Raw genomic sequence first — 392,443 nt, 5'->3', positions numbered from 1 at the left:
CGTTTGCTGCAGCAGTTCATTGATGCGGCCGTTAAAGCGCTCGACCATGCCGTTCGTTTGCGGATGGCGCGGTGGCGCCAGGCGATGCTCGGCGGCGATAGCGGCGCAGGCCTCATCGAAGGCGTGCTTGCCGCTGGGCTTCTTGTCCTTGGTTGTGAAACGGTCGGTAAATTGTGAGCCGTTGTCGGTCAGGATCTTGCTGATCCTGATGGGCGAAGCCTGTTTGAGCCGACGCAGGAAATCGACGCTGCTTTTCTCCGTCATGTCGCCGTAGATGTGCATGAAAACCCAGCGCGTGGCGCGGTCGATGGCGACGAACAGGTAGCGGCGCGAGGTCTCATCCGGCATCTGCGGCAGGTACTTGATGTCGATGTGGATGAAGCCGGGCTCGTAGTCCTTGAAGGTCTTCTTCGGTGCGATGGTTTCGCCCTCGGCCGTCGGGATCACGTCTTCCAGGCGCGACATGCCTTCGCGCTTGAGCAGGCGCGCGATGCCTGAGCGCGACACCTCGGGATTGATGTACTGCCGCGTGATGAAAAGCAGATCATCGAGCGGCAGGTAGAGCGACTGGCGCAGCGCCAGGACGATGGCTTCCTGGGCTGTGCTCAGCGTTGTATGCAGCGTGTGCGCGCGATGGGAACGGTCCTGTACGTCGTCACGCTTGAGCCACTTCGCGGCCGTCGACCGCGTAATGCCGAAGACCTTTGCCGCCTGACGATCGGACAGACCGGAATCCCTGATCTCCTGCCGGACTTTCGGGGTGGTGCGCGCTTGCGGATGGATGCGTGAACTCATGCTGCGGACTGCTCCTGTTGCGGTTGAATGCCGGGACTGCTGAACCCAGCAATCAAGTCACCCAGCATAGCCCTTGCACGAAACAAAGGCCAGCTACGACGAGGAAGATGATCGCACGAAACTAAACANGCCGGGACTGCTGAACCCAGCAATCAAGTCACCCAGCATAGCCCTTGCACGAAACAAAGGCCAGCTACGACGAGGAAGATGATCGCACGAAACTAAACACCTAACAAGAAAAGACAAGCTTTCTCGATCGCTCCCAACGCCAATGCAGTTGTAGAAACCGATCGACACCTCGAAAGTTCGTTTGCATTTAATCAGATCAAGCAGGTAGCAAAAAACTTTACACACGCCGAATTCGTTATGTTTTTGGCGCCTATATTTGGCTACGACATCCCTGCAGAAACCTATATCAAGCTATACGAAGGACTGAAAAATGGTTCACTCAAACAACCGGCCATTAAGGTAATGATGAGTTGCCATTATCCAGCTTCATTCGACAACGAAACACGTGAAATTCTGGTACATCGGGCGGCTGCTGATCGCGCTGCAGCGGGCAACGACGACTCATGGGAACTGCTGACCGCGCTACTACATGAATTTGGCCACTATATTGATTTAGTACTACGTAGCGATTTGGCTGAGAAAAATCCGGACGGCACTTCCACAATTGCGCCAGACGCCGAAGGCGATGAGGGTGCGAAATTCGCCTATAATATTGCCTTTTTTGATTTTTGCAATAGCAGCTCTACACCATATGCAAGTTATCGCTCCCCCACTTTTAACGGCGGACTTAAAGTCGATTACCACGCGGTACAGCAAGCCATACAAAAATCCCAAAACGAGGATGCACAGCGTAACGAAGGCAAGAATGGCAATATTGAATTTTTTGGCGCAGGCATGGGTGAACACAATCAAGAACGACCAACTTCGTCGTTCGGCCATCAGTCGATCGAGCATGCCTTATTTGAAGCCTCTATACATTTTCAAGACAAAAATATAATCAAGCAGATTTACTTCGGAAACTGGTTGCGCGATTACTCACAATTACTCGATCCTTCTATCGTCCGAAAGCCCGAAGCACCACGAAATTTTCCCGCAGCGTTTTCTCGCCAAGAGCTAACAGAGCTAGTAGACATTTTTGCCGAAGTCGAATTTGTCAAAAGTCCAGAGCAAAAAAACGTTTTCAAAGTAACTCCTTCCATGTTAGGAGTGTACCGTCCTGTAGAACATATCGACAATCCAACCAATAACTCCACTAACGCGTCTGATCCGCATACGATTGACAAAGATTTCCAGCCGAGAGCTTCCATAGAATATACTTCGATAGATCCGCAAAAATCAATGAAGAGGTATATCGATTCTTCCGCCGCATACATGTCTAGCGAGATAAACAAGGCGCTAACCGCTGGCCCAGGGCCGGAGGGATACAGACACTTTGGCGCAGCACTTCATGTACTTGAAGATTACTTCGCGCACAGTAATTTTGTCGAACTTAGCTTAAGGAAAGTGGGACACGTTCATGTTCTCCCATGGACATCATCCGCACCTGGGAAGCATAGTCTTCCCGTCGTTACTGGGATGTTTGATTCTGATGACGTTATTGCCAGCACAGCAGGAACTATCGCAGATATATTATTCAAGGTTGAATGGAAGTTCAAACCAACCGAACCTGGTGAGCGCACGAAAGCAGATCGAATCATACTTATCTTACTGCGTGCGCATAGTGATCCACGCGTACTGAAGGCTTATGAATATTTTCTAGGAGGAAGAGATTGGCTTGCAGAAAAACCGGCATTTAAATACATCGAAGCAATCCCTTTTTACACTGTTGGATTGATCTCCAATATTTATAACTTCATCTACAGCACCTTGCTTCACCTTGTTGGAAATAGCGTTGACGATCAACAAATCGTCCGCGCAGGCGACCCTAATACAAACGGATCGACAAATCCAACACATTCTCAACTAGCAAAAGACCATGACAATCATCCATTCCACACCCTAGCAGCCGAATTGGCGAAAGAAGCGGTGAAAAAAGTTGGATCAGCCGTTGCTGCCCATTGGTGGAAAGGAGACGCAACAGCCGATCCAGCACTGATCGCTCGAGGTTTTCTGGTTCATCCATTCGATACGAATTGGCAAGACAAATTAGTAGCAGATTGGGCAAAAAGACATCCGCAGGAGGTGAAACGGGGAGAGTCTGCTACAGAGTGGGAGGCGCTCGAAAAAGCATATAAAAAGGAAATTCTCGACTCTATAAACAGCGCCAAAAAAACAAATCAAGAATCTTGGGATTACATAAATAAAAATTTTACCGTGCTTTTCAACGAAAAGAATCAAATTAAAAAATGAATAAAATAATCCTTAGTGGATCAATACTTGTGCTATCTTTGTTCATCGCCATTTCCAAAGGCGCGGAACCTCCTGGCCAATCACCTCCCACGAAAGAAGGAGGACCTACGATGTTAGATCGGTGGAACGAAGTCCAACGTCAAGCTGCGCTAGCGACAGGTGCTATAAAAGTCCCTCCACCTGCCCGGCGTGTGAAAAGATACGCAAAACCGGAAATCATTATAAAGGAATCACGTATTTTTTTTGACGGGAAACTTCTAGAATTCGGTCGTCCGTTAACAACATGGAAAAATATACTTAAGAGAAAGCCACATTGTGACGAGACCGGGACCGAATGGTGTGTATGGGAAGATTTAGGACTCACGGCATCTACAAGCTGGGAAAATAAACTTAGCGTCAGCACTATTACTATTAATTTAAGCATTCCTGAGCGTTTACTTACGGAAACAAGAACGCCATATCCTGATGGAACGCCTGATAACACACCAAAGGCTGACTGGCTAGCACGCCACCCTTTCACCGGCTATCTAGAAATAGATGGATTCGGAATTGATAAAGAAACGAAATTCTGGGAGGTTCAATCGAACATCGACACTCGTCGGAATCTGAGCTGTGGATTACGAAGCTGCGAGTTCCCTAGCGGGATATTTGGCCCCGGCAGCATGATCGACTTACACCTAAATGGAAAAAGCGAATCGGCAACAATTGAACAGATAAAGATTTATACCACATCTTATTAGTCTCACGCCTGAATTCAAGATCAATGCACTGGTATTGGTCAAAATCTTTTGATTTATATAATCAAGTAAAGATAGGGATTGCATCCGCAAGCCACTCGCGGTTAAATTTCGAGCTGCAGCGATAAACGAATAGAACTCACAAATGAAACATCAAGGACGTGGCGTCATTCGCCTCAACGACAAAACCGATCACGGTGGCCAGGTCATCAGCGCATCCTCGGGCACAATTGTGATGGGTGTGATCGCAGCACTTCAGTCTGACATGACACAGTGCCCAAAGTGTAAAGGTAACTTTGCAATCAAACCTGATGGCGCAGGTGCGCGACATGAAGGCAAGTCCTATGCCTATGACGGAGACGTGACCGAATGCGGCGCAAAATTGATAGCGTCATTGTGATTTGACCGCTGAGCGGATGTCCGTGCTTGCAACGTCTGCGGCTGTCGCCCAAGAGTATGGGCCGCACAGGCGGTATTCACATGAGTTCGCCGCCCGAGCTCGATAGGCGGAGCCTGGCCGATTAGAGGAATGAACCGCCCCGGCTTTCGTGGAGGCCGGTTTATGTGAGTCAGGCGGGGATAGCCTGACCGCTCAACTGCTCGTAATAGTTTGCCTCAGCCTCAGCCGGCGGTATATAGCCGAGCGGTTCCAGCAGGCGATGGTGGTTGAACCAGGACACCCATTCCAGCGTGGCCAGTTCGACGGCCTCACGTGTTTTCCAGGGAGCGCGACGGTGGATCAGCTCTGCCTTGTAAAGCCCGTTAATCGTCTCGGCCAAGGCATTATCGTAGCTGTCGCCTTTGCTGCCCACAGACGGCTCAATGCCCGCCTCCGCCAAGCGTTCACTGTATTTTATCGATACGTATTGCGAGCCCCTATCGCTGTGATGGACCAACGCGTTTCGTTCCGGTTGGCGCGCGTACAGCGCCTGCTCCAGAGCATCGAGGACGAAGTCGGTTCGCATCGAGCTGCTGACACGCCAGCCAACGATTCGCCGGGCGAAAACGTCGATAACGAAGGCCACGTAGACGAAGCCCTGCCATGTCGAAACGTACGCGAAATCGCTGACCCACAACAGGTTCGGCCGCTGTGCCTTGAAGTGACGATTGACCCGGTCGAGCGGGCATGGCGCCTTCGCATCGGCGACTGTCGTGCGTACGACCTTGCCGCGCATGACACCACGCAGGCCAGCCTTCCGCATCAAACGCTCCACGGTACAGCGGGCCACATCGGTTCCCTCACGGCGCAGCTGTCGCCAAACTTTGTCGGCTCCGTAGACCTGCAGATTCGCCTGCCAGACCCGCTCAATATCGACGCTCAGCACATCGTCACGCTGGACACGGGCGCAGCGCAATGCCGGATTACGCTGCTGCGCCGCGTAACGCCAGTAGCCCGACGGCGCGACCTGCATCACCCTGCAGATCGGCTCGACACCGTAGGCATGGCGGTACTGGTCGATGAACGCCCTCACGACTTGAAGCGGCGGTCGAGCTCCGCCTGGGCGAAAAACGCACTCGCCAGGCGAAGAATCTCGTTTGCCTTGCGCAACTCGCGCACTTCTCGCTCTAGCGCCTTGATGCGTTCATCTTCGGCGGTAGTCGGACCTGGTCGCTGGCCGGTATCGCGCTCCTGCTGGCGTACCCAGCGACGTAGCGTCTCAGGCGTACAGCCGATCTTGGCTGCGATCGATTCGATGGCTGCCCACTGCGAGCTGTACTCGCTGGCAGCCTCGCTGACCATGCGCACGGCGCGCTCGATGACTTCGGGGGAATACTTGGGTTGCTTCTTCATGGCTCCAGTTTCTCAAACAATGGAGCCTCTACAAAACCCGGGGCGGTTCACACTGCCCACCCCACTCTGTTGGTGGGGCATTGCGGTAGCCGTGGAAGGCTGTGTCACGGAATGCGGATGCAAGTTGATCGGCAAGCACCGGGCCAGTGTGAGCTGAACGGGCTCGATAACTGTTCCTCCAGCTCACCATGTGACGCACTTGTAACGTACCTCCTGATAAGTAACCAACCTTCCTTTTCGTATGGCTGGTTATCGCATCTGGCAAACGTTGCAAGTCATTGATTCACCAAGTTGTTCATACCAACGCGAAGATGTTAACCCGTTGGTCGCTGGTTCGAGCCCAGCACGGCCTACCAAGATTCAACGAAAACGCCAGCTTTCATGAGCTGGCGTTTTTGTTTTTTGCCCTTCAGAATATCTTGTTGCCATTCAGCAACCAATTAGCATCCCCGGCTACTTATACTTGGTAGCGTCAATACGACGACCGAACATCGTATCCGCCATTCGCCGGGAGCCATCATGCGTACCTTGTCGACCCTGCTTGCCGCCACGTTTGCCGCCGCCTTCGTCCTGGGCAGCTTCGCGATCACCGCCGCGACGCCGCCGGTACGCGCGGACCGACGCGGACGCTAGCCGGACGGCGGCCGAGCCGCTATAATGCTGCCTCTTCGGGTCGTTAGCTCAGTTGGTAGAGCAGCGGACTTTTAATCCGTTGGTCGCTGGTTCGAGCCCAGCACGGCCTACCAAGATACTCGAAAAGCCCACGGCCTGGTCCGTGGGCTTTTTGTTTTCCAGGGCCTTCAGCCGACGCCATGCCCAGCGCATTGGCAACATGACATTGTTGCCATACCATAGATAACCGTTGTCGCATTTTATTCATCCGTGAATAAATTGAGAGGGTTATCGTGCCAACTGACACCATATTCGATCGCCCGCGGCGCGCGCTGCCCCGGATTGCCTTCGTCGCCGCCCTCCACGCGCTGGTCCTGTTCGCTTTCGTGACCGCCGATCGCATCGTGCTTCCGCAGACGCCGTACACCGTCATGCTGCTGTCCAACGTCGCGCCGCAGGTCGTCGAGCCACCTCCATCTCCCCCGCTGCCGCCGCGGCGCAAGAACAAGCCCCGGCCGCCGGGACGGGAAACCGCCGCTCCGCCGCCGCGCGACATCGAGGTCGTGCCGCGCACGGAAGTGGCGGCCACCATCGTCGCTATTCCCACGCCGGTGGAACTGGCCGGCGGCAAGCCTGACGGCACCGGCACCGCCGGGGCGGGCGACCAAGGCAAGGGAGTGGGCGGCGGCGCTGGCGGCCGCGTTCCCGTCAAGGTGCGGGCCGTCGTCAATCCCGATAACTGCGAACGCCCGCGGCTGCCGCGGTTCGCCGAAGAGCGCCGGGTCGCCGGCAACGTCATCCTGGCGGTGCTGATCAACGTCGATGGCTGGGTGACGGATGCGCGCGTCGCCCGCTCGAGCGGCGAACCCATCCTCGACCGGACCGCGCTGGCCGCTGCGCGCAAATGCCATTTCGTGGCGGCCACGATCGACAAGGTCCCGGTCCCGTCGTGGGAACCTTTCCGTTTTTCGTGGGTAAACCGGTGACGTCCTATCCCTTGCATTGCGGTAAAGACATGTATACAGTGTATACATGACCACGAAAGAACGCATTCTCGCAATCGCCATCAGCGAACTCGAAGCAAAGGGACTGGACGGCTTGAGCCTGCGCGCCGTCGGCCAGAAAGCCGGCATCACGCCGATGGCCGTGTACCGCCACTTCGCGGACAAGGCCGCCCTGTTGCAGGCCGTGGGCGCCCATGCGCTCGAGATGTGGCAACGCCGTGTCCAGATGTTCGCCGGCCTGCCGCTGCTGGCCGGATTCGACGCCCTCGCGACGGCCTTCGTCGATTTCGCGCTGGACGAACCGGCGCTGTTCGACGCCGCCTTCGTGCTCAAGACACGCGCCGAACGCATCTACCCGGAAGACTTCGAAGCGGGACGTTCTCCGGTCATCGGCGGCTTCGCGCAGCGCCTCGCGGAGGGCCAGGCGGCGGGACTCGTGCGCGCCGGGCCGCCGCTGGAACTGGCGATGGGCGTGTGGGGCGTGCTGCAGGGACTCGTGGACCTGCACCGCTCCGGACGGTTCAACCTGTCGCGGACCGAATTCACGGCGCTGTGCCTGCGCTCGGCGGCGCGCATCTACCTGAAGGGAGAGCAAGAATGACGCGATGGCACATCCTTACCGCGCTGCTGTGCGGCGCCGTGCTGGCAATCAGCCGCGACACGGGACAGTTCGGCTGGCTGGCGCTCGCGGCGTGCGTGCCGCTGCTGGTGATGGCCCTGCGCGCGCCGCGCCCACGGGACGTCGCCCTCCTGCTGTTCGTGCCCGCATGGATGGGCGAGGCGGGCCCCATGTGGTTCTATGGCCGGCTCCTGCCGATGGTCTATGGCCTCGCGGTCGCCCAGGCGCTCGTGTTCATGCTCGCGGCCCTGTTCATGCGCGCCCTGTATCGGCGCTTTCCGGCCGGCGTGGCCCCGCTCGGATTCGCCGCGATGCTCGCCGCCATCGATTACCTGCACAGCCTCGTGTCGCCAAACGGCAGCTTCTTCGCCCTCGGCTACACGCTGGTCGACGTCGTGCCGCTGCTGCAGACGGCAGCGCTGGCCGGCGTGGCCGGCCTCTCCTTCCTTGCGGCCGTCATTCCCGCCGGGCTCGCCATCCTGTACGTGAGGCCGCGCGACTTGTCCGGAACCCTCGCATGGTCGGTGCCCGTGCTTGCGGTGCTGGCCTACGGCGTGTGGCAGCTGGCGCAGCCGGCCGGGCCAACCGTGCGCATCGCGCTGCTGAGCGACGACCGTTACGCCGGGCGCGTGTTCAATCACCCCGAGGCGGCACCGGAAGTCGCGGCCGCGTTCGCGCGCCAGGTCGCCGCGGCGGCCGCGCACGCGCCGGCGGCCATCGTCGTGCCGGAAAAAATCCTGGCGGCCGGCACGGTCCTCGCGCCGCCGGCGGGAAGCAGCGTCGTCGTCGCCGGTCTCGACGGGCCCGCGCCCCAGGGCGGCCGGCTGAACATCGCCGCGCTGTACCGGCCCGGCGCGCCTGTCGACACCTACCTGAAGAAGCGCATGGTGCCGGGCTACGAAGCGGACTACGTGCGGGGCACCGGCGAACTGGTGACGCGGCTCGGCGACGTGCATGCCGGCATCGCGATCTGCAAGGACATGGATTTCGCCCAGGACCTGCGCCTGTACGGCCGGCGCGACGTCGGCCTGATGCTGGTGCCCGCGTGGGACTTCGACCGCGACGCCTACCTGCACGGCCGCATGGCCGTCGTGCGCGGCGTCGAAAACGGATTCGCCGTCGCGCGCTCGGCCTCGCAGGGCCTGATGACGCTGAGCGATGCGCACGGCCGCATCGTCGCCGAACGCCGCACGGCGCACGCCCCCCGCATGCTCGTCGGCGACCTGCCGACGGGGCGCGGCGGCACGGTCTACAGCCGCATCGGCGACGTGTTCGCCCAGGTTGCCGTGGCGGCCTGGCTGGTGTTGCTGGCCCTGCTGGCCTGGCGCTGGCGGCGTGTTCAGGACAGGCCGGCACGCCGCATGTAGATATCGAGCGCGTCGACGTGGGCGGAGCCGGCGATGGCGCCGACGTAGCCGTCCGGACGCACCAGCACGAGTTCCCCGGGCTGCAATCCATAGGCCGCCTCGGCCTGGCCATGCACGTCCACCACGTCGCCGCGCGCGCCGAACAGGTGCACGCGCAGGCCCGCGCGCCGCAACGCCTCCGCGACGCCGGGCGGCACGTCCCGCCCCAGCAGGGTCCAATGCGGCCCCGCGAACAGCGTGAAGAGCCGGGTGGATTGCCCGCCCGCACCCAGCACGACGGCATCCGGCGCCCGCTCGCCGGCCTGCACACCGTGTGCACGCGCCGGCTGCGCGAACGCCAGGGGCGAATCGGGGTACGCCAGGTCGAGCTGCCGCGTCTCGCGCCCGCGGCGCATTTCTCCGCCGCGGCGCGCGGCGTCCAGCAGCGCCGTGGACAGCTGCAGCATCGCGGCGGCGACGGGGCGGCGCTCCGCCTCGTACGTGTCCAGCAGATCGTCCGGCGCGCCCGCGAGCACGGCCGCCAGCTTCCAGCCGAGGTTGTACGCGTCCTGCACGCTGGTGTTCAATCCCTGCCCGCCCGTGGGCGGATGCGTGTGGGCGGCGTCGCCGGCAAGGAAGACGCGCCCCACGCGATAGCGGTCGGCCAGGCGTGCGTTCATCGTGTACGCCGAGGCCCAGGACACGCTGTCCACGTGCACGTCGTCGCGCCCGGTCCGGTCCGTGACCAACGCGTCGAGAGCCTGCGGCGACAGGTCGACGTCGCCCTCGGGCGGAACCGGCGCCTGGATCTGGAACAGGTCCGTGCCCGCGAGCGGACACACCTCGAGCCGGCGCGCCATGTCGTCCCCGTTGAAGCGATGCCAGGCGTCGCGATCGAGGCCCGTCAGGGCGACGTCCGCCACCAGTGCCCGCACGCCCAGCGTCTTGCCGGGGAAGCCGACGCCGAGCAGATGGCGTACCGTGCTGCGCCCCCCGTCCGTGCCGATGACGTAGCGCGCGCGCAGGCGCGACTCGCCGCCGCGGCCCGCGAGCGTGACCGTGACGCCATCCGCGTCCTGCTCCAGGCCCGTGAGCGCAAGGCCGAATTCGACCCGCTGTCCCAGCGCCAGCAGGCGTTCGCGCATCACTTGCTCGGTCAGGGATTGCGGCAGCATCAGCGGCGTGGCGTAGGGCTCCGCCGGCGTCGCCGCCTGCGCCGCGGCGGTCGGGGCATCGGCATGGCTGCCGTCCGCGGCGTGGATGCGCTGGGGCGGATACGGCCCACCCAGCGCCACCGCCCGGTCGACGATGCCGAGGTCCTCGAAGACTTCGAGCGTGCGGGGCTGGATGCCCTTGCCGCGCGAGCCGTGGAATGGCGTGTCCTGCCGCTCGACCAGGCGGAACTGGACGTTCCGCCGCGCCAGGTCAAGGGCCAGGGTCAGGCCGGCGGCACCCGCGCCGCAAATCAGTACATCGGTATCGAAGTCCATGTCGCTCTCCCAGTGTCTTATGTGTAAAATGCACATAACTGGAGAGGAGTATATGGCAACGAAAAATAATGTGCAAGATACACATATATCGGCGCGGCTGCGTGAATTGCACACGTCGCTGATCGGCATCGTCAGCGCGATGAACCGGCCGCAACGCGACGAGGAACTCATCCGCCAGGCCGGCGTCCGGCTGGACCGGGCACTGTTTCCGCTGCTGGTCGGGATCGAGCGGCTGGGGCCGATCGGCGTCGTCGAGCTGGCCGAACGGTCGGGACGCGACTACACCACCGTCAGCCGCCAGGTGGCCAAGCTGAACAGCCTGGGCCTCGTGGAACGGCGCGCTTCCGACGCGGATGCGCGGGTCCGCCTGGCCTCGATCACCCCCAAGGGCAAGGCCATGACGGACGCGCTCGACGCCGCGCGCGACAAGATGGCCCGCGCCGTCTTCGCGTCGTGGGACAAGGAGGATTTCGACAACCTGGTGCGGCTGATGCGCCGGCTGGCCGACGCGATCGACCAGCCGCCGGCCCCGCCCGGCGATGCGGGCTGACCGGCCGGCGCCTCAGCGCTGCGCCATCTTCGCCGTCACCACGATGATCTGCGCGAGGCGCGGATCGGTAACGTCGCTCGGCACATAGCTCATCATCATGTCGTCGCGGGTGTCGCCCTTGTTGAATTCCATGATCACGTTGCCGTCGCGCGAAACGAAGCGGTCGGGCGATTGCGCGATGAGGCGCATCGGACGCTGCTTGTCGATCTGGGCGACGATGCCGTCGCGCGCCGGCTTCACCTTCAGGCGCCAGCCGTTCGACAACGCGTACGCGCCGCTGACGTCCTCGGCCTGGTAGTCCCAGATGCGGAACTCCGGACGCGGCTGCGCGGTCACCTCGACGCGCGAGATCGGCGTGTCGTCATTGATCGGATAATTCCCGGACTGCGCGCCGGCACCGGGCGCGAACAACAGCAGGGATGCGGAAAGTGCCAAGGGAAGCGGACGCATGATGTCTCCTTCGGATCGTGGTGGACAATGCCGCGGTCCGGGTCTTTGCCGGCGGCGGCAATTCAGTCTAGGGCGCCGGTTGGCAGCCACAAGGACGGCGAGGGCCGCATCACGAAACAGTCTGTATTTACGCTAAATCAGATCGATGAGAAATGACACGCATGCGCCGGCGACGGGCGGGATCCCGTATCGCTATGCGCGGCTGCGTGATCGGATATGCACGTCATCGCGGCGTGCTGAACGACCCGTCAAGCGGATGCGTCGCCGTCTACCACCACACGGTTGCGGCCACCACGCTTTGCCGCATACAAGGCCTTGTCCGCGGCCTCGATCAATGCGGGAACCTCATGCAGGCGTTCACGATCAAAGCTTGCGACACCGATGCTCAGCGTGACCATCGGCCAGTGGGCCGCGGGCGCGTGCGGCAGCGCCAGTCCGGCCACGTGGTCGCGGATCGCGTTGGCGTGCAGCCTGGCCTGCTCGAGCGACGTGTCCGGCAGGATCGCCGCGAATTCCTCGCCACCATAGCGTGCCGCCACGTCGGCCGGGCGCTTGAGTTTGGCAGCGAGGGCTTGCGCCACGGTGGACAGGCAGGCGTCGCCCTGCTGGTGGCCGAAGTGGTCGTTGTAGGCCTTGAAGGAATCGATGTCGATCAGCAGCAGCGACAGCTCGCCCTTCGCGCGTTGCGCGCGACGCAGTTCGCGGTCCAGCGCGACGTCGAAGTAGCGGCGGTTGGCGATGCCGGTCAGGCCGTCGACGTAGGACCGGGCGCGCAGCGATTCCGCGTGGTCGAGGAGACGCTTTTCGCGTTCCACGGCACCGCTGACGTCGCGGATCTCGATCATGCAATAGCGCTGCTCGCCATCGCGGAACGGCGTCACCGTCACGGCCTGGTCGATGCGCGGCCCGTCGAAGCTGCCCGCCTCGCGCAGGGGAAATGGGGCCCGGCTTTCCGATTGCGGGATGGTCGTGCTCGCGCCATCGGCCGATGGCGACAATGCGGCCAGCACGGCCGCTTCGACGCGCGACCCGCGCAGTTCGGGGAACACCTCGAACAGCGAGCGCTCGCGCACGCGCGCGGCGGCGCGGGCGGAACGCGGCACCATCCAGCCGTTCCAGAGCACGATCTTGTGGTGGGCGTCCAGCACGATGATCCCGCTGTTGACGAGATTCAGGGCGCGCAGGGAGAAGTCGGTGGCGGTATCGGAGTCGGTCGGGATCACGGCACAAATTAATATCTGAAAATCAACTGATCATACCGGAAATCAATGTCTATGCGGCACTTTGGAAGGCCGACATTTGCCAGGCCACCTCAGCAATTGTTGCCAATTTTCACGAAAGCACTTGGCCGTGTCCCGATGAGCCGCTATAATGCTGCCCGTCGGGTCGTTAGCTCAGTTGGTAGAGCAGCGGACTTTTAATCCGTTGGTCGCTGGTTCGAGCCCAGCACGGCCTACCACGAACACCAGAAAGCCCATGAACTTCGGTTCGTGGGCTTTTTGCTTTTCCGCTCTCTGTCAGATTCTTCCTATCCCTCCTCTCGGAATTAGTTGCACCGGCCAATTAATTGGTTCTAGTCAACAAATTCAGTATTGCACGTCCTTACACTGGGCCGCTCGGGCGCTCTGCCAAGCATTCCCTCAAGGACCTGCCATGTTGCCGAACAAGGAAACGTCTCCATCCCGTCACCTGTCGCGTGCGATCGGCCTCCTGGCGGCTGGCGTCCAGGCCGGCGCACTGGCGCAGCAAGGTCCCGATTTGAACGCCCTGCCCCTCGAACAATTGCTCAACCTCGAGGTCGTCACGGCGTCGAAGATTCCGCAGAAGATCAGCGAGGCACCGTCGTCCGTCACCGTGATCACGGCCGAGGACATCCGCCAGCGCGGCTATCGCACGCTCACGGAGGTGCTGCAGAGCGTGCCCGGCATGACGGTGTCCTACGACCGCAACTACAACTACGCGAACATCCGCGGCCTGGGCAATCCGGGCGACCTGAACACGCGGCTGCTGGTCCTGATCGACGGCCGGCGCCTGAACGACGTCGTCTACGACCAGGGCGCCATCGGCACCGAGTTCCCGATCGACCTGGCCCTCATCGACCGCGTCGAGTTCGTGCCGGGTCCCGGTTCCGCCATCTACGGCAGCAGCGCGTTCTTCGGCGTGGTGAACGTGCTCACGAAAAGCGGTGGGGCCCTCAACGGGCAGACCGTCAGCGTGGGCCGGTTCACGGGCCGCGGCCGCGAAGTGCGCAACACGTACGGCAGCGGGACGCCGGGCGGCACCGAGCTGCTGCTGGGCGCGTCGGTGTACGACAGTCCGGGGCGCGACGTGTACTTTCCCGAATACGACGACGCGGCCAGCAACCACGGCGTCGCCACCGGGATCGACTACGACCGCTATCGCCGGCTGTTCGCGAAACTGAGCGCGGGCGGCGTCGTGGCCGAGGCCTATTTCGGCAGCCGCACGAAAGGCATTCCGACGGCGTCGTACGGCCAGCAGTTCAACGATCCGCGCAGCTGGTCGCTGGACGAATACGCGGGCGCCGCCCTGTCCTGGCACCGCGCCGTCTCGGAGACGCTCGACCTGTTCGCCGGCGTGAGCGTCGCGCGCTACCGCTACAAGACCCTCAACGTGACCGGGTCCGCGAGCGAGGGGCCGACGCCCAGCATCGATACGGCGGAGAGCCTCAGCAGCGGCGCGGAGGTGCGCGTGACCAGCAGCGCGCTGCGCGGCCACAAGCTCATCGCCGGCGCGGAATACACGCGCGACAGCAAGCGGCAGATGGCGAACTACGACGTCGACCCGTACCTGCTCAATCTCGACGTCGCCCATCCCAAGCGGCAGGCCGCCGTCTACCTGCAGGACGAGATGCGGCTCGGCGAGAAGCTCATCCTGAACACGGGCGTGCGCCACGACTACGATTCCGAAGGCGGCGCCACGACGAATCCGCGCGTGGCCCTGCTCTACAAGACGGCGAGCCAGGTGACGCTCAAGGCCTTGTACGGCACGGCCTTCCGCTCCGCCAACGCCTACGAGCGCTATTACACGTTCGACTTCCGGGCGAATCCGGCGCTGCGCTCGGAGCACATCAAGACCTATGAACTGATCGCGGAATATTTTCCGACCGACCGCTTCCGCGCCACCGCCTCCGTCTTCCAGTACCGCATGCGCGACATGCTGGCGCTGGCCACCGATCCGGTCAACGGCATGCTGGTCTTCTCGAACATCGAGGCCGCCCGCGCCACGGGCATCGAAGTGGAAGCGGAATGGCTGCGCGAGGACGGCAGCGCCGTCAAGGGCAGCGCGAACGTGCAGTCGGCGCGCAACGACGCCGGTGGCGCATGGCTGCCCAATTCGCCGCGCCGGCTGTTCAAGCTGAATGTCGCGCTGCCGCCGCTCGGCGACCACCTGCGCGCGCATGCCGAGTACCGCTACACGAGCCGGCGCCGCACGGTGCGCGGCGGCGAGGTGGGCGGCTTCGGCCTCGTCGACCTGAATCTCGTCGGCACCCTGGGCTCGCACGTGGAGCTGTCCGCGGGCGTGCTCAACGTCTTCGCCAAACGCCATGCCGATTCCGCCAGCGAGGAGCACTACGACAACAGCACGCCGCCGCGCCACCTCGACGCGATCGGACAGGACGGGCGCACGCTGCGTTTCATGGCGACTGTCAGGTTCTGACGATGATGCGGCCCAGCCTCGCACGCCTCCTGCTCCTGTGCTGCCTGCTGCCGGCGGTTGCCCATGCCCAGGCGGCCGACGAATACGTGGCCAAGGCGGCGTTCATCTACAACATCGCGCAGTTCAGCACCCTGCCGAACATGAACGGCGTCGTACGCCTGTGCGTGCTGGGGCGCGATCCGTTCGGCAGCGCGCTCGCCACGCTCGAAGGCAAGCCGCTCGGGAATGCGCGCCTGTCCATCGTGTATCCGCACTCGGGTCCGGAGGCGCTGATGCAATGCCACATCCTGTACATCAGCGCGTCGGAGTCCGACGACATGACGGCGCTCGCCGACAGCGCCCGCGCGGCCGGCGTGCTGACGATCGCCGATACGCGGGGCGCCGCGCGCAAGGGCGTGATGCTCGAACTGGTGCTGGACGACCGGCGCATCGCCTTCGAATTCAACGGCGCCGCGGCGCGCGGTGCCGGCGTCGTGCTCAGCTCCAAGGTGCTGCGGCTGGCGCGCGCCATCTATTAGACCCGGAAGGCCCGCATGGAACAACTCATCGAATGGATCAACCGGCAGGCACTGAGCACCAAGCTCAAATGGACCTACCTCGTCACGAGCGGCGGCGTGATGCTGCTGTCGACGCTGTTCCTGATCGGCATCCAGCTGTACTTCTTCACGGCCGCGCTGGTGCGCCAGACGCAGTCGCAGGCGACGATGGCGGGCGAGAACCTGACGGCCGCCATGGCCTTCGCCGATGCCGAGGCGGCCGGCGACATCCTGTCCGCGCTGCGCGTGGCGCCGGACGTGCAATCGGCCGTCGCCTATGACGCGAAAGGCAAGGCGTTCGTCAGCTTCGTGCGCGATCCGCAGTCGCCCCCGGCCGCGCACGACCCGCATGTGCGCGAGACGGAGGTGGATGTCCGCGGCGTCAGCGTCACGCGCCGCATCCAGGTCGGCAGCCGCCTGCTCGGCACCGTGGTCGTGCGCAGCAGCGTGACGAGCGTGTACCGCCAGCTCGCGCTGTACCTCGCGCTGGCGCTGCCGATGACGCTGGCCCTGCTCAGCCTCTCTTACTACGCGCTGTCGCGCCTGCAGCGCTATTTCACGGCCCCGATCCGCGCGCTGTCGGCGGTGAGCGAGCAGATCTCGCGCCAGGGCGATTATTCGCTGCGCGCCGAGGTATCGCAGGCGGCGGACATCGGCCTGCTGGCGCGCACGTTCAACGGCATGCTGGACCGCATCCAGAAGCGCGAACTGGAACTGGAAGCGGAGATCAACGAACGCAAGCGCATCGAGGTCAAGCTGGACCGGCTGGCGCACTACGATCCCGTCACGCAGCTCAACAACCGGCACTTCTTCAACGAGCGGCTGGAATCCGTCCTCGCGCGCGCCCGCAAGTTCGACGAGCGCACGATCCTGATGTTCATCGACCTGGACAACTTCAAGACCGTCAACGACACGCTCGGCCACGACATCGGCGACGAGCTGCTGCGCCTCGTGTCGCGCAGGCTGTCGGAGACGCTGCGCTTCGGCGATGTGCTGTCGCGCATCGGCGGCGACGAGTTCGGCATCATCCTCGAGAACGTGAGCCAGGTCGGCGTCGCATCGCTGATCGCGGAAAAATGCCTGCTCAAGCTGGCCGACCCGATCCACATCCACGGCCACGACATCCACATCGGCGCGTCGATCGGCATCAGCGTGTACCCGGACGACGCGACCGACATGCACGCGCTGCTGAAATACGCGGACACCGCGATGTACTACGCGAAGAACGGCGGCAAGAACGCGTGGCGCATGTTCACGCCCAGCATGCGCGACGACGCCCATAAACGCTTCAAGCTGGACAACAACCTGCGGCGCGCGCTGGAACGCGACGAGTTCGTGCTGCACTACCAGCCGCAGGTCGACCTCAAGACGGGCGACATCGTCGGCGTCGAAGCGCTGATCCGCTGGATCCATCCGCAACTGGGCATGGTCAGCCCCAACGACTTCATCCCCGTCGCGGAGGACACGGGCCTCATCGTGCCGATCGGCGAATGGGTACTGCGCGAAGCGTGCCGCGACCTGAAGCGCTGGCACGCGGAAGGCCACCTGCTCCGCGTGGCCGTCAACCTGTCCGGCCGCCAGCTCAAGGAAAACAACCTCGTCGCGGCCGTGCTGGCGACCTTGCGCGAGGCCGACGTCGACCCGTGCTGGCTCGAACTGGAACTGACGGAGAGCATGCTGATGGACGCGTCCACCGACATCGTCGACCGCCTGCACGCGCTGACGGACGCCGGCATCCAGCTCGCGATCGACGACTTCGGCACGGGCTATTCGTCGATGAGCTACCTGAAGACCTTCCCCGTGCGCGCGCTGAAGGTAGACCGCAGCTTCGTGCGCGGCCTGCCGCAGGATCCGGAAGACGCGGCCATCACGCGCGCCATCATCGCGATGGCCAGGAGTCTCAGGATGGAGATCGTGGCCGAGGGCATCGAGACGCAGGAACAGCACGACTTCCTGCGCGCGCACGGCTGCGACAAATCGCAGGGCTACCTGTACGGCCGGCCGTGCCCGGCCGCGCAGATCGGGCAGTTGCTCGCGCGCTCGGGCGCGGGCGCCTGCGCCGTCGATTCAGTCGTCTAGAATGAGGACTTGTCATGTAGAAAACAGCACAGAATGCGTGGATCCGAATTTGTCGAGCTAAAAGCATTTGTCGCGGTCGTCGAGCGTCAGAGTTTCGCTCGGGCAGCAGAACACCTTGGCCTGTCGCCGTCCGCTCTCAGCCAGACCATCCGCCAGCTGGAAAGCCGTCTGGGCAGCCGCCTCCTCAATCGCACCACCCGCAGCGTTGCGCCGTCGGCCAGCGGCGAGCAGCTGTATCGGCGCCTGGCCCCCTTGTTCCGGGAAATGGACATGGCTGTTGCCGAAGCCAGCGAAGCGGCAGGGCAGATGCGCGGTACGCTGCGCATCAACACGCTCGGGATCGGTGCCCGGACGATCATTGCGCCACGCCTCGCACGCTTTCATCAAGCCCACCCCGATGTCGTGCTCGACATCGTGGTCGACGATGCGCTGGCCGATATCGTCACCGGCCGCTTCGATGCGGGCATCCGCGTGGGTGGGCAGCTCGAGAAGGACATGGTCGCCATCCGCCTGACGCCGGACATGAGCATGGTCGCGGTGGCGTCTCCGGACTACCTCGCGCGTCACGGCACACCCAGGTCTCCCGCCGATCTGCACGAGCATGCCTGTATCAACTGGCGGCTGCACATGGAGGGCAGGCATTACCGGTGGGAGTTCAAGAAGCGTGAGCAGAGCATCGAAGTCGCGGTCGCCGGGCCGGTGGTCACCAATCACGCCGACATCGGCATTGCCGCCGCGCTGAACGGGCTTGGGATTGCCTATCACTTCGAGCAGGATGGCGTCGGCGAGCTATTGGCGCAGGGGCGGCTGGTCCAGGTACTTGCCGACTGGTCGATCACCCGGCCCGGGCTGTTCCTGTATTACCCGAACAGGCAACATCGACCCGCCCTCCTCGGTGCCTTCATCGACTGTCTACTGGATCGCGGCCCTTTCGACCGGCCCTGACCGGCCGCCGCATTATGCACGCGATTCTACATAACCCGTGCGAATTCTAGAATATTCCCTAATCAAACGGGGGCGCGCATCATAGGGCTTCAGTCACCACCTGGAGCCACGAACATGCATACCCTGACGCTGCCCGAACCCATCGCCACATACTTCGCGTCCGAACACCATCCCGAAGCGCTGGCTCGGTGCTTCAAGGCGGACGCCATTCTGAAGGACGACGGCCACACCTACGAAGGCGTCGACGCCATCACGGCCTTCCTGGCCGCGGCGTCGGTCAAGTACAACGCGACGACCGTGCCGTTCGACATGGAAGACAATGACGGCTTTCACGTCGTCCGCGCCAAAGTCACCGGCAACTTCCCCGGCAGCCCGGCCAACCTGTCCTACCGCTTCGGCCTCGAACGTGGCCTGATCGACTCGCTGGAGATCAGCGTATGAGCTTCGACCTCGAATTGAAAGGCAAGCGCGCCCTCGTCACCGGCGGCACCAAGGGGCTGGGCGCGGCCCTCGTCAAGAGCCTGCAGGATGCCGGCGTGGAGGTGATGACGTCGGCACGCTCCGCCCCGGAGAAGCCGGTGCAGGGCGTGATCTATGTGACGACCGACTTGTCGACTGCGGAAGGCGTGGCGAAGCTGGTCAGTGCGGTCGAGGAGCGCTGGGGCGGCGTCGACATCCTGATCAACAGCCTCGGCGGCTCGACCGCTCCGGTCGGTGGTTTCGCGGTCCTCGACGACGCCGTCTGGTTCGATGAACTGAACCTCAACTTCATGGCTGCGGTGCGCCTGGATCGTGCACTGGTGCCGGGCATGCTGACAAAGGGTGCAGGCGTCGTACTGCACGTGAGCTCGATCCAGCGCATCCTGCCGCTCTGGACATCGACGACCGCTTACGCTGCGGCCAAGGGCGCCCTCTCGACCTACAGCAAGTCGCTGTCGAAGGAAGTGACGCCGAAGGGTGTGCGCGTCCTGAGCGTCTCGCCAGGCTGGATCGAGACCGAGGCGTCGGTCGAGTTCGCCGAGCGCATGGCGCGCGAACACGACACGGACTACGAGGGCGGCAAGAAACTGATCATGGACTGGCTCGGCGGCATTGCCGTCGGCCGTCCCGCCAGGCCGCAGGAAGTGGCGGATTTCATTACCTTCCTCGTCTCGCCGCGCGCCGCATCGGTAGCAGGCTCGGAACATGTGATCGATGGCGGAACGGTGCCGACCGTATAGTCGTCAACGTATCACCACTCGACGACGACGGACGTCATGGCCGGCAGCGCCAGCGGCGCGCGCAGGTCCACGGCGGCGCCGGTCAGCACGTTGCGGCCCTGGCGCGCCTGCTTGACCATGCCGGCGAAGCGCGCCAGGTCCAGCTGCGTGGCCTGCGGATTCTTGTTCAACACGACCATCACCGTCTGCCTGCCGTCGTGGCGGAAATAGACGTAGTGGCCGTCGCTGGGCATGTAGTGCGTCAGCTTGCCGTACTTGACGGCGGAACTGGTCTTGCGCCAGTTGAACAGCGTGCGCACGAGGTGCTGCATGTCGCGCTGGGCGTCCGTCAGGCCCGTGCCCGTGAACGCATTCACGGTGTCGCCCGCCCAGCCGCCCGGCATGTCCGCGCGCAGCACGCCGTCGGTGCGCTGCTTCGGTCCCTGGATCAGCATCTCGGTCCCGTAGAACACCTGCGGGATGCCGCGCGTCGTCGCCATCAGGACCAGGTCCGTTTTCAACAGGTCGACGTTGCCGTCCACCTGCGCCAGCGCCCGCGGGCGGTCGTGGTTGTCCGGGAAGACCATCAGCTTCAGCGGATCCGCGTACAGGTAGTCGGCCGCGATGGTTTCGTAGATCCTGATGAGGCCCTGGCCGCTGTCTTCCGGCGCCGTCAGCGCTTTCGGGGCCGCGTCGACGAGCGGGAAGTCCATCACGGACGGCAGCTCGGAACGGAAGCCGTCGCGGTTGACCACGCCCTTCTGCCAGTACGCGACCATGTACGGGCGGTCGTCCATCTCCTCGCCGACGACGTTCAGGTGCGGATACTCCGCGCGCACGGCGCGGTTCCAGTCGTTCAGGAAGGCCGGGTCGGCGTACGAATACGTGTCTTCGCGGATGCCGGACAGGTTCGCGTACTCGATCCACCACAGCGTATTCTGGATCAGGTAGCGGGCCACCAGCTTGTTCTTCTGGTTCACGTCCGGCATCGTCGTATCGAACCAGCCGTCGACGAAGCCGGCCTTGTCTTCCGGCGCCGCGTGGATGTCCTGGGCCACCGTGTGCTGGTTGTTGGTCTTGACGAACCGCGTGCCGTGGTTGATCCAGTCGGACGACGGCATGTCGTGCATCCACCAGTGGCCCGTGCCGATATGGTTCACCACGACGTCGTGGATCACGCCGATGCCGCGCGCATTGGCCGCCGCCACGTAGTTGCGGTAGTCCTCGTTGCTGCCGAAGCGCGGATCGATCTTGTAGTAATCGGTCAGCGCATAGCCGTGGTACGAGTACGCCTGCTGGTTGTTTTCCAACAGCGGCGTGGGCCAGACCATCGTGAACCCGAGGTTGCGGATGTAATCGAGCTGCGCCTGCATGCCCGCCAGGTCGCCGCCGTGGCGCCCGTCCGGATTGCCGCGGTCGCTCTTTTCGCGCATGCCCGCATCGTCGTTGGCCGGGTTCCCGTTCGCAAAGCGGTCGGGCACGATCAGGTAGACGGCGTCGCCGGAATCGAAGCCGCGCCGTGCCGCCGAATCCTTGCGGCGCGCGTCGAGGCGATACGGGACGGTCGTCACAACGTCCTTGCCGCGCTTGAACTGCAGTTTCAGTTCACCGGGCTTCGTCGTCGCGCCGATCTTCAGGTTCACGAACAGGAAATTCGGATTGTCCGTACGCTCCACGCTGGCGATGCGCACGCCGGGGTAAGCCAGCGCCGGCGCCAGTTCGGCGATCTTTTCGCCATGCACCATCACCTGCAGGTCGGACGACTTCATGCCGACCCACCAGTTCATCGGTTCCACGTGCTGGATGGCGTACGGCGCGGCGCCGGCCCACAGCGCGGGCAGCATGGCCGAGATGGCCAGGACGAGCTTCTTCATGTTATCTCCATAGTAATTTGTAGTAAAGTAACATGATCATAGATAGTAATTCAAACCATATCGGGTATTTTTTGTAGTTTTACTTCGTTAAGCGATCCAGGCGGAAATACAGTAAGCTGTATCCCCCATGCCGCAGACCATCCTCACCCCCGTCCACCACGAACTGATCATCAAGAAAAGCCGCTTCATCGCCTGCGTCCAGCCGATGCCCGACCGGGCCGGCGCGCAGAAGATCGTCGCCGGGCTCAAGGCAGCGCATCCGGGCGCCGCGCACGTGTGCTGGGCGCTGCTGGCGGGCGGGCAATCGGCCGCCGTCGACGACGGGGAGCCCAGCGGCACGGCCGGCCGGCCCATGCTGGACGTGCTGCGCCACCAGGACCTGGAAGGCGTACTGGCGACCGTCGTGCGCTATTTCGGCGGCGTCAAGCTGGGTGCCGGGGGCCTCGTGCGCGCCTACACGGACAGCGTCGCCCAGGCGCTGCTGGGTGCGCAGAAAATCGCCATCATCCGCCAGCGCCACCTGCGCTGCGACGCGCCCTACCCGCTCGAAGGTCTCATTCGCCGCGAACTGGACACCGCCGGCGCCACGCTCGATGCCGTCCAGCATGCGGACGCCGTCTCGTTCGCCTTCCACCTGCCGGACGACAAGGCCGCGGCGCTGATCTCCCGGCTGAGCGAGGCCGGCAATGGCCGCATCCATTGGCTCGCGGAAAACGACGACCCGCAAGCAGACTCGGCCTGATACCGCTATCATGTGAGGCTATACCGGACATCACGACTCAAAAGCGGACTCGCCTGACGCGAGCCGCCATAATGTCCGGCTTCCTCCAGCAAAGACTACACACATGATCAAGAAAAGCCTGGCGCCCCTGGCCCTGGGCGGTTTCGGTATCGGCATGACGGAATTCGTCATGATGGGCATCCTGCCCGATATCGCGACCGGCCTCGACATTTCCATTCCCCAAGCGGGCTATCTGATTTCGGCGTATGCGGTCGGCGTGGTCGTCGGCGCGCCGACGCTCGTCAGCATGCTGTCGCACCGCCCGCCGCGCAGCGTGCTGATCTGGTTCATGCTGATGTTCACGGCATTCAACGCGCTCTCGGCCTTCGCACCGAACTTCCACACGATGCTGCTGTTCCGCTTCCTGGCCGGCCTGCCGCACGGCGCCTTCTTCGGCGTGGGCGCCGTCGTCGCCACGCGTCTCGCGGACAAGGGCAAGGAGGCGGCCGCGCTCGCCAGCATGTTCTCCGGCCTGACCATCGCGAACGTGCTGGGCGTACCGGCCGGCACCTGGCTCGGCCACAACATGAGCTGGCGCTTCGTGTTCCTGATCGTGGCCGTGATCGGCCTCGCGACGATGATCATGCTGCACAAGCTGATCCCGTATTTCGAGGCGACGCCGGGTGCGGGCCTGCGCCAGGACCTGAAGATCTTCCGCAAGCCGAACCTGTGGCTCGCGCTGGGCATCACGTCGATCGGCACGGGCGGCTTCTTCGCCTGGCTCAGCTACATCGCCCCGCTGCTGACGGACGTGACGCACTTCCACGCGAATACGATCCCGCTGATCATGACGGCGGTCGGCGTCGGCATGACGGTCGGCGTGAACGTGGGCGGCAAGCTGGCGGACCGCGTGCCGCCGCTGACCGCGATCATCATCCTCCTGATCACGATGGTCGCGCTGCTGTGCATGAACGCGCTGCTGGCGTCGTCGCAGCCGGCGATGATGGTGCTGGCGTTCGCCGTCGGCGCGAACGCGCTGGCGCTGGGCCCCCCGATCCAGATGCTGCTGATCGAGCACTCGCGCGAAGCGGAGATGCTGGGCTCGTCGCTGGGCCAGTCCGGCTTCAATATCGGCAATGCGCTGGGTGCGTTCCTCGGCGGGATTCCGCTGACGCTGGGCTATTCGTATGCGTCGCCGCAATGGGTGGCGGCGAGCCTCGCGCTGTCCGGCGTGGTGCTGGCGCTCGCGATGCGGGCGCATGGCCGCCGCGTCGCGGTGGCGCTGCCTGCTTGAAACACCGTCGGATCAGGCGCTGCGGCGCTTCCGTCTCGCCACACCCGCCGCCGCGAGCCCGGCCAGCACCAGCGCGATGCTGCCCGGTTCCGGCACTTGCGCCGACGCCGCGTCGGCGCCCTTCTCGAGCTTCAATCCGGCGATATCGACCGGATTGAAGTAGTGGTTCGAATTGACCTGCACCGTGGACGACCAGGTATCGACGACCACGTTCCCGTTGATGACGCCCCAGTTCGCCGACTGCGTCGCATACGGCGCCAGCACGCTGCCGATCACGCCGCGCACGTCGATGGTCTTCGCTTCGTAAAAATTAAACAGCACGTTGTAGCCGGCGAGCGGCTCGAAGCTGATGCCGCCATTGTTGAAGGTGCCCGCGTTGCCGCTCACATTGAAGACGAGCGTCTCGCCCGGCACCAGCTTGTCCAGCGTCCAGCTGCTGGAAGTGGCGAACAGGTCGGACGACACGTTGAAGATGTCGACGCCGCCGCGGCCGCTGCCCGTCACCTGCACGCCGCTCCACAAACGCGTGACGGCGCCCGTCGGATCGAGGTCGGACAGTGCGTCGGCGACGCCCTTGTAGTAGCTCGTCGCCCCGTTGAAGTCGACCGGATTGGTGGCGGCCATCTGCGGCGTCGCGGCCCACGTCAGCCCGGTGGTGCCGCCGACATACGCTTTGCCGTTCTCGATCGAACCGCCCGTCAACGACAGGTTGCCGCCCGCGACCAGCGCATAGCCGTCCTTGCCGAATGCGTTCTTGCCGTTATGGTTGATCGAATAGCTGGACACCGTCACATTGCCGCCCGCCACGACCGCGCCTTCAACGTCGCTGGACGGCGCCGTGAAGTCGTGGATCGCGTACAGGTTCGCGCCGCCGACCGGCGCCATCAAATCCAGTACGGTCGCGTGGGCGGAACCGGAACCGAGGACGGCGATGGCGAGGGCAAGCGGGGCAATACGCATGATATTTCTCAATAGAAATGTATAGTTCTCTACAGTATCATCGTTTCCGGCAATTTCGCTAGAATTTTTCCTCTTATTCCCCCAGCATGGCCGCCGTGCTCGTCACCGTGGCAAATTCGCCATGCAGGCTCGCGACCGCCGTCGCATGCATCTGCTCCGCGCTGAACCACGTGCCATCCGGCCCCGTGCGCTCATGCGTGGCGCAGGCATCCTCGACGAGGAACGTTTGAAAGCCTAGATTGCCGGCCATGCGCGCCGTCGTCGACACGCAGTGGTCCGTCGTCAGGCCGCACAGCACGACCGTCTCGATGCCGCCCGCGCGCAACCGCGCCTCCAGGTCGGTGCCGATGAAGGCACTGTTCACATCCTTCGGAATGACGATCTCGCCCGGCAGCGGCTGCGCTTCCGGCTTGAACGCGTGGCCCGGCGTGCCCGGATGGAACGCGCCCTTGTCGCTGCGCGAGCCATGCTGGACGTGGAACAGCGGCCGTCCCGCTTTTCTCCAGGCGGCCAGCAGCGAGGCGATGTTTTGCTCGGCCTGGGGATGATTGCGTCGGCCCCAGCGCGGGTCGAGGAAGCCCTGCTGGACGTCGATGATGACCAGGGCGGCATTGGCGAAGGTGTGCATGGGTGTCCTTTCATGAAAAACCACATGGTCGCCGCCGCACCGCCATGACGCTACCGAAATGCCGGATAATTGCCGGTTCATCCATGACAGATTTCGATGGCTCATGAAGCTCAGCCAACTTCACATGCTCGTCGCGGTGGCGGACCACGGCAGCTTCAGCGCCGCCGCGGCGGAACTCGGGTGCACGCAGTCGCGCATCAGCCATGCGATCGCGGAACTCGAACGCGAACTGGACACGCGCCTGCTTGCGCGCGCACGTGACGGCTCGCTGCCCACCGAGGCCGGCCTGCGCGTGCTGGACAAGGCGCGCGCGATGCTGCGGCTCGAAGACGCCTTCCGCGCCAGCGTGCGTGACGACGACGCCATCGAAGGCCGGGTGCGCATCGCGTGCTTCCGCAGCATCGGCACGCACCTGCTGCCGTATGTCGCCGAAGCGCTGGCGGCCCGCCATCCGCAGCTCGTGCTCGACATCGACGACGGCTGCAACGACCGCCTGGAAGTCGTCGCCGCGCTGCGCGCCGGCCGCGCGGACGTCGGCATCGCCCAGTTGCCCGTGGAAGACGGCTTCGTCGTCCATCCGTACGTGGCCGACGACTATGTGCTGGTCGTCCCGGCCGCGCGCACGTTCGCGCTGCCCGTGACGTGGGACCAGCTGGACGGCCTGCCGTTCATCCGCCTCGGCTGCTCCGGCGCGGACGCGATCCTCGCCCGCTGCCGCGCGGCCGGCCTCGCCGCCACGGCCGAGCGCACGCTGGGCAACGACACGAGCATCGCGGCGATGGTGGCGCGGGGCATGGGCTGGTCGATCCTGCCGCGCCTCGCGACGTATCCCGAGCCGGACGAGGTGCGCGTGCTGCCCCTGCCGATCCCCGCCCGGCGCCAGTTCGCGCTGGCAGGAGCGCGCGACACGATGCGTAGCAGGCATGTAAAAGCCGTGCTGGACGTGCTGCGCGACCGCCGGGTGCTGGCGGCCACGCGCGCCGGCCAGGCAGGCATCCTACGCTGGACATGACACGCTGCGCAGCGTGCCCGATTACATGTGCGGCAGCCACATGCCGGCCGTCGCCACGACGACGCCCGCGCCCGTCGCCAGCGCCAGCCCGGACATGACGAACGCCATGCCCCATTGCCGGAACGCGCCGCCGCGCGCACGGCAATACAGGTACAGTTCAAGGACGGCCAGCGGCAGCAGGAACTGCGCGAACGCGAGGAAGCTGAGGAATGGACCACGAAACGTGTCGGCGTCGAACCCGGCGGGTCCGCGGTTCAGCGCCAGCCAGAACATCAGTCCGACCCGGAAGAACCAGACACCGCCGACCGCAAGAAACAGGCGCAACGCCCAGCGGCGGTGCGCCGCGACGTCGCCCGCGACGATCCGCTGCAGCGCCAGCGCCGCGCAGGCCACGACGACGACACCGTTGAGGCTCGTACCCAGGTGCTGGACGACGTCGCCCACGGCGCCACGCCACCAGACCATGTAGATGCCCGTGACGCCCGCGACGACGGCGGCGCCGAGATAGAACCTGCCGTTCCAGCGGTGGAATGCGGGCACGCGGGCACGCAGTCGGGGAACCAGTTGCAGCGCTCCGCTGCACATGACGAGGGCGGCCACCAGCACGTGGGCAATGGTGGCGGCGTTGCCGGCGGGGTCGCCGTCCACGTGCCCGTGCGTCATCACCGTGTTCCATTGCCCGCTGTGCCCGCGCAGCAGCGCGCCGCCATACAGCGCCACGATATACGCCGCGAACACGAGCTGTCCGGCCACCGTGACCAGGAACCACAGCGTCGTCGCCCACCGCAACGCGCGGGCAGCCGATGCGTGCGCGGTGCCTGCGCCCCGTACCGCGAGGAATGCACTACTGGGTACCATCATGCTTCTCCATGGAGTGATCGATGCCGCAAGGTAGCCGCGCCCACGCTCCCGGCCAAGGCGGCCGGCGCAACCATGCGACCAATGACGGTTTCGGGGGCTTGAATGGCGGTCGCGTTGCAGGTATCGTGGTTCGATGTCTGCGACGACACCTCTTCCACGCCCGGCCGCGAACCTCCTGCCGACGGCACGCCAGTGCGCCGTCGTCGCCATCTTCACGCTATCGCTGTCCTGGCTGCTGCACGTGCTGAGCGGCACTCCGTATCTCGGCGTCTTCGGCCGGATCGGCTTCATCGGCGCGGCCCTGCTGATGGCATACTCGATTGCCGGAGGCGTCCATCCGCGCTGGATGGGGCCGGGCCCCGCGCGCCTCGCGGCGGTCGTCCTGACGGCGCCCGTGGCGGCCCTGATCACGGCGCTGGCAACGCAACGGGGCCGTTTTCTCGCCTACCTCGGGGATACCCAGACGCTGGTCGGACACGTTCTCATGGTGGTCCTGTCGATCTTTTTCGGCGTGCTGTTTTCCCTGGTCGCGATGCGCAACGAGCGCAAGGCCCGCGAGCGCGCCGACCAGCTCGGGATCGAGCTGGAAAAGAACCGGCTCGAGCGCGAACTGCTGGATGCCCGTTTGCGCATGCTGCATGCGCAAATCGAACCGCATTTCCTGTTCAATACACTTTCCAATGTCGAGGCCCTGGTCGCGGCCGGCTCCCCCAACGCGGGCCCGGTCCTGCGGCACCTCATCGCCTACCTGCGGGCGGCCATGCCGCGCCTGAACGATGCGGATGCCACCCTGGAGACGGAACTGCAACTGGTCCGTTCCTACCTGGAGCTGATGCAGCTCCGCATGCCGGACCGTCTTCGATTCACGGTGTCGGCTCCCGCCGGCGCGGGAACGCTGCGCTTTCCCGCCATGGCGCTACTCACGCTGGTCGAGAACGCGATCCGTCACGGTATCGACCCGAACATCGATGGCGGACGCATCGACGTGGGCGGCCGCCTCGACGACACGGCCGGAAAGCTGGTTTTGTGGGTCCACGATACCGGCAAGGGAATGTCCGAAACCGCGCAGCCCGGCACCGGGCTGTCGAACCTGCGCACCCGCCTGCACGCGTTCTACGGCGACGGCGCACGCGTCGACCTGCATGAGGTGGAGCCGCATGGCCTGCGCGTCGAACTGCACTTTTACGCTGGAGGGAAAGCATGAAGCGGTACACCGGGCTCATCGCCGACGACGAGCCGCTGCTGCGGGAACGCCTGCGCACCCATCTCGCCGTGTTGTGGCCCGCGCTGGAGCTGCTCGACGACGCGCGCAACGGCCCCGAGGCGCTCGACCTGTTCGACCTGCACCGGCCCGACGTCGTCTTCCTCGACATCCACATGCCCGGCCAGAACGGCATCGACGTCGCGCGCCAGCTTGCACGCCGCGCCCATCTCGTATTCGTTACGGCGTACGAGCAGTACGCCGTGCAGGCGTTCCAGCAGGGCGCCATCGACTACGTCGTCAAGCCGATCGACCGGGCGCGCCTGGCCGATACCGTCGAACGCCTGCAACGTCAACTGGCCCTGCCGCTCCAGCCGGATGCCGCACTGGAGGCCATGCTCGACCAGCTCGCCGGCAGGCTGGGACAGCGCATGACACCGTCCTTGCCCTGGCTACAATGGATCAAGGCGTCGGTCGGCAACAGCTTGCGGCTGATCCCGGTGGACCAGGTACGCTTCCTGCGAGCCGACGACAAGTACACGCGCGTCGTATGGGAAGAAGGCGAGGCGCTGATCCGCAAGAGCATCCGCGAACTGGCGGAGCAGCTGGACCCCGAACGTTTCGTGCAGACGCACCGGTCCGTGATCGTCAACCTCGGATGCGTGAGCGAGGTCGTCAGGGGCGTGAACGAGACGGCCGACCTGCACATCCGCGGCAGCAGCGAGGTCTTGCCCGTCAGCCGTCATTACCTGTACCACTTCCGGCAAATGTAGGCGCGAACGGCGGCCATGACCTCCGAGGTCATGCCGGCATGACCTCGCACGTGATTGAGCGCGATGCGCCCACCCGCCACACTGTGGTCTCCGATTACCAGGGAGACCACCATGTCCGACCAGATCCTCAAAGCCCGCGCGCTGCGCGCACTGCACACGCCGGGCGCGCCGCTCGTCCTCTTCAACTGCTGGGATGCCGGCAGCGCGCAAGCCGTCGCCGCCGCCGGCGCGCGGGCGATCGCCACGGCCAGCTGGGCCGTCGCCGCCGCCAACGGGTATGACGACGGCGAACAGCTGCCCCTTGACCTGGCCATCGCCAACATCGCACGCATCGCCCGCGCCGTCGCCTTGCCCGTGACCGTCGACCTGGAACGCGGCTACGGCGCCACGCCGATCGAGGTCGCCGACACCGTCGCGCAAGCGATCCGCGCCGGCGCCGTCGGCTGCAACCTCGAAGACGGCAGCGCGGCCGGCGGCCTGCGCGATCCCGGCGAACAGGCCGCGCGCCTGCAAGCGGCACGCGACGCCGCCGACGGGTTCGACGTCCCGCTCTTCATCAACGCCCGCACGGACGGCTTCCTGCTCGCGGCACCGGGCGATCACGACGACGTCCTGCTCGACGCCACCCTGGCGCGCGCCCGCGTGTACGCCGCGCACGGGGCCGATGGCCTGTTCGTGCCGGGCCTCGTCGATGCGGCGCTGATCGAACGGCTCGTGCAGGCATCGCCCCTGCCCGTCAACCTGATGGCCGCCGCCGGCACGCCACCCCTGGCCACGTTGCGCGCCCTCGGCGTCGCGCGCCTGAGCCACGGCCCCGGCCCGTACCTGCAGGCGATGCGCGCACTGGAAGACGCCGCGCGCGGCGGCGCCGCATGATGCCGGCCCGGCTCGCGCTCGCGGCGGCGGCGCTCATGCTGCTCTCCGCATTCACGTCGGCATCCGACCACCTGGATTCGCCGAAGGTCATCGCGGACCCGCGCGTGGACATCGGCGACATCTACGCGTGGACGTCGGCCGACGGCCGCCGGCTGAATCTCGTGATGACCGTCGTCGGCCACGCGCTCGACAGGAATGCGGAATACGCGTTCCACATCGACAGCGGCCCGCGCTTTCCCGACACGACGGCCCGCACCGACATCGTGTGCCGCTTCGCGTCGAAGACGCAGGCGGACTGCCTGATCGGCCGCGACGAAACCATCCAGGGCGACCCGGGCCGGCTTGCGGGACTCGCGAGCGCGAGCGGCCGCAGCCGGCTGTTCGCGGGCCTGCGCGACGACCCGTTCTTCAACAACGTGAAGGGCTCGCGCGCCGCGTTCGACCTGGCCGCGGCGACGCTCCGGCGGGGCGTGCCGCGCGACGCCGCGGGCTGTCCCGCGTACACGCCGAAGCAGACGGCCGCGATCCTCGACCAGTGGCGCCACACGGACGGCGGCCCGGCCCGCGACTTCCTCGCGGGCTGGACGCCGATGGCGATCGTGCTCGACGTCGACCTCGGCCTCGTCAACCGCGGCGGCCCCGTGCTGGCCGTGTGGGCCGATACGCGCGTCGACGACGTCCGCATCGACCGCATGGGCCGGCCGCTGACGGGCAACGGCCTGCTCGCGCACCTGGGCAGCGACGAGGAGGCCGATGCGTTCAAGACCCGCTACAACGCGGCGACACCGGGGACGGCGGCCGAATTCGTGCCCGTCATCGCCAGGTCGCTCGCGCTGTACGACGGCTACGACGGCCGCTGCGGCAACCAGCTCATGATCGACGCCGCCGCGCCGCCCGGGCAGCGCTACCTGCCACTGGCGCGGTTGCTGGCCGACGACCGGCTGTGGGTCGACAGCGCGGCCGCCGCGTGCACGCAACTGTTCGGCGTGGAGCTCGGGCTGCACGACTGCGGCGGCCGGACACTCCATTACGACGCGGTGAACGTGTACCGCTCGCTGCTCGCCGGCGGGACGAACGATGCGGTCACGGACGGCGTGCGCGCGGACGACCAGCCGCATTCGGACACGGTGTTCCCGTTCCTATGAAGGTGTGCCTGTTCCTCATCCTGTGCCTGTGCACGAACGCCCGCGCGCACGACTTCTGGGTCAACCCGGACAGCTTCGTCGTGTCGGTGGGCGCCAGCACCGCCCTCAGCATGCAGGTGGGCCACGGCGACGCGCGCCGCACGTCGATGATCCCGTCGCGCCGCATCAAGCGCTTCGCCGCATGGACGCCGGGCGGCGACGTCATCGACCTGCGCAACGACGGCAGGCTCGCGCCCGCGGAACCGGGCCTGCATCTGCTGGTACTGGAAACGGACGCGGACGCGCTGAGCCATCTGCCGGCCGACCGGTTCGACGCCTACGTGCGGGAAGAGGGTTTGTGGCCCGCGGCGGCCGCGCGCGGACGCGATGTCTTCGAACGTTACCGGCGCGTGGCGAAGGCGCTCGTGCAGGCCGGCGCGCCCGGCGAAGGCAGCCAGGACCTGGCCACGAAGCGCCTCGGCCTGCCGCTGGAAATCGTGTTGATGACATCGCCGTCGGACGGCGGCATGCTGACGGCGCAAGTCATCTTCAAAGGCTGTCCGTTGCGGAGCGCACTGGTGAAACTGACGGACCTCGACCACGACGCGCAGCCCGTCGCCGCGCAGGTCACGGATGGCGAAGGCCTCGTGCGGCTGCATCGTCCGCCGCCGGGCCACTGGCTGCTGAACGTCGTGTGGACCACGCCGCTGGACGGTGACGAAGGCATCGACTACGACACGATCTTTTCGAGCCTGTCCTTCGGGATCGACCCATGACCTCGGACGTCATGGCCCGGCGCCGCGCGGCCGGGTTATCATCGGCGGATGACGCCTCTCGACCTCGCCCCCGTCCCCGTCGGCCTGCTCCTGCGCGAATGGCGCGCGGCGCGGCGCCTGAGCCAGCTCGACCTGTCGCTGGACGCGAACATCTCCGCCCGCCACCTCAGCTGCATCGAAACGGGCAAGGCGCAGCCCAGCAGGACGCTGCTGATGCGCCTGGCCGACGTGCTGGACATGCCGCTGCGCGAACGTAACGCGCTGCTGCGCGCGGGCGGTTATGCGCCGAGTTATCCGGAGACGGGGCTCGACACGCCGGCCATGGGCCGCATCAACCAGGCGATCGATTTCATCCTGCGCCAGCAGGAACCGTATCCCGCGTTCCTCATGAACCGGCACTGGGACATCCTCGCGACGAACCAGGCGGCGCAGCGCGTGAACGGTTTCGTGCTCGACGGGCGGGCGAGCAGGCACGCGAACATGCTGCGCGCCGTGTTCGATCCGGACGACCTGCGGGGCGCGCTTGCGAACTGGGACGACGTGGGCGGCACGCTGATCGGCCATCTGCACGCGCTGGTCGCGGGGTCGCCGACCGATACGAAGGCGCGGGCGCTGCTGGACGAGATCCTCGCGTATCCGAACGTGCCGTCGCGCTGGCGGTTGCGCGACCTCGATACGCCGCCTGCGCCGCTGCTGACGACGGAATTCCGTCACCGCGGGGTGACGCTGAGCTTCTTTTCGACGATCACGACATTCGGCACGCCGCGCGACATCACCATCGACGGGCTGCACATCGAATCGTGCTTTCCGATGGACGAGGCGACGGCGCAGTTCTGCCGCCAGCTCGGCGGCTGAAATCCGTCAGACGAGCAGCGCGCCGCCCATCGACGCGGCGATCTCCGACGCTTCCTCGATCATGCGATGGAGGGTCTCCTCGTCCAGCAGGTAGTCGAGCGCGCTCTCGCTGTGTTCGGGCAAGGGGGCGCGCGCCGTGCCGAGCGGCGACGGCACGCTGGCGTACATGTTCGCCAGCAGCAGCGTGTCGAGCAGCGAAGCGGGCGGCATGTGCAGCCAGGCGCCGCGCAGCTCGAAGATCGCCTCGGCGACCGGCTCGGGCAGCGCCAGCTTGCGCGCCACTTCGCGCGTGACGACGTCCTCGCACAGCTCGGCCCATTTTTCCGGATCGTCATCCAGCAAGCCCGGGAAGCCGTCGGCGCGCGACAGCAGGTAAAAGCCGCCGACCTCGTGGACGATGCCGGCGAACATCGCCGTGTCCGGATTGACGAAGGTGACGTGACGCGCGAACACATGGGCCAGCGCGGCCACCTGCACCGTGTGTTCCCACAGCTGCTCGGCCTTGGCGCGCAGGTCCGGATCCTCGATGCGGGCGCCGAACTGGCGCACGACGAGGCTCGCGACGAGCGTCTGCAGGTTGCGGTAGCCGACCCGCGTCACGGCCGAGCGCACGTTGGTGACGGGGCGCCCGCTCGTGTTGAACGTCGACGAATTGGCCAGCGCCACCGTGCGCGCCGCCAGCTGCGGCTCGCCCAGCACGAGGCGGATCGCGTCCTCGAGGTGGCAATCGGGGTCGTTGAGCGCGTGCTGCAGGCGCAGCACCGCGTTCACGCTGGTCGGGAAGGAAATCTCACCGCGCGCCGCCTGGGCGGCGATGGTTCCAAAAGCTTCGAGTCTGTTCACGGCCGCGATTATACCGTGCCCTATCCAACGTAAATGCGTTTCCGGCGGCTTCGTGACAACTTGTGGTAGATCAGCAAAAAAAACAGCCCGCCAACTTCGGCGGGCCGCAGGGGGCAGACAGCGGATGGCTTATTTGACCTTGATGGCGCTCTTGACGCTGGATACGCCGTCGACGCCCTTCGCGACTTTCACGGCTTTGTCGGCCTCGTCCTTCGAATTCACGAAGCCGCTGAGCATCACGACGCCCTTTTCCGTCTCGACATGGATGCCGAGCGAATCGAGGTTCGGTTCCTTGACGAGGCCGGCCTTCACCTTGGTGGTGATGGCGGTGTCGGACGCAGCGATGCGGGTCTTGCCGGCGGTGTCGCGGGTCTTGTCGGCGGTGGTGTCGCCCGCACGGTCCATCGCGTTGTCGGTCTTCCGGGCGACGGCCGAACCGGCCTCCTTCGTCTTCTCGACGGCCGAGTGCGCCACTTCCTTCGTCTTTTCAGCAACTGTCACGGCCGCGGCCTTCACTTTGTCGCCCGCGGTCGCGGCAGTGTCGCGCGTCTTTGATGCCGCATCGGCGGCATTCTCGCGCACGGCCGACGGTTTCGTTTCAACGAGGCAACCCGTCTTCGCATCGGCGCCCATCTGCGCGCACTTGTCGACGGCGGCCGCCTTGGCCGGGTCGCGCGTGTCGGTGCTGGTCACGAGGCCACCGCCGGAAGCCTGGTTGCCGCCGCCGCTGGCGCCGCTGCTCATCGTGCCTGCGCGGTCGGCCTTGGCGTCGGCCAGCGCGGCCGTGTGCACGGATTTCGCGTTATCCATGCAGCTGTCCTTGTCGGCGCCGCTCTTCGCGTCGCACTTGGCCTTGGCCAGGTCGTACTCGGCGTCGGCGACGTTGGTGCGCGTGCGGGCGCGGCCGGCTGCCGTGTTGTTGTACTTGGACAGTGCATCGGCCTCGGTGCGGGTGCGCGCCAGCCGGGCTTCGGCCATGCAGACGTCCTTGTCGCTGCCGCTCCGGGCGTCGCATTTCGCTGCCGCCGTCCGGTATTCCGATTCCGCCTTCTGCGTGAGATTACGGTAGGTCTGCGGGTCGTGGTTGAGTGCCGCAGTCGGTGCCGCGGCGAAGCTCGCGCCTGCAGCCGACGCGAGCAAGGTCGCAATCAGCGTTTTCATGGTCTTGTCCCTGTGTTGTTTGTTGTGACAGCCAGATTTAACGCCCGCACGCCAGGGACCTCTGTGCGGCAACGAACGCTAGTCTCAATCGTCGCTCAGCAGCCCCTCGCGCCACAACGGCGCCGCGTCCTCGAACGGCTTGCCGGCACTGCCGAAGCGGGCGCCGTCGCGCGCGAGGCGTACCCACGCGCGGGTGTCGTGGCCGTTGCGCGCGACCGGCTGGTCGTGCCGGAGCTTTTCCAGCCACGCGTAGATGCGGCCGTAGTCGCCGGGGTGGCGATCGTGCGTCCAGGCCAGCGCCACCAGGTCGGCATAGCCTTCCTCGCGGCGGGTTTCGCGCATCGCCTTCGACGCCGCCAGCAGCGACGGATCGTCCGCCGTCTCCTCGTTCACCTCGACGAAGCCGGCCGGCAGCGCATGCCACGCGCCCTGCGCATAGCGCCAGCAATGGCCGATCTCGTGGGCCGCCATCGCCTCGATCAATTCGCCCTGCTCGGCCGCCGGCACGCCTTCCAGCTGGCGCTCGGCATCCGGATTGCCGCGCAGCGACAGCACGAGCTTGCAGCGGCCGCCCGCGAATCCCATCGCCATCGGCACGTCGTTCGGACCGGCCTGCGGCTGGACGACGACATCGATGGGCAGGCTCAGGCTGCGCGAGTACGCGAGGACGGGGAGCGCGGCGCCGAGCCAGCGCTGCTCCAGCGGCGTGAGGTCGGCGGCGGCGGCGGGAAGGGTTGCGCACAGCAGGGCTGCGGCGAGGACGGCTTTGGACATGGAGGACTTCCCGTTGGATATTTAAAATGCCTAACGGCAATTTTAAATCCGGTTGAAGCCCCTTTTTCAGCAATATTTTTGCGCCTGTTTAAAAGCGTAATCTTGCCTATCCGGCCACGCGCGCCTCGCTGGGCGGATGCCCGATGACGCGTTTGAAAGCACGGCTGAACGACGCCTCGGAGTCGTAGCCGAGCCGGTTCGCGACGGTCGCCACGCGCATGCCGTCGCGGGCGATCCAGTGCCGCGCCTGGAACATCTTGACCTTGGCAACGTACTTGGCCGGAGTTTCGCCGACGGCGCTGGAAAACTTGTCGATGAAGCTGGACCGCGACGCGCCCATCACGCCGGCCAGTTCGCTCACCGACCAGTCGCGCTCCGGCTGGCGGTGGATCGCCGCCAGCACGCGCCCGACCTGCGGACAGCGCACGGCCGCGATCCATCCGCTCGCATCGCTGCACGCGCATTCGACCCACGCGCGGATGATGCTGGCGGCCAGCACGTCCGCCAGCCGCGCCAGGATGCCGCAGGCGCCGATGCGATCGAGGGCGACTTCGCGCTCCATCGCTTCCAGCATCGCATGCACGGCCGGGTCGCGCTGGCCCAGGTCGGCGGCGCGCATCGCCTCCGGCATCATCGCCAGCAGCGGGTGCAGCGGGTCGAGATTGAAGCGCATCGCCCCGCAGAACAGGACCTGCTCCGCCGCCGCGTCCTGCGGACCGGCGCCGCTCACCAGGTACAGGTTCTCCGACACGGCCTTGCGCGCCAGCGAGTCGATCTCCACCGCCGGCAGGTCCGGACTGCTGGCCATCACGTGCGCCGTGCCATGCGGCAGCAGCACGGCGTCGCCGGGATTCAGCTGCAGCCATCCCTTCGTGGCCGTGTGCATCCAGCAGCTGCCCTGCGCGACGAAGTGGAAGCTTGCCTCCCGCTTGGCGGGGAACGAGACGGCCCACGGTTCGCGCATCACGCAGCGGCCGTATTCGACGCCGTCGAGGCGTAGCCCGAGGAGGATTTCGGTCAGGGCGTCCTGGCCGGTCTTCGGATCCTTGTTTGGACGAATGGTCATGAGATTCGGATTGAATGGCATGGAAAGTCCAGAATCTTAACCCTACACTGCCATCTCCACAACATCCCGAGGTATCCATGAACGAATCCACCTGCATCGACGCAGACGCACATGTCACACCGCCGCGCATCACGGCCCAGGCGCAAGACGCGAACTGGGGCGGTATCGCCAGCCTGGCGCTGGGCGTGTTCGGCCTCGTGACGGCCGAGTTCCTGCCGGCCAGCCTGCTGACGGCGATGGCCGCCGACCTCGGCGTCTCGGACGGCGCCGCCGGCCAGGCCGTCACCGCCACCGCGGCGGTGGGCGCCGCGGCCGCGCTGACCATCCCCGTCCTCACGCGGAATCTCGACCGCAAGCGGGTGATCCTCGCGCTGACGTCGCTGCTGGTGCTGTCCAACGTGCTCGCCGCGACGGCGCACAGCCTGCCGGTACTGATCGCGGCGCGGGCGCTGCTGGGCATTGGCCTCGGCGGCTTCTGGTCGATGGCCGCCGCGCTCGCGATGCGCCTCGTCCCGGAGCATTTGTTTGCGCGGGCGATGTCGCTCATCCTCACCGGCGTGTCCGTCGCCACCGTGTGCGCGGCGCCGATCGGCGCGTACATGGGCGACTTGTGGGGCTGGCGCAGCGCCTTCGTGGCCGCCGGCGTCGTCAGCGTCGTCACCCTGGGCGCGCAATGCCTCACCGTTCCCGCGCTGCCGCCGAAGGACAACCCGAACGTCAAAGTCCTGTTCGAACTGCTGGGCCGGACCAACGTGCGCGTCGCCCTGCTCGCCGTGCTGCTCGTGATTTCCGGGCACTTCGCCGGCTTCACCTACATCCGCCCGTTCATGGAACAGGTCACGCACCTGTCGGTCAGCACGATCTCCGCCGCCCTGCTGGCCTACGGCATCGCAGGCTTCTTCGGCAATATCGCCGGCGGCTTCCTGGCCGAGCGCAGCGAGCGCCTCGCCATCGTCGCGGGCGCCGCCCTGATCGCGCTGCTGGCCGCCACGCTGTGGGTCGCCGGCACGTCGGCCCCCGTGACCATCGCGGCGATCGCGGCATGGGGCTTCGCGTTCGGCGCCTTCCCGATCGGCTTCCAGACCTGGATCGTGCGCGCCGCGCCCGACCAGGCCGAGGGCGCGGGCGGGCTGCTCGTCGCCGCATTCCAGATCGCCATCGCCAGCGGCGCCGTCGGCGGCGGCATCCTCGTCGACAGGATCGGCGCGCCGGGCGGCCCCATCTTCGCCACCGTCGCGCTCACGCTCGGCGCATTGCTCGTCGTGCGCTACGGTCCGCGCCCCGCGTCCAATTAAGGAGACCACCATGACGAATCGCCGTATCGTCCTTGCCGCCCATCCGCAAGGCGTTCCGACCCCGACGGATTTCCGTCTCGAGGACACGCCGGTCCCGGTGCCGCAGGACGGCCAGGTGCTGCTGCGCACCGAATGGCTGTCGCTCGACCCGTACATGCGCAACCTGATGGAACAGGTCGGCCCCGGCTACGCCGATCCCGTGCCGCTGGGCGCGACGATGGTTGGGGGCACGATCAGCCGCGTGGTCGAGTCGCGCCATCCAGGTTTCCGGGCGGGCGACCTCGTCGTCGGCGCCGCCGGCTGGCAGGAGTACGCGCTGTCGGACGGCAGCGGCCTGATGCCCGTGGGCGACCTGGCGCGCCCGTCGCTGGCGCTGGGCACGCTCGGCATGCCCGGCTTCACGGCGTACGTCGGGCTGCTCGACATCGGCATGCCGCAGCCCGGCGAGACCGTGGTCGTCGCGGCGGCCACCGGTGCCGTCGGATCGGTGGTGGGCCAGATCGCGCAGATCAAGGGCGCGCGCGTCGTCGGCATCGCCGGTGGTCCGGACAAATGCCGGTACGCGGTGGAAGAACTGGGATTCGATGCGTGCGTGGACCATCGCGATCCGCGCTTCGCCGGGCTGCTCGCGGCCGCGTGCCCGGACGGCATCGACGTGTATTTCGAGAACGTGGGCGGCGCCGTGTTCGATGCCGTGCAGCCGCTGTTGAACGTGAACGCGCGCGTGCCCGTGTGCGGCTTCATCTCGCACTACAACGGCGGCGTTGCCGAAGGCCCGGACCGTCTTGCGATGTGGATGGCGACCCTGCTGTCGAAACGCATCCGCATGCAGGGTTTCATCATCCTGGACCACTACGGGACGCGCTTCGACGCCTTCCGCGACGACATGGCCGGCTGGCTGGCGGCCGGCAGGATCAAGGTGAAGGAAGACGTCGTCGACGGGCTGGATAACGCCCCCGCCGCGTTCATCGGCCTGCTGCAGAGGCGGAACTTCGGGAAGCTCGTGGTACGGCTTTGATCACACGGCCGCGATACGCCGCTGGCGCGCGGCCGGCACGACGGCCACGCTTGCAGACGGCCGCGCCGCCTGCGCATCCAGCTTGAAAATGCTGACGAGGCGCGCGAGGTTCGCGGCTTCGTCCTGCAGCGCGGACGCCGCCGCGCCGGCCTGTTCGACGAGCGCCGCGTTCTGCTGTGTCGCTTCGTCCATCTGGCCGATGGCGCGGTTGACCTGTTCGATGCCGGCGCTCTGCTCCTGGCTCGCATGGCTGATCTCGGCCATGATGTCCGTCACGCGCTTGACGCTCGTGACGATCTCTTCCATCGTGCTGCCCGCCTCGTCGACGAGCTTGGCGCCGTCGTCGACCTTGGCGACCGAATCGCTGATCAGCGTCTTGATTTCCTTCGCGGCCGCGGCCGAACGTTGCGCCAGGCTGCGCACCTCGCCCGCGACGACGGCGAAGCCCCGTCCCTGCTCGCCCGCACGGGCCGCCTCGACGGCAGCGTTCAGCGCGAGGATATTGGTCTGGAACGCGATGCCGTCGATGACGCTGATGATCTCGGCGATCTGCTTCGACGAGTCGTTGATCGACGCCATCGTCTGCACGACCTGCGCCACGACGGCGCCGCCGCGCTGGGCCACGCTCGATGCCGACTCGGCGAGGGTGTTCGCCTGGCGCGCGTTGTCCGCGTTCTGGCGCACGGTGCCCGTCAACTCTTCCATCGACGACGCCGTCTCTTCCAGGGTGCCCGCCTGGCGCTCGCTGCGCTCGGACAGGTCCTGGTTGCCGGCCGCGATTTCCGTCGACGCATTGGCGATCGTGAGCGTGCCCGCGCGCACCTGGCTGACGATATTCACGAGGCTGTCGCGCATGCCCTTCATCGCGTACAGCAGGCTGGAACGATCCTCGGCCCGCGTCTCGATCGGTACGGACAGGTCGCCGGCCGCGATGGCGCCCGCGATCCCGACGGCGTAGTCCGGCTGGCCGCCCAGCTGGCGCAGCAGGCCGTGGCTGATGAACCAGGCCGCGGCCGCGCCGGCGGCGGCGGCGACGGCGAGGATCGCGAGCATCCAGGCAAAGAAACTGTGCGACAGCGCGCGCGCCTGCGCGGCCGCGTCGTTGTTCAGCTTTTCCTCCAGGTCGATGAGGCGGTTGACGCTGGCGAGCCAGTCGACGAAAGCGGGGCCGGCCTGCTTGTCCAGCAATGCCGTCGCTTCGGCCGTATTGTCGGCCTGGCGCAGGGCGATGAGTTGCGCGATCAGCGGCTGCGTGCGGCGCTCGACGTCCTTGATGGCGGCCAGCGCCTGCTTTTCCTCCGGCAGGATGTCGCTGCGCGCCGCGAACAGCCCGTCGAGCGGCGCGGCCGAGCGCTGGTAGTCGTCGTCCAGTTTCTTGATCAGGTCGGCGTGGCGCTGGGCCGTCGGGGCCGTGGAAGCCAGCACGACGTCGCGGATGGCGATCGAGCGGTCGTGCACGCTGCCGCGGAAATTGATCGCATAGCGTTGCTTGACGCTGTTGACGTCGTTGATGCGGATGAGGATATCGTCGATCTGGCCGACACGGTGGATGGCGAGGCCGGCCAGCACCGCCATGAGGGCGAGGACGCTGCCGAAACCATAAGCCAGTCGTTTGCCGATCGTGAGTCCAGTAATTGTCATTGTGTGCTCGCGTGATGGGATCGGAATAAATATTTCCAATAGGAAACGATTCCAAATATAGCACACAAATGCCAAATTTGATGTTGGGGCAGGTCTAATACCTGCCCTTTGGCAGGGTTTTATTGCCGAAAATAGCGACGTCGTTCCCGCGAAGGCGGGAACCCATACTGAGTATCCTGTTCGGCTCAGTATGGATTCCCGCTTGCGCGGGGATGACGGTATGACGGTGTAATCAGCGGTACGCGGGCACCAGCTTCGCCGCCGTCGCGAACGCCGGCCGGATATCGTTCGGCACGGCCTTCATCTTGTCCAGCGCCTTCTGCACGTCCGGACGAATGACGACGTAGCGCTTCATCAGATCCTGCGCGCGGGCATAATCGCCGGTGGCTTCGATCGTCAGGAACTCGCGGTCGAGATCCGCCACCGCACCCTTGATCTTCGCGAAGTCGACGGAGAACGTGCCGTCGCCGTGCGACACGAAGCCGCCCTTGTCGAGCAGGTAGTTCATCTGGATGGCCATGCCGCGCGCGTGCGAATCCGTCAGGCCGAAGTGCAGGGTGCGGAATGCCGATGCGAGGTAGGTGTTGTACAGCTTGCGCTCGGCCGCCGTGCCCTGCCCCAGCGACGCCTTCAGCTGACCCTTGTCCATCATATAGGTGAGCGCCCACAGGCCGGTGACGTCGGCCTTCGCTTCCTCGATGGTCGAGTAGGCATCCTTCAGGTCCTGGCGCGGCGTGGACGGCTGGCCGTTCTGCGTCGTCGCGTGCGGGCCCAGGCCGTGCATGATCTCGTGCGCGAGGATGTGCGTGAAGAACGAGTCGAAATCGAGATCCTTCTGGTCGGCCGGACGCAGCACGAGCTTCGAGATCGGCGTCAGGGTCGCCTCGAACTTGGCTTCCTGGACGTTTTTCAGCATCACGCGCTTGGAGCCGCGCTGGCGGATGATGCGCTCGTCGTTCGGCAGGTTGTAGGCGGCCGTCTGCACGCCCATGTTGCCATCGCCGGCGCCGTAGACCTGGTTCACGACGACCATCGGCGCGATCGCCCCGACCTTCGGATTGCGGTATCTGGCATCGAGCGGCAGGTTGTTTTCCAGCTCCTGCATGTGCTTGCCGAAGAAGTTCAGCTTCTCCGTCTCCTTCTGGTCGCGCACGTTCACATACGCTTCGAACGCGGCCTTGTAGCCGAACAGTTCGTCGTTGTACGTCTCGTACGGGCCGATGGTGACGTCGACCGGGGAATCCAGGTCCATCCACGCGAAGTCGGAGGCGAGGTAGTCGTTCGACAGGAAGGCGTCGGCGCGCAGGTCCAGGAATTTTTTCAGCGACGCGTTATCGGTGGCGCTCGCGGCCTCCTTCAGCAGCCTGGACAGCTTCTGCAGCTCGGTGCGGTACTCGTCCGAGTATTTTACGATCGTGAATTTGCCGGCCTTGTCCTTGCGGATCACGGTGAAGAACCACTGCGCCTGTTCCTTGTCGGCGGCCGGCAGGCCGTTCATCCACGTCTCGAGTTCCTGCTTGCTCGCGCCTTCCGGATAAAAGTTCGCGCCGGCCGGCTTCTCGGCGGGGATCTTGATGCCGGCGTATTCCGCGGGCATGAAGGATGCGTTACCGTCGATGATCGACCACGGGCCCTTGTTCAGCCAGAAGTAGTCGCGGCGGGCCTTGCCCAGCGGCGTGGCGTCCTTGTGCAGCGCGGCCCACAGCGCCTCGTTGCCGGACCAGCGCTGGCGCAGCTGCAGCGTGTCGACGATTTTCGCCGCTTCGATCAGCTTGGCGATGGCGACGCGGTCGCCGGCGGACAGCCTGGCCGTATCGGCCGTCAGGTCGACGGGGGCGAAGCGCCTGGCCATCGTCTGCAGTTGCGGGGCGGTGGCGGGGGCGGCATGGGCAGTGGCGCACAGGGTCGCTGCGGCCAGGGCCAGGGGGGCGAGGAGGTGCTTCATCGGGGTCCCTTGTGAGGTTGGCAATCGGGGGATTGTAATCCTGTTCAAGGGAAATTGGGGGCTAATGCCGGGGGCCCTAGCCCGCCTTCGCAGGGACGACGAATTTATACGTTGCGTATGAATCGTCGCCCCCGCGCAGGCGGGGGCCCAAGTTGTCAGCGAGCCGCTACCGTAGCTTCAGCCTTACCCTGCTCCCACCCGCCACCCAGCGCCCGCGCCACCGACACCGCAGCCAGCAAGCGCTGCGTACGGATCTGCGCGGCCGCACGGTCCGCAGCCAGCGCGGAACGCTGGGCATCGGTAACGTCCAGGTACGTCGACACGCCGCGGTCGAAGCGCGCCTGCGCCACCAGCACGGCGCGCGCGGCGGCCTGCTGCGCCTGCACCTGCACGTCGCCCTGCTTCTGGCGCTGCTGCACGTCCGACAGCGCATCCTCCACGTCGCGCAGCGCCGTCAGCAGGCGGCCTTCGTGGTTCGCAACGGCTTCGTCGTAGCGCGCCCTGGCCAGCTTCACGTTGGCCTCGATGCGGCCGCCCTCGAACACCGGCAGCGACAGCGCGAGCGGTCCGAACGAGAACTGGCGCGCGCTGCCCTTGGCCAGGTTGCTCAGCGTCTCGGACGCATAGCCGAAATTCCCGGTCAGCGACAGGCTCGGGTAGTACGCGCCTTCGGCCACGCCCACCTGCGCATTGAACGCCTTCAGGGTGGCGACGCTCGCGGCGAGGTCCGGCCGCTGGCCCAGCAGGCTCGCCGGCAGGCCGACGGGGATCGCGGGCGGCTGCGGCAGCGCGGTGCCCGCGGCCGGAGCCACGATAGCCTCGCTCGGCGATGCGCCCACCAGCACGGCCAGCGCGTGTTCCAGCGTGTTGCGCTGGCGCTGGGCTTCCTGGATGTCCGCCTCGGCGTTCGCGCGCTCGATGCGGGTGCGCGAGACATCGAGCTCGTTCGACAGGCCCGCGTTGAAGCGCGCCTCGATCAGCTGCTGCGATTCGCGCCGCGTGGCCAGCGCATCGTTCAGGATGGCGATATCGGCATCGAGGCCGCGCAGCTGCCAGTACGTCGTCGCGACCTGGCCGGACAGCATCAGCATGACGCCGTCGCGGTCGTCCTGCGCGGCCAGCGCCTGGGCGTCGGCCGCTTCCACGGCGCGGCGCACGCGGCCCCACAGATCCAGCTCGTACGAGAAATTGGCGCCGACGCTGAATTCGTTGCCCTTGATCGAACGGCCGCCGAACGTCACGCCCATCGGCGTTTCGGCCGACGTGCGCGAGTTCGATACGCCGGCGGAGACGCCGACGGTGGGCAACTGGCTGGCGCGCGTCACGCCCAGCTGCGCCTGCGCCTGCACGAGGCGCTGCGCGGCCGCGCGCACGTTCGGGTTGTCGCGCAGGGCGCGTTGCTCCAGCTGGTCCAGCTCCTTGTCGCCGAACACGGTCCACCATGCGGCCGGCAGGCGTGCCGCCTGGTCCGAAGGTTCGGCCGCGGCGTGGCGGAAGGCCGGCGTATCGATGCCTTTCGGCGCGACGAAATCCTTGCCCACGGTGCCGCAGGCGGACAACAGCGCAGCCACGGCCAGCGCGACGGCAGATTTGATATAAACAGTTTTCATACTTTATCCATTTATCTGGTTCAGTGGCCACCGCCACCGCCGCCGCTGGGCGACTTGAGCTTGTCCGAGAACCACAGCGGAATGATCGCCACGAGCAGGATCATGCCGACGATGAAGAAGCCGTCGTTGTAGGCCATCACGAACGACTCGCGCCGCACGATGCGGTCGATGGCGCCGATGGCCTGCTGGGCCGCCGTCGCCGGGTCGAAGCCCTTGGCGAGGAACGATTGCGTCAGCGCGTCGAGGCGCGCCTGCGTGGCGGCGGAGACCAGCGACACCGACTCGCCCAGGCGCTCCGAATGGAAGTGCTCGCGGTTCGTGAGGGCCGTCGCCAGCAGGGCGATGCCGACCGAGCCGCCCAGGTTGCGGGTCATGTTGAACAGGCTCGATGCCGACGTCATGTCCTTCGGCGGGATGCCGGCCATGGCGAAGTTCGACAGCGTCAGCATCACGAACGGCTGGCCCAGCGCGCGGATGATCTGCGACAGCATCAGCTGGTCGTAGCCCGTGCTCGCATCCATGTACGCGTTCATCAGGCACGACACGCCGAACAGCCCGAGGCCGAACGAGCACAGGATGCGGTTGTCGATCTTCTGCGACAGGCGCGCGACGAACGGCATCACGAACAGCTGCGGCAGGCCGACCCACGCGATCACTTCACCGATCTGCATCGGCGAGTAGCCCGCGATCTGTCCCAGGAACAGCGGCAGCAGGAACGACGAGCCATACAGGCCCATGCCGATGACGGCCGACAGCACCGTCGCGACGAGGAAGTTGCGCTGGCCGTACAGGCGCAGGTTGACGAACGGCTCCGGCCGCGAAAAGCCGATCACGATCCAGCCGAGGATGCCGACCAGCGCCAGCGACGCGAACGTGATGATGAAGCCGGACTCGAACCAGTCCTTCGAATTGCCCTCTTCCAGGAAGATCGTCAGGCTCGCGAGGCCCACCGCCATGAACGCGATGCCGAGCCAGTCGGCCTTGACCAGCGCCTTCAGGTCCATGGGCTCGCGATCGATGCCCCAGTACATGCCGGCGATCAGGAGCACGCCCGGCACCCAGTTGATGTAGAAGATCGACGGCCAGCCGTACAACTCGGTCAGGTAGCCGCCCAGGGTCGGGCCCATCGCGGGCGCCAGCGTGGCGGTCAGGCCGAACATGGCCATGCCGACGGCGCGCTTGGCCGGGGGCAGGCGCGTCATCACGAGGGTCATCGCCATCGGGATCAGCGCGCCGCCCGTAAAGCCCTGCATCATGCGGAACACGATCATGCTGGACAGGCTCCAGGCCGCGCCGCACAGCGTGGAGAACCCGAGGAACAGCGCCGTCGTGAGCATCAGGTAGCGGCGCTGGCCGAGGGCGCGCACGAACAGCGCCGTCATCGGGATCACCACGATCTCGGCGCACAGGTACGCGGTCGAGATCCACGAACCCTCTTCCTGCGTGGCCGACAGGGAGCCGAGGATGTCGCGCAGCGAAGAGTTGGTGATCTGGATGTCGAGCACCGCCATGAAGGCGCCGAGCATGCCGGCCAGCACCGCGATCCAGGTGCGCGCGTCGATGTGCGCACCGTTCGCCGGGGCCCCCGCGGGCGCGTTGTGCGCCATCGGTTTGGTGATCGTCGTGGACATCACGGTTCCTCGGTTATTTGGCGGCGGACTTCTGGCGCAGGTCGATCTCGACCACGGTCGACATGCCCGGCACGAGGCGGCCCGCGTACTTCTTGAGGTCTTCCGGCGCGAACGTGATCTTCACGGGCACGCGCTGGACGATCTTGGTGAAGTTGCCGGTCGCGTTATCGGCCGGCAGCAGCGCGAACTGGTTGCCCGACGCCGGTGCGAAGCTGTCCACGCGGCCGACCAGTTCGTGCTTCGGCAGCGCGTCCACTTCGATGCTGACCTGCTGGCCCGGCACGATGCCCGGCAGCTGCGTTTCCTTGAAGTTGGCGACGACCCACACGTCGTCCTGCACGATGGCGGCCAGCTGCTGGCCCGGCTGCACGCGCGCGCCGACTTCCACGCTGCGCTTGCCGATGCGGCCGGATACCGGCGACACGATGCGGTTGTAGCCGAGCTGCTGCTGGGCGTCCTTCAACTGCGCCTCCAGCACTTTCACCTGCGCCTTGAGCACCTCGCGCGCCGACGTTGCGGCGGCGATCTGGGCCTGGGCGGCGCTGGCGTTGTCGCGGCGGGCCGTGACGTCGGCCGTGGCGCCCGCACGGGCGGCCGTGGCGGCATCGACTTCGGCTTTCGAGACGGCCTTCATCTGCGTGTTGTACAGCTGGCCGTAGCGCTCGGCGTCCTGCCTGGCGCGCACGAGGTTGGCTTGGGCCTGCACCACCTGCGCCTGCGCGGCCGAGGCCTGCGCCCTGGCCTGCTGGATCGCGGCGTCGGCCTGCACGACCTGTTGCTGCACGCTGGCGATCTGGGCCTGGATCTGCTCGACCTTCACGCCCTGGTCGGCCGGGTCCAGCTCGGCCAGCACGTCGCCGGCCTTGATGACCTGGTTATCCTCGAACAGCACCTTGGTCACGACGCCCGGGATGCGCGACGACACGGGGTGCACGTGGCCCGTGACGTAGGCATTTTCGGTCTCGACGAAGTTATGGCTGCGGTACCACATGCGGCCACCGGCGGCCAGCGCGGCGGCGGCGATCAGGCCCACCACGATCAGCACGCGCTTCGGAGGCCCCTTGGCGGCAGTGGCTGGTGCGGCCGGCGGGACGGCTGCGGCCGGCTTGTGGTCGACCGTGGTTTGCGTATCAGGCATGTGTAACTCCGAAAGAAATGAAATTAGTCCATCGCATTATTCGACAAGTTTTTGCCAAAGTCAAGAAATGAAACGGTTGCATTTCATTAGAGATTCCACTAGCATGGAGTCCATGGACAAACATATGCATGACGCATCCGAATGCCCCGGCAAGGGCGCGGGCCGGCCCAAGGCCGCCGACGTCGAGGCACGCACGCAGGAGTTGCTGCATATCGCCGGCACCCTGTTTCTCAAGAACGGCTATACGAAGACGAGCCTCGAATCGATCGCCCGCGCGGCGCACGTCGCGGTGCGTACGATCTATGTGAAATTCGGCGGCAAGGAAGGCCTGCTGGCCGCGGTGCTGGCCGCCAAGCGCCACCGCTTCTTCCGCAGCCAGCCGATGGAGACGGACACCCGTCCGCTGCGCGACATCATCGACGACTTCGCGCACCAGATGTACGCACTGATCACGTCGCAGGAAGCGATCGACCTGCAGCGCATCGTGCTGGCCGAGGCGCCGACGAATCCGGAACTGGCCGAGGCATTCTGGAACAGCGGCCCGCGCATGACGCGCGAGATGCTGGCCCGCTTTTTCGCCCGCCCGGACATCCGCGCCCAACTGCGTCCCGGCCTGCCGCTCGACCTGCTGCCCTGCCACCTGATGAGCACAATCACGGGCGAAATGTTCATGAACCTCATGCGCCCGCAGCACGTCATCGACCAGGAAAAGTCGAAGCGCGACCTCGAAGGCCGGCTCGAATTGTTCTATTACAGCATCCTGCCGCCAAGCACTTAATTCCTTTGGCAAACACAATGTGCGTCATCGCACCGACCTGATCGGTGGGAACGCCTTAGCCTGAGGTCTTTGAAGGAGGATGTCATGAACAACAATACAAATACCAGGACGGCAGTTCGCCGCAAGGAGGGTGCATGAGCAAGTCGTCCCGTTATGAATGGCGCGACCAGCAGGCCGCGCTGCACGAACGCATGAAGGGCTTCCTCGCCAACCCGAGCAATGAACAGCTCGAGGCCGTCGTCGCCGAGATGCGCGCGTATGCGGATGCCGCACAGAGCGGCAGTATCGAGATTCCGCAGGCCTGGACTGCTTACAGTTGAGTTGAACGCATGGTGGGCTCGCATTTCAAGCCCCTGGCTTGAAATGCCCCACCCTCTATTTCGCGACACCCCACCGCATTTCACACCGCTCTACTGCATCCCGTCGCATTGCGCCCATCGCGCTAACGCACCCGGATACATTGCCTCCATCACAACGACACAGATGGAGCTTCCGATGATCCGCACCGCCCTCCTCGCCCTGGCTTTCACGACCCCGCTCGCAACCGCCGCCGATCTCGTCGTCCACGTCGACAACGTCCAATCGACGTCGGGCCAGGTCATGGTCGCCCTGTACGACAACGCCGACGCCTTCCTCAAGCACCCGGTCCGCGCGGAAAAGGCGAAGGCCGACAAGGCCGGCACGACGCTCGTGTTCCACGACGTCGCACCAGGCGACTATGGTTTCGCGGTGTTCCAGGATATCAATGACAACGGCCGCATGGACCGCAACCTGATGGGCATCCCGACCGAGCCGATCGCGTTCAGCAACAACGCCCAGGGCCGCATGGGCCCGCCGGACTTCGCCGCCGTCAAGCTGGCCGTGCCGGCCGCCGGCCTGGACACTTCCGTGACCCTGCGCTGAGAGGCCGCCATGCAACGCCGCCACTTCCTCAAAGCCGGCCTCGGTGTCGCCGCCCTCGGCATCACCGGCTTCGCCCGCGCCGACGCGCGCACGACGTACCAGCGCTTCCACGCCGCCCTCGCCCGCGATGCCGAGTTGACGGTGTACGCGAACCTGGAAGGCAGCCAGCAGGGCCACGCCCACGTCGAAGGCCGGATCCCGGACGAGCTGCAAGGCACGTTCTTCCGCAACGGCCCCGGCCGCTTCGAACTGGGCGGCGAGCGTTACCACCACTGGTTCGACGGCGACGGCTACGCCCAGGCCTGGCGCATCGACGGCGGCACGGTGACGCACCAGGGCCGCTTCGTCGAGACCCGTAAATTCCTCGACGAATCCGCCGCCGGCCAGTTCCTGTATCCCGCCTTCGGCACGGACATCGCGCGGCGCGGCTTTCGCGACAACGACAGCCTGAACACGGCCAATACGAACCTGCTGCCGTTCAACGACCGCCTGTACGCGCTGTGGGAAGGCGGGTCCGCGACGGAGCTCGATCCCGCGACGCTCGCCACCATCGGCATCCACACGTGGCGCGACGACCTCGCCGCGATGCCGTTCTCCGCGCATCCGAAGATCGAGCCGGACGGCACCCTGTGGAACTTCGGCGCCCTGCCCGGCGGCGACAGGCTCGCCCTGTACCGCATCGGCGCGAACGGCCAGGTGCGGCAGGCGGGCGTGGTCGAGGTGCCGAAGCTCGCGCTGCAGCACGACTTCGCCGTCAGCGCGCGCCACCTCGTGTTCGTCGTGCCGCCGTACGACATCTCGGATGATGCCACCCTGAGCCTGGCCGACCGCCACGTGTGGGCGGGGGAAAAACGCGGCGCCCGCATCGTCGTGGTCGCCAAGGACACGCTCACGATCCGCCGCGTCTACGACCTGCCGCCGCGCATGGCGTTCCACTTCGGGAATGCGTGGGACGAGGCCGGCGGCAACGTCACGCAGGTCGACCTCGTCCTGCACGATGGCGATTTTCTGAAAGCGACAAGCCGCGTGATGGAAGGCGAACGCGAACCGAACCGGCCCGCCCTGCACGCCGCCATGCGCATCCGCCTCGATCACGCCAGCGGCAAGGTGGCGGCGACCCGCCTGCTCGACGGCGCCGAATTCCCGCGCGTGATGCCGCAGGTCGTCGCGCGGCGCCACGGCCGTCTCGCCATGCTGTCCAGCGATGCGCGGAACACGTCGCTGATGCTGGACACGGTGAACGTCGTCGACGTGGAGCGTGGCCGCACGGACAGCTGGCGCTTCGCTGCCGGCTGGCGCGCCGAGGAGCACGTGCTCGTGCCGCGCCAGGGCGCCCGGTCCGAAACGGATGGCTGGCTCGTGGGCGTCGCGCAGGACACGAACACGGCCACGAGCATTTTGACGGTGTTCGACGCGGCGCGCGTGGCCGAGGGGCCGGTGGCGCTGGCCCGGCTGCCCTATCGCACACCGCGTTGCTTCCATGGTAACTTTCTGGCTGTTTGAGACAGGAACACCATGACCACACCCGCCACGCCCTCGATGCACCCGCTGGAATCGTTCGCGCCCTTCCGGCGCTGGCGCCCTTCGCCGCTGCGCAACCTCGTCTACACGTTCGTATGGAACGGCATCATCGGCGTCGCGCTGGCGTGCGTGGCCCTGCTGTTCGGCAGCCGCGCGCCGGTCGCCACGCTGCTGACGGAAATGCTGTTCGCGTCGAACGTGATCGGCTTCCTCATCCACGGCGTGGTGCACCTGCTGCGCCGCATCGCGCCCGGACGCGACAGCGCGGCGATGCGGGCCGCCAGGGTGCTGCTGACCGCGTGTTGCGCCCTGCTCGGCCTGGCCGTCACGGACGCCGTGCTCGGTGGACGCAGCACCTTCGACGCGCTGCTGCACACGGGCCTGATGGCGCGCTACCTGCCGGGCGCCGTCGTGGTCGCGCTGCTGATGGCCGGCGTGCTCACGGCCGGCGAGCGCCGCGTCGCGCGCGAGATCGAGGCGGCGCGCCAGCAGGAGCAAATCGCCGAGGCCGCGCGCCTGCTCGCGGAAGCGCAGCTGCGCACCCTGCAGGCCCAGATCGAGCCGCACTTCCTGTACAACACGCTGGCCAACGTCGTGAGCCTGATCGGTTCCGACCCGGTCCGGGCCCGTCACATGCTCGAGCGCCTGATCGATTTCCTGCGCGCGAGCCTGTCGGCCAGCCGCGCGGAACACGCCACGCTCGGCGCCGAGATCGACCTCGCGCGCGCCTATCTCGACCTGCTGACGGTCCGCATGGGCGCCCGGCTGCGCTACCGCATCGACGTGGACGACGCCTGCCGCGCCGCCGCCATCGCGCCCATGCTGATCCAGCCGCTGGTCGAAAACGCCGTCATGCACGGCATCGAGCCGAAAGTGGATGGCGGTACGATCGTCGTGCGGGCGCGCCGGACGGAGGCGGGTTTGTGCGTGGAAGTGGCCGACGACGGGGCGGGCTTGACGACCACTGCGCCGCGCCCGGGCGGCGGCGTCGGCCTGTCGAACCTGCGCGAGCGCCTGCGCACCTTGCATGGAAATCTTGCTAAGATACAATTGCTCGAAAATCAAGACGGAGGCGTCACCTCGCGTCTGATCCTGCCCGCATAACGTTTTACCGAGGTGCCATCATCGACCCCATCCGCGCCCTGCTTGCCGACGACGAACCGCACCTGCTGGCCTACCTCGAAGAACAACTGGCCACCGCCTGGCCGGAACTGCGCATCGTCGGCCGCGCCGGCAACGGCATCGAAGCGCTGCGCCTCGTCGACGAGCTGACGCCCGACATCCTGTTCCTCGACATCCAGATGCCCGGCCTGAACGGCCTCGATCTCGCTGCCCGCCTCGTCGATGAGAAGAATGCGCCGCGCGTCGTGTTCACGACCGCGCACGAGGCGTACGCGCTGCAGGCGTTCGAGCACGCCGCGTTCGACTACCTGCTGAAACCCATTCGCCTGGAGCGGCTGCAGCGGACGGTCGTACGGTTGAAGGAAACGCTGTCCGCCCCCGCGCCCGCGGCGCCGTCCGCCGACATGCTGGCCGGCCTGCTGCGCCAGCTCGGCATGGCGCCCGCCGCGCCCGCAGCCGCGCCGGCGCAGGCCGCGCCGCTGCAGTGGATCCGCGCCGCGCAAGGCCAGGAGACGCGGCTGATCGCCATCGACGAAGTCATCTACTTCCAGAGCAACGACAAGTACACGAGCGTGTTCGTGGCCGACGGCGAGCACCTGATCCGCACGCCGATGCGCCAGCTGCGCGACCAGCTCGACCCGCAGCAGTTCTGGCAGATCCACCGCGGCGTGATCGTCGCCGCGCGCCACGTGGCCGGCACGCGCACGGACTTCCGCGGCCGGCTACTGGTCAAACTGAAGGGCCGCGACGAACAACTGGTCGTCAGCCGCAACTACGCCGACCTGTTCCGCCAGATGTAAATCCCACATTGCGAAAAGGCCTTTCACGATCTGCTTCGCCTTTGCGAAAAGGTCGTGCATAATAGCGGCTGTCCTATGTCTTATATAAGACTTAGTCGTAAGGCAACATACGACGTTTGTGGCCGCCGGATCGATGTTTGACGGAGTATGATCCTCGATCTGTTCACCACCATAGGCGCGTGGCCCGGACAGCCGATGTTTTTTTAGTAGTAGAACTCCAAACCCTCCCGCACATCGAGGAACCAGCGTATGAGCAGTGATCAGACCATCATCTATACCCTAACCGACGAGGCGCCCCTGCTGGCCACCCACGCCTTCCTGCCCATCGTCGAGACGTTTGCCAAACCCGCCGGCATCCGCATCGAAGAGAGCGACATCTCCGTCGCGGCGCGTATCCTGGCGGTCTTCGCCGACCGCCTGTCGCCGGACCAGCGCGTGCCGGACACGCTGTCGGAACTCGGCAAGAAGACGCTGCAGCCGGACGCCAACATCATCAAGCTGCCGAACATCTCGGCATCGGTGGGCCAGCTGCAGGCAGCCATCAAGGAACTCCAGGGCAAGGGCTACAACCTCCCGGACTACCCGGCCGATCCGAAGACGGACGAAGAAAAAGAGATCAAGGCCCGCTACGGCAAGTGCATCGGCTCGTCCGTGAACCCGGTCCTGCGCGAAGGTAACTCGGACCGCCGCGCGCCGAAGGCCGTCAAGGAATACGCCCGCAAGAACCCCCACTCGATGGGCGAATGGTCGCAGGCATCGCGCACGCACGTGTCGCACATGACCCACGGTGACTTCTACCACGGCGAAAAGTCGATGACGCTCGACCGCGCGCGCGACGTCAAGATGGAACTGATCACCAAGAGCGGCGAGACCATCGTGCTGAAGCCGAAGGTCTCCCTGCTGGACGGCGAGATCATCGACTCGATGTTCATGAGCCGCAAGGCCCTGCTCGAGTTCTACGAACAGCAGATCGAAGACGCGCACAAGACCGGCGTGATGTTCTCGCTGCACGTGAAGGCGACCATGATGAAGGTGTCGCACCCGATCGTGTTCGGCCACGCGGTCCGCACCTTCTACAAGGAAGCCTTCGAGAAGCACGGCGAACTGCTGAACAGCCTGGGCGTGAACGTCAACAACGGCATGGCCGACCTGTACAACAAGATCGCCAAGCTGCCGGATTCGCAGCGCGAAGAAATCATCCGCGACATCCACGCCTGCCAGGAACACCGCCCGGCGCTGGCGATGGTCGACTCGGCCAAGGGCATCACCAACTTCCACTCGCCGAACGACGTGATCGTCGATGCATCGATGCCGGCGATGATCCGCGCCGGCGGCAAGATGTACGGCGCCGACGGCCGCCTGAAGGAAGTCAAGGCCGTGATCCCGGAATCGACGTTCGCCCGCATCTACCAGGAGATCATCAACTTCTGCAAATGGCATGGCGCCTTCGACCCGCGCACGATGGGCACCGTCCCGAACGTCGGCCTGATGGCCCAGCAGGCCGAGGAATACGGTTCGCACGACAAGACCTTCGAAGTGCAGGAAGACGGCGTCGCCAACATCACCGACCTGGCAACGGGCGAAGTGCTGCTGTCGCAGAACGTCGAGAAGGGCGACATCTGGCGCATGTGCCAGGTGAAGGACGCGCCGATCCGCGACTGGGTCAAGCTGGCCGTCACCCGCGCCCGCAACTCCGGCATGCCGGCCGTGTTCTGGCTGGACCCGTACCGTCCGCACGAGAATGAACTGATCAAGAAGGTCAAGACGTACCTGAAGGATCACGACACGGAAGGCCTGGACATCCAGATCATGTCGCAGGTGCGCGCGATGCGCTTCACGCTGGAGCGTGCCTTCCGCGGCCTGGACACCATCTCGGTGACCGGCAACATCCTGCGCGACTACCTGACCGACCTGTTCCCGATCCTGGAACTGGGCACCAGCGCCAAGATGCTGTCGATCGTCCCGCTGATGGCCGGCGGCGGCATGTACGAGACGGGCGCCGGCGGTTCGGCACCGAAGCACGTGCAGCAGCTGACCGAGGAAAACCACCTGCGCTGGGACTCGCTGGGCGAATTCCTCGCGCTGGCCGTGAGCCTCGAAGACCTGGGCCTGAAGACCGGCAACGCGAAAGCCAAGCTGCTGGCCAAGACGCTGGACGCCGCCACCGGCAAGCTGCTGGACAACCGCAAGTCGCCGTCGCCGAAGACCGGTGAACTCGACAACCGCGGCAGCCAGTTCTACCTGTCGATGTTCTGGGCGCAGGAACTGGCACAGCAGACGGAAGACGCCGAGCTGGCCGCGTACTTCGCGCCGCTGGCCAAGCAACTGGCCGAGAACGAGCAGAAGATCGTGTCCGAACTGATCGAGATCCAGGGCAAGCCGGTCGACATCGGCGGCTACTACAAGCCGGACAATGCCAAGGTCAAGGCCGTGATGCGTCCGAGCGCGACCTTCAACAAGGCACTGGAAAGCGTCGGCGCCTGATAGCGTCCTGCACCCGGTAGTCCTCTGAAAAACCCCGGTTCCGCATCCTGCGGGCCGGGGTTTTGTTTTTTCCGGCTTTTTAATTGGTCAAGCCACTTTCAATTCTGGTCTAAAAATATTTCAACTGGTCCGACCAATTTAGATAACCTCGTGCTAACATTTCCCGACCTGGCGGCCCGGCATCCGGCCAGGCACCGCCATGGCTCATCGGGAATAACAATGAAAACGACTACAATCTTGGAGACCCTGGTCCTGGCAGCCCTTGCCAGCGGCCAGGCACAGGCAGCACCGCTTTCCCTGCAAGACGCCCACATTACCGCCACCTACAACGGCAGCGCGGCCGACGTCCTCGGACTCGACCACCTGTTCGCCCAGGAACCCGGCTGCAACACCAGCACGCTCGACCCGACCGACAGCGGCGTCGAATTCCTCACGGCCGACTTCCTGTTCGGCTTCGATTTCGCCAAGGACGGCACGCTCACGATCTACGAGAACATGCCCGTCCCCACCGGCGACTACAAGCTGACCTTCGACTTCGGCGCGACGCTGCCCGCCGCCATCACGCGCTTCACGCTGCTGGACGGCAGCGCGGTCGACGGTGTGCCCGGCCTGAGTGTCGTCGACGGCCACACCATCGCCGTCGACCTGGGCGGGCTCGCGTGGCATGGCGACTACGGTTCGATCACGGCGCAGATCGGCGCCGCGGACGTCCCCGAACCCGCGGTCCCTGCCCTGCTGCTGGCCGGCGCCGCCGGTCTCGCATTCAGCCGCCGCCGCGCCTGAGCCGCCCTCTGCCAAGGAGACATCCATGAGATACGCACGTATCGGGGCGGCGCTCGCGCTCGCCGCGCTCTGCCTTACCGTCAATGGCGCCACCGCCGCCACGGATCCGGCCCGCGCCACCGCGCCGCTCGACGGCTGGGCGAGCCAGGGGGGCGGCACCGTCGCCGGCGCCAATGCCGCCACCGACCAGATCTACACCGTGACGAACCGCGCGCAGCTGCTCGCGGCCATCGCCAACGGCGGCACGACGCCCAAGATCATCAAGCTGTCCGGCCTCGTCGACATGACGGAAGGCCGGCCGTACACGAGTACCGCCGACCAGTCCGCGCGCGGCGCGATCCGCCTCAAGAACAACACGACCCTGATCGGCGACGGCGCCAATTCCGGCCTGGTCAACGGCCACATCATCCTGTCGAACGTCAGCCAGATCATCATCCGCAACCTCAAGATCCAGAACCCGTGCGACGTCGCCCCCGTGTGGGACCCGACCGACGGCTCGACCGGCAACTGGAACGCGGCCTATGACGCCATCGGCATCTCGGGCTCGGACCACGTGTGGATCGACCACAACTCGTTCACCGACGCGCCGGTCACGGACAACTTCCTGCCCATCGAGAACGGCCACGTGAAGCAGTGCCACGACGGCGCCGTCGACATCACCAACGCGTCCGACTACGTGACGGTGTCGTACAACGTGTTCGGTGAACACGACAAGAACAACCTGATCGGCTCGAGCGCTTCGGCCACGGCGGACGAGGGCAAGCTGCGCGTCACCTTCAGCAACAACGTGTTCCGCGCGATCCAGTCGCGCGCGCCGCGCGTGCGCTTCGGCCAGGTCCACCTCTTCAACAACTACTACACGGGCAGCAAGACGGCCGACGTGTACAAGAACAGCTACAGCGTGGGCCCCGGCGCGAATGCGAAGATCCTATCGAACGCGAACGTGTTCGAGATCGCGGGCGCGAGCGGCTGCGACAGCGTGGTCAGGAATCCGGGCGACGCCACGGCCGGCACCTTCAAGGACACCGGCTCGCTGCTGAACGGCGCGGCGCTGGGGGCATGCGCCGTGTCCAGCGCGACGACGTGGACCCCGCCTTACGCCTACACGCCGCGCCCGGCCGCCCTCGTGAAAGCGAACGCACTGGCGCAGGCGGGCGGCGGCAAGCTAACGACGGCGATCACCGGCACAGGTAACACCACCATCGACACGGGGCCCACGCTGAACTGCCCCGCCAGCGGCCTGTACTTCTGCGACGATTTCCAGTCCGGCAGCGCGGCAAAATGGAACCTGCTCCCCGTGGCCGGTCCGAACGGCACCTTCGGCGTGACGGAAGAAGCGGCCGGCAGCGCCAGCAAGGTGCTGCAGTACACGGCCGCGACGACGGGCGGCGTGCTTGCGCTCGTGAAGCCGGACGCCTTTACCGGCGTCCCTTCAGCCGACTATTACGTGGAAGCGCGCATCCGCCCGATGGCCAACGGCACGACGGGCAACAAGCAGCTTTACCTCGTCGCGCGCTACGTCGATGCGGCCAACTGGTATGGCGCGGGCCTGAACGTCCAGAACAGCACGACGAGCACGCAGGTCGAGATCGCGCGCATGCTGAACGGGACGCTCAGCCGCCCGAAACAGGTCAAGATGCCGATCGCGATGGATGCCCAGTTCTACACGGTCCGCTTCGAAATGATCGGCACCACGCTCACCGTCTACCTGGACGGGAAGAACCTCGGCAGCGTGACCGATGCGTCGTTCGCGCAGCGCGGCCTGATCGGCCTGTACACGGCCAATAAATCGTTCCAGGTCGACGACGTGCGCGTGGGCGACCCGCGCCAGAAACCCGTGCAGCTGACGCTCGATCCGGCCGCGACGGCCTACACGGCCGAAGCGGGCGATGCGCCGCTCACGATCGCCGTCACCGCCGTCACGGCGGACGGCACCGCCGACAGTTTTACCGTCGCGTCCAGCAATCCGGCCGTCGTCGGCGCGAGCGCGAACGGCAACACCGTCACCCTGACGCCGCTGTCCGCCGGCACCGCCAGCATCATGTTCACGAGCGGCTCCGACCCAAGCCTCACGCGCACGATCGCGGCGACCATCGGCGCGCAATTCGTCCAGCCCACGCAGACGTACGCGCTTGCGGGCGCCAGCAGCCCGGCCGCGCAGGCGGGCGCGGTGAACGTCGACACGGTGTTGAAACTGACGTTCGACAGTCCGCCCACGCTGGGCGCAAACGGCAGCATCCGCATCTTCCGCAAGGCCGACGATGCCCTGGTCGACGTGATCCGCACGAACGGCGAGACGGATGCCCTCGGCTACCCGGGCCAGGCGCTCGTGCGGCGCGTGAACACGGCGCCGATCCGCATCGACGGCAACACGGTGCGCATCGCGCCGCACTCGGGCAAGCTCGCCTACGGCACCGAATACTATGTCGCGATCGCCGACGGCGTGTTCACCGACACGACGCTGGGCGGCCTGCCGTTCGTCGGCATCGGCAAGCTTGGCGGCTGGTCGTTCACGACGAAGGCGGCTCCGCCGGCCGCGGGCACGATCACCGTCGACGACGACGGCACGGCCGACTTCCGCACCGTGCAGGGCGCGCTGAACTACGCGATGCAGAATTTCGCGAAGACGGCGCCCGTGACGATCGCCGTGAAGAACGGCACCTACGACGAGCTGCTGTACCTGAACGGCAAGGACAACGTCACGATCAAGGGCGAGAGCCGCGACGGCGCCGTGATCCGCTACACAAACAACGAGACGCTGAACCCGGGCACCGGGTCGAGCCAGTCGCCGACGGTGGCCGGTTCGCCCGCGGGCGGACGGGCCGTGATGCTGGTCGAGAACGCGGACATGCTGGTGCTCGACACGCTCACGATCGACAACACGACGATCCGTTCGGCCGCGATCTCGGGCCAGGCGGAGACGCTGTACTTCAACAGCGACACGCGCCTCGTCGCGAAGCACGCGAACTTCACGAGCGAACAGGACACGCTGAACCTGAAGGGCTGGGCGTGGTTCTACGACACGCTCGTCGCGGGCAACGTCGACTTCATCTGGGGCAGCAGCCACGCGGCCCTGTTCGAGAACAGCGAGATCCGCAGCGTGGGCGACAGCGCCAACGCATCGAGCGGCGGCTACGTGCTGCAGGCGCGCGTGCCCGTGGCGACGGACATCGGCTACGTCTTCCTGAACAGCGTGCTGACACACGGCCCCGGTCCCGGCCCGAACCACGGCGACGTGCCGGCCGGCGCGACGTATCTGGCGCGCAGTCCGGGCACGACGAGCACGTGGGACAACGTCGCCTTCGTGAACTGCAGGATGGACGTGCACGTGGCGCCGGCCGGCTGGGCGGGCCAGGGTGTCAATAACCAGCCGGCGCCGAATCCGGCCGTGGCGAGCGCGGACGCGGGCTGGCGCGAGTACGGCAGCACGACGCTGGCCGGCACGCCGCTCGACCTGCGCACGCGCGTGGGCGGCTACGTGCTGTCCGATGCCGACGTGGCGAACCGTTTCGCGACGCGTGCCAGGGTCTTTGCGGCTTACGGCGGCGGCGCGGGGTGGGCTCCGCAGCCGTGATCAGGGCAAGCCCTGCACGTAGCCCTCTTTCGGATAATCGATGACGTAGTCGACGTCGAAACGGGCCGTCTCGTTCGGCTTCAGGGTCCGCGTCCAGCCGACCAGTCCGCGCCGCTGCTCCCAGTCGCGGACGTCCGGCTCCGGACGCAGGGCCGTCTTGACGGTCACCTTGTCCGATTCGCTGACGGGCGTGGGTTCGAGCACGAGCACGTCGATCGGCTGGCGATGGGTGCTCGTCACGACATACGTCTGCGCGATGCGGCGCTGGTTGGCGCCGTTGAAGAAGCCCGCCTGGCCCGACTTGCGGTCGCGCTCCTCGACCTTCACGCGCACGAGCGGGTCGCGTCCGAACGCCAGGCGGAAGCGCTCGCCCGCCTGCGGATCCCAGCGCAGCGCGCCGACATAGGTGCCGTCGCGCTGCAGCTGCACCTGGCCGGGCAGCCAGACGCCGTCGGGCCGCGCCGCCTGCGCCGTCAGGACCGCCGCGTCATGGCCGCTCCTCGGCGCGACGAGGACGCGCTGCTCCGCCTTCAAGGTCTGGCGCGACAGGCTGACGGCGATCTCGCGGCCGTCCGACGCCAGCGTGACGCGGGCCGGCACCTCGAATTCGGTCGTGAAATTCCCCTGCGATTCCAGGATGGGGGCGATGTAATCGTCCGCGTCGGCGGCGGGCGGTGGCGGTGGCGCCGCGGGCGCCGGTGCGGGCATGGCGCGGAACATGGCAGTGGTGGGGGCGACGATTTTCTCGGTGGGCGGCTGGTAGTCCAGCAGCCACGGCAACGGATCGGGCGCGGCCACGACGAGGCTCGGCTGGCCGGTCGACAGGCGCAGCTTCACATTGGTCCAGTCCTCGCCCGTCTTTTGCGAAATGGTCGCCATCCGTTCCAGGTCGAGGGTGGACGCGCTGGAATCCAGCGCGGCGCGGTACGCCGGCTTCCAGCCCGCGCGCTCGACCTGGTAAGTCAGCACGATCTTCCCGCCCTGGCGGGCCGCCACCTGCACCGTGATCGTCCGGCCGGCACGCGCGCCGGCGCGCGCCTGCGCGAGCTCGCGCTGCGCGGCGTCGAGCTGCTTCGTCAACGCGCGCTTCTTCGTCTCGTCGTTGCGCACGCGCTCGAGCGCATCGAAGGCGCCCTTGCGGATCGCGTCCAGCGTGCCGGCCAGGTTCTTCGCATCGACCGGCGCGGGCTTGTCGCCGCCCGTGCCCAGCTTCTCGAGATAGCCTTGCACGATCTGGGCCGACTTGATGTCCGCATCGATCGCGGCAACCTGGTCCTGCAGCGCCTGCACCTTCGCCTCGAGATCCGCCTCGCGCGCGCTCGGGCTGTCGGCCCGCGCCTGGTCGCGCGTGACGACCTGCCCGACCTGGATGCCGGCATCGGCCTGCAGCCGGACGGTGTCCTTGTCGAAGTTGGCGGGCAGGCCCGTGATCTCGACCTGCGTCGCGCCGGCCGCCACCTGCGCGACGCGCTCCACCGTGGCGCTGCCGGGGTACAAGGTGACGCTCTGGATCGGGGCTTCTACCGCTGCCACGGACGAGAGGGCGAATGCCAGCCCCAGTGGCCATGCCTGCTTGAATTCCATGCTTCTGCTATCGATTACGTGTGCAAATGTGCACAGCATACTCTTCCTGCCCCGAGCCGTCTCGCTGACCGTGCTCGTGCCTGACAGGCGTCACTTCCCCGCCTCCCGCCGGCATCAGGCCGGCGGGAGTGCCACGCGTTACCGCCTGGCTCGCCTCGGGTAGCGCCGTGCGCGCCGCGAGGGCGCCGGTGGCGAGCCGTTGCAGGTTGATGGCCGCGTTCACGTCGCGGTCGTGCCGCGCGCCGCAACCGGCGCAGGTCCACGCCCGCTCGCCCAACGCCAGCTCCGCGTTGCGGGTACCGCAGCCCGAACACAGTTTGCTGGACGGATACCAGCGGTCGGCCAGCACGATGTGCGTACCGTAGCGCCCGGACTTGTACGTCAGCTGGCGCCGGAATTCGTAAAAGCCGACGTCGGAGATCGCACGCGCCAGTCGCGCGTTGGCCAGCATGCCGCGCACGTTCAGGTCTTCGATCGCCAGCGCCTGATTCTCGCGGCACAGCCGGGTCGTGAGCTTATGCGTGAAATCCCGGCGCACGCGCGCGATGCGCGCCTGCAGCCGCGCCAGCGCCAGCGCGCCCTTAGTCCGGTTCTTCGACGCCGGCAGGCGCGTGCCCTTGACTATGCGTCCGACGATCCCGGCCGCGGCCTTGGCCGCCTCCAGCTTGCGCGACTGCCGGCGCGAGCGGATGCGCAGGCGCCGCAGCGCCGCCTTCAACGGCCGTGGCGCCGCGATCTTCTCGCCACTGGACAGCGTGGCCGCGCTGGTCACGCCCAGGTCGACACCGGTGACGGCGTCACCCGTGCGACGCCGCCGGGCCAGGTGGTCCGGCACGTCGACCTGAACCGCCAGATACCAGTGGCCGGCTTCGCGCGAGACACTCGCGCCCATGATCTTGCCGGCCCAGCGCAGCGCTTCGCGTAGCACGACGCGGCCCACCTTCGGCAGCACGGCGCTGCGCCCCTCGAGTCGGAACTTGTCGTTCGCGAGGTAGAAACTCTCGGCCGAGCGGCCCTTCTTCTTGAAGCGGGGTGCGTGCGCCGACTGGCCGGCGCGGCGCTGCTCGAAGTAACGGCTCCACGCCTTCGCGAGATTGGCGAATGGCTGGGCGTGCGCGTCGCGGTGGATGGCACGCAGCCACGGCTTGCCGTCGGCGTCGAGCCAGTCGGGATCCGAATATTTGATGTGATTGAACGCCTTCTTGAGCGCCATCGCGTTTGGCCGCAAGCCGCAGGCTGCCTGACGGTTCCACTCGGCGAGCGCCCAGTTCCAGACCCGGCGGGCGGTGCCGGCCGCGCGCGCAAAATAGTCGCGCTGCTCCGCTGTCGCGTCAATCCTGATCCGGTGCGCCAGCAGCATGGCTGCTCTCCGGAGCCGCGCGCAACTGGCGGCAGTAGATGCGCAGGCCATGCAGTCTGCTTGAGAAGCAATCCACGTAGCGGCGCCGGTTTTTGGTGGTGCGGGCAGCCGGGACAAACCGATCTTCGCGCTCGCACCGCTGCAGCGAATTGACCGTGATTCCCAGCAGCTTGACAGCCTCGCCCGTGCGCATTCTGTTTCCATGATCACGATTGGACACATTCACTCATGTTTAGTTCGACTAGAGTCGTACTCCTTCGGGATTGAACCCGTCGAGCTTGGCAAATGGCGCTGTCGAAAAAGCCGCGAAATGTAACGATGTCAATCATCATCTTACGACAACGTTGTTGTTGTACAATTTCTTTTGCGACAAGTCGCACACCTCACTCTCCGGGAGATCACACCATGTTTCGTAAATGCTTTGCCGAGTTCCTCGGCACGTTCTGGCTCGTGCTGGGCGGCTGCGGCAGCGCCGTGCTGGCCGCCAAATTCGCCGACGTCGGCATCGGCCTGGCGGGCGTCTCGCTCGCCTTCGGCCTGACCGTGCTGACGGGCGCCTATGCGTTCGGCCCCGTCTCGGGCGGCCATTTCAATCCGGCCGTCACGGTCGGCCTGTGGGCGGGCGGCCGCTTCCCCGCGCGCAATATCGTGCCGTACGTCGTCGTGCAGGTATGCGGGGCGATCGCCGCGGCAGCCGTCCTGTATGCGATCGCGAGCGGCAAGCCGGGCTTCGACCTCGCGGGCGGCTTCGCCTCGAACGGCTACGGCGAGCACTCGCCGGGCGGCTACTCGCTCGGCGCGGCCCTCGTCACCGAACTCGTGATGACGTTCATGTTCGTGCTGATCATCCTCGGCGCGACGCATACGCGTGCGCCCGTGGGCTTCGCCGGTCTCGCGATCGGGCTGGCGCTGACGCTCATCCACCTCGTCAGCATCCCCGTCACCAACACGTCCGTCAACCCGGCCCGCAGCACGGGGCAGGCGCTGTTCGTCGGCGGCTGGGCGCTCGCGCAACTGTGGCTGTTCTGGCTCGCGCCGCTCGTGGGCGGCGTATTGGCCGGCGCGGTGTACCGTGCCGTGCTGGAACGCGACGAGGGCGAGCCGGCGGTGACGGGCCGTCCGACCCGTCAATAAACACCACCGTTCAGCGGACGGCGCCCCGTCGCACGACGACGCCGTCCTTCATCACGAACACCGGCCGCTCGGTCACCGTGATGTCGGCGATGGGATTGCCGGGAACGGCCACCACGTCCGCCAGCTTGCCCGCTTCCAGCGTGCCGACACGGTCGATGGTGCCCAGCAGGCGGGCCGCGTTGGACGTACCGGCCAGCAGCGACTGCGCCGGGCTCAAGCCATTCTCGACCATGTAGCGGAATTCGCGCGCATTCGTGCCGTGCGCGCCGACGCCGGCGTCCGTGCCGAGCGCGATCGGCACGCCGATCTGCACGGCGTGGCGGAACGTCTGGCGCAGGTGCGCCGCGGCGGCGCGGCCCTTCTCCGCGATCACGGGCGGGAACGTCGCGATCTTTTCCTCGACGTGCGCGATGGCGGAGATCGTCGGCACGAGGTACACGCCCTTCGCCTTCATCGCGCGCAGCGTGTCGTCCTCGATGAAGCTGCCGTGCTCGATCGAGTCGACGCCGGCCGCCACCGCCATCTTCGCCGCCTTGTCGCCATGCGCATGCGCCGCGACCTTGCGGCCCCACGCGTGCGACTCGCCGATCACGGCATTCATCTCGTCCTGCGACAGCTCGGGCGCATCGACGGGATCCGACAGCGACAGCACGCCGCCCGACGGCATGAACTTGATGACGTTGGCGCCGTACTTGATCTGGTAGCGCACCGCGGCGCGGCACTCTTCCGGCCCGTTGCACACGCCCTGCAGCGGCCCGGCCAGCGGCAGTTTATGCGGCGGGATCGGGTCCTGGTCCGCATGGCCGCCGGTGGAGCCGACCGCATAGTTCGACACGAGCATGCGCGGCCCCGGCACCTTGCCCGCGTCGATGGCGTTGCGCAGGCCAAGCGCGACCCAGTCCGTCGACCCGACGTCGCGCACGGACGTGAAGCCCGCTTCCAGCGTGATGCGCGCGTAATAGGCGCCGTACAGCGCCTGCTCCGCCGGGAAGCGCATCATGTTGTCGAAGAAGTCGCCGTACCAGTTGTCGCTGCCCTGGCCGGACAGGTGCACGTGCGCGTCGATGAAGCCCGGCAGCAGGGTCGCGTCGCCCAGGTCGATGACCTCGGCGCCGGCCGGCACATCCGCCTTGTCGGCTTGTGCGATGCGGACGATCTTGTTGCCGACGATGGTCAACTGGGGACGCTCGACGAGCTTGCCGCTGGCGCCGTCGAACATGCGCGCGGCGCGCAGGACGACCGTGTGCGGCGTCGAGGGTGTGGCGTCGGCCGCGCAGGCATTGGAGGCCAGGAGGGCGAGGACAGCGGTGAGGATGCGGGTTGGTGTTGTCATTGTGGGCAGCTCATCGGTAGGAAAGCGCCGATGTTACGCCCAGGGACTCCCATTAACAACGTGATCGCATGCCGCACCGCGGCATGTCACGCCTGCTTGCGACGGCGGCGGATGAAGGCGATGGCGCCGGCACCCAGGCCGAACGTCGCGATGCTGACCGGTTCCGGCACGGCGTTCAGCTGGTCGGTGCCGCCTTTGTCATTGCAAAAAGGAATCTTTGTTGTATATTTCCCACCTAGCATCAATACGACGCGACGCGAGCCATCATCCATGACGCCACGCTGCCAATCGGTTGCCGCGAACTTCCTGATGGGTGCAGGCATCCTGCCCCTGGCCCTGTACATCGCGTGGGTCGCCGCCTTCCTGATCACGACGGTGCCCGGCCAGCCGCCCCGCGTCCCGATCATCGATCCGATCGGCATGGTGGGCCTCGGCATGGTCGTGTACTTCGGCTCGTTCATCGCCGCCGGGTTGGGCATCGTGTGGTCGTGGCTGTTGGCGCGCGCCTATCCGGAGCGGCGCACGCTCCGGGCACTGGTCCTGCCCGTCATCGTCATCCTGGTGCTGGTGCTGCCGTTTGTCTTTCCGTGATCAATCCAGTCCACCCCGCCGCGCCGCGTGCTTGCCCAGCGCCGCCAGATCGAGATCGGCGTCACCCTGCGCGACGGCATCCTGCAAGGTCGACTTCAAGGTCGCGCCGAATGCCAGCGGCAAGCCCTTGCCCTGCCCCGCCTCCACCGCGAGGCGCACGTCCTTCAGACCCAGCGCCAGCCTGAATCCCGCCGGAGAATAGCGCTCCTCGGCGATCATCCCGCCATAGCCCTTGTACACGGGCGAGCCGGCGAACAGCGTGCTTGTGACGAGGTCGATGAAATCCGCGGCCGGTACGCCGTGGGCACGCGCCAGCGCGGCGCCCTCGCCCGTCGCTTCGATCGCGCAGGCGAGCATCAGGTTGCACGCGAGCTTGATCGCATTCGCCTGTTCCGGCTCGCTGCCGAAGCGCCACGTCTTTTGTCCCATCAGGTCGAACAGGGGCTGCACGCGCGCGATCAATTCGTCGCTGCCGCCGGCGAGGATGTTCAGCTTGCCCGCTTGCGCGACGTCCACGCGGCCCAGCACCGGCGCGGCGACGTAGCCCACGCCGCGCTCGACGTGCTGCGCCGCCATCTCGCGCGCGAACGCGACGGAGACAGTGGCCATGTTGACGTGGATGCTGCCGGGCGCCATCGCGGCCAGCACGCCGCCGTCCAGCAGCACGGCGCGCGTCGCGTCATCGTCCGCGAGCATGGTGAAGACGACGTCGGCGATGCCGCACTCGGCGGGCGTCGCGGCCGGCTTCGCGCCGAGCGCCGCCAGCGCCTGCACGGGTGCGGGGCTGCGGTTCCAGACGTGGACGGGCTGGCCGGACTTCAGCAGGTTGGCGGCCATGTGGTGGCCCATGCCGCCCAGGCCGATGAATGCGATGCTCATGCGTGTTCCTTTGTTCGAGTGTCTGCCCACCTGTGGGCCAAACGGGTATTAGACCAGCAATCCGCTGCGAACTGTGTTCCGAACGTTGTTATCGTTAACTTGATATAACTTAAATATCCATACGAAACGTAACGTGCGCGCCGATATGGCCTCCATAATCCGAAAGTTTTTTGCTCGAACAAATATCTCGCGTCCTTGCGAGACACGGTACCGGCGCGCGCTGTCGTGAGGCTGAGGTTGTCGCCGGTTAATGATGTTCACTCATGAAGGGGTACCGATGAAAATCAGTTCTAGAGAAGAGTTTACGGGCATCCGACACATCCTCGCGACACTGTTCCTGGCGAGCACCGCCGCGCTGCCGGGTCATGGCGCGGCGCAGGTCACCGGTTTCACGCATCCGGGCACGCCGCTCACCGTGTCCGATCTCGCGACGCTCAAGTCCTACGTCGACCAGGGCAGGCAGCCATGGAAGTCCGGCTATGACCAATTGAAGGCCGATGGCAAATCGCAGTCCACCTACGTCATGGCGGGTCCATTCGCGACCGTGAGCCGCAGCCCCGACGTGAATCTCTGGCCATGGCGTAACGACATGATCGCCGTCTGGAATCTGTCGCGGATGTGGTATTTCACCGGCAACGACGCCTACGCAAAGAAAGCGCACGATATCCTGATCGCGTGGGCGACCAACCAGACGGCGTTCTCGGGCAGCGAGTCGATGCTCGACCTGGGCGACTACGCTTACCGGTTCGTGGGCGGCGCGGACATCCTGCGCGGCACCTGGTCGGGTTGGACGGCCAGCGACACGGCCACGGTCAAGGCATACTTCGCCAATATCCTGATTCCGGCATCGAACCCTTACGGCGAAAACATGTTCGGCGCCGCCAACAAGGGCGCGCTGGCCCTGAACGCGCTCGGATTGATGGCCATCTTCAACGACGACACCGCGTTGCTGGACCGGGTCGTCGCCCAGACGCGCACCCTGGCCCACATCGGCCTGCGCAGTTCCAACGACATCGGCATGCTCGGCGATTCCCTGCGCGACCAGGGCCACGCCCATGGCCAGCTGTTGTCGCTGTCCATGCTCGCCGAAGCGCTGTGGAAACAGGGCATCGACGTCTATGCCGATCTCGACGAGCGCCTGCTGGCGGCAGGCGAATATTTTGCACGCGTGAACGAACTCGCGCCGACGCCGTTCCTCCCGTTCGGCACCACCGACGCCTACTACATCGCCGACGACACCAACCGCGGATGGGGCGGCGGGAATATCGCGCTCAATGTGATCCATGGCGCCTACGCTGTCCGCAAGGGCAGGCCGGCCCCCTACATCGCGCAGCGGCGCCTCTGGATGCCGGTGGACAGCACCAGCTTCATGTTCATGAAGGAGGTCGACACCTCGACGGCCGCGCCCGCGCCGGCGCTCGCCATTCCCGCGACCGTCTCGATCACTTCGGGCTTGAATGATATCGATATCGGAAACAGCACCCCGGCCGGCACGTCGTCGTACGCCAACGGCACCTGGACCGTGAAGGGCGCAGGCGCCGACAGCTGGGGCACGGCCGATGGCGGCCACTTCGCCTACAAGGCCCTGACCGGCGACGGCGCGATCATCGCGAAAGTCGAGACGATCCAGAACACCAGCCCGTACGCCAAGGCGGGCGTGATGATGCGCACCGGCCTGGCCCAGGGAGCGGCGCGCGCCACGATGCTCGTGACGAACCAGGTCAAGGTCGAACAGAACATGCCGAACCTTGCTGTCTACGGCGGCACGAACTATGGCAACAAGGCCCTGCCCATCGCGAACACCGTGCCCTCTTACTGGGTGAAGCTCGAGCGCATCGGTAACATGATCACTGGCTACGTGTCTCCCGACGGGACCAACTGGGCCGCGACCGACGTCGGCCGTATCGACGGCACGCTGCCCGCCACGATCTATGCCGGCCTGGCGGTCGTCTCGCATGCCAACGGCACGCTGAACACCTCCACCTTCAGCAACGTCCAGGTCACGGGCGGCAACGGTGGCGCGCCGGGCGTCATTCCGGCCGCGCCCGCCACGCTGCTGGCCGAGCCGGGCGACGGGGCCGTTCCGCTGCGCTGGCAGCAGTCCTTCGGTGCCACCAGCTACACGGTCAAGCGCGCCACGTTCAGCGGTGGTCCCTACACGACCATCGCATCGGGCGTCACGGACGGCAGCTACACGGATAATTCGGTGAGCAACGGCATGACCTACTACTACACCGTCACCGCGGCCAACACCGCCGGCACGAGCGCGAATTCTCCCGAGGACAGCGTCACGCCGGTGCATCCGCTGACGAACGTGGCCACCGGCGGCAGCGCCACCGACGGCGCCAGCAACGCGGCCAACGCCGGCCTGGCCTTCGACAGGAACTCGGCGACGAAATGGCTCTACGGGGCCCCGACCGGGTGGCTGAAATACGACCTTGGCCACACGGAGACAGTCCTGCGCTATACGGTCATCAGCGCCAGCGACGTGGCCCCGCGCGATCCGAAGGACTGGCAATTCCAGGGCTCCAACGACGGCACCACGTGGACGACGCTCGACGCGCAAAGCAACCAGGTGTTCGCCAACCGTCTCCAGCCGAAAAGCTACCCGGTCGCGGGCGGAGGCGCGTATCGCTGGTACCGCATCAACATCACGGCCAATAATGGCGATACCGCCTCGACGGCGCTCTCGGAGCTCGGGCTGTTTGCCGCGAAGCCGTAATGGACCCGACACCCGATTGATGTGACAGAAACCGGGACACGCAGTCCTGGTTTCGCCATCGCCTTGATATCTTTCCAAAAAACCTCCAATACTTATGCAATGACGATGACGTTTTACCAACATTGCTGCACAGCGTGATATAAATACCGTCCCTTCAAGCAACAGGTGCGATATGGAAGCAATCGCGTTGGTGGTACTGGCCGTGCTGGCGTATCCCTTCTTCGCCGCCTGGCTCATAGGCGCCGGACGAACCCGTCGCATCGAAGAGCTGGAGCGGCAGGTCGCCGAACTGCGCGACAAGATCTACGCCCTGCAGCCCGCACCGGTGTCCGCTCCACCGGTTCCGCCCAGGCCGGCAACGTCGATGCCGTTGCCGGACGAGGCAGCGCCGCTCGCTGAAGCGGCGTACTACCCGCAGCGCGCACCGGCACCACGTCCCGCTTCGTCCCCGGCGCCCGAGACGGCACGAGAAGAGTCCTCCGCCCCCGTCACGCCCGGCCCCATCGCCATCGCGATACGACGGGGACTGCTCGCGGCGAAGAGCTGGCTCCTGACCGGCAACCTCGTCGCCAAGCTGGGGCTCGTCATCCTGTTCATCGGCGTCGCGTTCCTGCTCAAGTACGTGGCCACGACCTTCGACATCCCGATCGAGCTGCGGCTCGCCGGCGTCGCGCTGGCCATCCTGCCCCTGCTGGCCTGGGGCTGGCGCCTGCGGTCGACGCGGCGCGAGATCGGCCTCCCCGTCCAGGGCACGGCGATCGCCCTCATGATGCTGGTCGTCTTCGGCGCCTATCAACGCTATGGCCTGATACCCGGCGGCCTCGCGTTCGCGATGCTGGTGCTCCTGACCGGCTTCGCGTGCGTGCTGGCGCTGCTGCAGGATGCGATCTGGCTGGCGGTCTTCGGCATCACCGGCGGATTCGCCTGCCCGCTGCTGGTGGCGAGCGGACAAGGCAACCACATCGGCCTGTTCTCGTACTATGCGCTGCTGAACGCCGGCGTCTTCGCACTCGCGATGCGGCGCTCCTGGCGCATGCTGAACCTGCTCGGCTTCGGATTCACGTTCGTCGTCGGGGCGGCCTGGGGCGGGCTCAAATACACGCCCGCCAACTACCTGTCCGCGCAAGCCTTCCTGATCCTGTTCTTCCTGTATTACGTCGGCATCGCCCTGGCCTTCGCGCGCCAGCAACAGACGCGCCTGAAAGACTACGTGGATGCCACGCTGGTCCTGGGGACGCCGCTGCTCGCGTTCGGGTTGCAGGTCGGTCTGGTCATGGATAAACCGTTCGGCCTGGCGCTTTCGGCGCTGACGCTCGGCGGCTTCTATCTCGGCCTCGCGCTGTTGCTGTGGCGGCGCGGACGCGAGCGCTGGCGCGTGCTGGTCGAGACCTTCGGCGCCATCGGCGCCATCTTCGGCACGCTGGCCATTCCGCTTGCCGTCGACGGACGCTGGACGTCGGCGGCGTGGTCGCTGGAAGGCGTCGGCTTCGTCTGGTTCGGGCTCAGGCGAGGGCAAGCCCGCGCGTGGATGTTCGGTCTGCTTCTCCAGATTGGCGCATGGATCGGCTTCCTCGCCGCGGCCTCGGGCCTCGACCGCTCGGCCGCGGCCGCCTCCAACCTGTGGCTCGGCTTCCTGCTGCTGGCCGGCGGCGCGTTCGTGATGGCTTCCGATTTCCGGCGGCACGCCAGGGAAGAGCGTCCGCTGTTCGCGCTGCTCGCGACATGCATGCTCGCGACGGCCGCCATCTGGCTGCTCGCCGGCTCATGGACCGAGGCGTTCCTGCGCACCAGCGGCAGCCTCCTTGCGAACTTGCTGGCCGCGGCAGCCGTCTTCACGGCCATCCTGTTGTACGTGATCGGGTCGCGGCTCGCGTGGCCGGTCGCGCACCGGTTCGGCCTCGTGGCCCAGATCGCGGGCGCGGTCGGACTGGCGGTGGTCGCAGGCGTCGATTGGAACTGGTTCGACAGGATCGAAACCCAGTATGAAACCAAGCCGGCGCTGGGCGCCGTCCTGATCGCGCTGTCGGCGCTGGCCAGCAGCTACCTGACCGAGCGCGCGGGTGCCTTCGACAAGGTCAAATCGACGCAGACGCTGCTGCTTGCCTGGGCCGGCTTCTGGTGGTTCGGTCCTGTGCTGAACATTCTCTCCGGAAGGCTCGCGGTACTGCTGCCGGAAGCGCTGGGCACCCCGTATTCGCGCTGGGTCGGCGTGTATGCGTTCGCTGTCGCCGCATCGTCCATCCTGTTCACGCAGCTGGCGCCGCGCCTGCGGTGGGAACGCCTGCGCTGGCTGGGCACGGCGTGCTGGGACATGCTGGCGCTGGTCACGCTCGGCTGTCTCGTCACGCTGTACGCTACATACGACCTGCCCGACCCGGCGCTCTGGCTGGGCTGGGTCTGCCTGTGGGCCGGTTCGGAATACTTGCTCGCGCGCCGGCCTGCGGCGACCTGGGAACGCAGGCCACGCGTGCTGCGTGCGCTGCACCTGTTGCGCACTGTCGGTCCGTGGCTTGCGCTGTGGCCGACTGGGTCCATCCATGTCGGCAGGTGGTTCGGCGAATTCCACGCCAGCGGATGGGCCATCGACAGCGCCTGGTCCAACTACCTGCCGACCTGGTCGATGATGGCCGTGCTGGCGTGGCTGATGCGGCGCAGCCAGGCGGAGGCCTGGCCGACACGCCCCCTGGCAAGCTGGTACCGGACCATCCTGGTTCCATGCGGAGCCGCATTGCTGCTGGCGCTGTGCGCAAGCTGGAATCTGTTCCAGGACGGCGGCATGGCGCCGCTGCCGTATCTGCCGCTGCTCAATCCCCTCGACCTGAGCACGGGCTTCGCCCTGATGCTTGCCGTCGGCGCCGCGCGGCTGCGCGCGCGCGACGTCGCGGCCAGCCCGAACCTCAACCGCACACTGCTGGTGGCCTGGGCGGGCGGCGCGTGGATCTGGTTCAACCTGATCCTGTTGCGCAGCGCCGCCCATTACCTGGGGATCGCCTATCGCGTCGACGCGCTGGTCGGCTCCCAGGTCGTGCAGGCGATGCTCTCGCTGGTCTGGAGCGCCAGCGCGCTCGTCCTGATGCGCTTCGCCGCCCGGCGCACGTGGCGCCGTGCCTGGAGCGCGGGCGCCGGCCTGCTGGGCATCGTGGTCGCCAAACTGTTCTTCGTCGACCTGTCCAGCCATGGCAGCATGGCGCGGGTCGTGTCCTTTGTCGGTGTCGGCCTGCTGATGCTCCTGGTCGGCTATCTCGCGCCCTTCCCCAAACGCGCGGAGCAGGCAGCGCCCGCGCCGACGCCATCGGAGCCGATTCCATGATCATGTATTTTTCTTACCGCGCGCGCTCCGCGTTCCTCGCGTGGGCGTTGTGTACGTCCGCCGCCCGCGCCGCCGATACCACCGCGAGCTACTCGCATGCCTTGCCGCTGCAGGTCAGCGGCAAACAGGCTGTGGTGCAGTTGCGCTTGCCGCCGGACGTCTACCTGCACGCGCGTTCCGCACACCTGGCCGACCTGCGTGTGTTCGACAGCGCGGGCGCACCGCAACCGTTCGCGCTGACCGTGACGACGTCACCCCACCAACAACGCAGCGTCGAGTCGCCGTGCAAGGTGTTCCCGATCTTCATACCCGGCCGGACATCAGGACGGATCGACGACCTCCAGGTGCGCCTGTCCAGGGACGGCACCGTGGTGTCCGTGAGCCCGCATCCCGGTGCGGCGCAGGGCGAGGCCGACGTCCTCGCCGGCCTCGTGCTCGACCTGGGCGAGCTGCCGTCAGGCGCGACCGTGTCGAGCCTGACGCTCGCCCCGCCGCCCGACGCGTCCAACTACAGCGCCGCGCTCATCGTCGAGGCCAGCAACGACTTGCAGGACTGGCAGCCGCTTGCGGAGACGACGGTGAGCTGGCTGGTCAACGGCCGCGGCGAAAGCGTGACCAGCAACCGCATCGGCTTCCCTGCCCAGAGCTTCCGTTATGCGCGTGTGCGCTGGGCCGAGGGCAATCCTGTCGAGTTCGGGGCAATCACGGCGCAGGTAAGCCAGGTGCAGGACACGCCGCAGCAATGGGATGCCGTGACCTTGCCCGCACGCCGCGCCGACACCGGACAAGACTTGGTCTACACGGCCCCGGTCGCGGTGCCGGCCGAGCGGGTCGGCGTCGTCCTGCGCGGGCAGAACGTCGTACTGCCCGCGACGATCGGGCGTTACGCGCAACGCACGGCCAACGTCACGGATTTCCTGCCATTGGCCAGCGCCACGTTCTACCACCTGAACCAGAACGGGAATGCGCGGATCGCCGGCGACGTCGCGATACCGGAAACCCATCTGGTGCAATGGATCCTGCGTCCGAAAGGCGCAGTATCCGACCCGCCCGACCTGCGCCTGCGCTGGCGCCCCGCGACGCTGGTGTTCGTGGCCGGCGGCACCCCGCCGTACGTACTCGCCTTCGGCAAGACCGGCGCGACGTCCACGCAGCTCGCCCTGGGCCAGGTCGCGCCGGGCTTCGACGTCCAGGACCTGGCGCGCCTGGAAACCGCGCGCACCGGCCAGTTGGTCGAACAACACGCGGACGCCGCCGATGGGGCGCCTGCGGCAACGGCACAACGCAGGCTATCATGGCTGTGGGCCTTGCTGCTGTGTGGCGTCGGTGCGCTCGCCTGGATGGCGTGGCGCCTGGTGAGCCAACTGAAACAGGGGGAGGCCGATTCGTCGACCAAATAAAGGAAAGAAGAGCATGGGCATCGCCATCGCCGCCTGCGCGTTCCTGCTGATCGCCACGACCGTGATCCACTACGAGGTGCTGCGCCTGATGACGGCCGCGCTGCCCGCATTGCGCATCCCGCCGCGCATGCGGCTCGTGTTCGTGATCGTCGGCGCGTTCGGCGCGCACTTCATCGAGATCCTGCTATACGGCCTCGCCTACTACCTGCTCGCGACGCGCTTCGGCATCGGCCACATGGGCGACCCCGGCCCGCTGCCGTTCACGCGCTGCCTGTATTTTTCGGCCGAGACCTACACGACGCTGGGCTACGGCGACGTGCTGCCGCACGGCGACCTGCGCCTGCTGGCGGGCATGCAGGCGCTGAACGGGATGCTGCTGATCGGGTGGACGGCGTCGTTCACGTATTTGTCGATGGAGCGCTTGTGGGATGACACGGGGCGGCGCCGGCCAAAGCATTGATTCTGCAAATCGACGGCATCATGGGCGAGTCGCAAGACGACAAGCATAAAGACTGTCGTGCCGCCGGGGTGGTGCGCTGTTACAAACTTAGCGGCGATCGTGCATCCACGACAGGGCGCCGGGCACCGCCGTCCGCTCGCCGCGCATCGCCACCAGTAGTTCATCCCGCGGCACGCCCTTCTCCAGTCTGGCGAGCCAGCGCGTGGCCCACGCGGCGTTTTCCGGATCCCACTTGTTGCGCGCCAGCGTATTGAACACCTGGTACGCGCCGGCGGCATCGCCCAGCCATGCATGGGCCAGCGCGGCCGCGCGCGCGAACGCGGCGACGTCGTGCCCGTGGCGCCATGCGTCGATCGCCCTGCCGATGTCCTTGTCGGCCGGCGCCGTGTCCATGAGCGCGATGCGGAACAGCGCATACGACACGTCGGGCGCTTCCGGCGCCAGCAGGGCGGCTTCGGTCAGACTCGCGCGCGCCGCCGCCAGCTGGTCCTGCCGGTCGGGGCCAGCGCGCTCCGCCAGCTTCGCATGCGCGAGGCCCAGCAGATACTGCGGCTCGGGGTCGTACGGATCGTTCCCGACGGCGCGCGTCAGGTAGGCGATGGCATCGAGCGGATCGCCCCATTCGACCTGGGCACGGGCGAGCGTGATCTGGGCGAAATCGACGGCCGGCGCCTGCGCCGCCTTCTGCTGCACGCGCGCCAGCAAGGTCTTGCCGGCGGCGGGCGCGGGACACGTCTTCAGCGCGGCGTTGTCGAGCACGAACCCGGCCTCGATGCGGCTCAGGCGGGTGAATGCGATATGGGCCCGGGGCAGGTCGGGCACCTCGACCTGCAGGATTTTCATGGACGCCTGGCGGTAACGCCACATCGCGGCGTCGAGCTCTTGTCCCGACAGGCCGAAGACGTCGGCAAACGCGTCGGCGGAATCGCTGCCTTCGTTGACCCGCTCGAGATACTTCCCCATCTTGTTGCGGTTCTCCTCGGACGAGAGCATGTAGTGCACGAGGTTGAACGAGCGCGCGAGAAATTCCCATTGCCGGTAATACCCGTTCGTGCCGACCTTGAACATCCCGGGCACCGTTCGGTCGTGCAGGACGTCGTCGAACCGCAGCCGCCTGGTCCGGCCCTCGTCGATCTCCTGTAGCAGGTTGTAGGAGGTGCCCGCATCGCGGCCGACCAGCATCTGGTCGTCGGTGAAGCGCATGCCGCCGAAATACGCGTCGAAGCCGGTAAGGAACCATGCGGGCGCGCGGATGCGGGTATGGCGGTACAGGAACGTGTCCGCGTACACGACGAAGTTCGTCATCAGCGTGTAATCGTCTTCCGGACGAAGCAGCGACGCATTGTCCAGCTTCCAGCTCTTCGCCTGGCCGAACGTGAACGCGAGCGTCCCGGATGCGCAGCGGCTGGTCAAGCTGGTGGTGGCGCCGTCGACCGCGCCGATCTCCGGCGGCAGGTCCGGCCGGGCCTGGAAGTACAGCGTGAGCTTGGGCAGCGCCTCCCGCCCGTCCAGGAACGGCTTCAGGTACAGGCGCAGCACGGCGTCGAGCCGTTCCAGCTTGTTGACCAGCTCGATGACGTCGTCGGGATCGTCGTTCGAATAGACGATCAGGTGCTGGCTCTCGATGCGGAACCACGCCGACGGATCGCGCACGCCCTTGACGACGACGGTGGACGGGTCGTGCCTGCCCTTGACGACCACCTTGGGCGGCTCGTTCCCGAAGGCGTGCGCCGGCACAAGTGCCATCGCCGCGAGCAGGGGAACGGCGTACTTGTGGATAGCCATGCGCGCCTTTCTATTTTTTTGGGACGGACAGCGGTTGCCAACATAACAGATGTACGTTTTGCGGAAATGCGCACATTCCCACGCCCCGTCCACACACTGCAAGATGAACGACAATCAAGTCTACGTTAATGTTAAATTAATGAGACACCCACCCGCATACATACGCAAACTATTGCCGTGCTGCAATATTACTGCAATAATTTAATAGTTTGATGCTCGAACGAATACCCCGCCTCCCCTCACGGCGAGGCTGCGGGCAAGGCGACGGGGACGCCCGGGATACCCTTGAACGTGACATTGTCGGGGCGCGCTGCCGGCGCGCCCTTTGGATATTCATTAATGAAGGCTACCGATGAAAAAAAACTCCAGGATGTTTGCTCGAACCAGTCTGACCGCTGCGCTGCTCATGTTGAGCACCGCCATGCTCCCGGGTGACGGCGTGGCGCAGGTCACCGGTTTCACGCACCCGGGCACGCCCCTCACCGCCGCCGATCTCATGACGCTCAAGTCCTACGTCGCCCAAGGCAGGCAGCCGTGGAAGTCCGCCTACGACCAGCTGGCGAACGACGGCAAGGCCAGGCTCACCTACGTCATGGCGGGTCCGTACGCGACCGTGAGCCGCGCCCCCGACGTGAATCTCTGGCCATGGCGCAACGACATGGTCGCGATCTGGAACCTGTCGCGGATGTGGTATTTCACCGGCAACAAGGACTACGCGAAGAAGGCGCACGACATCCTGATGCAGTGGGCGACCGTCCAGACCGAGTTCGCGGGCCGCGAATCGATGCTCGACCTGGGCGACTACGCCTACATGTTCGTGGGCGGCGCGGATATCCTGCGCGGCACCTGGCCGGACTGGACGGACGCCGACACGGCCACGGTGAAAACCTATTTCGCCAATGTCCTGATTCCGGCATCGAACCCGTATGGCGAGAACATGTTCGGCGCCGCCAACAAGGGCGCGCTGGCCCTCAACGCGCTCGGGCTGATGGCCATCTTCAACGACGACACCGCGTTGCTGAACCGGGTCGTCGCCCAGACCCGCACGCTCGCCCACATCGGCCTGCGCAGCTCCAACGACATCGGCATGCTCGGCGACTCCCTGCGCGACCAGGGGCACGCCCACGGACAGCTCAAATCGCTGGTCATGCTCGCCGAAGCGCTGTGGAAGCAAGGCATCGACGTCTATGCCGATTTCGACAACCGCCTGCTGGCGGCGGGCGAATATTTCGCGCGGGTGAACGAGCTCGAGCCCACGCCCTTCCTCCCGTTCGGCACCACCGACGCCTACTACACCGCCGACAACACGAACCGTGGGTGGAACGGCTGGGGAGGCGGGAACATCGTGCTCAACCAGATTTACAACGCCTACGTCAACCGCAAGGGCATGCAGGCACCGTTCATCGCCCAACGGCGCCAGTGGATGCCGGTGGACAGCGGCAGCTTCGTGTTCCTGAAGGACGTCGACATGTCGACGGCGACGCCCCCGCCGGCACTCGCCATTCCCGCCACCAGCTCGATCATCTCGGGCTTTGCCGATGCGGACATCGGCGGTGCCGCCCCGGCCGGCTCGGCCACGTACGCCGACGGCACATGGACCGTGAAAGGCGGCGGTGCCGAGATCTGGGGCACGAGCGACAGCTGTCACTTCGCCTACCGGGCTCTCACCGGCGACGGCGCCATCATCGCGAAAGTGGAGTCGCTCCAGAACACCAGTCCGTCCGCGAAAGCAGGCGTCATGATGCGCACGAGCCTTGCGCAGGGCGCCCCGCGCGCCTGGATGGCCGTCACCAACCGGATCCAGGCCGAACAGAACATGCAGAATCTCGCTGTCTACGGCGGCAATAACTACGGAAACAAGGTGCTCCCCATTGCGAGCTCCACCGCCTCATACTGGGTGAAACTCGAGCGCATCGGCAACATGATCACCGGCTACGTGTCGCCCGACGGTACCAACTGGGCCGCCACCGACGTCGGCCGCATCGACGGCCCGCTGCCCGACACGATCTATGCCGGCCTGGTAGTCGCCTCGGTCGCCAACGGCACACTGAATACCTCCACCTTCAGCAACGTGCAAATCACGGGCGGCGGCGGTGGCGCGCCGGCCGCCATCCCCGCCGCGCCCGCGACGCTGCTGGCCGAGCCGGGCGACGGCGCCGTCCCGCTGCGCTGGCAGCAGTCGTTCGGCGCCACCGGCTACGCGGTGCTGCGCGCCACGTCCAGCGGCGGCCCCTACACGACCATCGCGGCCAACGTCGCGGGCAGCAGCTACATCGACACGTCGGTGGCCAACGGCACGACCTATTACTACGCCATCACGGCGACGAACGCGGCCGGCACGAGCGCGAATTCTCCCGAGGACAGCGCCACGCCGGTCCGTCCGCTGGTGCACGTGGCCACCGGCGGCACGCCCAACGACAGCAGGAACAACGCGGCCAATGCCGGCAACGCCTTCGACCGGAACTCGGGGACGGAATGGTTCTACTCGGGCGTGATGGGCTGGCTGCAGTACGACCTCGGCCACGCGGAGACCGTCCAGCGCTACACGGTCGTCAGCTCCTTCGACAAGATCGGGCGCGATCCGAAGGACTGGCAGTTCCAGGGCTCGAACGACGGCGTCACCTGGACGACGCTCGACACGCAAGCCGGCCAGGCGTTCGCCAACCGTTTCCAGCAGAACAGCTATACGGTCGCGAGTCCGGGCGCGTATCGCTGGTACCGGCTCAATATCACGTCCAATAACGGCGACACCGGCTTTACGGATCTTGGCGAATTCGGGCTGTACGCGGCAAGGCCGTAAGACGCAGGCCACCGTGCCCGGTCGACGTCGGGAGTACGCGACGTCGCCGGGCCAGGACGCAATACCGATACATCAACTATTCCAGGTGACGACGCTGTCCGTGCGCCGCGCTGCCCGCATCATTTCCAGCAGCGGAAACAAATGCGCCGAGAAATCGACCGCTTCCTGCACTTGCGGAAAATGATTCACGCCCTCAGCGGCGTGATGCAATTCAATGTCCTGCGCCAAGGCGAGTGTCGCCGCATGGTGCTTGCCTTCCGCCGTCGTCGCTTCCAGTACGCCGATCACGTTGTCCAGCTCGCCGACAGAAAAATAGCCGATGGCCGTGCACTTGCCGAACGGCGCGAGCGCCTTTTGCGCGTGACGGTCGAGCATCAAGACATCGGCAGCGGCTTTCGATTTGAATGTTACAAGCATTGCATATCCTCTTCAAAACCTGGTAACAGGGCCAGTCTAATGGATCGCTTGCAAAAAATTCGTAAAAATTGGGCCGTCACCTTTATGGACTTTCTCCTTCCGTCGTTTGACAAAATCCGAAGGCGAACATACTAAAAATTCATGCTCAATTGTGAAATTGTATGACGTTTTTAAAAAAATTACGAAATACAATTTGTTTTCGACTATGCAAATGCCGAACAGGTTTTTTTCATAGCCGGGTCGCGGCCCGATGCATATTGCATGTCCTGCGGCGATTTACTCACCGATGGCAAACCCGCCATCGCCATTTCGAAAATTCTTGGAGGCTTTTCTAAATGAATTTTTTGTCGACTCACTCTAAAAAATATATCGCCGCTGCAGTCGCGGCATTCGCGGCAATTGCAATCCCGGCCCAGGCCACGGACTGCAACACCGTTTGCCAGAATGCTGCGGGCCAGGCAGGGTATAACGCGGCAAAGCTGGCGGAAAAGGATGCGTTGGCATACTGCACTGCCCATTATTACGGCCAGGACGTTAACAACTGCATGAACGGCAAGGTTCCACAGATTCAGGCTGCATACGATCAGGCGTATCAGCAGACGATGACGTCGTGCATGGGTTCCTGCCACTGATCCGTCGCACTGTCCGTCAACCCTTCTTTCCTGCTTCTGCCGGCTACCTGAGAAATCGAAGGTACCGCAATCATCGATAAAAAGCCGGGACACATGGTCCCGGTTTCCTCTACAGCCTCGTCACGCCTCAATCAGCGCTTGCGTGCCGACGAGCGGCCCACGGGCACTCCACATGCATATCAATCAATTAGCAAAATACATTGCTATGAACTAGCAATTTTTGTGCTACTCTGATTTCGCTTCGCTGCTCATACCAGGAAGACATCGACTCGAACTCACTGCCAAAGGAAAAACATGAAAAAGAAGTGGATCGTCGTACCGTGCTTGCTGCTGCTCGCCACGTTCGGCGCCTGCGCCGCCACGCCCGAGCCGCCGCCCAAGGTTGCCGTCGACAGCGCGATGCGCGTGCAAGCGATCGATGCGCTCGTGGCAAAGCTGAACGATCACTACGTCTTTCCCGACAAGGCCAGGCAAGTCGGGACGGTCCTGCGCCAGCGCCAGCGCGACGGCAAGTACGATGGGATCACGGATGGCGAACAACTGGCAAAACAGCTCTCGGCCGACCTTGCCGACGTCCTTCATGACAAGCACTTGTTCGTGGGATTCGACCCCGGTCTGGTGCCGCCCGACCGTGAAGTCGGACCGCGCCCCACGTCGCTGGCCGAGTGGGAACGCATCGCGCCCCCTGAGGTGCGCCAGCGTATCCTCGCGTCCAGCCTTGGCGTGGAAAAAGTCGATCACCTGAACCCCAGGATCGGCTATCTGGAAATTTCCGGCTTCCCGCCGCCGTTCCTGGTGGCCGCAAAATATGCGGCAGCGATGGACAAGCTCGCCGACACCGATGGCCTCATCGTCGACCTGCGCAACAACCACGGCGGCACGCCAGACGGGGTGGCTTTGCTGGTCAGCTATTTCGTCGATGGGCGTACGCGGCTCAACGACATCTGGGAGCGCGATACCGGCGTCGCCACGCAGCATTGGTCGGTCGATCAGCTGGGCGGCAAGCGCTATGGCGGCAAGAAGCCGGTCCTGATCCTGGCTGGTCCCGGCACGATGTCGGCCGGCGAAGACTTCGCGTACACGATGCAGGCACTGAAACGCGCTACCGTGATCGGCGAGCGGACCTGGGGCGGTGCCCACCCCACACGTCCCTTCCGCCTTGCGGACCATTTTTTTGCCGCGATACCCAATGCACGCACCATCAGTCCCATTACCCATACCAACTGGGAAGGCGTGGGCGTCGCACCGGATGTCGCGGCGACGCCGGACAACGCGCTTGCGGTGGCGAAGGACATGCTGCAACGCCGGCTCCAGGAATAAAAAAACCGGGACACATGGTCCCGGCTTGTTACGACGTGCGGCGCCTGGATCAGCGCTTGCGCGGCGGCGGCAGGTCGGTGCAAACGCCTTCGTAGGCTTCTGCCGCCATGCCGATCGACTCGCCGAGGGTCGGGTGCGGGTGGATCGTCTTGCCGATGTCCACGCCGTCCGCGCCCATCTCGATGGCCAGCGCGACTTCGCCGATCATGTCGCCGGCGCTCGTGCCGACGATCGTGCCGCCGATGATGCGGTGGGTCTCGGCGTCGAACAGCAGCTTCGTGAAGCCTTCCGAGCGGCCGTTGGCGACGGCGCGGCCCGATGCGGCCCACGGGAAGTGGCCCTTCTCGACCTTGATGCCCTTGGCTTTCGCTTCGTCTTCGGTCAGGCCGACCCATGCCACTTCCGGATCGGTGTACGCGACCGACGGGATCACCTTCGCATCGAAATAGGCCTTCTCGCCATGCGCGGCTTCCGCGGCGACGTGGGCTTCATGCACGGCCTTGTGCGCCAGCATCGGCTGGCCCACCAGGTCGCCGATGGCGAAGATGTGCGGCACGTTGGTGCGCATCTGGCCGTCGACCGGGATGAAGCCGCGGTCGGTGACCGACACGCCCGCTGCTTCCGCGCCGATCTTCTTGCCGTTCGGGCTGCGGCCCACGGCCACCAGCACGAGGTCGTAGACCTGCGCTTCCGGTGCCGGCTGGCCTGCCTCGGCGGCTTCGAACGTGACCTTGATCCCTTCCGGCAGCGCTTCCACGCCGACGGTCTTGGTCTTCAACATGATGTTGTCGAAGCGCGACGCGTTGAACTTCTGCCAGACCTTGACGGCCTCGCGGTCCGCGCCCTGCATCAGGCCATCCATCATCTCGACGACGTCGATGCGCGCACCCAGCGTCGAGTACACGGTCGCCATTTCGAGGCCGATGATGCCGCCGCCGATGACGAGCATGCGCTTCGGCACCTGGCGCAGTTCCAGCGCGCCGGTGGAGTCGACGATGCGCGGATCTTCCGGCACGAACGGCAGCTTCACGACGGCCGAACCGGCCGCGATGATCGCCTTCTGGAACGCGACGACCTTCTTGGCGCCATCGGGTCCGGTCACTTCGATGTGGTTCGGGCTCAGGAATTGTCCGACGCCCTGCACGACGTTGACCTTGCGCGCCTTGGCCATGCCGGCCAGGCCGCCCGTCATCGTCTTGATGACCTTGTCCTTGTACGCGCGCAGCTTGTCGATGTCGACGTCCGGCTTGGCGAACGACACGCCGAGATCGGCCATGTGCGCCGTCTCGTCCATGATGTGCGCCACGTGCAGCAGCGCCTTGGACGGGATGCAGCCCACGTTCAGGCACACGCCGCCCAGCGTCGCGTACTTCTCGACGAGGACGGTGTTCATGCCCAGGTCGGCCGAGCGGAACGCGGCCGAGTAGCCGCCGGGGCCGGCGCCCAGCACCATCATCTCGCATTCGACGTCGACCGGGCCGCTGTAGCTGGCCGCGTTCGGGATGGGTGCGGCCGGTGCCGACGGGGTCGGGTGGGCCGGTGCGTACGAATCGGCCGGCTTGTTGGCCGGTGCCTGTTCGGCTGCAGCCGGTGCAGCGGCGGCCGCAGGCGCAGCGGCAGCGCCCGCGCCGGCGTCGTCGACGGTCAGCAGCAGCGAGCCTTCGCTCACCTTGTCGCCGACCTTGACCTTCAGTTCCTGCACGACGCCGGCGTGGGTCGACGGGATCTCCATGCTGGCCTTGTCCGATTCGACAGTGACCAGCGACTGGTCGACCTTGATGGTGTCGCCGGGCTTGACCATCAGTTCGATGATTTCGACTTCCTTGAAATCGCCGATATTCGGGACTTTGACTTCAACGGTGCTCATGGGCTCTCCTTACAGCAGCGTCTTGCGCAGGTCGGCCAGGACATCGGCCAGGTAGGTCGTGAAGCGGGCGCCGGCGGCACCGTCGATCACGCGGTGATCGAACGACAGCGACAGCGGCAGCATCAGGCGCGGCTGGAAAGCTTTACCGTCCCACACCGGCTTCATCGAGGACTTGGACAGGCCCAGGATCGCGACTTCCGGCGCGTTGATGATCGGGGTGAACGCGGTACCGCCCAGGCCACCCAGCGACGAGATCGTGAAGGTCGCGCCCTGCATGTTGGCCGGCGACAGCTTGCCTTCGCGCGCCTGTGCGGACAGCTCGCCCATTTCGGTGGCGATCTGCGACACGGACTTCTTGTCGGCGTCCTTGATGACCGGGACGACCAGGCCGTTCGGCGTGTCGGCCGCGAAGCCGATGTTGTAGTACTTCTTGAGGATCAGCTGGCCGTTTGCTTCGTCCAGCGACGCGTTAAAGTTCGGGAACTTCTTCAGCGCGGCAACGGAGGCCTTGATCACGAACGCCAGCATGGTCAGCTTGACCGGCGACTTGGCTTTCGCATACGCGGCATTCGATTCGACGCGCAGGTCTTCCAGGTCGGTGACGTCGGCTTCTTCGAACTGCGTCACGTGCGGGATCATGACCCAGTTGCGGTGCAGGTTCGGGCCGGAGATCTTCTTGATGCGCGACAGCGGCTGCGCTTCGGTCTCGCCGAACTTGGAGAAGTCCAGCGACGGCCACGGCAGCAGGTTCAGGCCTGCGCCACCGCCCGCACCTGCCGGTGCCGCGGTCGGGCCGGCGGCCAGCGCCGACTTGACGAAGCCCTGCACGTCCTGCTGGGTGATGCGGCCCTTCGGACCGGAACCCTTCACCTTGTTCAGGTCGACGCCCAGTTCGCGCGCGAACTTGCGCACGGACGGCGAGGCGTGGGCCGAGGCGAAGCTCGCGGCCGGCGCGGCGGCGGCGGTCGATGCAGGTGCCGGCGCTGCGGCGGGAGCCGGTGCAGGTGCAGCAGCAGGTGCCGGCGCAGGCGCTGCGGCTGCGGCCGGAGCCGGTGCCGGTGCGGCGGCAGGTGCCGGGGCCGGAGCAGCTTCGGCGCCGCCGGCAGCTTCCTCGAGCAGCAGCACGAGCGAGCCTTCGCCGACCTTGTCGCCGACCTTGACCTTCATCTCCTTGACGACGCCCGCATGGCTCGACGGGATCTCCATGCTGGCCTTGTCCGATTCCACCGTGATCAGCGACTGGTCGACCTTGATCGTGTCGCCCGGCTTGACCATCAGCTCGATGATTTCGACTTCCTTGAAGTCACCGATGTCGGGGACTTTGACTTCCACAATGCTCATGTTTGTTAACTCCGTATTTTTGTCGTTAGCTTCTGAGCCGTCATCCCCGCGAACGCGGGGATCCACGCTGAGTTGAGCGGAGTAGCATACATCAGCAACTCCGGATACTCGGCATGGGTTCCCGCGTTCGCGGGAACGACGTAACTCTTGAGCATTACTGGGTCACAGGATTCGGCTTGTTCGGATCGATGCCGTACTTGGCGATCGCGTCCGCCACCACCTTCGCGTCGATCTTGCCTTCTTCCGCCAGTGACTTCAGCGCGGCGACCGTGATGTAGTAACGGTTCACCTCGAAGAACTCACGCAGCTTGGCGCGGGTGTCCGAGCGGCCGAAGCCGTCGGTGCCCAGGACCTTGTACGTGCGGCCGCTCGGGACGTAGGCGCGGATCTGCTCGGCGAACAGGCGCATGTAGTCGGTCGTCGCGACGATCGGGCCTTCGGAACCCTGCAGCAGCTGGGTCACGTACGGCACGCGCGGCGCCTCGGTCGGGTGCACCAGGTTCCAGCGGTCGGCGTCCTGGCCGTCGCGGGCCAGCAGCGTCAGCGACGGGCACGACCACACGTCGGCGGCGACGCCCCAGTCGTTCTTCAGCAGCTCGGCGGCGAACACGGACTCGCGCAGGATCGTGCCGGAGCCCATCAGCTGCACGCGCTGCTTGGCGTTTTTATCGCCTTCCTGCAGCAGGTACATGCCCTTGATGATGCCCTCTTCCGTACCCGGCTTCAGGCCCGGCTGCTCGTAGTTCTCGTTCATGATGGTGATGTAATAGAACACATCCTCCTGCTTCTCCACCATGCGGTGCAGGCCGTTCTGGATGATCACCGCCACTTCGTGCGCATAGGTCGGGTCGTACGGGACGCAGGTCGGGATGGTCGCCGCGAAGATATGGCTGTGGCCATCTTCGTGCTGCAGGCCTTCGCCGTTCAGCGTCGTGCGGCCGGCGGTACCTGCCATCAGGAAGCCGCGGGCGCGGATGTCGCCGGCCAGCCAGGCCAGGTCACCGACGCGCTGCAGGCCGAACATCGAGTAGTACGTGTAGAACGGGATCATCACGCGGTTGTTCGTCGAGTACGACGTCGCCGCGGCGATCCACGAGCACATGCCGCCCGCTTCGTTGATACCCTCTTGCAGGATCTGGCCCGCCTTGTCTTCGCGGTAGTACATCACCTGGTCCTTGTCGACCGGTTCGTACAGCTGGCCTTCCTGGTTGAAGATACCGATCTGGCGGAACAGGCCTTCCATGCCGAACGTACGCGATTCGTCGACGAGGATCGGGACGATGCGCTGGCCCAGGTTCTGGTCCTTCAGCAGCGTGGTCAGCGTACGCACATAGGCTTGCGTCGTCGAGATCTCGCGGCCGGCGGCGGTCGGGTCGGTGACGGCCTTGAAGGTCGACAGCGGCGGGACCGGCAGCTTCTCGTCGGCCTGCTGGCGGCGCTGCGGCAGGTAGCCGCCGAGGGCCTTGCGGCGCTCGTGCAGGTATTTCATTTCAGGCGCGTCGTCGGACGGCTTGAAGAACGGGATCTCGGCCAGCTTGTCGTCCGGGATCGGGATGGCGAAGCGGTCGCGCATTTCGCGGATGGCTTCGTCGTCCAGTTTCTTGGTCTGGTGCGCGGTGTTGCGCGCCTCGCCCGACTTGCCCATGCCGAAGCCCTTGACGGTCTTCACGAGCAGCACGGTCGGGGTGCCCTTGTTTTCCTGGGCGTTCTTGAAGGCCGCGTAGATCTTGTGCGGGTCGTGGCCGCCGCGGGTCAGGCGCCAGATGTCGTCGTCGGTCATGTTCGCGACCATCTTCAGCAGCTCGGGGTGCTTGCCGAAGAAGTGCTTGCGCACGTACGCGCCATCCTTTGACTTGTAGTTCTGGTATTCGCCGTCGACGGTTTCCATCATCACGCGCTGCAGGATGCCGTCCTTGTCCTTGGCCAGCAGGGCGTCCCAGCCCGGGCCCCAGATGACCTTGACGACGTTCCAGCCGGCGCCGCGGAAATCGGCTTCCATTTCCTGGATGATCTTGCCGTTGCCGCGCACCGGGCCGTCCAGGCGCTGCAGGTTGCAGTTGATGACCATGACCAGGTTGTCGAGCTTTTCGCGCGCGGCCATGCCGATCGCGCCCATCGATTCCGGCTCGTCCATCTCGCCGTCGCCGCAGAAGACCCAGACCTTGCGGTTGTCGGTCTTGGCGATGCCGCGGGCTTCCAGGTACTTCAGGAAGCGCGCCTGGTAGATCGCCATGATCGGGCCCAGGCCCATCGACACGGTCGGGAACTGCCAGAAGTCCGGCATCAGTTTCGGGTGCGGGTAGGACGACAGGCCCTTGCCGTCGACTTCCTGGCGGAAGTTCAGCAGCTGCTCTTCGGAGAGGCGGCCTTCGAGGAAGGCGCGGGCGTAGATGCCGGGCGACGAGTGGCCCTGGATGTACAGCAGGTCGCCGCCGTGGTCTTCGGTCGGGGCGTGCCAGAAATGGTTGAAGCCGATGCCCAGCATGTTCGCCAGCGAGGCGAACGACGAGATGTGGCCACCGAGGTCGCCGTCGAAGCGGTTGGCCTTGACGACCATCGCCATCGCGTTCCAGCGCATCCACGAGCGCAGGCGCTCTTCGTATTCCAGGTTGCCGGGGCAGTGCGCTTCCAGGTGGGTCGGAATCGTGTTCACGTAGGCGGTGTTGCTCGAGAACGGAACGTGGGCGCCGCGGCGGCGCGCCAGGTCGACCAGGCGCTCCAGCAGATAGTGCGCGCGATCGGTACCTTCGAATTCGATGACCGCTTCAAGCGCGTCGAGCCATTCCTTGGTCTCGAGCGTATCCGGGTCGTTGGCGGCTTGTGCCGTCAACTGGTCGAGTTGAGCTGACATTGCTACGTCTCCTTGAGTGTGGTGCCCCACCCGATCCTGATTTCGTCACGGACGTTTGGTGGCGAAAAGACTATCCCTTGAATAAAGCCTGTCGATTCTACCAGTGGAACACGCAATTTTCAAAATATGATATTCGATTTCATAATGTGAGATGGCCGCCATGTGATTGGCATAAACATACCGTCGTCCCCGCGGAAGCGGGGACCCATGCCGAGGCATCGAAGTCGACAACGGTGCATTCCTGCGATGTATTCGAGTTCCGATCATCAGCATGGATTCCCGCTTTCGCGGGAATGACGTGCCCATGCCGGCACAAGCACGTCGATAAATATGACAACGAACGCCTCCGGGCGGCGCGCGATACCCTTCTGGGCGCTTATAATTTCGTTTTTGTCCAGCACACGAGCCCCCGCCATGACCGCCCAATTGATCGATGGAGTCAAACTTTCCCAACAACTGCGCGCCGACATCGCCGCCCGCACCGCCGCCCTCACCGCTGCCGGCCACCAGCCCGGCCTGGCCGTGATCATCGTCGGCGACGATCCGGCCAGCCACGTCTACGTGCGCAACAAGGTCAAGGCCTGCGGCGACGTGGGCTTCCACTCCGTGCTGGAAAAGTACGAGGCCGATTTCTCCGAGCAGGCCCTGCTCGACCGTATCGCCGCGCTGAACGCGGATCCGGCCATCCACGGCATCCTCGTGCAGATGCCGCTGCCGAAGCACATCGATGCATCGAAAGTCATCGAAGCCATCGCCACCAGCAAGGACGTGGACGGCTACTCGGTGCTGTCCGCCGGCGAACTGATGGCCGGCCTGGAAGGCTTCCGCCCGTGCACCCCGTACGGCTGCATGAAGCTGATCGAGACGACAGGCGTGAACCTGCGCGGCAAGCATGCCGTCGTGATCGGCCGCAGCAACACGGTCGGCAAGCCGATGGCGCTGCTGCTCTTGCAACAGAATGCCACCGTCACCATCTGCCATAGCGGTACGCCGGACCTGGGCTACCACACCCGCCAGGCGGACGTCGTCGTGGCCGCCGTCGGCCGCCGCAACACGCTGACGGGCGACATGGTCAAGCCGGGCGCCATCGTCATCGACGTGGGCATCAACCGCAACGACGAAGGCAAGCTGTGCGGCGACGTCGACTTCGACAGCGTCAAGGAAGTCGCCGGCCACATCACGCCGGTGCCGGGTGGCGTGGGTCCGATGACCATCACCATGCTGCTCATGAATACGCTGGAGTCGGCCGAGCGCGTGGCCAAGCGCGCATAACGCCTGTCAATGGCCGGCCCGGGTAAGATGGCGGTGAGATTGAATAAAGGACTCTAACTATGACGACCGAAACGACCAATCCCCTCCTCGACTTTTCCGGGCTGCCCCGGTTCGACCTGATCCGTCCCGAGCACGTGACGCCGGCGATCGAACAGCTGATCGCCGAGGCGCGCACCGCCGTGAGCCAGGCCGAAGCGCCGGCCGACAGCGTCACCTGGGACAACTTCGTCGTCCCTCTCGAGGAAGCGACGGAACGCCTGGGCCGTGCCTGGGGCGTGGTCAACCACCTGAACCACGTGATGGACACGCCCGAGCTGCGTGCCACCTACAACGAGAACCAGCCGAAGATCACCGAGTTCTGGACGGAGCTGGGCCAGAACGAAGCGCTGTTCGACAAATACAAGCAGCTGCGCGCGAGCGCCGACTTCGCGAACCTCGCGCCGGCCCGCAAGCGCATCGTCGAGAACGCCCTGCGCGACTTCCGCCTGGGCGGCGCCGAGCTGCCCGAAAAGCAGAAGGAACGCTTCGCCGAGATCCAGGAAGAGCAGGCGAAGCTGTCCACGCGCTTCTCGGAAAACGTGCTGGACGCGACCAACGACTACAAACTGCTCGTCGCCGACGAAGCGGACCTGTCCGGCCTGCCGGACGACGTCAAGGCGGCCGCACGCGCCGCGGCGGAGCGCGACGGCAAGACGGGCTGGCAATTCAGCCTGCACTTCCCGTCCTACTTCCCGATCCTGCAATTCGCCGACAAGCGCGAGCTGCGCGAACAGATCTACCGCGCCAACGCCACCAAGGCCTCCGAGATGGGCGCCGTGTTCTCCGAGCTGGAAAAATGGGACAACACGGGCAATATCGCCCAGCTGCTGAAACTGCGCGACGAGGAGGCGAAGCTGCTCGACTTCCAGAGCTTCGCGCATGTCTCGCTCGAACCGAAGATGGCCGAGACGCCGGAACACGTGATCGAGTTCCTGGAAGACCTCGCCCGCCGCGCCCGTCCGTACGCCGAGAAGGACCTGGCCGAGCTGCGCGCGTTCGCCAAGGACGAACTGGGCATTGCCGACATGCAGGCGTGGGACGTGGCGTATGCGTCGGAAAAGCTGCGCGAGAAGCGCTACGCGTTCTCCGCGCAGGAAGTGAAGGAATACTTCCCTGAGGCTAAGGTCGTCGCCGGCCTGTTCGGCCTGATCTCGACACTGTTCGACGTGACGATTTCTCCGGACGACGCGCCGGTCTGGCATCCGGACGTGCGTTTCTTCCGCATCGAGAAGAACGGTCAACTCATCGGCCAGTTCTACCTCGACCTGTACGCGCGTCCGGGCAAAGGCCAGGGCGCGTGGATGGACGACGCGCGCGGCCGCCGCCTGACGACGGGCGGCATCGTGCAGACGCCGATCGCCTACCTGACCTGCAATTTCACGCCGCCGGCGGAAGTCGACGGCAAGCTCCAGCCGTCGCTGTTCACGCACGACGAAGTCACCACGCTGTTCCACGAATTCGGCCACGGCCTTCACCACATGCTGACGGAAGTCGACGAGCTGTCGGTGTCCGGCATCTCGGGCGTGGAATGGGATGCCGTCGAGCTGCCGTCGCAGTTCATGGAAAACTTCTGCTGGGAGTGGGACGTCCTGCAAGGCATGACGGCGCACGTGAAGACGGGCGAACCGCTGCCGCGCGCGCTGTACGACAAGATGCTCGCGGCGAAAAACTTCCAGTCCGGCATGCAGACGCTGCGCCAGGTCGAGTTCTCGCTGATCGACATGCACCTGCACTACGACTTCGACCCGACCAGCCAGAAGACGGTGCAGGAACTGGTCGACGAGGTGCGCACGAAGTTCGCCGTGCTGATCCCGCCGTCGTTCAACCGCTTCCAGCATTCGTTCGGCCACATCTTCGCGGGCGGTTACGCGGCCGGCTATTACAGCTACAAGTGGGCCGAGGTGCTGTCGGCGGACGCGTATGCCGCGTTCGAGGAGGCCGTCGAAGCGGGCGGCGGTTCGCTGCTCGACGAGACGGGCAAGCGCTTCCACCGCGAGATCCTGGCCGTGGGCGGCTCGCGCCCGGCGCTCGAATCGTTCAAGGCCTTCCGGGGCCGCGAACCGAAGATCGACGCGCTGCTGCGCCATAGCGGGATGCAGGCCTGAGCAATATGCGCGCCGTCGCCGCATTCGCACTCGTCGTCGCCGCTGCCGCCGCGCACGGCCAGACGTACAAGTGGAAGGATGCGGCCGGCGTCGTGCATTACAGCGACACGCCGCCGGCCAAGGGGACGGCGCAGGTGCTGCGCCCCGACAACCGGCCGGAAGCGACGCCGTCGCTGCCGTACGAACTGGCGCGCGCCGCGAAGCTCCACCCCGTGACCTTGTACACGACGGCCCGCTGCGACGCCTGCGACCAGGGCCGCGCCCTGCTGCGCGCGCGCGGCATCCCGTTCGCGGAAAAGACCGTGAACACGGCGGAAGACCGCGAGCAGCTGCACCGCGCCGGCGGCAAGGACGAGCTGCCGCTGCTCGTCGTCGGCAACCGCCCGGTGACGGGCTTCGCGGCCGGCACGTGGAACGAAGCGCTCGATGCCGCGTCTTATCCACGCAAGACAATGCTGCCGCCGGGCTACCGGACCGGCGCCAGCGAGGCCGCCGCCCCGGTGCCGCCGCCGCGCTTGCCGGCGCCACCGGCGCCGGACGAAGCAGCCGCGCAGGCGGAGCGGCAGCAGCCGCGCCAGCAGCCGCAGCCGAAGAAAGCGCCACCGGATTTCCAGTTCTGAGCACAATGCCGACATTGTTCATTTCATCGTTAGCACGAGCACGTCGTTCCCGCGCAGGCGGGAACCCAAGTCTGCACGTGCCGCCGGCTGCGCAAAATTGGCCCCCCGCGTGCGCGGGGGCGACGGTGGTTTATACTCCGAGCTAACATGACCCGGATCGACTTCCACACCAACATCCCCGACAAGCTCAGCTACGTCTGCCGCCTCGCGCGCAAGGCGTACGCGGCGCGCGCGAAGCTCGTCCTGCTGGCCGACAGCCCGGCGCAGGCGGAAGCCCTGAACGAGGCGCTGTGGACGCTGTCCGGCACCGACTTCATCCCGCACGTGATGGCGGGCGATCCCCTCGCGCCGGAGACGCCGGTCATCGTCACGGCCGACGAACGGGTCGAGCTGCCGCATCGCGACATGCTCGTAAACCTGACGCGCCGCACGCCGGCCGGCTTCGAGCAGTTCGCGCGCGTGTTCGAGATCATCTCGACGGACGAGGAAGACGCCGCCGCCGGCCGTGCGCGCTACGTCGCCTACAAGAAGCAGTCCTATCCGTTGACCCACGTCGTGGCGGGACAATCATGAGCGATATTCCCTTCAACGACGAAAGCATCCCCGTCCTCACCGAGGTCGTGGCCGAGACCGCGCCGCCACCCACGGCCGAAGCCCAGCCCGAACCCGGGCAGCCCGCGCCGCGCGAGCTCGACGACGACGCCTGGCGCGCCCTCGAGGAACGCCTCGTCGCGCGCGTGCTCGACCGGTTGCAGGACCGCGTCGAACTGGTACTGGAAGACCAGGTCCGCAGCAGCATGGCGCCCGTGCTGGACCACGTGGTGACGCGGCTCGCGACGGAATTGCGCGACGGGCTGCAGGTGACGGTCGAACAGGTCGTCGCGCGCGCCGTCGCGCAGGAACTCACGCACCTGCGCTCGCGCGATTGAGCGTCATCGCTCTCCCGATTGGAACGCTTTGCGCAAACCATAAATTAGGGTAACTTCGACCTGCGGACATAACATCCTTCCTGGAGAGAACATGCAGGTCACAACGAAACTCATCCCCTTAGCCATCGCCCTCGCCTTCGCGGGCACGGCGAGCGCGCAGCAAGTCGTCAAGATCGGCCATGTGGCGCCGATCTCCGGCCCCAGCGCCCACCTCGGCAAGGACAACGAGAACGCCGCGCGCATGGCGATCGACGAGCTCAACGCGAAGGGCGTCACGCTGAACGGCCAGAAGGTCACGCTGCAACTGATCTCCGAAGACGACGGCGCCGATCCCAAGCAGGGCACGGCGGTGGCGCAGAAGCTCGTCGATGCGAAAGTCAACGGCGTGATCGGCCACCTGAATTCCGGCACCACCGTGCCCGCGTCGAAGATCTACAACGACGCCGGCATCGTGCAGATCTCGCCCGCCACGACGGCCCCCGTCTACACGCGCCAGCATTTCCCCGGCGCATTCCGCGTCGTCGCCAGCGACGCCAAGCTGGGCAGCACGCTGAGCAAGTACGCGATCGACACGCTGCACGCGAAGAACATCGCGATCATCGACGACCGCACGACGTACGGCCAGGGCGTCGCGGACGAATTCGCGAAGGGCCTGAAAAAGCCGGGCATCAAGGTCGTCGGCCGCGAATTCACGAGCGCCACGGCGACCGACTACACGGCGATCCTCACGTCGATCAAGGCGAAGAAGCCGGACCTGATCTTCTTCGGCGGCATGGACTCCGTCGCGGGCCCGATGCTCAAGCAGATGAAGGCGCTCGGCATCACGGCCGTCTTCATGGGCGGCGACGGCATGTGCACGGACGCGCTGGGCCGCCTGGCCGGCGACGGTCTCGGCGAAGGCAGGGTCTATTGCGCGGAAGCGGGCGGCGTGAAAGGTCCGCAGGAAAAAGTCATGGAAGACTTCCGCGCCCGTTACAAGAAGAAGTTCAACATGGACGTGCAGCTGTACGCGCCATACGTCTACGATTCCGTGATGGTGATGGCGACGGCGATGCAGAACGCGAAATCGGCCGATCCCGCCAAGTACCTGCCCGTCCTCAAGAACATCAAGTACGAAGGCGTGACCGGGACGATCCAGTTCGATGCGAACGGCGACATCAAGGATGGCGCGCTGACCCTGTTCACCTACAAGGGCGGCAAGCGCACGAAACTCGACGTGATCCGCTGAGCACGATAAAAAAAGCGCGCCTGCACATGCATGGCGCGCTTTTTATTGAGCGTCGGGATTATTTCTGCGCCAGGACCCACTTGACCAGCGTGTGGGCTTCCGCTTCGCTGACTTGCGGGTTGGCCGGCATCGGGACCGGACCCCAGACACCCGAACCACCCTTCATGACCTTCGCAACCAGTTTGCCTTCGGCATCTTTCTGGCCCGCGTATTTGGCGGCGACGTCCTTGTAGGCCGGGCCGACCAGCTTGGTTTGCACGGAGTGGCAAGCCATGCAATTCTTGGCCTTCGCCAGGGCGGCCGCGTCTTGCGCGAAGGCGCCGGTCGAAGCCAGGGCAGAGACTGCAGCAAACAACATCATGGTACGTTTCATCGACTCTCTCCAGTTGGGGGCATTTCTATAATTCGAATTCTATCGTGTTTCCCAGCGCATAGCGGCGGGGACATGTTTAGTAACGGATGATACAGATTGTCGTTGACCAGATGGCAGTATTCTGTTGCTGATCAGCAGCACTGTTGTAACATGGCCGCTCGAAAGGAATTCCGTCATGCCCCTGATCCTGCTGATCCTCGTCCTCGTCGTCCTGCGCTATTTCGAGGTCTGGCGCTTCGCCGAACTGTCCTGGTGGTGGATCGTCGGCCTGATGGTCGCCGGCTTCATCTGGTTCGAATTCATCGAAAAGATGCTGGGCCTCGACAAGCGCAAGGCCCACGACCTCGACGAAAAGCGGCGCAAGGAACGCGTGAAGCAGAGTTTCGACAAACGCAAATAGGCGCCCGGCAGCTTAACACGCGTGCTTTGTTGGCGCACAGGCCATGTGCGTATATGGCATGTTCTCGGGACGTATGAACATCTGCCGTCGCCCCCGCGCAGGCGGGGGACCATGCTGAGGCGCCGAGGTCAGAAACGCCGCGTCATCGTACAGAATCCGAGTTCCGATGCTCAGTATGGGTTCCCGCCTGCGCGGGAACGACGGACTTAACAGGTCACCGCCCCCTTGCTCGCCGGCTGCGCAAGCGCCGCGAACTTGGCCAGCACCCCACGCGTATAACGCGGCGCCGGCCGCACCCACGCCGCGCGCCGGCGGGCGATCTCGTCGTCCGGCACGTTCAGCTGGATCAGCTGCCGGTGCGCGTCGATCGTGATCGAATCCCCTTCCTGCACGAGCGCGATCGTGCCGCCCTCGAACGCTTCCGGCGTCACGTGGCCCACGACCATGCCCCACGTCCCGCCGGAAAAGCGACCGTCCGTGATCAGCCCGACGGATTCGCCGAGCCCCTTGCCGATCAGCGCCGCGGTCGGCGCCAGCATCTCCGGCATGCCGGGGCCGCCGCGCGGGCCCAGGTAGCGCAGCACGAGCACGTCACCCGGGTTGATCCGGTTCGCGAGGATCGTGTCCATCGCGCTGTACTCGTCGTCGAACACGCGCGCCGGCCCCGTGATCACGGGGTTCTTCAGGCCCGTGATCTTGGCCACGCAGCCCTCCGGCGACAAATTCCCCTTCAGGATCGCCAGGTGGCCTTCGCTGTACAGCGCCCGGTCCAGCGGACGGATGACGTCCTGGCCTTGCGCCGGCACGGACGGCACGTTCGCCAGTTCCTCCGCCAGCGTGCGGCCCGTGATGGTGATGCAGTCGCCGTGCAGCAGGCCCGCGTCCAGCAGCAGCTTCATCACCTGCGGGATGCCGCCCGCCCGGTGCAGGTCCGTCGCGACGTATTCGCCCGACGGCTTCAGGTTGCAGATCACGGGCACCTTGCGGCGCACTCTCTCGAAATCGTCGATCGTCCATTCCACCTCGGCCGCGTGCGCGATGGCGAGGTAGTGCAGCACGGCGTTCGTCGAGCCGCCGGTCGCCATGATCACCGCCACCGCGTTCTCGATCGATCGTCTCGTGATGATGTCGCGCGGCTTCAGGTCGCGCTTGACGGCTTCCACGAGCACGCGCGCCGACTCCGCCGCCGATCCCACCTTCTCGTCGTCCGGATTGGCCATCGTCGACGAGTACAGCAGCGACATCCCGAGCGCCTCGAACGACGACGACATCGTGTTCGCCGTGTACATGCCGCCGCACGACCCGGACGACGGGCAGGCGTTGCGCTCGATGCCGTCGAAATCCTCCTGGCTCATGCGCCCCGCCGTGAATTCGCCGACGGCTTCGAAAGCCGACACGATCGTCAGGTCCTTGCCCTTCCAGTGCCCCGGCCTGATGGTGCCGCCGTAGACGTAGATGCCGGGGACGTTCGTGCGCGCCAGCGCGATCATCCCGCCCGGCATGTTCTTGTCGCAGCCGCCGATCACGACGACGCCATCCATCCACTGGCCGTTGACGCACGTCTCGATGCAGTCGGCGATCACCTCGCGCGAGATCAGCGAGAACTTCATGCCTTCCGTCCCCATCGACATGCCGTCGGAGATGGTGGGCGTGCCGAACACCTGCGGATTGGCGCCCGCGTCGCGGATGGTGGCGATGGCCACGTCGGCCAGTTTCTGCAGGCCGGAATTGCAGGGCGTGATCGTGGAGTGGCCGTTGGCGACGCCGATCATCGGCTTGTCGAAATCCTCCTTGCGGTAGCCCATCGCGTAATACATCGAGCGGTTCGGGCTGCGGGCGACGCCTTCGGTGACGTGGCGGGAACGGCGGTTGTAAGGCATGGTCGGCTCCTGATGGGACGATTTTCCCAGCATGCCGCGCGGACCCGTTCGCGTCAAATGGGCGGTCTCGCGTGCTTCTGATATGCTGCGCGAATCACAGACACGCCACCCATACGATGAACATCGAAACGCGCCAGCTGCGCTACTTCGTCACCGTGGCCGAGGAACTGCACTTCGGCCGCGCCGCCGCGCGCCTGCACATGACGCAGCCGCCGCTGTCGCAGGCGATCGCCGCGCTGGAAGACGGCCTCGGCACGGCGCTGTTCCTGCGCAACCGCCGCACGGTCGCGCTGACGCCGGCCGGCAGCGCCCTGCTGCCCGAGGCCCGCCGCATCCTGCTCGAGGCGGCCCTGCTGCCCGAACTGGCGCGGCGCGCGGCCAGCGGCGAAGCGGGACGGCTGGCGCTCGCGTTCATCACGTCGGCCGACTACAGCGTGCTGCCGCCTTTCCTGCGCCGCTACAGCGAACGCTATCCGGGCGTGCAGCTGTCGCTGCAGGAAGCGACGTCGGACGTGCAGGTGGACGAACTGCTGCGCGGCCGCATCGACGCCGGCCTCCTGATTCCCCCGCTGCCCGACCGCGCGCGCGCCGGGCTCGACTACATGAAGGTGCTGGACGAGCCGCTGATCCTGTGCGCGCCCGCGGGCCTGCTGCGCAAGAAGGGGCCGGTCGCGCTGCGCAACCTGCCCGCGCTGCCATTGATTATTTTCCCGCGCGAGATCTCGCCCGCGCTGCACGACGCGATCCTGTCCTGCTTCCGTGAAGCCGGCATCACGCCGGCCATCGGCCAGCAGGCGATCCAGATGCAGACCATCGTCAGTCTCGTCTCGGCCGGCATGGGGTTGGCACTTGTGCCACAATCCGTGTCGAACCTGATGCGGCCGGGCGTAGAATACCGTGCCCTCGCCGACGCGACCCCGCTGGTCGAGACCGGCATCGCATGGCGCCGCGATAATCCTTCGCCGGTGCTCAAGGGCTTCCTGGAACTACTGAGGACAATTTAATTATGCTCGTTCACCCGCAACCGAACCCGGTCGCCTTCAGCATCGGCCCCGTCGACATCCACTGGTACGGGATCATGTATGTGGTCGCCTTCGCCCTGTTCATCCTGCTCGGCCGCGTCCGCATCAAGACGCAGGCCCACGTGCAGGCGCAGGGCTGGACCAACACCGACCTCGACGACATGCTGTTCTACGGGATGCTGGGCGTGGTGATCGGCGGGCGCCTCGGCGAAGTGCTGTTCTACCGCCCGGACTATTATTTCTCGCACCCGGCCGAGATCTTCATGACGTGGCACGGCGGCATGTCGTACCACGGCGGCTTCCTCGGCGTGCTGATCGCGATGGCGCTGTGGGCCAGGAAGCGCGGCCGCAACCTGCTCGACGTGTACGATTTCATCGCGCCGATGGTCCCCATCGGCTATGCGTGCGGCCGTCTCGGTAATTTCATCAACGCGGAGCTGCCGGGCCGCCTGGCCGATCCGAACCTGCCGTGGGCGATGCTGTGGCCGGGCGTGGAAGGGCTGCGCCATCCGTCGCCGCTGTACCAGATGCTCGTCGACGGCATCCTCGTCTTCGTGATCATGTGGCTGTTCGCACGCAAGCCGCGGCCGCGCCTCGCCGTCGGCGCGCTGTACACGCTGCTGTATGGCTGCGCGCGTTTCTTCACCGAGTATTTCCGCGTGCCCGATTGGGAGACGCATGTGATGGGGTTGCCGATCACGTCGGGGCAGGTATTGTCGCTGCCGATGATCGTGGCGGGGCTGATCATGCTGGGGTGGGCGTATTCGGGTTCAAACAAACGGGCCGTGCACGCCTGAACGTCGTCCCCGCGCAGGCGGGGACCAAGTTTTACGCATGTCGATAACGCGTACAAACTGGGCCCCTGCCTTCGCAGGGCGACGGTTTGAATTACGTGGCCGGGATCGACACGCCCATCAACGCCAGCACCTTGTCCCACTGCGCTTTCGTCACCGGCGAAATGGACAACCTGCTGCCCTTCTGCAGCAGCACCATGTCTTCCAGCGCCGGCACGCCACGCATCTCGGTCAGCGGCAGATAACGTCCTTCCGCCACCGCGGTCACGTCGACGGAAATCCAGCGTGGCTGCTCCCGCGTCGCCTTCGGATCGAAATAGTGGCTGGAAGGGTCGAACTGCGACGCATCCGGATACGCACCGCCGGCCACCTTCGCGATACCCGCCACGCCCGGCACCGCGCAGCTGGAGTGATAGAACAGGACGCCGTCGCCGACCTCCATCTGGTCGCGCATGAAATTGCGGGCCTGGTAGTTGCGCACGCCGAACCAGGCGACCGTCTTGCCGGGCGCTGCGAGGACGTCGGCGAAACTCACTTCATCGGGTTCGGATTTCATCAACCAGTAGCGCATGCGCGGGTCCCCATTCGTCAGCACAAATGAAAAAGCGGCTGCGAACTTATCGTACGCAACCGCTTCGGAATATATCCCCGCCTGTGCCGTTTTTGCCGGCATCCCGAACCTGATGGCTCAAGGTGGTCGTAGTCAGTTCAATTTCGGGTTCGTCGAACTAGCGACGATCGCGCCCACCAAACATGTTCCACAACCTATGCGAAAGAATGGTTCAAGGAATATATGGCAAATCTCGAACACCGCAGGGTAGACGGCAGTTTACTACGATGGCCGGGCATGTCAAACGTTTTTAGGCTCAGGCCAGGTTTTGGTCGGCCGAGAGTGCGGCATCCAACACCGTGTGCATCGCCTCGAGTTTCTGCTTGACTTCCAGGATCGTCAGGTCCGCCAAGGGTCCCTGCGGCGCTTTCACGGACAGGAATTCGGCGGCCACCGACAGCGCCGCCATCACGGCGATGCGGTCCGTGCCCTTGACCTTGCCCGAGTCGCGCAATGCGCACATTTTGCCGTCGAGATAGGCCACGGCTTCGCGCAGCGTCTTCTCCTCGCCGTCGCGGCACGCCAGGCGATACGGCAAGCCCATGATGGTCACGTCCAGTTGGATCATTGCGGGGCCTCGGCGTCGTCGGTCGTCGTTTCGGGAGCGGGTTCGAGGTGCGCCAGCAGCGCTTCGACGCGCTGCTGGGCCGCGATCAGCCGGTTCTTGAAGTCGACGTTTTCTGCGCTGAGCAAGGCGTTCGCCTGGCGCAGCAGGTAGTTCTCGCTGCGCAGCGCCTGGGTCAACTGGGCGAGCCGGTCGATCTTATCGGAGAGGTCTTGGAATTCGGAAATCATCCGTAACTATAGGATCGTCTTGAATTTTTCGTCAACAGGCGCGCGCTCCCGTGCGATCGTGCGCCCTGTCGCGGGCGTTCGATGTTACCCTCATATGCTTATGCGTTCATCAACCGCCGCCAGGTCGCGCATCCGGCGGCGCGCCTCCCGCATTGTCCCAATGCGTCCGAATCGGTTGCGAAACCGCAAAAAAGTCGATTAAAACTCGAACACAGTGGCTTGAAATGCCAAATTATCGTCCCTATAATTAGCACTCGTTAGTAGAGAGTGCTAACAAACCTTTCTACGCCGCAGTGAGTCGATCCCGAGGATGGCTGGCTGCGGTCCCTGGATAGCTCGTCAAACCAACTAAAAGGAGTTTTGCATGAACCTTCGCCCATTGCACGATCGCGTGATCGTGAAGCGTCTCGACCAGGAAACCAAGACTGCATCCGGCCTGATCATCCCCGATGCGGCGGCCGAGAAGCCGGACCAAGGTGAAGTGCTGGCCGTCGGTAACGGCAAAGTGCAGGAGAACGGCAACGTCCGTCCGCTGGAAGTGAAAGTCGGCGACCGCGTCCTGTTCGGCAAGTACTCGGGCCAGGCCGTCAAGGTCAACGGCGAAGAGCTGCTGGTCATGCGCGAAGAAGACATCATGGCCGTCGTGGCCCAGTAATTCGTCCAATAACTTCCTGAATCTGGAGAAATAAAACATGGCAGCTAAAGATGTAGTGTTCGGCGACGTAGCACGCGCCAAGATGGTCGAGGGTGTCAACATCCTGGCCAACGCAGTCAAAGTCACCCTGGGCCCGAAAGGCCGCAACGTCGTGCTGGAACGTTCGTTCGGCGCCCCGACCGTCACCAAGGACGGTGTCTCGGTCGCCAAAGAGATCGAACTGAAAGACAAGCTCATGAACATGGGCGCGCAGATGGTCAAGGAAGTCGCTTCGAAGACCAGCGACAACGCCGGTGACGGCACCACCACCGCGACCGTGCTGGCACAAGCCATCGTCCGCGAAGGCATGAAGTTCGTTGCCGCCGGCATGAACCCGATGGACCTGAAGCGCGGCATCGACAAGGCCGTCACCGCTACCGTCGAAGAACTGAAGAAGATCGCCAAGCCGACCACGACCTCGAAAGAGATCGCACAAGTCGGTACCATCTCGGCCAACTCGGATTCGTCCGTCGGCGAGCGCATCGCCGAGGCGATGGAAAAAGTCGGCAAGGAAGGCGTCATCACCGTCGAAGACGGCAAGTCGCTGAACGACGAGCTGGACATCGTCGAAGGCATGCAGTTCGACCGCGGCTACCTGTCGCCGTACTTCATCAACAACCCGGACAAGCAGGTTGCCGTTCACGAGAACCCGTTCGTCCTGCTGTGCGACAAGAAGATCTCGAACATCCGTGATCTGCTGCCGGTGCTGGAGCAAGTCGCCAAGGCTGGCCGTCCGCTGGTCATCGTCGCCGAAGACATCGAAGGCGAAGCGCTGGCGACCCTGGTCGTCAACAACATCCGCGGCATCCTGAAGACCGTCGCAGTGAAAGCCCCGGGCTTCGGCGACCGTCGCAAGGCCATGCTGGAAGACATCGCCATCCTGACCGGTGGCCAGGTGATCGCCGAAGAAGTCGGCCTGACCCTGGAAAAGGTCTCGCTGAACGAACTGGGCCAGGCCAAGCGTATCGAAGTCGGCAAGGAAAACACCATCATCATCGATGGCGCCGGTGCTGCCGAAGCGATCGAAGCGCGCGTCAAGCAGATCCGCATCCAGATCGAAGAAGCGACCTCGGACTACGACCGTGAGAAGCTGCAGGAGCGCGTGGCCAAGCTGGCCGGCGGTGTTGCCGTGATCCGCGTCGGTGCCGCGACCGAAGTCGAAATGAAAGAGAAGAAAGCACGCGTGGAAGACGCGCTGCACGCCACCCGCGCTGCCGTCGAAGAAGGCATCGTCCCGGGCGGCGGCGTGGCCCTGCTGCGTGCCCGTGCCGCGCTGAACGTCAAGGGTGACAACCCGGACCAGGAAGCCGGTATCAAGATCGTCCTGCGCGCGATGGAAGAGCCGCTGCGCATGATCGTCCAGAACGCCGGTGAAGAGCCGTCGGTCGTCGTCGCCGCCGTCATCAACGGCCAGGGCAACTACGGCTACAACGCGTCGAACGGCACCTATGGCGACATGGTCGAAATGGGCGTGCTGGATCCGGCCAAGGTCACCCGCTCGGCCCTGCAGAACGCAGCGTCGATCGCCGGCCTGATGCTGACCACCGACTGCATGGTCTCGGAAGTCGCCGAAGACAAGCCGGCCGCTGGCGGCATGGGTGGCATGGGCGGCATGGGCGGCATGGGCATGGACGGCATGATGTAATTCGCCGTACCCGCGCCGTACTCCGTCGCACCGGAAGCCCGCAGGGTTCGCGCCCTGCGGGCTTTTCTTTTGTCCGGACTAACCGTGCGAGCCTTGAACCGCAGCCGCTGCATACTGGCGGCATCGACTTCAAGCGGAGGCACCATGGCGGCAGTCAACCTGGACGAACTCGAACACGCGGCCCTCGTCGTCGACGATGGCGAAGGCCGCGCCACGGCCCTCGTCGCGCGCGCGACGGGCATGATCCATTTGCTCAACGACGACTACATGGACGAGGAAGCGCCGCTGCCGGCCGACCCGGACGCAGGCGACGGCGACTACGTGGCCGTGCCGCCCGCGAGCACGCTCGGCATCGGCGACCAGCTCGTGTTCCGCTTCGCCGCCACGCACCTCGCGGGCGACCAGGCGACGATCCGCGACCTCGTCCGCGCCGAAGACACCGACGGTTTCGAGCGCCTGCTCGACGAGCGCGGCGCCACCGAGTCGTGGCAGCGCTTCCGCACCGAGGAAACGCAGACCGCGCTGCGCCGCTGGTGCGACGAACACGGGCTGCGGGTCGGCGGCTGACGGCTCGGAACGGGGTCTCGAACGCCGCCCGTACACTCGGGCGGCGTACGTTGATGATACGGTTGCGCAGCACGCCGGCTATGGTCGCGTAGCGGCTGTCGTCGACGAAGTCCGAACCCGGCACGTTCACGGCCGTCACGCGCCGTGCCGATCCCGCGCGCGGCTTCCAGGCCGCATCGACGTCGAGGTCGCGCTGCGCATGCAGATAGACCGTCTGGTTCGTCGACACGCGGACAAGGCCGCCCTGGCGGAGCCCGAAGTTGGCGCCGGCCGAGAACCGGTCGCGCCGCCAGTCGGCGACTAGGTTCGCGGACAGCGGCACCTGCTGGTCGAGCCGGTTGTCCGGGCCCGGCACCGCATCCACGTGCGACCAGTTGTGCGCGACGTCGCCGCGCAGTTCCAGCGTCCGCACCGGGAAATGCGTTTCGAGCTGCAGCGTGGGCGTCGTCGCGCCGCCGACGTTTTCCGGCTGCGACGCCCAACGGCCTGCAGCCGCATCGAAGCGGACCAGGTTGCGCGTGGTGTCGTCGATGCGGCGCTGCGATGCGCTCACCGAGAACCGCGCGCCCGCCGCCCATTCGCGTTCATACGCCGCATCGATGACCGCGCGCTGCCGAAGCCGGCGCCGTCGACGCAATGTCGCGACGGAGCAAACCGACGGCCGGATTGCCGCCCGCATCGCGGTCGCTGCCGTTGTCCGTGTAGCCGCCGGAGGCATTGAATTTCGTCTCCAGTATGCCGCCGCCCTCGAACGCACCCACTCGAGCGCCGCGCGTATCGAACAGGTTGGTGTCGCCGTATTTCACGAGGGCGTCGTGGCGGACGACGATGCGGGCCGCGGTGTCGTCGCGGCGCGGATCAATTCCAATGATACGCAATTTTTACTACCAAGTAGTAGCAATTATGAATTCCAACAATAGGAAAAAATAATTGCCATTCTCGTCTATTTTTGTTCAGCATCTGCCATACTTCCTCACCACATTGGCAAGGAGGAACGACACGTGAAACGATTTGCACTGCTTGCGGCCTTCCTGGCCGCCCTGCCCCTGGCCGGCATCGCCGCCCCCGCACCGTCGCCGGAACGTCAGATCGACGCGCTGTTCGCCCCATGGAACCGGCCGGGCATGCCGGGCGCCCTCGTCGGGGTGATCCGCGACGGCAAGGTGGTGCTGACGAAGCGCTACGGAATGGCCGACATCGAGCGCGGCGTGCCGATGTCGCCGTCCGCCGAGTTCTTCATCGGGTCGATGTCCAAGCAGTTCACCGCGTTCGCCATCCACCTGCTGGCAAATGACGGCAAGCTGTCGCTCGACGACGACGTCCATCTGTACCTGCCCGACGTGCCGGACTTCGGCAGGAAGATCACGATCCGCCACCTGCTGCACCACACCAGTGGATTGCGCGACTACTTCGACCTGATGGCCATGGCGGGCCTGCGCCCGGGCGACGTCATCGACGAGGACAAGGCGCTGGCATTGATCAGGCGCCAGCGCACACTCAACTTCGAACCCGGCCAGGAATGGGACTACTCCAACACCGGCTACGTGCTGCTCGCGCGGATCGTGGAGCACGTGGCCGGCAAACCGTTTCCCGAATTTGCACGCGAACGCATCTTCGTCCCGCTCGGTATGACGCACACGCTGTTCCAGCAGGACTACCGCACCCTCGTGCCCGGCCGTGTCCTGTCGTACGTGCCCGCCGACACCGGCGGCTACCAGTTCGCGCCGGTCAACATCTCGATGGCCGGCGACGGCGGCGTGTTGACGACGCTGGGCGACCTGGCCCTGTGGGATCGCAATTTCTACGACGGCCACGTCGGCGGCATGGACGTGGTCAGGCAGATGCAGGCAACCGGCGTGCTCAATGACGGCAAGCCGATCGAGTACGCATCGGGTCTGTTTGTCCATACCTACCGTGGCCTGAGGATGGTCGAGCATGGCGGCACTATCGGCGGCTACAGCACCCAGCTGTGGCGTTTTCCCGATCAGCGTGTGTCGGTGATGGTGCTCGCCAACACGGCCGACATCGATACGTACCAGACCGTGCGCAGGATCGCCGACATGGCCCTGGACCGTATCCCTGGCGTGGAGCCGGCCGCTCCTGTTGCACCCGCGAAGACGTTCAAGGAAATCCGGCTCGACCCTGCGCGGCTGGATGCGCTGGTCGGCTTTTACGCGACGTCGCCGCAATCGGGGATCGCCTTCACCAAGGAGAACGGCCGGCTGATGGCGCTCGGCATGGGATTCCCGAAAATGCCCGCGTTTCCCTATGGCGAGCGCGATTTCTTCGCCAGGGTGACGGCCTCCCGCTTCAGCTTCGATCCACCCGGCCCGGACGGCATCGTCGCGGGCGGCATCCTGCACTGGGGCGAGCAGGATATTCCCGCCACCCGCACCACACGTCCGATGCCTTCCGCAGCCGAATTGAAGCGAGTCGAAGGCGATTTCTACAGCGACGAGCTGCACGTCCTGTATTCGATCGCCGGCAAGGACGGCGACCTCGTGCTGACCTATCCGGGCGGCACGGTCACGCTCGGTTTCAACGGCGAACGCGACTATGAAACCGGCTTCGGCACGCTCAAATACCAGTGCGGCACCGATGGCTGCACCGGGTTCACGATCGGTACGGAGCGAGCGCGCAACGTCCGGTTCACGCGGGTCGCACTGGCTCCCTCCAGCCGTTAAGTTGCTGGGCAACACCAGTTGGTTTAGACTGGTTCTTTCCCTTCCAACTTGCCAACATGTCCGCACGCCCCGTCCGCCTGCTGAGCGCCACCCTCTTCGCCCTGGCCGCGCTGGCCGCCTGCAAGGGCGAAAAACCGGCGCCGCCGCCGAAGCCGGCCGCCGTCCAGGCGCCGGCCGTGCCCACGCGCACGCGCGACCAGGCGATTGCCGCGCTGATGGCGCTGCCGGAACTCAAGACGTGGTCGGAGCAGATCGAAAAGCGTTCGCATGGCGCGGCCCACGGTGCCGTCATCGAGGACGATCCGACCCCGCGCGTCATCGAAGGCAAAAAGTATTACCAGCTGAGCTTCGTGGAAGACCGCAAGCAGAACGTGCACCGCCGCGCCAGCTTCCTCGTGTCGTACGAGGGTGACGACATCCTCGTCGAAGACCTGGACAATGATTCCGTGCAATCGCTGGCCGAATGGCGGCGCAATATCCGCAACGTCGAACTGAAGTCGCGTTGATCGGCCACAAACCAGCCCCCATTCGACGCGTCTATCGTGGACGCTGCCGCTGACCGTGCAGCGCCACCGCCCGTTCGCGCGGACGGTGGCGCCACTCCTCCCCCGGTCGGCGGCGCCTCCCCTTCATCGATTCACACCCGCGCCCGCCACTCCGCCAGGTAATGCTGCGGCGTCTTGCCGAGCAGCTTGCGGAACATGCTCGTGAACGCGCTCGGGCTCGCATAGCCCAGTGCCTCCGCGATCCTGCCCACGCTCTCGCCGCGCGCCAGCATCTCGAATGCGTGCGCCAGGTGCACCTGCTGCACCCACTGGCGGTAGTGCAGACCCGTCTCGCGGGGAAACAGCCGGATCAGCGTGCGCGCGCTGGCGCCCGCGTCGAGCGCATAGTCGTCGAGCCGGCGCTGGCTGGCGGGATGCGCCATGATGTCCGTGCACAGGGCCTGCAACCGGCGGTCGCGCGGCCACGGGACGGCGATCGGCACCGTCTCCATGGCCTCCAGTTCCGACAGGATCAGCCGCGCCAGCGCCTCGCCGCGCCCGCCGGGCGGATAGTCGACGGGCTCCGCCGACAGCGCCAGGATCAGCTCGCGCAGCAGCGGACTCACTTCCAGCACCTTGCACCCGTCGACGAGACGGCCCGCCGCCGCCTTCTCGATGTACAGCGTCCGCATATTGACGCGGCTGAGCATCGTCAGCTCGTGCACGATGCCGGGCGCGATGAGGAGTGCGCGGCGCGGCGGGATGATCCACACGCCCAGCGCCGTGCGCACCCGCATCACGCCTTCGCTGGCATACAGCAGCTGCACCCACGGGTGGCTGTGGGCTTCGACGAGTTCGCCGTGCTGCACTTCGGACGGCACGGCCGTCACGCTGCGCGGCAGCTTGCGGAATTTCTGGCGGTAGCGGGGAGACGGGGCGATCGTCATATGTCACTTACGCGACGAAAAATGGAATATGCGCTTGAATTACCGATATTACACTGGACCGCCATTCATCGGAAAAACCACCATGACCATGCCCACCTCGCCTTCCGTCACGGCGACCGGGCCGGCCAGCGCCGCGCCCGGGACCGTGCTCCAGATCCTGTTTTCCGTCGCCTTCGTGCACCTGCTGAACGATTGCGTGCAGGCCGTGCTGCCGTCGATCTACCCGCTATTGAAAGAACAGTTCGCGCTCAGCTTCACGCAGGTCGGCCTGATCACGCTGACGTTCCAGTGCACCGCGTCGCTGCTGCAGCCGTGGATCGGCCTGTACACCGACAAGCGCCCGATCCCGTTCCTGCTGCCGGCCGGGATGTGCGTGACGCTGGCCGGCGTCGCACTGCTGGCCGTCGCCGGCACGTTTCCGATGTTGCTGCTGGCCGCGGGCATGATCGGCATCGGCTCGTCCACCTTCCACCCGGAAGCGTCGCGCGTGGCGCGGCTCGCGTCCGGCGGACGCTTCGGCTTCGCGCAGTCGCTGTTCCAGGTCGGCGGCAACCTCGGGTCGGCATTCGGCCCGCTGCTGGCGGCCGCCATCATCGTGGGCCGCGGCCAGGGCCGCATCGCGTGGTTCATGCTGTTCATCCTCGTCGCGGTGATCGTTCTCGTGGGCGTCTCGCGCTGGTATGGCAGCCACCTGAAGACGATCACGCGCAAGGCCGCCGCGCACGCAGGGCCGGCGCTGCCGCGTGCGACCGTCATCCGCGCGCTGGCCGTGCTGGCCATGCTCGTGTTCTCGAAATACGTCTACATGGCGAGCCTGTCGAGCTATTACACGTTCTACCTGATCGAGAAATTTCACGTCCCCGTCGGCACCGCGCAGCTGTACCTGTTCGTGTTCCTCGCGGCCGTGGCGGCCGGCACGTTCGCGGGCGGCCCGATCGGCGACCGCATCGGCCGCAAGCGCGTGATCTGGGTGTCGATCCTCGGTGCCGCGCCGTTCACGCTGGCGCTGCCGTATGCGGACCTGTTCTGGACCGGCGTGCTGTCCGTGGTGATCGGGCTGGTGATGTCGTCCGCGTTCTCCGCGATCGTCGTGTTCGCGCAGGAGCTCGTGCCGGGCAAGGTCGGCATGATCGCGGGGATCTTCTTCGGATTGATGTTCGGCGTCAGCGGCATCGGTGCCGCGGCCATGGGGCATCTCGCGGACGTGTCCGGGATCGAGACGGTGTATCGGCTGGCGTCGTTCCTGCCGTTGCTGGGGATTCTGGCGGCGTTTTTGCCGAAGATCGAAGCGCGCAGATAGCCTTAAGACCGTCGCCCCCGCGCAGGCGGGGGCCCAAGTTCTGCATGCGTTATCGCGATGCGTGCAAATTGGGTTCCCGCCTGCGCGGGAACGACGGTTTCACAGCTAGCTGTCGAGGTGCGAGATGAGCGCCCTGCGGCCCTCGCCCTCCCCCTCCACCGCCGCCGGCGGCAGCGCCCGCGCATGATGCACGTCGACGGAGATGCCAACGGCCATGATGTCGATGAGGAGCAGCTGCAGGATCCGCGAAATCATCGCGAGGAAGTGCGTGCTGTCCTCCGCGTGATCCACGGCCAGCAGCACGTCCGCGCGGCGCGCGAGCGGCGACTGGCTGTTGCAGATCGCGATGACGTCGGCACCGGCCGCGCGCGCCGCATCCACGGCCGACAGCAGGTCCGGCAGGCGGCCCGAGTTCGAGATCGCGACGACGACGTCGCCCGGTCCCAGCAGCTCGGCCGCCAGCTTGAACAAATGCGAGTCGCCGTACAGCGCCGTCGGGATGCGGAAGCGGAAGAACTTGTGCTGGCCGTCCAGCGCCACCACGCGCGAATTCCCCATCGCGTAGAACTCCACCCGTTTCGCGCGGCTCACCAGTTCGATCGCGCGGTCGATGGCGCGCACGTCCAGCTGGTCGCGGAACTGCAGGATCGCCGAGATCGTGTTGTCGATGACCTTCGCCGACAGGTCGTGCGTGCTGTCGCTGCCGCGCACCTGACTGTGGCGCACGGGGATCGATCCCGTCAGGCTGCTCGCGAACTTCAGCTTGAAATCGGCGAGGCCGAGGAAACCGAGCGAGCGGCAGAAGCGGATCACCGTCGGCTGGCTCACGTCCGCCAGCTTCGCGATGCCGGCGATCGGTTCGTTCAGCACGAGGCGCGGCTGTTCCAGCACGAGGGCCGCCACGCGCTGCTCGGCCGGCGTCAGTTCCGGGCGCAGCTTGTGGATGCGGTCCATCAGCGTGTTGCCGCCGCTGCGGCCGCGCAGGTGTTCCGACAGGATGTTCGCGACACCGTCGAACGCCACGTGCGGCGTCGAGATCACGTACGTCGGGATGTCGGACAGGTAGCTGGAAAAACGGCCCTTCGCTTCGAAGCGCGTGCGGAACGGCGACGTCCTGAACCACTCGCCCAGGCGCGGCACGATGCCGCCGCCGATGAAGATGCCGCCGAACGCACCCAGCGTCACCGCCAGGTTCGCCGCGGCGCCGCCCAGCATGCCGCAGAAGCATTCGAGCACTTCCAGGCACAACGCATCGTGGTCGTCGAGCGCACCGGTGATGATCTCGGCGGACGTGCGCGCGGGCGCATCCACCTTGTTACGCTCGGCGAGCGCGCGATGGATGATCTCCATGCCGGGGCCGGAGATCAGGCGCTCGTTCGACACGTGGCTCCATTCGCGCCACGCGGTCTGCAGGATCGCGAACTCGCGCTCGTCGCTCGGTGCGAAGTTGACGTGGCCGCCTTCGCTGCCGAGGGTGACGAAGCCGTCGACGGTCGGAATGCCGCCGGAGACACCCAGGCCCGTGCCCGGTCCGAGCACGCCCAGCACGGCGCCCGGCACGGGTTTGCCGGGACCGACCTGCATCAGGTCCGATTCCTTCAGGCCCGGGATCGCCATCGCCAGCGCCGTGAAGTCGTTCACGATCAATAGGGTGTCCAGCCCAAGCTCGCGCCGCACGGCGTCCGTGGAGAATTCCCACGGCCGGTTCGTCATGCGCACATAGTCGCCGTCGACAGGGTTCGCGAGCGCGAGCGCGCCGTGGTGCAGGCGCGTGTCCGCGTGTTCGGCGAGGTAGAAACGCAGCATCGGGACAATGCCCGAGTAGTCGTCGCACTTCAGCACGCGCACCGAGCGATAGGTGCCGGGTGCGGTCTGCAGCGCGAAGCGCGCGTGCGTCGCGCCGATGTCGGCCAACAGGCGCGGGCCGTCGGCGAACGCGGTGCGCGTATTGTCTGGTTGCTCTTCCATTATGCGATTGTACCGAACCAGCCGCCGTACGGGGGCAGCGTGACGGTCGTGCCGTTCACGTCGCCGGACAGGCCGTGGCCTTCGAGCTTCTTCGCACCCGCCGCTTCGGGCCAGTCGAACGTCAGCGGCGCATTGGTCACGTTGAATACGGCCAGCACCGACGGGAAGCCTGCCTCGTCGCGGCGCAGCGCCAGCGCCTGTTCCGGCACGTCGAAGAACGCGATGTCGCCGCGCGTCAGCTGCGGCAGGCCGCGGCGCCATTGGATGATGTTGCGCGCGAAGTTCAGCGTCGATTGCGGGTCCTTGTCCTGGCCTTCCTCGGCCAGGCACACGTGCTCCGGCGGCACCGGCAGCCACGGTTTGCCGGTGGTGAAGCCGGCGTTCGGCGTTGCGCGCGTCCAGGGCATCGGCGTGCGGCAGCCGTCGCGGCCCTTGAACTCCGGCCAGAACGTGATGCCGTACGGGTCCTGCAGCAGCTCATAGGGAACGTCCGCTTCCGGCAGCGCCAGCTCGTCGCCCTGGTACAGGCACGGCGTGCCTTTCAGCGACAGCTGCAATGCCAGCACGAGCTTGGACAAGGCCGGCGTCCATTCGCCGGCGGACCAGCGCGTGGCGACGCGAATACTGTCGTGGTTACCGACCGACCACGAGGCCCAGCCGTCCTTCACGCGCGCATTGAATTCCTCGACCTGGCGGCGGATATGGCGGCTGGAGAACTGGGGCGTGAGCAGGTTGAAGCTGTAGGCCATGTGCAGCTTGTCGCCGCCCGACGTGTAGTCGGCCATGACGGCCAGCGAATCGTCCGCGCCCACTTCGCCGATCGCGACGGCGCCGTATTCGTCCAGCAGCTTGCGCAGCCTTTGCAGGAACGCGATGTTCTCGGGCTGGGTCTTGTCGTGGATGTGGGCCTGCATGCCGTACGGGTTCACGTCCGTGACGGTCGACGTGTCGCGCACGAGGGCCGGCGGATTGCTCTGGAGCGAGCGGTCGTGGAAGTGGAAGTTGCAGGCGTCCATGCGCACGCCGTCGACGCCGCGCTCGAGCCAGAAGCGCAGCGAATCCAGGTGCGCCTGCTGCACGGCCGGATGATGAAAATTCACCTGCGGCTGGTTCACGAGGAAGTTGTGCATGTAGTACTGCTTGCGGCGGCTGTCCCACTGCCACGCCGGGCCGCCGAACACGGACAGCCAGTTGTTGGGCGGGTTGCCGTCCGGGAGAGGATCGGACCACACGTACCAGTCGGCCTTCGGATTGTCGCGGCTCGAGCGGCTCTCCACGAACCACGGATGGTTCTCGGCCGTGTGCGCCATCACCTGGTCGATCATGATCTTCAGGCCCAGGCTGTGCGCCTTCGCGACGAGCGCGTCGAAATCGGCCAGGGTGCCGAACAGCGGGTCGACGTCGCAGTAGTCCGCGATGTCGTAGCCGAAATCCTTCATCGGCGACTTGAAGAATGGCGACAGCCAGACGATGTCCACGCCCAGGCTGGCGATGTAATCCAGCTTGGCGGTAATGCCCGGCAGGTCGCCCACCCCGTCGCCATTCGTGTCGAGATAGCTGCGCGGGTAGACCTGGTAGATGATGGCTTCGCGCCACCACGGATTCTTGTCGTGCGAGGAAGTGGTCATGCGGTGTCTCTCCAATGATTTTTACGCAATATACAGGATGAAATCCGCAATGACAATCGGCGCCAAAATTGCATAAAACCGTAAATATCCATTTAAATCATTGACTTACGATTTTTTATACAAAACAGAACCGTTCCGATCGGTAGTCAAACTACATCAATAAGTGTTAACCTGTCGCGTCAACAGAACACCACCGACCATGACCCGAACGACTCTCCGCGCCGCCGGCGCCCTGCTCTCCTGCCTGGCCGTCACCGGCGCCCACGCCGCCATCGGCCCGGACGCCTGCGACAGCAAAACCTTCGCGACCGTCCTGCATCCGGCCGCCGCGCATTACGACGCGCGCGCCGTCTGGCTCGACGGCAGGACGATCCAGTGGCCGGGCAGCGCGCCCGCCGGCAGCGTCAAGCTGTATCACGCGGCGCGCGGCACGATCGCGGCGCCGAAGGGCGAACAGGTGACCGGTGCGGACGGCGCGCTCCGTCTCGACCTGTTCTCCGGCCCCGTGCCGCCAGGTTTTACCTACCTGGCCCCGGGCCCGGTGCTGCGCGTGGGCGACGCCGATGCGGCCAGGCTGCCCGACCTGCACCGCGGCCAACTCGTGCTCGTGCGCGAGGATGCCGCGGGCCGCGTGCTGGACGCCACGCGCGTCCAGGTCGCAGGCGCGCTGGACGATGTGTACGCGGCCGCCGCCGACCTGCCGCCGCTGGGCGTGGACGTGGGCAGCGGCCGCACGCGCTTCACGGTGTGGGCACCGACCGCGCAGCAGGCGGCCGTCTGCGTCTACGGCGGCGGCACGGGCGGCGTGCGCGCGGTCTACCAGATGGACTTCGACCGCCGCACGGGCGCGTGGCGCGCCGCACTGCCGGGCGATTTGACCGGCAAGTACTACAAGTACGCGGTCGACGTGCCGGTCGATGCGGGCATCGTGCGCAACCTCGTCACCGATCCGTATTCGATCGGCCTGACGACGGATTCGAAGCGCAGCTACATCGCACGCCTCGACGCGCCGCGCCTGAAGCCGGCGGGCTGGGATACGACACCCGCGCCGCAGACGGTCAAGCACCAGACCGACATGGTCGTCTACGAACTGCACGTGCGCGACTTTTCGCGCGACGACGCCAGCGTGCCGGTCGCGCATCGCGGCAAATATCTCGCGTTCACCGATACCGGTTCGGACGGCATGAAGCATCTCGCGGCACTGGCGCGCAGCGGCCTGACGGACATCCACCTGCTGCCCGTGTACGACATCGGCAGCGTGCCCGAGACGGCATGCGCCGTGCCGCAACCCACCGGCACGCCGGACGGCGACACGCAGCAGGCTTTGGTAAAACGCACGGCGGAGACGGACTGCTTCAACTGGGGCTACGACCCGTTCCACTACAACGCGCCGGAAGGCAGCTACGCCACCGATCCGGCCGACGGCGCGCGCCGCATCGTCGAGTTCCGCCAGATGGTGCAAAGCCTGCACAGGACGGGCCTGCGCGTCGGCATGGACGTCGTCTACAACCACACGTTCATCGCGGGACAGAACGAGAGGTCCGTCCTCGACCGCGTCGTGCCCGGCTACTACCACCGCCTGGACGCGAGCGGCGCGATCGAGCGTTCGACCTGCTGCGACAATACGGCGACGGAACACCGCATGATGGGCAAGCTGATGATCGATTCCGTCGCGCTGTGGGCGAAGGAATACAGGATCGATTCGTTCCGCTTCGACCTGATGGGCCACCAGCCGCGCGCCGTGATGGAAGACCTGCAGAGAAAAGTGAATGCGGTGGCTGGCCGCGACGTCCAGCTGATCGGCGAAGGCTGGAACTTCGGCGAAGTGGCGGACGGCGCCCGCTTCGTGCAGGCGTCGCAGCTGTCGCTGAACGGCAGCGGCATCGGCACCTTCAACGACCGCCTGCGCGACGCCGTGCGCGGCGGTTCCGCGGGCGATTCGGGCGAGGCGATGTTCAGCCGCCAGGGCTGGATCAATGGACTCGTCTACGATCCGAACGCGCATGCGGGCGCGCGCCCCGCCGCCGACCTGTTGAAAGCCGCGGACCTGGTGCGCGCGGGGCTCGCGGGCTCGATCCGCTCGTATCCGTTGCACACGTCCGACGACAAGACCGTGCCGCTCGAATCCATCGACTACAACGGCCAGCCGGCCGGCTATGCGAGCGAGCCGGGCGAGGTCGTGAACTACGTCGAGAACCACGACAACCAGACGCTGTTCGACATCGACGTGTTCAAGCTGCCGCTGTCCACCACGGCCCAGGATCGGGCACGCGTGCAGGTGCTGGGCATGGCCGTGGACGCGTTCGCGCAGGGCGTCGCGTACTACCACGCGGGCATCGACGTGCTGCGTTCGAAGTCGCTGGACCGCAACAGCTTCAATTCGGGAGACTGGTTCAACCGCATCGACTGGACGTACCGCGACAATCACTTCGGTACGGGCCTGCCGCCCGCGGACGACAACGGCCGCGACTGGCCGCTGCTGCAGCCCCTGCTGGCAGATGCCGCCATCAAGCCCGCCCCCGCCGACATCGCGTTCGCGCGCGACGCATTCCGCGACCTGCTCGCCATCCGCGCCAGCTCCACGCTGTTCCGCCTGCCGACGGCGGCCGCCATCCGCCAGCGCCTGCGCTTCTTCAACACGGGAAGCAGCCAGGTGCCGACGGTGGTCGCCGCGCACCTGGACGGCCGCGGCCTGGCCGGCGCGGGGTTCGCCGGCATCGCCTACTTCATCAACGTGGACAAGGTCGGGCACACGGTCACGGACCCGGAGGCCGCCGGCAAGCGCCTGCACCTGCATCCCGTGTTCCTGTCCGAACACGTGGCGGACAAGCGCGCCACGCAGGCGACGTTCGACGGCGCGACGGGCGCGTTCTCGATCCCGCCGCGCACGGCCGTCGTGTTCGTCGAAGATTGAACGGCGCGCGCCCGGCGCGCGCCCGGTGCTAGTATTTTCCGTCCACAAGACGGGAGAACTGGCATGAGCAATATTCGCGCATGGGCCGCCCAGTCCGCCGGCGGCCCTTTGGCACCGTTCGCGTATGACCCGGGCCCGCTGGGACCGGAAGACGTGGAAGTCGAGATCGACCATTGCGGCGTCTGCCATTCCGACCTCTCCATGCTGGACAACGAATGGGGCATCACGGCGTACCCGTTCGTGCCCGGCCACGAAGCCATCGGCCGCGTGGCCGCGCTCGGCGCCATCGCCGCGACCAAGGGCCTCACCATCGGCCAGCGCGTGGGCGTGGGCTGGAACGTGCGCAGCTGCCAGCACTGCGCGGCCTGCATCCGCGGCGATTTTCATTTGTGCGCCAGCGTGCAGGCGACCATCGTCGGCCACCACGGCGCCTTTGCCGACCGCGTGCGCGCCCACTGGATCTGGAGCATTCCGATTCCCGGCGCACTGGCGGCGCAGAACGCCGGCCCGCTGCTGTGCGGCGGCATCACCGTGTTCGCGCCGCTGCTGCAACTGCACGTGCCGCCGACAGCGCGCGTGGCGGTATTCGGCATCGGGGGCCTGGGTCACATGGCGCTGATGTTCACCAGGGCCTGGGGCTGCGACGTGACGGCATTCACGTCCTCGCCCGGCAAGGTGCAGGAAGCGCTGAGCTTCGGCGCCCACCACACGGCATCGAGCCGCTCCGACGCCGACATGCGGCGGCTGGCCGGCAGTTTCGATTTCATCTTCATCACGGCCAATGCGCCGCTCGACTGGGATGCCGTCATCGCCCTGCTCGCGCCCGGCGGCCGCCTGCACTTCCTCGGCGCCGTGCTGCAGCCCGTGCCGGTGCAGGTCATGAGCCTGATCATGGGCCAGCGCGCGATCTCCGCATCGCCGACGGGCAGCCGCGCCCAGATCGACACGATGCTGCGCTTCGCGACCCACCACCACGTGGCGCCGAAGGTCGAGCACTTCCCGATGAGCCGCGTGAACGACGCGATGGATCATCTGCGCGCGGGCAAGGCGAGCTACCGGATCGTGCTGGATGCGGATTTCGCCTGACGGGGACAGTGCGGCTGGACCGATTGCAACATTGGTCCAGCCGCACTACAATGGACCGACGACAGGCTGCCCACCACGGAGACCATGAAGCTCGCGTTCCTCGCCGTCCTCGCCCTCTGCACCCCGGCCGGTGCCGCCACCCCGTTTCCACCGAACGGCGCCACCGGCGTCAATCCGGACACCCACCTGGTGCTTCGCTTCGCCAGCCCGCCGACGATCGGCCACGCCGGCAGGATCCGCATCTACGACGCGGCCGACGACAAGCTCGTGGACGAACTGGACCTGGGCATCCCCGCCGGTCCCACCGAACGCGCGCCCGGTCCGTATCCGCCCTACCTCGCCACGCCGTACGACTACGGCGGACCGCGCCGCACCAATGCGGATACGACGCCGGGCACGCCGTCCGCACCGGGCGTCCAGCCTGCCGCCGGCCACTACCAGCTGACGATCATCGGCGGCTTCACGGACGGTTTTCATTTCCACCCCGTGATCGTGCACGGCAACGCGGCCACGATTTACCCGCACCACGACCTGCTCCGCTACGGGAAATCGTATTACGTGCGGATCGACCCGGGCGTGCTGACGGTCGCCGACGGCAGCTTCAAGGGCGTCAACGACTGGCGCTTCACGACGAAGGCCCGTGCGCCGGCCGCGGATGCGCGCCGCGTGACCGTGGCGGCGGACGGCAGCGGCGATTTCGACACCGTGCAGGGCGCGCTCGACTGGGTACCGGACCGGCACGCCGGCCGCGTCACGATCTTCGTGAAGAACGGGGACTACGAGGAAATCGTCTACGCCCGCAACAAGCACGACGTCACCATACAAGGCGAGAGCCGCGACGGCGTGCGCATCCATTACGCGAACAACGAGGTGTTCAATCCGCATCCGCCGAACGTCGGCACGAACGAGTTGCCGGGCAGCTTCCCGTCGCGGCGCGCGGCGTTCGCGCTCGACCACGTGCACGGCATGGTGCTGGAAAATCTGACCATCGCGACGACGGCGAACGGCCAGGCGGAAGGCCTGCTGCTCAACGGCGAGCGCACGATCGTGAAGAACGTCACGATCGAAGGTGCGGGCGACGCGCTGCAGACGAACGGCAGCGCGTACTTCGAGAACCTCCGCCTGACGGGCACCGGCGACACGATCCTCGGCCGCGGTCCGGCGTACTTCCGCCACTGCGAGATCGCATCGCGCGGCGCGTTCATGTGGATCCGGAATACGCAGGCGAATCACGGCAACGTGTTCGACCGCTGCACGTTCCGTGCGACCGGCGGCGAGACTGTCCTGGCGCGCCTGCCCGACAACAAGGGCCGCAACTATCCGTATGCGGAAGCGGTGCTGCTGGATGCGACCCTGATCGGCATCGCGCCGGAAGGCTGGGGCCCCGTCGACGGCGATGCGGCGCACGTACGGTTCCGGGAATTCAACAGCCGCGCTGCGGACGGCAGGCCGGTGGATGTCAGCAAGCGGCATCCGGCATCGCGCCAGCTCGACAAGGATCGCGACGCGGACACGATCGCGCACTACCGCGATCCGGCCTGGGTGCTGGGCGGCTGGACGCCTCACTCGCCCTGACGGCTTCCCTTGCGATAATCGGTCGGACTGCTGCCCGTCCACTGCTTGAAGGCGCGGCAAAAACCGGTGGCGTCGGCGAAACCCAGGTCGAACGCCAGCGCCGCCACGCCCGTGTTCGAATTCGCCAGCCGGTGGACGGCGATGTCGCGCCGCAGGCCGTCCTTCACCAGCTGGAAGCGCGTGCCCTCTTCCGCGAAGCGCCGGTTGAGCGTGCGCACGGAGACGTGCAGCGCCTGCGCCAGATCCTGGATCGTCACCGGCTGCGCGATGTGCTCCTCGAGATACGCGCGCGTCCTGGCCATCGGGGTGCCGCGCTGGCCCGCGCTGAACGTCCAGTCTTCCGGCGCGCGTTTCAGGAACGCCCACAGCTCGTGCTTTTCGCGCCTGAACTGTTCGGCGCAATCGGCGTATGAAAAATAAATGCCCGTCACGTCCGCGTCGAAGCGGACCTCGCCGGGGAACAGGAACGCATGGTCTTCCGCGTGCCGCGGGTGAGAGAAGCGGAATTCGACGCGGTGCAGGCCGAGCTCCCGGCCGAGCAGCCACGATGCGATCCCGTGGATCAGCTTCATCATCAACTCGTGGGCCAGCGGCGTGACGGGCGTCCCCGGCGCCCGCTCCACCAGCGCCAGGCGCACCAGGTCGTTCTTCGTCGAGATCTGCAGCCGGTAATCGTCCAGCAGCAGGTTCCAGAAGCGCACGAGGCGATTCAGCGCGACCAGCACCGTCGGCGCATCCAGGAGGCTGAGCATCAGGTATTTCAGCGTGCCGCCCCGGATCGGCCGCGACCACAGGCCCAGCATCTCGTCGTCGAGCGTCGCCGCGATCGTCCGGTACAGCGCGACGTATTGCTGGCGCGTGAGCCGCGCGTCGGGCTGGTCGAGCAGCGACGGCGGAATGGCGGCGCTGGCGAGCGCTTGCGCCGCGACGCCGTCGCCATGCCGGGTGCGGATGGCGTGCAGCATCCCGTGCAGGAAGTGGGCAGAGAGGGTGATCATGCCGTGATTATGGCGCGTTTTGCATACTGATTGGCGCGATGCACCAACTTTTCGTGCACAACGTCCCTATACTGGCACTTGAATCCCGCGCCGCATGGCGCATTTTGCAAACCGTTGGGGAGCATGGAATGACTGCGAAACGTATCGTCGTGACCGGCATGGGCCTGGTGTCGCCGTTGGGCTGTGGGGTCGAGGCCGCGTGGGCGCGCCTGTTGAGCGGCGAGTCCGGCCTGGTCGGCCTGTCCGAGGAGATCACGGAAGGGATCGCGGCGAAGGTCGCAGGCGTCGTGCCCGCGTTGGCGGAAGACCGCCCGTGGGGTTTCGATCCCGACCGCGTCGTGGAACCGAAGGACCAGAAAAAGATGGACCGCTTCAGCATGTTCGCCCTCGCCGCCGCGCAGGAAGCCTTGCGGCAGGCCGGCTGGCAGCCGCAGACCGACGACGAACGCGAACGGACGGCCACCATCGTGGCGTCCGGCATCGGCGGCTTCGGCGCCGTCGTGGAAGCCGTCCGCACGACGGATGGCCGCGGGCCGCGGCGGCTGTCGCCATTCACCGTGCCGAGCTTCCTGGCCAATATGGCGGCCGGGCACATCTCCATCCGCCACGGTTTGCGCGGCCCGCTGGGCGCGCCCGTGACGGCATGCGCCGCGAGCGCCCAGGCCATCGGCGATGCCGCGCGCATGATCCGCGCCGGCGAGGCCGACGTCGCCGTGTGCGGCGGCGCCGAGGCGTGCATCGACCGGGTCAGCTTCGGCGCCTTCGCCGCCGCGCGGACGATGTCCACGAGCTTCAACGACGACCCCGCGCAGGCATCCCGTCCGTTCGACGCGGCACGCGATGGCTTCGTGATGGGCGAAGGCGCCGGCATCCTCGTCATCGAAGACCTGGAGCACGCGCTGCGCCGCGGCGCCGTGCCGATCGCGGAACTGGTCGGCTACGGCACGAGCGCGGATGCTTACCACATGACGTCGCCGCCCGAAGACGGCGACGGCGGACGGCGCGCGATGGCGCTCGCGATCCGGCAGGCGGGCGTGGCGCCGGAACGGATCGGGCACCTGAACGCCCACGCGACGTCGACGCCGGTGGGCGACGCCAGCGAACTCGCCGCCATCAAGGCCATCTTCGGCGCGGGCCAGGGCCCCGCCGTCTCGGCCACCAAGTCCGCGACGGGCCATTTGCTCGGCGCGGCCGGCGGCGTGGAAGCCATCTTCACCGTACTCGCGCTGCGCGACCAGGTGGCGCCGCCGACCCGCAACGTCGTGCAGCCGGATGCGGCGGCGGAAGGCGTCGACATCGTCGCCGGCGCGGCGCGCCCGATCGCGACGGAGTATGCGATCTCGAACGGGTTCGGATTTGGCGGCGTCAATGCGAGCCTGCTGTTCCGGCGCATGACACCGGCTTGACTGTTACGCGTACCGGAGTGGAGGCGCCTCCGCCGGCGCCAGGCAATCCGCGCGGGTCATCGTCACTCTTCCAATGGCCAGACTTCCACCGTCCCATGCGCCACCGCACAAGGAGATGTCGATATCAGCTGGATTGCCTCCGCCATGTCCGCCGCTTCGATGATCGCGAATCCGGCGATCGGCAACGGTGCCGACATGAAAGGCGCGTGCTCGGTTTCGATGCCACGGGCATCCGGATTGCGGACCTGGACGGGAGCGCCCGCGATGCCGATCAAGGCGCCGCGGCGCTTCAGCTCCGCGTCATGGGCGTGGGCCGCGTTGCGTATGTCGGGACTGGTCCGGTCGTAGCCGGCACGGTCGCCATAACCGATCGTTACGAATCTTGGCATGATTCCTCCTGTGTTTGCACCGCCGTCAAGACATGGCCATTCTGCGGCCAGGCAAAAACATCGGCAACAGTGCGATCGAAAACGCGCGTATGCGTTCCCGACGACATAGTCATCGCTGTTCGCCTTGCCCCCGCTTGCGCGCCCGATCCGTCAGCACGAGCGCGATCCCGCCCAGGATCGCAACGACGGCCACCATCAGCCGCGTCGTGAACGCTTCATCGAGCCACAACGTCCCGCCGACGGCCGCGATCACGGGCACGGACAGTTGCACGCTCGCGGCCTGCAGCGCCGACAGCCCGCGCAGCGCCGCATACCAGATCACGTAGCCGAGCCCCGACGTGAGCGCACCGGACGCGATGGCAAGCAGCACCCCGGCCGTATCCGCATGCGCGCGGGCCGCGCACATCAGGCCAAGCGCCAACGCCAGCGGCGTGGCGCGCAGGAAGTTCGATGCCGTGGCCGCGAGCGGGTCGGGCACGCCGCGTCCGCGCAGCGAATACGCGCCCCACGCGATGCCCGCGACGGCCATCAGCGCGGCGCCCATCAGCGGCGGCGCGGCCACGCCGGGCAGCACGAGCACGATGAAGCCGGCCAGCGCGAGCGCGAGGCCCGCCCAGCCGCGCGGCGCGAACCGTTCGCCGCCCGCGAGGCCCACGGCGAACATGGTCAGCTGGACGGCGCCGAACAGGATCAGCGCGCCGGTCCCCGCCGGCAAGGTGAGATAGGCGAACGAGAACGCGGCCACGTAGGCGAACAGCATGGCGGCGGCGCGCCAGTCCGGCTTCGCAGCGGCATGCGCACGCACGCGCATCGCGAGCGCCAGCACGAGCGCGCCGGACGTCACGCGGATCGCGCCGAAGGTCGCGGGATCGATGTGCGTGTCGCGCAGGGCGACGCGGCACAGCAGCGAATTCGCCGCGAACGCGGCCATGGCCAGCGCCGTCAGGGCGATCGTGGCCGCCGGTTCCTTCGGTCTGCGCGCGCCAGGACGGTCCAAGTCAGATGTCGAGGTGGGAAATGAGCAGGCGGCGGCGTTCGCTGTCGCCCTCCGCCGCCTCACCGGCCGGGCCGAGCGAGATGCCGACGGCCATGATGTCGATGAGGAGCAGTTGCAGGATGCGCGAGATCATCGACAGGAACGTCGTGCTGTCCTCGCTGTGGTCGACGGCGAGGCACACGCTCGCCTTGCGCGCCAGCTGGGACTTGCTGCTCGTGATGGCGATGACGTCGGCACCGGCGGCACGCGCGACGTCGACGGCGTCCAGCAGTTCCGGCAGCTGGCCCGTCGTCGAGATCGCGACGACCACGTCTCCCGGTCCCAGCAGCTCGGCCGCCAGCGCGAACAAATGCGAATCGCCGTACGACGACGTCGGGATGCGGAAGCGGAAGAATTTGTGCTGGCCGTCCAGCGCCACCACGCGCGAATTGCCCATCGCGTAGAACTCCACGCGCTTGGCGCGGCGCAAAATGTCGATGGCGCGGTCGATCGAGTTCACGTCCAGCTGGTCGCGGAATTTCAGGATCGCGGACACCGTGTTGTCGATGACTTTCGCCGACAGGTCGTGCGTGCTGTCGGTCATGCGCACCTGGCTGTGGCGCACGGGGATCGTGCCCGTCAGGCTGCCCGCGAACTTCAGCTTGAAGTCGGCGAGGCCCGCGAAGCCCAGCGACCGGCAAAAGCGGATCACGGTCGGCTGGCTGACGTCGGCCAGCTTCGCGATCTCGGCGATCGGCTCGGACAGGACCTTGCGCGGATGCTCGATCACGAGCTGCGCCACGCGCTGCTCGGCCGGCGACAATTCCGCCTGCAGGTGCTGCACGCGTTCCATCAGCGTGTTCGCGCCGCTGCGGTTGCGCAGGTGCTCCGACAGGATGCTCGACACGCCGTACAGCGCGGGCGTCGGCATCATGATCACGTACGTCGGGATCTGCGCGAGGTAGCTGGAGAAGCGCCCCTTCGCTTCGAAGCGCGTGCGGAACGGCGACGTCTTGAACCACTCGGCCATGCGCGGCACGATGCCGCCGCCGATGAAGATGCCGCCGAACGCGCCGAGCGTGACGGCCAGGTTCGCGGCCGCGCCGCCCAGCATGCCGGCGAAGCATTCCAGCACTTCCAGGCACAGCGGATCCCTCTGGTCCAGCGCCGCGGCCATGATCGCGGCCGCATCACGTTGTGGCGCTTCCACGCCGTTGCGCAGCGCGAGCGCGCGATAAATGATTTCCATGCCGGGGCCGGAGATCAGGCGCTCGTTCGACACGTGCTGCCATTCGCGCCAGGCGTATTGCAGGATCGCGAATTCGCGCTCGTCGGCCGGGGCGAAGTTGACGTGGCCGCCCTCGCTGCCGAGGGTGACGAAGCCGTCCACGGTCGGGATCACGCCCGACACGCCCAGGCCGGTGCCCGGGCCGAGCACGCCGGCCACCGCATTCGCGATCGGCTTGCCGCCGCCGATCTGCAGCAGGTCTTCCGGCTTGAAGCCCGGCAGCGCCATCGCCAGCGCCGTGAAGTCGTTCACGATCAGCAGCGTCGTCAGGCCGAGCGTGCGGCGCACCTCTTCCGTCGAGAACTGCCAGTCGCGGTTGGTCATGCGGATGAAGTCGCCGCTGATCGGGTTCGCGAGCGCGAACGCCGCGTGGGTGATGCGGATATGGCCGCTCTGGGCCTGGGTCTGGGCCAGGTAGGCGTTCAGCAGCGGGACGATGCCCGGATAGTCGTCGCACAGCAGCACGGCCACGTTGCGCAGCACGCCCGGCGCGATCTCCAGGGCAAAGCGCCCATGGGTCGCGCCGATGTCGGCCAACAGGCGCGGACCGTCGGAATACGCGGCGCGGGTGTGCTTCTGTTCGGTGTCGGGCTCAAGCGTCATGGTGTTGCTCTTCTCGCGAAGGTCTCCTCTATTGCGCGTAGGATACCATTGATTGAAATGCACCAAAAAGCGATTATGACCCGATTCGGATGGTTACAACGAAATAAGCGGCCCCGCAGGACCGCTCTTTCCACATCGACAACGCCGGCGCTTATTGGCCGCGCGCTTCCGCGTCGATCTTCGACAGCGCGCCGGTATCGCGCATGAACCAGCAGACGACCAGGGTGCAGGCGATGACGGCCGTCGTGTACCAGTAAAAGCCGCTTTCCAGGCTGATGGATTTGAACCACAGCGCCAGGTACTCGGCCGTGCCGCCGAACACGGAGACGGCGAACGCATACGGCACGCCGACGCCGGTAGCGCGGATCGAGGCCGGGAACAGCTCGGCTTTTACCAGCGCGTTGATCGACGTGTAGCCGGACACGATCATCCAGGCGCAGGCGATCAGGCCGAACGCCTGCCACGGACCGCTGGCGTGGCGGATGCCGGTCAACAGCGGCACGGTGAACAGGGTGCCGAGCAGCGCGAAGCCGATGAGCAGCGGCTTGCGGCCGATGCGGTCCGACAGCGCGCCGTACAGGGGCTGCAGGCACATCGCGAACAGCAGCGACGCGGCCGAGACGGCGGTCGTCTGCGAGTCGGTCAGGCCGACGGACAGGCGCAGGAATTTCTGCATATAGGTCGTGTAGACGTAGAACGCGAGCGTGCCGCCCATCGTCAGCCCGACCACCAGCATCACTTCGCGCGGGTGCTGGGCCAGCTGCTTCATGCCGCCCATCGGCTTGGCGCTTTTTTTCGCTTCCTTACGCGCGGCTTCGAACGATCCGGTCTCCGGAAGGTTGTGACGCATGCGAAGCGCCAGCAGCGCGAGGCAGGCGCCGGTGAAGAACGGGATGCGCCAGCCCCAGGCACGCAGCTGCTCGGCGTCGAGCAGGAAGTTCTGCAGCACGAGCAGCAGGATCAGCGCCAGCAGCTGGCCGCCGATCAGCGTCACGTACTGGAAGCTGCTGTAGAAGCCGCGGTGCTTCGAGTCCGCCATCTCCGACAGGTACGTCGCGCTGGCGCCGTATTCGCCGCCGAGGCTCAGGCCCTGCAGCAGGCGCGCCAGCAGCAGGATGCACGGCGACAGGATGCCGGCCGCGGCATACGTCGGCGCGCAGGCGATCAGGAGGGAGCCGAAGCACATCAGCAGCACGGACGTCATCAGCGCCGTCTTGCGGCCCAGGCGGTCGCCGATGTGGCCGAACAGGATGCCGCCGATCGGGCGCACGAAGAAGCCGAGCGCGAAGATGCCCGCCGTGGACATCATCTGCGCCGTCGGGTCCTGCTTGGGGAAGAACGAGCTCGCGAAGTACAGCGCGAAGGCCGAGTAGCAGTAGAAATCGAACCACTCGACGAGGTTGCCGGCCGAGCCGATGAAGATGGCCTTCAGGCGCGCGCCGGAAATGCGTTCGCCGGCGCCGGCGGCCGCCTGGGCGCCGGCCTTGGATGTGATGGTGTTCATGGATGTCTCCTCTTTTGGTATGCCCACTATCCCAGCCGCGGGCCGCGCGCACATCCGCAACTTCCGGCGCGCCCTTCTCCGTAAAACTACGGAGGCGGTTTTCTTCGGGCCGCGCAACTGCTATCGTTGGCGTCATGCCCAAACTGCTCAATCTCCTCATCGGCGCCGGTGCGCTCGCCGTCATCGCGGCGTCGGGGAACTGGGCCGAGCGCCACGAGCTGCAGACCAAGACGGAAGGCCTGCGCCAGGCCGCGGCCGCGCACGTGCTGGGGCTGCGCGGCCTCGTCGAGAAACACGACTTCCTGCCGCACGCGGCGGCCCGCCACCCGGACGTGCAAGACCTGCTGCGCACCCCGCGCGACGGGGCGCTGCAGGCGCGCGTCAACGATTATTTCGCCGACCTGCAGGCGACGACGGGCGCCGCCGCGCTGTTCCTCGTCGACCGCGCCGGCCTCACGCTCGCCGCCAGCAACTGGAACCTGCCGTCCAGCTTCGTCGGCCAGTCCTACCGCCAGCGTCCTTACTTCGAGGATGCCGTGCAGGGCCGCCGCGGCATCTTCTATGGCCTCGGCCTCACGACCGGCCAGTCCGGGCTGTTCATCGCGGAGCCCGTGCGGGCGGGCGACACCATCCTCGGCGTCGTCGTCGTGAAGATCAGCCTGGAGCCATTGCAGGCCGCGTGGATGCGCGGCGCCGATCCGGTCGTGCTGCGCGACAGCCGCGGCATCGTTTTTCTCTCCGCCGTGCCGGACTGGCTGTTCCACGCGATCCGGCCCGTATCCGCGGCCGACCTCCACTGGATCGCCGAGCACCGCCAGTACGGCAACCGCGAACGCTTCTACGTGCTGCCGTGGCAGACGGAGTCGCGCGGGGCGTCTCCCGGCTTCGTCCTGCACACGAGCGTGGGCGGACGCCGCCACGACCTGCTCGCGCTGGACACGCCGCTGCCGGAGCTGGGCTGGACGCTGACCGTCACGACGGACATGAAGGAAGTCGTGCAGGCGCGCCAGCTGGCGCTGATGCTGGCCGCGCTGGCCGTCGCGCTGCTGCTGCTCGGCGTGCTGTACTGGCGCCTGCGCGAAAAGCGCTTCCGCGAGCAGCGCTCGGCCCGCATCGAACTGGAACGCCGGGTCGAGGAGCGCACCCGCGACCTGGAAGAAGCGCACGCGTTCCGCAAGGCGATGGAGGACTCGCTCCTCGTGGGCATGCGCGCGCGCGACCCGGAGGGCACCATCATCTACGTCAACCCGGCCCTGTGCGCGATGGTCGGCTACAGCGCGGATGAACTGCTGGGCCGGCGGCCGCCGTATCCCTACTGGCATCCGGACGACCAGGAAAAACACGAGCGCGAAAGCGCCGACGTGTTGCAGGGCCGCGCCGCGCCGCACGGCTTCGAATCGCGCATCCGCCACAAGGACGGCCACGACGTGATCACGATGGTCTACACGGCGCCGCTCGTGGACGCGCAGGGCGTGCACCGCGGCTGGATGAGCTCCGTCGTCGACATCACGGCGCAGAAGCAGGCCGAGGCCCGCCAGCGCGACCAGGAAGTCCGCCTGCAGCGCAGCGCGCGCCTCGCGAGCGTGGGCGAGATGGCGTCCACGCTCGCGCACGAATTGAATCAGCCGCTGATGGCGCTGTCGAACTTCGCCGTCGCGGCGCGCGCCCTCGCCGCGCAGTCCGCGCCGCCCGACATGCTGGCCGGCGCGCTCGACGAGATCGTCGAACAGAGCAAGCGCGCCAGCGAAATCGTCAAGCGGGTGCGCGCGTTCATCAATCCCAAGCGGGGGCATTACGAAAACCTTGCGGTCGATGGCGTTATCGCGCACGCGGCAGCGTTGCTCAAGCCGGAATTGCAGCAGGCCGGGATCGCGCTGCAACTGTCGTTGGACGCCGCCGGCACGCTCGTGCGCGGTGACCGCGTCCTGCTCGAACAGGTGCTCGTGAACCTGATCCACAACGCGATGCACGCCATGCAGGATCGCCCGCGCGGACGCATCGACGTCGCGAGCCGGCGCGTGGACCAGGGCGTGTGCGTGACCGTCCGCGACGAAGGCCCCGGCATTCCGCCCGAGCAGCTGGACCAGATCTTCGCGCCGTTCTTCACCACCCGCCCCGACGGCCTGGGCCTGGGCCTGAACATCTGCCGCACCATCGTCGAGGCCCACGGCGGTTGCATGACCGTCGAGAACCCGGCCGCCGGCGGGGCCGCCTTTTCCTTCACGCTTCCGATCGCGCCATGAAAGACATCCCGCTCATGCTCTACGTCGTCGACGACGACGAAGCCCTGCGCCGCTCCCTGCTGTTACTGCTGTTCTCGCAGGGACTCGCCGTGCAGGCGTTCGAATCGGGAGAAGCGTTCCTGGACGCCGTCGACATGCGCCAGCCGGGCTGCCTGATCCTCGACCTGCGCCTGGGCGGCATGAGCGGCCTGGCCGTGTTCGACCGCCTGCGCGCGGCGCACAGCCCGCTCGTCACGCTGTTCCTGTCCGGCCACGGCGACATCCCGACCGCGCTGGAATCCGTGCGCCAGGGCGCGTGGGACTGGGTGGAAAAGCCGGACACGCAGCACCTGCTCGACAAGCTGCCGGCCGCCATCGCCGAGGCGCGCGCACGGGCGAACGCGCTGCGTCTCTGGGCCGAGCTGACGCCGCGCGAACGGGAAGTCGCGCGGCTCGTGGGGCTCGGCCAGCCGAACAAGGAGATCGCGCGGCTGCTCGTGCCGCCATGCGGGCCGCGGTCGGTGGAGACGCACCGGGCGAACATCTTCAGCAAGCTGCAGTGCGCGAACGATAATGAACTCGGGCGGTGGCTGGCCGCCCATCCGTGGCTGGGATGACTCGTAGGGTGGGTGGCCCTCCGCCCACGCGTGGCGCCGGCGACACGCACGCGTCACGCGTGGGCACGCCTCATTCGAGGCCCCCGGCCTCAAATGTCCACCCTACCGTGTCGACGCTGGTTTAATCCTGCGAAATCAGCGCCACCGGTGCGCGCATATCGAACTGCACCTTGCCGCCCATGACGACGGCCGTCTTGCCCGTGTAAGCGTCGCGCACCGTCTGGCCGTCGCCGAACACGCCGGCCACGGGGATGGCCACCGTGCGGTCCTGCGGCAGGTCGAGGGCGACGACGACGCGGTCGGAGACGCCGTTCTTCTCGTACGTGCGCTTGAACGTGTACGGGCTGGAAGCGATCATCTGGTGCACGCCCGCGCCCACGGCCGGATGCGCGTGACGGAAGCGGCCCAGGCGCGCCCAGTAGTCGCGCACCTCGGCCACGCCGTGCAGGCCGACCTGGGCGTTGTTCTTCAACTGGTCCCAGTTCATGAAGGAGCGCAGGTTCGCATCGCCGGTTGCGCCCTCGATCTTCAGCACGCGCGCCGTCTCGTCGCCGTAATAGACCTGGGCCTGGCCCGGTGCCAGCAGCAGCTTGTTCGCTTCCTCGAACGGGTGCGCGCGCATGGCGTCGAACGGGTGGCCGTCGTCGTGCGAGTCGAGGTAGTTCAGGACCGTCACGCCTTTCAACGGACCGTTCAGCAGGCCCGAATACTTGGAGAACAGCGTCTCGTAGCTCTGGGTTGCGTCACCCGGCAGCGCGAAGTTGATCATGCTGTCGAAGCCGTTGTCGTAATAGTCGACCTTCGTGCCGTCGTCGTAGGCGAACGGGCGGCCGTCCGCGATCGGGTGGCCGTACGCTTCGGCCACCATGAAGAACGGCTGGTTGCCGATCTTCTCGATGCCCTCCTTGCCGGCCGGTGTCCGCTTCCAGTCCTCGTAGGCCTGGCTCGCGACCTTCTTGAGGTCTTTCCACACGCCGGGTTCCGTGTGCTTGACGGTGTCGCCGCGGAAGCCGTCGAAGCCGTACTTGCGCACCCAGTCGGCGTGCCATTTCATCAGGTAGTAGCGCGGCGCGCGCGGGTAGCCCGTGCGCTTGAAGAAGTCGTCCAGCTCCTTCGTTTCGCGCTCGTAACGCCCTTCCTTCTTCCACTTCGCGACGAGGAACGGCGGCAGGTCGACGTTCGCATTGCTGTCGGTACGGATGTCCGGCAGGTTCTTCACGAGCGTGCAATCGACCGTGCCCTTGACGTCCTTGAAGGTACAGGTCGGCGACGTGCGCACCCAGTCCGCCGGCCACACGGTGTCTTCAGGCGTGACCGGACCGGTATGGTTCATCACGACGTCGAGCAGCACGCGGATGCCGCGCGCATGCGCCGCCTCGACGAGGTCGCGCACGTCCTTCCCGGTGCCGGCGTTGGCGTCGACGGCCGTGAAGTCGCGCGCCCAGTAGCCGTGGAAGCCGTAGCTGACGCCCGTGCCTTCGTCGGTGGACGCGTGGATCTGCTCGACCGGCGGCGAGATCCAGAGCGCGTCCACGCCCAGGTCCGTGAAATACCCTTCCTTGATCTTCGCCGTGATGCCGGCCAGGTCGCCGCCCATGAAGCCGCGCGCCACGGCCGCGTCGTTCTTGCGGCCGTAGGCGTGGTCGTTCGACGGATCGACGTTGTTGAAGCGGTCGATCACGATGAAGTAGACGGTCGCGTTATCCCAGGTGAACGGCTTGCCCTTGACCGGCGACAGGTCGGGCGCGGCCGAGGCGGCACCGAAGGCGAGCATCAGGGAGGCGGCGAGAACGGGTAGTTTCATGCGGGTGTCCTGTTAGTGGTTATAAACGTCGTTCCCGCCTGCGTGGGAACGACGGGGTTCGGGGTCACGTAATCACGCTCGGCTGCTCGCGGCCCGTGCGCGCCTTCAGTCCCGACACCTGCTCCGCGATGGCGATGAGCGGCGCCAGCGCCTGCTGGGTGTCGAGGTCGTGGCGGGCCGGGTCGGCCTCGTAGCGTTCCAGGTACAGGCGCACGGTGGCGCCTTCCGTGCCGGTGCCGGACAGGCGCAGCACGATGCGCGAGCCGTCCGTCATGACGATGCGTACGCCCTGGCGCGTGGACACGGAGTTGTCGACCGGGTCGGTGTAGGTGAAATCGTCGGCCAGCTGGACGCGGTAGTTATTCTCACCTTCGCCCAGTGTCTGGCCTGCGAGCGAAGGAAGCTTGCCGCGCAAGTCGTCCATCATCGCGTTGGCGGCGCCGGCGTCCACGGCTTCGTAGTCGTGGCGCGAATAATAGTTGCGGCCGAAGCGGGCCCAGTGGGCCTGCACGATCTCGTTCACGGACTTGCCCGTCGCGGCGATCAGGTTCAGCCAGAACAGCACGGCCCACACGCCATCCTTTTCGCGGATGTGCATCGAGCCCGTGCCGTAGCTCTCTTCGCCGCACAGCGTGGCGAGACCCGCGTCGAGCAGGTTGCCGAAGTACTTCCAGCCGGTCGGGGTCTCGAAGCAGGAGACGCCCAGCGCGGCGGCCACGCGGTCCGCGGCCTGCGACGTCGGCATGGAGCGCGCGATGCCCTTGATGCCGTCGCGGTAGCCCGGCGCGGCGGTCGCGTTGGCGGCGATGATGGCGAGGCTGTCCGACGGCGACACCGCGAGCTTGCGGCCGACGATCATGTTACGGTCGCCGTCGCCGTCCGATGCGGCGCCGAAGTCCGGCGCGTCCGGACCGTCCATCAGCGCGATCAGGTCGGCCGCGTTGACGGGGTTCGGGTCCGGGTGGTGGCCGCCGAAATCTTCCAGCGGCTCGGCGTTGACGACGGTGCCGGCGGGCGCGCCCAGCATGCCTTCGATGATGGCCTTCGCGTACGGGCCGGAGACGGCGTGCATGCCGTCGAAGCGCATCGTGAAGCCGCGCTGGAACAGGGCGCGGATGGCGTCGAAGTCGAACAGGCCGGCCATCAGCTCGGCGTAGTCGGACACGGCATCGATCACCTCCACTTCCATGTCTTCGATGCGGATGCTGCCGATCCTGTCGAGGTCGACCGGGCCGGCGTCGCTGATGCGGTAGGACGCCAGCGTCTTCGTGTGTTCGTAGATCGCGTCGGTGATCTTTTCGGGCGCCGGGCCGCCGTTGTCGATGTTGTACTTGATGCCGAAGTCGCCGTCGGGGCCGCCGGGATTGTGGCTGGCCGAGAGGACGATGCCGCCCAGCGCGGCGCGCTTGCGGATCACGCAGCTGACCGCGGGCGTGGACAGGATGCCGCCGCGGCCCACGAGCACGCGGCCCACGCCGTGGGCGGCGGCCATGCGCAGGATGGTCTGGATGGCGTCGCGGTTGAAATAGCGGCCGTCGCCGCCGAGCACCAGGGTGCGGCCCTGCACATTACCCAGCGCGCCCAGCGTCAGGAAGATGGCCTCGACGAAGTTTTCCAGGTAGCCGGGCTGCTGGAACTCCGTCACCTTCTTGCGCAGCCCGGACGTGCCGGGGCGTTGCCCGGCGAACGGGGTCGTCGCAATCGTCTGAATTGTCATGTTGTGCTCCTGTCGGGGGTGTGTTGTCAAACCCGTAAGGATACGACACTCGTCCCGACGATGGCGCCGCTATCAGTGGGCGGCGCGTTCCGCCCGGTCGGTGACGAACAGCGCCAGCACGGCCGCGATGACCATCGACACGCCGCCCAGCACCAGCGTAAGTACCGCGTGGTTGCCGAACATATGCTTCGTGAACCAGCCGAGCACGAGACCGCTGACGATCTGCGGAATCACGATGAAGAAGTTGAACAGGCCCATGTAATAGCCCATGCGGTTCGGCGGCAGCGCGGCGACCAGGATCGCATACGGCATCGTGAGGATGCTCGCCCACGCGACGCCCACGCCCAGCATCGGGATCAGCAGCAGATGCTTGTCGTGGATGAAGAACACGCTGGCCAGCGACAGGCCGCCGATCGCGAGGCAGACGGCGTGGCACGCCTTGCGGCTCGTGCGGCGCGCCAGCACGGGCAGCACGAACGCAGCCAGGGCGGACATGCCGTTGTAGACGGCGAACATCACGCCGACCCAGTTGCCCGCGTTCTGGTAGCCCGGCGACAGCGGATCCGTCGTGTTGTAGACGTTGTCGGCGATCCCGGGACCGGTGTAGATCCACAGCGCGAACAGCGCGATCCACGAGAAGAACTGGACGAACGCCAGCTGCACCATCGTCTTCGGCATGTGCGCGAAGCCGCTCATGATCTCGCGCAGCGCGACGCCGAAGTTGCGCGAATGCTTGCGCTGGGCTTCGAAACGGTCGAGGTCCGGCGGCGGCAGTTCGGTCGACGTGAACACGGTCCACGTCACGGCCAGCAGGAACGCGGCGCCGCCGACGTAGAACGAGTAGCGTACCGAATCCGGCACGGCGCCGTTCACGGGCACGTTGGAGACGCCGAGGACGTCGGCGAACAGAATCGGCAGCAGCGACGCGATCACGGCGCCGCAGCCGATGAGGAAGGTCTGCATCGCGAAGCCGGCCGTCTGCTGCGACGTGTCGAGCTTGTCGCCGACGAAGGCGCGGAACGGCTCCATCGAAATATTGATCGAGGCATCCATCAGCCAGAGCATGGCGACGGCCATCCAGACGGCGACGGAATTCGGCATCAGGAACAGGGCCGTTGCGGCCAGCACGGCGCCGAGGAAGAAGAACGGACGGCGGCGCCCCCAACGCGGGTGCCACGTGTTATCGCTGAGGTAACCGATCACCGGCTGCACGAGCAGGCCCGTGACGGGCGCCGCGAGCCAGACGAGGGCCAGGTCGTCCATCGACGTGCCGAGCGTGGCGAAGATCCGGCTCGTGTTCACGTTCTGCAACGCCAAGCCGAACTGGATGCCGAAGAAGCCGAAGCTCATGTTCCACAGCTGCCAGAACGTCAGCCGCGGCTTGAGCGCATGTGTTTGCATTTCCATCTGTGTCCCCTAACGCGCCTGGACTCCCGCCAGGCTGCCACATGTAGCAAAGTAACATGGGGTTTTCTGGGTGTCAATGCGATAACAGCCCTGAATCTAAAGGGAAGCCACAGAAAATGTAGTCAAACAACAGATCGACACTTCGGGGTCAGAGCCCGTTTTTGGGCAATTGCCAAAAATCGGGCTCTGACCCCGGTGTTTACTTGCGGAACTTGCGCTTCGCCGGCTTTTTCTCCGGCGGTTCTTCGCCGTCGCGCGTGATGCCCAGCTGCTGGCCCGCCACCCACACCTTTTTCAGGTGGTCGAGCAGGTCCTGCGGCAAGCCGGCCGGCATGTCGAGCGTGCTGAAGTCGTCGTAGATCTCGATACGGCCGATTTCCTTCGACGGCACGCCGCCTTCGTTGGCGATGGCGCCCACGATGTTGCCCGGCTTGACGCCGTGGAAGTGGCCCACTTCGATGCGGTACGTGGCCATGCCCTCTTCCGGCGCGCGCATCACGCGCTCCTTCTTGAAGCCTTGTCGGCCTTCACCTTCCCGGCCGGCACGGGCCGGGCGCTCGTCGCCGAAGCTTTCACGGCCCGCGCGCGCCGGACGTTCCTCGCGCTCGCGGAATTCCGGCTTGGGCTCGCGGTCCGGCTTTTCCAGCAGCAGCGGCTCGTCGCCGCGATACAGCTTGGCCAGCGCGGCCGCGATGTCGATCGCGGGCACGTTCTGCTCGCGTTCGAAGTCCTCGATCAGGGAACGGAACACGTCCAGGCCGCCCGCGGCCAGCGTCTCGCCGATCTGCTCCTTGAACCTCGTGATGCGCACTTCGTTGACGGCCTTGATGGTGGGCAGCGTAAGCGGCGCCACCGGCTGGCGCGTGGCGCGTTCGATCGCCTTCAGCAGGCCACGCTCGCGCGGCGTGATGAACAGGATCGCGTCGCCGCTGCGGCCGGCGCGGCCCGTGCGGCCGATGCGGTGCGTGTAGCTTTCCGGGTCGGACGGCACGTCGTAGTTGATCACGTGGCTGATGCGCTCCACGTCCAGGCCGCGCGCGGCGACGTCGGTGGCGACGAGGATGTCGATCTTGCCGTTCTTGAGCTGCTCGATCGTGCGCTCGCGCTGTTGCTGGGCCATGTCGCCGTTGATGGCGGCCGCCGCGAACCCGCGCGCCTGCAGCTTGCTCGCCAGTTCCTCGGTGCCGAGCTTCGTGCGCGCGAAAACGATCATGCCGTCGAACGGCTCCGCTTCGAGGATGCGCGTGAGGGCGTCCAGCTTCTGCAGGCCCGCGACGAGCCAGTAGCGCTGCGTGATGTTGGTGGCCGTCGTCGTCTTGGCGGCGACCGTCACCTCGCTCGGTTCGTTCAGGTAGGTCTTGGCGATGCGCTTGATCTGCTGCGGCATCGTGGCCGAGAACAGCGCCGTCTGGCGCCCTTCCGGCGTCTCCTGCAGGATGCGTTCGACGTCGTCGATGAAACCCATGCGCAGCATTTCGTCGGCCTCGTCCAGCACGAGGGTCTTCAGCTGCGAGATGTCGAGCGAGCCCTTGTCGAGGTGGTCGATGACGCGGCCGGGCGTGCCGACGACGACCTGCACGCCGCGGCGCAGCGCCGACAGCTGCGGGCCGTAGCTCTGGCCGCCGTAGATCGGCAGCACATGGAAGTTCTTCAGGTGCGCGGCATAGCTCTGGAAGGCCTCGGCGACCTGGATCGCGAGTTCGCGCGTGGGCGCGAGCACGAGGGCCTGCACGGCCGGATTCTTGACGTCGATGCGCGACAGCACAGGCAGCGCGAAGGCGGCCGTCTTGCCGGTGCCCGTCTGCGCCTGCCCCAGCACGTCACGTCCCTCCATCAGGAGAGGAATGGTGGCCGCCTGGATCGGCGACGGCGTCTCGTAGCCAACCTCCTTCAATGCCTTGAGGATGGGGGCGGGGATATCGAGATCGGCGAACGTCTGGAGCTGTGTGTCATGCATAAAGGGAATCTTCAAAAATCGTAAGCAATCACACAGTTTACTACTTCAGGCCCTCCCCCGCTGCCAGAATTTCGCGCGGATGACGCCCGGCAGCGACATCCGCGCATGAAACAACGCCTGGCGGATCAGAACTTGTAGCTTGCACCGAGGCTGTAGGTGCGGCCGAACCGGACGTTTTCCACCACGCTGCTCGGGTCGCCGTTGTAGCGGATGTACGGCGAATTGGTCCAGTTGTTCACGGCCGCCGTGAGTGACAGGCCCTTCAGCATGGTCGTGTCGCCGAAGTCGTACGTGAGCTGCCCGTCCACCGTCGTGTTGCCCTTGATGTAAGTGAGGCTCGCGTCGTCCTTGTAGTCGTGGATGTCGCCCACGAAGTCGCCACGCTTGCGGGCGGCGATCGACGCGCGGAAGCCGGCCTTTTCATAGTAGACGCGCATGTTCGTCACCGTGTGCGACAGGCCCGGCAGCGGAATGGCGTTGACGCTGCCGTTGCTGATCACCGTGATGCCGCTGCGCGGCAAGGTCACCGAGCTCAGGGTGCTCGAATAGCTGGCTTCGATGCCGAAGCCGCCCAGGTAGCGGGTCAGCATCGCGAACGGCAGCGACGCCGTCAGTTCCAGCCCCTTGATGTTGCCGCCCGATCCATTGGTCGGCGCGGTCAGGATGCCGACCGTCGACCCGGCGTTCGGGCCGGTCGCCGGCAGGGGGATGCCGGACACCAGGAAGCCGGTCGACGCGTAGTCGACACGCTGCGGCGCCCGCAGGATATAGGTGTCGAGCTTCTTGTAGAAGCCGGCCATCGCCACGTAGCCCTTGGCGCCGTTCGCCTCGAAGTATTTTTCGTACGACAGGTCGAACGACTTCGCACGGAACGGTTCCAGCTTCGGGTTGCCAGAGCCGCCGGCCAGGATCGGCCCCGCGGGATTCGTCGCGTCCAGCCCCACGCCGCCGCCCGGGCGCATGTCGCTCATGTTCGGACGCGACAGGGTCTTGCCGATGCCCAGGCGCAGCACCTGGTCGGCCGGCAGTTCGACGTTCAGGTTCAGGCTCGGCAGGAAATCGTTGTACGAATGGTGGCCGGCGATCGTGTAGGCCGGGCAGGCCTGGCCGGCGACACCGGCGCAACGCCCGTTGTCGACGATGAGGCCCGTCGAGCCCTGGCTCGTGTGAATGTACTGGGCACCGGCATTGCCGCGGTACGGCAGGCCGAACAGCTCGCCTTCCAGGGATCCCATCACGTACGCGGTCGAGACCTTTTCCGAGATGTGCCAGTTCTTGTCGGTCTGGATCACCTGGTCGACCTTCGCCAGCTGGTGGTAGACCGAGCCGAGCGACCCCAGCGGGTTCCACGACGCGACCGGGATGCCCGACTGGCGCGTCACGACCGTCTCGCTGCCCGGCATGGGCGCCGCGCCGTACGGTCCGGTGCCGATGAGCAGGCTGCCTTCGTCCGTGTCGCGGCTCTTGGTGCGATTGGTGCGGTTGAGACCGAATTCGATGCCGGTGAGCGGTCCCAGCTCCACGTCATGCCGTACGCCGAAGCGTGCCGCCTTGATCTCGTCGATCGTGGCGCCGATGGCCACGTAGCCGGACTGCTGGGTGCCCGTCAGGCCGCCGCCCCAGCCGTCGACGTCGGTCAGGAGCATGCGGCTGCGGTCGGCATAGCTGAGGGCGGTCTTGTACAACGCGGACAGATTGCTCCGGCCGTCGAAGCCGGTCCACGAGATGCTGTCCAGGTCGGCGTCGGGCGTGTTGCCGACGAGGCCGGCCGTCGTCTCGTAGCGCGTGAAGTCATGCCTGACCCGCGACCCGGACACGTCGCCGGTGAAGGTCCAGTCGCCGCGGCGCAGGCGGCTGTTGATGCCCCAGGAATTCAGCGTGTCCACCGCGACCTCCGTGTTGTTGCGGATGTCGCCCTTGAAATTCGAACAGGTGCCGGACACGGCCACGCCATCGACGATGTTCGCGTTGCTCAGCACGCCCACCGGGTCATATCCACCCGTGCTGCCACAGGTCGACCCTTCGAAACCGGTGCGCTTGGGACTGTCGGTGTTCTTCGAGTGAAACAGGTCGATGGTCGTCAGGAAGTCCTTGCTCGGACGATATTGCAGGATGCCCATCAGGCCTTTATTGGTGTTCGGGTTGTGGATCACGTCCGTCCGCAAGCCGTTGGGCACCGTCACGGTCTGGCCGTTGTACGTCGCCGTGCTCGTCGTGCCGCCCCAACCGTCGTCGTTGATCTGCTCGGGACCGTTGTCGTTGAACTTCACGACGCCCAGGGCCACGCCGACCGTCCGGTTGGCGAACTGGTCGATATAGGCGAGCGACGTGCGGTAGCCGCTGGCGCTGCCCAGGTCCTCGTTGTGCGCGCCGGTGCGTTGCGCCCGGTAGCTGGCGGCGACCGTGCGCCTGGCGAAGTCCAGCGGCAGCACGGTGCGCTGGTCGATGGTCGAGGCGATGCCCTGCCCCATCAGGGTAGCGTCCGGCGATTTGTACACGGTGATCGTGCCCAGCATCTCGGCCGGGTACAGGTCGAAACGGACGCCGCGGCTGTCGCTCGCGGACGCCTGTTCGCGGCCGTTCAGCAGGGTGCCGTTGAAGTCGGGCGACATGCCGCGCACGGAGATCGACGCGGCACGGCCCGTGCGGGCATCGCGCTGGGTCGTCACACCCGGCAGGCGGGAGACGGACTCGGCGACGGTCGCGTCCGGCAGTTTGCCGATGTCTTCCGCCGAGATCGCCTCGACGATGGAATTCGAATTTTTCTTGATCGAGATGGCCGCCTCGATGCCGCGGCGGATGCCCGTCACGGTGACCTGGCTGATCGGGATGCCGTTGGCGTCCAGCGCCTGTACCGCATCCTGTGCCTGGACGTTGGCGCCCAGCACCGACAGGAATACGGCACAACCGGCGGCGACCGGACTCAGTTTGAACACGCACGTCGCATGTTCTCCCACCGTATGTTTGCTACACAGAATCTTCATGTATCCCCTCGAGTCTTTTTGATGTGATCAAGTGCGGAAGCACAGCCGGCTCCAGCGTTCAAACAGCGAGGTCGATTCTGAAATTAACGTAGACGGAATGCCAATCAAAAAATGTAGTTTTGCAACAAATAGAGATAATCGCTCTGTTTATGAAGAAAATTTGAAGGAAATTGTTGTAGCAAAAATACATGCATGACGCAGCTATGGAAGACCATCCTCCGCTGCGCCACCAACAAAATGCCCCTTGCCGCAACAACGGCAAGGGGCATGGAGACTGCGTCGGAGGCTGGGCGCCTCCGACCGATTACAGCTTGTAATTGAAGCCGAACAGCATCTGGCGGCCGTACTTCGTGTAGCCGCGCGGACGGTCCGTCGAACCCGAGTAGGTCTGGAACGCCGTGTCGGTCAGGTTGTTCACCTGGAACAGCACGGACAAGCCCTTGACCTGCTTGAAGTCGTAGCCGAGCTGCAGGTCGACGACGCGGTCCGGCTTCGTGAACGTCAGCTCGGTCGCGCCGCCGACGCCGCCGATCTCGGCCACGTAGTCGCTGCGGTAGCGCTGCGCGACGCGGGCCGAGAAGCCGTCGTTCTCATAGTAGGCGGTCACGTTGAACACGCGCTTCGACAGGCCCGGCAGCGGGATGCTCATGTCGCCGAAGCTCTGGTTCTTGATCGAGATCTCGCTCGTCGTGAACGCCGCGTTGGCCGTGATGCCGAAGCCCGACAGCACAGGGGTGAACATGTCCAGCGGCACCGACGCGGCCAGTTCCAGGCCTTGCAGCTTGCCGCCGTTGCCGTTCTTCGGCTGGGTCATCGTGCCGATGTTGCTGGTCGCGCCCTGCAGCTGGTACTCGGAGAAGTCGCGCGGCTCGGTGACGGTGTAGATGTAGGACTTCAGGTCTTTGTAGAAGCCCGCCACCTGCACATAGCCCTTGTTGCCGAAGTATTTTTCCCACGACAGGTCGACCGCGTTCGCACGCCACGGATCCAGCTGCGCATTGCCGCCGTTGCCGTAAGGCGTACCGGTGCTCTGGTGCGTCAGGCCGACTTCACGCGACGCGTTCAATTCGTCGAGGCGCGGACGCGCCAGGGTCTTGTTGGCGCCGAAGCGGATGATCTGCTGTTCCGGCAGGCTCCAGATCAGGTTGATGCTCGGCAGATAGTCGTTGTACTTCTTGCCGTCGGTGAGCGGCACCAGGTCGGCGAACGGCCAGGCGCGCAGCGTCTTGGCGGTCGAGCTCTGGTCGGTGTGCACGGCCTGGATGCCGACGTTGCCGCGCAGCGGCATCGACATCAGTTCGGTGTCGATGTTCAGCTTGGCGTAGGCGGTCTGGACCTTCTCGGTGATGGTCCAGTTCTTGGTCGCGCCCCACGGCACCAGCACGGCCGGCGTGTACGGACCGAAGTTCTGCGCCAGCACGGCCGGGATATCCCAGCTCAGCGTATCGGGCAGCGCGTACAGCGACTGCGAGCCGTTGACGGCGCCGGCGGCGATGGCGCCCGTGCCCAGCTTGGTGAAGCCGGTCTCGAGGTGCTGCTTCTGCTTGTCGCGCTTGGACGCGTTGACACCGAATTCGACGCTGTTGAACAGCTTGCTGTCGAAGCGGTATTCGGCGCTGAGGCGGAACGAGTTCAGCTTGTCCTTCAGGTGCGGCGCGTTGACGTAGCCGTCGCCGTACTGGCCGCCGATGGCGAGCAGCGCCGGGTTGTCGTACACGCCGGTCAGGCCGATGTTCGGGATGGTGCCGTTCGCGTAGTCGAACGTCATCGTCTGGCGCGCCGCGAGGCCGGTGTTGATCTCGTCGAGTTCTTCCTTGTGGTCGGCCTGCGAGTGGCTCAGGTCCGCGACGAAGGTCCAGTCGCCCGCGATGTACTTGTTGTTCCAGCCGTAGGCCGTCAGCGTGTCGTTCTGGCGGTAGTGGTTGTTGCGCACCACCGGGTTGACGTTGTTGGCGGTACCGGCCGTCATGACGCCGTTGCCGTTGATGGTGCCCGGCGTGAACGAGACGTTGCCGTCGTCGGTCAGTTGCACTTCCATGCCGCGGCGGTCTTCATCGAGCTTGAAGCGCGAGTGGTACGCGTCGATCGTCGACGTGAATTCGCGGATCGGGTGCCATTCCACGACGCCCATCAGGCCGTCGCGCACCTGGTTGCCGGTCTGCGCCAGCGACTTGATGCCTTTCGGAACCTTGACGGTCTTGCCCGGCACGGACGACGTATTGTCGACCCAGTCCCAGGTCTCGAATTGCTTCGACTCGTTCGGCTTGTCGGCGCGTGCGTAGCCGACCGCCACGCCCAGCGTGCGGCCCAGGAACTGGTCCACGTACGACGCGCTGATGCGGCTGCCCTTGTCCTTCGAGCCGGTGCTGAGCTTGCCCTGGCTGTTCTTCTCGCCGCGCACGTTCAGCGTGACGACGCGCTCGCGCAGCGACAGCGGCTTGATCGTTTGCAGGTTGACCGTACCGGACAGGCCCTGGCCGACGAGCGATGCGTCCGACGTTTTATACACGGTGACGGCGTTGATCAGCTCGGACGGATACTGGTCGTACTCGACGGTGCGGTTCGCGCTCGTGCTGACCTGCTCGCGGCCGTTCAGCAGCGCGGTCGACAGGTCGCCCGACGTGCCGCGGATGCTGATCTGCTGCGCCTGGCCGTTGACGCGCTGCGCCGACAGGCCCGGCAGGCGCGCCAGCGATTCGGCGATGCTGATGTCCGGCAGCTTGCCGATGTCCTCGGCGGAGATGGTCTCGACGATGCTGGTCGCATCGCGCTTGACGGCGATCGCGTCCTCGATGCTGCGGCGGATGCCGGTGACGGTGACGGTGTTGACCGGCGCCGCCTGGACGCCGTCGGCCGCCTGCGTCTGCGCGGATGCCTGGGCGCCCGCGAGCGCCAGGAACATGGCGCAACCCACGGCGACCGGGCTCAGTTGGAATACGGGCTGACCGCCCTTCGAAATCTTCATATGTCCCCTCGACAGAATCAGTGTGCTTATAAGAGGAACGTCAGCCTTTTACCGAAGCGTGCGCCGGCCACGGGCTCGGACGTTCGGAACCGATTCTGTATTAAAACTAGATTACATGTCAACGAGACATAGGTTTAAATGAAGAGATTGTGGTTTTCACCCACAAAATGCACCAGAAAAAGGGGTTTTAGAAGCAATTCTAGTAAATACATACTTCTTATAAATGTAGTTCGAGTACAAATTTCCAAGTAAAAACACTTACATCTTCGGTGCCTTGCAATACCCGTCGATGAAGGCCGCATGATCGGGCATGAAATCGACGCATTGGCGGATCACGTCCGCCACGCCTTCCATGTACTCGCGGATGCCCTCTTCCGACTGCACGTCGACCAGCGGGTGATACGCTTGCGGATGGATGTTCTGCCCGACGAGCACCTGCAGCCAGCCGACTTCCGTGAACAGTTCGCCGTCGACGCGGCGCAGGCGGCCGTGCGTGCGGAACAGGTCGATCTTGTCGCGCAGGGTGGCCGGAATCTCCATGCGCGCGCACGCCTGCCAGAATGCGGCGTCGTCGCGCTGGTTCGCGTGGTAGTGCAGGATGATGAAGTCGCGGATGCGCTCGTAGTGGAAGCGCGACAGGCGGTTGTACGCCTCGACGTCCGTCGCGCTGAAGCCCTGGTCCGGGAAGTAGTCCAGCAGGCGCTGGATCGAGTCCTGGATCATGTGGATGCTCGTCGATTCGATCGGCTCCAGGAAACCGCTCGACAGGCCGATCGCCACCACGTTCTTGTCCCACGCCTTCTTGCGCATGCCCGTCGTGAAGCGGATCGGGCGCGGGTCCGCGAGCGGCTTGCCGTCCAGGTTGGACAGCAGCACGTGCGCCGCCTCGTCGTCGCTGATGTAACGGCTGCAGTAGACGTGGCCGTTGCCGATGCGGTTCTGCAGCGGGATGCGCCACTGCCAGCCCGACTTGTGGGCGGTCGCGCGCGTGTACGGCGTGAGCGCGGGCACGGATTCGCAGGGCACGGCCAGGGCGCGGTCGCACGGCAGCCAATGGCTCCAGTCCTCGTAGCCCGCCTCCAGGGTCTGCTCGATCAGGAGGCCGCGGAAGCCCGAGCAGTCGATGAACAGGTCGCCCTCGATGCGCTCGCCGTTTTCCATCACGACGGCGTCCACGTGGCCGTCGTGCCCGCGCCGCGTCACGCGCACGATTTTTCCCTCGGTGCGCTCCACGCCGCGCGCTTCCGACAGCTTGCGCAGGTGGCGCGCATACAGGCCCGCGTCGAAGTGGTAGGCGTAGGTGATCTCGCCCAGCGGCGAATTGCCCAGGTCCGTGCGCGGCAGCATGAATTTGTTCGCGCGCGCGGCGGCGCGCGTGATCGAGTAATCGGCCAGGTCGCGCGCCTGGCCCAGCGCGCGCATCTTGTGCCAGTACTGCTCGAAGCCGACCATCCACAGGTCCTGGCCCAGGCGCCCGAAGCCGTGCGTGTAGCGGTCGCCCAGGCGCCCCCAGTTGACGAACTCGACGCCGAGCTTGAAGGTGCCGTTGGTGGCTTTCAGGAACTCGGCTTCGTCGATGCCGGCGACGGTATTGAAACGCTGGATCATCGGGATGGTGGCCTCGCCGACGCCCACGATACCGATCTCGTCGGACTCGACGAGGCGGATGCGGTAGCGGCCGCGCAGCGCGGTGGCCAGGGCGGTGGCGGTCATCCAGCCGGCGGTGCCGCCGCCGACGATGACGATGGTGTTCAGATGAGGTACTTGCATGCTCGGTCTCGCGATCATGAAAAAACACCCCTGCTGACCAGGGCCGGCAGGGGTGTTCCAATTAACTGTCGACGTCGACAGGATAACGGATTAGAACTTGTAGCTCGCGCCCAGGCTGTACGTACGGCCGAACGTGATCTTCTCGGCGATCTCGCTCGGGTTCGCGGCGTAACGGATGAACGGCGAGTTCGTCCAGTTGTTCACCGCGGCCGTCAGCGACAGGCCTTTCAGCATGGTGTTGTCGCCGAACTCGTACGTCAGCTGGCCGTCGACCGTCGTGTTGCCACGGATGAAGGTCAGCTGGTTGTTGTCCTGGAAGTCGCTGATCTCGCCCAGGAAGTCGCTGCGGTGCTTGGCGGCGATCGACGCGCGGAAGCCATGCGCTTCGTAGTACAGGCGCAGGTTGGTCACCTGGCGCGACAGGCCCGGCAGCGGGATCGTCGCGACGCCGCCGGTGTCGATCACGGTCAGGCCCGTCGTCAGCAGGTTCACCGAGCTCAGGGTGCTCGAGTGGTTGACCTCGACGCCGAAGCCGCTCAGGTACTTCGACAACATGGCGAACGGCAGCGACGCGGTCAGCTCGATACCCTTGATGTTGCCGCCCGTGCCATTGACCGGGGTGTTCAGGATACCGACGGTCGAACCGGCGTTCGGACCCGACGCCGGCAGCGGGGTCTTGGCGCTCAGCAGGCCGCTCGTCGCGAAATCGACGGTCTTCGGCACGGTCAGCACGTAGGTGTCGAGCTTCTTGTAGAAGCCGGCGACGGCGACATAGCCCTTGGCACCGTTGACGGTGAAGTACTTTTCCCACGACAGGTCCAGCGCCTTGGCACGGAACGGTTCCAGGTTCGGATTACCGGCGCTGCCCGACAGGATCGGGCCGTCGTGGAACGACGTGTTCAGGCTCACGCCGCCGCCCGGACGCAGGTCGCTCATCTTGGTGCGCGACAGCGTCTTGCCCAGGCCGACACGTAACATCTGGTCGTACGGCAGCTCGAAGCCCAGGTTCATGCTCGGCAGGAAGTCGTTGTACGAGTGGTGCCCCCGCACGACGTAGGCCGGGCAAGCCTGGCCGGCGACGCCGGCGCACTTGCTCGTGTCGACGACGGTACCTGTCGAGCTCTGGTTCGTGTGGATGTACTGCGCGCCGATGTTGCCGCGGTAGGACAGGCCGAACAGCTCGCCTTCCAGGTTACCCATCAGGTACCCGGTCGAGACCTTCTCCGACACGTCCCAGTTCTTGTCCGTCTGGATCGGCTGGTCGACCTTCGGCAGCAGCTGGTAGACCGTGCCGAGCGAACCGAGCGGGTTCCACGCGACGACCGGGATGCCGGACTGCGGCGTCACCATGACGTCCGTACCCGGCACCGGTGCCGAGCCGTATGGACCGGTACCGACGACCAGGTTGCCTTCGTTCTGGTCGCGGCCCTTGCTGCGGTTGGTGCGGTTGACGCCGAATTCGACGGCCGTCAGCGGACCCAGCTCCATGTCATGCTTGGCGGACAGGCGGTACGACTTGATCTCGTCGGTGGTCGTGCCCACGGCGACGTAGCCGGCCTGCGGGTTGCCGGTCAGGCCGCCGCCCCAGCCGGCGTGGTCGGTCAGGACGACCTGGCCGCGGTCGGCGTAGTTCAGCGACGTCGTGTAGGTCGGCGCCAGGTTGTCCTTGCCGTTGTAGCCGGTCCAGGAGATGGTGGACAGGTTCGTCGCATTGCCCGGCTGGCCGGCCGTCGTTTCATAACGGTTCGAGTCGTGCGTGACCTTGGAACCGGCGATGTCGCCGGTGACGGTCCAGCCTTCGCGGCGCAGGCGGCTGTTGATGCCCCACGAATTCAGCGTGTCGGTGACGGCTTCGATGTGGTTGCGGACGTCGCCCTTGAAGTTCGTGCAGGTGCCCGAGGTGGCCACGCCGTCGACGATGGTGGCGTTGGTCAGCACGCCATTCGGGTCGTACGAACCGGTGCTGCCGCAGACGGAGCCTTCCAGGCCGGTCTTCTTGGTGTTGTCGGTGTTCTTCGAGTGGAACAGGTCGACGGTGGTGACGAAGTCCTTGTTCGGGCGGAACTGCAGGATGCCCATCACGCCCTTGTTGGTCTGCGGGTCGCGCTGGACGTCGGTCTTGAAGCCGTTCGGGACCTTGACGGCCTGGCCGTTGTAGGTGGCCGAACCCGCGCCGCCGCCCCAGCCGTCGGCCTGGAACTGCTCGGCGCCCGTGTCGTTGAACTTCACGGCGCCCAGGGCCACGCCGATCGTGCGGTTGGCGAACTGGTCGATGTAGGTCAGGGTGGAGCGGTAGCCGGTACCGGTGCCCAGGCCGTTGTTGTGCTCACCGAAGCGCATGGCCTTGTAGCCGACGGCAACGGTGCGCTTGCCGAAGTCCAGCGGCATCACGGTGCGCTGGTCGATGGTCGAGGCGATGCCCTGGCCCATCAGGCTGGCGTCCGGCGATTTGTAGATCGTGATGGTGCCCAGCATTTCGGCCGGGTACAGGTCGAACTTGACGCCGCGGCTGTCGCCCGCCGACGCCTGCTCGCGGCCGTTCAGCAGCGTGCCGTTGAAGTCCGGCGACAGGCCGCGGACGGAGATCGCGGAAGCACGGCCCGACGACTTGTCGCGCTGCGCGGTCACACCCGGCAGGCGCGAGATCGATTCGGCCACGGTGGCATCCGGCAGCTTGCCGATGTCTTCCGCCGAGATCGCTTCGACGATGGAGTTGGAATTCTTCTTGATGGAGATGGCCGCCTCGATGCCGCGCCGGATACCGGTCACGGTCACCGTGCTGACCGGGTTGCCGTTGGCGTCCGTCGCCTGGGCGGCTTGCGAGACGGCGGCGTCCTGGGCGTAGACGTTGGTGCCGAGCGCCGACAGGAACACGGCGCAACCGGCGGCAACCGGGCTCAGCTTGAACACAAGTGCGCCATTGATGTTACGCGCGTGCTTGCCATTAAAAATCTTCATTTGTCCCCTCAAATCATCAGATCTCATTGTTTTTCCCGACGACGGCAGCTTGAGCCCGCTCCGGGAGCCAGAAAGCAAACGTTTATAAGTACGTACGTTCTGTCAAGGATTCTGTATTAAAACTAGATTCACTGTCAACGTGACTTGCCTTCGATTACGGGAATGTAGGAGTTTTACGCCAAATTGACTAAAAAACGACTTTTCTCGTTGTATCCGAGCTACAAAATAACCATGCAGACATTGTAGTCACGCTACAAATCGATTTCCGCACACCAACTTAGAAGTGTTTTGCACCATTTTGGCGCAAACTTGCGTAGTAGTTTTACGGAATGTTGGGATTTGCCCACGTTCAGACTTGCCCGTCGCGCAGAAAACCGTGTAGCAAAACTAGAGATTCGGCGGGTAGGTTGCGTTGCTGCGCTCAAGTGTCTGTAGTATTCTCCGAGCAATAATGTAATAAGCGCATTACCCTTAGACAACAAACCGGGTAAATCGCTGTAGTTCGACTACGCTCCGGAGACCATCATGCGCATTTCGCCCCGACTCGCCGCCCTGCTGCTCGGCAGCCTCTTCTTCACGAGCGCCGGCGTCCACGCGGCGCCCGCGCCGGCTCCCATCGACCACATGGACCCGCCGTTCTGGTGGACGGGCATGCACGACCGCCGCCTGCAATTGATGGTGCACGGCCCCGCCATCGCGGACCTGGAACCGGCCATCGCCTACTCCGGCGTGCGCATCGCGGCCGTGACGCGGGTGGCCAACCGCAACTACCTGTTCATCGACCTGGACATCGCCCCGGACGCGCAGCCGGGCGACGTCGCCATCGATTTCCGCGGCGCGCATCCGACGCGCCACATCTACCCCCTGCTGGCGCGGGCATCCGGATCGGCGGAGCGCAAGGGCTTCGGCAAGGGCGACGCGATCTACCAGCTGATGCCGGACCGCTTCGCCAACGGCGACACGCGCAACGACAGCGTGCCGGGACTCGCGGATAAACTCGATCGCAAGCTCGGCCACGGCCGCCACGGCGGCGACATCCAGGGCATCATCGACCACCTCGACTACATCGCGGGCATGGGCTTCACGCAACTGTGGCCCACGCCCCTCGTCGAGAACGACATGCCGGCCGCGTCCTACCACGGCTACGCGGCCACGGACCACTACCGGATCGACCCGCGCTACGGCAGCAACGAGGATTACGTGCGCCTGTCGAACGAAGCGAAGAAGCATGGCATCGGCGTGATCCAGGACGTCGTGCTGTCGCACATCGGCCTCAATCACTGGTGGATGAAGGACTTGCCGACGCCGGACTGGATCAACCACAACGACGGCCGTTTCGTCGCGACGATGCACCACCGGACGGCCGTGCAGGATCCGTACGCGGCAAAGGAAGACGCGAGCAACTTCACGACGGGCTGGTTCAGCCCCGGCATGCCCGACATGAACCAGACCAACCCGTTCGTCGCCAACTATCTCATCCAGAACAGCATCTGGTGGATCGAGTATGCGGGCCTGTCCGGCCTGCGCATCGACACGTTCGGCTATTCGGACGGCGCCTTCCTCGCGCAATACACGCAGCGCGTGCTGGCCGAGTATCCGCGCCTGAACATGGTGGGCGAGGAATGGAGCAAGCTGCCCGCCGTCGTCGCGCACTGGCAGCGCGCGCCGACCTCGATGCCCGACATGATGGACTTCCCGCTGACGGAGGCGATGCGCACGGCCCTCGCGGACAGGAACAACGAGAACGCCTTCAACGACGTGTACGAGATGCTGTCGCTGGACTATCTCTATCCGGACGCATCGAATCTCGTGCTGTTCGAGGGGAACCACGACATGGCGCGTTTGTACAGCGTCGTCGGCGAAGACGTCGAGCGCTGGAAGATGGACCTCGCGTTCATCATGACGATGCCGCGCATCCCGCATTTCTACGTGGGCGACGAGATCCTGATGACGAGCACCGTCGGCCGCCGCGACGACAGCAGCTACCGCCGCGACTTTCCCGGCGGCTGGGCCGGCGACAAGGTCGACGCCTTCACCGGCGCCGGCCTCACGCCGCGCCAGCGCGAGGCGCAGGCGTTCGTGAAGAAGCTCGTCAACTGGCGCAAGGGCGCGGCCGTCGTGCACGACGGGAAGCTGATGCAGTACGGGCCGGAGAACAATACGTGGGTCTACTTCCGCTATGACGGGAAACCGGGCGACAAGAAAAAGATCATGGTCGCGTTCAATGCGAACGGGAAGGAAGCCGTGCTGCCCGCCGGGCGCTTCCATGAGATGCTGTCCGGGGTCGCGGCCGGGACCGACGTCTTGACCGGCCAGCGTTTCGACCTGGGCAAGGAAATCCGCCTGCCCGCGAAGTCGGTTGTCATCCTCGAACTCTGAATCCTGCCATGATCAAGCACACCGTTCTCGCCGCCACCCTCTTCGCCCAATCCGTCGCCGCCATCGCGGCCGAAGCCCCGCCGCTGCGCTACGACATCTACGTGCGCGGCGCCTTCAACGGCTGGGGCACGGACAACGTGCTCGCCTGGCAGGGCAAGGGCATCTACCAGGCCGACATCCTCGTCAGCCCCGGCAACCACGCCTTCAAGATCGGCAGCAAGGACTGGGCCGCGGAATGGGTCGCGAATCCGGCCGCCAGCGTCAGCGTCAAGCTGGGCGACGCCTATGCGCTCGCGACCGAAGCGGGCCCGGAAGACTATCTGTTCACGAAGAAGACGACTACGTTCCGCTTCCGCGTCGACGTGTCGGATCCGAAGCGCCCCGTGCTGACGGTGACGCAGGTCGAGACGCCCGCGCCCGCGGCGGCAACGGACCCGCACGTGGGCGCCGGCGCGACGGCCACGCTGACCTTCCCCACGTGGGACGGCAAGGAAGAATCGGCGCGCTTTTCCGTGCGCGATCCGCAGGCGCCGCTGCGCAGCTATGCGCATTCGACGACGATGCAGTTGCGCGACCCGGGCCCGCAAGCGACGACGTACGAGGAGGACGCGGCGCTGCCCGTCGTCCGCAGCGGCAACCTCGCGTTCGACGCGCTGTTCGCGCTGGCCGGCCACGAGATGAAGCTGGATTCCGTGAAGGAGATCCGCGACGGGAACTACAACGGCGGCGCCGCGATCCCGTGCGACTGCTTCGAGACGGGCGAAAAGTGGCATTACGTGTGGACGCGCGACCTGTCGTATGCGGCCGATCTCGGTCTCGCCATGCTCGACCCGCAGCGCGTGCGCAATTCGCTTCTATTCAAACTGTCCGGCTGGCGCGCCGGTGTGCCGAAGGCGCCGCAGGTCGCGGGCTCGCCCGACGGCCTGCAGATCGTGCAGGACACGGGCAGCGGCGGCAGCTGGCCCGTCAGCACGGACCGCATCACGTGGGCCTTCGCGGCCGAAGAAGTCCTCAAGACGCTGCCGGCCGGCGAGCGCGCGGCGTTCGCGACGACAGCGCTGCAGGCACTGGCGAACACGATCGAGAACGACCGTATCGCCGCGTTCGACAAGACGACGGGCCTGTACACGGGCGAGGAATCGTTCCTCGACTGGCGCGACCAGACGTACGCAAAATGGATCACCGACGACCTGGCATCGATGGCCAGCAGCAAAGCGCTGTCGACCAACGTCGGCCACTACAAGGCGCTGACGCTCGCCGCGCAACTGGCCCGTGAACAGGGGGATAAAACGCGTGCCACGCGCTACGAGGGGTGGGCGCGCGACCTGAAGCGCGCGATCAACACGCACCTGTGGCTGGACGACGCCGGCATGTACAGCAGCCTCACGGCCGCGCACTTCGATGGCGCGCCGCTGCACAAGTTCGACTGGCTGGGACAATCGCTCGCGATCGTCATGGGCGTCGCGGACGGCGCCCGCGCGCAGAAAATCCTCGCCAGCTATCCGCACGGCCCGATGGGCGCGCCCGTCATCTGGCCACAGCAGCAGGACCTGCCGGTCTACCACAACCGCGCGATGTGGCCGTTCGTCACAGCGTACGGCCTGCGCGCCGCGATCGCGGGCGGCAACGTCGCGGTAGCCGATGCCGCATACGACACGCTGATGCGGGGTGCGGCACTCAATATGTCGAACATGGAAAACCTGGAGTGGCTGTCCGGCCAGCCGCTGCTGCTGGACGAGGCGCATCCGAACCTGATCGGCCCCGTCATCAATTCGAAGCGCCAGCTGTGGTCCGTCGGCGCCTATCTCGGCATGGTGATCCGCGACGTGTTCGGCGTCTCCACGACACGTGAGGGCGTCGAGGTGAAGCCGTTCGTGACGGCGAAGCTGCGCGGCGGCGTGTTCGCGGCCGGCGACAGCATCGCGCTGTACAACCTGCGTTTGCAGGGCCGCGCCGTCAACGTCAAGCTGCGGCTGCCGCCCGTGCCGGCGGCCGGCACCAGCGGTTATTACGCCGTCGAGCGCATCCTCGTCGACGGCAAGCCGGCCGGCAGCAGCATCCCGTGGAGCGCGCTGGATGCACACAGCGACATCGAGGTCCAGCTGGGCAAGCTGGTCGACGGCGCCACGGCCATCCGCCGCGTGAGCGCCGATCCGTATGCGGAAACGCCGACCGTGTTCGGTCCGCGCGAGCCGCGTATCGATGGCGTCGCGCGCGCAGGCGCGGCCACGACGGTGACGATCGTGCCGGCCGACCGGCAGACGGGCATCACCTACAACGTCTACCGCGACGGCAAGCTGGTCGCATCGAATCTCAACGCCGGCACATGGACTGACCGCGAGAACAGCGCCGCAGCATGCTACGCCGCCGAAGCGCAATACACGTCGTCCGGCAACCGCAGCCACCACAGCGTACCGCGCTGCGCAGGCGCCAGCGTGGCGATCGCCGCCACTGACCCGCGTGTGCAGGCCAGCGTGGCCATCGCACCGGGCAATGCGCGCTTCGCCGAAGCGCATCTCGCCAACTGGGGCCGGCCGGCCGACCGCCTCGACGTGCGCGCCGTGCGCGTTCCGCAGGCGGGCGACTACGCCGTGCAGGTCCGCTATCACAACGGCGCCAACCAGATCAACCTGGGCATCAGCGGTGGCGTAAAATGGCTGGCGCTCAAGGATGAGTCGGGACGCATCGTCGCGCAAGGCGTCGTACAACTGCCGCACGCGCGCATCGAGAAGGCGAACACGCCGACCGTGTATTCGACCCCGCTGGCGGCGCGCCTGAAGGCGAACGTCGCGTACCGGATCGAGATGAGCGACTTCTACAACATGAGTTATCTGGACAGCAACCGCAGCTTCAGCGCGGCCGGCGGCGTCGACGGCCCGTCGAACCGCTTCGACGTCTACGGCGTGCGGCTGCTGCGCACCAACGGAACGAAATGATGAAACGAATCGCAATCGCGGCCGCCGCGACCATGCTGCTGGCGCAGGCCCACGCCACCACCGTGCGCATCCACTACGCGGCCGGCCAGGACACCATCCAGGTCCGCGCCGACAAGGGCGCCGCCGGCTGGTCGCAGGGCGTGCCCGCGAAGCCGGAAGGCGGCCCGCTGAACGTATGGACGTTCACGTGGCCGGACACGCTGGGCGACATCCAGATGAAACCCACGCTGGGCGCGGACAAGGTGTCGATCGGCGGCGTGTACAAGCTGGCGGCGGGCAGCACGGTCGACATCTACCCGTTCTTCGGTCCGCCGTTCGGCAAGGTGACGATCGTGAAGGATTTCGCGTCGCCGCAACTGGACAACAAGCGCGCGCTGCGCATCTATCTCCCGCCCAGCTACGGCGAGAACGCGGCGAAGCGCTACCCCGTGCTGTACATGCACGACGGCCAGAACCTGTTCGATGCGAAGACGGCATCGTACGGCGTCGAATGGGGCATCGACGAGACGGTCAACCGTCTCGTGGCGACGGGCGTGATGGACGAGGTGATCGTCGTCGGCATCGACAACACGCCAGAACGCATCCCCGAATACACGCCCTGCTGCGATCCGAAATACGGCGGGGGCAAGCTGAATGCCTACGACGCGTTCATCGTCGAGACGGTGAAGCCGTACGTCGACCGCACGTACCGCACCTTGCCCGGCAAGGACACGACGGCGATCATGGGCTCGTCGCTGGGCGGCATCGCCTCGGTGCTGATCGCGCAGCGCCATCCGGGCATCTTCTCGAAGGCGGGCGGCGTCTCCAGCTCGTTCTGGTGGAACAACGGGGCGCTGCTGGCGAAGGTGCCGGACCGCGTGCCCGTGAAGTTCTACCTCGACGCCGGCACGCGCGACGACGGCCTGGACGACACGACGAAGATGCGCGACGCCATGCTGGCCAAGGGCTATCGCGAAACGGACGACCTGATGTTCTACAAGGCCGAGGGCGGGCGCCACAACGAGGCGTCGTGGGCCGCGCGCGTGGACAAGCCGCTGACCTGGTTCTTCCCGTGGGGTTCGACCCGGCAGTGACCGGCGTCAGAATTCCATGCTGTATAAATTGCTGCCGGCGTCGCCCGGCACGAGGTGGACGAACCGTTCGTACCGCATGCCCATCTTGCGCAGCAGGCCGTTGGACGCGAGGTTGTTGGGCGACGTGATGGCCAGCACGCGCTTGAGGCCCAGCGCGGGCGCGAGCGCCAGCACGGCCATGCCGGCCTCGTACGCATAGCCGCGGCCGCAGTAACGCGCCAGGTAGGCATAGCCGATGTCGACGCCGTCCAGCGTCTCGCGCTTGATCAGGCCGCACATGCCGATGGGCGTGCCGCTGTCCTTCAGTTCGACGACGTACAGCGAATGGCCGCGCACGTCCTGCATCGCGATCGGGCCGTCGAGCAGGGCCTGGACCGCGTCCTCGCGCGTGCGGATGCCGCGGTCGCCGATATGCTCCAGGAAGCCGCGATCGTTGACGAGCGCGAGATAGAAGTCGGCGTCGTCGCGGTCGGCGGTGCGCAGGCGCAGGCGCGGGGTCGCGAGGATATCCAGCGGCATCAGTCTTCTTCCGGCAGCGGCCAGCGCGCGGGGTCTTCGAGCAGCTTGTACATCACGTACGCATCGACATAGCCGAGCCGGCGATGGCGGTACGCTTTCGGCAAGGTGCCGACGATGGAAAAGCCGAGCCGCTTCCACAAGTGGATCGCGGGATTGTTCGTGCTGACGACGAAGTTGAACTGCATCGCCAGGTAGCCCTTGCGCCGCGCCTCGCCGATGCTGTGCTCGCCGAGCAAATGACCCACGCCGACGCCCTGCGCGTTCGGACTGACCATGTACGACGCATTGGCGACGTGCGCCCCGCGTCCCACGTGGTTCGGCTGCAGCTTGTACATCCCGAGGATCCGCTCCTCGCCGCGCACCGCGACATAGGTCGACGCCTCGGGTGCGAACCAGTAATCGTAGGTGTCTTCGCGACTCGTGCCCGCGTCCTGGGCATAGGTTTCGCCCTCGGCCGCGTGCGCCTGGAAAATGGTCCACATAGCATTGAAATCAGTTTCAGTAGCTGGACGAATCTGGATATCTTTCACTGCGTGACCTGCTGGGACGTATCGAAAGCGCAAGATTCTACCTTGGGATTCGGCTGCACGGATGCCGATCCGGTAAGGGGACGTAGAAAATTTCCGCTAAATAAAGGTAGGAAAGAATTGGTGCCGCCCGTTACTGCCCCGCCCGCTTTAATCGTTCCAATCGGAAATCAATCGACGCGGGACGACCCGGCAGGCGCAGGCTCGCGCGCGCCGCCGGCGCCTCGCTGATCACCTCGCCGGCACGCAGCACGAGCCGGCGCGCGGCGCGCAGGCGGATGGCCTCGACGGGGTCGCCCGCATCGAGCCAGACGAGGTCCGCGCGGCAGCCCGGCGCGATGCCATAGCCCTGCAGGCCGAGGATGCGCGCGGGGGTCTCCGTGACGGCCCGGAAGCACAGTCGCATCGCGGCCTGGCCCGTCATCTGCGCGACGTGCAGCCCCATGTGCGCGACTTCCAGCATGTCGCCGGACCCGAGGCCGTACCATGGGTCCATCACGCAATCGTGGCCGAACGCCACCGGCACGCCGGCCGCCAGCAATTCCGGCACCCGCGTCATGCCCCGGCGCTTCGGGTACGTGTCGTGGCGGCCCTGCAGGGTGATGTTGATGAGGGGATTCGCGATGGCGGCGACGCCGGATTCCGCCATCAGCGGCAGCAGCTTGCTCACATAATAGTTGTCCATCGAATGCATCGACGTGAGGTGCGAACCGGCGACCCTGCCCTGCAAGCCCAGGCGCAGCGTCTCTGCGGCAAGGGTCTCGATATGGCGCGACAGGGGATCATCGCTTTCGTCACAATGCATGTCGACCATCAGCCCCTGCTCCGCGGCGAATTCGCACAGCATGCGCACGGACTCGGCGCCGTCGGCCATTGTCCGTTCGAAATGCGGGATGCCGCCGACGACGTCCACGCCCATCCGGATGGCGCGCTTGAGATTGTCGAATGCGGTCTTGCTGCGCAGCAGGCCGTCCTGCGGGAACGCGACGAGTTGCAAATCGATGTAAGGTGCCACGCGGCGTTTGACGTCGAGCAGCGCTTCCACGGCCAGCAGGCGGTCGTCGCACACGTCGACGTGGCTGCGGATCGCCAGCAGGCCGCGCGCCACGGCCCAGTCGCAATACTGCAATGCCCGTTCGACGAGCGCCTCCTGCGCCAGTTGCGGCTTCAGTTCGCCCCACAGCGCAATGCCTTCAAGCAAAGTGCCCGATTCGTTCACGCGCGGCAGGCCATAGCTGAGCGTCGCGTCCATGTGGAAATGGGCGTCGACAAACGGCGGCGTCACGAGGTCGCCGCCGACGTCGATCTCGCGCGCGCCACGTTGCGGCAAGGCGGGCTCGACGGCAGAGATGGTGCCGCCCGCGATGGCGATGTCGACCGTGCGGCCATCGGCCAGGGTGGCGTTGCGGAGAACGAGATCCATGCGCGGGGCTCCTGATGGTTGGGACCTCATCAGATTACCATGCTGGTCATCTTGTCAATGATATATATCAAACCTCAATGCTGCACCGCAAGATTTCCTTGTAAAAACAACATAGAATTCCCTTTTCATCCCGCATGAACCCCTTTACACTAGACTTATTGCAGTGCGTCATAAACCGAATGGTTACAACCTGAAAGACAAGGAACCCAGATGACTTCATTCTCCGAACAGTTGTCCGCCGTCCGCAAGTCCCAATGGGAAGCACAGCTCGACGTGTTCCGGGCATTGAGCCAGCGCGCACTCGACAGCGCCGAACAGCTGATTGCGCTCAACATGAAGACCTCCCGCGCGTCGGTCGAACAAGCTACGGGAACCTTCAAGCAATTGCTCGAAATTACCAACCCGCGCGATTTCCTGGCCATCGGCACCACGGCCCAGGGCCAGTGGCAGCAATTCTTTTCCTACGGCCGCGAGCTGCTGGGCATTGCCGCCGGCACGCACGAGCGCGGCTGGAGCACGCAGCAGCCGCTTCAGTTGGTACCCGCCGCGACCGCGAACATCCCGACGTCCGTGCCCCAGTTCATGGAGCAGGCAGCCATCGCGACGGCCGACGCGGCCACAGTGAACAGCGAGATCGTTAGCGCCGCCGTCGATACCGGCTGCGCCATGGCCGAAGCGGCGCTGGACGCGGGCGCCCAAGCCATCAGCCGCGCCGAAGAAGCGGCGCCGCCGCAGGCCGAGCCGCAGACCGAGCCGCAGGCAGCCGAACCGCTCACGACCACCGTGACCGAGGCGGTGTCCGCGCAACCGGAAGCGCCGGCCGCCGATCCGGTCGAAACGGCCATCGCCGACGAGGTGCCGCCCGCCAGGGCCAAGCCGCTCGCGAAAGCGCTGAACAAGGTCGCACCGAAACCGGCCGCCGCCGAGCATCCGGTCGCATCGACCGTGCCGCTGGAAGCCGGTCCGCACGTGGAACTGCCGATCGTCACGCCGACCGAGAGCACGCCGCCGCTGCGCGTCGTGACCCACGGCGGCAAGACCTCGCGCTCGCAGCGCAAGAAGTAACGGCGGCACGGCATCTGCAAAGGTGCTGTAAAACTAGTAAATTAGCGGGCCTTGGCCCGCTTTTTCTTTTTCACTCACCAACAACAAGAACAGGATCTTCAATGGGTTTGGCAAAGCTGATCGGCGGCTTCGTGCGCCGGCACTGGCGTTCGTACGCATCGTCGGCGGTGATGCTGTTCGGCGTGGCGCTGTGCACCGTGCTCGTGCCGCGCAAGGTCGGCGCGATGATCGACGGCCTCGCCGCGCACCGCCTCGGCGGCCATGACCTGCTCATCCAGATCGCGCAACTGCTCGGCCTCGGCCTCGCGATCTACGGCCTGCGCGTGGCATGGCGCCTGCGCCTGTATTCCGCGTCGTACCGGCTCGGCGTGGAACTGCGCACGAAGTTGTACGACCGCCTGTCCGCGCAAGGCCCCGCCTTCTTCCAGCGCCAGCGCACGGGCGACCTGATGGCGCTCGGCACCAACGACATCGACGCCATCGAGCAGGCGGCCGGCGAAGCGATGCTGGCCGGCTTCGACGGCACGCTCACGCTCGTCATGGTGCTGGGCATCATGTTCCTCGGCGTGGACTGGCGCCTGACGACGATCGCCCTGCTGCCGTTCCCGTTGATGGCGCTGGCGTTCTGGCGCATCTCGAGCCACATCCACACGGCGTCCACGGATTCGCTGAAGCGCTTCTCCGCGCTGAACGACCACGTGCAGGAGACGCTGTCCGGCGTGCGCACCCTGCGCGCCCTCGGCCTGGAACAGCGCAGCGCCGACCAGTTCGCGCAACTGGCCGCGCGCGCCGCCGACGCGAGCCTCGCGGCGCAAAAATGGGAAGCGGCGTACGAACCGGCCGTCGGCCTCACGCTCACCGCCGCCACCGGCCTCACGCTGGGCCTCGGCGGCTATCTCGTGTGGCAGGGCCAGATCACGATCGGCAGTCTCACCAGTTTTACCATGTACCTCGGCCAGCTGATCTGGCCGATGTTCGCCGCGGGCTGGGTGCTGTCGCTGATCGAACGCGGACGCGCCGCCCTCGCGCGCCTGCAGCCGCTGCTCGATGCGCCGCTGACCGTCGACGACCGCGGGACGCTGGAGACGCTCGCGCGCGGGCCGCTCGTGCTGGACCACGTCCGCTTCCATTACAGCGACGACGCGCGCCCCGCGCTGGACGACGTCTCGCTGCGCCTGGAACCGGGCAAGACGCTGGGCCTCGTGGGCGCCACGGGCGCGGGCAAATCCACCTTGCTGCGCGTGCTGCTGCGCCAGGCCACGCCGCAGCACGGCCTGGTCACGTGGGGCGGTCATGCGCTGGAAGACTACAAGCTCCAGACCCTCCGCGCGCACATCAGCTGGGTGCCGCAGGAATCGTTCCTGTTCTCCGCGTCGATCGCGGAAAACATCGCCCTCGGCCGCCCGGGCGCAGCGCGCGCGGAGATCGAGCAGGCGGCGAAGATGGCCGCGATCCACGACGACATCCTCCGCTTCCCGGACGGCTACGACACGCCCGTCGGCGAAAAGGGCATCACGCTGTCGGGCGGGCAGCGCCAGCGCGTGGCGATCGCGCGCGCGCTGCTGGCCGACAGCGCCCTGCTGCTGCTCGACGACGCGCTGTCCGCCGTCGACACGGGCACGGAAACGAACATCCTCGACCATTTGAACGACGTGCGCCGCGAACGCCCGGAACTGTCGGCCATCATCGCGAGCCACCGCCTGTCGGCCGTCGTGAACGCGGACCTGATCGTCGTGCTGCGCGAAGGCCGTATCGTGGAGCGCGGCACGCACGACGAACTGCTCGCCCTGGACGGCTGGTATGCCAGCCAGTGGCGCTACCAGCAACTGGAGGCCAGCCTCGATGCCATCTGAAGACGTCAAAAAGAGCGCGATCAAGAGTGTGACTGCGGCGCAGGCGCGCCAGGCGGCGAGCCTGCTGCGCCGCGCCGCCCATCCGGACCGCGCCCACCTCGGCTGGGCCACGCTGTGGCTGATCCTCGCGGCCGGCCTGGAAGTGGTCGGTCCCCTGCTGGGCAAGAAGCTGATCGACGACCACCTGCTGCCGCACCACCTCGACTGGACGCGCATGGGGTGGCTGCTGGCCGGCGTCGTCGTCACGGGCATGGCCGCGTCGTGGCTACGCTTCCTGCAGCTCGTGCGCCTGTCCGGCATGGCGATGCGCGCCGTGCAGCGCCTGCGCGAATGGGTGTACGGCCACGTGCTGCGCCTGCCGATGGCGTTCTTCGACCGCGCCATCACGGGCCAGCTCGTGAGCCGCGTCACCAACGACACCGAGGCGGTGAAAACCCTGTACATCCAGGTGCTGTTCGTGATCCTCGATTCCAGCATCGTCCTCGTCGGCACGTCCATCGCGATGGCGTGGCTGGACTGGCGCCTGATGGTGATCGTGCTGGCGCTCGTGCCGGCCGTCCTGGGCATCGTGTGGCTGTACCAGCGGCTGTCCGCGCCGGCGGTCACGCGCGCGCGGGCGCTGCGCAGCGACATCAACGGCCAGATGGCGGAATCCATCGGCGGCATGAGCGTGCTGCAGGCGAACAATGCGCAGCACCGCTTCGGCCAGCGCTTCGCCCACACCAACGACCAGCACTACACGGCCCGCGTGGCCGAGCTGCGCGCCAACGCCTTCCTGCTGCGGCCCGCGCTCGATTTCCTCAACGTGGTCCTGCTGGCCGTCGTCATCTACAGCTTCGGCCAGCGCAGCATGAATGCCGTCGAAGTGGGCGTGCTGTACGCGTTCATCAGCTACATCGCGCGCGTCGTGGAACCGCTCATCCAGATCACGATGCAGTTCTCGGGCCTGCAGCAGGCCGTCGTCGCCACGGCGCGCGTGGCCGCGCTGCTCGACGAAGCGGGCGCCGCGGAGCACCAGGCCGGCCGCGTCACCTCCGCACGCAAGCCCGTGGCGGCCGACGTCCCCGCCGTGCGCGTGCGCGACCTCTCCTTCGGCTACGCGGCAGGCCAGACCGTGCTGCACGACCTGTCGCTGGACATCCCGCAGGGCGCGTTCTTCGGCATCGTCGGCCACACGGGCAGCGGCAAGTCGACGCTGCTGTCGCTGCTGCTGCGCTACTACAATGTCGAGCAAGGCACCATCACCCTGTTCGGCGAACCGCTGGCGACGATCGGCAACGAGCGCTTCCGCGCGGAGGTCGGCCTCGTGCCGCAGGATCCGTTCCTGCTGGCGGCGTCGGCACGCGAGAACATCGACATGGGCCGCGGCCTTTCTCAGGCAGCCATCGAGGCGGCCGCGCGCGCCGCGCATGCGCACGAGTTCATCGCGCGGCTGGAGCAGGGCTACGACACGCCGCTGGGCGAAGGCGGCTCGCGCCTGTCGTCCGGCCAGAAGCAGCTGATCGCGATCGCGCGCGCCCTCGCCGGCCGGCCGCGCATCCTGCTGTTGGACGAGGCCACGTCGCGCATCGACAGCCAGACGGAGCAGATCGTGCAGCAGGCGCTGGACGAGTTGCGCGGCCAGGTCACGATCATCGCCATCGCGCACCGGCTGTCGACGATCCGCGACGCCGACCGCATCGTCGTGCTGAACCACGGCCGTATCAGCGAATCGGGCAGCCACGACGACCTGATGCGCATTGAAGGCGGCCTGTACCAGCGGCTGTATTTGCTGCAACAACTGAGCGTTTGACCGCGCCCTTTGCTTCCCCGATATCGTTGACGCCGTAGAAACTTTATTAGTTAAACACTATTTTTGTGACGGCGCGGCTTTTTGGATACGAAACCTGTATTTTTTACGCACAATCGTTCCATTAATTGATCTTTCTCAATTGCAAGAGCCTATAATCGCGTACGCAGATGTCCTAAATTAAGGGACTACACTTCCTCGGGGAGGCATGTTGGCAGGTCTATACCGTGCAGCGCAGCACCGCCGCAGCCGTGCGCTGCTGGCTCTGCTATTGGTCGTTTCCGGAAGCACGCTGGCCGCCGATGTGCCGGAAGAGCCTGTGCGTGCGCGCTTTGCCGAACTCGGGGAAATCATCCGCGTCACGCCCCAGCGCGCGGTGCCGCTGCTGGCCGGCCTGGACGCCCAGGCGCGCCGCACGCCCGCCGAATACGCCCGCCTGCTCACGCTGTCCTGCGACCTGAGCCACCGCCTCGGCAAGCACGTGGAAGCCGTCCAGCTGTGCGAACAGGCACTGCAACTGGGCCGCCAGGTGCACGACGACAGCCTCGTCGCGCGCGCCCTGCTCTCCAAGGCGTATGCCCTGTTCGGCCTGAACGAAATGAGCCAGTCGCACCAGCTGGTGTGGGAAGCCGAACGCCTCGCCGCCGCCAGCACCGACGTCGACCTGCGCATCCTCGTGCAGATCTCCTCGGGCGAATCGTTCGCCGAGGAAGGCAACTTCCCCGTCGCGCTGACCAAGATGCAGGGCGCCGTGACGCTCGCGCGCCAGAGCGGCAACAAGCTGCAGATCGCCGTCGCGCTCAAGTCGCTGGCCTACCTGTACAACCAGATGCGCGAATTCGACAAGGGGTTCGAGGCGATCGGCGAAGCGGAACAGCTGGCGGAGGCGATCGATTCGCCGGGCCGCCTGGCGATCTTCAAGACGACGGAATACATCCTTGCCGCCAACAGCGGCGACATGGGACGGGGCACGACGGCCCTGCTGTCGGCGCTCGCGCTGGAACGCCGCATCGGCGCCGACGCGATGATCGCCAACACGCTCGTCAACCTGGCCGACTCGTACCTGAAGCAGCAGGACTGGCGCCGCGCGCTCGCGTACGCCCAGCAGGCGCTGGAGCAGGCGCAGAAGCTGCACGACGACGCCCTCGCCGCCACGGCTCGCGTCAACGTCGGCCAGGCCTATCTCGGCATGGGCCGCCTGGCCGAGGGCAAGAAGCACATCGAGCAGGGCATGGACTGGTACCAGCGCTCCGGCAACAAGCCCGACCAGCAGAGTGTCCTCGTCGAATACGGCGACGCGCTGGAACGCGCCGGCGACCTGCCCGGCGCGCTGGCCGCGTATCACCGCGAGCGCGCGCTGTCGAACGAATTGTTCGAGACGCGCCGCCAGAAGGCGATGATGGAGCTGCAGGAAAAATACGAGGCCGACAAGCGCCAGCGCCAGATCGAGATGCTGCGCCAGGAAAACCAGGTCAAGTCGACCGAAATCGACAACCGCCGCCTGCAGCAGCGCATCTGGTGGCTGCTGGCGCTCGTATTCGCGCTCGCGTCGGTCATCGTCGGCATCCTGTACCGCAAGGTGCGGCACGCCAACGCCCAGCTCGAGGTCAAGAACCATGAACTCAAGCAGCAGAGCGCGCGCGACCCGCTGACGGCGCTGTACAACCGCCGCCACTTCCAGGAATTCATGCGTTCGCACCAGGACATCGGGCGCCAGGGTGCGGGCACGAGCGGCGAGGACATGGTCAGCGCAATGTTCCTGCTCGACGTCGACCACTTCAAGCACATCAACGACACGTACGGCCACGGCGCCGGCGACGCCGTGCTGCGCGAGATCGCGGAAGCGCTGCGCGAGATCCTGCGCGAGACCGACATGATCGTACGCTGGGGCGGCGAGGAATTCCTCGCCTTCCTGCCGGCCGTGCCGAGGAACAGCCTCGACGAGGTGGCGCGCCGCCTGCTGGCCGGCATCCCGGCACGCACGATCGACTACCAGGGCACGCGCCTGTCGGTGAACGTATCGATCGGCTTCGCGCCGTTCCCGCTCGTGCCGGGCACTCCCATCTCGTGGGAACGCGCGATCAACATCGTCGACATGGCGCTGTACCTCGCCAAGGGCCACGGCCGCAACCGCGCGTACGGCGTGCGCGGCGTGTCCGGCCTCGATCCGGCGGCGCTGGACGAGGTCGAGAACGACATCGAAAAGGCGTGGCGCGCGGGGCTCGTGGACCTGGCGATCGTGACGGGGCACGTGCCGGAATTACGAATGGCGTCTTGAACCTCGTCGTCCTCGCGAAAGCGGGGACCCATGCCGAGTCTCCGAAGCCCGGCGTCAAGAATACCGCGGTGTTTCCGACGCACCGAATCCGGTTGCTCGGTATGGGTTCCCGCTTCCGCGGGAACGACGGTCAGGTCACTTAGCCGCCTGCTGCATCTTCTCCCCGGCCTGTTCCACCTTCTCCCCGACCCGTTCCGTCGCTTCCTTCGCGCCCTCGCGCGCCTCGCGCACGGCCTGGTCGGCTTTCTGGACCTGGGCCTGGACCTTGTCCTCCACCTTCTCGTTGATCCGGTCGATCTTCTCGTTCACGTGGTCGAGCTTTTCCTGCACGCGTGCGCCAGCCGCGTCGACCTTCGCCTGCGCCCGCGCGCCCGCGTCGTCGATCGCCTTGCCGGCCTGCTGGGCAGGACCCACACCGTCCGTGCCACGGTTGCACGCCGCCAGGAGACAGCCCGCCAGCAGCGCGCCGATGATGGATATCCGATTCATCTTGCACCCTCCTTTGTTGCCGAATATACACCTGCGCCACGCGCCGCGGCGGACGCTTCGAACGGCGCATCCGTCAGCGTGCGCAGGAACGCGACGATGGCGTCGATGTCCGCATCGTCGAGCGCCGGCTTCATCCCCTTGCGGCGGTTGTACGGCATGGTGGCCACGTTGACGTTGCCGAGGTGGCGCGGCGCCACATCGTCGAACGGGCGGCCGTTCCGGTACCAGCGTTCCGGCTCGATCGAGCGGGTGGCGTAGAACGCGACGGCGTCGCGCAGGTCGGAGAAGACGCCGTTGTGCATATAGCGCTCGCGCGCGGCCACGTTGCGCAGGCTCGGCGTGCGGAAGTAGCCGCACCACTGCCCGGGCTCTTTCCAGCCTTTTGCACGCCCCGTCGCGCACAAGCCCTCGTCGAAATGGCGCGGGTCGCGGTTGGCGGGAATGGCCCGGTTGCGCGGCACGGCGAGGGCGTCGTAGCCGAAGTCCGTGAACAGCGAGCGGGCCGGGTTGGTCGACGTCTCGTTGAACTTGTGGCAGCTCGCGCAGTTGCCGCGGTCCGGGTCCTTGAACAGTTTTAGCCCGCGCAGTTCCTGCGGCGTGAGTGTCGCCTTTCCCTGCACCCAGGCGTCGTAGCGCGACGAGAACGGCGACATGTCGCGGCTTTGCAGGAAGGCGTCCATCGCGGCGCCCAGGGCCGCCAGGGTGCTGGCCGTCGTCCTGAATACGGCCGGGCCGAAGGCCTGTCTGAAACCGTCCGCGTACGGCGCGGCGCGCAGCTTGCGGGCGATGTCGGCCTCGCTCCGGTTGTGCATCTCGAGCGGATCGAGCAGCGGATGGCGCACCAGTTCCACGACGGTGTCCACGCGGCCGTCCGTGAACAGGCCGCCGAACGGCGTGGGCGCGAGTGCGTCGTCGTCCTGGTAGAAGAACAGCGGCGGCACGTACGCGGCGTACAGCGCCGACGGCACGTTGCGCCTGCCGACGAGGTCCGGCCTGCTGCCCAGCGCCACGCCGATGCGCGAGCCGTGGTTGCCCGCGAAACCCTGCGCGGGATCGTGGCAGCTGGCGCAGCTCGTGCCGGCCGGCTCGGACAGGCGCGTGTCGAAGAACACCTGCCGGCCCAGCGCCACGCGCGCGGGCGCGGGCGAGAACGGGCCGGCCACGCCGGGCATCGCGGGCAGTTGCGGCGTGCCGGCGAATGCGGTGGATGCCGCCAGCACGCTTGCGACGATGAATGACTTACCCAGCAAGGAAGCCCGCCTTGTCGCAATTGAGGCGGTTGTTGGCCAGCGCGCACGTGGCCATCAAGGTGCCCGTCTTCGTGTAGGCCTTGTACGTCCAGCCGCTGCCCGCGCGTTCCATCAGCATGAAGCCGAACGTATTGCCGTGCGTGATGCGGTCGACCGTCACGCCCGGCGCCGGCGGCAGGTTGGCGGGAAATGGGTCGGGCAGCGCGACGTCGAGGTTGTCGCCGCCGTTCCCGCTCACGAACGTGGCAGGATGATTGGATGCGAAGCTGATCGCCTGGAAGTCGTGCACGTGGCCGTGGATTGCGAGCGATACGCCGGCCGGATAGTACGCGGTCGCGTTCAGCTGCTGCATCACCGACAGCAGCGCCGCATTGCCGCCCGCCGGCGCGCCGCCCGCGATCGGCGCGTAGCCGAGGATCGGGTGGTGGTTGACGAACAGGCTCGTCGTCTTCGCCTTGCCGGCCAGCTGGGCGACCGTCCTGAATTCGTCCTGGTACGTGAGGAATTGCGGATCGTTCGTCGCGAGCGCCGCCTTGCCGGCCTTGGCGGAATCGAACACGATCACCTGCGTGTCGCTCCCGAGCGGCACGGCATACGGCGCGGTGTAGTTGGCGGCGGCGTCGTTGGCCGGATCGTCGCAGGTGCGCTTCGCGCTGTAGGCCTGCGTGTCGAGCAGGCGGAACCAGCCCTGGCCGGCGCGCGCGCATTCCTCGTGGTTGCCGCGCACGACGATCCACGGCGCCGCGGCCAGCAGCGGCGCGGCCGGCTTGAACAGGTCCGCTTCCCACGTGTCCCAGCCATAGCCCCACGGGCTGTCCTTGCAGCCGGCGATGTCGGACGGGCAGGCGTTTTCGCGGTAATGGTAATCGCCGATGTGCATGACGAGGTCCGGCCGCAGCTTCGCGGCCGTGGCGGCGATCTGCGCCAGCGGCCACGCGTCGGCGTCGTTGCACGACTGCCAGGCGTTGTCGGCCTTTTTCAAACGGCAGCCCGTGTCGGCCAGGATGACGATGCGTTGCGGCGCCGCCTTCGGCAGCGGCAGCGCCCTGCTGCCGACGTGCGCCTCTTTCGCATCCGCCGCCACGGCCGCTTCGCACACGTTGAGCGGGAACGCGGACGGTTTCGAGTCGGCGGCGGCGCTGGCGGTCGTGCGCTGCGCCGGCGTGCCGGCGGCGGCGCGCAGGGTCATGCGCGTGTCGCCGCCGTCGACCGTGATCACGGGGCACGTGCCGTACGTCGTGGCCGCGCGCGCGACCGGCTTGCCGCCGTCGCCCATCACGACCCACGCATATTTCACGTAGTCGTCCTTCGTCGCTTCGTCGATATGCGTGGCGCTGCAGCCGGCGAGCAGGCTGGCCACTGCGACGGCGCCGAGGGTCCGGCCGTTCGATCCGATCATCTGTGTGTCCCTTCGTGCGTGATTGAAATCGCAACACGATAAGGACGCAATATGACCCCGCTATGACATCCGCCAGTCCTCGCGCATCAGGTCCACGTAGCGCCGCGCACCGAGGCCCAGCGGTCGCTCGCGCGACCACACGACGTCGACCCACAGACGCAGCGCGTTGCTGATGTTGTCGAAGCCGATCTCCACGAGGCTCCCGGCCGCCACCAGCGGTTGCGCGAGCGCGCGCGGCAGATACGCCCAGCCGAGGCCCGCCTGCACGAGGTTCAGGGTGGCGAGGTAGTTGTCGACGCGCCACACGTCGCGCGCGTGCACGAAGCGCGGATCCCTGCCCGCGCCATCGCGGCCCGCGACGACGACCTGGCGCTGGTCGATCAGGTCTTCCAGCCGCGGCGCGCCGCCCGTCAGCAACGGATGGCCGGGCGCCACCACCGCGACGAGCAGTTCGCTGCCCACTTCCTGGAACTCCTCGCGGTCGTCCAGCCGCTCGCGCTCGAACACGAGGGCAAGCTGCACGCTCCCGTCGTGCAGCAGGCGCAGCGCGTCCGCCTGCGGCGCCGACAGCACTTCCACTTCGAGCGACGGGAATTCGCGCGCCAGCACGGCCAGCGGCGCGCTCCAGCGGCCCGCGATCAGTTCCGGCACGACGGCCAATGTCAACCGCCGTTCCAGCCCGCCGTGCAGCGCGAGCGCGTCCGCCTGCAGCCGCCGCATTTCGCTGGCGACGTGGCGCGCGCGCGGCTCCAGCGCCCGCGCGGCGTCCGTCGGGCGCGGGTCGCGTCCCGACCGGTCGAACAGGACCAGATCCAGCTCCGCTTCGAGCTGGGCGATGGCCATGCTGACGGCCGACGGCACGCGTCCCTGCGCGCGGGCCGCCGCCGAGAAGGAGCCGTGGTCGAGCACGGCCAGGAAGATGCGCACGCTGTCGCTGGTGAATGCCATGACCTGTCAATAAAGTTGAAAGATTCTGACTTTATACATCAACTTGACCGACATATCTTTACGCCATCGAGATTGGAAAGAGCAAAACCATGCAAGGCATCAAACGCAAGATCGTCTACGTCACACTGTACGAAGCCATCGCCATCGCGAGCACGACGGCCGGCCTGGCCGGCCTCGCCGACCACGACGCGGGCGCCGCCGGCATCGCCGCCGTCCTCGCGTCGGCGACGGCCGTCGCCTGGAACCTCGTCTACAACACCTTGTTCGAAGCGTGGGAAGCGCGCCAGGCCAAGCGCGGCCGCAGCCTGCTGCGCCGCGTCGTCCACGCCATCGGCTTCGAGGGCGGTCTCGTGCTCGCCATCGTCCCGATGTTCGCGTGGGCGCTGGACACGTCGCTCGTCGACGCCTTCCTGCTCGACATCGGCCTCGTCGTGTTCTTCGTCCTCTACAGCTTCGCGTTCAACTGGGCGTTCGACCTCGTGTTCGGGTTGCCGAAGGCGGCAGCCTGACGTCCGGTTCACCCCGGCCGTCTCCCGGTTCGCCACATTCCGCTCGCCCGCGCGTGCACGCCGGCGTAGCCTGACCGGCATTCGATCCAGTCAGGAGACACCGTGAAACGACGATTCCTTCTCAAGGCCGCGGCGACGCTGCCGTTCGCATTCGCGGGCGTCACGACCGCCGCACCGCTGCGCCGGCGCGTGCGCCCGGGCGATCCCCTGTGGCCATCCGCCGCCGCGTGGGGCGACCTGAAACGCAGCGTGGGCGGCCGGCTCGTCAGGCTCGACGCGCCGTTCGCCGGCTGCGCCGCCGGTGCGGATGCGCCCTCCTGCGCGGCCGCGCTGGCGCGGCTGAAAAATGGTTTCGAGATGGGCGACCAGCCGAACTTCACGCACACGAGCGGCTGGCTGGACGCCTGGTCCTCGCAGCCCAGCGCGTATGCCGTCGCGGCGCGCACGCCGGCCGACGTCGTCGCGGCCGTGAACTTCGCGCGCACCCACGACCTGCGCCTCGTCGTCAAGGGCGGCGGCCACAGTTACCAGGGCACGTCCGACGCGCCCGATTCGCTGCTCGTCTGGACCCGGCACATGAACGACGTGCGGTTGGAGCCCGCGTTCGTCGCGCGCAACTGCGGGACGGCGCCGCAGCCGGCCGTCACGGTGGGCGCGGGCGCCATGTGGATCGATGCCTACGATGCCGTGACGACGCGCGCCGGCCGCTATGTCCAGGGCGGCGGCTGCACCACCGTCGGCGTGGCGGGGCTCGTGCAGAGCGGCGGCTTCGGCAGCTTTTCCAAGCGCTACGGCACGGCGGCGGCCGGCCTGCTGGAGGCGGAAGTCGTGACGGCCGACGGCCAGGTCCGCATCGCCAACGCCTGCACGAACGCGGACCTGTTCTGGGCATTGAAAGGCGGCGGTGGCGGCAGCGTGGGCATCGTCACGCGCCTCACCTTGCGCACGCGCGAGCTGCCGGCCACGTTCGGGGCCGTCTTCTGCAAGGTGCGCGCGGCCGACGATGCCGCGTTCCGCGCGCTGGTCGGCAAGCTGGTGGAGTTCTATGCGAGGGACCTGTTCAATCCGCACTGGGGCGAGCAGATCGGCATCCATGGCGACAACACCGTCGACGTCTCGATGGTGTTCCAGGATCTCGACGAAGCCGGCGCCGCACGCACGTGGGCGCCGCTGCTCGACTGGCTGCGCGCGCATCCGGGCTACTCGTTCGAGAAGCCGTTCCAGGTGCTGGCCCTGCCCGCACGACATATGTGGGACGCGGCGTTCTTCCGCGAACACGCGCCCGGCTTCATGGTCGCCGACCCGCGTCCGGGCGCGCCCGCGCATCACGTGATCTGGAAAGGCGACACGGACCAGGAGGGCTGGTTCATCCACGGCTACAAGTCGGCGTGGCTGCCGGCCGGGCTGCTCGATCCGACACGCCAGGCCGGCCTTGCCGACGCGCTGTTCCAGGCGAGCCGGCACTGGAGCGTGGGCCTGCACTTCAACAAGGGCCTGGCCGGCGCGCCGCAGGCGGACATCGACGCGGCGCGCGCCACCGCGACCAACCCCGCCGTGCTGGACGCGTTCGCGCTGGCGATCATCGCGGGCGGCGACGGGCCGCGCTTCCCCGGCATGCCCGGCGGCGCCGTCGATACGGTCCGCGGACGCGCCCGCGCGCAGGCGATCGGCCGGGCGATGGACGCGCTGCTCGCGGTGGCGCCGCGGGCCGGTGCGTACGTCTCCGAAAGCGATTACTTCCAGGCCGACTGGCAGGACGCCTTCTGGGGCGCCAACTATCCGCGGCTCGCGCAGGTCAAGCGCAAATACGATCCGGACGGCCTGTTCTTCGTGCGCCACGGCGTGGGCAGCGAAGCCTGGAGCGAGGACGGATTTACACGCAACGCGTGACTCCCGTTACTGCGCGTCTGGCGGAATAGCCAGCGGATGCTCGGCGCGCGCGGCATCGATGCGCGCCTTGAGCGCGCGCGTGTTGTCGTCCTCGCCCCAGCGCTTCGTGAACGCCTGCAGGCGCGTGCGCGCCCGCTCGACGCTGCCCGATTCCAGCGAAGATTCGATCGGGCCGCGCGCCTCCGCCCACGCGCTCGCGCGCTGGCGCTTGCGCGTGCACGCGCTGGACGCCTCGTTCAGTTCGCGCTGCAGGCGTTCCAGCTGCTGCGGCGTGGCGCGGCTGCTGCGCAGCGCGATCAGCTCGGCCTGCGCCTGCTTGCCCTGGCAGGCCTGCGCCAGGGCGATGGCGCCGTCGATGCGCTTGTCGATTTTCTTCGCCGACGGCTTGGCCCACAGCCACACGCCCCACAGCACGGCCAGCGCGACGATCCACCAGCGCAGGCGGATCGGCTGGCGGCCCGCCGGTGCCGGCGCAGGCGGCGGCGTCGGGTGCGGCGACCACGGGATGCCGCGGCCCCGCTTCGGCGGCGGCGCGGTATTGGCCTCGACCGGGCGGCCGCCGTGGCCGAAGGCCGTCGCGGACGGCGTCGGCTTCGGCTTCGGCGGCGGCGGCACCTCCTGCACGGTATCCGGCGCATCCGACCAGCCCGACAATCCGGCGACGGCCTCCGCCCCGGCTGTCGCGGCAGCGGCAGTTGTAACGTTATCGGCGGCAACGCGGCGTACATGTCCATCGTCCTGCGGCGGCGGCGGTGCGCCTGCCTGCTGGGCCGTCCCGCAATACGGGCAGTACTGCACGCGGCGCGGCATGCCGCGTGCGCAGGCGGTGTTGATGCAGCGGTAGATGGCTTCGTCCTGCACGGTGCGTCCTTATTCCGGGTCCGGGATGCCGTCGTCGTCCGGATCCGGGATCGCGGTGCCGGCGGCCGCCATCAGTTCCGGGATGTCGGCCACGGTCTTCCACTTGTCCGCGCGCGGATTCCACTGCATGTTCCAGATGCGCGTGCCCGTATCGATCTCGCCGCGCGTCAGCTGCTGCACGACTTCGTCCAGCGCGAACGGTCCGCGCTGCACGCCGCCGACGAACAGCTTGTAGCGCGCGGGGATCGGCGTCGCACCCACGACGTACGCGGCCGGCCCGAGGCTCGGTGCCGGCACCGCATCGGGCGCGCCCGGCGTCGGTGCGACGACGGTCGGCACGGCCGGCGCGTACTGCGCGGACGGCATGACAGGCGCAGCTGCGCGCCGTTCCAGCGCCTGCGCGGCGCGCGCGTCGGCCGACAGGAACTCCGGCCGGATCACGCGTTTGTCGACGGGCCGCTCGACTTCCCACGCGTACGCGTCGGACGCCGAATCGGGCACGGTCTCCGTCCATGTGTCGAGCTGCGCGAGCGCCGCTTCCACCTGCGCGGGCGACAGCGCCGGGTCGATGCCGGCGGCGCGCCGCATCCACTGGTCGTACAGGCGCCGCGCCGTGATGTACGGCAGCGACGGCGACGGCAGCTGCGCGCCCGTCTCGTCCACTTCCAGCTTCGGTTCGTACACGCGCAACTGATAATGACGCATCAGCGCGGCCAGCAGCGCCAGTTGGTGTGGGCCCATCGCGGCCAGGCGCTGGCGCGTCGCCGCGATCACCTGTTCGCGGTAGTACGGCGGCAGGCCGTTGGAGCGGATCGCGTACTCGTTGCCGATCTGGAGCCATTCGCCCGAGCCCTGCTCGACTTCGAACAGGTATTGCCCACGCGGCTGGAACGCGGCCTCGCGGTCGCCCGCGTCCTGCTTGCGGCGCAGGACGCCCAGCGCGACGGCGGCCAGGAAGAATTCGTAGTCGTCGGCCAGGCGATTCAGCTCGTCCATCGACGGCGAGATCGGGTGGCGGAAACGCGTCGAATCGAAGTGCAGGTGCGTCGGGATCTTCGGGTTTTCGATTTGGTAGCTGGCGCGCCACGTCGGCAGGCCGCGCAGCACCGTCATCGGGTAGCCGGACAGCTCGATGTAGCACACGGCCCGCCCCGGCACGCCCGTGTTCACGACGGACACGAGGTCGCCGTGGAAGAAGCCGGTCGGCACGGCGGCGCGGATTTCCCCTTCCAGCCTGCGCCACGCGGCCGGGTCGCCCACGCCGATGAAGCACTTGAACTGGTCCGCGCTGGGCGTGAACTCGGCCGAGAAGCGCGCGTTAATCCACGGCATGGCGCTCTTGATCCACTCGGAGAAGATGCGATGGCGCTCCTGCGGCGACATCGCGCCCAGGCGTTCCACGAGCGGGTCCGGCAGCTCGGCGACGGCCTGCTCGCCCGACAGCTGCAGCTGCGCGCGCCGGAACAGTTTCAGCAGCAGGTCGGAACGCAGTCTCTCGTCGCCCAGTTGCGGGAACAGGCGCGCGGAGCCGCCGAATTCCAGCAGCACCTCCTCGCTCCACGCGCTCACGTCGCCCGTCAGGCGGACGGGTTCCGGCAGCACGTCGCTCGCCAGCTTGATGTAGGTGGCGTGCTCCTGGCGCGCGTCGGCACGGAGCTGGCCGATGCGCTGGTCGACGGCAGCCAGCATCGCGCCCACGTTGCGCCGTCCTTCCTGGAATTCGCCGGCGACGCCGCTCCAGCGCACCTGGCCGTGTTCGTCCGGCGCCTGCGGTTCGCCCAGCCACGCCGACAGGCTTTGCATCACCTCGATGGATTGTCCCGCCGCGACCGCGAGCAGGTGGAAGCGCAGGTAGTCGGCGATGTCGCGCTTCAGGTGGTTCATGATCTCTCTCGCCTGCGCATCCTTGCCGAACAGCCGGCCCGCGGCCTGCGTCAGGTGGTTCAGCGATTCCTCGACCTGGCGCGTGCGCAGGGCGTCGCGCACGTCGCGGTAACGCTTGCCGTTGCGCTGCACGTTCGCCAGGTCGCGCTGCGCGAGCCGCGCCTTCACCTGCTCCAGCAGCGACAGCACGAATTCGAGGCCGCCCTGCTTGCGGTCGTCCAGCAGCATGTACAGCCGGCCGCGCACGTTCAGGCGCAGTTGCGCGAGCAGCTCGCCGGTATGCCGCTTGATGCGGTCCTCGCTCGTCTCGGCCGTGGCGCCGGCCTCGCGGATGGCGTCGCGCTCCAGGTTCGGCAGCAGCTCGACGACCTTTTCCCGCCACAGCTTGAGGTCGTACGAGGCCATGATGCGGTCCATCTCCAGCTGCACCTTGCTCTCGACGCGCTCCAGCAGCGAGCGCTGGTCCTTGTCCAGCAGGAGCATGTCGGTCAGCGCGTATTCCGGGAACGGCGTGACGTCGACGGTCCCCTTTTTAAAATCGGGGAATTCCGCGAACGGGTGCTCGGCCATGCCCATCTGCTCGCGCATGAAGGCGTCGCGTTCCTGGTCGGCGGCCCGCCGGGCGACACTCCCATCGGCCGCGACGAGGCCGAAGAACGCCTTCACCATCAGCGCCGCCAGTTCATACGCGCGGATGTCTTCGCGCAGGCTTTGCTGCGTGTCCAGCACGGACTGGCCGAACGCGGAATAGACCTTGGAGTACGACAGGCGCATGTCGCCGAAGCGCTGCTCCGGCACGCGCGGGTTGTACGGCCCGAGCTTGTGCTGCTGCTGGTTGACGGCGACGGAACGCTTGCGGTTGGCGAAATCGGCCGACGCGAAGTCCTCGAACAGCGTGTCGGCCACCATCTGGTACACGTCCTTCACGTCCTGCGTCGCCTTGTTCGCGAGGTTCGCGGTGTCGACGAAGTACACATCGTCGAACGGCGTGCCGCGGCCGACGATGCTGTCCGGCTCCATCCACTGCACGCGCGCGTTCATGTCGCGCATGCCCGTCTCCAGCTCCATCAGCGTGGCGTACGCGTTCGCCTCCGTGCGCTCCTTGTTCGCCTTCGCGTAGCCGGACGGCAGGAACATCACGAGGTCGACCTGGCTGTCCGACACTTCCTGGCGCGCGACGGCCTTGGCGATCCAGCCAAGGTCGATGGCGCTGCCCGCGCCCGTGCCGCCCGCGTTCGACGCGATGACGACGATGCGGAATTTGGACGTGTCGACCTGCAGCCCGAGGCGCTGGTAATTCTCCTTGCGCTCGATGCCCGCGTTACTGCTCAGGAAATTCAGCGCGCCCTTGATGCGGCCGCGCAGCTTCGGATATTTGTCGAACAGGTACAAGCGCGCCAGCGCGCGGATCTGGCCCGCGCCCTTGGACGGGTCGATGCCCAGCGAGCGCAGTTTTTTAGGACGCAGCGGCATCCAGTTTTCGATCAGCGGGAAGCGCGCGAGGCTGTCGTCCGACTCGTGGTACTGCGGCAGGTCGAGCGGTTCGACGAGGCGTTCCTCGTCGGACAGCTTGACCAACTCGAACCACGGGTCGGTGCGCTGCGACTTGCCCTCGTCGATGACGGCATTCGCATCGAGGTCGAAATGGAGGAAGCGCGCGACGGGAAAGTCGGCGATGGATTCGACGCGGGTCGGATGCCGGCGGTTCCACACGGCCGCGAGGATGCGGCGGCGGATGCGCATCATGACTTCCATGCCGGTGCCGCCGGCGCCGATGAACAGCGTCGGGCGCAGGTCGACTTTGAGCTCGGCTTTGCCGGAGAGCGATGCGGGATCGGGAAAATCTGCCATGGTGTTCTCTTTGAAAGGTCAGCGGCGGCCGACGAAGAAGGCCGCGACCAGCGTGACCACGCCGACGACGACCAGCGGTCCGGTGATGGCGGGCGTCAGGTATTTGCTCGCGTTGACGATCGCCAGCACGACGGCGGCCGACAGGAAGCCCATGCCGACGAACAGCAGCCAGCCCGCGCTCCCGGCCGACGACGGTGCCACGCGCTTGACGACGAGGTGGTGCACATAGGCGTTGCGCACGAAGAAGTAAATCACCAGCAGCACGACGAACGCGACGGCGCCGATCGCCATGTCGCGCCCGGCCGTGTCGCGCAGCGGCGCCGCGCTCGTGTTGGTGGCGCCGCCCGGCGCGATCTCGACGGGCTGCGTGGCCGTGTCGGGCGTCGTCTTCGGCAGGCTGTCCTGCGGCGTGGTGGCGGTCTGGCCCGGCAGCTTGAAGCCTGGATCGGTGCCGGCGGTGTCGGGGGCGGGCTTGGTCTGGTCGTTCTGCATGGTGGGTTCCCGTGGGTTCATCGGCCGAGCCGCACCTGCGCGCCTTCGCGCAGGTCCAGCAACTGGTGGCCGAACAAGGTCGTCTTCAGGCGGGCCACTTCATTGCCCGCCTTGTCGTAGATCGGTTGCGTGGCGCCGGCGCGCGTGTGCACGGTGCGTAGTTCGTCTTCCACGACGAGCTGCACCTTGCGCGGCCGGCCGTACGCATACGCGGCGCCCGCGCCGGCCGCCAGCAGCGCGAGGCCGCCGGCCAGCAAGGCGACGAGCGGCCCCGAGCCGTAATGGACATGCACCTCGACGGGCAGCACGGCCGTCGAGGCCTGGATGTCGGCCGGCGGCGTGAAGATGTCCGGCAGCGGGTCGCCCGGGAACAGCGCCGCCATGCGCTCGCGGAACGCCTGCGACAGTTCCAGGCGCTGGCCCTGCAGATGCAGTTCGATGCGGCCCGGCAGCACGTATGCGGAGCCGGCCGATTTCAAGGCCGCCATCGACCATTTGCCGGGCAGCTGCGCGACGGGCAGCGCTACCTGCGATGCGAGCGGTTCCGCGCGGCCCGGCGCCAGCCGCGTGACGGTATTCGTCTTCAACGCGATCGGGCGGTTCTCGCCGCCGAGCATCGAGCGCGCGGAGATCGTCGCGCCCGCGATCGTATACGGATACATCGTGTTCTGCAGCTGCCACTGGATCGTCGCGCTGGGCGTGCGCGCGTCGGGCGCCACGTCCGCGCGCAGGCGGCCGGCCGCATCCATCGAGAACTCGACGCCGGACGCGTCCTCGACCTTGCGCGGCACGAGGCGCACCGTATCGCGGTCGAGCGGTTTCAGGCGCGCGGGCGGTTCCGTGATCACGCGCTGGACGCGGCCCGCCGCCAGCAGCGCGTCGAGGGCGCGCGCGCCTTCCGGCCCGACCGCGAACACGTACACCATCAGGCCGTTCGCGTGGTAGTGCTGGCCCTGCACGGGCATCCGCAGCGGGAACGCGAGCGCCTTCGTGATCGCGGCGCCCTTGTGGATCAGCGCATAGAATTCGCGGTTGCGCTCGCTTGTTGCCTGGTCGTTGTTCGGGCTGTTGCGGTTGTTCGTCACGAGCCAGACGAGGCCCGCCTTCCCGCCCAGGACTTTGGTGATGGTCGTTTCCACGGCCTCGCCCAGGTCGGTGTCGGCGAGCGCCGTGCCGCCGGGTTTGCGGGCGGTTTCCAGCCCCGCCAGCGCGGCCTGCACGTGCGCGGGCGTGTCTTTCGTCACCTGCTCGGACAGCAGCGCGCGCGGCGACGGCGCGCCGGGCAGCGACTGGTTGAATGCGGCCAGCACGAGTGCGTCCCCCGGCTGCGCGACATTGCCGGCGAGTGCCGCCACCAGCGGCTTGAACTGCGATGTCGGGTCCGAATAAAACGGCTCCATCCAGCCGGAGTTCTGCACCAGAATAACCTGAGCCACTTGCGGCACGGCCCCGGCGGGGGCGATGCCGCACAACGCGAGGAGCAGGACGAACAGGCGGGCGGCCGTCACGTCGGCGCTTCCAGATTCCAGCCGCGGATCCGGTTCCAGTCTGGGTGGTGCAGCCACAGGCGGTTGGCGTAGACGAAGGGCACGCACTCGAGCGGCCGCGCGAGGCGCGCCACTTCGTCCAGGATCACGTTGCGCCGGCCGATCCACTCCACCGTGGTGCGGGCGATCACGCGGTTGGCCAGCGCTTCTTCGGCGCGGCCGGTGTATTTGTGGAAGCGCAGCACGAGCCCGCTGGGCTGGCTGCGGTTGTTGTTGAAGCTGCGCAGCAGCGGCAGGACGAGGGAATCGTCCTCGTGCTGGTCCTCGACGTGCTCGCCGGACCACGGTTCGTCGACGACGGGATGGCCGCGCCGGAACAGCAAATTGGCGAAGCCGAGGCGCGCGCCGTCGATCGGTTCGCGCTGCGGACGCGCTTGTACTCGTTCTGCCCCCAGTTCGAGGAACGAATACGACTGGCCGTCATGTCCGATCAGCCACATGCGGCCGTCGCGGCTCAGGGTGGGGCCGCCGAGGTCGAGGCTGGGCAGCCACGTGTCCGGCCACGCGAGCCAGCGCGGCGCCTCGCCGGGACGCCACGCGAGCTGGCCCTCGCCGTGCAGCCAGAACAGCTGGCCGTCGTAGCCGATGGGCCGCGTCCAGCCGGACAGCGGCAGCGCTCCGCAATCGAATTGCGGCCCCGGCGACAGGTCGGCGCCGAGCCCGCACAGGCCCAGCGTGCCGCCCGGATTGCGCACGAGGACGCCCAGCTGGCGCCGCATCAGGCCCGGCGCCGCGACGACCGGCGCAGCCAGCACGGCCTCCGTCCGGCAGGTCTCGCTGACAGGATTGATGGCGAGGCGGTACAGGCCGCGCGCCGTGGGCACGAGCGCCACGTCGCCGCGGCGCGCGGGCACCTGCAGGTGCGACGTGGGCAGCCAGCCGTAGTCGGATGCGCCGAACGCGAGATCGGCCGCGCCCTCTTCCGGCAGCAGCACGTGCCAGACTTCCGCCAGCGGATCCCAGTACTGCAGCACGCCCCGCCCGGGCGCCAGCGCGAGCAGGCGCTGTTCGGGAAAGCCGAAGGTGGCGGCTGCGAACACGCAATGGGCGTTCGGCGGCGGCGGCATGGCGGCGTCGAAGCGGCCGACTTCCGGCGCGGGAGGCCGCTCTTCGAGGCTGTCGCCCAGCGCCAGCGACGTCACGGGCAGGCCATGCGGCACGTGCCGGGGCAGCAGCGCATCTGCATACGGCCCCCACCAGTCGGGATGGCGCCCGGGCGCGATGCCGAGGCGTTCGAGCGGGCGGCCGCACGTGGGACAGAACGCGAACCCCTCGGGATAGATGGCGGCGTGGTCGCAGGATTGCGGCAGCGAGGCGCCGAGCAGGTGCGCGCAATCGGCCAGGCGGCCGCGCGCGGCGGCCTGCCAGTCGATCCGGCCCAGCCCGTCGCTGGACACGAGCTCGAACTGCCCGCTGCGTTCATCCTCCAGCCAGACACTGGCCGGCGTTTCCCATCGGTATGCCATGCGCTCCACCGTCGATTCGTCAAAATCGATCGCGGCCCGCTCAAACTCGGGGCCGTTATCGTTTTGGAATCATAGCGCCGGGATCAAGCCGACGGCGCCCTGTTCACGGAGTAGCGCGTGGCTGTGCTTCAGGGATCAAATAGCGGCGCGGGAAATGGAACTTTCGGCAGCATCGAGTGCCGCCCGGTTCACGTGGCGGATCTTCCACGTGCCGTTGTCCAGCACCATCGTCAGCACCACTTCATGTTTCGCGTCGCCGTCGCCGTCGAGGGTGACGAGGACGTCGGCGCTGCGCGCCTGGCGGCGCAGGGTGACGGCCTGCACGCGCCCCCGCAACCATGCGCCGTGGATGCGCGGCGATTGCAGGAAGTAGTCGCCCGCTGCCGCCTTTTGCTCCTGCAGGCGTTTCACCAGCTGGTCGACGAGCGGCTTCGCGACGTAGGCATTCAGACGGTCGTAGCGGTCGCTCAGCGGATCCTGGTCGGCGTCGAGCGTCTGCAGGTACCAGCCATAGAATTCCGCGGCCACGGTCTCCGGTGCGCGCAACGCCGCCGCACGCGCCGAGAGACAAACCAGCAGCACGCCAACCAGAATGAGCTTTAGGAAATTTCCTTTACGAATCAACATGATGGGCTCCTGACAGCCAGACTGTGCAACAATCCAGCTGGACAGGTCGTGACCTGCCGCAAGGGTGCGGAGGCCGTATAATGCCGGGTTGTCTTCCCCCTCCAGCCACGCCATGACGCCCACCGACGCCCTGCCCGCCGCCGCCATCGACTCCGCCACCGCGCACCTGCGCGACGTGCTCGCGATCGCGCTCGAACACACGCCCGAGCGGCGCGCGCTGGTCGTCTTCGACACCCGCACGGCCCTGGCCCGCGGCCTCGTCGCCGCCTACCGCGCGAACCTGCCGGAGGCCACGTTCATCGACTTCGACACGGTGCCCCCCGACGAGGTGCTCGCGACGTTCCGCACGCTGGCGCCGCAGGATCTCGTCGTGCTCGTGCAGTCGACGAACTTCCGCCTGGACGGCTTCCGCCTGCGCGTGGAATTGTTCAAGCTGGGCCTGAAGGTCATCGAGCACGTGCACCTGTCGCGCATGCCGGGCGCGCAGGGCGAGCACTACATCGAGGCGCTGGCCTACGATCCCGCCTACTTCCGCGGCGTGGGCCATGCGCTGAAGACGCGCATCGACCGCGCCCGCCGCGCCGAGGTGCATGGCGGCGGCGAGGTCCTCACGTTCGACTCGCCGCTGGAAAGCGCGAAGCTGAACGTGGGCGACTACAGCGCGATGAGCAATGTGGGCGGCCAGTTCCCGATCGGCGAAGTGTTCACGGAAGCGCGCGACCTGGAAGCCGTCAGCGGGCGCGCGCAAGTCCACGTGTTCGGCGACACGTCTTACCTCGTCAACCGGCCCGAGTCACCGATCACGCTCGTCATCGAGAAGGGCCGCGTGGTCGGCACGGAGAACGTCACGCCGGCGTTCCAGGAAGTCCTCGACATCATCCGCCGCGACGAGGGCGAAGTCTGGGTGCGCGAACTCGGCTTCGGCATGAATCGCGCCTTCACGCGCGAGCGCCGCGTGGACGACATCGGCACGTACGAGCGCATGTGCGGCATCCATCTGTCGCTGGGCGCCAAGCACGGTGTGTACGCGAAACCGGGGTTCAAGCGCAAGGATGCGCGTTACCACATCGACGTGTTCGTCGTGACGGATGCGGTGTACCTGGACGACGAACGCGTGTATGCGGACGGTGCGTGGACGGTGGCCGCCTGATCTACAATGGCATGGTTTTGTTGATGGACCATGCCATGCTCACTCCCGAACAACGCGACCGATTCCAGCGCGACGGCTACATCGTCATCCCGAATTTCAAATCAGCCGACGAGATCGCGCGCCTGCGTGCACGCGCCGGCGAGATCGTCGACGCGTTCGACCCTGCCGAATCGCGCGCCATCTTCACGACGCGCGACCAGGCGAGAGCCAGCGACGCCTGGTTCCTCGGCTCGGACAACACGATCCGCTGCTTCTTCGAAGAGGAAGCCTTCGGCCCGGACGGCCAGCTGAAGCAGGCCAAGGCCCTGTCGATCAACAAGATCGGCCACGCCATGCACGACCTCGACCCCGTGTTCAAAGCGTTCACGCACGATGCGAAGCTGGCCGCCGCCGCGCGCGACCTGGGCCTGGAACAGCCGCAGATCTGGCAATCGATGTACATCTTCAAGCAGCCGGGCATCGGCGGCGAAGTGCGCTGGCACCAGGACGCGACGTTCTTCGATTCCACGCCGATCAGCGTGACGACGTTCTGGTTCGCGCTGGAAGACGCGACCATCGAGAACGGCTGCCTGTGGGTCGAACCGGGCGGCCACCGCGGCCCGCTGCGCGAGCGTTTTCTCCGCGACGGCGATGCCATCACGATGGAAAAACTGGACAGCACGCCGTGGCCGGACGACAGCACGGCCGTGCCGCTGGAGGCCAAGGCGGGGGACCTCGTCTGCTTCCATGGGCTGCTGCCGCACTACAGCGCGCCGAACCGGTCGCCTGTCTCGCGGCACGCGTTTACCTTGCACGTAACGGATGCGCGCACTGCGTATTCGCCGCGCAACTGGATCCAGCGGGATGTGGATTTTCCCGTACGTGGCTTCGACTGATATACTCTTCCAGTACCTTTTAATGCACTTTTAAAGCACAAGCCGGGCATGGACTGTCATATCGAGATTTTTCACGAAGGCGAGTGGCGGGAAGCGGCGCAGGCAAGCTTCTCCGATGTGGTGCGGAATGGCTTCCGGCCGAACGACTGTGTGTTCGAATACGATCTGCTCTATGCCCTCGGCGATGCACCGCCGCCTGTGTCGCTTGTGATTCCGGTGGATGCGGATCGTCACGTTCGCAAAACTTGGCCCACTTTCCTGTACGACCTCGTACCGCAAGGTAATGGACGCAGATTCCTGCTCGACCATCTCAAACTTCCCGACGCCCAGGCGTCCGATCTGCCGTTACTGTGCGCCGGTGCCTTCAACCCGATCGGGCGCTTGCGCATCCGGGAAGCCGTCCACTACTACGAACAGCATGTCGAGCGACATGACCTGGCCGCTGACGGCTTCACGTTTGACGGGTTGCTGGCGCGCTCGCCCGACTTTCATGAAATGATGATGGTGCACGGCATGCTGGCCGCGGGTGGCACGGGTGTCCAGGGTGTCGCCCCCAAATACTTGTTGACCCGGGCGTACGATGGCAACTGGTATCCCGACGCGGCCCTGCCCGATGATCAGGCCCAACGCCACTACATCATCAAGCGCCCGCGCGGCCCCTCGGACGCCGACCGCAAGGTCCTGCGCAACGAAGCCCGCTACATGGAAGTCGCGCGGCGCTTCGGCATCCGCAGTTTCGACGTCCCGGTCCTGCACGGCGACATGCTGTTCATTCCGCGCTTCGACCGCCGCGCCCAGGATGGGCGGGTGCTGCGGTTCCATCAGGAGAGCGTCGCCTCGATCGCTGGCTTGGCCGGCTTCGGCACCCAGGCCGACCAGTTCGGGTTGGTGAACGCGATTCGAAGCGTGGTCGATGAGCCGCTTGCGGAGACCATCGAGTTCATCCGGCGCGACGTGCTCAACCTGGCCATGCGCAACACGGACAATCATGCACGCAATACGGCCGTGCAGACCGTCGACGGTGTCACGCGCATGACGCCTCTGTTCGATTTCGCGCCGATGTACCTGGACCCCGAGGGCATCACCCGGTCGGCGCGCTGGTACCATCCGGAGAGTCGTAAAGAGCTGCGGAACTGGCAGGACATCCTGGCGCAGTTGGCCTTGCCCGGGCCGGAACGTGCGGAGGTCGTCGGGGCCCTGGTACGGTTCGGTGAACAATTGGCGACCCTGTCCGATTGCATGCGCGACGTGGGCGTCGATAATGACATCGTCGATTTCGTCGCGCCCAGCATCGAAGCGCAACGCACCCAACTTCTGGCACTGAGATAGTCATGAGTAAAAGAAAACCGTTGGACAAGGCAGAGGCCCGCGAGCGGCGCAACCGGATGCTGGAGTCGGCGGCCGCGGCCAATCTTTCGCTCACCGAAGGGGTGCGCGAAATGCGCGCGATCGCCGGCATGACGCAGGAAGAATTCGCTCGTCATCGCGGGGTCAGTGCACGCGTCATCAAGGCGATCGAGCTTGGCCAGGCAAACCCCACTGTCGCGACTATGAATCGCATTGGACAGTTCTTTGGCCTGGAGGTGGCGTTCGTTCCGATCCGACGCGCCGCGCGGGATGCGGATCTGGAGCGGACCTTCTCTGACGACAGGGTTACGCAGACCGGCGCCATCGACGTTGCAGAGGGACTTCGCGTACTCGTCGAAACGAGAGAGGAACTTGCTGCCCAAATGCGCGAACTCAACGAGATGGTGCACGATCTTGGCGCCCAGTTAGGCGCTTTCAGTGGGCAACACAATGCGTCGGAAGGCGTGGCCGACTCATCCATTTTGCCTTCCAAAGTGCAACACCGCGTACGCAAGGAGGCGGCCACGCGCAAGGCGGATACCGATTTGAAAAAGAAATCCCGCCCGGCATGATTTCCTGTCGGGCGGCGAGGCGTCGGGCGAACCTCAAGCAGGTACCGCTGCCGGGTACTTGCGTTTCACCCTGCGCTCCAGGCTGTCCCGGATCGCATCGATTTCGCTTTTCAAAGCCCGGCCGCGATACACCAGCGACGTTTCGTGGCGCGCATGGGTGTCGTCGCGGGATGCGCTGAACCAGTTGAACGACCCGACGCAGTACACCGACTGGTCAACCGTGACGATCTTGCTGTGCACCTTATGGACGGTGGCGGCATGCATGCCGTCACGGCTCAATGCGTCGAGCAAAGCGTGCAGAGCCTCGCGGTTGCGTGCCACCGCGTCGCGATCGGGCGCCGCCACGTTGAATTCCTCGTCCGTATAGACGTGGACGGCGACGCCGCGTGCAATCGCGGCCTGCAGCGCGTTCCAGACGGCCGGCGCGCGAATCCTGTCCGGCCGGATCCACGGCGTCATGATGCGCACTTCACGCTGCGCGCCCGCCAGGACCTCCAGCAGAAAATCGTCATGTTCGCGAGCATCGCGCAAATGCGTCACGCCAGTCGTCCCGGCCGTCAGGTCGGCGCGCGGGCCCGTATCGAAACGCAGTGCGTTGGCGGGGTCGCCGAACAGGAAGCCGGCCAGAACACCACGTGGTGTCGCCGGGGCGGCGGTTTCCAGCACATCCATGTCGCCGAACAGGAGGAAGCTGTCCTTTGCGCGCGACACCGCCACGTTCAACATGCTGGGATCGCGGTCCATGAAGCGGCCATCCAGGTGCTTCGAGTAACACGAGGAAAAAATGACGACCGGCCGCTCAGCTCCCTGCAACGCGTGCACGGTGCCGATCGTAACGGCACCGTGCTCCATCAGCCCCGCGTCGCGGCAGGCTGTTTCGATCGCGTCCACCTGGGCGCTGAACGGGGTCACGATGCCCACGATCTGCGCGAACGGTTTGCGGTAGCGGAGCTCAAGCGTCGCGCGGTGCGTCTTCAACCACGCTGCGATCGTCTGCGCTTCGAGCAGGTTGTACGCGCTGCCGCCGCGATTGCGCTGGCAGATACCGTCAACGTGCAAATAGCCGAGAGCGGGCAGTCCGTCCGCATCGGCCGGACGCGGACCGCGCCGGGGCAGCAGCTTGCCCTTGTAGCACAATGCGTTGCAATACGCGATGATGTCGTCGTAGCAGCGCCGGTGCTCGTACAGGTACAACCCGGGGGAGAGGTCTGGATCGTACCGATAATGACTCGCGTGCTGGGCGATACGCATTACGCTGCCCGACGATGCTGTCCGGCCGGACGCGGCGATCCGCTGGAACGATGCGTCGTCTCCACCCGCCTCGAGCAGGCCGTGCTCGAGCAGATTGCCGCCATCGACGTGACGCGGGACCGACCAGATCGGCGCGATCTGCATCGTGTCGCCGATCACCAGTGCCCGCTTGGCGAGCGCGAACGCCGCGCCGGCCACTTCCGGCAGCACCTGCCCCGCTTCGTCCACGATCAACAGGTCGATAGCGTCGTACAGATAATCCGCGAGGAATTCGCCACCTTCGAAGCGCTGCACCTTGAACAGCGAGGGGAGCATGAAGAAGGTGGAAACGGCGCACGGCGTCAGCTTCATGCGCCGGCGCCAGCGCGCCTCGACGGCGACCCGGCCACTCTTGCGCTTTTGCTTGTCGAGGTCCGGCAGAATCGCCTTCATGTCGAGCAGCCAGCGCCCCTCCCAATAATGCGTCGCCAAGCGGAACACGTCGAAGCGTAGTTGCGTGTCGAGGGCACAGTCGACGGCCGCCAGGTCCTTCTGGATCGCGTGACCGACGTATAGCGCCGCCGCCGTGTCCCATTCCTGCGTCGCCCGGCGCAGGGTCGACATCAACGCCTCGCCGCGCGCGATCTCCTGCCTGAGCATGGCGATACGGGCGGCGTGTTCCGCGACCCGCTCCTTCGCAATGGCCTCCGCCTGCTCAGGATGCTCCCACGGCGTCGAATTCCCGGCGATCGACTTCCAGAATTGTTTCGCGAGCCGTAAGCGCTTGCGCGCCACGGGCGGCAGCCAGGAGAACAGCGCCAGCCAGATCGATTCGCCCGCCAGGTAGGACTCCCACTGGTCAAGCACCGTGCGCGCGGATTCCAGGTCGGCTTCGTGCGCCGCGCTCCCTTCGTGCAACGTGCGCAGCGCGTCGTCCGGGGTCGCGCCAAAAGCGTCGTGCAGGGCCGTGGATGCGCGCGAACGCGTGGCCCACAGGTCTTCCAGACGCGCCAGCTTGCCGGCCGCCGCGCGAATGGCGTCCTGGAGGCGCGCAAGCACTGCGTCCACTGTCGGCGTCTGCAGGTCGGGGAAGGCGTTCCTCGCCCGCTCGAGGTAATGCGCTTCCGCCCCGGTGACGAAGGCGGCATTTTCCACAGTCTCGAAAAATGCCCGGGTCTGATATCTGGCGGCAGCCTCGGCTTCCTTTCTCTGTGCCGGGAAGTACGCGCCGAAACTCCTGACGTCGGGTACCCACCGTCCGGCGAGCGGCCCGGTGCCGGTAGCGAAATCCCGACCGAAGGCGTCGATGACGTTGGTCACCGCCTGGTTGTTGGTCGACGCCGCGACGATCACCGGCGCTTCGCCACCGTCCAGCGCGGCCTGCGCCCACAGCGTGGCGACGACCGACAGCAACAAGGTCGTCTTGCCGGTACCGGGTGGACCGTTCACGCAGGTGATGTCACCGGCCTGTCCGGCCAGCAGGTGTGACAAGCTGTCGCGCTGCGCATCCGCGAGCGGATAGCTGTCGCTCGCATGCCCGAGCCGGGCGGCGAAGCGGGCATGCGGCGGCAGGCACGGCAACCGGCTCGCCGCCACGTCGCAGGCATAACGGTCGAACAGGGGGGCATGCGGACGGTTCTCGACAAGATGATCGTACAAGCCGAGGATGTGCAGCGCCGCGCCCTTCACCGCGGCCGTTTTACCGATGCACCAGTACCCGGCATCGATGTAACCATCGGCGCGCGGTTGCCAGCCATCCGCCACGGCCTCGAACAGGCTGCGGCAATATGTCCGATAAGCGCGCCATTGTTCGTCCAGTTCGCCGGCTGCGGCCGCTGGTTCGCCCGGCTCCATGCGCGGCGCCGAATGCGTCGTCAGGAAGACGTCCTGCACGTCCACCGTGCCAATGGCGAGCGCCGGACGCTCCAAAGGCTCAAGCAAGTCGCGTGGCACGACAGTGTGACCGGTGGGGTAAAGCCGGCCGGCCCGGCTCAGCACGGCGGTGCTCAGCAGCGGCGCAATGAACGCCGGCTTGACATTGCGGCGGGCCTGGCCATGCGCCAGCTTGAGGATGAGCACCTGCGGACGCAGCACGACGTCAACCGTCTGGACGCCCTCGGCTTCGCCCTCGAATATCTGCGCGACGATGTCCTCGTGGAGAATGCCTCCCTCCAGTTCGTCGAGTGGCCTGTGGAGGAACGCATCAATCTCCTCTTTCGTCAATGCACCGCTGCCGAGGGCCGCATCGGCCAGGGCACTGCGCCAGTATCCCGCAAAAGCCAGCGATTTTGATTCCATGCAATGTATGTCGGAAATTAACAATCTCGACCATACCACCGAATCCACGCTCCTGACAAAAACTGTCAACGTCGTCTCATAACATTGTCGCCTCGTTATCCAAGGAGATCGTCATGCACATCATCATCGGAGGCACCGGCCACGTCGGCTCGGCCACGGCCCGCGCGCTGCTGCGCCGGGGCGAACCCGTCACGGTCGTCACGCGCAATGCCGGCCATGCGGCCGGGCTGCGGGATGCCGGCGCGAAAGTCGCCGTCGCGGACGTGCGCGACGTGCCCGCGCTGCGCGCCATCCTGCGTACGGGCACTACCGCGCTGCTGCTGAATCCGCCGGCCGCGCCGTTCACCGACACGGACGCCGTCGAGCGCGCGAATGCCGCCGCCATCGTCGACGCGGTAACGGGATCCGGCCTGCGCAAGACCGTCGCCGTCTCGACGTTCGGCGCGCGCGCCGGCGAGCCATGCGGCGACCTGACCGTGCTGTTCGAATTCGAGGAAAAGCTGCGGGCGCAGGCCGTGCCTGTCGCCGTCAATCGCGGCGCCTACTACATGAGCAACTGGACCGAGATGCTCGACACGGTGCGCCACCGCGGCAAGCTGCCCAGCTTCTTTCCGGAAGATGCCGCCATCCCGATGGTCGCGCCCTGCGACCTGGGCGAAGCCGCCGCGCAGCGGCTGATGGAGCCCGCGGACCGGACGGAGACCCTCTACATCGAAGGCCCGCGCCGCTACACGCCGCTCGACGTCGCCGACGCGTTCGCGCGGGCACTCGGCCGCCCCGTCGACGTCGAGGTCGTCCCGCGCCATGCCTGGGAGCAGACGTTCCGCCAGCTCGGCTTTTCGGCGGAAGCGGCGCGCAGTTATACGTGCATGACGGGAACCGTGCTGGACGAGCAGGACCGCTGGCCGGACGACCCCGTCCGCGGTGCGACGTCGCTTGAGGATTTCATTTGCGAAAGCGCAAGTCGAAAGTATTAAAACTACACACTTTATGCAAATTAGATTGACACGAAAATACGCATAGCTAAGAATCTCCCCCATCGGGCACGAAAACATCACAGAATGATCGCCCGATACGTAGTAAAAGTACCTGGCTGAGCAACGGACTTTTGTACGCCCTCCGTTGTTCGCCGGGACCTTACCCGTATCACATCGGAGGAGAAGCATGAAGAAGAGCACCATCGTCGCCCTGCTGGCGGCGGGCATGATCACGTCCATGGCCCCGGCAGGGGCCGCCACCCCCGCCCAGCAGGCGGGCGGCAGCACGGCCATCGTCCTGCAGGGTTTCCACTGGAACTCGGCCAATTACACCGGCCCGGACTGGTACAACACCCTGCTGAACAACGTCGGCGACCTGAGCGCGATGGGATTCACCCACGTGTGGTTCCCGCCGCCGTCGGATTCGAGCGCCAAGGAAGGCTATCTGCCGCGCCAGCTGAACAAGCTCGATTCCAAGTACGGCAGCGCGGCCGAGCTGACGAACGTCGTGAGCGCGTTCAACAGCAAGGGCGTCAAATCCATCGTCGACGTCGTCGTCAACCACCGCGTCGGCACCACGGGTTGGTCCGATTTCACGAATCCGAACTGGACCACGTATTCCATCGTCAACGGCGACGAGTGCAACTGCGGCCTCGGCAACGCCGACACGGGCCAGGGTTTTTCCGCCGGGCGCGACCTCGACCACAAGAACGTGGGTGAAGTCCAGAACGGCATCATCAACTGGCTGAATTACACGCTGAAGCCGGTGGGCTTCTCGGGCCTGCGTTTCGACTACGTGAAAGGCTTTTCGGCGAGCTACGCGGGCCAGTATTCGAACGCGTTCGCGCCCGATTTCTGCGTCGGCGAGATGTGGCCGGATTCGTTCGACCTGAACAACCTGAACGCGAACCGCCAGGCGATCATGGACTGGATCAACGGCACCAGCAACAGCTGCGGCGCGTTCGACTTCACGACCAAGGGCATCCTCAACGACGCCCTCGCCAACGGCAATTACTGGCGCCTGAAGGCGACGGACGGCAAGCCGCAGGGCGCCATCGGCTGGTGGCCGGCGATGTCGGTGACGTTCGTCGACAACCACGACACCGGCCCAGCCGAAAGCTGCGGCACGGGCCAGAACCTGTGGCCCGTGCCGTGCGGTTCGGTGCTGGAAGGCTATGCCTATATCCTGTCGCACCCGGGCATCCCGACCGTGTTCTACCCGCACATCTACAACTGGAACCTCAAGACGCAGATCGCGGCGCTGATGGCGGTGCGCAAGAACGCGGGCGTGAATTCGACGTCGGCGGTCGCGATCCAGCAAGCGACGCAAGGCCTGTACGCGGCCATCATCACCGGCACGACGCACCAGCTGGCGATGAAGATCGGCCCGAACAGCTGGAGCCCGGGCGCCGGCTGGACGTTGCAGACGTCGGGTAACAACTACGCCGTCTGGATGAAGTAAAAGCGCACGAAGCGGCTCAGGCCCCCACCGCCTGCAGCCGCGCCGCCTGGCCGCGGCCGATGACGTCGCTGCCATGCACGCTGACACGGTTGCGGCCGTTCTGCTTGGCGTGGTACAGCGCCACGTCCGCGCGGCTCAGGATGTCTTCCCATTTCTGGTCGTGCGCATCCAGCGCGGCCACGCCCACGCTGACGGTCATCGCTACCGGCTTCCCCTCGACGGTCAGCGGCGTCGCCACCACGGCCTCGCGCAGGCGTTCGGCCATGGCGCACACGTTCCCCGCATGTTCGCCGACGACCAGTACCGCGAACTCTTCCCCGCCGATGCGGAACAGCGCATCGTACCCGCGCAGCACCCGCGCCGACAGTGCCGTCACGTGGCAGATCGCCGCATCCCCCACCCCGTGGCCGTAGCGGTCGTTGATGGGCTTGAAGTGGTCGATGTCGAACGTGATGAAAAACATGGCCGAACCGTTGCGGCGGCAGCGGCGGAAGTCGCGCGTGGCCACGTCGTGCAGGGCGCGCCGGTTCAGCCAGCCGGTCAGCACGTCGGTCAGCGAGGCTCGGCGCAACGCCAATGTCTGCTGGTGGCTGACGATCAACGCGCAGCACATCGTCGCCAGCGACATGTACACGAGCATCGCCAGCGCGCCCGACGTGCGGAAGAAATCGCCGCCCAGGAAACCCGGCGGGCGGCCGTCGTACGCGAGCATGATCGCCATGCGCGCGGCCTGCTGCAGCGCGGACAGCACCTGCAGCACGATCAGCGGCGTATGCGCCGCGCACGCCTCGCGCTCGCTGCGGCGCCACAGCAGCCACGCGGCGCCGAGATTGAGCGCGCCGACGAACGGTGTGAACAGCGCGAGCCGGTACAGCGGGGCGCCGCGCGCGAACATCAGCCCATGCGCCGCCAGCACGGCGGCCATCAGCAACACGCCCCAGCGCCAGCCGGGCGCCAGGTGCAGGTGGCGCCGCACCCCGGCCAGCATGCCGAAATGGCCGCCGATGTGGAGCGCGTTGACGCAGGCGATGAACAGGATGGGGCCCGCCTGCTGGTGCAGGCCAATGGCGCCCAGCCCGTTGCTCAGTGCGAATAACGCAGCGGCGACCGTCCAGTCGACGAGGCAGGCCTGGCGCGCGCTGGCGAGGTACAGCAGCCCCATGCTGGCGGCCATGGTCAACGCCGCCAGCGCGGCGGCCACGATGAGTGTGAAAGCGTCCAAACGCCATCCAACCTGTATAGATAATTCCATAAGTATAAAACTATTGTTCATATGCAAATCTAACCAATTGTCGCAATCACAAAATTTCTGTATTTACAGCAAGCGAAACCGGCGTCCGGGACGGCTGTGATATACCGTTTCCCATGAATGCCGCATTCTTCGCCATCGTCGGTGCCCAGTTCTTTTCGTCGCTGGCGGACAGCGCGCTGTTCATCCTGTGCGTGTCGCTGGTCGCCACGCTGTCGTTCCCGCAGTGGATGACGCCGATGCTCAAGATGGGCTTCGTCCTGTCGTACATCGTGCTGGCGCCATTCGCCGGCGCCTTCGCCGACCGTTTTCCCAAGGGCCGCGTGATGCTGCTGACGAACACCGTCAAGATGCTCGGCTGCTCGCTGATCCTGGCCAAGGCCAATCCCCTGCTCGCCTACGGCATCGTGGGGCTCGGCGCCTCCGCATACTCGCCCGCCAAGTACGGCATCCTGGCCGAGGTGCTGCCGCCGCGCCGCCTCGTGGCGGCCAACGGCTGGATCGAGGGCACGACCGTGCTCGCCATGATCCTCGGCACGGTGCTGGGCGGCGTCCTTTCCGCCAATCCGCAGGCGATCGCGTGGCTGCTGCACCTGACCGTGCCATGGCGGGCCACGCCCATCGGCATGGCGGTCGCCGTGATCGTCATGACGTATTTTCTGGCGACGCTGTTGAACCTGCCCGTGATGCACGCCGGCGCCCGCCCGGACGACCCGCGCCGCCCTTTGCCCACGCTGCTCGCCGATTTCTATCGCTGCAACCGGACGCTGTGGCAGGACCCCGAAGGCCGCATCTCGCTGGGGGTCACGTCGCTGTTCTGGGGCAGCGGCATGGTGCTGCAGGTGCTCTTGCTGACGTGGGCGCAGAACGTGCTCGGTCTCACGCTGGACCGTGCCGCGGCGCTGCAGGGCGTGTTCGCACTCGGCGTCGCGGTAGGCGCCGCCGTCGCCGGCAAGGCCGTGCCGCTCGTGCGCTCGCTGTCCGTGATGCCGCTGGGGGCCGTGATGGGCGGCGGGCTGTGCGCGATGGTGTGGGTGCATTCCGTCGCGGTGGCGCTGCCGCTGCTGCTCGCGATCGGCATCCTGGCCGGCCTGTTCGTCGTGCCGATGAACGCGATCCTGCAGCACCGCGGCCACCGCCTGATGCCTGCCGGCCAGTCGATCGCCGTGCAGAACTTCAACGAGAACCTCGCCATCCTCGCGATGACGTCCACCTATGCGCTGGCCCTGCAGGCGCAGCTGCGGCTCGATACCGTGCTCGTGCTGCTGGGCCTCCTGATCGTGCTCGTCACGCTGGTCTTGCGCGGGATGGCGGCGCCGCGGATCGACTGAAGTGTCCGCCGGCGGTGTCCGCCCGGTGTCCGTTCATGTGTCCGCGTGTCCGACCGTATCGCACGCGCCACGCCCATCCGTATGTATCAGTCTTGTTACACATCAAATAAGGTAATGGCTGAACGTCAAGACTAGAATATTTTCCTTCTTTCAACCATGAATGCAGGGTAAATATGATACGTTTCCCGATCGGCCTGGCGGCGCTATGCCTCAGCATGGCGGCAATCGCGGCGGAACCTTTCGATGACAAATTCCGCCAACTCGACGAATTGCTGCCCACCCCGACCACGATCCGCACCGCTTCCGGCGCCCCGGGACACGCCTACTGGCAGCAGCGCGCCGACTACACGATCCGCGCCACGCTGGACGAAAGCAGGCGCGCCATCAGCGGCACCGAGACGATCACGTATCACAACAATTCGCCCGACACGCTGTCCTACCTGTGGATCCAGCTCGACCAGAACATCTATAAACGCGATTCCGACGCGCGCATGACGGCGACCGTGCCCTCGCGCGACGCCTGGGCCAAGGCGCGCGGGCCGGAAGACGGCTATAAATTCGACGCGCTGCGCTCCGTGCTGGAAAAGAGCACGTTCGACGGCGGCTTCAGGATCGCCGCCGTGAAGGATGCGGGCGGCCGTCCGCTGCACGTCGCGATCAACCGCACGATGATGCGCATCGACCTGCCGCAGCCCCTGAAGCCGGGCGCGAAGGTCGCGTTCTCGATCGACTGGAGCTACAACATCAACGAGCAGAAGGTGCTCGGCGGCCGCTCCGGCTACGAGAAGTTCGACGAGGACAAGAACGACCTGTTCGAGATCGCCCAGTGGTTCCCGCGCATGGCCGCGTACTACGACGTGACGGGCTGGCAGCACAAGCAGTTCCTCGGCACCGGTGAATTCACCCTGGAATTCGGCGACTACGACGTGCAGCTGACCGTCCCTGCCGACCATATCGTGGCCGCCACCGGCGAGCTGCAGAATCCGGGCGACGTGCTGACCGCCGCCCAGCGCCAGCGCCTGGAGCAGGCGCGCACGGCCAGCAAGCCGGTCATCATCGCCACCCAGGCCGAGGCCGAGGCGCGCGAAAAGACCCGCGCCGGCGGCACGAAGACGTGGCGCTTCCGCGCGAAGAACGTGCGCGATTTCGCGTGGGCGTCGAGCCGCAAGTTCATCTGGGACGCGCAAGGCTTCAAGAAGGACGCGACCAATGTGCTGGCGCAGTCGTTCTACCCGAAGGAAGGCAATCCGCTGTGGGAAAAATACTCGACGGCCGCCGTGATCCACACGATCGCCGAGTACAACAAGTATTCGTTCGACTACCCGTATCCCGTCGCGATTTCAGTGAACGGTCCGGTGGGCGGGATGGAATACCCGATGATCTGCTTTAACGGCCCGCGCCCGACGAAGGACAAGAAGACGGGCGAGCTCACGTACTCCAGCCGCACCAAGTATGGCCTGATCAGCGTCGTGATCCACGAGGTGGGCCACAACTACTTCCCGATGATCGTCAACTCCGACGAGCGCCAGTGGACGTGGATGGACGAAGGCCTGAACAGCTTCCTGCAATACCTGGCCGAACAGGCGTGGGAAGAGCACTATCCGCAATCGCGCGGCGAACCGCGCGCCATCGTCGACTACATGAGGAGCACCAACCAGGTGCCGATCATGACGAACTCGGAATCCATCGCCGCCCTCGGCTACAACGCGTACGCGAAGCCGACGGCCGCGCTGATCGTCCTGCGCGAGACGGTGCTGGGCCGCGAGCTGTTCGACTTCGCCTTCCGCGAATACGCGCAGCGCTGGAAGTTCAAGCGCCCGACGCCGTCCGACTTCTTCCGCACGATGGAAGACGCCTCCGGCACGGACCTCGACTGGTTCTGGCGCGGCTGGTTCTACACGACCGACCACGTGGACGTGAGCGTCGACGGCATCAGCGAATACACGGTCGGCACGAAGGATCCCGAGATCGAGAAGGCGTGGAAGAAGGCGCAACGCGATGCCGAGCCGATCTCGATCACGGACCAGCGCAACAAGGGTACCCTGCCGCGCCGCGTGGACTCCCATCCGGAGCTGAAGGATTTCTACAACGAGCACGACGCGTTCACGGTCACGAACCGCGACCGCAACAAGTACAACGAAGCGCTCGGCGACCTGGAAGACTGGGAGAAGAACCTGCTCAAGGAAGGCAAGCATCTGTACCTCGTCGACTTCAGCAACCTCGGTGGCCTCGTGACGCCGCTGATCCTCGAGATCACGCTTGCGAGCGGCAAGAAATACATCGAGCGCATTCCGGCCGAGGTGTGGCGCTACACGCCCAGGAAGATCACGAAGCTGATCATCACGGACGAGCCGATGGTCGCGCTGACGCAGGACCCGAACTGGGAGACGGCCGACACGGACACCGGCAACAACAGCTGGCCGCGCAAGGCGATGCCGTCGCGGCTCGAGTTGTACAAGACCGAGCATGACAAGGACAACCTCATGAGGGACTTCAACGAGAAGCTGAAGACCAAGGACGACAAGGCGGAATAACACGCCCGACGTCTATCCGCGGCAACGGCGCCCACGAGGTGCCGTTGCCGTTTTCACTTTTGACACCGCCATGAAACGCCTACCCCTCATCGCCCTCCTCGTCCTGGCCTCGGCCACCCACGCCCAGGCGTTCGACGACAAATTCCGCCAGCTGGACGAACTGCTGCCGACACCCAGCGACACCCGCACCGCGTCCGGCGCGCCGGGCCACGCGTACTGGCAGCAGCGCGCCGACTACCGCATCCGCGCGACGCTCGACGAAGCCAGGCGCGCCGTGACCGGTTCGGAAACCATCACCTACCACAACGACTCGCCGGACACGCTGGCCTACCTGTGGGTGCAGCTGGACCAGAACATGTTCCGCGCCGATTCGGACAACCGCCGCATCGCCAGCCATCCGTCGCGCGACGCGTGGCGGTCGGGCGGCACGCCGTTCGAGTCGGCGCGCTTCCTCGTCGAGAGCGCGAAATTCGACGGCGGCTTCAAGATCGCGTCGGTGACGGACCGCAGCGGCCACCCGCTGCGCACCACGATCAACAAGACGATGATGCGCATCGACCTGGCCGAGCCGCTGAAGCCCGGCGCGCGCGTTGCGTTCGACATCGCGTGGCGCTTCAACGTGCCCGAGACGACCGTGCTTGGACGGCGCATGGGCTTCGAGCGGTTCGACAAGGAGGACAAGAACGACCTGTTCGAGATCGCCCAGTGGTTCCCGCGCATGGCCGCGTACTACGACGCGCACGGCTGGCAGAACAAGCAGTACGTGGGCGACGGCGAGTTCACGCTGGAATTCGGCGACTACGACGTCGAGCTGACGGTCCCCGCCGACCACATCGTCGCCGCGACGGGCGAGCTGCAGAACGCCGGCGCCGTGCTGACTGCCGCGCAACGCGAACGCCTCGCGCGGGCGCGCACGGCCGGCAAACCCGTCGTCATCGTCACGCAGCAGGAAGCGGAAGCGAACGAGAAGCAGCGCGCCACGACAATGAAGACGTGGCGCTTCAAGGCGTCCAATGTGCGCGACTTCGCGTGGGCATCGAGCCGCAAATTCATCTGGGACGCGCAGGGTTTCAGGAAGGACGGGACGAACGTCCTCGCCATGTCGTTCTACCCGAAGGAAGGCAACCCGCTGTGGGAACGGTACTCCACGCAGGCCATCATCCACACCATCGCCGAGTACAACAAGTACGCGTTCGATTACCCGTACCCCGTCGCCATCTCCGTGAACGGTCCGGTGGGCGGCATGGAATACCCGATGATCTCCTTTAACGGCGGCCGGCCCGTGAAGGACAAGAAGACGGGCGAACTGACGTATTCGAAGAACACGAAATATGGCCTGATCAGCGTGATCATCCACGAGGTGGGCCACAATTACTTCCCGATGATCGTCAACTCCGACGAGCGCCAATGGACGTGGATGGACGAGGGCCTGAACTCGTTCATGCAGTTCCTGGCCGAGCAGGCATGGGAAGACCACTACCCGTCGCGCCGTGGCGAAGCGCGCAACATCGTCGACTACATGAAGAGCCGTAACCAGGTGCCGGTGATGACGAACTCGGAATCCGTCACGCAGCGCGGCAACAACGCGTACGCGAAACCGGCGACCGCGCTGAACGTCCTGCGCGAGACGGTCCTCGGCCGCGACCTGTTCGACTTCGCCTTCCGCGCATACGCGCAGCGCTGGAAATTCAAGCGCCCCACGCCGGCCGATTTCTTCCGCACGATGGAAGACGCGTCGGGCACGGACCTCGACTGGTTCTGGCGCGGCTGGTTCTACACGACGGACCATGTCGACGTGAGCGTGGACGGCATCAGCGAATACACGGTCGGTACGAAGGATCCGGAGATCGAAAAGGCGTGGAAGAAGGCGCAGCACGACCTCGAACCGGTCTCGGTCACGGACCAGCGCAACCAGGGCACGCTGCCCCGTCGCGTGGACTCCCATCCGGAACTGAAGGACTTCTACAACGAGCACGACGCGTTCACGGTCACGAACCGCGACCGCAACAAGTACAATGAGGCGCTGGGCGACCTCGACGACTGGGAACGGAACCTGCTGAAGGAAGGCAAGCATCTGTACCTCGTCGACTTCGGCAACGTCGGTGGACTCGTGACGCCGCTGATCCTCGAGATCACGCTTGCGAGCGGCAAGAAATACGTCGAGCGGATTCCGGCCGAGGTGTGGCGCTACAATCCGAAGAAGATCACGAAGCTGATCGTCACGGACGAACCGATGGTCGCGCTGACGCAGGACCCGAACTGGGAGACGGCGGACACGGACACCAGCAACAACAGCTGGCCACGCAAGGCGGTGCCGTCGCGGCTGGAGTTGTACAAGACCGAGCGTGACAAGGACAACCTGATGAGAGATTTCAACGAGAAGCTGAAAAAGGTGGACAAGTGAAGCTGCAGCGCATCGCGATGTTGCTGTGCGCCTGCGTGAGCATCCACGCCGCCGCGCACCGCTTCCACGCCGGCATCGCCGACATCAGCTACAACGAGCGCACGGGCAGCACGGAAGTCGTGCACACGTACATGGCGCACGACGTGGAGGCGCTGCTGACGGCACTGTACCAGCGCCAGTTCGACCTGTCCGATCCCGACGACCAGGCCGTGCTGCGCAAGTACGTGGAAAAGCAGTTCTGGCTGGCCGACAAGGACGGCCGCCGCCTGCCGCTGAACTGGGTGGGGGTGACGGTCGACACGGACAGCGTCGTCGTGTTCCAGGAGGCCGTGCGCACGCCCGTCGCGCACGTCGAGACGATCCACGACGCCGTGCTGAGCGACTTCCTGCCCGACCAGCAGAACACCGTGAACCTGACGGCGAACGGCAGCCTGCGCACGTTCGGCTTTACCAGCAGCCGCACCGAACTCTCCGTCCACTGATGCGCCCGATCGCCCTGCTGCTCGCCACGCTGTTCGTGCCCGTCTGCGCGTGGGCGGACGATCCCGTGATCCAGCGCGTGCTCGTCGAGGGCGCGCGCACGAGCCAGCTGGGCATCGCGGATGCCGCCAGCGCCGGCACCGTCAACCAGAAGGAACTGGCGATGCGCACCGTGTACCGGCCCGGCGAACTGCTGGAAGCGGCGCCGGGCCTGATCGTCAGCCAGCACAGCGGCGAAGGCAAGGCGAACCAGTTCTTCCTGCGCGGTTTCAACCTGGACCACGGCACCGACCTGGCCACGTACCTGGACGACATGCCCGTCAACCAGCGCAGCCACGCGCACGGCCAGGGCTGGACCGACCTGAACTTCCTGATCCCCGAACTGACGGCGCGCCTCGACTACAAGAAGGGGCCGTACTCCGCGAGCGAAGGCGATTTCGCGTCCGCCGGCAGCGCTGCCATCACCTATGCGAACCGCCTCGCGCGCAACGTGGCCACCGCCAGCATCGGCCAGGACGGCTACGCGCGCACGGCGCTGGCCGCATCGAAGGAGATCGACGACGGCGTGCTGACGTATGCGCTGGAAGCCCTGCACAACGACGGCCCGTACGCGCACCCGGACGATTACCAGAAGCTGAACGGCGTGCTGCGCTACAGCCGCGGCTACGCGAACAACGGCTGGAGCGTGACGGCGATGGCGTACCGCGGCCGCTGGAATGCGACGGACCAGATTCCCGAACGCGCCGTGGCGACCGGCCAGCTGGGCCGCTTCGACGCGATCGACACGACCGACGGCGGCGCAGCGAAGCGCTTCAGCCTGTCTGGCGTGTGGCGCCGCACGGGTCAGGATTCGGCGTCGAAGGTGAGCGCCTACGTCATCCGCAACCAGCTCGACCTGTGGTCCGACTTCACGTACTTCATGAACGACCCGGTCAACGGCGACCAGTTCGCGCAGCCGGACCGGCGCGTGACGAGCGGCGTCAACGCCACACACAGCTGGCACGTGCACCGCGGCGAGACGTCGACGTCGGACATCACCGTCGGCGTGGAGGCGCAGAACGACAACATCTTCAACGGCCTGTATCGCACGGCCGCGCGCAAGACCTTGTCCGTGACGCGCGCGGACCACATCGTCGAGACGAGCCTTGGCGCCTTCATCGAGAACGCGACGCGCTGGAACCCGTGGCTGCGCTCGACGGTGGGCGTGCGCGCGGACGATTATCGCGTCCGCGTGCGCACCGGCGGCATCGACGGCAGCGACTCGCTGGCCAGCCCGTCCGCCAACATCGTGTTCGGCCCATGGCGCCGGACCGAGTTCTACGTGAACTACGGCGAAGGCTTCCACAGCAACGATGCGCGCGGGACCCTCACGGCGCCCGGCCTCGTGCGCTCGCGCGGCATGGAGCTGGGCCTGCGCACCGAAGCCATCCCGGCGATGCAGACGGCCATCTCCCTGTACCGCCTGGACTTCGATTCCGAGCTGACGTACGTCGGCGACGAAGGGACGACCGAGGCCGGCCTGCCCAGCCGCCGCATCGGCATCGAGTTCTCGAATTACTATAAACCGTATAAATGGTTGTCGGTCGACTTCGATGCCGCCTACGCGCATGCGCGCTCGCGCGGCGTCGCGTCGGGGCAAGACCGCATCCCGGAAGCGATCGAGGGCGTCGCCCAGCTCGCGCTGACGGTGAGCCAGGTCGGCCCGTGGGAAGGCGCGCTGCGCCTGCGGTACTTCGGACCGCGTCCGCTCGTCGAAGACGACAGCGTGCGCTCGCGCGCCAGCACGACCCTGAACGGCCGCCTCGGCTACCGCGTGAGCCGCGACCTGCGGCTGGAACTGGAAGGGTTCAACCTGGCGAACCGGCGCGCGTCCGCGATCGACTACTACTATGCGTCGCAGCTGCGCGGCGAAACGGCGCCGCGCGAGGACGTGCATTTCCACCCGATCGAGGCGCGCTCGTTCCGGCTGACGCTCGTCAGAAACTGGTGATGGCCGGCACGGCCGCCTGCAAAAAGTGCTAGGCTACCGGGATGACAACACCGCAACCACCTTATACCGATCCGGCCCGCATCGCCGACGCGCTGCGCGGCGACGGCTATGCGCTGCTGCGTCCGGCCGACGTGGCGCAACTGGCCGGCTGTTCGCTCGCTGAGCTGACGGCGCTGGCGCCGAGCTGGAACCGCCTGGAACTCGACAACTACCTGAAGGACGGCGGCCGCTATCGCCGGCGCCGGCATTCGTGCTTCGTCGACAGCGGCGAGACCCTCACGCAGAGCCCGCACCGCGCGCACTGGCAGCCGGTCGAGTACAACGCCCTGCACGGCGGCATGCACCGCCTGTTCGTGCCCATCGAGCCGTCCACCGTCGAGCAGCCGGCCTGGCCCAAGCTGCTGCGCGCGCTGGGCGCCGTGTGCTCGCAGGTGAAAGGCCGGCAGACCTGGTACGTCGAGGCGCACCAGTTCCGCATCGATACCGCCGACGGCATCGGCCGCCCCACGCCCGAAGGCGCGCACCGCGACGGCGTCGACTTCGTTGCCGTCATCCTGATCGGGCGCGCGAACATCAAGGGTGGCGAGACGCGCGTGTTCGAGGCGAACGGCCCGAAAGGCCAGCGCTTCACGATGACGGAACCGTGGACGCTGCTGCTGCTGGACGACGCGTCCGTCATCCACGAATCGACGCCGATCCAGCCCATCGGCGCCGACGGTCACCGCGACACGCTCGTGCTGACCTGGCGCGCCGATGCTTTCCAGGGCGACGACGCCGAAACGACCGGCGCCTGAGACTGCCCTCCGCGCGGCCGTTTGCGCCGCGCGTCCCCGACTGAACAAAAGAAAGGCATGCGGCATCGCATGCGTCTACAAATGTTAGCGTCGGACAATTTCTGATAAAAAAAAAGCCCGCGACCTTGCGGTGCGGGCTGAATCCAGGTTTTCGGAGAAAAACTGGAGGAGACAGGTACAACTATAGTCCTAATTTTTGTGCACCGCAATACGGTAGAACTACTATATGTAGAGGGCGGCCTCTAGAGTAGAGACTTATGCACCAACGATACGGAATCCAGCACGTTTTTGCGGCATTGCGGGAAAGACCTGTTCCAGACGCTTATCGCCTAACATTAAATGTTCTTCCGATATTTGCGCTAACACCGAACGAAAGTCGGTAAAGACCGGTAAATCGCGGCCCTCGTTCAGTTTCGCATCGCCGACGCCTTCCCAGTCACCATAAACCCTGCCGCCACGCACCTTGCCGCCCATGACCCACATCGCATTGCCGTGGCCGTGATCGGTGCCGCCGTTGCCGTTCTCGCGTGCCGTGCGGCCGAATTCCGACATCACGACGACCACCGTGTCGTCGAACAATGGACCAAGGCGCTCGGCCAGCACGGCCAGGCCCTGCCCCAGCGGTGCGAGACGGTTCGCGAGCTGGCCGGTCGCGCCGCCCTGGTTCGCGTGCGTGTCCCAGCCGCCCAGCGCGACGAACGCCAGCTGGATCTTCGGGTCGTTGCGCATCAGGCCCGCCAGGCGGGCGGCATCGTCGGGGAAACCGTTCGGCAGCGGCGCGCCGCGGTCGGCCGCCAGCATCTCGCGACTCTCAAGGGCGTCCATGACTTCGCGGTGGGCCGCGCGCCCGTCCGCGTACGCGCGCCCGAAGCGGGGGTGGTTCGCATACAGCTCGTCGAACGCGGCCTTGACGGCCGGCCGATCGAGCAGGTCAGCGCGCGCGGCGGCGGCGACGTTCGGCAGGTTCACGGCCGCGGCCTGGCCGGACAGGATGCGCGGCAGCACGGGGCCGATGCCCAGCAGCCTGCTCGGCGACTGCGGGCCGGGCAGCGCGGCCACGAGACGGTTCATCCAGCCGTCCGGCGTGTCCTTGCGGCCCGGCGTCGCGGATTCCATGTAGTCCTGCGCGTCGAAGTGGGAACGCGTCGCGTCCGGCGAACCGCTGGCGTGCACGAACGCGAGCTTGCGCGCGGCCCACAGCGGCTGCAGGCTGGCCAGCGCGGGGTGCAGGCCGAAGTAGCCGTCCAGGTCCAGCGCCCCGCCCTCCATCCCGGGTGCCGCGAGGCCGATCGTGGGCCGCAGGCGCAGATAGTTCTCGTCGCCGACGGGCGCCACGACGTTCAGGCCGTCGACGGCGCCGCGCAGCATCACGACGACGAGCTTCCTGTTCGTGGGGCCGGCGGCCGCTGCGCTCACGGCCCAGGCGCCGCGGCCGACAGGCAGCAGGAGGCCGGCGCCCACCGCGTTGAGAAAATGCCTGCGTCGCATGAGATCCTCCGATGGAATCAGCGCTGCATGAAATCGGGGCTACCGAGCAGCATGGCGGCCCGCAGGTTGTCCGGGTTGCGCTGGACGATGCCCAGCGTGCGCGGCGAGATCGATCCGGCCAGCGTCGCCTGCAGCCGGGCCGGATCGAGGGGCCCCGCCGGCGCATCGGCCGGCACCGTCGCCAGCGGCAGCCTGCCGCCCGCCAGCGCGCTCGCGAAGGCGATGCGCCGCGTCAGCGCGTCCGGGTTCAGCCACGCGTCCTGCGTGTTCTTGTACCCGTCCGGCGTCTGGCAGCCGTACAACGGCATGCCCAACTGGTTCATCGTGTTCACGAGCGGCCCCACGTTCGCCACCTGCACACCGCTTGCCCGCAGGGCCGAGACCACGTACTGGTAAGGCGTCTTGAACTTCGCGCCGACGCTCCCCGCGTCCATGAATTCGGGGCTCGCGAACAGCGTCGCCAGCACGGCGCGGATATCGCCCTGCGACGCCTGCCACGTGGCCGCCATGCGGTCGACGAGGCTTGGTGGCGGCTCGTCGCTGACGAAGTACTGCGCCAGTTCGCGGCTCACGTGGCGCGCCGTGGCGGGATGCATGGCCAGCACGTCCAGCGCAAACTCCCCTTCCTGCTCGCCGGCGGGCGCGATCGCGCGGCCCAGCCACGTCTTGGCGCCGGCATCGTGGCGGCCGGCGTCGAAACGGAATGTCTCGCCCGTGCGCGCGAGACGCTTCTGGTCGAACGTCCACCCGGTCAGCATGCGCGCCAGCTCCGTCACGTCGCGCTGCGTGTAACCGCCGTCCGCGCCCAGCGTGTGCAGCTCCATCAGCTCGCGCGCATAGTTCTCGTTCAGGCCACGCGCTTTTCCCTTCGCATCCGGGCGCGGCGCCGACGACACGACGTTATCGAGGTAGAACAGCATCGCCGGATGCTTCGCCGTCGCGCCCAGCAGCGCACGGAAGGAACCCAGCGCGTACGGGCGGATCGCGTCGCGTTCGTAGCTCGTCACCAGCGCGCGGGCCATGCCCTTGCCGGCGAAGACGTTGAAATGGTTGTACCAGAAGTCGACCATGACCTCTTCCAGCTGGCGCGGGCTCTCGACGGCGCGCAGCAGCCGGGCTTCCGCGGCCTGGCGCGCCACGCGCATCCCGGCCTCGCGCCGGCGCTGTTTCGCCCCCGCGTCGTCCATCCGCACGTCGCGCCGCAGTTCCAGGAACTCGGCCAGCGATGCGCCCGCGCTGCGATTCACGGTGTCCAGTGCGGCCAGGCGTGCGTTCAGGTCGGCCGGCAGCGGGATCGTCTCCGGGTGCAGCTGCTGGTCGATCCAGCGCTGCACGCCCATCTGCGCCACGCGCTCGACGTCGCCGGGACGCGGTCCGTATGCGAGGCGGTTCAGCACGTGCAGCGCCTGTACATCCGGAGCAGACGCGGCATCAGCGGCCGATGCGGCATTCGTCGCCATCAAGGCGGCGGCCAGCAGGGCAAGCGATGCGCGTCGGATCGTGTTGAGCTTCATGTTGACCGCCATTTAACCGCGAATGGATGAGCGGGAATATCGACGCGACGTTTCAGTGGTAAGGATTTGTAACGGAACATGACAGCCGGGACCATACGGAACAGGCGTCCTCGAGTGTGCTTTGTTACACTGTCGCAGTTTGACTTCTGGTTTCGCCATGCTCTGGATCGTGCTGAAATACCTCATCACCGCCGCCGTCGTCGTCCTGGTGTCGGAAGCTGCCGCGCGCTCCGATCGCCTCGGGGGCCTGGTCGCGTCCCTGCCGCTCGTGACCGTGCTGACCCTGATCTGGCTGCACGTCGAGCGCCAGCCCGAGGAAAAGATCGCCAATCACGCGTGGTACACGCTGTGGTACGTCGTACCGACGCTCCCCATGTTCGCCGCCTTCCCCTGGCTGCTGGCCCGCTTCGGCTTCTGGCCCGCGCTGGGCGCCGGGGTCGCGATCACGGTGGCCAGCCTGCTCCTGTTCGCCCTTCTGCTGAAACGCTTCGGCATCCATCTACTTTGAACGCCATGACTCCCGCCCAACTCCGCCGCATGTCCCGGCCCGCCCTCGCCGTCTCCATCGCCGCCATCCTGGCCAGCACCGTGGGCGTCCTCGTCTCCAGCAATGCCGCCGACGACAAGAAGGCGGCGGCGCCGCGCCCCGCGCTGACCGTCACGACGGCGAAGCCGGAGCAGTCACGCCTGCCGCTCAGCTTCGCCGCCAACGGCAACGTCGCCGCGTGGCAGGAAGCGGTGATCGGCAGCGAGTCGAACGGCCTGCGCTTGCAGGAGGTGAAGGTCAACGTGGGCGACGTCGTCAAGAAGGGCGAGGTGCTCGCCGTGTTCGATTCGGCGCCGGTCGAGGCGGACGTCGCGCAAGCGAAAGCCGCCCTCCAGGAAGCGGAGGCGAATGCGTCCGCCGCCCGCGCCGATGCGAAGCGGGCGCGCGCCCTGCAAAGCTCGGGCGCGCTCAGCGAACAGCAGATCACGCAATACATGACGACCGAGCGCACGGCCGCCGCGCGCGTCGCATCGGCGAAGGCGACGCTGGCCCAGCAACAGCTGCGCCTGAAGTACACGAAGGTCGTGGCGCCGGATGCCGGCGTGATTTCCGCGCGCAACGCCACCGTGGGCGCCGTCGCCGGCGTGGGCGCGGAGATGTTCCGCATGATCCGCCAGGGCCGCCTGGAATGGCGCGCCGAGGTGACGGCCGCCGAGCTCCCGCGCGTCAAGCCGGGCCAGAAGGCCGTCGTGCAGGCGGCCGGCGGCACGAAGGTGCAGGGCCGCGTGCGCACCGTCGCGCCGACCGTCGATGCGCAGAGCCGCGTCGCCCTCGTCTACGTCGACCTGCCGCCGGCGCTGTCGGCCAATGCGCCGCTGAAGGCCGGCATGTTCGCCAGCGGCCAGTTCGCGCTGGGGGAATCTCCCGCGCTGACGGTGCCGCAGCAGGCCGTCGCCGTTCGCGACGGCTTCGCGTACGTATTCCGCCTGAATGCGGACGGCCGCGTGAGCCAGTTGAAAGTCACGACGGGCCGCCGCCTCGGCGACCGCGTCGAAGTGACGGACGGCCTGCCCGCGGACGCGCTGGTCGTCACGAGCGGCGCCGGCTTCCTCAACGACGGCGACCTGGTACGCAACGTGCCTGCGCTGGCGGCGCGTTGAGGGCACGGTCATGAATTTTTCCGCGCTCTCGATCCGCAATCCGATCCCGGCGATCATGCTGTTCGCCCTCCTCACGTTCGCCGGCGTGCTGGCGTTCAAGGCGAACAAGGTGCAGGACTTCCCGGACATCGAACTGCCCATCGTCACCGTCGTCGCGACGCTCGACGGCGCCGCGCCGGCGCAGCTGGAGACGGAGGTGGCGCGCAAGATCGAGGACTCGGTCGCTACACTCCAGGGCGTCAAGAACATCTATGCGCGCGTGCTGGACGGCGTGGCCACGATCACCGTCGAGTTCATCCTCGAGAAAGACCTGTCGGACGCCGTCAACGACGTGCGCGACGCCGTCTCGCGCGTGCGCGCCGACCTGCCCGCGGAGATGCGCGACCCGAGCGTGACGAAGACGACGACCGCGGGCCGCGTCGTGCTCACGTTCACGGCGCAGGCGGCCGACGCGCACGGCAAGCCGGCGCTCGATGCGCCCGACCTGAGCTGGTTCGTCGACAACACGGTGTCCAAGCGCCTGCTCAGCGTGCCGGGCGTGGGCGCGGTCAAGCGCGTGGGTGGCGTCTACCGCGAAGTGCGCGTGGAGCTCGACGATCAAAAGATGGCCGCGCTGCGCGTGTCGGCGCTGGACGTCTCGCGCCTGCTGCGCAACGTGCAGCGCGAGGAACCGGGCGGCCGCGGGGACGTCAGCGGCGCCGAGCAATCCGTGCGCACCCTGGCGACCGTGCAGACGGCGCAGGAACTGGCGCGCATGGAGATCCCGCTGCCGGACGGCCGCCACGTGCGCCTGGACGAGATCGCGGCGGTATCCGACACGGTCGCGGAACCGCGCGCCATCGCGGAGCAGGACGGCAAGCCGGTCGTCGCCTTCGAAATCTTCCGCACGCGCGGCGCCGGCGAGATGGACGTCGCGAACGGCGTGCGCAAGGCGGTCGCCGAGCTGCAGCAAAAGCACGGCAACGTCGTGCTGCGCGAAACGATCGACAACGCGGCGCCCGTCGAGGACAACTTCGACGCGTCGATGGAAATGCTGTACGAAGGCGCCGTGCTCGCGGTGCTCGTCGTGTGGTGGTTCCTGCGCGACTGGCGCGCGACGCTCGTCGCGGCGGCCGCGCTGCCGCTGTCCGTAATTCCCGCGTTCCTCGGCCAGTACCTGTTCGGCTACACGCTGAACATGGTCACGCTGCTGTCGCTGGCGCTCGTCGTCGGCGTGCTCGTGGACGATGCGATCGTCGAGATCGAGAACATCTCGCGTCACCTGCGCATGGGGAAAACGCCGATGCAGGCCGCGCTGGAAGCGGCCGACGAAATCGGCATGGCCGTGATCGCGACGACATTCTCGCTCGTCGCCGTGTTCCTGCCGACCGCGTTCATGAGCGGCATCCCCGGCAAGTTCTTCAAGCAGTTCGGCTGGACGGCCGTGCTGGCGATCCTCGCGTCGCTGCTCGTCGCGCGCCTGCTGACGCCGATGATGGCCGCGTATCTCCTGAAACCGCTGCCGCACGCGGAAGAGCGCGACGGCGCGATCATGCGCCGCTACATGCGCACGATGCAGTGGTGCCTGCGCCACCGCGGCCTGACGATGATCGCGGCCGCGCTGTTCTTCGTCGGCTCGATCTCGCTCGTGCCGCTGCTGCCGACCGGTTTCGTGCCGCCCGCCGACCGCTCGCAAACGCAGATCAACGTCGAGCTGCCGCCCGGCTCCACGCTGGCGGAGACACGCGCCGTCGCGGAGCGCGTGCGCCAGGTGGCGATGGGCACGCCGAACGTCAAGGGCGTGTTCAGCTCCATCGGCGGCGGTTCCAGCGGCGACGCGTTCGCGCCCGGCGCGGCGGCCGAAGCGCGGCGCGCCGTGCTGACGGTGACCACCGTCGCGCGCGCGGACCGCAAGGAGAAGCTGTCGGCCGTCGAATCGGCGCTGCGCGCGCGCCTGGCCGACGTCCCCGGCGCCCGCTTCACGGTCGGCCCGCCCGACACGGGCGTCAAGATGCAGCTCGTGCTGCGCAGCGAGGATCCGGTCGCGCTGACGGCCGCCGCCCGCCGCGCCGAGCGCGAACTGCGCACGCTGCACGGCGTCGGCAACGTCAGTTCCAGCGCGTCGCTCGTGCGCCCGGAGATCATCGTGCGTCCCGATTTTGCGCGCGCCGCGGACCTGGGCGTGACGGCCGCCAGCATCGGCGAGACCGTGCGCGTGGCCACCGCCGGCGACTACGACCAGGTGCTGTCGAAGATGAACGTGTCGGAGCGCCAGGTACCCATCCGCGTGAAACTGCCGGACACGGTGCGCGCGGACCTCGACGCCATCGGCCGCCTGACGGTGCCCGGCAAGAACGGCCCCGTGCTGCTGGCGAACGTGGCGACCATCACGATGGAAAGCGGCCCGGCGCAGATCGACCGCCTGAACCGCAGCCGCAACGTGACGCTGGAAGTGGAGCTCAATGGCCGCTCGCTGGGCGAGGTGAACGCGGAAGCGCGCGCCCTGCCCGCGCTGAAGAACCTGCCGCCGAACGTGTCGATCGCGGAACTGGGCGACGCGCAGGAGATGCAGAACCTGTTCGCCAGCTTCGGCCTCGCGATGCTGATCGGCGTGCTGTGCATCTACGGCGTGCTGGTGCTGCTGTTCACGGACTTCCTGCAGCCGGTGACGATCCTCGCGGCGCTGCCGCTGTCGATCGGCGGCGCGTTCGTCGCGCTGCTGCTCACGCGTAACGCGCTGTCGATGCCGACGATGATCGGCCTGATCATGCTGATGGGGATCGTGACGAAGAACTCGATCCTGCTCGTCGACTACGCGATCCTCGCGCGCAAGGCCGGCATGAACCGCTTCGACGCGCTCGTCGACGCCTGCCACAAGCGGAGCCGCCCGATCGTCATGACGACGATCGCGATGGGCGCCGGCATGCTGCCGCTGGCGCTGGGCCTGTCGGGCGATCCGAGCTTCCGCTCGCCGATGGCGGTCGCGGTGATCGGCGGCCTGATCACGTCGACCTTGCTGAGCCTGCTGGTGGTGCCGGCCGTGTTCACGTATGTCGACGACATCGAGCACTGGTTCGGACGCCAGGCGAAGCGGCTGCGGCGGCATTCGCATCCGCCGGTGCCGAGCCGGGAAACCGTGGTGAAATGAACGCAGGCAAGGTGGCGCCGCAGGCGGCGCCATCGGTCCAGGCTTGCGCGATGAAGATCCCAATCCTGCTGGGCGGTGCCCTGCTGCTGTGCACTGCCGCCCACGCCGCACCGTCGGCGTGGGACTTCGAATACCGCGGCTTCTACGACTTCCACGGGGACGATGCTGACCATCACGCCGGCGCCGCCCGTGCCGGAGCCGGGGGCGTGGATGATGTTGGGGGGTGGGTTGTTGGTGCTTGCGGCCTTCTTCCGTCGTTCCCGCGGAGGCGGGAACCCATACTGAGCTTGATAGGACACTCAGCATGGATTCCCGCTTGCGCGAGAACGACGGCGTAATTGCACGGGAACGACGGTGTAATTAATAGTCGCGGTTGCGGCCACCCAGCAGCTTGGCCAGCACGAAGCCGGCGGCCGCGGCGATGGCGATGGCGGTGCCCGGTTTCTGGCGCACGTACTCGAAGCTGGCTTCCTTCCACTGGCCGTAGGCGTCGGTCAGCTGTTGCTGGCGCTGGCCCAGGTTCAGCGAGGCGCCGCTCAGCACGCCCTGCAGCTTGTCGACGCCGGCGTGGGCGCTGGATGCCAGGCGGTCGACGACCGGCTGCACGCTGTTGACGGCCTTGTCGACCATCGGCTTCGCGGCGTCGGCGGCCTTGTCGATCGACTCGTGCAGGCCCTGTGCGCGGGCATTCACTTGCGCACCCAGGTCCTTCGAATCGCCACCCACACCCGAGCCGGTGGCGGCGCCGGTGCTCTGGCTGTTCTGGCTGCCGCTGCCGCTCGAACCCAGCGAGCTGCCGCCGATGCTCGAGTTCGTACCGCTGGCGCTGGAGCCCGAGGCGCTCATCGACCCCATGGAACCCGGACCCGACGACGATGCGTTGCCGGCATTGCTGGTGCCGCCCACGGCGCCGGAGCTGGACGCGGTGGCGCCGCCGGTGCTGCTGCCGGTTGTCGAGCTCTGCTGATCCTTGCCCTGGTTCTGCTGGCTGCTCTTGTTCAGGCTGCCCGAACCGGCCGTGCTGCCCATATTGCCCGAGCCGCTGGCGTTCGGCAGGTTGCTGTCCTTGCCCTGGTTGCCCAAACCCAGGTTGCTGCCTTTTGCTTCGCTCGACTTCTGATTATCCATGATGAATTCCTCTTGTAAGATTTTTGACCAATGCGGAGATAACCGATCTTCTTGACCGTGCATCCGTTCAAAAGTTCGACCGATAGGCGGTCCTTCACGTCGCGCCCAAGCGCGATGTCGGAGCGACACCGACGCAATGCGGTGTCTCAATAAAAAAAATATAACTTTTAGTCGATCCGGACTGTGCGCTGCATAACAAAGCGCAGGACGGAAGCGAGCGGGACGCTCAGGGCGCGGACGCGCGGGCGTTCGCGACCAGGTCGCGCGCACCGGCAAAGACTTGCGGATAGTCACCGGCGCATTGCGCGCGCTCGGCGGCGATGCGCTGGCGGTTGGCGGCCAAGGTGTCCGCGCCGAGGCGGAAGCCGAACGCCGTTTCGCCGCCGAGGACGCGCTGCAGGATGCGCTCGCCCAGGGCCGACTTGAAATGGCCGGCTTCCCAGTACCAGCGCGTCGCCGTGCGCGTGTCGCCGGGGGCGGGGATGCGTTCGCAGCGCATGCCGCCATAGCCGCTGAAGTCCCACACGTCGATGCGGGCATTCGGATAGCGGGCGCGCACGGCGTCCGCCTCGCGCACCAGCAACTGCCTCCAGTCGTCCATCGTGGATTGCAGGCCCGCTTCCTCGAACATGGCCATCAGCTGCGCGTGGTACGGGTAGATCACCAGGTGCACCTCGGTGCGGTCGCGCGCCATCGTGTCCAGCAGCGTGCGCAGGCGATCGATGCTTTCCGAACGGTTCGTGCCAGCAACGAACAGGTTGTGCGGCTTGCGCACGAGGTTTTTCGCGTTGTCCCCGGCCTTTTGCTGGAAGATCGCGTAATAACCTTCCTGGCGCGCGAACTGATTGTAGTTGCGCAGCGGCGTCTGGCCGCGCCCCGTCATGGTTTCCGGATCCGCCGCCTTCTGCAGGCGCACGGTGCGCAGCGCGTCGGACACGGACTTGATCGAGAACAGCATATCGAACCGCCATTGCCACGGCAACGGTGCGCCGGACGCAGGCGGGGCCGGGGCCTCGTCCGGCTTGACGAGGAAGTCCAGGAACTCGACGCCGATCACGGCCATCGCGGCCGGCGCGGCGCTCCCGCGCAGTCGCGCGTACATGCGCTCGGAGACGGTCAGGCTCGTGCCCGACAGCCCCATATTGTAGGCCGTGCGGCCATGCGCGCTCACCTGCGGGCTGTCCGGATCGAGGCCGACTTCGACGCGCGAATTCCCCAGCAGGATCAGGTCGGGCCGCACGGCCGCGGCCTGGGCCAGCTTGATCTGCTCGCGGTATTGTTCCGGCAGCGGCTTCACATGGTTCAGTGCCGGACTGTCGACGAACCCGTACAGGTGGTACGGGTCGATGACGGCCACGAAGCCCGTGACCAGCAGCACGCCGGCGCCGACGACCGCGCCGCACCACGCGGTAAAGCGCCGGTAGGACGCCTGGGGTTGTACCGCGGCCGCGCCGGCTATCACCCCGGTGTCGTCGTCATAGCCTCGGATCTGTTCCATGGGCGCCCCGCATCAGAACTGGAAATACAGGAATTCGGCGGGGCGGCTGAGCGACAGCAGGCTGCCGAGCAGGATCGCCCCGATGTAGAAGCTCCAGCGCCGCGACGGCTGCCAGAGCTGCCAGCGGGCGGCCAGCCGCGGCCCGGCCATCGTGCCGAGCGCCGCCTCGTAGCGGCCCATGATCTGCTGGGTATTGGGCAGGCAGAACGCGATGAAGCCGCCGATGACGACCCATTGCCACGTCTCGATGAAGCGCGACCCGCCGCCGAGGTAGAACGTCACGCCCCATTGCTCGAGCAGCGCCTTCAGCGGTCCGAGCTGCTGGCCGATCGACGCCGGCAGGCCGATGCCGTCCAGGCCGGCCATGCCGTGCAGGATCGTCATCGCCTTGTCGAAGCTGGTGGCGCGGAAGAACACCCACGCCACGCACACGGCCGCGAACGTCAGCGCCCAGCTGAACACGGCCCAGGCGCGGCCGCGCGGCAGGCGCAGCCTGTCCGCCACCGCGTTCCAGCCGTGGTTGATGACGAGGTAGATCCCGTGCAGCGCGCCCCAGATGACGAAGTTCATGCCGGCGCCATGCCACAGGCCGCCCAGCAGCATCGTCGCCAGCAGGTTGACGTAGCGGCGCACGGGCCCCTTGCGGTTGCCGCCCAGCGGCACGTACAGGTAGTCGCGCAGGAAGCGCGACAGGGTCATGTGCCAGCGGCGCCAGAAATCGACGATATTGGCGGCTTTATAGGGCGAATCGAAGTTCAGCGGCAGGCGGATGCCGAACATCAGCGAGATGCCGATCGCCATGTCGGAGTAGCCGGAAAAGTCGAAGTACAGCTGGAACGCATACGCCAGCACGCCGCCCCACGCGTTCGCGAGCGAGAAGATGTCCGCCATGTCGAACAGGAAGTTGGCATGCGGCGCCAGGTTGTCCGCGATGAGGACTTTCTTGGCGAGGCCGATCGCGAAAATGCTGAGGCCGACCGCGAAGTCCTGGAACGAAAAGCGGTAGCTGGCAGGCTTGTCGAACTGCGGCATCATCTCCGCGTGGTGCAGCACGGGGCCCGCGATCAGGTGCGGGAAATAGGTGATGAACAGCACGTAGTGCAGGAAGCGCGCTTCCTTGACCTTGCCCTGGTAGGTGTCGACGAGATAGGCGATCTGGGTGAACGTGAAGAAGGAAATACCGATCGGCAGCACGACGTGCAGCAGCGGGATGTCGGCGTGAGCCAGCCAGTTCGCGCCCGAGATGAAGAAGTCGGCGTATTTGTAATAGGCGAGCAGGCCCAGGTCGGTGGCCACGGCCGCCGTCAGCCACCGCTTGCGCGCGGGACCGGCCGCATGCCCGATGCGCTGCCCCATCCAGTAGTTGAAGACGATGGAGCCCAGCAGCAGCGGAATGTAGTAATAGCTCCACCAGCCATAGAACGTCAGCGACGCGAGCGCCAGCCAACCGGCAGCCTGGACGTGGCTCCGGCGTGCCAGCAGGAAGTAGCCGATGGCGGTGACAGGCAGGAACAGGAACAGGAAGGTGAAGGAATTGAAGAGCATGGCGACCGGTCGGGGCTGGGTTACCGCACGGAGAGCGGATGCCGGTCCATGCGCGTTACCACAGGAAAACCGTTGTAGTAACAATAGCAAAATTCACCAAAAAAGACGCACAAAATACTTAACAATCCTGCAAATATAACATCATTTCTTGCGCCGACCATTTGTTTTAGACGCAATTTTCAGCATGACGACAACAAGAAGAGGCGCGAACCGGCCCGAGAGGAGGATGCAGGGAAGAATTTATGACTAGAACCAAAAGCAAAAAGGGCCACCCGCTTGGGTGGCCCTTCTCACTGTGTTGGTGCCGCTGACCGGAATCGAACTGGTGACCTTCGCATTACGAATGCGCTGCTCTACCGACTGAGCTACAGCGGCTAAACCGGAACAACCGTTTAACCTGTGTCCGTGCTACCTGCCATCAGACTGTTGGCGACCCGAGGTCTCGCGTGCTTCGCTCATCAGATGAGCTGCAGCGCGAAGGAGCCCGCATTCTAACAACAACTTCCCAAACTTGCTAGTCCGACTCGGCAATTTTATGCGAACACGCTGAAAATTATTCCTGGTGGTAGCTCGTCACGCGCTCCACCTCGCTCTTCGAGCCCAGGAACACGGGCACGCGCTGGTGCAGTTTCTGCGGCGCGATGTCGAGGATGCGCTGGCGGCCGTCCGTCGCGGCGCCACCCGCCTGCTCGACGATGAACGCCATCGGGTTCGCTTCGTACATCAGGCGCAGCTTGCCCGGCTGCGACGGATCGCGCTGGTCGGCCGGGTACATGAAGATGCCGCCGCGGTTCAGGATGCGGTGCACGTCGGCCACCATCGAGGCGATCCAGCGCATATTGAAATCCTTGCCGCGCGGACCGGTTTTGCCGGCCAACATTTCGTCGACATAGCGCGTGACGGGCGGATACCAGTGGCGCTGGTTCGACATGTTGATGGCGAATTCCTTCGTCTCTTCCGGGATCTGCAGGTCCTTCTGCGTGAGCACCCACGAACCCATCTCGCGGTCCAGGGTGAAGCAGTTGACGCCCGCGCCCGTGGTCAGCACCAGCATCGTCTGCGGGCCGTACACGGCATAGCCGGCCGCGACCTGCTGGCTGCCCGGTTGCATGAAGTCGGCTTCGGTCGGGGCCGTCATGCCTTCCGGTGCCTTCAGCACGGAGAAGATGGTGCCGATGGAAACGTTGACGTCGATGTTCGACGAGCCGTCCAGCGGATCGAACAGCAGCATGTATTCGCCCATCGGATAGCGGTTCGGGATCGGGTGGATGGATTCCATTTCTTCCGATGCCATCGCCGCCAGGTGGCCGCCCCATTCATTGGCTTCGAGCAGGATCTCGTTGGAGATCACGTCGAGCTTCTTCTGCACCTCGCCCTGGATGTTTTCCGTGTTCGCGCTGCCGAGGATGTCGCCGAGCGCACCCTTGCCGACCGAGTGGGAAATGGTCTTGCAGGCGCGGGCCACCACCTCGATCAGGAGGCGCAGCGATGCCGGGATATTGTTGTGGAGACGCTGTTCCTCGACGAGGTATTGCGTCAGGCTGACACGTTTCATGGACTTCCTTTGGTTATGTAAATGAATTCTTAGTTGGCGAGGGCCTTGCTGACCACTTCGCGCACGTCGTTCGACAGCTTCGCTTGCCCCGCGACCTGCTGCAGCGCCCGCTTCATGTGGGCCTGCAGGTCCGGCGTGTAGCGGCGCCAGCGGTCCATCGCGCGGGCCAGGCGGCTGGCGACCTGCGGGTTCAGCGCGTCCAGCGCGATCACCTGCTCGGCCCAGAAGCCGTAGCCGCTGCCGTCCGGCGCGTGGAAGCCCATCGCATTGCCGGCACAGAAGGTAGACACCAGGCTGCGCGCACGGTTCGGGTTCCTCAAGGTGAAGGCCTTGTGCGTCATCAATTCGCGTACGCGAGCGACGTCCGTGGTCGGGGCTGCGGCCTGCATCGCGAACCATTTGTCCACGACCAGCGCTTCACCCTGGAATTCGTCGTAGAAGCGTTGCAGCGCATCCGCCGCCGCGGGCGCGCGCGCATGCACGAGGGCCGACAGCGCGGCCACGCGGTCCGTCATGTTCGTTGCGCCGTCGAACTGTTTCTGCGCGAGGGCCAGGCTCGCCTCGTCCGGCGCGGCATTCAAATAGGCCAGCGCGAGGTTCTTCAGGGCGCGCTTGCCGATCGACCCGGCATCCGGGCTGTACTCGCCCGGCGTCTGGTTGGCGTCGTACTGGGCCAGCAGCTCTGTGCGCAGGCGCGCGCCGATGTCGGCGCGGACGAACTGGCGCGCCAGGTGGATGGCGAGCGGGTCGACGACGTCCAGCTGGTCGGCGATCATCGATTCCGTCGGCAGCAGCAGCGCCTGCTCGCGGAAGGACGGATCGAGCGTGTCGTCCACGAGGATCTTGCGCATGGCGTCGATGAACGTGTCGTCCAGGTCGAGCCGGTCGACGCCGGCGCCGGCCACCTGCCCGGTCAGCTTCAGCAGGCGGCTCATCGCGAGGCGCTGGCCCGCTTCCCAGCGGTTGACGGAGTCGCTGTCGTGGCTGAACAGGTGCACCAGTTCGGCGTCGCTGTAGCCATGCTTCAGGATCACCGGCGCGGAAAAGTCGCGCAGGATCGACGGCGTCGGCTGTTCCGTCACGCCCGTGAAGACGAAGGTCTGGTCGCTGTCCGTCAGCTCCAGCACGGCCGTCGTGCCGAGGTTCTTGCCATCCACGGTCAGCGGCAGGTCGCGGCCGTCGCGGCCCAGCAGTCCGACGGCGACCGGGATGTGGAACGGCAGCTTTTCCGGCTGGCCCGGCGTCGACGGGCACGACTGGATCAAGCGCAGCGTGTACGTCTGCGCCTGCTCGTCCCAACGCGTCTCGGCCTGCACGACCGGCGTGCCGGCCTGGCTGTACCAGCGCTCGAACTGCGTCAGGTCGCGGCCGTTGGCATCGGCCATCGCCAGGCGGAAATCGTCGCACGTGACGGCCTGCTCGTCGTGGCGCTGGAAGTACAGGTCCATGCCCTTGCGGAAGCCGTCGCGGCCCAGCAGGGTCTGGTACATGCGCACGACTTCGGCGCCCTTCTCGTAGACGGTGACGGTATAAAAATTATTGATCTCGACGAAGGAGTCGGGGCGGACCGGGTGGGCCATCGGGCCCGCGTCTTCCGGAAACTGGGCCTGGCGCAGGGTGCGCACCTGGTCGATGCGGGTGACGGCGCGGCCCGTGTTCGTGCCGATCATGTCGGCCGAAAATTCCTGGTCGCGGAACACGGTCAGGCCTTCCTTCAGCGACAGCTGGAACCAGTCGCGGCAGGTGACGCGGTTGCCCGTCCAGTTGTGGAAGTATTCGTGGCCGACGACGGCCTCGATGCCCTGGAAGTCGACGTCCGTCGCGACGCGCGGATTGGCCAGCACGAACTTCGTGTTGAAGATGTTCAGGCCCTTGTTTTCCATCGCGCCCATGTTGAAGTCGCCCACGGCGACGATCATGAAGCGGTCCAGGTCGAGTTCCAGGTTCCAGCGTTCCTCGTCCCAGCGGATGCTGTGCTTCAGCGACTGCATCGCGTAGTCCGTCTTGTCGAGATTGCCCTCTTCCACCCAGACCTGCAGCAGCGCGGTGCGGCCGTCGGCCAGTTCGAAGTTCTCTTCCTGGCAGACGAGGCGCGCGGCGACGAGGGCGAACAGGTACGACGGTTTCTTGAACGGGTCTTCCCACAGCGCGTAGTGGCGGCCATTGTCGAGGTCGCCTTCTTCGATCAGGTTACCGTTCGACAGCAGCACCGGGTACTTGTCCTTGTCGGCGCGCAGCATGACGGTGAAGCGCGCCATCACGTCCGGGCGGTCTGGAAAGTAGGTGATCCGACGAAAACCTTCGGCTTCGCACTGCGTATAGAAGCTGCCATTGGACGTGTACAGGCCGCTGAGGGTAGTATTGCTCTCCGGAACGCAAATGGTCTCGATTTCCAGCGTCGCTTCTTCCGGGGCGTTGGGGATGCGCAGCAGGGTGCCTTCGATCACGTAATCGCCCTCGCCCAGCGTGCGGCCGTTCAGGCGCAAGGTCACCAGTTCGATGTCTTCGCCGTACAGCTCGATTTCGCGCTGCGCGCTGGCAGGGTTGCGGCGCACCGTCATCCGGTTGGCGACGACGGTACGGGCGGGGTCGAGGTCGAAGCCGAGTTCAACGGTATCGACCAGGTAGCTGGGGGCAGTGTAATCCTTCCGGTAGATAGTCTGGGGCGTATCGGTGCGCATGGTCGGGAGTCCGCAAAGCCGTTGGTGGGATGCTTATTTTACCAACAGCTTTACACCACGATCCGTACCTTTCGAATGTATCGCCATGTACAGGTAGTAACCACGCGTAAATGTATCGACGTACAACACGCATCAGGAATAATATGGTCTCCTGAACAAGACCGATTACAGGAATTGAAACCCGACACATCGGGAACCGAATAGATGGAGCTCGTCATGAAACGTACCATGATCACGGCGGTCGCATCGCTGAGCCTGTTGCTGGGCGGCTGCGCGACGACGATCCGCAGTGACGTCACCACCTTCAACCAGTGGCCCGCCCAGCTGCCCGACAAGAGCTATGCGTTCGAGACGCCGCCTCCGCAGGACAACACGCTGGAGCTGCAGAGCTACGAAAACCTCGTGCGCGCCCAGCTCGCCCGCCTCGGCTTCCACGAGGCGCAGGGGTCGCCCGCGCTGAAGGTGTCGATGCGCTTCTCGACCATCGACGTGCCCACGCAGGTGCTGTACCCGACCTTCGCGCCGACGTACTACTCGCCCCGCTTCGCCTACATGGGCTGGCGCCGGCGCTACTGGGGCGGCTGGTACAGCCCGTTCTACGATCCGTTCTGGGGTCCGGTGCCGGCCTATGACGTGCAGGAAGAACACCGCTACCACCGCCAGTTGCAGCTGTCGATCGCGTCGGCCGCGGATGGCAAGCGCCTGTTCGACGTCACGGTGCGTAACGTGAGCCGGCAGATGTCGACGCCGGTCGTGATGCCGGCCCTCGTGCAGAGTGCGTTCGAGGGGTTCCCGGGGCCGAATGGCGGGTCGCGCGTGATCGAGTTGAAGCAGGAGCCGCGGCAGAACGGCTGACACTACCGTCGTCCCCGCGAAAGCGGGGACCCATACTGAGCCTCAGAAATCGCGACTTCGGGAGCATGGATTCCCGCTTTCGCGGGAATGACGTGCTGACACCTTAGCCGAGATACGCCTCGGACAGGAACGTAATCCCGATAATCAGCAGCACCGCCAGCATCAACACCACGAGCAGGCGCCCGAAGTGCGGTTCCGCCGCAGGTTGCGGATCGATCGGCGGTTCGTTGTCGTCGCTAAATTCTCTCATGGCAGCAAAATGGTCTTGCCCGTCGTGCGGCGCCCTTCGAGGGCGATGTGGGCCTGGGCCGCGTCGGCGAGGGGAAAACGCTGGTGGATGTCGATGCTCACTTTACCGCTCGCCACGACGTCGAACAGGTCGGCCGCCATCGCGTCCCGCTGCGCGCGCGTGGCCGCATACGACTGCAGCGTGGGCCGCGTGATGTACAGCGAGCCGCGCGATGCCAGTTCGTTCAGCGCGAACGGCGGCACCGGCCCCGACGAATTGCCGAAGCTGACCATCAGCCCGCGCGGCCGCAGGCAGTCCAGCGAGCGCGTGAACATGTCCTTGCCGACCGAATCGTAGACGACCGGCACCTTTGCGCCGTTCGTGATCTCCAGTACGCGCTGCACGACATCCTCGTCACGATAGTTGATGACATGCGCCGCCCCACGCTGCCGCGCCAGCGCCGCTTTCTCGTTTGACCCCACCGTGCCGATGAGGTTCACGCCCAGCGCCCGCGCCCATTGGCACGCGATCAGCCCGACGCCGCCGGCCGCCGCGTGGAACAGGATCGTCTCGCCCGGCTGCACGGCATGGGTCTGCTTGAGGAGGTATTGCACGGTCAGCCCCTGCAGCATCATCGCGGCGCCCGTCTCGAACGAGATGGCGTCCGGCAGGTGCACGAGCACGTCGGCCGGCATCACGCGCAGCTGGCTGTAGGCACCGTTCGGACGGGCCGCGTACGCGACGCGGTCGCCCGGCTTGACGTGCGTGACGCCCTCGCCCACCGCCTCGACGACGCCCGCCGCTTCCTGGCCGAGGCCGTTCGGCAGATCGAGCGGATACAGCCCCGAGCGGAAATACGTGTCGATGAAATTCACGCCGATCGCGTGGTTGCGCACGCGCGCCTCACCGGGGCCGGGATCGCCGACCTCGACGTCGACGTATTCCAGCACCTCGGGCCCGCCGGTGCGCGCGAAGCGGATCGCCTTTGCCGTCGTCATGACCGTTCTCCCCGGGAATCAGTCGGCCTTCGACTGCAGTTGCGACAGCACCAGGTGGGCGCTCGCCACGTTCGTCGCGCACGGGATGTTGTGCACGTCGCAGGCGCGGACCAGCGCGTTGATGTCCGGTTCGTGCGGCTGCGGGGTCATCGGGTCGCGCAGGAAGATCACGCAATCGATCTCGCCCTCGACGAGCTGGGCGCCGATCTGCAGGTCGCCGCCGACGGGACCGGAATGCATGCGCGTCACTTCCAGGCCCAGCTCGTTGATCAGGCGGCCGCCCGTGGTGCCGGTGGCCGACAGCGTGCAGCCGCGCAGGAAATCCACGTACTCGGCGGCGAGCGCGATCATGTCGTCTTTTTTCTTGTCGTGGGCGATCAGGGCGATGCGAGGTTTCATGTTCCGTTCCGTTTCGGTTTGTCAGGGTGTTTTTTTCTTCGACAGCAAATAGATCCCGCCCAGCACCAGGCCCGTTCCGGCCAGTTGCACGGTCGTGATCGGTTCTCCCAGCAGCGCCCAGCCCAGGAACAGCGTCGACACCGGACCGATCATGCCGGCCTGGGATGCCGTCGTCGCACCGATGCGCTGGACCGCCGCCATCGTCATGAAGACGGGGAAGATGGTACAGAATATCCCATTCACGAGCGAGAGCCCGTAAACCGGCAGCGGCTGCACCAGCATGCTGGCGGGCCGCAGGATGAAGAATTGCGCGATGCACGCGGCGCTCGACACGCACATCGCGTACGCGACGAGGCGCAGCGAGCCGATGCGGCGCACCATCTCGCCCGTGCCGAGCAGATAGGCCGCGTAGCACGCCGCCGAACCGAGCACCAGCAGCGAGCCCGTGACCGTGCTCCCCCCGCCGCCCTTCAGGTCGTGCGCGAACACGAGCACGATGCCGCAGTACGACAGCGCCAGCGCGATCCACTCCGCGCGGCCGATGCGGCGCTTGAAGACGAGCGCCGTGATCAGGAGGACGAACGTGGGCGTGAGGAACAGGATCAGGCGTTCCAGGCCCACCGAGATGTATTGCAGGCCGAGGAAATCGAGGTAGCTCGACAGGTAGTAGCCGATCAGGCCCAGTCCGGCGAGACGCCAGCGGTCGCGTACGGCGAGCGGCGGCTCGGTCCGCATCTTCCACACCGCCACGGCCGCAAACACCGGAAGCGAGAACAGCATTCTGAACGCGATCAATGTGACGGCGTCGATGTGGTAGCGGTACAGCAGTTTGGCAACGATGGCCTTCGTGGAGAACAGAACGGCACCGCCGATGGCGATCGCCAGGCCGCCCAGCGCGGCCGGGCGTGTGGTCGGTACAACAGGTAAGTCGGCTGCAGTTTTACTCATCCGACGATTGTACGGGGAATCCGCATAGCCGGCTGAGGACGCCTCCGAACGCAGCCGGCCGGGTGCGGTCCAATCGCTGTCGATACTCAACCGCATCACAGCTCAACTTTTCGGGAGATGTCCATGGCACACAGCGCAACGATGCAACCGGCCGGAGCGCGCGCCCGATGAGCCGCGCCAGCGGCGTCGGCCGCCCCGGTGCCGACCGCACCGTCGTCCTCACCCTGCTCGTGCTGCTCGCGGCGCTGTGCTGGGCGTATCTGCTGTTTCGCGTCGGTCGCCTGTCGCCGCTGGGGACGGGTAACGCGGGCCATTTCCGGGTCGGGCCGTACCACGCGGACGACCTCGCGCGCCTGCTGGCGCTGTGGACCGTCGTCATCGCCGCGATGATGCTGCCGGCGGCCGCGCCGTCCGTGCTGCTGTACGCCCGCGTGAAGCGGCTCGTGCGCGAGCGCTGGGTCTATCCGTCCACGTTCCTGTTCATGCTGGGCTATCTGTTCGTCTGGACGTGCTGCGCCCTCGCCGCGACGCTGGCCGACTGGCAGCTGCACGACGCCGGCGGGCTCGACGAGACGATGGCCATCGCGCACCCGACGGTCGGCGCCCTCGCCCTCGTCGCGGCCGGGGTCTACCAGTGGACGCCCGCCAAGCACGCCTGCCTGGACAATTGCCGCGCGCCGCTGGCGTTCGTCCTGACGCACTGGCGCCGGGGGATGTGGGGCGCGTTCCGCATGGGCGTCGCGGATGCGCGGTATTGCACGGGCTGCTGCTGGCTGCTGCTCGCGCTCGTGCTGCCGGCCGGCGTGCTGAACCTGCCCGTCATCGCCGGGCTCATCGCGCTGATCCTCGCCGAAAAACTGCTGCCCGGCGGGCATGTGGTGGCGTGCGCGACGGGGCTCGGGCTGGTCGGACTGGGCACGGCGTTGTTGTTTCCCTGACAGTATTTAGACGGATGCGCTATGATAAAATGTCGAGGATTATCAATACCCGGGACCTCGAAAATCGCAGTTTGCCGAGGTTCCCTGTCTAAGGAAGACTCGACATGGCTGGACACAGCAAATGGGCCAACATCAAGCACAAGAAAGCCGCCACTGATGCCAAGCGCGGCAAGATCTGGACCCGACTGATCAAGGAAATCACCGTCGCTGCCCGCATGGGCGGCGGCGACGCCAACACCAACCCGCGCCTGCGCCTCGCCATCGAAAAAGCGGCCGACGCCAATATGCCGAAGGATAACGTCAACCGCGCCGTCCAGCGCGGTTCGGGCGGCCTGGAAGGCGTCAACTACGAAGAAATCCGCTACGAAGGCTATGGCATCGGCGGCGCGGCGATCATCGTCGACTGCATGACCGACAACCGCGTGCGCACCGTGGCCGAAGTCCGCCACGCGTTCAGCAAATTCGGCGGCAATATGGGGACCGAAGGCTCCGTCGCGTTCATGTTCAAGCACACGGGCCAGTTCCTGTTCGCACCCGGCGTCGAAGAAGACAAGCTGATGGAAGCGGCGCTGGAAGCCGGTGCCGACGACGTGATCGCCGACGACGAAGGCGGCTTCGAAGTGCTGTGCGACCCGAACGCCTTCGCCGGCGTCAAGGAAGCCCTGGAAAAGGCCGGCTTCAAGGCCGATTCCGCCGAAGTCATCATGAAGCCGGACACCGAGACGGTGTTCACCGGCGAAGACGCGCTCAAGATGCAGAAACTGCTCGACGCCCTGGAAAACCTGGACGACGTGCAGGAAGTCTATACGAACGCAGTCATTGAAGAGTAAGCAGCGAAAGCAATCCATGAAAATCCTGGTAGTCGGCTCTGGCGGCCGTGAACATGCCCTGGCCTGGAAACTGGCCCAATCCGATCGCGTCCAGATGGTCTACGTCGCACCGGGCAATGGCGGTACCGCGCGCGATGCGCGCCTGATCAACATCGACATCACCGACCCGGCCGCGCTGGCCGACTTCGTCGTCGCGGAACACGTCAACCTGACGCTGGTCGGCCCGGAACAGCCGCTGGCGGCCGGCATCGTCAACCTGTTCCGCGCGCGCGGCCTGAAGGTCTTCGGCCCGACCAGGGAAGCGGCCCAGCTGGAAAGCTCGAAGGACTTCGCCAAGGCCTTCATGCACCGCCACGGCATCCCGACGGCGCAGTACCAGACATTCACCGACGTCGCCCAGGCCCACGCCTACATCGACGCCCAGGGCGCGCCGATCGTCATCAAGGCCGACGGCCTCGCCGCCGGCAAGGGCGTCGTCGTCGCGATGACCCTGGAAGAAGCACACCAGGCGGCCGACGACATGTTGTCGGGCAACCGCTTCGGCGACGCGGGCGCACGCATCGTCATCGAGGAATTCCTCGCCGGCGAAGAAGCCAGCTTCATCGTCATGTGCGACGGCAAGAACGTCGTCGCCCTGGCCACGTCGCAAGACCACAAGCGCCTGAAGGACCACGACCAGGGCCCGAACACGGGCGGCATGGGCGCATACTCGCCGGCACCGGTCGTCACGCCGTCGATCCACGCGCGCGTGATGCGCGAGATCATCAACCCGACCATCCAGGGCATGGCCAAGGATGGCATCCCGTACAGCGGTTTCCTGTACGCGGGCCTGATGATCGACGCGGCCGGCGTGCCGAAGGTCATCGAATTCAACTGCCGCATGGGCGACCCGGAAACGCAGCCGATCATGACGCGCCTGAAGAGCGACTTCGTGACGGTGCTGGAACACGCCTGCAACAGCACCCTGGACAAGGTGGAACTGGAATGGGACCGCCGCACGGCGGTGGGCGTCGTGATGGCGGCGGCCGGTTATCCGGACGCGCCGGCCAAGGGCGACATCATCGACGGCATCCCGGCCGAAACGCCGGAATGCGTCACCTTCCACGCCGGCACCCAGATCGTGGGCGGCACGCTGCAGACGTCGGGCGGCCGCGTGCTGTGCGTCGTCGGCCTGGGCGACAGCGTCAAGATGGCGCAGAAGCAGGCGTACGAGACCGTCGAGAAGATCCACTTCAATGGGGCGCAGTATCGGCGCGACATCGGGTGGCGTGGGATCAAGCAGGCGTGATGGCCTAGCGTCTCGCAACAACGAAAAACGGAGGCTCGCAGCCTCCGTTTTTTTACCCTGCCGTCGTTCCCGCGCAAGCGGGAACCCATGCTGAGCTCGCTAGCCTACAATATCAGCATAGAGGTCACACCACCGGGGATTGGTCTTCTGAATCGGCTCCACCTTCCACGACCTGTCCCACTTCTTGATCTGCTTTTCGCGCCGGATCGCTTCCATGATATCGGCGTGAATCTCATACCAGACCAGCATCTTGACGCGATATCGCTTTGTGAATCCTTCAGCCAGGCCTTCTCGGTGCTGCCAAACACGTTTTACGAGGTCGCTTGTCACGCCAACGTAGAGTGTTCCGTTCAAGCCGCTCGCCAACATATAGACGTAGCTTGATCTGTCCATGGTTGAGTCCTCGATGCCGAAAGTGACATGTTCCAATGATGGACTCGTTTTATTGCTGAGATGCTGCAAAAGTTCGCATGACTCGGCGTTCCCGCGCAAGCGGAAATCCATATAGAGCAACCGGGTTCAGTAACGTCGAAGCACCGTGACGCGCTGAATGGGCTGACTTCGGAAGCTCAGCATGGGTTCCCGCCTCCGCGGGAACGACGTTATTTCCGGCGACGCGCCACGCTACCCGCGGCCAGTCCACCCAGCATCAGCGCCAGCGTCCCCGGCAGCGGCACCGAACCGCTCGGCGCGGCCGCTTCCACGTTGACGTTGTCGATCTGGTTGTAGGCACCCGAGCCGATGCGCAGTTCGGTGATGCCGGTCAGGACCGTGCTCCACGTACCCGAGTCCTGGATCGAACCGACCGACACACCGTCGGCCGACACGTCGCTCCAATCCATGAAGTAGTCGAAGCTGTTCAGGTTGAACTTGCCGCCGCCCACGCGGGTCAGCGTGACGAACGTGTCCCAGCCGTTTTCCATGCCGTCGTGCCAGTTGTACGTCGACGGCTCGTACGTGCCGTCGCCGACGTGGGCCGCGTCCGCGTCCGCGCCCGGCGCATTCAGGGTCACCTGGAAGCCCGACTCGACGTAGGTCAGGTTCAGGCCGTTGTAGGTCATGCCGCCGGCCAGCGGAAAGCCGTCGCCGTACATCATCTCGGTCAGGCCATCGAAGTTCAGGACGGTGGCGCCGGCGCTGCCTGCTGCCATCAAGGCGACGGCGGCGAGAATGGATTTGAATTTCATGAAAGTCTCCGGAAGTAATCGTTGCTGCCGGCGCCCATGCGGGCACCGGCATTGCCATCATCAGTAGGTGAAGAACACGCCGCGGCCCGCGCCGGCGGCATAGACGCGTCCGGGCACGGCCTGGTCGGCGGCCAGGTTGCTGATGCCGGCGTACTGGTGCTTGTCGTCGTTGATCCGGCGCCACGTCCTGGCACCGTCATCCGAGCGGTACACGCCCCACACGTTGTTGATGATGCCGACGATGTAGATCGAAGACGAGTACGTCGCACCGGCCGGCGCCTTGCCCAGCGCAATGGAGGTGGCGCCGTACACCTGCGGATAACTCCACGTCTCGTTGGTGCCCCAGTCCGGCGCGGTCACATCCAGCCTGGTCCAGGTCACGCCCGAGTCGGTGGAGTGCAGGATGCTGAAACCGTCGACCACCCAGATGTCGCCTTCGGCATTCGGATTGACGGCGATCGACGACTGGTAGAAGGCCGCCACGCGCGCGCCCGCGCTGACGAACGTCGTGCTCTCGGTGAAGGTATGGCCGCCGTCGTTCGAGTACCAGAAATGCGACGTGTCCGCCCACTGGTTCCACCACGCGCCGCCCGAGTTGAACGCATAGACCTTGTTCGGGTTCTTGCGGTCGGCGACGACGCGGTAGCCGCGGCCGATGCCCACCGCGGACAGGTCCGGCAGGTTCGTGTACGTCCAGGTGGCGCCGTTGTCGGTCGTGTAGGCCGGCCGCGCGCCGGACGGTGCCCAGACGGCCTTGCCCGGCGCGGTGACGGCGATGGTTTCCTCGCCGCCCTGGTGGTCGTTCGATGCCGCGTCCGGGTGCTTGCTGGCGAATGGCGTCCAGGTCACGCCGGAGTCGGTCGAGTAGGCGCCGCGCGGGTTGTTCTGGACCCAGCCGCCGGTGCCGACGGCCGCGATGTAGGCCGGGTTCGACCAGGCCGTGTCGGCGGCGTGGCCGTTGCTGAAGTAGCCGATCGGGCCGCGCGTCGGCTTCTTCAGCACCTCGGTCTGCACGTGCGTGCCGATGTCGCCGGAGCTGCGCAGCAGCGCATAGCTGGCGCCCTTGGGCGGCGTCGCCAGGCTGATCGTCGCGGTTTCCTCGAGGTTGGTCACGTCCAGGTTCCACGTGGGCGTGGCGGCCGATGCGGTTTTCGTCTCCCAGATGCCGCCGCCGAACACGTGCAGGATGTGGTCGGGGTTGTTCGGATCGATCTCGACGTCGTCCACCCAGCCGGAGAAGTCCACGTCGGACGGGGTGTGCGGGGTCATCGACGCGATCTCGCGCCAGGTCAGGCCGGCGTCGTCGGACACCTGCACGACCGGCTGGCCCTGCCAGTTACCCCACGAGTTCGACACGCCCAGCGCGATGCGGGTGGTCGGGCCGGAACCGGAGACCGACAGGCCGCCCATGCCGAAGTTCACCCATTGCTCCGTATCGTAGCTCTTCAGCAGCGTCCAGTTGGTGCCGTCGAACTTGTACAGGCGGGCCGGGCCGCCGGCGCCCGGGCCCATGTCCTTCGTGAACGCCACGTAGATGATGCCGTCCTTGGCACGGACCATGTGCGGGATGTAGTAGCCGGTCACGGGAGTCGACACGCCCGTCCAGGTCGCGCCGCCGTCGGTCGACTTGTACAGGTTGGCGTTCAGGCCGGCCGCGGCAGCGTAATCCGGGGCCACCGCCGTGTAGATGGTCTGCGTGGCCGTACCCGAGCCCGTGGTCGAGGTGTCGAACAGCACGCTCTCGATGCCGCCCGACGTGCGGCCCGGCAGGGAGCCGATCTGGTCGCCCGGGTACTGGAACGACGTCAGCGACGTCACCTGGCTCCAGGTCTGGCCGTAGTCGGCGCTCTTCCACAGGCCCGACGTGCGCGAGCCGTAGTACAGGACCGACGGCTGGTTCGGATCGACCATCAGGCGCTCGCCGATGGCGCGACCCGGATCGTTGGAACCGGCACGGAACGGCAGGTCGACGTGCGTCCAGCTGTCGCCGCGGTTCGTGGAGATGTACAGGCGGGCATTCTGTCCCGACCAATCGTACATGCCGGTGACGAGGTACACGCGCTTGTCGTCGGTCGGATCCAGGGCCACGCTTTCGGCCCCGTTATAGAATTCTTCGCGGACGCCGAAGCCGTCCGTGATCGGCGTCCAGCCGGAAGTGGCCGTATCCCTGCGGTAGACCCCGCCCATGTCGGTGCGCGCATACAGCACGTTCGGGCTGGTCGGGTGGAAGATCAGCCCGGTCACGTAGCCGCTGCCGCCGTACTTGACGCTCTGCCATCGGCTACCCGTCGTCGCAACGTCTGCGCCGCCGCCGGACGCGCTGCCGATCATGGCGGCGAAAGAAGGCGATTGCGAGGACGGGCTGCTGCTGCCGCCGCACGCTGCCACCAGGCCTGCCACGGCGCAGGCAAGCGCAAGAGTTTGCTTCTTCATGCTTGAACTCCAAGAAAGTGTTGGACCGGGATTACCGGTTTGCTGCAATGCACCATCCCCGTCGGTACGGCCACGGACGGGCCGTCACGATGAAGACATTGGATGGGAGAGGACAAGTTGGCGCGTCAAGGTCGCGGCCGAGGGGGGATCGTGTGTTCCATGAAGGTCTCCGTCGTTTTCGTTATTGACTCGTTCCGACACCGGCCTATGCGGCTGGCGTGAAATCGGTTTCTTTCGACGTAGACTATTAGTAATACGCACGCGTTTCTTGCATTCGTAACGACGAAAGCTAGAAAAATGCAGAAAATTGTAGAGATTTGCGCAGGATTTTTATTCGCGCCGGCGGGGTGCTGGAATCGGTGTTGGCGGGTGCCTGTCACGATCCAGTTCATCAGTGTACAATCCCCGTTCGCTTTTTTTCTCTCACATTTCCACATGGCTACAATTAATCCGGCCGCCGTCAAGGCTTGGCTGCTCGACCTCCAGGCGCGCATCGTGCAAGCGCTGGAAGACGTCGACGGCAAGCCTTTCTTGCGCGACACGTGGGAACGGGCCGAAGGTGGCGGCGGCGTATCGCGCCTCATCGAAGGTGGAAATGTGATCGAGCGCGGCGGCGTGAATTTTTCGCACGTGCGCGGCGCCAGCCTGCCGGCCTCGGCGATGGCCGCGCGGCCGGAACTGGCGGGCCGCGCCTGGGAAGCGATGGGCGTGTCGCTCGTGCTGCACCCGCACAATCCGTACGCACCCACCGTGCATATGAACGTGCGCTTTTTCGAAGCGACGGCCGAGGGCAAGGAACCCGTCTGGTGGTTCGGCGGCGGCATGGACCTGACGCCCTATTACGGCAATGCGGACGACGCGCGCCACTTCCACCAGGTCTGCCACGACGCGCTGGCGCCGTTCGGCGACGACCTGCACCCGCGCTTCAAGCGCTGGTGCGACGATTATTTCTATATCAAACACCGCAAGGAAGCGCGCGGCGTCGGCGGCATCTTCTTCGACGACTTCAACGAACTCGGGTTCGAGCAGTCGTATGCGATGGTGCAGAGCGTCGGCGACGGCTTCCTCGATGCCTACCTGCCGATCCTGACGGCGCGCAAGGACCAGCCCTACGGCGAACGCGAACGCGATTTCCAGGCGTACCGGCGCGGACGCTACGTCGAGTTCAACCTCGTGTGGGACCGCGGCACGCTGTTCGGCCTGCAGTCGGGCGGCCGGACGGAAGCGATCCTGATGTCGATGCCGCCGATCGTCAAATGGCGCTACGACTGGCATCCGGAGCCGGGTAGTCCGGAAGAAAAGCTCTACACCGACTTCCTGCCGCACCGGGATTGGCTCGCCCCGTGACCAGATGTGTTGCTCTGCTGGGCGGCAGTTTCGACCCGGTGCACCACGGCCACGTCGCGCTGGCCGAGTTGTTCGCGCGCCAGCTCCACCCGGACGAACTGCGCGTGCTGCCGGCCGGCCAGCCGTGGCAAAAAAAGAGTGGCCTGGAAGCGGGCGACGCCGACCGCGTGGCCATGCTGGAACTGGCATTTGCAGGCAGTAGCGCACCCGTGACGATCGATACCCGCGAGATCGACCGTCATGGCGCCACGTACACGGTCGAAACCCTGCGCGACGTGCGCGCCGAACTCGGGCCGGATACGTCCATCGTGTTCGTGATGGGTGCGGACCAGTTGCAGAAGCTGGACACCTGGCGCGACTGGCGCGACCTGTTCGCGCTGGCCAATTTCGGCGTCGCCGCCCGCCCCGGCTACCGGCTCGACGACGCCGCGCTGCCGCCCGCCGTGGCAGCCGAACTGGCGCAGCGGCGCGCGTCGTTCGACGCCGTGCGCGCCAACCCGGCGGGCAAGGTGTGCCTGGCGCACACGCTGGCCATCGACATATCGGCCACGCAGGTGCGCGCTGCCCTGCACGCCGAACCCCGTACTGACATAAGCGCGCTCGTTGCGCCGCAAGTGCTAGACTATATTCAACAACATAACTTGTACAAAAACTAATGGATATCAAGAAACTGCAAACGCTCGTCGTCGACGCCCTCGAAGACGTCAAGGGCCAGGACATCGTTCTGTTCGACACGACGCACCTGACCAGCCTGTTCGACCGTATCGCGGTCGTGTCGGGCACGTCGAATCGCCAGACCAAGGCGCTGGCCGCCTCGGTGCGCGACAAGGTCAAGGAAGCAGGCGGCGACGTGGTCGGGCTGGAAGGCGAAGACACGGGCGAATGGGTCCTCGTCGACCTGGGCGACATGATCGTGCACATCATGCAGCCGGCCATCCGCCAGTACTACCGCCTGGAAGAAATCTGGGGCGACAAGCCCGTCAAACTGGGCGCCGCCAAGCGCAAGTCGACGACCGAAGGCCAGGACGCGGCCGCACCGAAGACCAAGTCGAAGCACCTCGCCGCGAACCAGGAGCAGGAAGACGCCAAGCCGGTGCGCGAGCGCAAGCCGGCCGCGAAGAAGGCGGCTGACGCCAAGCCGGCCGCCCGGAAACCTGCCGCCAAGAAGATCCCGACGGGCGCCACCGTGAAGGTTGCCGTGTCCAAGACCGCTGCCGCGGACGCCAAAGCTGCCAAGGCCGCCAAGGCTGCTGCCGCACCGAAGCGCGCGACGAAAGCCGCAGCCGAGGGCGACGCACCGGCCAAGAAAGTCATCCGCCGCATCAAGAAAACCGAAGAATAAGCTGCGATGCAGTTGTTCATCGTCGCGGTCGGCCACAAGATGCCGGCCTGGATCGAGACCGGCTTCGCGGAATACGCGAAGCGGATGCCGCCGGAGCTGCGCATCGTGCTGAAGGAAGTGAAACCGGTCGAACGGTCCGGCAGCAAGACGGCGGCCACCGCGATGGCGCTCGAACGCGAGCGCATCGAGGCCGTGCTGCCGAAAGGCGTGCGCATCGTCGCCCTCGACGAGCGCGGCAAGGATCTCACCAGCGTGGGCCTGTCGCAAGCGTTGGAGGCCTGGCAGCAGGACGGGCGCGACATCGCCTTCCTGATCGGCGGGGCCGACGGCCTCGATCCGGAACTCAAGGCACGCGCGGACGGTCTGATCCGCATCTCCAGCATGACGCTGCCGCACGGTATCGTGCGCGTGATGCTGGCAGAACAGTTATATCGTGCCTGGTCCATCACCCAGAACCACCCCTACCATCGGGTATGAGCCGATGAAACAGCTCGACAAGAAAATCTACCTCGCCTCGAAGAGCCCGCGCCGCCGCGAACTGCTGCGCCAGGTCGGCATCGATTTCGACATCCTTAGCCTGCGCTCCGATCCGGCCCGCGGCATCGACGTCAGCGAAGACACGTTCGCGGGCGAGCCCGCCATGGACTACGTGGCCCGCGTGGCGCGCGAAAAAGGCGCGTTCGCGTGGAACGTGCTGCACATGCGCCGCATGCCGCTGCGCCCCGTGCTGTCGGCCGACACGACCGTCACCATCGACGGCGAAATCCTCGGCAAGCCGGCCGATCCGAAGGAAGCGCATGCGATGCTGGAACGCCTGTCGGGCCGCACGCACCAGGTGCTGACGTCGGTCGCGCTGCACTACACGGACGTGTTCGAGCAGGTGACGCAGGTGTCGAACGTGCGTTTCGCCCAGCTCACGCCGGCAGCGATCCGCGCCTATTGCGCGACGCCGGAGCCCTACGACAAGGCCGGCGCCTATGGCATCCAGGGCCTCGCCGCCCTGTTCATCGAGCACATCGAAGGCAGCCATTCCGGCATCATGGGCTTGCCCGTGTTCGAGACGGCGCAGTTACTGCAGAAAGCGGGCGTCAGCGCGCTGTAGGATGGGGTAATCGATGCCCCCGGCATCAATGACCCCACCCTGCGTGTATGATGTGACCCGAGACAACAATTAAAACCCGGCCTCATGACTGAAGACATCCTGATCAACATCACCCCCCAGGAAACGCGCGTCGCGCTGGTGGTTCAGGGTGCCGTACAAGAGCTGCACATCGAGCGTACGCTCACCCGCGGTCTCGCGGGCAACGTCTATCTGGGCAAGGTCGTGCGCGTGCTGCCGGGCATGCAGTCGGCCTTCATCGACATCGGCCTCGAACGCGCCGCGTTCCTGCACGTGGCCGACATCTGGGAAGCCAGGCCGCACGACGGCGCGAACGGCAGCAGCAGTAACAGCAACAGCGCACCGACGCCCATCGAAAAAATCCTGTTCGACGGCCAGGTGCTGACCGTCCAGGTGATCAAGGATCCGATCGGCACGAAGGGCGCGCGCCTATCCACGCAGATCTCGATCGCGGGCCGCATGCTCGTCTATCTGCCGCAGGATAAACACATCGGCATCTCGCAGAAGATCGAGAAGGAATCCGAGCGCGAAGCCCTGCGCGCGCGCCTCGCGGGCCTGTTGCCGCCGGACGAAAAAGGCGGCTATATCGTGCGCACGCAGGCCGAGGACGCGTCCGACGCCGACCTCGCCGCCGACGTCGACTACCTGCGCAAGACGTGGGGCGCCATCATGACGGGCGCGCGCACGCGTCCCGCGACGAGCCTGCTGTACCAGGACCTGAGCCTGGCCCAGCGCGTGCTGCGCGACTTCGTGCACGACGAGACGGCCGCGATCCTCGTCGACTCGCGCGAGAACTACCTGAAACTCGTCGAATTCGCCCAGGTGTACACGCCGAGCGTGCTGTCGCGCCTGCAGCACTACACGGGCGAGCGCCCGCTGTTCGACCTGTACGGCGTCGAGGAAGAGATCCTGCGCGCGCTGGGCCGGCGCGTGGACCTGAAATCGGGCGGCTACCTGATCGTCGACCAGACCGAAGCGATGACGACCATCGACGTCAACACGGGCGGCTTCGTCGGCGGGCGCAATTTCGCCGACACGATCTTCAAGACGAACCTGGAAGCGGCACACGCCATCGCCCGCCAGCTGCGGCTGCGCAACCTGGGCGGCATCATCATCCTCGACTTCATCGACATGGAGAACACCGAGCACCGCAACGCCGTGCTCGCGGAGCTCAAGAAGACGCTGTCGCGCGACCGCACGAAGGTGTCCGTGAGCGGCTTCTCGGCGCTGGGCCTCGTCGAAATGACGAGAAAGCGCACGCGCGAATCGCTGGCCCACATCCTGTGCGAGCCCTGCCCTGCCTGCGGCGGCAAGGGCCAGGTCAAGACGAGCCGGACGATCTGCTACGAGATCCTGCGCGAACTGCTGCGCGAAGCCAAGCAGTTCAACCCGCGCGAATTCCGCATCGTCGCGTCGCAGGAAGTGGTCGACCTGTTCCTCGAGGAAGAGTCGCAGCACCTGGCCATGCTCGGCGACTTCATCGGCAAGCGGATCTCGCTGCAGGTCGAGCGCGGCTATCACCAGGAACAGTACGACGTGATTCTCATGTAAGCCTGCCGAAAATCGTAACCTGCACCGGCGCTTTTAGCGTCGACAGCGCATGCCAACCTTGATAGTGTTGCGGGCATGCTCAACAGACGCGACTTCCTCAAGAGCGCCGGCGCGCTCGCCACCACCTCGGTCTTCGGCCAGTCCTCCGCCTACGCGGACGCCAGCCAGGCCCGCCCCACATCCGCGCCCGGACGCACGGTCGTGTCGCTCAACAAGGGCTGGCGCTTCCATGAAGGCGATATCGCCTTCCCGGTCATCCGGGGCCATGGCTGGACCTACGCCAACGCCAAGGCCGGCAATGCCAGCGGTGCCGCGGCGCCCGGTTTCGACGATTCCGAGTGGAACAGCGTCACGCTGCCGCACGACTTCGCGAGTGCGCAGGTGCCCGAGCAGAGCGCCAACGTGGCGCAGGGCTACCGCAAGCGCGGCATCGGCTGGTACCGCACGCTGATCCGCCTGGACGAGGCCGACCACGGCAAGCATATCGAACTGCAGCTCGACGGCATGGCGACCCTTGGCACCGTCTGGTTCAACGGCACGCAGGTGGCGCACACCTGGAGCGGCTACAGCTCGGTCTACATCGACCTGACCCCGTTCGCCACCTACGGCGACGCGCTCAATTCGCTCGTGGTCCGCGTCGATGCCGACACCATGCAGGGCTGGTGGTACGAAGGCGCCGGCATCTACCGCAACACGTGGCTCGTCAAGCGCGAGCAGGTCCACATCGCCACCGACGGCGTGTTCGCCCATCCCGTGTTCGCCGACGGCCAGTGGACCATTCCGCTCGAAGTGACCTTGTACAACATCCGCAAGAGCGCGCAGCGGGTGCAGGTCGAGAGCGTCCTCGTCGACGCTGCAGGCAAGACCGTGGCCAGCTTCGGCGCCCCGGCCGACGTGGGCGTGCTGACGCGCCAGGTCGTCACCGGCAGCATGCGCGTGGCCGCGCCTGAACTGTGGAGCCTGGAAGAACGCAACCTGTACAGCGTGCGCACCCGCGTGCTGCAGGACGGCAGGCTGCTCGACGAAGTCACCACCCGCTGCGGTTTCCGCACCCAGCGCTTCGACCCCGAGCTCGGCTTTTTCCTCAACGACCGGCACGTCAAGCTGCAGGGCGTGTGCATTCACCAGGATCACGCCGGGGTCGGCGTGGCCGTGCCGTACGGCCTGCTCGACTACCGCATGCGCCGCCTGAAGGAACTCGGCGTCAACGCCATCCGCTGCTCGCACAATGCCCAGGACAAGCGCTTCTACGAACTGTGCGACGAGCTGGGCTTCCTCGTGATGGACGAGAACCGCGTATTCAACCCCTCTCCGGAGCATGTCGAGGAGCTGAGCTGGCTGGTGCGCTGCCACCGCAATCACCCGTCCATCATCCTGTGGTCGGTGTTCAACGAGGAACCCATCCAGGGCACCGAGCAGGGCCGGGAAATGGTGCGCCGCATGGTCGCCGCCGTACGCGCGCTCGACACGTCGCGCCCCACCACCGCCGCCATGAACACCGGCCAGTTCGAGCCCGCCAACGCGGCCCAGGCGGTCGACGTCGTCGGCTTCAACTACCAGTACCAGGCCTACGACGCGTTCCACCAGGCTTTCCCGACCGTGCCGATGACGTCGTCCGAAGACGTCTCGGCCTACCAGACGCGCGGCGCCTATGTGACCGACCCGGAGAAGCACATCTTCGCCAGCTACGACGACGATGCGTCCTCCTGGGGCACGACCCACCGGGTCGGCTGGAAAGCCGTGGCCGAGCGGCCCTTCGTGGCCGGCGCGTTCGTGTGGACCGGCTTCGACTACCACGGCGAACCATCGCCGCACGAATGGCCATCGAATTCCTCGTTCTTCGGCATCATGGACCTGTGCGGCTTCGCGAAGGACGCCTTCTGGCTGCACCAGGCCCAGTGGCGCAAGGAGCCGGTGCTGCGGCTGGCGCCACACTGGAACTGGGCCGGCAAGGAAGGCCAGCCGATCACCGTGATGGCCTTGCACAACATGGATGAGGTCGAAGTGTTCCTGAACGGCCGCTCGCAAGGCCGCCAGAAGGGCGACATCTACGAGATGAACCGCTGGCAGGTCCGGTATGCGCCCGGCAAGCTGTCGGCCGTGGGCTATCGCGGCGGCAAGGTGGTGAAACGGTTCGAGGTCGAGACCACCGGCGCGCCGGTCGCGCTCAAGCTCACGCCGGACCGTTCACTCATGCGCGGCGACGGCCTCGACGCCCAGCCCATCCAGGTCGAAGCACTCGATGCGCAGGGCCGCCACGTGCCGCTGGCGCAGCACCAGATCGTGTTCAAGGCCGAGGGGGGCGACATCATCGGCTTGGGCAATGGCGATCCGAACGACACCAGCAGCGAGAAGGGCAACACGCGCGCACTGTTCAACGGGCTGGCCCAGGTGATCGTGCAGACCCGCGAAGGCAGCGCAGGCACCTTCAGGCTGAGCGCCAGCGCGGCCGGGCTCAAATCCGCCGTGCTCGATGTCGAGGTGCGCAAGGCCCAGCCCTGGGCTTACCAGCCCACCTCGGCGCCGGTGCAGGTCCTCGACGGCTGGCGCTCGTCGCCGCAGAGCCCGACCCCGGTCGATCCCAACCTGCGCCCTGCCGGCACGGACATGAACTCGTGGGGCTGGATCACGCCCGGCGCCCGCGCCAAACCGGCCGGGCAGACCGGCTACATGCTGTACGCCACCGACGTCTATCCCTTTGCGCGCGTGCGCAAGCAAGGCGGCATCCTCGAATTCGCCGAGGTGACCGGCCCGTGCCAGGTCTTCATCGACGGCAGGAAAGCTGGCGAAAAGACCACCGGCGCCCCTGCGCCGCTGCGGGTCGCCTTCCCGGCCGGCGAGGCCAGGGCCCGCCTGAGCGTCCTGTGCCCCCTGACGGCCGGGCAACCACACGGCCTGAGCGGCGTCGTGCGCCTGTTGTCGTTCTAAATCACCATCGCGAATCCGCATGGCGTAGAATCCAGCCCTCCGTGCCGACGGCACGGCGGGGCCGATGTTAATTTAATACGCCAGTTTCGCCGTCTCCAGGACAAGGATTTGTCATCCTGTTCAGTTCATGTTGCTCGCACAGGACAATGCGTCTAAAAATATGGTCAGGGGCAACGCAGTGTCCCGGTTTGGACTACAATTCGAGACAATTTGTTGAAGATTTCGAGAGTTGGCGGTAGTGTGCATCCTCACCAGGCAGATGCGCAGCCAGCCGACCGGTTAGCGCTGCTGAATCGCAGACCCTGATATACCGCTGGCGGCGTCGGACAACAACTGGCAGGCGACCCGTAAGAGACAATGAACGTACCTCTCATTCCTACCGATCTGCTGAAGAAATCGGACAAGATCCTGTTCATCGCCCACCTGGCGTTGGGCGACTACACCTATTTGCAGAACTGCTTCCAGGCGTTCGCGCGCGCCTACCCGCACCTGAAACTGCACCTGTGGGTGGACGAAGTGCGCCGCACGAGCGACGCCTCGCAGTGGCCGCACCTGAAAAAGAACGTCCTGTACGACTGGCTCGACGCCTGCGACTTCATCGAGAAGGTCTACAAGCAGAACTACTCGCCGGAGCTGTTCCAGGCTTCCATCCGGGAAGCGCAGCAGGAGCACTACCCGATCGTCGTCTCGCTGGGCACCCTGCGTCCGCACTTCTACGCCGACCTCGCGCGCGAGATCAGCCCGGACGGCTTCGTGCTCGGCCTGAAGAAGCCGCACGGCCTGCAGGGCCTGATCCACTGGTTCAGCTACCGCAAGCTGGACGCCAGCCTCGACCCGGACGTGGCCGACCGCGCGAGCGCGCCGCACATCAGCGACGTGCATGCTGACTGGTTCCGCCAGCTGGCCGGCGTGGACATTCCGCCGGCCGGACGCATCCCGTTCGTGCACATTCCCGGGCAGTTCGTCGAGGGCGCGAAGGCGCGCCTGCACGAATGGGGCTTCGACGGCCGCCGGGGCAAGCTCGTCTTCATCAACCCGTTCGCCAAGACGCGCAAGCGCTGCTGGCCCGTCGAGCGCGTGGCCGAACTGATCACGACGATGCGCGCCCAGCCGGAATGGCGCGATGCCTGCTTCATCGTCAACGCGGTGCCGCAGGAAGTGGACAACGTGAAGGCCATGCTGGCGCGCCGCCAGCTCGACCGCACGGAACTGTTCAGCGCCAACGAAAACTTCTTCCAGCTGCCCGCGATGCTGGCGCAGTGCGACCTGATCGTGTCCGTCGAGACGGCCGTGATGCACCTGGCGAATGCCGTGGGCGTGCCGGTCGTCGCGCTGATGCGCCAGAAGACGCCGGAATGGGCCCCGGTCGACAAGGCCAACTCCACCGTCATCACGGCGGATCAGAGACGGGACTGGGTCAAGGCGATTCCAGTCGATGCGGTGATGCACGCGCTGGCGTGATCTCGACGCGCGCGTGACAAAGGCCGCTTCGTGCGGCCTTCTGTTTTTCAGGCCGGCACGGCTTCGAGCAGCAAGGCATGCTCGAAGCGGACGGTGATGCGGTTGGCGCCGGACTGGACCTGTCCCAGCTCGCGCTCGTCGACGTAGTCACGCAGGCGATAGCGGCCCGGACCGAGGCCACGTATCTCGATCGGCCCGTCCCAGCGTGGCGCAAAGAAGGCAAAGTACAACCTGCCATCCTTTTCCACGACGTGCGCCTCCGGCTTGTCGAAGCCGATGTCATACAGTTCGCCACGGTAGACGCCGTTGGCCAGCATCTTGTCGCGGTAGATGCCGATCCATTTGCGCCACTTGGCCTCGCGTTCCGGCGTCAGCAGGAAGCTGTCCTTCGGCTTGGGATCGACGGGCCAGGTGAACTTGGTCGACAGCACCGCCCCGATGCCGACCGTCGAGGCAAAATCCTCGCCGCCGTCGCTCAGTTCGACGTGGTCGCCCGCATAGGCCGCCGACGGTCCCATCAGCGCCTTCAAGGTCTTGCCCTTGTGCCGGACCTGCCAGGATGACAGCGGATCCGAGGCCGGCGCCTGGTTCATGTACGGGAAATTATGGAAGGCGTAGGCGGTGCCGCAGGGGCACAATTCGACCACCGCATGCGGATTGACCTCGCGCGCGGTGTCGTAGACCATCTTCCAGAAATCCTGCAGCTTCTCGAAGGATTCCTCCGGCCGCGCATGCTTGTGCGCCGGGTTGTAGCAGGGTGCCACGCCATTCAGATGCTGGCCGTCGATCTTCAGGCCGGCATAGCCCCACTCGCCAAGGATCTTGCGCACGAAAGCCCGGGTCATCTCGATGGTCGGTTCATAGGCCGGGCACAGGTACAGGCTGTTCCACCACGAGATCAGCTGCGGCGCGCCGTCCTTGTCCAGCAAGAGCATGTCGGCATGCTCGTGCAGCAGGTCGGTGCCCGGATCGGCTGCCAGCGGCGTGATCCACAGACGCGCCTTCAATCCGGCCTCCTTCACCGCGCCGACCAGGCCGCGCATGTCTGCCTCGCCTTTCGGAAATTTCTTGGTGTCGAGCTTCCAGTCGCCCTCATTGTTCTGCCAGCCATCGTCCAGCACCGCCCACTCGAGCCCGAGTTCCTTCGCTTTCTGCAGCGTGCCGACCATCAGCGGGATCGTGAAGTCGCGCTCGTAGCCCCAGGCGCACCAGATCGGCTCGTAGCATTCGGGCGGCGCGTCCGGCGCGCGCACGCCGCGTTCGGCCATGACCTGGCGGTAACGGTCGAGCGCCGCGAAATAATCGCCGGTATGCAGGGCCAGGAAGGTGTCCAGCGTGTCGAGGGTGCCGCCCGGCGCCAGCGTGGCGGCACCCTCGAACTCGACCGCCAGCGAGGCGCCGCCGGCCGTCGCCCGCACCGGCAGCGCGACCAGGCGCGGCACGGTATCGAGGTGCCCGACCGCCACGCCGCAATCCCGCTGCCAGACGTCCACGGCCGGCGTGCCGCCGCCATAGTCGGACGCGTTCATGCCCATGAAGTTGCGCTGCTCGAAGCCCGGCGCCATCGGCAACACCCAGTCGCGCCGGTCCTGGTGCGTGGCGCCGGAAAAGGTCCAGAATTCCGGTTTGCGGCCGGCGGCCGGACGCAGGGTATGGGCGCTGTTGGCCCAGGCGGTGATGTCCAGCGGCTTGCTGCCCAGGTTGCGGTAGGAGACCCGGATGATCGCGAAACCGGGATGCCGGTCATGGAACGTGACGGCGACGGTCTTTTCGATGCCGTCGGGCGCCACGCCGGTAAAGCGGTGCCGCAGGCCCGGTCCATGCGGTCCGTCGACACGGTCGGCAGCCTGGCCGGACATGGCGAAGCGCTCGATCCAGCGCCCGTTCGCGAGCCGCAGGCGCTCGCTCGACGCGAAGGCGGTGACGGCCGTCGCGCGCGCTCCCCGCTTCGACAGCAGGCGGCAGCGCAACTCGCCGTCGAATTCCAGCGCCATCGCGGCGTCGCCGATCCGCGCCACGTCCCTGCCGTTGCCCGCTGCCGCCGCGGATCCGACCGTCGATGCGACGGCGGTCCCTGCCAGCCACTGCAGCAGGGTACGCCGGCGTTCGTCATGCGCTCGTTTCATAAGTCTCCTCGTCATGTCAATGTTTGGACTACATGGCCGGCGCCGGGCCGGCACTGCCGTCCCTACACCAGCACGACTTGCGCGCCGCGTGCCCGCAGCGCCTCGACTGTCTCCGGTACCGCGCCGGTATCGGTGATGATGCAATCGACCTGTTCGATCCGGGCGATCACGGACAGGCTGCGCCGCCCCAGCTTCGACGAATCGCCGACCGCGACCACCCGGCGTGCGATCTCGAGCATGCGGCTGTTCAGGCGCGCTTCCAGCAGGTGCGGCGTCATCACGCCGATCTCCGGATCCAGGCCGTCGAAGCCGAGGAACAGGATGTCGGCATGCAGGCCCTGCAGCGCGCTTTCCGCTTGCGGACCGCCGAGCGAATACGAGCTTGGCCTGAGCACGCCGCCAAGCATGATCAGCGTGACGTGGGGCGCGCCGGCCAGCAGGACCGCGATGTTGAGCGCGTTCGTGATCACGTTCACCGACTGCAACTTCAGGCCGCGGATCTGCTTGGCGATTTCCGCCGTGGTCGTGCCCGAATCGAGCACGATCGTCTGGCCCTCGCCGATCAGTTTCACGGCCGCTTCGGCGATGCGCATCTTCTCGGCGCGGCGCAAGGTCTGCTTGACGCCGATCGGCAGGTCTTCGTCGTCACGCTGGGCCAGCGCGCCGCCGCGCGTACGCACCACGGCGCCGATCTCCGCCAGCGCGTTCAGGTCGTTGCGCGCGGTGACCTGCGAAATGTCGAACATGTCCGCGAGCTCCGCCACCGTGATCCGTCCGCGTTCGCCGACCAGTTCGCGGATGCGGCGCCGCCTTTCCTCGACCAGCAGGTCGGGGTCGGACGGCGCACCGGGAAGGTTTTGCGTCGAAGGTTTCGCTTCCGTTCTCTTTGTTTCTTTCATTGCCGATCTTTCGGGCCTCGTCGTCGCCCCGTATTGGAGAGCCAGATCATACAGGAGGCTCCATCCGAAATGAAACGAAAGATCGGTGCCGGCCGCCCGCGCCGCCGGCGCTACGTCGTTCAGCCGGCGGGCGGCGGTTGCCACGCGCCCGGATAGGCCTTTTCCGCATTCAGGCGGTACAGCTTGTCGACCACGACGCGCGGCAGCGCCAGCCCTCGCACAGGCGAGTCCAGCTCCGGCACCGCGAAGGTGTCGGCGGTATTGAAGTAGCGCCAGTCACGTCGCCAAACCGTGTCGAGATCGCTGGCGAAACCCGCGTCCGGCTGCTCGTCCGACTGCGCCAGGTCGGTTCCGTACATCAGGCGGTCCTGGTAACGGATGAAGAAGTCACGCACGCGCTCGCGGCGGCGCTGCGACTGGTACTGGACCTGGCCGATGCGGGCCGCCACGTCGACGTATGCACCCGGATGCGCGTCCAGCCAGTGTCCCAGCCGGTCGACGTCCCATTCGATCGATGCCATGTGCACGCCGGTGAAGCGCAGCCGCGGATGACGGGCCAGCAGGCGGTCGCGCGCCGCCATCTGCTGGTCGTAGCCGGGCATCTCCGGATGCAGGTACATGTGGTAGGCCGGATGCGCCTTGAAATACTCGCGGTCGTTGTTGACCGTCATCCGCGCCAGGGGCAGCCAGCAGTTATGCGGCTCGCCCTGGTGGCCGAGCACCATCGTGCCGCGCTCCGCCAGGCCGTCGAACAGGGGCGCCAGGCGCGCGTCGTCGACCATGACCAGCCGTCCACGCGCATCGCGCAACGCCATGCCGATGTTCTTCCAGACCTTGACGCCGACGGCGCCGTCGGCCAGCGCGCCGTCGAGGTCCTTCAGCGTCGCTTCGGTCCAGCCGGGCCGCTCGAAGCCTTGGGTCGAAAACGACGCCACCCAGGCGATCCGGTCCGGATGTGCGTGGGCGGCGGCGCTGGCGATGCGGCGCTGCCGTTCGAGCGGCGGGAAATCCGGATAGTCGACGTTGATCGTCAGTGCCCGGAAGTTGTCCCGGCGTGCCAGCGCCAGGTAGGCATCCTGGCTGGCGCCGTGCAGGTGCAGGTGGGCATCGACCTTCGGCACCTTGTCGAACTCGGCCATCGTGTACGTGTCGGCGGCGAATGCCGGCGGCAGCGCCAGCAGCGCCGCCAGGATCGCCCGGATCAGGATCGAATGCATGGGAATCTCCTCCTTGGATGAATGCGGCGGCGGGGCGCTCAGATCGCGCCGGCAAGCCGTTCCACGGCGACGGCGGCGAGTGGCCGGCCGGCGCTGCGCGCGGCATACAGCGCGGCGCCGAGCACGGGTGGCAGCCGCGGCCGCGTCAGCCGGTAGGGCAAGGCGCGCGCGGCCAGCGCGCGCGCGAACGGCTCGCGCAGCGGCCCCCCGGCGGAGAACAGCCCGCCGCTATGCGACACCGCGACTTCCACGCCGGCCGCCACCCCAAGGGCGGCACGGACGGCGTCGACCATGCCCGCGAGCTCGCCGGCGGCGGCGTCGAGGATCGCCTGCGCTTGCGCGTCGCCCGCTGCCGCCGCCGCGCTGACCACGGGTGCCAGGGCGGCCACGCGACTGCGTTCGGCGTTCATTTCGCCATAGATGACGCCGCACAGGTCCAGGTCCTCCTGCAGCCCGAGGCGTGCGCGCAGCAGCCCGTGCAGCGGGCCGCGCACGGCTCGGCCGTCGCTCATGCGCGAGAACAGCGCCAGGCCGGCCCGCGCGATCCAGTAGGCCGAGCCTTCGTCGCTGAACAACTCGCCCCAGCCGCCGGCCCGCGCCCTGGCGCCGGCAAATTCGCCATACGCCATCGAACCGGTGCCGCCAATGACGCTGATGCCGTCGCGGCAGGCCAGCGAACCGGCCCAGCTGCACACCATGTCGTTGCCGCACAAGTAGCGCTGCGATCCGAGGATCGCGCGCGGCAGTGCGTCGAGCACAGGCTGGACGGCGCGGTCTTCGCCATAGGCCGGCAGCCCGAAGAAGCCGAAGGCGACGTCGCCGGTCCCGGCGCCGGCCGCGTGCAACACCGCCCGGCAGCCGCGTTCGAGCATGGCGGCGGTGCCATCCATACCGACCTCCAGGTAGTAGGCGCTGCCCTCTTCGTGGCGGGCCAGGACCCGTCCCTGCTCGTCGATGAGGGCGAACGCCGTCTTGGTACCGCCGCCATCAACGCCGAGAAACATCGCTCGCTCCCTGGGTGAACGGATAAATGGTCACGCCGCGCACCACGCGGTTGACGGTGCCCGACATGCTCGGCGTATCCGGACGCAGGCCGAGCGCCAGCGACTGCAGCAGCGCATGGGCCTGGCAAAACACGACGAAGGGCAAGGCCAGCGCCGGTTCGGCGAGTGCGCCGGCGCCGTCCAGCGCAAGGCAGTCGTCGCCCAGCTCGGGCTCGGGCCGGCCGCTCAGGGCCAGCACGCGGCCGGCATGACCGTCCCTGCGCAGTTCACGCAGCAGGTCGAGGTCATACCGGCGTGCATGCGCATCGTTCGACAACAGCACCACGACCAGGGTGTCGGCATCGACCACGGTCTTGGGGCCATGACGGAAACCCAGGGGCGAGTCATGCAGGGCGACGATGCGGCCATCGCTCAGCTCGAGCAGCTTGAGCGCGGCCTCGCGGGCCAGCCCGCGCAGCTCGTTGCTGCCGAGGTAGACGACGCGCCCGAAGCGCCGCGCCACCAGCGCTTCGAGCAGCGGCAAGGCGCTGTCCCGCACCTGCGCGGCTGCCGCGGACGTTGCCGCCACCACGTCCGGCGCCAGCACGCCGAAGGCCAGCGCGGCCGCGAGCAGCATCGACGTGAAACTCGTGGTCATGGCGAAGCCACGGTCGTGGGTGGCATCCGGCAGCAGGAGAGCCAGGGCGCCGGCGCGGCCTTGTGCCATCCGGTACAACTCGCCGTCGGGATTGCAGGTGATGACAAGGTGGTGCACGTCGGGCAGGAGCTCGTCGGCCAGCGCCACCGCTGCCACGCTCTCGGGGCTGCTCCCCGAACGGGCGAACGACACGAGCAGCGTGGGCACCGCGGGCTGCAGGAAGCGCTGCGGTCCCGAGACGATATCGGTGGTCGGCACGGCTTCGGCGCGCAGTCCCTGGCGCAGCATGGACGGGACCAGGCACTCGCCGATGAAGGCCGAGGTACCCGCGCCGGCCAGCACGATGCGCAGGTCCTGCCGCGCCAGCAACGGACCGAGGAAAGCGTCCAGGGCGCCGCGCCGCTGCGCCACCAGCGCATCGATCTCGCGCCACACCTCCGGCTGCTGTGCGATCTCGCGCGCGGTCAGGCATGCGCCTGCCTGCTCCAGGCGGTCTTCGCCGATTCCAAAAATTTCCCTGTTTACTACTAGCATGTTTCCAACTCCTTCGTTGCGGGGACCGCCGTGCAGGCGTCCATATACTGGCGCAGCACCCTGGCCACGCCATCCTTGAGCAAATCGGCCGGCCGGTTGCGCACGCGGCCCTCGCGTACCGCCTCGTACTGGAACGGCAGGTACTGGCTCAGCAGCGTCAGCGGCGGCGCTTCGCGCTCCAGCCTGGCCAGCAGCCGTGCCTGCGCCGCCTGGATGGCCGGATGCGGCCAGTAATAGCGGATCCGGTCGCTCAGGCTGTACTGCTGGTCGAAGCGCACGCGCGCCGCGTCGGCGTCCGGTCCGCCGTAGTACCTGGCCCAGTAGCCCGGTTCCGCGCGCATGACTTCCAGCACCGTGTCCTTGAATGCCGAGCCTTCCTTCGCGCCCGACATCTCGTCCTCGATCCCAGCCAGTGCCCACAAGGCCTCGCGCAGCGCAAAGGTCAGCCCGGGACCGACCTTCAGGATCGCGTAGTGGTCGCGCACCAGGGCGGCCAGCCCGGCCGGCGTCTGGTAGTCGGTCGAATGCGCCTCGTAGACCATGCCCGGCACGCCTTCGATGAAGGCACTCAAGGCCGCGGCCTTGCCGGGCTGGTAGTCGATCACCTTGTGGTGGTCGAATTCGACGCCCGGCTGCACCACGAGACCGATCACGCGCGGCCACGCGCCCTCCAGCCCGGCGCGGGCAAACGCGGCGCGGTGCACGTCGATGGTGGCTTGCGCGGCGCCCGGCGTGGTCACGCTCAGCTCGTCCAGGTCTTCGTGGGCACCGCCCGGCACCGGCACCTCGGTGCCGACGATATAGACCGGCGCCGGACCGCCGGCGGCGCGCCAGGCACGCTCGGCGACGGCGCACAGGCGCGCCGCGCGCTGCGCCACCACGTCGTCGGGCAGCGGCACCGGGTCGCCGGCGCAGGACATCGAGCAATCCAGGTGAATCTTGCGAAATCCCGCCGCCACGTACTGGTCGATCAGCACCTCTGCCCTGGCCATGGCGGCATCGGCGGGCCGGTCCTGCCAGGCGTTCGGCCCAAGATGATCGCCGCCGAGCAGCACGCGTTCGCGCGGCATGCCGGCACGGTCGGCAATGGCGTGCGCGAAATCGCGGAAGGCCGCCGGCGTCATGCCGGTGTAGCCGCCATGCTGGTTCACCTGATTCGAGGTCGCCTCGATCAGGACCGGCAGGCCGCGCTGCGCGGAAGCCTCCATCGCGGCTTCGATGACGAGGGGATGGGCAGAGCACACCGAATGCATGCCCAGCGCCGTGCCCGCCTTGTGGCGCTGGACCAGGTTCAACAAATATTCCATGTCAGGTTCCGTATAGTCGTCCGCTTCACGCGGATGCGTTGTCGTCGGGCTGCAGCGCAAGCAGCATGGCCGCCACCAGCGAGAGCACGATGCCCGCCAGCTTGGCGCCCCCCGGCAGCGTCCCCGCCAGGGCGATCGCGATGACGGTCGTCAGCAGCGGTGCGCCGGCGTTCACCAGGGGCGACACCACCAGCGCCTTGCCCTGGCGGAAGGCATGCACCAGGGTCAGGGCGCCGATGGCGTTCAGTACCTGGGTCGCCGCGGCGAGCAATGGCCCGGACGGGCCGTAGTTGATCGGCTGGGAAAAATCCGTCATGGCCAGCGCGACCGGTATGACCAGCAGCGCGCTGGCCGTCATGTAGAAGAAGATGCTCTCGGGGTCCATGCTGGCGTTGGCCAGCTTGATCAGGTAAGCCTGCAAACCCCATGCGACCAGCACGCCCAGCGCCAGCACGAACCACAGGCCGTAGGACTGGGGCGCGCCGCCCGGCGCATAGTCGAACAGCGGCAGCGCGCAGAGCGCCAGCAGGATGCCGGCCGTCCCGAGGCCCCCGGTGCGTTCGCGCAGGAACAGGAAGGACAGCACGATCGTGATCACCGGCGACAGCGAGATGAGGGGAAAGATCAGGTAGGTCGGCCCGGCCTTGACCGCGTAGAACAGGACCATCTGTCCACCGGCGCCGAGCAGGCCGATCGACAGCCCATAGGCGACCGCGCGGGCATCGCGGCGTATCCGCCACCCGGCGCGCGCCAGCACGACCAGGGCCGGCGGCACCATGGTCAGCGCCCACACCACGTAGATCAGCGTTTCCGGAAAGCCGTGCTGGCTGGGCAGCCCGGCGAAGGCGCCCCACACGCCCCACAGCAGCGTGGTGGCCAGTGCGTAGCCGAGCCAGCCGGCCGGGCGTACGCCTGCCTTCGCTTCCATCGTCGTCGTCGGTTCCATCGCGCGCTCCATCAGAACTTCACACTCATGCCGGCCACGTACGTGCGGCCCCAGGTCTCGAAGCCGTACAGCGCATCGGGCCGCCCCAGGTTGGAGCGCATCTCCGCGTCGCCCAGGTTCTTGCCTTCGACGAAGACAGTGACGTTGCGCGTCACGTCCCACGATGCCGACGCCGTCACCCAGGTCAGCGCATCGACCTTGTTCGGGAAGCCGGCGATCACGTTGGTGCTCTGCGTGTATTCGCCGGTGTAATCGAAGGAGATCGATGCGTTGATGCCGTTCCGCTCGTACAGGAAGCCGAGCGAGGACGCGGTCGGCGCCACGCCTTCGAGCTGGCCGACGTAGGCGCCGTTCTGGTACGCCCGGGTCAGGGTCTTGGCAAATTTGGCGTTGATGCCGAAGCCGTTGTCGAACAGGTGCTGGATGCCGATCTCGATGCCGCGCACGCGTGCCTTGTCGCCGTTGACCGGGTGCGTCACCGTATAGAGGTAGCCGGGCACGCCGATATCGACGTGCTCGTCGGTCTGGTAGGTCACGAAATTCTTGATCTGCTTGGCGAAGACCGCGGCGGTGATCGCCGATTTCGGGCGGTAATACCATTCGACCGAAATGTCCTGCTGCACCGCCTCGGTCGGCTTGAGCTTGGGATCGCCGACGATGCTCAGCAGGTAGGTGCGGTCCAGCGTGTTGTCGGTGCGCGTCGGCGCCAGCTTGTCGAGCGAGGGCCTGGCCATCACCTTGGCCACCGCGGCCCGCACGACGAAGTCCTCGCGCGCCCACCAGCTCAGGTTGGCGGACGGCAGCAGCTTGGTATAGCTGCCGTCTTCCGACACCGGCACGGCCGGGCTGTAGGTGACGGTCGGGCTGCTGGTCGGGATGTTCGGCGTCGGGTCGTCGATCGCGACGATCTGGTCGATCGCACTCTTCGACGTGGTCCTGGTACGCACCACGCGCATGCCCACGTTGCCGTTCCAGTTGTCGCCGGACAGTTCGAGCTGGCCGTACAACGTCGCGGTCTTCTCACGCACCGAGTAGGAATCGGTGGGCACGAACACCGGCTGGGAACGCGCCACGTCGAAGGTGTCGCCGGTCGGGTTGCCTTCGGCGTCGAGCACGGGCTTGCCGTTCAGGCTCTGCAGCGCACGAAAATAGGCCGGTACGTCGAAAGCGATGAAGCTGCCGGGAAAGCTGCCGCCCGCATTGCGCATGTAGTTCGGCAGCGTCATCGGGCGCACCACGTCGGCGCCGAGCGAAGCGAAAGTGGTCGAGTACATGTCGCAGTACTGGCAGGCCCCGCCGCTCTTCTCGTTGCCGATCGAATTGCGATCCTTCTTGCGCGACGTGCCGCTGGCGCCGAACTGGATGCCGTCGATGTGCCAGGTGCCGTCCATCGCCAGCCGGCCGTCGAGGGAGGCGCCGTCGATGGTGTCCTTGATGTCGTTACCGGTGAGGCCGGTGAAATGAATGCCGTAGTCCTTGTTGCCCAGGCGGCCTGCGGCGAGTTCGGTCGCCAGGTCCCGGCCATCCTCGAGCGTCACGCGGATGTCGGGAAAGGCGCCATTGTTGGCCCGGTAATAGCCGGTATTGTGTCCGGCGATGCCGGCAACCACGAAGGTGTCCTTGCCGCCCGAGTCGCGCTTCGACGTCGAACGGTAGATGTCGCCGTTCAGCTTCAACCGGCTGGTCGGCTTCCATTCGCCGCGCCAGCCGAATTGCATGGTGTCGACCACGCGGTCGGTGGTCACGTTAGACATCTCCGGGACCAGGTCGTGCACCGTCATGCCGGTCACCAGGCGGTCCTTGACGACGATGTCGGACCAGCGGCCGGGCGCATGCTCGACGTAATAGGACTGCTGGTAGCCGACCTGCGGCGAGTCGAGGCGGGTCGCCAAGCCATCGACGATCATCTTGAACTGCGGCGTGACCTTCCATTCGAAGGCACCGGACAGCGCCGAGCGCTTTTTCTCCTCGAATACCGAGCCGAACGAGATGCAGCATGGCGCCAGCAGGTTGCTCTCGCCGGGGCCGATGGCGCCGTCACCGTTGACGTCGACGCTTCCCGGCGAGTCGGCGTTGTAGGTCTGGTAGCCGAGCGAGTCCGTGCGCACCTTACGCTTGGAAAAAACGGCGCCGACGAGCACGCCCATGGTGTTGTTGTTGAACGTGTTGCTGACGACGCCCGACAGCTTGCCGCCGTTGTTGCGCGACAGGTCGTTATGCTCGCCTTCGAACCGCACGGAAGAGCGAAAGCCCGGGATATCGAGCGGGCGCGCCGAGCGCAGATTCACCGAACCGCCGATGCTGCCCTCCATTTGCGCCGCTTCGGCCGACTTCATGACGTCGGCGCCGCTGATCACTTCCGACGGCAGCACGTCGAAAGCGAAGTCGCGTCCATCGCCGTCGGTCGCCAGGATGCGCTTGTTCAGCGTGACGATGTTGTAGCCGGAGCCCAGGCCGCGCACATTGATGTACTGCCCCTCCCCGCCGCGGGTGCGCGATACCGAGATGCCGGAGATATGGGTCAGCGAGTCGGCCACGTTATCGTCAGGAAAACGGCCCAGTTCCGTGGCCGAGATCGAATCCTGGATGACGTCCGCATTGCGTTTCAAATCGAGCGACTTTGCCAGCGCGGCGCGCGCACCCGTCACCACGACCACTGCGCCCTGCGGTTCCGGCGTCGTGGATACGGTGGCCGGCGGCGCGACATCGGGCTGGGCCTGCGCGAACGCAGTGGTGCACAGGGCCATTTCCACCGCGGCGGCGATCAGGGTGCGGCGGGCTCTTGTTTCGTGTCTCCTTAGCATGCCTACTTCTCCTCTTATGTATTGTTATAGGATAGTAATAAAAGGCAATTGAAAACACAAGGAACTTTCGAAAGCTTTCGAAACCTTTTTTATTTCGTTGTTTTTAGATTGCAGAAGGCTGAATGGTGCTGCGGGCAGCTGCATCCCGTATGATCTGGAACGGGGACCGACCATGAAACCATCATCCATTGCGCTCCTGATCTCTGCAGTCCTCGCGTTCTCGCAGTCAAGCGCGGCGGGGCCGGACAATCCCGCCACGAAGACGTCCGCCGCGGCGCATGACGGCCAACACGATTTCGACTGGGAGATCGGCACCTGGGATACGCAACTGAAACGCTTGCGCGAGCCGCTCAGCGGCAAAGCCGACTGGGTCGAGTACACGGGCACGTCGGTCGTCAAGGCGGTGATGGGCGGGCAGGCCAACCTCGTCGAGCTGGATGTGCGCGGCATTAGCGGACGGATCGCGGGCGTGTCGCTGCGCCTGTACCAGCCCGCGACCGGGCAATGGACCCTGCATTTCGCAAACCTGGCCAACGGGTTGATGACCGACCCGATGCAGGGATCTTTCAAGAATGGCCAAGGCACCTTTTACGGCAAGGACACCGTGGACGGGCGCGCGGTGCTGGTGCGGTTCCTGATCGTGCCGATGGGCGCCGGCCAGTGGCGCTTCGAGCAGGCGTATTCGGCGGATGGCGGGAGACGTTGGGAGACCAACTGGATCGCCGTCGATACCCGCCGCAAGGGATAGGTTTATTTCGCCGACGGGAAAAACAACTGCTCGCCCGCCGGCTTGAACGAGGCAATCTTCGCCTGCCCTTCCGGCGACGTGATCCACTCGATCAGCGCCTTCGCGCCCTTGTAGTTGATCCCCTTGTGCTTCGCCGGATTGACGGCAATGATCCCGTACGGATTGAACATCCGCTTGTCGCCCTCGACGAGGATGGCCAGCCCCGTCTTCGCTTTGTAGGCGCCATACGTCGCGCGGTCCGTCAGCGTGTATGCGCCCATCTCCGCCGCCATGTTCAGCACCTCGCCCATGCCCAGGCCGGCGTTGACGTAGTTGCTCCCGGCGGGCTTCGGGCCCGCCTGCTGCCAGTAGCCCTTCTCCATCACGTCCGTGCCGGAATTGTCGCCGCGCGAGATGAATTTCACGTTGGCCGCCGCGATCTTCCTGAAGGCCGCGATGACGTCGCGGCTGCCCTTCACGCCCGCCGGGTCGGCGACCGGTCCCGCGACGATGAAGTCGTTGTACATGACGTCGTGGCGGTCGATCCCCCAGCCCTCGGCCACGAATTTGTCCTCCAGCGCGCGCGCGTGCACGAGCGTCACGTCGACGTCGCCGTTCTTGCCCAACTCCAGCGCCTTGCCGGTGCCGACGGAGATCACGTTGACCTTGATGCCCGTCTTCGCTTCGAACGCGGGCAGCAGGTAGCCCAGCAGGCCCGAGTTCTCGGTGCTCGTGGTCGTGGACAGGCGCAGAGGCTTACCGGACTGCGTGTCCGATTGCGCATGCACGAACGGAACGGCACAAACAAGGCCGGCGATGAGCGCGAGGATGGAACGGCGTTGCATGATTTCTCCTTGTTGGTATCAGCGGTGTTCGAGATGCCCGTCGCGCAGCTTCAACCGCTGCACGCCGGGCAGGTTGATCAGGTCGCGGTCGTGGCAGGCGATGATGACGCTGCTCCCCGCTTCGATCATGGTCGGAATCAGGGCGATCACCTGTTCGCGCGCGGCGCCGTCCAGGTTCGCCGTCGGCTCGTCCAGCAGCAGCAGGCGCGGCTCCAGCACTTTTGCACGCGCGAGCGCCACGCGTTGTTTTTCGCCGCCCGACAGCCGGGTCGGGTCCGTGTCGCGCAGGTGCGCCACGCCGGCCCACGCCATCGCCTCTGCCACGACGGGACGCACGGTCTCGGGCTTTTCGCCGCGCACGACGAGGCCGTAGCCGATGTTGTCGGCGACGCTCGTCGAGAACAGGATCGGGTGCTGGTGCACGTAGACGATCGCCCGGCGCAGCGCGCGCGGATACGGGTGCACGCGCAGGACGTCCTCGCCGGCGAAGCGCAGGCTGTCGATCTCGGCCCGCTCCAGGCCGCCCAGCACGCGCAGCAGGGTGCTTTTGCCGGCGCCGTTCATCCCCGTCAGCACGTAGGCACTGTGCGTGGCGATCTCGAGCCGGTCGATGTCGAACAGCAGCCGGTCGCCATGGCGCTTGCGCAGGCCGCGCACGCCCAGCAGGGCCTTGCGGCGCTCGTCGCGCCGCTTCACGCGCTGTGATTCGCCCTCGTTCTCGTACACGGCCGCCGAAATCTGCGAATGGATGCCGATGCTCATGCGCGCTCCCGGGCCGTGTGGGCGTCGCCCTGCAGCAGCATCAGCGCGCCGTTCATCAGCAACGCAATCGACACGAGCACGATGCCGAGCGCGATGCCCTGTGCGAACTCGCCCTTGCTCGTCTCCAGCGCGATCGCGGTCGTGATCGTGCGGGTCTCGCCTTCGATGTTCCCGCCCACCATCAGTGCGCAGCCCACTTCCGAGATCACGCGGCCGAAGCCGGACAGCACGGCCGCCATCACGCCGAAGCGCGCCTCGTACAGCACGCGCACCATCACCTGCATCGGCGCCGCGCCCAGCGCGATCGCGGTCTCGGCATAGCGCGGATCGAGCCCCTGCACGGCCGCCAGCGTAAAGGCGAGCAGCACGGGCAGCGCGACGACGCACTGGCCGAACACGATGCCGGGCTGCGAAAAGAGCCATTGCAGGCCGCCCAGCGGCCCGTGGCGCGACAGCAGCAAATACAGCAGGAGGCCGATCAGGACGGTCGGCAGCGACAGCGCCGCCTGCGCCAGCCAGATGACGATGCGCCGCCCGCGGAACTTGCGCATGGCGACGACGTAACCGATCAGGATCGCGGGCGGCGTGGCCAGCAGCAGGCCGACGATGCTCGTCTTGAGCGACACCCAGACGATGCGCCACAGGTCGGGATCCCCTGTGAACAGCAGCGTGAACGCGCGCGCGACGGCGTCGGCAATCGCATTCATGCCGTTCGCAACGTGCGCGCCGTCTCCAGCGCGGCGAGCCATTCCGGCTCGAACACGAGGCGCTCCTCGCCGGACAGCAGCAGGAAGTGATGGCCGCTGCAGCGCGCGAGCAGCGACATGCCGACCTGCTCCGCCACCGCATGGCCCATCTGTGTCGTGCCGGAACGCGACAGCAGGAACGGGATGCCCATCTGCGCGCCCTTGATGACCATTTCGGACGTCAGCCGCCCGGTCGTGTAGAACACCTTGTCGGCGCCCTCCATCCCCTCCAGCCACATCAGCCCCGCGATGGCGTCGACGGCATTGTGGCGGCCCACGTCCTCGATGAACCACAGCAGGTCGCCGTCGCTCGTGAACAGCGCGCAGCCGTGCACGGAGCCGGCCTGCTTGTACACGGATTGCTGGGTGCGCACCGTCTCGACGATGCGGTGCACGACGGACTGGCGCAGGCGCGCGTCGGGCGGCAGCACGATGCGGTCGACTTCGTCCATCAGGCCGCCGAACACGGAACCCTGGCCGCAACCGGTCGTGACGACCTTCTTGGCCGTGCGCGCCTCGACGTCCTGGATGCCGCCGCGTGTGACGACGGCCACGGCATCGACGGACCAGTCGACCTGCACGGACACGATGTCGTCCAGCGACCGCACGAGGCGCTGGTTGCGCAGGTAGCCCAGCGTCAGCGCTTCCGGCGCCGCGCCCAGGGTCATCAGCGTGACGAGCTCGCGCTTGTCGACATAGACCGTCAGCGGGCGCTCGGCCGGAATGTAGAGCGTCTCGCGGCGCCCGCGTTCGTCGATGGCCGTCACGGGATGCGTGAGGCCGGCGCTGGCCTGCGATAGCTGGGGACGATAAGAAGATGATGTCATGCTTGCAATTCTGCCACGTCCCCCAAAATCTGGCCGCCACCGTAGGAACCGGGGTGCGCGACCTCGCCGCCCAGCCGCACGCGCACGGCGCAGTACTTGAATTCCGGGATCTTGCCGAACGGGTCGAGCGCCGCATTCGTCAGCCGGTTGATCGCGGCCTCGTAATAACAGAACGGGACGAACACGGCGCCGCGCGGCGTGCCGTCGTCGGCCCGGGCATACAGCGTGACCTCGCCGCGGCGCGACGCGATCGTGATCACGTCGCCCGGCCGGCCCCCGAGCGCTTCCAGGTCGAGCGGATGCACGAGCGCGACCGGGTCCGGCTCCAGCGCGTCCAGCACGCCCGCGCGGCGCGTCATGCTGCCCGTGTGCCAGTGCTCGAGCTGGCGGCCCGTGATCAGCACGACGGGGTAGTCGGTGTCGGGGCGCTCGTCGGCCGGGATGATGTCGGCCGGGACGAAGCGCGCGCGGCCGCCTTCGCGCGGAAACGCGCGCGTGAACACGACTGGTTCGCCCGGATCGCCCGGCACGCGGCACGGGTACGTGACGGCACCGTCGTGTTCCAGCCGGTCCCACGTGATACCGGCGATGCTGGGCATGAGGTTGCGCATTTCGTCGAACACGGCGGCCGGTCCGGCGTAATCCCAGTCCAGGCCAAGGCGGTGCGCCATCTGCTGGATGATCCACAGGTCCTGGCGCGCATCTCCCGGCGGTTCCAGCGCCTGGCGGCCCAGCTGCACGACGCGGTCCGTGTTCGTGAAGCTGCCGGTCTTTTCCGCGAAGCTTGATGCGGGCAGGATCACGTCGGCCAGGTATGCCGTCTCCGTGAGGAAGATGTCTTGCACGACGAGGTGGTCCAGCGCCGCCAGCGCCTCGCGCGCATGGTTCGCATCCGGGTCGGACATGGCGGGGTTCTCGCCCATGATGTACATGCCTTTGATCCCACCGGCCAGGATATCGTCCATGATCTCGACGACCGTCAGGCCAGGCTTGCCGTCGAGCTGCCTGCCCCACGCGGCCTCGAATGTCGCCTGTGCCTGCACATCGTCGACACGGCGGTAATCCGGATACATCATCGGGATGAGCCCCGCATCCGACGCGCCCTGCACGTTGTTCTGGCCACGCAGCGGATGCAGGCCCGTGCCGGGACGGCCGATCTGGCCCGTCATCAGCGCGAGCGCGATCAGGCAGCGCGCATTGTCCGTGCCATGCACGTGCTGCGACACGCCCATGCCCCACAGGATCATCGATCCCTTCGATGTCGCATACAGCCGCGCCACGTAGCGGATCGTCTCCGCGGCGATGCCGCAGATGGGCGCCATCGCTTCCGGGCTGTAGTGCGCCACGTTCGCGGCCAGCGCGTCGTAGCCGCTCGTGCGGTCGGCGATGAACGCCGGGTCGACGAGGCCCTCTTCCACGATCGTGTGCATCATGGCGTTGAGCAGCGCGACGTCCGTGTCGGGCTTGAACTGCAGGAAGCGGTGCGCATGGCGCGCGAGGTCGGAGCGGCGCGGGTCCGCGACGATCAGTTTTACTCCCGTGCGCGCGGCGTTCTTCATCCACGTGGCGGCAACAGGATGGTTGACGGTCGGGTTGGCGCCGATGACCAGCACGACCTCCGCGCGCGTCACGTCCATCACCGGGTTCGACACGGCGCCCGAGCCGATCCCTTCCAGCAGCGCGGCGACGGACGACGCGTGGCACAGCCGCGTGCAGTGGTCGACGTTGTTGCTGCCGAAGCCCGTGCGCACGAGCTTCTGGAACAGGTATGCTTCCTCGTTGCTGCCCTTGGCCGAACCGAAGCCGGCCAGCGCGCGCCCGCCGTGCGCGGCGCGGATGCGCGCGAGGCCGCCGCCGGCCGCCTCCAGCGCTTCGTCCCACGTCGCTGCGCGGAACACGTCCAGCACGCGCGCCGGGTCCATCGTGAATTCACCGTTCTTCGGCATGCCTTCACGACGGATCAGCGGCATGGTGAGACGCTGCGGATGGTGCGCGTAGTCGTAGCCGTAGCGCCCCTTCACGCACAGGCGGCCGTGGTTGGCGGGACCGTCGCGGCCCTCCACGCGCACGATGCGGTTGTCCTTCACGTGGTACGTCAGCTGGCAGCCCACGCCGCAGTACGGGCACACGGAATCGACCTGCTTGTCGGGCACGGCGAGTGCCGCGCCGCGCGCCGGCGCCAGCGCCCCCGTCGGACAGGCCTGCACGCATTCGCCGCACGCGACGCACGTGGACGCGCCCATCGGGTCGCCCTGGTCGAACACGATGTGCGCATTTTCTCCGCGGCCGGCAAGGCCGATCACGTCGTTGACCTGCTCGTCGCGGCACGCGCGCACGCAGCGCGTGCACTGGATGCAGGCGTCGAGGTTCACTTCGATCGCGGCATGGCTCGCGTCCGCCGGCGGCACCGCGCGCGTGGCGGGAAAGCGCGGCGTGCCCACGCCGAGTTTATCTGCCCACTGCGCGACCTCGTTCTCGCGCGTGCGGGGAGTGTCCGACAGGTCGGACAGCAGCAGCTCCAGCACCATCCTGCGTGCGGCGACGGCGCGGTCGCTGTCCGTGCGCACCTTCATGCCGGGCGCCGGATGGCGGCAGCACGACGGCGCCAGCGTGCGCTCGCCGTCGACTTCCACGACGCACGCGCGGCAGTTACCGGCCGGCTCCAGCCCGTCCTTGTGGCACAGGTGCGGCAGGGCGATGCCGGCGCGGGCCGCGGTCTCGAAGATCGTCTCGAACGGTTGCGCCTCGACGGTCCGGCCGTCGAGCTCGAAAAACACAGTCATGACGCCTCCAGCTCGTGCGGGAAATACTTGATGACGCAGTCGAACGGATTCGGCGCCGCCTGGCCCAGGCCGCAGATGGACGCGTCGCGCATCACCTGCGACAGCTCGGCCAGCAGCGCGGTGTCCCACGTCGCCCGCTCCATCAGCGCGACGGCCTTCGCGGTGCCGGCGCGGCACGGCGTGCACTGGCCGCACGATTCGTCGCGGAAGAAGCGCAAGGTGTTCAGCGCGGCGGCGCGGGCCGTGTCGCGGTCGGACAGCACGACGATGGCGGCCGAACCGATGAAGCAGCCATGGCGCTGCAAGGTGTCGAAGTCGAGCGGAATATTGGCCATCGAGGCCGGCAGGATGCCGCCCGAGGCGCCGCCCGGCAGGTACGCATAGAACGTGTGCCCGTCCTGCATGCCGCCGCAGTATTCGTCCAGGAGTTCCTGCATCGTGATGCCGGCCGGTGCCAGCGTCACGCCCGGCTCGCGCACGCGGCCCGACACGGAAAACGAGCGCAGCCCCTTCCGACCGTGGCGGCCCCGGTTCGTGAACCATTCCGCGCCGCGCTCGACGATATCGCGCACCCAGTACAGCGTTTCCATGTTGTGTTCCAGCGTGGGCCGCCCGAACAGGCCCACTTGCGCGACGTACGGCGGGCGCAGGCGCGGCATCCCGCGCTTGCCCTCGATCGATTCGATCATCGCGGATTCCTCGCCGCAGATGTACGCGCCCGCGCCGCGCCGCAGGACGATGTCCGGCAGGCCGGGCACCGGAGGATCGGCGCGCAGCCGGTCGAGTTCCGTTTCCAGCATGGCGCGCAGGCCGTGGTATTCGTCGCGCAGGTACAGGTAGATCGTCTCGATGCCGACGGCCCACGCGGCGACGAGCGCGCCTTCCAGGAAGCGGTGCGGGTCGCGTTCCAGGTAATGCCGGTCCTTGAAGGTGCCCGGCTCGCCTTCGTCGATGTTGACGGCCATGAGGCGCGGGCCCGGCTCGTTCCTGACGATGCGCCACTTGCGCCCGGCCGGGAAGCCTGCACCGCCCAGGCCGCGCAGGCCGGACGCCATCAGGGTCACGATCACGCTCTCCGGGTCGAACCGCCCTTCCGTGCACGCACGCAGCAGCCGGTAGCCGTCGGCTTCGCGGCAGGCGTCGTAGTCGAGGTGGCCCGTGTGCACGTCGGTGGTCGCGCGCGCGCTGACGGCGGCCAGTACCGACTCGGCGCTCGCCTGGGTGACGGGCCGCTGGCCGACGAGGGCCGCGGGCGCCTTGTCGCAGCGGCCGATGCACGGCGCGGCCAGCACGCGCACCTCGGTGCCGAGAATCGCCGGCAAACGGTCCAGCAGGCCGCGCGCGCCGGCCAGTTCGCACGACAGGCCGGCGCACACGCGCACGCTGAGCGCGGGCGGCGCAGCCTCGCCGTCGCGCAGCACGTCGAAGTGGTGGTAGAACGTGGCCACCTCGTAGACCTCGGATTGCGCCAGGTTGAGCTCCTGCGCCAGCGCGGCCAGGTGCGCGGCGGACAAGCTACCGTAGCGGTCCTGGATCTTGTGCAGATGCTCAATGAGCAGGTCGCGCCGCCGAGGCCCATCCCCCAGCGCCGCCTGCACCTCGGCGAGCGCCTGCGGGTCCACACGGCGGCCCTTCGGCGCCTCGCGCTTGCGCTGGCGGCTCGGGCCCTGGGCCGCGATCGGGATCACCGTCCTGCCGGCCGCGGGTACCATGGGTTCTGCCATGCCTCCTCCTGTGCGGATGAATTTCTGAAATAATATACCGTTGGAAACTCCACGGGTGCCGCCATGATCGACATTCACTCCCTGCTGGCCTCGCTCCCCGCGCGCATCGACTCCCGCATCGACTCTATCCTGCGCACCGCGGCCGCGCGCACGCCAAACGCCCCGGCCCTCGTCGACGCCGGCCGCACGCTCACGTATCGCGACCTGGCCACTCTCGTCGACCGCCGCGCGGACCAGTTGCGCGCGCGCGGCGTGCGTCCCGGCGACCGCGTGCTGCTGGCCAGCGAAAACTGCGCGGACCAGATCGCACTCATCTTCGCCGCGGCGGCCGTGGGCGCGTGGATCGTCAACGTCAACCCGCGCCTGACCGCGCCCGAGCTGGACGCGATCCGGGACCACGCGAGCGCGCGCCTCGCGGTGTACACGGCGGCCGTGTCGCCCGAAGCGGAGGCGCATGCGGCTCGCGCGGCCGCGTCGTTCGACGACGGCTTGATGATGGGGCCCCTGAACGACGACTGTACGCCCGAACAGGATGCAGATGTCGCCGCCCTGCTCTACACGACGGGCACGACGGGCGCGCCGAAGGGCGTGATGCTGAGCCACCGCAGCCTGCTGTTCGTGGCCGCCGTGTCGAGCCGGCTGCGCGGCCTGACGCCGGCCGACAGGACGTGGGGCGTGCTGCCGATCTCGCACGTGTACGGCCTGACGTCGGTGATGCTGGGCACGCTCAGCGCGGGCGCCTGCCTGCACCTGACGCCCCGCTTCACGCCCGAGGCGATGCTGGCGGCCATCCGCGACGACGGGCTCTCCATCGTGCAAGGCGTGCCCGCGATGTATGCGCGGCTGCTGGAGCACGTCGGCGACAGCGGTCCGCTCGCCACGCGCCTGCGCTTCGCCTACGCCGGCGGTTCGCCTCTCGATCCCGCACTGAAGGCGGCCGTCGGGCGCCTGCTGGGCGTGCCGCTGCACAATGGCTATGGCCTGTCCGAGGCGGCGCCCACGGTCAGCCAGACCCGGCTGGACGCGCCGCGATCCGACACCTCCGTCGGCCTGCCGATTCCCGGCGTCGAGGTGCGCGTCGTGGACAAGGCAGGCGCGGATATCGTCGACGGCACGGCGGGAGAATTGTGGGTGCGCGGGCCGAACCTGATGCGCGGCTATTACCGCAATCCGGAAGCGACCGCCGCGGCGCTGCGTCCCGGCGGCTGGCTGAACACGGGCGACATGGCGCGCCAGGACCCGGACGGCGCGCTGTTCATCGTCGGCCGCACGAAGGAATTGATCATCCGGTCCGGCTTCAACGTCTATCCGCTGGAAGTGGAGACCGTGCTGAACGCGCACCCGGGGGTGACGCAGTCGGCCGTCGTCGGCCGCCCGGTCGCCGACGGCAACGAAGAGATCGTCGCGTTCGTGCAGCCGGATCCGCGCCGCATGCCGTCGGAAGCCGAGCTGCGTGCGTGGGCCGCCGGGCGGCTAGCGCCCTACAAACGGCCGGCGCGCATCGTCATGATGGAAGCCCTGCCGGCGGCGGCGAACGGCAAGGTGCTCAAGCATGTACTGAAGGAACAAGCCGCCAGCCTGTAACGTCGCCCCCGCGCTGGAAACCGTCGCCCCCGCGCAGGCGGGGGCCCAATTTGCATGTACCGCGGCTGTGCCCGCAGCACTTGGGTCCCTGCCTCCGCAGGGACGACGTTCATAGGCAGCGTCCGACAGTTACCGCCGCCGCTTCTTCCAGTCGTACTCCGGCCCCGTCACATCCACGCCCGGATGCCCGACGACGTCCGGGTGCTCGGAACACATCGTCACGAAGCGGATGCGCTCGCCTTCGCGCTGGCGCCGCCGCAGGTCTTCCATGAAGCGCATCGCCTCGACCATCGCGGTCGTGTCGAACCCCTGCGCGTGCGGGGCCTGGCGCCCATCTTCTTCGATCGTCCAGTAGACCATGTACATCGTGTGCCCTCCTGCCTGCATCGTGTGGGCGCACGGTCGGCATGTCAAGACGGGAGTCATAGCAAAGACCGATAGTACGTAGGACTTGTCCTAAATCCGGTCTATATGTTCGCCATCCCACACAAGAAGCCGGCATCGGCGTCTAGGCTTACGTCTTGGATCAACAGCAGGACATGCACATGAATCTCAACAACCATATCCAGCCAGCAAGCTCGCCACTCCAGCTCTGGGGCGGCCTCGAATGCACCGTCAACCGCGTACGCGATCAGTACTTCTCCCAAATGGAACGCAACGGACATGCCGAACGGCTTCAGGACCTGGAGCGGTTCGCTTCGCTCGGCATTCGCGCCATCCGCTACCCCGTGCTGTGGGAACGTACCGCACCCGACGGCATCGACTCCGCCGACTGGTCGTGGTCCGACGAACGCCTGCCCGTCCTGCAGCAACTGGGCGTGACGCCCATCGTCGGCCTCGTCCACCATGGCAGCGGCCCGCGCCACACGAGCCTGATGTCCCCCGACTTCGCCGAGAAACTGGCCGAATATGCCGGCGCCGTCGCGCGCCGCTACCCGTGGGTCGAGTACTGGACGCCCGTCAATGAACCGTGCACGACCGCGCGCTTTTCCGGCCTCAACGGCGTCTGGTATCCGCATGACACGAGCGAGGATGGCTTCATCCGCGCCCTCATCAACCAGTGCCGCGCCGTCGTGCTGTCGATGCGCGCGATCCGCGCCGTGAACCCGAACGCGAAGCTGGTCCAGACCGACGACTTGTCGCGCACCTACGGCACGCCCGAGATGGCGGAGATCGCGAATTTCTTCAACGAACGCCGCTGGCTGGCGTGGGATATGTTGTGCGGGAAGATCGACCCCGGCCACGCGCTGTGGGACTACCTGCTCGAGAACGGCGCCGGCGCCGACGAGCTGCTGTGGTTCAAGGAGAACAACTGCCCGCCGGACATCATCGGCGTCAACTACTACATCACCAGCGAGCGCTGGCTCGACCACCGCGTCGAGCGCTATCCGGAAAGCCACCGCACCCATTACCGCGGCGTCCCCCACGCCGACATCGAATGCCCGCGCGTGCTGGCCACGCCGACGCCCGGCATCGGCCCGTTGCTGCAGGAAACGTGGGACCGCTACGGCCTGCCGGTCGCCGTCACCGAGGCGCACATCGATGCCAATCGTGAAGATCAATTGCGCTGGCTCGTGGAGATCTGGAACGCCGCCAGGAAGGTCCAGCAGGGCGGCGCCGACATCCGCGCCGTCACCGTGTGGGCCCTGCTCGGCTCGTTCGACTGGAACTGCCTCGTCACCGAATGCAAAGGCTATTACGAGCCCGGTCCGTTCGACGTGCGTGGCCCGCAGCCGCGCCCGACCGCGGTCGCGAACCTGATGCGCGAACTGGCCAGCGGCCGGCCGCTGGCGCACCCCGTGCTGCAGGGCCAGGGCTGGTGGCGCCGTCCAGGCCGCTTCCTCGCGAAGCCGGTGGCGACCCGCACCGCCGTGGCCGACATCGCCGAACGCGGCGCGTTCCGCTCCACGTTCCCGCAGCCGATCCTGATCACCGGCGCGACGGGCACGCTGGGCCGCGCCTTCGCCCGCATCTGCGAGCGCCGTAACCTCGCCTACCACGTGCTCACGCGCCAGGAGATGGACATCGCCGATCCGGCCTCCGTCGAGGCGGCGATCGTGCGCTTCAAGCCATGGGCCATCATCAACGCGGGCGGCTACGTGCGCGTGGACGATGCCGAGGGCGACGTCGACCGCTGCATGCGCGAAAACGCGCACGGCCCGACCGTGCTGGCGCTGGCCGCCATCCGCCACGCGCTGCGCTTCATGACCTTCTCCAGCGACCTCGTGTTCGACGGCACGCTCGACCGCCCGTACGTGGAGTCCGACAAGGTGGCGCCGCTGGGCGTGTACGGCCGCAGCAAGGCGGATGCGGAACGGCGCGTGCTCGATTCCGACCCGCAGGCCCTCGTCATCCGCACGAGCGCGTTCTTCGGTCCGTGGGACGAACACAACTTCGTCACGCAGGCCCTCGACGCGCTCGACGCGGGCCGGCCGTTCGCGGCGGCCGCCGACCAGGTCGTGTCGCCGACGTACGTGCCGGACCTGGTGAATACCTGCCTCGACCTGCTGATCGACCGCGAGTGCGGTCTCTGGCACCTCACCAACGGCGCCGCGATGAGCTGGGCCGACCTGGCACGCCAGGCGTGTGCTGCGGCCGGCGTCGACGACGGCCGGCTGGAGGAACGCACGACCGGCGAACTCGGCCTGCGCGCCGCCCGTCCCCGCAACAGCGCGATGAGCAGCGAACGCGGCCTGTTGCTGCCATCGTTCGGCGATGCGCTGGCCCGCTACCTGCGCGACCGCGAGCTGCTGTCGAAACGGGCGGACGACGTCGAACCGGCGCATTACGCCAGCTGATCCACGCTCGATGAAACACGACCGCGCGCCCCCGCGTGCGGTCGTGTTACCGCTACATTAAATGTGATCAAGGTGTATTTACCGGCGGAATTTATTTAGTTACACTACGTTACTTAGCGTTACTTTACGCAACCTTGGTGTGACTCACATGTCCGACTTCCCTCGCCAGCCGCTACCCGCGGTGTCTGGTATGTATGCAGGCTATCGCCCGCCTGCTTCCCCCGCCGTCACGTTGCGCTCCGCCGTTCCGCCGCACCTGGCGGGTTTCAAGTCCACCCGCGAATACGCCAAGATCTGCATGCGCGCCGCGCTGCATCCGCGCCAGACGCCGCGGTGGCTGCACCTGCTCAACGCACATCCGGCATTCTCCGACTACGTGCGCAATTGCCCGCGCTTCCTGTACAAGGTCTACCGTCCGTACATCAGCCACGTGCTGGATGCCCGCACGCGCCTGGAGGCGATCCGCGCGCATTACGACTTCATGTTCCAGCGCGGCCTTGGCCAGGTGCTGGCGCGCGCCAGCCTGGGGCCCGTCGTGCTGGCCGAAGCGGCGGGTAAAAGCGGCCTGCCCTACCAGGTCCAGCTGCGCACCGTGAACATGTTCGACCGCGAGGGCGAACTGGTGCTGCAACTGACCCAGGATGACAAGGCCTTGTACACGGTGGCGTTCACGGTGGCGCCGCGCGACGGCCGCCCGGCCGTCAGCGTCGGCTGCATCCAGGGCGGCAAGACGGAGGATGCGCGCGAGGCGATCCGCATAGCCACGCGCGAGCTGCACGGCATCCGCCCGAAGCAGCTGGTGGCGACGCTGGTGCGCCAGCTGGGCCACGACTACGGGTGCGAACGGATGGTGATGGTGTCGAACCGCAACCGCGTGATCTACAAGGCGATCCGCAACGGCCGCGTGCTGGCCGACTATGACCAGCTGTGGGAAGAACTGGGCGCGCGCAAGCGGGCCGACGGCGACTGGGAACTCGACTGCGCGCCGGTGGCGGCGCCGGACCTGGACAGCATCCCGTCGAAGAAGCGGTCGGAGGCGCGCAAGCGGCATGAGGTGGTCAGCAGCATCGCCGACCAGGTATGCGAAGGACTACGCGGCCGATGAACGTCATTCCCGCGCACGCGGGAATCCATACTGAGCGAATCGAAGTTACTCAGCATGGGTCCCCGCTTTCGCGGGGACGACGCTAAGCTCTTGCCGCACTGCCCTTTACCGGCACCAGAATCGGCACCAGCTCGCTCCACACCCTCTCCACGCTCATCTTGTTCATGCAATCGTGATGCCCGAGCGGGCACTCGCGCTTGCGGCATGGCGAGCATGCCAGGCGCAGCGACACCGTCCGCGCCACCTCGGACAGCGGCGGCGCGTAATCCGGATCAGTCGAGCCGTACAGGGCGACGACCGGCCGGTTCAGCGCCGAGGCGATGTGCAGCAGGCCGGAATCGTTGGAGACGACGGCGCTCGCCCGCGCCAGCAGTGCGATGGCGTCGTCGAGCGACGTCTGGCCGGCCAGGTTGCGCACCGCGGCGCCGGCCGCGCCCGCGACATGCCGCACGACCTGGTCGCACGTCTCGCGGTCGTTCGGCGAACCGAGCAGCACCACCTGCACGCCCGGCACGGCGTCGACGACCTTCGCGGCCAGCGCGCCGTAGTACGCAGGCGGCCAGCGCTTGGCGATGCCGAACTCGGCACCGGGCGCGAACGCGACCAGGGGACGGGACAAGTCCACGCCGAAACGCTTGCCGACCTGTTCCGTTTCTTCCCCGCCGACGACGAGGTAGGGCCGCACCAGCTTGCCCGGCAGCGGAACCTCGGGCTCGCGCGCGAGGGCCGCGTAGAAGGGCACCATCGAGCGGCGCGGCTTGTCGTCGTGGTGCATGACGTTGACCATCCCGTAGCGCATTTCTCCCTTGTAGCCCACGCGGCGCGGGATGCGCGCGAGCCACGGGATCAGCGCGTATTTCAGGGTGTTGGGCAAGACGTAGGCGTCGCTGTAGCCGCGCTCCTTCAGGATCCGTGCATAGCGCCACCGTTCGCCCAGCTGCAGCGCGCGGTGGCGGAACGGCGTCACCAGGATGTCGTCCGCCTCCTGGATGCGGCGCCACACGGGCACCACCTGCGGCGGCGCCAGCACGTCGATGGCGCGCTCCGGGTGGGCCTGCTTGAGCAGGCGCAGCAGGGGCTGGGCCATCACCGCGTCGCCGATCCAGTTCGGCGAGATGACGAGGGTGCGATCTTTCGCCGTCATGTTTCTTCCACCAGCGCCGAGAACTGCAACCGATACAGGTTGGCGTACATGCCGCCGCGGGACAGCAATTCGTCATGCGTGCCCTGCTCGACGATGCGGCCATGTTCCATCACGACGATCAGGTCGGCGCCTTCGATGGTCGACAGGCGGTGCGCGATCACGAACGTGGTACGGCCGGCCATCAGGGTGTCGAGGGCGGCCTGCACGGCGCGTTCCGATTCGTTGTCCAGCGCCGACGTGGCCTCGTCCAGGATCAGGATCGGCGCATCCTTGTAGATGGCGCGCGCGATGGCCACGCGCTGGCGCTGGCCGCCCGACAGGCGCATGCCGTTCTCGCCGATCATCGTGTCGACGCCTTCCGGCAGGCGCGCGACGACGTCGTCGAGATGCGCGGCGCGGATGGCCGCGGCGAGGCGCGCCTCGTCCACATGCTCGACCCCGTAGGCGATGTTGGCGCGCAGCGTGTCGTCGAACAGCACGACGTTCTGGCTGACGAGCGCCAGCTGGGCGCGCAGCGACGGCAGCTGGATGTCCTGGTACGGAATGCCGTCCAGCAGGATGCGGCCGGCTTCCGGTTCGTAGAAGCGCGTGACGAGGTTCACGAACGTCGACTTGCCGCCGCCCGACATGCCGACCAGCGCGACGGTCTGGCCCGGCTTGACCTCCAGCGACACGTCGTCCAACGCGAGCGACTGCGCGTTCGGGTAGCGGAACTTCACGTGCTCGAAGCGCACGTGGCCCTGCGCGCGCGCGATGATGCGCGTGCCCGGGTCGTGTTCGACCGGCGCGTCGATCAGGGAGAACACGGTTTCCGCCGCGGCGATCCCGCGCTGCATCGGGCCGTTCACTTCGGCCAGCGCTTTCAGCGGCGTGAGCAGCATCAGCATCAGGGTGACGAACTGGGTGAACTCGCCGACCGTCATGTCGGCCCGCAGCGCCAGCACCACGACGACCGACAACGCCACCGACGTGGCGATCTGGGTCACGGGCGTCGTCGCCGCGAAGGCGACCGTCATGCGCTGCGAAAAGCCGCGCAGCGCCTCGCTGCGCAAATAAAACCTGCGGTTCTCGTAGTTCTCGCCGGAGAACACGCGGATCACCTGGTGGCCGCGCGCCGCTTCCTCGACGACCTGGGTCATCTCGGCCGTCACGCGCTGGTTCTCGCGGTTCAGGTGGCGCAGGCGGCGGCTCGTCGTGCGCACGATCACGGCCGTCAGCGGCACGACGACGATCGCGACGACGGTCAGCATCCAGTTCAGCCACAGCAGCGAGCCGAGCAGGCCGATCACGACGAGCACGTCGCGCACGAACGAGATGAACACGGACTGGATCATGTCCACGACCTGGCGCACGTCGCCGACGACGGTGTTGATCACCTTGCCCGTCGACTCTTCATGGAAGCGCGCGACCGGCAGGCGCAGCAGCCGCGCGAAGGCCTGCGCGCGCAAGTCGTTCAGCACGCGCGAGAGCACCCAGTTGTTGTAATAGGCGGTGGCGAACGTGCCGATGCCGCGCAGGACGAAGATCGACACCAGCACGCCGGGAATCCACCACAGGCTGAACGGCACCTTGTTCTTGAAGCCCATGTCCATCAGCAGCTTCAGGGCCTCGCCCAGCAACGGCTGGGTGGCGGCCGTCAACGCCATCGCGAGCAGCGACAGGAAGGCGCGCCCGCGATAGGGTTTCAGGATCGCCCACAGGCGCTTGATGATGACACTGTTATCCAATTTTTTCTTTCGCATTCAGGCAGAAGCCCATGAGCACAAACACCATGAGCGCATAGAACAGACTGCCCTTCATAGACCAGAAAATCACTTCCGTCAGCCCGAAGCCGACATAGCCCAGCACCACGAACGCTCCGCCCAGCGCGACCGCGAACTGCGGTCCGCGCGCATCCTGGCCGAGCCGGCGCAGGAAGAACCGCAGGGGCGCGACCAGCGTGGCGGCCCAGAGGACGAAGCCGACGACGCCGCCCGTCGCCAGCGCCTGCAACACGTCATTATGCAGGTGCGGCAGCTGGAGCACCAACGGATCGAGCCGGCCGGCCTGCGCATAGTCCGCCAGGCGGACGCGGCAGGCATCGAAACCCATGCCCAGCACCGGATGCTCGCGGATCAGCATGATGGCACCCTTCCACAACTCCAGCCGGGTGCCGACGTTCGTCCACACGGTGCCGCCCTCGTACCAGATGCGGGCGTCGCTGACGCCCTGGGCGAAGCGCTCCTGCACGCCCAGCGCCGGCGTGAACCAGGCCGCGGCCAGCACGGCCACGCCGCCGGCCAGCAGCGCGCGCACCCGGCGGCTGTCGATCCCGCGCGCGTGGCGCCCCAGCACCAGCAGCGCCAGCGCGACCGCTGCCCAGCTGCCGCGGGTGCCCGTCAGCACGGACGCGGCGAGTCCCGCCAGCGCGCCAGCGCCGGCCAGCACCGCATCGCGCGGGCGGTCGCGCATGTCGATCGCGCCGGCCAGCGACAGCAGCCCCAGCAGCATCGCCAGGTCGCCGAACGTGATCGAATTGACGAATCCGCCCGGCCGGTCGATGTGCAGCACGAGACGCTGCCAGGCGATGAACGGCAGCGCCGCCACGGCGCCCGCGCTCGCGCCCCACCACAGCGCCCGGCGCGGCGCGCGCATGGCCACGACGAGGACGAGCGCGCTCACCGACAGGAGCATGCGCAGCGGCTTTTCCTGCACGCTGAGCCGTTCGCCGCGCAGCAGCGCGCACGCGAGCACGAACAGGAAGTGCAGCAGGAAGGCTAGCACGACCCAGCGTACCTGCGGCCAGTGGCGCACGAGCGCATCCCGGCTCGGTTTGAAGAATATCAAAGCGCTGGCCAGGAACAGGAAACTCGCAAGATTCACGCCGAACGAGGTGACGAGGCTCAAAAAGGGTAACAGGAAGGCCAGGGTGCCGATCCAGACCCGCATCGGTTCCCTCGTGTTCGTCGGATTGCTGTTCATCGATGTTCTTGTGGGATACTCTTGCCCCTGATGGCACCTCGCAAAACCGTCGAGGTTTGGCGACGTGCCCAAAATATGGGAGTGTACACTGGACCTTATGCTTCACGCACAGACAATCTCGGTCGTGATCACCACCTACAACCGGCCCGACGCGCTGGAGGCGGTGGTGCGGGCATGTTTTATGCAGAACGACAAGAATTTCGAAATCATTATCGCTGATGATGGCTCGACTGCCAACACGCGTGCCTGCGTGGAGCGGCTGGCGGCGGCGTCACCGGTGCTTCTGCGCCACGTCTGGCAACCCGACCAGGGTTTTCACGCCGCGATGGCCCGCAACCGCGGCACCCTGGCCGCGACGGGCGGCTACATCGTCTTCCTCGACGGCGACTGCATCCCGCAACGCGATTTCATCGCGCGCCATCGAATGCTGGCCGAACCCGGATGCCTCGTGTCGGGCAGCCGCATCCTGATGTCGGAGGCCCTGACGCGCCGGGTGCTGGACGACGGGATCGATGTAAGCGCCACGGCGCCCCTGACCCGGCTGGGATGGCGGCTGCGGGGCGACCTGAACAAGACGCTGCAGCCGCTGGGGCTGCGCTGGCCCGACCTGGGCCGCACGTCGCGCAAGTTCACCTGGCGGCGCATCAAGAGCTGCAACCTGGCCGTCTGGCGCAGCGACCTGGAGAAAGTGAACGGGTTCGACGAGAGCTTCACGGGCTGGGGCCATGAAGATTCCGACCTCGTCGTGCGGCTGTTCCACGCCGGCGTGCGGCGCAAGGACGGCGCTTTCGCCACCGAGGTATTCCACCTGTGGCACCGCGAGGCGCAGCGCGACCAGGAGACCAGCAACCGCAAGGTCGTCCTGGAACGCGCTGCCAACAAGATTACGCAGGCAACGATCGGGTTGCGCGAGCACGCGCAGCCGGCGCCGTAGCGGCCAGGCGGGTCTCCACCGGCGCCGCGTCCACGCGGAACACGCTGACCACCTGGGCCAGCTTCGCGGCCTGCTCCTGCATCGCTTCCGATGCGGCCGCCGCTTCCTCGACGAGCGAGGCGTTCTGCTGGGTCACCTGGTCCATCTGGGCGATGGCCTGGTTGATGTGCTCGATGCCGTCGCCCTGCTCCCGCGTGGCGCTGCTGATCGCGCCGATCATCGTGCTGACCTTGTTCACGCTCGCAACGATCTCCTGCATCGTCGCGCCCGCCTCCTCCACGAGCTTCGCGCCGTCGTCCACGCGCGCGACGGAATCGCCGATCAGGGCCTTGATTTCCCTGGCGGCCGTCGCGGAACGCTGGGCCAGGTTGCGCACTTCGCTCGCCACGACGGCAAAGCCCCGGCCCTGCTCGCCCGCGCGGGCGGCCTCGACCGCGGCATTCAGCGCGAGGATATTCGTCTGGAACGCGATGCCGTCGATGACGCCGATGATGTCGACGATCTTGCCCGACGATTCGTTGATCGACGCCATCGTATCGACCACGCGCGCGACGACGGCGCCGCCGCGGCCCGCCACCTCGGCGGCGGAATCGGCCAGCCGGCTCGCTTCGCGCGCGTTCTCGGCGCTGTTCTTCACGGTCGACGTCAATTCCTCCATCGACGCGGCCGTCTCTTCGAGCGAGCTGGCCTGTTCTTCCGTGCGGCTCGACAGGTCCAGGTTGCCGCTGGCGATCTCGCGCGATGCCGTGGCGATCAGGTCCGTGCCCGAGCGCACGTCGGCGACGATGCCGGCCAACGCGTCGCGCATGCGTTTCATCGCGGCCATCAGGCTCGCTTCGGCACCGGCACGCACGGGCACGTCGCTGCCGAGGTCACCGGCGGCGATGCGCTGCGCGACGGCGACGGCCTCGGCCGGATCGCCGCCGATCGAGCACTCGACGCTGCGTACCACCATCCAGACCAGGGCGTTGAGCAGCACGCCGATGACGGCCAGCCAGCCGGCGGCCGCAATCAATTGCGCGTAGAAAGCATGATCAAGGTCGTCGATGTACAGGCCCGTCATGAAGTACCAGCCCCAGGGCGCGTAGGGCTCGACATAGGTCAGCTTGGGCTCGGGCTTTTGCGAGCCCGGCTTGGCCCACAGGTATTCGATGAAGCCGCCGCGACCCGCCTGCGTCGCGGCGATACCGTCGACGTACGGCTTGTGGCCTTCCGGATCGGCCGTCTGGCCGAGCGGCGTACCGACCAGTTCCGGCTTGATCGGATGCATCAGCACGGTCTTGTCGTCATAGATGGTGAGATAGCCGCTGGTCCCGAAGCGCAACGCGCGGGTACGGTCCAGCACCTGCTTTTTCGCCTCGTCGACCGGCATCTTGCCGGCAGTGGCCGCGGCCGCGTATTCCTTGGCGATGGACACCGCCATCTCGCTGGCGTTCGACAGCTGGATCTTGCGCTCCTCGAGGCGAAGCGCGCGGCTCTGCAGCGCGTTCACGGTGAACACCCCGAGAAGGCAGATCCAACTGAGCAGTAAAGGGAGGAACAGTTTTTGACGAAATGTGATTTTCATATTGATCTGCGCCGTCATCCCGGCGCCCGAAACCCGGAAAGTATCCGTGGATCAATATTTACCAACGAACATTGTCTAACTCAATGTCTCAATTGCAATCACAATCAATGTTAGCGCTCACTGCCGCCGGAACGAGGCGGCGCAACAACACAGTTGACAATATTTCTTGTCAGTTAGTTACCACAGCACGCACGGCGCGCGTCAATACTCGACCGCGACCTCTTTCGCGCCGAGGTGCAGCTCGAGCGCGTATTTCAGTTCATCCGACGGCGCCACGCGCCAGGCGTCGCCCAGCTGCAGGGTGCACGGGATGCCCTGCGGCGTCACGCGCAAGCTGACCGGCAGGCCGTTCTCGTGGCGGTAAGGCTGCAGGATCTCGGCCAGCTTCGCCGGCGCGATCGTGCACGCCACGTCCATCTCCAGCTTGTGGCCGTACTGGATGCGCGCCGTCGCGATGTCGAACACCTTCTCGGCCGTGATGCGCAGGCCGCCGTTGAAACGGTCTTCCGAAACCTTGCCGACGACGAGCAGGAACTCGTCCTCGCGGAAGATGTTCTTGTGCTGCTCGAACAGCTCGTTGTAGATGGTGACCTCGACGACGCCGGACTTGTCGTCCAGCGACACGATGAGGATCTTGCCGCGCTGCGTGAGCTGCGTGCGCACGCCCGTGATCACGCCGCACAGCATGCGCGGGTCGCGCGACGGTTCCAGGTCCTTCAGCTTGGTCTTGGCGAACCGGCGCACTTCCTGCGCGTACGAGTCGAACATATGACCGGACAAGTAGTAGCCCAGCGCGGTCTTTTCCTCGGCCAGCTTCTGGCGGTCCGTCCACGGCGTCGCCTTCACATAGTCGGGCGGCGCGACGAGGTCGGAATCGTCGCCGCCGAACAGGCTGACCTGGTTGGCGGCGGCGGCGGCCTGTCCCGCTGCTTCCATCGCGAAGGCGACCGATGCCAGCAGCACCGCGCGGTCGATGCCGAAGCAGTCCATCGCACCCGCGCGGATCAGCGATTCGATCGTGCGGCGGTTGATCTGCTTGCGGTCGACGCGCTTGCAGAAGTCGAACAGGTCCTTGAACCTGCCGCCCGATTCGCGCGCGGCGATGATCGCCTCGATCGCGCCCTGCCCCGCGCCCTTCACGCCGCCGAGGCCGTAGCGGATGTTCTTGACGGGCTTGCCCGTGACGGACGGCGGCGGGCCTTCCGGCGTGAAGCGGAACTGCGATTCGTTGACGTCCGGCGGCAGGATCGTCAGGCCGCACATGTCGATCGAGTCCTCGACGAGGATCTTGATCTTGTCCGTGTCTTCCATGGCCAGCGACATGTTGGCTGCCATGAACGCGGCGGTGTGGTGGACCTTCAGGTACGCCGTGTGATACGACAGCAGCGCGTACGCGGCCGCGTGCGACTTGTTGAAGCCGTAGCCCGCGAACTTCTCCATCAGGTCGAAGATCTCGTCGGCCTTCTCGGTCGTCAGGCCGTCCTTCGCGGCGCCGGCGCGGAAGATCGCGCGGTGCTCGGCCATTTCCTCGGCCTTCTTCTTGCCCATCGCGCGGCGCAGCATGTCCGCGCCGCCCAGCGAATAGCCGCCGACGATCTGCGCCATCTGCATCACCTGCTCCTGGTAGACCATGATGCCGTAGGTCTCGGACAGGATCGACTCCGTGCGCGGGTCCGGATAATCGAACTTCTCACCGTGCTTACGCTTGCAGAAGTCGGGAATCAGGTCCATCGGGCCCGGACGGTATAGCGCGACGAGCGCGATGATGTCCTCGAAGCGGTCGGGACGCGCATCCTTCAGCATGCCCTGCATGCCGCGGCTTTCAAGCTGGAACACGGCGACGGTTTTCGCGTCCGTCAGCAGTTTATAGGTCGGCCGGTCCGTCAGCGGCAGCTTGGACAGCTCGAAATCCTTGTCGACCGGATCGAGCGCGCGGATGTAGTTGACGGCGCGGTCGAGGATGGTCAAAGTGGTCAGGCCAAGGAAGTCGAACTTCACGAGGCCGGCCGCCTCCACGTCGTCCTTGTCGTACTGCGACACGACGCCGGCGTCGCCGCCCTGCGTGTACAGCGGGCAGAAGTCCGTCAGCTTGCCGGGCGCGATCAGGACGCCGCCCGCGTGCATGCCGATGTTGCGGGTGATGCCTTCGACCTGCTGCGCGAGATCGAGCAGTTGCTTCACTTCTTCTTCGTTCTCGAGGCGTTCCTTCAGCATCGGCTCTTCTTCGATCGCCTCGGCGATCGACACGGGCTTGCCCGGCTTGAACGGAATCAGCTTCGAGATGCCGTCGCAGAAGTTATAGCCGAAGTCGAGCACACGGCCCACGTCGCGGATCGCGCCCTTCGCCGCCATCGTACCGAACGTGGCGATCTGCGACACGGCGTCGCGGCCGTACAGGTCCTTCACGTGCTGGATGACGAGTTCCCGCTTTTCCTGGCAAAAGTCGATGTCGAAGTCGGGCATCGAGACGCGTTCCGGGTTCAGGAAACGTTCGAACAGCAGGTTGTATTTCAGCGGATCGAGGTCGGTGATCTTGAGCGCGTACGCGACGAGCGAACCCGCACCGGAGCCGCGGCCCGGACCGATCGGCACGCCGTTGTTCTTGCCCCACTGGATGAACTCCGCCACGATGAGGAAGTAGCCCGGGAACTTCATCTTGATGATGGTGTTGTTCTCGAACTCCAGGCGGGCTTCGTAGCGCGGGCGCTCCTTCTCGCGCTGCACCGGATCCGGGTACAGCTCGATGAGGCGCTCTTCCAGGCCCTTCTTCGTTTCCGCGACGAGGAATTCGTCGATCGTCATGCCCGGCGTGGGGAAGTTCGGCAGCTGCGGCTTGCCGAGCGTCAGCGTGACGTTGCAGCGCTTGGCGATCTCGACAGAGTTGGCGAGCGCGCCCGGCAAGTCCTTGAACAGCTCGGCCATCTCGGCCTGCGACTTGAAGCACATGCCTTCATTGAAGCGGCGCACGCGCTTGGCGTTGGCCAGCATCTCGCCCTCGGCGATACAGACGCGCGCTTCGTGGGCGATGAATTCGTCCTTGCTGATGAACTGCACCGGGTGCGTCGCGACGACGGGCAGCCCGAGCCGGTTCGCCAGCGCCACCGAATGGCGCACCTGCTGTTCCTGGTTCGGCTGGCCGGCGCGCTGGATCTCCACGTAGAAGTGCCCCGGGAAGAGCTGCGCCCAGCGGCGCGCGCACGCCTCGGCCTTGTCCAGGTCGCCGTTGTCGATGGCCTGGCCGATGTCGCCGAACTGGGCGCCCGACAGGACGATCAGGCCATTCGACTGCGGCACGTCCGGCTCCAGCGTGGAGACGGAGGTTGCGAGCGCTTCCAGCCACTCGACGCGGATCTCGGCCCGGCCCTTGTACTGGTTCGTCAGCCACGCCTTGGACACGAGCTCGCACAGCTGCAGATAGCCCGTCTTGTTCTTGCACAGGATGAGCAGGCGGAACGGCTTGTCGCGGTTCTCGTCGTTCGTGATCCACGCATCCACCCCGACGATCGGCTTGACGCCCTTGCCGCGCGCCGCTTTATAGAAGCGCACGAGGCAGAAGGCGTTGGCCAGGTCGGTGACACCCACCGCCGGCTGCTGGTCCTTGACGGCGGCAGCCACGAGGTCGTCAATACGGACGAGGCCGTCGACGATCGAGTATTCGGTATGGACGCGGAGGTGGGTGAAGATCGGGGAAGTCATCCTGTCATTTTACCTCGGACGGCCGGAATGGAGGGTTGCATCCAGGCACCGTGTTCCTCTTGACAAGACCTCAGCAAGTCGTTCCCGCGGAGGCGGGAACCCATGCTGAGCGTCCTGATCGACTCGGTATGGGTTCCCGCTTTCGCAGGGACGACGGTCATATTCAGAACGCGTAATGGATCGCGCCCCCGAACACCCACTGGTTCGAACTCCCGCGTCGGTCCACGATGGGGCTGTCCTTCGCATCCCCCAGCAGCCGCTCGTAGCGCCCGGCCAGGGTGACGCCCCAGTGCCGGTCGAACTGCGACATCAGCTGGAACGGGACCCGGATCGACGTGAGCCCGCCCTCGGCCCGGTATGGCGTCCCGCCCTGCTCCGGGAACGCGGCGAGATCCGCGCCGTTGATGCCGAAATAACGGTCGTTGAAATGGTCACTCGCGAAGAACAGGCTGAAGCCGGCCGAGCCGAGCAGCGGCCGCCCGCCCAGGCCCTGCGGGAACGGATAGAAATACGTCGCCTTGATGCTGCCGGTGGCGCCCGTGTACAGATTGTTCGTGTTCCACGCGACGTCGCCGCTGAACACGATCTTGTGCAGCGGGTCGCCGGCCATCGGCAGGTCGTAGCTGGCAAAGATGCCCAGCTCGGACGCGGCCGGGATCCGGCGCATCTGGCGCACGACGGCATCGTCGACGTCCGTGTCGCGCGTCGGCCGCGCCCGGTACAGGAAACCGGCCCGCAGGCTGTTGAGCGGGATAAAGGTCTGCGGCAGGTTCATGTTGGACGGCAGCACGTTCAGCTTGACCTCCGGGCCGATCACGCGCAGCCACATGCCATTGCCGAAGTTCGCATGCAGGAAACCCGCACCTTCGGCATGGTAATCCTCGGAACCGGGAAAGTCCGGTAGCCCGAACGCACCCGCTCCCACCATATTGACTTCCTGCGGCATCTCGACCGGGATCACTTCCTGCGCGCCCGCATGCGCCGCGAACAGGAGGGCGCCGGCCAGCGCGAACCCGGTCCCGAATAATGTTGGCTTCGTCATGATTCACCCCTCGTTGAAAGATGCAAACCATCCTAAGGGGAGACGTCAATACGGCCGTTTGCGGCGGCTCATATGCGCCAGCGAACTTTTATGAGCCGACTTTGTCCCGCCGAACGCGGCGGCAAAAGATCGCGACCAAATAACAACAATAATTATTAAATGATGGTCAACATTAATCTTCTCATAAATATAATGCTACACCACAACAATTATTAACTACGGGTTAAACTCATGCATTTGAAGCAAACGACTCTTATCGTCGCACTGGCGGGCACCATGGCGCTGCCGGCGGCCGCCCAACAACTGGATTGCCAGAAATCGTTCGGTTTTCGCGCGGACGTGAACGGCACGGCAGGCCAGACGCTGTGCGCGTCCAACGTCGATACCTTCATCGACTCTGCAAAGAACTTCACGCTGAGCAATAGCGGCTACCGGGACAACTCGGTCGCCCAGGCGCAAGGCCGTTTCGACGACATCAACGTCGTCCTGCGCTACGCGACCGCCTCCACCACGCTGAGCTACAACTTCCCGGAACTCGGCATGAGCGGCGCCTTCACGGGCGCGACGCGTGACGACTCCGAGGAACAACTCGTCGAATTCCTGAAGAAATCCGATATCCTCGGCAAGGTATTGCGCTACCAGTCGCAGCACTCGGCCTCGAGCGCCCTGACCGGCGCCGGCGGCCTCATCCCGATGCTCGGCACCGCCGACTTCGCAGCCGGCTTCGATACCGCCAGCAAGATCGCCACGGGCGGCACGGCCGGCACACCGAACAACCTGATCGGCGTCGGCCTGGGCTACTCGACCTACAACGTGAGCGGCGGCGGCGAACAGGTCAAGACGACCAGCCTGCCCCTTTCCTACACCTGGCGGAGCGACAGCGACGCACGGCGCCAGGTCGTGCTGAGCATGCCCATCATGGATGCGAAGACGGGCAACGCCCACGCCTACAACTTCGGGCTCGGCCTGGCCGTGCGCCTGCCGGTCAGCGACAACTGGACCCTGACGCCGGGCGTGCGCTACTCCGCCGTGGCGTCGCTCGACCGCGCCACCGTCTCCACCGTCGCATCCGCCTCGCTGATGAGCACGTACGTCATTCCCCTGGGCGGCGTCGATCTCGCGGTCGGCAACATGATCGCCCTGTACAAAACGGGCAAGTTCCGCAGCGGCGATTACTCGTTCGATCCGGACATCAAGCTGAAGATGACGCGCAATGGCCTGATGGCCTCGCTGCCGACGACGGCCTTCGGCGCCGACACGGCCGCGGAGTTCTCGCTGATCGACACCCGCTACCTGGGCGAGAAACCGTATGTCAGCAACAGCCAGGAGATCGGCGTCACGCTCGGCACCAACCGCAACGCCTCGAACCGCCACAGCTTCCTGCGTGCGGGCGTCTCTTACGTGCGCAGCAACGTCACCCGTGGCCTGACGCTGAATCTCGGCTACTGGTTCTGACGCTGGTCCGGCGTGCATGAACGGACGTCCGTGCCGGGAAAGCGACGCGTACGGCCCGCAGCTGACTTATAATAGCGGGCTTCATGTCACGTTCTCCCGCATTCACGATCATGCACGTCAATATCGCCGCCTACAAGTTCGTCACCCTCGACAACCTCGAAGAATTGCGCCCGCAATACCAGGCGAAGTGCAACGAGCTGGGCCTGAAGGGCACGGTCCTGCTGACGCCGGAGGGCATCAACATGTTCGTCTCCGGCCCGCGCGCGGAGATCGACCAGTACCTCGCCTGGGTGCACAGCGACGCCCGCCTGGCCGACCTGGAGTGGAAAGAAAGCGTGTCGACCGAACAGTCGCACCGCCGCATGCTGGTTCGCATCAAGAAGGAAATCATCACGATGCGCATGCCGCTGATCAAGCCTGAACTGGGCCGGGCGCCCTCCGTGGCGCCGAAGACGCTCAAGCGCTGGCTCGACCAGGGCCATGACGACGACGGCGTCCCGGTCGTCATGATGGAAACCCGCAACGCGTTCGAAGTCGACGTCGGCACGTTCGACAACACGCTCGACTACCGCATCGACAAGTTCAGCGAATTCCCGGAAGTCGTCGAGAAACACAAGGACGAGCTCAAGGGCAAGACCGTCGTGACGTTCTGCACGGGCGGCATCCGCTGCGAAAAAGCCGCGATCCACATGCAAAACATCGGCTATGACCGCGTTTATCAACTCGACGGCGGCATCCTGAAGTATTTCGAGGAAGTGGGCGGCGACCACTACACGGGCGACTGCTTCGTGTTCGACTATCGCACCGCACTCAATCCGAAGCTGGAACCGACGGAGACCGTGCAATGCTTCGCGTGCCGTGCCGTCGTGACGCCGCGGCAGCAGTTGTCGCCGGAGTATGTGGTGGGGAAATCGTGCCCGCATTGCGCGGGTGGCAAGGCAACGGTCGAATCCGCCGCCGGGGACGCCGCGGCCGCATAATCAAAAACTCCCGCCCGATACTGCAGCGGGAGCCGGCACGATGTAAATCACGAGCGCGTCTTGCGCAGAGTGCGTGCCATCCTCACCCGATTCAAGCCACGAAGTGCGGCGCTTCGACGCCCTGTGCGCTGCCCACGATCTGGGCGATATTGGCATCGATGACGCCGGGGTCGCGCGCCATGGCGGCGCTGGCGAGGTCGACGATCGAGTCGATCAGGCCGGACGAGATGTCGAACGCCTTCGGTCCCATGTAGGCCGAAATCTCGGCCGCCGTGTCGAGGTGGTTCGTGTACTCGACGGCGACGGCGAGGCGGCCGTTGAAGACGACACTGTCGGCATTGTGCGCAGTCTGCGCCGCCTTGACCATCTCGCTGACCACGTGCTCGATGCTGAGGATGTGGTTGTCGAGGGCGTCGGTCCAGAATTTCACGCCTTCCGCATCGCCTTCGCGGCCAAACATGTTGTGGTACACCGCTTCCACCACGTCGTGGTTGCTCCTGCCGCCGTAATTCGCCTGGTATTCAGCCGACGTCGCAAAGTCGTGCTGGATCTGCGTGATCACGTTCGGATCCTGGTTCATGGCGCTGACCCAGAAGTTCAAGCCTTCGGGATCCGCGGGACGTCCGAAATATTCCACATACAGCTTCTGAATTTCACTCACATTGTCAGCCATCGCTGCCTCCATCTAACAGTTGTAAATTCATGCTACATGAATTGATGGACGGGAGGCGCACCGAACTCAGGCGCAACGGGCCGAGTTCCTCATGGATAGTATTTCTCAAGAGAAGTAACTACTTACATTCCGGAGTGTAATTGTTACTTCTCGGATAGCCAACAAAAAGGCCCGCTGCGCGGAACGCAGCGGGCCTCGTGAGTGTCAGACAGAGAACGTGTCAGCGGAAATAAGCCGCCACTTCGCGCACGTCGCTGTCGCCGAGCGTGCCGGCCGCCGCGCGCAGGCGCAGCAGACCGAGCAGGTAGGAATAGCGCGCCTGCGCGAGATCGCGCTGGCTCGAGTACAACTGTTGCTGGGCATTGAGCAGGTCGAGATTGATACGCACGCCACCCTTGATGCTCTGCTCGGTGGCGACCATCAGCTCCTTGCCGGACGCGACGGCCGTTTCCAGCGCCGTGACCTTGGCCACGCTGTTCTGCACGAGGTCGTAGGCCTTGCGCAGCTCGACCAGCACCTGGTTCGTGCGGTTGTCCAGGTCGGACTGGGCGCGGTTCCAGTTGTCGGCGGCCTGGCGCGTCTGCGCGCTGATGGCGCCGCCCTGGTAGATCGGGATGTTGACCTGCACGCCGATCGTGCGGTTCACGGAGTTCTGCTGGTAAGTCTGCAGCGACGCCGAGTCGTCCTTGCTGTAGGCCGCGATGAAATCGACGCGCGGCGCATGGCCCGCCTTGTTGCGCTGGATCTCCAGGCGCGCGTTCTCGACACCCAGGCGCGCGGACAGCAGTTGCGGATTGTGCGCGAGCGCGATGTTGCGCCACTCGTCCATCGACGCGGGCTTCAGCGGCTGGAAGTGGAAATTCGTCCCGAGTTTGTCGAGCGTGCCGGGTTCCATGCCGATGACGCCGGCCAGCGTGTCGCGCATCGCCTGGGCGTTGTCCTGCGTTTCCACCAGCTGGGCTTCCGCGAGGTCGAACCGCGCCTTGGTCTCGAGCATGTCGGTTTTCGTGCCCTCGCCTTTTTCGAACAGGCGCGCGTTGACCTTCATCTGCTCCTGGTACATATCGCGCTGCACGCGCGCGAGTTCCACCTGGTCTTCGGCGAACAGGGCATCGGCATACGCACCGACGACGCGCAGGATCACGTCGTTCGTATCCGCCTCGAACTGCTGGGCGCCCTGCTTCGCCTGGACCTTGCCCTGGCGGTAGCGCACGATGCCGTCCAGGTTCAGGATCGGCTGGCGCACCTGGATGGCGGACGACCGGCTGATGTAGCGGGGGTGGCTCGGAAACCACATGTTGTACTGCGACGAATACTGGTTGAGGTCCGCCACGTTGCGGTTCGCCGAATAGCTGGCCGACACCTGCGGCAGCAGGTTCGACCGCCCGAGGATCTCGTTTTCCTGCGCCGATTCCTTCTCGTAATAATGCATGCGGTACTGCGGATCGTTCTTCAGTGCCGCCTCGTAGGCCTGTTGCAGGCTGATCGCGCCCGCGTTGCCGGCGGCCAGCGCCAGCAATGCGGCCGCGGCCACGGCCGTCCTGATCGCTCGCGCCATCGTCATTCCTCGCTCATCGACGAATGGGCACGGTCGAAGACCGGCTTGAGCAGGTAGCTCATCATCGTGCGCTCGCCCGTCTTGACGAACAGTTCCGCCGGCATGCCGGGGCGGATGGCCATGTGGTGGGCGGCGATCATCTTCGCGCCTTCCGGCGTCACTTTCACGCGCACCTTGTAGTACGGCACGCCCGTGTGCTCGTCGACGCTGCGGTCGGCGGACACCGTCTCGACCTCGCCCGGAATGCGCGGCGTGCGGTTGGCATTGAAAGCCGAGAAGATCAGCTCGGTCGGCAGGCCCTTGTGCACCTTGTCGATCAGGTTGACGGCCAGCTGGCCCTCGACGATCAGCGGATCGTCGGCCGGCACGATGTCCATCATCTTGAAGCCCGGCGGCACGACGCCGCCGTTGGTGAACACGGCCAGGTTGACGACGGTGCCGTCGACCGGCGCCTTGACGTCGACGTTCGACAGTTCGAATTGCTGGGCGCTCATGCGCGCGCCCTGGGCTTCCGCCTCTTTCTGCGTCTCGCTCAGCTGGGTGCGCACTTCCTTCTGGTAGTCCTGCACGCGCTGCGCCTTGCGCAGGGTCAGTTCCATCACCTGGCGCTGGGCGCGGCCGATGTTGCCGATGTCTTCCGAGATCTCGCCCTGCAGCTGGGCGTAGGTGCGCTCCAGGTCCAGCAGGCGGTTGCGGGCGACGTAGCCATCCTTCGCCAGGTCGCGCATGCCCGCGAGCTGTTCCTTGAGGAAGCCCATCTGGGCCTTCTTGCTCTCGCGGCCTTCCTGCAGGCCCTGGATCTGCAACTTGAGGCCGGCGATGTTCTCGTCCACGCCGCCCAGCTCGCTCTGCAGCGACGCCTGGCGCGAGGCCAGCAGCTGGTTTTGCAGGGTCATCGTCTCGGCCACGCGCGGATCGCTGGCGCGCTTCGTCAGCTCGTCCGGGAAGCGAATGGTCTTCGCGCCGGCCTGCTCGGCCAGCAGGCGCGCCTCGGTGGCGCGCGCGTTGAGGTACTGGGCCTCGGTGATGTCGTAGCCCGCCTTGGCGGTGACGCCGTTCATGCGGACGAGCACCTGCCCCGCCTTCACGACGTCGCCATCCTTGACGAGGATTTCCTGGATGGTGCCGCCGGTCTGGTGCTGCACGGCCTTGCGGTTCGATTCCTTGGCGACCGTGCCGGACATCGGCACGCCCTTGTCGAGCGGCGCGAACGCTGCCCAGACCAGGAAGCCGACGACGCCGAGCAGGACGATGAGCCAGCCCAGGCGCGCGTAGGCGCGCGCATCGGTGTTGACGGTCAACGGCTCGACGTCATGGGTGATCACTTCGGTGGCCGCGGGCTTGCCCGCTTCCTTGCGCGCATCGTTGTGTTTCACGAGCTTCATTATTTGCTTCCTTGTTCCGTCGTTGCGGGCGCCTGCGCCTGCATGGCCTGGGCACGTGCCTGCGCGGCCTGCTGGGCTGCCTGCTGCTGGGCGGCGGCCTGCTGTTGCGCCGCCTTCTGGTTCGCTTCCTGGAGGGCGGCCAGCACCTGGTCGGTCGGGCCGAACATCTGGCCGACGCCGTCGCGCATCACGAGCAGCTTGCTGGTGGCGCCGATGATGCTGGTGCGGTGCGTGATCAGGACGATCGTCTTGCCACGCCGGCGCAGGTCGAGCACGGCCTGCACGAGCGCCTGTTCGCCGATCTCGTCGAGATTCGAATTCGGTTCGTCGAGGACGATCAGCGCCGGATCGCCGTACATGGCGCGGGCCAGGCCCAGGCGCTGCTTCTGGCCGCCGGACAGGCCGGCGCCGGCATCGCCCAGCGGCGTGTCATAGCCTTTCGGCAGGTGCAGGATCATGTCGTGCACGCCCGCACGCTTGGCGGCATCGACCACTTTTTCCGGATCGACTTCGCCGAAGCGGGCGATGTTGTCGCTGACGGTCCCGCCGAACAGTTCGATGTCTTGCGGCAGATAGCCGATGTTCGGGCCCAGTTCGCCCTTGTTCCAGCTGTAGATGTCGGCGCCGTCGAGGCGCACCTTGCCGCCCGCGGCGGGCCAGACGCCCACCAGCAGACGCGCCAGCGTCGACTTGCCGGAGCCGGACGGACCGACCACGCCCAGCGCGTCGCCCGGCGCGATGGCGAACGACAGGCCACGCACGACGGCCTGCGCCGCGCCCGGCGGGGCCGCGGTGACGCCTTCGACCGTCAGGATGCCTTCCGGCTTCGGCAGTTCCATGCCGGCGCTGCGCTCGGGATTACCGTTCAGCAGTTCCGCCAGGCGGCCATAGGCGCTGCGGGTGCTCGCCCACGATTTCCACACCGCGATCACCTGCTGCACCGGCGCCAGCGCGCGGCCCACGAGGATGGACGCGGCGATCATCATGCCCGGGGTGATGCGGCCGTCGATCGCCAGCAGCGCGCCGAAACCGAGCACGCCGGACGTCAGCGAGGACTGGACGAACTTGGTGATGGCGCCGACGACGCCGGCCTTCTGGCTGGCGTCCGCCTGCAGGTTCAGGAAGCGGCTGTGCAGCTTGAACCAGCGGCTCATCAGGTTGGGCAGCATGCCCATCGATTCGATGACTTCGGCGTTGCGCAGGTTGTTGGTCGCCAGCGTGCCGGCCATGATCGCCATGGTGTTGGCTTCGCTGAGCGGCGCGCGCGACACTTTTTCGTTGACGATGGCCAGCACGATCAGCACGGCGGTACCGCACAGCGCGAACAGGCCGAGCCAGGGCTCGAAGAAGAAGATGACGATCAGGTAGATCGGGAACCACGGCGCGTCGAAGAATGCGAACAGTGCGTTACCGGTCAGGAACTGGCGCAGGTTCGTCAGGTCGTTCAGCGCCTGCCCCGCGTTGCCGCCCGCCTTCTTGAGGTTCTGCTCGAAGGCCGCCGTGTAGACGCGCTTGTTCAGCATCATGTCGAACTTGGCGCCCACGCGCACGAGCACGAAGCTGCGCATCATTTCCAGCGCCGAGAGCAGCAGGAAGCCGCCGAGCATGATCAAGGTGAGCATGAGCAGCGTGATCCCGTTGCGGCTCGCCAGCACGCGGTCGTACACCTGCAGCATGTACAGCGAAGGCACGAGGGCCAACAGGTTCGTGATGGCACTGAACGTGCCCACGGTCACGAAGGTGCTCTTGAAGCTGCGTAGCGCGAGCTCGATCTCGTTCTTGGGTTGGGATTGTTTGTTGTTCATCTTCAGGCCGTCGTTGAGGTACTTGATGAATGGAAATACCCAATATCAAGCAGACGCGACATTATCGCCTAAAAGATCGAGAAAATGTGACGAGGATCACATTTTAATAACGCATTTGATTAAATCTCGGAGAGGTTGGGCCGCTACGTTGGTAACAACAGACAAAACACAAAGGGCCACGCTTTGCAGCATGGCCCCCGTAGGACATGGTTGGCTCCGGGACCGGTGCGTGTTATCCATCCGGCCGACACCCAGCAGATATGCTCCGCATTCGACAGCACTACAGAAGTCGCGACAACCGTTCCGCCGAACCCGCCCTGCCCTTGTCATTCAGCGCCATCCGCCGGAGCGGATGGCGACCGAAGCATCGATTAGACGATGAAGAAGTGGTCGGTAGCACCGTCTTCGGCGAAGTTCTTGATGCCGGTGATGCCAGCCAGCTGAACCAGCGTGTCGGTCGCGCCGCCCTGGACGAACACGTAGGAGTTACCCAGGTATTCGAACACGACAGCGGAGCCAGCGACGGTAGCAGCGCCGTCAGCCAGGCCGACAGCATCAGCCAGGGTCGACGGGCCGGCGCCGGTGAAGCTCAGCACGCCCTTCGAGATCTGGCCGCCGTCAGCAGCAACGGTACCAGCGAACGACAGCACGTCGGCGTCGGCGATTGCAGCAGCCTTGGCGGTTGCATCCGAACCCACGGCAGCGGCGGCGGTCTTCTCGAAGCCCGAGATCGACTCGACAGCACCGACGGTCGAAGCGCTGGTGATGGTGATCATGTCAGCGCCCGTGCCCAGCTTGATGGTGCCGCCGTTGGCGACGTCAGCCAGCGAGGCGGTCAGGCCACCGGTTGCAGCCGATGCGTCGATCGATGCCAGCTTGGTTGCGCCGGTGACCGAGTCGATCACCAGTTCGCTTGCGCCGGTGACGGTGACCGAGGTCAGCGCGTCGCTGGCGGTCAGCGTCAGGTGGTTTTCGGCGTTGGCGCCGCCCGAGGTGACAGCGATGGTCTTCGCTGCGCCAGCGGTCAGGGTCAGTGCCGAGACGTTGTCGCCAGCAGCTTTCGATGCGCCGACGAACGACGAGTCGAACACGACTTTCACGCCGGTGGCGTTGGTGGCGTTGACGGCTGCGTCAGCGCTGGTCGCGGTGGAGGTAGCAGCGTCGCCCGATTCGTCGATGTCCAGCGTGACGGTCAGGTCGCCAGCGACCTTCTGGGTCAGGCTCAGCGCGTTGGCGACGTTGGTGTCGCCGGTGACGCGGTAGCTCACGCCCGAACCCACGTTCAGCAGCGAAGCGCCGACGCCGACGTCAGCGGAAGCGACGATTTCGGTGACGGTGTTCTTCTGCGACAGGATGTCCACGTCCAGGGCCTTGGCCAGGCCTTTGGCGTCGAATGCGTCGAAGTTGCTGAATGCGCCCACGTTGGCCGAACCAACCAGGTTCAGCAGCAGGGTGTCGGTGCCAGCGCCGGCGTCGATCTTGTCGTTCGCGCCGATAGCGACGGTCGAGGTGAAGGTGTCGTTGCCTGCGCCCAGGTCGACGTTCAGCGCGCCGCTGCTGCGGCCGGTGACGTTGACGGTGTCGTTGCCGTCGCCAGCGACGATCGTCACGATGCCGTTGCCCGATGCGTTGACGGTGATCTTGTCGTTGCCTGCGCCGGTGTTGACGGTGGCGTTGACGGTTTCGTCAGCGGTGGTAGCCGAGTCATCCTTGACGGTTGCAGCAACCAGGGTCACGGTGTCGTTGCCCGAACCGGTCTTGATGTTGGCAACGGTCGTTTCGCTGTCGGCGTAGGTGATGGCGCCGGTGCTTGCGCTGGCGTCGATCGTGGTGACTGCCTTGCCGTTGGCGGTGGATGCCACGTTGGTAGCAACAGCGGTGTTGACCATCAGGGTCTGGACATCTTTGCCGCCGGTGATGTTCAGGTTGATGTTGCCAACGTCCGAGCCAGCATCGCCGCCGTCGACGACGGTGCCGCCCACGACGACGGTAGCCAGCGTGCCGGCAGCGCCCGAGGTCACGTTCAGGGTCGAGCCTTCGACGGCCTTGTCCAGAGCGATGGTTGCGGTTGCAGCAGCGTCAACAGCAGCGACACCCACTGCACCGTTCAGGCCGTGGAAGCCAGCGGTCGTGGTTGCAGACAGGTTGGTGACGTTGGCAGCAGCACCGGTCTGCCACAGGGCGGTCACGCCAGCGTATTTCGAAGCGTCGGTCAGGCCGGTTGCAGCGGCGCCGGTGTTGAAGATGTTGACGGTTTCGATGTTCTTGATCGTGGCATTGGCCGGGATCGAAGCATTGGTCGTGCCGTCGGTGTAGACGTTCAGCGTGTCCTTGCCTGCGCCGCCGTCGATCGAGTCGAATGCGCTCAGGGTCGACGATGCGGTCTGGCCGTCAGCTGCGACGTTCAGCGAGTTGAACACGTCGTTGCCGCTCGTGCCTGCCAGCGTGTCGACGCCGGTGGTCACGGAGAAGGTCGTGCCGTTGACGACGTTGCCCAGCTTGTCGATGGTGTCGTTGATGTTGGCCTGGTATGCGGTCAGGTTGGTGCTGCTGTTCACGCCCAGCAGCAGCGAACGTGCGGCTGCGGCAGCTGCGTCACCCGAGAACGAGGTGATCTCGGCCGGGGTGTCCAGTGCGGTCGTGAAGGCGGTGGCGACGGCCAGCTTGTTCTGCACGGTCAGTGCGTCCAGCTTGCCCTGGTCCGACGTGTTAGTCAGTGCTGCCTGGGTGATGGCGGCGGCGGCGTTGGCCTTGGTCAGTTCGCCGGTGTTGATGGCGTTGACCCAGAAGTCGAAGCCGGATTTGTCGGCGTCACGGCCCAGGACGTTCTGGTAGATGGCGTTGACGAATTTGCCGATGCCGATCTGGCTGTTGTCGTTGCCGTACAGGGCGACCGACTCAGCCGACGAGTTGAAGCTGTTCACCAGTTGCGACAGCGCGGTGGTGCCTGCCTTGTCGGCCTGCACAGCAGCTTGCACCGCGGCGAAGTCCTTCGGTGCGCCCATCTTGTCGAGGGCTGCCGCGAAATTCTGCAGGCCATAGTAGTCGGCCGGACGGCCGAAGTACGAAACGTACAGTTGCTGCACTACGCTGGTGTAGTCTTGTGCTGCCATGATGTGAAATCCTTTAAAGATTGTGGTTTAAACCAAGTCTGCTACCGGTTCGCGTGCCGAGATACGGAACGCTATTTGCAGAACTGCGAAGTATATTGCCAGACCACCAAAGTAGCGTTGTGACAGCCATCACAAAGCTACGAATTTTTACTTCATTAATACAATTTATTTACACGTTATTTCAGATACTCACGGATTTCCACGCAATTGACGCCATTTTCAGCGTCCCCACAGCGTGGCGCCGCTGACGGTAATGCCGGGCGTGGCGGAATTCTTGAAGATATAACCCGCCTGTTCGGCGTTCGAACCGCCCAGATAGCCGCGGATGATGGTGGGCGAGCCGATTCCCTCATACAGCATCCCCTTGTCGGTAATCACGCCGTTACCGATGACGTCGGCACGATCATTTCCCGCTCTCACGTCCAATGACGTGGAAAACGTTCTTTTGGAAAAGTCCATATTCAACTGCCCCGACTGGATATTGGCGGGGCGGTCGCCGATGCTATTCGACATGATCGCTTCACCACTCATCAATTTGAATGCGGCCGTACCGTCCCTCGGAAGTACGAGCTCCGTATTTTTTACGCGGGTAATGGCATACGGCGCGTAATAGGTGGCAATTTCCACATCGGCATCACCGATACGTCCCGGTTGCGCCGGCAGGCCGGCGAGCGCCTGCCAGCGGCCCCAGAAGATTTCCGGCGGCGACGGCTGGGTCGGTTTCGGCGGCGTAGGGTCGTTGATCACGACGGGCGGCGGCGTGACGACCGGCGGCGGCTCGTTCGACGCCGGCGGCGGCGTCACGGGACGCGCGCTGTTCAACGACTGCTCCGAGCGCTGCGGATCGAGGTTGACCTGGGCCGCCGGCGTCGCCGACAGCGCCTGCTTGGCGGCAGGTTCGTCGCTGCGCGGCTTTTCCGTCTGGTCCGGCGCCAGCGCCGGGTTCTGCAGCAGCTGCGGCACGCTGGTGCCGCGCTCCACCTGCAGCAGCAGGCCCGCCTGGCCGGCAAACAGTTCGCGTGCGCTGCGGCCCTCGCAGGGGCCCGTGCCCGCGGCCGTGCAGTTGGCGCCGAAGCCGCTCATCACGACGCCGCCGGACAGCACGGTCACGCGGGTGGTCTGCTGGTCGGTGTACACGGTGAAGTCGGTCCCGCGCACGCCGATCGCGGCAACGGGCGTGTTGAAGCGGAAGTTCTGCCGGGCCTGCTTGACACCCTGGCCGGAAATCGCCCGTGCCACGCCCCGCAGGAGCTCGAGCTTGACCTGCGTCTTCGACGGATCGGCCTTGTCGATCGAATACGTGACGACGCGCGCCGTACTGTTCGGGCGCAGGATCAGGAAACCGTTGTCGACGGTCTTCATATAGATATAGCCGTCGCCACCGGTCGACAGTTCGTCGCCCTCGCCCACCGCAGTATTGAGGGTGGCAGCGTGGCGGCCGACCTGGGCCTGTCCCGCGGTAAATACGACACGCCCGGCCTCGGCGGCGTACGCCATGTCGACAAGCGACCACATCAGGCCAATGGCCAGGGCGAGTTTTTTCAGCATAGAGTCCTCCATAACTAGCATTGTCCTGACGCAAATGCTAAAGTCTGTGACCGTCGTCACAAGTAACGATTGTTGCACTGAGGATTGGTTCAAGCAACATATAATTCCAGACTAACAAGCAGTTATACTTCGACATACACCAGCGTCCTGCGCCCTTCGTCTTCTTTATTGATGAGATTCCCCGGTTTCCTGCGTACCACCTTGCGCGATACAGGCATCCTGCGCGGCCTGATCGCGCTCGTGGCCCTGGCCATCGGGGGCTGGCTGCAGTGGCATGACGGCCCCGCTTTCACGGCCGCGGCCAACGAAGGGCTGCGCGACAAAACCATCCAGTTGCAGGCGACATCGGCACCGGAACGGCGCGTGCTCGTGGTCGACATCGACGAAAGCAGCGTCGCGCAGCTGCCGTGGCCGTGGCCCCGCGCGCGCATCGCCGACCTGGTCGAACTGGTGCTGGCGGACGGCGCCCGCGGCGTCGCACTGGATATCCTGCTCGAGAAACCGGCCGATACGTCCGGCGACCTGCGCCTTGCCATGCTGGCGAGCCACGGCCCCGTCGTGCTGGCCCAGATGTTCGACTACCTGCACGACGCCGCGCCCCTCGCGAGCGGCCGGCTGATCGGCGGCCGGCCTGCCCGGGCGACGGCCGGCACCCCGAGCGCGCATGGCTACCTGGCCAACCACGCGACATTCGCGGTGGCGCGTCACGCCGGCAACATCGGCGTGCTGCCCGACGCGGACGGCACCTTGCGCCGCCTGCCGATGCGGACCACGTACCAGGGCCAAGTCTATCCTACGCTCTCGCTCGCCTTACTCGAATGTTGCGGCGCCGCGACAGCCGCCGTGCCGCCGGTGCGTCCGGTGGAGCGCATCCCCTATTCCCGCGCCTGGTCGGCGTACGACGTCGTCAAGGCGCGCGACGTGCTCGCGGGCCGGATGCCGCCCGGCATGGCGCGCGGCCGGCTGGTGCTGATCGGCTCGTCCTCGCTGAGCCTCGGCGACCGCATTTCCACGCCGCTGGGCGCGTCCAGCGCCGGCCTGCTGGTCCACGCGTCGATGCTGACGTCGCTGCTGGACCGCCAGCAGGGCCTGGCACCCGCGCCGCTGCCCGGCCGCGCGATCGCGTTCGCCTTCACGCTGGCGGTCGTGCTGCTGACGGGCTATACGCTGCCGCGCATGGCCGCGGCCGCCAATGCGCTGCTGCTGGGCGCGAGCGCGTTCGTGTGGCTCGGCGTCGTGTGGCTGCTGGCGCCGCGCGATCCCGTCTTCGCGCCGGCGGCGCCGCTGTTCTGCTGCCTGTACCTGCTGGCCGTCGCGGTGCCGTTTCAGTGGGAACTGGCGCAGCGCCGCTCGCGCCAGCTGCTGGGGACACTGCGCCAGTACGTCGCCGGCGCCGTCGTCGACGAACTGCTGCGCAGCGACCTGCAGGACCCGCTGGCGCCGCGCCGGCTCGAGGTGACGACGCTCGTGGCGGACATGGAAGGCTATACGGGCCAGGTCGAGTCGCTGTCGCTGGAAGACGCGTCGCGCCTGACGACCGAATTCCTCGACTGCCTGACGCGCCCCGTGCTGGAGCATCGCGGCACGCTCGACAAATACACGGGCGACGGCCTCGTCGCGTTCTGGGGCGCGCCCCTGCCGGACGACGACCACGCCGATCTCGCCCTGGACGCCGCCGCCAGCATCCTGCGCGAAGTGGCGCGCTTCTCCGCGCTGCGCGTCGCCAACGGCAAGCCGGCGCTGCGCGTGCGCATCGGCATCGAAAGCGGTACCGCAATGGCCGGCGACTACGGCACGGCCGCGCGCAGCATCTATACGGCGGTGGGCGACAGCGTGAACACGGCCGCGCGCCTGGAACAGGCCGCACGCGACTATCCGCACGACGTGATCATCGGCGAAGGCACGGCAGCGCGGGCGCGGCGCCACCGCCTGCTGCCGCTGGGCGAGCGCCAGTTGCGCGGCAAGGAGCGGTCGCTCCGCATCTATACGCTGGAGCGCAACGCATGAGGCGCCTGGCCGTGTGCGCCGCGCTGGCCGCGGCGCTGTCGTCCTGTCTCGCCGCCGGCACGGTCCGCGCCCAGGAAGCGCCGCTCGCCATCGCCGCCGAGCCGGCCCAGCCGGGCGACCTGTACGCCGCGGCGCTGCTGGCCCTGGGCGAAGGCCGCCTCGAGGAAGCGGCCGCCCTGCTGCAGCGCGTCGTCGAGCGCGAACCGCGCCACGCCGGCGCGTGGCTCGACCTCGCCATCAGCCAGTGCGAACTGGGCAACGCGGCGGAGGCGGAGCGCCTGTTTTCCAGCCTCGAACAACGTATGGCCGTGCCGGCCGGCATCGAAGACGTGATCGCGCGCTACCGCGCCACCGGTTGCGGCAAGGCGCCGGCGCGCAGGGGCGGCGTCTGGCTGCTGGCCGCCACCCGCGGGCACGACGACAACGTCAACCAGGGCGCGAGCGATCCGCGCTTCACGATCGGCACGGGCAGCACCCAAACGGAATACCAGCTCGACCCGTCCTTCCTGCCCCGGGCCGACGCGTTCAGCCAGCTGTCCGCGTCCTGGCTGCGTCCGCTCGGCGATGCGGACAGCGACCTCATCGTCCAGGCGTACACGCGCCGGCACGACAACGTCCGCATGCAGGACACCGCCTCCGTGCTGGCCGCCGTCGAGCACACCTGGAAACCGTTCGCCTGGCGGCTGCGCGGCACCGCGGCGACCGGCTACGTGACGCTCGACGGCACCCTGTACCAGCGCCAGCAGCAAGTCCAGGCACGCCTGGCGCCCCCGGCGGCCCGGCTGGCACCCGGGGTCGAGCTCGCGGCCACGGCGAACTACAGCCATGTCACGTATCCGACACGCCCAGCCTATGACGGCAACACGGTCGAAATCGGCGGCATCTTCGGCTATCGCAGCGAATTCGGCCTGGCGCAGGCCACGCTGACCCGGCTGCACGACGCCAGCGCGGCGGACCGTCCCGGCGGCGACCGCAAGGGCTGGTTCGGCAACCTGCAATGGTCCGGCGACGTGACCGGCCGCCTGGGCCTGGAAGCGGGACTGAGCCACCAGATGTGGCAAAGCAGCGAGATCTATTCCCCCAACCTGATCGACAAGCGCCGGCGGCAAGATACGACGACGCTGCGTGCCGCCGGCCAGTGGCTGCTGCGGCCACACACCAGCCTGGTGCTGGAATGGCGCGGCACGTTCAATCGCGAGAACATCTCGCTGTTCCAATATAATAGTCGGGCTCTGCAGCTAAGTCTGCGATGGGATAATTTCTGACGCCGGGATTCGGTGTACAAGCAATCGACCGATATGTCCTGGGAACTGATCGTCTTCCTGGCTGCCGCAGCCGCGGTTGTCCTTGGCTGCCTGCTGCCGGCGCGCTGGCTGCCGTTATTGCCACACGACAAACTACTGCACTTCATCGCGTTTGCCGGACTGAGCGCGCTCGCGCTGCATATCGAACCCGCATGGCCCTGGCGCGCGGTCTGGCTGCTGGGGTTGCTGATGGCGGGGCTGGCGATCGAATTGCTGCAAAAAATGGTGCCCGGACGCAGTTTCTGCTGGCGCGACATGGCCGCCAACACGGCAGGCATTGTGGCTGCCACCCTGGTTTTCGGACTGTTACAAGTGATCTGAGACGCGAATGACATCGTCGAGCAAACGTAAGAACGAGACGGACAACGACATCGTCCCGAAGGAGCTGGTGCCGGATCCGGCCGCGGCCGCCAACGAACCGGCGCCGCAGGAAGTCAACGTGCACATCCACCTGCGCAAGATCCCGTTGCTGGCCAACCTCAGCGAGGAGCACATGCAGCGGGTGAAGTCCGACCTGCGCATCCGCCAGTACGCCAAGCGCGACATCGTCCTGCAAAAGGGCGCGGCCGGCGACAGCCTGCTGTTCCTGCTGACGGGCTCGCTGCAAGTCGTCGACGTCACGGAAGATGGCCGCGCGATCGGCCTGCGCCTGCTGCAACCGGGCGACTTCTTCGGCGAAATCGCCGTCATCAACGGCTCGATGCGCTCTGCGTCCGTCGTGGCGCTGACGTCCGTGCTGGTGGCATTGCTGCCGCGCGCGACGGCACTGTACCTGTTTTCCCACTCGCCGTCGGTCGCGAACCAGATGCTGCGCTTTTTGGCCGAGAAAGTGCAGCGCGATTCGGAATTCCGCGCCCTGCTCAGCATCCACAACACATCGCGCCGCATCTACACGTTCCTCAACCTGCTGAAGGAGCAAAAGGACGGCAACATGCAGGTCGTGGAAAACCTGCCCACGCATCAGGACATCGCCAACATGATCAACACGAGCCGCGAAACGGTGACCCGCGCCCTGCTCACCCTGGTGCAACAGGGCATCATCGAAAAAGGCACGCACCGCCTCATCATCGTCAAGCCGGACGCGCTGCAAAAGCTGATCGACGGCTGACGTTCGCGCCCATTCGTAACAATTGGTAAGACGTAAATTAGCGACTTGCAACATGTTATAATCAACAACTTACCATCCGGTTTTCCTCCTTTCGTCTCCCTATGATTTCCCGTTCCATGCTGGGTGGCGTCTGGCGCTATCGCGGCTTCATCGCGGGTAGCGTACGCCGCGAATTCCAGGCCAAGTACCGCAATTCCCTGCTGGGCGCCGCGTGGACCATCCTGAATCCCCTCGCGATGATCGTCGTGTACACCGTCATCTTTTCGCAGGTGATGGGCACGCGCCTGCAGGGCAGCACCGGCCACTTCGCGTACAGCATCTACCTGTGCGCGGGCGTGCTCACGTGGGGCCTGTTCGCCGAGATCACGTCGCGCGGCCAGAACGTCTTCCTCGAAAACGCCAACCTGATCAAGAAGCTGCAGTTTCCCCGCATCTGCCTGCCGATCGTCGTCGTGCTCAACGCGCTGGTCAATTTCGCGATCATCTTCGGCCTGTTCACCGTCTTCCTCGCCATCAGCGGCTCATTCCCCGGCTGGTCATTCCTGGCGCTGGTGCCCGTGCTCGGCGTGCTGGTGCTGTTCGCGATCGGCCTGGCCATGATACTGGGCGTGCTGAACGTGTTCTTCCGCGACGTCGGCCAGTTCTTCGCGATCGTGCTGCAGTTCTGGTTCTGGTTCACGCCGGTCGTCTATCCCGCCACGGCCCTGCCGCAGGACATCCGTCCGCTGCTGGCCTGGAACCCGATGGCGGCCGTCGTGCAGGCCTGCCAGGGCATCCTGCTGGACGGCCGGCTGCCGCATTGGAAAGGGCTGATGCCGGTCACGGTGCTGGCGCTGCTGTTCTGCGCGCTGGGGATGCACCTGTTCCGCAAGCGCGCGGGCGAAATGGTGGATGAACTGTAATGGGCGCGATCCGAGTCGAAAACCTGGGCAAGGCCTATAAACAGTACGGCAACCGCTGGAGCCGGCTGGCCGAATGGATCCTGCCCGGCAACCAGCCGCGCCACAAGCTGAAGTGGGTGCTGCAGGACATCAGCTTCGAACTGGCGCCGGGCGACGCCGTGGGCATCATCGGCATCAATGGCGCCGGCAAGAGCACGCTGCTCAAGCTGATCACCGGCACGACGCAGCCGACCACGGGCGGCGTGGCGATCAGCGGCCGCGTGGCGGCGCTGCTCGAACTGGGGATGGGCTTCCACCCCGATTTCACCGGCCGCCAGAACGTCTTCATGGCCGGCCAGCTGCTGGGCCTCGGCGTGCACGAGCTCGAGGAACTGATGCCGCAGATCGAGGCGTTCGCCGAGATCGGCGACTACATCGACCAGCCCGTGCGCGTGTACTCGTCCGGCATGCAGATGCGCCTCGCGTTCAGCGTGGCCACCGTGCGCCGGCCGGACGTGCTGATCGTGGACGAGGCGCTGTCCGTCGGCGACGCCTACTTCCAGCACAAGAGCTTCGACCGCATCCGCGAGTTCCGCAAGCAGGGCACGACGCTGCTGATCGTCAGCCACGACCGCGCCGCGATGCAGTCGATCTGCGACCGCGCGATCCTGCTCGACGGCGGGCGCCTGGCCAAGCAGGGCACGCCCGAGGAAGTGATGGACTACTACAACGCGCTGATCGCCGAGCGCGAAGGCACGACGGTGGAACAGGTGCGCACGCCGGAAGGCCGCGTCCAGACCACGTCCGGCAACGGCCACGCGAACGTCGTCGACGTCGCGCTGGAAAACGAGGAAGGCCGGGCGCTGGAAGTGCTGAACGTGGGCGTGCCGGCCACCCTGCGCATCCGCGTGCGCGTGAACAAGCCGCTGCCGCGCCTCGTGCTGGGCTACATGATCAAGGACCGCCTGGGCCAGCAGATCTTCGGCACCAACACGCACTTCCTCGACCACCCGCTGACGGACCTCGCGGCCGGCGAAACCATCGACTACCGCTTCCGCTTCCCGCTCAACCTGGGTCCGGGCAGCTATTCGATCACCACCGCCCTGACGAGCAACGAAACCCATCTGGCCGACAACTACGAATGGCGCGACCTGGCGTCCATCTTCATGGTCATGAACATGAACCGGCGCGAGTTCGTGGGCAGCAGTTGGCTGGAGCCGCAAGTGGAGATCCGGCGATGAGCCAGACATCGTTCTACCGCGCCTTCGAAGACCGCTACCGCGGTTCGCGCGACACCATCAAGGACCGGCTGCGCGCCTACGCCCCCTTCACCGATCCGCTGCTGCAGCAGGGCGCGCCGGCCGTCGCGCTCGACCTGGGCTGCGGCCGCGGCGAATGGCTGGAGCTGCTGGGCGAAAGCGGCTTCGATGCGCGCGGCGTGGACCTCGACGAGGGCATGCTGGCCGCGTGCCGCGAACGCGGCCTCGCCGCGCAGCACGGCGACGCGCTGGCCGCGCTGCGCGCCCAGCCGGACGCCAGCCTGGCGCTGGTCTCGGCCTTCCACCTCGTCGAGCACCTGCCGTTCGACCTCGTGCGCGAACTGATCGCCGAAGCGCTGCGCGCGCTGCGCCCGGGCGGCCTGCTCGTCATGGAGACGCCGAACCCGGAAAACCTGACGGTCGGCGCCACCAGCTTCTATCTCGATCCCTCGCACCTGCACCCGCTGCCTCCCGGCCTGCTCGGCTTCGCGGCCGAACACGCGGGCTTCGCACGCCAGCGCATCGTGCGCCTGCAGGAAGATCCGCAACTGCACACGGGCGCGCCGCTGGGCCTCATCAACGTGCTCGAAGGCGTCAGTCCCGACTACGCCGTGGTGGCGCAGAAGGCCGCCGACCCGGACACGCTGGCCCGCTTCGACGCCGCTTTCTCCGCCCGCTGGGGCATCACGCTGGGCCAGCTCGCGCTGCGCTACGAAGACCAGCTGGCCGGCCGCGACGCCGAGATCCACCACATCCTCGCCCGCGTCGAACGGCACGGCACCGACCTCGCGCAGCAACTGGCGAGCGCCCAGGCGCAGGCGCAGGAACTGCACCACGCGCTGGCGCGGCTGGACGAGCGCATCGGCCGGGCCGAGGCGCATGCGGCCGAGATGTCGCAGCGCGTCGTCGACCTGTTGTCGAGCACCTCGTGGCGCATCACCGAACCGCTGCGGCGCGCGATGACGCTGGCCCTCCGCCTGCGCAGCGCGCAGCGCGAAGGCCGTATCGGCAGCGGCATCAAGACGCGCGTAAAGGGCCTGGTGCGCCGCGCCGGCGGCGCCGTGCTGCGCCGTCCAGGGATGAAGCGCGCCGCGCGCGCCGTGCTGCGCAAGGTGCCGGCGCTGGAAGCCCGCCTGTACACGCTCATGCTGGACAACAGCGGCGCCGCGCGCGTGCGGCTGGACGACGAACCGGGCGAGCTGTCGCCGCGCGCCGCGCGCGCGTACCGCCAGCTGCGCCAACTGAAACAGGAACAAGCAAGGATGAACGATGCGGATCGTCATTGATCTCCAGGGCGCCCAGTCCGAAAGCCGCTACCGCGGCATCGGCCGCTATTCGCTCGCGCTGGCGCTGGGCGTGGCGCGCAATGCCGGCAGCCACGAGGTCTGGCTCGTGCTGAACGCCGCCCTGGGCAACGCCATCGACGACATCCGCCAGGCGTTCGCCGGCCTCGTGCCGCCGGAGCGCATCTGCGTGTTCGACATCGTCGGCCCGACGGCCGAATCGCATCCGCACAACGGCCCGCGCGCGCGCGCGTCCGAGCTGCTGCGCGAACACGCGATCGCCCAGCTGCGCCCGGACGCCGTGCTCGTCACGAGCCTGTTCGAAGGCTATGTGGACGATGCCGTCGTCTCGATCGGCCGCCTGGCGGACGGCGCGTCCACCGCGGCCGTCCTGTACGACCTGATCCCGTTCCTGAACCCGGACAAATACCTGGGCCAGCCGGAACAGCGCCACTATTACGAGCGCAAGATCGCCTCGCTGCGCCAGGCCGGCCTGCTGCTGGCGATTTCCGATTACTCGCGCCAGGAAGCCATCGACGCGCTGGGCCTCGATCCGGCGCGCGTCGTCTCGATCTCGACGGCCGTGGACGAGACGTTTTGCCCCGCCGCGCTCGACGCCGCGCACGCGGCCGCGCTGCGCACGCGCTTCGGCATCCGCCGCGCCTACCTGATGTGCGCGCCCGGCGGCTTCGACGCGCGCAAGAACATCGACGGCCTCGTCGCCGCCTACGGCATGCTGCCGCCCATGCAGCGCGCCGCGCACCAGCTGCTCATCGCCGGCAAGATCAACGACGGCGAGCGCCAGCGCCTGCGCGACCTCGCGCGCCGCCACGGCCTCGCGCCGGACGAGATGGTCCTGACGGGTTACGTGAGCGACGCCGACCTGATCGACCTGTACCGCGGCGCCGCGCTGTTCGTGTTCCCGTCGCTGCACGAAGGCTTCGGCCTGCCCGCGCTGGAAGCGATGGCGTGCGGCGCGCTCGTGATCGGCGCCGACAGCACCAGCGTCCCGGAAGTGATCGGCAACCCCGAAGCGCTGTTCGACCCGCGCGATCCGGCCGCCATCGCGGCGCGCATCCGCCAGGTGCTCGACGATCCGGCGCTGCAGGCGCGCCTGCGCGAGCACGGCGCCGTCCAGGCGCGCAAGTTCAGCTGGGACCACAGCGCCCGCCGCGCGATCGCCGCGCTGGAAGCGCATGCGGCCGCGCCGGCGCCGGCACCGGACACGCACGCCAAGCCGCGCATCGCCTTCCTGTCGCCGCTGCCGCCGGAGCGCACCGGCGTCGCCGACTACGCCGTGCGCGTGCTGCCCACGCTGCTGCCCCACTTCGACGTGGAACTGATCGTGCACCAGGCGGAGGTGACGCTGCCGCCGGAACTCGCGCACCTGCCGCGGCATCCGCTCGCATGGCTCGACGCGCATCCGGACCGCTACCGGCACATCGTCTACCAGTTCGGCAACAGCCCGTTCCACAGCCACATGATGCCGCTGCTGCAGCGCCATCCGGGCGTCGTCGTCCTGCACGACTTCTTCCTGAGCGGGATGCTCTCGTACGAGCAGGTCACGGGCGCGATGCCGGACGTGTGGACGCGCAGCCTGCTCCACTCGCACGGCTACGCGGCCGTGCAGGCCAGCATGGGGCCGGACGGCCTCGAACGCGCCAAGCAGGACTACCCGTGCAACCTGGAGATCCTGCAGGACGCGTCGCACGTGATCGTCCACTCCGACTACGCGCGCCAGCTCGCGCGCGAGTGGTACGGCCCGGAGGCCGGCGCCGACTGGAGCCCGGCGCAGCTGCCCCGCGCGGTCCCGGCCGAGAATGACCGCATGCGGGCGCGGCGCGCGCTCGGCATCGCGGACGACGCCTTCGTCGTCTGTAACTTCGGCTTCGTCGCGCCCACCAAGCACTGCCTGGAACTGCTGCAGGCCTGGCTCGCTTCCAGCCTGCACGGCGACACCCGCTGCCACCTCGTGTTCGTCGGCGCCAACCACGGCGGCGACTACGGCCGCCAGATGACGGACACCATCGCCGCCGCCCATGCGGGCGAACGCGTGCGCATCTCCGGCTGGACGTCGGACGACGATTATTTCCGCTGGCTGCAGGCCGCCGACCTCGGCGTGCAGCTGCGCACCAGCTCGCGCGGCGAGACGTCGGGCACGGTCCTCGACTGCATGATCTACGGCCTGCCCGTGATCATCAACGCCAACGGCGCAATGGCGGAATTCCCGCACGACGCCGTGTGGATGCTGCCGGACGTGTTTGAACAACACGCGCTCGTCGCCGCGCTGGAAACGCTGCGCGCCGACGACGCGCGCCGCCTCGCGCTGGGCGCCGCCGGCTTCGCGCTGATGGGCACGCGCAACAGCCCGGAACGCGTGGGCCTGATGTACAAGGCGGCCCTCGCGCGCGATGCGCAGAAACAGCGGCACGGCCGTCCCGCGTTGCTGCGCGCGCTGCTGGCGACGCCCGGCCTCGACGACGACGACGCCCTGCTGCAGCGTCTCGCGCGCTGCATCGCGCGCGCGCCCGACCCGCTGCAGCCGCGCCAGCTGCTGCTGGACGTGACGACGATCGCGCGCCACGACCTCAAGACGGGCATCGAGCGCGTCGTGCGCAACCAGCTGCAGGAACTGCTCAGGATGCGCGCGATCGGCTGGCGCGTCGAACCGGTGTACCTCGACGAAACGGGCGGCCACCCGCAATACCGCTACGCGCGCAACTACGCGGCGCGCCTGCTCGGCATCGACCAGGTGCTGCAGGGCCCGGACCCCGTGGTGGACGTGCTGGCCGGCGACATCTATTACTGCGCCGACCATTCGCCGCATGCCGCGATGACGGCCGCGCGCAGCGGTCTGTACGCCGCCTGGCGCGCGCGCGGCGTCTCCATCAACTTCACGGTGTACGACCTGCTGCCCGTGCTGCGGCCGGAATTCTTCCCGCCCCATGCCGACGTCACGCACGCGGCATTCCTCGACTGCGTGGCCGGCGAGGCGGACCGCCTGGTCTGCATCTCGCACGCGGTGTGCGACGACCTCGCCCAATGGCTGGCGACGCGCGACGCGGCGCGCCGGCCAGGCCAGCTGCTGACGGCGCTGCACCTGGGCGCCGACCTGGAACTGGAAAAGCCGCACGACGCGGTGCAATCGTCAGTCGCGGAGCAAGTCGCAGCGCGCCCGAGCTTCCTGATGGTGGGCACGATCGAGCCGCGCAAGGGCCACCTGCAGGCCATCGAGGCCTTCGAGCAGCTGTGGGCCGCGGGGGTGGACGTGAACCTCGTGATCGTGGGCCGCGAAGGCTGGAAGCCGCTGGCCGACGCCGACCGCCGCACGCTGCCCCGCATCATGGAACGCCTGCGCGGCAGTCCGGAACTGGGCCGCCGCCTGCTGTGGCTGGACGGCATCGACGACGACACGCTGCAGCAAGTCTACCTGGCCAGCACCTGCCTGCTGTTCCCCAGCGAGGGCGAAGGCTTCGGCCTGCCACTGATCGAGGCGGCGCACCACGGCCTGCCGCTGCTGGCGCGCGACCTGCCCGTGTTCCGCGAAGTGGCGGGCGAGCATGCGTATTACTTCTCGGGCCTGGACGGCGCGGCGCTGGCCGACGCGGTGCGCGTCTGGCTCGCGCTGCATGCCGAGGGGCGCCATCCGGCGTCGCAGGGCATGACGTGGATGACCTGGCGGGAACAGGCGCAGGCGCTACTGGCGCTGCTGTCCGCACCGGCCGCCTGACGCCGAGGTGCTCTGTGCGCGCACGTACAGAGCACCGACCGCCGCCCCGCCAGAATGAAGGCTTCGCAAGCCTTCATGTCCAGGGAAATCGTATGGTCGTCGGTCCGAAAAAAGAACAAACGCGCAACAGGAACGTCGAGGTGCAGGGCGGTGGCCAGAGCTATGGCGTGCGCGCCGACGGCGAGATCGAGGGCAATGCCTACGAGCCCATGGGCAGCCCCGGCGTCAACCACTGGCAGGCCACGTACATCGACCGCGATGGCTTGCAGGACCGCGGCAACATCTTCTTCGCCGCCGTCGAGATGACGCGCATGCCGATGGTCATCACGGATCCGCGCCAGCCCGATAACCCGATCGTGTTCTGCAATGGCGCCTTCCTCGACCTCACGCAGTACAAGGAAGACGACGTCGTTGGCCGCAACTGCCGCCTCCTGCAGGGCCCGCAGACGGATCGCAGCACGGTGGACGAGGTGCGCAAGGCGGTCGCCGAGCAGCGCGCCGTCGCCGTCGACATCCTGAACTACAAGGCCGACGGCACGCCGTTCTGGAACGCCCTGTTCATCGGCCCGATCTTCGACCAGGACGGCCAGCTGCTGTATTTCTTCGCGTCGCAGATGGACGTCACGGAGCGCCGCACGAGCCAGGAATCGCACCTGCAGGCGCAGAAGATGGAAGCGATCGGCCAGCTGACGGCCGGCATGGCGCACGACTTCAACAACCTGCTGCAAGTCATCAACGGCAACCTGGAAGTCGCGCTGATCAGCCTCGACAAGCCGGACATGGCGCGCACCGCACTGGAACGGGCGCAGCGCGCGGCCATGCGGGCCGGCAAGCTCACCCAGCAGCTGCTGACGTTCGCGCGCAAGCAGCGGCTGGAACCCAAGGCCATCAACATCAACACCCTCGTCGTGGAATTTTCCGAGATGCTCGTGCGCACGCTGGGCGAGAAGGTCGACCTGCGCCTCGACCTGCGTCCGGGCCTGCCGCTGTGCTACCTCGATCCGACGCACCTGGAGATGGCCCTGCTGAACGTGCTGATCAACGCGCGCGATGCCATGCCGGACGGCGGCCAGGTGACGGTCGGCACCGCCATCGTGCGTAGCGAGGAGCGCATCTCCCATGTCGACCTGTGCGTGGTCGACAAGGGCACCGGCATGCCGCCCGAAGTCCTGCAGCGCGCGACCGAGCCCTTCTTCACGACCAAGGGACCGGGCACGGGGCTCGGCCTGGCGATGGTGCACGGCTTCGTGCAGCAGTCGCACGGCCGCCTGGAAATCGACAGCAAGCCGGGCGAAGGCACGACGGTGCGCATGATCTTCCCCGTGGCCGACAATGGCCAGGACGGTGCCGGCGGCGCGGGTCCGGAGCTCGACGCGACGACACCGGAAACGGACGCCATGGCGGGCAGCCGGCCCAGCGTGCTCGTGGTGGAAGACAACGACGACGTGCGCGAACTGGCGGAGAGCGTGCTGGGCATGGCCGGCTACGCGGTGCTGGCGGCCGCCAGCGGCGAACAGGCGCTGGACCTGCTGCGCGAAGGCGCGCGGGTGGACCTGCTGTTCACGGACGTGATCATGCCGGGCGGGATGAACGGCCTGCAGCTGGTCGACGAAGCGCGCCGGCTGCGCCCGCGCCTGCAGGTGCTCGTCACGACGGGCTACATGGACGAACTGCCGGGACGCGGGCAGGGCCAGCGGCTGAATATCCTCGCCAAGCCGTACAAGCATGGCGATCTGCTGGAGCGGGTGGAGGCGGCGCTGGGAAAGGAAGTCTAATTACCGTCGCCCCCGCGCAGGCGGGGGCCCAATGTTGCATGCGGTGTCGTAACGCGTCGAACTTGGATCCCCGCCTTCGCGGGGACGACGTAAGGGAGCTTACTGCTTCGGGAGTCCGCCCAGCAGCGCCGCCAGCTTGGGCTTCGGCTTGCCCGATGCAGCCGGTGCCGCGGGCGCTTCCTTGCGCGGGGCTGCCGACGGTTCGTACGGCTTGAGGAACCACGGATCGATCTTGTCGCGGCGCGGCGCGCCGTAGTTGCGCGGACCGCGGTCGGGACGTTCCGTGCGCTCGGGACGCGGGCTGTCCGTCTCGCGGCGGCCGCCGCGGCGCTCGACCGGGCGCTCGCCGCGCTCGCCGCCGCGCGACGGCATGAAGCCCGTCAGTTCGCCGCGGGTGATGGTCTGCTTGATCAGCTTCTCGATGTCCGCCAGCAGGCGCTCGTCCTTGTCCGAATACACGGACAGCGCATCGCCCGTGGCGCCGGCGCGGCCAGTGCGGCCGATGCGGTGCACGTAGTCCTCGGCGTTGTACGGCAGGTCGTAGTTGATCACGCACGGCAGGTCGGTGATGTCGAGGCCGCGCGCCGCGACGTCGGTCGCGACGAGCACGTCGATGTCGCCGTTCTTGAACGCATCCAGCGCGGCGATGCGTTCCTGTTGCGTCTTGTCGCCGTGAATGGCGGAGGCCTTGATGCCGGCCTGCTCGAGGTAACGCGCCAGGCGCGAGGCGCCGATCTTGGTGTTCGAGAACACGAGGACCTGCTTCAGGTCGCGCGCGCGGATCAGGTGCTCGACGACGTTGCGCTTCTGCTCTTCGTCGACCTTGTACAGCACCTGCGTGATCGAGGTGTTGGTGGCGTTGCTGCGCGCGACTTCGATCGTCAGCGGGTCGTTCAGGAAGCTGGACGCCAGCTTCTTGATCTCCGGCGAGAACGTGGCCGAGAACATCAGGTTCTGGCGCTTCTTCGGCAGCAGGTTGATGATGCGCTGCAGGTCGGGCAGGAAGCCCATGTCGAGCATGCGGTCGGCTTCGTCCATCACGAGCATCTGCACCTGGCCCAGGCTGATGTTCTTCTGCTCCACGTGGTCGAGCAGGCGGCCCGGCGTGGCGATGACGATCTCGACGCCGCGGCGCAGGATCTCGGTCTGCGGCTTCATGTCCATGCCGCCGAAGACGACGGTGGAGCGCAGCGGCGTGTGCTGGGCATAGGCCTTGACGTTCTCGGCAACCTGGATCGCCAGTTCGCGCGTCGGCGTCAGCACGAGGGCGCGCACGGCATGGCGCGCGGGCGACATGCTCGTGTTGGCATGCGGCAGCAGCAGCTGGATGATCGGCAGCGAGAAGCTCGCCGTCTTGCCGGTGCCGGTCTGGGCCGCGCCCATGACGTCGCGGCCCTGCAGGACGATGGGGATCGCCTGGGCCTGGATCGGGGTCGGATGGACATAGCCCTGGTCCGACAGCGCACGCTGGATCTCAGGCGCGAGGCCGAAATCGGCGAAGCGCACGGTCGGCGCGCCGCCAGCTTCAATAGTGGTCGGTGTTTCAGACATGTTTTCTTTCGGGCAATGAATCGTTGCGTTCTACGGCCGGGCTGCTGCCCTGGCTGGGCCAACGCGGGTAAACCGGGATGACGGGACGCGCCTCGCGCGGGCTTGGCCGGGAGCGGCGGCTTAGGCTGACGTAGAGAATCTAAATCGCGCTCAAGGTTACCTCAAATCGTACCCCCTGTATATGAAATCCGTGTTTTTACCTACCTTTACGCGCCTTTACAGCCTTAAATCGCTTGCCGGACCGATAATTCTTTGAATAAATAGTTCATCAAATAAAGGATTCCAGCATGGTAGCGAGCATCAGCGGTGGCCTGTCGACGTGGGCCGATTCCGTCTTTTCCAAACTCGATACGAAGAAGCAGGGCTATATCGAGAAGACCGACCTGCAGAGCGCGCTCTCGGCGACGGACGATGGCGGCGGCATGCAGTCGGGCGACATCGACGACGCCTTCAGCGCCCTCGACGGCGATGGCGACGGCAAGGTCACCAGGAGCGAGCTCACGGATGCGATGACGAAGCTGTCCGACCAGCTCAACGCCCAGTTCGACGCGGCGCGCGTGAACGGCGGCGGCACGCGGCCGGACGGTCCCCCGCCCGGTCCGCCGCCGGGCGGTGCAGGCGGCGCGGGCGGTGCGGGCGGCGCGGCCGACAGCACGAGCAGCAGCACCACCAGCACGACCGAGCCGGCCGACACCAACGGCGACGGCACCGTCAGCGCCCAGGAACAGGCGGCGTACGAGACGAAGCAGGCCAGCGAATCGGACAGCGGCCAGGCGGCCAAACCGCACGACGAGCGCGATCCGATGCGCGCATTCGCCCATGCGCTGCAATTGTTGAAGGCGTATTCGGACGACAGCGACACGTCCTCGACCAGCAGCGCCGTCAGCATCGCGGCCTGAGAATCACTGCGCACCTTACCCAGCGTCATCCCCGCGCAGGCGGGGATCCAATTCGCACGCGTCGCCGCAGTGCACGCAACATTGGGGTCCCGCCGAGGCGGACGGCCAGTCCGGGAACGACGACGTTTTATAACGCGTGAACAATCAGGAAGTAATCAACCCGTGCTCGTCGAGCACGTCATGGAGCAGCTCCAGCCGGATCATCGGATTGTCCAGCATGAGCATGCTCTGCTTCTGGTGATTGGGCAGCGGCAGCAGCTCGCACCAGCGGTTGGCGACCCAGCCGCAATCGTCCAGGCGGAACGGCGGCTGCACGGGCCAGCGGCTCTGCGGCACGTCGTGCAGCGACGCCAGCACGCGGTCGAGCGCATCGGCCGCGCCCTTCAGGTCGGACGGGATGCGCACGATGTGATCGTCGTCCAGCAATTCCGCCTCGGCCATCCACAGGCCGTTCGTGCGGCGTTCGCTTTCCAGGACATTGAAACGCGCACCGCCGCGGCACACCACCTGCAGCAGGCCCGGCGTGGAGGCCGTCGTGTCCTGCACGGACGCCAGCGTGCCCGCCGACGCGAACTTTTCCTGGCCCTGCGGGGTGCGCACTTCCTGGCCATGCGTCAGCAGCACGACGCCGAACGGCTCGTCTTCCGTCAGGCAATGGCTGATCATGTCGAGGTAGCGTACCTCAAAGATCTGTAGCGGCAGCACGCCATCCGGGAACAGGACCGTACTGAGCGGGAACAGGGGTAACGTGATCGTGGCCATGCGCGCATGATGACAGATTCGCCGCGCGGGACGGAGCACGATTGCGCGTCCCGTCAGTCGTCCGGCGCGACGATCGGCAAGGTGCGTACGGCCTCGGCCAGCCCACGCAGGCGCCACCCGAGACGCGCCCAGCCGGGATCGGGATGATCCGCCACGCGCACCGTGACGGCATGGCCGGGCGCCGCGTCGCAGGCGTACACGTAGTCGCCGGCCTGCTCGAACGGCAGGCGGAACGCATGGCCCGGCAGCACGAGCACCTGGCCGAACACGTGCGGCGCGATGTCGCGGTTGTGCAGCAGCAGGACGTCGCGCACGCCCAGCGTCAGCTGCACCTCGGCCGGTACCAGGCCGGCATGCTCCCCGCGCAGGACGGCCGCGCCGCGCGGGAACACGAACGTGCGCTCGCGCGTCGGGTAGCGCACGGGCGCGAGCGCGGCCCACAGCAGGACGGCGACGAGGGCCAGCGCGGCACCCCAGCGCACGCGCTGCAGCAGGCTCATCGTGGAGAAGTGGGCAGGCATCGGCATGGCGTAAAACGCTCATTGTAGCCGGACGGTACGCGCCCTGTTGTGCGCCGATTTCGTGGGCACCCGCGTATCCTGTCATGACGGCACGCTTGCCCTGCCGGCAATGGACCATTGCCACCTTTTCCCTTGTCGAGTACAGCGTACTGCATTCATGCCGCGTCCAGACCCATCGCCCGTTCCAACCGCCCGCCCGGCGCCGCGCAGCCCGGTCCACCTTCCCCTGCTCCTGGCCGCGCTCGCGTTTCTCGCCGCGCTGATCGTGACCTATATGGTGGCCGGCAATGCGCAGCGGACCGCGGCGGCCGAACTGGCCGGCAATTTCAATTTCCGCGCACGCGACATGGCGGCCAGCATCGACCGGCGCATGGACGTCTACGAGGAAGTGCTGCTGGCCACGAGCGGCTTCCTGCGCGGCTCGGTCGAGATCGACCGCGGTGCATTTGCCGAATACTACGACCTGCTGCGCCTGAACGAACACTTCCCCGGCATCGAGGCGCTGGGCATCGCCGCGATCGTCCCGCCCGGCCGTGTCGACGCGCACGTCGCCGCGATGCGCGCCGAGGGCTTTCGCGACTACGCGATCAAGCCGCCCGGACCGCGCCCCGTGATCACGTCGATCACCCGCATCGAACCGTTCTCGGGACGTAACCTGCGCGCGTTCGGCTACGACATGTTCAGCGAGCCGGTGCGGCGCGCGGCGATGGAGCAGGCGCGCGATACCGGCCATGCGGCCGCAACCGGCAAGGTCGTGCTGGTGCAGGAAGGCGGCAACGGCGGCCAGCCCGGCTTCCTGATGTACATGCCGGTATACGAGGCCGGCCTCGTGCACGATTCGCTCGACGCCCGGCGCGCCGCCATCGTCGGCTGGGTGTACGCGCCGTTCCGCATGAACGACCTGATGCGCGGCCTGGGCGGCGAACACGCGGACGACCTGCTGGTCGAAATCTACGATGGCCTCGCGCCCACCGCGGACGCCCTGCTCTACCGCTCTTCCCGCGGCGCGCCCGGCCGCAAGCCGCTGCTGAGCTACCAGACGACGGTCGACAGCGCCGGCCGCACGTGGACCGTCGTCATCCACTCGATGCCCCGTTTCGAGGCATCGCTGGAGCGCCGCACGACCGTCGCGATCGCGCTGACCGGCGTCGGCCTGGGCATGCTGCTGGCGCTCGTCGTCTGGCTGCTGGCCTCCGAACGCCGCCGCGCGCTGCAGCTGGCGCAAGGGATGACGGTGGAACTGCGCGCCTCGCGCGACCGCATCGACGCCGAACGCGAACGCGTGCGCCTGATCCTGCAGACGGCGTACGACGCCTTCATCGCCATCGCACCCGACGGCCGCATCACGGACTGGAACCTGCAGGCCTGCAAACTGTTCGGCTGGCGCGAGGACGAGGCGGTGGGGCACGACGTGCTCGACCTCCTGGTCCCCACCTCCGAGCGCGCGGCGTGGCGCGACTGCCTGGCACAGTTCGCCCAGCGCGGCACCTGCGCGATGCTGACGGGCCCCACGGAAACGACCGCGCTGACGCGCGACGGCCACGCGATCCCGGTGGAGGTCGCGATGACGCCGCTGCCGACGAAGCACGGCTACGGCGTCACGGCGTTCGTGCGCGACATCCGCCCGCGCAAGGAAACGGCGGAACGCGAGCGGCAGCGCCAGCAGGGCCTGGAGGAAGCGCGCGCCGCGCTGCTGCGCTCGCAGAAGTTGGAAGCCGTCGGCAAGCTGACGGGCGGCGTGGCGCACGACTTCAACAACATCCTGCACATCATCAGCGCCAACGTCCAGCTGATGCTGCGCAGCGACGACAACGGCCGCAAGCGCCTGCTGAACATCCTCGACGCCGTCGAACGGGGCAAGAAGCTGGCCGCCCAGCTGCTCGCCTTCGCGCGGCGCCAGCCGCTGCACCCGAGCGTCGTCAACCTGGCCCAGCTCATCGAGCGCATGGACGCGCTGCTGCACCGCGCGGCCGGCGACAGCGTCGCGATCCGGTTGACCATCCCGCCCGACCTGTGGAACGTCCTCGTCGACCCGAACCAGCTGGAAAACGTGCTGCTGAACCTGGTGATCAACGCGCGCGACGCGATGGAGGGCGGCGGCAATGTCACCATCACCCTCGCCAACGCGACGATCGACCCGGCCGACCAGCTGGCCTACCCCGGCATCCGTCCCGGCGAATTCGTCACGATCGCCGTCAGCGACACGGGCAGCGGCATGCCGCCCGACGTGATCGAGCGGGCGTTCGAACCGTTCTTCACGACCAAGCCCGAGGGCAAGGGCACGGGCCTGGGCCTGTCGATGGCGCACGGCTTCGTCAAGCAGAGCGGTGGCCATATCCGGCTGGCGAGCCGGGAGGGAGAAGGCACGACCGTGACGATCTACCTGCCGCGCGCGCTGCAGGACACGCCCGATCCCGCCTTCGTGCCCGTGCCGCACTGACGCACCGGGTATCTGGTATCACCACCGCAGGAGAAGTCTTGAGCAATACCGACCACCACCACGCCGACGCCCTCGACGCCGCACCGCGCGCCCCGGGTTTCGACAATTCGATCGCCTTCCTGGCGCAAGGCTACGAGTTCATGCCGCGCCGTTACGCCGCGCTGGACAGCGACCTGTTCGCGACCCGCCTGATGCTGCAGCGCGTGCTGTGCGTGCGCGGCGAGGACGCGGGCCGCATGTTTTATCAACCCGGCCGCTTCACGCGCCGCCACGCGCTGCCGGCGACGACGATGGCCCTGCTGCAGGACTTCGGCAGCGTCATGGCGCTGGACGGCGAGGCGCACAAGAAGCGCAAGGCCATGCTGATGTCGTTGTTCAGCCCCCTGGAGCGGCAGCGCCTCGTCGGCCTGGCCGCGGCCGAATGGCGCACGCGCTTCGCGCAGTGGACGGGCAACGCGCAGGTCGTCGTGCACGAGGCCGCGCAGGAAGTGCTGTGCCGCGCAGTGTGCCACTGGGCCGGGATTCCGATCAGCGCGGAGGACGCGCAGGAGCGCACGCGCGAATTCGCACGGATGATCGCGGGTGCCGGCTCGGCCGGTCCGCGCAACTGGCGCGGCCACCTCGCGCGTGCCCGCACCGAGCAATGGGCCCGCGCCCTCGTCGACGCCGTGCGCGCCGGCCAGGTCCAGCCGGCGTTCGACAGTCCGCTGAACGTGATCGCACGCCACCGCGACGCCGACGGGGAACTCATGCACCGCAAGCACGCGGGCGTGGAACTCATCAACCTGCTGCGCCCGACGGTGGCCGTGGCGCGCTACATCGTGTTCGGCCTGCTGGCGCTGCACGACCACCCGGAATCCCGCGCGCGCATCGCCGCGGGCGACGACGCGTACACGACGTGGTTCATGCAGGAAGTGCGGCGCTACTACCCGTTCATCCCGGCGATGGGCGGCCGCGCCCTGCACGCCTTCGACTGGCGCGGAATGCATGTGAAAAAAGGGACGTGGGTGTTGTTCGACCTGTACGGCACGAACCACCACCCCGCGATCTGGGGCGACCCCGAGGTGTTCCGGCCGGAGCGCTTCGACCGCCGGCAGAGCAGCGGCTTCGATTTCGTGCCGCACGGCGGCGGCGACCATTATTCGGGCCACCGCTGCCCGGGCGAATTCGTCACGGGCGACCTGGTGAAGTCGGCGCTGCAGTTGTTCGCCGGCGAGATCGCCTACGACGTGCCGCCGCAGGACCTGACGGTCGGCATGCGGCGAATTCCGACGTTGCCGGCGAGCGGGTTCGTGATCAAGAACGTAAAACAACGTCATCCCCGCGAAAGCGGGGACCCATGCTGAGGTACAGAAACCCGTACCTTAAAGATAACGCGGTGTGCTCGACGTCCGGCCTCGGACGTTCAGCATGGGCTCCCGCTTTCGCGGGAGCGACGGGTCAGCGCACCAGGCGCCCATCCAGCACGCGCACGCGCTCCCCATTGCGGAACCGCGGCGCGCCCTTCTCCGTGAAGGTACGGTACCCGCCGGCCGCCATCTTCACGCGCACGTCCGTATAGGTTTCCGCCTTCATGTTTCGCTCGATGCGGTTGCCGGCATAGGCGCCGCCCACCGCGCCCGCCACCGTGGCCAGGGTGCGGCCGCGGCCGCTGCCTACCTGGTTGCCCAGCAGGCCGCCGACGACTGCACCGCCCACGCCGCCGACGCCGCTGGCGCGCTCGGGTTCACGCTTGTACGTATGGTTCGAGACGACCGTGGCGCAGTTGCGGCATTGCGCTTCGGCGCGCGGATGGTGGTCGGGTGCGGCCTGGGCTGCGAATGGCGCGGCGAGGATCGCGGCGACGAGGGCGGCACGGGCGGTGTGACGGATAGCGAATGCTTGCATGGTGTTCCCCTTACATATCGTTGTAACAAATATGTGTACAGAGTAACGGTCACGCTCCAATGTGGAAAGAGTGAAACAGTATCAATTGCAAGCGAGTGTAACCGTCCATTTTTGGTGCAATATGGAATGATGCTTGCCATAAATGCGTTATTCTGTCTTTTTGATGCAACTTTTCGATGCCATGCTGCGAAAGTTTCTCTATAGTACTGACATGTGATTATTTGAAACAATTTACAGAAGACGGGCCGTTACCGCAGGCCTTTGTCATCCCATGTCCACGTCCATGTCGTCACGCACCCTGTCCGTCATCGTCTGCACCGCCGTGCTGGCCTGGCCCACCGTCGCGCTCGCCGGGACCGACACGGAAACCGGCGACATCCGCACGCTGAGCACGATCCCCCTCGAGGAACTGATGCAGATGCGGGTCGTGACGGCCGCATCGAAATTCGCCCAGCCGATCAGCGACGCACCGTCGTCCGTGGTCGTGCTCACGGCTTCCGACATCCGCGACCATGGCTGGCGCACGCTGGCCGACGCGCTGGCCACGCTGCCCGGCCTGTACGTGACGAGCGACCGCAACTACACGTACCTGGGCGCGCGCGGCTTCCTGCGTCCGGGCGACTACAACAGCCGCTTCCTGCTGCTGGTCGACGGCATGCGCGTCAACGACGCCGTGTACGACCAGGCCCTCATCGGCACCGGGGGCCTGATCGACATGGACATGGTCAAGCGCATCGAATTCGTGCCCGGTCCAGGCTCGGCCGTGTACGGCTCGAACGCGCTGTTCGGCGTGATCAACGTCGTCACGCGCGACGGCAGCGGCCTGTCCGGCGTCCAGGGCGCCGTCACCGCGGCCGGCCAGGGCGAGCGCAAGGCCCGCACCAGCTACGGCTGGCACGGCCAGAACGGCGCCGACCTGCTGTTGTCCGCCAGCGCCTTCAACCGCGCGGGCCGCGACCTGTATTACCCGGAGTTCGACACCCCCGCGACCAACAATGGCATCGCCCGCCACCTCGACTGGGACCGCGCCCAGAACTTCCTCGTCAAGGGCAGCTTTGGCGGCGTGACCCTGTCGGCCAGCCATGTCGCGCGCACCAAGGGCATCCCGACCGGATCCTTCGGCGCCGTGTTCAATGCGACGAACCAGACACGCGACACGCAGACGATCATCGGCGCCGCATGGAACCGCCAGCTCGCGCCCGCGCTGGCGCTCGCGGTCCAGCTGCAGTCGGGCCAGGCCGATTACGAGGGGCCAGGCTGGTATCCGGACGTCGAGGGCGTGGTCCGCCAGAACGTCGACGGCGCCCATGCGCGCTGGTACGAAGCCAGCGCGCACGCGACCCTGACGAACCTGCCGGGCCAGAAGATCGTGATCGGCGCCGAGCTGGGACGCGACGCGCACCGCGACCAGTACAACTACAACGAGCAGCCCTACGAATTGCTGCTGCAGGACCACCGCGACGCGATGCGCCGCGCCGTGTTCGTGGAAGACGAGATCCGCCTGCCGGCCGGCTTCCTCGTCAACGCCGGCGTGCGCTACGACGACCGCGAAGACCCGGACATGCATCGCTTCAGCCCGCGCGTGGCCGTCGTGTACAAGGCCACCCCAAGCGACACCGTCAAGCTGATCGCGGGCAGCGCCTTCCGCGCGGCCAACGCCTACGAGATGTATTACGCGCTGCCGGAGATGGCCGGCGGCATGCTCCCCAATCCGAACCTGCGCCCGGAAAAGATCGCGACGCGCGAGCTGGTGCTGGAACACGTCCTGGCAGGCGGCGGCCACGCCACGCTGTCCCTGTTCCGCTACGCGGTGGACGACCTGATCAGCCAACAGCTCGACCCGGCCACGGACATGCTCATCTTCCGCAATATCGACCATGCCGATGCCCGCGGCCTGGAAGCCGCGCTCGACCGCGACTTCGGCGCCGTGCGCCTGCGCGCCAGCTATTCCTGGCAGCTGGCACGCGGCACCGGCGGCGTGCCCCTGGTCGATTCGCCGCGCCACCTGGCCAAGGCCAACCTCACGGCGCCGCTGGGCTGGCGCGGCGGCCGCGTCGGCGCCGAGCTGCAGTGCAGCGGCAGGCGCCTGGCCGACCAGGGCGCGGCCGGCGGCTACTGCGTCGCCAACGTCACGCTCTCCGCGCTGCGGCTGCTGCCGCGCACCGAGCTGTCGCTCAGCGCCTACAACGCCACCGGCAAGCGCTATGCCGACGTGGCCGGCCCCGCCTTCGTGCAGACCGCGCTCGCGCGCGAGGGCCGCACGCTGGCCGCGAAACTGGACTGGCGGTTCTGACGATGCTCCGCGCCCTCTCCTTCCTGGCGATCGTGGCCGGCCTGGGCCTGGCAGCCGGCGCCTGCCGCGCCCAGGTCGAGGGCAAGGACCTGAAGGCGGCATACATTTTCAACTTCGCGATGTTCACGACCTGGCCGGATGCCGCCGGCAAGGGACCGCTGTTCGTATGCGCGAGTCCGGACAATCCGCTGTGGTCCGCGCTGAGCGCCCTGAACGGCAAGCCGATCAACGGCCGTCCCTGGACCGTGACCGAACTGGCGCATCCGAAAGCCGCGCACTGCGACATCGCGGTGCTGGCGCGCTCGATGGAGCGGCCGGCGCTGCTGTCGGCGGGCGTGCTCGTCGTGCGTGATGGCGCCGGCGGCAAGGCCGCCATCACGCTCGTCGAGGACGATGAACACATCCGCTTCGACATCGACACGCGCGAAGCGGCGAAGAGCGGCCTGCGCTTTTCTTCCCACCTGCTGCGCCTGGCGAGGAACGTGTTATGAACCCGACGACGGCGCGCCGCCCCGGAGAACTGAGCCGCATGCTCGGCATGGGCCAGCTGCTGGCCGCGGCCGCCGCGCTCGGCGTGGCCTGCTGCATCCTGCTCGCTTACCAGTTCGTCGCGCTGCGCCGCAACCTCACCGACGACCTGACCGTGCAGGCCGCGATCATCGCCGACAACGTGGCGGCCACCTTGATGTTCCACGACCAGGACGCGGCGCACGAGATGCTGCGCTCGTTCCGTCACTCGTCGTTCCTCGCCGCCGCCACGGTGTACGACCGCCAGGACGTCGAATTCGCCGCCTACCGCAACGGCGCCGTCGACGAGATGCCGTCGCTGCTGCGCGACTGGACGCTGTTCACGCCGCTCTCGGTGGCGCGGCCCATCCGCTATCGCGGCATGGCGCTGGGCCGGGTCGTGCTGACGGCCGACACGGTCGGCATCCGCAACGGCCTGCTGCGCTATGGCGCCCTGCTGGCCCTGGCCTCGCTGGGCGCGCTGGTGACGACGTCCATGCTCACGCGCCGCACCAAGGCCCGCATGCGCCGCGCCGAATCGCAGCTGAAGCACCTGGCCTACACGGACACCGTGACCGACCTGCCGAACCGCCGCTGCACCTATGAGGCGCTGGAGCTAGAAATCGCCATGCGCACCGAGGGCGGCGGCCGCATCGGCCTGCTCTTGATCGACCTCGACAACTTCAAGGTCGTCAACGACACGGCCGGCCACGCCGCCGGCGACCGCCTGCTGCAACAGGTGGCCAGCCGGCTGCGCGCGACGGCGCGCGCCAGCGACCGCATCGGCCGCATCGGCGGCGACGAATTCGCCGTCATCGTCGCCCCGCTCGACGATCCGGCCGAGCTGGAACGCGTGGGGCAGCGCATCGTGGCCGCGCTGCGCCAGCCGCTGCAGGTCGAGGGGATCGAAGTGATGCCCACGGCCAGCATCGGCGCCTGCGTGTTCCCGGACGACGCGCACACGATGAGCGAACTGCTCAGCAACGCCGACGCCGCCCTGTACCGCGCCAAGGGCAAGGGCCGCGACAACGTCGCCCTGTTCGAGCGCGACATGATCCTCGCCACGCAGCGGCGCGCGCGCCTGGAACGCGACCTGCGCCGCCACCTCGAGGCCGGCCTGCTGGAACTGTGCTACCAGCCGCAATACGCCTGCGGCTCGCGCAAGATGGTCGGCGTGGAAGCGCTGCTGCGCTGGCCGCATCCGGACCAGGGGTATATCTCGCCGGCGGAATTCATCCCCATCGCCGAGGAAAGCGGCCTGATCGTCGAAGTCGGCAAGTGGGTGCTGGACCGCGCCTGCCGCGACGCCGTCGCGCTGTACCGCCAGACCGGCACGTGGCTCAGCATGGCCGTCAACGTCTCCGCGCGCCAGCTGCGCGACAAGGATTTCATCGACGTCGTCGAAAACACGCTGGCGCACACGGGCCTGCCCGCGGACCGGCTCGAGCTGGAGCTCACGGAAAGCATGCTGATGGAAGACCTGGACGGCGCCGTCGAATTCATGCACAACGTGCGCGCGCTGGGCGTGCGCCTGTCGATCGACGACTTCGGCACCGGCTATTCGTCGCTCGCCTACCTGCAGACCTTCCCGATCAACCACCTCAAGATCGACCGCAGCTTCGTCCGCCTGCTGCCCACGTCCGGCACGACGATCGCCGGCGCCGTGATCGCCCTCGCCCACGGCTTCAAGCTGACCGTGGTCGCCGAGGGCGTCGAGGAACCCGAGCAGTTCGAATGGCTGCGCCAGGCGGGCTGCGACTACGTGCAGGGTTACCTGCTGGCGCGCCCGCTGCCGCTGGCGGCCCTGCGTGCGCGCGTGCTCGAGGAATGCGTGCCGGCGGCCTGAGCCGCTTTCAATCCGGCGCCGGCACGTCCACGATCAGGCGCGGATCGAGCGACCGGATCCGCGGCTCCACGTAATACCCGCCCGCCTCCACATAGCGCAACGCGCAGCGCCCGCACACGGTGCATTGCGCGACCTGCGCGCGGTTGTACGGATAGTGGCGCGGCGCGATGGGCGCCTCCGGCGACCAGTTCGTGGTGCCGTCCGGGTGGTACTCGGCGAACGTGGGCTCGCCGTACGGGTCGGCCACGAGCGTGCCCACGGTGCGCATCTGCGACTCCGGGAAATCGACCGGTACGCGCGTCCATTCCCGGTAGGTGTCGATGGCGCAGGCGCACGGCTGCGTCACGGCGGCCGATGCGTCGGCGAGCGATTTCAGTTCATCCACGGTCATTGAGGGCTCCATTGCTGCGGGTCCGATTCCGGCAACAAACCGTGCCGAACATCAAGCCTTACGGCGCCCGCGCGACGATGGTATCTTGTCACGGCAAGTCCTAGGGAACTACTTAAGGAGAACACACGATGGCAGCGAAAAAGATCCTGTTGTTGACCGGCGATTTTGCGGAAGATTACGAAACCATGGTGCCGTTCCAGGCACTGCTGGCGGTAGGCCACACGGTGCACGCCGTCTGCCCCGGCAAGAAGAAGGGCGACAAGGTCAAGACCGCGATCCACGATTTCGAAGGCGACCAGACCTACACGGAAAAGCCCGGCCACCAGTTCGCGCTGAATGCCGATTTCGCCGAGGCGAACCCGGACGACTACGACGCCCTCGTCATCGCGGGCGGCCGCGCGCCGGAATACCTGCGCCTCGATCCGCAGGTGATCGCGCTGGTGCGGGGCTTTGCGCACGCCGACAAGCCGATCGCCGCCGTCTGCCACGGCGCCCAGCTGCTGGCAGCCGCCGACGTCATCCGCGGCAAGCGCGTGTCGGCCTATCCCGCCTGCGCGCCGGAGGTCAAGATGGCCGGCGGAGAATATGCCGACATCCCGGTCGACCAGGCCGTCACGGACGGCAACCTCGTCACCGCCCCGGCCTGGCCCGCGCATCCGCAATGGATCGCGCAGTTCCTCAAGCGGCTCGGGACCGACATAGCACTGTAGTTCGCGCGGTAACGTCAGGCCGCTTCGGCGGGCGCGGTCGTCTCGCCTGGAATATGGGCGCACACGCGGTCGCGGCCGCTCCGCTTGGCCCGATACAATTCCTCGTCGGCGTGCTTGATGACGACGCCGACCGCGTCGCGCTCGTGGTGCTGCGCCACGCCGAACGACGCCGTGACGCGCAGGCCGACCGGCCACGCCTGCTGGTGCAGCGTACGGCGCAGGTTTTCCGCGAGCGTCCGTCCCTGGTGCACGTTGGTTACCGGACAGACGATGAGAAATTCCTCGCCGCCCCAGCGCACGAGGCGGTCCGACGAACGGATGCCGGACGCGATGACGTTGGCGAACTTGCGCAGGACATCGTCGCCCACGTCGTGGCCGTGCGTGTCGTTGATCGACTTGAAGTGGTCGATGTCGATGAAGATCACGGCCATCGGATCGGCCAGCAGGCTCGACGTGCTCATCAACGCAGCACGCAGGCCCTGCCGGTTCAGCGCGCCCGTGAGCGGATCGATGTGCGCCTGCCCGGCCAGGTCGCGCGCCTCAAGCTCGAGCGCCTTGTTGACCTCCTTGAGCAAGGCGATGGCCGCCTCCCGGTCCTTCAATTCCGTACGCAACGACAGCGTGACGGCCACCAGCCAGCCGACGGCGCACAGCACCCAGGCACTCACCAGCCCCATCAGCAATGTATTCAGGGCGATCACCTTGCCGTGCAACTGCAGTCGGCGCAACGTGAACACGTGCTTGCCGTCCTTGCCATCGCCCCTGATCAGCAACTCGACGCGCGCGACATTGTCGACATTGACGGCCGCGTGTTCCATCGACGGCTTGGCCATGTCCTTCCACCAGGGTGCCACGGCGAACCATTTGAGCGGAATCCGCAACTTGCCGTCGGCCGGCAAATCGAGCTTATCGACCTGGTGGACCTTGAAGGTTTCCCACTGGTCGAGCCGCGTCAACCCTTCCTCGACCTGGGCCAGGGCCAGACTGAAGCCTGGGTTCCCGGTTCCGGAATAGTGTCCGTCAATGGTCATGTAATCGAACGTTGACATGTCCATACCCACATTCTCCTTGAGAAGATTGAACGTGAGCTTGCAATATGGCCATCCGTACTTTGGGACGATATGACAATGCACGACCAGGTCGCGCCCATTCTTTTCGATCGACCCGACCGAAGCGCCGCCATCGCTGCTGCTGCGATCATCCTCGATCCAGACTTGGAAATGATCGCCGGTCAGCTCGACCACCTGCTCCATGCCGACGCGCTGCCAGGTGAGCAGAACGATCGTCAGCAGCAATAGTCCGCCGAACACGTAACGGGCATAGCCGACAATACGGGCTAACGGCTGAAGCGAGGCGATGGACGTGGACATGATCGTTATACGCGATGACGTCAGGCCGCCTCGGCGTTCGCGATCATGTCGGACGGAACATAGGCGCAAACGCGGTCGCGGCCGCCTTGCTTGGCGCGATACAGCTCTTCGTCGGCGTGCTTGATGACGACACCGACTTCATCGCGCTCGTGATGCTGCGCCACGCCGAACGAGGCCGTGACGCGCAGGCCAACCGGCCACGCCTGCTGGTGCAGCGCATGGCGCAGGTTTTCCGCCAGAATTCGTCCCTGGAACACATTGGTCATCGGACATACGATGAGGAATTCCTCGCCGCCCCAGCGCACGAGGCGGTCCGACGAACGGATGCCGGATGCGATGACGTTGGCGAACTTGCGCAGGACATCGTCGCCCACGTCGTGGCCGTGCGTGTCGTTGATCGATTTGAAGTGGTCGATGTCGATGAAGATCACGGCCATCGGATCGGCCAGCAGGCTTGACGTACTCATCAGCGCGGCACGCAGGCCTTGCCGGTTCAGCACGCCCGTGAGCGGATCGATGTGCGCCTGCCCGGCCAGGTCACGCGCTTCGAGTTCGAGCGCCTTGTTGACCGTCCGGAGCAGCGCGACGGCCGCCCGGCTGTCCCGCAGTTGCGAGCGCAGCGACAGCGTGAGGATCGCGAGCCAGCCGACGGCGCACGATACCCATGCGGCCACGATCCACATCAGCAGCGTGTCGCGGCTGATCATCTTGCCGTGCAGGCGCAGGGCGTGCAGGGTGAAGACGTGCTCGCCTTCCTTGCCGCCGCCATTGATCATCAATTCCGCGCGCGCGACGTTGTCGACATTGACCGCGGAATGCGCCAGCGTCGGCTTTGTCATGTCCTTCCACCACTGCGCCACGCCAAACCACTTGATCGGTATCACGAAGACCTTGCCATCGGGCGGCAGGTCGAGCGCATCGATCTGGTTGATCTTGTAGGTTTGCCACTGGTCGAGGCGGGTCAGCCCTTCGTCGATGTCCGCAAGCACCAGGCCGAATTTCGATGCCCCCGGCCCGGCATATCGCCCCTCGATGGTCAGGAAGTCGAAACGGGACATGTCCATGCCCTTTTCCCCCTTGAGGAAATTGAAACTCAACTTGCAGTACGGCCATGCGCTCTTCGACGCGATATGGCAGTGCACGATGAGGTCCTGCCCTTTGCGCTCGAGCGAGGCCACGGAAGCGCCACCGCCCGACCGGTCATCCTCTACCCACAGCGGAAAGTGATCGCCGGTCAACTCGACAACCTTTTCCATGCCATAGCGCTGCCATACGAGCAGGACGACCGTGATGAGCAACAAGCCCGCGAAGACATAGCGGGCATGGCCGAGGAGCCGGACCAGGGGCTGCAGCGAGGTTTCAGTGGAGGGCACCGACATGGTGAGTTTCTTAGAGATTCTTGCGATACAGCAAGATACCTCACCGTTTAGGTGCATGCAATAAAACTGAAAAGCAGTGTTGCCAATTGGTATCAGTTAGTGCGAATGGCGAACAAATTGGATGTCGTCCTGCTGACGCGGAATAACCCCAATCTGAAAACCGTCCCGACACCGAACCCCGACCGTCCCGCATGGCCGAACAAGACCGATGCGATGGCAAGGGCGGGGCATGGACGGCCTGCTGCGCGGAACGTTCAAGAAACGGCGCGCTCGAACTTCATGACCCAATTCGTTTCCCACGTCGCGCCGCCATCCCTCGAGAACGCCTGCTGCCAGCGGGCGCTCGCGGCCGTGATGTCCGTCCAGAGGAAGCGCACACGGATCGGTTGGCCGTTCAGGGTGTCGGCGGCGAAGAAGGTGCCGGTGCCATCCTTGAACGCGCCGACGACCGGAACGCCCAGGTCATGGGGCTGGCGGCTGTCGAGCCACCAGATGGACCATCGCTGCGTCGCCGGGTCGTAGGCGCGGATCGAAGCCGCACGATAGGTGCCTGACGGCGTTTCCAGCACGTTGTCGTCGACGTTCGCCTGGCCGTCCAGCAGCGGTCGCAGGGAACATGTCCCGCCAAACTCTTCCCATTCGGTGCATCCGACGAGGCGTTCCTTGAGACGCCGATGGCGGACCGTCCAGTGGCCGACGAGGAAATCGAAATCGTTCATGGCGGGGTCCTTATGCATGGATGGCCGAGCGGGCTGTCGGCGCAAGTTTCATGGAATGGGGCGGCTGTTTGAGCCACTGCGACAGGGCCGGCGTCACGTGCCGTCCGATCGGCTCCTTGAACACGGCCACGCTGACGAGCACATGCTCACCTTCACGCACGGGCAGCCGCGGGAAATTGTTCGGGCTCGGTTCGGTGACATACCACCCTTGCGCCAGCGCCCCGTCGCTTTGCAGAACGGACGCCATGCGCTCGCGGCAGACGTCGAGCAGCGCCGGGCTCGCGGCATCGTTCAGGGTGAACACGGTGACGGCGACCAAGCCGCCCGCGCCCCCTGCCCTGCGCGCGGGATCATGCGCCAGACCGGCACCGTGCCACGCCGGGCGCAGCAGCAGGACGTCGTCGGAATCGATCATGGTCGCGTTCGCCGCATCGCGATGGGCCGCCCAGACCGGACCGCCGTAGAAACCCTGCAGGCCGCGTGCACGCGAAGGCATGTCGGCAAAACCGCGCAGCCAGACGAAGCGGTCCGGGTCGCCCAGGTCACGGAACTGGCCCATCACGCCCATGCCTTCCGCTTCCTGGGACTCGACGAATTCGCGGTCGAACAGCTCGATCAGCGCATCGCGCTGTTGTGGGCGCAGCGTGTACTGGCGCAGTTCGACAACCTGGGGATGTGTCGGTGGCATGGTGGGCTCCTCGTTGATGTCGATGCCGGCAGTATCGAATAGAATATCTGCCACCTGATGTCATATATTCCGCCGCACCATGCGCGCCAGCCGCCTGCTTTCCATCCAAATGATGCTCGAGACACGCGGCACCATGAGCGCCGCCGCGCTCGCCGAGGCGCTGGAAATTTCTGTGCGCACGCTGCACCGCGACATCGACCAGCTGACCGCCGCCGGCGTGCCCATCTACGCGGAGCGCGGCCGCACCGGCGGCTTCCGCCTGCTCGACGGCTGGAACACGCGACTCACCGGCCTGACGCCGGCCGAAGCGCAAGTCGTCTTCCTCAGCGGCCTGGCCGGCCCCGCAGCCGACCTCGGCCTCGACAAGCCGCTGCAGGGCGCGCAACTCAAGTTGCTGACGTCGCTGCCGGAATCCTCGCGCTCGGAAGCGCAGAAGATGCAGTCGCGCTTTCACCTCGATCCGGTCGACTGGTATCGCGAGGCGGATGCGGTGCCGTGCCTGGCGGTCGTCGCCGACGCGCTCTGGACGGACAGGCAGCTGGGCATGCACTACGAGAGCTGGCGCGACGAGGTCGAGCGGGTCGTCCATCCGCTGGGGCTCGTGCTGAAGGCGGGTGCGTGGTATCTCGTCGCCGCGGCGGACGGCAAGCCGCGCACGTACCGGATCTCGAACGTGAGACGCGCGGCGAAGCTGGAGCAGCGCGTAAAACGGCCGGCACGGTTCGACCTGGCGCGTTATTGGGTGGCGTCGGTCGCGCGCTTCGAGGCCGAGCTGTATATGGACCATGCGGACGTGCTGGCGACGCCGGCCGGGCTCAAGCATCTGCGCTACCTGAATGCCGCCGTTGCCCGTGCCGTGGCGGAAGCGCGGCCGTCGCGGCGGCGGGATGGGCGGGTGGCGTTGCGGATTCCGGTCGAGTCGGTCGAGCACGGGGCCGGCCAGTTGCTGCGGCTGGCGCCGGACGTGGAGGTGACGGGGCCGGTCAGGCTCAGGAAAGCGATCGTTTCCAGGTTGCGGTGCCAGTCGGAGATGTATGGGTGCTGACGCGTCCCCCGCAATCCGGCCAGTGCCGGCCGCCCGGCCGAACGTCCTACAATAGAACACCCGGCCGGACAGCCGCGCCGGCGCCGACAAGGAGAACAGCAATGCCAGCCGTCACCGAACGATTCGACGCAGTGATCATCGGCGTGGGTCAGGCGGCCTCCGCCCTGGCCAACCGCCTGGGAACGGCCGGCATGACCGTCGCCGTCATCGAACGCCGTGCCGTGGGCGGCACCTGCGTGAACGTCGGCTGCACGCCCACCAAGGCGATGGTGGCGAGCGCCCGCGTCGCCCGCCTGGCCGCGCGGGCCGGCGAATACGGCGTGACGATCCCGGGCGCGCCCGTGGTCGACATGGCGGCCGTGAACGACCGGACCCGCGCCATCGTCGACAAGAGCCGCGCGGGACTCGAGCGCTGGATCACCGGCCTGCCCGGCTGCACGCTGATCCACGGCCATGCGCGCTTCGAGAGCGCGCGCACGGTGCGGGTCGGCGACCGGCTGCTGGAGGCGGACAAGATCTTCATCGACGTGGGCGGCCGCGCTTCCGCGTCGAACATCGAAGGACTCGGCGACGTCGATTGGCTCAGCAGCAGCGACATGGTGACGCTGCGCGAACTGCCGCGCCACCTGGTCGTCATCGGCGGCAGCTACATCGGGCTGGAGTTCGCACAGATGTTCCGCCGTTTCGGTTCCCAGGTGACGGTGGTGGAACGCGGCGCGCGCCTCATGCCGCGCGAGGACAGCGAGGTCTCGGACGAGATCCGCGCCATTCTCGAAGCCGAGGGCGTCGCGTTCAAGCTGGACGCGGAATGCATCCAGGTGCGCCCGCATCCGGAAGGCGGCGCGGTGATCACGCATGGCGGCAAGGAGCAGACCGTCGGCAGCCACATCCTCGTGGCGGCCGGCCGCGTGCCGAACACGGACGACCTGGGCCTCGACAAGGCGGGCGTCCGCACCGGTCCGCACGGCCATATCGAGGTCGACGAGCAGTTGCGGACGAACGTCCCCGGCATCTGGGCGCTGGGCGACTGCAACGGGCGCGGCGCCTTCACGCACACGGCCTATAACGACTACGAGATCGTCGCCGCCAACCTGCTGGACGGCGAGTCGCGCTCGGTGAACGACCGCATCCCCGTCTATGCACTGTATATCGACCCGCCCCTCGGACGCGTCGGCATGACGGAGGAACAGGCGCTGGCGCAGGGCCGCACCGTTCGCGTCGGCAAGCGGCCCATGGCGCGCGTGGGACGCGCCGTCGAAAAAGGCGAGTCCCAGGGCTCGATGCGCATCGTCGCGGATGCGCAGACGGACGAGATCCTCGGGGCCGCCATCCTCGGCCCCGGCGGCGACGAGGCGGTGCACATGGTGCTGGCTGCGATGGCCGCCGGGATGACCAGCCGACAGCTGACCCACGTGGTGGCGATCCACCCGACCGTATCGGAGCTGATTCCCACGATCGCCGGCGAACTGGACGCGCCGCACGCGGGCGGCGGCTGACGCGCGGCGCCGCTGCGCTGGCGTCGCATTTCCCATGCATAAGTTGCATCAAAAATGTTGACGCTCCTGGGCGTTTTTGTAATTGCCACCCGAACAGCTGGTCGGCCAGACTCTTTCAACTTTCGTTGAACGAGAACGCACGATGTTTTCCGATGCAGCCGCCAAACCGCTACGGACACGCCTGGAATTCGCACCCACCCACCCTGCCGACGGTTCGCTCTTTCTCATCTATATCACGCTGATCTGGATCGGGATGCTGCTCGGCTTCGGTCGTGAAATCGCGCAGCATATCGCGAACAATGACCCGCCCTACCCCATGATCCTGCACGTGCATTCCGCCGTGTTCGCCACATGGCTGGTCGCGTTCACCGCGCAAATCCTGCTCGTTCGCGCAGAGAAGCCCGCCCTGCACCGGCGCCTGGGCATCGCAATGGCATCCGGTGTGGGCGTGCTCGCCATCGTCGGCCCGCTGACGGCTTATACGATACAAAACCTGAAGTTCGGCACGCCGCACAGCGATCCTGCATTCCTGAGCGTGCAACTCGGCGATTTGATTGGTTTCGTCGGCCTGAGTGTGGCGGGCATCGTTCTCCGCAGGCAGGTGGCGGCACACAAGCGCCTGATGATGCTGGCGATCCTGCAACTGAGCACAGCGGGCTTTGCGCGCTGGCTGGGCGGTACGATCAGCGCCGCCTATCCGTTCGGCTATTGGGGGCAGAGTTTCTGGGCGACGTTCCTGATCCTGCACCTGACCAACGACGTGCTCGCGCTCGGCATCGGTGTGCACGACCTGCTGACCCGCGGGCGGTTGCATCCGGCCTACGTGATGGGCGTGGTCTGGAGTTTCGGCTGGCAAGTCACGCACGTCAGCCTGTATCTGTGGCCGGCGTGGTTACCGGTGGCGAAGATGCTGCTGGGGCATTGAGACCAAAAAATCAGGGGCTTGGCGGATGTCGCGCAAGCCCCTGATTCATTGTGGATTTTTGGTAGGCCTCCCCGGAGTCGAACCGGGCACCAACGGATTATGAGTCCGCTGCTCTAACCAGGCATGAGCTAGAGGCCCGAAACTGGTACATCCGAAGACGCTAAAAACTCGCCACTTACGGTCGCGAAGCGGCCGAAGTGGCGAGAGGATATTGTTTTAGCGTAGGTCCGTCAAGCCTCAGCCGCTGTTGTTCTCGAGGAAGCTCTTCAGCTTGTCGGAGCGCGACGGGTGGCGCAGCTTGCGCAGCGCTTTCGCTTCGATCTGGCGGATGCGTTCGCGCGTGACGTCGAATTGCTTGCCGACCTCTTCCAGCGTGTGGTCGGTCGACATTTCGATGCCGAAGCGCATGCGCAGCACCTTCGCTTCGCGCGGCGTCAGCGAGTCGAGCACGTCCTTGACGACACCGCGCATCGAGGCGTGCAGCGCGGCGTCCGAAGGCGCCAGCGTGTTGTTGTCTTCGATAAAGTCGCCCAGATGCGAATCGTCGTCGTCACCGATCGGCGTTTCCATCGAGATCGGCTCTTTCGCGATCTTCATGATCTTCCGGATCTTATCTTCCGGCATTTCCATCTTGATCGCGAGGGTGGCCGGGTCCGGCTCGGCGCCCGTCTCCTGCAGGATCTGGCGCGAGATCCGGTTCATCTTGTTGATCGTTTCGATCATGTGCACAGGAATACGAATCGTGCGCGCCTGGTCCGCGATCGAGCGGGTAATGGCCTGGCGGATCCACCACGTTGCATACGTCGAGAATTTATAGCCGCGACGGTATTCGAACTTGTCCACCGCCTTCATCAGGCCGATGTTGCCTTCCTGGATCAGGTCGAGGAATTGCAGGCCGCGGTTCGTGTATTTCTTCGCGATCGAGATGACGAGACGCAGGTTAGCTTCCGTCATTTCGCGCTTCGCCTTGCGTGCCTTCATTTCACCAGCCGCCATCTGGCGGTTGATGTTGCGCAGGTCGGGCAGCGGCAGGACGACGCGGGCTTGCAGGTCGATCAGGCGTTGCTGCAGTTCCTTGATCGTCGGGATATTGCGGCCGAGGATCGCGCTGTACGCGTGGCCGGCGTTCACTTCGCCGTCGACCCAGTCGAGGTTCGTCTCGTTGCCCGGGAAGACCTTGATGAAGTGGGCGCGCGGCATGCCGCAGCGGTTCACGGCCACGTCCAGGATCTGCTTCTCGATGTGGCGCACTTCGTCGACCTGGCCGCGCAGGGTGTCGCACAGCTTTTCGACGACCTTGGCCGTGAAGCGGATGCCGAGCAGTTCGTTCGAGATCGCTTCCTGGGCCTTGATGTAGCCGTCGGAGTTATAGCCCTGCTTCTCGTAGGCCTTGCGCATCTTGTCGAACTGCTGTTCGATTTCGCGGAATTTGTCGAGGGCCGAGTTCTTCAGCTGCTCGAGCTGTTCGGCGGAATAGCCGGCCGCGCCGGAACCCGCGTTCGCCTCTTCTTCCTCTTCCTCTTCTTCCTCTTCCTCGTCTTCGTCCTCATCGTCGTCGGATTCGGTCGACGCCGGGGCGACGGCCGCCGGGGACGTTGCTTCGTCCCCTTCCGGATCAACCATGCCGTCGACGATTTCGTCGATCTTGATCTCGTCCTGCTCGATACGGCGGGCGGCGTCGATGATCTCGGCGATCGTCACCGGGCAGGCGGAGATTGCCTGGATCATGTCGCGCAGGCCGTCTTCGATGCGCTTGGCGATCTCGATCTCGCCTTCGCGGGTCAGCAGTTCGACCGAGCCCATCTCGCGCATGTACATGCGCACGGGGTCCGTCGTGCGGCCGAAATCGGAGTCGACGGTCGACAGCGCCGCTTCGGCGGCAGCCTCGGCTTCGTCGTCGCTGGTGACGGTGGCGACGTTATCGGACAGCAGCAGCGTTTCGGCATCGGGCGCGTGCTCGTAGACAGCAATGCCCATGTCGTTGAACGTGCCGATGATGCCTTCGATCGCTTCCGGATCGACGATGTTGTCCGGCAGATGGTCGTTGATCTCGGAATACGTCAGGAAGCCGCGCTCCTTGCCCGACTTGATCAGGGCCTTGAGCTTCTGGCGGCGAATTTCCAGTTCCTCTTCGCTCGCTTCCGTGTCCGACGAGAACGCATCTTTCAGCAGCGCCTTTTCCTTGGCCTTGCGGTCCTTGGCCTTGGCCTTGTCGACCGCTTTCAGCTCGGCGCGCTCGACCGCGTTCAGGGCGGCGACTTCATCGTTTTCGGGCGTGAATTCCTTGGGCTTGCGACCACGGCGGCCTGGCACCTTGACGGCCGGCAGCACGTAGCCCGACGTATCGATTGCGGCGAGGGCTTCCGCATCGGTCGTCTGGTTGACTGGGGCGACACCCGCAACGCGAGCTTCCGCCTTGTCTTGCGAATTGTCCACTTTAGCGGACATTCTGGTGGATTTGGTAGCCACTTTGGTTTCGGGTTTCTTGGTTGGCACAGGCGCTTTCGAAGTCACAACGACCACTTTACGATGGTTAAAGATAAAGTTTTGTTACCTTACATCACGCTGCAGGCACATACTGTTTGCCCCACTAACTGAAACACCTCGCCCGAATTGTCACGAAAAATCGTTTCAATGCTTGCAATAGTTAGCGTTTTATTATAGCACGCGCCCTTGTTCTTTCCAGTCAAGAACGGCGCCTCGGCAACCCTCTCCGATCAGGCGAATTTCGCAGGGGTGTCGTTCGCTGCCTCCCGGGCCAAGAGGTCCTGCTGAGCTGTGATTTCGCGATAGCGGGCACTCACCTGATCTGGGGTCAATCCGGAAGAAAACAACTGGTTCAACTCCTGTTTCAGCACGTCCATCTTGACTTGCCTCACTGCACTTGTCAGCCACACGCGGTCCCCGTCGATATCCGATTCGGGCTCGACCGCGATCGATGCGATCAGGTTGTCGTACTCCGAACTCGCTTCCTTCAATTGCTCGGACAACGCGGCGAACGTACCGTTCGGTCCCAGCGCCTGCGCCATCGCCACGAGCTGGCGCAGGCGTTCGGCCTGCTCGGCGCCGAAGTGGTCGAAGGCGCGCAAGGCCGACTCGTCCAGGCCCAGGGCCAGCGCCGGATGCGAAACCAGGATGCGCGACATCTGCAATTCCAGGCCGACCGGTTCCGGACGCCCCTGGCGCGGCGGCGCCTTCCTGGCCACCGCAACCGGCTTGGACAATTCGAACAACGTTTCGATCTCCGCCGGCGTTGACTCCGTCAGGTTCGCCAGGCCGCGCACGATCTGCAGGCGCAGGGCCGACGGCGTCATCGCCTGCAGCAGCGGTTTCGCATCGAACTGGACACGCGCCCGGCCTTCCGGTGTGTCGAGGTCGTGCTCCGTCGTGACCTCGCGCAACAGGAATTGCGACAGCGGCATCGCCTCGTTGATTTCCTGTGCGAAAGCATCCGCGCCGAATTCGCGCACATAGCTGTCCGGATCATGCTCTTGCGGCAAGAACAGGAACCTGATCGTCTTGTTGTCCGTCACTTGCGGCAGGCATGCTTCCAGTGCGCGGCGGGCGGCGCGGCGGCCGGCCTTGTCGCCGTCGAAGCTGAAGATGACGTTGTCCGTCTGGCGCAGCAGCTTTTGCACGTGGGTACTGGTACACGCCGTGCCGAGCGTCGCGACGGCTTGCGGGAAGCCGAGCTGGGCCAGCGCGACGACGTCCATATAACCTTCCGTCACCAGCACGTAGCCGGCGTCGCGGATCGCCTGGCGCGCCTCGAACAGGCCGTACAGTTCGTGCCCCTTCTGGAACAGCGGAGTTTCCGGCGAGTTCAGGTATTTGGGTTCGCCACCGTCCATCACGCGGCCGCCGAAGCCGATCACCTGCCCTTTCGTGTTCCGGATCGGGAACATGATCCGCTCACGAAAACGGTCGTACCGCTTCTTGTTGTTGCCATCTTCGTCCACCTTGTCGATGACGAGGCCGGATTCGACGAGCGCCAGCGCATCGTAGTCGCGGAAGACGGAACGCAGATTGTCCCAGCCGCCCGGCGCATAGCCGAGGCCGAAGCGGGCGGCCACTTCGCCCGTCAGGCCGCGGCCTTTCAGATAGGCGATGGCGTTCGGCGCCGTGCGTAGCTGGGCGCGATAGAAGTCGCAGGCCTGGTTCAGCGCGTCCGTCAGCGCCAGGGTCTGCGCCTGCTGGGCGGCGCGCTGGGCCGGCGGGATCTTGTCGTCCTCCTGGGGCACGATCATGCCCACACTTTGCGCCAGGTCCTTGACGGCGTCGACAAAACCCATGCCCGAGTATTCGATCATGAAGCCGATGGCGGTGCCATGGGCGCCGCAGCCGAAGCAGTGATAGAACTGCTTGGTCGGGCTGACGGTGAAGCTGGGGGATTTCTCGTTGTGAAACGGACAGAGCCCCATATAATTGGCGCCGCCCTTTTTCAGCTGCACGTAACGCCCCACCACGTCGACGATGTCAACGCGGTTGAGCAGATCGGTAATGAATGATTGCGGAATCACTTGATCTAACTAACAGTATTTGTCTCAGGTCAGACTATACCGCAGGGCTCGTTACAAGTTGATTTGCAACAATGCAACATGGCGTTGCCGCTCCGGTGCATCAAAACAGACACGGCCGTGGCGGCGATGCCGCAGCCGTGCCACCAGGCATCAGCCGCCTGCGAGGGCTTTCTTGACCTGTGCCGAGACGGCCGTCATGTCGGCGCGGCCGGCGAGTTTCGGTTTCAGGATGGCCATCACCTTGCCCATGTCCTGCGGACCGGCGGCGCCCGATGCGGCGACGGCGGCGGCCACTTCGGCGGCGACTTCCTCATCCGACAGGCCGGCCGGCATGTACGTCACCAGTACAGCAAGTTCGGCCTTCTCGATGTCGGCCAGATCCTGGCGACCGCCTGCCTCGAACTGGGTGATCGAATCCTTGCGCTGCTTGATCATCTTCTCGACAATGGCCACGACCTGGGCATCGTCCAGCTCAATACGCTCGTCCACTTCCTTGCGCTTGATCTCGGCGATCAAGAGGCGGACCGTGGCGAGGCGCTCGCTGTCCTTGGCGCGCATGGCGGTTTTCATGTCGTCGGTGATTTGGTCTTTCAAGCTCATGGAAACTCCGTTCGATAGGGGCAAAAGGCAAAACCCGCTGCGGCACAACCGGAGCGGGCTTCGTCGAATTCAGGCTTTGCAACGCCGGGACTGGCAGTGGCCGTCACCGGGGAAAGCGTGAATATAAATCAGTACAGCTTCTTCGGCAGTTGCTGGCTGCGGATGCGCTTGTAGTGACGCTTCACGGCAGCGGCCAGCTTGCGCTTGCGCTCTGCAGTCGGCTTCTCGTAGAACTCGCGTGCGCGCAGTTCGGTCAGCAGACCGGTTTTTTCGATAGTGCGCTTGAAGCGACGCATAGCGACTTCGAACGGCTCGTTTTCTTTAAGGCGGATAGTGGTCATGTAAAAATGAAACCGTTGGATTTAGGGAAGAACGAAATTCTAACAGCTTTTCAAGTTCTGTGCGAAGTTTTTCATCAGTGTGCAAAGTTGCTACACGGCTGCTTTTTTCACTCGATCGCCCTGCCCGCCGCCACGCCGGACGCCCATGCCCACTGGAAGTTGTACCCGCCGAGCCAGCCCGTCACGTCGACCGACTCGCCGATGAAATACAGGCCCGGGACGTGGTTCGCCATCATCGTCTGCTGCGACAGTTCGCGCGTGTCGACGCCACCCAGGGTCACCTCGGCCTTTTTATAGCCTTCCGAGCCGGTCGGGACGATGGCCCAGCGGTTGATCGCATCGCCCAGCTTGCGCAATTTCGCATCGGCCATGTCGGGCAGGCGCGCATCCGGCATCAGGCCATTGCCGGTCAGCAGGCCTTCCGCCAGGCGCGTGGGAAGCCATTGCGACAAGATATTGCCCAGCTGCTTTTTCACCGACATCTTCATGCCGATCAGCTCTTCCGCCACATCCATTTCCGGCAGCAGATCCAGGACGATGGGCGTGCCCGGCTGCCAGTAGCTGGAGATTTGCAGGATGGCCGGGCCGGACAGGCCACGGTGCGTAAACAATAAGTCTTCGCGGAAGTAGCCGTACTTCGCGTTCTTGCCCTTCTTCGATCCTGTCGTCACGTCCACTTCGAGCGCGATGCCGGCCAGCGGCACGAACGGTTGCCAGCTGGGGCCGTCGAACGTCAGCGGCACGAGGCCGGGGCGCGTCTCGACGATGTTCAAATCGAAGTGCTTCGCGATGCGGTAGCCGAGGTCGGTGGCGCCGATCTTCGGGATCGACAGGCCGCCCGTTGCGACAACGACATTGCTCGCGAGGATGGGCTCGCCATCCGTGTCGATGCGGAACCCTTCCGTACTCTTCGTGACGCCGGCCACCTTGCACGGCATGCGCCACTGCACGCCGACCGCGTCGCATTCGGCCTTCAGCATGGCGATGATCTGTTCGGACGAGTCGTCGCAGAACAGTTGGCCGCGGTGTTTTTCGTGGTACGCGATGCGATGTTTTTTGACGAGCGCGAGGAAATCCTGCGGCGTGTAGCGCGACAGCGCGCTGCGACAGAAATGCGGATTCTCGGACAGGAAATTCTGCGGGCCGGCGTTGATGTTGGTGAAGTTGCAGCGCCCGCCGCCGGAGATGCGGATTTTTTCCGCCAGCTTGCCGGCGTGGTCGACCAGCAGGACGCGTTTGCCGCGCTGGGCCGCGGTGGCGGCGCACATCATGCCGGCGGCGCCGGCGCCGATGATCGCCACGTCGTAGTGTTTTGCCATGCCTTACTCGTTTGTCGCGCGCAAAAGGCGTGATTGTACGGGAAGGCGAACGGTTCAGACAGCCGAACGTAACGCTCGAGACACCTGCACGCACTGCGCCACCTGCGCCGCGATCGGCGGCGGCACGGGCTGTTCACCGCGCAGCGCCCGCGCGATCCAGTCCGCGGTCGCCGCGGCGTCGCGGCCTTCCGGTGCCGGCGCCAGCTCGTCGGTCGGGGCATCGCGCTCGACCAGCAGCGTTTTCTGGCCGGCGTGGAACCAGTTGATTTCCTGGGCGCGGTTGGCGTTCGCCACCGTCTCCCCTTCCGTGCCGCGCATGAGGAAGGCGTCGCCGCGCGCGTGCGGGGCGGCCGTTGCGAAATACTCGGTCAGCATCGCCAGGTATTCCGGGTGCGTGTACGACACGAGACGCAACGCCGGGCCTTCGAACGGCTGCAGGATCTTGACGATCGTGTGCGTGGAATTGCGCACGCCGAGGATGCGGCGCAGCGCCAACTGGTGCGCCAGTTCCGGCGCCAGCAACTCGATCGGCATGAAGCACGGGCGGCCGGCGGCGAAGGCGTCCAGCATGTCGGCCGTGGAGCCGCTCGGGCCGATGCCCATCTCGGCGAAGATCTCGGCCGTCGTCACGCGGCCCGGATCTTCCTGCACGCCGTGCACGAGCACCGGCACGCCCTCGCGCGCCAGCAGCAGGGCCAGCAGCGGCGTCAGGTTGGCCAGCTTGCGCGCGCCGTTGTAGCTGGGGATCAGCACGGGCGCGAAATCGCCGGGCGGCGCGGGCAGCGGCGCGAACGAGCTTTCCGCCGCGTCCATGAAGCCGGCGATTTCTTCCACGGATTCGCCCTTGATGCGCATCGCGAGCAGGATGCCGCCCAGTTCCAGGTCGGACACCCGCCCGTCGAGCATGGCGGCGTAGAGCAGTTTCGCATCCTCGCGCGACATGCTGCGCGCGCCTTTTACGCCGCGGCCGATCTCCTTGATGAAGCGGGCGGCCGGGAAGGGATTTGGGGAGGTGTTGGTCGTGTCCATAATGACAGGATACCATGCAACATTTTTGGGCAGGAGGATGCACGGTGTAAGATTTCAGGCTAGACTCAACGATCCCCTCTGGAATAAATACGATTGCCATGCTGATCACGCCCGATATCGAAAACACCAACGTCACCTCGTTCGCGACCATGCCGACGCCCAGCGAGCTGCATAAAAAGCTGCCGCTGACGGACAAGGCCTTCACCACCGTGATGAAGGGCCGCGAGACCCTGCGCAACATCCTCGACCGCAAGGACAAGCGCCTGTTCGTCGTCGTCGGCCCCTGCTCGATCCACGACCCGGTCGCGGGTCTCGACTATGCGCGCCGCCTGAAGGCGCTGCAGGCCGAGGTGGAAGACACGATGGTGCTCGTGATGCGCGTGTATTTCGAAAAGCCGCGCACCACGACCGGCTGGAAGGGCTATATCAACGATCCCTTCATGGACGACTCGTTCCGCGTGGACGTCGGCATGGAGCGCGCGCGCCAGTTCCTGCTCGACGTGTGCGAACTGGGCCTGCCGACGGCCACCGAGGCGCTCGACCCGATCTCGCCGCAATACCTGGGCGACCTGATCGCCTGGACCGCGATCGGCGCACGTACTACCGAATCGCAGACGCACCGCGAGATGTCGTCCGGCCTCTCCACGCCGGTCGGCTTCAAGAACGGCACCGACGGCGACGTCAGCATCGCCATCAACGCCGTGCTGTCCTCGTCCAGCCCGCACTCCTTCCTGGGCATCAACGGCCAGGGCGGCGTGTCGATCGTGCGCACGCGCGGCAATGCCTACGGTCACGTCGTGCTGCGCGGCGGCGGCGGCCGTCCGAACTACGACTCGGTCTCCGTCGCGATCGCCGCACAGGCCCTGACGAAAGCCGGCCTGCCCGCGAACCTCGTCGTCGACTGCTCGCACGCCAACAGCTACAAGAAGCCGGAACTGCAGCCGCTCGTCATGTCGGACGTGATCCAGCAGATCAGGCACGGCAACCAGTCGCTCGTCGGCGTGATGATCGAATCGAACATCGTCGGCGGCAGCCAGCCGATTCCGAGCGACCGGTCGCAGCTGAAGTACGGCTGCTCCGTCACCGACGGCTGCATCGCCTGGGACGACACCGAGGCCATGCTGCGCAACGCGCACCAGGAATTGCTGCAGCGGCCGTGATGCCCTGGCGGGCCAATGCAGGTACAATGGCAGATTGCGCGCCGCCCCGGCGCGCCGATCTTGTCTACCTCACACTGTTCCCTGCTTGCCCATGATTGTCCTCGGCGTCGAATCCTCCTGCGATGAAACCGGCCTGGCTCTGTACGACACGGAGCGCGGCCTGCTGTCCCACGCACTGCACTCGCAGGTCGCGATGCACGAGGAGTACGGCGGCGTGGTGCCGGAACTGGCGTCGCGCGACCACATCCGGCGCGCGCTGCCGCTGCTGGAACAAGTACTCGCGCAGGCCGACCTGCCGATGGAGCACATCGACGCCATCGCCTACACGCAGGGCCCCGGCCTCGCCGGTGCGCTGCTGGTCGGATCGTCCGTCGCCTGCAGCCTGGCGCTGGCGCTGGATAAACCCGTGCTGGGCGTGCACCACCTGGAGGGTCACCTGCTGTCGCCGCTGCTCGCGACCGAGCGGCCGGAATTCCCGTTCGTCGCCCTCCTCGTCTCCGGCGGCCACACGCAGCTGATGCGCGTGGATGGCGTCGGCCGCTACACCCTGCTGGGCGAGACGCTGGACGACGCGGCCGGCGAAGCCTTCGACAAATCGGCCAAGCTGCTGGGCCTCGGCTATCCGGGTGGCCCGGCCATTTCGCGCCTGGCGGAATTCGGCGATCCGGAAGCGTATAAACTGCCGCGCCCGATGCTGCACTCGAAAGACTTCAACTTCAGCTTCTCGGGCCTGAAAACGGCCGTGCTGACCGTCGTGAAGAATAATGCAGCGGATATCGCCAACGTCTGCGAGCAGGACAAGGCCAACATCGCGCGCGGCTTCGTCGATGCCATCGTCGACGTGCTGACGGCGAAATGCGTGCTGGCGCTGAAGCACACGGGATTGAAACGCCTCGTGATCGCGGGCGGCGTCGGCGCGAACCGCCAGCTGCGCGCGTCGCTCAACGAGGCCGCCGCGAAGAAGCGCTTCAAGGTCTACTACCCCGAACTCGAATTCTGCACGGACAACGGCGCGATGATCGCGTTCGCGGGCGCGCTGCGCCTGGAACGCAATCCGGACGCGGCCCAGCGCGACTACGCATTCAACGTGCGCCCGCGCTGGCCGCTGGACGAGATCGAGCCGGCGTAAAGCCTCTCAGGCGGCTTCCTTCGCCGGCCTCGCCTGCCGGTGATACAGGAACTCCAGCACCCGCGTCCGATACTCGTTGTACAGCGCATCGTGCGCCAGCGCGACGCGTTCGCGCGGCCGCGCCAGGCGCACGTCCACGATCTCGCCGATGGTCGCGGCCGGGCCGTTGGTCATCATCACGATGCGGTCGGACAGCAGCACCGCCTCGTCCACGTCGTGCGTGACCATCACGACCGTGGACTGCGTCTGGGCGACGATGCGCAGCAACTCGTCCTGCAGATGGGCGCGGGTCAGCGCGTCGAGGGCGCCGAACGGCTCGTCCATCAACAACACTTTCGGTTCCATCGACAGCGCGCGGGCGATGCCGACCCGCTGCTTCATGCCGCCCGAGATTTCGCTGGGCCGCTTCTGCGCCGCGTGCGTCAGGCCCACCAGCGCCAGCGCATCGGCCGTGCGGGCGCGCAGCTTGTCCTTCCCTTCGCGCGCGCCGAACACGCGCTCGACGGCCAGGTAGACGTTCTCAAAACAGGTCAGCCACGGCAGCAGCGAGTGGTTCTGGAACACCACCGCACGCTCCGGCGCCGGTCCGGCGATCTCGCGGCCGGCGCAGATCAGGACGCCCTCGGTGGCCCGCGTCAGGCCCGCCAGCAGATTCAGCAACGTGGACTTGCCGCAGCCGGAGTGGCCGATCAGCGTGATGAACTCGCCCCGCGCCACCTTCAGGTTGACGTCGGTGAGCGCGTGGAAGCGGCCCTTGCGGGTGTCGAACAGCATCTCGACCTGTTGGACTTCGATGAATTTCGGTTCGCTCATGATCCACTCTCTTCGTAGGTGACGGCGCGGGCCAGTGCGACCAGCGCCTGCTCGAGCACCAGCCCGACCACGCCGATGACGACGATGGCGATGAGGATGTGCGGCACGTTCAGGTTGTTCCACTCGTCCCACACCCAGAAGCCGATGCCCACGCCGCCGGTCAGCATCTCGGCCGCGACGATGACGAGCCACGCCGTGCCGATCGCCAGGCGCACGCCGGTCAGCATGTACGGCAGCACCGCGGGCAGCAGGATCTTCGTGAAGACCTTCCACTCCGACAGGTTCAGCACCCTCGCCACGTTCATGTAGTCCTGCGGCACGCGCTGCACGCCGACGGCCGTGTTGATGATCATCGGCCAGATCGAGCAGATGAAGATGGCCCAGATGGCGGCGGGATTCGCGGCCTTGAACACGAGCAGGCCGATGGGCAGCCAGGCCAGCGGCGACACGGGGCGCAGCAGGCTGACGATGGGATTGCACATCCCGGCCAGGAAGCGCGAGCGGCCGATCAGGAAGCCGAGCGGGATGCCCGCCGCCGCGGCGAGGCCGAAGCCCAGCGCCACCCGCTCGAGCGACGCGAGGATGTTCCAGCCGATGCCCTGGTCGTTCGGCCCGTTGCTGTAGAACGGGTCGGCGAACAGCTGGACGGCCGCCTCCCACGTGACGAGGGGCGACGGGAAGTTGCTGTTGTTCGCGGAGACGAGCTGCCACACCAGCACCAACATGGCGAGACCCAGCACGGGCGGCAGCACCGCCAGCAACAGCGCGCGGCCGTTCGGCACGCGCAGCGCCAGGGCGCGCCGGGCAGGCACGGCGTGTGCGCCCGCGGTCGAATTCACGACGGTATTCATGATGTCCTCCGGTTCAGGTCTTGATCTTGAAAGCGGCGGCATACGCGGCCGGGTTCTTCCCGTCCCACACGACGCCGTCGATGAGCTTCGCGGACCGCATCGGCGACTTCGGCACGTCGGCCTTCGCCATGGCGGCCGCCTCGCGGTACAGCGCGACCTGGTTGACGCTCGAGGCCACGGCCAGATAATCCGGATCGGACTTGAGCAGGCCCCAGCGGCGGTGCTGGGTCATGAACCACATGCCGTCCGACAGGTACGGGAAGTTGACCGAGCCGTCGTTGTAGAACTTCATGGTGTTCGGGTCGTCCCACGTCTTGCCCAGGCCGTTCTGGTAGCGGCCCAGGATGCGCTGGTTGATCACGTCCACCGAGGTGTTGACGTACGATTTGTCGGCGATCGTCTCGGCCATCTTGACCTTGTTGGACATGCTCGCATCGATCCAGCGGCTGGCTTCCAGCACGGCGGCCACCAGGGCGCGCGCCGTGTTCGGGTATTTCTTGACCCATTCGAGCGACGTGCCGAGGGTCTTTTCCGGGTGGTCTTTCCAGATGTCCTGGGTGGTTGCGGCCGTGATGCCGACGCCGTCGACGATGGCGCGATGGTTCCACGGTTCGCCCACGCAGAAGCCGTCCATGTTCCCGACGCGCATGTTCGCCACCATCTGCGGCGGCGGCACCGTGATCACCTTCGCGTCCTTCATCGGGTTGATGCCATAGCTGGCCAGCCAGTAATACAGCCACATCGCGTGCGTGCCGGTCGGGAAAGTCTGGGCGAAGCTGTACTCGCGCTTGTCCGTGCTCATCACCTTCGCCAGCGACGGGCCGTCCACGGCTCTGGCGTCGGCCAGCTTCTTCGACAGGGTGATGGCCTGGCCGTTCTGGTTCAGGCTCATCAGCACCGCCATGTCCTTCTTCGGACCGCCGATCCCCATCTGCACGCCGTAAATCAGGCCATACAGCACGTGGGCGGCGTCCAGTTCGCCGTTGACCAGCTTGTCGCGCACGCTGGCCCACGACGATTCCTTGCTGGGGACAATCCTGATGCCGTACTTCTTGTCGAAGCCCAGCACCGACGCCATTACCACGGAGGCGCAATCGGTCAGCGGGATGAAGCCGACCTTCACTTCGGTCTTCTCGGGCTTGTCGGAGCCGGCGGCGAAGACCCCACCGGAGACGAGTCCGGTGAGCGAGGCCGTGGCACCGGCGGCCAGCAGGCGGCGGCGGGTCAGATTGGTTGTATCGGTCATGTTGGTCCTTGTAGAAGGCAATCGAAAGAAGAGACAACGCTGCGGCGGCGGAGTGGCCAGCTCCGGCGCCCTCATAGTCAATACAGCAATTGCCATGCCAACAGTCGAAACGGTGCGTCGGCACCGCGGTTGTGCCGACGCACCACGAAAAACGGGCGCACACACCGATTGCGTGCAGAGCCACGCGCGGGTATGCCAGCCTGCGGCGCATGCGCGTCCGGAACCGTGCGGCGTGCGCCGGCGTGGCGCATGGGCGCCTGTCACATCGTTGTCATCCCATCAAGATAGAGTTGCGCCCCGTTCCCACTACCACGGACCACGATCTTGAAACGCAACCACGCATTGCTCGCGGCCCTTGCTGCTGCCGGCCTCACAGGCTGCGGCGAGCCATCCACGCCCGCCAACGTCATCCCCGAAGGCACGACCGTCACCCTCGCCCTGCTCGAGACCACCGACATCCACTCGAACGTCCTCGGCTATAACTATTACTCGCTCGCCGACGACGCGACCCTGGGCCTCGACCGCACGTCCACGCTGATCCGGCAGGCGCGCGCGGAAAGCCCGAACAACCTGTTGTTCGATGACGGCGACGTCATCCAGGGCACCCTGCTGGCCGACCTGCAGGCCGTCACGGCGCCCGTGAAGTGCGGGGAGACGCTGGCCGTGCACAAGGCGATGAACGCGCTGAAGTACGACGCGGGCGGCCTGGGCAACCACGAATTCAACTACGGCCTGCCGTTCCTCAGCCAGGTCACGAACACCGACTTCGGCATCCCGGGCGTGAGCAAGCCAGCCGGCACCTGCGGCGGGCCGAACTTCCCGCTCGTGCTGTCGAACGTGACCGCGGTCGCCACGAACAAGACGATCTACGAGCCCTACCGCATCCTCGCGCGCAACTTCACGGCGACGAAGCCGAACGGCGAGACGATGCCGGTCACCGTCAACGTGGGCGTGATGAGCTTCGTGCCGCCGCAAATCCTCGACTGGGACCAGAAGAACCTGGCCGGCAAGGTGGCCGTCGGCGGGTCCGTGGAAGCGGCGAAGCAGTACGTGCCGGAGATGCGCGGCAAGGGCGCGGACCTCGTCGTCGCGCTGTCGCACGGCGGCCTCGATACGAGCGCGTACAGCCCGAAGATGGAAAACCAGAGCTATCACCTGAGCACGACCGGCATCGACGCCCTGCTGATCGGCCACTCGCACCTCATCTTCCCGAAGGGGAAAGAGACGGGCGCCGCGGCGCTGGATCCGTCGTTCGCGGCGATCCCCGCATCGGCCAAGGTCGATGCGGTGAACGGCTTCGTCAACGGCGTGCCGACCGTGATGGCGCAGAGCTGGGGGCGGCGCCTCGGCATCGTCAAGCTGACGCTCGCGTACCAGGGCGGCAAGTGGGTGGTGCAGCCGGCGCAGACGACGGTCGAATCGCGCGGCTACAAGTACAAGGACGGCACGACCAGCGTCGCGGCCGACCCGGCCATCGCCGCCGCCGTGCAGACCGAGCACCAGGCGACGATCGCGTATGCCAAGCAGCCGCTGGGCGTGTCGACGGACTTCGAGATGTCCTCGTACTTCGCGCTCGTCGGCGACGTGTCGGCCATCCAGCTCGTGAACCAGGCGCAGATCGACTATGTGAAGAACGCCATCGCGGCCAGCACCGACGCGACGCTGTCGAGCTATAAAAACATCCCCGTGATCTCGTGCAGCGCGCCGTTCAAGGCAGGCCGCAACGGACCGTCCGACTTCACGGACGTGGCGCCGGGCGCGACGCCGGCGGCGCCGGTCGGCCTGCAAGTGCGCAACCCGGGCGACCTTTACCTGTACAGCAACAACAACCTGCAGGCCGTGAAGATCAAGGGGGCGGACCTGAAGAACTGGCTGGAGACGGCCGCGAAGCAGTTCGCGCGCATCGATCCGGCCGCGACCGCCGAGCAGGATCTCGTCCCGTCGTACGGCACGATCTACAACTACGACGTGTTCTATGCCGAGAACAACGCGCTGCAATACCAGATCGACGTGACGAAGCCGGCCGGCAGCCGCATCGTCGACCTGACGTACCAGGGCAAGCCGGTGGCGGACACGGACGACTTCATCGTCGCCACCAACGACTACCGCGCGGGCGGCGGCGGCAACTTCCCCGGCATCGACGGCAGCAAGACGATCATCAAGTCGCCGGACGCGAACCAGTCCGTCGTCGGCAACTACCTGCAGAAGATCGGCGCGGCCACCGGCAAGGTCACCCTGGCCGCGAACGGCGGTGCGCGCAGCTGGCGCTTCGTCAAGACGGCGACCGCCGGCCCCGTGATCCTGCGCTCGGCGCCGGGCCACCTGGCGCTGGCGCAGGCCGCGGGTCTCGCCGGCGTCACGGCCGAGGGCGGGCTGGACGCGAGCGGCTTCGCGAAGTATGCGATCGATCTGTCGAAGTAAGCCGGCATGAACCTGCGACTCGCGTGCGCGCTGCTGTTCGTTTTGCTCGCCGGCTGTGGGCGCGCCCCGCTGCCGGCCGAGATCGAGGCCGTGTCGATGGCCGCGTCCCAGCGCGGCGATGACGCCGCCGAGCAGCGCCTGCGGGCCTGGGCCGCCGACGGCATGCCGGTGGCCGAGCGCGAGCTCGCGCTGCTGTGCCGGAAGCGCCATCGCGACGACCAGGCGCGCGCCCTGTTCCTGCGCGCGGCGCGCCAGGGCGATGCGGAAGCCGCCCATCAACTCGGGGAACTGGAACGCGACCGCCCAGGTACGAACGCCCAGGCTGCGCAGTGGTACCGCCAGGCCGCGCAGCAAGGGCACCCGAAAGCCGCGCTGAGGCTCGCGCTGCTGTTGAAGAACGGCGACGGCATCCCGGCGGACAAAGCGGCCGCCGCGCACTGGCTCGGCGTGGCCGCGCAGGCGGGCGATGCGCATGCGATGTTCCTGTTGTCGAACGCGTACGCGGACGGCGACGGCGTGCCGGCCGATCCACGCCGCGCGCGCGAGCTGCTGGAACGCGCGGCCGACCGCGAGTACCCGGCCGCGATCCAGGAACTGGCGCTCGTCAAGCAGACGGGCGACGACCTCACGCCGAAGGATGCCGCGGAGGCGGACCAGCTGCTGAAAGAAGGCGCGGAACACCGGCGCAGCAACGCGCACCGTTTCTGATTCGGGTGAACTTGTAACCTTGACATCGATCCTACCGTGTGACCGTCATTCTCCAAAGAATGGCAAACTCTGGCAGTTGAGTTTTACGGAGGTATCGAATGCGCGTGGTTAGCTGGAATATTCACTGGGGCTGTGGGAGGGACGGGCGCATCCGGATCCACGCAATCATCGATGTGCTGCGCAAGCTGAATCCCGACGTGATCTGCCTGCAGGAAGTGGCCGCCAACCATCCCGAACTGGAGGGCAGCGCCAGCGCGAGCCAGTTCAAGCAACTGGCCGGCGCGTTCGGCGGGTACCACATGATCGAGCAGGCGCCGAGCGAAATCTACCGGAACAACCTGCCCCGCCAGTTCGGCAATCTCCTGCTGTCCAAATACCGCATCACCCAGGCGCAGCGCCACATGCTGCCCTGGCCCGTCGATCCGGAACACCCGGCCGGCATGCCGCGCGGGATGATCGAAACCGTGCTGGAAGCGCCCGGCGGCAAGCTGCGCGTGCTGACGACCCACCTCGAATACTATTCGCCCATGCAGCGCCGCGCGCAGATCGCCCGCATCCGCGAACTGCACGAGGAAGCGTGCGCCCGCGCCGCCGTCTACCAGCCGGACCCCGCGCTCGAGCCGCCGTTCCAGCTCGGCTTCCGGCCAGGCACGGCGATCTACTGCGGCGATTTCAATTTTGGTCCGGATTCGGAAGACTACCGCGCCCTGCTGGCGCCCGCGTCGAGCGGTGCGCTGGGCCTCGTCGACGCATGGCGCGTGCACCACGGCGACATCCCGCGCGCCCCGACGGCGGGCTTGCACGGCTTCAAATGGCCGGAAAAGCCCGGCTGCTACGATTATTTCTTCGTCACGGAAGACCTGGCGGGGCGCGTGTCCGACATGAGCGTGCAGTCCGAGACGTCGGCCTCGGACCACCAGCCCATCGTACTTGATCTGAACTGAGAACCGCTCAGGCGGCCGGTTCCTCGTCCTGCTCGAGCTCCTCGTCCTGCTGCGCGATCTGGCGCAGCGCCTGCTCGAACACCTCGGGCGGCTGGCCGCCGGAGATCAGGTGGCGCTGGTTGATCACGATCGCCGGCACCGAGCGGATCCCGGCGCGCTGCCAGTAGTACTCGAGCTGGCGTACCTCGTCCGCATACGCGTTCGATGCCAGCACCTGGCGCGCGGCCTCCACGTCGAGGCCGACCTCGCCCGCCGCGCGCAGCAGCACGTCGTGCGCGCCCGGGTTCTCGCCCAGCGTGAAATACGCCTCGAACAGCTTTTCCTTCAGCGCCTGCTGGCGGCCCTGGCCTTCCGCCCAGTGCAGCAGGCGGTGCGCGTCGAAGGTGTTGTAGATGCTGCCGCGTTTGCTCATGTCGAACGTGAAGCCGACGGCCTCGCCGCGCTGGCGGATCATCTCGCGCGACTGTTCCTGCTGGGCGGGCGTGGAGCCGTATTTCTCGGTGATGTGTTCGAAGATGTCCTGGCCTTCCGGCCCCATCCCCGGGTTCAGCTCGAAGGGCTGGAAATGCATGTCGACCGTAATGTCGCCGCCCACCCGCTCCAGTGCCTGTTCGAGCGATTTCAGCCCGATCGCGCACCACGGGCACGACACATCCGACACGAAATCGATTCTCATCTGCTTGCTCACTTTTTCACCGCCTTCCAATTGGTTTCATTAACGCTGATGGCATATGGTGACACATCGAACGAAAGGCAGCAGCGCGCCAAACAAATTCGGCAAATAGTGTTCGGAGCAATTTCCAAAAGCCGGGCTCTGACCCCGGTTTTGGTTTATTTCTTTTTGACGGCCGGTTTGGCGGTCGCGGCACCCTTCGATTTGCTGCCGATCTTCGATTCCTTGCCGGCCATGAGATTGCCGATATTGCTGCTGTGGCGGTAGAGAAGCAGCAGGCTCATCGCGATGACGGCGAACAGTTTTTCATCCGCGCCGAACAGCAGGCCGTAGTAGAACGGCGCGAAGATCGCGGCCACCAGCGCGGCCAGCGACGAGTAGCGGAACGCGTACGCGACGACGAGCCACGTGACCAGCGTCGCCAGGCCGAGCCAGACGTTCAGGCCCAGCAGCACGCCCAGCGCGGTCGCCACGCCCTTGCCGCCGACGAAGCGGAAGAACACGGGCCACAGATGGCCCAGGAAGACCGCGATGGCGACCAGCGCCACGCCGCCGTCCTCGACGCCGAAGCGCTCGCCGAACTGGACCGCGAGCCACACGGCCAGCCAGCCCTTGGCGCAGTCGCCGACGAGCGTCGCGATGGCGGCCTTCTTGCTGCCCGAACGCAGGACGTTGGTGGCGCCCGGGTTCTTCGAGCCATAGGTGCGCGGGTCGGCCAGGCCGAACAGGCGGCTCGCGACGACGGCGAAGGAAATCGAGCCGATCAAATAGGCTGCGATGGTGAACAGAATTGTGTACATGAGTCTCTTTTCTTCATCCACGGCCAGGAATCTGGCGCGCGTGAAATATACACCATCGGCCGAGCCCGGCGATAGTCAGTCGGCCAGCGCGCAGTGCACGGGCCGGGCTTTCAGCACGTCCACCAGCACGGCCGGCGCGATCCCGACCAGGAAACCGCGCCGTCCGCCATTGATATAGATCTTGTCCAACTGCAGGATGCTTTCCTCGACGTAGACCGGCATCGCCTTGCGCACGCCGAACGGCGACGTGCCGCCGACCTGGTAGCCGGAATGGCGCTGGGCGACGTCCGGCTTGCACGGCTCGACGGATTTGCAGGGGATGGCGCGGGCCAGGTTCTTCGTCGAGACCTTGCAGTCGCCATGCATCAGCACGATCAGCGGCTTGGCCGCCTCGTCCTGCATCACGAGGGTTTTCACGACGGCGTGCTCTTCCACGCCCAGCTCGCGCGACGACACGGCCGTACCGCCGTGTTCCTCGTATTCATAGGGGTGCTCCGTGAAGACGACCCCATGCTTGCGCAGGAACTGTGTCGCCGGGGTTTCGGAGATATGCTCTTTCTTGGCCATGCGTGTTACGCTAAATGCAAACGGAGGAGTTGCTTATTATGCAGCAAGAGATTCGCTTTGCCACCTTCAACGTGTGTAACCTCGCCACGCCGGGCGCCAGGCTGTACGACAACCTGGAGCCGAGCACCCCCGAGGAATACGAAGCGAAGATCGCCTGGACCGCGCACCAGATCGACATGCTCGGCGCCGACGTGATCGGCTTCCAGGAAGTGTTCTCCCAGGCCGCGCTGGCCGAGGCGCTGTCGCGCACGCGGCGCTTCCGCGACGCCGTCCACGTCGGCTTCGATCCCGATCCGGACGCCGAGAAGCTCACACCCAGCGTCGCCCTCGCCTCCCGCCTGCCCCTCGCGGACGCCCCGCGCCAGCTCCCCTATTTCCCGCCCGGGATCGCGATGCCGCCCGGCAACCGAGATCCCGAACGTTTTACCCGCGCCCCGCTGCACGCGGCGATCCAGCTGACGCCGGATCTCGTCGCCGACGTGGTGGTGGTGCATTTGAAATCGCGCCGTCCCGACTACCGCGCGGGCGACACGGGCGACGACCCGCAGCTGTACGCGCTGGCGTCGCTGCGCTCGCTGATCCGGCGCGGCACGGAAGCGGCCGCGCTGCGCGTGCTGCTGACCGACATCGGCCGCACGCACCACCGTCCGCGCGTCGTGCTGGGCGACTTCAACGACGTGGCCGACGCGGTCACGACCGGCATCGTGCTGGGCCTCGGCGCGCCCAGCGGCGACCGTTTATATGATGCCTGCCAGCTGCAGGGCCGCCGGGACCATCTGCGGCACGTCGGTTTTTCCAACGTACATGATGGGTACCATTCCACGATCGACCACATTCTCGTATCGGCGGAATTCAATGCGGCGTTGCCCGGGGCGCTGGGCGAGGTCATCGACGTCGTGTACCTGAACGACCACCTCGATCTCGGGTTGCCGGAGGCGTCCGACCACGGGCAGGTGTTGGCGCGGCTGCGGCTGTTCGAGCAGGCCGGGACGCCGGCAGGGGACGGTTGACGCCCGCCCGTCGTTCCCGCGAAGGCGGGAACCCAAGTTTGCATGCGTCGCGATAACGCTGGCGAACTTGGATCCCCGCCTGCGCGGGGATGACGTTGTTTGAGTATCGGGTGTCTTTCTGCCATCCGCACGCCCGCCCCGGATTTTTCGCAGTTCAGCGTCCCTTTTGCACCGCTCGTCGCATTCCGATAGCGGTTCGTCATCGTCAAACCTACCATGCCGTCATGCGCTGGGAGCTCCATCCTGCCTGGCAGGACGGAGCACGTGCGCTCTCCATTCCGCTCGCGCTTGTCACCACATAAAGAACAACCATGAAGATCGAGTCCCTGCCTTTGTCCGCCGACCAGCCCGCCAAGAAAACGGCGCCGCGCCGCCGCGCCAGGGTCATAGCGCTGTCGCTGCTCGCCGTCGCGCTGGCGGGCGCCGGCGCGTATGCGCTGACCCACCGCGCCGCGGCCCCCGCGCCGACGGCCGCGCCGGCACGGGCGCCGGCGCCCGTGCACGAGCTGTCGGTGCGCGACATCGCCCGCATCGAGGCGCGTCCGCTGGCCGTCACCCTGCCCGTCACGGGATCGTTGATGCCGCTGTCGCAGGCCACCGTCAAGTCGAAGGTGTCGGGCATCGTGCTGTCGACCGCCGTGCAGGAAGGCATGGACGTCAAGGCCGGCCAGGTGATCGCGCGGCTCGATCCCGCCGAGGCGCGCGCCCGCGTGGCGCAGCAGCAGGCGATGCTGGCCGACGCGCAGGCACGCCTGACGATGGCGAAGAAAAACATGAGCAACAGCGCATCGCTGCTGAAGCAGAATTTCATTGCGCAAAACGCATACGACACGTCGGCGAACGCCGTCGACCTGGCGCAGGCCGCCGTCGATTCCGCGCGCGCGCAGCTGGACCTCGCGCGCATCGCGCTGGCCGATACGACGATCCACGCGCCGCTCTCGGGCGTCGTGAGCAAGCGCCATGCGCAGGCCGGCGAAAAGCTGGCGCCGGACAGCCCCGTGTTCTCGATCGTCGACCTGAAGCACCTGACGCTCGACGCCCAGGTGCCCGCGTCCGACATCCCCCGCATCCAGGTCGGCCAGGACGTGCAGTTCAAGGTCGACGGCTTCGACGGCCGCAACTTCACGGGCAAGGTCGCGCGCATCAATCCAGCCACCGAGACGGGCTCGCGCGCCATGATCGTGTACGTGGACGTGGCGAATCCCGACGGCGTGCTGCGCGCCGGCATGTTCGCCAAGGGGACCATCGTCACCGACAAGTCGAACGCGCATCCGCTGCTGCCGATCGGCGCCGTCCGCCAGGACAATGGCCGCGACGTCGTCTACCGTATCGCCGACGGCAAGGTCGTCGCGCAGCCCGTGAAGCTGGGCCTGCGCAACCAGGACGAAGGCGTCGTCGAAGCGCTGGAAGGCGTCGACGCCGGCATGACGGTGCTGGCCGTGCCGCTGGACGGCATCAAGCCGGGCAGCAAGGTCAAACCGCCGGACGCGAAAGGCTGAGCCATGTGGATCACCCGTACCAGTATCAAATACCCCGTCTTCGCCACGATGGTGATGGTGGGCCTGATGGTGCTCGGCCTGTTCGCGTACCGCGGCCTTGGCGTCGAGAGCATGCCGAACGTCGAGATCCCGGCCGTCTTCATCGAGACCGCGTATCCCGGCGCCTCGCCCGAGCAGGTCGAGAATGACGTGACGCGCCCGCTCGAGGAAGCGGCGAACACCGTCGGCGGCATCAAGACGATCCGCAGCACGTCGTGGGAAGGCCGCTCGGGCGTCGGCATCGAATTCCAGCTGACGGTCGACATGGACCGCGCCGTGCAGGACCTGCGCGACCGCATCAGCACCGTCCGCGGCGGCTTCCCGCGCGAGGTGAAGGAGCCCATCGTGTACCGCGAGGAAGGCGAGAACACGCAGCCCGTGGTCCTGCTGGCGCTGACGTCGAAGGAGCGCAGCCTGCGCGACCTGACGATGCTGACCGACCAGGTGATCGTCAAGCGCCTGCAGGCCGTGGCCGGCGTCGGCCAGATCCGCGTCAACGGCAAGCAGGACCGCCAGGTGCTGATCGACATCCGCCCCGACCAGCTGAAGAGCCTCAACGTCGGCATCGACGAGGTGATGAACGCGATCACGACGACCAACGCCAACCTGCCGGCCGGCCGCATCAGCCGCGGCGCGCGCGAGAACCTCGTGCGCATCGAAGGCAAGATGAAGGAAGCGGCCGACTTCCGGCGCATCGTCGTCGCCAACCGCACGGGCGGCCCGATCTACCTGAGCCAGGTGGCCGACATTTCCGACGGCGCCGCCGAGGAACAGTCGATCTCGCGCGTGAACGGCGAACGTTCCATCACGCTGGAGATCGCGAAGATCCAGGACGCCAACACGGTGCAGGTGGGCACCGGCGTCAAGGCCGCCATCGAGGCAATGAAGACGACGCTGCCGAAGGACGTGCAGTTCCGCATCCTGGACGACAAGGCGAAGAACGTGCAGGGCCAGCTCGACAACGTCAAGGACACCATCCTCGAAGGTGCGCTGCTGACCATGGTGATCGTGTTCTTCTTCCTGCACTCGTGGCGCAGCACCATCATCACGGGCCTGACCTTGCCGATCTCGGTGCTGGCCAGCTTCATCGCGATGAAGTACTTCGGCTTCACGCTGAACTTCCTCACCTTGATGGCGCTGTCGCTGTGCATCGGTCTGTTGATCGACGACGCCATCGTCGTGCGCGAAAACATCGTGCGCCACCTCGGCATGGGCAAGAACCACGTGCGCGCCGCGGAAGACGGCACCAACGAGATCGGCGTCGCGGTGATGGCGACGACCTTCGCCATCGTCGCCGTGTTCGTGCCGATCGCGTTCATGAAGGGCATCATCGGCCGCTTCTTCCTGCAGTTCGGGATCACCGTCGCCGTGGCCGTGCTGGTGTCGCTGTTCGTCAGCTTCACGCTCGACCCGATGCTGTCGTCCGTGTGGCCCGATCCCGTGAAGGGCCGCTTCAAGTACATGCCGTGGCTGGGCCGCCTGATGGCGCGCATCGAGCACGGCATCGAATGGCTGCACGACGTCTACGCGAAGGTGCTGGCGCTGGCGCTGGACTGGCGTAAATCCACGCTGCTGCTCGCGGTCGTCCTGTTCGCGGCCAGCCTGATGCTGGTGCCGAAGATCGGCGGCGAGTTCGTGCCGCAGGTCGACGACGGCTACATCCACATGCGCCTGAAGACGCCGATCGGCTCCAGCCTGGACTACTCGGATGCGAAACTGCGCCAGGCCGAGGCGGCGCTGGCCGAGTTCAAGGAAATCGAAAGCGTCTCGACCATCGTCGGTTCGTGGGAAGGCCGCAATTACTCGGAGGTGCACCTGAAGCTGACGGACGTGCACAAGACGCACCGCCGCTCGCAGCAGGAGATGGAAAAAGTCATCCGCGAGCGCCTGGAGAAAATCGCCGGCATCTCGCTGACGGTGGGCCAGCGTCCGATCTACATCGCGATCCTCGGGAATGACGAGGCGAAGCTGGACGCCGTGGCCCACACGCTGATGGACAAGATGCGCAAGATCCGCGGCATCGCCGACATCGAGTACAGCCAGGAAGGCGCGAACCCGGCCACCATCGTCAAGATCAACCACGAGCTGGCGTCCGACCTCGGACTCACCGTGCAGCAGATCGGCACGGCGCTGCGTCCGTTCGTCGCCGGCGACCAGACCAACCGCTGGCTCGCGCCGGATGGCCAGAACTACGAAGTCAACGTGCAGCTGCCGAAGTCGGGCCGCGAAAAGGTGGCCGACCTGGCCGACCTGTCGGTGGCATCGAGCAAGCGTGACGCGATGGGCAACCCGGTCATGGTCCCGCTGCGCCAGGTCGTGCAATTCATCCCGTCGACGAGCCCGCAGATGCTCAAGCGCCAGGCCCTGCAGCGCCGCGTGGCGGTCTTCGCCGGCCTCGAAGGCCGTCCGCTGGGCGACGTGATGGGCGACGTGAACAAGGAAATGAAAGCCATGCAGCTGCCGGACGGCGTGCGCTTCGACGTCGGCGGCGACGCCCAGCAGATGGACGAGACGATGGCCGGCTTCGGCGTCGCCCTGGGCATCGCCGTGATCTTCATCTACCTCGTGCTGGCCTCGCAGTTCGGCAGCTTCCTGCAGCCGATCGCGATCATGGTGTCGCTGCCGCTGTCGCTGATCGGCGTGCTGATCGCGCTGCTCATCACGAAGACGACGCTGAACATCTTTTCCATCATCGGTGTCGTGATGCTGATGGGTCTCGTGACGAAGAACGCGATCCTGCTGGTGGACTTCGCCAACCATGGCCAGCGCGAAGGCCGGTCACAGTTCGACGCGCTGATGGAAGCGGGCCAGGTGCGCCTGCGCCCGATCCTGATGACGACGCTCGCGATGATCTTCGGCATGCTGCCGATGGCGATCGGCATGGGCGAAGGCGGAGAAACGCAGGCGCCGATGGGACGTGCGGTGATCGGGGGCGTGATCACGTCGACGCTGCTCACCCTGGTCGTCGTGCCCGTGGCGTACACCTATCTCGACAGCCTGGGCAAGCGGGTGGCGGCGTGGTTCAGGAAGGGGCACGAAGAAGATACGGCTACGGAACAAACCGCATGACGTCGTCCTCGCGAAAGCGGGGACCCATACAGAGCATCAGGAATCGCACGAGACGCTTTAAGCAAGCTCGGCATGGGTTCCCGCGTGCGCGGGAACGACGTGTGGTCAAGCGGGGTCATGCTCCTGCCGTGCCTCTTCCCCGGCATCTTCATCCTGCGCCGGCGCATCGTCCCCCTTGTGCTGCTTGGCTTCCTGCTTCTTGCGCGCCTTTTCGTCCGCCTTGCGTTTCTTCTCCAACTCCCGCTGGCGTTTTTCGTACTGGAAATTCGTCTTGGCCATGCTCACCTCTTGCTATCGTTGGAAAGGTCGTACTAGTCCATTATGGACCAGTCATCCTACCCCGTCTTGAGAATTAACCACGCGGGTGGTGCCGGGCGTGGAGATGCTTCAGGCGCTCGCGCGCGACGTGGGTGTAGATCTGCGTCGTGGAAATGTCGGAATGCCCCAACAGCAACTGCACCACGCGCAGATCGGCGCCGTGGTTCAGCAAATGCGTGGCGAACGCGTGACGCAGCGTGTGGGGCGACAACGGCGCCGTGATGCCCGCCTTCGCCGCATGCTTCTTGATGACGACCCAGAACATCTGGCGCGTCATCGGCCCGCCGCGGCCGGTCACGAACAGCGCGTCGTCGACCTGGCCATCGAGGATGACGCCGCGCGCCTCTTTCATGTAACGGTCCAGCCAGTGCCGCGCCTGTTCGCCGAACGGCACGAGGCGCGTCTTGCTGCCTTTACCAGTAATGCGCAGTACGCCATCGTTCAGGCTCAGTTCGACCAGCTTCAGCGCGACGAGTTCCGACACGCGCAGGCCGCTGGCATACATCAGTTCGAGCATCGTGCGCTCGCGCAGGCCCAGCGGCGTCGAGACGTCCGGCGCCGCGAGCAGCGCATCGACCTGGGCCTCGGTGAGCGTATGGACGAAACGCTGCGGCTGCTTCGCGGACGCCATGTTCAAACACGGATCGGCGGCGATGCGGCGGTCGCGCAGCGCGAGCTGGTAAAAACGCTTCAGCACGGACAGCCGGCGGTTGGCCGAACTGGGCTTCGTGTCCTCGTGGCGTTCGGCGAAATAGGCGGCGACGTCCTGCGGCTCGACGGCGTACAGGTCGCTCCGCTCGGGCCGCTTGACGTCGAGCCAGCGCGCGAACAGGCGCAGGTCGCGCCGGTAGGCATCGAGGGAGTTCTTTGCGAGACCGTGCTCGAGCCAGAGCGTGTCGCAGAACGCGTCGATCAGGGGAAGATTGACTGCTGCTGCCATGGCATCTCGAGCGCCAGCGCGCCTTCGTGGCGCAGCAGCCAGCGCTTGATTCCGAGCTGGAATCCATGTTCGTCGTCGCTGCTGGAAAAACCGCCCAGGCCGCCGGACGCCGTCACGCGGTGGCACGGGATCACGAGCGGGAACCAGTTGGCGCCGCAGGCCTGGCCGACGGCGCGCGGGGCCGATTCCAGCTGCTTGGCGATCTGGCCGTACGTACGGACGCTGCCGCGCGGGATCGCGCAAATGGTGTCCCACACGCGCCGCTGGAATTCGCTGCCGGCCTCCTTCAGCGGCAGGTCGAAGCGGAAATCGGGATCCTCGAAGTAGCGCGCCACCTGGACGGCGGCCTGCTCGGCGACGGCATCCTGCGCCGATTTTTCGTGGTAATGCGGCGGCAGGTAGACCAGTTCGCGCAACCGCCCATCTTCGGTACGGATGCCCATCGCTCCAAACGGCGCCGCGATGATGGCGCTGAAAATCTCGCTGCCTTGTTGTGTGCTCATCGACGCAGTGTAAGACCCGGAAGACGTGTTCGCAAGCCTGCACGGCCGTGGGCAAAAAAAACGCACCCGTAGGTGCGTTTCTAATATGGTCACGTTTTCGGCTGCCTGGTCATTGCCGGCTGCATCATATAAAACGTGTGTCTCCTCCTAACTGTTTTACGGTAAAGTTTGTGTTTACCGCTTTCTTTTCCCTCTCCCAAATCGTATTCGGTCGCTTTATCGCACCAGGTTGGTGCCAAAAGGTGCCCCATCATAACGCAACCGCATAAGAAAAGCGTAGTTTTTTATATACATTCACGAAATATATTTCGGTCATAAGCCCCCATGACATGTCATAAAAATGCTAGTGCCAGTGTTTCATTGATTACAGGCAACTAACACTTATTTACCCGCACCGAATGAGGGCGATTGTCACCGGGCCTGGGCTGTCGTGACGGGCGCCGTCGCCTGCGAGGTTGTCCTGTTGATCGCATCGATGAGATCCTTGCCGATCCGCCCTTCCACCTGCTTCTGCACGGGCAGCAGGGCGCGGCGCCAGTCGGCCTGTTCCTGCGGCGTCAAGGTATAGATCTTCGTCTTGCCGGTCTTGCGGATCGCTTCGAGGGCCGCGTCGTTGTCGCGCTGGGCGATGGTCTTTTCGAATGCCGTCGCTTCGCGCATCGCCTGCTCCAGCTCCGTCCGGATGTCGCGCGGCAAGCCGTCCCAGAATTTCTTGTTGACGATGACGGCGTAGCCCAGATAGCCGTGGTTCGACACCGTCACGTACTTCTGCACCTCATGCATCTTCTGCGTGTACATATTCGACGGCGGGTTCTCGGTGCCGTCCACGATATGGGCCTGCAGGGCGGGATAGACTTCGGAAAACGCCAGCACCTGGGGCACCGCGCCGAGCGCGCGCATCTGCACGTCGAGCACCTTGGAGCCCTGGATGCGCATCCGCAGGCCACGGAAATCCGCCGGGCTGTGCAGCGGGCGGTTGGCCGACATCACTTTAAAACCATTGTCCCAGTAAGCCAGGCCCGTGATGCCCTTGGCTTCCAGTTTTTGCAGCAGGCTCTTGCCGATCGGCCCTTCCGTCACGGCATACAGCGCCGCCTTGGTCGGGAAAATGTACGGCAGGTCGAACGCTTCGAATTCCTTCACGCCGAGCGGCGCGAACTTGGCGAGCGACGGCGCCAGCATTTGCACGGCGCCCAGCTGCAGGGCTTCCAGCTCTTCCTTGTCCTTGTAGAGCTGGCTGTTGGGATAGACTTCGACCTTCACCCGGCCGTGCGTCCGCTGTTCCGCCAGCACGCGGAAGCGTTCGGCCGCCAGACCCTTGGGCGCGTCCGGCGACACGACGTGGCTGAACTTGATGATGATCGGGGCCTGGGCGTGGGCGCCGGCGCCAGTCACGACAGCAAGCGCGGCCAGCAAGGCTTTGATGCGCATAAATTTTATGTTCCCGCGGTGTATATTCGGATACCGACCGCCAGTGTGCCGCTTCGCGGGTCGTACCGCTATCGTGGAAAACCACGACAGGAAACGTCGAAAAACCTGCTGCGCGTTGCACTGTTGTTCTGCGATGCTCACTGTACTGCTCGTACAGTTGTGCTTCTCGAACAACATTGCCGCCGCTCGCGACGGTTTTTCGAGGTTTCCGACAGACAGTCGTCGGCAAAAGCTGAAACGTTATCACATGAAAAGTCCATTCACCCTGCCCCGCCCCGTCAAGCAAGGCCCGTGGCGCTGGCTCGTGCCCGTCCTGCTCGTGCTGCTGTTCCTGCTCGTCCTGCTGTGGCTGCCCTGGCAGGCGCGCCAGATGGAAAGCAACGAGCGGCAGGAACAATTGATCGCCGATACCTTGTGGGTCGAGCAGACCTTGCGCTTCGAGCTCGCGCGCAGCGAGGAAGCGCTGGCCGCGCTGGGCAACGACCTCGTCATCGAGACGCCGGCGCCGGCCGCCCTGCAGGCCCGTTTCGCGCAGATGTTCAAGAACGGTCACGAACTCCAGCGCATCATCTGGTACGACGCGCAGGGCCAGGTCAAGGCGAGCCGCGGCATGGAACTGCCGCCCGAAGGGCTCACGCAATCGTCGCGCGATGCCGCCGCCATGTCGCGCAGCACGCGCCTGGGGCGCTATAGCGAACCATACGGTGCCACCGGTCTCGTGCACGGCCTGATCGACTTCCACCTGCCGCTGGTCCACGCCGGCAAGTACATGGGCAGCCTCGTCGCCACGTACAACCTCCAGACCTTGCTGGACGAGAACGTGCCGTGGTGGTTCGCCCAGGACAATGCCTTGTCTCTGCTCGACCGCGACGACCATGTCGTGGCGCAGCGCGCGGCGGGCGGACCGGGCCGCGGCGTCTACACGCACAAGCGCGCGCTCGACCTGCCCGGCTCGCAGATCGTGCTCGCCACCGACAGCGTCAAGGCCGCGCCGAAGCTGCTGCCGAACCTGCTGGTCGGCTCCGTGATCGTGCTGGCGCTGGGCCTCGTCATTTCGCTCGTCGCGCTGTGGCGCCACATCGCGCGCACGATCGCGGCGGAAAACGCGCTGCGCCAGCAGATGGCCTTCCGTACCGCGATGGAAGACTCGCTGCTCACGGGCCTGCGCGCACGCGACCTGGAGGGCCGTGTCACCTACGTCAACCCGGCGTTCTGCCGCATGGTCGGTTATCCCATGGAAGATCTGCTGGGCAAGAAGCCGCCGATGCCGTACTGGGCGCCGGAAGCGATGGCGGAGTACGAAGGCCGCTTCCGCAAGGTGCTGTCGGGCCAGGCGACGCCGCAGTTCGAGACCGTGTTCCAGCGCTCGGACGGCATGCGCGTGCCCGTGCTCGTGTTCGAGGCGCCCCTCGTCGACGCGCATGGGCGCCACACGGGCTGGATGAGTTCCATCCTCGACATCACGGACCGCAAGCGTGCGGAAGAACTGAATCGCCAGCAGCAGGAAAAGCTGGAGACGAGCGCGCGCCTGGCGACGATGGGCGAGATCTCGTCGATGCTCGCGCACGAACTGAACCAGCCGTTGGCCGCCATCTCCAGCTACACGGCGGGCGCGCTGAACGTGCTCGCGCGCGAGACCCAGGCGGCGCCGCTCGACACCGGCATGCTGAAACGCGCGCTGGAACAGGCGAACACGCAGGCGCGCCGCGCCGGCCAGATCATCCGCAGCGTGCACGAATTCGTGAAGAAGCGCGAACCGCACCGCGAGACGGTCGGCATTCCCAACGTCGTCGACGGCATCCGCGCCCTCGTCGAACTGCAGGCCCGCCAGAGCTATGTCGCGCTGCAGGTGGACGTGCCGGACGACCTGCCGCCCGTACTCGCGGACCGCGTGCTGATCGAGCAGGTGCTTCTCAATCTCACGCGCAACGCCATCGAGGCGATGCAGGCCATCGACCCCGAGAGGCGTGTCTTGAGGATTACCGCGCACACGGGCGAACAGGGGCAAGTCGCCGTGTCCGTGATCGACAACGGCCATGGCATTTCGCCGGAAGTGGCGGAGCGCCTGTTCTCGCCGTTCTTTTCGACGAAGGCCGAAGGCATGGGCATGGGCCTGTCGATCTGCCGCACCGCGATCGAATTCCACGGCGGCACGCTCACCCACGCGGCCAATCCGGGCGGGGGCACCGTGTTTACCTTCACGTTGCAGCAGGCGCAGGAAGCACCCGTCACCGAACGGTGAATTACAATACGTCAAAAAAAGGAGACCTGCATGCTGCACATCGTCGACGACGAAGACGTGATCCGCGACGCGCTCGAATGGCTGGCGCAATCGCGCGGGCTGCCGGCGCGCGGCTATGCGGGCGGCCAGGCCTTCCTCGACGCGCTCGGCGACCGCTTTGCGGCCGACGCTTCGCACGGCGACTGCGTGCTGCTGGACGTGCGCATGCCGGGCATGAACGGCATCGCCGTGTTCGACCAGCTGGTGGCGCGCGGCCTGCTGGCGCGCCTGCCGGTGATCTTCCTGACCGGCCACGGCGACGTGCCGATGGCCGTCGATTCCCTCAAGCGCGGCGCCTTCGACTTCTTCGAAAAACCGTTCAACGACAACCAGCTGATGGACCGCGTCGAGGAAGCCCTCGCCGCCTCGCGCAAGGCCGCGTCGCGCGACGCCATCCATGCCCGGCTGGCCACCCTGTCGGCACGCGAACGGGAAGTCCTTGACCTCATCCTCGCAGGCAACATGAACAAGGTCGTCGCCGACAAGCTCGGCATCAGCATGCGAACGGTCGAGGTGCACCGGGCGCATATCTTCGACAAGATGCAGGTCAAGACGGCCGTCGAGCTGGCCGGGCTGTTGAAGTAGCCGTCATTCCCGCGCAAGCGGGAATCCATGCTGAGCCTCCGGCAATCGATATCGTGATTTTCACACAGTCAGTTTCTCAACTTCAGCATGGGTCCCCGCTTCCGCGGGGACGACGTTTCCGCTGGTAACGCCGCGCACGACTGCCCACGCGTCCTGTGCCGCGCGGGGTTCGCTTGTAAAATCAGCCTGATCATGGAGTGGTCGAACTCACCACGTCGAAACATTCTTTAGGGAACGCAGATGAGCGAGAAGACGATAGCCGACAAAATGTTCTTGAGGAGCGCGAAATCGATGCTGATCCTGAACGGGAACGTCCACCCCGGCATGGTGTCGCAGATGCCGCCCAACCTGATCCAGTCCGACCAGGAGAAAGTGGACGTCGTGCTGCTGTTCGCGATGAACCGCAAGGAACTCGAACAATATTTCCCGATCGCCAAGGAGCGCCTGGGCGACAAGGGGTCGTTGTGGGTCGCTTATCTGAAACAGACCGCCTCCAAGGCCACCGACATCAACCGCGATTCGATCAATGCGTATGCCAAGGAAAACGGCATCACGGGCGTCGCCATGATTTCCATCGACGGCGACTGGTCCGCGCTGCGCATGAAGCGGATCGAACTCTAGACAGCCTGACCGTGGCGTGCGAGAGCCCACGCGACGTGTTCGCGCACGAGCGCTGACGGGTGGTCTGCGCGCGCGCGCAGCGCGCCGACGACTTCATCTGACGTGGTTGCATTGCCGAGTCCCACCGCCAGGTTGCGCAGCCAGCGCTCGTGCCCGATACGGCGGATCGGGCTGCCTTCGAGGCGGCGGTTGAAGTCAATCTCGCTCCAGCCGAACAGCTCGATGAGTCCCGCCGTGCCCAGGCCGTTCCGCTCGTCGAAATCCGGCACGGTCGCCCGCTGCGCGAACTTGTTCCACGGACAGGCAAGTTGGCAATCGTCGCAGCCGTAGATGCGGTTGCCGATCAGCGGACGGAATTCTTCCGGGATCGCGCCCTTCAGTTCGATGGTCAGATAGGAAATGCAACGGCGCGCATCCAGCCGGCCCGGGCCGAGGATCGCGCCCGTCGGGCACACGGCTATGCAGGCGCTGCATTGGCCGCAGTGGGCGCCGGTCGGCTCGTCGACGGGCAGCGGCAGGTCGACGAGGATCTCGCCGATGAAGAACGTGGAGCCCGCCTCGCGGCTCAGCAAGAGCGTGTGCTTGCCGCGCCAGCCGAGGCCGGCCTTCTGCGCCAGCGGCAGCTCCATCACGGGTGCGGAATCCGTGAACACGCGGTAGCCGTACTCGCCGACGGCCGCCTTGACCTTCTCGGCCAGGGCCTGCAGCCGGTTGCGCAACACCTTGTGATAATCGCGGCCGCGCGCATAGATCGAGACGACGGCCGCCTGCGGGTCGTCCTGGCGCAGGCGCTCGCGCGTACGCCAGTCGTGCGGCGTCTCCATCGGCAGGTAATCCATGCGCGCGCTGATCACGCGCACCGTGCCCGGCACCAGCTCGGCCGGCCGGGCGCGCTTCATGCCGTGGCTTGCCATATAATCCATCTCGCCGTGGTGGCCGGCGTCCAGCCAGGCCTGCAGGCCCGCTTCGTGGCCGGCCAGGTCGATGTCGGCGATGCGCACGTCGGCAAAGCCCAGTTCCGCGCCCCATGCCTTGATGGCCTGGGCGAGTGCGGAGAAATCGGGCTGGACGGGAAGCTGGGCGGACATTGGCGGACCTACAAACCTCATATTTTATTCGATGCAGCAGCAACCGAAACAACAACTGAGCGCTTATCTTCCCGACGAATCCGCCACGCAGGCCCTCGGCGCCGCCCTCGCGCGCGCGCTGGGCCCGGGCCTCGTGATCTACCTGCACGGCGACCTCGGCGCCGGCAAGACGGCGCTCACGCGCGCCCTGCTGCACGCGGCCGGCCACAAGGGCGCCGTCAAGAGCCCGACCTATACGCTGTCGGAGCCGTACCGCATCGAGCTGGACGGCCAAAAGGTCAACCTGATCCACTACGACCTGTACCGCATGTCCAGCCCCGAGGAATTCCTCGACGCGGGGTTCCGCGAAGATTTCGATGGTAACAACATTTGCATCGTCGAATGGCCGGAAAAGGGAGAACCGGTGTTGCCGCCACCCGACGTTAAAGTGTTGCTTAAGGTCAGCGGTCGCGGGCGTGAGGTAGAATTGCAAGCGTTGTCCGACTTGGGCCTGCTATGCCTCGAACGCCTGCACTACCCCCCGACGCCCTGATTCCAGGTTCCCCGAAACGACGCACGATCCTCAAGGCCGGCGGTACGCTGCTGCTGTCCGTCGTCGCCCCGCTGACGGCATCCGCCGCCCAGATCATGGCCGTGCGCGTGTGGCCGGCCGACGAGTACACCCGCGTCACCCTGGAAAACGACGGCGAGCTCAAGACGACGCACTTCATGGTGCCGGACCCGCCGCGCCTCGTCGTCGACATCGACGGCCTCGCGCTGAACGACACGCTGAAAAGCCTCGTCGCCAAGATCGAGTCGAACGACCCGTACATCAAGCAGGTGCGCGTGGGCCAGAACCGGCCCAACGTCGTGCGCCTCGTGTTCGACCTGAAGGAAGAGGTCAAGCCGCAGGTGTTCAACCTGGCGCCCATCGCCGGCTATCACCACCGCCTGATCTTCGACCTGTATCCCGTCAAGCCCGTCGACCCGCTCGCGAGCATGATCGCCAAGGAAAACTGGACGACGGACGCGGCCCCCGCCACGCCGACCCCGGCCGTGCAGCCGGGCGAGCCGACGGTCGGCCAGGCCGGTCCGGATGCCATCGCCAAGCTGGAAGCGGATGCCGCCCGCGCCGGCTCCACGCCCGCGCAGCCGCAGCCGACGACGCCGCAACCGGCCCAGCCGCATGCGCCCGCCAAGGCCGCGCCGGGACAGAAGGTGGCGCGCATGGTCACCATCGCGCTCGACCCCGGCCACGGCGGCGAGGATCCCGGCGCGACCGGCACCACGGGCGTGCACGAGAAGGACATCGTGCTCGCGGTGGCGAAGCGCCTGAAAGCGAAACTGGAAGACTTGCCGAACACGCGCGTGATGCTGACGCGCGACGCCGACTTCTTCGTCCCCCTCGGCCAGCGCGTGGAAAAAGCGCGCAAGGTGCAGGCCGACCTGTTCGTGTCGATCCACGCCGACGCCTTCGTCGAACCGACGGCGCGCGGCTCCTCCGTGTTCGTGCTGTCGGAAAAAGGCGCCAGCTCGAGCGCGGCGCGCTGGCTGGCGGCCGACCAGAACAAGGCCGACCTGATCGGCGGCGTGAATCTCGCCAGCCACGACAGGCAGCTGGCGAGCGTGCTGATGGACCTGTCGCAGACGGCCCAGATCAACGACAGCATGAAGCTCGGCAAGGCCGTGCTGACGGAAATCGGCGGCATCAACCGCCTGCACCGCGGCGTCGTCGAACAGGCCGGTTTTGCCGTGCTGAAGGCGCCGGACATCCCCTCGATCCTCGTCGAGACCGCATTCATCTCTAATCCGGAAGAGGAAGCGCGGCTGAAGGATGATGCCTACCAGAACCAACTGGCCGACGCGATCACGAAAGGCATCAAGCGCTACTTCGCGTACAATCCGCCGCTGGCGAAGAGCCGCATGACTTAATGGGACGCCCGCGGGCGTCCCCCCTGAGGAGGATTCTCGTGAGCGCAACGACCATCAACTTCGGGCAATTGCCCGCCCTGCAACTTCGCGCGCCGGACGGTGCCGAGGCGACCATCACGTTGTACGGCGCCCACGTCGTGTCGTGGAAAGCCGTCACCACGGCCGGCGGGCCGGCCCAGGAACGCCTGTTCCTGAGCAGCCTGTCCGCGCTGGACGGCCAGAAGGCGATCCGCGGCGGCGTGCCCGTCATCTTTCCCCAGTTCGCCGAGCGCGGCACCGGCATGCGCCACGGCTTTGCGCGCGTCGCGACCTGGCGCGTCCTCGACCAGGGCGAAGCGGATGGTGCCGCATTCGCGGTGCTGGCGCTGAATCAGGGCGATCTGCCCCAGCAGCTCGCAGCCGCCTGGCCTTACGCCTTCGAACTGCTGCTGCGCGTGGCGGTGCGCGGTGCGCAACTGGACATGTCGCTCGACGTGCGCAACACCGGCACGCAGACCTTCCCGTTCGCCGCCGCGCTGCATACGTACCACCTCGTCGAGGACGTGGAAGCCGTGCGCATCGACGGCGTGCAGGCGGAGACGCTCGCCATCACCGACAAGCTCGACCATGTGTTCGAGCGCATCCAGGGCGCGATCGCGTTCGACACGGGCGCGGACAAGGTGACGCTGGAGCAGACGGGCTTCAACGACGCCGTCGTGTGGAACCCGGGCGCGGCCGACGCGGCGGCGCTGTCCGACATGGAAGACGAGGAATACCGCCGCTTCGTCTGCATCGAGCCTGCCCTGCTGGGGGATGCGGCCGCCCCACCGCAGCAACTGGAGCCGGGCGGGATCTGGCGCGGGACGTACCGGGCCGTCGTCCAGGCAGGATGAACAGCAACGCCGGCATTTGCCGGCGTTTCATTTTGTAGCAAAAAATGCGCGGTGCGCCTCGTCATGCGGCCTAAACTACATGCTACGAGCATGGGAGGACACGCAAGGAGGAGACGCAATGAGTACATTGGTGAAACGGCTGGCACTCGTGCTGGCGGCGGGGTCCGCCCTGTCCGGCTGCGCCGTCTATGCGCCGCCTTATGCGGCCTACGACGCACCTTATTCTCCGTACGGCTACGGCTATGGTCCCACGTATGTCGGACCGCCCGTCTCGCTCGACTTCAGCTATCACGAGTACGATCGTGGCGGCCGTGGCTGGCATGGGCACCGTGGCGGTGGCCGCCGCTGGCGTTGAGCACGCCAGCGCTCAGTTCGATTCCTTGATCAAGCGGCCCGCGGTCGACTGGACCGGCCGCGCGTTCAGCGGATACAGGCGCGAGAACAGGGCCATCTGCGCCGGCGACGCCTGCATCGGCTGCTTGAACACCATCCACAGCACGCCTTCCGTGCACGGCGGTTCCGTCAGCGAGCCCATGTAGGTGAAATACTCGCGCCGTTCCGGCAGCGCGTCGGTCGGGTCGATCACGATCGAGGGCGAGACGGTGTCGAATTTTTCCAGCGGCAGGTTGTCCCAGATCGTCTGCATCAGGCGGTGCGGCTGGCCGCGCTCCAGCAGCACGGCGATGATGGCGATCTTGCCTTCGGCGCTCTTGTGCACGAGGTGGATGACCATCTCCGTGCCCTTGCCGTTGATCTTTTCTTCCGACGGACGGTGGAAGTGAAATTCCTGCAATTCGTACACGGTGTTGCCGACCGTGATGAAATTGCCGCCACCCACCGCCACCTGGATCGTGTGGCCGTTGTTGACCTCGCTGAACGACGACGGGCGGTAGTCGAAGCTGATCTGTTCGAGATTGACCTTGATACCGTCGCGCAAGTCGATCGGCGACTGGCGGTTGCCGGTGCCGCACTTGGCCCAGTCGACATTGATCTTCGACCAGTTCGCCGGGCCCAGCTCGCCCTCGTACGACCACACGGTGCCGTGCTTCGGCGCAGCGGCGATGGCGGCCGCCGCGGCGGCGGCCTGCTCCTCCTGCCTGCGCTTCGCATCGGCGAGTTTTTTCGCGCGCGCGGCGGCCGTCGCGCGGGCTTGCTGGCGCTCCCGTAGGGCCGCCAAGCGCTGCGCGATCTTGGCCGACAGCTCGACCTCGGCATCTTCCTCGCTGGCCGAGCTGGCGCTCGCGGCCGGTTCGGCTTTCGGTTCGGCTTTCGGTTCGGCTTTCGGTTCGGCTTTCTTTTCGGCGGGCTCGGCCTTTTTCGTCGCGGCCGGCACCATGGCCGACGCCGGCCGAGACACGGAAGCCGCCAGCCTGGCTGCCGCCGCGGCGGCGGGATCGTTCGCGGCGCTTGCGCTCAGGGCGACGCAGCTGCAAGCGAACAGGGCGATCAGGGTACGCATGGGAATCCAGTAGTATTGCTCTCCACTGCCTTATCGGCGTGACCGACAGTAAACTTGAGCCTGGGGAACAATTCCGTGCATCAATAGCCGCCGCAAATAAAAAACGCGCCGTCATGCGGCGCGTTTCATGTGATCACTTGTCAGGCTTCAGCGGCTCATCATGCGCCGTCCAACCTTGTACAGCCCGCCCAGCGCCAGGGGCACGACGGCCGCGCCGACGCCCACCAGCACGATGATCGTCAGGTGATCGCGGATCACCGGGATATTGCCGAAGAAGTAACCGCCGGTCACCAGGCTGACCACCCAGGCCACGGCGCCCGTGACGTTGTACATCTGGAAGCGGGCATGGGTCATGTCCGAGATGCCCGCGACGAACGGCGCGAACGTGCGCACGACGGGCACGAAACGGGCCAGGATGATCGTCTTGCCGCCGTGGCGTTCGAAGAATTCGTGGGTGCGATGCAGCGCGTCCTTGTTCAGCCAGCGGTAATCGTGCGTGAACACGCGATGCCCGATCGCCCCGCCGATGTAATAGTTGAGGGTATTGCCCGTCACCGCCGCCACGATCAACAGGAGCGTCAGCAAGGCATAACTCATCTCGCCGGTGGCGCAGAAGGCGCCGGCGATGAACAGGAGGGTGTCACCGGGGAAAAAGAACAGAACCACGAGGCCGGTTTCGCAGAACACGATGGCGAACAGCACGGCATACACATACACCCCGTATTGCGCCAGCAATGTGCCGAGGGTCTTATCGACATGAAGAATCATGTCGAAGAATTGCATCAGATCCATAATTTTCCTAAATGGTAGCGCCGAATCATACCATCAGTCCGACCCCGAAAATGGCTGCCGGCTCATCTTCACGGCGAATTTTCTTCATCGGCAAAAATGTTTTAATTTTAATATTTTCCAGATTACAATCGTCATCACACATCCAATGATCCGGCCCGCCACAAGCGGCCAAGGAGACGACATTGAAGAAGGCATATTTCCTCTTCCGACACACGATTCTCGCCGCCACCTGCGCCCTCTTCGCGGCGACCGCCGGCGCCAGGGAACTCCCGCCGAAGCCCAGCGTCGCCGACATCGTCAAGGCATCGAAACCGTCGGACTGGCGGCCTCTCGACCCGGACAACACGCTGTACATGGAACTCCCGTTCGGCCGCGTCGTCATCGAACTGGCGCCGACGTTCGCGCCGAACCACGTGAAGAACATCAAGGCCCTCGTGCGCGAGCATTATTTCGACGGACTGGCCGTCGTGCGCGTGCAGGACAACTGGGTCGTGCAATGGGGCGATCCGAACGAAGACAACGACAAGGTGCGCCGGATCAAAGGTGCGCAGAAGACGCTGAAGGCCGAGTTCACCGTCCCCCTCAGGAACGATACGCATTTCACGCGGATGAAGGACGTCGACGGCTACGCGCCCCAGGTCGGCCATTCGAACGGTTTCCCGGTCGGCCGCGACCCGAAGACGGGCGAGACCTGGCTGGCGCACTGCTACGGCATGGTCGGCGTGGGTCGCGACAACGATGCCGACAGCGGCGGCGGCACGGCGCTGTACGCCGTCATCGGCCCGGCGCGCCACCTCGACCGCAACATCACGGTGGTCGGCCGCGTGATCTCCGGCATGCCGCAACTGTCCGCCCTGCCGCGCGGCCCCGCGCCGATGGGGTTCTACGACAAGCCGGAGATGAACGTGCCGATCGCATCGGTTAAGGTGGCGGCCGACGTCCCGGCGGACCAGCGCAGCCGTTTCGAAGTGATGCGCACCGAGAGCGCCGCCTACCAGAGCGTCCTGGACGCCCAGCGCAACCGCGGCGGCCCGTGGACCAAGGTCGCGGCCGGCCATCTCGACCTGTGCGCAGCGCCGATTCCCGTGCGGGAACAAAAACCGGGGTCAGAGCCCGGTTTTTGGCAACTTCTTTAAAGACATTTTGTCAATCAATGTCCTCAAATCGGGCTCTGACCCCGGTTTGGGAAAAATCAAACACCTCCGGTTTCGGGGCTTGCCGCGAGCTATAATTTACGGATGAACGCCCCGGCCCCCACCCACCGCCCCATCCAGCAGCTTCCCGACCAGCTCATCTCGCAGATCGCCGCCGGCGAGGTCGTCGAGCGGCCGTCGGCGGTGGTGAAGGAGTTGCTGGAAAACGCGCTCGACGCCGGCGCCACGCAGGTCACGGTCCGGCTCGAGGAAGGCGGCGTCAAACGCATCGCCATTACCGATAACGGCCGCGGCATCCCGCCCGAGGAATTGCCGCTCGCGCTGGCCCGTCACGCGACGTCGAAGATCGCGTCGCTGACCGACCTCGAGAACGTGAACACGCTCGGCTTCCGCGGCGAGGCGCTCGCGTCGATCGCGTCGGTCGCCGCCGTCAAGATCACGTCACGCACCCAGGGCGCCGCGCACGCGTGGGAGATCGTCGGCTCGCACCAAGGCACGGTGTCGCCGTCGTCCGGTCCGTTCGGCACGACGATCGACGTGCAGGACCTGTATTTCAATACGCCCGCGCGCCGTAAATTCCTGAAATCCGAGCAGACCGAATACGGCCACTGCGCCGAAGTCGTGCGCCGCATCGCGCTGGCGCGGCCGGACGTGTCGTTCAGCCTGACCCACAATGGCCGCACGATCGACCACTGGAACACGAGCGAATCGGCCAAGCGCAGCGCGCAGATCCTCGGCGGCGACTTCGCCGAAGCCCGCCTGCAGCTCGACGAGAGTGCCGGTCCGCTGCGCCTGCACGGCTACGTCGGCCTGCCGACGGCGTCGAAGGCGCGCGCCGACAGCCAGTATTTTTATGTCAACGGCCGCTTCGTGCGCGACAAGCTGCTCGTCCACGCCGTGAAAGCCGCGTACGAGGACGTGCTGCACGGCGACCGCTTTCCGTCGTACGTGCTGGCGCTCGAACTCGACCCGGCGATGGTCGACGTGAACGTGCACCCGTCGAAGATCGAAGTGCGCTTCCGCGACAGCCGCGCCGTCCACCAGTTCGTGTTCCACGCCGTGCAGCGCGCGCTGGCCCGCACGTCGGCGACGGCGCACGGCGATACGCCCGCACCCGTGAGCGCCGCCGAGATCACGCCGTCGTCCACGTCGCTGGGCGACACGCCGTCGTGGCGCCGGCCGCACGAGCAGACGTCGTTCGGGTCGCAACTGGCATCGCCCGCCTGGACCTCGGGCTCGGGCGGCGGTGGTGGCGGTGGCTCGCGCGCCTCATCGACGTTCTCGCCGTCCCCGTTCCCGCCCGTCAGCCGCTGGGATGCGCCGACGGGCGCCGGCGTCCCGCAACGCACCTCGGACTATGGCGCGCTGTTCACCGGCACGCCGAAACCCGCGCAACCGCCGGGCGTGCAGGAAGCCCCGCTGCCGGAAACGACCAGGCCCGCCTCCGACGACGACTTCCCGCTCGGCTTCGCGCTGGCCCAGCTGCACGGCATCTACGTGCTGGCGCAGAACCGCAAAGGGTTGGTCCTCGTCGACATGCACGCGGCGCACGAACGCATCCTGTACGAACAGCTGAAGAACGCGCTCGATGCCCAGGCCGGCGGCGAGCAGATGCAGGTGCAGCAGATGCTGATCCCCGTGACGTTCTTCGCCGACGCCATCGAAGTGGGCACCGCGCAGGAAGAACAGGAGACGCTGAAGGCGCTGGGCTTCGACATCGCGGCCGTATCGCCGACGACGCTCGCCGTGCGTGCCGTGCCGACGCTCCTCAAGAACGCCGACGCGCAAACGCTCGCGCGCGACGTGCTGCGCGACGTGCGCGAATTCGGCGGCTCGCGCGTGCTGATCGAGCGCCGCAACGAACTGCTCGGCACCCTCGCCTGCCACACGGCCGTGCGCGCGAACCGCATCCTCACGCAGCCCGAAATGAACGCCCTGCTGCGCCAGATGGAAGCGACGGAACGCGCCGACCAGTGCAACCACGGCCGCCCGACCTGGGTCCAACTCGAAATCGCCGCGCTCGACAAGCTGTTCCTGCGCGGCCAGTAAAGCCTCACATGACATCGCAACACAAACCGCTGGCGGTAGCCATCATGGGCCCGACCGCGTCCGGCAAGACGGCAGCGGCGCTCACCATCGCCAAGGAAATCCCGGTCGAGATCATCTCGGTCGACTCCGCCCTCGTCTACCGCGGCATGGACATCGGCACGGCAAAACCGTCGGCCGAGGAACTCGCGAGCGCGCCGCATCACCTCATCGACATCATCGATCCGCTCGACGCCTACTCCGTCGCGCAGTTCCGCGAAGATGCGATCCGGCTCGTGGCCGAGATCCAGGCGCGCGGCCGGCTGCCGCTGCTCGTCGGCGGCACGATGATGTACTTCAAGGGCCTGAACGACGGCCTGGACGACCTGCCCACCGCCGATGCCGACGTGCGTGCACGCCTCGACGCGGAAGCGGCGCGCATCGGCTGGCCCGGCATGCACGCGAAGCTGCGCGACGTCGATCCGGTCACCGCGGACCGTCTCGCGCCGAACGACGCCCAGCGCATCAACCGCGCGCTGGAGATCCATGAATTGTCGGGCAAGCCGATGTCCGCCCTGCTCGCGCGCCGCGAGAAGCAGGAACTGCCGTTCGACCTCGTACCGTTCGCACTGGAGCCATCGGACCGCGCCGTGCTGCACGAGCGCATCGCGCTGCGCTTCGACCAGATGCTGGGCAAGTACGACGACACCGGCATCGTGGCCGAGGTCGCGGGCCTGCGCGCGCGCGGCGATTTAAACCCGAACCTGCCGTCGATGCGCTGCGTGGGCTACCGCCAGGCGTGGGAATACCTCGACGGCACGATCGACCGCGCCCAGCTGCGCGAGACGGGCATCATCGCCACGCGCCAGCTGGCCAAGCGCCAGCTGACCTGGTTGCGGTCGATGCCGGAGCGGATCGTGATCGATTGCCTGGGGCCGGATCCGGCGCCGCAGATGCTTGCTCATCTGGCCACGTTGCGGGCGTGAGACGATTCGTGCGGGGCTGGACAGGGTGATCCTGAGGGGGTAGCCTTGACACGTCGGGGTGCGGACGGCATAATGCACCCCGTTCTGGTGATATAGCTCAGTTGGTTAGAGCATAGCATTCATAATGCTAGGGTCGGTGGTTCAAGTCCACCTATCACCACCAAGGATTCAAGCGAAATGGCTTGGCACTCGAGGCTGAGCCATTTTGTTTTAAAAGTGTTTGTTTCAGCAGTGATGCAGCTGGTGATATAGCTCAGTTGGTTAGAGCATAGCATTCATAATGCTAGGGTCGGTGGTTCAAGTCCACCTATCACCACCAGATTCGGAAAGCCGCCGGTTCGCAAGAGCCGGCGGCTTTTTCCATTCCGGCCTACCCGGTCTCGCCCAGGTGCTCGACCAGAAAATCGATGAACGCCCGCGTGCGCGCCGCCTGGTTCCTGCGATTGAGGTAGTAGACGAACAAATCGGCCGCCGGCAGCGTGTACTGCGGCAGCATGACACGCAGCCTGCCGCTTTTGACATATTTGGCGAGATCCCATTCCGAGCGGATCAGGATGCCGTGCCCGTCCAGCGCCCAGCCCAGCACGATGTCGCCGTCGTTGCTCGACAACGCCCCGTGCACCTTCACCACCTCGCCGTCCTCGCCCTCGTTGAAACGCCAGATGCCGTACGCGTCGTCGTTCTGGCGGTGCAGGATGCAGCGGTGGCGCGCCAGGTCCGCCAGCGTCTGCGGCTCGCCGTGCTGCTGCAGGTAGCGCGGCGACGCGCACAGGAAGCGCCGGTTCGACAGCACGCGGCGCGCGGCCAGCCGTTTATCCGGCAGCGCGCCGAAACGGATGGCGAGGTCGTAGCCGCTTTCCACCAGGTCGACGGGGCGGTCCGTCACGTCCAGCTGCACCTCGACCTGCGGATGACGCTTGCAGAACGCGGAGACGATGGGCGCGATCGTGGTGCGGCCGAAGCCGAGGCTCGCATTCACCCGCAGCAGGCCGCGCGGGGCGGTGCGGTTGCTCGCGACCGCGTCTTCCATCTCGCGGATCGCCGCCAGGATGCGCGTCGCGTGCGCGAGGTAGGTCTCGCCTTCGCTCGTCAGCGACAGCCGCCGCGTCGTGCGGTTGACGAGCCGGACGCCCAGCCTTGCCTCCATTTGCGCGAGGCGTTTCGTCGCGGCCGGCGGCGTGAGGTCGAGCGCGCGGGCGGCGGCCGCCAGTGAGCCGTGCCGCGCGACCAGCACGAAGAATTCGAGTTCGGATGCGCCGCTGTTATCCATACCTGGTATTCACTTAAATTCAATAATCAATTCACACACGGCGAATTATAGGAGCGCCCCGGGGATTTACCCTGCACGCTTGAACAACACGCCAGCGAGGCCACCATGAGAATCGTCGACATCCGCGAACAGACACTCCCCATCAGCTCCCCCATCCGCAACGCCTACATCGACTTCAGCAAGATGACCCTGAGTCTCGTGGCCGTCATCACGGACGTCGTTCGAGACGGCAAGCCCGTCGTCGGCTACGGTTTCAATTCCAACGGCCGCTACGGCCAGGGCAAGTTGATGCGCGAGCGCTTCATCCCGCGCATCCTCGAGGCCGATCCGGCATCCCTGCTGGACGACGCGGGCGACAACCTCGATCCGCACCGGATCTGGGATGCGATGTTCACCAACGAAAAGCCGGGCGGCCACGGCGAGCGCTCCGTTGCCATCGGCACCATCGACATGGCCGTGTGGGATGCCGTCGCGAAGATCGCGGACAAGCCGCTGTTCCAGCTGCTGGCCGACCGCTACGGCGACGGCCGCCCGCACCGCAACGTGTTCGTGTACGCGGCCGGCGGCTACTACTACCCCGGCAAGGATCTCGACAAGCTGAAGGACGAGATGCGCGGCTACATCGAGCGTGGCTACAACGTCGTCAAGATGAAGATCGGCGGCGCGCCGCTCGACGACGACCTGCGCCGCATCGACGCCGTGCAGTCCGTGCTGAAGAACGGGCAGAAACTGGCCGTGGACGCCAACGGCCGCTTCGACCTCGACACCGCGATCGCCTACGCCAAGGCCCTGTCGCGCTACGACCTGTTCTGGTACGAGGAAGCGGGCGACCCGCTCGACTTCGAACTGCAGGCCACCCTGCGCAACTACTACGACAAGCCGATGGCGACGGGCGAGAACCTGTTCTCGATGCAGGACGCGCGCAACCTGGTCCGCTACGGCGGCATGCGGCCGGACCGCGACTGGCTGCAGTTCGATTGCGCCCTCTCCTACGGCTTGGTGGAGTACCTGCGCACGCTCGACATGCTGCGCCAGCACGGCTGGTCGCGCACGCGCTGCATCCCGCACGGCGGCCACCAGATGTCGCTGAACATCGCGGCCGGCCTGGGCCTGGGCGGCAACGAATCGTATCCCGACCTGTTCCAGCCGTTCGGCGGCTTCCCGGACGGCGTACGCGTGGAGGACGGTTTCATCACGATGCCGGACCTGCCGGGCATCGGCTTCGAGGGCAAGGCGGACCTGATTCGGGTGATGCGCGAACTGTCCGCTTAAGCGCCGCTCACGTCCGCATCCTCGCCGAGTTCGAATTCCCCGCGCGCGAACGCCTCCAGCACGGCCTGCGCCTGCTGCAGATGATCTTCCGGGACGAGGATGCGCACGCCGCCCAGCGCGGGCGCCAGCAGCATGTCGGTCTGCACGAGGTGGGCGTCGGCCAGCACGGCCGGGATGCCGGAGGCGACGAGGCAACCCTGCACGAGGTTCGCTTCCAGCGGGATCAGGTAGCGCGCCACCTCCACCAGGTCGCGGCCCGGCAGGCGTGCCAGTTCGGGGACGCCGGTCAGCAGTCCGTCCAACGGTTCGTTCGATGCATGCATGACGAGCTCCTTTCAGGCCAGCGCGGACAGCAGGTACAGCACGACGCCGATCAACCCGCCCACGATAGTGCCGTTGATGCGGATGTATTGCAAGTCCTTGCCGATGTTGATTTCGACCTGGTGCGACATCTCGCCACTATCCCAGTGTTTCACCGTGTCGGCGATGTGGCGCGTCAGGAAGCCCGCGAATTCGGGCGCCGCGCCGCGCGCCGCCAGTTCCAGGTTCTCGTTCAGCGCCGTGCGCAATACCGGATCCTCGGCGAGCGTCCTGCCGATCCACGCGCCGGTCGCGACGATCCGGCGCCGCAGCACCGAATCCTCCTTGTGCAGGTCGGCCTTGATCCAGCCTTTCAGGTCGCCCCACAGCGAACCGATGTAGCCGTTCACGCTGGCGTCGCCGATCAGGTGGCGCTTGATGTCCTCGCCCTTTTCGATGAACGCCGGATCCGTCTTCATCCGTTCGATGAAATCGTGCGTGAAGACGTCGAAGCGGCGCCGCAGCGGATGCTCGGGGTCCTCGCTCACGCGCTTGAGAATGCCCGCCGCGAGCCGCACGGAGATGTCCGCGCCCTTGCGGCCGATGAGTTCCGACGGCAGCATCTTTTCCATGAACGCATACTCGTCGCGCAGCCAGTCGACGATGCCCTGCGCGATGAAGTCCTGGGTCTCCGGGTTCGCCAGCAGGTTCGCCAACTGCGCTATGCCTTCGTCGAGGATCTGCTGGTGGCGGCCGTCGCGCGTGAGGCTTTCCAGGATCGTGCCCGCCGTCTGCGACAGGTCGACGCTCTTGACCACACCGTGCACCCCACGGCGGATGAAATCCTGCACGGCCGCGTCCTCGATGACGTCGAGCGCGAAACCGGCCACGCGCACGAGCGTGTCGCCCAGGCGTTCCGTGTTCTCCGGCTTCGTCAGCCAGTCCGCGACCTTCTGCGCCGGGTCGTGGCGCTGGATCAGGCGCACGATCGAATCCGTGTCGAGGAATTTATCGCGCACGAATGCGGCGAGATTATCCGCGATGCGCTCCTTGTTGGCGGGGATGATCTCCGTGTGGCGCGACACGAACGGGATCGGGATCCGCTTGAACAGGGCGACGACGGCGAACCAGTCGGCTAGCGCGCCGACCATCGCGGCTTCGGCGAACGCCTTCAGCAGCCCGATCCACCAGTTGCCGGGCCAGCGGGTGGACAGCAGAAGTGCGACGACGAACAGCACGGCGGCGCCGATGAAAAAGCCCAGCGCCAGGCGCTTGGACTGGCGCAATTCAAGTTCCTTGGAAGGCAAAGTGTCCATGCCGCCATCGTAGCCCAGCCTAGACGATATTGTCGCGCCGCAGCGTGGCGATGGCGTTGTCCGTCCAGCCCCAGTCGGCCAAGATGGCGGTCCCGTCCTGCCCCGGCGCGGCCACGGTCCCGGCCTGGCCCGGCGTGCGCGAAAAGCGCGGCGCGGGCGCAGGCTGGGTGACGCCGTCGACGTCGACAAAGGTCTTGCGCGCCGCGTTGTGCGGGTGGTGCGGGGCCTCGTCCATGTCGAGCACGGGCGCGAAGCACACGTCCGTCCCCTCCAGCAGCGCGCACCAGGCGTCGCGCGTGCGCGTGGCGAACAGCGCGGCGAACCGTTCCTTCAGCGCAGGCCAGTCGTGCTGGTCCCATTGGCGCGCGAACGCCGGATCCGACGCGCCCGTCAACGCCAGCAGGCGCGCGTAGAACTGCGGCTCGATGGCGCCCACGGCGATGAACTTCCCATCCGCGCAGGCATACGTGGCGTAGAACGGTGCGCCGCCGTCGATGAAATTCGCGCCGCGCGCGGCCGACCACGCGCCGTGCGCGCGCAGCCCGTACATCATGGCGCCCAGCAGCGCGGCGCCGTCCGTCATCGCGGCATCGACGACCTGCCCGCGGCCCGATATCCGCGCTTCCAGCATCGCGCAGACGACGCCGAACGCCAGCATCATGCCGCCGCCGCCGAAGTCGCCGACGAGGTTCAATGGCGGAGACGGCGGCCGGTCGGCGTCGCCCATCGCATGCAGCATGCCGGACAGCGCCACATAGTTCAGGTCGTGCCCGGCCGCCGGCGCCAGCGGGCCGGTCTGGCCCCAGCCGGTGACGCGGCCGTACACGAGCCGGGGATTGCGCTCCATGCACAGGTCCGGACCGAGCCCCAGTCTCTCCATCACGCCGGGCCGGAAGCCCTCGACGAGCGCATCGGCCTTCGTCACGAGGTCGAGCAGCAGCTGGCGTGCGCGCGGATGCTTCAGGTCCAGCGCCAGCGAACGGCGGCCGCGCGCCATCACGTCGTATTTCGTGCCCAGCGTCGGGTACGGATTCGGCGCCGAAGAGGCGGTTTTCAAATCGGGCTTGCGGTCGATGCGGATCACGTCCGCCCCCATGTCGGCCAGCATCATGGCGGCGAACGGGCATGGGCCGATGCCGACCAGTTCGATCACGCGCAGGCCATTCAAAGGTCCGTTCTTCATCACAGCGACCGTGCGATGATTTCTTTCATGATCTCGTTCGCCCCGCCATAGATGCGCTGCACGCGCGCGTCCAGGTACATCTGCGTGATGGGGTAGTCGAGCATGTAGCCGTAGCCGCCGAACAGCTGCAGGCAACGGTCGACGATCTTGCATTGCAGGTCCGTGATCCAGTACTTGGCCATCGATGCGCGCACCGTGTCCATGCGGCCGGCGACGAGGTCCTCGATACAGCGGTCGATGAACACGCGCGCCACCGTCGCCTCGGTCTTGCACTCGGCGAGCACGAAGCGCGTGTTCTGCATGTCGATGAGGGCCTGGCCGAACGCGCGGCGCTCGCGCGCGTGCGTGATCGTCAGGTCGAGCGCGCGCTCGATGCACGCGACGCCCGCCACGCCGACGATCGTGCGCTCGTACGGCAGCTCCGTCATCAGCTGGGCGAAGCCGCGGCCTTCTTCGCCACCGAGCACGTTCTGCAGGGCGACGATGGCGTCATCGAAGAACAGCTCGCACGTGTCCTGCCCCTTCTGCCCCATCTTCTCGAGGATGCGGCCGACGCGGAAGCCCGGATTGTTCGCCGTCTCCAGCAGCATCAGCGAGATGCCCTTCGCGCCCGCGGCCGGGTCGGTCCTGGCGACGACAAGGACCAGGTCGGCGAGATAGCCGTTCGAGATGAAGGTCTTGGACCCGTTCAGGCGGTAGCCCAGGTCGGTGCGCACGGCCGTCGTGCGGATGCCCTTCAGGTCGGACCCGGCACCCGGTTCGGACATCGCGATCGCGGCGATGAGGTCCCCGTTCGCGAGGCGCGGCAGGTATTTGTATTTCTGTTCTTCCGTCCCGTGGTTCAGCAGGTAGTGCGCGACGATCGCGTGCACGTGCAGGCCGAACGCGGTGTCGCCGGCCAGCGCCAGTTCCTCGAACACGACGGCCTGGTGGGCGAACGTGCCGCCCGATCCGCCGAAGTCGTCGGGCACGTCCGCGAGCAGCAGACCGAGTTCGCCCGCCTTCCTCCACAGCGCGCGGTCGACATGCTGCTGCGCGCGCCAGCGCTGCTGGTGCGGCACGACTTCGGCCGCCACGAAGCGGCGCACGGCGGTGCGGAAGGTGTCCAGTTCCGTCGTCATCGCCGGCTCCTCACGCTTGATACAGGGTGACGACGCACGCGCCGCCCAGGCCCAGGTTGTGCTGCAGCGCCGTGCGCGCGCCCTCGACCTGGCGCGCGCCCGCCGTGCCGCGCAACTGGTGCGTCAGCTCGAAGCACTGGGCGAGGCCCGTCGCGCCGAGCGGATGCCCCTTCGACAGCAGGCCGCCGGACGGATTCGTGACGACCTTGCCGCCATACGTGTTGTCGCCGTCGCGGATGAATTTATCGGCGCCGCCTTCCGGGCACAGGCCCAGCGCCTCGTACGTGATCAACTCGTTGTGGGCGAAGCAGTCGTGCAGCTCGACGACGTCCAGGTCGTCCGGTGCGATGCCCGCCCGCGCATAGACTTTCTGCGCCGCCTCGCGGCTCATGTCGTAGCCGACGAGGCGCATCATGTCGTTCGAATCGAACGTGCCGGGGCGGTCCGTCGTCATCGCCTGCGCGGCGATGTGGACGTCGGCGCGCAGGCCGCGCTTCTTCGCGAACTCCCCGGACACCAGCACGGCCGCCGCGGCACCGCACGTGGGTGGGCAGGCCATCAGACGCGTCATCACGCCGGGCCAGATCGCGGGCGCGTCGAGCACGTCCTGCACGCTGACCTCCTTGCGGAACAGCGCCAGCGGATTGTTCGCCGCATGGCGGCTGGCCTTGGCGCGGATGCGCGCGAAGGCTTCCAGCGGCGTGCCGTATTTTTCCATGTGCGCGAGGCCGGCGCCGCCGAAGTAGCGCAGCGCGAGCGGGATCTCGGGCTTGCCGACGAGGCGGTCGGTAACGGCGTCGAAATCGTCGAACGGCGCGGGACGGTCCGTGAAGACGGACGCCAGCGCGCCGGGACTCATCTGCTCGAAGCCCAGCACGAGCACGCAATCGGCCGCCCCGCCCTGCACGGCCTGGCGCGCGAGGTACAGCGCCGTGGAACCGGTCGAGCAGTTGTTGTTGACGTTGACGATCGGGATACCGGTCATGCCCACGCCGTACAAGGCTTTCTGGCCGCAGGTGGAATCGCCGTAGACGTAGCCGGCATAGGCCTGCTCGACGTCCTCCCAGCCGATGCCCGCATCCTCCAGCGCGGCGCGCGCGGCCAGGGCCCCCATCTCGTGGTACGGGGCGCTCGCCCCCGGTTTGGCGAACGGGATCATCCCCACGCCGGTCACATGGACTTTGCGGCTCATCGTCGTCTCCTTTTTATTAGGTCAGCCGACCTATCCGACCGATTATAGGTCAGCCGACCTGTTTTTCAAAGCATGCCGTGCGATAATGCCGGGCATGAAGGCAACGATCGACCAGACCCTGCGCAACAAACCCTCCCTCACGACCGAAAAAGGGTGGGAGCGCGTGCACGCGATCCTGCAGGCCGCGCGCCGGCTGCTCGCGGAGGACGGCTATGCCGGGCTGTCGATGCGCAAGGTGGCGGCCGAGGCGGGCATGACCCTGTCGAACGTCCAGCACTATTACAACAGCAAGGACGTCTTGCTGGAGGCGGCCCTGCTGTCCACGATGGACGAATTCCAGGCCAAGATGGACCGTATCTCGGCCGAGATGCGCGACCGCCCGCGCCTGGACCAGTTCCTGTCGACGACGGACATGTTCCTGGAAGAGATCACGGACCCGGTCACGCACGCGCTGTTCTTCGAGATCTGGGCGCTGGCGTCGCGCAACGCGTTCGCGTCGAGCCTGATGGACCGCATGCTGGCGCGCGAGCGCAAGACCGTCTACAACCTGATCCGCGGGCTGAATCCCGCGATCTCCGACGACGAGTACATGCAGCGCGCGATCCTGATGGTGGCGCAGATCGAAGGGTTGATGCTGTTCCGGCTGGATCGCGAGTCGCGGCGCGAGCAATTCATGGCCGTGCGGGCGGCGGTGCGCAAGGCGTTATTGAATCTCGCCACGGTGCCGTAAGCGTCCTTCATTCGTCGTGTCGCGTATACTGGCCCGGTTCAACATACAAGGAGCCGGGATGCAGCACGACATCAGCCTGATCACCACCATCGCCGCAGCCCTCGGTCTCGGCCTGCTGTTCGGCATGCTGGCCGTGCGCCTGCGCCTGCCGGCCCTGGTCGGGTATCTCGCCGCGGGCGTCATCATCGGCCCCGCCACGCCCGGCTTCGTCGCCGACGTGCATCTCGCGTCGCAGCTGGCCGAGATCGGCGTGATGCTGCTGATGTTCGGCGTCGGGCTGCATTTTTCGCTGGACGACCTGCTCGAAGTGAAAGGCATCGCCCTGCCCGGCGCCGTGCTGCAGATCTCGGTGGCGACCCTGCTCGGCATCGGCCTCACGCACCTGTGGGGCTGGGACCTCGGGGCCGGCCTCGTGTTCGGCCTCGCGCTGTCGGTCGCGAGCACGGTGGTACTGCTGCGCGCGCTGGAAGACCGCGGCGAGCTCGATTCCTTCAACGGCCGCATCGCGGTCGGCTGGCTCGTCGTGGAAGACCTCGTGACGGTGCTCGTGCTCGTGCTGCTGCCCGCGCTCGCGGGGCCGCTGGGCGGCAAGGGCGAAGGCGGGTCGCTGTGGCTCTCGCTCGGCAAGACGCTGCTGCAGGTCGGCGCCTTCATCGCGTTCATGCTGCTCGTGGGCCGCAAGCTGTTCCCGTGGTTCCTGTGGCGCGTGGCCAAGACCGGCTCGCGCGAGCTGTTCACCCTGGCCGTGATCGCGGCGGCCGTCGGCATCGCCTATGGGTCGTCGCACCTGTTCGGCGTGTCGTTCGCGCTGGGCGCCTTCTTCGCCGGCATGGTGCTGCGCGAATCGGAGCTGAGCCACCGCGCGGCGGAAGAAACGCTGCCGCTGCGCGACGCGTTCTCCGTGCTGTTCTTCGTCTCCGTCGGCATGCTGTTCGACCCGCGCGTGCTCGTGGAGAGTCCGCTGGAAGTGCTGGGCGTCGTCGCCATCATCCTGGTCGGCAAATCGCTGGCGGCGTTCTTCCTCGTGCTGGCGCTGCGCTATCCGCTCAACACGGCGATCACGGTGTCGGCCAGCCTCGCGCAGATCGGCGAGTTCTCGTTCATCCTCGCTGCCTTGGGCATCTCGCTCGGCCTGCTGCCGGAGATGGGCCAGAACCTGATCCTCGCGGGCGCCATCATCTCGATCGCCCTGAACCCGCTGATGTTCAAGCTGGTCGGCCCGCTGCAGAACTGGGTGCTGGCGAAATCCGACCACGCGCGCAAGATGGCGCGCTCGCCCGATCCGCTGGCCGAGCTGCCGATGACGGTCACGCACGAGCACCTGACGGGCCAGGTCGTGCTGGTCGGCTACGGCCGCGTGGGCAAGCGCATCGCGCAAGAACTGGACCGCGAAGGCATCCACTACGTCGTGGCGGAACAGAACCGCGACATCGTCGACCAGCTGCGCAAGCGCGACCAGCCGGCCGTGGCGGGCAACGCGGCGGAACCGGCGGTACTGATCCAGGCCCACATCGCGCGCGCATCCATGCTCGTGATCGCGACGCCGGACACCTTCCACGTGCGCGCGATGGTCGAAACGGCCAAGGCGCTGAACCCCGGCATCCGCTGCGTGGTCCGCACGCACAACGAGGAAGAGGCGCGCCTGCTGCGCGAAGAGACGGGCGGCACGGTGCTCGTCGGCGAACACGAACTGGCGCGCAGCATGACGCGACATGTTCTGGACGGGCTGGCGCTCGCGCAGGCGCACTGATTCCGCGACGACGAGGGCCCAAGGCGAGTAACAGGTCGGTTCGAACCTATCGGGCTCGTCGAGGTCGAACAGGGTGTTCCTCCATGATCATTCATCATGCTCCTGGCCCATCGCATCCGGCTTGCCCCCACGCCCGCGCAGCGTGACTATTTCGTGCGCGCTGCCGGTACCGCAAGGCGCGTCTGGAACTGGGCACTGGCCGAGTGGAACCGCCAAGTCGCCGCCGGCATGAAACCGAACGCAATGGCGCTGAAAAGGCAGTTCAACAGCATCAAGTATTCGGATCCGGACTGGCAGGACGCCGACGGCCAGCCCTGGCTACGCACTATCCACCGTGATGCCCATGCGCAACCATTCGCGAATCTTGCGAAAGCGTGGACCCACTACTTCAAGCAACGCCGTGCCGGCCAGCATGCACACCGACCACGTTTCAAGAAGAAGGGACGTTGTCGCGACGCGTTCTACCTGGCCAATGACAAATTCCGACTTGAAGGGATGGTGGCGGTCCTGTCGAAGGTTGGGCGCGTGCTGCTGTGCGAGCATTTGCGCTGGCCCGGCAAGATCATAGGCGCAAGTGTCGGACGCTGCGCAGATCATTGGTATTTGTCGGTACAGGTCGATGTACCGGATCACGTTGCGCACTTGCGCCGCATGGCTGATGGCGTCACCGGTGTCGACCTGGGCGTGAGTGCGGCCGCCACGCTGTCGAATGGTGAAAAGATCACGGCGCCACGCCCACTCGCCGCTGCGCTACGACGCCTGCGTATCCGCTCACGGCGCCTGTCACGCAAACTGGAGACGGCGAAGGCAAACGCCGGCATCAAAGGACAGATCCCGAAAGGCACACGGCTTCCGGTGTCGAAGAACCAGACGTGCGGCACGCGCGCGCTGGCCCGGCTGCATGCCCGCATTGCCCGCGTGCGCGCCGATTTCATGCATAAGCTGACCGCCCGACTATGCCGCGAAAACCAAGCGGTCGTGATCGAAGACCTGAACGTGCGCGGGATGTTGGCCAATGCTCGCTTAGCGCGCGCAATCAGTGACATCGGCTTTTACGAATTCAGGCGCCAGTTGCAGTACAAGGCCGTGCGCTACGGCACCCAACTCGTGTTAGCGGACCGCTGGTACCCGTCGAGCAAGCTGTGTTCAGCGTGCGGCGCCAAGTATTCCGCACTGGGTTTAGGGGAGCGTGTCTGGGCCTGCACCACTTGCGATGCGCATCATGACCGCGATGTCAATGCGGCCATCAATTTGCAGCGGCTCGCAACCGGTGTCCTTGCGGCACAATCTGCGCTACCCGTGGCGAGTTCGGCGGTGACGCCGGGTACTGCCGCTGGCAACGGGCCAGCGGGAGGCGGGAAAGTGACGCCTGCCAGGCACGAGCACGGTCAGCAGGACGGCTCGGGGCAGGAAGAGAACGGTGTGCACTTGTGCCCACCTTCTTGATAGCAGTGACACGTTTGGCGCGATTCCGATTGACTCGATAATCGCAGCGGCAGAATCCGCATCGTACAACGCCTGGAATAAAAGATAACTGCAAAAAAACGGCGGACATCGCTGTCCGCCGCATTAACTTGAGTATCACCTCAAGACCATCAAACAACCGGGCACGTCAAAAAACCTGCTACGCGTTGCAGATTCCGTCTGCGATGCTCGCTGTACTCTCGTACAGCTGCGCTTCTCAACAAAATCTGCTGCCGCTCGCGACGGTTTTTCGAGGTGCCCTACCACCAAACTTGTTCAGGCCACGGCCGCCTCTTCGGCGCACAGCTTCAGGCTGGCATGGCGCGGCGCATTCAGGCCGGCCAGCAGCGCGTCCTGGTGCTCTTCCAGCAGGGCGAACACGGCATCCTTCGACAGCACGTACTGGTCCAGCAGCGTGTCCTTGATCGACACGATCACCTCTTCGTAGTCGCGGATCGAATTCAGCGTGTAGTTGTACAGCTCGTCCGATTTCTCCTCGACCTGGCGCAGCGTGTGCTCGCCGGACGCGTCGTTCTGCAGCTGGCTGTAGTCGATCTTGGCGCGCGAATACATCGACAGGCGGCCGACCATCAGGTTCAGCATCTTCGTGATCTTTTCGATGTCGTTCTGGCTGCCCACCGAGATACCGCGTGCACCGTAGAACAATTCTTCCGCCGCGACGCCGCCGTACAGGCCGATCACGTCGCGCTCGAGCTCTTCCAGCGTGCGCAGCGACATGTCTTCACCGGACTGCAGCACATAACCCAGCGCACCGATCTTGGACACCGCTTCCGTGCTGATCTTCAGCAGATGCGACTTTTCCTTGACCTCGCTCAGGCTCATGCCGGCGCGCAGGAATGGGTCGATCTGCATGAAGAAGTGGCCCAGTTCGTGCACGGCGATGCGCTCGCGCTGCTTGAGCTTCTCGGCCGTTGTAGCGCGGTCGGTCAGGCCGATCGTGGCACGCTCGTAGGCACGGAACAGCAAATCGGTATTGATGATCGCCTTTTCCTGGATCGAAATCATCGACGCGCGCTCGACCACGGTCTCCAGCAGCGCCGGGCTCAGGTTCTGGGTGATTTCCGCGACCTGGTCCAGGTCGAGGTCGTTCCAGTCCACGAGACCTTCTTTCTTGCGTGCCAGGAAGCTGCGCAGGAGTTCCTTGCGCTCGCCCTTGTTCGGCAGGCGGAAATTGATCTTCACGGAGAAACGGCGCAGCATCGCTTCGTCCATGTCCGTCGACGCATCGTCGAAGTTCGAGGCGACGACCCAGATCACGCCCTGGCCCTTGTCGCTCTTGACGCCGTCCAGCAGGCCCAGCAGGGTGTTCGCGGTATCGTCTTCCCATTTCTTTTCGCTGCGGCCACGCGGCATGAACAGGCTTTGCGCTTCATCCAGGAAGATGATGCAGCGGCCCTTGCTCGACGCCTTGCGGTACAGGGCGTTCAGCGCCTTCGACCCGCCGCCGACGTAGCCGGATTCCAGCGCCGAACCGGACGCCTGGATCAGCGGGATGTCGAGGCGCTTGGCCAGGTAGCCCACCAGCTTGGTCTTGCCGGTGCCGGCCGGGCCCGTCAGCATGACATTGAACGGCTTGTCGATATTGTGTTCTTTGTACAACTCGCGGTTGCGGATCATGTCTTCCAGGTGCAGCACTTCCTGCTTGATGTCTTCCATGCCGATCAGGTCGTCCATGCTGCCCTTCAGCTTGTCCGGGGTGATCAGCTGGCTGCTCATGCCCATGCCCGGGATGCCGAATTTCATGGCGTACAGGATCACCAGCAGCACGGTCAGGTCGAGCGCGTGGCGCTTCAGGAAGTCGACGATGTCGGCACCGACGCCTTCGCCTTCGTCCTGCAGGACGGCCTTGTGGGACGCCAGGTATTCATCCTTGGCGATGGAGTACGGGATCGCGTTCTTCAGCAGCACTTCGCGTTCCAGCGACAGGTGCGACGTGCTCGGCACCTTTACCACGTGCAGCTGCGGCGCATCCTTGTACTTGTAGATATAGCGCGGCGAATCCGACAGCGGCTTCGCGACGAGCAGGTAGTCGAGACGATCTTTCTGGGCAGCCAGCTGGGTGATCTCGGAAATATTCTGCGAGTAGACGACCGGCGACGGATCTTGCGGGATATCGGCCTTGTAGATTGCCCAGCCCGTCAGCACGCCGAGCAGTATGGCGGTCAGAATCCGGACATAAACATTCTTAAAGGCAATTTGAAGTCGAGCAAAATTGGGCATATCGGTACTCTTACAAGGTCGAAGGTGCGTGATACGGCATGTGTTATTACGTGCCTTCCGGAGTGCCGAGTGGACGCGAAAGGCGGCGGTGCGGGGACCGCGAGGTATTCAAACGTGTGCGTTTGATATTGTTTTGATGCCCGAAGGCAATGGGGATATGGAGACTATACTCGCAAAGAAAAGCGACGTGTATACCGTGCGGTGAAAAAATTTTGAATCGCAACACGGGTAATCAAATTGACATCGGTTTTTATTGTCCATCTCATATGTTCAATAAATAAATCGCAATAAGTTGTCTTGTATTTAGCGTTTTATCAATGGCCAATCGATTAATTGATTGCATTTGTTTTATTTAAAAATGATTAACTTTGCCATCTGTTTATCGTGCTTTAACGGCACGTAACGGACGCAATGCATGGCGCATTTTTGCTATGCTGGGATCATCCGCATGACGCCGCCACGGTCTTGCGGGTTACGTACCCCACAGTCAGACAATGCATGGATAAGGAATGACCGTGAAACGATACGCACTTGCCGCAACGCTCAGTCTTTTGATGGGTGGCGCCGTCCAGGCCGCCGCCATTGACCTTGACAACAGTCACGCCGTGCTGCGCATGCGGGGCATGACCGATCTGTCGACGGTAAATCACAACGAAGTGGTGGCACCGCCCTCCCCTTCGATGTCCGAACTTCCGGAACCGGAAGTGTTTGCCATGATGCTGGTCGGCCTGATCCTGATCGGTTACCGGGCCAGCCGTGACAGCAGCGAGAAATTCAAATAAGGAAAAGAAAGACTTTTCCGCATGACGCGGAAATGTTGATCGACGGCGCCGCACGGCGCCGTTTTTCCTGGCCTGCAGCTCAGGCCGGCAATTCCTGGCACAGCGTATGAAGCTTGCTCAGCGTCGCCCAATTGCGCGTCGTCGTCGCATCGCCCAGCTTCTTGCCCAGTGCAGCCACGACCGGACTGTCGAGAATGCCCTCCGGGCACCAGACATAGGCCGCCCGCTCGCCCAGCGCCATCGCGCCCGGCCGCCAGTCCTGGCCGCACAGCGTTTCGACGGCCTCGCGCGAATGGGGTCCGGCGAGAATGAACGTCAGCAGGCGGGAATGGTCCGTCGCCTGGTCGAGCAAGGGATTGGAAGCAATGATCGCATCGAGGTCATCGCAGCTGAGCACGACGGTGCGGGACGCGACACCGAGCTTGAGCACGAGCGCCTCCTCGATCTCGGCCGCGACCGTGTCATGCGGCTTGGCCGGACCGGTGAACACGACGTTGCCGCTGTTGAGGAGACTGCGCACGTGCTCGTAGCCGAGATCCGCGATCAGTTTGCGCAGGTCGGCCATGGCGATGCGTTTCGCCCGCCCGACATTGACGCCTCTTAATAAAACAATGTAGCGTTTTCTAGTCATCCAGGCATGGTACGGCGCCCGAATTAGATAAGCATTAAGACACCGGCTTACAACACCCGGGCCCGCGGGCGCTCACACCCTCCTTACCGGATGGTAATATTCAATCCATTGTAAAAATTAAATTAAATGAGGGAAGCATGAGCGGTCCTTTCCACCTGACGCCGCTGGCCGAGACCCGACCGGGCATGGTGTTGTCCGACGTCGTGCGCGACGGGAAAGGCAATGTGTTACTGGCACAGGGTATTGTGCTGACCGAATCCATGCTGGCATCGCTGGCACGGCATGGTATCGACATGCTGCCGATCCTCCAGGCGACACCCGAACCGCTGCCCATCGATCCGGAAGCGATCCAGGCACGGCTCGATCACATCTTCCGCAAGCACGACCGCGACGACCTCGGCGACTGGGCCACCGGCATCCTGCGCCGCTACGCGGAAGACTACCGCCTGCAGCGCGAGGTGAACCCATGAACCGTTTGACGCCCGAACAACTGGCTGCCGGCGTGCAAGACCTGCCGTCGCTGCCCGCCGTCGTCATGGAATTGCTCAGCAGCATAGAGCAGGAAGACATCGACATCTCGGTGCTGGCAAAAAAGGTGTCGTACGACCAGGCCTTGACGGCAAAAACGCTGCGCCTGGCCAATTCCTCGACCTACGGCCTGCAAGTGAAGGTCACGACGATCCAGCAAGCCATCACCTTCCTCGGCTTCCAGACGACGCGCAACCTGATCACGGCGGCCGCCATCACGGGTTGCTTCCCGAGCGGACGCTGCGAGGGCTTCCACGACAAGGCGTTCTGGCGCCATTCGATCGCCACGGCCGCGTGCGCACGTGCGCTGGCGCGCCGGATGCGTTTCAACCAGGACATTGCATTCACGGCCGGCTTGCTGCACGACATCGGCCGGCTCGTGCTGGTGACCGGTCATCCGGACGCCTATGCCCAGGTCGTGGCCTGGCACGCGCAGCACGGCGGCGACTGGCAGGACGCCGAACAGGCCGTCCTCGGCATCGACCACGTCGACGCGGGGGTCGCCCTGGCCGACCACTGGAATTTTTCGAGCACCATGCGCCAGGCGATCGCCTACCACCACGCGCCCGACATCCACGGCGCGGGGTTCCTGGCAACGATCGTGCACGTGGCCAACGCCATTGTGCACGCGCTCGACCTGGCCGGCGAAGATAACGAACTGGTGCCGCGCGTATCCAGCGTGGCCTGGGATGCGATGGGATTGAACGAAGAAGCCTATCTGCACCTGTTCCGCGAAACGGAACTGCAGTTCGGCGAAATGTCGACCATCCTGATGGCTTGAAAAGGGCCGATCAAGCCCAGGATGATCGATAGTGACAGCAGCGAAGCGGTGCTTCGCTGCCGGGTCTGTCCGAAGGCATGACAGGACCGGCTGTCATGCCTGCGGCATCAGTGCGCATAGTTGCCCGGCGACTTGGTCGAAGACGATGCGTCGTTCGATTGCGACGGCTGGCCTTGCTGAGCTTGCGACTGAGCTTGTTGCTGTTGCGCAGCCTGCTGAGCAGCTTGCTGTGCAGCTTTTTCCTCGGGCTTCGGACGGCCCTGGGCATCCGACAGGCGATATTTGGTGCGGCGGTCGCCCATCAGGTCACGCAGGTCGCGGATGCTCATGCCGGTCACTTCGTGCATGCGGATCAGCAGCGAGGCGCCGACCGGCAGGCGGTGGTGGCGGATCTTGCTGATCACCGGCGGAGCGACTTCCAGCATGCGCGACAGCGCAGCGTCGTTCTTCAGCTGCATCTTGCCCAGCAGAATGTCCAGCAAATGGTTCGGGTTGTAGCTTTCCTGTGATGACAAAGCGTGATGTGCCATGATGACCTCGTAAATGGTTAAAATAGTTCTCTTACGAACCGTGTTTAATGACTAAGTTTCATCAACATAAGTTCCCGGATTGCGAGACCGACTGACCAGGCATCCACCTGACATATCGGCCGGCGCATCTCCGGACCGCGTGCGCTCCCTTGGCGGGAAGCGAAAAAACGAATGCAGCGTTGGAACCCTGTCCGGGCGCCGCGACCGAACTGCCGTCGCCGCTGCGGTTTTTGCACTCCCCGCTTCCCACATGCACTTGTCTTTCGGACAAATTATCAAACTCATATGTCGGGCTCACACTCGACCTGAGCACGAAATTCATTGGCCGATATCAAGCTAACTTGTGGAAAGCTTGTCACATAGTCATTTCAGCACATGGTGACAAATTGTGGCGCACGCAAGTGTTTTTTTAGACTAATTTTGCAATTGCCGAGCTACACGATCTTCTTGATTTACAAGGAGAAACTAATTCGAGTCGAATCGGCAACTTTAAAGATAACAGCTAGAAAGAAAAATTCAAGATTTAACAATGTAACCGACTGTAGAAATATTTCCCTGGGAAAATCCTGAATTCCGCTCAGCACGGAATGGCGGCGCGCACGGCCACACGCACCCGCTTTTCCGGCGTGTTTCCGATTTACGGTAAACTGGACTACCACTTGTCAAAGCATCAGGGAACGTCGAAAAACCTGCTGCGCGTTGCGCTGGCTCACTGCGACGCTCACTGTACTCTCGTACAGCTGCGCTTCTCCTGCACCAGCGCGGCCGCTCGTGACGGTTTTTCGAGATCCCCCAACAGCACTTAGAAGCATTCCATGCAGAAAAAAGTATTCATCAAGACCTTCGGTTGCCAAATGAACGAGTACGACTCGGACAAGATGGCGGACGTGCTGGGCGCGTCCGATGGGCTCGTACGCACGGACACGCCGGATGATGCCGACGTGATCCTGTTCAACACCTGCTCCGTGCGCGAAAAAGCGCAGGAAAAAGTGTTTTCCGACCTCGGCCGCCTGAAGGAACTCAAGCGCGCCAAGCCCGACCTGATCATCGGCGTGGGCGGCTGCGTGGCGTCGCAGGAAGGCGCAGCCATCGTCAAGCGCGCGCCGCACGTGGACATGGTGTTCGGCCCGCAGACCTTGCACCGCCTGCCGCAGATGATCCAGCTGCGCCGCCACACGGGCGCGGCCCAGGTCGACATCAGCTTCCCGGAAATCGAAAAGTTCGACCACCTGCCGCCGGCCAAGGTCGAAGGTCCGGTTGCCTACGTGTCGATCATGGAAGGCTGCAGTAAATATTGCAGCTACTGCGTGGTGCCGTACACCCGCGGCGAGGAAGTCTCGCGCCGCTTCGAGGATGTGCTGACGGAAGTCGCCGGCCTGGCCGCGCAGGGCGTCAAGGAAATCATGCTGTTGGGGCAGAACGTGAACGCGTACCGCGGCGCGATGGAGTCGGGAGAAATCGCGGACTTCGCCCTGCTGCTGGAATACGTGGCCGAGATCCCCGGCATCGAGCGCCTGCGCTTCGTCACGAGCCACCCGAAGGAATTCACCCAGCGCCTGATCGACGCGTACGCGAAGATCCCGCAGCTGGTGAACCACCTGTACCTGCCCGTGCAGCACGGCTCCGACCGCATCCTGCAGGCGATGAAGCGCGGCTACACGGGCCTGGAATACAAGTCGATCATCCGCCGCATCAAGGCGGTGCGCCCGGACATCTCGATCTCGTCCGACTTCATCGTCGGCTTCCCGGGCGAGACGGACGCCGATTTCGAAGCGATGATGAAGCTCGTCGAAGACGTCGGCTTCGACAACAGCTTCTCCTTCATCTTCAGCAAGCGCCCCGGCACCCCGGCCGCCAACCTGGCGGACGACACCCCGCACGAGGTCAAGCTCGCGCGCCTGCAACGCCTGCAGGCGCAGATCGACGCCAACACCCGCAAGACCAGCGCCAGCATGGTCGGCACCGTGCAGCGCATCCTCGTCGAAGGTCCGTCCAAGAAGGGCGGGGGCGAACTCCAGGGGCGCACCGAGAACAACCGCGTCGTCAACTTCTTCCCGGGCGACGACAGTGCTGCGCTCATCGGCCAGCTGGTCGACGTGCGCATCACCGAGAGCCTGGATTACACCCTGCGCGGCGACCTGGTCGCCCGCATTGATACGATTGCCAAAGCCAGTTGAAAACGCCTACCCAGCCTTCGTACTTCTTCCCCGAGCCGCTCGATAACACGCGGCTCGCCCACCTCTGCGGCCCGCTTGACGAAAACCTGCGCCAGATCTCGGCCGCCCTCGACGTGACCATTTTCCGGCGCGGCGAGAAATTCATCGTCAGCGGGACCAATGCCGAACGCGCCGTCGAGCTGCTCGAACGCTTCTACGCGGTGGCCGACAAGGTCGTGCCGATCGAGGAAGTGCAGCTGGCGCTGGTCGAACAGCGCGCGGGCCTGAAACCCAAGAACGCGGATGCCGAAGCGCCGCCGCCGAAGGAACCCGGCGCCTCGGTCACGGAGGAAGCCGACGAGGTCGACGACGAGGAACTGGTGAGCCCGATGCTCAAGACGCGGCGCCACGACCTGCGCGGCCGCACGCCGCACCAGATCCAGTACCTGAAGGCCGTGCTCGAACACGACATCAGCTTCGGCATCGGCCCGGCCGGCACCGGCAAGACCTATCTCGCCGTCGCCTGCGCCGTCGACGCCCTCGAACGCGACGCCGTCAAGCGCATCATCCTGACCCGTCCGGCCGTGGAAGCGGGCGAGCGCCTGGGCTTCCTCCCGGGCGACTTCGCGCAGAAGGTCGACCCGTATCTGCGCCCGCTGTACGACGCGCTGTACGACCTGCTCGGCTTCGACCGCACGCAGAAGCTGTTCGAGAAGCAGGTGATCGAGATCGCCCCGCTCGCGTTCATGCGCGGCCGCACCCTGAATCACGCGTTCGTGATCCTCGATGAGGCCCAGAACACGACGGCCGAGCAGATGAAGATGTTCCTGACCCGGATCGGCTTCGGCAGCAAGGCCGTCGTCACGGGCGACGTCACCCAGGTCGACCTGCACAAGACGCAGCGGAGCGGCCTCGTCGACGCCATGCACGTGCTGAAGGACGTGCGCGGCATCGCGTTTACCCAGTTCTCCAGCGCCGACGTCGTGCGCCACCCGATGGTGGCCCGCATCGTCGACGCCTACGAAAAGGCCGCGTCGGTGCAGGAACTCGGCGCACTCCCTGGCACTTTGACCAAACCAGCCGCTACCCGCCATGCAAGAAAAAAAGCATAACCTCGAACTGGACGTCCAGTACCCCGACACCCGCCTCGAAGCGGACCTCACGCCCGAACTGGTGGAGCGCTGGGTGCGCGGCGCCCTCCTCGGCCCGGCCGAGCTGGCGATCCGCTTCGTCGACGCCGAGGAAGGCCAGACCCTGAACCGCGAATACCGCGGCAAGGACTACGCCACCAACGTGCTCACCTTCGCCTACAACGAGGGCGCGGAAATCGCCGACGACGAACCGACGCAGGCCGACATCGTCCTGTGCACGGACGTGCTGCAGCGCGAAGCCGACGAGCAAAAGAAGACGGTCGAGGAACACGCGGCGCACCTCGTCGTGCACGGGGTATTGCACGCGCAGGGCTTCGACCACGAGACGGACGAGGAAGCGGAGGAGATGGAGCAGCTCGAGCGCGACATCATGGAAGCGCTCGGGTATCCGGATCCGTACGCGGAGAACTAATCAACGTCGTCCCCGCGCAGGCGGGGACGACGGTTTTTAGGATTACGCTTTTTTCAGCTGTTCACCAATCGGCAGCTTCCTCACCCGCTTTCCGGTCGCCGCAAACACCGCATTCGCCAGCGCCGGCGCGATCCCCGCGGTCCCCGGCTCGCCGATCCCGCCCGGATCGTCGTGGCTGTTGACGATATAGACTTCCACTGCCGGCGATTCCGGCATGCGCATCACGCGGTAGTCGGAGAAGTTCGACTGCTGCACCCGCCCCTTATCGACCGTCACCTCGTCCCACAGCGCCGCGCTGGCGCCGAACACGATGCCGCCCTCCATCTGCGCGACGATGGTGTCCGGGTTGACGTTCTGGCCGCAGTCCACCGCGCACACGACGCGGTGCACGCGCACGTCGCCGTCCGGTCCGACCGACACCTCCGCCACCTGCGCCATGTAGCTGCCGAACGCGAACTGCGTCGAGATGCCCCGCCCCAGCTTGCGCCCCGCGACCGGTTTCAAAGGCTTGCCCCAGCCGGCCTTCTCGGCCGCGAGATTCAGCACGGCGAGCGTGCGCGGCGATTTTTGCAGCAGCGCGCGGCGGAACGCGACGGGGTCCGTCTTGCTCGCGTACGCCAGCTCGTCGATGAAACTCTCGACGACGAACACGTTGTGCGTGGGGCCGACGCCTCGCCAGAACGCGGTCGCGAGGCCCGGCGGTTCGTGCCTCACGTATTCGACGCGGATCGCCGGAATCGAATACTGGATGTCGGCCGCCGCTTCCACCGCATCCGGGTCGACGCCGTTCTTGACCATCGGCGGCGCGAAGCGCGCCATGATCGAAGACCCGGTCACGCGGTGGAACCACGCCACGGGCATCCCCTTGTCGTCGATGCGCGCCGACATGCGGTCGACGTAATAGGGGCGGTACATGTCGTGCTGGATGTCTTCCTCGCGCGTCCAGACGATCTTCAGCGGCCCCTTGGCCAGCTTGGCGAATTCCACGGCCTGGATCACGTTGTCGACTTCGAGCCGGCGCCCGAAGCCGCCGCCGATGTAGTGGTTGTGCACGCGGACCTTCTCGAGCGGCAGCCCGGTGAGCTTCGCGGCCGCGCCCTGCGCCAGCGCCGGCACCTGCGTGCCGACCCAGATGTCGCAGCCGTCCGGCTTCAGGTCGACCGTGCAGTTCATCGGCTCCATCGTCGCGTGCGCGAGGAACGGGACTTCGTAGATGACGTCGATGCGCCGGCCCGGCCCGGAATCCAGCGCCTTCAGCGCATCTCCCTTGTCGGTGGCGATGGCGCCCGTGTTCTGCGATACCTTCATCATGTCCGCGACGATGCCGGCCGTGCTGACGTTGGCGTTCGGACCATCGTCGAAGCGCGGTGCGGCGGCAAGCAGGCCCTGTTTCGCGGCCCAGAAGTGGTCGGCCACGACGGCCACCGCCCCTTCGATGCGCAGCACCTGGCGCACGCCTTTCACGGCCATGGCCTTCTGCTCGTCGACGGCGGCGACCTTGCCGCCCAGGACGGGCGACGCCGCCACCGCGGCGATCCCCATGTTGGGCAGGCGCGCATCGATGCCGAACTGCGCGGAACCGTTCACCTTGGCGGGCGAATCGAGGCGCTTGATCGCCTTGCCGACCAGCGTGAACTGGGCCGGGTCCTTCAGCTTGACCTCGGCCGGGAAGCTCAGCTTCGACGCGGCCTCCGCGACTTCGCCGAAGTGCACCTGCCGGTTCGACGCGTCGTGGCGGATCGTCCCGCCCACCACCTTCAGGTCGCCCGGCTCCACGTTCCAGTTCTTCGCGGCGGCCTGCACGAGCACCGTGCGGACCTTGGCGCCCGCCTCGCGCAACGGTTTGTAGGTGGCGCGGATGGATGTCGAGCCGCCCGTCACCTGGCCGCCCAGCAGCGCATCGGCGTACAGCGAGTTGTTCGCGGGCGCCTGCTCCAGCTTCACTTTCGACAGATCGGCGCCCAGTTCCTCGGCCAGCAGCTGCGGCAGCGACGTGAACGTGCCCTGCCCCATCTCGACCTTGTGGATGATGAGCGTGACGATGCCTTCGCGGTCGATGCGGATGAACGCGTCGTGCGCAAGGCCCGGCTGCTCGTTCGTCATCGCGGTCGACGCCTGGCCGACGGCCTTTTCGGACGGCGGTTCCTTGCGGTCGTTGGCCGGCGCGTCGCCCTGTTTCGTACAGCCGAACAGCGAGAAGCCGAACAGCAGGCTGCCACCACCGGCGGCACCTGCTTTCAACAACTGGCGGCGTTTGTTCGAGAGCTGGTCCATGCGGTCATCCCCTTTCATGCCTGACCCGATGCGATCTTGATCGCCTTGCGGATGCGGTTGTACGTGCCGCAGCGGCAGATGTTGCCGGCCATGGCGTTGTCGATGTCGGCGTCGCCCGGCTTCGGCGTCGCGTGCAGCAGCGCGGTGGCGGACATGATCTGGCCCGACTGGCAATACCCGCACTGGACGACGTCGATCTTGCGCCACGCGTCCTGCACCTTGGCCCCGACCGGGTCGTTGCCGATCGCCTCGATAGTCGTGATCTTCTTGCCGGCCGCCGCCGACACGGGCGTCACGCACGAGCGGATGGCCTGGCCGTCCAGGTGCACGGTGCAGGCGCCGCACAGGGCGACGCCGCAGCCGAACTTCGTGCCGGTGAGCCCCATCACGTCGCGCAAGGCCCACAGCAGGGGCATGTCGTCGGGGACGTCGAGGTTGGTGGTGGTGCCGTTGACGTTCAAGGCGGGCATGGGGATTCCTTTCCTTAGCGATTGAGCAACTATAGGACGAAGACTAGCAGCAATGGCGCACGCCTGCTTGAACCCGGATGCCTGCATAAAAATCAGGCATTCCGGCTTTTGGTGTATCCTATGGCCCATCGTAATAACGGCTTCACGCCAACTATGCCCGAGCACCCTGCTGACGTCCGTTCGGACGTTAAAACCCACCGGTCGCTGTTCGAACGGTTGACCGCACTGATTTCCCCCGAGCCCGAAAACCGCGCCGAACTGCTGGAAGTTCTGCACGACGCCCACGAACGCAACCTCATCGACGCCGACGCGCTCTCCATGATCGAGGGCGTGTTCCAGGTGTCCGACCTGTCGGTGCGCGACATCATGATCCCGCGCTCCCAGATGGACGTGATCGACATCACCAAGCCGATCGAGGAATGGCTGCCCATCGTGCTGGAAACGGCGCACTCGCGCTTCCCCGCCATCGAGGGCGAGCGCGACAAGGTGGTCGGCATCCTGCTCGCCAAGGACCTGCTGCGCTACTACGCGGAAGAATCGTTCGACGTGCGCGACATGCTGCGCCCCGCGATCTTCATCCCGGAATCGAAACGCCTGAACGTGCTGCTGCGCGACTTCCGCGCGAACCACAACCACATGGCCATCGTCGTCGACGAGTACAGCGGCGTGGCCGGCCTGATCACCATCGAGGACGTGCTGGAACAGATCGTCGGCGACATCGAGGACGAGTACGACTTCGACGAGGAAGAAGACAACATCCTCTCCATCAGGGAAGGCCAGCACGGCTCGCGCTGGCGCGTGAAGGCGCTGACGGAGATCGAGCAGTTCAACGAAGAGATCGGCGTCGACCTGCCCGAGGACGACGTCGACACCATCGGCGGCCTCGTCGCCAGCCACCTGGGCCGCATGCCGCACAAGGGCGAGGTGTTCGACCTCGAGAACCTGCGTTTCGAAGTGCTGCGCGCCGACGCGCGCCAGATCCACGTGCTGCTGGTGGAAAAACTCCCGGCCGTCGACGACGAACACGATTGACGCGGGTCCTGCATTGATCGCATCCAGCCTGAACCTGCGGCGCCGCCGCAAGCCCGCGGTGGCGCCCGATCCCGCGCTGCGCGGCACGCGGCCGAGCATGACGGGCCTCGCCGTCGCGGCGCTGGCCGGCGCCCTGAGCCTGTTCTCGTTCGAACCGTTCGGCTGGTGGCCCGTCCAGTTCCTGTCCCTCGCCTATTTGTTCTACCAGGTCGGCATGGGCAGCTCGACCCGCCGCGCCGTGTTCCTCGGCTGGGCATTCGGCTTCGGCTGGTCCGTGGCCGGCATGCACTGGTTATATATCGCGCTGAACCGCTTCGGCGGCCTGCCGGCCGTGCTGTCCGCCATCGCCATCGCGCTGCTGGGTCTTTACATGGGCCTGTTCGGCGCGTTCGCGGCGGGCGTCTCGTCGTGGCTGCGCAAGCGCTGGTCGCTGCCCGTCCCCGCCTTCCTGCTGCTCGTGTTCCCCGCCTGCTGGGGCGTCTCGGAATGGATGCGCGGCTGGGTCTTTACCGGTTTTCCCTGGGCGGCGTCCGGCTATGCGCACGTGACGGCGCCCTTGAGCGGCTTCGCGCCGATCCTCGGCGTGTACGGCATCGGCGTGCTGGTCGCCGTGTGCTCGGCGTGCCTCGTGATGCTGACCCAGCGCCGCCGGCTGCCCGCCATGGGCCTGTTCGCCGCGCTGCTGCTGGCCGGCTGGGGCCTGAAGCACGTCGCGTGGACCGCACCTGCCGGCAAGCCGCTCAGCGTGCGCCTCGTGCAGGGCAACATCCGCCAGGACGAGAAATTCAGCGCCGAGCACCTGGGCATGATCCTCGCGCGCTACCGCGACATGATGACGGCCGCGCCAGCCGACCTGATCGCGGCGCCGGAGACCGCCATCCCCGTGTTCCCGAACCAGCTCCCGCCCGGGTACCTGCAGACCTTCCGCGACTACGCGGCAAGGACGGGTAGCGCGTTCCTGTTCGGGATCCCGCTGGCCGACAGCATGACGGTGTACGCGAACAGCGTGGCGGGCATCGGCCCGCAGGGACAATCCTACCGCTACGACAAGAACCACCTGGTGCCGTTCGGCGAATTCATCCCGACGGGCTTTCGCTGGTTTACGGACCTGATGCAGATCCCGCTGGGCGATTTCACGCGCGGCCCGGACGTGCAGGCGCCGTTCGCCGTGAAGGACCAGCGGGTGCTGCCGAACGTCTGCTACGAAGACGTGTTCGGCGAAGAGATCGCGAAGAACCTGCGGTCGCAGGCGCAGCCGGCCACCGTGCTGCTGAACGTGTCGAACCTGGCATGGTACGGCGAGTCGACCGCCATCCCGCAGCACCTGCAGATCTCGCGCATGCGGAGTCTCGAGACGGGCCGCCCGATGCTGCGCGCCACGAACAACGGCGCCACCGCCGTCATCGACGGCCGCGGCAACGTCGCCGCGCGGCTGCCGTTCTATACCCAGGGCACCCTGGCGGCGACGGTGCAGGGCATGGCCGGCAGCACGCCGTACATCCGCTTCGGCAACCTGCTGTTCCTCGCGCTGGGCGCTTTGCTGCTGGCCGGCGCCTGGCTCGCTGGACGACAGCGGCAGGCGACCGGCTAAAATAGCGAGCGATTCACTTCAAGCCATTCCGTAAAACCCGCTAGAATTGGTGTTTTAGCAAACTCACCGTGTTCGCGCCCCGTGCGCGCGAAGCCAACAAGATGCTCACATTCCAACAAATCATTCTGACCTTGCAAACCTACTGGGACAAGCAGGGTTGCGCCCTGCTCCAGCCGTACGACATGGAAGTCGGCGCGGGCACCTTCCACACTGGCACCTTCCTGCGCGCGATCGGACCGGAACCGTGGCGCGCCGCCTATGTGCAGCCGTCGCGCCGCCCGAAGGATGGCCGCTACGGCGAGAACCCGAACCGCCTGCAGCACTATTACCAGTACCAGGTCGTGCTGAAGCCGGCGCCGGAAAACATCCTCGACCTGTACCTGGGTTCCCTGGAAGCGCTGGGCCTGGACCTGAAAAAGAACGACGTGCGCTTCGTCGAGGACGACTGGGAAAGCCCGACCCTGGGCGCCTGGGGCCTCGGCTGGGAAGTCTGGCTGAACGGCATGGAAGTCACCCAGTTCACGTACTTCCAGCAGGTCGGCGGCCTCGATTGCAAGCCGGTGCTGGGCGAGATCACCTACGGCATCGAGCGCCTGGCGATGTATTTGCAGGGCGTCGAGAACGTGTATGACCTCGTGTGGACCGAGTGGGAAGAGAACGGCGAGAAGAAGACGCTGTCGTACGGCGACGTCTTCCACCAGAACGAAGTCGAACAGTCGACCTACAACTTCGAGCACTCGAACACGGACCTGCTGTTCCAGGCTTTCAATAACCACGAGAGCGAGGCCAAGCGCCTGATCGAACTGGCGCTCACCTTGCCCGCGTACGAGCAGATCATGAAGGCGTCGCACAGCTTCAACCTGCTGGATGCGCGCGGCGCGATCTCCGTCACCGAGCGCGCCGCCTACATCGGCCGCGTGCGCACCCTGTCGCGCCTCGTCGCCCAGGCCTATTACGATTCGCGCGAGAAGCTGGGCTTCCCGATGCTCCCGAAAGCCTGAGTCCCAGAACAGAATAGAACGACACCATGAATCAGACATTACTCGTCGAACTGCAGACCGAAGAGCTGCCACCGAAGGCGCTGGTGAAACTGGGCGCCGCTTTCGCGGGCGGCATCGCGAACGGCCTGAAGGCCCGTGATTTCCTGGACGCCGACAGCGTCGTCACCACCTACGCCACGCCGCGCCGCCTGGCCGTCTCGATCACCAACGTGCGCGCCACGTCGGCCGACAAGACCATCCGCGAGAAGATCCTGCCGGTGACCGTCGCCCTCGACAAGGACGGCAACCCGACCGCGCCGCTGGCCAAGAAACTGGCCGCCCTCGGCTTCCCCGACCTGAAGATCAGCGACCTCGAACGCGCCCAGGACGGCAAGGCCGAAAGCTTCTTCTACACCTACACCGCGCCGGGCGTCGGCCTGGCCGAAGGCCTGCAGCCGGTGCTGGAAGAGACGGTCGCGAAGCTGCCGATCCCGAAGGTGATGAGCTACCAGCGTCCGGACGGCGCCACCGTGCAGTTCGTGCGCCCCGTGCACACGCTGCTGGCGCTGCACGGCGAGACCATCGTGCCGCTGTCCCTGCTGGGCCTCAAGGCCGGCCGCAGCACGCTCGGCCACCGCTTCCTGTCGAACGGCCACGCCTTCGATATCGGCCATGCGGACGCCTACAACGAACTGCTCAAGGTCTTCGGCAAGGTCGTCGCCAATGCCGAGGAACGCAAGGAATCGATCCGCACCCAGCTGCTGGCCAAGGCCGGCGGCGACCAGGTGCTGATGCCGGAATCGCTGCTGGATGAAGTGGCGGCGCTGGTCGAATGGCCCGTCGTCTACGAATGCCAGTTCGAAGACGTGTTCTTGTCCGTACCGCAGGAATGCCTGATCCTGACGATGCAGACGAACCAGAAGTACTTCGCCCTGACGGATACGAACGGCAAGCTGCGCTCGCGCTTCCTGATCGTCTCGAACCTCGCGACCGACGACCCGTCCGCCATCATCGGCGGCAACGAGCGCGTCGTGCGCCCGCGCCTGTCGGATGCGAAATTCTTCTTCGAGCAGGACAAGAAGAAGTCGCTGGAATCGCGCCTGCCGCTGCTGGCGAACGTCGTCTACCACAACAAGCTCGGCACACAGGCCGAACGCACGCAGCGCGTCACGCGCCTCGCCGGTGCCATCGCCCGCCGCCTCGGCTACGACGTGCTGCTGGCCGAACGCGGCGCGCAGCTGGCGAAGGCCGACCTGCTGACCGACATGGTCGGCGAGTTCCCGGAACTGCAAGGCATCATGGGCACGTACTACGCCCGCAACGACGGCGAGCACGAGGAAGTGGCGCTGGCCGCGTCCGAGCACTACCAGCCGCGCTTCTCGGGCGACGCGCTGCCGACGACGAACACGGGCCTGGCTGTCGCGCTGGCCGACAAACTGGAAACCCTCGTCGGCATCTGGTCGATCGGCCTGCAGCCGACCGGCGAGAAGGACCCGTTCGCGCTGCGCCGCCACGCGCTGGGCGTGATGCGCATGCTGGTCGAGAAGCGCCTGCCGCTCGCGCTGTCCGACCTGTTGAAGGATGCCGCCGGCGTGTTCGACTACATGCCGACGTTCAAGGACCCGACGGCCGACGTCACCGCGTTCATGCTGGACCGCCTGCGCGGCCTGCTGCGCGACCGCGGCTTCGCGCCGAACGAGGTGGAAGCCGTGCTGGCGCAGAACCCGGACCGCGTGGACGACGTCGTGCAGCGCCTGGAGGCCGTGCAGGCCTTCGCCGCGCTGCCCGAAAGCGCGTCGCTGGCCGCCGCCAACAAGCGTATCTCGAACATCCTCAAGAAGAACGAGGAAGCGCTCGCACAAGCCGGTAATGTCGATGCAGCCCTGCTGCAGGATGCCGCCGAGAAGGCACTGTACGCCAGCGTGCAACGCGTGCAGCCGGAGGTCGATGCAGCGTTCGAGCGCGGCGACTTCACCGGCACGCTGAAGACGCTCGCGCAGCTGCGTGACGACGTCGACGCGTTCTTCAACGACGTGATGGTGATGGCCGACGACGTCGCGCTGCGGAACAACCGCCTGGCCCTGCTGTCCATCCTGCACCGCATGATGAACCGCGTGGCCGACATCTCGAAACTGGCCGCGTAAGTGCAATGAAGCTGATCATCCTCGACCGGGACGGGGTCATCAACCATGACTCCCCCGAGTTCATCAAGTCGCCCGCCGAGTGGATGCCGATCCCGGGGTCGCTCGAAGCGATCGCGCGCCTGAACCAGGCCGGCTACCGCGTCGTCATCGCGTCGAACCAGTCGGGCATCGCGCGCGAACTGTTCGACATCGCGACCCTGAACGCGATCCACCAGAAGATGCATGCGAGCGCCCAGCTGGTGGGCGCGGACATCGACGCCATCTTCTTCTGTCCGCACGCGGCCATCGACAACTGCGACTGCCGCAAGCCGAAGAACGGGATGTTCGAGGAGATCAGCAAGCGCTTCAAACTCAGCCTGAAGGGCGTGCCGACCGTCGGCGATTCGCTGCGCGACCTGCAGGCCGGCTTCATCAGCGGCTGCGTGCCCTACCTGGTCCTGACCGGCAAGGGCGAGAAGACGCTGGAGACGGGCGGCCTGCCGCCCGGCACGCAGGTCTTCCCCGACCTCGCCGCCATGGTCGACGCCTTCCTCAAGACCACGTCCGCGCCTGCCAACGCATGATCGTTACCACCGCCACCCCAGACCTGGAGACCACGCCTTTGCGTACCGCCGCCCTGTTCCTGCGTTCCCTGTTGTTCGCGATCGTCATGCTCGTCGCCACCGTCGTGTGGGCGTGCGTCTGCTTCCTCGCGGCGCCGCTCCCGTACAACAAGCGTTTCTGGGTCACCTCGCGCTGGAACGTCTTCATCATCTGGTGCGCGCGCGTCATATGCGGCATCCGCTACCAGGTGAAAGGCTACGAAAACCTGCCGGCGCAACCCGCGATCCTGCTGTCGAAGCACCAGTCGGCATGGGAGACCATCTTCATGCTGCCCAACATGAAGCGGCCGCTCGTCTACGTCTTCAAGAAGGAGATCCTCTACATCCCCTTCTTCGGCTGGGGCATGGCGCTGCTGCGCATGATCCCGATCGACCGCAGCAAGGGCAAGCGCGCCTTTGCCCACGTCGTCAAGATCGGCAAGGCGCGCCTCGCGGACGGCCAGTCGATCATCATGTTCCCCGAGGGGACGCGCATCCCCGTGGGCCAGAAAGGACAGTACAAAAGCGGCGGTACGCGCCTCGCGATAGAAACTCGTGCGATGGTCGTGCCGATCGCGCATAATTCAGGTGAGTGCTGGCCCAAGAACTCGTTCATCAAGCGGCCGGGCCTCATCACCGTCTCGATCGGCAAGCCGATATCGCCGGAAAACCACACTGCCGACAGTCTGATGCAAGAGGTCGAAAATTGGATAGAATCGGAAATGCGCGTCATTTCGCCCCACGCCTATTCAGGTACTTGAACGAATTGGGCGCGCAGAACCCAGCATCATCGAAGCCGCCCACCATGACCTCCCCCAAGATCGACGCGAACCAGCTGGAGCTGTTTGCCCAGGAACTCGTCGCGGCGCTCAAGCCCTCGCCCACACCTGCGCCCACGCCGGCGGCCAGACCCGTGGCGCCGGCCCCGCTGTTCAAGGCACCGCCGGTGCCGACCCGCGTCCTGCCCATCCCACCCGTCGGTCCGAACGACCCGCCGCTGCGCAAGATCCAGCTCGGATCGCACACCGTGCATTACGTGCTGCGCCGCTCCGCGCGCCGCTCGCACGGCTTCATGGTCTGCGACGATGGCCTGTTCGTGACGTCGCCGAACCGCGCGCCGCTGGACGACATCGAGCGCGCCATCCGCGCCAAGCAGCGCTGGATCCTCACCAAGCTGTTCGAGCGGGGCGAACGCCGCGCGCAGCGCGCCGAACGTCCGCCCCTGGAATGGGTCGACGGCGCGCAACTGCCCTACCTCGGCGCCGACATCACATTGCGCCTGGAGCCGGCCACGCGCAGCCGCTGCGTCTACGATGCCGATACGCGCACCCTGCACCTCGGCGTGACGCCGGGCCTGGCGACGTGGCAGGTCCGCGAGCGCGTGAAGCTGTGGTTCCAGGACGAGGCGAAACGGATCTTCGGCGAACGCCTGGACCTGTACGCGCCGCGCGTGGGCGTGACGTACAACGCGTTCGCGATCTCGTCGGCCGGCACGCGCTGGGGCTCGTGCACCGTGGCCGGGAACATCCGGTTGAACTGGAAGCTGGTGCACTATCCGCTCGCGCTGCTGGACTACGTGGTCGTGCACGAACTGGCGCACCTGCGCGAGATGAACCACAGCCCGGCCTTCTGGGCCGTCGTGGGCGAGGTGTTCCCGGATTACGATGGCGCCAAGGCGGCGCTCAAGAAGCGGTCGGTGGAGATGCCGGTGCTGTTCCCGGACGAATGACCACCGACCTGGTCGTTACGAGGCGCGGAACTGCAGTTCGCCCGCCGCACGCGCCTCGACGATCCCGCGCATCGCGCTGACTTCGTCCTTGTTCAGGCACCGGAACGGAATGGGCAGGGTGCCCCGCTTCAAGACCATCATGAAGCCGCTCGAATACGTGCGGATGCGCTCCACGTCGCTCCAGTCGATCAGGCTCACGCCCGTGTCGCTGGTGCGCACGATGCCGTGCTGGTCGATCTGGAATTCGTAGGTGCGCTTCCCGCGCTGCAGCAGCACGAAGTGCGTGGCCGCCGACAGCGTGCTTTTCAGGCGCAGGTAGACGCCCATCGGCCAGCGGATATGGCGCCGGCGGATCAGGTAACCGCCATGCTCCCACATGAAACGCACGTACTCGGCGAACGAGTAGCGCACCCAGAAATGAAGACTGTAACGTTCCGCCGGCGGATGCACGACCGGAATCGTGGCCGCCGGCATCGCGTCGGCACCGAGATCCGCGGCGTCAGGCTGGTCCAGCAACGCGGCCCCGCCATCCGAGTGGCCGGCCGCTCGCGAGCGATTTGACCACAACATGTGCATCCCCTTTCGTTTTCTAATCTAAAGAGAATGGTAGCAAAAGCTAAGCGATAATTTGTTGCAAGAGTTCAACAGTGCGCACTGTCGCGCCGCGATGGCGGGCCGCGAAGGCCTGTGCGTGGGCGCCCATGGCGGCGCGGCGGCCGTCGTCATCGAGCAGGCCGGCGGCTGCGCGCAACAGCGCCGGCGCATCGGACACGCGCAGCGCGGCGCCCGCGGCGACGGCTTCCTCGGTCGCCTGCAGGAAGTTGAAAGTGTGTTCGCCCACCAGCACCGGACGTCCCAGCGCGCACGCTTCGATCAGGTTCTGGCCGCCCAGCGGGAGCAGGCTGCCGCCGATGAAGGCGCAGTCGCATGCGGCGTAATAGGCGAACATCTCGCCCATCGAATCGCCCAGCAGCACGTCGGTGTCCACGTGTTCCGGCAGTTTTGATCGATGTGCGAGGCTCAAGCCGCGTTCCTCGACCATGCGCGCCACCTCATCGAAGCGCTGCGGATGACGGGGCACAAGCACGAGCAGCATGTTCGCCGGACGTTGGTCCAGGGCCTTGTACGCGTCGAGGATCAGCGCCTCTTCGCCTTCGCGGGTGGACGCGCACAGCAGCACGGGGCGGTCCGCGAAGCGCGCGCGCAGCATGGCGCCCGTGTCCAGCGCGGCCTGCGGCGGCACGACGTCGAACTTGATGCTGCCCGTGACAGCGACCTTCGCGGCGCCCAGCGAGGCGATGCGCTCGGCGTCCGCATCCGTCTGCGCGGCCACCAGCGTGATCGCGCGCGCGGCATCCGTCATCAGCGCGCCGATCTTGCGGCCGCGGCGCAGCGATTTTTCGGACAGGCGTGCGTTCACGAGCGCCACCGGCACGCCGTGTCGCGCGCAGCCATGGATCAGGTTCGGCCACACTTCCGTCTCCATCAGGATGCAGACCGCGGGTTCGAAATGGCGCAGGAAGCGGCCGACCATGAAGCCGGTGTCGTACGGCAGGAACGACTGGATCACGCGGTCGCCGTGCTTGCCGAACAGCGCCTTGCCGGTGGCGCGGCCGGTCGGGGTCATGTGCGTGAGCAGGATGCGCGCATCGGGGCGCGCGGCCAGCAGGGCTTCGATCAGCGGTTCCGCCGCGCGCGTCTCGCCGACGGAGACGGCGTGCACCATGATGGTCGGACACTTGTCGAGCCGGCGTCCGTAGAACCCCAGGCGCTCGCCCAGATGCGTGCGGTAGCCGGGCTCGCGGCGCCCACGCCACCACAGGCGACCCAGCACGAGCGGCAGCGCCAGCCACCACATCAGCGAATACAGCACGCGCATCAGCGGCTCTCCAGCAGGCGCCGCGCGGCCGCCACGACCTCGTCGACCGAGGGCGGCGCACCCGTGTCGCCGAGATTCACGATGCGCGGCGACCAGTTGCCCTCGGTCTTCCAGCGCGGCGAATCGGCATAGATCTCGACCGTCGGCCGCACGAAGGCGGCGGCGATGTGCGTGAGGCCCGTGTCGACGCCCACTGCGAGCGTCGCGTGGCGCGCCAGTTCCACCGCATCCATCATCGACAGTTTCGGCAGCACGCGCGCGTTCGGCAGCCCGGCCGCCAGGCGCTCGGCCTCCTCTTTCTCGCGCGGCGAACCCCACGGCAGCAGGATCGTCATGGGCGCGAGCGCCTGGCCGAGCGCGATCCAGTGCGCCGTCGGCCATTTTTTCGCGTCGCGCGCGGTCCCGTGGAAGAACACGGCGTAATCATCCGGCGGCATCCACGCGGGACGTGCGCTGTTTTCGGGTGCCGGCAGGCCGAAATCGGGCGGCGTGTCGACGGCATAGCCGAGCGCCGCGGCCACGACCTGGCGTCCGCGCGCCACCGCATGCGTACGCGGCTCGACGGGGATGCTGCGGCTGTGGAAGATGCGCGAGACGCCTTCATAGCCCGAATCCTCGGTGCCGTTGGCCAGACCGATCTTCTGGCCGCCGCGGGCGCAGGCCATCACGATGCCCGTCTTGATCAGGCCCTGCGTGTCGAACACGTAGTCGTACTGCTCGGCGCGCAGGTCGCGGAAAAAGCCGCGCAGCTCCGCGCGCACGGCCGCCTGGCCGAGCCCCTTGCGCCAGCGCCGCAGCGCGAACGGGATCACCTTGCGCACGTGCGGGTTGAGCTTCACGAGGCTGACGTAGCCCTCTTCCACCACCCAGTCGACCTGGGCATCCGGAAAGTGGCGCCGGATGTCGGCCACGATCGGGAGATTGTGCAGGACGTCGCCCAGCGACGACACCCGCACCAGCAGGATCTTCATCAGAACGGCAGCTTGGCGTCAGGCTTGGCGGCGAGGATCACGCGCGCAAATTCCTTCTGGATGCGGTCCAGCGCTGCCGGATTCTCGCCCTCGAAACGCAGCACGACGACGGGCGTCGTGTTCGAGCCGCGCGCCAGGCCGAAGCCGTCCGGGTATTCCACGCGCAGGCCGTCGATGTCGACAATGCGATCCGCGCCCGGGAATTCCGCGTCGGCACGCAGCTTGTCGATCAGCGCGAAGTTCTCGCCTTCCTGCAGGTGCAGGTGCAGCTCGGGCGTGCTGGACGCGATCGGCAGGGCATTCAGCAGTGCCGACGGGTCGGTTTCGCGCGTGAGGAT

General features: G+C 66.2%; 310 protein-coding genes, 6 tRNA genes, 1 other RNA gene, 1 pseudogene and 1 other annotated feature (1 of these 319 only partly in view). Of the genes and pseudogenes, 166 read left to right on the top strand and 152 right to left on the bottom strand.

Features of this window, described 5'->3' with window-relative positions; genetic code table 11:
- On the bottom strand, positions 1–795 hold a 795-nt coding region (locus ASD28_RS17815; RefSeq protein WP_056130858.1), incomplete at its 3' end, for a DDE-type integrase/transposase/recombinase.
- A gap of 366 nt (positions 796–1,161) precedes the next feature.
- Here ASD28_RS17815 and ASD28_RS31225 point away from each other — a divergent pair.
- The 3 genes from ASD28_RS31225 (at position 1,162) to ASD28_RS31220 (ending at position 4,290) form a co-directional block, all read left to right on the top strand.
- The gene (locus ASD28_RS31225) at positions 1,162–3,153 is read left to right on the top strand and encodes an HET-C-related protein (protein ID WP_082579153.1); all 1,992 of its coding nucleotides are present in this window, start codon (positions 1,162–1,164) and stop codon (positions 3,151–3,153) included.
- A 110-nt stretch (positions 3,154–3,263) separates the two neighbouring features.
- Positions 3,264–3,893 (top strand): hypothetical protein, encoded by a 630-nt coding sequence (locus tag ASD28_RS31910; RefSeq protein ID WP_156650916.1) that lies wholly within the window; start codon positions 3,264–3,266, stop codon positions 3,891–3,893.
- Positions 3,894–4,035: 142 nt separating this feature from the next.
- Positions 4,036–4,290, top strand: coding sequence for a PAAR domain-containing protein (locus ASD28_RS31220; RefSeq protein ID WP_082577147.1), 255 nt, complete (start codon positions 4,036–4,038; stop codon positions 4,288–4,290).
- 169 nt (positions 4,291–4,459) lie between these two features.
- Here the strand turns inward: ASD28_RS31220 and ASD28_RS17805 are convergent.
- Positions 4,460–5,682 (bottom strand): IS3 family transposase gene (locus ASD28_RS17805; protein ID WP_156403708.1). Its coding sequence is split into 2 segments (ribosomal slippage): positions 4,460–5,394 and positions 5,394–5,682, totalling 1,224 coding nucleotides; the frame shifts between segments, so codons are not numbered across the junction.
- Positions 5,288–5,404, bottom strand: a sequence feature (AL1L pseudoknot). (Overlaps the previous gene by 117 nt.)
- Before the next feature lie 670 nt (positions 5,683–6,352).
- On the opposite strand from ASD28_RS17805, the gene ASD28_RS17795 reads away from it, so the two are divergent.
- From ASD28_RS17795 to ASD28_RS17780, 4 genes are all read left to right on the top strand, one after another.
- Positions 6,353–6,428, top strand: a tRNA-Lys gene (locus tag ASD28_RS17795).
- 270 nt (positions 6,429–6,698) lie between these two features.
- Positions 6,699–7,280: an energy transducer TonB gene (locus ASD28_RS17790; protein WP_156650915.1), complete on the top strand. Its 582-nt coding sequence runs from the start codon at positions 6,699–6,701 to the stop codon at positions 7,278–7,280.
- A gap of 46 nt (positions 7,281–7,326) precedes the next feature.
- Complete coding sequence (locus ASD28_RS17785; protein WP_056130846.1) at positions 7,327–7,899, top strand: TetR/AcrR family transcriptional regulator; 573 nt, start codon at positions 7,327–7,329, stop codon at positions 7,897–7,899.
- Positions 7,896–9,284, top strand: a complete 1,389-nt coding sequence (locus ASD28_RS17780) for a hypothetical protein (RefSeq protein WP_056130843.1) — start codon at positions 7,896–7,898, stop codon at positions 9,282–9,284. Before ASD28_RS17785 ends, ASD28_RS17780 begins: the two co-directional genes overlap by 4 nt.
- On the opposite strand, the gene ASD28_RS17775 is transcribed toward ASD28_RS17780, so the two are convergent.
- The gene (locus ASD28_RS17775) at positions 9,257–10,753 is read right to left on the bottom strand and encodes an FAD-dependent oxidoreductase (protein WP_056130840.1); all 1,497 of its coding nucleotides are present in this window, start codon (positions 10,751–10,753) and stop codon (positions 9,257–9,259) included. The genes ASD28_RS17780 and ASD28_RS17775 overlap by 28 nt on opposite strands.
- Before the next feature lie 70 nt (positions 10,754–10,823).
- On the opposite strand from ASD28_RS17775, the gene ASD28_RS17770 reads away from it, so the two are divergent.
- Positions 10,824–11,303 carry a MarR family winged helix-turn-helix transcriptional regulator gene (locus tag ASD28_RS17770; RefSeq protein WP_307168428.1) on the top strand — a complete coding sequence of 160 codons (480 nt, stop codon included), beginning with the start codon at positions 10,824–10,826 and terminating at the stop codon, positions 11,301–11,303.
- Between the two features lie 12 nt (positions 11,304–11,315).
- Here the strand turns inward: ASD28_RS17770 and ASD28_RS17765 are convergent, their stop codons facing one another.
- Together ASD28_RS17765 and ASD28_RS17760 are read right to left on the bottom strand one after the other, a co-directional pair.
- A complete protein-coding gene (locus tag ASD28_RS17765) occupies positions 11,316–11,753 on the bottom strand; it encodes a hypothetical protein (protein WP_056130833.1) in 438 nt (145 codons plus the stop codon).
- 248 nt (positions 11,754–12,001) lie between these two features.
- Positions 12,002–12,976, bottom strand: a complete 975-nt coding sequence (locus ASD28_RS17760; protein ID WP_056130830.1) for a diguanylate cyclase — start codon at positions 12,974–12,976, stop codon at positions 12,002–12,004.
- 160 nt (positions 12,977–13,136) lie between these two features.
- Here ASD28_RS17760 and ASD28_RS17755 point away from each other — a divergent pair.
- From ASD28_RS17755 to ASD28_RS17725, 7 genes are all read left to right on the top strand, one after another.
- Positions 13,137–13,212, top strand: a tRNA-Lys gene (locus ASD28_RS17755).
- A 194-nt stretch (positions 13,213–13,406) separates the two neighbouring features.
- Positions 13,407–15,431, top strand: a complete 2,025-nt coding sequence (locus ASD28_RS17750; RefSeq protein ID WP_056130828.1) for a TonB-dependent siderophore receptor — start codon at positions 13,407–13,409, stop codon at positions 15,429–15,431.
- Between the two features lie 2 nt (positions 15,432–15,433).
- A complete protein-coding gene (locus tag ASD28_RS17745) occupies positions 15,434–15,949 on the top strand; it encodes a YfiR family protein (protein ID WP_056130825.1) in 516 nt (171 codons plus the stop codon).
- A gap of 15 nt (positions 15,950–15,964) precedes the next feature.
- On the top strand, positions 15,965–18,046 hold the full coding sequence (locus ASD28_RS17740; protein ID WP_056130822.1) for a bifunctional diguanylate cyclase/phosphodiesterase: 2,082 nt from the start codon (positions 15,965–15,967) through the stop codon (positions 18,044–18,046).
- A gap of 33 nt (positions 18,047–18,079) precedes the next feature.
- Positions 18,080–18,991 carry a LysR family transcriptional regulator gene (locus ASD28_RS17735; RefSeq protein WP_056130818.1) on the top strand — a complete coding sequence of 304 codons (912 nt, stop codon included), beginning with the start codon at positions 18,080–18,082 and terminating at the stop codon, positions 18,989–18,991.
- Positions 18,992–19,105: 114 nt separating this feature from the next.
- Positions 19,106–19,432, top strand: a complete 327-nt coding sequence (locus tag ASD28_RS17730) for a nuclear transport factor 2 family protein (protein ID WP_056130815.1) — start codon at positions 19,106–19,108, stop codon at positions 19,430–19,432.
- Positions 19,429–20,211, top strand: a complete 783-nt coding sequence (locus ASD28_RS17725; RefSeq protein WP_056130812.1) for an SDR family oxidoreductase — start codon at positions 19,429–19,431, stop codon at positions 20,209–20,211. The genes ASD28_RS17730 and ASD28_RS17725 overlap by 4 nt, the downstream gene beginning before the upstream one ends.
- 11 nt (positions 20,212–20,222) lie before the next feature.
- Here ASD28_RS17725 and ASD28_RS17720 read toward each other — a convergent pair whose 3' ends face one another.
- Positions 20,223–22,064 carry a glycoside hydrolase family 13 protein gene (locus ASD28_RS17720; RefSeq protein WP_056130809.1) on the bottom strand — a complete coding sequence of 614 codons (1,842 nt, stop codon included), beginning with the start codon at positions 22,062–22,064 and terminating at the stop codon, positions 20,223–20,225.
- A 127-nt stretch (positions 22,065–22,191) separates the two neighbouring features.
- Here ASD28_RS17720 and ASD28_RS17715 point away from each other — a divergent pair, with 127 nt between their 5' ends.
- On the top strand, positions 22,192–22,806 hold the full coding sequence (locus ASD28_RS17715; RefSeq protein ID WP_056130806.1) for a YigZ family protein: 615 nt from the start codon (positions 22,192–22,194) through the stop codon (positions 22,804–22,806).
- A gap of 103 nt (positions 22,807–22,909) precedes the next feature.
- Positions 22,910–24,079, top strand: a complete 1,170-nt coding sequence (locus tag ASD28_RS17710) for an MFS transporter (RefSeq protein WP_056130803.1) — start codon at positions 22,910–22,912, stop codon at positions 24,077–24,079.
- A 12-nt stretch (positions 24,080–24,091) separates the two neighbouring features.
- Here ASD28_RS17710 and ASD28_RS17705 read toward each other — a convergent pair whose 3' ends face one another.
- A complete protein-coding gene (locus ASD28_RS17705) occupies positions 24,092–25,039 on the bottom strand; it encodes a choice-of-anchor A family protein (protein WP_056130800.1) in 948 nt (315 codons plus the stop codon).
- Between the two features lie 73 nt (positions 25,040–25,112).
- Positions 25,113–25,667 carry a cysteine hydrolase family protein gene (locus ASD28_RS17700; RefSeq protein ID WP_056130797.1) on the bottom strand — a complete coding sequence of 185 codons (555 nt, stop codon included), beginning with the start codon at positions 25,665–25,667 and terminating at the stop codon, positions 25,113–25,115.
- Positions 25,668–25,770: 103 nt separating this feature from the next.
- Between ASD28_RS17700 and ASD28_RS17695 the strand changes: the two genes are divergently transcribed.
- Complete coding sequence (locus tag ASD28_RS17695) at positions 25,771–26,679, top strand: LysR family transcriptional regulator (protein ID WP_229412402.1); 909 nt, start codon at positions 25,771–25,773, stop codon at positions 26,677–26,679.
- Between the two features lie 21 nt (positions 26,680–26,700).
- On the opposite strand, the gene ASD28_RS17690 is transcribed toward ASD28_RS17695, so the two are convergent.
- Positions 26,701–27,540, bottom strand: a complete 840-nt coding sequence (locus ASD28_RS17690) for a DUF2306 domain-containing protein (protein ID WP_056130790.1) — start codon at positions 27,538–27,540, stop codon at positions 26,701–26,703.
- Positions 27,541–27,673: 133 nt separating this feature from the next.
- On the opposite strand from ASD28_RS17690, the gene ASD28_RS17685 reads away from it, so the two are divergent.
- The 6 genes from ASD28_RS17685 (at position 27,674) to ASD28_RS17660 (ending at position 33,145) form a co-directional block, all read left to right on the top strand.
- A complete protein-coding gene (locus tag ASD28_RS17685) occupies positions 27,674–28,744 on the top strand; it encodes a sensor histidine kinase (protein WP_056130785.1) in 1,071 nt (356 codons plus the stop codon).
- Positions 28,741–29,514: a LytTR family DNA-binding domain-containing protein gene (locus ASD28_RS17680; protein ID WP_056130782.1), complete on the top strand. Its 774-nt coding sequence runs from the start codon at positions 28,741–28,743 to the stop codon at positions 29,512–29,514. The genes ASD28_RS17685 and ASD28_RS17680 overlap by 4 nt, the downstream gene beginning before the upstream one ends.
- Positions 29,515–29,625: 111 nt before the next feature.
- A complete protein-coding gene (locus ASD28_RS17675; RefSeq protein ID WP_056130779.1) occupies positions 29,626–30,390 on the top strand; it encodes an isocitrate lyase/phosphoenolpyruvate mutase family protein in 765 nt (254 codons plus the stop codon).
- On the top strand, positions 30,387–31,535 hold the full coding sequence (locus ASD28_RS17670) for a DUF4331 family protein (protein ID WP_056130777.1): 1,149 nt from the start codon (positions 30,387–30,389) through the stop codon (positions 31,533–31,535). Before ASD28_RS17675 ends, ASD28_RS17670 begins: the two co-directional genes overlap by 4 nt.
- Complete coding sequence (locus ASD28_RS17665) at positions 31,532–32,290, top strand: DUF4198 domain-containing protein (protein WP_056130774.1); 759 nt, start codon at positions 31,532–31,534, stop codon at positions 32,288–32,290. Before ASD28_RS17670 ends, ASD28_RS17665 begins: the two co-directional genes overlap by 4 nt.
- A gap of 48 nt (positions 32,291–32,338) precedes the next feature.
- Entirely contained in the window at positions 32,339–33,145 is an 807-nt protein-coding gene (locus ASD28_RS17660; protein WP_056130770.1) for a helix-turn-helix domain-containing protein, read from the top strand.
- Between the two features lie 6 nt (positions 33,146–33,151).
- Here the strand turns inward: ASD28_RS17660 and ASD28_RS17655 are convergent, their stop codons facing one another.
- The 4 genes from ASD28_RS17655 to ASD28_RS17640 all read right to left on the bottom strand — a co-directional run bounded on the left by ASD28_RS17655 (position 33,152) and on the right by ASD28_RS17640 (position 36,989).
- Positions 33,152–33,988, bottom strand: a complete 837-nt coding sequence (locus ASD28_RS17655; protein WP_056130767.1) for an HDOD domain-containing protein — start codon at positions 33,986–33,988, stop codon at positions 33,152–33,154.
- Between the two features lie 129 nt (positions 33,989–34,117).
- Positions 34,118–35,149, bottom strand: a complete 1,032-nt coding sequence (locus ASD28_RS32470; protein WP_056130764.1) for a BON domain-containing protein — start codon at positions 35,147–35,149, stop codon at positions 34,118–34,120.
- 84 nt (positions 35,150–35,233) lie between these two features.
- On the bottom strand, positions 35,234–35,923 hold the full coding sequence (locus tag ASD28_RS17645; protein WP_056130761.1) for a hypothetical protein: 690 nt from the start codon (positions 35,921–35,923) through the stop codon (positions 35,234–35,236).
- Between the two features lie 106 nt (positions 35,924–36,029).
- Positions 36,030–36,989 (bottom strand): AraC family transcriptional regulator, encoded by a 960-nt coding sequence (locus ASD28_RS17640; protein WP_229412039.1) that lies wholly within the window; start codon positions 36,987–36,989, stop codon positions 36,030–36,032.
- A gap of 77 nt (positions 36,990–37,066) precedes the next feature.
- Between ASD28_RS17640 and ASD28_RS17635 the strand changes: the two genes are divergently transcribed.
- Positions 37,067–38,284 carry an MFS transporter gene (locus ASD28_RS17635; protein ID WP_056130755.1) on the top strand — a complete coding sequence of 406 codons (1,218 nt, stop codon included), beginning with the start codon at positions 37,067–37,069 and terminating at the stop codon, positions 38,282–38,284.
- A 10-nt stretch (positions 38,285–38,294) separates the two neighbouring features.
- On the top strand, positions 38,295–39,302 hold the full coding sequence (locus tag ASD28_RS17630; RefSeq protein WP_156650912.1) for an NADP-dependent oxidoreductase: 1,008 nt from the start codon (positions 38,295–38,297) through the stop codon (positions 39,300–39,302).
- Here the strand turns inward: ASD28_RS17630 and ASD28_RS33205 are convergent, their stop codons facing one another.
- The 5 genes from ASD28_RS33205 to ASD28_RS17605 form a co-directional block, all read right to left on the bottom strand.
- The gene (locus tag ASD28_RS33205) at positions 39,303–40,943 is read right to left on the bottom strand and encodes a methyl-accepting chemotaxis protein (protein ID WP_056130749.1); all 1,641 of its coding nucleotides are present in this window, start codon (positions 40,941–40,943) and stop codon (positions 39,303–39,305) included. It lies immediately after the preceding gene.
- A gap of 232 nt (positions 40,944–41,175) precedes the next feature.
- The gene (locus ASD28_RS17620) at positions 41,176–42,888 is read right to left on the bottom strand and encodes a DNA mismatch repair protein MutT (RefSeq protein ID WP_056130746.1); all 1,713 of its coding nucleotides are present in this window, start codon (positions 42,886–42,888) and stop codon (positions 41,176–41,178) included.
- Positions 42,889–43,043: 155 nt separating this feature from the next.
- On the bottom strand, positions 43,044–44,498 hold the full coding sequence (locus ASD28_RS17615; RefSeq protein WP_056130741.1) for an efflux transporter outer membrane subunit: 1,455 nt from the start codon (positions 44,496–44,498) through the stop codon (positions 43,044–43,046).
- Positions 44,499–44,518: 20 nt separating this feature from the next.
- Positions 44,519–46,129: a DHA2 family efflux MFS transporter permease subunit gene (locus ASD28_RS17610; RefSeq protein WP_156403706.1), complete on the bottom strand. Its 1,611-nt coding sequence runs from the start codon at positions 46,127–46,129 to the stop codon at positions 44,519–44,521.
- Positions 46,130–46,142: 13 nt separating this feature from the next.
- Positions 46,143–47,267 (bottom strand): HlyD family secretion protein, encoded by a 1,125-nt coding sequence (locus ASD28_RS17605; protein ID WP_056130738.1) that lies wholly within the window; start codon positions 47,265–47,267, stop codon positions 46,143–46,145.
- Between the two features lie 124 nt (positions 47,268–47,391).
- On the opposite strand from ASD28_RS17605, the gene ASD28_RS17600 reads away from it, so the two are divergent.
- The 9 genes from ASD28_RS17600 (at position 47,392) to ASD28_RS17560 (ending at position 59,232) form a co-directional block, all read left to right on the top strand.
- Positions 47,392–48,045, top strand: a complete 654-nt coding sequence (locus ASD28_RS17600) for a TetR/AcrR family transcriptional regulator (RefSeq protein ID WP_056130938.1) — start codon at positions 47,392–47,394, stop codon at positions 48,043–48,045.
- Positions 48,046–48,179: 134 nt separating this feature from the next.
- Positions 48,180–48,365: a hypothetical protein gene (locus ASD28_RS31900; protein ID WP_056130735.1), complete on the top strand. Its 186-nt coding sequence runs from the start codon at positions 48,180–48,182 to the stop codon at positions 48,363–48,365.
- A 175-nt stretch (positions 48,366–48,540) separates the two neighbouring features.
- Positions 48,541–48,948: a DUF2141 domain-containing protein gene (locus tag ASD28_RS31895; protein WP_056130733.1), complete on the top strand. Its 408-nt coding sequence runs from the start codon at positions 48,541–48,543 to the stop codon at positions 48,946–48,948.
- 9 nt (positions 48,949–48,957) lie between these two features.
- The gene (locus ASD28_RS17585) at positions 48,958–50,451 is read left to right on the top strand and encodes a carotenoid oxygenase family protein (protein WP_056130730.1); all 1,494 of its coding nucleotides are present in this window, start codon (positions 48,958–48,960) and stop codon (positions 50,449–50,451) included.
- Between the two features lie 12 nt (positions 50,452–50,463).
- Entirely contained in the window at positions 50,464–51,573 is a 1,110-nt protein-coding gene (locus ASD28_RS17580; protein WP_056130726.1) for a sensor histidine kinase, read from the top strand.
- 62 nt (positions 51,574–51,635) lie between these two features.
- Entirely contained in the window at positions 51,636–52,391 is a 756-nt protein-coding gene (locus ASD28_RS17575; RefSeq protein WP_056130723.1) for a LytTR family DNA-binding domain-containing protein, read from the top strand.
- A gap of 249 nt (positions 52,392–52,640) precedes the next feature.
- The gene (locus tag ASD28_RS17570; RefSeq protein WP_056130720.1) at positions 52,641–54,875 is read left to right on the top strand and encodes an NADP-dependent isocitrate dehydrogenase; all 2,235 of its coding nucleotides are present in this window, start codon (positions 52,641–52,643) and stop codon (positions 54,873–54,875) included.
- A 237-nt stretch (positions 54,876–55,112) separates the two neighbouring features.
- Positions 55,113–55,658, top strand: coding sequence for a PEP-CTERM sorting domain-containing protein (locus ASD28_RS17565; RefSeq protein WP_056130717.1), 546 nt, complete (start codon positions 55,113–55,115; stop codon positions 55,656–55,658).
- Positions 55,659–55,683: 25 nt separating this feature from the next.
- A complete protein-coding gene (locus ASD28_RS17560) occupies positions 55,684–59,232 on the top strand; it encodes a pectinesterase family protein (RefSeq protein ID WP_056130713.1) in 3,549 nt (1,182 codons plus the stop codon).
- On the opposite strand, the gene ASD28_RS17555 is transcribed toward ASD28_RS17560, so the two are convergent.
- Genes ASD28_RS17555 through ASD28_RS31210 form a run of 3 tightly spaced genes read right to left on the bottom strand, consistent with a single transcriptional unit; the run spans position 59,233 to position 62,369 of the window.
- The gene (locus tag ASD28_RS17555) at positions 59,233–60,816 is read right to left on the bottom strand and encodes a DUF4139 domain-containing protein (protein WP_056130711.1); all 1,584 of its coding nucleotides are present in this window, start codon (positions 60,814–60,816) and stop codon (positions 59,233–59,235) included. It lies immediately after the preceding gene.
- Between the two features lie 7 nt (positions 60,817–60,823).
- Entirely contained in the window at positions 60,824–62,176 is a 1,353-nt protein-coding gene (locus ASD28_RS17550) for an RNA-guided endonuclease TnpB family protein (RefSeq protein ID WP_056130708.1), read from the bottom strand.
- Positions 62,148–62,369, bottom strand: a complete 222-nt coding sequence (locus tag ASD28_RS31210; protein ID WP_082577141.1) for a MerR family DNA-binding transcriptional regulator — start codon at positions 62,367–62,369, stop codon at positions 62,148–62,150. The genes ASD28_RS17550 and ASD28_RS31210 overlap by 29 nt, the downstream gene beginning before the upstream one ends.
- Positions 62,370–62,581: 212 nt before the next feature.
- Here ASD28_RS31210 and aqpZ point away from each other — a divergent pair, with 212 nt between their 5' ends.
- Positions 62,582–63,310 carry an aquaporin Z gene (gene aqpZ / locus ASD28_RS17545; protein ID WP_056130704.1) on the top strand — a complete coding sequence of 243 codons (729 nt, stop codon included), beginning with the start codon at positions 62,582–62,584 and terminating at the stop codon, positions 63,308–63,310.
- 10 nt (positions 63,311–63,320) lie between these two features.
- Here the strand turns inward: aqpZ and ASD28_RS17540 are convergent, their stop codons facing one another.
- Positions 63,321–64,643, bottom strand: a complete 1,323-nt coding sequence (locus tag ASD28_RS17540; protein ID WP_056130701.1) for an amidohydrolase family protein — start codon at positions 64,641–64,643, stop codon at positions 63,321–63,323.
- Positions 64,644–64,729: 86 nt separating this feature from the next.
- Entirely contained in the window at positions 64,730–64,915 is a 186-nt protein-coding gene (locus ASD28_RS32300) for a PEP-CTERM sorting domain-containing protein (RefSeq protein ID WP_056130698.1), read from the bottom strand.
- Here ASD28_RS32300 and ASD28_RS32295 point away from each other — a divergent pair.
- Positions 64,914–65,234, top strand: a complete 321-nt coding sequence (locus ASD28_RS32295; protein WP_056130695.1) for a hypothetical protein — start codon at positions 64,914–64,916, stop codon at positions 65,232–65,234. The two genes, ASD28_RS32300 and ASD28_RS32295, sit on opposite strands and share 2 nt — an antisense overlap.
- Here ASD28_RS32295 and ASD28_RS17525 read toward each other — a convergent pair whose 3' ends face one another.
- A complete protein-coding gene (locus ASD28_RS17525) occupies positions 65,235–66,113 on the bottom strand; it encodes an NAD(P)-dependent oxidoreductase (RefSeq protein WP_056130693.1) in 879 nt (292 codons plus the stop codon). It lies immediately after the preceding gene.
- 277 nt (positions 66,114–66,390) lie between these two features.
- Between ASD28_RS17525 and ASD28_RS17520 the strand changes: the two genes are divergently transcribed.
- The 4 genes from ASD28_RS17520 (at position 66,391) to ASD28_RS17505 (ending at position 74,005) form a co-directional block, all read left to right on the top strand.
- On the top strand, positions 66,391–68,835 hold the full coding sequence (locus ASD28_RS17520) for an alginate lyase family protein (RefSeq protein ID WP_229412037.1): 2,445 nt from the start codon (positions 66,391–66,393) through the stop codon (positions 68,833–68,835).
- A 172-nt stretch (positions 68,836–69,007) separates the two neighbouring features.
- On the top strand, positions 69,008–72,145 hold the full coding sequence (locus ASD28_RS17515; RefSeq protein WP_082577138.1) for a DUF2339 domain-containing protein: 3,138 nt from the start codon (positions 69,008–69,010) through the stop codon (positions 72,143–72,145).
- On the top strand, positions 72,142–73,545 hold the full coding sequence (locus tag ASD28_RS17510) for a DUF3999 family protein (RefSeq protein WP_056130690.1): 1,404 nt from the start codon (positions 72,142–72,144) through the stop codon (positions 73,543–73,545). The genes ASD28_RS17515 and ASD28_RS17510 overlap by 4 nt, the downstream gene beginning before the upstream one ends.
- Before the next feature lie 13 nt (positions 73,546–73,558).
- Entirely contained in the window at positions 73,559–74,005 is a 447-nt protein-coding gene (locus ASD28_RS17505; protein WP_056130687.1) for a potassium channel family protein, read from the top strand.
- A gap of 87 nt (positions 74,006–74,092) precedes the next feature.
- On the opposite strand, the gene ASD28_RS17500 is transcribed toward ASD28_RS17505, so the two are convergent.
- Positions 74,093–75,790, bottom strand: coding sequence for a hypothetical protein (locus ASD28_RS17500; RefSeq protein ID WP_056130683.1), 1,698 nt, complete (start codon positions 75,788–75,790; stop codon positions 74,093–74,095).
- A 421-nt stretch (positions 75,791–76,211) separates the two neighbouring features.
- On the opposite strand from ASD28_RS17500, the gene ASD28_RS17495 reads away from it, so the two are divergent.
- A complete protein-coding gene (locus tag ASD28_RS17495) occupies positions 76,212–78,590 on the top strand; it encodes a discoidin domain-containing protein (RefSeq protein WP_229412035.1) in 2,379 nt (792 codons plus the stop codon).
- Between the two features lie 72 nt (positions 78,591–78,662).
- Here ASD28_RS17495 and ASD28_RS17490 read toward each other — a convergent pair whose 3' ends face one another.
- Positions 78,663–79,007 carry a DUF1840 family protein gene (locus tag ASD28_RS17490; protein ID WP_082577137.1) on the bottom strand — a complete coding sequence of 115 codons (345 nt, stop codon included), beginning with the start codon at positions 79,005–79,007 and terminating at the stop codon, positions 78,663–78,665.
- 335 nt (positions 79,008–79,342) lie between these two features.
- On the opposite strand from ASD28_RS17490, the gene ASD28_RS17485 reads away from it, so the two are divergent.
- Both ASD28_RS17485 and ASD28_RS17480 read left to right on the top strand, forming a co-directional pair.
- Entirely contained in the window at positions 79,343–79,639 is a 297-nt protein-coding gene (locus ASD28_RS17485; RefSeq protein ID WP_056130673.1) for a hypothetical protein, read from the top strand.
- Between the two features lie 294 nt (positions 79,640–79,933).
- A complete protein-coding gene (locus ASD28_RS17480) occupies positions 79,934–80,959 on the top strand; it encodes a S41 family peptidase (RefSeq protein WP_056130671.1) in 1,026 nt (341 codons plus the stop codon).
- A gap of 49 nt (positions 80,960–81,008) precedes the next feature.
- Here the strand turns inward: ASD28_RS17480 and lpdA are convergent, their stop codons facing one another.
- The 3 genes from lpdA to aceE form a co-directional block, all read right to left on the bottom strand.
- On the bottom strand, positions 81,009–82,826 hold the full coding sequence (gene lpdA, locus ASD28_RS17475; RefSeq protein ID WP_056130661.1) for a dihydrolipoyl dehydrogenase: 1,818 nt from the start codon (positions 82,824–82,826) through the stop codon (positions 81,009–81,011).
- Positions 82,827–82,835: 9 nt separating this feature from the next.
- A complete protein-coding gene (aceF, locus tag ASD28_RS17470) occupies positions 82,836–84,167 on the bottom strand; it encodes a dihydrolipoyllysine-residue acetyltransferase (protein WP_056130658.1) in 1,332 nt (443 codons plus the stop codon).
- Positions 84,168–84,321: 154 nt separating this feature from the next.
- Positions 84,322–87,018 (bottom strand): pyruvate dehydrogenase (acetyl-transferring), homodimeric type, encoded by a 2,697-nt coding sequence (aceE, locus tag ASD28_RS17465; RefSeq protein WP_056130656.1) that lies wholly within the window; start codon positions 87,016–87,018, stop codon positions 84,322–84,324.
- A 414-nt stretch (positions 87,019–87,432) separates the two neighbouring features.
- On the opposite strand from aceE, the gene folD reads away from it, so the two are divergent.
- The 6 genes from folD (at position 87,433) to ASD28_RS17435 (ending at position 93,211) form a co-directional block, all read left to right on the top strand.
- A complete protein-coding gene (gene folD, locus ASD28_RS17460) occupies positions 87,433–88,290 on the top strand; it encodes a bifunctional methylenetetrahydrofolate dehydrogenase/methenyltetrahydrofolate cyclohydrolase FolD (RefSeq protein ID WP_056130652.1) in 858 nt (285 codons plus the stop codon).
- 59 nt (positions 88,291–88,349) lie between these two features.
- On the top strand, positions 88,350–90,434 hold the full coding sequence (locus ASD28_RS17455) for a M3 family metallopeptidase (protein ID WP_056130649.1): 2,085 nt from the start codon (positions 88,350–88,352) through the stop codon (positions 90,432–90,434).
- 5 nt (positions 90,435–90,439) lie between these two features.
- Positions 90,440–91,054 carry a glutaredoxin family protein gene (locus ASD28_RS17450; protein ID WP_056130646.1) on the top strand — a complete coding sequence of 205 codons (615 nt, stop codon included), beginning with the start codon at positions 90,440–90,442 and terminating at the stop codon, positions 91,052–91,054.
- A 147-nt stretch (positions 91,055–91,201) separates the two neighbouring features.
- Positions 91,202–91,627: a DNA polymerase III subunit chi gene (locus ASD28_RS17445; protein WP_056130643.1), complete on the top strand. Its 426-nt coding sequence runs from the start codon at positions 91,202–91,204 to the stop codon at positions 91,625–91,627.
- A complete protein-coding gene (locus tag ASD28_RS17440) occupies positions 91,624–91,983 on the top strand; it encodes a hypothetical protein (RefSeq protein WP_056130640.1) in 360 nt (119 codons plus the stop codon). Before ASD28_RS17445 ends, ASD28_RS17440 begins: the two co-directional genes overlap by 4 nt.
- Before the next feature lie 91 nt (positions 91,984–92,074).
- Positions 92,075–93,211, top strand: a complete 1,137-nt coding sequence (locus tag ASD28_RS17435; protein WP_056130637.1) for a branched-chain amino acid ABC transporter substrate-binding protein — start codon at positions 92,075–92,077, stop codon at positions 93,209–93,211.
- A 58-nt stretch (positions 93,212–93,269) separates the two neighbouring features.
- Here the strand turns inward: ASD28_RS17435 and ASD28_RS17430 are convergent, their stop codons facing one another.
- Positions 93,270–93,584 carry a c-type cytochrome gene (locus ASD28_RS17430; protein ID WP_056130632.1) on the bottom strand — a complete coding sequence of 105 codons (315 nt, stop codon included), beginning with the start codon at positions 93,582–93,584 and terminating at the stop codon, positions 93,270–93,272.
- 175 nt (positions 93,585–93,759) lie between these two features.
- Here ASD28_RS17430 and ASD28_RS17425 point away from each other — a divergent pair, with 175 nt between their 5' ends.
- Complete coding sequence (locus ASD28_RS17425) at positions 93,760–93,984, top strand: TIGR04438 family Trp-rich protein (RefSeq protein WP_056130629.1); 225 nt, start codon at positions 93,760–93,762, stop codon at positions 93,982–93,984.
- A gap of 206 nt (positions 93,985–94,190) precedes the next feature.
- Here the strand turns inward: ASD28_RS17425 and ilvD are convergent, their stop codons facing one another.
- Positions 94,191–95,864 carry a dihydroxy-acid dehydratase gene (gene ilvD, locus ASD28_RS17420; protein WP_056130627.1) on the bottom strand — a complete coding sequence of 558 codons (1,674 nt, stop codon included), beginning with the start codon at positions 95,862–95,864 and terminating at the stop codon, positions 94,191–94,193.
- 116 nt (positions 95,865–95,980) lie between these two features.
- Here ilvD and ASD28_RS17415 point away from each other — a divergent pair, with 116 nt between their 5' ends.
- Together ASD28_RS17415 and lgt are read left to right on the top strand one after the other, a co-directional pair.
- A complete protein-coding gene (locus ASD28_RS17415; RefSeq protein WP_056130623.1) occupies positions 95,981–96,868 on the top strand; it encodes a LysR family transcriptional regulator in 888 nt (295 codons plus the stop codon).
- Between the two features lie 2 nt (positions 96,869–96,870).
- Positions 96,871–97,683 (top strand): prolipoprotein diacylglyceryl transferase, encoded by an 813-nt coding sequence (lgt, locus tag ASD28_RS17410; protein WP_056130620.1) that lies wholly within the window; start codon positions 96,871–96,873, stop codon positions 97,681–97,683.
- 91 nt (positions 97,684–97,774) lie between these two features.
- On the opposite strand, the gene ASD28_RS17405 is transcribed toward lgt, so the two are convergent.
- From ASD28_RS17405 to ASD28_RS17395, 4 genes are all read right to left on the bottom strand, one after another.
- Positions 97,775–98,251 (bottom strand): EVE domain-containing protein, encoded by a 477-nt coding sequence (locus ASD28_RS17405; RefSeq protein WP_056130618.1) that lies wholly within the window; start codon positions 98,249–98,251, stop codon positions 97,775–97,777.
- Positions 98,252–98,321: 70 nt separating this feature from the next.
- A non-coding RNA gene (gene ssrS / locus ASD28_RS31200) (6S RNA) lies at positions 98,322–98,502 on the bottom strand.
- 44 nt (positions 98,503–98,546) lie between these two features.
- Positions 98,547–98,858: a cell division protein ZapA gene (locus ASD28_RS17400; protein ID WP_056130616.1), complete on the bottom strand. Its 312-nt coding sequence runs from the start codon at positions 98,856–98,858 to the stop codon at positions 98,547–98,549.
- Positions 98,855–99,085 carry a hypothetical protein gene (locus tag ASD28_RS17395; protein ID WP_056130612.1) on the bottom strand — a complete coding sequence of 77 codons (231 nt, stop codon included), beginning with the start codon at positions 99,083–99,085 and terminating at the stop codon, positions 98,855–98,857. Before ASD28_RS17395 ends, ASD28_RS17400 begins: the two co-directional genes overlap by 4 nt.
- 364 nt (positions 99,086–99,449) lie before the next feature.
- On the opposite strand from ASD28_RS17395, the gene groES reads away from it, so the two are divergent.
- The 6 genes from groES (at position 99,450) to ASD28_RS17365 (ending at position 105,181) form a co-directional block, all read left to right on the top strand.
- Entirely contained in the window at positions 99,450–99,740 is a 291-nt protein-coding gene (groES, locus tag ASD28_RS17390) for a co-chaperone GroES (RefSeq protein ID WP_056130611.1), read from the top strand.
- A 37-nt stretch (positions 99,741–99,777) separates the two neighbouring features.
- A complete protein-coding gene (groL, locus tag ASD28_RS17385; protein WP_056130608.1) occupies positions 99,778–101,424 on the top strand; it encodes a chaperonin GroEL in 1,647 nt (548 codons plus the stop codon).
- A gap of 144 nt (positions 101,425–101,568) precedes the next feature.
- Positions 101,569–101,991 (top strand): hypothetical protein, encoded by a 423-nt coding sequence (locus ASD28_RS17380; RefSeq protein WP_056130606.1) that lies wholly within the window; start codon positions 101,569–101,571, stop codon positions 101,989–101,991.
- 437 nt (positions 101,992–102,428) lie between these two features.
- Positions 102,429–102,911, top strand: coding sequence for a hypothetical protein (locus tag ASD28_RS31890; protein WP_156403703.1), 483 nt, complete (start codon positions 102,429–102,431; stop codon positions 102,909–102,911).
- A gap of 81 nt (positions 102,912–102,992) precedes the next feature.
- Positions 102,993–104,675 (top strand): serine hydrolase, encoded by a 1,683-nt coding sequence (locus ASD28_RS17370; RefSeq protein ID WP_056130599.1) that lies wholly within the window; start codon positions 102,993–102,995, stop codon positions 104,673–104,675.
- A 56-nt stretch (positions 104,676–104,731) separates the two neighbouring features.
- Positions 104,732–105,181, top strand: coding sequence for a hypothetical protein (locus tag ASD28_RS17365; RefSeq protein WP_056130595.1), 450 nt, complete (start codon positions 104,732–104,734; stop codon positions 105,179–105,181).
- A 131-nt stretch (positions 105,182–105,312) separates the two neighbouring features.
- Here ASD28_RS17365 and ASD28_RS17360 read toward each other — a convergent pair whose 3' ends face one another.
- Positions 105,313–106,107 (bottom strand): helix-turn-helix domain-containing protein, encoded by a 795-nt coding sequence (locus ASD28_RS17360; protein ID WP_056130593.1) that lies wholly within the window; start codon positions 106,105–106,107, stop codon positions 105,313–105,315.
- Positions 106,108–106,195: 88 nt separating this feature from the next.
- Between ASD28_RS17360 and ASD28_RS17355 the strand changes: the two genes are divergently transcribed.
- Entirely contained in the window at positions 106,196–107,407 is a 1,212-nt protein-coding gene (locus ASD28_RS17355) for an MFS transporter (RefSeq protein WP_229412083.1), read from the top strand.
- A gap of 105 nt (positions 107,408–107,512) precedes the next feature.
- Here ASD28_RS17355 and glk read toward each other — a convergent pair whose 3' ends face one another.
- Both glk and ASD28_RS17345 read right to left on the bottom strand, forming a co-directional pair.
- Positions 107,513–109,375, bottom strand: a complete 1,863-nt coding sequence (glk, locus tag ASD28_RS17350) for a glucokinase (protein WP_056130588.1) — start codon at positions 109,373–109,375, stop codon at positions 107,513–107,515.
- Positions 109,375–111,003: an alpha-amylase family glycosyl hydrolase gene (locus tag ASD28_RS17345; RefSeq protein ID WP_056130584.1), complete on the bottom strand. Its 1,629-nt coding sequence runs from the start codon at positions 111,001–111,003 to the stop codon at positions 109,375–109,377. The genes glk and ASD28_RS17345 overlap by 1 nt, the downstream gene beginning before the upstream one ends.
- A gap of 199 nt (positions 111,004–111,202) precedes the next feature.
- On the opposite strand from ASD28_RS17345, the gene ASD28_RS17340 reads away from it, so the two are divergent.
- From ASD28_RS17340 to ASD28_RS17330, 3 genes are all read left to right on the top strand, one after another.
- Positions 111,203–113,917, top strand: a complete 2,715-nt coding sequence (locus tag ASD28_RS17340; protein WP_056130582.1) for an alpha-1,6-glucosidase domain-containing protein — start codon at positions 111,203–111,205, stop codon at positions 113,915–113,917.
- A gap of 63 nt (positions 113,918–113,980) precedes the next feature.
- Positions 113,981–115,003: an NAD(P)-dependent alcohol dehydrogenase gene (locus ASD28_RS17335; protein WP_056130579.1), complete on the top strand. Its 1,023-nt coding sequence runs from the start codon at positions 113,981–113,983 to the stop codon at positions 115,001–115,003.
- Between the two features lie 84 nt (positions 115,004–115,087).
- Positions 115,088–116,578: a pectinesterase family protein gene (locus ASD28_RS17330; RefSeq protein WP_056130578.1), complete on the top strand. Its 1,491-nt coding sequence runs from the start codon at positions 115,088–115,090 to the stop codon at positions 116,576–116,578.
- Here the strand turns inward: ASD28_RS17330 and ASD28_RS17325 are convergent.
- A complete protein-coding gene (locus ASD28_RS17325; RefSeq protein WP_229412033.1) occupies positions 116,566–117,576 on the bottom strand; it encodes an AraC family transcriptional regulator in 1,011 nt (336 codons plus the stop codon). The two genes, ASD28_RS17330 and ASD28_RS17325, sit on opposite strands and share 13 nt — an antisense overlap.
- A 128-nt stretch (positions 117,577–117,704) precedes the next feature.
- Between ASD28_RS17325 and fabF the strand changes: the two genes are divergently transcribed.
- Positions 117,705–118,982 carry a beta-ketoacyl-ACP synthase II gene (gene fabF, locus ASD28_RS17320; protein WP_056130572.1) on the top strand — a complete coding sequence of 426 codons (1,278 nt, stop codon included), beginning with the start codon at positions 117,705–117,707 and terminating at the stop codon, positions 118,980–118,982.
- Positions 118,983–119,044: 62 nt separating this feature from the next.
- Here the strand turns inward: fabF and ASD28_RS17315 are convergent, their stop codons facing one another.
- The 4 genes from ASD28_RS17315 to ASD28_RS17300 all read right to left on the bottom strand — a co-directional run bounded on the left by ASD28_RS17315 (position 119,045) and on the right by ASD28_RS17300 (position 123,742).
- Positions 119,045–119,371, bottom strand: coding sequence for a YciI family protein (locus ASD28_RS17315; RefSeq protein WP_056130569.1), 327 nt, complete (start codon positions 119,369–119,371; stop codon positions 119,045–119,047).
- A 109-nt stretch (positions 119,372–119,480) separates the two neighbouring features.
- On the bottom strand, positions 119,481–120,302 hold the full coding sequence (locus tag ASD28_RS17310; protein WP_082577216.1) for a DMT family transporter: 822 nt from the start codon (positions 120,300–120,302) through the stop codon (positions 119,481–119,483).
- A 67-nt stretch (positions 120,303–120,369) separates the two neighbouring features.
- A complete protein-coding gene (locus ASD28_RS17305) occupies positions 120,370–122,238 on the bottom strand; it encodes a glucokinase (RefSeq protein ID WP_056130562.1) in 1,869 nt (622 codons plus the stop codon).
- 151 nt (positions 122,239–122,389) lie between these two features.
- Complete coding sequence (locus ASD28_RS17300; protein ID WP_056130559.1) at positions 122,390–123,742, bottom strand: MFS transporter; 1,353 nt, start codon at positions 123,740–123,742, stop codon at positions 122,390–122,392.
- A 134-nt stretch (positions 123,743–123,876) separates the two neighbouring features.
- Here ASD28_RS17300 and ASD28_RS17295 point away from each other — a divergent pair, with 134 nt between their 5' ends.
- Positions 123,877–125,985, top strand: a complete 2,109-nt coding sequence (locus ASD28_RS17295) for an ATP-binding protein (protein ID WP_056130556.1) — start codon at positions 123,877–123,879, stop codon at positions 125,983–125,985.
- Positions 125,982–126,581, top strand: coding sequence for a response regulator transcription factor (locus ASD28_RS17290; protein ID WP_056130553.1), 600 nt, complete (start codon positions 125,982–125,984; stop codon positions 126,579–126,581). The genes ASD28_RS17295 and ASD28_RS17290 overlap by 4 nt, the downstream gene beginning before the upstream one ends.
- Positions 126,582–126,702: 121 nt before the next feature.
- Here the strand turns inward: ASD28_RS17290 and ASD28_RS17285 are convergent, their stop codons facing one another.
- The 8 genes from ASD28_RS17285 to ASD28_RS17250 all read right to left on the bottom strand — a co-directional run bounded on the left by ASD28_RS17285 (position 126,703) and on the right by ASD28_RS17250 (position 144,143).
- The gene (locus ASD28_RS17285) at positions 126,703–128,385 is read right to left on the bottom strand and encodes an alpha-amylase family glycosyl hydrolase (protein ID WP_056130548.1); all 1,683 of its coding nucleotides are present in this window, start codon (positions 128,383–128,385) and stop codon (positions 126,703–126,705) included.
- 64 nt (positions 128,386–128,449) lie between these two features.
- A complete protein-coding gene (locus ASD28_RS17280; RefSeq protein ID WP_056130544.1) occupies positions 128,450–130,102 on the bottom strand; it encodes an alpha-D-glucose phosphate-specific phosphoglucomutase in 1,653 nt (550 codons plus the stop codon).
- A 72-nt stretch (positions 130,103–130,174) separates the two neighbouring features.
- Positions 130,175–131,509 carry an MFS transporter gene (locus tag ASD28_RS17275; RefSeq protein ID WP_056130541.1) on the bottom strand — a complete coding sequence of 445 codons (1,335 nt, stop codon included), beginning with the start codon at positions 131,507–131,509 and terminating at the stop codon, positions 130,175–130,177.
- 199 nt (positions 131,510–131,708) lie between these two features.
- Positions 131,709–133,466: a DEAD/DEAH box helicase gene (locus ASD28_RS17270; protein ID WP_056130537.1), complete on the bottom strand. Its 1,758-nt coding sequence runs from the start codon at positions 133,464–133,466 to the stop codon at positions 131,709–131,711.
- A gap of 125 nt (positions 133,467–133,591) precedes the next feature.
- Positions 133,592–136,402 (bottom strand): TonB-dependent receptor, encoded by a 2,811-nt coding sequence (locus ASD28_RS17265; RefSeq protein WP_229412401.1) that lies wholly within the window; start codon positions 136,400–136,402, stop codon positions 133,592–133,594.
- A 352-nt stretch (positions 136,403–136,754) separates the two neighbouring features.
- Positions 136,755–139,415, bottom strand: coding sequence for a TonB-dependent receptor (locus ASD28_RS17260; protein WP_056130531.1), 2,661 nt, complete (start codon positions 139,413–139,415; stop codon positions 136,755–136,757).
- Between the two features lie 258 nt (positions 139,416–139,673).
- Positions 139,674–141,185, bottom strand: coding sequence for a tryptophan halogenase family protein (locus ASD28_RS17255; protein ID WP_056130529.1), 1,512 nt, complete (start codon positions 141,183–141,185; stop codon positions 139,674–139,676).
- Between the two features lie 90 nt (positions 141,186–141,275).
- Positions 141,276–144,143 carry a TonB-dependent receptor gene (locus ASD28_RS17250; protein WP_056130526.1) on the bottom strand — a complete coding sequence of 956 codons (2,868 nt, stop codon included), beginning with the start codon at positions 144,141–144,143 and terminating at the stop codon, positions 141,276–141,278.
- 525 nt (positions 144,144–144,668) lie between these two features.
- On the opposite strand from ASD28_RS17250, the gene ASD28_RS17245 reads away from it, so the two are divergent.
- The 3 genes from ASD28_RS17245 to ASD28_RS17235 are packed head-to-tail and all read left to right on the top strand — an operon-like array spanning position 144,669 to position 150,531.
- Positions 144,669–146,522: a glycoside hydrolase family 13 protein gene (locus tag ASD28_RS17245; RefSeq protein ID WP_056130521.1), complete on the top strand. Its 1,854-nt coding sequence runs from the start codon at positions 144,669–144,671 to the stop codon at positions 146,520–146,522.
- Positions 146,523–146,530: 8 nt separating this feature from the next.
- Positions 146,531–149,458, top strand: coding sequence for a hypothetical protein (locus ASD28_RS17240; protein WP_056130518.1), 2,928 nt, complete (start codon positions 146,531–146,533; stop codon positions 149,456–149,458).
- Positions 149,458–150,531 carry an alpha/beta hydrolase gene (locus ASD28_RS17235; protein WP_229412400.1) on the top strand — a complete coding sequence of 358 codons (1,074 nt, stop codon included), beginning with the start codon at positions 149,458–149,460 and terminating at the stop codon, positions 150,529–150,531. Before ASD28_RS17240 ends, ASD28_RS17235 begins: the two co-directional genes overlap by 1 nt.
- A 6-nt stretch (positions 150,532–150,537) precedes the next feature.
- Here ASD28_RS17235 and ASD28_RS17230 read toward each other — a convergent pair whose 3' ends face one another.
- The 3 genes from ASD28_RS17230 to ASD28_RS17220 form a co-directional block, all read right to left on the bottom strand.
- Complete coding sequence (locus ASD28_RS17230) at positions 150,538–151,050, bottom strand: GNAT family N-acetyltransferase (protein ID WP_056130513.1); 513 nt, start codon at positions 151,048–151,050, stop codon at positions 150,538–150,540.
- The gene (locus tag ASD28_RS17225; protein ID WP_202114401.1) at positions 151,050–151,532 is read right to left on the bottom strand and encodes a GNAT family N-acetyltransferase; all 483 of its coding nucleotides are present in this window, start codon (positions 151,530–151,532) and stop codon (positions 151,050–151,052) included. Before ASD28_RS17225 ends, ASD28_RS17230 begins: the two co-directional genes overlap by 1 nt.
- 178 nt (positions 151,533–151,710) lie before the next feature.
- Positions 151,711–153,000, bottom strand: coding sequence for an amidohydrolase family protein (locus tag ASD28_RS17220; RefSeq protein ID WP_056130506.1), 1,290 nt, complete (start codon positions 152,998–153,000; stop codon positions 151,711–151,713).
- A gap of 210 nt (positions 153,001–153,210) precedes the next feature.
- Between ASD28_RS17220 and ASD28_RS17215 the strand changes: the two genes are divergently transcribed.
- The 4 genes from ASD28_RS17215 to ASD28_RS17200 all read left to right on the top strand — a co-directional run bounded on the left by ASD28_RS17215 (position 153,211) and on the right by ASD28_RS17200 (position 159,985).
- Positions 153,211–154,065: a phasin family protein gene (locus ASD28_RS17215; RefSeq protein ID WP_056130504.1), complete on the top strand. Its 855-nt coding sequence runs from the start codon at positions 153,211–153,213 to the stop codon at positions 154,063–154,065.
- A 101-nt stretch (positions 154,066–154,166) separates the two neighbouring features.
- Positions 154,167–155,918: an ABC transporter ATP-binding protein gene (locus tag ASD28_RS17210; protein WP_056130501.1), complete on the top strand. Its 1,752-nt coding sequence runs from the start codon at positions 154,167–154,169 to the stop codon at positions 155,916–155,918.
- The gene (locus ASD28_RS17205) at positions 155,908–157,710 is read left to right on the top strand and encodes an ABC transporter ATP-binding protein (protein ID WP_056130498.1); all 1,803 of its coding nucleotides are present in this window, start codon (positions 155,908–155,910) and stop codon (positions 157,708–157,710) included. The genes ASD28_RS17210 and ASD28_RS17205 overlap by 11 nt, the downstream gene beginning before the upstream one ends.
- A gap of 205 nt (positions 157,711–157,915) precedes the next feature.
- Positions 157,916–159,985: a tetratricopeptide repeat-containing diguanylate cyclase gene (locus ASD28_RS17200; protein ID WP_056130494.1), complete on the top strand. Its 2,070-nt coding sequence runs from the start codon at positions 157,916–157,918 to the stop codon at positions 159,983–159,985.
- Between the two features lie 135 nt (positions 159,986–160,120).
- Here ASD28_RS17200 and ASD28_RS17195 read toward each other — a convergent pair whose 3' ends face one another.
- The 4 genes from ASD28_RS17195 to ASD28_RS17180 are packed head-to-tail and all read right to left on the bottom strand — an operon-like array spanning position 160,121 to position 164,071.
- On the bottom strand, positions 160,121–160,474 hold the full coding sequence (locus ASD28_RS17195) for a hypothetical protein (RefSeq protein WP_056130491.1): 354 nt from the start codon (positions 160,472–160,474) through the stop codon (positions 160,121–160,123).
- A complete protein-coding gene (locus ASD28_RS17190; RefSeq protein ID WP_229412027.1) occupies positions 160,471–161,724 on the bottom strand; it encodes a cytochrome c peroxidase in 1,254 nt (417 codons plus the stop codon). Before ASD28_RS17190 ends, ASD28_RS17195 begins: the two co-directional genes overlap by 4 nt.
- A complete protein-coding gene (locus tag ASD28_RS17185) occupies positions 161,714–163,123 on the bottom strand; it encodes a metallophosphoesterase (RefSeq protein ID WP_056130488.1) in 1,410 nt (469 codons plus the stop codon). Before ASD28_RS17185 ends, ASD28_RS17190 begins: the two co-directional genes overlap by 11 nt.
- A gap of 60 nt (positions 163,124–163,183) precedes the next feature.
- Positions 163,184–164,071 carry a LysR family transcriptional regulator gene (locus ASD28_RS17180; protein ID WP_056130485.1) on the bottom strand — a complete coding sequence of 296 codons (888 nt, stop codon included), beginning with the start codon at positions 164,069–164,071 and terminating at the stop codon, positions 163,184–163,186.
- A gap of 89 nt (positions 164,072–164,160) precedes the next feature.
- Here ASD28_RS17180 and ASD28_RS17175 point away from each other — a divergent pair, with 89 nt between their 5' ends.
- Positions 164,161–164,580 carry a PACE efflux transporter gene (locus tag ASD28_RS17175; RefSeq protein WP_056130482.1) on the top strand — a complete coding sequence of 140 codons (420 nt, stop codon included), beginning with the start codon at positions 164,161–164,163 and terminating at the stop codon, positions 164,578–164,580.
- A 102-nt stretch (positions 164,581–164,682) separates the two neighbouring features.
- Positions 164,683–166,470, top strand: coding sequence for an FAD-binding protein (locus ASD28_RS17170; protein ID WP_056130479.1), 1,788 nt, complete (start codon positions 164,683–164,685; stop codon positions 166,468–166,470).
- A gap of 6 nt (positions 166,471–166,476) precedes the next feature.
- Here ASD28_RS17170 and ASD28_RS17165 read toward each other — a convergent pair whose 3' ends face one another.
- The 6 genes from ASD28_RS17165 to ASD28_RS17140 all read right to left on the bottom strand — a co-directional run bounded on the left by ASD28_RS17165 (position 166,477) and on the right by ASD28_RS17140 (position 175,198).
- A complete protein-coding gene (locus ASD28_RS17165; protein WP_056130476.1) occupies positions 166,477–167,331 on the bottom strand; it encodes a hypothetical protein in 855 nt (284 codons plus the stop codon).
- Positions 167,332–167,340: 9 nt separating this feature from the next.
- Positions 167,341–171,066, bottom strand: coding sequence for a tubulin-like doman-containing protein (locus ASD28_RS17160; protein ID WP_056130474.1), 3,726 nt, complete (start codon positions 171,064–171,066; stop codon positions 167,341–167,343).
- 18 nt (positions 171,067–171,084) lie between these two features.
- Positions 171,085–171,558: a hypothetical protein gene (locus tag ASD28_RS17155; RefSeq protein WP_056130470.1), complete on the bottom strand. Its 474-nt coding sequence runs from the start codon at positions 171,556–171,558 to the stop codon at positions 171,085–171,087.
- A 17-nt stretch (positions 171,559–171,575) separates the two neighbouring features.
- Positions 171,576–173,066, bottom strand: coding sequence for a hypothetical protein (locus ASD28_RS17150; protein WP_056130467.1), 1,491 nt, complete (start codon positions 173,064–173,066; stop codon positions 171,576–171,578).
- Entirely contained in the window at positions 173,063–174,571 is a 1,509-nt protein-coding gene (locus ASD28_RS17145) for a hypothetical protein (RefSeq protein ID WP_056130464.1), read from the bottom strand. The genes ASD28_RS17150 and ASD28_RS17145 overlap by 4 nt, the downstream gene beginning before the upstream one ends.
- Positions 174,572–174,706: 135 nt before the next feature.
- On the bottom strand, positions 174,707–175,198 hold the full coding sequence (locus ASD28_RS17140; RefSeq protein WP_160409246.1) for a DUF3828 domain-containing protein: 492 nt from the start codon (positions 175,196–175,198) through the stop codon (positions 174,707–174,709).
- A gap of 112 nt (positions 175,199–175,310) precedes the next feature.
- On the opposite strand from ASD28_RS17140, the gene ASD28_RS17135 reads away from it, so the two are divergent.
- Genes ASD28_RS17135 through ASD28_RS17120 form a run of 4 tightly spaced genes read left to right on the top strand, consistent with a single transcriptional unit; the run spans position 175,311 to position 179,142 of the window.
- On the top strand, positions 175,311–176,348 hold the full coding sequence (locus tag ASD28_RS17135; protein WP_056130459.1) for a hypothetical protein: 1,038 nt from the start codon (positions 175,311–175,313) through the stop codon (positions 176,346–176,348).
- Between the two features lie 35 nt (positions 176,349–176,383).
- Positions 176,384–177,223, top strand: a complete 840-nt coding sequence (locus ASD28_RS17130; RefSeq protein WP_056130929.1) for a phytanoyl-CoA dioxygenase family protein — start codon at positions 176,384–176,386, stop codon at positions 177,221–177,223.
- Positions 177,224–177,271: 48 nt separating this feature from the next.
- Positions 177,272–178,552, top strand: a complete 1,281-nt coding sequence (locus tag ASD28_RS17125) for a HipA domain-containing protein (RefSeq protein ID WP_082577134.1) — start codon at positions 177,272–177,274, stop codon at positions 178,550–178,552.
- A 2-nt stretch (positions 178,553–178,554) separates the two neighbouring features.
- Positions 178,555–179,142 (top strand): helix-turn-helix transcriptional regulator, encoded by a 588-nt coding sequence (locus ASD28_RS17120; protein ID WP_056130457.1) that lies wholly within the window; start codon positions 178,555–178,557, stop codon positions 179,140–179,142.
- Positions 179,143–179,175: 33 nt separating this feature from the next.
- Here ASD28_RS17120 and ASD28_RS17115 read toward each other — a convergent pair whose 3' ends face one another.
- Entirely contained in the window at positions 179,176–182,670 is a 3,495-nt protein-coding gene (locus ASD28_RS17115; protein WP_056130454.1) for an AAA domain-containing protein, read from the bottom strand.
- A gap of 113 nt (positions 182,671–182,783) precedes the next feature.
- On the opposite strand from ASD28_RS17115, the gene ASD28_RS17110 reads away from it, so the two are divergent.
- Complete coding sequence (locus tag ASD28_RS17110) at positions 182,784–183,647, top strand: NmrA family NAD(P)-binding protein (RefSeq protein ID WP_056130452.1); 864 nt, start codon at positions 182,784–182,786, stop codon at positions 183,645–183,647.
- A 187-nt stretch (positions 183,648–183,834) separates the two neighbouring features.
- Complete coding sequence (locus ASD28_RS17105) at positions 183,835–185,109, top strand: glucan 1,4-alpha-maltotetraohydrolase domain-containing protein (RefSeq protein WP_056130448.1); 1,275 nt, start codon at positions 183,835–183,837, stop codon at positions 185,107–185,109.
- Positions 185,110–185,125: 16 nt separating this feature from the next.
- On the opposite strand, the gene ASD28_RS17100 is transcribed toward ASD28_RS17105, so the two are convergent.
- Positions 185,126–186,331: a diguanylate cyclase gene (locus tag ASD28_RS17100; RefSeq protein WP_056130445.1), complete on the bottom strand. Its 1,206-nt coding sequence runs from the start codon at positions 186,329–186,331 to the stop codon at positions 185,126–185,128.
- A 143-nt stretch (positions 186,332–186,474) separates the two neighbouring features.
- On the opposite strand from ASD28_RS17100, the gene lplT reads away from it, so the two are divergent.
- The 6 genes from lplT (at position 186,475) to ASD28_RS17070 (ending at position 195,891) form a co-directional block, all read left to right on the top strand.
- The gene (lplT, locus tag ASD28_RS17095) at positions 186,475–187,689 is read left to right on the top strand and encodes a lysophospholipid transporter LplT (RefSeq protein WP_056130442.1); all 1,215 of its coding nucleotides are present in this window, start codon (positions 186,475–186,477) and stop codon (positions 187,687–187,689) included.
- A 173-nt stretch (positions 187,690–187,862) separates the two neighbouring features.
- A complete protein-coding gene (locus ASD28_RS17090) occupies positions 187,863–190,223 on the top strand; it encodes a M1 family metallopeptidase (protein WP_056130439.1) in 2,361 nt (786 codons plus the stop codon).
- 70 nt (positions 190,224–190,293) lie between these two features.
- Positions 190,294–192,627, top strand: coding sequence for a M1 family metallopeptidase (locus tag ASD28_RS17085; protein WP_056130436.1), 2,334 nt, complete (start codon positions 190,294–190,296; stop codon positions 192,625–192,627).
- Positions 192,624–193,109, top strand: a complete 486-nt coding sequence (locus ASD28_RS17080) for a DUF6702 family protein (protein ID WP_229412020.1) — start codon at positions 192,624–192,626, stop codon at positions 193,107–193,109. Before ASD28_RS17085 ends, ASD28_RS17080 begins: the two co-directional genes overlap by 4 nt.
- Positions 193,109–195,097, top strand: a complete 1,989-nt coding sequence (locus ASD28_RS17075) for a TonB-dependent receptor (RefSeq protein WP_056130433.1) — start codon at positions 193,109–193,111, stop codon at positions 195,095–195,097. The genes ASD28_RS17080 and ASD28_RS17075 overlap by 1 nt, the downstream gene beginning before the upstream one ends.
- Positions 195,098–195,138: 41 nt before the next feature.
- Positions 195,139–195,891: a 2OG-Fe dioxygenase family protein gene (locus ASD28_RS17070; protein ID WP_056130430.1), complete on the top strand. Its 753-nt coding sequence runs from the start codon at positions 195,139–195,141 to the stop codon at positions 195,889–195,891.
- 255 nt (positions 195,892–196,146) lie between these two features.
- On the opposite strand, the gene ASD28_RS17065 is transcribed toward ASD28_RS17070, so the two are convergent.
- Both ASD28_RS17065 and ASD28_RS17060 read right to left on the bottom strand, forming a co-directional pair.
- Positions 196,147–197,379, bottom strand: coding sequence for a DUF1501 domain-containing protein (locus tag ASD28_RS17065; protein WP_056130427.1), 1,233 nt, complete (start codon positions 197,377–197,379; stop codon positions 196,147–196,149).
- A 17-nt stretch (positions 197,380–197,396) separates the two neighbouring features.
- Positions 197,397–198,893, bottom strand: coding sequence for a DUF1800 domain-containing protein (locus ASD28_RS17060; RefSeq protein ID WP_056130920.1), 1,497 nt, complete (start codon positions 198,891–198,893; stop codon positions 197,397–197,399).
- A gap of 157 nt (positions 198,894–199,050) precedes the next feature.
- On the opposite strand from ASD28_RS17060, the gene ASD28_RS17055 reads away from it, so the two are divergent.
- The 4 genes from ASD28_RS17055 (at position 199,051) to ASD28_RS33345 (ending at position 203,952) form a co-directional block, all read left to right on the top strand.
- The gene (locus tag ASD28_RS17055; protein WP_056130424.1) at positions 199,051–199,401 is read left to right on the top strand and encodes a DUF3147 family protein; all 351 of its coding nucleotides are present in this window, start codon (positions 199,051–199,053) and stop codon (positions 199,399–199,401) included.
- A gap of 5 nt (positions 199,402–199,406) precedes the next feature.
- Entirely contained in the window at positions 199,407–200,540 is a 1,134-nt protein-coding gene (locus tag ASD28_RS17050; RefSeq protein WP_056130421.1) for an efflux RND transporter periplasmic adaptor subunit, read from the top strand.
- A gap of 10 nt (positions 200,541–200,550) precedes the next feature.
- Positions 200,551–203,667 carry an efflux RND transporter permease subunit gene (locus ASD28_RS17045; protein ID WP_056130418.1) on the top strand — a complete coding sequence of 1,039 codons (3,117 nt, stop codon included), beginning with the start codon at positions 200,551–200,553 and terminating at the stop codon, positions 203,665–203,667.
- 162 nt (positions 203,668–203,829) lie between these two features.
- A complete protein-coding gene (locus ASD28_RS33345) occupies positions 203,830–203,952 on the top strand; it encodes a PEP-CTERM sorting domain-containing protein (RefSeq protein WP_082577132.1) in 123 nt (40 codons plus the stop codon).
- A gap of 75 nt (positions 203,953–204,027) precedes the next feature.
- Here ASD28_RS33345 and ASD28_RS17035 read toward each other — a convergent pair whose 3' ends face one another.
- The 6 genes from ASD28_RS17035 to pepN form a co-directional block, all read right to left on the bottom strand.
- Entirely contained in the window at positions 204,028–204,795 is a 768-nt protein-coding gene (locus ASD28_RS17035; RefSeq protein WP_056130410.1) for a hypothetical protein, read from the bottom strand.
- Between the two features lie 226 nt (positions 204,796–205,021).
- A complete protein-coding gene (locus tag ASD28_RS17030) occupies positions 205,022–206,293 on the bottom strand; it encodes a hypothetical protein (protein ID WP_056130407.1) in 1,272 nt (423 codons plus the stop codon).
- A gap of 12 nt (positions 206,294–206,305) precedes the next feature.
- Positions 206,306–207,838 (bottom strand): MBOAT family protein, encoded by a 1,533-nt coding sequence (locus ASD28_RS17025; RefSeq protein ID WP_056130405.1) that lies wholly within the window; start codon positions 207,836–207,838, stop codon positions 206,306–206,308.
- Between the two features lie 299 nt (positions 207,839–208,137).
- Positions 208,138–208,213, bottom strand: a tRNA-Thr gene (locus tag ASD28_RS17020).
- A 178-nt stretch (positions 208,214–208,391) separates the two neighbouring features.
- Complete coding sequence (locus ASD28_RS17015) at positions 208,392–209,393, bottom strand: class 1 fructose-bisphosphatase (protein WP_056130402.1); 1,002 nt, start codon at positions 209,391–209,393, stop codon at positions 208,392–208,394.
- Between the two features lie 29 nt (positions 209,394–209,422).
- Positions 209,423–212,074: an aminopeptidase N gene (gene pepN / locus ASD28_RS17010; RefSeq protein ID WP_056130400.1), complete on the bottom strand. Its 2,652-nt coding sequence runs from the start codon at positions 212,072–212,074 to the stop codon at positions 209,423–209,425.
- A 216-nt stretch (positions 212,075–212,290) separates the two neighbouring features.
- Between pepN and ASD28_RS17005 the strand changes: the two genes are divergently transcribed.
- The gene (locus ASD28_RS17005; protein WP_056130917.1) at positions 212,291–212,929 is read left to right on the top strand and encodes a DUF4136 domain-containing protein; all 639 of its coding nucleotides are present in this window, start codon (positions 212,291–212,293) and stop codon (positions 212,927–212,929) included.
- A 103-nt stretch (positions 212,930–213,032) separates the two neighbouring features.
- Here the strand turns inward: ASD28_RS17005 and ASD28_RS32465 are convergent, their stop codons facing one another.
- From ASD28_RS32465 to ASD28_RS16990, 4 genes are read right to left on the bottom strand one after another with little or no spacing between them, the layout of a single operon-like run.
- Positions 213,033–213,179: a hypothetical protein gene (locus ASD28_RS32465; RefSeq protein ID WP_200948778.1), complete on the bottom strand. Its 147-nt coding sequence runs from the start codon at positions 213,177–213,179 to the stop codon at positions 213,033–213,035.
- On the bottom strand, positions 213,176–214,156 hold the full coding sequence (locus ASD28_RS17000; protein WP_056130398.1) for a quinone oxidoreductase: 981 nt from the start codon (positions 214,154–214,156) through the stop codon (positions 213,176–213,178). Before ASD28_RS17000 ends, ASD28_RS32465 begins: the two co-directional genes overlap by 4 nt.
- A gap of 18 nt (positions 214,157–214,174) precedes the next feature.
- Entirely contained in the window at positions 214,175–214,555 is a 381-nt protein-coding gene (locus tag ASD28_RS16995) for a methylglyoxal synthase (protein WP_056130395.1), read from the bottom strand.
- A 21-nt stretch (positions 214,556–214,576) separates the two neighbouring features.
- Positions 214,577–215,503, bottom strand: a complete 927-nt coding sequence (locus ASD28_RS16990; RefSeq protein WP_056130392.1) for a DMT family transporter — start codon at positions 215,501–215,503, stop codon at positions 214,577–214,579.
- Between the two features lie 167 nt (positions 215,504–215,670).
- On the opposite strand from ASD28_RS16990, the gene ASD28_RS16985 reads away from it, so the two are divergent.
- The 3 genes from ASD28_RS16985 to purD all read left to right on the top strand — a co-directional run bounded on the left by ASD28_RS16985 (position 215,671) and on the right by purD (position 218,559).
- Complete coding sequence (locus ASD28_RS16985; RefSeq protein WP_056130390.1) at positions 215,671–216,441, top strand: DUF2182 domain-containing protein; 771 nt, start codon at positions 215,671–215,673, stop codon at positions 216,439–216,441.
- A 104-nt stretch (positions 216,442–216,545) separates the two neighbouring features.
- Positions 216,546–217,271 (top strand): YebC/PmpR family DNA-binding transcriptional regulator, encoded by a 726-nt coding sequence (locus ASD28_RS16980; RefSeq protein ID WP_056130386.1) that lies wholly within the window; start codon positions 216,546–216,548, stop codon positions 217,269–217,271.
- 16 nt (positions 217,272–217,287) lie between these two features.
- Positions 217,288–218,559: a phosphoribosylamine--glycine ligase gene (gene purD / locus ASD28_RS16975; RefSeq protein WP_056130372.1), complete on the top strand. Its 1,272-nt coding sequence runs from the start codon at positions 217,288–217,290 to the stop codon at positions 218,557–218,559.
- Between the two features lie 99 nt (positions 218,560–218,658).
- Here purD and ASD28_RS16970 read toward each other — a convergent pair whose 3' ends face one another.
- The 3 genes from ASD28_RS16970 to ASD28_RS16960 all read right to left on the bottom strand — a co-directional run bounded on the left by ASD28_RS16970 (position 218,659) and on the right by ASD28_RS16960 (position 222,179).
- Positions 218,659–218,952, bottom strand: a complete 294-nt coding sequence (locus tag ASD28_RS16970) for a GIY-YIG nuclease family protein (protein ID WP_056130914.1) — start codon at positions 218,950–218,952, stop codon at positions 218,659–218,661.
- A gap of 209 nt (positions 218,953–219,161) precedes the next feature.
- Positions 219,162–219,746, bottom strand: a complete 585-nt coding sequence (locus ASD28_RS16965; protein WP_056130369.1) for a PEP-CTERM sorting domain-containing protein — start codon at positions 219,744–219,746, stop codon at positions 219,162–219,164.
- A 60-nt stretch (positions 219,747–219,806) separates the two neighbouring features.
- Positions 219,807–222,179, bottom strand: a complete 2,373-nt coding sequence (locus ASD28_RS16960; protein ID WP_056130367.1) for a hypothetical protein — start codon at positions 222,177–222,179, stop codon at positions 219,807–219,809.
- 435 nt (positions 222,180–222,614) lie between these two features.
- On the opposite strand from ASD28_RS16960, the gene hemF reads away from it, so the two are divergent.
- The 8 genes from hemF to ASD28_RS16920 all read left to right on the top strand — a co-directional run bounded on the left by hemF (position 222,615) and on the right by ASD28_RS16920 (position 231,928).
- Positions 222,615–223,526: an oxygen-dependent coproporphyrinogen oxidase gene (hemF, locus tag ASD28_RS16955; protein WP_056130364.1), complete on the top strand. Its 912-nt coding sequence runs from the start codon at positions 222,615–222,617 to the stop codon at positions 223,524–223,526.
- On the top strand, positions 223,523–224,182 hold the full coding sequence (locus ASD28_RS16950) for a nicotinate-nucleotide adenylyltransferase (RefSeq protein WP_156650910.1): 660 nt from the start codon (positions 223,523–223,525) through the stop codon (positions 224,180–224,182). The genes hemF and ASD28_RS16950 overlap by 4 nt, the downstream gene beginning before the upstream one ends.
- Positions 224,182–224,868 (top strand): ribosome silencing factor, encoded by a 687-nt coding sequence (rsfS, locus tag ASD28_RS16945; RefSeq protein WP_056130358.1) that lies wholly within the window; start codon positions 224,182–224,184, stop codon positions 224,866–224,868. The genes ASD28_RS16950 and rsfS overlap by 1 nt, the downstream gene beginning before the upstream one ends.
- A 6-nt stretch (positions 224,869–224,874) precedes the next feature.
- Positions 224,875–225,345 (top strand): 23S rRNA (pseudouridine(1915)-N(3))-methyltransferase RlmH, encoded by a 471-nt coding sequence (gene rlmH / locus ASD28_RS16940; RefSeq protein WP_056130354.1) that lies wholly within the window; start codon positions 224,875–224,877, stop codon positions 225,343–225,345.
- A gap of 4 nt (positions 225,346–225,349) precedes the next feature.
- On the top strand, positions 225,350–225,970 hold the full coding sequence (locus tag ASD28_RS16935) for a nucleoside triphosphate pyrophosphatase (RefSeq protein ID WP_056130351.1): 621 nt from the start codon (positions 225,350–225,352) through the stop codon (positions 225,968–225,970).
- Between the two features lie 84 nt (positions 225,971–226,054).
- The gene (rng, locus tag ASD28_RS16930) at positions 226,055–227,539 is read left to right on the top strand and encodes a ribonuclease G (RefSeq protein ID WP_056130348.1); all 1,485 of its coding nucleotides are present in this window, start codon (positions 226,055–226,057) and stop codon (positions 227,537–227,539) included.
- A 75-nt stretch (positions 227,540–227,614) separates the two neighbouring features.
- Positions 227,615–230,467, top strand: coding sequence for a beta-galactosidase GalA (galA, locus tag ASD28_RS16925; RefSeq protein ID WP_056130347.1), 2,853 nt, complete (start codon positions 227,615–227,617; stop codon positions 230,465–230,467).
- A 357-nt stretch (positions 230,468–230,824) separates the two neighbouring features.
- On the top strand, positions 230,825–231,928 hold the full coding sequence (locus tag ASD28_RS16920) for a glycosyltransferase family 9 protein (RefSeq protein WP_056130344.1): 1,104 nt from the start codon (positions 230,825–230,827) through the stop codon (positions 231,926–231,928).
- A 47-nt stretch (positions 231,929–231,975) separates the two neighbouring features.
- Here the strand turns inward: ASD28_RS16920 and ASD28_RS16915 are convergent, their stop codons facing one another.
- The 8 genes from ASD28_RS16915 to ASD28_RS16880 all read right to left on the bottom strand — a co-directional run bounded on the left by ASD28_RS16915 (position 231,976) and on the right by ASD28_RS16880 (position 243,402).
- A complete protein-coding gene (locus ASD28_RS16915) occupies positions 231,976–234,054 on the bottom strand; it encodes a glycoside hydrolase family 36 protein (RefSeq protein ID WP_056130341.1) in 2,079 nt (692 codons plus the stop codon).
- 62 nt (positions 234,055–234,116) lie between these two features.
- A complete protein-coding gene (locus ASD28_RS16910) occupies positions 234,117–234,953 on the bottom strand; it encodes a DeoR/GlpR family DNA-binding transcription regulator (RefSeq protein ID WP_056130338.1) in 837 nt (278 codons plus the stop codon).
- A gap of 119 nt (positions 234,954–235,072) precedes the next feature.
- Positions 235,073–236,170: an amidohydrolase family protein gene (locus tag ASD28_RS16905; protein WP_056130333.1), complete on the bottom strand. Its 1,098-nt coding sequence runs from the start codon at positions 236,168–236,170 to the stop codon at positions 235,073–235,075.
- A 38-nt stretch (positions 236,171–236,208) separates the two neighbouring features.
- Entirely contained in the window at positions 236,209–237,174 is a 966-nt protein-coding gene (locus ASD28_RS16900) for an N-acetylglucosamine kinase (RefSeq protein WP_056130331.1), read from the bottom strand.
- Positions 237,158–238,345 (bottom strand): SIS domain-containing protein, encoded by a 1,188-nt coding sequence (locus ASD28_RS16895; RefSeq protein WP_082577131.1) that lies wholly within the window; start codon positions 238,343–238,345, stop codon positions 237,158–237,160. Before ASD28_RS16895 ends, ASD28_RS16900 begins: the two co-directional genes overlap by 17 nt.
- On the bottom strand, positions 238,339–239,652 hold the full coding sequence (locus ASD28_RS16890; RefSeq protein WP_056130328.1) for a D-tagatose-bisphosphate aldolase, class II, non-catalytic subunit: 1,314 nt from the start codon (positions 239,650–239,652) through the stop codon (positions 238,339–238,341). Before ASD28_RS16890 ends, ASD28_RS16895 begins: the two co-directional genes overlap by 7 nt.
- 25 nt (positions 239,653–239,677) lie before the next feature.
- Positions 239,678–240,598: a DMT family transporter gene (locus ASD28_RS16885; RefSeq protein ID WP_056130325.1), complete on the bottom strand. Its 921-nt coding sequence runs from the start codon at positions 240,596–240,598 to the stop codon at positions 239,678–239,680.
- 11 nt (positions 240,599–240,609) lie between these two features.
- Positions 240,610–243,402, bottom strand: a complete 2,793-nt coding sequence (locus tag ASD28_RS16880) for a TonB-dependent receptor (RefSeq protein ID WP_082577130.1) — start codon at positions 243,400–243,402, stop codon at positions 240,610–240,612.
- A gap of 172 nt (positions 243,403–243,574) precedes the next feature.
- Here ASD28_RS16880 and ASD28_RS16875 point away from each other — a divergent pair, with 172 nt between their 5' ends.
- Positions 243,575–244,150, top strand: coding sequence for a hypothetical protein (locus ASD28_RS16875; RefSeq protein WP_056130319.1), 576 nt, complete (start codon positions 243,575–243,577; stop codon positions 244,148–244,150).
- 2 nt (positions 244,151–244,152) lie between these two features.
- Here the strand turns inward: ASD28_RS16875 and ASD28_RS16870 are convergent, their stop codons facing one another.
- From ASD28_RS16870 to ASD28_RS16845, 6 genes are read right to left on the bottom strand one after another with little or no spacing between them, the layout of a single operon-like run.
- On the bottom strand, positions 244,153–244,974 hold the full coding sequence (locus tag ASD28_RS16870; RefSeq protein ID WP_056130315.1) for an extracellular solute-binding protein: 822 nt from the start codon (positions 244,972–244,974) through the stop codon (positions 244,153–244,155).
- Positions 244,975–244,992: 18 nt separating this feature from the next.
- Entirely contained in the window at positions 244,993–245,736 is a 744-nt protein-coding gene (locus ASD28_RS16865) for an energy-coupling factor ABC transporter ATP-binding protein (protein ID WP_082577129.1), read from the bottom strand.
- Complete coding sequence (locus ASD28_RS16860) at positions 245,733–246,443, bottom strand: ABC transporter permease (RefSeq protein ID WP_056130312.1); 711 nt, start codon at positions 246,441–246,443, stop codon at positions 245,733–245,735. The genes ASD28_RS16865 and ASD28_RS16860 overlap by 4 nt, the downstream gene beginning before the upstream one ends.
- Complete coding sequence (locus ASD28_RS16855; RefSeq protein ID WP_056130311.1) at positions 246,440–247,309, bottom strand: formate dehydrogenase accessory sulfurtransferase FdhD; 870 nt, start codon at positions 247,307–247,309, stop codon at positions 246,440–246,442. The genes ASD28_RS16860 and ASD28_RS16855 overlap by 4 nt, the downstream gene beginning before the upstream one ends.
- Positions 247,306–250,092 carry a formate dehydrogenase subunit alpha gene (gene fdhF, locus ASD28_RS16850; protein WP_056130310.1) on the bottom strand — a complete coding sequence of 929 codons (2,787 nt, stop codon included), beginning with the start codon at positions 250,090–250,092 and terminating at the stop codon, positions 247,306–247,308. The genes ASD28_RS16855 and fdhF overlap by 4 nt, the downstream gene beginning before the upstream one ends.
- Complete coding sequence (locus ASD28_RS16845; RefSeq protein ID WP_082579150.1) at positions 250,089–251,816, bottom strand: NADH-ubiquinone oxidoreductase-F iron-sulfur binding region domain-containing protein; 1,728 nt, start codon at positions 251,814–251,816, stop codon at positions 250,089–250,091. Before ASD28_RS16845 ends, fdhF begins: the two co-directional genes overlap by 4 nt.
- A gap of 63 nt (positions 251,817–251,879) precedes the next feature.
- Between ASD28_RS16845 and ASD28_RS16840 the strand changes: the two genes are divergently transcribed.
- Complete coding sequence (locus ASD28_RS16840; protein WP_056130308.1) at positions 251,880–253,400, top strand: class I adenylate-forming enzyme family protein; 1,521 nt, start codon at positions 251,880–251,882, stop codon at positions 253,398–253,400.
- Positions 253,401–253,529: 129 nt separating this feature from the next.
- On the opposite strand, the gene ASD28_RS16835 is transcribed toward ASD28_RS16840, so the two are convergent.
- Positions 253,530–253,766 (bottom strand): hypothetical protein, encoded by a 237-nt coding sequence (locus ASD28_RS16835; RefSeq protein ID WP_056130306.1) that lies wholly within the window; start codon positions 253,764–253,766, stop codon positions 253,530–253,532.
- A 179-nt stretch (positions 253,767–253,945) separates the two neighbouring features.
- On the opposite strand from ASD28_RS16835, the gene ASD28_RS16830 reads away from it, so the two are divergent.
- Positions 253,946–256,198, top strand: coding sequence for a family 1 glycosylhydrolase (locus tag ASD28_RS16830; protein ID WP_229412015.1), 2,253 nt, complete (start codon positions 253,946–253,948; stop codon positions 256,196–256,198).
- 148 nt (positions 256,199–256,346) lie between these two features.
- Entirely contained in the window at positions 256,347–257,303 is a 957-nt protein-coding gene (locus ASD28_RS16825) for a VirK/YbjX family protein (RefSeq protein ID WP_082579149.1), read from the top strand.
- 82 nt (positions 257,304–257,385) lie between these two features.
- Here the strand turns inward: ASD28_RS16825 and waaF are convergent, their stop codons facing one another.
- From waaF to ASD28_RS16810, 3 genes are read right to left on the bottom strand one after another with little or no spacing between them, the layout of a single operon-like run.
- Entirely contained in the window at positions 257,386–258,447 is a 1,062-nt protein-coding gene (gene waaF, locus ASD28_RS16820; RefSeq protein ID WP_056130295.1) for a lipopolysaccharide heptosyltransferase II, read from the bottom strand.
- Positions 258,444–260,174, bottom strand: a complete 1,731-nt coding sequence (gene msbA, locus ASD28_RS16815) for a lipid A export permease/ATP-binding protein MsbA (RefSeq protein WP_229412013.1) — start codon at positions 260,172–260,174, stop codon at positions 258,444–258,446. The genes waaF and msbA overlap by 4 nt, the downstream gene beginning before the upstream one ends.
- Positions 260,167–261,408, bottom strand: a complete 1,242-nt coding sequence (locus ASD28_RS16810; RefSeq protein WP_056130290.1) for an O-antigen ligase — start codon at positions 261,406–261,408, stop codon at positions 260,167–260,169. The genes msbA and ASD28_RS16810 overlap by 8 nt, the downstream gene beginning before the upstream one ends.
- A 97-nt stretch (positions 261,409–261,505) precedes the next feature.
- On the opposite strand from ASD28_RS16810, the gene ASD28_RS16805 reads away from it, so the two are divergent.
- Positions 261,506–262,342, top strand: coding sequence for a glycosyltransferase family 2 protein (locus tag ASD28_RS16805; protein WP_056130287.1), 837 nt, complete (start codon positions 261,506–261,508; stop codon positions 262,340–262,342).
- On the opposite strand, the gene ASD28_RS16800 is transcribed toward ASD28_RS16805, so the two are convergent.
- The 3 genes from ASD28_RS16800 to ASD28_RS16790 all read right to left on the bottom strand — a co-directional run bounded on the left by ASD28_RS16800 (position 262,293) and on the right by ASD28_RS16790 (position 268,647).
- Complete coding sequence (locus tag ASD28_RS16800; RefSeq protein ID WP_056130905.1) at positions 262,293–263,909, bottom strand: methyl-accepting chemotaxis protein; 1,617 nt, start codon at positions 263,907–263,909, stop codon at positions 262,293–262,295. The two genes, ASD28_RS16805 and ASD28_RS16800, sit on opposite strands and share 50 nt — an antisense overlap.
- Before the next feature lie 201 nt (positions 263,910–264,110).
- A complete protein-coding gene (gene dnaE, locus ASD28_RS16795) occupies positions 264,111–267,605 on the bottom strand; it encodes a DNA polymerase III subunit alpha (protein WP_056130284.1) in 3,495 nt (1,164 codons plus the stop codon).
- A 163-nt stretch (positions 267,606–267,768) separates the two neighbouring features.
- Entirely contained in the window at positions 267,769–268,647 is an 879-nt protein-coding gene (locus tag ASD28_RS16790; protein WP_056130280.1) for a MipA/OmpV family protein, read from the bottom strand.
- 231 nt (positions 268,648–268,878) lie between these two features.
- On the opposite strand from ASD28_RS16790, the gene ASD28_RS16785 reads away from it, so the two are divergent.
- Together ASD28_RS16785 and ASD28_RS16780 are read left to right on the top strand one after the other, a co-directional pair.
- Positions 268,879–270,102 (top strand): TonB-dependent receptor, encoded by a 1,224-nt coding sequence (locus ASD28_RS16785; protein ID WP_156403701.1) that lies wholly within the window; start codon positions 268,879–268,881, stop codon positions 270,100–270,102.
- An 83-nt stretch (positions 270,103–270,185) separates the two neighbouring features.
- On the top strand, positions 270,186–271,082 hold the full coding sequence (locus tag ASD28_RS16780; RefSeq protein WP_056130274.1) for a sulfurtransferase: 897 nt from the start codon (positions 270,186–270,188) through the stop codon (positions 271,080–271,082).
- Positions 271,083–271,173: 91 nt separating this feature from the next.
- Here ASD28_RS16780 and ASD28_RS16775 read toward each other — a convergent pair whose 3' ends face one another.
- The 6 genes from ASD28_RS16775 to ASD28_RS16750 form a co-directional block, all read right to left on the bottom strand.
- Positions 271,174–271,719 carry a DUF4214 domain-containing protein gene (locus ASD28_RS16775; protein WP_162252941.1) on the bottom strand — a complete coding sequence of 182 codons (546 nt, stop codon included), beginning with the start codon at positions 271,717–271,719 and terminating at the stop codon, positions 271,174–271,176.
- 256 nt (positions 271,720–271,975) lie between these two features.
- Positions 271,976–273,319, bottom strand: a complete 1,344-nt coding sequence (locus ASD28_RS16770) for a TolC family outer membrane protein (RefSeq protein WP_229412011.1) — start codon at positions 273,317–273,319, stop codon at positions 271,976–271,978.
- Positions 273,316–274,698: an HlyD family type I secretion periplasmic adaptor subunit gene (locus ASD28_RS16765; protein ID WP_056130265.1), complete on the bottom strand. Its 1,383-nt coding sequence runs from the start codon at positions 274,696–274,698 to the stop codon at positions 273,316–273,318. Before ASD28_RS16765 ends, ASD28_RS16770 begins: the two co-directional genes overlap by 4 nt.
- Positions 274,698–276,503 (bottom strand): type I secretion system permease/ATPase, encoded by a 1,806-nt coding sequence (locus ASD28_RS16760; protein ID WP_056130262.1) that lies wholly within the window; start codon positions 276,501–276,503, stop codon positions 274,698–274,700. Before ASD28_RS16760 ends, ASD28_RS16765 begins: the two co-directional genes overlap by 1 nt.
- Before the next feature lie 371 nt (positions 276,504–276,874).
- Positions 276,875–279,616 carry a DUF4214 domain-containing protein gene (locus tag ASD28_RS16755; protein WP_056130260.1) on the bottom strand — a complete coding sequence of 914 codons (2,742 nt, stop codon included), beginning with the start codon at positions 279,614–279,616 and terminating at the stop codon, positions 276,875–276,877.
- Between the two features lie 219 nt (positions 279,617–279,835).
- Entirely contained in the window at positions 279,836–281,164 is a 1,329-nt protein-coding gene (locus ASD28_RS16750) for a FecR domain-containing protein (protein ID WP_056130257.1), read from the bottom strand.
- Positions 281,165–281,335: 171 nt separating this feature from the next.
- Between ASD28_RS16750 and ASD28_RS16745 the strand changes: the two genes are divergently transcribed.
- The 9 genes from ASD28_RS16745 (at position 281,336) to ASD28_RS16705 (ending at position 294,511) form a co-directional block, all read left to right on the top strand.
- The gene (locus ASD28_RS16745; RefSeq protein ID WP_082577123.1) at positions 281,336–283,171 is read left to right on the top strand and encodes an adenylate/guanylate cyclase domain-containing protein; all 1,836 of its coding nucleotides are present in this window, start codon (positions 281,336–281,338) and stop codon (positions 283,169–283,171) included.
- Positions 283,168–284,436, top strand: a complete 1,269-nt coding sequence (locus tag ASD28_RS16740) for a tetratricopeptide repeat protein (RefSeq protein ID WP_056130249.1) — start codon at positions 283,168–283,170, stop codon at positions 284,434–284,436. Before ASD28_RS16745 ends, ASD28_RS16740 begins: the two co-directional genes overlap by 4 nt.
- Before the next feature lie 33 nt (positions 284,437–284,469).
- On the top strand, positions 284,470–284,796 hold the full coding sequence (locus ASD28_RS16735; protein WP_056130247.1) for a VanZ family protein: 327 nt from the start codon (positions 284,470–284,472) through the stop codon (positions 284,794–284,796).
- A 7-nt stretch (positions 284,797–284,803) separates the two neighbouring features.
- Entirely contained in the window at positions 284,804–285,583 is a 780-nt protein-coding gene (locus ASD28_RS16730) for a Crp/Fnr family transcriptional regulator (protein ID WP_082577122.1), read from the top strand.
- Between the two features lie 101 nt (positions 285,584–285,684).
- The gene (locus tag ASD28_RS16725; RefSeq protein ID WP_056130245.1) at positions 285,685–286,485 is read left to right on the top strand and encodes an ABC transporter permease; all 801 of its coding nucleotides are present in this window, start codon (positions 285,685–285,687) and stop codon (positions 286,483–286,485) included.
- The gene (locus tag ASD28_RS16720; RefSeq protein WP_056130244.1) at positions 286,485–287,705 is read left to right on the top strand and encodes an ABC transporter ATP-binding protein; all 1,221 of its coding nucleotides are present in this window, start codon (positions 286,485–286,487) and stop codon (positions 287,703–287,705) included. The genes ASD28_RS16725 and ASD28_RS16720 overlap by 1 nt, the downstream gene beginning before the upstream one ends.
- The gene (locus ASD28_RS31190) at positions 287,702–289,009 is read left to right on the top strand and encodes a class I SAM-dependent methyltransferase (RefSeq protein ID WP_156403700.1); all 1,308 of its coding nucleotides are present in this window, start codon (positions 287,702–287,704) and stop codon (positions 289,007–289,009) included. Before ASD28_RS16720 ends, ASD28_RS31190 begins: the two co-directional genes overlap by 4 nt.
- Entirely contained in the window at positions 288,993–292,736 is a 3,744-nt protein-coding gene (locus ASD28_RS16710; RefSeq protein ID WP_056130242.1) for a glycosyltransferase, read from the top strand. The genes ASD28_RS31190 and ASD28_RS16710 overlap by 17 nt, the downstream gene beginning before the upstream one ends.
- Positions 292,737–292,828: 92 nt before the next feature.
- Positions 292,829–294,511: a histidine kinase famiy protein gene (locus ASD28_RS16705; protein WP_056130240.1), complete on the top strand. Its 1,683-nt coding sequence runs from the start codon at positions 292,829–292,831 to the stop codon at positions 294,509–294,511.
- Positions 294,512–294,610: 99 nt separating this feature from the next.
- Here the strand turns inward: ASD28_RS16705 and ASD28_RS16700 are convergent, their stop codons facing one another.
- Entirely contained in the window at positions 294,611–296,062 is a 1,452-nt protein-coding gene (locus ASD28_RS16700) for a DEAD/DEAH box helicase (RefSeq protein WP_056130237.1), read from the bottom strand.
- A gap of 287 nt (positions 296,063–296,349) precedes the next feature.
- Here ASD28_RS16700 and ASD28_RS16695 point away from each other — a divergent pair, with 287 nt between their 5' ends.
- Positions 296,350–296,961, top strand: a complete 612-nt coding sequence (locus tag ASD28_RS16695) for an EF-hand domain-containing protein (protein WP_056130234.1) — start codon at positions 296,350–296,352, stop codon at positions 296,959–296,961.
- Positions 296,962–297,105: 144 nt separating this feature from the next.
- Here ASD28_RS16695 and ASD28_RS16690 read toward each other — a convergent pair whose 3' ends face one another.
- The gene (locus ASD28_RS16690) at positions 297,106–297,723 is read right to left on the bottom strand and encodes an LON peptidase substrate-binding domain-containing protein (RefSeq protein ID WP_056130231.1); all 618 of its coding nucleotides are present in this window, start codon (positions 297,721–297,723) and stop codon (positions 297,106–297,108) included.
- Between the two features lie 53 nt (positions 297,724–297,776).
- Positions 297,777–298,250 carry a hypothetical protein gene (locus ASD28_RS16685; protein WP_229412009.1) on the bottom strand — a complete coding sequence of 158 codons (474 nt, stop codon included), beginning with the start codon at positions 298,248–298,250 and terminating at the stop codon, positions 297,777–297,779.
- A 151-nt stretch (positions 298,251–298,401) separates the two neighbouring features.
- Between ASD28_RS16685 and ASD28_RS16680 the strand changes: the two genes are divergently transcribed.
- Positions 298,402–300,684, top strand: coding sequence for a CHASE domain-containing protein (locus ASD28_RS16680; protein ID WP_056130228.1), 2,283 nt, complete (start codon positions 298,402–298,404; stop codon positions 300,682–300,684).
- 38 nt (positions 300,685–300,722) lie between these two features.
- Positions 300,723–302,030 (top strand): cytochrome P450, encoded by a 1,308-nt coding sequence (locus ASD28_RS16675; protein ID WP_056130225.1) that lies wholly within the window; start codon positions 300,723–300,725, stop codon positions 302,028–302,030.
- Positions 302,031–302,124: 94 nt separating this feature from the next.
- Here ASD28_RS16675 and ASD28_RS16670 read toward each other — a convergent pair whose 3' ends face one another.
- On the bottom strand, positions 302,125–302,571 hold the full coding sequence (locus ASD28_RS16670; RefSeq protein WP_056130222.1) for a glycine zipper 2TM domain-containing protein: 447 nt from the start codon (positions 302,569–302,571) through the stop codon (positions 302,125–302,127).
- A 271-nt stretch (positions 302,572–302,842) separates the two neighbouring features.
- Between ASD28_RS16670 and ASD28_RS16665 the strand changes: the two genes are divergently transcribed.
- The 3 genes from ASD28_RS16665 to ASD28_RS16655 are packed head-to-tail and all read left to right on the top strand — an operon-like array spanning position 302,843 to position 307,217.
- On the top strand, positions 302,843–304,864 hold the full coding sequence (locus tag ASD28_RS16665) for a TonB-dependent receptor (RefSeq protein WP_229412007.1): 2,022 nt from the start codon (positions 302,843–302,845) through the stop codon (positions 304,862–304,864).
- Between the two features lie 2 nt (positions 304,865–304,866).
- Complete coding sequence (locus ASD28_RS16660) at positions 304,867–305,355, top strand: YfiR family protein (RefSeq protein ID WP_056130219.1); 489 nt, start codon at positions 304,867–304,869, stop codon at positions 305,353–305,355.
- Positions 305,352–307,217, top strand: coding sequence for a bifunctional diguanylate cyclase/phosphodiesterase (locus ASD28_RS16655; protein WP_056130218.1), 1,866 nt, complete (start codon positions 305,352–305,354; stop codon positions 307,215–307,217). Before ASD28_RS16660 ends, ASD28_RS16655 begins: the two co-directional genes overlap by 4 nt.
- A 7-nt stretch (positions 307,218–307,224) precedes the next feature.
- Here the strand turns inward: ASD28_RS16655 and ASD28_RS16650 are convergent, their stop codons facing one another.
- Positions 307,225–307,608 carry a hypothetical protein gene (locus ASD28_RS16650; protein ID WP_082577120.1) on the bottom strand — a complete coding sequence of 128 codons (384 nt, stop codon included), beginning with the start codon at positions 307,606–307,608 and terminating at the stop codon, positions 307,225–307,227.
- Positions 307,609–307,736: 128 nt separating this feature from the next.
- Here ASD28_RS16650 and ASD28_RS16645 point away from each other — a divergent pair, with 128 nt between their 5' ends.
- Positions 307,737–308,318, top strand: a complete 582-nt coding sequence (locus tag ASD28_RS16645) for a DJ-1/PfpI family protein (RefSeq protein WP_056130211.1) — start codon at positions 307,737–307,739, stop codon at positions 308,316–308,318.
- 14 nt (positions 308,319–308,332) lie between these two features.
- Here the strand turns inward: ASD28_RS16645 and ASD28_RS16640 are convergent, their stop codons facing one another.
- From ASD28_RS16640 to ASD28_RS16625, 4 genes are all read right to left on the bottom strand, one after another.
- Positions 308,333–309,688, bottom strand: a complete 1,356-nt coding sequence (locus ASD28_RS16640; RefSeq protein ID WP_082579148.1) for a GGDEF domain-containing protein — start codon at positions 309,686–309,688, stop codon at positions 308,333–308,335.
- A 20-nt stretch (positions 309,689–309,708) separates the two neighbouring features.
- Complete coding sequence (locus ASD28_RS16635) at positions 309,709–311,067, bottom strand: GGDEF domain-containing protein (RefSeq protein WP_056130206.1); 1,359 nt, start codon at positions 311,065–311,067, stop codon at positions 309,709–309,711.
- A gap of 254 nt (positions 311,068–311,321) precedes the next feature.
- The gene (locus ASD28_RS16630; RefSeq protein WP_229412005.1) at positions 311,322–311,786 is read right to left on the bottom strand and encodes a DUF1579 domain-containing protein; all 465 of its coding nucleotides are present in this window, start codon (positions 311,784–311,786) and stop codon (positions 311,322–311,324) included.
- Positions 311,787–311,796: 10 nt separating this feature from the next.
- Complete coding sequence (locus ASD28_RS16625; protein ID WP_056130200.1) at positions 311,797–312,474, bottom strand: NIPSNAP family protein; 678 nt, start codon at positions 312,472–312,474, stop codon at positions 311,797–311,799.
- A gap of 79 nt (positions 312,475–312,553) precedes the next feature.
- Here ASD28_RS16625 and ASD28_RS16620 point away from each other — a divergent pair, with 79 nt between their 5' ends.
- The 3 genes from ASD28_RS16620 (at position 312,554) to ASD28_RS16610 (ending at position 315,940) form a co-directional block, all read left to right on the top strand.
- The gene (locus tag ASD28_RS16620; RefSeq protein ID WP_056130197.1) at positions 312,554–313,519 is read left to right on the top strand and encodes a YafY family protein; all 966 of its coding nucleotides are present in this window, start codon (positions 312,554–312,556) and stop codon (positions 313,517–313,519) included.
- A 101-nt stretch (positions 313,520–313,620) separates the two neighbouring features.
- A complete protein-coding gene (locus ASD28_RS16615) occupies positions 313,621–315,015 on the top strand; it encodes an FAD-containing oxidoreductase (RefSeq protein WP_056130194.1) in 1,395 nt (464 codons plus the stop codon).
- 142 nt (positions 315,016–315,157) lie between these two features.
- Positions 315,158–315,940 (top strand): hypothetical protein, encoded by a 783-nt coding sequence (locus tag ASD28_RS16610; protein WP_056130190.1) that lies wholly within the window; start codon positions 315,158–315,160, stop codon positions 315,938–315,940.
- Positions 315,941–315,999: 59 nt separating this feature from the next.
- On the opposite strand, the gene ASD28_RS16605 is transcribed toward ASD28_RS16610, so the two are convergent.
- The 7 genes from ASD28_RS16605 to ybiB form a co-directional block, all read right to left on the bottom strand.
- Positions 316,000–316,078 (bottom strand) — tRNA-Ile (locus ASD28_RS16605).
- A gap of 99 nt (positions 316,079–316,177) precedes the next feature.
- Positions 316,178–318,388: an RNA polymerase sigma factor RpoD gene (rpoD, locus tag ASD28_RS16600; RefSeq protein ID WP_056130187.1), complete on the bottom strand. Its 2,211-nt coding sequence runs from the start codon at positions 318,386–318,388 to the stop codon at positions 316,178–316,180.
- Between the two features lie 269 nt (positions 318,389–318,657).
- Positions 318,658–320,460 carry a DNA primase gene (gene dnaG / locus ASD28_RS16595; RefSeq protein ID WP_056130184.1) on the bottom strand — a complete coding sequence of 601 codons (1,803 nt, stop codon included), beginning with the start codon at positions 320,458–320,460 and terminating at the stop codon, positions 318,658–318,660.
- A 150-nt stretch (positions 320,461–320,610) separates the two neighbouring features.
- On the bottom strand, positions 320,611–321,060 hold the full coding sequence (locus ASD28_RS16590) for a GatB/YqeY domain-containing protein (RefSeq protein ID WP_056130182.1): 450 nt from the start codon (positions 321,058–321,060) through the stop codon (positions 320,611–320,613).
- A gap of 128 nt (positions 321,061–321,188) precedes the next feature.
- Positions 321,189–321,401: a 30S ribosomal protein S21 gene (gene rpsU / locus ASD28_RS16585; RefSeq protein WP_005665410.1), complete on the bottom strand. Its 213-nt coding sequence runs from the start codon at positions 321,399–321,401 to the stop codon at positions 321,189–321,191.
- Between the two features lie 107 nt (positions 321,402–321,508).
- On the bottom strand, positions 321,509–322,720 hold the full coding sequence (locus tag ASD28_RS16580) for an NAD(P)/FAD-dependent oxidoreductase (protein ID WP_056130179.1): 1,212 nt from the start codon (positions 322,718–322,720) through the stop codon (positions 321,509–321,511).
- A gap of 54 nt (positions 322,721–322,774) precedes the next feature.
- Complete coding sequence (ybiB, locus tag ASD28_RS16575; protein ID WP_056130176.1) at positions 322,775–323,749, bottom strand: DNA-binding protein YbiB; 975 nt, start codon at positions 323,747–323,749, stop codon at positions 322,775–322,777.
- A gap of 98 nt (positions 323,750–323,847) precedes the next feature.
- Here ybiB and ASD28_RS16570 point away from each other — a divergent pair, with 98 nt between their 5' ends.
- Both ASD28_RS16570 and tsaD read left to right on the top strand, forming a co-directional pair.
- Positions 323,848–324,909, top strand: a complete 1,062-nt coding sequence (locus ASD28_RS16570) for a 3-deoxy-7-phosphoheptulonate synthase (RefSeq protein ID WP_056130173.1) — start codon at positions 323,848–323,850, stop codon at positions 324,907–324,909.
- Positions 324,910–325,000: 91 nt separating this feature from the next.
- On the top strand, positions 325,001–326,038 hold the full coding sequence (tsaD, locus tag ASD28_RS16565) for a tRNA (adenosine(37)-N6)-threonylcarbamoyltransferase complex transferase subunit TsaD (protein WP_056130170.1): 1,038 nt from the start codon (positions 325,001–325,003) through the stop codon (positions 326,036–326,038).
- 6 nt (positions 326,039–326,044) lie between these two features.
- On the opposite strand, the gene ASD28_RS16560 is transcribed toward tsaD, so the two are convergent.
- Genes ASD28_RS16560 through ASD28_RS16550 form a run of 3 tightly spaced genes read right to left on the bottom strand, consistent with a single transcriptional unit; the run spans position 326,045 to position 328,948 of the window.
- Entirely contained in the window at positions 326,045–326,851 is an 807-nt protein-coding gene (locus ASD28_RS16560) for an ABC transporter ATP-binding protein (RefSeq protein WP_056130167.1), read from the bottom strand.
- On the bottom strand, positions 326,848–327,702 hold the full coding sequence (gene ntrB / locus ASD28_RS16555) for a nitrate ABC transporter permease (protein ID WP_229412001.1): 855 nt from the start codon (positions 327,700–327,702) through the stop codon (positions 326,848–326,850). The genes ASD28_RS16560 and ntrB overlap by 4 nt, the downstream gene beginning before the upstream one ends.
- 13 nt (positions 327,703–327,715) lie before the next feature.
- Positions 327,716–328,948, bottom strand: coding sequence for a CmpA/NrtA family ABC transporter substrate-binding protein (locus ASD28_RS16550; RefSeq protein ID WP_056130164.1), 1,233 nt, complete (start codon positions 328,946–328,948; stop codon positions 327,716–327,718).
- Between the two features lie 321 nt (positions 328,949–329,269).
- Between ASD28_RS16550 and ASD28_RS16545 the strand changes: the two genes are divergently transcribed.
- From ASD28_RS16545 to ASD28_RS16535, 3 genes are all read left to right on the top strand, one after another.
- Entirely contained in the window at positions 329,270–331,369 is a 2,100-nt protein-coding gene (locus ASD28_RS16545; RefSeq protein ID WP_371831797.1) for a bifunctional 2',3'-cyclic-nucleotide 2'-phosphodiesterase/3'-nucleotidase, read from the top strand.
- 6 nt (positions 331,370–331,375) lie between these two features.
- Positions 331,376–332,077 carry a tetratricopeptide repeat protein gene (locus ASD28_RS16540; protein WP_056130158.1) on the top strand — a complete coding sequence of 234 codons (702 nt, stop codon included), beginning with the start codon at positions 331,376–331,378 and terminating at the stop codon, positions 332,075–332,077.
- Positions 332,078–332,175: 98 nt separating this feature from the next.
- Positions 332,176–333,021, top strand: coding sequence for an endonuclease/exonuclease/phosphatase family protein (locus ASD28_RS16535; RefSeq protein WP_056130156.1), 846 nt, complete (start codon positions 332,176–332,178; stop codon positions 333,019–333,021).
- A gap of 7 nt (positions 333,022–333,028) precedes the next feature.
- Here the strand turns inward: ASD28_RS16535 and ASD28_RS16530 are convergent, their stop codons facing one another.
- The 3 genes from ASD28_RS16530 to ybaK all read right to left on the bottom strand — a co-directional run bounded on the left by ASD28_RS16530 (position 333,029) and on the right by ybaK (position 335,061).
- A complete protein-coding gene (locus ASD28_RS16530; protein ID WP_373994802.1) occupies positions 333,029–333,697 on the bottom strand; it encodes a DsbA family oxidoreductase in 669 nt (222 codons plus the stop codon).
- A 155-nt stretch (positions 333,698–333,852) separates the two neighbouring features.
- A complete protein-coding gene (plsY, locus tag ASD28_RS16525) occupies positions 333,853–334,494 on the bottom strand; it encodes a glycerol-3-phosphate 1-O-acyltransferase PlsY (RefSeq protein WP_056130155.1) in 642 nt (213 codons plus the stop codon).
- A 75-nt stretch (positions 334,495–334,569) separates the two neighbouring features.
- Complete coding sequence (ybaK, locus tag ASD28_RS16520) at positions 334,570–335,061, bottom strand: Cys-tRNA(Pro) deacylase (protein ID WP_056130152.1); 492 nt, start codon at positions 335,059–335,061, stop codon at positions 334,570–334,572.
- Between the two features lie 38 nt (positions 335,062–335,099).
- Between ybaK and ASD28_RS16515 the strand changes: the two genes are divergently transcribed.
- From ASD28_RS16515 to ASD28_RS16505, 3 genes are all read left to right on the top strand, one after another.
- Positions 335,100–336,071 carry an endonuclease/exonuclease/phosphatase family protein gene (locus tag ASD28_RS16515; protein ID WP_056130149.1) on the top strand — a complete coding sequence of 324 codons (972 nt, stop codon included), beginning with the start codon at positions 335,100–335,102 and terminating at the stop codon, positions 336,069–336,071.
- 311 nt (positions 336,072–336,382) lie between these two features.
- A complete protein-coding gene (locus ASD28_RS16510; protein ID WP_056130146.1) occupies positions 336,383–337,570 on the top strand; it encodes an efflux RND transporter periplasmic adaptor subunit in 1,188 nt (395 codons plus the stop codon).
- Between the two features lie 3 nt (positions 337,571–337,573).
- The gene (locus ASD28_RS16505; RefSeq protein ID WP_056130144.1) at positions 337,574–340,678 is read left to right on the top strand and encodes an efflux RND transporter permease subunit; all 3,105 of its coding nucleotides are present in this window, start codon (positions 337,574–337,576) and stop codon (positions 340,676–340,678) included.
- 105 nt (positions 340,679–340,783) lie between these two features.
- Here ASD28_RS16505 and ASD28_RS32460 read toward each other — a convergent pair whose 3' ends face one another.
- The 4 genes from ASD28_RS32460 to ASD28_RS16490 form a co-directional block, all read right to left on the bottom strand.
- Entirely contained in the window at positions 340,784–340,957 is a 174-nt protein-coding gene (locus ASD28_RS32460; protein WP_200948776.1) for a hypothetical protein, read from the bottom strand.
- Between the two features lie 73 nt (positions 340,958–341,030).
- On the bottom strand, positions 341,031–341,936 hold the full coding sequence (xerD, locus tag ASD28_RS16500; protein WP_056130141.1) for a site-specific tyrosine recombinase XerD: 906 nt from the start codon (positions 341,934–341,936) through the stop codon (positions 341,031–341,033).
- Positions 341,909–342,439, bottom strand: a complete 531-nt coding sequence (locus ASD28_RS16495; protein WP_056130139.1) for a methylated-DNA--[protein]-cysteine S-methyltransferase — start codon at positions 342,437–342,439, stop codon at positions 341,909–341,911. The genes xerD and ASD28_RS16495 overlap by 28 nt, the downstream gene beginning before the upstream one ends.
- A 411-nt stretch (positions 342,440–342,850) precedes the next feature.
- Positions 342,851–343,870, bottom strand: coding sequence for a TRAP transporter substrate-binding protein (locus ASD28_RS16490; RefSeq protein WP_056130136.1), 1,020 nt, complete (start codon positions 343,868–343,870; stop codon positions 342,851–342,853).
- Between the two features lie 247 nt (positions 343,871–344,117).
- Between ASD28_RS16490 and ASD28_RS16485 the strand changes: the two genes are divergently transcribed.
- The 3 genes from ASD28_RS16485 (at position 344,118) to ASD28_RS16475 (ending at position 347,357) form a co-directional block, all read left to right on the top strand.
- Positions 344,118–346,112, top strand: a complete 1,995-nt coding sequence (locus ASD28_RS16485) for a nitrogen regulation protein NR(II) (protein ID WP_056130133.1) — start codon at positions 344,118–344,120, stop codon at positions 346,110–346,112.
- A 30-nt stretch (positions 346,113–346,142) separates the two neighbouring features.
- Positions 346,143–346,736 carry a response regulator transcription factor gene (locus tag ASD28_RS16480; RefSeq protein ID WP_056130130.1) on the top strand — a complete coding sequence of 198 codons (594 nt, stop codon included), beginning with the start codon at positions 346,143–346,145 and terminating at the stop codon, positions 346,734–346,736.
- 291 nt (positions 346,737–347,027) lie between these two features.
- Complete coding sequence (locus tag ASD28_RS16475) at positions 347,028–347,357, top strand: DUF3052 family protein (protein ID WP_229411999.1); 330 nt, start codon at positions 347,028–347,030, stop codon at positions 347,355–347,357.
- On the opposite strand, the gene queG is transcribed toward ASD28_RS16475, so the two are convergent.
- A complete protein-coding gene (gene queG, locus ASD28_RS16470) occupies positions 347,354–348,445 on the bottom strand; it encodes a tRNA epoxyqueuosine(34) reductase QueG (RefSeq protein WP_056130124.1) in 1,092 nt (363 codons plus the stop codon). The genes ASD28_RS16475 and queG overlap by 4 nt on opposite strands.
- 31 nt (positions 348,446–348,476) lie before the next feature.
- Between queG and tsaE the strand changes: the two genes are divergently transcribed.
- The 4 genes from tsaE (at position 348,477) to ASD28_RS16450 (ending at position 351,583) form a co-directional block, all read left to right on the top strand.
- Positions 348,477–348,977, top strand: a complete 501-nt coding sequence (tsaE, locus tag ASD28_RS16465) for a tRNA (adenosine(37)-N6)-threonylcarbamoyltransferase complex ATPase subunit type 1 TsaE (RefSeq protein ID WP_056130121.1) — start codon at positions 348,477–348,479, stop codon at positions 348,975–348,977.
- A complete protein-coding gene (locus tag ASD28_RS16460; protein WP_056130117.1) occupies positions 348,941–350,356 on the top strand; it encodes an N-acetylmuramoyl-L-alanine amidase in 1,416 nt (471 codons plus the stop codon). Before tsaE ends, ASD28_RS16460 begins: the two co-directional genes overlap by 37 nt.
- Positions 350,357–350,394: 38 nt before the next feature.
- A complete protein-coding gene (locus tag ASD28_RS16455) occupies positions 350,395–351,228 on the top strand; it encodes a D-hexose-6-phosphate mutarotase (protein WP_229411997.1) in 834 nt (277 codons plus the stop codon).
- A gap of 118 nt (positions 351,229–351,346) precedes the next feature.
- Positions 351,347–351,583, top strand: a complete 237-nt coding sequence (locus ASD28_RS16450; RefSeq protein ID WP_082577117.1) for a hypothetical protein — start codon at positions 351,347–351,349, stop codon at positions 351,581–351,583.
- A 12-nt stretch (positions 351,584–351,595) separates the two neighbouring features.
- Here the strand turns inward: ASD28_RS16450 and ASD28_RS16445 are convergent, their stop codons facing one another.
- Both ASD28_RS16445 and ASD28_RS16440 read right to left on the bottom strand, forming a co-directional pair.
- Positions 351,596–352,687: a carbonic anhydrase gene (locus ASD28_RS16445; RefSeq protein ID WP_056130110.1), complete on the bottom strand. Its 1,092-nt coding sequence runs from the start codon at positions 352,685–352,687 to the stop codon at positions 351,596–351,598.
- 147 nt (positions 352,688–352,834) lie between these two features.
- Entirely contained in the window at positions 352,835–353,479 is a 645-nt protein-coding gene (locus ASD28_RS16440) for a VTT domain-containing protein (RefSeq protein WP_056130107.1), read from the bottom strand.
- 182 nt (positions 353,480–353,661) lie between these two features.
- Here ASD28_RS16440 and ASD28_RS16435 point away from each other — a divergent pair, with 182 nt between their 5' ends.
- The 5 genes from ASD28_RS16435 (at position 353,662) to ASD28_RS16415 (ending at position 357,963) form a co-directional block, all read left to right on the top strand.
- Positions 353,662–354,615 carry a peptidylprolyl isomerase gene (locus ASD28_RS16435; protein WP_082577116.1) on the top strand — a complete coding sequence of 318 codons (954 nt, stop codon included), beginning with the start codon at positions 353,662–353,664 and terminating at the stop codon, positions 354,613–354,615.
- 102 nt (positions 354,616–354,717) lie between these two features.
- Entirely contained in the window at positions 354,718–356,682 is a 1,965-nt protein-coding gene (gene mutL / locus ASD28_RS16430; protein ID WP_056130103.1) for a DNA mismatch repair endonuclease MutL, read from the top strand.
- An 8-nt stretch (positions 356,683–356,690) separates the two neighbouring features.
- Positions 356,691–357,644, top strand: coding sequence for a tRNA (adenosine(37)-N6)-dimethylallyltransferase MiaA (miaA, locus tag ASD28_RS16425; RefSeq protein ID WP_056130099.1), 954 nt, complete (start codon positions 356,691–356,693; stop codon positions 357,642–357,644).
- 86 nt (positions 357,645–357,730) lie between these two features.
- Positions 357,731–357,807, top strand: a tRNA-Met gene (locus tag ASD28_RS16420).
- A 79-nt stretch (positions 357,808–357,886) separates the two neighbouring features.
- A tRNA-Met gene (locus ASD28_RS16415) sits at positions 357,887–357,963 on the top strand.
- Positions 357,964–358,014: 51 nt separating this feature from the next.
- Here ASD28_RS16415 and ASD28_RS16410 read toward each other — a convergent pair.
- The gene (locus tag ASD28_RS16410; RefSeq protein WP_056130097.1) at positions 358,015–358,914 is read right to left on the bottom strand and encodes a LysR substrate-binding domain-containing protein; all 900 of its coding nucleotides are present in this window, start codon (positions 358,912–358,914) and stop codon (positions 358,015–358,017) included.
- Positions 358,915–359,019: 105 nt separating this feature from the next.
- On the opposite strand from ASD28_RS16410, the gene ASD28_RS16405 reads away from it, so the two are divergent.
- The gene (locus ASD28_RS16405) at positions 359,020–360,186 is read left to right on the top strand and encodes a mandelate racemase/muconate lactonizing enzyme family protein (protein ID WP_056130094.1); all 1,167 of its coding nucleotides are present in this window, start codon (positions 359,020–359,022) and stop codon (positions 360,184–360,186) included.
- Here the strand turns inward: ASD28_RS16405 and ASD28_RS16400 are convergent.
- Genes ASD28_RS16400 through ASD28_RS16380 form a run of 5 tightly spaced genes read right to left on the bottom strand, consistent with a single transcriptional unit; the run spans position 360,183 to position 365,298 of the window.
- Entirely contained in the window at positions 360,183–360,509 is a 327-nt protein-coding gene (locus ASD28_RS16400; RefSeq protein ID WP_056130092.1) for a putative signal transducing protein, read from the bottom strand. The genes ASD28_RS16405 and ASD28_RS16400 overlap by 4 nt on opposite strands.
- 12 nt (positions 360,510–360,521) lie before the next feature.
- Positions 360,522–361,802: a DUF445 domain-containing protein gene (locus ASD28_RS16395; RefSeq protein ID WP_056130090.1), complete on the bottom strand. Its 1,281-nt coding sequence runs from the start codon at positions 361,800–361,802 to the stop codon at positions 360,522–360,524.
- Positions 361,803–361,821: 19 nt separating this feature from the next.
- Complete coding sequence (locus tag ASD28_RS16390) at positions 361,822–362,985, bottom strand: CaiB/BaiF CoA-transferase family protein (RefSeq protein ID WP_056130086.1); 1,164 nt, start codon at positions 362,983–362,985, stop codon at positions 361,822–361,824.
- Complete coding sequence (locus ASD28_RS16385) at positions 362,985–364,106, bottom strand: acyl-CoA dehydrogenase family protein (protein WP_056130083.1); 1,122 nt, start codon at positions 364,104–364,106, stop codon at positions 362,985–362,987. The genes ASD28_RS16390 and ASD28_RS16385 overlap by 1 nt, the downstream gene beginning before the upstream one ends.
- A 10-nt stretch (positions 364,107–364,116) precedes the next feature.
- Positions 364,117–365,298 carry a lipid-transfer protein gene (locus ASD28_RS16380; RefSeq protein WP_056130081.1) on the bottom strand — a complete coding sequence of 394 codons (1,182 nt, stop codon included), beginning with the start codon at positions 365,296–365,298 and terminating at the stop codon, positions 364,117–364,119.
- Between the two features lie 94 nt (positions 365,299–365,392).
- Between ASD28_RS16380 and ASD28_RS16375 the strand changes: the two genes are divergently transcribed.
- The 3 genes from ASD28_RS16375 to ASD28_RS16365 all read left to right on the top strand — a co-directional run bounded on the left by ASD28_RS16375 (position 365,393) and on the right by ASD28_RS16365 (position 369,224).
- Positions 365,393–366,028 carry a TetR/AcrR family transcriptional regulator gene (locus ASD28_RS16375; RefSeq protein WP_056130884.1) on the top strand — a complete coding sequence of 212 codons (636 nt, stop codon included), beginning with the start codon at positions 365,393–365,395 and terminating at the stop codon, positions 366,026–366,028.
- 58 nt (positions 366,029–366,086) lie between these two features.
- On the top strand, positions 366,087–367,778 hold the full coding sequence (gene ybaL / locus ASD28_RS16370; protein WP_056130078.1) for a YbaL family putative K(+) efflux transporter: 1,692 nt from the start codon (positions 366,087–366,089) through the stop codon (positions 367,776–367,778).
- Positions 367,779–367,874: 96 nt separating this feature from the next.
- Positions 367,875–369,224 (top strand): RNA-guided endonuclease TnpB family protein, encoded by a 1,350-nt coding sequence (locus ASD28_RS16365; protein ID WP_056130076.1) that lies wholly within the window; start codon positions 367,875–367,877, stop codon positions 369,222–369,224.
- 294 nt (positions 369,225–369,518) lie between these two features.
- On the opposite strand, the gene ASD28_RS16360 is transcribed toward ASD28_RS16365, so the two are convergent.
- Positions 369,519–371,483: an AAA family ATPase gene (locus ASD28_RS16360; RefSeq protein WP_056130072.1), complete on the bottom strand. Its 1,965-nt coding sequence runs from the start codon at positions 371,481–371,483 to the stop codon at positions 369,519–369,521.
- 509 nt (positions 371,484–371,992) lie between these two features.
- On the opposite strand from ASD28_RS16360, the gene ASD28_RS16355 reads away from it, so the two are divergent.
- Positions 371,993–372,265, top strand: a complete 273-nt coding sequence (locus tag ASD28_RS16355; RefSeq protein WP_202114406.1) for a hypothetical protein — start codon at positions 371,993–371,995, stop codon at positions 372,263–372,265.
- Between the two features lie 79 nt (positions 372,266–372,344).
- On the opposite strand, the gene ASD28_RS16350 is transcribed toward ASD28_RS16355, so the two are convergent.
- Positions 372,345–372,896, bottom strand: coding sequence for a DUF1697 domain-containing protein (locus tag ASD28_RS16350; RefSeq protein ID WP_056130069.1), 552 nt, complete (start codon positions 372,894–372,896; stop codon positions 372,345–372,347).
- 137 nt (positions 372,897–373,033) lie between these two features.
- Between ASD28_RS16350 and ASD28_RS16345 the strand changes: the two genes are divergently transcribed.
- Complete coding sequence (locus tag ASD28_RS16345; RefSeq protein WP_056130066.1) at positions 373,034–373,366, top strand: hypothetical protein; 333 nt, start codon at positions 373,034–373,036, stop codon at positions 373,364–373,366.
- Positions 373,363–374,205, top strand: a complete 843-nt coding sequence (locus ASD28_RS16340) for an HDOD domain-containing protein (RefSeq protein ID WP_056130063.1) — start codon at positions 373,363–373,365, stop codon at positions 374,203–374,205. Before ASD28_RS16345 ends, ASD28_RS16340 begins: the two co-directional genes overlap by 4 nt.
- Positions 374,206–374,414: 209 nt before the next feature.
- On the opposite strand, the pseudogene ASD28_RS16335 reads toward ASD28_RS16340, so the two are convergent.
- Positions 374,415–374,735: pseudogene (locus ASD28_RS16335) on the bottom strand (hypothetical protein); the annotation flags it as partial.
- A gap of 815 nt (positions 374,736–375,550) precedes the next feature.
- Between ASD28_RS16335 and miaB the strand changes: the two are divergent.
- From miaB to ybeY, 3 genes are read left to right on the top strand one after another with little or no spacing between them, the layout of a single operon-like run.
- A complete protein-coding gene (gene miaB, locus ASD28_RS16330) occupies positions 375,551–376,912 on the top strand; it encodes a tRNA (N6-isopentenyl adenosine(37)-C2)-methylthiotransferase MiaB (RefSeq protein ID WP_056130059.1) in 1,362 nt (453 codons plus the stop codon).
- Positions 376,909–378,003, top strand: coding sequence for a PhoH family protein (locus ASD28_RS16325; RefSeq protein WP_056130056.1), 1,095 nt, complete (start codon positions 376,909–376,911; stop codon positions 378,001–378,003). Before miaB ends, ASD28_RS16325 begins: the two co-directional genes overlap by 4 nt.
- The gene (ybeY, locus tag ASD28_RS16320; protein WP_056130053.1) at positions 377,984–378,454 is read left to right on the top strand and encodes an rRNA maturation RNase YbeY; all 471 of its coding nucleotides are present in this window, start codon (positions 377,984–377,986) and stop codon (positions 378,452–378,454) included. The genes ASD28_RS16325 and ybeY overlap by 20 nt, the downstream gene beginning before the upstream one ends.
- Before the next feature lie 42 nt (positions 378,455–378,496).
- On the opposite strand, the gene ASD28_RS16315 is transcribed toward ybeY, so the two are convergent.
- Both ASD28_RS16315 and ASD28_RS16310 read right to left on the bottom strand, forming a co-directional pair.
- On the bottom strand, positions 378,497–380,728 hold the full coding sequence (locus ASD28_RS16315; RefSeq protein ID WP_056130049.1) for a xanthine dehydrogenase family protein molybdopterin-binding subunit: 2,232 nt from the start codon (positions 380,726–380,728) through the stop codon (positions 378,497–378,499).
- Between the two features lie 14 nt (positions 380,729–380,742).
- Positions 380,743–381,198 (bottom strand): (2Fe-2S)-binding protein, encoded by a 456-nt coding sequence (locus tag ASD28_RS16310; RefSeq protein WP_036235621.1) that lies wholly within the window; start codon positions 381,196–381,198, stop codon positions 380,743–380,745.
- 153 nt (positions 381,199–381,351) lie between these two features.
- Between ASD28_RS16310 and ASD28_RS16305 the strand changes: the two genes are divergently transcribed.
- The 7 genes from ASD28_RS16305 to ASD28_RS16275 all read left to right on the top strand — a co-directional run bounded on the left by ASD28_RS16305 (position 381,352) and on the right by ASD28_RS16275 (position 389,255).
- Entirely contained in the window at positions 381,352–382,230 is an 879-nt protein-coding gene (locus ASD28_RS16305; RefSeq protein WP_056130046.1) for an HlyC/CorC family transporter, read from the top strand.
- A gap of 97 nt (positions 382,231–382,327) precedes the next feature.
- On the top strand, positions 382,328–383,821 hold the full coding sequence (lnt, locus tag ASD28_RS16300) for an apolipoprotein N-acyltransferase (RefSeq protein WP_082577210.1): 1,494 nt from the start codon (positions 382,328–382,330) through the stop codon (positions 383,819–383,821).
- Positions 383,822–383,922: 101 nt separating this feature from the next.
- Positions 383,923–384,822, top strand: coding sequence for a glycine--tRNA ligase subunit alpha (gene glyQ, locus ASD28_RS16295; RefSeq protein ID WP_056130874.1), 900 nt, complete (start codon positions 383,923–383,925; stop codon positions 384,820–384,822).
- A gap of 26 nt (positions 384,823–384,848) precedes the next feature.
- A complete protein-coding gene (gene glyS / locus ASD28_RS16290; RefSeq protein WP_056130043.1) occupies positions 384,849–386,945 on the top strand; it encodes a glycine--tRNA ligase subunit beta in 2,097 nt (698 codons plus the stop codon).
- Between the two features lie 5 nt (positions 386,946–386,950).
- Positions 386,951–387,508, top strand: a complete 558-nt coding sequence (gene gmhB, locus ASD28_RS16285; RefSeq protein WP_056130040.1) for a D-glycero-beta-D-manno-heptose 1,7-bisphosphate 7-phosphatase — start codon at positions 386,951–386,953, stop codon at positions 387,506–387,508.
- Entirely contained in the window at positions 387,505–388,287 is a 783-nt protein-coding gene (locus ASD28_RS16280; protein WP_082577115.1) for a lysophospholipid acyltransferase family protein, read from the top strand. Before gmhB ends, ASD28_RS16280 begins: the two co-directional genes overlap by 4 nt.
- 44 nt (positions 388,288–388,331) lie before the next feature.
- The gene (locus ASD28_RS16275; RefSeq protein WP_056130037.1) at positions 388,332–389,255 is read left to right on the top strand and encodes a M48 family metallopeptidase; all 924 of its coding nucleotides are present in this window, start codon (positions 388,332–388,334) and stop codon (positions 389,253–389,255) included.
- A gap of 15 nt (positions 389,256–389,270) precedes the next feature.
- Here ASD28_RS16275 and ASD28_RS16270 read toward each other — a convergent pair whose 3' ends face one another.
- The 4 genes in view from ASD28_RS16270 to ASD28_RS16255 are tightly spaced (at most 46 nt apart) and all read right to left on the bottom strand, a layout consistent with a single transcriptional unit that may run on beyond the window.
- Positions 389,271–389,825, bottom strand: coding sequence for a YcxB family protein (locus tag ASD28_RS16270; RefSeq protein WP_229411992.1), 555 nt, complete (start codon positions 389,823–389,825; stop codon positions 389,271–389,273).
- A 46-nt stretch (positions 389,826–389,871) separates the two neighbouring features.
- Complete coding sequence (gene waaA, locus ASD28_RS16265) at positions 389,872–391,134, bottom strand: lipid IV(A) 3-deoxy-D-manno-octulosonic acid transferase (RefSeq protein WP_056130036.1); 1,263 nt, start codon at positions 391,132–391,134, stop codon at positions 389,872–389,874.
- Positions 391,134–392,105, bottom strand: a complete 972-nt coding sequence (gene waaC / locus ASD28_RS16260; RefSeq protein WP_056130032.1) for a lipopolysaccharide heptosyltransferase I — start codon at positions 392,103–392,105, stop codon at positions 391,134–391,136. The genes waaA and waaC overlap by 1 nt, the downstream gene beginning before the upstream one ends.
- Positions 392,105–392,443: the final stretch of a phosphomannomutase/phosphoglucomutase gene (locus ASD28_RS16255; RefSeq protein WP_056130027.1), read on the bottom strand. 1,044 nt of this gene lie beyond the right edge of the window; 339 of the gene's 1,383 nt are visible here — the last part of the coding sequence; its start codon lies beyond the right edge, outside the window — the gene reads right to left on this strand; its stop codon occupies positions 392,105–392,107. Before ASD28_RS16255 ends, waaC begins: the two co-directional genes overlap by 1 nt.

This window comes from Massilia sp. Root133, from assembly GCF_001426525.1.
Taxonomy (GTDB): Bacteria; Pseudomonadota; Gammaproteobacteria; order Burkholderiales; family Burkholderiaceae_D; genus Telluria; species Telluria orientalis.
This window is presented reverse-complemented; position numbering and strand designations above follow the sequence as displayed.

Bases quoted from the DNA above. Each gene is read 5' to 3' on its own strand.
- ASD28_RS17180 (WP_056130485.1), bottom strand. From the start codon at position 164,071: ATGGCATTCACCAGCGACAGCGTGCGCATCTTCCTGGCCGTGCTCGAC.
- ASD28_RS17310 (WP_082577216.1), bottom strand. From the start codon at position 120,302: ATGGCCGCGTTCGCGGCGAATTCGCTGCTGTGCCGCGTCGCCCTGCGC.
- ASD28_RS16280 (WP_082577115.1), top strand. From the start codon at position 387,505: ATGATCGTTACCACCGCCACCCCAGACCTGGAGACCACGCCTTTGCGT.
- hemF (WP_056130364.1), top strand. From the start codon at position 222,615: ATGGCTACAATTAATCCGGCCGCCGTCAAGGCTTGGCTGCTCGACCTC.
- ASD28_RS16440 (WP_056130107.1), bottom strand. From the start codon at position 353,479: ATGGATCTGATGCAATTCTTCGACATGATTCTTCATGTCGATAAGACC.
- lnt (WP_082577210.1), top strand. From the start codon at position 382,328: ATGACGGGCCTCGCCGTCGCGGCGCTGGCCGGCGCCCTGAGCCTGTTC.
- ASD28_RS17280 (WP_056130544.1), bottom strand. From the start codon at position 130,102: ATGACAATTCAGACGATTGCGACGACCCCGTTCGCCGGGCAACGCCCC.
- ybaL (WP_056130078.1), top strand. From the start codon at position 366,087: ATGCAGCACGACATCAGCCTGATCACCACCATCGCCGCAGCCCTCGGT.
- ASD28_RS32470 (WP_056130764.1), bottom strand. From the start codon at position 35,149: ATGAAAACGCTGATTGCGACCTTGCTCGCGTCGGCTGCAGGCGCGAGC.
- rpsU (WP_005665410.1), bottom strand. From the start codon at position 321,401: ATGACCACTATCCGCCTTAAAGAAAACGAGCCGTTCGAAGTCGCTATG.
- ASD28_RS17105 (WP_056130448.1), top strand. From the start codon at position 183,835: ATGAAGAAGAGCACCATCGTCGCCCTGCTGGCGGCGGGCATGATCACG.
- ASD28_RS16790 (WP_056130280.1), bottom strand. From the start codon at position 268,647: ATGACGAAGCCAACATTATTCGGGACCGGGTTCGCGCTGGCCGGCGCC.
- ASD28_RS16770 (WP_229412011.1), bottom strand. From the start codon at position 273,319: ATGACGATGGCGCGAGCGATCAGGACGGCCGTGGCCGCGGCCGCATTG.
- ASD28_RS16700 (WP_056130237.1), bottom strand. From the start codon at position 296,062: ATGTCTGAAACACCGACCACTATTGAAGCTGGCGGCGCGCCGACCGTG.
- ASD28_RS16390 (WP_056130086.1), bottom strand. From the start codon at position 362,985: ATGAAGAACGGACCTTTGAATGGCCTGCGCGTGATCGAACTGGTCGGC.
- ASD28_RS17065 (WP_056130427.1), bottom strand. From the start codon at position 197,379: ATGCGACGCAGGCATTTTCTCAACGCGGTGGGCGCCGGCCTCCTGCTG.
- ASD28_RS31225 (WP_082579153.1), top strand. From the start codon at position 1,162: ATGTTTTTGGCGCCTATATTTGGCTACGACATCCCTGCAGAAACCTAT.
- ASD28_RS17295 (WP_056130556.1), top strand. From the start codon at position 123,877: ATGCCCAAACTGCTCAATCTCCTCATCGGCGCCGGTGCGCTCGCCGTC.
- ASD28_RS16535 (WP_056130156.1), top strand. From the start codon at position 332,176: ATGCGCGTGGTTAGCTGGAATATTCACTGGGGCTGTGGGAGGGACGGG.
- groL (WP_056130608.1), top strand. From the start codon at position 99,778: ATGGCAGCTAAAGATGTAGTGTTCGGCGACGTAGCACGCGCCAAGATG.
- ASD28_RS16980 (WP_056130386.1), top strand. From the start codon at position 216,546: ATGGCTGGACACAGCAAATGGGCCAACATCAAGCACAAGAAAGCCGCC.
- ASD28_RS32295 (WP_056130695.1), top strand. From the start codon at position 64,914: ATGACGCCACGCTGCCAATCGGTTGCCGCGAACTTCCTGATGGGTGCA.
- ybeY (WP_056130053.1), top strand. From the start codon at position 377,984: ATGCAAGAAAAAAAGCATAACCTCGAACTGGACGTCCAGTACCCCGAC.
- ASD28_RS17415 (WP_056130623.1), top strand. From the start codon at position 95,981: ATGAACATCGAAACGCGCCAGCTGCGCTACTTCGTCACCGTGGCCGAG.
- ASD28_RS16530 (WP_373994802.1), bottom strand. From the start codon at position 333,697: ATGAGAATCGATTTCGTGTCGGATGTGTCGTGCCCGTGGTGCGCGATC.
- ASD28_RS17060 (WP_056130920.1), bottom strand. From the start codon at position 198,893: ATGAAGCTCAACACGATCCGACGCGCATCGCTTGCCCTGCTGGCCGCC.
- lpdA (WP_056130661.1), bottom strand. From the start codon at position 82,826: ATGAGCACCGTTGAAGTCAAAGTCCCGAATATCGGCGATTTCAAGGAA.
- ASD28_RS16315 (WP_056130049.1), bottom strand. From the start codon at position 380,728: ATGGACCAGCTCTCGAACAAACGCCGCCAGTTGTTGAAAGCAGGTGCC.
- miaB (WP_056130059.1), top strand. From the start codon at position 375,551: ATGCAGAAAAAAGTATTCATCAAGACCTTCGGTTGCCAAATGAACGAG.
- ASD28_RS16590 (WP_056130182.1), bottom strand. From the start codon at position 321,060: ATGAGCTTGAAAGACCAAATCACCGACGACATGAAAACCGCCATGCGC.
- ASD28_RS17315 (WP_056130569.1), bottom strand. From the start codon at position 119,371: ATGCCAAGATTCGTAACGATCGGTTATGGCGACCGTGCCGGCTACGAC.
- ASD28_RS16355 (WP_202114406.1), top strand. From the start codon at position 371,993: ATGACCGTGAAACGATACGCACTTGCCGCAACGCTCAGTCTTTTGATG.
- ASD28_RS16985 (WP_056130390.1), top strand. From the start codon at position 215,671: ATGAGCCGCGCCAGCGGCGTCGGCCGCCCCGGTGCCGACCGCACCGTC.
- ASD28_RS17425 (WP_056130629.1), top strand. From the start codon at position 93,760: ATGCCCCTGATCCTGCTGATCCTCGTCCTCGTCGTCCTGCGCTATTTC.
- ASD28_RS17635 (WP_056130755.1), top strand. From the start codon at position 37,067: ATGAACGAATCCACCTGCATCGACGCAGACGCACATGTCACACCGCCG.
- ASD28_RS17115 (WP_056130454.1), bottom strand. From the start codon at position 182,670: ATGGAATCAAAATCGCTGGCTTTTGCGGGATACTGGCGCAGTGCCCTG.
- rsfS (WP_056130358.1), top strand. From the start codon at position 224,182: ATGGATATCAAGAAACTGCAAACGCTCGTCGTCGACGCCCTCGAAGAC.
- ASD28_RS17450 (WP_056130646.1), top strand. From the start codon at position 90,440: ATGCGCGCCGTCGCCGCATTCGCACTCGTCGTCGCCGCTGCCGCCGCG.
- ASD28_RS17225 (WP_202114401.1), bottom strand. From the start codon at position 151,532: ATGTGGACCATTTTCCAGGCGCACGCGGCCGAGGGCGAAACCTATGCC.
- ASD28_RS16785 (WP_156403701.1), top strand. From the start codon at position 268,879: ATGCATTTGAAGCAAACGACTCTTATCGTCGCACTGGCGGGCACCATG.
- ASD28_RS16760 (WP_056130262.1), bottom strand. From the start codon at position 276,503: ATGAACAACAAACAATCCCAACCCAAGAACGAGATCGAGCTCGCGCTA.
- ASD28_RS16840 (WP_056130308.1), top strand. From the start codon at position 251,880: ATGATCGACATTCACTCCCTGCTGGCCTCGCTCCCCGCGCGCATCGAC.
- ASD28_RS16670 (WP_056130222.1), bottom strand. From the start codon at position 302,571: ATGCAAGCATTCGCTATCCGTCACACCGCCCGTGCCGCCCTCGTCGCC.
- ASD28_RS16650 (WP_082577120.1), bottom strand. From the start codon at position 307,608: ATGACCGTGGATGAACTGAAATCGCTCGCCGACGCATCGGCCGCCGTG.
- ASD28_RS16490 (WP_056130136.1), bottom strand. From the start codon at position 343,870: ATGCGCATCAAAGCCTTGCTGGCCGCGCTTGCTGTCGTGACTGGCGCC.
- ASD28_RS17480 (WP_056130671.1), top strand. From the start codon at position 79,934: ATGAAAAAGAAGTGGATCGTCGTACCGTGCTTGCTGCTGCTCGCCACG.
- ASD28_RS31900 (WP_056130735.1), top strand. From the start codon at position 48,180: ATGAGCAAGTCGTCCCGTTATGAATGGCGCGACCAGCAGGCCGCGCTG.
- fdhF (WP_056130310.1), bottom strand. From the start codon at position 250,092: ATGACTGTGTTTTTCGAGCTCGACGGCCGGACCGTCGAGGCGCAACCG.
- ASD28_RS16620 (WP_056130197.1), top strand. From the start codon at position 312,554: ATGCGCGCCAGCCGCCTGCTTTCCATCCAAATGATGCTCGAGACACGC.
- ASD28_RS16495 (WP_056130139.1), bottom strand. From the start codon at position 342,439: ATGAGCACACAACAAGGCAGCGAGATTTTCAGCGCCATCATCGCGGCG.
- rng (WP_056130348.1), top strand. From the start codon at position 226,055: ATGACTGAAGACATCCTGATCAACATCACCCCCCAGGAAACGCGCGTC.
- ASD28_RS17220 (WP_056130506.1), bottom strand. From the start codon at position 153,000: ATGGATCTCGTTCTCCGCAACGCCACCCTGGCCGATGGCCGCACGGTC.
- ASD28_RS17050 (WP_056130421.1), top strand. From the start codon at position 199,407: ATGACTCCCGCCCAACTCCGCCGCATGTCCCGGCCCGCCCTCGCCGTC.
- ASD28_RS16540 (WP_056130158.1), top strand. From the start codon at position 331,376: ATGAACCTGCGACTCGCGTGCGCGCTGCTGTTCGTTTTGCTCGCCGGC.
- ASD28_RS16835 (WP_056130306.1), bottom strand. From the start codon at position 253,766: ATGTACATGGTCTACTGGACGATCGAAGAAGATGGGCGCCAGGCCCCG.
- lplT (WP_056130442.1), top strand. From the start codon at position 186,475: ATGAATGCCGCATTCTTCGCCATCGTCGGTGCCCAGTTCTTTTCGTCG.
- ASD28_RS17775 (WP_056130840.1), bottom strand. From the start codon at position 10,753: ATGGACTTCGATACCGATGTACTGATTTGCGGCGCGGGTGCCGCCGGC.
- ASD28_RS16310 (WP_036235621.1), bottom strand. From the start codon at position 381,198: ATGCCCGCCTTGAACGTCAACGGCACCACCACCAACCTCGACGTCCCC.
- ASD28_RS16645 (WP_056130211.1), top strand. From the start codon at position 307,737: ATGGCAGCGAAAAAGATCCTGTTGTTGACCGGCGATTTTGCGGAAGAT.
- ASD28_RS31190 (WP_156403700.1), top strand. From the start codon at position 287,702: ATGAGCCAGACATCGTTCTACCGCGCCTTCGAAGACCGCTACCGCGGT.
- ASD28_RS17245 (WP_056130521.1), top strand. From the start codon at position 144,669: ATGCGCATTTCGCCCCGACTCGCCGCCCTGCTGCTCGGCAGCCTCTTC.
- ASD28_RS17700 (WP_056130797.1), bottom strand. From the start codon at position 25,667: ATGCACACCTTCGCCAATGCCGCCCTGGTCATCATCGACGTCCAGCAG.
- ASD28_RS17210 (WP_056130501.1), top strand. From the start codon at position 154,167: ATGGGTTTGGCAAAGCTGATCGGCGGCTTCGTGCGCCGGCACTGGCGT.
- ASD28_RS16510 (WP_056130146.1), top strand. From the start codon at position 336,383: ATGAAGATCGAGTCCCTGCCTTTGTCCGCCGACCAGCCCGCCAAGAAA.
- queG (WP_056130124.1), bottom strand. From the start codon at position 348,445: ATGTCCGCCCAGCTTCCCGTCCAGCCCGATTTCTCCGCACTCGCCCAG.
- ASD28_RS17185 (WP_056130488.1), bottom strand. From the start codon at position 163,123: ATGATCGGATCGAACGGCCGGACCCTCGGCGCCGTCGCAGTGGCCAGC.
- ASD28_RS17395 (WP_056130612.1), bottom strand. From the start codon at position 99,085: ATGATTTCCGAATTCCAAGACCTCTCCGATAAGATCGACCGGCTCGCC.
- ASD28_RS17015 (WP_056130402.1), bottom strand. From the start codon at position 209,393: ATGAAACGTGTCAGCCTGACGCAATACCTCGTCGAGGAACAGCGTCTC.
- ASD28_RS16270 (WP_229411992.1), bottom strand. From the start codon at position 389,825: ATGTTGTGGTCAAATCGCTCGCGAGCGGCCGGCCACTCGGATGGCGGG.
- ASD28_RS16610 (WP_056130190.1), top strand. From the start codon at position 315,158: ATGTTTTCCGATGCAGCCGCCAAACCGCTACGGACACGCCTGGAATTC.
- ilvD (WP_056130627.1), bottom strand. From the start codon at position 95,864: ATGCCTTACAACCGCCGTTCCCGCCACGTCACCGAAGGCGTCGCCCGC.
- ASD28_RS17715 (WP_056130806.1), top strand. From the start codon at position 22,192: ATGCCGCAGACCATCCTCACCCCCGTCCACCACGAACTGATCATCAAG.
- ASD28_RS17235 (WP_229412400.1), top strand. From the start codon at position 149,458: ATGAAACGAATCGCAATCGCGGCCGCCGCGACCATGCTGCTGGCGCAG.
- ASD28_RS17140 (WP_160409246.1), bottom strand. From the start codon at position 175,198: ATGTTGATTCGTAAAGGAAATTTCCTAAAGCTCATTCTGGTTGGCGTG.
- ASD28_RS16710 (WP_056130242.1), top strand. From the start codon at position 288,993: ATGCGGATCGTCATTGATCTCCAGGGCGCCCAGTCCGAAAGCCGCTAC.
- ASD28_RS16720 (WP_056130244.1), top strand. From the start codon at position 286,485: ATGGGCGCGATCCGAGTCGAAAACCTGGGCAAGGCCTATAAACAGTAC.
- ASD28_RS16505 (WP_056130144.1), top strand. From the start codon at position 337,574: ATGTGGATCACCCGTACCAGTATCAAATACCCCGTCTTCGCCACGATG.
- ASD28_RS16830 (WP_229412015.1), top strand. From the start codon at position 253,946: ATGAATCTCAACAACCATATCCAGCCAGCAAGCTCGCCACTCCAGCTC.
- ASD28_RS17085 (WP_056130436.1), top strand. From the start codon at position 190,294: ATGAAACGCCTACCCCTCATCGCCCTCCTCGTCCTGGCCTCGGCCACC.
- ASD28_RS17125 (WP_082577134.1), top strand. From the start codon at position 177,272: ATGGACTGTCATATCGAGATTTTTCACGAAGGCGAGTGGCGGGAAGCG.
- ASD28_RS16885 (WP_056130325.1), bottom strand. From the start codon at position 240,598: ATGGAACCGACGACGACGATGGAAGCGAAGGCAGGCGTACGCCCGGCC.
- miaA (WP_056130099.1), top strand. From the start codon at position 356,691: ATGACATCGCAACACAAACCGCTGGCGGTAGCCATCATGGGCCCGACC.
- ASD28_RS17260 (WP_056130531.1), bottom strand. From the start codon at position 139,415: ATGAAGATTTCGAAGGGCGGTCAGCCCGTATTCCAACTGAGCCCGGTC.
- ASD28_RS16780 (WP_056130274.1), top strand. From the start codon at position 270,186: ATGTCACGTTCTCCCGCATTCACGATCATGCACGTCAATATCGCCGCC.
- ASD28_RS17345 (WP_056130584.1), bottom strand. From the start codon at position 111,003: ATGACCACTTCCTCGCACGACAAGAATCCGTGGTGGCGCGAAGCCATC.
- ASD28_RS17035 (WP_056130410.1), bottom strand. From the start codon at position 204,795: ATGGATAATCAGAAGTCGAGCGAAGCAAAAGGCAGCAACCTGGGTTTG.
- ASD28_RS32460 (WP_200948776.1), bottom strand. From the start codon at position 340,957: ATGGCCAAGACGAATTTCCAGTACGAAAAACGCCAGCGGGAGTTGGAG.
- ASD28_RS16630 (WP_229412005.1), bottom strand. From the start codon at position 311,786: ATGAACGATTTCGATTTCCTCGTCGGCCACTGGACGGTCCGCCATCGG.
- ASD28_RS17145 (WP_056130464.1), bottom strand. From the start codon at position 174,571: ATGGCATACCGATGGGAAACGCCGGCCAGTGTCTGGCTGGAGGATGAA.
- waaF (WP_056130295.1), bottom strand. From the start codon at position 258,447: ATGACGGCGAAAGATCGCACCCTCGTCATCTCGCCGAACTGGATCGGC.
- xerD (WP_056130141.1), bottom strand. From the start codon at position 341,936: ATGGCAGCAGCAGTCAATCTTCCCCTGATCGACGCGTTCTGCGACACG.
- ASD28_RS17355 (WP_229412083.1), top strand. From the start codon at position 106,196: ATGCCCACCTCGCCTTCCGTCACGGCGACCGGGCCGGCCAGCGCCGCG.
- ASD28_RS16960 (WP_056130367.1), bottom strand. From the start codon at position 222,179: ATGAAGAAGCAAACTCTTGCGCTTGCCTGCGCCGTGGCAGGCCTGGTG.
- aqpZ (WP_056130704.1), top strand. From the start codon at position 62,582: ATGTTTCGTAAATGCTTTGCCGAGTTCCTCGGCACGTTCTGGCTCGTG.
- ASD28_RS17550 (WP_056130708.1), bottom strand. From the start codon at position 62,176: ATGCTGCTGGCGCACCGGATCAGGATTGACGCGACAGCGGAGCAGCGC.
- ASD28_RS16365 (WP_056130076.1), top strand. From the start codon at position 367,875: ATGCTCCTGGCCCATCGCATCCGGCTTGCCCCCACGCCCGCGCAGCGT.
- ASD28_RS17685 (WP_056130785.1), top strand. From the start codon at position 27,674: ATGTCTGCGACGACACCTCTTCCACGCCCGGCCGCGAACCTCCTGCCG.
- ASD28_RS16725 (WP_056130245.1), top strand. From the start codon at position 285,685: ATGATTTCCCGTTCCATGCTGGGTGGCGTCTGGCGCTATCGCGGCTTC.
- ASD28_RS16635 (WP_056130206.1), bottom strand. From the start codon at position 311,067: ATGTCGGTGCCCTCCACTGAAACCTCGCTGCAGCCCCTGGTCCGGCTC.
- ASD28_RS17670 (WP_056130777.1), top strand. From the start codon at position 30,387: ATGATGCCGGCCCGGCTCGCGCTCGCGGCGGCGGCGCTCATGCTGCTC.
- ASD28_RS16915 (WP_056130341.1), bottom strand. From the start codon at position 234,054: ATGAAACGAGCGCATGACGAACGCCGGCGTACCCTGCTGCAGTGGCTG.
- ASD28_RS17195 (WP_056130491.1), bottom strand. From the start codon at position 160,474: ATGAATCGGATATCCATCATCGGCGCGCTGCTGGCGGGCTGTCTCCTG.
- ASD28_RS17695 (WP_229412402.1), top strand. From the start codon at position 25,771: ATGAAGCTCAGCCAACTTCACATGCTCGTCGCGGTGGCGGACCACGGC.
- plsY (WP_056130155.1), bottom strand. From the start codon at position 334,494: ATGTACACAATTCTGTTCACCATCGCAGCCTATTTGATCGGCTCGATT.
- ASD28_RS17740 (WP_056130822.1), top strand. From the start codon at position 15,965: ATGGAACAACTCATCGAATGGATCAACCGGCAGGCACTGAGCACCAAG.
- ASD28_RS32465 (WP_200948778.1), bottom strand. From the start codon at position 213,179: ATGAGAGAATTTAGCGACGACAACGAACCGCCGATCGATCCGCAACCT.
- ASD28_RS17335 (WP_056130579.1), top strand. From the start codon at position 113,981: ATGAGCAATATTCGCGCATGGGCCGCCCAGTCCGCCGGCGGCCCTTTG.
- ASD28_RS17075 (WP_056130433.1), top strand. From the start codon at position 193,109: ATGCGCCCGATCGCCCTGCTGCTCGCCACGCTGTTCGTGCCCGTCTGC.
- ASD28_RS17290 (WP_056130553.1), top strand. From the start codon at position 125,982: ATGAAAGACATCCCGCTCATGCTCTACGTCGTCGACGACGACGAAGCC.
- ASD28_RS17615 (WP_056130741.1), bottom strand. From the start codon at position 44,498: ATGAAAACTGTTTATATCAAATCTGCCGTCGCGCTGGCCGTGGCTGCG.
- ASD28_RS17155 (WP_056130470.1), bottom strand. From the start codon at position 171,558: ATGCAGAACGACCAGACCAAGCCCGCCCCCGACACCGCCGGCACCGAT.
- ASD28_RS31210 (WP_082577141.1), bottom strand. From the start codon at position 62,369: ATGCGCACGGGCGAGGCTGTCAAGCTGCTGGGAATCACGGTCAATTCG.
- ASD28_RS16845 (WP_082579150.1), bottom strand. From the start codon at position 251,816: ATGGCAGAACCCATGGTACCCGCGGCCGGCAGGACGGTGATCCCGATC.
- ASD28_RS17555 (WP_056130711.1), bottom strand. From the start codon at position 60,816: ATGGAATTCAAGCAGGCATGGCCACTGGGGCTGGCATTCGCCCTCTCG.
- lgt (WP_056130620.1), top strand. From the start codon at position 96,871: ATGCTCGTTCACCCGCAACCGAACCCGGTCGCCTTCAGCATCGGCCCC.
- ASD28_RS17130 (WP_056130929.1), top strand. From the start codon at position 176,384: ATGCTCACTCCCGAACAACGCGACCGATTCCAGCGCGACGGCTACATC.
- ASD28_RS17270 (WP_056130537.1), bottom strand. From the start codon at position 133,466: ATGCATGACACACAGCTCCAGACGTTCGCCGATCTCGATATCCCCGCC.
- glyQ (WP_056130874.1), top strand. From the start codon at position 383,923: ATGCTCACATTCCAACAAATCATTCTGACCTTGCAAACCTACTGGGAC.
- ASD28_RS16475 (WP_229411999.1), top strand. From the start codon at position 347,028: ATGCTGATCCTGAACGGGAACGTCCACCCCGGCATGGTGTCGCAGATG.
- ASD28_RS17495 (WP_229412035.1), top strand. From the start codon at position 76,212: ATGCTCCCGGGTGACGGCGTGGCGCAGGTCACCGGTTTCACGCACCCG.
- fabF (WP_056130572.1), top strand. From the start codon at position 117,705: ATGACTGCGAAACGTATCGTCGTGACCGGCATGGGCCTGGTGTCGCCG.
- ASD28_RS16865 (WP_082577129.1), bottom strand. From the start codon at position 245,736: ATGAGCATCGGCATCCATTCGCAGATTTCGGCGGCCGTGTACGAGAAC.
- ASD28_RS16970 (WP_056130914.1), bottom strand. From the start codon at position 218,952: ATGGACAGATCAAGCTACGTCTATATGTTGGCGAGCGGCTTGAACGGA.
- ASD28_RS17680 (WP_056130782.1), top strand. From the start codon at position 28,741: ATGAAGCGGTACACCGGGCTCATCGCCGACGACGAGCCGCTGCTGCGG.
- ASD28_RS17645 (WP_056130761.1), bottom strand. From the start codon at position 35,923: ATGTCCAAAGCCGTCCTCGCCGCAGCCCTGCTGTGCGCAACCCTTCCC.
- ASD28_RS17585 (WP_056130730.1), top strand. From the start codon at position 48,958: ATGCAACGCCGCCACTTCCTCAAAGCCGGCCTCGGTGTCGCCGCCCTC.
- ASD28_RS17215 (WP_056130504.1), top strand. From the start codon at position 153,211: ATGACTTCATTCTCCGAACAGTTGTCCGCCGTCCGCAAGTCCCAATGG.
- ASD28_RS16660 (WP_056130219.1), top strand. From the start codon at position 304,867: ATGCTCCGCGCCCTCTCCTTCCTGGCGATCGTGGCCGGCCTGGGCCTG.
- ASD28_RS16580 (WP_056130179.1), bottom strand. From the start codon at position 322,720: ATGGCAAAACACTACGACGTGGCGATCATCGGCGCCGGCGCCGCCGGC.
- ASD28_RS16405 (WP_056130094.1), top strand. From the start codon at position 359,020: ATGAGAATCGTCGACATCCGCGAACAGACACTCCCCATCAGCTCCCCC.
- ASD28_RS17110 (WP_056130452.1), top strand. From the start codon at position 182,784: ATGCACATCATCATCGGAGGCACCGGCCACGTCGGCTCGGCCACGGCC.
- ASD28_RS16625 (WP_056130200.1), bottom strand. From the start codon at position 312,474: ATGCCACCGACACATCCCCAGGTTGTCGAACTGCGCCAGTACACGCTG.
- ASD28_RS17725 (WP_056130812.1), top strand. From the start codon at position 19,429: ATGAGCTTCGACCTCGAATTGAAAGGCAAGCGCGCCCTCGTCACCGGC.
- ASD28_RS17600 (WP_056130938.1), top strand. From the start codon at position 47,392: ATGCATGACGCATCCGAATGCCCCGGCAAGGGCGCGGGCCGGCCCAAG.
- ASD28_RS31910 (WP_156650916.1), top strand. From the start codon at position 3,264: ATGTTAGATCGGTGGAACGAAGTCCAACGTCAAGCTGCGCTAGCGACA.
- ASD28_RS16480 (WP_056130130.1), top strand. From the start codon at position 346,143: ATGCTGCACATCGTCGACGACGAAGACGTGATCCGCGACGCGCTCGAA.
- ASD28_RS17510 (WP_056130690.1), top strand. From the start codon at position 72,142: ATGATCATGTATTTTTCTTACCGCGCGCGCTCCGCGTTCCTCGCGTGG.
- ASD28_RS16305 (WP_056130046.1), top strand. From the start codon at position 381,352: ATGCCCGAGCACCCTGCTGACGTCCGTTCGGACGTTAAAACCCACCGG.
- ASD28_RS16965 (WP_056130369.1), bottom strand. From the start codon at position 219,746: ATGAAATTCAAATCCATTCTCGCCGCCGTCGCCTTGATGGCAGCAGGC.
- ASD28_RS17135 (WP_056130459.1), top strand. From the start codon at position 175,311: ATGACGCCCACCGACGCCCTGCCCGCCGCCGCCATCGACTCCGCCACC.
- ASD28_RS17025 (WP_056130405.1), bottom strand. From the start codon at position 207,838: ATGCTCTTCAATTCCTTCACCTTCCTGTTCCTGTTCCTGCCTGTCACC.
- ASD28_RS16905 (WP_056130333.1), bottom strand. From the start codon at position 236,170: ATGCATTCGATCCTGATCCGGGCGATCCTGGCGGCGCTGCTGGCGCTG.
- ASD28_RS16410 (WP_056130097.1), bottom strand. From the start codon at position 358,914: ATGGATAACAGCGGCGCATCCGAACTCGAATTCTTCGTGCTGGTCGCG.
- ASD28_RS16875 (WP_056130319.1), top strand. From the start codon at position 243,575: ATGAAACCATCATCCATTGCGCTCCTGATCTCTGCAGTCCTCGCGTTC.
- aceF (WP_056130658.1), bottom strand. From the start codon at position 84,167: ATGAGCATTGTGGAAGTCAAAGTCCCCGACATCGGTGACTTCAAGGAA.
- ASD28_RS17785 (WP_056130846.1), top strand. From the start codon at position 7,327: ATGACCACGAAAGAACGCATTCTCGCAATCGCCATCAGCGAACTCGAA.
- tsaD (WP_056130170.1), top strand. From the start codon at position 325,001: ATGATTGTCCTCGGCGTCGAATCCTCCTGCGATGAAACCGGCCTGGCT.
- rpoD (WP_056130187.1), bottom strand. From the start codon at position 318,388: ATGTCCGCTAAAGTGGACAATTCGCAAGACAAGGCGGAAGCTCGCGTT.
- ASD28_RS17285 (WP_056130548.1), bottom strand. From the start codon at position 128,385: ATGAAACTACCCGTTCTCGCCGCCTCCCTGATGCTCGCCTTCGGTGCC.
- glyS (WP_056130043.1), top strand. From the start codon at position 384,849: ATGAATCAGACATTACTCGTCGAACTGCAGACCGAAGAGCTGCCACCG.
- ntrB (WP_229412001.1), bottom strand. From the start codon at position 327,702: ATGAATACCGTCGTGAATTCGACCGCGGGCGCACACGCCGTGCCTGCC.
- ASD28_RS16990 (WP_056130392.1), bottom strand. From the start codon at position 215,503: ATGAGTAAAACTGCAGCCGACTTACCTGTTGTACCGACCACACGCCCG.
- ASD28_RS16765 (WP_056130265.1), bottom strand. From the start codon at position 274,698: ATGAAGCTCGTGAAACACAACGATGCGCGCAAGGAAGCGGGCAAGCCC.
- ASD28_RS17620 (WP_056130746.1), bottom strand. From the start codon at position 42,888: ATGAAGCACCTCCTCGCCCCCCTGGCCCTGGCCGCAGCGACCCTGTGC.
- ASD28_RS17580 (WP_056130726.1), top strand. From the start codon at position 50,464: ATGACCACACCCGCCACGCCCTCGATGCACCCGCTGGAATCGTTCGCG.
- ASD28_RS16880 (WP_082577130.1), bottom strand. From the start codon at position 243,402: ATGCTAAGGAGACACGAAACAAGAGCCCGCCGCACCCTGATCGCCGCC.
- ASD28_RS17120 (WP_056130457.1), top strand. From the start codon at position 178,555: ATGAGTAAAAGAAAACCGTTGGACAAGGCAGAGGCCCGCGAGCGGCGC.
- ASD28_RS17440 (WP_056130640.1), top strand. From the start codon at position 91,624: ATGAGCGATATTCCCTTCAACGACGAAAGCATCCCCGTCCTCACCGAG.
- ASD28_RS16350 (WP_056130069.1), bottom strand. From the start codon at position 372,896: ATGACTAGAAAACGCTACATTGTTTTATTAAGAGGCGTCAATGTCGGG.
- ASD28_RS16485 (WP_056130133.1), top strand. From the start codon at position 344,118: ATGAAAAGTCCATTCACCCTGCCCCGCCCCGTCAAGCAAGGCCCGTGG.
- ASD28_RS16570 (WP_056130173.1), top strand. From the start codon at position 323,848: ATGCTGATCACGCCCGATATCGAAAACACCAACGTCACCTCGTTCGCG.
- ASD28_RS16805 (WP_056130287.1), top strand. From the start codon at position 261,506: ATGCTTCACGCACAGACAATCTCGGTCGTGATCACCACCTACAACCGG.
- ASD28_RS17005 (WP_056130917.1), top strand. From the start codon at position 212,291: ATGAAACGTACCATGATCACGGCGGTCGCATCGCTGAGCCTGTTGCTG.
- waaC (WP_056130032.1), bottom strand. From the start codon at position 392,105: ATGAAGATCCTGCTGGTGCGGGTGTCGTCGCTGGGCGACGTCCTGCAC.
- rlmH (WP_056130354.1), top strand. From the start codon at position 224,875: ATGCAGTTGTTCATCGTCGCGGTCGGCCACAAGATGCCGGCCTGGATC.
- ASD28_RS17515 (WP_082577138.1), top strand. From the start codon at position 69,008: ATGGAAGCAATCGCGTTGGTGGTACTGGCCGTGCTGGCGTATCCCTTC.
- ASD28_RS17485 (WP_056130673.1), top strand. From the start codon at position 79,343: ATGAATTTTTTGTCGACTCACTCTAAAAAATATATCGCCGCTGCAGTC.
- ASD28_RS16615 (WP_056130194.1), top strand. From the start codon at position 313,621: ATGCCAGCCGTCACCGAACGATTCGACGCAGTGATCATCGGCGTGGGT.
- ASD28_RS17710 (WP_056130803.1), top strand. From the start codon at position 22,910: ATGATCAAGAAAAGCCTGGCGCCCCTGGCCCTGGGCGGTTTCGGTATC.
- ASD28_RS17070 (WP_056130430.1), top strand. From the start codon at position 195,139: ATGACAACACCGCAACCACCTTATACCGATCCGGCCCGCATCGCCGAC.
- ASD28_RS17780 (WP_056130843.1), top strand. From the start codon at position 7,896: ATGACGCGATGGCACATCCTTACCGCGCTGCTGTGCGGCGCCGTGCTG.
- ASD28_RS17205 (WP_056130498.1), top strand. From the start codon at position 155,908: ATGCCATCTGAAGACGTCAAAAAGAGCGCGATCAAGAGTGTGACTGCG.
- ASD28_RS17660 (WP_056130770.1), top strand. From the start codon at position 32,339: ATGACGCCTCTCGACCTCGCCCCCGTCCCCGTCGGCCTGCTCCTGCGC.
- waaA (WP_056130036.1), bottom strand. From the start codon at position 391,134: ATGCGCGTGCTGTATTCGCTGATGTGGTGGCTGGCGCTGCCGCTCGTG.
- ASD28_RS17365 (WP_056130595.1), top strand. From the start codon at position 104,732: ATGTCCGCACGCCCCGTCCGCCTGCTGAGCGCCACCCTCTTCGCCCTG.
- folD (WP_056130652.1), top strand. From the start codon at position 87,433: ATGACCGCCCAATTGATCGATGGAGTCAAACTTTCCCAACAACTGCGC.
- pepN (WP_056130400.1), bottom strand. From the start codon at position 212,074: ATGCGCACCGATACGCCCCAGACTATCTACCGGAAGGATTACACTGCC.
- ASD28_RS16275 (WP_056130037.1), top strand. From the start codon at position 388,332: ATGACCTCCCCCAAGATCGACGCGAACCAGCTGGAGCTGTTTGCCCAG.
- ASD28_RS16705 (WP_056130240.1), top strand. From the start codon at position 292,829: ATGGTCGTCGGTCCGAAAAAAGAACAAACGCGCAACAGGAACGTCGAG.
- ASD28_RS17430 (WP_056130632.1), bottom strand. From the start codon at position 93,584: ATGAAACGTACCATGATGTTGTTTGCTGCAGTCTCTGCCCTGGCTTCG.
- dnaE (WP_056130284.1), bottom strand. From the start codon at position 267,605: ATGACTTCCCCGATCTTCACCCACCTCCGCGTCCATACCGAATACTCG.
- ASD28_RS31895 (WP_056130733.1), top strand. From the start codon at position 48,541: ATGATCCGCACCGCCCTCCTCGCCCTGGCTTTCACGACCCCGCTCGCA.
- ASD28_RS16450 (WP_082577117.1), top strand. From the start codon at position 351,347: ATGAGTACATTGGTGAAACGGCTGGCACTCGTGCTGGCGGCGGGGTCC.
- ASD28_RS16895 (WP_082577131.1), bottom strand. From the start codon at position 238,345: ATGCTAGTAGTAAACAGGGAAATTTTTGGAATCGGCGAAGACCGCCTG.
- ASD28_RS17360 (WP_056130593.1), bottom strand. From the start codon at position 106,107: ATGACGATCGCCCCGTCTCCCCGCTACCGCCAGAAATTCCGCAAGCTG.
- ASD28_RS32300 (WP_056130698.1), bottom strand. From the start codon at position 64,915: ATGGATGATGGCTCGCGTCGCGTCGTATTGATGCTAGGTGGGAAATAT.
- ASD28_RS16360 (WP_056130072.1), bottom strand. From the start codon at position 371,483: ATGCCCAATTTTGCTCGACTTCAAATTGCCTTTAAGAATGTTTATGTC.
- ASD28_RS17300 (WP_056130559.1), bottom strand. From the start codon at position 123,742: ATGAACACCATCACATCCAAGGCCGGCGCCCAGGCGGCCGCCGGCGCC.
- ASD28_RS17630 (WP_156650912.1), top strand. From the start codon at position 38,295: ATGACGAATCGCCGTATCGTCCTTGCCGCCCATCCGCAAGGCGTTCCG.
- galA (WP_056130347.1), top strand. From the start codon at position 227,615: ATGCTCAACAGACGCGACTTCCTCAAGAGCGCCGGCGCGCTCGCCACC.
- ASD28_RS16730 (WP_082577122.1), top strand. From the start codon at position 284,804: ATGACATCGTCGAGCAAACGTAAGAACGAGACGGACAACGACATCGTC.
- ASD28_RS17045 (WP_056130418.1), top strand. From the start codon at position 200,551: ATGAATTTTTCCGCGCTCTCGATCCGCAATCCGATCCCGGCGATCATG.
- ASD28_RS17030 (WP_056130407.1), bottom strand. From the start codon at position 206,293: ATGGAACAGATCCGAGGCTATGACGACGACACCGGGGTGATAGCCGGC.
- ASD28_RS17090 (WP_056130439.1), top strand. From the start codon at position 187,863: ATGATACGTTTCCCGATCGGCCTGGCGGCGCTATGCCTCAGCATGGCG.
- ASD28_RS16345 (WP_056130066.1), top strand. From the start codon at position 373,034: ATGAGCGGTCCTTTCCACCTGACGCCGCTGGCCGAGACCCGACCGGGC.
- purD (WP_056130372.1), top strand. From the start codon at position 217,288: ATGAAAATCCTGGTAGTCGGCTCTGGCGGCCGTGAACATGCCCTGGCC.
- ASD28_RS17665 (WP_056130774.1), top strand. From the start codon at position 31,532: ATGAAGGTGTGCCTGTTCCTCATCCTGTGCCTGTGCACGAACGCCCGC.
- ASD28_RS17500 (WP_056130683.1), bottom strand. From the start codon at position 75,790: ATGGCTATCCACAAGTACGCCGTTCCCCTGCTCGCGGCGATGGCACTT.
- ASD28_RS16685 (WP_229412009.1), bottom strand. From the start codon at position 298,250: ATGCCGATGCCTGCCCACTTCTCCACGATGAGCCTGCTGCAGCGCGTG.
- ASD28_RS16800 (WP_056130905.1), bottom strand. From the start codon at position 263,909: ATGAAAATCACATTTCGTCAAAAACTGTTCCTCCCTTTACTGCTCAGT.
- aceE (WP_056130656.1), bottom strand. From the start codon at position 87,018: ATGTCAGCTCAACTCGACCAGTTGACGGCACAAGCCGCCAACGACCCG.
- ASD28_RS17745 (WP_056130825.1), top strand. From the start codon at position 15,434: ATGATGCGGCCCAGCCTCGCACGCCTCCTGCTCCTGTGCTGCCTGCTG.
- ASD28_RS16400 (WP_056130092.1), bottom strand. From the start codon at position 360,509: ATGCATGCATCGAACGAACCGTTGGACGGACTGCTGACCGGCGTCCCC.
- ASD28_RS16395 (WP_056130090.1), bottom strand. From the start codon at position 361,802: ATGGACACTTTGCCTTCCAAGGAACTTGAATTGCGCCAGTCCAAGCGC.
- groES (WP_056130611.1), top strand. From the start codon at position 99,450: ATGAACCTTCGCCCATTGCACGATCGCGTGATCGTGAAGCGTCTCGAC.
- ASD28_RS17405 (WP_056130618.1), bottom strand. From the start codon at position 98,251: ATGCGCTACTGGTTGATGAAATCCGAACCCGATGAAGTGAGTTTCGCC.
- ASD28_RS16745 (WP_082577123.1), top strand. From the start codon at position 281,336: ATGAGATTCCCCGGTTTCCTGCGTACCACCTTGCGCGATACAGGCATC.
- ASD28_RS17330 (WP_056130578.1), top strand. From the start codon at position 115,088: ATGAAGCTCGCGTTCCTCGCCGTCCTCGCCCTCTGCACCCCGGCCGGT.
- ASD28_RS17240 (WP_056130518.1), top strand. From the start codon at position 146,531: ATGATCAAGCACACCGTTCTCGCCGCCACCCTCTTCGCCCAATCCGTC.
- ASD28_RS17525 (WP_056130693.1), bottom strand. From the start codon at position 66,113: ATGAGCATCGCATTCATCGGCCTGGGCGGCATGGGCCACCACATGGCC.
- ASD28_RS16460 (WP_056130117.1), top strand. From the start codon at position 348,941: ATGCCTCGAACGCCTGCACTACCCCCCGACGCCCTGATTCCAGGTTCC.
- ASD28_RS16515 (WP_056130149.1), top strand. From the start codon at position 335,100: ATGCAGCAAGAGATTCGCTTTGCCACCTTCAACGTGTGTAACCTCGCC.
- ASD28_RS16750 (WP_056130257.1), bottom strand. From the start codon at position 281,164: ATGCTGAAAAAACTCGCCCTGGCCATTGGCCTGATGTGGTCGCTTGTC.
- ASD28_RS17000 (WP_056130398.1), bottom strand. From the start codon at position 214,156: ATGACGACGGCAAAGGCGATCCGCTTCGCGCGCACCGGCGGGCCCGAG.
- ASD28_RS16340 (WP_056130063.1), top strand. From the start codon at position 373,363: ATGAACCGTTTGACGCCCGAACAACTGGCTGCCGGCGTGCAAGACCTG.
- ASD28_RS17560 (WP_056130713.1), top strand. From the start codon at position 55,684: ATGAGATACGCACGTATCGGGGCGGCGCTCGCGCTCGCCGCGCTCTGC.
- ASD28_RS17255 (WP_056130529.1), bottom strand. From the start codon at position 141,185: ATGCAAGTACCTCATCTGAACACCATCGTCATCGTCGGCGGCGGCACC.
- ASD28_RS17175 (WP_056130482.1), top strand. From the start codon at position 164,161: ATGCAAGGCATCAAACGCAAGATCGTCTACGTCACACTGTACGAAGCC.
- ASD28_RS17520 (WP_229412037.1), top strand. From the start codon at position 66,391: ATGAAAATCAGTTCTAGAGAAGAGTTTACGGGCATCCGACACATCCTC.
- ASD28_RS17730 (WP_056130815.1), top strand. From the start codon at position 19,106: ATGCATACCCTGACGCTGCCCGAACCCATCGCCACATACTTCGCGTCC.
- ASD28_RS17160 (WP_056130474.1), bottom strand. From the start codon at position 171,066: ATGGCAGATTTTCCCGATCCCGCATCGCTCTCCGGCAAAGCCGAGCTC.
- mutL (WP_056130103.1), top strand. From the start codon at position 354,718: ATGAACGCCCCGGCCCCCACCCACCGCCCCATCCAGCAGCTTCCCGAC.
- ASD28_RS16560 (WP_056130167.1), bottom strand. From the start codon at position 326,851: ATGAGCGAACCGAAATTCATCGAAGTCCAACAGGTCGAGATGCTGTTC.
- ASD28_RS17055 (WP_056130424.1), top strand. From the start codon at position 199,051: ATGCTCTGGATCGTGCTGAAATACCTCATCACCGCCGCCGTCGTCGTC.
- ASD28_RS16995 (WP_056130395.1), bottom strand. From the start codon at position 214,555: ATGAAACCTCGCATCGCCCTGATCGCCCACGACAAGAAAAAAGACGAC.
- ASD28_RS17640 (WP_229412039.1), bottom strand. From the start codon at position 36,989: ATGACCATTCGTCCAAACAAGGATCCGAAGACCGGCCAGGACGCCCTG.
- ASD28_RS16640 (WP_082579148.1), bottom strand. From the start codon at position 309,688: ATGTCCACGTCCATCGCCTCGCTTCAGCCGTTAGCCCGTATTGTCGGC.
- ASD28_RS16735 (WP_056130247.1), top strand. From the start codon at position 284,470: ATGTCCTGGGAACTGATCGTCTTCCTGGCTGCCGCAGCCGCGGTTGTC.
- ybaK (WP_056130152.1), bottom strand. From the start codon at position 335,061: ATGGCCAAGAAAGAGCATATCTCCGAAACCCCGGCGACACAGTTCCTG.
- ASD28_RS17435 (WP_056130637.1), top strand. From the start codon at position 92,075: ATGCAGGTCACAACGAAACTCATCCCCTTAGCCATCGCCCTCGCCTTC.
- glk (WP_056130588.1), bottom strand. From the start codon at position 109,375: ATGGAAGAGCAACCAGACAATACGCGCACCGCGTTCGCCGACGGCCCG.
- ASD28_RS17275 (WP_056130541.1), bottom strand. From the start codon at position 131,509: ATGGAAATGCAAACACATGCGCTCAAGCCGCGGCTGACGTTCTGGCAG.
- ASD28_RS16740 (WP_056130249.1), top strand. From the start codon at position 283,168: ATGAGGCGCCTGGCCGTGTGCGCCGCGCTGGCCGCGGCGCTGTCGTCC.
- ASD28_RS17570 (WP_056130720.1), top strand. From the start codon at position 52,641: ATGAGCAGTGATCAGACCATCATCTATACCCTAACCGACGAGGCGCCC.
- ASD28_RS16910 (WP_056130338.1), bottom strand. From the start codon at position 234,953: ATGAAAGAAACAAAGAGAACGGAAGCGAAACCTTCGACGCAAAACCTT.
- ASD28_RS17200 (WP_056130494.1), top strand. From the start codon at position 157,916: ATGTTGGCAGGTCTATACCGTGCAGCGCAGCACCGCCGCAGCCGTGCG.
- ASD28_RS17230 (WP_056130513.1), bottom strand. From the start codon at position 151,050: ATGCCGCTGGATATCCTCGCGACCCCGCGCCTGCGCCTGCGCACCGCC.
- ASD28_RS16665 (WP_229412007.1), top strand. From the start codon at position 302,843: ATGTCCACGTCCATGTCGTCACGCACCCTGTCCGTCATCGTCTGCACC.
- ASD28_RS17325 (WP_229412033.1), bottom strand. From the start codon at position 117,576: ATGATCACCCTCTCTGCCCACTTCCTGCACGGGATGCTGCACGCCATC.
- ASD28_RS17735 (WP_056130818.1), top strand. From the start codon at position 18,080: ATGCGTGGATCCGAATTTGTCGAGCTAAAAGCATTTGTCGCGGTCGTC.
- ASD28_RS16870 (WP_056130315.1), bottom strand. From the start codon at position 244,974: ATGCAACGCCGTTCCATCCTCGCGCTCATCGCCGGCCTTGTTTGTGCC.
- ASD28_RS16890 (WP_056130328.1), bottom strand. From the start codon at position 239,652: ATGGAATATTTGTTGAACCTGGTCCAGCGCCACAAGGCGGGCACGGCG.
- ASD28_RS17455 (WP_056130649.1), top strand. From the start codon at position 88,350: ATGACGACCGAAACGACCAATCCCCTCCTCGACTTTTCCGGGCTGCCC.
- ASD28_RS17305 (WP_056130562.1), bottom strand. From the start codon at position 122,238: ATGACGCTTGAGCCCGACACCGAACAGAAGCACACCCGCGCCGCGTAT.
- ASD28_RS16825 (WP_082579149.1), top strand. From the start codon at position 256,347: ATGTCCGACTTCCCTCGCCAGCCGCTACCCGCGGTGTCTGGTATGTAT.
- ASD28_RS16860 (WP_056130312.1), bottom strand. From the start codon at position 246,443: ATGAATGCGATTGCCGACGCCGTCGCGCGCGCGTTCACGCTGCTGTTC.
- ASD28_RS16935 (WP_056130351.1), top strand. From the start codon at position 225,350: ATGAAACAGCTCGACAAGAAAATCTACCTCGCCTCGAAGAGCCCGCGC.
- ASD28_RS16375 (WP_056130884.1), top strand. From the start codon at position 365,393: ATGAAGGCAACGATCGACCAGACCCTGCGCAACAAACCCTCCCTCACG.
- ASD28_RS17610 (WP_156403706.1), bottom strand. From the start codon at position 46,129: ATGTCCACGACGATCACCAAACCGATGGCGCACAACGCGCCCGCGGGG.
- ASD28_RS16655 (WP_056130218.1), top strand. From the start codon at position 305,352: ATGAACCCGACGACGGCGCGCCGCCCCGGAGAACTGAGCCGCATGCTC.
- ASD28_RS16900 (WP_056130331.1), bottom strand. From the start codon at position 237,174: ATGTTTCTCGGCGTTGATGGCGGCGGTACCAAGACGGCGTTCGCCCTC.
- ASD28_RS17690 (WP_056130790.1), bottom strand. From the start codon at position 27,540: ATGATGGTACCCAGTAGTGCATTCCTCGCGGTACGGGGCGCAGGCACC.
- ASD28_RS16680 (WP_056130228.1), top strand. From the start codon at position 298,402: ATGCCGCGTCCAGACCCATCGCCCGTTCCAACCGCCCGCCCGGCGCCG.
- ybiB (WP_056130176.1), bottom strand. From the start codon at position 323,749: ATGGACACGACCAACACCTCCCCAAATCCCTTCCCGGCCGCCCGCTTC.
- ASD28_RS16445 (WP_056130110.1), bottom strand. From the start codon at position 352,687: ATGCGTACCCTGATCGCCCTGTTCGCTTGCAGCTGCGTCGCCCTGAGC.
- ASD28_RS17380 (WP_056130606.1), top strand. From the start codon at position 101,569: ATGGCGGCAGTCAACCTGGACGAACTCGAACACGCGGCCCTCGTCGTC.
- ASD28_RS16855 (WP_056130311.1), bottom strand. From the start codon at position 247,309: ATGACATCATCTTCTTATCGTCCCCAGCTATCGCAGGCCAGCGCCGGC.
- tsaE (WP_056130121.1), top strand. From the start codon at position 348,477: ATGCAGCAGCAACCGAAACAACAACTGAGCGCTTATCTTCCCGACGAA.
- ASD28_RS16550 (WP_056130164.1), bottom strand. From the start codon at position 328,948: ATGACCGATACAACCAATCTGACCCGCCGCCGCCTGCTGGCCGCCGGT.
- ASD28_RS17720 (WP_056130809.1), bottom strand. From the start codon at position 22,064: ATGAAGAAGCTCGTCCTGGCCATCTCGGCCATGCTGCCCGCGCTGTGG.
- ASD28_RS17505 (WP_056130687.1), top strand. From the start codon at position 73,559: ATGGGCATCGCCATCGCCGCCTGCGCGTTCCTGCTGATCGCCACGACC.
- ASD28_RS17400 (WP_056130616.1), bottom strand. From the start codon at position 98,858: ATGATCCAACTGGACGTGACCATCATGGGCTTGCCGTATCGCCTGGCG.
- ASD28_RS31220 (WP_082577147.1), top strand. From the start codon at position 4,036: ATGAAACATCAAGGACGTGGCGTCATTCGCCTCAACGACAAAACCGAT.
- ASD28_RS33205 (WP_056130749.1), bottom strand. From the start codon at position 40,943: ATGACAATTACTGGACTCACGATCGGCAAACGACTGGCTTATGGTTTC.
- ASD28_RS17675 (WP_056130779.1), top strand. From the start codon at position 29,626: ATGTCCGACCAGATCCTCAAAGCCCGCGCGCTGCGCGCACTGCACACG.
- ASD28_RS16380 (WP_056130081.1), bottom strand. From the start codon at position 365,298: ATGAGCCGCAAAGTCCATGTGACCGGCGTGGGGATGATCCCGTTCGCC.
- ASD28_RS17490 (WP_082577137.1), bottom strand. From the start codon at position 79,007: ATGCTTGTAACATTCAAATCGAAAGCCGCTGCCGATGTCTTGATGCTC.
- ASD28_RS17705 (WP_056130800.1), bottom strand. From the start codon at position 25,039: ATGCGTATTGCCCCGCTTGCCCTCGCCATCGCCGTCCTCGGTTCCGGT.
- ASD28_RS17605 (WP_056130738.1), bottom strand. From the start codon at position 47,267: ATGCCTGATACGCAAACCACGGTCGACCACAAGCCGGCCGCAGCCGTC.
- ASD28_RS16920 (WP_056130344.1), top strand. From the start codon at position 230,825: ATGAACGTACCTCTCATTCCTACCGATCTGCTGAAGAAATCGGACAAG.
- ASD28_RS17540 (WP_056130701.1), bottom strand. From the start codon at position 64,643: ATGACAACACCAACCCGCATCCTCACCGCTGTCCTCGCCCTCCTGGCC.
- ASD28_RS17340 (WP_056130582.1), top strand. From the start codon at position 111,203: ATGACCCGAACGACTCTCCGCGCCGCCGGCGCCCTGCTCTCCTGCCTG.
- ASD28_RS16810 (WP_056130290.1), bottom strand. From the start codon at position 261,408: ATGAACAGCAATCCGACGAACACGAGGGAACCGATGCGGGTCTGGATC.
- ASD28_RS17445 (WP_056130643.1), top strand. From the start codon at position 91,202: ATGACCCGGATCGACTTCCACACCAACATCCCCGACAAGCTCAGCTAC.
- ASD28_RS17750 (WP_056130828.1), top strand. From the start codon at position 13,407: ATGTTGCCGAACAAGGAAACGTCTCCATCCCGTCACCTGTCGCGTGCG.
- gmhB (WP_056130040.1), top strand. From the start codon at position 386,951: ATGAAGCTGATCATCCTCGACCGGGACGGGGTCATCAACCATGACTCC.
- ASD28_RS16385 (WP_056130083.1), bottom strand. From the start codon at position 364,106: ATGACGACGGAACTGGACACCTTCCGCACCGCCGTGCGCCGCTTCGTG.
- ASD28_RS16690 (WP_056130231.1), bottom strand. From the start codon at position 297,723: ATGGCCACGATCACGTTACCCCTGTTCCCGCTCAGTACGGTCCTGTTC.
- ASD28_RS17250 (WP_056130526.1), bottom strand. From the start codon at position 144,143: ATGAAGATTTTTAATGGCAAGCACGCGCGTAACATCAATGGCGCACTT.
- ASD28_RS17765 (WP_056130833.1), bottom strand. From the start codon at position 11,753: ATGCGTCCGCTTCCCTTGGCACTTTCCGCATCCCTGCTGTTGTTCGCG.
- ASD28_RS33345 (WP_082577132.1), top strand. From the start codon at position 203,830: ATGCTGACCATCACGCCGGCGCCGCCCGTGCCGGAGCCGGGGGCGTGG.
- ASD28_RS16755 (WP_056130260.1), bottom strand. From the start codon at position 279,616: ATGGCAGCACAAGACTACACCAGCGTAGTGCAGCAACTGTACGTTTCG.
- ASD28_RS16695 (WP_056130234.1), top strand. From the start codon at position 296,350: ATGGTAGCGAGCATCAGCGGTGGCCTGTCGACGTGGGCCGATTCCGTC.